The following is a 461373-nucleotide window of genomic DNA, read 5'->3' as shown; positions in this document are numbered from 1 at the left end:
ATCAAACCTACTCACCTCGAACCTATTTAGACCAATGGAAGAACCAATACAAGACCTATTTACGGTCAATAATCTCTGGATGATGATTGCCACCTTTTTGGTTTTCATCATGCACTTGGGCTTTGCCACTTTGGAAGCTGGACTAACCCGCTCCAAAAACACAGTGAACATTTTGTTCAAAAACACCATCATTCCTGCCATAGGATTACTTACCTATGCCTTGGTAGGATTTAATTTAATGTATCCTGGAGGCGATTTCGCCGGGGCGTTTTTTGGCTTCGCCGGATTTGGACTTGAGCTCCCTGAAGGCTGGGATACCAGCAACTATAACGCTGGCTACACTTACTTTACTGACTTCATTTTCCAGGCTATGTTTGCGGCTACAGCAGCCACAATTGTTTCTGGAGCAGTTGCGGAGCGAGTTAAGTTAGGTCCATTTATCACTTTCTCCATCATCTACGTAGCCATCATTTATCCAATGGTTGGAATGTGGAAGTGGGGAGGAGGATTCTTAAATGCTATGGAAACTCCTTTTTATGATTTCGCAGGATCTACCATCGTTCACTCTGTTGGTGGCTGGGGAGCTTTGGTAGGAGCAATGCTTCTAGGACCAAGATTGGGTAAATACACTCCGCAAGGCATGAAAGCGATTCCAGGCCACAACATTCCCTTGGCAGTAATCGGGGTATTTTTACTTTGGTTAGGCTGGTTTGGATTTAATGGAGGTTCTGTTTTAAGTGCAGATCCAGGACTGGTATCCAAGGTATTTGTAACCACTTCCATGGCTGCCGCTGCTGGTGCTTTTGGTGCCTTGATCGTTTCTTATTTGAAATTCAAAACCTATGATATCACCATGGTGCTTAACGGCATTTTGGCTGGCTTGGTAGGAATCACTGCCGGTGCTGACCAAATGGGAATCATAGATTCTATCATAATCGGATTCGTTGGCGGTGGATTAGTGGTATTTGGCGTGGTATTATTTGACAAGCTAAAAATCGATGATCCTGTGGGTGCCATTTCTGTACACTTGATTGGCGGTATTTGGGGAACCTTGGCTGTTGGCCTATTTGGTGACCTTGCCGGCATGAGTCAGGTGATCTCTCAACTTATCGGAATTGGAGCTACCGCGGTATTATGCTTCGGATCTGCATGGTTAATTTTCTTCACTTTGAAAAAGACAGTGGGTATTCGCGTGGATGAAAAAGAAGAAACCGAAGGACTGGATATCAACGAACACAGCATGAGAGCTTATCCGGATTTTGCTACAAAAGACTGATTAAACTAAACTAACCTTACAAGAAAAAGCCCCGGAAATTGAAAACTTCCGGGGCTTAGTTTTTTTTGATAGTGAATTAATAAGCTGGTTTAAAATGACGGTTTAATACAGAAAGGTACACTTGACTAAACATTGCATAGCACCAATCTCTGAATTCTTCAATTTCGCTCGGCAATAAATACCGAAGGCCTTTTTTTAATTCTCGCTCAAACAAATACTTGCTGAAGCTGACTTTTTGCAAAATGGTCTTCACATATTCTAGCATAGCTTATCTGATTTGGGTTTATTAACTGATTTTAAGGTTACCTACGAAGTCATTTCGGGATATGTTACGTTATTTTGGAAGCTTTAAGAATAGAATTATCCCTATTTTCGCAACCATGATAAAAACGATCATCAGACTCCTATTCGTATGTGCAGCCTTAATTTTGGCAGGCAACGCCTATGGACAAGAAGTACAGATCGAGCTTGGACCGGATGAAATAGGCTTAAATGAGACTTTCACCATCAAGGTGACATTATCAGACGATAAGATTAAGTCCTACGATCAATTTCCCGAGATTCCGGGATTTCAAAAACAGGGCATTTCCCAATCCTCTTCCATGAATATTATCAACGGAAGAATGAGCAGCTCCAATAGTATCATTCAATACTATAAGCCCTCAAGAAAAGGGCAATTTACTCTAGGGAATTTTTCCATTTTGATCAACGGAGAGTCCTATGCTTCGGCAGGAAAAAGAATTACTGTGACAGATGCTGTAAGCTCCCAAGCGTCGGGTGGAGATGTATTTGACCCCTTTGCGGACTTTTTTGGAAGAAATGCGGAAGAACCTGAATACATCGAATTGGAAGATGACGCCTTTTTCTCGGTCTCTGTAGATAAGGATGAGGTTTTTGCAGGTGAAGGCTTTACGGTAAATATTGCCTTTTACATGTCTGAGCAAAACCAGGCACCTTTTCAGTTTTATGAACCCGGAAGACAATTGGATGCAATATTGAAAAGAATCAAGCCCGGAAATGCCTGGGAGGAAAACTTCAATATCACGAATATCGAACCCCAGGTAGTCGACCTAAACGGGAAGCGTTGGCAAAAATTCAAGGTCTATGAGGCGACATTTTTCCCATTCTCTGAAGGAAAAATAGAAATTCCCAGAGTGCCTTGGGAAATGATCAAATACAGAGTGGCGAAAAATCCAACCTTCTTTGGCGCCAATAGGCAGGAAGATTTCAAAACTTTCTACTCCTCTGCCAAAACCATCACAGTAAAGCCTTTGCCCCCTCACCCACTGAAAAACGAGGTAAGCGTTGGGGTATACCAGCTTCGAGAAAACATTTCAACTTTGGAAGTAGAAACTGGAAAAGGATTCAATTACAATTTTGGAATCAACGGTGTAGGAAACATCAATTCCATCGCAGAACCCAAGCGTCTTCCTGGCCCAAATCTTAATACCTACGATCCTAACGTGAGGCAACAAATCAACCGGGGCTACGGTCGAGTTTCTGGGATAAAGGAATACAATTATTTCGTAACTCTCAATGAGGCAGGGGAATACAATCTCAAGGACTACTTCAATTGGATTTATTTTGATCCGGTGAGGGCAGTTTATGACACCCTTCGTCCAGAGGCAAAAATTATTGTTTCGGGCGAGTCCAAAGTCAATCAAGCCCTATCGGCCCAAAGGCTGGGTGGCTTATATGATCGAATTTCTACGGAAAACAACCAGTTTTCAAACGAGAAATATAAATACTATTTTACGACCGCAATCAACCTGCTCCTACTGGGAGCAGTGATCTTACTCTCGGTCCTGATAATTAGAAAAAAATAATGGGCAATTCATTTGGAAGGCTTTTCAGGGTCACCACCTTTGGTGAATCACACGGAAAAGCTTTAGGAGCAATCGTTGAAGGTTGCCCTGCTGGATTGGAATTGGATGAGGCAAAAATCCAAAAGGAAATGCAACGCCGTAAGCCAGGACAATCCAAAATCACTACGCAGCGGAAAGAAGAAGACGAAATCGAAATCCTTTCCGGAGTTTTTGAAGGAAAAACAACAGGGACTCCAATCGGAATTGTCATCAAAAACGCTGACCAGAAGAGTAAGGACTATTCCCATATCGCAGACAAATTCCGCCCCTCTCATGCCGATTATACCTATTTCGAAAAATACGGAATCCGTGATTACCGGGGAGGAGGAAGATCCAGTGCCAGAGAAACAGCTGCCAGAGTAGCTGCTGGGGCTATCGCCAAGCAATTTTTAGCAAGCAAAGGAATCAAATTCAACGCCTTTGTCTCCCAGGTTGGTGACCTGACTTTAGAAAAACCCTATCAGGAATTAAACCTTGACTTAGCAGAGGAAAACATCGTCAGATGCCCTGATCCAGAAATGGCCGAAAGGATGATTTCCTTGATCGATTCAGTCAGACTGGATCGTGATACCATTGGTGGAGTCATCACTTGTGTCATTCAAAATACCCCAGTGGGATTGGGAGAACCTGTTTTTGATCGCCTCCATTCAGAGTTAGGAAAGGCCATGCTTAGCATCAATGCCGTAAAAGGATTTGAGTACGGAAGTGGATTTGAAGGAGTGAAAATGAGAGGCTCCCAGCATAATGACACCTTTGCTCAAAAAGATGGAAAAGTCCATACGCTTTCGAATCATTCCGGGGGAATCCAGGGTGGAATCAGTAACGGTGAGGATATTTATTTCCGGGTAGCTTTTAAACCAGTTGCCACAATTATGCAGGACCAGGAATCTGTAAATGAAGCCGGAGAAAGTGTCACGGTAAGTGGAAAAGGACGTCACGATCCATGTGTAGTGCCACGAGCAGTACCAATCGTGGAGGCTATGGCCGCCTTGGTCATAGCTGACTACCTTCTTTTGTCCAAAACCAATAAACTTGAAGATATATAAACTACGACATGTTGAAAAAAATACCCTTACATACTCAGATCATCATAGGATTGGTTTTAGGCTTGATTTACGGAATCACAGCCATTAAAACCGGCATTCCTGCATGGCTTACCTTGGATTGGATCAAACCTATTGGTACTATTTTCATCAATGGCTTAAAAATGATAGCAATGCCCTTGGTATTGGCCTCTCTGATTATCGGGGTTTCCAACTTGGGTGATATCTCCAAATTGAGTCGAATCGGTGGAAAAACAATCATTACCTTCTTGATTACAACCGTAATAGCCATCTGCACCGGTCTTTTGCTGGTAAATGTACTGGTACCTGGAAAAGGCCTACCAGCTGAAACCCGGGAGAATTTGATGAAAATGTATGAAGGTGATGCAGGACAGAGAGCACAAGCGGCGGCTGAATTGCAGGAGCAAAGTCCTCTTCAACCCATAGTGGATATGGTTCCTCAAAACCTTTTTCAAGCCACTACAGACAATGCGGCAATGCTTCAAGTGGTGTTTTTCGCAATCATTGCAGGTATAGCCCTTCTTCAGATCCCTAAATCCAAAGCGGACCCTGTTATTACTTTCTTCGACGGATTCAATGACGTGATCATCCAAATCGTCAATTATGTCATGCTGATCGCTCCTTATGGTGTGTTTGCTTTGATGGCTTCCCTGATCGTAGAAATCGCAGGAGATAATCCAGATGCTGCGGTAGACCTATTATTGGCTTTGCTTAAGTACAGTTTGATTGTCTTGGGAGGTTTGTTCTTTATGATGCTGGTGATTTATCCACTTCTCCTGAAAAGTTTTACCAAGGTCAAGTACGCAGATTTCTTTAAAGCAATTCGTCCAGCTCAATTATTGGCGTTTTCAACCAGTTCCAGTTCCGCTACCCTTCCGGTAACTATGAAACTTACGGAGGAGGAATTGGGTGTTTCTGAAAACATCACCAGTTTCGTTTTACCGCTAGGAGCTACAATCAATATGAACGGAACCAGTCTTTACCAAAGTGTGGCGGCAGTTTTCATTGCCCAAGCTTTAGGTATGGATTTGAGCCTTTCCCAGCAATTGATGATCGTATTGACTTCGACTTTGGCTGCCATCGGATCGGCTGGCGTTCCGGGTGCAGGTTTGATTATGCTGATTGTGGTATTAGAATCCATTGGAGTTCCAGCTGCTGGAATCGCGTTAATTATGGCTCCTGATAGAATTTTGGATATGTTCCGAACTGTCGTAAACGTAACTGGAGACGTGGTGGTAACCACCGTGGTGGCAAGTACAGAAGGAGAACTTCCCGAAGGAATGATCCGAAAAAATAATCCGCTCACTGCCAATGAAAGTGTGCAGGAGGAATCCTAAAAAATGAAAGCCTGGAAAATTTCCAGGCTTTTTTCATTAATAGTTTTTCAAAAAGCTTACGAGCTTCTCAAACTCCGAATCCGTGATTGCGGGGAAGTTTGCAATTCTGAAACTGGTCGGTTTCAAAGGTCCATAACCACTTCCCATTTGCATGCCTTCTTTTTCAGCAGCTTTTTTCACAGAAGAAATCAATTCCTCTGTTCCTGCAATTGCCATCACAGTCGTACTTCTAGTATCAGCATTATCCACAAGCATCCTTAGGCTTTTGGATTGAGCGATGGTGTTTTCCAACCTCGACATTCTATCTCTTAATTTTGCATCGATATGCTGGATTTCAGGGATGTCTTTTAGCACTCGATTGAGCAAATAAATCCCCAAAACATTGGGAGTATAGTGCGTTTGATATCCAGCTGCATTTTCTAAGATAAAACTTAGACTGTTGTAGCGGCCTTTTTCTCCTTTTCGCTGTACTTTCTCAATTGCCTTGGGGGAGACTATCAAAATCCCCAGGCCTGCTGGAAGCCCAAAGCATTTTTGAACGGAAGCATACCAAATATCAGCTAAGGAAAAGTCCAATTCTATTCCTGCCATGGAAGAGGTGGTATCGACAGCAATCATCTTTTCAGGGAACTTCTCTCCAATTGCCTCAATAACCTTCATTGGAACTTGAGAAGCATTAGCAGTCTCGTTTTGGGTGATGGCAATCAGATCAAACTCCTCAGCTATTTCTAATCCAGCAACATCTAAGAATTGATTGGCTTCGATTTTTAAACCTGAAGTTGATGGGATAATATGCTTGGCAAATTCAATCCACTTTTTCCCAAAGGAACCTGAGTAAATATGAAAGCTTGCCTCCTCGACTACAGATTGGGAAATTATCTCCCAATTCTCCGTGGCACTTGAGGTAAACAAAAGCTTGTAATCCTTCGACATGTGGAGTTTTTCACGCATCAGTTGTTCAGTTTCCTGATACAAGTGCATGAATGCACCACTTCTGTGGTTAGCACTTAAAATCCCCTCTTGATAAGCCTCCTGCATGTAGCGAGGCAAGGCATCATATACTTTGGATGGCCCGGGTGCGAACGTGATCATAGTTCAGGAGAATTTAGAAAATACAAAACGCCGAGTTCATAACCTTTCAGTCCCAAACCTGAAATCATCCCCACACAGGATTTGGAAATGATGCTCTTATGACGGAATTCTTCTCTCTTGTAAATATTGGAAATATGGACTTCCAAAGTAGGGGTAGTCACTCCTGCAATGGCATCCGAAATGGCTACTGAAGTATGTGTATATCCTCCGGCATTCAGAAGAATGGCATCAAATTCAAATCCGACTTCGTGGATTTTATTGATCATTTCTCCCTCTACATTGCTTTGGAAATAATGAAGTTCAACTTGAGGAAAGCGCTTTTTTAGATTTTCGAAATAATCTTCGAAAGTTTCGCTTCCATAAATCTCAGGCTCTCTTTTCCCCAAAAGATTGAGGTTGGGCCCATTGATGATTTGAATTTTCAATTTGGGATAGGTTTAATGCACTTACCAAAGTTACAGACTCCCTTCAAGCTTCCAACTTTACTCCCTCTTTTCCTTTATTCTAAAAAGATAAGCCAGCGTAAATTCAAGATTGGTAGATCGCATATCAAAAATCCTATCCTGAGATTCCGGATTGGTAAAATCAAAAGAAAAACGCACCTCTCCGGCTATCGTGCTTTTTCCAAAAAGCTTGGAAATCCCCGCACCAGCCGTCAAACCATACATCAGACTGTTTGGATCGTCTGCAGCCTCGCCGTAAGTCGGAAGTTCGGGAGGATTGATTCCTGAAAACTCTCTCACCACATCTTCTGCTTGAGTCAAAAACCCAAAATGCGGTCCAAATTTGATTTGAAATCTCCCCGATCTTCCTGCAAAAAAGCTGGCCAAGAGCGGAAATTTCATGTAGGTAAACTCAGTCTGATTCAGTTGACTGTCGTCATTGAATTGTCTAAAGCCCAATTTAATCTGTTGGGCATTGAGCTCAATTCCTGCATTTTTTGCATTGAAATATTCCAAAACCAAGGCAAATGTCGGTGCTCCAATCCCATCTACCGACCTGCTTCTAGTCCCAGCCGTGGCTTGGTAAGAATAGGATGAAGTAGCATATCCTCCCCTGATTCCTATGCTCAGCTGGGCAACTGCCCCCAAGGGCAGGGTCAATAGAAATAGGGAAAGTAGAATTTTATTCATGCCCAAAATAAAGCAATTCAATCGTTCAGAACTATTTCTGATTGAGGATAAAAGTCCCTGATACAATTTCTCCATCAACTCCCAACCCTCTCAACTCGACCACAATCGGTCCATCTGAATCATTAGTAAAAAAAGAAATTGTCACTTCCCCTTTCTCGTCAGCGATCAGATAAGGATTCCAATAAAGTGTCTGCCTATCGTCCTTTTCTATGGTTTCCTTGAGCTGATCATAATCCAGGATGATGAAATTACTCTGGGGCTGGTACCCTTGAATCACAAATTGATTGATCCCAGGCATTCCGGAAAGGTCTTTAGGATCAAGATTATCCTTGGTATACACCGCAATCACACCATTTCGACCCTGATCTCCAAGCATGGGAGAGATCCGAGTCACCACTTCAACTCTATCTATATCGAAAGGATTGATCCCTCTTAAATTATCTGCAGCATTGGACCCAGACGCAGCCCCCAGAATACTTCCATTGAGCATGACGAGTGGCTCCATCGAAGACCCTGCAGATACCGCCCCACCACGGATTCGAATTTGTTGGATCCCAGTAGACCCTACGTTATTTACTCTCATACTGGGCACTTGACTGGAGAGACTGTTGACCAAATCTGTGTTTACTCCCGTTTTGGTTAAATCCTCACCCTTCACCACAAAATCTGGTTCTCCATAAATAGCTCGCTTAGTCTGTGGGGTTGAATTTTCAGAATTTTTTGGTTCCACTTCGGGCTCGACTGGAACTGTTCGGACTGGCTTGGCAAGAATGGTGATTTTTGGGAATTCCGGATTGATCGGTAAAGAAACCGGAGCCTTGAGTGGCTCTTCAATCTTGACCTGAAGTGGTTTACCTTTTTTATCCAAGGCCGAAATAGCCATTTTCATGGGGCCATAAAACTCCATATCCTCCACCAAGAAGGTCCCGTCACTTCCAGACTCCATATCTATCATCCCCTGGAAATCATTGACAAAGGCAGTCACCTCTGCGGAAGTTCCTTTACCCTTATCGTCAGTTACTTTTCCTTCCAGTCGTAGGCTTTTCTCAATCGAATAGGAAAACCGATCCAATCCCAGATTTTCTGGAACTTGCTGAAGATTCAAGGCTTCACTCATCTCAAGATTTCGCTGGATAGGAACCAATTGACGGGCATCCCAAACCCCTAAGGAAAGGGTAGCCGGTATGGCACGCCCTCCTTCTCCTGAGACTTTCAAAGTCAAGGTGACTTTCTCTCTTGTTCCAAAGTTGGGCCTATCCGCCTTTAGGTTAACTCCCTGATTGGTCCAGTTGCTCACAGCTTCCTCAGGGGCAATTCTTTTGTAAGGATCAAGAATGGTAAGGGTCTGCAGATAATATTGTCCAGGCCCATAATTACGCATCCAATTCGTATAAGCACGGAGAAAATACTTTTCCTCAGCCATAGAATCTGGCAAGTAAAAATCTCCCACCACGATCCCATCTCGAATAGGGAATTTCTTTTCAATGACCAAATCCCGCTCCGGGTTAATGATCTCCACATGCAAAACCTTGCTGAGTTCGTCTCTTAGGTAAGGATTGCCATAGGCAAGGTAGCCTTTGAAAAAAATCTGATCACCTGCATAGTAATAGGGCTTGTCGGTATGGAGGTAGACTTTTTCTTGATAATTCTTCGCTGTTTTGGCTAAATCCTGAAGCTGAATCGCTTTTTCGGCATTGTAGTCTAAAGGCAAAAGATTGGAAACCCGCTTCCTGTCCATATCTCCTGAGAAGACTACATCCTGAGGATTAAGTACCATTCCATTTTCTTTGATTTTCACTTTTCCTCCATTCACTTCCAACCAAGAAATGGGATAAGGGGCGTCCTTATAGGTATTGGCTTGGGCAAATCCTTTTTGGTAATGGATTTCTATTCTTCCTTTTAGGTTTAGAAAATACGTCCCGGGAGGACTTGTAGGAGTCACCAAAGGGTCAGCTTTGTATGGAACCACTGATTTTCCCAATTCATTGGCAAAAATATCCGAGCGCATATTCATGCTCGCCGATCCCCCAGCCTTATCCCCATAGAGGTAAAAACCTTCCCTCTCCGCAGTTCCATTCAATAGGGACCGAAACATATTCATGGGAGATTTCCGATATACATCAGCCCGGTTCTTTTCCCAAGTAGATCGTTGTGTCTCAGATTCAGGCTTCATCTCCTCAAACCTTGCGGCACCGACTATCTTAAAACTTGTCGGAGAATCATAAAAGTCTTTCAGGTTGAATGTGATTTTATAACCCAGATACAAGTTTTCGATTTCAATCGGCAGATCGGCTTTTGCCAAAAAAGCGTTTTTTTCTTCAGAAACAGGGAAATCAATTACCCATGGATTTAAAATCTGAGTTCGTGTAGCGGCTTCATCGATTCCGATAAACAGATTCTGAAATTTCCGAAGGTCCCTTTCCCAAGTTTTATCCCGAGAGGCCTTGATCTCCACATCAGTCAATTCCTGAGCAAATGGCTTCAGGTTAATGTTTACAGTAAGTTTTCCCCCAGCGCTTAGCGTAACACTTTTGGTTTCTGCGATATAGCCTAAAAAAGAAAATCCCAACTCGATCGGCCCTGCCTCCAAACCCGAAAGCGTATAGGAGCCATCCATGTCTGTGACCGTGGAAATCGTCGTATTGTTGACAAAGACATTACAGAAGGGCAAAGTTTCTCCTGTCTCAGCATCTTTTATAATACCTGTGATGGTTCCAGTCTGGGCAATTCCATGCAAGCAGAAAAGGAAAAGAAGTGTGATTAGAGATAAATATTTTTTCACAGTAAAAGTTGGTTTGGTTCAGTTTGAAGATTCAAATTAAGCGAAGCCTAAAGATTAATTCGGCTGATTGAGGACAAAAGTTCCATAAATCGGCTGTCCAAGATTAGTAATCCCCCGAATTTCAATCAAAATAGGTCCAGGAAGTTCATTTAATTCAAACTCAATAGGGATGGAAAGTCTTGATCCGTCACTGATCAGCAAAGGATTCCAATAAAGAGTAGGACGGTAGGGTACAAGGAAAGGGAATGATTTTCTGCTTTCTTCTGCATCAGAAAAAGGAACAGTCTTGGAGAATCCGGTAAGTTTAAAAAGCGAGTAGTTATTCATATTGGCCCGCTGCTGCTCCCCAGTTTTCAAAATGATGGAGATCACCCCATTTCTTCCCAAATCTCCATACTGAGGCACCAAGCGCCTTAAGACTTCCACTCGCTCAATATTAAACACATTGACACTTTCGAAGACATCATAAACGCTTCGACCTCCCCCACCACCTAAAAGTGTTCCAGAACTTCCGTTTGCCGGTGCTCCATTGATCAACACCAAAGGTTCTCCACCTCTAAAGCTTACAGAAACATTCGGAGGACTTCCATTGATTCTCATTCCAGCTACTTGAGCCGAAAGCGCGTAGAGGAACTGGATGGTTGTCCCGACAACATTCATATTTTCAGTCATGACCACTTTATCTGGTCTGCCATAAATCATCGGCCCGATTGAATTTTCTTTCTTTTCTTCTACCACAGCCTCCTCTAGCAGAATTTCTCCCTCTTGGATAGGCTTTACTGGCTGAATATTTGGATCGGGTTGAATTCCTCTTCTAACCACAGCAGGGAATTTTCGATTTTCCAAAACTTCCTGCTTGGGATAGGATTTTAAATCCAACTCAATTGTCCGAATTGGCTTCCCAGATTGGACAGTCGATGCCTGGAGAGATATCTCAAAATCCCCTTGAAAATTAGAGGCAGGAAATGAAAACTCCCCTTCTTTTTCAGATTTGACAGTTCGTATATCTTCGTATCCATTGATAAAGGCTTTGACAGAACCTTGGATAGGCGTCCCTGTATCGTCCAGCAATTGGCCTTCCAATTCAAATCCCTTTTCTACAGGATACTTGAAGCTTTCAATAGTTCCGATTGGCATTTTGGGAAGAAAACTTTGCTCGATGCTTTGGGGCTCTGGCACATAAACGGCCTGATTTAGATCCAAAACGGAAACAGATAAATTGGCCTGAATAGGTGAGCCATTCTCATCCACTGCCATGATATTCAATTTGACCTTTTCTCCTCCCTTGTAGGTTGCCTTATCGGAAAAAACTCCAACTCTAAAGGATTCCTTGGGAATAGTGGAAGCTTCAGGCTGGCTCTGGTGATCTAAAATCTGAATAGGGATTAAAGCTTCGCCCTGTTTGTAATTCAGTCCCCAAGCGGTATTGGACCTGAGATAAAAATTACCCGTCTCCGATAAATCAGGAAGAGCCAAATGTCCCTCACTATGTCCATCCTTGATCTCAAAAACCTGATGCATCCACACATATCCGGTAGAGTCCAGTAATTCTACATGGAGAACCTTACTCAATTCCTCCACCATCAGGGGATTCCCATAGTTGAGATAGGCTTTGAAATAGATGTTTTCTGCTGGCCAATAATGCCTTCGATCCGTATGGACATACAAGCGTTCTTGCATGACCTCAACATTCTTTTCCAGATTGGCCAGTTTGGTCAGACGGTCTGCATTAAAATTTGAGGGTACACCAAAGATGGGATTAAGATATGCAAATGCGCCACCGAGCTTAAGGTCAGTTAAGGATGTTGGAGCCCCATTGATTTTCACTTCAAGGTTTTCTCCCGAATAATCCAAAACCCCTTTCATATCAGTCCCTAAATCCACCTGAATTGGTTTGGAAAAGCTCAGTAAGTAATCCCCTCCATTTGGTCCAAATGCTACTTCTGGATTGGGATTGGATGAAAAATTTTCGGCCTTTCCTTCCATCAACATGGAAAGATAATTCTGAGGACTACGCTGAAACGCCGCCAATCTGGCCTTACGTCTTTCAGCCTCTAGGCTTTCTTCTCGGGGTAATTCAAAGTAAGTGACGGTCTGCTGAATTTTTTCCCCAGAACCCAAAATAAAGGGCTGGAAATAGATCGATACCAGATATCCAGTTTCCTTATTTGTGAAAAAAAGTGGCCCAACAGAGGCTATTTTATAGGTTTTGTCAGGCTGAGATTCAAAAATCAGCTTGTCGGGATTTAAGAAATGAACGCTTTCGTCTTTGATGTCCTTTCCCACAAAAGCTTCCCGAACTTCATCTTCTAATTTGGAAAGTTTGGACTTAGACAATTGGTCTGAGGCTGAGGCAAAGGAGCTTTCTGGACTAAGTTTCAAATCCAAATCAAGAGGAACTCCTGCTTTGACGACCACCTTGTTTTCCAAAGTTTCCCAGCCATATCCTCTAACCTGGATTACCCATTTCCCCTCCGGTATACCCGTCAAAATGAATTTCCCGGTGGAATCAGAAAAGGCTTGATAAGTCGTATTGGGAATGAAAACATGAAAATCTACCAAAGCATCTCCAGTTAATTCATTGCTGAGGGTACCGGTTATTTTGGAAGTCTGAGAAAAACCCAGTTGGATGAAAAAAAGGAAAAAAAGAGTAAAAAACGATTGTCGCATAAATCCGAATTAGGTTTCAAAACCACCTTGGGGGAACAAGATAAAAAAAAAGCTCCATTTAGGAGCTTTTAGTTTACTTTTTCAAAATTCAGAGGAGGCATTATTCTGAATCCAAATCGTCCCGATCTTTCAGCTTTTTATCCTCCACATTTTTATTCAAAAACTCATTAATCTTGTCAATAGATAGCGTAGAAGAAATCTCTCCAAAAGAGTTGATTTCCATCTTAAACCCTTTGAGTTCCTCATGAACTTTTGGGTCAGCTTCTTTTTTCTTTTTCTTAGTCATATCAGGCTACAACAGTCAAAGTATCTAATGCAAAACGAATTCGTTTGGCCACTTCTACAGAACCCAAGATAGCAAAAACTTCCATCAAATCGGGCCCACCACCCATTCCGGTCACTGCCAATCGGACAGCTTGCATCACTTTGCCCAACTTGATTCCTTCTGCTTCGGCAGTGGATTCCAAAAGGCTTTTCGCAGTCACTGCATCAAAGTTTCCGGTAAATCCATCCAATGCGACCGAATAGCTACTCAGCACTTTCACCGCATCGACATTCCATTTTTTAGTAGCTACCTCCTGATCAAATTCAGTCGGAGCCACCATCACAAAGCGGCTTTCCTTCCACAGTTCATCAGGGAAAGTCACCCGGTCTTTGACCAAGGAAATAATGGCAAAAGCCTTTTCCAATGGAATTTCTATATCCTCCATTTGAGCCGATGCCGTCAAAAACTCAACTAATTCAGAATTTGGCTTAGATCTTAGGTATTGTTCATTGAACCATTTAGCCTTTGCAATGTCAAACTTGGTTCCTGACTTCCCGATTCGCTCCACAGAGAATGCTTCCACCAATTCCTCCAAGGAAAAGATTTCCCGATCATCTCCGGGATTCCAACCTAGAAATGCCAGAAAGTTCAGGAAGGCATCTGGCAAATAGCCTTGCTCACGGAATCCAGGGGATTTTTCTCCCGAGAAAGGATCTGTCCAATTCAATGGGAAAACAGGGAAGCCCAATTTATCCCCATCGCGCTTGCTGAGTTTTCCGTTTCCATCCGGCTTCAGCAAAAGCGGCAAATGTGCAAACTGAGGCATCGTATCTTCCCATCCAAAAAACTTGTAAAGCAACACGTGCAAAGGTGCGGAAGGCAACCATTCCTCTCCCCGGATCACATGGGTAATTCCCATCAAGTGATCATCCACGATATTTGCCAAGTGGTAGGTAGGCATGCCGTCTGACTTCATCAACACTTTGTCATCCAAAGTAGAGCTATGCACCATCACCCAACCTCGAATCATATCATTTAAGCGAACATCCTCTTTCAAAGGGATTTTCACCCGGATCACATAGGGATCACCGGATTCCAATCTAGCCTTCACTTCTTCCGCGGGAAGTGTGAGGGAGTTTTTCATCTGAGTACGGGTGATGCCATTGTACTGAGGCTGAACGACACGTGCAGCAGTTAAGCGCTCTCGCATGGCTTCAAGCTCCTCTGCTGTATCAAAAGCATAGTAGGCATGACCTTTCTCAATCAAGTCCAAGGCGTACTGCTTGTACATTTCCTTGCGCTCAGATTGTCTATAAGGCCCTACGTCGCCTGGCTTCCAAGGGCTTTCCTCAGGAGCAATTCCCAGCCATTCCAAGGATTCTTTGATGTAATCCTCTGCGCCAGGCACAAATCTGCCCTGATCGGTATCCTCAATTCGGAGAAGGAATTTCCCTCCCATTTTTTTGGCAAAAAGGTAATTGTATAAGGCGGTGCGGACTCCTCCGATATGGAGTGGTCCTGTGGGAGATGGGGCGAATCGTACGCGAACTTCTCTAGACATGGGAATCAAATTCTGGACAAATAACCCGAAAAACCGGGCACGGGTTTCTAGAAATCAGGGGGCAAAGATAGGGAATTGTGGAGGAAAGGGAGAAGGATTGGAAAAGAAGGAAGTCAGGTCCTGAAAAAAATATAATTCAAGAAGAGTTTAGGCTTCACGAAATAAATGAGATTCAGCTTAATGCGATAATCTAAAACGTAATTGGTGTATATTTACACCAAATATTCACAACTATGGCACGACAAACAATAACAGTAACTGAACCGAATGATCGCTGGTTGAAACAGAAAATTGAGGAAAATGAATATGCCAGCAAAAGTGAATTAATCAATGATCTTATCCGCAGACAGAGAGAGCAGGAATCAGAACGAAATTGGCTTAGAAGCGAACTGATCAAAGGGGAAAAAAGTGGCTTATCCACTAAATCAATGGCTGAGATTCTGGAAGAAGCCAAAAAACGGTCTGAATAAATCCTATGCCGTATTCACTTAGTCTTCAGGCTGAGGAAGACCTGATACAAATCTACATTTACGGATTGCATAGGTTTGGAGAAATTCAAGCTGAGCGCTACTTCCATTCCCTGGAAAAAACCTTTGAAAGGATAGCCAAAAATCCTGAAATGTACCCCATGGCTGATGAAATAAGGGTTGGCTATCGATTTTGTGTACACGGGTCACATACCATCTATTTCAAAGAATCAGAGCAAATTCAGATCATTCGAATAATCGGAAGACAGCAGTTCCCTTGATTATCATAGAAAGTCCTAATAAAATTGCACCAACAGCTCCTACATATCCTTTCATTTTAGCTACTCTTCCCATTGGATCCTTTTCCATTATTGAATTTTCTTTTTTTAAATAAATCAAAAATGAAACTCCAAAAACAAGAATCCCCAAACCTAAAATTATGAATTTCATTTTTTCCTTGATTTTGGCAATTCAAGGTGTAATTAAAAAATTCAACTAATTCTATCAGTTTTCTTTATTACACAAAAGAGAGTTTAATTTAAGGAATTATGGAAGATTAAATCTTCCTTTCCAACCAAGCCAAAATCCCGAACCAAAATAAAAACTTCACCGCTAGTCCGAGAAATAGGTACAGGATCCAGGAATCTGGTGAGACTCCGGGGAAGAGCTGTTCCAAGTCTGAGTCGATCTCGATATTCCAGCCTGAAAAAAGCCCCTCACTGGCCAAGTAGGCCATATAGCCCGAGCATACGGCTAAAATTACCAAAAGGACTTGTGCGATTCGAAGGAAGGTTTTACCCAGAATGGCGCCGGGATCGGTGAAAGAAATGGAGGGGTTCATAGCTGGATCGTTTGGTACAAGTTACCCAAAACCAAAAAAGGAACCCAGATTTGGGTTCCTTTTTTATCTTTCTTACCAAGCGACTTAGTGCTTGTGTACGATTTTTTCCTTGATTCTCGCAGCCTTACCCTGACGACCTCTCAAGTAGAACAGACGTGCTCTTCTTACTTTACCTTGTCTTACTAGGTCGATTTGCTCGATAGAAGGGGAGATGATTGGGAAGATACGCTCTACACCAACTCCGTTAGAAACTTTTCGAACGGTGAAAGTCTCTCCGTTTGAATTAGGGTTTTTACGCTGGATCACAGTTCCCTGAAACTGCTGGATACGCTCCTTGTTACCTTCTTTGATTCGTACGTGTACGTTGATGGTATCACCGGCTTTGAAAGAAGGGAATTTAGCTCTTGCTTCGCTGTATTCCGCTTCTACAATTTTCATTAGATCGCTCATAGCTTTATGTTTTTATGCTTTCGCAGTGCACCGCCGCAGCGGTTTAAATGAATTACGTTGTTAAAATCCTGTCTCGCCTATTCCCAACCTGTGCCCTTGAGCAGATCAGGTCGTTTTTCTTTGGTTCGGCGAACCGACGCTTCAAATCTCCATTCGCTTATCTTGGCTTCATGTCCTGAGAGCAACACTTCAGGAACATTCATTCCCTCGTACTCGGCAGGCCGGGTATAAACCGGTGGAGCCAGCAAATTATCTTGGAAGGAATCTGTCAATGCCGAAGTCTCGTCGTTCAATACTCCCGGGATCAGGCGAATCACTGCGTCAGCCACTACAGCTGCTGCCAATTCTCCCCCAGAAAGGACGAAATCTCCGATGCTGATTTCCTTGGTGATAAACTTATCCCTTACCCGCTGATCAACTCCTTTGTAATGACCGCAGAGGATCAGGAGGTTTTTCTTTAGGGAAAGGTCATTGGCCATGGGTTGGTCGAAAGTCTCTCCATCCGGGGTCATGTAGATGATTTCATCGTATTGACGTTCCGTTTGAAGGGCTTCAATGCATCGAGCAATAGGCTCGATCATCATCACCATCCCGGCACCACCACCGAATGCATAATCATCCACCTGCTTTTGCTTGCCTGTCGCATAGTCCCGAAGGTTATGCATCTGAACTTTGGCTAGTCCTTTTTCTTCGGCTCTTTTCAGAATCGAATGGGAAAAAGGCCCTTCCAATAATCCTGGCACTACAGTGATGATGTCGATATGCATCAGTCTTCCAAATAAATGTCAAGTAAGCCTTCGGGCAACTGGCAGTAAACTTTTTTAGCTGCCTTGTCCACCTTTTGGATGATTCCGTCCTGAATTGGGATCAGCACTTCTTTACCCTGGTGAGTCACTCCGAGGAGATCCTGTGTTTCCAAATCGTAGATAATCTGCACAGGGCCAATCAGACCTTTGGTTTCATCAAAAACCTCGTATCCAATCAGCTCGTGGTAATAGTATTGATCCTCTTCTAGCTCAGGAAGTTCGGTCAGCGGAAGATAAACTTCCGATCCTACCAGCATTTCCACCTGCTCGATGGTATCAAGTTCCTCAAACTTTGCCAAAGCTCTACTTCCAGGCTGGATCACAAAGTGCTCCAAAAAGAAGGGGACCAATCGGCCTTTTTGTTCGAGAAAGAGGTGCTCTAATCCGTCGTAATCCTCCGGATAATCTACATCCAGCACCACATTTACTTCACCACGAAGTCCATGAACTTTGGCTATACGGCCTATTTGAAAGCACTGATCCTTGTTCATGGAAATTGATTCTATTAAGCTTCAGCTTCTCCGCCTTCTGCAGGAGTTTCGGTAGCTTCAGGAGCAGCTTCTTCGGCAGCAGCCTCAGCAGCGGCAGGATTGTTAGCAGCTTCAGCAGCAGCTAGCAAAGCCTTTTGCTCATCTTCTCTTGCTTTGATGGCATCCAAACGAGCTTGGTTCTTAGCCGCTTCAGCAGCAAGTGCCTTAGCACGAGCGTCTGCTTTTGCAGTTGCAAGCTTATCTTTTTTGCCTTCGATTTTAGCATCCTTCTCAGAGATCCAAGCATTGAATTTAGCATCAGCTTGTTCTTGAGTGATTGCACCTTTCAACACACCAATTTGAAGGTGTTTCTTCAGCATGACACCTCTGTAAGAAAGCATAGCCTTCACGGTATCAGTTGGCTGAGCTCCATTCAACAACCAGGTAAGAGCGCGCTCATTGTTGATGTTGATAGAAGCAGGGTTTGTGTTCGGATTGTAAGTTCCGAGTTTTTCGATGAAGCGACCATCACGTGGTGCTCTTGCATCAGCTACAACGACGTCATAGATGGCTTGTTTTTTTCTGCCTCGACGTGCTAATCTGATTTTTACGGACATAATTGTTTAGATTAAGTGATTGGATGGAACCCGTCCATCCTAATTTTGGAGTGCAAAGATAGGTTAATTCCTTGTAAAGCCACAAGTTGGATTCAGAATATTTGCGGGAAAGTTTGGTTTTGCTTTATCTTGCGACTCTTTTTATGGCCTTGTAGTTCAACGGATAGAACAAGCGTTTCCTAAACGCTAGATCTAGGTTCGATTCCTAGCTAGGCTACTTCGAGATTTAAGCCGGTTTGCCGGCTTATTTCATTTTTACCCAAGCTCTCCCTAAACGAGCTGCATTAGAGGCTATTTTTTCTCAGAAATAAAGAATATTTTTAGTTAGCCTATACCCCTTTTCTAATATAAAATCCTAGAAAAGAATAGAAAACCCAAATAACCCAGCCCCATGAATAGCCTTAAAAACAAGTATCACCAACTTTTTCATAAGCTTTTTGGTGAACTAAACGACGACCTCCTCGAGCAGATTATTTCCTCAGGAACCAAAAAAGAGTTTAATACCGGGGAGTATCTTTTCCACCAAGGGGATTCTGAGAGTTGCTTGTATATAGTCCTTTCTGGAAGACTTCGAGCAATTAAAGAGGATGGAAATGGAGTGAGAATTCTTGGGGATATTGGAGAAGGAGAGCCTGTAGGGGAATTTGCTTTGTTTACCGGAGAACCAAGGATGGCATCGGTCTTAGCCATTCGAAAGTCAGCCGTTCTAGAATTTGATCAGCAGGAATACTTCCAACTGGTAGCTCGAAATCCCAAGTTGGCAAATTCCATGACCCGATTTGTAATCAATAGGTTGAGGAGAAATACCTTTCAGCAGAACCAATCCTCCCCTCCAAAAAATATAGCCCTGATAAATTTACAAGCAGACCATGATTTGTCCCCTTGGACGATTGACATGGAGGCCTATTTTAAAGAAAATGGAATCCCTGTCCAGGTTTTTGATCATGAATCACAGGAAGCCCTCAGCGATCATGAGTTTTTTGATTCCTTGGAAAGTTATGCGGGGGTGAATATTCTTATATGCAGTGAAACCAACCCCAACTGGTCCCATCAATGCCTGGTCTATGCTGATTTGGTGATTCTGGCTACCGATTTTAAGGGAAATCCAGCCTTATACCAGATAGAAAAAGATTTGGATCTGTATTCCCAAAGTATCTTAAACAAAAAAATCTACCTTCTTTTCCTTCATGAAAAAGAGGCTTCAATGCCAAAGGAAACTTCCAAATGGCTGGAAAACAGAACCATCAATCTTCATATTCACGTAAGACAGGGTAATTCGGGAGATATTCGGAGATTTTGCAGAATCATCACCAATAATGCAACTGGCTTGGTACTCGGAGGAGGAGGTGCCAAAGGATATGCCCATTTGGGGGTGGTCAAGGCGCTTCAGGAAAAAGGAATTGAAATCGACTTTCTTGGAGGAACCAGTGCAGGCGCGATTTATGGAATCACCATGAGTTTTTCAGATTTTGACTTTGAAAAAATCGAGGTAATCACCCAGCATGCTGTAGAATCTAAACTTACTTCAAATGATATTTCTTTACCCCTGATTTCATTTCTATCTGGGAAAAAGGTCAAAAAGTTTGTGAAAAACCTCTTCAAAGAATTTGGTCTCGAAGACATCTGGGTAAATTCTTATTGTGTCTCTACAAACTATTCCCGTGCTTCTGCGAAAATTCATGATAGAGGTCCAATCTGGCAGCAGGTAATGGCGAGTATGGCAATACCTGGAGTTTTTCCTCCGGTGGTTATTGATCAGTACCTACATGTAGACGGTGCGGTGATGGACAATTTGCCTATTGAACCCATGTATCGATATCCGATTTCCAAAATCATAGCCGTTTCACTTTCTGGATTGATTGACCGAAAGGTTGAATTTGAAAGTACTCCAAGCAATTGGAGTATTTTTTGGGACAAATTTTCAAGAAAAAGCAAATACAAGCTTCCAAACGTGGGTTCTTTGATCATCAATTCCCTGATGCTAAACAGTCATCAAAAACAGGAAGTCACCAAATCCAAAGTTTCGCATTATTTCGAACTCAACCTGAAAGGAGTCGGCCTTTTGGATGAAAGCAAGTGGAAGGAAATACTTAAAAAAGGCTATGACCAGACCAACGAATACCTGGAACAACTTCCAAAAGAGGAGCGATTTTGGGAGAAATGATAAAAAAAGAGACTGCAAATTCGATTTGCAGCCTCTTTAATTAGGAAAAGAAAATTTATTTCAAGCTTCCGATCATATCTTCTGGCTTCACCCATTCGTCAAATTGCTCTGAAGTCAACAAGCCCAAAGCAATTGCCGCTTCTCTTAGGCTAGTCCCTTCTTTATGAGCTTTTTTAGCGATAGCAGCCGCATTTTCATAGCCGATATGGGTATTCAAAGCAGTCACTAGCATCAAGGAATTCTCCAAATGTCTTTGAATCATTGGAGTATTTGGCTCGATTCCAATCGCACAATTATCATTGAAAGAAACGCAAGCGTCACCGATCAATCTTGCAGACTGAAGGAAATTAGCCGCGATCAAAGGCTTGAACACGTTCAGTTCAAAGTGACCGTTTGATCCACCAATAGTAATCGCAACATCATTACCCATCACTTGAGCAGCAACCATAGTCATAGCTTCCACCTGTGTTGGATTCACTTTCCCTGGCATAATGGATGATCCTGGCTCATTTTCAGGAATCAAAATTTCACCAATTCCAGATCTAGGCCCAGAGGAAAGCATTCGAATATCATTGGCGATTTTCATCAAGGAAACTGCCAATTGCTTCAAAGCCCCGTGAGACTCAACCATCCCATCATGCGCTGCCAAAGCTTCAAATTTATTTGGAGCAGTGACAAAAGGATGTCCTGAAAGCTCAGCAATTTTCTTCGCAACCAACTCAGAATATCCCTGAGGAGTATTCAAGCCAGTTCCAACAGCAGTTCCTCCCAAGGCTAATTCAGAAAGGTGCGCTAAGGTATTTTTCAAAGCTCTTAATCCATGATCCAACTGGGCTACATATCCGCTAAACTCTTGCCCCAAAGTCAATGGAGTGGCATCCATAAAGTGAGTACGGCCGATTTTAACTACGTTCTTAAAAGCCTCAGCTTTTGCAGCCAAGGTATCTCTCAACTTCTGAACTCCCGGAATGGTCGTTTCCACTACCATTTTATAAGCAGCAATGTGCATTGCCGTTGGGTAAGTGTCATTTGAGGACTGAGACTTGTTGACGTCATCGTTAGGGTGGATCATTTTCTTGGCATCTTCCAAAGAACCTCCCATCAAAACGTGAGCGCGATAAGCAATCACCTCGTTGGTATTCATATTGGACTGAGTCCCTGAACCTGTCTGCCAAATCACCAAAGGAAACTGGTCGTCCAGTTTTCCTTCCAAAATCTCATCGCAAACTTTTCCAATGATGTCAGCCTTTTCTTGAGACATCACGCCCAATTCTGCATTGGTTTGGGCAGCTGCTTTTTTCAGGATAGCGAAAGCACGGATAATTTCAATCGGCATGCGGTTTTTCTCCCCTCCGATTTTGAAATTGTTGATAGAGCGCTGAGTCTGAGCTCCCCAGTATTTGTCTGCAGGAACCTCCACTGGTCCCATGGTGTCTTTTTCGATACGGATTGACATGGTATTGGTATATGGGTTTGGTTTTTCGGGCGCAAAGTTAAGACCTAAAGCCTTTTAAGCCTAAGCCGGCGGAACTTAATCCTTATCCTTCAACTGAAAATTGATTAATTCATGGAAAACTTCCCTGGAAAGCTTGACTTGTCTTTGAAAGAAAAAGATCCCTAGGAGATAATTGAGTCCACCTAAAATGAGGCAAATACTTCCATAGGTGTAGTTTTTTACCCCTGCAAAATAGAAGGCAGTAAATCCCAGCAGGACAATACTCCAAAAGCTCAAAAAGAAAATCGCTCCGGGGAATAATTGATAGGTGAGAAAAATGATTGAGCCTCTTGGCGTAGATTCCACTTTTCCCCTCATCAGTGGAAGAAAAGTTTCCCCTCTTCGAATACTTCTGGAAATTCGAAATCCTTCCTGACCGATCATTCCATTGAATTTGATTTCTGGACCGCCTTGGGTTCGGGTATCCATGAAATTCACCTCCCTAGTCACCCGCATAAGATGCCCCAGAACTTCCTTTTTGGAAAGTACACTGACTAAAGTCTCGGTATGATAAGGGAGTAGATTCAACGTTTATTTTACTGCAATACAGGAAATTTCAACATTCACGTTTTTGGGAAGCTTGCTTACTTCAACTGTTTCTCTTGCCGGAGGGTTTGATTTAAAATATTGTCCATAGGCTTCGTTGATAGTCCCGAATTGCCCCATGTCCCGGATAAAAATGGTGCATTTGACAATATCCGAGAATCCATACCCAGCTGCCCGGAGAATGGCTTCCATATTTTTCATGACAGCATGAGTTTCCTCGGTGATATTTTCATTAATCAATTCACCAGAATCCGGATCTAGGGCAATTTGGCCAGAAACATAAAGTGTATTTCCTGCTAAAACCGCTTGGGAATATGGGCCAATCGGCGCAGGCGCTTCGGTAGTGAAAATGATTTTATTTGACATAGAAGTTACGATTTGGGAATTACGATTTACGAGCTAATTAGAAGCATCTAAACCTACTTTCTTAAAAGGTTATTAGTATAATGAATTTTACAATTTTTCAATCTTGCAATTTCGAATAAAAGGCGCCGATTGCTATCTGCCCACTGCTTACTGCCTACTAAAATCTGCCTACTGCTTCTTCGCTTCATTCCAATACACATCCATTTCTGCCAGGGTCATCTCACTGAGATTTTTCCCGGCAGTTTTGGCGGCGTTTTCCAGGTATTGAAAGCGCTTGATAAATTTCAAATTCGTTCTCTCCAGCGCCTCCTCAGGATTGATATAAATGAATCTCGCATAGTTGATCAGGGAAAAAAGCAAATCTCCAAACTCAGCCGTGGCTTTTTCTTTATCAATTTCTTTCTCATCGGCTGCATTGAATTCTTCCTTGAATTCTTGCATTTCCTCCTCCACTTTTTCCCAAACCTGATGTTTCTCTTCCCAATCGAAACCAACCCCTCGAGCTTTTTCCTGAATTCGCATCGCTTTGATCAAGGCTGGCAAAGACTTCGGAACTCCTCCCAAAACGGAAACATTTCCTTTTTCCTTCAATTTAATTTTCTCCCAATTTTGGCTTACTGTGTCTGCATCATTGGCCTGCACGTCACCATAAATATGCGGATGGCGACGAATCAGTTTTTCACAAAGCGCATTGGTAAGGGTAGTTATATCGAAGTTTCCTTCCTCGGATCCGATTTTTGCATAGAAAACAATATGCAAAAGAATATCTCCCAACTCTTTTTTGATTTCCTCTGGATTTCCTTCCAAAATCGCATCTGAAAGCTCAAAGGTCTCTTCAATCGTTAAATGCCTGAGGCTCTCTGTGGTTTGCTTTTTATCCCAGGGGCACTGAGCCCTGAGTTCATCCATAATGGTCAACAGTCGATCGAAGGCAGCCAATTGCTCGGCACGGGTACTCAAATTAGACATGTCTTGGGAAACTAAGGAGAAGGTGTGGACGTTTTCGAAGTAAAGCTTTAAATTTGCGCAAATTTATCCGTTATGACAACTGTATTGATAACCGTGGGTTTTGTGGCATTGTTCTTCGTTTTGATGTCCGTGAGGCTCATTTTCTTGAAAAACGGTGAATTCAAAGGCACTTGTGCCTCCCAAAGCCCTTTCTTAAACAAAGAGGGAGCTACATGCGGCTACTGTGGAAAAACCATGGATGGCAACACCGCCTGTGGCAATCCAGACAATGAAGTGGATAAAGTCCTAGCTAAATTCAAATAATCCCTGTTCTTATTTTTTCTTTTTCAGAAGTTCATTAAACCAACTGTACGTGGCGCTCATTAAATCTATTTCAGGTATTAGAGGAACTATCGGAGGAAAATCCGGTGAAGGTCTTACTCCAATCGATGTGGTAAAATTCACCTCTGCCTATGGGGCATGGGTAATCGAAAAAACAGGAAATCCCAAAGTGGTGATTGGCCGAGATGCGAGAATTTCTGGAGATATGATCTCCAGACTGGTTTCTGCTACACTTCAGGGAATGGGAATTCATGTGTTCGACCTTGGTCTTAGCACTACCCCAACTGTTGAATTTGCAGTTCCAAAAGAAAATGCTGGAGGGGGAATTATCCTTACTGCCAGCCATAATCCTATCCAATGGAACGCGCTGAAATTGCTCAATTCCATCGGTGAATTTATTTCAGACGAGGAAGGAAAATCCATTTTGGAAAAAGCCGAAAAGGAGGACTTCAACTTTGCTGAAGTAAAAAAACTTGGTAAATACACTCAGATCGATGATTACATTGACCGACATATCCAGCATGTTTTGGAATTGGAATTGGTAGATGTTGAAGCTATCAAAAAGCGAAATTTCAAAATCGTTGTAGACGCTGTAAATTCTACTGGAGGCATTGCGGTACCAAAACTTTTGGAAGCATTGGGTGTAGAGACCATCGAAAAAATGTACTGCACTCCAGATGGACATTTTCCCCACAATCCAGAACCTCTTCCAGAAAACCTAAGAGAAATCTCCAAGAAATTGGAAAAAGGAAATTTTGATTTGGGAATTGTAGTGGATCCGGATGTAGATCGCTTGGCCTTTGTCAATGAAGACGGATCCATGTTTGGGGAAGAATATACTTTGGTAGCAGTAGCTGACTATGTGCTTTCCAAAACCCCTGGAAATACAGTTTCCAATCTTTCCTCCACCCGAGCGCTAAAAGACGTCACTCTCAAAAGAGGCGGTACCTACACGGCAGCTGCAGTTGGAGAAGTCAATGTAGTCAACCAAATGAAAGCTGTAAATGCAGTGATCGGAGGAGAAGGAAACGGAGGAATCATCTATCCAACTTCCCATTATGGTAGAGATGCATTGGTTGGAATCGGCTTGTTTTTGACCCATTTGGCAAAATTCGGAAAGTCAATTTCCATGCTTCGGGCATCCTATCCGAATTACTACATCTCCAAAAACAAGATTGAGCTTACCCCGGAAATCGACGTGGATAAGATTTTATTGGAGATCAAAGAGAAATACAAAAAGCATCCAATCAACGATATCGATGGAGTAAAAATCGAGTTCGAAAAAGAATGGGTGCATTTAAGAAAATCAAATACGGAGCCGATTATCAGAATCTATTCAGAATCTGATTCTGAAGCCACTGCGGAACATTTGGCCAAAAAGATTATTTTGGACATCAAAGAGGTGGTGAGTTCCTCTTTGATTTAACCCAATACCCCAGCACTTACCCAACCCAAATAGAATGAAAGTTTATTTTGACAATGCCGCTACCACAGCCATGGACGATCGCGTGATCGAGGCCATGCTTCCTTTTATGAAGTCTCATTTTGGCAATCCATCCTCTGTCCATAGCCATGGCAGGGAAGTAAGAAATGCAATTGAGAAATCAAGAAAGAAAGTAGCGGAATTGCTCAATGCCACACCTGCTGAAATTTTCTTCACTTCAGGAGGTACAGAGGCGGATAACACAGCCTTAGTCTGTGGGGTAGAAACTCATGGAATTACCCATGCCATCAGCTCTCCAATTGAGCATCATGCAGTGCTCCATACCTTGGAAGTATTGGAAAAAAAGGGTCAAATCAAGCTTAGCCTTCTAGATGTAAATTCCAAAGGTGAAATTGATTTAGGCCAACTGGAAGAATTACTTAAGGCGAATCCGAATAGCTTGGTGTCCTTGATGCATGCCAACAACGAAATCGGAAACCTGAACGATCTGGAAAAAATAGGAGAACTTGCCCGTGAATATGGGGCATTCTTCCATTCTGATACCGTTCAAACCATGGGACATTATGCCCATGATTTAAAAAATCTTCCCGTGGATGCCATCGTTGCGGGAGGACATAAATTTCATGGCCCAAAAGGATCTGGTTTTCTTTATGTGAGAAAAGACAAGAAAATCCACCCTTTCATCCATGGGGGTGCACAGGAGAGAAATATGCGCGGAGGTACTGAAAATGTGATCGGAATTATCGGAATTGCAAAGGCTTTGGAATTAGCCTATGAAGATATGGCAGGGCATAAAGCTCAAGTGGAGAAGGTGAAAAAACATTTCATTGAAAAATTAACCGCCGAGATTCCTGGGGTTGAATTCAATGGACTTTCAGCTGATTTGGACAAGAGTCTTTACACCGTTTTGAATGTGAGCCTTCCTCCCTCTGAAGCCAACAGAGGGATGTTACTTTTCAACCTGGATCTGGAGGGAATTTCAGCTTCAGGAGGTTCAGCATGCAGCTCAGGAGCCACTGTTGGTTCCCATGTTTTAAGAGCCTTGAATCATAATCCTGAAAGAGATTCAGTAAGATTTTCCTTCAGCAGGTTTAACACGCTGGAGGATGTAGACTATACCATCGGCAAATTGAAAGAACTCTATACAGTAGAAGTATAAAAAGAAGGGAGCTCTTAAGCTCCTTTTTTATTTCAGAAAGTTTCGAACTTCTTCAATTACAGCTTCGGGCTGCTCAGCGTGAAGCCAATGCCCTGCATTTGGAACAAACTCTAAGTTGTAATTTGGGAAATGGGAAGCAATATCCTCAATATCTTTCTGTTGGATATACTTGGAATTTCCTCCACCTAAAAACAGGGTTGGCCCTAAATACTTTGCCCAATCAGCCAATTCTTGACCAACCTCTTCAATGTTTGCTGTGATCACCGGAAGATTGACTTTCCAGACAAAGCCATCCGCATTTCTTGCCAAACTTTTCAATAAAAACTGCCTAGTACCCAAATCTGGAATGTATTTAGCCAATTGATCATCTGCTTCCTTTCGACTTTTGATTTCTTTCAACTGGATAGAATTTAACCCTTCCAAGATTGTCTCATGGTGGACAGGATAATAGCGAGGAGCAATATCGGCTACGATTAATTTTTCCACCCGCTCAGGATAAGTGCAGGCAAAATTCATCACCGTCTTTCCCCCCATGGAATGCCCCATCAAAAAGACCTTTTCCAAGCCTTCATCATCCAATAGCTCTTTCAAATCCTCCACCATGACCTGATAATTCCATTGGTCTGAGTGCGGGGAATCCCCATGATTTCTTTGGTCTACCAGATAGAGCGTATAGGTTTTTTCTAATTCCCGGGCGATAGAAAACCAGTTATCAGCAGATCCAAAAAGACCATGTAAAATCACGAAAGGCTTTCCTGAGCCGAGTTTTTTGAAGTTTAATTTCATCTTGATTTACGATGTACGAATTACGATTTACGAGGCTCTTTTTAGCAAAAAGGCCTTATCCACAACGAATCCTTATCACTTATTAAATTTTCAAATCTTAAAATTTTTCAATTTTAAAATTACTTACTCCTCCAACTGCCTTCGATACATTTGGATCGTATTTTCCAGTCCAAAGTACAGTGCATCACAGATCAGGGCATGGCCAATGGAGACTTCTTCCAGCCAAGGAATGCTCTTTTTCAAGAAGGCTAAATTATGCAGATCCAAATCATGACCGGCGTTGAGACCCAAGCCTAATTCTCGGGCTATTTTTGAAACCTCGACATAAGGTCTTACTGCTAGCTCTCGGTTTTGATGGTAATTAGAGGCATAGGGCTCAGTGTAAAGCTCGACTCGGTCAGTCCCAGTTAATTTTGCCGGTTCGAAATATTTTGCCTCGGGATTGATAAAAATGGAAACTCGGGTACCGATTTCCTTCAGTTCGGCAACAATATCTTTCAGCATGCTTTGATGAGCGATCGTATCCCAACCTGTATTCGAAGTAATCGCATCAGGAGGATCAGGTACCAGGGTCGCCTGAGCTGGCTTAACTTCCCGAATCAACTGCATGAATCGCTGATCGGGATAGCCTTCAATATTGAATTCGGTAGTTACAACCTTTGCCAAATCCAGACAATCTTGGTAGCGAATGTGGCGCTCGTCAGGCCTCGGGTGGACCGTAATCCCTTCTGCTCCAAATCGCTCGCAGTCCAATGCCACCTGGACTACATTCGGATTATTTGCCCCTCTGGCATTCCTCAAAGTGGCGATCTTATTGATATTTACACTCAGTTTTGTCATATCAGGTAGGAAAAAAGGGTATTTTTACCCAGTATTTTTGATGTAACACAAACTTAGGACTAATGAGTTTAAAGCAGAAAGTAGAAAGTGAAATTAAATCAGCAATGATCGCTAAAGACAAGGTGAGATTGACTGCCTTGCGGGCAATCAAATCTTTGATTCTTTTGGAAGAAACCAAAGAGGGATATTCGGGCTCTCTGAGCGCTGATGAGGAAATGAAACTCTTGACCAAGGCAGCCAAGCAAAGAAAAGACTCCGCTGAAATTTACGAAAATCAGGGAAGAGCAGACCTTTTGGAAGTGGAGCAAGCTGAATTGGCGGTTATACAGGAGTTTTTGCCAAAAGCCATGACCGATGAGGAACTAACCTTGGCCATTCAGGAAATTATAAATGTCACGGGAGCAGTAAGCGCCAAGGACATGGGAAAAGTAATGGGAGTTGCAAGCAAGCAATTAGCGGGAAAAGCTGATGGAAAAGCTATTGCAGACAAGGTGAAAACCCTATTGAATTCTTAAGTTGGCAGCAGTAGATATTGTCATACTGATTTTGATTGTATTAGGAGCCTATGAGGGCTACAAGAAAGGCCTGTTGATGGGCATTGTAGGTCTCATAGGTTTTATTTTGGCCATAATTTTAGGAGTGTATTTCATGGATCCAGTGAGTAAATGGCTTGCTGAAAGATTGGATGATTTGACCTTCGCTTTCCCTATCATAGCGTTTTTGATAGTTTTTTTGATCACCCTAATCCTAGTCAATACTGCAGGTTGGGTGTTAAAACAAGTAATGGATATGATCCTTTTAGGAGGATTGGACAGTATAGCCGGGGCGATTTTGGGAATCGTGAAAACCGGATTTTTTATCAGCCTTTTTATTTGGCTCTCCTTCCAGTTTGATTTAAAGATGCCCCGAGAGTGGAGAAAAGACAGCGAGTTTCTTCAATATATTGAGCCCTTGGCTCCAGGAGTGATTTGGGTACTTGAGCCCGTAGTTCCAAAAATCAAGGAACTGGAAAAAACCATTGAGGAAATTGTAAATGACTTTAGAAAAGAGGCCGAGAAGGTCTAAAAATTCAGAAAATTGACATGATTATCTAAGGTCAATAACCTCAATTCCTGGATATTTTTTGGGATCAAAAACAAAATAGTCCACCGGTAGATTTGGAGCAGCTTTAAGGTTTTTGAAGGTATAGGTAAATACTCCTCCTTGCCCATCAAACATTTCCCAACCCAATAAATCTTTGGAGGTTTTATCCACCATCAATTTGACTTGCTTGAATGGAGCATCAGTCTTTTGGGCAATCAACTCCACGACATTGACTGTTTTCCCTTGGTAAGACTTATCAGCCAAAAGTCGATAATTGAAGCCGCTTTGATACATTTTGTAAATATTGGAAGGAGTCAATTCACCTTCCATTTGAGAGACATCGTTGATGGTAACTTCTTTGTAAGTTTCTGTCTGGATAAAAGTCCAAACCGTCTTCCCATCATTGTAAATTTCCTGATCAGGAAGTTTGAGTCTATATTTTTCCCCTTTCACGGCTAGCTCGCCAGTTTGGCGATCTCCAGTTCCAGCTCCATCTGCATAGGTGTAGTCAAAGCCAGCAGTAAAGCCATTCATGCTTTGATACTTTTGACTCATCGCATCCAAAACCGTTTTGGCCTTTGGGTCTTTTTGAGCTTGAAGTTTAAGCGGGGCTAATCCAATAAAAAAAAGGAGGAATAAGGAAAGTACTAATCTCATGAATCAAGGGCAACTGCTTGGAAAAAACAGCGATTACAAACTATTCAATAACCGTTCCAAACTACCTTCATCTTGGATGAGCACTTCTCGGGCTTTTGAGCCTTCAAAAGGCCCTACGATGCCTGCAGCCTCCAATTGATCAACAATTCTTCCGGCTCTGTTGTAGCCAAGTTTCAGTTTTCTCTGAATCAAAGAGGTACTTCCTTGCTGGTGCAAAACAATCAATCTAGCGGCTTCATCAAAAAGTGGATCACGGTCCGAAAGGTCTACATCAGAAGCTGAACCATCCCCGTCTTCTCCCTCAAATTCTGGAAGCATATAAGCCGAAGAATATCCTTTCTGCTCTCCAATCCAATCACAGATAGAATCTACTTCAGGCGTATCTAGGAAAGCACACTGGATTCGTGTCATTTCTGATCCCACAGAAAGAAGCATATCTCCCATGCCTATCAATTGGTCTGCGCCACCGGCATCCAAAATTGTTCTGGAGTCTATTTTCGAAGTTACCCGGAAAGAAAGTCGTGCTGGGAAATTAGCCTTAATGATACCTGTGATCACGTTAACGGATGGTCTCTGAGTAGCTACTACCAGGTGAATTCCAATCGCTCTTGCCAACTGGGCCAATCTCGCAATAGGCCCTTCAATTTCCTTCCCCGCCGTCATCATCAAATCCGCCAACTCGTCAATAACGAGGACGATATACGGCATAAAGTGATGCCCTTTTTCAGGGTTCAGCTTTCTTGCGATAAACTTCGCATTGTACTCTTTGAGGTTTCTACAACCGGCATCTTTGAGGAGATTGTATCGGTTATCCATCTCAATACAAAGGGAGTTTAGGGTATAAATTACCTTTTTGGTATCGGTGATAATCGCCTCTTCGGACCCTGGAAGCTTAGCTAAAAAGTGTCTCTCAATTTTATTGAAAAGGGTTAATTCGACCTTTTTAGGATCAACCAAGACAAATTTGAGCTGAGAAGGATGTTTTTTGTATATCAAGGAGGCCAGAATCATATTTAGCCCGACAGACTTACCCTGCCCGGTAGCACCGGCCATCAGCAAGTGAGGCATCTTGGCCAAATCAGCCACAAAAACCTCATTGGAAATAGTTTTGCCCAAGGCTATTGGCAGGTCCTTGTCAGACTTCATGAACTTTTCCGTTCCAATCACAGCCCGAGCAGGAACCAATTCTCTGTTCTTATTTGGAACCTCAATACCGATAGTTCCTTTTCCAGGAATCGGGGCAATAATTCGAATTCCCAAAGCAGCCAAGCTCAAGGCGATATCGTCTTCCAAATTTTTGATCTTGGAGATCTTTACACCCGGATTTGGAACAATCTCATATAAGGTAACAGTTGGTCCAATCGTAGCCTGAATTCCCTGAATTCCAATCTGGAAATTTTCAAGTGTAGTAACGATTTTATCCTTGTTCTCCTCCAACTCCTGACGAGATACCGTAACCTTTTTTACATCATACTCATTGAGCAGATCCAAGGTAGGATACTGGTATCTTGGCAAATCCAAGGTAGGATCATACGGGTCAAGATTTTCGACTTCAGCGGCAGTTTTTTCTACCTCAGGAGCTTTTTGTACAGTAAAGTTTCCTGAGCGGATTTCCTGCTTGGCTGCCCCTTCTTCTAAAAGATTCACTTGAGGAACATCAAAAAGATCGAGTTCATCTTCTTCCTCAGGCTCCTCGACAAAAGTTTCGATTTGTTCTTCCTCCCTTTCCAGATTCTTTATTTCCCAAGAACTTCCATCATCAGCGATATCCTCTTCTTCCATTTCTTCCTCGAGTTCTTCATCTGTTAGGAAAGGATTTGGTGCCTTTGTTTTATCCGAAGAAAGTGAAGGTTCATCGCCTTCGTCTTCATTCTCTTTAGAGGAAAACCAATTCAATTGATCTACTCCAAAAAAGAGTACTACAAAAATCAAGAAGGCTCCAGCAATCAATATGAAGGTTCCCATCCCCAAGAAGTCGGAGGAAAGTTTCGCCAATTCATATCCTAAGCCTCCGGAAATAAAACTCCAATAGGAATACCCCTCCACCAAAATGACAATGTACCCTGTCAATAAGCCAATCCACGCTGTAGAAAACAAAGCGAAAACTGAATATCTCATCAGGGAAATAGGAGAGAACTTAAAAGTCCAACGGAAACCTACTAGAAATAAAAATGGAGGAATAAAAAAGGCCGCTATACCAAACCAACGATAGATCAACCAATGAGAAGCCTGTGCTCCTAAATATCCCAGCCAATTCTGTGATTCTCTTGCTGCATCTCGAACTGCCTGATCTGGATTATTGAAAACCAAACTTTGATCTTCAGGACCATTCAACAAATAGGAGGCAAAAGCAATCAATAAAAAGATGCTTACCGAGATCATGGTAATTCCCAAAACCAATGAAAGCTGTTTGAACTTTACGTTTTCAAAAGAAAAAGAAGTCCCTTTTGACTTAGACGAGCTTTTAGGGCTATTCTCGGATTTCTTTCGAAAGGTGTTGGTTTTCGGTGTAGCTGATGCCATTTAGGTGGAAATACAGTTTTAAGTTTAGCCAAAAGGCTACAGAAAGGCAATTTACCTAGAAAAATATGCCAGAAGTCCCTTTTTGATTCGTTTGATTAACCCAGGTCCCTCATAAATCATGCCCGAGTAGACTTGAATCAAGCTTGCTCCTGCTTCTAGCTTTTCAATTGCGTCTTCTGGAGAGAAAATTCCTCCTACTCCTATTATAGGAAAAGCCCCGTTTGACTTCTGATGAAGGTATTTGATGACTTCTGTACTTCGGCTTGCCAAGACTTTTCCGCTCACTCCTCCTGCTCCAATCGCCTCGACTTCCTCTTTGGGAGTGGTCAAAACCGAACGATTAATGGTGGTACTCGTCGCAATCACGCCGTCTATTTTGGTTTCTTGGACAATTTCAATGATATCGTCTAGTTGACCATTAGTAAGATCCGGAGCGATTTTCAATAAAATAGGTTTAGGTTTTTCTTTGGCATCATTTGCGTTTTTTACCGCAGAAAGTAATGCTTTTAAAGGCTCTTTTTCCTGTAAATCCCGAAGATTAGGGGTATTGGGAGAACTCACATTTACCACAAAATAATCCACATAGGGGTGCAAAGCCTCCAAGCAAAAGAGGTAATCGTCTACTGCATTCTCATTGGGAGTCACTTTGTTTTTCCCGATGTTTCCGCCCACGATTACCTTGGATTTTCTTTTTTTCAATCGCTCGACCGCTGCTAAAACCCCTCCGTTATTGAAACCCATTCGGTTAATCAGAGCTTCATCCTGAGGCAATCGAAATAATCTTGGAAGCGGGTTTCCTTCTTGGGGTTTAGGCGTGAGGGTTCCTATCTCAATAAACCCAAATCCCAACATAGCCATCTCATCGATTAGTTTGGCATCCTTATCAAATCCAGCGGCCAAGCCTACAGGATTTTTGAATTTCAATCCAAAAACCTCACGTTCCAATTTGGGATCTTCTAGACTAAAATTCGCCTGAACGATCGAATGGACTACAGGAAGATTGAAGGTTTTTTTGGTGAGCCCAAAGGTGAAATGGTGAGCTGATTCTGGATTCTTAAGAAAAAGGAGGGGCTTGAGAAGGGACTTATACACTTTCGGGAAAATTGGATCCAAGGCCAAAGATAAAGTATCTGGATTCTATGCCTATACAGAAATAAAAAAAAGGAAGACTCAAAGTTGAATCTTCCTTTTCCATGCATTGGATGGCCTTATTTCTTTCCTACCAAAATCAATTCTTCCTGAGGCTGGATTAAATAATGTGCTCCATCCTCTGTCACTACGGCCATTTCTTCTACTGAAATGGTCTTTTCGGTTCCGTCTGCCTGTTTCCAGCAATGAAATCCATCAAAGGCAAAAACCATCCCCTGCTTTAATAACTTTTGAGCTGCAGGTCGAGGATTTGGAAGTCTTGCTCCACCCAAATTCGGTCCCACATCATGCGCCACATATCCAACAGGGTGCCCAGTACTCCAAGGAACATACAAAGAGCCATTGGCATCCATCAAATCCCGCTGGGCACGATCTACATCTTCTCCTTTCACCCCTGGCTTCATAGCCCCAAGAGCTGCACGGCTACCATTTTTCCCGTTTTCCCAGTATTTCTGAATTTCCTCAGGAGCTGTAGTCTCGCCGTCTTTTAGCACATAGGCGAATCGCTGAATATCACTTACCCAAATCCCGTAAAGTTTTACCCCGAAATCTGTCTGAATCACATCGCCCGGCATAATTACCTTGTCTGTAGCATGAGAATGCCCGCGATCAGGTCCTGAGTTGACATTTGGATTTTGGTCGGGATGCCAAGCATCGGTGACTCCGTATTCCACCATTTTTGCCTTCAAAAATTTCGCGACATCAGCATCAGTGGTTTTTCCCGGCTCAATCATCGCATAGGCCTCCACCTGGAAATCCGCTGCCAATTGAGCTGCTTTTGTCAAAATTTCAACTTCTTCAGGAAGCTTAATGGAAAGCCATTCATAGACTAACTCCTCTGAAGAAACCAATTTGCTAGCTTCAGGTCCCATTAACTGAGCTAATTCCTGGTATTGGCTATGAGTCATTCCATCCGCCATTTCATTGGAGGCAGAAGTATTGATAGCAATAGATTTAAAACCTTTTCCTTTGATAAATTCTACTGCCTTTGCGACAGCAGATTCCCCTCTAGGTACTGGCTCGACTTTCTCATGAATATCCAAATCATCCAAAGCCGTGGCCTCTCCATCGGGAGAAAAAACTAAAGAATGAAATCCTGTTTCATCTGTAAAGAAAAGAAATGCCGCCGTTCCGCTGGCATTTTCTCCTCCGACATGCGTAGCGATTGGGTCATTGTAATTTTCTCTACAAACCACCAACCAAACATCCACTCCTGCGTTTTTGAGAGCATCTGGCAAAAGCTGGTTGATTCTTTTTTTACGGATTTCTGGCCAAGGATTGGTACCCCAAAGTTCGGCAGGGTTTACTTTTTCGACTTCAGGGGAAGTCTTGGCTTCAGGTTGGCAAGCTATAAGAAGCCCAAAAAGACTTAAAAACAAGAAGGTATTTTTCATAAGATAAGGTAAATTGGACGGGAAAATAGTCAGGAATTGCCAAGGTCAAAAGTGTAACCTGTGCAATTTCATTGGCCAAGCCTTGAAAAAAGCCTCCAAAAAAAGGTTTATTTTGAACAAAAACACAGACCTAGCGTGTTACAAACAGGTCTAAAAGCCATCCCGGCATCAAATGAAAATAGGAATCGTCTGTTATCCCACCTTCGGTGGTAGTGGTGTAGTAGCCACTGAACTTGGAAAAGGTCTGGCCAAAGTGGGCCATGAGGTTCACTTCATCACCTATAAGCAACCCATGAGATTGGATTTTTTCAGTGAAAATCTATTCTACCATGAGGTGGATATCAAAAGCTACCCACTGTTTGAATTCGCTCCTTACGAGCTTGCTCTTGCCAGCAAGATGGTCAGCGTGGTGAAATATGAAAACCTTGACCTTTTGCATGTGCATTATGCAATTCCTCATGCATCAGCAGCCTACATGGCCAAGCAGATTCTAAAAACAGAGGGCATTCAGATTCCGGTGGTCACTACCTTACACGGAACTGACATTACATTGGTCGGAAAAGATCCCAGCTATGAGCCAGTGGTGACTTTTTCAATCAATCAATCTGACGGAGTTACAGACGTATCAGAAGATCTAAAAAAAGAGACCTTTGAGCATTTTGACATCAAGCGAGACATTCAGGTCATTCCTAACTTTATTGATCTGGAGAGATTCAAAAAGCAAAGAAAAGAGCACTTCAAACTGGCTATTTGTCCTCACGGAGAAAAGCTATTGGTTCACACTTCCAACTTTAGAAAAGTAAAGCGGGTAGAAGACGTAATCCACGTGTTTTACGAATTGAGAAAAAGTATCCCTGCAAAATTACTTTTGGTTGGTGACGGACCGGAAAGAGACAGGATGGAGCGCCTTTGCCGAACTCTGGGAACTTGCGATGATATTAGATTCCTTGGAAAACTTGAGGCGGTGGAAGAAGTCCTCTCAGTTGCAGATTTGTTTTTGATGCCTTCTGAAAAAGAGAGTTTTGGATTAGCCGCTTTGGAGGCCATGGCCTGTGAGGTACCGGTTCTTTCTTCCAATGCTGGAGGTATTCCCGAACTCAATTTGGATGGAGTAACTGGATTCGCCTGTGAAGTAGGAGATGTGGAAGATATGACTGCGAAGGCAAAATTTATTCTCGACGAGAATAACCTTCCTGGGTTTAAAGAGAGAGCTTTGGCTCGGGCCAAAGAATTTGATATTCATCAAATTATGCCTAAGTATGTAGATTACTACGAAAAAACGATCGCTGAAACCTTGAAAATGGTCTAAAAGTGATCTAAATCATTTTGTGTTTTTACCACTAAAACACAAAACAACTTACCTTTGCATCGGTTATTTACCGGTGAAGTCAAATTTCAAAGAATTACTACTTATGAAAAAGATTGGAAGATTGGACAAACCCGACAATTTCGGTTCTGCCAAAATGTTTTCTAATCCAATACTGGAGAAAATATCCAGAACCCATATTTTGGTTCCGATTACCTTGTTCATGGCGATATCGTCAGTATCCTTTTACTATGCCGTGACTACCACAGAAATAGGTTTGGGAATGGGAATGCTGGTTCTATTTACAGGTCTATTTGCCTTCACTTTTGTGGAATACATGATGCATAAGTATTTCTTTCATATGGAGCCGGATACTCCTTTGAAAGATAAATTACAGTATACTGTGCATGGAGTTCATCATGATTACCCAAAAGACAAGGATAGATTGGCAATGCCTCCTTTTGTGAGCGCCGCCTATGCTGCAATCTTCTATTTGGTATTTACCCTGATCATGGGAGACTTTGCTTTGTATTTCCTTCCTGGGTTTCTGTTAGGCTATACTGCTTATTTGGGAGTGCACTACATCGTACATGCTTATAATCCTCCGAAGAATTTCTTCAAGGTGCTTTGGGTAAATCATGCAATACACCATTACAAGGATCCGGATACATCTTTTGGTGTGAGTTCTCCGCTATGGGATTTTATCCTAGGTACCATGCCTAAAAAAGACTAAAACAAGCCTCCCTTTTGGGAGGTTTTCTTTTTATTAGCTATGACTAGAATTTCAATTATTGGGTTTGGCTGGTTGGGGAAACCACTAGGAAAATATCTGAAATCAAAAGGATACCAGGTTTTGGGTTCAACAACTTCTCCAGAGAAAAAAAGAACCCTTGAATCCGAAGAATTGGAAACTATTCAATTTTCCTTAAATCCCCATCCTGAAGGCGTTGGCTTTAATAAACTTTTCCAATCTGAAATCCTGGTTGTAAATATCCCACCAAGAACCCGATCTGGAAATGGCCTTTTTCATTTGGAACAATTGAAATATTTACGGATACTGATTGACCAGTCTCCTATTCAAAAAGTGATTTTTGTTTCCAGCACGGGGATATATCCTGAGATGGTTTCTGCGAAAGAATATGGAGAAGATTTTCCTATCACATTAGAAAACACAGGAAATGAAATCCTTTTCAAAGCCGAGCAAATGATGGAAGCAGAAAAAAAGTTTGACTTAACTGTAGTCCGATTTGGAGGCTTGATGGGTGAGGAAAGGATTCCGGGGAAATATTTCTCAGGAAAAGAAAATGTGGCCGGACATACTCGGGTCAATTTTATTCATAAAGACGATGCGGTAAGGATGATTGCCTGGATTATAGAAAAAGGACTTTGGAATCAAACTTTCAATGGAGTGGCTCCTATCCATCCTCTTCGACGAGAGATCTATGAGAAAAATGCAAGAGAACTAGGAATAGCTCCTCCGGCGAGCTTCCAAAATGAACCCGAAGGCAAGGATCGATTGATATCCGCAGAAAAAATTCTTGCAACAGGCTTTGAGTTTGAATTTCCAGATCCTTTAGGTTTTTCTTATTCTTTAACCTAAGCTGAAGTAAGGTTTACTTTTAGTTTTCTCACAGATGACACAGATTTCCACAGATGATTTTGATCTGTGATATCTGTGATCCTTTATCCATTTTTCAGCTTTTTGATTTTTGTCGCTGATCGAAGTCAATTAATCTTCTTCAGGCTTTCCTTCCTGTCTTCGTGCCTTTGTGGCAATCTTCAAATGCCATCTTGTCACTTTTCTCCACTTGGAACGGGCATTGATACGTCTCTCTTATCAATATTTTGTAACAACTAAACTGATTTATACCATGCAGGAAAAAGGTACCATCTCGATCCATACCGAGAACATTTTCCCCATCATCAAAAAATTCTTGTACTCCGACCAGGAGATTTTCCTTCGGGAACTCGTGTCCAATGCGGTCGACGCCACCCAAAAAATCAAGCGATTGGCCACTTTGGGCCAGTACAAAGGAGAATTGGGAGATATCACCGTGGAAGTGGCTTTTGATGAGAAAAAGAAAACCATCACCATTTCTGACAAAGGTCTCGGAATGACTGCCGAGGAAATCAAAAAATACATCAACCAGATTGCATTCTCCGGGGCAACTGAGTTTGTTGAGAAATTCAAGGATGAAAAGGACGCCAATGAGATCATCGGTAAGTTTGGTTTGGGATTCTACTCCGCCTTTATGGTTGCCAAAAATGTGGAAATCCACACACTTTCTTACCAAGAGGGAGCCGAACCAGCCATCTGGACTTGCGATGGAAGTACTGAATTTGAAATCAAAAAAGGAAAGAAAAAGGAACGAGGAACAGACATCATCCTTCATATCAATGAGGATTCTGAAGAATTCCTGGACAAGTGGAAGCTTCAGGGCATTCTGGACAAATACTGCAAATTCCTCCCTGTTCCGATCAAGTTTGGAACCAAAACCGAATCTGTAGAAGATGGAGTCGATGACAAAGGAGAGAAAAAATGGAAGTCCATGGAAGTGGACAATATCATCAACACCACCTCCCCTATCTGGACCAAATCCCCTAACGATCTCAAGGACGAGGATTATCTGGCTTTCTACAAGAGTCTATATCCAATGAGTGAGGATCCATTGTTCTGGATTCATTTGAATGTAGATTACCCTTTCAATCTGACTGGGGTTTTGTACTTCCCGAAAGTCAAAAACGAATTTGAACTTCAGCGAAATAAGATCAAGTTATTCAGCCGCCAGGTATTCATCACCGACGAGGTGAAAGATATCGTTCCTGAATTTTTAATGCTTTTGCATGGAGTGATCGACTCTCCGGATATTCCGCTCAACGTATCACGAAGCTTCTTGCAGGCGGATGGAAATGTGAAGAAAATCAACAACTACATCACCAAAAAAGTAGCGGATAAGCTCTCCGAACTCTTCAAAAAAGACCGTAAAGCTTACGAAGAAAAGTGGAACGACATCGGACTTTTCGTGAAGTATGGGATGATTTCAGAGGATAAATTCTACGAAAAAGGAAAAGAGTTTACCCTACTGAAAAACACCAAGAATGAATATTTCACTTTGGATGAATACACCGATAAGGTAAAAGCCATTCAAAAGGATAAGAATGACCAAGTGATTTTCTTATATGCGACTGATCTGAATAAGCAAGACAGCTTTATCGACTCTGCAAACAAGAAAGGTTACGATGTTTTGGTGATGGACTCTCCGATCGACAGCCATTTCATCCAGCATATCGAGACCAAGTTGGAGAAAACCCAAATGAAACGTGTCGATGCTGATGTGGTAGAAAAACTGATCCAAAAAGAGGATAGCTATGCCAATCTGCTCACCGAGGACCAAAGCAACCAAGTGAAGGAAGTCTTCGAAAAGGCGATTGGGGATAAATCCTATTCTGTGGAAATCGAAGGGCTAAGTCCAGAGGAACTCCCTGTGACCATCACCATGGAAGAATGGATGCGCAGAATGAAAGACATGGCGCAGACCGGAGGAGGACCGATGAGCTTCTACGGCAGCCTGCCAGACAGCTACAAAGTGGCCATCAATGGTAATCATCCTGTGGTCGATAAGATCCTTAAAGCAGAGGGAGAAGAAGCCCAACTTAAATTAGCAAAGCAGGCATTTGATTTGGCTAAGCTTTCTCAAGGTTTGCTGATCGGCAAGGATCTAACTGCCTTCGTGAAGCGAAGTGTAGAGATGATCTAAAATCATCAAGTTTTAAAAATCTAATCCCCGGCAAATTGTCGGGGATTTTTTATTCCCCACTCCCGAACTAGGCTATTCAAAGAATTGGTTTATTTTTGTTTATGCTTTCCAAAAAGACCAAGTACGCTCTTCATGCCCTCACCTACCTGGGCAAACACCAAGAACAAGGAACCGTACTCATCCACGATATAGCCGAGGAATATGGCATTTCCCATAAATTTTTAGAAAACATCCTTCTGGAACTCCGCAAGGCTGGCTACCTCGGCAGTAAAAAAGGCAAAGGCGGTGGCTACTACCTGATCAAGGACCCCAAAGACATCCCACTTTCCAGAGTAATTCGATTACTGGACGGCCCCATTGCCATGCTCCCTTGTGTTAGCTTAAATTACTATGAACCATGCGCAGAGTGTAAGGATGAATCCAAATGTGGGATTAATAAAGTCATGATTCAAGTCCGGGATGAAACCCTCAAAATACTGGAAAACAAGACTTTAGAAGATATTTTAAAAGGGGAATAAAATTTTTTCCATATAAACCCTATAATTTTTATAGGTTTTATATACTTTTGTCAGCATATCCCGTTTGTACGATATGATCTTAGACCTGCCTCTCAAAAAATTCTTTGTCTCCAAAAAGGGACAAGACACCAACTTCAAAAGCCTGATCAAATCCATTTCCTGGAGAATTGTCGGCACGATTGACACCATGGTTATTTCCTATTTCGTGACCGGTCAATTGGTGATGGCGATTTCCATTGGATCTGTAGAAGTCGTGACCAAAATATTCCTGTATTACCTCCATGAGCGGGTATGGGAAAATGCAACCAGAACTACCAAAAAACATGAGCAAGAAGCCGAATTGGTCAGATCTTGAAAATCAGGTTAACCACCTGAGTCCAGCGGAAGGTTTGGCCCTATTGGCTGAATTGTTTCCAGGGAAAATTGTGTTCTCCACCTCTCTAGGTCAGGAGGATCAGGTGATCACGCAGTTGATCGCCACCCAAAATCTACCGATTAAGATCTTTTCTTTGGATACAGGCAGACTTTTCCCGGAGACCCTAGACTTATTGGCAAGGACTGAGAGCAAGTATAAAACCCGCATCCAAGTTTATTATCCTGAGCGGGATTCTGTGGAAAATTGGGTTGCAAAAAATGGAATCAACGGATTCTATGATTCAGTGGAAAATCGCAAGTCTTGCTGCTATGTCCGCAAGGTGGAGCCCCTGAAAAGAGCTTTAGCAGGCAATGAAATCTGGGTCACCGGACTCCGTGCCGAGCAAAGTGCCAACCGCAGCGAAATGAAAAAAATCGAGTGGGATGAAGGAAACCAAATTCTCAAATATAATCCTCTCTTGGATTGGACATTCGACGAGATGATTGCCTACATAGATGAGCATAAAATCCCCTACAATCCACTTCACGATCAGGGATTTGTCAGCATAGGCTGTGCTCCTTGCACCAGGGCAATTTTACCTGGGGAAGACGCAAGAGCTGGAAGATGGTGGTGGGAAGATTCGAAGAAGGAGTGTGGGCTGCATACCAGATAGCAGTAGGCAGTGAGCAGTAAACTTTAGCATTCAGTATTTGATGTTGGACATTCGATATAGAAAAATTGGAAGATTGAATGATTGCAAAATTGATGTAGCACCCTTCTTACAATCAAAATAAGTAACCATTTGAAAACAAGGTTTAGATGCTTCAAGCCAGCTCGTAAATCGTACTTCGTAACTCGTAAATACTATGTCAAACCTATTTATACCTAACCCTAAAGAAGCAGAATCGATCCACATCCTTCGGGAAGTGGCGGCGCAGTTTGAGCGTCCGGTTCTGCTTTTTTCCGGGGGAAAAGACTCGATCACTTTAGTGAGGTTGGCCCAGAAGGCCTTTTTCCCTGCCAAAATCCCTTTTCCTCTACTTCACGTGGATACCGGTCATAATTTTCCGGAGACTATTGAATTTAGAGATCAATTGGTCAAGGAATTGGGACTGGAACTGATCGTACGAAATGTACAAGACTCCATCGATCAGGGAAAAGTTCGTGAGGAAAAAGGTCGCTATGCAAGCCGAAACACGCTTCAAACCACCACGCTGTTGGACGCAATCGAAGAATTTAAATTTGATGCATGTATCGGTGGGGCAAGAAGAGATGAAGAAAAAGCCCGTGCTAAAGAGCGGGTGTTTTCCGTCCGTGATGATTTTGGACAATGGGATGAAAAAAATCAGCGCCCTGAGCTTTTTGACATGCTCAACGGCAAAATCCACGTAGGCCAAAACGTTCGCGTGTTTCCAATTTCCAACTGGACCGAATTGGATGTATGGGAATACATTCGAACAGAAAATATTGCCATCCCAAGCATCTACTTTGCGCACAAGCGGGAGGTTTTCTTTCGGGATGGATTAATCTGGACGGCTAATGAGCATGTATATCGCGAGGTCCACGAGGAAGTCAGCGAGAAATGGGTTCGTTTCCGTACCGTTGGCGACATGACTTGTACGGCAGCGGTACTTTCAGAGGCGAAAACTTTGGACGATGTAGTCGCAGAAATCCGAGAATCTACCCTTTCAGAGCGTGGAGCCCGCATCGACGACAAAAGATCAGAGGCAGCGATGGAGACGAGGAAAAAGGTGGGATACTTTTAAGTAGCAAATAGCTGGTATCAAGTAGTAAGACAGGAAAATGAAAGATAGCTGCGCAGATAAAAAAAATTTGCCGATAAATCGGCAAGATATAGCTCAGTCTATCTTTTTGCCGAAGGCAAAATATCTTTCACTATCTCGCGAAGCATATCTTAAAATTTAAAAATGACCTAAAGTAGAAATTGATAAAAATGGACGTACAAGGCAGAAAACTTATCAAAATAGCCACAGCAGGCTCGGTGGATGATGGCAAAAGTACCCTGATAGGGCGATTGCTTTACGAAACGAATTCCCTGACTACGGACAAAATCGAAGCGATAGAGCGAAATTCCAGACAACGTGGATACGATTACTTGGACTTTTCACTAGCTACCGACGGTTTGGTGGCCGAGCGGGAGCAAGGCATTACCATTGATGTAGCACATATCTACTTCAATACCGACAAGACCAATTTCATTGTAGCAGATACTCCAGGCCATGTGGAATATACGCGAAACATGGTGACGGGAGCTTCTACTTCCCAGGTGGCGATTATATTAATTGATGCCCGTAAAGGCGTGATTGAACAAACGTATCGCCACTTTTTCATCAGCAACCTGCTCCGGATCAGCCATGTAGTCGTGGCAATCAATAAGATGGATTTGGTGGAATACAGCGAGGATGTCTTTTTGAAAATCAAAGCAGATTTTGATGCCCTGGTAGCCAAGAGCAACTTCAGCGAGGATCAAATCACTTTCATTCCTGTTTCAGCTTTAAAAGGGGAAAACATCACCAGAAAGTCCGGACACATGCCTTGGTATGTAGGAAACACATTGTTGGATCATTTGGAAGTCCTGGAACCTCAAGACTTACAGGAAAGTGCAGTGGCTAGATTTCCAGTACAATATGTGATCCGACCAAAAACCGAAGCTTACCATGACTTCCGCGGGTTTTCTGGGAAACTTTATGGAAATAGCTTGAAAGTCGGAGACCAGGTTACCGTCCTTCCTTCCGGAAATGTATCCACCATCAAAGGCATTCATTTTTTCGATCAGGAAATTGAAGCAGCAGCTCCAGGAGCTTCCGTGGTAATTACTCTGGTAGACGAAGTGGATTGCAGCAGGGGGGATATGATTGTGAAAGTCGGTGAAGAACCTTCCAGTGAAAAAACTATCACAGCTACCCTTTGTCAGGTCAATTCCAAAAACCTCCGAGTAGGACAAAAGTATATCCTTCAACATGGAGTGAATCGGGTGTTGGCGAAAGTGGAACAAATAGAAGGCAAAATTCAAACTGACTTCTCAGGAACTCAGGAGACAGAAGAGCTTCGACTCAATGACATTGGCAGGGTGAATTTCCGCCTTTCCAAACCTATTCACGTGGACTCTTATCAAGTCAATCGATCCAATGGAGCATTTATTCTGATTGATGAAGGAAGTTTTGATACGGTCTCGGTGGGATTTATTGAGTAGCAAGATTTTAGTATCAAGCATCAAGACCATAGACTTCAATGCCTGACTTCAGCAGGAAGATCATCATTCGGAGTTCGGCATTCGAAATTTCCAATATCGAATCTTGAACATCGAATAACGAACTAAAAAACAGCCAAGACCAAACCCTTGGCTTTTCTAACAATCTATAAACCTATATTCCCGATAGGGAATTAATTTTAAAAGCCATGCAAAGCTTTCGAACCGAACTTGAAAATCCCATTGTAGAAAAGGATATCCTTGATCTTGAGCGCAAGATTGCCCTTTTCCGGGAAGGAAAAATTGATGAGGAAAAATTTCGCAGCCTGAGACTTGCCAGAGGAGTCTATGGACAAAGACAGCAAGGCGTGCAAATGATCCGAATCAAACTTCCCTATGGAAGAGCTACTTCGGCCCAGTTGCGAAGGATTTGCAAGGTTTCGGAGGAATATTCCACAGGCCGTCTTCATATCACTACCCGTCAGGATATTCAGATTCACTATGTGAGTTTGGATAGGACACCTCAGCTTTGGGCCGAACTGGAAAAAGATGATGTGACCCTCCGGGAGGCATGTGGAAATACGGTGCGAAACGTTACTGCATCCGAGACCGCAGGTATAGATCCAAAGGAACCCTTTGACGTGACTCCTTACGCCGATGCTACCTTCCGATATTTTTTAAGAAACCCAATTTGTCAGGAAATGGGCCGCAAGTTTAAGATGGCGTTTTCTTCCTCCGAGAAAGATACTGCGCTTGCCTATATGCATGATTTGGGCTTTATCCCAAAAATGAATGAATTCAATGGTCAGCAAGTTCGAGGATTTAAGGTCCTTTTGGGAGGGGGCTTGGGTTCCCAGCCACGGCACGGAGATTTGATCACCGAATTTTTGGAAACGGATCAACTGATCCCATTCATTGAGTCCGTTTTGAGGATCTTCGATCGTCACGGGGAAAGGGCACGAAGAAATAAGGCTAGGATGAAGTTTTTGGTTAAAGAAATCGGAATTGAAGCCTTTTTGGATTTGGTGGAAAAAGAGAAAAAAGCACTTCCTTTTCAATCATTTCCCCTCGATTTTGAAAATCAGGAAGCTCCTTCCTTACCAAACCCACCGGCTGCACAACCTGAAGGAGAGTTGGGTCTGGACTTTGAACTTTGGAAACTAACTAACGTGCTTCCACAAAAACAGGAAGGTTACGTGTCAATTGGAGTTCGGGTACCTTTGGGGGATTTCTACTTGGATCAGGCCAGACCTTTGGCGGATTTGGTTGAAAAATATGCGGCAGGAGAAATTCGTTTTACCCTGCGCCAAAATATCCTGATCCGGGATGTAAGGGAAGATTTGGTCCCTTTCTTTTATCAAGAATTGAAAAAAATCAATCTCGCCCAAGGAGGCTACAACTCCCTTGGTGACATCACTGCCTGCCCAGGGACAGATACTTGTAATCTCGGCATCGCGAGCTCCACAGGCATTGCATCTGAACTGGAAAAGGTCATCCAAAACGAATACCCCCATTTATTGAAAAATAGAGATCTAGTTATTAAGATTTCCGGCTGCATGAATGCCTGCGGACAGCACAATATGGCCCATATCGGATTTCAGGGAATGTCTATGAAAGCCGGAAAAACCGTCATCCCAGCCCTTCAGGTACTGTTGGGAGGAGGAAATTTAGGTGATGGAAATGGACGCTTTGCGGATAAGGTCACGAAAATCCCAAGCCGTCGTGGTCCTCAGGCCTTATGGGTTTTGCTGGATGATTTTGAAAAAAATGCCGAAGGAAAGGACTTCTTAAGTTACTATGATCAACAAGGACAAATGTATTTCTATGACTTGCTGAAAGAACTTAGCGACGCCTCTACCGTGACCGAATCCGATTCGGTGGATTGGGGTCATCAGGAAGCCTATGAAGTAGCAGTCGGGGTTGGGGAATGTGCCGGAGTAGTGATCGACTTGGTGGCTACTTTGCTTTTGGAGGCCTTGGAAAAGCTCGATTTGGGACAAGAAGCTTTGGAAAATGAAAGATGGTCAGACAGTATTTATCACCATTATGCAGGATTGATCAATGCTGCCAAGGCGCTTTTGCTCAGCGAAGACATCAGCACCAACAGCTATGCGAATATCATCTCTTTATTTGACGAGAAATTTATTGAAACAGGAAAAATAAACCTCAATTCTTCCTTTGCTGATGTGGTATACCAAATCAACCAAAATGAGCCAACTGAAGAATTTGCAAGAAAATATGCGCAACAAGCCCTAGAGGTGTATGGCTTGTTAAAATCCTATCGGGAAGAGGAGGTTGAAGCATGAGACAGGCAATTTATCCCAAAGTCACCCTTGTCGGAGCAGGCCCCGGAGATCCGGAATTGATGACGCTAAAAGGAATATTGGCATTAAACACGGCCGATGTAGTCTTGTATGATGCCTTGATAGATCCGGTTTTGTTGAAGCATGCCCCCGCCACGGCCCTGAAGATTTTCGTAGGAAAACGAGTGGGCAGGCACAGCACACCACAGGAAGACACCAATCAACTCTGCGTAGAACTCGCCCGAAAGCACGGTCATGTAGTCCGATTGAAAGGAGGAGATCCATTCGTCTTCGGTCGGGGTGGAGAAGAAATCGAGTACATCGAGGCATTCGGCATTCCCACAGCTGTAGTTCCAGGAATCACTTCGGCGATTGCTGTTCCTGCTAATGTTGGGATTCCTGTCACGAAACGTGGTGTTTCTGAAAGTTTCTGGGTAGTCACCGGTACAACTACTGCGGGTGAACTCTCCAGAGACCTAGCACTTGCGGCTCAGTCTACGGCAACGGTGGTGATCTTGATGGGAACCAAAAAATTGGGAGAAATCACTGAAACCTACAGAAAGGCAGGAAAGGAACGCCTTCCAATTGCAATTATCCAAAGCGGAACCACAAGTGAAGAAAAAATTACGGCAGGATTTATCCATGACATCGAGCAAAAGGCGGCAGAAAATCAGGTTGAAGCTCCTGCGGTGATCATCGTGGGAGAAGTGGTTCGGGAAAGTCTTCGATTGGCTGAGGTGTATCGGGAAGTGGTGAAAATGGAAATACGGTAGAAATATGCCCTTGGCGAAATACGATTGAAATATACCTCAGTTCAGTTGTTCAAATATTTCGCTCGACGAAGTCGAGCCCATTTCTATAGTATTTCTATGTATTTCAAAATGTATTGTGTCTAACCTCTAAAATCTCTCATGAACCATCTCTATCCTATATTTCTTAAAGTCCATGAGCTCAATGTTTTATTGATCGGAGGAGGCTTTGTGGCGACCGAAAAGCTGGAATTTTTGCTAAAGTCAAGCCCAGAAGCACAAGTAACAGTTGTCTCCAAGTATTTCCGACCGGAATTTTTGGAACTGGCTGAAGGAAAGGAAACTGTTAGCCTAATCGAAGATGCCTATCATGAGAAGTACTTGGGAGGAAAACATATTGTGATCGCTGCCACCGACGACAAGGCTGTAAATCGACAGATTCGCAATGAGGCCAAAGAGCGCTTTTTGTTGGTGAATGTAGCCGATACGCCAGAGCTCTGCGACTTTTACCTTGGAGGCATTGTGACCAAGGGAAACCTGAAAATTGCCATTTCCACCAATGGCAAGTCTCCTACTACAGCCAAGCGTCTTCGTCAATTATTGGAAGAAGTACTCCCAGAGGAGATTGATGATTTATTAGAAAACCTGAATGCCTATCGAGCTACACTCAAGGGTGATTTTGAATACAAAGTCAAAGCGATGAATGAGATTACAGAGGGGTTGGTGCGGAAAGAGACTCAAGACATTAGACTTTAGACACAAGATCTAAGTATCAAATAGCTAGAATCAAGATCTTAGCAGGTGTGCTATTGTAGTTTTTTTCAAGTTTTAACCTATTCACTCATAGTTAGAGTGGTTCACTTCACTCTTCGAATTTTTTCATAAATGGATCGACCCCAGTCATCTCCCAATGACCCAAGGCAATCGGAATGCTTCCTATAGCATTGAGCTGATCGAAAAAATGCCGAAGAGTAAACACCTCTCCTTTTTCTTCTTGGATTCTAGCAAAGTCAGCCAAAGCATTTTCCAGAAGATATTTTCCGGTAATGTAGCTTGAACCGTAGCCGGGTTGCCTCATGTAAAGATGCTGCTCAAAAAGCAAAAGTTCCTTCTCAGTTTTCATCCAACCACGGGGAGTGTAATTCGAATGAATTCCTCCCGCTTCTACCATTGTCATCTCGTTGGCCTGTGCATAAAGCGAACCTAAACCCCGTGCAGCCCGCTGTGCAACCATGATATATACGATCTCCCTAGAACGGGGAGAGTCTGAATAAAGTCCTGCATCCATAAACATCTCCTCCACAGCCGTTGCCGTTCCTTCATTTCTGCTGTCAAAAATATTGTACAGAAGTGGCCCACTTCGAATCAGGCTTTTATGAGGCTCATTGTCCATAATTGCCAACTCAAACCAATGGTAAAAATGAGAATACAAAGGAAGGGGATCATAATGCATCCCGATGGTGAAGAAGTTCCGCTTTTCCTTGGGGACAAAAGTCCCTCTATGCTCACGCAATGCAGGCTCGAAGTAGTCCTTTACGGTCAAAATCTCCTGCTTCTCCAGAAAATCCATCATTTTTTGAATAGACTTTTCCGTCAATTTCTCGAATTCCTCAGGAGTATCCGCTGCCTCAAGAGGGGGAAGATTCCTGTTTTGATGCTCTTCCAATTTCAGCGAACTCCAAGCCCGTGCCAATTCCCGCTTCAAAATCATCACTTCATCCTCCCAAGTCAAAGGAACCAAATGAACATTTTGCAAATACCAAGTATAGTTTTCTTTTCCTAATCCAGAAGGCCCGTCTTTCTTTGAAGCCTCTTCTTTAAGCCATTTGACCAAATCCTCAGTAGAACCTATCGCTTCTTGAATAGCCTTTGCCAAATCCTGATTCTCTGCTACTCCCGGAAAGCCCAGAATCTCTTGTAGATCACTGACCTGCTGCTCAATTGTGGGGATTCCAGCCTCCCAAAGCTCCTTTGCATTTCCAGTCAGATTCTCTTTGGCTTGGGTATTCAGCGCAGATATAGCCTCGATTTTTCCCAGAAATTCAGATACCTTACTTTCCTCGAGAGGAAAATCATACTGCCAAACTTCCACTATTCCATGATGAGTAGGCCCCTCGTGATCCGGCACATCGCTTCGCTCCATCCAGATCGATTTGTAGAATGCAGGATCCCGCTCCCAAGGTTTTAGAATTCGGTAATTGAAATCAAACCCATTCATCTCGGCCCAAACTATTCTCCAGTCCACCTGCTCTGCTATACTCCAGCCGGAAGTGTCCATTCCAAGGAGTTTAGCTTGCAAGGTTTGGAAGTCAGGCATCCGTTTTTCAAAAGTTGCTTTTCGGTAGTCGGGAGCTCCATTCAGTTTGGGAGGATTTTCGAATGCCCTCCATTCTTTAAAAAGATTCTCCAAGTCCGAATAAGGTGCCGGCTCTTTTTTAATAACCTTATGAGTATCCTGACTTTTCTGACAACTGATGAATACAAACGACAAAAGAATGAAGAATAAGAATGGACTATTTCTCATGGGAGCATTTGAATTTGGGAAAAGGAAAGATAAGACCTCCATTTTCAGGAAGCAAAGTCAAAAACTCTAAAAAATTGCAGCTCCAAAATCTCCTTTCGCCCTTTTCCACAAAATCCTATTCAGCTCAAATACAGGTTTTTTATTTCCTACCATTCCCCTATTTTTGGGCTTTCTTTGAAAAACATAACCGAACGTAAGTTTATGGCATATTTATTCACCTCAGAGTCAGTGTCTGAGGGTCATCCTGACAAAATCGCTGACCAAATCTCTGATGCGCTGATTGACAATTTTTTGGCCTTCGATCCAAATTCCAAAGTAGCCTGTGAAACACTTGTCACTACCGGTCAGGTAGTTTTGGCTGGCGAGGTAAAATCGGACATCTATTTGGATGTCCAGAAAATCGCCCGAGATGTGATTAATCGAATTGGTTACACCAAAAGTGAATACATGTTTGAAGGAAACTCCTGCGGGGTTCTATCAGCAATTCACGAACAATCTGCGGATATCAACCAGGGAGTTGAACGTAAAAATCCAGAAGAGCAAGGTGCTGGTGACCAAGGGATGATGTTTGGTTACGCAACCAACGAAACTGAAAACTACATGCCATTGGCTTTGGATCTTTCTCATATGATCCTTCGCGAATTGGCTGCTTTGAGAAGAGAGAATAAAGAAATCACCTACCTAAGACCAGATTCCAAGTCACAGGTTACGATTGAATACAGCGACGACAATTTTCCTCAAAGAATTGATGCTATCGTGGTTTCCACTCAGCATGATGATTTTGACTCCGAGGAAACCATGCTCGCCAAAATCAAAGCTGACATTATCAATATTCTGATTCCAAGAGTAAAGGCTAAGTTGAAGCCAGAGCTTCAAAAGCTTTTCACTTCTGACATCAAATACCATATCAATCCGACAGGTAAATTTGTGATTGGTGGACCTCACGGAGACACCGGATTGACCGGAAGAAAAATTATTGTAGACACCTACGGCGGAAAAGGTGCACACGGCGGAGGAGCTTTCTCTGGAAAAGATCCATCTAAAGTGGATAGATCTGCTGCCTATGCTACCAGACACATTGCCAAAAACATGGTAGCAGCTGGTATAGCTGACGAAATGTTGGTTCAAGTTTCCTATGCAATTGGTGTAGCTGCTCCAATGGGAATCTATGTAAATACCTACGGAACGGCTAAAGTGAATCTAACCGATGGGGAAATCGCTAAGAATGTAGAAGCTATTTTCGATATGCGCCCATACGCCATCGAGCAAAGACTTAAGCTGAGAAATCCGATTTATGAGGAAACAGCAGCCTACGGACATATGGGTAGAACTAATGAAATCGTAAGAAAAACCTTCTATTCCCCATACCGAGAGCAAGTAGTCAAAGAAGTGGAATTGTTCACTTGGGAAAAGCTTGACTATGTAGACAAGATCAAAGCTGCCTTTGGCATCTAAATTCTAAGCCCCGAATTTTTTCGGGGCTTTTTTATTTTTGAAGCATAAGCCAACCCTTGGGATCAACTACTGGAGCTGAAGCGCTTTTTATCTCCACGCCTTTCTTCCCTATTTCCAGACGCTTAATTCCTTCCGAAGTCTCGATTTCTAGGGGTATTTCGAAATCTATCCCCTGGAGTGCTATAGCATAAGTGTCTTTATTTTTCTTACTGATTTTAAGTTTGGGTAAATCAGTGTTATAGAGATACAAATTGAAAAATCCGTCAAGATCCTTTCCTGAAAAAGCTTCCACAAAATCCGTGAAGTCCTTTGTTACCACTTTGTTTTGGTAGGTAAACCTATCGTCGCTGGAAAATGCCTTTAGCATGGGAAAGAAAACCTCATCCCCCAAAATGCCTCTCAAGGAATGAATGACCATGGCCCCTTTGGTGTAAATGTCGGAATGATAGGCTCGCTCCTCTGTCGAATTTGGAGGACTGACTACAGGCAGTGAATTAGTAATTCCTCTGGACTCTTTCTTGACTTTGGAGAAATAGGCTTCAGCTCCTCCATGTTCCCAAAAAAACAACCAATCTCCATAGGCAGTAATGCCCTCATGAATCCACATATCCGCCCAGTCTTTCACTGAGATTTTATTTCCAAACCATTCATGTCCCAATTCGTGGTGAAGCAACCAGTCATAGTTGACTTTCCCCATTGGGATGAATTGGAAATTATTTCCGTAGGCATTTATAGTCTGGTGCTCCATCCCGAGATAAGGAGTCTCCACAACGGCTATTTTATCCTCTGGAAAAGGAAATGCCCCAAAGTATTTTTCATGCGTTTGGGTACTTACTTTTAAAGTCTCCAGCAATTCCTTGGCTTTCGCTCGGTTTTCTTGCAACACCCAAACATGCATGGGAATGGTCTTCCCAGAAGCAGATTGAAAATCCAGCTTTTCTTCATGGAAAACACCAAGGGTAAAGTTCAAATTGTAATTGTTGATGGGATAATCCGTAGACCAGTGATAGGTCAAACTTCCCTCACTTTCCTTGACCTCAAGCAATCGGCCATTTGATGCGATAAAATAAGGTTTGGGTGCGGTCAAGATCAAATCTGCACCCTGAGTTGGCTGACTTGAGGGATGATCCAAAGCCGGCATAAAAATTTTAGCTCCCTCACCCTGGCTGGAAAGTCCCATCCAGTGATTATCCAGATCATCTTTGGTCCAAGTAAAACCTCCAGTCCAAGGAGGGTTAAGGGCAATTGGAGTTTTTCCTGAATAAAAAACCTGAACCTGATCACAGGTGCAGTCTATCGGAATAACGTCCAGCATATCGTTTTGATGGGAAAACTTAACCTCAGCTCCATTCATTACCACCTTTTCGACCTGGTAGTAATTGATCAAGTTTAGCCTCAATGTATCCAGCTTTTCTTCAGCTGAAAAAGTAATAGTGTTTGACCCTTGTATACTTTGAGAATCTGGCAAAAGGGTTAGTTCCAGTTTGTAATGTAGTACCTTAAACTTTGCCTGAAGGGGATCAATAGGATCTCCCCAGTCCCAGTTTTGAGCTAAAACAGGTAAACACGACAGTAATATCAGAATTAGAATCAGGATTTTTTTCATGAATTGAGCCAGCAGAAAGGTAAGATTTCGAATCTACAAAAAGCGAATTAAAGGCTGGGATAAAAAATGAAAAGCCGCTTGAAATTAATTCCAACCGGCTTCTGTTTATTCTTCTGCGTAATTGAAGGAGTCAACTTGCTCCTTTACCCAATCCAGATATTTTCCTTTTCTATAGTCCACCCAATCTTGTTTGTATTTAGAACCGTCGATCAGAAACTTAAACCCAGTTGCCGCTTTGGGCTTACTCAAAGCATTCACCAGATCTTCGGCAAGATTTCTCTCTTTTACTTTTCGATCAATAAAATCCTGCATCATTTGGTGCTCCTGAGCAGATTCCATCTTGGTAAACTCCGCATAGTTATCTGGTTCTTCTTCGATGGCGTCAAGGATATCCTCTTCTTCCTCAGTCAGGTCGTAGTTGAAGTAATCTTCATCATCAGGCATGTGGTGAATTTTCTTCTTGTCTATCTGATAGAAGCACACATTTCCTTTAAGTAATTGGGAGGCAATGAAGTCTGCCTCTTTTTCAGTAAGCGAAAGCATGGATGGTTTTAAGATTTATCGAAAAATAACGAAAGTCAAAATTTCGTTAAATTGTTTCAAACTTAGCAATCTAAGGGCCAAAAAATACCTTTAAATTCTAAGATTGATGATTTTACCCAACAATTCGGAGTTAATCTCATGCTCCCCCGAAAACCAAAGCTTCTCTCCCTGTTTTCCAAGGCTTTGAAGAATGTCATTTTGCTTTTGAATGACTTCCGCTGACAAGAATGGATCACGATCTCCTGAGACCAAAATTATCCGGGTTTCTGCGAATTTTTCCCTTGACTCCGGCATATGCAAATCATGCGCAAAACCACCTGCCCAAAGGACCATGGTGTCTATTTGTTTTGGAAATCGACTCGCCCACCTGGTAGCTGTAGCAGCTCCTTGAGAAAATCCCAAAACATGGATTTTGGGAGGATTTGAGAACTTGGATAAAATCTCCTCCATCAAGCGATCCAAATACCGATGATTATTGGAAATGGCAGTTTCTCGCTCGTGCTTAGTCATCCAATTTGCTCCCACTCGACCCTGAAACTCTTTGAGATATCCATAATTGGTTCCTTCTGGAGCTATGATCAATCGATCCCCCGAATCAAAAGGAAGAAACTTTCGGATAAAAAACTCTGACAATTGCCCATATCCATGAAATACAATCCAAATTTCTGATTCATTTCCGCTTGATTCATGCGAAATTGAATAATGAGCTTCGTAAGAAAAATGAATGGACTTTTTCACCGATCAACTTTTCAGATCATCAAACTTCAATGGCAATAACTGGGAAATTCCCTTGACTCTTCTCACCAATCCATTTGGACCCAAAAAAAGCATGGTCACCGATTTCTGAAAACGGTTTTCCACTTCATTGATGGTTTGACGACAAATGCCGCAGGGAGAAACTCCCGCCCAAGTTTCCTCTCCTCCTCGTTGAGCTACCACCGCAAGCATGATTGGAGCTGAATTGGGAAAATTTGCCCCGGCATAACCCAAAACCAATCGCTCTGCGCATACCCCTGTTGGGAAACTTACATTTTCTTGGTTGGAGGATTGGAGAATTTCACCGTTTTCCAGCAATACCGCCGCACCAACATGAAACCCCGAATAGGGAGCATACGCTTGCTTGGAAATTTCCTGGGCCCTTGAGATTAAATTTTGCTCAATAGAATTTAGCTCATCAAGCATCAATTCTTCAATCTCAGTTTTCACTTCAACTTTCTTCACCTTTTGAAATTAATTTGGGTAAATCCTAACGATCAAGGTAAGTAAATGTTCAGGAATTCTTGCCCGAAAACCTTTTTCTCGGAGAAAAATATGGCCATTTTTAGCTTGTAAACCCATACTCATGAAAACAATCTTGATTCTAGGAGCAGGCAAATCTTCTACTTACCTCATCGATTTTTTGGCAGATTCCTGTGAGTCAAAAGGAAGAACTTTGATTTTGGCCGATTTGGATCAAAATCTTGCCGAATCCAAATTGAAAGGTAGAGTTGGTACTCAGGCATTTGCTTTGGATTCAGGAGATGCAGAGGCTAGAAAAGATCTGATCAAAAAAGCAGATGCGGTCATTTCCATGCTTCCCGCCTTCATGCATCCGAAAGTTGCGAAAGATTGTCTCGACTTAGGGAAGCACTTTTTCTCTGCATCCTATGAAAGCGCGGAAATGCGGGAATGGAAAGGGCAGATTGAAGAAAAAAATCTTTTCTTTTTAAACGAATGTGGTCTTGATCCGGGGATCGATCATATGTCAGCGATGAAAATCATCCATGAGGCTCAAAAAAACGGTAAGGAAATTACCTCTTTCAAGTCATTCTGCGGTGGGCTTTTGGCTCCAGAGTCTGAGGATAATCCTTGGAAATACAAATTCACCTGGAATCCGAGAAATGTGGTATTGGCCGGACAGGGAACTTCTAGGTACATCGAAAAAGGAGAACTCAAATATGTCCCTTACCACCGACTATTTAGACAAACTCAAATCGTACATTTCCCTGGCTTAGGAGACTTTGATGGCTACCCCAATCGAGATTCTTTGAGTTACCGAAAAGTGTATGGTTTGGAAAATATCCCGACCATGCTTAGAGGCACCTTAAGAAGAGCTGGGTATTGCAAGGCTTGGGACATTTTTGTCCAATTGGGTATGACGGATGATAGCTTCCAAATGGAATTACCGGAAGGAAGCACATTCAGACAATATTTGAATGCATTCTTGCCTTGGCATGAGACTCAGACGGTAGAGGAAAAATTGGCAGAGCTAATTCCTGATTTGGATTTTGCTTCTTTCGAAAAACTTCAGTGGCTTGGATTTTTTGAAAATCGGAAACTTCCAAAAACTAAAGGAAGTCCAGCAGAATTGCTTCAGGCCATCTTGGAAAATGACTGGAAGCTCATGCCTGAGGATAAAGACATGATTGTTATGCAGCATCTTTTTGAAATCAAAACATCTACAGGGATTGAAAAAATAATTTCAAGCCTCGTATCCATCGGAGAAGACTCCACCTATACTGCCATGGCAAAAACGGTGGGTTTGCCTTTAGCCTTGGCAGTAGATTTATTTATGGATGATAAAATAAACTTGAAGGGATTGCACATCCCGGTTCTATCGGAGATTTATGAGCCGATTTTAGAAGGCTTGGAAAAATTCGGCATTCGTTTCTCCGAGAAACCAGCATAAAAAATCCCGGCTTTTCAGCCGGGATTTTTATTTAAGGTCTCCAGTCAGCCGGTGCATCTACCGATGTACCGGGTATTGTTAAGCAATCGTCTGGAATGATTGCCTTATTTTGTTTGAATGTCAAATCATCCTTGTCAACATAAATCCTTTTCACAGATTCCCCCGCGGCAATAAAATAGCCCAGAACGACCTCATCAGGATTGTCTAAGCTGATCATATTTCCTCTGATGGTTGCTGGAGGGGGATCAAAAATAGACCCACTAATTTCTGCCTGCTGCTTTACCAATCTGAGAAAACGGTAAGCCTCCTGAGAAATTCCCAATTGCTTGATATCGATTCTAAACTTGTTGACAAACCTCAATCCATCGTCCTCTATAAAAGCAACCGGAATCTGAGTGGTCAATCCGTTAAAATTGTCATCAATTGCTAAGAATAGGCTTTGGTTGTTACTGAATTCTTCCCGGTAGCAAACTGCACAGCAGGCCTTGGGTTGAGGGTCCCGGGAAGGATTGGAGTCTGAAGGTCTTGGCGTAAATAGATCTGGTCTGGTTTCTAGAATATAAACTGAAGGACCATTTCTCCAATAATAGAAGTTATTCTGGTCTGCAGGATCATTTACCTCGGCGATTAATTGAATTCCGGATTTAGGATTTCCTCCTCCTTCCTGATCAATAGTCAGAGTTTTGACAGACAATTTCTCCAAGTTTGGAACTGATTCCACGCGCTCAGGGAAAGAAGAATAAAGTTTCCCTTCTTGTGTTTCAATAAGCAAAGTATAGGATCTTCCTACCTCTGCACTAAAACTCGCTGGGGTAAAATAAGAACCTCTAGCGTCCACACTTTCTGCCAGAAAAGTGATTTTTCCCAAGTCGTCTCTAACCACTACTGTCGCCTGAGTCACTGGCCTGATCAAGCCTTCAAAATCACTTCCATAGGTCGCACTTCTCGTCAGTGTAATAACATGTGGGCCAGGGCCGGAAGTAATGGCTCCTTCCACAGTGAGCAACTGCTCTCCTTCTGGCACCTCGATCTTATATGGATCAATACAGGCAACTGGGAGCAATAAAATAATATATATAAGTCTTTTCAGCATCTCTTTAGAATTTGATTGCATAACTCAAACTAGGTAATGGCACTCCCAAAAGTGCAAGTCTGAAAGATTGTGGAGGAGCTCCCTCTGCATCATCAAAGTACACGGAGAAAGGATTTTTTCTTCCATAAACATTAAGTATGGAAAACGTCCAATTTCCATCAAAAAACTTCCCACTTCCTTTGAGTTTGAAGTTTACAGCAAAGTCCAATCGATGGAAATCAGGCAATCGGTCTTGGTTTCTACTGTCAAAATAGGCAAGGCTATTTCCTGAGTAATCAAACTTAGCTTGTGGCAAAGTGATGGGTCGACCAGTACTGTATGCGAATGTAGCTGAAATGGAAGTATTGGTACTGACTTTATAATTTCCAATGAGGGTCAAGTCATTTGGTTTGTCAAAATTGGAAGCATACCACTCTCCATTGTTGATATTTTCCTCCTCGTATGGAGTGATTACCCTTCTTAGTGATCTGGAATAGGTGTAGGAAATCCAACCCGTAAGTCTTCCAAGATTTTTCTTGATATACAATTCAGCACCATAGGACTGTCCCTGAGCGGGAATTAATTCGGTTTCGATATGATTTTGAAGAATCAAATTCGCCCCGTCTTTGTATTCCACTACATTCTGAAGGTCTTTGTAATAAACCTCGATGGAGGTCTCAAATATGTTGCCTTTGAAATTTTTATAGAAACCAAGAGAATATTGATCCGCAATCTGAGGCTTAAGGAATTGATCGCTTAGTTTCCAAACATCAGATGGAGCAATAGTAGCTGTATTTGAGATCAAGTGAATGAACTGGTACATTTTATTGTATCCAGCTTTAATTGAAGTCGACTTATTGAATGAGTAACGAATAGATGCTCTCGGTCCAAAGCCATCGTAAGACTGGATTTCCTCTCCATCCTGATAAACCGTCTCAGCTATTGCGCTACCATCAGATTTTGGCTGATTTTCAGCATAAGTTCTGACCACTCTAGGCCCAAAATATTGGTAGAGATCATATCTTGCTCCATACGAAAATCCAAATTTTTGCCCCAACTCGAATTCATGCTGGAAGTGAGCGGCCATTTCCCTACCAAATTCATCCTGAACTTTCTTGGGTAGAATATCCTCATTTCCTGTAGGCACCAATTCACCCGGTTGAATTTCTATTTGTTTGTAAACACCACCCACAACCACCTTATTGGTTGGGCTAAAGGCATAAGTCAAATTCAATCTTCCTCCAATATCCTTAATGTCGGAGTTGATGGTGAAATCGTTTATTCCTGAATTATTGAAAATCCCGTAGTCGTAAAGGGAATAATATCCTAATGCTTCCAAGCTAAATTTATCGCTGAACTGACTTTTCCACTGAAGTGAATGGGCAGTGTTTCTCCAAGAAATAGTTGTGTCAGAAGCAAATGCAAAATCATCGTAGCTAGTGTAGTAGCTGTAGGTAAATTCATTTTTTTCTGAAACTGGCGCACTGATAATCAAGTTTCCATCATAGAAATTTGCATTGGAATTTCTAAGCGTCACATTGCTCATGGACTGGAGAAACCAGTTGATATAAGAAATTCTAAATCCACCCAAAACAGAAACCTTATCTTTTACTATTGGTCCATTGAGGGAAATTTTTCCGGAATAATTACTCAACATCAAATCTCCTCCCCATTTGTCAATGCTTCCTGCCTTGGGAAGAATATCCAAAATCGCAGAACTTCTCCCTCCGAATCTTGATGGCACAACAGCCTTATACAAAGTCACATCGTTGACCACATCTGCATTGAATGCAGTAAAAAGTCCGAACATGTGGGAAGGATTGTAAATAGGAGCACCGCCAAATTGAATTAGGTTTTGGTCCACTCCACCTCCACGCACATTAAGACCTGAAGAAGCTTCACCTACCTGGCTAACACCTGGAAGGGTTGCCAAAGACCTCACGATATCCACTTCTCCCAAAAATGGAGGCAGTTCTCGCATGGTATTCATACTCAAGGTAACCGCTCCCATGTCTGTAGATTTGATATTTTTATCAGGATCTCTGCCGTAAATCACCACATCATCCAGTTCGAAATCCTCCTGGATCATTCGGATTGTAATCCTTCCATCACCGACAGCAGTGATTGGATAATCAACCATTTCGTAACCGACATATCGAAAAACCAGATTGTATTCTGCTCTGTCTAAAACCAGATCAAAGTTTCCGTTTGTATCGGTAATCCTGGTGACATTGATTTCAGGAACAGTCACGGTAGCTCCTACCAAGGCTTCACCAGTAATGGTATCAATGATTCGCCCGGAAATCCGGATTCCTTTGAGTTGACCTACATCTCGTCCTACCACTTCGCGCTTTACCGGCGCACTGGTTTGGGCTATAGCAAATTGCCCAAGCAGAACGAATAATATTAGTAACGTTTTTTTCATGCTTTTTGGGCTTTAAAGTGCATTAGTTTCAAACTTGTACAATTCCATTGGAAATACTCCATTGACAGAAACTTCAGGCACTCTCATGATGTAAATTGCGCCATTGTATTCGAATTGACCTACCGTGATGCTTTGAGGCAAGCCAGGAATTGGATTTTTTATTTTCCAGGTAAAGCTGCTTAAATCCAGTTCATACATCTCTTGAGTTCTCCGGTATAATCCAACATATGCCTTGGCTCCTTGAACAACCGCTACCCCATAGCTTTGACCCAAGCTTCCAGGATATTTGGTTCTCAGAGTCCAAGAGGAATTTGAAGGATTAAATTGATAAAGCTCTCCTGCAGAATTGAAAATAAAAATCTGACCCTGATACACGAAAAATGGATTTTCTGAAGTCAAAGCAAATGGGGCATTGGCCAAATTTGACCAAGTTTTCGAAGTATTAGAGTATTTTCTGACCGCCTGGGAATTCACCACTCTTCCACCGAATAAATATAAATCCCCGCCTACCTCTATAGCCAACTGATCTTGACTTCTAAAAGGAAGGTCTGCTAGCCTTTCAAAGGTACTTCCATTGATTTTGTAAAACGACTGGTCGTACTGAAACACATCCCGATCAATCTCCAAGGCGCCACCTCCTAGGAAATTTGGTGTTGCAAAAGCAAAAGACCTGGGGTTCCCTGGAAATGAAACCTCAGTCCAAGTTCCAGTGGCTAGATTATATCTTTGGAATTTACGGTATGGCCCTGTAAGTCTGACTTCTCCTAAGCCGACATGAAAACCTAGTTCATTGGTGAAGGAAACAGAATTGTAAATTCTTGGATCCGGGAAATCAGTCACTTTTGTATACTTCCCTGATTGATATTCGAATTTCTCAGAAAACTCCAGGGTTTTGTTTTGTACCACAACTCTTATCGGTACAAATGCTGAAGTCCCTGGTGCGGGGATCTTAACCGTTATCCGGCTTTCAAAGAGATTTTGGACAATTTGAGCTTCCTTATCCCCAAAAAACACCTTCGTTCCCTCAGGGAAATTCCTTCCATTAATTACCAGATCTTTCCCAACCGTGGAAAATCTCGGAGAAAAGGATTCCAATTGTGGTTCTAAAGTCTGAATCTGGACAGCCTCACCGGAGATCTCTTCCCCTCCTATAACTGAAAAAGCTTTTACCCAATAGTTCTGGGTAATTTTCAGACCTGTAGCCTCACCTATAAAGCGGCCAGGACCTTCTTTAGCTCCTAAGGAAATGGTGACAGGCGAGCTGAAGGCTTCAGTTTCTGAAATCTGAAATCCATGATCACTGGCAGAAACTTCTTGATTGGTAATCAATCTTCCAGAAATTCTTATCCGATCTCCCCCAACAAATATCGCTTCTTCAGTAGCTACTATGATTGGAGTTTCGGTATCTTCAGTACAAGCCCATCCAACTAAGAGCAGGCATAAAATGCTCAAAAACAATAATTTTTGCATGTAATGTGGTAGTTGAATAGGCTCCAAAAATAGAAAAAAGGTCAAATAATTCAACTGAGGACAATATTTAGGATCAATTTTTAACCTAAATCAATCGAATCTTCTAAAAATTGCTCAATAACCCAATAAAAACCCACTGAGAACCTTTTTATACTCCATAGAATATTCCCCAGAATCTTCTTTTAAAACCAGTTTTCTAATAATTCCATGGGTATTCTGAAAGGAAAACTCTCCAATTTCCCTTAACACTCCCAAATCCTGCCTATCATGAACCTGAACAACTGTATTCAGAAACAAGGAATATGAATTGGCGATTTGTCTGAAATCAGACATTTGTCGGGGAGGAAGAATCACCCAAAATCTACCCGAGGGGTTTAATAATTTGGAAGCATTCTCCGCTAAATCTTCAAAAGAAAGCTCGTCCGTATGCAAAGCTTTATTCCGCTTTAAATCATGGGATTTCAAATGATCAGGAAAATAAGGAGGATTGCTCACGATCAAATCAAAGGAATCCAAAGAGCAAAAATCCTGAAATCTGCCTTGAAAAAGGCTAATCCGCTCGGCAAAAGGACTTACTTTAAAATTTTCTTCAGCTTGCTTTGCCGCATCCTCATCAATTTCCACTGCTTGAATCTTTGCTTCGAGAAATCTCTGGGCCAGCATTAAGGAAATCACCCCTGTACCAGTTCCAATATCCAGAATACTTTTAGGATTTTGGGATTCTAGCAAAGATCCCAAAAGGATTGCATCTGTGCTGATTTTCATTGCACAACGATCCTGATTGATTCGAAACTGCTGAAACTGAAACCAGGAATTCCCCATCAGGCGCGAGCTCTGCTAAAAAGTCTGGAGCGGAATCTCGGTTTATCCTCCATCACATTTAGCTCTTCTTCAGACACTCTCTTGACGCTTTCAATGGTATAAAAGGCCTTTTCCTCTACCTCTTTTACCTTAGTAATAAACTCCTGAAGTTGATCCCGCTTCATTACCGTGAAGAGTAAATTTACCTTTCCATACCGCCCTTCTGCACCCACGCTGGTAAAGCGGTAGTTTTTCTCTTTCATAAATTCCAGCAAAACTTCTGGTGCTTTGGGAGTAATTACCCGTACCAGAACCCTTCCCAAGGCAAGTTTTTCATCCAAAGTCATCCCTACATAAGTTCCAGTTGCAAAGCCTCCTGCATAGGCAAGGTAGGAAAGAGGATTGTTTACGTTTTGGAAAATCTGCCCGATGGCTAAAAGCCAAATCAAAGCCTCAAAAAATCCCAAAATCGGAACAATATTTTTCTTCCCATTCATCATAAACATGATCCGAAGGGTATTAATCGACACGTCTCCTATCCTTGCTACAAAAATCAGCAAGGGCATGATCAGGTAATTCAAAAGGTTGTCACTGATTCCTATGGAATTGAAAAGGTCTTGCATAACTCAAAATATCCTCTTGCAAAAATACCCCTTTATCCGGCAAAGGGGATGAGAATTCTAAATTCCTTTCAAATCTTTCTATCCCTACCAGCAGGCATTCCAAAGGCAAGAAACTGAACGGTCATAATCAGTAAAAACCAAATCAAGATGTCCCAATTGCCAAAAAGATCCAGAGAAATACCAAAAACTAGGGGGCCGAGAGCTGCCAAAATATAACCTGCTGACTGCACCATTCCAGACAATTTTGCAGTGGTGAGATCTTCGGCAGTTCTAAGTGAAATCAAGGTATAAGCGATACTTAAACTGGCTCCACTTCCGATTCCAATTACTGTTAAAGCTATAAATGTGATCACCTCGTGATGGATAAACAAGGCTGCGTATCCTATGAAATAGCCCAATCCAACAGCTAGAATTACTCCGGATTGTTCCTTAAGTCGAATCAAAAGATTAGGCGCAAAAAATGTCCCAATCAAGGAAATCAATTGCATGTAAGAAAGGGCAATTCCTGCATTAACAGGAGTCATTCCCCGGGAAATCAACATATCCGGCAGCCAGGTAATCATGGTGAAATACATCACCGACTGAGCTCCCATAAAAAGGGTTACTTCCCAGGCTAATTTGCTTTTCCATACATTCTTCCCCTGAAAAATATCCCGCTGTACGCTAGAGGCATGTGGCTTCAATTGAGGTATCCAAACAAGTAAGGCCAATGCCATCAAACTAACCCAAGAAACTAAAGATCCTCTCCAGCCCCAACCCAAATCCACAGCCAAGGGCACACTTATTCCGGAGGCAATTGCCGCGAAAAGGGACATCCCGGTTGATAGAATCGCAGTAAGAAGTCCTATTTTTTCAGGCATTCTTGCCTTAAAAAAAGGGATCATCAAGACATTGGCTGTAACAATTCCTATTCCCGTAAGAGCGGTTCCGAGATAAAGCAATTCAATTCCCCCTAAAACACGAAGAACTACGCCCAGAGCCAGCAGAACTATACCAAAAAATATGGCTTTGCTATGCCCAAATTTCTTCCCCAAGGAGGGAGCGAAAAGAGAAAAAATAGCAAAAGTTAAAAGAGAAAGTGTGGTCAGAAACCCGGCTAATCCATTGGAAATACCCAAATCTTCGCGGATAAATGGAATCAATGGGCCCACCGAAGCAATAGAAGTCCTGAGATTGATGGAAATCAGGATAATCCCAAGGAATAATAAAGTTTGGTGGTTGGATTTTTGCAAAGCAGAGGTAGAATGAGAAACTAACAGGTACGAAATACGCGATTTTCCTGAATTCCCCTCAAGAAATTATTCAAGAAGACTTTTAATAATCCCAAGCAACAAATTTAGGATCGGCTTTCTACCAAGTCCTTTACGCAATCCACCCAAGTATCGCTGGAGTTTAGACTCGGAACCAAATCCCATTTTTCTCCTCCCAGCTCAATAAACTCCTCTTTGTACTCTTGCCCCACTTCAATGGTTGTTTCAAGACAATCTGCCACGAAAGCCGGAGAGAACACCAACACTTTTTTCACGCCTTCCTTGGCCAGATTATGAATGATGTCCTCAGTGTAGGGTTGAATCCAAGGATCTTTGCCCAATCTGGACTGAAAACAAGTAAGGGTCTTCTCTTGAGGAATACCTAGTTTTTCAGCGACCAATCTTGTGGTTTGGAAGCATTGCGCTCGATAACAGAATTGATTTTTAGGTCCATATTTGTTGCAACAGGCACCTAATTGGCAATATCCTTCTACCGAACCTTTGCGAATCTGTCGTTCAGGCAATCCATGGTAGGAAAACACGAACTTTTCATAGTCATCCTTGGCCATCATTTCCTTGCCCAATTCAGTCCAAGCTTCCAAGAAAAGAGGATGATCAATGAAATTGCTGATGAAATTAATCTCAGGGATAATCTGCCAAGTACGGGCGATCTCCATGACTTTATCGATCACTGATCCATTGGTAGCAGAAGCATATTGAGGGAAAAGCGGAACCACAATGATCTTTTTCACCTTGGCTTTCATCAGCTCTTCCAGTCCCTTTTCAATACTCGGATTTTGATAGCGCATAGCCATGCTGACCAGGTATTTTTCTGGATCCAGCTTTTGGATCAGTTTTTCCTTGAGGTCTGCTGTGTGAAAAAGAAGTGGAGAACCTCTATCCGTCCATAATTTTCTGTATTCCCCAGCTGATTTTGGAGCCCGGAAAGGAGCGATGATTAAGTTTACTAGCATCCATCTAGGAATAAATGGAAAATCAATTACCCTTCCATCCATCAAAAATTCCCGGAGATATTTTCTTACATCTCCTGTCTTGGTGCTGTCCGGGGTTCCTAGATTAACCAGCAAAACGCCGGTTTTTGATTTGCTAATCGCCATGAAGTTTACTTAGGTTTTCTTTCAAAGCCCAAAATTAGCCCCTTTGTTCAAATTACCTGATTGAAACTTCAGATGGGCAATTGACAAGCCTTTAGATTTTCAACTTTTCAGCCCATCCCATCAATGGCCCAGAGATAATGCTAGAAAGCAAGGCCAGAATTACCAAACCAATGAAAAGTGACTCGGAAACCAAGCCGCTTTCAAGAGCGATTAGGCCCAAAATGATGTCCATGCTACCCCGAGTACTCAAACCAAACCCGACCACCATAGCTTTGTTTCGCTTCACTCCGGCCATTCTTCCTCCCAGGTATGCACCAAAATATTTGGTCAAAAATCCTACAATCACCACCACTCCAACTACACCCAAATCGAATGCTTCAATAAAATTGACTTTCAATCCAATACTGAGAAAAAAGATGGGCGCGAATATGTTATTGATGAATTGATGCAGAATTTCTTTGGCTTTTTCAGTCAAATGTTCGGAATCACCCAAAGCCACACCGATGATAAATGCTCCAAAAATTGCGTGAATTCCGATAAATTCTGTAAAAGAAGCAGCCAAAAAACAGATAGCCAGAGAAAGTGAAAGTAAGCCCCCAGGCCAAGCCAGATTTTTATTGGTCCAAGGCAAAACCCGATTGATCAAAGCCTTGCCAAGGGTCAACATAAAAACTGTAAAAAACAGGGTAAGTCCGATAGTCGGCCAAACTCCAATGCCTTCTTGACCAGACTCGGAAAGAGAAAGGATCACCGAAAATATGATCCATCCCACCACATCCACCACCATGGCACTTGCGATGATCAGTAAGCCCGTCTTGGTCTTAAATAAGTCCAAGTCCATCAAAACCCTAGCTACCACGGCAAGTGCAGTGATAGAAATGGCTAATCCGAAAAAGGTGGAAGCAACTGCCCGGTCGTTGATATTTACTCCAAGAAATTCAGGAAATGCATAAGCCACCACAAATCCGGCGATGATGGGCAAGGCCATAGAAGTCAGCGCAATTTTCAAAGCGTTTTTTCCCTGACTCCAAACCACCTGCAATTCGACTTCTATTCCTGCAATAAAAAGCAAAAGCACTACTGAAATCTGGACAAAACCATCCAAGGCAATATTGGTCATTTCATGGCTTTGGAATAAGTCTTCGTGCAACTCAGGCATCACATAGCCCAAAATCGTAGGACCGAGAATAATCCCTGCGATGATTTCACCCACCACTGCTGGCTGCTTCAATTTCCTCGCGATTTCCGCAAAAATCCTCGCCATGATCAGCATGGCCGCAAGTTGGAGGAGAAGGTTGATGACCTCCTTATGGTTTAGAGTTTCCATGGAGGCGCTTAAGGTTTAATGATTAAAAGATTACAGGGAAGAGTACTGAGCAAGTCCTCGAGATCATGTGGAAAAAGGCGATCGAAAAAGGTAAGGCTACGGTCGTCACCGACAATGAGTAAATCCGCTTCGATTTTTTCACAAAACCTTGCTAACTCTGTCGCCCAGCGCCCTCCCGTTACTTTGATACTGATTTTTAAATCTCCCACATCTATCCCTTTCATATTTTCCTCTACGTAGGTGATTTCATCCTGAACCAACTGCCTTCTGGTTCCCGAAACCTCATCCTCAGTATCCTCGCTGGCTGTCCCCATGAGGAGCCCATACATTTTTATTTCGTTGAGGATATAGACATTTTTTGCAGCAATAGCCTTTGAAAAATCAATCCCCTGCCGGATCACTTCTGGGGTAATTTCCAATTGAGTCCCATTGATTACCACTTTGGAAAACTCCGTGGTTTCCATTTTAGGTTCGATGAGAGTCAGTACCGAACATGGTGCTTTTCGGATAATTTTCCTGCCTACAGAGCCCAGGTAATATTTCAAGAAACCTTCTTGCTTTAATGCCCCAGCAACCAAAAGGTCTACATTTTCCTCTCTACAGGCTTCAAGAATCTTCTTTGCTGGTTTGCCATTTTCTTTCCAAAGCACTTTAGTCTTGGCTTTTTCCACACCCAATCTGGATAAAATCTCGTCCAACTGTCCTTCGAGTTCTTCTGTCTTGACTCCTACATGGATCAAGATTAGCTCACTTCCAAAAAAGTTTACGAGCCTTTTCGCCTCAGTGATCAGGGCTTCCATTCTGGGAGAAAATGCAATAGCAAGTCCGATTCTTTTAAACATATCCTTTAAACTTGATCTCTTCAAATAAGCCATTTTTATTTATTCTGGCAATTTGAATTTCAAGACTACCACTTATCCCCTTGCCTTTCCGCTGGTTTGGATTTTAGCAATTCAATCAAAACGAGGCCTTTTTCTAGGGCAATTTTTCCTAAAATTCAGTCTAGATTGAACTCAGAAAAAAACCCAATCCAATTTCTATGAGAAAACTAATCCTCACTGGACTCTTGGTGGGAAGTTGGTTTTGCAGCAGCGTTTTTGCTCAAAGCGATTACCCGACCCTTAGCCAGATTAACCAAAGACTCCAAAAACTTGGAAGCAATTCCTCAGCGGAGCTCAAAACACTCTCCAAAACAGCTGGTGGGAAAGATATTTATGTATTGAAAATCGGTACTGGAAACATGGACCAAAAACCTGCGATTGCGGTAGTGGGGGGAGTCGAAGGTTACCATGTACTGAGTGTGGAATTGGCCTTGCAATTTGCCGAGAAATTAATCGCTGAACATGCAGAGGCATTGCAAACCACCACTTTTTATGTCTTCCCAAACATGTCTCCAGATGCCTATGAGCAATACCATGCGGCTTTGAAATATGAGCGCAGAGGTAATGCAAGTGCTGTGGATCATGATCGAGATGGCACTGCAAATGACAATGGGTACTCCGATCTGAACGGAGATGGCTTGATCACTTGGATGCGTGTAGAGGATCCAATGGGAGACTGGACGGTTTCCAAGGAAGATCCCCGAGTGATGGTAAAAGCCGATCGCTCCAAAGGCGAAGCAGGAAAATACCTGGTGATGAAGGAATCCAAAGACGATGACAAAGACGGGAAATTTGCCGAAGACCTCAAAGAAGGAATTGCTTTCAACAAATCCTTGACCTATAAATTCCCGGTATTTGAACCTTTGGCTGGAGATATCGCAGTTTCTCAGGCAGAGAGCAGAGCACTTTTGGATTACCTATTCGAGCAGTGGAATATTTTCGCTTTTGTGACTTTTTCACCTTCCAATAACCTCAGCTCTCCTTTGAAGTACAATGCTGGTGAAGCGAGAAAGCGAGTAGTTTCCTCCATTTTGGAAAAAGACCAAGTGATCAATGCCATGGTTTCTGATGTCTACAACAAGACTGTTTCTCAGAAGGCATTTCAACAAACTAATCAGGGGACTGACGGGGATTTCTTCCAGTGGGCCTATTTCCATTTTGCAAGATTAAGCTTCTCCACTCCTGGCTATTGGACTCCTGAATTCAAAGGGAAAAACAATCCAGAAGCCAATTATTTGGCATGGGCTGATTCTTTGGGCTGGAATTCATTTGTGCCTTGGACTGAAGTAAAGCATCCTGATTTTCCGAATCAAAAAGTAGAAGTCGGAGGAGTTAAGCCATTTATGCTTACTAATCCTCCTTACGAAAAGGCGGCTGAAATCTCTGCGGAGCATACCGATTTTATCCTGAAACTTGCCGGAATGCAGCCCAAGCTAGAATTCCACAACCTCAAAACAGAGGCTTTGGGAAATGGACTGACTCGAGTAAGTGTGGATCTTTTTAATAACTCCCCACTTCCCACTCATTCAGAAATGGGAGCTCGTTCAAGATGGCTTAGAAAAATTCGGATTGACCTGGATTCTTCCCAGGATAAAATCATCTCAGGAGACAAAATCACATTGGTGGAATCCATGGGAGCCTTTGAAAAAATATCCTATAGCTGGATTATTCGCGGTACGGGAAATATCTCCCTCAAAGCAGGAGCTCCTCACACAGGATTTGCCACTCAAACCATTAAACTCTAAGCCATGAAGATTATGAAAACAAGAAAAGCAATCGTTGCCTTGGCTTTGGGAGCATTGAGTCTTGGCGCTTTGGATGCAAATGCCCAACATGAGAATTATTTCCGTGCCATTGGTACCCCTCACAAACCTAAAGTTGAAATTTCCTTCAACAGATATTACAGTTCTGAAGGACTTTGGGACTTGATGAAGAAAATAGCAGCTGCTCATCCTGACTTAGCCAAAGTAGAATCCATCGGGAAATCTGTGCAAGGAAGAGACATTCTGACCATCACCATCACTGATTTTTCCACAGGAAAAGATACCGATAAGCCAGCGATGTGGATCGACGGAAACATTCACTCCAATGAAATCCAGGGAGGAGAATTCTCTCTTTACGTTGCTTGGTATTTGACCGAGATGTATGCGGATAATGACTTTATCAAGCAATTGCTGAAGGAAAAGACATTCTACATCACTCCTACCATCAACCCTGATGCCCGGAACAATTTCTTCAAGGAACCAAACAATGCGAATACTCCTAGATCTGGGATGTTAGTCTTGGATAATGATGGAGACGGACTGGCAGGTGAGGATATGATGGATGATTTGGATGGGGATGGAAACATCACCATGATGATTCGAAAATCTCCAACCGGTAGATTTATCAAGGATCCTTTGGATTCAAGAAGGCTCATGATGGTAGGTCCTGACCAAGTGGGTGAATATGAAATGTTGGGTCAGGAAGGTATTGACAACGATGGGGACGGTGAAGTAAATGACGACGGAATCGGCTATTATGATCCAAACCGGGATTGGGGATGGAACTGGCAGCCTGATTATATCCAGCGAGGAGCCTTGAGATATCCTTTTACTCTTCCCGAAAACAGAGCTATCATGGAATTTGTGATGAAACATCCCAACATAGCAGGAGCCCAAAGTTTCCATAATTCCGGAGGGATGATCCTTAGAGGTCCAGGTGCAGAAGAAGATGTCAATACCTACACCAGAGAGGATATCAGAATCTACGATGCAATAGGAAAAGTGGGACAAGAAATGATCCCTGGATATCGCTACATCACTGTTTATAAAGATCTATATACCGTGTTTGGGGGAGAATTGGACTGGTTTTATGGAAACCGAGGGGTATTCACCTATTCCAATGAGTTGATGAACCCGTATTTATATTTCCACAAAGACGGTGGAGGTAGAGGAAACCAAGATGAGCAATTCCGGGTGGATCAACTCTTGACTTTCGGAGATGCCTTTGTAAACTGGAAAGAATACGAGCATCCTCAGTTTGGAACAGTTGAAATCGGTGGATTCAAAAAGACTTTTGGAAGAGCACATCCAGGGTTTTTGCTGGAGCAGGATGCACATAGAAACGCAGCATTTACCATCTTTCACGCCTATCACACACCAAAACTTTCTGTCATGAATGTAGAGGAAGAAGATTTGGGTGGAGGATTGAAAGCCATCACGGCGACCATATTTAATGAGCGCATGATGCCAACTCACGCAAGTCAGGATTTGAAATACAAAATCGAACGACCAGATTATGTTACCATTTCAGGAGCCAAAGTTGTCGCGGGATTTGTGGTGGAAGATGAAGACCGAAACAAGTTCAAGGAGCAAAAATCTTCTCCTGAAAAAATTGCCGTGGAAAATATCCCGGGAATGAGTGCGGTGAAGGTTAAGTGGATCGTTTCTTCAGGATCAAATTACAGTATCTCGGTAAACTCCGCCAAAGGAGGAAAAGCTACTTGGAAGAAGTAAAAAATTGATTTCCAAAACTCCCCGGTCTTTTAAATCGGGGAGTTTTTTCTTTTATATCTAAATTCCCCAAAATTAAGACATGAAAAATCTTCTGCTTGTCCTCTTACTTTTCGGGAATTCATTTTCTCTACTTGCCCAGGAAAACCCAATTGTCCTGATCACCTACTATTCCCAATCTGGAAATACAAAAACCCTTGCAGAGGCCATTCAAAAAGGAGCTCAATCTGTGAACGGAGTTGAAGTGAAGCTTTTGGCTATTGAGGAGGTGGAAGTTTCAGATCTTCTAGCTGCATCCGCCATCTTAGTTGGTTCTCCTGTTTACAATGCTAACATCGCTACTCCTGTTCAGGAATTCATCAATTCATGGCCTTTTGAGGGAAGACCTTTGAAGAACAAAATCGGAGCTGCATTTGCCACGGGAGGTGGCATTTCTATTGGAGAAGAAGGGGTAATGATTGACATCCTGCGATCCATGCTCATCCACGGAATGATTGTCATGGGAGGAGAAGAGGTGGAGTCTGCCTTTGGGGCCTCAGCAATAACTGGAGAAGGCTCTTTTTCTAATGAGAAAATGGACGAGATTTTTTTAAATAAGGGATTTGGACTGGGTAAAAGAGTTGCCGAAGCGGTCCTTCGATTTAATTTTCCAGAGAAATAGAAAAGTTATAAATCGGACTCAGAAAAAAACACTTCCCCTTAATTTCTTAAATGAAAGCTTTTTACCTTTTTTTTATCAGTTTCAACTTATTTTTTTGCCTAAGCGCATTTGGAGAAAACGATTCAATCCGACGAAGTCAGATTACTGTAATCCTGGATAATGACGCTTATGTTCCTGGGAGATTGGATCGCTACTACAGCAATGGAATCTCCATAGGTTTTCATCACTATTTGAAAGAAGGGAAGAGTATTTCATTTCGATTGGGCAAAGAGATGTATACTCCAGATTTAAGAAAAACAGGATTTGCAACTGAATTCGACCGACCTTATGCCGGAATGGTATTTGGTGAATTGGCCAAGCAATGGAGAAAGGAGCGATGGTTTTTAGAGGCGGAAGGAATGCTTGGAATCTTAGGCCCAAGTTCTGGAGTTAGTCAGTTGCATTATTGGTTTCATGACAAATTTGGATTTCCAAGACCTGAGGGGTGGGAAACCCAACTTGGAGATGCGGCATTGTTTAATTTATCATTCTCGAGCATTTACCATGTGGCAGGAAATTCAACGCTGGATTTTAATCTTTATGGCAATGTTGCAGCCGGAAATTGGAACCAAAATATCTCCTTTGGGCCAATCCTAAGGTTTGGAAAACTATTGCCTTTCTCTGTTTCCCAACTTACTGGAAGTAGAGTCGGGGTCTCTGGAAAGGGACTTGAACAATATTTCCAATTGGGAATAGTGGGGATCAAAAGCTTCTGGGAAGGGAGTGTAGATGGGGGCAATTTTGGTGTGAAGTCCGGTTAAGATGCCAATGGAATTAGGATTGAAACCATAGGAGAAGTGGTCCTGAATTACCGAAACTTTGGTTTTTCCTATGGAATAATCCATCGGAGCAGGTACACTTCAACTTCTGATGGACAGATCATCGGAAGGGTTCGATTTTCCTGGCTTTTTTAATAAAAAAATCCCTGTCGAGCCGGCTCAACAGGGATTTATAAAAGAAGTTGGTTTAGTTTACTTTGAAGCTACATAAGTTTCAAATCCACCTGAAGTGGTCACTTTGAAGCTGATTGCATCTGGGAATCCTGGTCTTTCGATAGTGTAAACTTTGTGAAGTCCTTGAGGATTATTTACTTCTTCCGTATGGATCAGTTTATCTCCATCGAAGATTTGAACAGTTACGTCCTTTGCTTCCAAATTAGAAACCAAAAGTCTGTACTGGTTTTCACCGATTTGGGTCACTCTTGAAAATACCACTGGCTTAGTTTTTACCGCAGTATTGAATGTAGCAGTTCTCAAAGTTCCGTTTACATCTGATACTTCTACAGAATACTGACCTACAGGAAGTGCATTCAAATCATATCTTTTTGCAAAGGCTTCAGTCTTGGAAATTCTATCACGAAGAACAAGATTGTTTTCTGAATCCATGATTTTTACCACCAAGGTACCTGCTGGAGCTTCCGCAACAGCCACTACTACTTTAGCAGGCTCAGTTTGTCTGATTTCAACTGCTTTGTCATCGTTGTAAGCAAACGCTCCTGTTGCAAATCCAGCAACAAAAAGCATAGTCATTAATTTTTTCATTTTTTTAGTTGGTTTAATAAGGTTAAGATTTCTAGTGTTTAGTAACCGCAGGATGGACAGTTCCATCAGGGAGGCATTTTGGGCTACAGGGTCTTCGATGCAATTCGAATTACGATTCAAAGGTAGTTAACGGAACTGAAATTGCAAATGTTTTAAAGAATTGTTGATTTTTTTTAACTTTTATCAACAATACAATCAATTTATTGTAAATAATATAAAATAAGTCTGCAATCGATAGCGAAGCCTGACCAATTTTGACAAAAATCAATTATTTAAAATTTAATTTGGTAAATAGTCAATTTATCAAAATCATGTCATTACATCAAATTGACAAATCCCAGTTTCGGAATCGATTGTATGGAAAAATATTTTTTCAAAAAATTTTTAGAATCAATAAAAAAAGCCCGGAAATCCAGGCTTTGGTAATTCAATCTACATGAAATCTACTAGTTCAATTGGCTTTTGGCTTTGTTTACCATCTCTTGGGTAAAGGTTCCTTTGAGCTCTACCACCATCATTCCTCCGTCTTTATCATCTCCGACTAAAATGACCAAATCTGATATAGTTCTATTTCCTTTGGAATAAATCATGAATCCACTTTTCCCTTCAGCAGCCTCCATGAGCAGATCATAATTCTCTCGTTGCAGACCTTTTTGCAATGCCATGAATTCACCCTTGGTAGCTGAATTTTCAGGTAAAGTCAAAAAATTGAGCTTTTCTACCGACTTGGCCACTGTGGCCATATCCTTGTCGTCCAAATCAATTTTGAAGCCTTCTGCGAAATTCATGAAGTTCCCTCCAAGTTCCATTTGAAAGAAGTCCTCATTGCCTTTGTATTTCTCCTTCAATGCAGCGATACTTTTGCTTTGCGCCTGTACTCCAAGTACCATGGCAAAAAAGGTGAGTGTTAAAACAAGTTTTTTCATTTTTAGTCAAAGTTTATGGTTTAGTATTCAATTTTATTTTGGTCCCTTCGGCCCTTTAGATCCCTTTACGTATTGTTCCATTCCAGGAATATTGGTTTTCTCAGCAAGCATGTTTAGGTCTTGATAGGTAAAAGATCCCAGCATAGATATGAGTGAAAAACTACTCCCTTCTCCCGATACCATCGTCAACTCCTTAATCAGGCCTGCCTCTTCCCGGATCATAAATTTTAGGCTGCTGCCTTTGTCTTGGACATCCATCAATTCCTCATACCTGTTTTTCACCAAAGTCCCCATCACTTCCTGGTACAAGGCTTTGCCGTTGACCTCTTCAGAAGAAAGAATCCTGATCCCTCTAATCTTGCCTATCAAAGCCCCTAATTCTTCAGCATCTTTATCGCCTTCCGCATTGTTCTTTAGAAACCCTCCAGCCATTTGCATCATTTTAGGAGAAATATATACCCGCGAAAAGCGCTCATCTTCCATGTATTTGGAAAAGAACTTTTGGATAGCATCCTCCTGAGCCATGGCTGACAAGGAAAATCCCCAAACCAGAAGCAGTAACGTGCTTATCTTTTTCATGTCTTTATTTTTTAATTTGTTGCCACCAAAGCTCTCTGAAGGTGGATTTTCATTTTTTTAATCAACTCTCGATTCCAGGCTACTGACCCTGGGTGAAGAGTTGATTGGTAGTTTTCAGGTACTTTAAATCATTCAAAGGCTTCATTTGCTCCTGACCCTTAGCAAGATTTGTCTGAATCATCGCCAAAGCCTCCATGACTTCTTGGTAAGCTTGTTCTTGTTCCTTTTTTTCTTCGTAATCTCTCCAAACCCAAACAGAGCTTATAATTAATGCCAAAGACGCCGCCCAACTCAGCCATTGAAGGCGAATGGTTTTTGATTTTGGCTTCCCTCCCGGGGTTTTCAGCTTCTCCGGCATTTGGGCTTTGAAGTCTTTTAATACTCCGAAAAAGGATTTCTCAGTTTCAAACCCCTCCACTTGGGCAAGGGACTCCTTTAGCTCCTTCTCTTCAGCCAGGCTGCTTTCTCCAGCCCAGTATTTTTGAAGCAATTCCTCGATTCTTTCTCTCATGGAGTTATTCCTTGGTTGATTAATTTTTCTCTGATGGTCTTTCTTGCTCGGTGAAGATTCACCTTGACTTGCTCCAAACTGATTTCCAAAAAGTTTGAAATTTCTTCATAGGACATTTCTTCAATTTCTCTTAGCTGAAAAACTTCCCGTTGTTTTTCCGGTAAATTTTCAACCAAGCTGAAGATGATCCGATTGGATTCTGAGAGCTCCAAAGCATTCGTTTCGGGTTGAGGGATGTGGTCGGCCCGCTCCAATCCATCAATCTTTCCGTTTTTCCGAAAATGCATCAAAACCTCATTTTTCAAACTTTTCACAATCCATCCATTCAAGTTGGGATGAGTTTGAAGCTCCTTTTGACGCTCCACCGTTTTTTCGAAGACATTTTGAAGCATATCCTCTGACAGGTCCCTATCCTTGGTCCAGAGATAGACCATTCGAAACAGCTTCCCTCTCAGGGGCCAGATATGCAGCTCGAAAAATGACTTCATTTTAGTAGATGATGCATGAAAGAGGTAAATGTTACAGGAGATTCAAAAAAATGTTGACTTTTTTTCTAAAAGCGATGAAAAACCCCTATTTGAGCCAAACACTAGGCCTCCGAAATTAGATTCATTTTAAATTCAGATTAAAAAATAGTATGCATGCAGACTATTTTATATTTTGCATCGATGAAAAAGCAGGAAAGTTTAGGCCGGAATAGGAAGGAAATGGGCAAAAAAAATCCCGATCCTTGTGGGATCGGGACCGTGGTGATGAGTGGACTCGAACCACCGACTCACGGATTTTCAGTCCGATGCTCTACCAACTGAGCTACATCACCGTCGTTTAAAGTGTTGCAAAGGTAGAAATTTGAATATTTGGTACAAACCCTTTTCAGAAAAAAATAAAGTAGAAATTTAGAATATCAAGCTAATCTGATCAATATGAGCATATTACCGCAACTTGCCTTTGTGCTGATTTTAGGTGCAGCAGGGTTAATTTTACGCAAAAGGATACTTTTCCTGAAAAGAAACATCCTTTTGGGCAAGGATGAAACCCGAAATGACCAACCCAATGAGCGCTGGAAAACCATGTTTTTGGTTGCCTTTGGGCAGCAAAAAATGTTTAAAAGAATCATCCCTGCTTTCCTTCACTTTTTGATTTATGTGGGATTTCTGGTGATCAATCTGGAAGTCCTGGAATTTGTCCTGGACGGGATCCTCGGAACCCATAGACTATTCGCCCCGCTTTTAGGTGGTGCGTACACTGTAGCGATCAATATTTTTGAATTTCTAGCGGTAGCGGTATTGGTATCCTGCGTGGCATTTTTGATTCGAAGAAATGTGATGCAAGTGGAGCGTTTCACCAAGCCTGAAATGAAAGGCTGGCCAGCTATGGACGCCAACTTGATTTTGGTGATTGAGATCATTTTGATGTTTGCCATTCTGACAATGAATGCCACAGATCAAATTTTGGCCTCGAGAGGCGATGAGCATTATCTAGCCTTAGGCCCTCTATTTTTCAGCAGAATCCTTCAACCCATTTTCATGGGATTATCTGACGGTGCATTAGTTTTTATTGAGCGATTTGCTTGGTGGTTCCATATCATCGGGATTTTGGCTTTTGCTGTCTATGTGACTTATTCTAAGCATTTGCACATTTTCCTTGCTTTCCCAAATACTTGGTATTCAAACCTGAAGGCTAAAGGCGAAATTCAAAATATGCCAGAAGTAACCCAGGAAGTGAATATGATGCTTGGGATTCCGGTAGAAAATCCATCAGCACCTCCAGCTGAAATTGGCAGATTTGGAGCAAAAGACGTCAATGACCTTTCTTGGATCAATATTCTGAATGCCTATTCCTGTACAGAATGCGGCAGATGTACATCCGAGTGTCCTGCTAACCTAACCGGGAAGAAACTTTCTCCCAGAAAAATCATGATGGATGTGAGGGATCGCGCCGAAGAAGTAGGAAAAAGTATCGACGCCGGAGGACCTGGACTTGAGGATGGAAAATCTCTTTTGGGAGATTATATCTCCAAAGAAGAAATCAATGCCTGCACCACTTGTAATGCATGCGTAGAAGCTTGTCCAGTCAATATCGATCCGCTTTCCATAATCCTTCAACTCAGAAGATATGTGGCCATGGAAGAATCCGGAACTCCAGCCCAATGGAATGCCATGTTCCAAAATATGGAAACCAGCTTTTCCCCATGGAAATTCAGCCCTTCTGATCGATTCAATTGGTCAGAAAAAGTAAAAGAAGAGGAAATGAAGTAAATGTCCGATGCTTTATGACCGATGTCCGATGAAAATACTTTCACGCCAATCGTCTAGCATCTTGTGTCTAATGTCTAAAATCTAAAAAATGTCTACATATAAAGTCCCAACAATGGCCGAAATGGCCGCGAATGGTCAAAGTCCAGAAGTGTTATTTTGGGTGGGTTGCGCAGGTTCTTTTGATGAGCGATACAAAGCAGTCACTCAGGCATTTGTAAAAATATTGAATAAGGTAGGAGTCAGTTTTGCGGTTTTGGGACCAGAAGAAACCTGTACAGGTGATCCTGCCCGAAGAGCAGGAAATGAATTTCTTTTCCAAATGCAGGCTGTTGCCAATATCCAAGTCATGAATGGCTACGAGGTAAAAAAGGTAGTGACCGCATGTCCTCATTGCTTCAATACTATCAAAAACGAATATCCGGCCCTAGGAGGAAATTATGAGGTGATTCACCATTCCCAATTCCTTCAGCAGTTAATCAATGAAGGAAAAGTCAGACTTCTGGGTGGTGGAGAGTTCAAAGGGAAAAAAATCACCTTCCACGATTCTTGCTACCTCGGGAGGGCAAATAATGTCTACGAAGCCCCTAGGGAAGTCATCAAGGCCTTGGATGTGGAATTGGTAGAAATGAAGCGTTGCCGCACAAAAGGTCTATGCTGTGGAGCAGGTGGAGCACAAATGTTCAAAGAACCTGAGGCGGGAAAAAAAGACATCAATATTGAGCGAACCGAAGAAGCCCTTGCAACTGGAGCCCAAGCCATTGCCGTAGGATGTCCATTTTGCCTGACCATGATGACTGATGGAATCAAAAACAAAGAGAAAGAAGCCGAGGTCAAAGTCTATGATTTGGCAGAGATGATTGCCAAAGACATGGGGATTTAATTAAAAAGAATGAATCAATTCGACCCTTTTTGCCGTTATGCAGAAAGGGTTTTTTATGTGCTGATTAGTTGTTTGCAACTGCCACATAAAATCTCGAGTAGATTAAAATTGGGTTGGGATATGACTTTAAAGCCATTCTCTATTTCTTTGAATTGAAAATCAAACGATATGTATTTACCATTTGAGCAAATGCCGGAATATTCCAGAGTTTGGATTTATCAAGCTGAGCGAAAATTCAACGCCCAAGAAGAAGCCTTAATCCACGAAAAATTGACTGGTTTTTGCCAAGGCTGGAATACTCACGGAAATCGTATGCCGACTTCTTTTGAGATTTTCGATTCCCAGATCATTGTTTTGGCAGTGGATGAAAGCCAGCTTGGTACAAGTGGTTGTTCTATTGACAGTTCTATTCGAGCACTTAGAGAATTAGAATATACCTTGGGTTTAAATTTGACAGACCAAGGAAAGATAAGCCTTAAAAATTCTACTGGAGAACTCAGAGTGATTCCAGCTTTGGGCGTAAAATCAAAAATTAATTCAGGAGAAATAACTGAAGAGCTCGAAGTCATTAACCCTATCATCCAAACCAAAGCCGACATTAAAAATTTGTGGCAGCCTATCCGAAAAAGTTGGTTGAACAAATATTTTCCAAATTAATTAGTAATATTCACAGACAGACCGAATCCCTTGGCTCAATGAAACAACGATTTTTTCCACTTATCGCTCTTTCCATTCTGCTGCTTGGCAGCTGCAAAAGTTTGGTGGAAAAAGGAAACGATCAATTTCTATCCGGACAATATCAATATGCAATCAATACGTTTGGGCAGATTTTAGCGGACGACTCCACTAACTTGGAAGCGAATCAAGTAGTGGCAGAGAGTTACCGCCTTTCCAATAGAATTGAAAAAGCTGCACCTTATTATAGTCGGATAGTAGAAGAGACACCTAGTTTCAACAATTACTTTTTCTTGGGACAAAGCTTAAAAGCCCAACAAAAAAACAAGGAGGCAACGGCAGCCTTCGAAGCTTCCAAGCAATATACTTCTGACGAGGCCTTACTCGCCCGAGTGCAAAGAGAAATTGAGGGCATCAAACTAGCCGAAGGAATAGAAAACTACTGGCCAAATCATGTCTTGGTCAATTACAAAGAATTGAATACTCCGGGAGCCGACTATGCGCCGGTTTTGAGTGAAGATTTCCTTTATTTCACTTCAGGACGACAGGCCTCTGGCTTGTATCCCGCTACTGGAACTCCCTACACAAAACTATTCAGAGCAAGAGCGGATGGATTGAAAGTAGACGTGGGGGGGATTCAAGCACTTCCTGAATTCAGAAATGAAGAGGGCTTAAACCAAGCTTCTATTGCTATCAGCCCGGATGGAAACACAATTATTTACGCCCGGGGAAATTCTACCTCAGCAAAAGATCTACCTGAAGTAGCCCTTTTTGCTTCTTATTTCCGAGGAGCTGGTTTTACACAACCGATCTGGATGCCTCTAAATGAAGACGAAAACTGGTGGAATTCTACCCCAGCTTTCAGCCCAGATGGTGCTGAACTTTATTTTGCCTCCAACAGACCAGGAGGATTCGGAGGAATTGACTTGTACAAAGCCACCAAACTTGCCAATGGAGATTTTGGAAATCCGGTAAATCTTGGTCCGACGATCAATACTCCCGGCAATGAAATGTTCCCAAGAATGGCTCCTGACGGAAAATTCTTTTTCTCTTCTGATGGTCATCCTGGATATGGAAAATTAGATCTTTTTGTAGCTGAAAAAGACGAATCCGGTACCCAGGTAATCAAAAATCTGGGACAAAATTTCAACAGTCAAGATGATGATTTTGGGATCTTTTTCACCGAATACCCAAAGGCTGGATTTATCTCTTCCAATCGAGCTGATGGTGTGGGAGATGATGATATTTATTACTTCGAAGACAAGACTCCAAAGCCAAAAATCATCAATGTATTGCTGAACGTTTTTGCAAAGGAAACCAAGGCTGATGGAGCTGAGGCACCTCTTCCTCAAACACGAATTGTACTTTATGGATCTGACAACAAGCAGCAGGGAGGAGATTTCTCCAACACAAATGGCCGGGTAAGATTCACCATGGCTCCTGACTCAGACTATACTATCATTGCTTCCAAAAGCGGATACTTCTCCAAGTCTATTCCTTACACCACCAAAGGAAAGACCCCTGACCCCGCTACTTTAATTCAGGATGTCACCAACGTCACTTTGGATACAACTATCTTTTTGGATCAGTTGATTTTGGAAAAGGCAATTGTCCTAGAAAACATCTATTATGATTTGGACAAGGCTGAAATCCGATCAGATGCAGCGGTAGAGCTGGATAAACTTGTAAAAATCCTTCAGGACAATCCAAGTATCCGAATCGAACTCAGCTCTCATACTGACTCCAGATCCAGTGACGCCTACAACCTTGACCTTTCCCAGAGAAGAGCTCAAAGTGCGGTGGATTACATGGTATCCAAAGGAATTGCAGCAGATCGCTTAGTTGCCAAAGGATACGGAGAAACGCAGTTAATCATCAAAGATGCCAAAACTGAAGAAGAGCATCAGGTCAACCGTAGAACTGAATTCAAGGTGATTGAGATAAAGGAATAATTTCCAGTTTCAAGACGCTAGAATCAAGACATTAGACTCTAAGCGGAAAGGATTTTTGATAAAATAGATAGCTTGAATAAAATAAAAATGCCATTAAGATCTTAGATGTTAATGGCATTTTTTATTTCTCTTACTAGATGAATAGATATGTGATAAGTTTTCCCAAGCTTTTATCTCTCCCAACATCCCTTCTTTTAAAACAATTTTTAGCCCATACGGAAAGGTCTCTTTTTCGGGAAGAGACAATCCTTTAATTCTCCATTGCCTTGTAAATCAAATCATGTATATCTGTTCGGATATTCTCACTGAGTAATTTATTATTCTCTGCATCCGGATAAACTCGATTGGATAAGAAAATATAAATCAGTTGATTCTCTGGATCCGCCCAAACACAAGTTCCGGTAAATCCTGTATGCCCAAAGGTGGATTTAGGAGCTAATTTACCGGCCGATCCACCTTTGCCTTGCTCAGGCTCTGGTTTATCCCAACCCCAGCCTCTACGACTCATTGAAGATTGTCTTTTAGTAAAAGCTTCTACTGTCGAAGGCTTGATCAGATTTATATCTCCATAAAAACCCTTGTTGAGCATAAGCTGCATCATGACTGCTAGGTCATTTGCAGTTCCAAAAAGTCCTGCATGACCGGCAACTCCTCCAAACATAGCTGCCCCGGGATCATGGACATAGCCTTGAATTTGTCTTTTTCTAAAGGCCACATCATTTTCAGTTGGAGCTATTTTTTCAATGGGCATTTTTGAAGCTGGATTGAAAGTCAGGGTATGCAATCCCAAAGGCTCGTAGAAGTTTTGTGCCAAAAATTCATCCAAAGGCTGATTGACAACACTTTCAATAACCGCCTGCATGAAATACATGGTCAGATCCGAGTAGACATATTTGTTTGGCTTTGGCAAAAGGTCAGACTTAACCGTCCAATTCCAGATACTATCCCTCAATCCATCTCTGGCAAACATGTCATTTGAAACCGGTCGGGAAAATCCTGGTTCAGCTTGAGCTTTGTAAAAAGTATCCTTCCATTTCCCTCCTTCAACGGTTTTTACATAATGGGGAATAAAAGCCTTTAATCCCGCCTCATGGGCCATCACATTTTTAATTACCAAATTGGCCTTATTGGTACCTCTTAACTCTGGCAAGTAATCACCCAGAGTTTTGTTCATATCCAACTCTCCCCTGCTTTCCAAAAACATGGCTGCCTGAGTGGTAGCCAAAACCTTGGTTACTGATGCCAGATCATAAACTGTTTCAGCAGTCACTGGAGCCGATTTTTTATAGTCTAAATACCCATAGGACTTTTCAAAAATCACTTTCCCATCTTTGACTACCAAGACATTAGCACCTGGAGCCGCTTGAACTTTTATCATTCGATTGGCTACCTCGTCTATCTGATTAAGCTTTTCTTCGCTCAATCCCACGCTTTCAGGAGTCCCATAAGAAAGCCTTCCTAAATCTCCCAAATATCCTCCAACTCCTTGGGTAAATCCATTTGCCACGGTAACGGGTAAAATTCCCTTTCCCGGTCTTCCTCCAAAAAGAATTTGTGGAGCTAATTTTTGAGTAATCTCATTGTTTTCATAAGCCAAAACCACATTCCCCATTCCTTCGAGGGCAGTTGCGGCATATGCATTTCCAAAAAGCACAGTAACTACTTTCTGCCTTTTTTCCAGGGCACGAATCAACTTAATATCCCCCGGAGCAATCCCGAATGCCCGCTGAGGACTATTCGTCACCCCCATCAGTCCCACCACGACGACATCGTAGTCCTCCAACTTCTTCATCAGATTATAATGCTCAGATTCCGAGGCGGCTTTGGAAATATCGAAATGATCGACACGCGTGTATTTGTTGAGGTATTTGCTGAATTCTTGTCCTTTGTCTCCTATGGAAAGGCTGGCAAATTTTTTCAGATCAAGTTGTTTAAATGGCAATAAATCTCCCTTATTAGATGCAACGGTAAAGGCATCGGCATATAGTTTCTCGATAATTACCTTAGTCTCTGGACTGTTAATTCTCTCGGAGATTTTATAAGTGTCTATTGGTTTTGCCTTGTCAAGACCTGCCCAATATTTAGCCTTCAGGATTTTCTTTACCTTTTTATTGATTTCTCCTTCGGAAATTTTCCCTTGAGCCACAGCTTCTTTTATCAAAATTTTTGCTTTGGGCACATCCTGAGAATAGAGCAAAACATCATTTCCCGCCAACAAAGCTTTCAAATCCACTTCTCCGGGTTTGTTAGCCACAGCCACCCCGCGCATATTCAAGGCATCTGTAAATACCAAACCTTGGAAGTTCATCCGATTTTGCAAAAGATCAGTAACCACAGATTTGGAAAGACTTGTCGGCAAATGCTCTCCTTGATTTAGGCTTGGCACATCTAAATGAGCAACCATGACAGACATAAGATTCTCCCTGAAAAGCTCCTGATAAGGGTACAAGTCGATATCCCAAATCCGATTTTCTGCGTGTTTAATGATTGGTAAGGTATGATGACTGTCCGTTTCAGTGTCTCCATGCCCCGGAAAATGCTTCGCATTCGCAATTACCCCATGCTCCTGCAGACCTTTCATGTAGGCCAAAGCTTGCCGGGTTACCAGGGATTTATTCTCTCCAAATGCACGATATCCGATTACAGGATTGTTTGGATTGGAATTGACATCTACTACTGGAGCAAAATTGATATGCATACCCAGCTCCTTGAATTGATGGGCGATTTGAGTACCCATTTCGTAGATCAATTGATCATCCTGAACAGCTCCCAGGGTCATTGCTTTGGGAAAGTTTAAAATAGAATCCAAACGCATCCCCACTCCCCATTCCGCATCCATAGCTATAAAAAGAGGTGTCTTTGCCTGGGCTTGGTAATAATTGGTTAGTCGGGCTTGTCTATTGGGACCGCCTTGAAAAAAAATCAGCCCCCCGAGATTTTCATTTTTGATCAATTCGCTGATTTCATCGACATGCTTCTGGTCTTTATTGGAATAGGCTGCCACCATAAAAAGCTGCCCCAGTCGCTCATCGAAAGTCAAGGCATTAAACACACTATCTACCCAGCTTTGCTGCGTCCTCAGGTCTCCTTTTATTAATGGATCTTCATTGGCAACGAAGGGGTCAGATTTTCCTGAAGAAAACAAGCCCACGATTACCACCATCAAAAGAAGCCTTACCTGCTTCGCACTCATGTCTGTTTAGATTTTAATTCCTTAACTTTTGAAGTAAATTTGTAGAGCAACGCTTAGACACCAAGCCAAAACCTCTCCGGCTTTTTATCAAACGACTGATTGACTCAGTTTAATATTCAAGATACTAAAGTTCGGGCAACATTAACCCTCTAATTGGGTTAAACTATTGGAAAATATGATATCCGGTAGCAGAGTTTTAAAAAGCTTGTCGACTGGCTTTCTTGCTTTACTTTAAGCAACTATTGATTAAAAATGAAGTTTCCTTCCATATTTAGAACCTCCTCTCCCCAGCGATTTGATGTCAAACCGAGGTATTATGACCCGGTAAAAGAAGAAATCGAGGAAAGAACCTCCAGAATCAAAAAAGAACTGGAAGAGGAAGGCCTGCTTAGCGGTGAGGATGGTCACAATCCACAGGGATATGGTGCCAGTATCCGTGGCTCATTTTCTTCTTACAGAGGAATCAAGCAAAGGGACACCAGTCTTTTTAATTCAACAGCGATGATCCGAACCTTATTGTTTTTCGGAATGATCACAGCTGCCTTCGGATACATTTACATTGGCCCTGTTGTACTTACCTACATGGCCTACACTGGTCTTATTGCTGTCGGGATTTACTTTTTCTTCAAAATCAAAAAACAAAGAAAAAGATGAGTGACATCATCCAACTGCTCCCGGATGCGATTGCAAACCAAATCGCTGCCGGAGAAGTAGTACAGCGACCCTCATCTGCTCTCAAAGAACTCCTCGAAAACTCTGTTGATGCTGGTGCGACTCATGTCCAGGTGATAATCAAAGATGCAGGAAAACAACTGCTTCAGGTGATTGACAATGGAAAGGGGATGTCCGCAACTGACGCCCGAATGAGTTTCGAAAGACACGCCACCTCCAAAATCAGAACTTCACAGGACCTGTTTGCCATCAAGACTTTTGGATTTAGAGGAGAAGCCTTGGCCTCAATAGCTGCTGTGGCACAAGTTGAACTAAAAACCCGGCAAGTCGAATCTGAGCTAGGAACGCTCATCCAAATCGAAGGGTCTGAAGTAAAAAAACAGGAACCAGTAGCCACTCCCGTTGGAACATCGGTGGCAATGAAAAACCTATTTTTCAATGTTCCAGCACGAAGAAATTTCCTTAAATCCAATCCGGTGGAAATGCGTCATTTGGTTGAGGAGTTTCAGCGGGTCGCACTTTCTTATCCTGAAGTCGCTTTTACTATGTACCAACAGGATCTGGAAACGTACAATCTCCCTTCAGGGAAATTGAGCCAGAGGATTGTTGGCCTTTTTGGGAAAAGCTATCAGGGTCAGTTGATCCCTTGCGAAGAATTGACACCTCACGTGAATGTCAAAGGCTATATCGGGAAACCCGAAAACGCCAAAAAAACCAGAGGAGAACAGTTCTTCTTCGTGAATAATCGATACATCAGAAGTTCCTACCTCCATCATGCGGTGAGTTCAGCTTTTGAGGGTTTGATCCAGTCAGAGCAGCATCCATTTTATGTTCTTTTTCTGGAAATCGATCCAGCACATATCGATATCAATGTGCATCCTACTAAAACCGAAATCAAGTTTGACGATGAGAGAACGGTCTATGCCGTCATTCGCTCTGCGGTAAAGCAGGCCTTAGGTGCTCACCATATCACTCCGGCCATTGATTTCTCCGTGGATGTGAATTTTCAAGATACCTGGACAAATAATCCTGATACAAAAATTGAGGTGGATCGGGAATATAGCTACAAGACCTTCAATACCCCGGAATTCAAAAAAGCTTCAGTATCTGGCTGGGAAAGGCTTTTTGAGGGAAATATTCCCCAAAGACCTCAGGAAATTTCCAGGGAAAATGAGGATGAAACTGAAGTCCTAACCTTCCCCAGCAGGGCTTCGATGGATGAGCCGAGATTTATGATCCGGCCTGAAGAAAATGAAAACACAGGAACCACTTTTCAGGTGGAATTGAGCTACATCGTAGCCCAGATGTCTACTGGTTTACTGATTTTAGATCAGCAGGCAGCTCATGAAAGGATTTTGTATGAACAATATTTTCGTCAGCTCCAAGCTGCAAAGGGAGTTTCCCAGCAATGTCTTTTTCCACCCACCTTGCAGCTTAATCCTTCCGATTATTCCTTGGTGATGGATATGTTGGCCGAACTGCACAGTTTGGGTTTTGTTGTGGAACCATTCGGAAAGGATACCATTTTGATTCAGGGCGTTCCGGCTGATGTTCAGGTGAAGAATGAAAAAGAACTTTTTGAAGGACTTCTCGAGCAATTCAAAAACTTCAAGAGTGAGCTTTCTCTGGATAAGAGAGAAAATCTCGCAAGATCTTTAGCCAGAAAATCGGCAATTAAAAAGGGCCAAAAATTGAATTCTCAGGAAATGGAAACTCTGGTAGGGCAACTTTTTGCCAGTCAAAATCCAAACTATTCTCCTGCCGGGAACAAAACTTTTGTGAAATTAGATTTAAATAGCATTCACTCCTTTTTCGGAAAATAAGATGTTTAGAAACATAACTCCGGTCGTACAAAACCTGCTGCTGATCAACGTGGTCGTTTTTCTGGTAGCCAGCTTTGTGTTTCCGACCTTGAATAATTGGTTTGCTTTGTACAATATCCAAAGCGAACACTTCAAGCCCTTCCAATTCCTGACCTACATGTTTATGCATGCCGACTTTTGGCATTTGTTCAGCAACATGTTTGGTCTATTGATCTTTGGGCCTTTATTGGAGCAGTTTTTAGGGCCAAAAAAATTATTCACCCTTTGGATGGTTTGTGGTGTAGGTGCAGGGGTACTGTATTCGGGTTATTCCATTTACCAGTACAAAAATCTAGAAGATAAGGTCTTGGCATTTGAGGCCAATCCTGACCCGGAATATTTTAACCGATTGGTGATTGAAAACAGAGGCTACTTTGCGCCTGAAGTATTTGATTTCGTAGATAACTTCAGCAGAAATCCTGAAGATCCTGCCTATATCGAAAGAGCAGAAAGAACACTTCAAACAATCTTAAAGCTAAATCTGAATTCTCCTATGGTTGGAGCTTCAGGTGCGCTGTTTGGTATTTTGGTGGCATTTGCCATGTTATTCCCAAATACACAGTTGTTTCTTCTTTTCCCTCCCATGCCCGTCAAAGCAAAATATTTGGTGGGGGCTTATGCCCTTTATACGATTTATAACGTAATGCTAAATAGCCCCACGGATAACGTAGCCCATTTTGCTCACTTGAGCGGATTGGTGATTGGGGCGATTTTAGTTTACAACTGGAAAAAAGACAGAAATTCTTTCTATTGATATGTACGGAAGCTTTTGGGAAAATCTGAGAAACGCCTTCAGGCATCGGGACAATAGCTTGTATAAGTTGATTGCAATCAATCTGATTGTGTTTTTTGCGCTGCTTATTTCCCGAGTAATTCTCACCATCAGTGGATTGGGTGAACTATATCGCGAAGGATTGAGCTTTCTGATGATGCCAGCTTCTTTGGAGAAATTAATGTGGCAGCCTTGGAGTGTTTTCTCCTACATGTTTTTGCATGAGGGAGTATTTCACATCCTGTTCAATATGCTCTTCCTCTATTGGTTTGGGATGATTATTCACCAATATCTGGGGAGCAGAAAGCTTGCAAACCTGTATATTTTGGGAGGACTTTTTGGAGCTATTTTCTACCTTTTGATTTACAATCTGGCTCCTTATTTCAGTTCATCGGTGGATACTTCCATGATGTTGGGAGCAAGTGCTGGAGTATTTGCCGTGGTTGTTGGTGCCGCCACTTTGACACCGAATACCACTTTTTTCCTGATTCTAATAGGCCCGGTAAAGATTGTTTATATCGCAGCCTTCTATGTGATTCTTTCTTTTGCCAATTCGATTGGAGCAAATGCTGGAGGGGAAATTGCCCACTTGGGAGGAGCGCTTTTGGGGTATTTATACATTGTTCAACTTCGAAAAGGAACAGATTGGGGTAAGCCCGTTCAAAAAGTCGGAATCTTCTTTGAAAACCTATTCAGCGGTCGCCAAAGCAAGGTAAAAGTGAGTTACAGAAAAGCTAAAACCTCAACAGGAGGCGGTTTTGCAGGTTTTGGGAGCTCGTCTAAAACCAGTCCTGCTCCCAAATCAACTGAAACAACCCAGGAGGAGATTGATAAAATTCTGGACAAAATTGCTGAAAAAGGCTACGACGCCTTAAGCAAAGAAGAGAAAAGGAAGCTTTTTGAGTTTAGTAAGAAATAAGGCGAAAAATTAGCTGATTTTGTTTTCTATCGGAAATAAGTAGAAATATACATCGCTTCACTCCGTGAAAAATAATAGAAATAATTAGCCGAAACATACCCCAAGAAGGATTGGTATTTCTACTGTATTTCTACTGTATTTCTACTGTATTTCTACTGTATTTCTACTGTATTTCTACTGTATTTCTTATTCAAACATCTCCTCAATCAGCTGGGTATAAAATTCCTTCACCTCCATTCCGATTGATCTTACCTGCTGAGAAATTAAGCTGGTTTCTGTTTGGCCAGGGACGGTATTGATTTCGATGAAGTAGAATTTTCCCGTTTCGTGCTGAAGGAAGTAATCCACCCGTACTGCTCCCTTGCAATTGAGTTTTTCATAAACTTTGGTGACCACCCTTCCAACACGTTCTACTTCCTCATCAGTCATTCGACCCGGGGTAATTTCCTCACAAACACCAGGAACATATTTGGCTTCGTAGTCAAAAAACTCCTTACTGCTGACAATCTCTGTAGCAGGAAGAACCGTGATCTTTCCTTTTCCCTTAAAAATTCCTATCGAAAATTCCCTGCCGGAAACGAACTCCTCCACTAATACCTGAGCGTCCTCTACAAATGCTTTTTCCAAAGCTTCTGGCAATTCCTCCCAAGTTTTCACCTTGCTCATTCCGATGGAGCTACCTCCGTTGTTTGGCTTGATAAAAAGCGGAAGTATGAGTTCAGATTGAATCTTTGATGCGTTTTCAGGAGTATTTTCAAATAGCTGAATGGACTTGGCCACATGCAATTCAGGAATATCCTGCACAATGGCTTTGGTGTAGCCTTTGTTCATTGTAATAGCAGAGGTTAGCTGATCGCATGTCGTGTAGGGGATACCCAACATATCGAAGTAGCCAGCCAATTTTCCATCCTCACCTGGAGAGCCATGAAGAATATTGAAGACCCCATCAAATTTGATTTTTTCATCTCCAATTGAAATGCTGAAGTCATTCAAATCCACGGGAATTTTCTCCCCTGATGAACAGACAAAATGCCAATCTCCAGGGTAAATCAAGATTTTGTAGACATCGTAGCGCTCGCGGTCAATCGTTTTCTCTACGACCGCTGCGCTTTTTAAGGAGATTACGGATTCACCGGTAAAGCCTCCGGTAACCAAGGCAATTTTCTTCTTCATGGCTGGAAAAATTTACTTTGCGAAATAGCTTATTTTCCGTTAACCCTCCAAGGGTTTCAATTCCCTTTCCGGGTTTTATATATTCGCTGCTTGAATTTACCCAAACTCCACATAATATGATTAAAAGTTGGAAAGTGCTTCCTCTTGCCCTGATCGCAATGATCAGCGTAGCGATAAGCACTCAGGCGCAAAACCTGAAAAAAGTAACCTTGGAAGATGTCTTCAAAAAAGGCACCTTCTCTCAAAAATCTGTCTTCGGTATCAACTGGATGAAAGACGGGCAGTATTACAGTTCATTAATTCAAAGAAATGGAGCTCCTACGGTAGTCAAAATCAATTTGGCAACTGGTGAAGAAGCAGGTGTTTTGCTTGACGGAAATGCTTTGGGAGTGAAATTTTCAAGCTATTCCTTCAATGCAGATGAGTCTAAAGCCCTAATTGCAACGGATGTAGAATCTATCTACAGGAGATCTTCTAAAGCAATTTTCTATGTGGTAGACTTGGCTTCAGGTGAAAAGCAGCAGTTGATGAATGGAGAGAAAATCTCCTATGCCACCCTTTCACCGGATAATGATAAGGTTGCCTTTGTCAAGGACAACAATCTATTTATGGTAGAATTGGCCAATAACAAACTGACCCAAATCACCAAAGATGGAGAATGGAATAAAGTGATCAACGGAGCGGCTGATTGGGTGTATGAAGAAGAGTTTTCCATGGCTCAGGCTTTCAAATGGTCTCCTGACGGCAAAAAAATAGCCTTTATCCGATTTGATGAAACTCAGGTTCCAGAATTCAACATGCAGCTTTGGGGCCCTTTGTATCCTCAGGATTACAAATTTAAGTACCCAAAAGCTGGAGAAAAGAACTCCCTGGTGAGCATTCATGTCTATGATTTAGAATCAGCAAAAACCCAAAAAGTCGATGCCGGTACCGAAACTGACATCTACCTTCCTCGAATTTATTGGACTCAGGATGCAAGTACCCTTGCCTTTATCCGCATGAACCGTCTCCAAAATCAGTTGGATCTTTTTCATGCAAATGCAAGTACAGGAGAAAGCAAGTTGATCATCTCTGAAACCTCCAAAACTTATGTGGATTTGGATTACAACGATGATTTGCAATACCTAAGTGATGGGAAATCTTTTATCCGAACCTCAGAACAAGACGGCTTCAAGCACATCTACCACCATAATCTGGATGGAAGTCTGATTCGTCAAATTACCAGTGGAAAATGGGAAGTTACTTCCATGGTCGGGGTGGATGAAAAAGGCAAAAAACTCTATTTCATCTCCACTGAGGCTTCTCCCCTAGAGCGAAACTTCTACGTGATCAACTTGGATGGAAAGGGCAAAAAACTGCTCACCCCTGCCAAGGGTAGCCATACCATCAACATGAGCCCTGATCACAAGTTCTTTATTGATTATTACTCTACATCAGATACGCCAGTCAAAGTAACCTTAAATGACGCTACTGGAAAAGAGCTAAAAGTCCTCGAGGATAATCAAGCCTTGAAGGAGCGACTAGCTGGTTTTGCTTTGGGCAAAAAGGAATTTTTCAGCTTCCCAACCGTAGATGGAACTGAGTTGAATGGCTACATCATTAAGCCAGCAGACTTTGATCCCAACAAAAAATACCCAGTTTTGATGTATGTCTACGGAGGTCCAGGATCCCAAAACGTACTCAATTCCTGGGGTGGAACTCGGGACTTCTGGCATCAGCATTTAGCCGCTGAAGGAATCATCGTAGCCTGCGTGGATAATCGGGGAACTGGCGCTAGAGGAAGAGATTTCAAACATTCCACTTACGCCAATTTGGGTAAATTGGAAACTATCGATCAGATTGAAGGTGCAAAGTACTTTGCTAAAATGCCTTTCGTTGATCCTTCAAGAATAGGGATCTGGGGCTGGTCTTACGGAGGCTATATGTCTTCACTTTCCCTGATGATAGGAAATGATGTCTTCAAAACAGCGATCGCTGTGGCTCCTGTTACCACTTGGAGATATTATGACACGATCTATACAGAAAGATATCTTCAAACCCCACAGTTGAATCCTTCAGGCTATGACGACAATAGTCCAATCACGCATGTCAATAGACTAAAAGGAAACTTCTTATTAATCCATGGGACTGGAGACGACAATGTGCATTTTCAAAATGCTGTGGATTTAGTCAATGCGCTGATTGCTGCAGACAAGCAATTTGAAACATTTTACTATCCAAACCGAAATCATGGTATCTCTGGAGGAAATACGACCTGGCACCTTTATACCCAAATGACAGATTTCTTGAAGAGAAAATTGTAAATCTTCTGGAACTCCTAATAAAAAACCGCAGGATGAAAATTCTGCGGTTTTTTGTTGTAGCAAAAGTTGAAAATCATTCGTCTGGACTAAAAACACTTTTACTAACCAAAATCAACCTTTATGAAAAACGCTTTGAAAATTTTGCCAGCGCTCCTTTTAAGCTTACTTTTTTTCTCTTGCCAAGACAATGAAGAGCCTGAAAACCTTCTTGAAGAAGTGGGTTTTGAGGGGACTTTGCCTGATGGAAGTATATTTGGAACGACAAATATTCGATCTGGGAATGGAAGTGGGAGTTTGGGAATCAATGGGAAATTTCAAGGCTACCATTTTTTTGATATCAGAACATTTGATCATAAATGGTCTATTGGGCTGGAAACCCCATCTCAACCCCTCCCAGATGATATCCCTAGAGGTGAAAATGTCCCATTTCAAGATATAGTGAACTTATTCAATACCTATTATCCCTATGAGGACTTAGTAAAGGTTTTTCTGGCTGAAAAATCTAAAGCTGATGCTGATCCCAATTATACCAGTTTTGATCAATTTAGAATAGATGTGGCAAATCAGGAAAAGTATTATGCCTACTTAACAGATAACTTCTTCCCAAAAAAAGGTGGGAAAATACGGGTTTTAGCGGTGGAGGAAGGTCTGGTGAAGAATCTTTCTGGACAAGATGTAAGAAAAATCGAGGTCGTTCTGGAATTTGATCTTCCCATGAAATCCACTGACCCAACAGTAGAGATTCAAGAAGGCAATTTGAAAGGCGTGGGTAGATTTAGATACCGGGAGGATTTTTATCAGGGGGAATTGGAAAAATTTGATTAGCCAATCTTAATCTGATCCAAGTAAAATTTCATCCGACTATGGTCCCGGGGTAAAAAATCAATCTTGTCGATTTTATCTTCCTTGTGATTATAAAAAACTTCCACGTATTCTTTTTCCAGAAGATAAAGATTGACTTTGTGCCGGTAGTAACGGATGCCCACTACAAAAGTACCCTCCACATAGAGCGTCTTGATCTTTTGGTGCAATGGCATATCGATAAATTCCTCCCGACTCATTTTCATTCTTTTCTCACAGGTACTGCAAAATACCCATTTTGGTTTTCTAACGCTGAGCTATTTCTCTTTTTAACGCAAAAAAAATGCCCTTGGAAGGTCCAAGGGCGATAGGTGACTCTCAACTTTAATTTTGGATTAATGAACTACAGCCTGAAATTCCTTGATGGCTTCGCTCAAATCATAAACTTCCAATCCTTTTTCAGCCCCAGCTACGATACTTGATCCGGCTGCGCTTCGGTAACCTCCTGCACAGTGAATTACCACTGGTTTTGTGCTTGGAATTTCGCTTACTCTTTCTCTCAATTCTTGAAGAGGAATATTGATCGACTCTTCGAATATAGGTGAATTCGCATGCTCGTCTCTGCTGCGGATATCTACAATGGTATAAGCATCAGGATTTGCTTTGAATGCTTCAAGGTTAAATGAATTCCCTTTTTCAGTCATTCCGGCAGGATTAACTACTGCTCCTTTGATCAGTAGCTCATAGCCAATTTTTGCGGCTTTGTTGACCAAAATCTCCAATTCAGCAGCAGAGTCAGCGACCAAGAAGAAATTCTCCTCAGGACCAACAATTGATCCTAACCAGGTCTCAAACTTTCCACCGTTCATAATATTGATAGCTCCTGGGATATGACCCTCAGCGAATTGATCATTTTTTCTGGCGTCAATTACCAATGCTCCTTCCGGAAGAGTAGATCCTTCAGGCCACATGCTCACTTGAGAAAGTGATCTCTGGAATGATGGAGCTCCTTTTTTATTCATAGCTACATCGTAGCCAAAATATTTAGGAATATACGGCTGTCCCTGAAGCAAAGAATCCACAAAGGTTTCCTCAGTCAAATCTGTAAATGCCCAGTTGGTGGCTCTCTGCTCTCCAATAGTAGACTGACGTGCATCGCTTAGGTTTTTTCCACAAAGAGACCCAGCTCCATGTGCCGGGAAAACTAGTACCTCGTCAGCCAAAGGCTTCAGCTTGTTTTGCACGGTGTAGTACATCATTCTTGCCAACTCCTCACGCTGCGCAGTCATATTACCGGCCTTCTCTCTTAAATCTGGTCTTCCTACATCTCCAATAAATAAGGTGTCACCAGAGAATAAAGCATGGTCTTTTCCATTTTCATCCTTTAGCAAAATGCTGATAGAATCCGGCGAGTGACCTGGTGTATGAAGTGCGTGGAAGCTAACCTTTCCCATTTGAAAAGAATCTCCCTCGTCAAAGCCAGTATGGGGATATTCTGCTCCAACTAATTTGCTGACGTAGATGGTAGCATCATCATTTTTGTAAAATTCCAAATGGGAACTTACAAAATCAGCATGCGGATGAGTTTCGATCACTGCAACGATTTGCGCATCATTGGCCTGAGCGAAATTATAATAAGGCTGAGGATTTCTCCCTGGATCTACCAAAGCAACTTTCCCTTCTGAAAGAATTGCGTAGCTGGCATGAGCCAAACCCTCATCATAAAATTGTTGAATATTCATAGTTATTTATAATTGTTTCTGAATTTTGATACAAAGATGAAATAATGAAGGAATCACTTTCGGTGATTTGAATCACTTAAGGAAAAACCAAAAACTCATTTTACAAAAACACCTACTGCATTTGAATTCCTGAGTCCTGTCTAGTAAACTTGAATTGGATCTAATGAATTCCCTTTTGAACAAGAATCGACCTATTTTTCCTTGGATAATTTTATTGATTTGTGGATTAGTCTTTTTTCAGAGCTGTAAGAGCAAGAAAAAACTCCCAAAAGATTCTCCGGCTTTTACCGTAATCGAAACCGCCAAATCTTATCGAGGAGCTCCCTATAAATATGGAGGTACTACCCGAAGTGGAATAGATTGCTCCGCTCTGGTTTTTCACTCCTACTATTCCGTTGGAATCAATCTTCCCCGTCAATCTGTGGACCAAAGCAAGATTGGCCAAAAGATAAAATTACAAGACGCAAAACCCGGGGATTTACTTTTTTTCGCCACGGGTAAAAGAAAGAATCAGGTTACTCATTCCGGAATTGTAACAGAGGTGAATCCAGAAGTTCGATTTATCCATGCTTCCACATCCTTGGGGGTAACGGAAGATTACCTGAGCAATCGATATTGGAAGAATGCTTTTTTGTTTGCAACCCGGATTTTGGAATAGGAGAATATTGGCTTTTTGGTGAAAATTTCGATCCTATTGAAAATCTGGACCTTCAATCAGGATTAATTTTCCAAATATCCTTTGGGATTAGGCTTTTCTGCTTAATTTTGCGGTCGAATTAAAAAAGCGTATCCTTTTTACATTTCATCTAATCAAATGGCAAATATTGGAAAGATAACTCAGGTAATCGGCCCCGTGGTGGACGTTTCCTTTGAAGGCGGCAAACTGCCTAACATCCTAGACGCGTTGGAAGTGACCAAAGAAAACGGCCAAATGGTGGTTTTAGAGGTTCAGCAACACCTGGGAGAAGATCGAGTGAGAACAATCGCAATGGACTCATCCGAAGGTATGGTAAGAGGCATGGAGGTAAAAGATATGGGTCAGCCCATCTCTGTACCTACCGGTGAGGCTATCAAAGGCCGTCTTTTCAACGTGGTTGGTGAAGCGATCGATGGATTGCCTCAAGTACCTGCAGGAAAAAGACTTCCAATTCACAGATCTGCTCCACGATTTGAGGATCTTTCTACTTCTACTGAAGTACTTTTCACCGGAATTAAAGTAATCGACTTGATCGAGCCTTATGCAAAAGGTGGTAAAATCGGTCTTTTCGGTGGTGCCGGTGTAGGTAAGACGGTATTGATCCAGGAATTGATCAACAACATCGCTAAGGCATACTCTGGTTTGTCTGTATTTGCCGGTGTAGGTGAAAGAACCCGTGAAGGAAACGACCTTTTAAGAGAAATGATCGAGTCTGGAATCGTGACTTACGGTGAAGACTTTATCCATAGCTTGGAAGAAGAAGGTGGATGGGATCTATCTAAGGTAGATTTGAAGAAACTTGAAGATTCTAAAGCAACCTTTGTGTTTGGTCAGATGAACGAACCTCCAGGAGCTCGTGCTCGAGTAGCCTTGACTGGTTTGACTCTTGCTGAATACTATCGTGACGGTGATGGTTCAGGTCAAGGAAAAGACATCCTTTTCTTTATTGACAACATCTTCCGATTCACTCAGGCAGGTTCTGAAGTGTCTGCACTTTTGGGACGTATGCCATCTGCGGTAGGTTATCAGCCTACTTTGGCTACCGAAATGGGTGCCATGCAGGAAAGAATTACCTCCACTAAAAATGGTTCAATTACTTCAGTACAGGCGGTTTACGTACCTGCGGATGACTTGACTGACCCTGCTCCAGCGACAACCTTTGCTCACTTGGATGCTACTACGGTATTGTCAAGAAAGATCGCCGAATTAGGTATCTATCCAGCTGTGGATCCTTTGGATTCTACTTCAAGAATTCTTTCTCCAGATATCTTGGGTGCTGACCATTACAACTGTGCTCAGCGAGTAAAAGAAACTCTTCAGCGATACAAAGAATTGCAGGATATCATTGCGATCTTGGGTATGGAAGAACTTTCTGAGGAAGATAAATTGGTTGTACACAGAGCAAGAAGGGTACAGCGTTTCCTATCTCAGCCATTCCACGTAGCGGAGCAATTTACAGGTTTGAAAGGTGTATTGGTTGATATCAAAGACACCATCAAAGGCTTCAACATGATTATGGACGGAGAGTTAGATCACCTTCCAGAAGGAGCTTTCAACCTAGTAGGTAGCATCGAAGATGCAATCGCTAAGGGTGAGAAGATGCTAGCTGAAGTAAAATAAGGGACTTAGTGACTTGTTATTAGTTATTTGGTATAGAAAACCACAATTAACTCAATAACTATTTACTCAATAACTAGACAAACATGCAATTAGAAATAGTCACACCAGACAAGAAAATCTTCCAAGGGGAAGTTTCTGAAGCCAGTTTCCCTGGTGCATCAGGTGCTTTTCAGGTGCTGAATAATCACGCTCCTATCGTTTCTGCTTTAGCCAAAGGAAATGTTTCCTTCACCACAAAAGAAGGAGGAAAAGTTACCATGCTGGTAGAAGGCGGAGTAGTTGAAGTAAATAATAATGTGATTGTAGTTTTGGCTGAGAAAGTCGTTAGCTAATTACATTTTCACTAACCATTAAAAAGTCCAACTCGATCGGGTTGGACTTTTTGTTTTTATAAGAATGTTTATTTCTAAATAATTTCCCTACCTTTGCCCCCACGAAAGGGGGTGTATACTTATGATCATTGTAAACGTAAAAGAAAACGAATCCATCGAAAAAGCGCTTAAGCGTTTTAAAAAGAAGTTTGACAAGACCGGTGCGGTTCGTGAACTTAGAGCCCGTCAGGCTTTCACCAAACCTTCCGTTAAAAGAAGAGATCAAGTTATCAAAGCTGCTTACAAGCAAAGACTTCAAAATGAAGCGACTAAGTAATCTTTGAACTACAGAATAAAAAACCTGCCCAAAAAAGGCAGGTTTTTTTATGCCTTTATGATTTTTGTCACTTGAGTTTCCTGAATTTTAGATTAACTTTTTCATAGAAAATTGTGAGATGATCGAGTCTTTTATCAACTATTTGGAGTACGAAAAGCGAAGCAGTTCTCATACTGTTTTGGCCTATCGAAAAGACCTAGAGCAAGCTGCGGAATTTGTCAGCATCTCTTTTGAAATCCAAGAATTAGCAGATTGCGGGCATGCTGAACTTCGGGCCTGGATAATTGACTTGGTCGAACAGGGTTTGAGCCCTACTTCAGTGAATAGAAAACTGGCTACTCTTCGATCCTATTATAAATTTCTTCTCAGATCCAGAGTCATTTCAAAGGATCCCACCTATAAGTTAAAATCCCTTAAAACCCCCAAAAAACTTCCCGAATTTGTACAGGAGGAAACCATTTCTTCCGTTTTAGAAGAAGAGGTTTATGAACCGGGTTTTGAAGGACAAAGAGATAAAATGGTGATGGAGTTTTTGTATCTCACAGGAGTCAGACTATCAGAATTGACCGGATTGAAATGGAAGGATCTAAACTTGGTAGAAGATCAGGTAAAGGTTCTTGGTAAGAGGCAAAAAGAAAGAATTATCCCTATCACCAAAGGCCTTAAACAAAATATCCTTTTGTATAAAAAAGTATTTGAAGAAAGGTTTTCAAAAATTGAAGGGAATGAGTACTTTATTACAAACAACAATGGGGGTAAGGGTTACTCTATGCTGATCTATAGAATCGTCAAGAAGTATTTAGATCTATTTGCGCAAAATTCGCGAAGAAGCCCACATTTACTTAGGCATACTTTTGCCACTCACTTGTTAAACAAAGGGGCTGATCTCAATGCGGTCAAGGATCTTCTAGGGCACGCAAACTTAGCTGCAACCCAAGTTTACACCCACAACTCAATGGAAAAACTAAAGGCTGTGTTTGAACAGGCACATCCTAAAGCGTAAATAAATTAATTGTTCAACCACTAAATGCAAATCGCTATGAAACTGCAGATGCACTCAATCCATTTTGACGCTGATCGTAAACTGATCGACTTTATCCAGAAAAAAGCGGACAAACTGGACACATACTACGACCGAATTATCGACGGCGAAGTTTTTATGAGGTTAGATAAACACGAAAAAAATGAAAATAAAATTGTAGAGATCAAGCTCAATGTCCCTGGAAAGCAATTTTTTGCCAAGCACCAGGACGATTCCTTCGAAGCTGCTGCTGATGAAGCTGTGGAAGGATTGAGAAGACAAATCAAAAAATATAAAGAGAAGGTAGTCCTAGCCAAACAATAAGTTTTAAGGCAATTTGTCCAAAACCCTCAGGAAACTGGGGGTTTTTCTTTTCATATTTGTTTCATGAAAAACCAAGTGAATTACACCCTCCTTTTTTGGGTAGTCAATTTGGGGCTGGCAATTCTGAAAATTCTATTTGCGCTACGCCCTGAAATTGATGCTTTCACCGAGGAAGCTCAATATTGGCTTTGGTCCCGTAATCTAGACTGGCAATACTATTCTAAGCCACCCATGGTAGCAGTTCTCAATTTCCTTAGCACAGGAATAGCTGGACATTCCGAACTTGGGATTAGACTTGTTCCTACCGTATTGGGAATATTCTCGGCGGGAATGATATTTTCATTTACCAAAAACCTCTACAAATCCACCCCAACCGCATTTTGGGCAGGATTGATTTTTCTGGCGATGCCCATCACTTTCCTTGGGTTCACCTTCCATACCACAGACACTTCCATGACTTTTTTTTGGATTTTGGCTTGGTTTGCTTTGTGGAAAGCCATCCACTCAGAAGACAAAAAATCTTGGATTTTTGCTGGTTTGGCGACAGCCCTGGGAATTCTTTCAAAAAATGCCATGCTGTTTATTTTTCCCGCTGCATTGATTTATCTGGTTGCAACGGGTAGCTTGAAAAAACACCTTTCTAATTTTATACTCTTTGCTTTAGTATCTCTTCTTGGTTTCCTTCCAGGAATCATCTGGAACTTCCAACATGATTTTTACACCTTCAAACATATTGCGGCTTTGGGAGGTGCTGGGGGCGAACCCAAACCTTTTGACTTTGGGCTACTGATCGCTAGAACGACTGAATATTTTGGTGGGCAATTGGCAATGGTATCAGTCTTCTTTCTTCCTTTTTTTTATCTGGGATTCAAAAAACTCTGGAAGGACAAAGACACAACCTCATTGTATATGGCTTTGCCTGGCCTGATGACCTTTCTGATTTTTGGTGCTTTAAGCTTTTTTTCCTGGATTTTGGTAAACTGGCCAGGATTCGCATTTAGTACATTTGCAGTTTTCCTTGCCCCAGTGGTTTCTTCACTTTCCCACGGATGGAAAAAATATAGAAACATTGCCGGAGCCTTGAGTTTAGGAGCAATGATTTTGATTTACCTACCCAATTTAGGTGACTGGAAATCTTCAGGGCCTATTTACTCCGCGGAGAAAGCGCTCTTCAAAAGAATGCTTGGCTATGATGATTTAGGCAAGCGAGTTCAGTCCTTAGCAGATAGCCTCGGAGGAGGAAACCCCATCATCTTCAGTGAAAGTTACCATACAGCTTCCGAACTGGCTTTGTATATGCCTTCCCACCCCCAAACTCTGGTGATCAATATGGGAAGCCGAAAAAATCAATGGGACCTATGGCCAGGAATGGACCTCCAAGTAGGGAATACGGGTCGATTTATCTTAGTCAGTCGAGTGAAGGACAGTCCTGAAGAAGTTGCCGTTTTTGGCAAATTGATCTATGAGGAGGAGCTTCCTTTTTACTTTGGGAAGGATTCTATCGGGAAATCCAAAATTCAGGTTTGGGAGCACCTTTTAGAATATAATCCAGTTGACTTGGGTACCTTTTGAGGACATGAAACAAGCCTTTCAGGTTTTAAAATAATCTTTGACCTTACCTTCTCGATTATCTTCAGGAAGGCATTTGCCAAAATATTCCATGATCCTTCGGGAAAAAATGGATTTTCCTACCTTTGCCGAAACTGAAAAATCATGACCCGAGCCGAGCTTTTCTCCCAAATTCAGCAAAAATCCTCTTTTCTATGTGTGGGGCTAGACCCGGATTTGGAGAAAATTCCTTCCCATTTAAAGGCTGAGTCAGATCCTATCTTCAGTTTTTGCAGGGAGATCATCGAGCAAACTGCTGATTTTGCGGTAGCCTATAAACCCAATATTGCATTCTTTGAGGCCTTGGGACCTAAGGGTTGGGAAAGTTTACAGAAAGTTCAGGAAATCATTCCTAAAGACATTTTTACCATTGCCGATGCCAAAAGAGGGGATATCGGAAATACCTCAAAACTGTATGCCAAAGCCTTTTTTGAAACTATGGATTTTGACTCCATTACAGTCGCTCCTTACATGGGAAAAGACTCTGTAACTCCGTTTCTGGAATTTGAAAATAAATGGGTCATCCTCTTGGCGCTTACCTCCAATATGGGTTCTCTTGATTTCCAAGTGATCGAAGACAAAGAAGGCAAACCTCTTTTCCTTTCAGTTTTGGAAAAAAGCCAAGCTTGGGGAAGTCCTGAAAACTTGATGTTTGTAGTCGGAGCTACCCGAGGAGAATTGATCGGGGAAGTTAGAAAAGCTGTTCCTGAGCACTTTTTCCTTGTTCCCGGAGTAGGAGCTCAGGGTGGGAGCCTTTCAGAAGTGGCCAAATATGGAATGAATTCTACCTGTGGCCTTTTGGTGAACTCCAGTCGGGGAATTATTTATGCTTCAGGAGAAAAAGACTTTGCTAAGGCGGCAAGAAAAGAGGCAGAAAAGCTCCAAATAGAGATGAAGGGCCTATTGGACCTTTATTTAGGATAGAAATTTTAGGGCTTTAACATTTCTATCCGATTGGCAATCTCGATTCTCCTTTCCTCTGAGGTGTAGAAAAATCCTATCGACTCTCCTTCTATCCAATCTAAAACTGGTTTGATTGCCTCTCCTTTTTCCAAAGCCATTTTTAATTTTGGAAGGTAGGAAATGTATTCATCCCAAAGATTGTGTTCCATTCCTTCAATTTGCCCAACACTAATAGGATCCCATTCCATTAGCACCATGTTAATTTCCTTTTCTAAAGGGGTTAGGTTCTGAATAATTTTTTGAATTCGAGGGGTAGTTGGGGGAATTTTCATGGAACATCCTATTGACTCTGGGAATTCAAATTAGTATTTTCCATAAACTTTTAGTCATCAACTTTTTATGAATTTCAGGGAAGACTTTTTACAGCTGGTCTGGAAGTACCAATACTTCGACCGTAAGGGTTTAAAAACCACCAATGGCAATTCTTTGCAGATCCTTCAGGTAGGATTTCATAATCAGGGAGAAGGACCTGATTTCAGAGATGCAAGTTTGATCTTGGACGGGATAACTCTACATGGACATGTGGAAGTTCATCGCTTTGCTTCAGAGTGGAAGCAACATGCGCATGGAGGTGATCCGGCTTACAATTCGGTAATACTTCATGTGGTTTGGGAAAATGACAAGGAGGTGTATCGAAATGATGGCACAGTCATGCCCACCTTAGAATTAAAAGGGAAAATATTTCTGGAAATCTGGAGGAATTACGAAAATCTACTGGATTTCAAATCCACACTACCATGTGCGCATGCCTTGAGGCAAGTTCCCCAAATCATCCGATTCTCCGCCTTGGAAAAAGCGCTAGTTGAGCGACTTCAGGAAAAATCAAACGCTATTCTACAAATTCTAGACCTTACCAAAGGGGACTGGGAAGAAACAGCCTACCGATGGTTGATGACTTGCTTTGGCTTTAAGACTAATGCCATTCCCATGGCAGAATTGGCCAAGACTATCCCTTACAAAGTCTTACAAAAACACAGAACTCAAGTCACTGCCTTAGAAGCTATCCTTTTAGGACAGGCTGGACTTTTACCTGAAAATTCTGAAGAACCCTATGTTCAACACCTGATCAGGGAGCATGATTTTTATCAGAAAAAATTCTCTTGGAACTCTTCTCTGACGCGACCTCAATGGAGTTTCATGGGAGTACGGCCGACCAATTTCCCGACTCTAAGAATAGCCCAGTTGGCAGCAATATTTTCCAAAGCTCCCAATCTTTTGAAATCAGTTCTGGAAGAAAGCAGGGATTTCACTTCTTTCAAAAAACTTCTTCAAGTCAAGCCCTCAGACTATTGGCAGCATCATTACAATTTTGGAAACCCAAGTTCCAGAATTGCTTCCAGGGGCATTTCAGGCACCACTTTAGAGCTTTTGATCATCAATTTTGTCACTCCCTTGTGGTTTGCGTATGGAAGATATTTCGAGCAGTCCGAGTGGCAAGAGCGTTGTTTTGACCTGCTCCAAACAATTCCAGGAGAGAATAATTTTATCATCCGGAAATTTGAAGAAAAAGAATGGAAAGCTGAAAATGCTTTTGACTCCCAAGGTATGATAGGGCTCTTTCGAGGCTATTGCCAAGCCCAAAAATGCCTTTCCTGCAAAATCGGACAAAGCCTGCTGAAAGGACAATCCAAATGAAACTTTGCGCAAGCAAGTGATTTCCCGTACTTTTGCAGGCCAAAACAAACTAATTCATGGACAAACCGGTGATTATTCTTGGAGCTAAAGGTATCGCACATCCTGCGCTCGAAATCTTCAACAGCAATCAGGTGATTGTGTACGGTTTTCTGGATGAAGATGAAAGTATCCACGGAACCGAAATCAACAATATCCCTGTATTGGGAAATACTGAAGACGAGGGTTACTTGAAGCTGATTGGTAAAAAAACGGAGGCCTTTGTAGCAGTGGATGATAGTAAGTACAGAAAGTTTCTGGTCGAACTATTAAATGACCAAAGAAAGGTACAACCTGTAAATGCTATTCATCAACGAGCGTATATTTCTACCGATGCTAGCCTTGGCCATGGGAATTTTATCAATGCCAATGCATGTGTGGGAGCGGGTTCTCAAATCGGAAGTCATTGCATCATTAATTCCGGGGCGATTATCGACCACATGGTAAAAGTGCAGGACTACGTCCAAATTGGTGCAGGATCCATTATCAACGCTGAGGTGACTATCGAAGAAGGAGCTTTTATTGGCTCTGGAGTGACTATCGTATCAGGAGTGACTATCGGAAAAGGTTCTAGAGTTGGAGCTGGCTCAGTGGTTATTTCTTCCGTAGGTAAAAATGAAACAGTCTTCGGAAATCCTGCGGCAAAAGTGAAATAATATTTCCGATTTTAGATTTACGAATTACGAGTTAATAGCTCTCAAATTTGTAAATCCAAAATCAAACATCATAAATTCTAAATCCTTTAACACCCTGCCGAAACAGGGCTCTAGTTATGGAAAACAACAACAAACCTTACAGCGTCCTGCTGTACTATTGCTACGCCAAAATCGAGAATCCCGAAGAATACCGGGAGCAGCATCATTTATTTTGCGTTGAAAACAACATCCGAGGTCGGATCATCATTTCTGATGAGGGACTAAACGGAACGGTCTCCGGACTTCATGCGGACTGTGAAAAGTACATGGAATACATTCATTCCGACCCTCGATTTGCAAAGACCGAATTCAAGATCGACTATCACGAAGCGCATACTTTTGCTAAGATCCACGTAAGATATAAGCCTGAAATCGTGCATTCTTCTCTTCGCCATTTGGATCCAAATGTGAAAACAGGGAAGCATCTCGAGCCTGAGGAATTCAAAAAATTGAAGGATCAGGAAGATGTGGTGATTTTGGACGTCCGTTCCAATTATGAGCACGAATTGGGTCGATTCAAAAATGCCATCACGCTAGATATTGATAACTTCCGAGATTTCCCGGAGAAAGTAAAAGAACTCGAGCATCTCAAGAATAAGAAAGTGCTTACCTACTGCACTGGAGGAATCAAGTGTGAAAAAGCTTCGGCATTCTTGCTTGAGCAGGGCTTCGAAGACGTGTATCAGCTTCATGGAGGCATCATTAAGTATGGCATGGAAGCCGGAGGAGAAGACTTTGAAGGGAAATGCTACGTCTTTGACAACCGCATTGCGGTTGATGTGAACAAGGTAAATCCTACCATTGTATCCAAGTGTCATGTGTGTGGAACCGCCTCTGACCGAATGGTCAACTGTGCCAATCCAACCTGCAATGAACATTTGCCAATCTGCGAAAAATGCGGTTGGGAGCTAGAAGGAGCATGTTCTGTAGAGTGCAAGGAAAACCCTGATAAGCGACCTTACGACGGTACCGGTTATTACCAGAAAAATACCAATGGTTATAATCCTTACAAGGGCCTTCATCGATCTTCCTCAAAGGAAAAACATACACATGGAGAAGCGGCGCATTCCTGAATCTGAATTAATCATTAATGGGGATGGGAGCATTTACCATTTGCATTTGAAGCCAGAACACCTGGCTTCAACTGTTTTTACTGTAGGCGATCCTGACCGGGTGGCTTTGGTTTCTCAGTATTTTGATCAGATCGACTTTAAAATTCAGAAGCGTGAGTTTATCACCCATACAGGTTGGAAAAACGGGAAGCGGATCACCGTCCTAAGTACCGGGATGGGTACCGATAATATAGAGATCCTGATGACCGAACTCGATGCTTTGGTCAATGTGGATTTGGAAACTCGGCAAATTAAATCTTCAAAAACTAGCCTTGATATCATTAGAATCGGGACCTCAGGAAGCATGCAAACCGATATTCCAGTGGGCTCACTTTTGGCGTCTGAACTAGGAATCGGGATGGATACGCTCATGGCATATTATCCAGAACTGAGCGGGGACCAAGGCTTAGCTTTGGCTATCCAAAAGGAATTGGGTTTGAGTTTTCTTCCCTATCAAGCCTCAGCTTCTTCCCAACTTTTAGCCAAGCTAGATCAGGAAATCCTCACTGGGGTGACCTTAACCTGTCCCGGATTTTATGCCCCTCAAGGTCGAGAAGTCAGGCTTAAGCCGAAGTTTGATAACATGATCGAAAGACTTTCTTCCATTCAGATCGGGGGAAAAAGAGTGACCAATTTTGAAATGGAGACCGCCGGATATTATGCATTAGGAGAATTGCTCGGGCATCGAATGCTCAGCTTGAATGCCATAGTGGCCAATCGCCCTTTGAAAAAGTTTGATACCGAAGCTGAAAAAACTGTAGATAAATTGATTCGAAAAGCCTTGGACCTTTTCACCGCATGAGTTTGCTGACGGAGCAGATTATTGAAGCTTTGAAAGATAAAGCCATTCCGGAAAAGGCTGCCTTTTTCCCCAAATTTTTCAAGGCTGGCCCAGGAGAATATGGAGAAGGAGATCAGTTTCTGGGGGTAAAAGTACCCGATCAACGAGCTATTGCCAAGCAATTTTATAGGGAGATCAGCCTCCCAGAACTTTCCGAATTAATCCAGAATCCCTTTCATGAAGTAAGACTTACCGGTCTATTGGCTTTGGTTTATCGATTCGAAAAGGAAAAATCAGAAGCAGTAAAAAAAGAACTGGTCGATTTTTACCTTTCCCACTTAGATTTTGTCAACAACTGGGACTTGGTAGATACTACCTGTCACTTGATTTTGGGAACTTTTTACTGGAAAAAAGAGAAAGACCAATTTTACAGCTTGGCAGATTCAGGGCATTTATGGAGACAAAGAATTGCCATGATCAGCAGTTTGTATTGGATCAAAAAAGGTGAATTTTCGGATGCCCTTTCTTTGGCTGAAAAGCTAAAAAACCATCCTCATGACCTGATGCACAAAGCTGTGGGCTGGATGCTCCGAGAAATCGGGAATAAAGATTTTGAGGCTGAATTCCAATTTCTAAAAACCCACTATCGTACCATGCCGAGAACAGCCTTGAGGTATGCTATTGAAAAATTCCCAGAAGAGTTGAGGCAGGATTTTTTGAAGGGAAGAGTTTAAGCTGATTTGCCACTAAGGCACGAAGACTCTAAGTTATCTTTGTGCCTTAGCGTCTTCGTGGCAAAACTCAATCCTCAATTCCCTCCAATTCACTCAATTCAAGCCAGGTCAATTCCAATTCTTCCAGTTCATGGGCTATTGCCTGAAGTCTGTTGGAATACTTCATCAACAGATCCAAATCCTCCATTCCAGATGCGATTTGCTCTTCTAAACTGATTTTTTCCTCCTCTAGCTTGGCAATAGTTTCATTGGTTTTCTTAAACTCCTGCTTTTGCTTGAAGCTTGCCTTAACTTTTGGCCCTGATTCTAGCTTCTCGGTTCTCACCTCCTGCTTCTCGAATCTTGCCTCTTCAGTCTTGCTACTTGCGTCTTGATACTTGGTACTGTTTTCTTTCTCCCATTCCCGGAAGTCGGTATAATTTCCAGGAAAATCCCGAATCACACCCTCGCCTTCAAACACAAATAGGTGCTCTACTAACCGGTCCATAAAGTATCGATCATGGGAAACGATGATCAAGCAACCCGGAAAAGTGTCCAAGAACTCTTCCAGAATATTCAAGGTCATCAAATCCAGATCATTGGTAGGTTCGTCAAGGATCAGGAAATTCGGATTCTTAATCAAAACCATCAGCAATTGAAGGCGTCTTCTTTCACCTCCACTCATCTTTCCGATCGGAGTGAATTGCTGCTTGGGAGGAAAACCAAATTGAGTCAAAAACTGACTTACCGTAATCGTCTGTCCTTTGTCCAAAACGACTACTTCAGCCACTTCTTTCACCACGTCAATCAGACGCTTTTCCTCATCAAATCGGTCCTCTTCCTGTCGGTAATAGCCAAAGGCAGTGGTTTGGCCGGCCGTTACTTTTCCGGAATCCGGATCTAAAAGTCCGGTGATCATTTTCAAAAATGTGGTTTTCCCCGCACCATTAGGCCCAACGATACCGATTCGGTCTTTCTTTTTGAAAATATAGGAGAAGTTTTTAATCAGCGTTTTATCATCAAAGGATTTGCTGATTTTGTCGATTTCGAGAATCTTATTTCCCAATCTTTGGGTAGAAACAGATAGCTCAATATCCCGCTCCTCTCGCTTGGTGAAGGCTTTTTCCTTGGTTTCCTCAAAGGCATCTACCCGATATTTGGCCTTGGTGCCCCGAGCTTTAGGCTGTCGGCGGATCCAGTCCAATTCCTTTTTATACAAGCTTTTGGCTTTTTCGATCTCGATGTCTTCGATCTGCATTCGCTCGGCCTTCTTGTCCAAGAAATACCCATAGTTTCCTTGGTAGCGATGGATTTTTCCTTGATCTAGTTCGAGGATTTCGTTGGTCACTTTTTCCAAAAAATACCGATCGTGAGTCACCATGAAGATAGCCAAATTAGCCTTGGCTAGGTAATCTTCCAGCCATTCGATAGTTTCGAGATCCAGGTGGTTGGTGGGCTCGTCCAAAAGCAACAAATCAGGCTTTTCCAAAATGGCCTTGGCCAAAGCCATTCGCTTCCGCTGTCCACCGGAAAGATTGCCCACGGGTAGATCAGTGTCGTGCAAACCAAGTTTTCCTAGAACCTCCTTGACTTGGTACTCAAAATCCCATGCCTGAAGGGCATCCATTTTTTCAAATAACTTGGACATCAGGTCCGAATTGTCAATTCCCCGCTCTGCATCCAGCATGGCCTTGTGGTAATCTTCAATCACCCGAAGAACCTCCGAATTACTCTGGTCAAAAATAGTCTGGTATATACTCAGGTTGGATTCAAAAACAGGGTTCTGATGCACATAGGCAATCTTGACCGCATTATTCAATGCTACTTGTCCTGTGTCAGGGATTTCCAAACCCATGATAATTTTCATCAAGGTGGATTTCCCGGCACCGTTTATACCAACTAGGGCGATTTTTTGCCCCTGAGAAATGCCAAAAGAAATATTGGAAAAAAGCTTCCGTTCCCCGAAAGCCTTGCTTAGATTTTCAACCGAAAGGTAATTCATGCCGCAAAAGTAAGGGAATTAGAGTTGAAACACGGTAGAAATACAATTGAAATAGATCCACTTCCGTCGGATGAAATATTTATCAAAGCATTTCTTTAGGGTGAGAAGATTATTTCAATTTATTTCATCGAGCGAAGGGAGGTGTATTTCCAATATATTTCGCAAAGCCTATTTATTTTTGTCCTATGAAAACCATCCACGATATCCTCAAACTTGGAGATCCCAGACTTTACGAAGTCTGTGAACCCGTATTGGAATCTGATCTTTCCCTTGTCCCAGAATGGACTCAACAACTTCACGACGCTATGGAGGACATCCGACGGGTATATGGATTTGGAAGAGGGATTGCCGCTCCTCAATTGGGAATAATGAAACGGATGTTTTATCTGAATTTGGATCGTCCATACATCATTCTAAATCCGGAATTGAAAGGATTGAGTGAGGAACTCTTCGAACTCTGGGACGATTGCATGAGCTTTCCAAACTTACTGGTAAAAGTCAAAAGGCATCAAAGCCTAACTTTGGAATATCTGGACGAAAACTGGACCAAGCAAACTTGGACGGTGGACGGAGCGATCTCAGAACTCATCCAGCACGAATACGATCATCTGGATGGAGTGCTTTGTACGATGCGTGCGATTGATGAGAAATCCTTCAGATGGAAGGAATAAATGAAATACGATAGAAATACCATGGAAAGAAGTCCCGATAAATCGGGACGTAATATTTCCCTCTAAATGGCCTGTTTCACGAAGCAAAGCGAAGTGTTTTTCGATTGTATTTCAACGGTATTTCCATTGTATTTCCCTTCCCCTATCTTTAACCCATGAACTTCCCTTCCCTTTCCGATATCCGTGCGGCTCATGTCCGCATTCAGCCCTTTATTCATCGCACACCAATTCTAACTTCCACAGCCATCAATGAAATCGCAGGTTGTGAGATCTTTTTCAAGTGCGAAAACTTTCAGAAAGTCGGCGCATTCAAAGCCCGGGGAGCAGCTAATGCCGTGATGAAATTGACTCCGGAGGAAAGAGCCAAAGGAGTAGCCACACATAGCTCGGGAAATCATGCCGCAGCCTTAGCTAGAGCGGCTAGCGTGGCTGGAATCCCATCCTATATAGTCATGCCTTCCAATGCTCCCGAAATCAAAAAGAAAGCGGTGAAGGGCTATGGAGGCGAGATCATCGAATGCGAACCCAATCTCAAAGCAAGGGAAACAACACTGGAGGCAGTCGTGGAGCGAACAGGGGCGACCTTTATTCCACCTTATGATTTTATGGATGTGATCGAAGGGCAAGCCACTTGTGCGCTTGAACTTCTCGAAGATCAGCCTGATCTGGATATCGTGATGGCTCCTGTGGGAGGTGGTGGACTTTTGGGTGGGACCGCCTTAACTGCCCATTACCTAAACCCTGAGATCGAAGTCATTGCAGGAGAACCTGCAGGAGCTGATGATGCCTATCGCTCTTTTCATGCTGGAAAAATCATCCCCCAAACCGGTCCAAATACCATCGCAGATGGCTTATTAACCTCCCTGGGTGTACTCAATTTCGAGTTGATCCAGCGCTACGTAGATGATATTCTTTTGGCAACCGATCCTCAGATTATTGATGCTATGCGCTTGATTTATGAGCGAATGAAGATTGTGATCGAACCCTCTTGTGCTGTTCCTTTGGCGGCCCTATTAGCGAATAAGGAAAGATTTGCGGGCAAAAAAGTCGGGATTATCCTATCTGGAGGGAATGTGGATTTAGGGAAATTGCCGTTTTAGAAACGAAAAGCCCAAATCAAGAGATTTGGGCTTATTCTTAATTCCTAATTCTCAATTTCTCATTTCTTACTCTCCGCTACCGCATGGTGTGCCGCTCTTGCCGCAAAAGCCATATAAGTCAGGGATGGATTTTGAGTAGAAGTAGAGGTCATCGAAGCTCCATCGGTCACGTAGACATTGGGAACGGCATGCAATTGGTGATTGGCATTGAGTAGGGAAGTCTTCGGGTCTTTACCCATACGAACACCACCCATTTCGTGAATATCCAATCCTGGTGCCTGCTTACTGTCATTCGCTCGGATATTGGTAAATCCCGCTTTTGTAAACATCTCCGTCATTTGCTCGATGTAGTCTTTGACCATTTTCTCGTCATTGTCATCGTAGTCGACTGAGATTTTAAGCTGAGGCATGCCCCATTCGTCTTTCAAGTTTGGGTCTAGAGCAACGTAATTGCTTTCCTTTGGAATAGTCTCTCCCATCATGTGCGAACCCACTCTCCATGGACCATATTTATCCGGATTGAGGAGGCTATTCTTCAGATCCATTCCTATTCCACTGGTATCAGGTCCAGCTCCACGCCCAGCAGAAAATCCTGCTGCATAGCCCCGAAGGAAGTCCGTCTCTTGTTTGAACACATTTCGGAACCTAGGGAAATATCCACTAGTCGGTCTTCCTCCTGAAGTGGTATATTCGGAATGTCCTTCGTATTCTCCGGAAACTCGGGCTCTGTAATTATGGAAAGCAACATACTTACCCAAAAGTCCACTGTCATTTCCCAATCCATTCGGGAAGCGATTGGAAGTAGAATTCAACAAGAGCGCATTGGTATTTAAAGCGGCTGCATTGACAAAGATCACGTCAGCATAAAACTCCTCCATTTCCTTAGTCAATCGATCGATAATCCGAACGCCGGTGGCTTTTCCTTTTTCCTCGTCATAAATCACGGAGTGAACTACCGCATCAGGACGAATGGTCAGGTTACCAGTTTTCAAAGCCCAAGGAATAGTAGAAGAATTGGAGCTAAAGTACCCTCCAAATGGACATCCTCGCTGGCACAAATTTCGGTTTTGGCACATGGCCCGACCCTGCTGGGCATAATAATCGGCATTGCCATGAATATGCGCACATCGGGAAGAAATCATGTGTCTATCATTGCCGTAATGCTTTTTGAGCTGTTCGGCAAAGTATTTTTCGACCACATTCAATTCATACCCTGGTAAAAACTCACCATCCGGAAGATGAGGCAATCCATCCTTGTTTCCAGAAACCCCGGCAAATTTCTCCACATGGCTGTACCACTTTTCGATATCCTTGTAGCGAATAGGCCAGTCTACTGCAAAGCCATCTCTGGCAGGTCCCTCGAAATCGAAGTCTGACCATCGCTGTACTTGTCTAGCCCAAAGCAGGGATTTTCCTCCTACCTGATAGCCTCGAATCCAATCAAATGGCTTTTCCTGCACATAGGGATGTTCGGTGTCTTTCACAAAAAAATGCATCGCATCCTCTCGGAAAGCATAGCATCGGCTTATTACCGGATTTTCATCCTGAATTTTTTGAGGGATCTGTCCCCTATGTTCAAATTCATAGGGAAGCATATTGGTTGTGGGATAGTCTTTGATATGCTCCACATTTCTTCCCCTCTCAAGCATAAGTGTCTTGACACCTAAGTCGCAAAGTTCCTTGGCAGCCCAAGCTCCACTGATTCCCGAACCCACCACGATAGCCTGGTAAGTTCGCTCTTGTCTGCTTCGGATATTCAGATTAGCCATTGATTCTAGGTTTTTGAAGATCAGTGATCAGGACAGCTCCATTGTACTCTCCCGGAATTAAAGAATATGGAATAATCTCTGTTTGGATGTATTCCGAGGCCATATAGCCTTGAATGGTAAATCGCTTCGTGGAATTTACAAAGTAAGAGATCGCCGCCTTGCGCTTGCCTTCTTCTGTATCGTCACCCTCAAGTTTTGCTGCCTCCAGGATGAGTTGTTCTTTTTCCTTCACAGAAAGAGACTCATATTTTTTACCCGCAACTTGGTTTACATAGTCCGGAAAGGCATTCAATCCCGCAGTGAATTTGTCCTGATTTTCTTTAGTAAAGCAATCATTCACCATCACCAAAATAAAATCAGAAACCTCAAGATCTAATGCTCCTTTGATCTCTCCGGCTGGAATTATGGTATCGGAAATGGCCCCTAGCAGCGCTTTTTGAGAAGCGGTAATTTTCAGGTTTTCGTATGCGGCGAGGATGTCTTCTTTACTAAAATCACAGGAAGGGATAAGGGCAAGTCCTCCTGAAATCAGCGCGATATGCCGCAAAGCATGTCTTCTGTTCATAGAAATAAGGCAGGTAGATTGGGTTTAAAGCTATTGGTGGAGAAAGTAGGGAATTTTGGAGAAAATCCCTACTGGAATTCTTTTGAGTGAGGTTTTTATCTGGTGATTGTTCCGAATTCTCCAAAAGTAGCCGGGTTTCCGTCTACCGTTTTCAAGGATTTGAGTTTGATCAATCTCCCCGAAACAGGTTCAAATCGAATGACTTGCTCTACTGGGCTGTTTTTGATATTGTCAAACTCTCCCTGAGCAACCCGTTTCCAATTTTTTCCATCCCTGCTGACCTCAAAAGCATAGGCTGCAATATACCCACTGGGATATCTGGCCTGCATTGGTAAATAGGTAAATCCTTTCAAGTCTACCTCTTTGCCTAGGTCTAGAATCAATTCATTGGCTTTTGAAGTCCAATAGGTATTGGCTCGCTCGTCTATGGCTCGAATGGCATTGGAATCAGAATCCATCAGCTTCCATCCGGCTTTTGCCAAATCGAAATCTGCTCTAGAAGGATCAGAGGCTTTTCCAGTCTTAGAATCTACTACAAGTGCTTGCACCGTTGCAGGCTGAGTAAGTTCAAACTCCCCCTCATACTTTTTTTCTCCGGCTTTAGGTGAGCTTCCATCTGTTTTGAAATAAATCTCTAAATCGGCTTCAGCTGCTTGGATACTGACTTTTCCCTGAGGAGTTCTGGATATTTTTGGGGGAAAAAGCAAGGCTGGAGCAGCATACACCCCAATTTCAGAAATCACCGGAATTCCTTTTCCATCCAAAAAGTTGATTCGGATTCTTTGGGCCTGAGTATCTGGAAATCTCAATATTCGCTTGTATCCGATCGTCGTGCCTTCGGCGATCTTCTCCCAGTTACCACTCACTTCTTTTTCCAAGGAAAATGATTTGACCCGCTGGCCTAGATTGACAAATTCCTGAATCAAGAGTCGGTTGAAAGCAATCTCCTTCCCAAAATCCAATTCCACAGCAGCTTGGATCTGCCTATCCGGAGTAGTCCAATACGAATTGAAATCCCCGTCATTTAAATTTTCGACTTCATATCCATTTCCTCTTTCAGCATTTGCTTTGAATGAAGCCCCTTTCGCCAAATTTTCTGCAAAATCTTCCTTGATTTTGGCAGCCATTTTTAGAATTGCTACTTCATCTTTTTCATGAATTAAGCCTCGGGTATCAACTGGAAAATTGATCAAGAGCGAGCTGTTTTGTCCGATACTCTGGTAATAGATTTCCATCAGTTCGGGCAAAGTCTTGACTTTATGATCCTCATAGGCATGGTAGTACCATCCCGGACGAATGCTCACATCGGATTCGGCCGGCACCCAATGGGTTCCATTTTCCTGTCCTGTTGCCCATTTGTCAAAATCAGGCATCCCGGCATAGACAGAATCCCGCATCAAGTTGGACCAAGTGGTAGGATAGGCAAAACCATTTTCATTTCCCACCCATCTTACATCCGGACCGGCATCTGAAAACATCATGGCATTAGGTTGAAGTTTGCGAACCAATTCGTGGGTGGTCAGCCAGTCGTAGTAGCTGAACTTATCCACTTTTCGCTCTTCATTGGCCCCTCCATACCAACCCGTGCCTCCATTCGCCCCATCAAACCAAACCTCATAGATTTCTCCGTAATTGGTCAGCAACTCGGTCAATTGATTGCGCATGTAGGTGATGTATTGGGGCTTTCCGTAGTCGGGATGATTACGGTCCCAAGGGGAATAGTAGATTCCGACCTTCAGCCCATATTCCCGACAGGCATCCACAAATTCACGAATCAAATCACCCTTTCCGTCTCGCCAAGGGCTGTTTTTCACCGAATGCTCCGTATATGCAGATGGCCAAAGGACAAATCCATCGTGGTGCTTTGCCGTGATGATCAAGCCTTTCATCCCCGCCTCCTTGGCAATTCTAGCCCATTGTCGGGCGTCTAATTCTGTTGGATTAAATTGCTCCGGCTTTTCATCCCCAAATCCCCATTCACGATCTGAAAAGGTATTCATGTTGAAATGGATGAACCCATAAAATCCCAATTCCTGCCAAGCAATTTGTCTTTCATTTGGAACGGGAGGAATTGGCTCAGGTGGAGCAACTTTTTCCTGGCAGCTAGCAAGAATTAAGACCAAAAGTGGGAGCAGAAACTTCTTCATAAACTAGAATTGGAAGGGGATACTACTGATTTTAGAAGGAAATCTAAAGGAAAAATTAAATCACTTACCCTGAACTTTGACCATTGGCGAAGTTTGTTGGTTATGTCTCCGACAATCCTTGTAATTTTCCCGTATGAAAAAAGCTATCACCCTTCTCTTTTTCCTGATTTCTATCGGGCTTCAAGCCCAAATCCAGTTAAGAATTACCGATAAAATCACTGGCTCTCCACTTGAAAATGTGCGAGTCAGAGCGGAGAATTTACCTTTTCAGCGAACAAACTCTTCTGGCATAGTAGCTTTTCCTGGAGAAAGGCTCCAGATTTCCTTTGCCCTAGAAGGGTATGAGTTTTTGCAAAAAACATTCGAAAGCGGAGAGCATGAAGTTCAGCTTGTTCCAACTATCATGAATTTAGGAGCGGTGACAGTTCAGGCATTCGAATCAGAGCGACCTCTTCTAGAGCAAAGCGCTGCAATTTCCACGGTTTCTGAACGGGATTTCGGACGGTTTAATGAGATCTCGCCGGTGAATGCTTTTAACCAAAAAGCAGGCGTGAGAATTGAAGAGCGAGCCCCAGCCAGCTACCGAGTTTCCATCCGGGGAAGTTCGCTACGCTCACCTTTTGGAGTAAGAAATGTGAAGGTGTATTGGAATGAAGTTCCTTTCACTTCTCCTGACGGAACCACCGCGCTGAATCTTCTAGACTTAAGTAATATTCGAACAGCTGAAGTCATCAAAGGCCCATCTGGAAGTATTTATGGAGCAGGAAACGGAGGAGCAATCTCTCTTTGGAGTCAGGCTAATTTGGCAGGAAATCGACTTTCCGCTGAATATCTGGCTGGTGATTTTGGACTATCCAGATTCCGCTTGGGCTTGGCTCAGGAAATCGGGAATGGTGGAATTGAAGCTTCTTTTGTCAGTCAAAAGTCCGATGGCTATCGGCAACATTCAGCAGTAGACCGGCAAGTTTTCCAATTGGGCGGATATTTCCCTGTTTCTGAAAAGCAGGAAATCCGAACCCAATTATTGATTTCTGACTTGGATTACCAGATTCCCGGCGCACTTAATGCAGACCAACTGGCAGCAGATCCAACTCAGGCCCGACCTGGCTCTGTCAATCAAAATAGCTCGATTTCCCAGCAAGCTGTGCTCTTTTCTTTAGGGCATACCTATAAATTCTCTGACCGAACCAATAATACCACAACTGTCTATGTGAACACCAATGATTTCGAAAACCCATTCATTCTGGACTATAAAAAGGAACTGGGATTCGGATATGGGGCAAGAACAAAATTTGTCCATGAAGGAACTTTGGGTGGCAAAAGCCTGAGATTGATCGGAGGAGCAGAATACCAAAATAGCCTGACTGATGCACAAAATTTTGGAAATCGAAATGGAGTTGCCGATACGGTCCGATTTGCAGATAAGCTTCGGGCTTACCAAGGATTTTTGTTCCAACAAGCAGAATGGAATCTAGCCAATAAACTCCTATTCACGCTAGGGCTAAGCGAAAACTTCTCGGGTTATGAAATCGACCGATTGATAGATGCCAGTGGAAAACCCACAGGGCTTTCCAAAAGAACTTTTGATCCGGTGGTCGTGCCGAGAGTGGCCTTGAACTATCAGTTAGGTCAATTTAGCTCGGTCTATGGTTCGGTGAGTGGGGGCTTTTCTCCTCCTACAATTGATGAAGTCAGAACCAATGAGGGAAGTGTGAATTTGGATCTGGAGGCAGAAAAAGGCACCAATTTCGAAGTCGGCTATAGATTAGGCAAAGAGCGATTCAATGTGGAATTGATCGGCTATTACCTCAAGCTCGACCAGACCATTACCACCTTTACGAATGCGAATGGCGTAGTGCTCTTCCGCAATGCAGGTTCCACGGATCAAAAAGGCATCGAAGCCTCTGTGGATTATGCGATTCTGAGAAATGGGAATGGATTTATCCGGGATTTCTTGGTGGGGACCGCCTACACGGGACAGTTTTTCACTTTTGTGGATTACAAAAAAGGAAGCAATGACTTCTCCGGAAATGACCTGACTGGAGTTCCTCCCCACAACTTGGTATCCCGACTGGATCTGAGAACTCGCTGCGGGATTTATCTCAATTTCACCCATCAGTTTACCGAAGAAATTCCCCTCAATGACGCCAATACCGTCTACCAAGAGGCCTACAATTTGGTCAACCTAAGAGTTGGTTTTGTCCGGACTTTTGGAAAAATCGACTTGGAGGCATTTGTCGGAGTGGACAATCTTTTGGATGAAAGCTATTCCTTAGGCAATGATTTGAATGCCTTTGGCGGGAGATTTTACCAGCCTGCTCCTATAAGAAATTGGTATGGTGGACTGAAGCTGGGATTGAATTATTAAAGTGAAATCGCATTGAAATAAGCTTCGCGAAATACAATTGAAATAGACTTCGCTTTGCTCAATGAAATAGAGAATTGACCATTCCTTTGGTATTTCATCCTGATTTATCAGGATTTATTTCAATGGTATTTCTACTATATTTCTATTCTATTTCCAAAATCATGAAAAACCTGAATCTTCTTTTCCTTGCACTTTTAATATCGTTTTCCTCATTTTCCCAAGAAGAAAAATCCGAAACCAAATGGGTTCCTCGTGATCCCCAAAAATTTGAAACCACTCATTCGGGCACTTTTAACGGACAAAAAATCACCTACAAGGCTATCGTAGGTGAGACTTTTTTGAAAAACTCCAAAGGGGAAGTCAACGGAGCCATGTGGTCCACTTCCTATATCCGCGATGGAGTAGACACTTCCAAAAGGCCAGTGCTATTTATCTTCAATGGAGGTCCTGGTTCCGCCTCGATCTGGTTGCATATGGGTTTCTTTGGACCCAAAGTGGTCAAAACCGACTCGGAAGCCAAAGTTGACGACGGAGCAGCTCCTTACCGATTTGTGGACAACACCCAAGCTTTGCTAGACCTCACAGACTTAGTTTTTATTGATCCTATTGGAACTGGATTTAGCCAGGTGGAAGGAGTTGGAAAAACTTCCGACTTCTGGGGCTTGAATGAAGATGCCGCATCTATTGCGCAGTTTATGAGAACCTGGGTCACTCAACATGGAAGATGGCAGGCCCCAAAACTGATTGCCGGGGAAAGTTTCGGCACGACACGTGCAGCCAAAGTCGCAGAAGTACTGGAAGAAGGTGGTCAAAGCATGTCCCTTAACGGCATTGTCTTGATCTCTCAAGCCTTGGATTATGCAGGTTCGTCCAGCTGGGCAGATAATTTGACCTCTTTCTTTACTTACCTTCCTTCTCAGGCAGTAACTGCTTGGTATCACGGCAAGGCTGGTCAGGGAAAAACCATTGAAGCATTTGCCCAGGAAGCCCGGGACTTTGCTTATGGAGATTACTTGCAGTCTTTGTTCTTGGGAGAAAAACAAACACAAGCTCAAAAGGAAGCTATTGCTGAGAAATTGTCTTACTTCACCAGCTTAGACAAGACATACATTCTCCGCTCAGATAATCAAATTCTGATGCACCGTTTCAAGAAAGAACTGCTTCGAGAAGAGGGAAAAGCCATCGGGACTTTGGACGGAAGATATTTGGCCTTCGAAACGGATCAAGTTTCCGAAGGCCCAGTTTTAGGAGATCCTGCAGGCTATATGACCGGATCGGCCTATACCGCTGTTTTCAATGATTATTTGAGGAGAAATCTGGTGGTAATCATGGATCGCCCATATCTTACCTCAGCGGAAGGAATGGGAGGAAGTTGGAACTGGAAACCTGTACCGGATGGAGCTTATTACGAACCGAGCTATGTGAGCACAGCAAGAGCCCTGAGCGAAACTATGCACAGAAATACCCAGCTCCAGGTGATGGTCGCCAATGGCTATTACGATCTGATCACTCCGTTTTTTGATGCGGAATACACCTTTGCAAGACATGATTTTCCACAGGATCGAATCCATATGTACTACTATGAAGCTGGTCATATGATGTACAACAGACAGGAAGATTTTGATGCCTTGGCCAAGGATGTGAGAGCATTTTTGGAGAAGATTTTAAAATAACTTGATCCTAAAGGAACAAAAGACTACTTGAAAAGCCTTTTTTAAAAAAATCATAAACCATGCAAATACCCGTTTTCAATAGCAAAGAAGTAACCAAAATCATCCGCGGAAGACGATCTCAGTTTGCCGCTCAATTCAAGGAAAATGATCCCGTTGCTGATTCGATTATCGAGGAAATCCTTGAAAATGCCAACTGGGCTCCTACCCACAAACTCACCCAACCTTGGAGATTTATTGTCTACACCGGGGAGGGATTAAAGAAATTCGCCGACTATCAGGCAGAACTATACAAGCATAGAGCCGAGAAAAACGGCACCAACTTTATAGAGGCAACTTACCAGAAATTCAAAGAGCAACCCCTGAAAGCTTCCCATGTCATTGCCATTCTGATGAAGCGAACTGAAGGCTCGGGCATTCCAGTGATGGAAGAGATTTCCGCTGTTGCAATGGCAGTGCAGAACATGTATCTCACTGCCTGTGCTCATGGATTGGCTTGCTACTGGGGCACCGGCGGACCGACTTTTTGGCCTGAGGCTAGAGAAGATTTCGGACTCGAAGGAGAAGATATGCTGATGGGCTTTTTCTATGTGGCAAAGCCTGCTTCGGACAACTGGCCAGAGGGAAAAAGAGATTCTCTTGCTGAAAAAGTGGCTTGGATTAGAGAGTAATTCGTCATCTCGAGGAACGAAGCGATCTTATTAAAAGAAAAAAAGGAAGGCTATCACCTTCCTTTTCTTGTTCTTAGGAAAAAACCCTTCCTAAATCAAACCTTTCTCTTTTAACTCCTTTTGAAGAAATAGGTAGGTTTCCAATTTCTGTTTATCAATAAAGGACTCTTCTCTTTTTTCAATTTCTTTGGGCGAACTGGTTTCCTTTCCATCCAAGACTTCAAGAATGATTTTCTTATTTGGCTCAATCAATTGATCAAACCATTTGACATCTTCATTCCTGTCTTTATTAAATCCCGACAGATGGATGCTGAGTTGTTCCTGACCTTGAAAGTGTTTGATGCTTAACATAAAGGTCATTGAATAATTTCCAGAATCTATCTGAAAACTTTCATTAATATCGGATGAGACTATTTTTATTCCTTTCATTTTGGATAAAGGTCAGAGTAGCCCTAAATCAATCCTGCCTGCTCAAGCTCTTTTTTTAAAGCTGAATAAGCTCTTAGCTTTCCTTGAAGGATAAGATCATCTGGGGTAGAATTATCTATTTTAATAGGAAGGGACGACTCCACTTTATCAACTACTCTCACTACAAACTCATCCCCGAGTTTCAATTCTTCCTCTTGCCAAACAAGACGTTCGTTAGTGGTTGCATTCCTTCCACTTAAATTTAGAAAAATTTCTTCCTTTTCATTTGAGCTTACAACCGTTAGGTTTAATGAAACAACCCCTGATTCTATAAGGCCAGTAATTCTTTCCTCTCCTTTTATCAATTCAATTCCTTGCATATTTCTGAAGATAAATTTTTCAATCCTCAAACCTCTTCCCCCACCCAAAAAAGCTCTGCCCCTTTAATCTCTGTGATCCCCTCAGAAACTTCCAGTTGAGTGAGGTAAAAAAGCGGCAAAAAAAGCTTTCCATCATCATTGGAAACCTCCAATGGCATCCCTTCCTTTCCCAAGATCCGTATTGTTGAAGCTATAAACCACTTCTTAAATTCCTTGGACTTGACCGGATAGTACTTCCATCCAGCATCCAAAATAGTCAAATCCAAAAACTCAATTTCAGAAGCTAAGCTTTCCCAGTTCTGATGAGGATAACCCACCAAATGAGCTCCTTTGTGCTGGGAAGCCTGCAAATAGTGAAGTCCTTCGTGTAGGAAATTTGATTTTTCAGCCGTAAGAAATTTCACCGGATATTGCTCTTCGAGCAGGTGAAGATTTGCTCTCTGAAAAGATTCCTCTGCCAAAATCACATCCACCTTGATCCCCCAGCTCAGCACTTGATCCAGACTTTCTTGCCAAACCAAGACCGTAGGCACCCACTCCAACAGCGGAGAAACGGTATCAAAACTTAGCCCTTCCGTATTCAGAATAAATACGGCGGGTTCTTGCTGCTCTTTGACAAAATGATGGCTGGACATTAGCTCCAGAGTTTTTGGTAGAAATTAAAGACGTTTTCAAAAGCGAGTTTGCGAAGCTGCTCATCTGACAAACTAGCGCTCAAATCCTCCAGAATATCCGGGTATTTGCTGGAATTTTCTGCCAAAGGAAAATAGAATGGATGTCGGCTTTTATCCGGAAAATCTTGGGTATAGAAGAAATCCGCCCCAAAGCAGATCGCGTTTTCGCCCAGTTTAGCTCCATAAAGAAGGTGCTCATAGAGCCGCTCAGGGACATTTGGATCTAAAAAAGCTCGAAGAAAATTCACCCCGATAATCCCACCTCGATGAATAATTTCTTGGGCAAATTCATCACTCAAATTCCGCTTATGATCCCAAATTGCCCGGAAATTAGAATGGCTGGCAATAACCGGAATTGGGAGATGGTGTCGATCGATATGATTCAAAATCCCTTCAGCCAGCAAGTCGGAGGTATGAGAAAGGTCAATAGGAATCTTTTTCCCAGCCATATAATCCAGCAATCTCTTGCCATCTTCCTTAAGTCCGATTCCCTCCGTATAATTTCCTCCACCAAAGCGATTCTCGGTATGATGAGTCAAACTGATGTAAGCGAGTTGGCCGACTTTGCTAACAATCGAGTCAAACTGCTGGTAAATCTCCGACCAAGTGGCGGATTCATTTCCAAAACCTGCGGCATTTTCCACAGAGGCGATGATTCCGATTGACTTTTCATTGGCCTGATTTTGTAAAAATCCCAAATCGAACCGACTTACCGTTTCCTGTTCTTTGCGAAGCAAGTCAACAAAAATATCCGCCTGCTTGCTTGCCAATGCCGAACTGGAAGGATTGACATCGGTGTAAATCGCCATCACCTGCATCTTGACTCCACCTTCCTGCATCCAAGGAAAAGCGCAGGCAATTTGGTTTTTGTCAAAGGAATCTGCTCCAGGCACTTTGGCCAGAAAGGAGAGCAAATCACAATGCATATCGGCTATAGGGTAGATCATGGGAGGGAAATGAATTTCGGTTTAGGAATTATGAGGTGAAAATGTTCCTCAGATCCAATAACCAAAGTTAAACTTTTTTAGTAGGAAGCGCTTTTACCTTACGATCTCGTCTTCCCTTTTGTATTCAATACTTATCTTTGAAGGCATTCGAAAACCAAAACCGTCTCAGACATGGCCATTGCAAAACCTTTCAATTTCAAAAAATGGATTGATGAAAATCGCCATCTTCTCAAACCTCCTGTTGGAAACCAGCAAGTTTTCAAAGGAAATGATGACTTTATTGTCATGGTAGTTGGCGGACCAAATTCCAGAAAAGATTACCATTACGACGAGGGAGAGGAGTTTTTCTACCAATTGGAAGGAGACATCATTTTGAAAATCATCGAGGATGGCAAACCTAGGGACATTGAAATCAAAGAAGGGGAAATCTTCCTTTTGCCTCCCAAAGTGCCTCATTCTCCCAGAAGACCAGCCAATACAGTAGGTTTGGTGATTGAGCGCTACAGAAGAGCTGGAGAAAAAGACGGGTTTATCTGGCACTGCGAAAATTGCGGCACTTTGCTTCACGAGGAATATGTGGAGCTAACCGATATCGTCACCCAACTTCCTCCGATCATGGAGCGATTCTGGTCTAGTCAGGACCTGAGAACTTGCAAGAGTTGCGGGACTGTGATGGAAAAGTAAACCTGTCCATGGTCGATTGACCATAGACCATGGCCCACCAGATTTAATTCACTCACAAAGAACTTTATCTGTTATTTGTATGAACTGCCTTTTCTATGGACTATGGTCCATTGACTATTTACTAAAAAAATGAACTACGAATTCTCCGAATCATTTGCCCGTGAACTAGATGCCCAAGATCCCTTGGCGCATTTTCGAAACAGGTTTCATTTTCCGAAAGTAAACGGAAAAGAGGCTATTTACTTCTGTGGAAATTCCTTGGGTCTTCAGCCTAAATCTGCCAAGGATTATCTGGCAAAAGAACTAAGCAACTGGGCAGATTTGGCAGTAGATGGACATTTTCACGGGGAAGATGCCTGGTATCATATCCGAAAAAAATCCAAGCCAGCCCTGGCAGAAATCCTCGGAGCCCAGGAGCATGAGGTAGTGGCTATGAACAACCTCTCGGTGAATCTTCACTTGCTCATGGTTTCTTTCTACCGACCTACAAAAGAGCGGTACAAAATCATCGTCGAAGCTGGAGCCTTCCCTTCCGATCAATATATGCTGGAAACCCAAGTCAAGTTTCACGGATTGGATCCGGCTACCACTTTGGTAGAACTTAAGCCCAGACCAGGGGAGCATACGCTGCGAACTGAGGATATTATCTCCGAAATAAAAAAACAAGGAAATTCCCTCGCCATGGTCAATATGGCAGGAATCCAGTATTACACCGGGCAGCTTTTTGATATTCAAGCAATCACCAAAGCAGCACATGAAGTTGGAGCTGTGGCAGGTTTTGACTTAGCCCATGCTGCCGGAAATGCAGTCCTCAAGCTTCACGATTGGGATGTGGACTTCGCGACTTGGTGTAGCTACAAATACATGAACTCTGGCCCAGGCAATGTTTCTGGAATTTTTGTACATGAGCGCTATGCCGAGCGGCCTGATTTACCGCGCTTTGCGGGTTGGTGGGGACACGATGAGGGAGAACGCTTCAAAATGGAAAAAGGCTTTGTGCCTATGTACGGAGCTGACGGCTGGCAATTAGCCAATTCGAATGTTTTGGCGCTGGCTGCCCATCAGGCTTCATTGGATATTTTTCAGGAAGCAGGTATAGAAAACCTTCGAAAAAAGAGTGAAAAACTGACCGGTTATTTGGAATATCTGATCGAGGAAATCAGCGGAAAATCAGGGGTTTTGGAAATAATCACCCCAAAAAACCCAGCAGAAAGAGGTTGCCAGTTATCTTTGCTGATTCATCGGGGTGGCAAAGCCGTCTTCGATGAGTTTTATAAACACGGTGTGGTAGGTGACTGGAGAAATCCAAATGTAATCCGATTAGCCCCTACTCCATTGTACAACAGCTACTTGGATGTGTTCCTATTCGCTAAGATTTTGGAACAATCCTTGGACAAATTCGCTTAATAGGAAGCGTGGCCACAATTCAATGAAGAAAAATAACATTACGGTCCTGGGAGCCGGCCTTATCGGCAGCCTCATGGCTATATATCTTAAACGTCATGGTCTGGACGTTTCTATTTATGACAAAAGACCAGATAAGCGCAAAACTCCCTACTATGAAGGAGGTCGCTCCATCAATATGGCTCTAAGTCATCGGGGTTGGAAGAGCCTCGAGCAGGTAGGTTTAAAGGATAAAGTCCTTCCTCTTGCAATTCCTATGTATGGAAGAAGGGTCCATGACGAACATGGAGGCACGACTTTTATTCCTTATGGAAAAGCAAATCAGGCCATTTATTCCATTTCCAGAGGAAAATTCAACCAATTGCTTGCGGAAGAGGCTGAAAGATTAGGAGCCGAAATCCACTTTGAGCACAAGTGTGTGGATGTGGATTTTCGTAGCAATGAAATCACTTTCGAAACTTCTGAGGGAGAAAAAAAGCTTACGCCAAATGTGATTATCGGAGCTGATGGAGCTTATTCTGCGCTTCGCATGGCCATGCAAAAGCAAATTCGCTTCAATTACAAGCAGGAATACATTTCCCATGGATACAAGGAGCTCACCATTCCCGCTACACCGGAAGGTGAATTTGCTATGGATCCAAATGCACTTCATATTTGGCCAAGAGGCAAGTTTATGCTGATAGCCTTGCCAAATCCAGACAAATCCTTCACCTGTACCTTGTTTTTACCTTTCGAAGGCACTAAGGTTTGCTTTGACAAAATCAAGGACGAAGACGATTTGGAGACTGTTTTCCGAGCCTATTTCGACGATGCTTATCAGGTTATGCCTGATTTAAAGAAAGAATTTTTCAAGAATCCTACCGCCGCTCTGATCAATGTTGAGTGCTACCCTTGGGTACAAGGAAATTCTCTTTTGATCGGAGATGCCTCTCATGCAATGGTTCCATTTTATGGGCAAGGCATGAATTGTGGATTTGAGGATTGCTATATTTTGAATGGCTTGATCGAAAAGCTGGGAACCAATGCTTGGGATTTAGTTTTCGAAAAATTCCAGAAAAAGCGAAAGATCGATACCGATGCCATCTGTCAATTGGCTATGGAGAATTTTGTAGAAATGCGGGATAGTGTGGCTGATCCGAAGTTTTTGCTCCGCAAAAAAATCGAAGCCAAACTTCACGAGCTATATCCGAAAGAATGGATTCCACTATACACTATGGTTACTTTCTCGGATTTGGGCTACGCTGAAGCATATGCTCAGGGAAAATTGCAAGAAGCCATCATGAATAAGGTGATGGCCGATCCGCTGATTACCGAAAACTGGAACAAGCTTGATTACGAAGACATCATCAACCAGATGGAAACAGCAAAGGCGGTGTAATCACCGCCTTTTTTTATAAATCAAACAAAGTCCCACTTGCTCCGGTGGGCTTAATTTTCAGATGCTTATAGGCCAACTCGGTTGCCATTCGGCCACGGGCGGTTCTTTTCATATAGCCCTCTTGAATCAGGAAAGGCTCATACACTTCCTCGATGGTTTCGGCCTCTTCTCCACAGGCTGTAGCGATGGTGCCGAGACCCACAGGTCCACCTTTGAACTTCTCGATGATGGTCAACAAAATGCGGTTATCCATTTCATCCAAGCCATTTTCATCCACATCAAGGGCATTCAAAGCAAACTTTGCAATGTCCAAGGTAATGGTTCCATCCCCTTTTACCTCTGCAAAATCTCTGGTTCGGCGAAGAAGCATATTGGCAATTCTTGGCGTCCCTCGGCTTCTTCTGGCAATTTCAAAAGCAGCCACCTCATCAATTGGAGTTTGTAAAATACTGGCTGACCGAGTTACGATATCGGTCAAAAGCTTCGCATCGTAGTATTCAAGCCTAGAATTAATTCCAAATCGAGCCCGAAGTGGAGAAGTCAATAATCCTGAGCGAGTAGTAGCTCCAATTAGCGTGAAAGGACTCAAGGAAATCTGTACCGAGCGGGCATTTGGACCGCTATCAAGCATGATGTCAATCCGAAAATCCTCCATCGCTGAATACAGATATTCCTCCACAATAGGATTCAAGCGGTGGATTTCATCGATAAAAAGTACATCCCCTTCTTCCAAATTGGTGAGCAAACCAGCCAAATCGGAAGGTTTGTCGAGAACCGGACCGGAGGTGATTTTTATACCCGCCTGAAGTTCATTGGCGATGATATTGGACAACGTTGTCTTTCCCAATCCCGGAGGGCCATGCAAAAGCACATGATCCAAGGGTTCATTCCGCTTTTTTGCAGCATGCACAAAAACCCGGAGGTTCTCCACAATTTTGGCCTGACCGGTAAAATCTTCGAAACTCAAAGGCCGCAAGGCCCGCTCAAACTCCCGGTCTTTGGGGCTTAGATTTTCTTCATCTCCTCTCAGATAGTCTTCTCTCATGGCAAATGGGATACTCACAAATATAAACAAAAGCCTATGCCAAGGGCGGTAGGAAAATTCTTTTTACTCCTAGATTTTGGACTAAATTCGCCTAATAATACCTTCAGAAATGAATTCTCCCACCCGGAAATATTGGATTTATGCCTTAGTGATAGTGGTTTTAGGAGCTATTGTCTTTGCCTTTTGGGAAAAAGATGAGCCAGAATCCGAAAGCGAGGAAACTACCGAGACCTCAGACTCTTTCCTTCTTTCCGGTAAAGCTTTTGGCCAGGATTACTCGGTCAATTATTGGGATGAAAAAACCCGAAATTTTCAGCAGCAAATAGATTCATTGATCCAAAAATGGGAAAGCGTTGCAAATGCCTCCTTCCCTTCCTCAGAGGTTTATCGCTTAAATTCCTTTGATACCCTTTCTTCCCCCAGTCGGGAATTAATTTCCCTGCTACAAGAAGCCCAGAAATGGAATAATTCAAGCAATGGAATTCTTGACCCCACCCTTGAAGGATTGGAAAAATCTTGGAGCTTTTCTTCTTCTGGCGCAAGTTTATTGGATACGTTGGGAATTGGAGAGGTGATGAAAAAAGTAGGCTGGGGAAAAATCTTTCGCTCAGATTCTCTGATTCAGAAGCCTGCTGCAGTGGACGTCAATTTTTCTAAGTTTTTATCAGGATTCATGGTTGACAAGATTTCTGACTTTTTGAGAAGAAAGGGAATTCCAAGTTTTCAAATCAAGCTGGGAAAAACTGAATACGCAACAGGCGTAAATCTACTCGGCGAACTTTGGAAATCAGAAATAGGCTATCTAACAGATACCTTGGGAACTCTTTCCACGGGCGAAATTGCCATCAAAGATCTCGGGAGCTCATCTGCAGGGAGTCCGGATCAGTTTTACATTCGTGATTCTACCAGACTATCTTTCACCTTGGATCCCAGGACAGGTTTTCCGGTTACTCACAGCCTCTTGGCTGTGAAAGTATTCAGTAGAAATGCGGAGGAAGCCGATGCATGGGCTGATCTGCTGATGGTTTTAGGGAAAAATGAAGCAATGCGATTGGATTCCGCCCAAAACAACTTGCAGATGATCCTGATTTACCATGAAAAAGGGGGACGCATGAGACAGTATATCAGTCCAGAACTCAAACCTTACCTCTCTTTTCCGACAGATTTTTAAGATAAATGCAACATTATTGAATTTTTGTACCTTTGTTGCAGTTATAGCACCATCTCTTCCAAAATAGAAGGAAGCAAGGACTTTACATGGGTATAAATTTTCTTTTACTTTTCCTTACAGCCATGGCGGCTGGACTATTGGTGTTTTTCTCTCCTGTTTTCAGAGAAAAATACTTCAAGCTGGTGCTGGTATTTGCAGGATCCTACCTGTTTTCGGTGACCATTTTGCACATCTTGCCAGAGCTTTTTTCCACTGGATTTTCCAATACACGAATGGGGCTTTACATCCTACTCGGTTTTTTGCTCCAGCAAGTACTTGAATTCTGGTCCTCCGGTGTAGAACACGGACACATTCATAAACATACCTCAGAAACTTCAAAAGGGGTTTTCACCTTGATGTTAGGCTTATTTATTCATGCTTTTTTGGAAGGAACGCTTCTTTCCCATGGGAATGTGATGGGAGCAGAAACCGGAGAAGCCTTGGCTCATACCCACAGTAACAAGACTGTTTTGCTTGGAATAATCATGCATAAAGGCCCGGCGGCATTTGCTTTGGCAGCCGTTTTATCCGCCTCTTTGAGTAAAAAATGGACGATCATTTTACTCACCCTTTTTGCCCTTGCTTCACCTTTAGGAATGTTTTCCAGTGCTTTTTTCATTGAAAACGGGCTCTTATCCAAAGAGGGAATTGGAATTTTGTATGGATTGGTGACGGGTGGATTTTTGCACATTTCTACTACCATCTTTTTTGAAAGCAGCCCCCATCACAAGTTCCAGCTCAACAAATTGCTGGTAACTTTCCTTGCTGCCGGATTGGCTTTGATATCCGAATACCTGATTTAACCCTTCGCTTGAGCTAGAATTTTCAGGATGTATCCTGTCGTTTTTGGAAAAATTTAGCTTTTTCCTGTAAAAGCTCTTGGATAATGCCGAGAGATTCAGGTATTTCATTTTTGAAATAAAATGCAGTCAACTATTCCGAAGATTTGCATTTCTACGGGAGTTTTTCACTGCATTTTCACCTCAAACCCAAAGACCATGAATGATTCAGGACCGCATAGGTCTGCCTATTGGCGGAAAAACCTAAGGACACTTGCCTCTCTTTTGCTAATCTGGTTTATCGTTTCCTTTGGTTGTGGAATTCTATTCGCAGATACCCTTAATCAATTCAAACTTGGAGGCTATCCTTTGGGATTTTGGTTTGCTCAACAGGGGTCCATTTACGCATTTATCGTGCTGATTTTTGTGTATGTGATCCGGATGAATAAGCTGGATAAGGAATTTGACGTCAACGAAGACTAAGGAAAAATGGATATTTTAACCTGGACTTATCTTCTCGTGGGCTTGAGTTTTGCCCTGTATATCGGAATCGCCATCTGGACGCGAGCGGGCTCCACTAAGGAATTTTATGTCGCTGGCGGGGGTGTTTCCCCACTTGCCAACGGGATGGCCACAGCGGCAGACTGGATGTCTGCGGCCTCTTTCATTTCCATGGCTGGGCTGATTTCATTTTCTGGATATGATGGATCGGTTTACTTGATGGGATGGACAGGAGGCTATGTTTTATTGGCGCTATTACTTGCACCATATCTAAGAAAATTCGGAAAATTCACCGTACCGGATTTCGTAGGAGACCGATACTACTCCAATAAAGCCCGAGTAGTTGCAGTTATAGCTGCTCTATTTATTTCCTTCACTTATGTCGCTGGTCAGATGCGTGGTGTGGGAATTGTCTTTTCCAGATACTTGGAAGTTCCGATCGAATGGGGAGTCGTGATCGGGATGTGCATTGTTTTCTTTTATGCCGTTTTGGGAGGAATGAAAGGCATCACTTATACCCAAGTGGCTCAATACTGCGTTTTGATTTTCGCCTACATGGTACCTGCTATTTTTATTTCCATGCAGCTCACTGGGAATCCTGTTCCTCAACTTGGCCTTGGTGGAAATTTGGAAGAGGGTATTCCTCTTTTGGAAAAACTGGATGGTGTTCTTTCAGATTTAGGCTTTGCTGAGTATACCTCCGGAAGAAAAGGAATGGCCGACATGTTAATGATCACTTTGGCTCTGATGGTGGGGACTGCTGGTCTTCCACATGTGATTGTGAGATTTTTTACTGTTCCCAAAGTAAAAGATGCCCGCTTATCAGCAGGATATGCCCTGGTATTTATCGCAATTCTCTATACCACTGCACCGGCTGTGGCTGCCTTCGGAATTTACAATGCGATTCAATCCACCTCTGAAAAAAACATCTCTGAACTCCCAACTTGGGTTCAAACCTGGCAAAAAACTAATCTGATTCAGATTGAGGATAAAAACGGAGACCAGAAAGTTCAGTATCTGGCAGATCCTATTAGCAACGAACTGAAAATTGACAAAGACATCATGGTTTTGGCCAGTCCGGAAATCGCAGAATTACCCAACTGGGTAGTAGGTTTAGTGGCAGCGGGAGCAATGGCAGCGGCTTTGTCTACAGCAGCCGGACTATTATTGGTTATTTCCACTTCGGTTTCTCGGGATTTGGTGAAAAACTTCAATCCTGGAATTTCCGAGAAAAAGGAGCTTCGAATTGCCCGCCTGGCAGCTGCTGGGGCGGTAATTTTGGCGGGATATTTCGGGGTAAATCCTCCTGGATTTGTCGCCGAAGTGGTTGCTTTTGCCTTTGGTTTAGCGGCAGCTTCCTTCTTTCCTGTAATAATTTTGGGGATTTTCTCCACCAAAATCAATAAAGAGGGAGCTATCACAGGGATGATTGCCGGATTGGTATTTACCATTCTGTATATCTCTTACTTTAAATTTCTCCATCCTGAACTGAACACTTCCGAGCATTGGCTTTGGGGGATTTCACCGGAGGGAATAGGCTCAATTGGCATGCTGCTCAATTTTGCATGCTGCTACTTCGTTTCCCTATTTACTCCCGCTCCTCCACAAAGTGTTCAGGAGCTGATTCAGGAAATCCGGATTCCAAAAGGTGCAGGAAATGCACATGATCATTAAATTTAACCTTCCCCAAAAACCTATCTAGTCATGAGTGATAGACTTCATACCCTCAGCGGTTATCTATATGAGTACCAAAAAAGTGTAGCCCAACCCGAAGAATTTTGGGCCAGAATTGCGGATTCTTTTCATTGGAGAAAACGATGGTCAAAAGTTCTGAAATGGAATTTTGAAAAGCCGGATGTGAAATGGTTTGTGGGTGGAAAACTGAATATCACGGAGAATATTTTTGAAAAAAATCTCTATACAATCGGTGATCGCCCAGCTATTATCTGGGAACCTAATGAACCTGGAGAAGCATCAAGAACTTTGACTTACCGAGAGCTTTTTGAAGAAGTCTGCAAATTTGCCAATGCGCTAAAATCAAAAGGAATTGGAAAAGGTGATCGTGTGATCATCTATATGCCTATGGTTCCTGAAGCGGCTGTGGCCATGCTCGCATGCGCTCGAATTGGAGCAATTCATTCAGTTGTTTTTGCAGGATTTTCCAGCACTTCTCTGGCAGATAGAATTAATGACTGTCAGGCGAAAGCAATCCTAACCTCGGATGGGAATTTTAGAGGCAACAAGAAAATCCCTGTCAAAGCTGTAGTGGACGAGGCTTTGGAAAAATCAGAGGTAGAAACCGTTATTGTCTACCAAAGAACTGCTCAGGAAATTACCATGAAGTCTGGAAGGGATTTTTGGTGGCATGAAGTAGTCGAAGGGCAATCCACTGAAAACAAAGCCGAAGAAATGGATAGCGAGGACATGCTCTTCATCCTTTATACTTCTGGTTCTACCGGCAAACCTAAAGGCGTGGTGCACACGACCGGAGGCTATATGGTTTACACGAAATACTCTTTTGAAAATGTCTTCCAATATTCTGCAGGGGATGTGTATTGGTGTACGGCTGATATTGGCTGGATCACGGGCCATTCCTATATCGTTTACGGACCACTCTTGGCAGGTGCTACTTCGTTGATGTTTGAGGGGGTTCCAACCTATCCTGATGCAGGGAGATTTTGGGAAGTGGTGGAAAAGCACCAAGTAAACATTTTCTACACTGCTCCGACCGCCATTCGGGCCTTGCAGGCATTCGGAACTGAACCTATCGAAGGAAAAGACCTGAGTTCCTTGAAGGTTTTAGGATCTGTAGGAGAGCCTATCAATGAGGAAGCATGGCATTGGTATCACACTCACATTGGAAAGGGGCAATGCCCAATTGTGGATACTTGGTGGCAGACAGAAACGGGAGGAATTCTGGTTTCTCCATTGGCAGGAATTACTCCAACCAAACCGGCCTATGCAACCTTGCCCTTGCCTGGCATTCAGTTGGCTATTGTGGATGCAGAGGGAAATGAATTGACGGGGAATTCTGTGGAAGGAAATCTTTGCATCAAATTCCCTTGGCCTTCGATGATCCGAACTACCTATGGGGATCATGAGCGCTGCCGACAGACTTATTTCTCAACCTACAAAAACATGTATTTCACAGGGGATGGGGTCAAGCGGGATCATGATGGCTATTACCGAATCTTGGGAAGAGTAGATGATGTCATCAATGTTTCAGGGCATAGAATGGGAACTGCAGAAGTGGAAAATGCCATCAACGAACATCCAAAAGTCATCGAATCTGCAGTGGTGGGCTATCCACACGAGGTAAAAGGTCAGGGAATCTATGCCTACGTGATTTGTGATCTGAGCAACCGAACAGAAGATAACTTGATCAATGAAATTAAAGAGACGGTAACCAAGATCATAGGCCCAATTGCAAAGCCAGATAAAATTCAAATCGTTCCTGGCCTTCCTAAAACCAGATCAGGAAAGATTATGCGTAGAATTCTGAGAAAAGTAGCTGAGGGAGTTACGGATAATCTTGGCGATACTTCAACCCTTCTTGATCCAGAAGTAGTCAATCAGATTATTCAGGGAAGGAAATAAAAAAAAGGAGCTAGAAAACTAGCTCCTTTTTTAGTCTTTCGGTGAAGAATCTTCCTCTTCGGCCTCATGCTCAATGGAAGAAACTATCGAATCAGGCGAGTCCATTTCCTGCTTGTAAAAATTATGAACCCCAACCATAAATGCCACAATCAGTGCCCACATGAGCCTTCTAATTGGACGAACGAATTGGGAAAATGATTTCATTTCAATAATTTGAAGCAAGCCAAATACAAAAAGTCAACCAAAGAAATTCTTGCCACTTTGGCAGGAAAACCTTCAAAATACATACTCCCCTTTTTCCAATGAGTAATGTGATCGTCAACAGAGTGGCTGAGTTTCTCAAGAGATTTCCTCCTTTTTCTTTTTTGGAAAAAGAGGACCTTCAGGCTGTTGCCAAGTCTGTAGAAATTCAGTTTTTGGAAAAAGGCGAAACCCTATTCCGCCAAGGTGAAGCTGCCAGACCTCATTTTTTTATCCTGAAAGAAGGTTCTATTCAATTGATAGAAACCATTCAGGAAAAGCAGGAAATCAAGGAAATCTGTGACGAAGGAGATGTTTTTGGGGTATTGGCATTATTGGGAAAGCGACCCTACCTCCTTTCCTCGATTGCTACTGAAAACGCTTTGGTTTATGCCATTCCAGTTGATGTTTTTGAAAAGATTCTGGAAAAAAACAGTCGGGTGGCGCTATTCTTTGCTGCAGGATTTGCAGCAGGACAGGTTGTAGTTCGTCAAGATTTATCTCAAGGCCAAAAAGCAAGGGGAGAATTCAAAAACCCAAGTGGGGATCATTCCCTGATGATTTTTTCAGATCAGTCAGAGGTAAAGGTTTCTGAAAATGTCTTGAGATGCAGATTGAATACCAGCATAAGGGAAGCAGCAAAATCCATGGCAAACCATCAGGTAAGCAGTATAGTCTTGGTGGATGAAAATGGATTTCCTCAAGGAATCGTTACAGATAAAGATCTTAGAAATCGAGTTTTGGCAGAAGGAATAAGCACTGAAAATCCGATTTCATCAGTCATGACCACGCCTGTCATCACTCGGAAAAAGCAGGATGGATTTTCGAATTTATACCTGACGATGATCCGCCACCGCCTTCATCATTTAGTGTTGACTGAGGACGGCACTACCCAAAGTCCAGTTTGTGGATTGATTTCAGATCACGATATCTTCCTATCCATGGGGAATAGCCCTGCAGTGTTGATTCATGCCTTGATGAACACCGAAGATATTTCTGAAATGCGGAAAATTCGGGATAGAGCAGAGCAAATGCTGCTGTATTACTTGGAAAACGAAGTCTCCATGGAATTTGTGTCCTCTGTGATGACTGAGATCAACGACTTGATCATTCTCCAAGCCATTCAAATTTCCAAAAAAGTGCTTGATCCCAAATTCCCGGAATTTGCAGAAACTCCTTTTTCCTTTCTATCCATGGGCAGTGAAGGAAGGGAAGAGCAATTGCTCAGGACAGATTTAGACAATGCCATCTTGTATCAGGATGTGGAGGAGAGTCAGAGGGAAAAAGCTGCGGAATACTTTTTGGCACTTGGAATCCAAATCACTGAAATTCTTTTAGCCTGTGGATTTAGCCCTTGTCCTGGAAAGATCATGGCTAGCAATCCAGAATGGGTTCAGCCGCTCTCCGTTTGGAAATCTTATTTCAGCGAATGGATTCTCCATCCTACCCAAGAGGCTTTATTGAGAGTTTCAATTTTCTTTGATTTCAGGGCTGTCGGTCCTAGGAAAAGTATTGCGGAGGAATTGACAGCACACATTTACCAGCAAATCGGGAAAAAGAAAATATTCTTAAACTTCTTGGCCCAAAATGCTCTTTCCAATCCTACACCATTGGGCTTTTTCAGAGATTTTGTAGTCGAAAAGTCAGGAGAGCACAAGGATCAATTTGACATCAAAGCCCGGGCAATGATGCCCTTAACAGACCTTGCCAGGCTTCTGGTCTTAAGCCATGAGGTAGTTGGGGTGAATAATACTTTCAAGCGATTTGAGAACTTAGCTCAATTCGAGCCCAACTATGAAGAGCTTTTTATCCAAGCCGGGAAAGCCTATGAAATTCTGATGCGAATGCGGGCTCTGGAAGGCCTGAAACAAGGGAACAGCGGAAGATACCTCAACCCAAAAACTCTGGGGAAACTCCAGCGCCAGCTCCTGAAAAATACTTTTGCACCGATTTCAGAATTGCAGGAAATCGTACAAGTTCGTTTTCAACTTGATTATTTCAGCAAATGAGTTGGTGGAAACTGGGAAAAAAAAGCAATCCCAAGAAAGACTTTGTGAAGGAATTCCTTCTTAAAAACGAAGATAAAATTCCTGATATCAGAAGGATTGATCAATTGGAATTTGTGGTTTTGGATACCGAGACTTCTGGTCTAAATCCTGAAAAAGACCAAATCCTTTCTTTTGGAGCAGTAAAAATCTGGAACCTCAAGATCATGGTTTCAGAAAGCCTGGAGCTTTATCCTATGACCAACACAGGATTTGAATCTTCTGCAAAAATCCATGGAATGGTTGGAGCGGAATCCAGAATTGATTTAGAAGAATTTGGAAGAGAACTCCTTCAGTTTTTGGGAAATGGAATTTTGGTTGGTCATCATATAGGTTTTGATTTGGAGATGCTTTTAAAATCCCTTACGCCTTTTGGGCTGGATAGATTTCCCAATCCGGTAATTGATACCTTAAACCTTGCCATAAGATTAGAACATGGACCGATGGCCGACTGGAATCAAATCAACCAAAATGACTACAGTCTTGACCGACTTTGTACCAAATTTGGGATTGAACCCGATGATCGACACACCGCGGCGGGGGATGCGTTATTGACGGCTCAACTTTTTCAAAAGCTTCTATTTAAGGCCAAACAAAAGGGAATTGAAAATTTTTCAGAATTAGTTAGATAATTATTTCCACCTCACTTCCATTTTTCCTTTTGCCAAAATATGGGAAACCAACCCCAGTTTTCCTGGATAGAATCCTTCCTGATCAATTTGCAGATTCACAACGCTTAAATTGGCAACAGGCGTCTCCAAACTCAGCCTCTCCTGAATTCCTGCTATTCCGGATTCAAAAGTATCACCAAGAGGAAATCTCAATTTTTTGTCCAGCTGCCTGATGATTTTTCTCTTCTTAAGCGCAGCGGCTGTTTTTGCTTTTTTACTTTCACTTTCCAGATAAAAATCTACTTCCCGAAAAGCCATAGCATTTTCTTCCAATTCAAAACTTGGCAAACCCACCAAAAAAAGCCTTCCCTCAATCGGATCCTTATTTTCCTGAATTGCGGTGAAATCCATCCAAATCCCCAGCTTTTCTCCATAAGCTTGAGTCTTAAAATTTCGAGATGTAAAAACTGTGGTCTTATTGATTCGGATCAGCTGATTTTCAAAATACCCATTGAGAATTTCATCGATTTCAGCATAGCTGATAAATAGAGGAATTCTGATTTCCAATTCATTTACTTCACTGGTATTTGGAGTAAGAGTAGGCAAGGGGAAGGCCCTACTAGGTGCGGCATCAGCAGGATGGGCATTTACTTTCCCGGCAAGTCCCAGATTAAATTGATAACCCGAGCCAGGATTGATTTTTTCGCTGATTTTGACAGAATCAGGTTGAATGGAGAAAGCCATTTCTTTCCCAAAAAAATCAACATAGATCGGCTTTCCTACCTGATTCCAAGCCTGATCAACCATGGGCTTGACGGGTATTAAATCTCTTTTTCCAACCAGATTTTTGGTTGCAAAATCTTTAATTTCTCGCTGAATTAGCGAATTCAACTCTAGCTGAAATCCCAAAACATTCAGTGAAATATCTCCCCCAAGATCCAAAAGATTGAATTCTGATACTCCCAAAGACCAGTTGGGGTAAACTTCAGGATTGACCAAGATCTTTGGATTGAAGTCCTGACTGATGGGAACTTTGTTTTGAAAGAGATTTCTCAATCCTCCCGGTTTCAACCCGAGCTCTCCTTCCAGATGAATGGGAAATGTCAACTCCAGCCTTTCTGCATCGACCCCATTTATTTCAACCAATCCATTCCTTGAAAACTGTAAATCCCCTTGGATTCCATTTCCCATATCCATTTTTTCTTCAGAAAAAAGGACAGGAGGAATTCGTTGATTGGCTAAGTTGGTTAGGGTTTCAAAAGGAATTTCCAAAGGAAAATTTACCCGGGAATAGGCCTGAGGAGCTGAAACCAAGTCAGGAGAAGCGAAAGGATCCAAACTTTTGCATGAAAAAAAGCTAAGACTTAGGGTAAGGAAAAAGGAATACTGGAGTCTTTTAGTATTTTTCATAGACAAATCCACCGCTGTTTGGAACTTATTTAACCCAGCAAGAATTGCCCCAAAAGTAAGGATAGAAGCTATGAATTGGAATAAATTAACACTACCTGCACAATTGGAAGAAATCAAAGCCCAAAGTTTTGAAAAGCCAGTTCTCATTTTCAAGCATAGTACTCGCTGTTCAATCAGCAGTATGTCTTTGGATCGCCTTTTGAGAAATTGGAAGGTAGAAGATTCCGAACGCATCATTCCCTATTATCTGGATTTGATTCATCATCGTACGCTTTCGGATCAGGTGGAAGATGAGTTTGGAGTGCCTCATGAATCCCCTCAGGTTATTTTGATCAGAGAGGGCAAAGCTGTGTATGACAACAGCCACTTCGGAATTTCCTATCCGGAAATCATGTCGAAGGTTTAAATTTTTTTAGCAATTCACCCGGGAAAACTACCATTTATCCCTTAGTTCTTCCGTTCTAATTTTTGCCATATTCTTCATTAAACCTTTCTCTTTCACGATCAGTCAAAGTGTTTGAACTTTGTCATGATTATGAAAATAAATTCTACTCTAAGTACCCTGATTTTTAGCCTTTTGCTGACTTTTTCAGCTTTCGGCCAAAGACCCGCCGGTCCTCCTCAGGAGGAAAGAAAATTTACCGGAAAAGTAATTGACGGAGCTACAAACACTCCGATGATAGGAGCGAATGTGCTGGTTAAAACTGTTACCGATTCCTTATTGCGAGGAGCAGTAACTGGAGCCGATGGATTATTTGAAGTAGTAAGACCTAATATTCCTCAGGTAAAAATTGAAATTTCATTTTTGGGCTATAAAACCTACAGTCAGGTGCATAGCTTTCGGGAACCTTTAGCCCTTGGAGATATAATCCTTCTGGAAGATGCCAAAGTCCTTGGTGAAGTGGTGATCGAAGGTCAAGCTCCGGTGGGTGAGCAGAGAGGCGATACCACCTCCTTCAACGCCAATGCCTTTAAAACCCAAACCAATGCCCAGGCTGAGGATTTGATTCGAAAAATGCCGGGAATCACTATGCAAGGTGGTCAGCTGCAAGCACAGGGAGAAAATGTCCAGAAGATTTTGGTTGATGGCAGAGAGTTTTTCGGAAGCGATCCAAGCATTGCCTTGAGAAATCTACCTGCAGATGCGATTGATCGAGTGGAAGTGCTAGATCAAAGATCTGATCAAAGCCGATTAACTGGCTTCGATGACGGAAACTACACCAAGACCATTAATATCATTTTGAGATCCGACCGCAAAAATGGCTCCTTTGGAAGAGCCTATGGAGGTTACGGTACAGATGATCGCTACTCAGCCGGTGGAAGTATCAATATGTTTAAAGGTGACCAACGATTTTCAATCCTTGGCCTCTTCAACAATGTCAATCAGCAAAACTTCTCCAGCCAAGACTTAGCTGGGGTTAGTGCCAATTCAAGCGGAGGTGGAATGAGAAGACCCGGAATGGGTGGAGGCGGAGGCCAATGGGGCGGAGGCGGAAACAACAATTTCTTTGTAGGAAACGAAAACGGAATTGTCACCACCAATGCTTTAGGCCTAAACTATTCAGACAAATGGGGGAAAAAGACCAACTTCTCTGGAAGTTACTTTTTCAACAATACCACCAATTCGCTTCGACAGATCACCAACCGCGAAACTGTGGTCAACGAAACGATCCGCCAGTATTATCAAGAAAATCTGATCAATACTGTGGATAATTTTAACCACAGAGCCAATGCCCGAATTGAAACGGATTTCAATCCTAAAAATTCATTGATCCTTACGCCGAGTATTTCTTTTCAGAATAATAAAACTTTCAGTGACCGGGATGCTTTGACCACTGCCAGCACGGGTGATTCGCTTTCAGCCCTACGCTCTATCACCAATGCGGAGACCCAAGCCTATACCATCGCCAATAACCTGATTTACCGGTATAAATTTGACAAGCCAGGTAGAACTTTCTCTACAGAAATCTACACTGCTTGGAATAAAAGAGATCAGCTTTCAGATCTTTTGGCTGCAAGCCGGGATTTTAGAAGAAATCTGATTGACACTACCCTTCAGGAAACTGAGGCACTGAACAACGGATTTAACTACCGCGCCAATTTAACTTTCACTGAAAAATTGGGTGAAAACGCCCAAGGTACTTTGGGCTACCAAATTGGAAATAATAGAACCCGAGCCGATCAAAAGACTTCTGTTTTGGACGACGAGAGAAGACCAGTTTTGGATACAGCCTTGTCCAATGAATTCGACAATAAATTCATCACCCAGCGACTCAGAACTGGCTATTCTTACAATAAAGACAAGTACAACATCAACCTGAACTTGGATTATCAGAATGCCCGATTGGATAACGAGGCCTTTTTCCCAGAAGCGAGGGTATTCCGAAGAGATTTCAACAATATCCTTCCAAGCGCCAATATCAATTACCGAAATAGGGAGACTGGATTTTCTTGGAGAATGCGCTATCGTACTGATACCGACGAACCTAGCGTAAGTGAGCTGCAAAACGTGGTCAACAACTCTAATCCTCTTAGACTAAGTGTAGGTAATCCCTCTTTGGGACAAAGCTACAATCACAACATCTTTGCAAACATCAGCAAGATCAACTTGGAGAAATCGAGAACCTTGTTCATGTTCTTGAACTATTCTTCTACAAGCAACTACATCGGTAGCAATACCTTTATCACTGCTCAGGATACGCTTATCAACGGGGAAGTTTTGTTAAGACCAGGAGGGCAAATCACCCAGCCTGTCAATTTGGATGGAAATTGGAGAAGTACTTTCTTCCTGACCTATGGTGCTCCGATCAAGAAGATCAAAACTCAATTCAACACGAATACCAGAATCAGCTTTAACAGAATCCCGGGTATTATCAATGGAGAAACCAACTTGAATGACAATTTGGGACTAAGCCAAGGTTTGACCTTCAGCTCCAATATCAGCAAGAATGTGGACTTCTCGATCCAGACTACCGGAACTTACAACATTGTCAATTCCTCTCTGCAGCAGAATCTGGACAATAACTACTACCAGCAGGAAACCAATATCCGTCTGTATTTCTCCTCTAAAAACGGAAAGTTCTTTATGGGGAATAACGTAGCCAACACCCTTTATAGCGGTCTTTCCGAGGGATTTGACCAAAGTTTCTGGTTGTGGAATATGGAAGGTGGATTCCGCTTCGCGAAAAACAACAAGGCGGAACTTAAAGCAGTGGTCTTTGACTTGCTCAATCAAAACAACAGCATCAGCCGAACCATCTCAGACGTAGCTGTAACGGACGTCTTTACCAATGTGCTGACCCGATATGGCATGCTGACCTTTACTTATATTATCGGAAACTTCAAGCAACCTGAAGAGCCTCAACAACCTTGGATGATGGGAAGACCTCAGGGAGGAAGAACTTGGTAAAAGAAACAATCTTTAATTCAAAAAGTAAAAAGAGCCCATTTCGAAAGATTTGGGCTTTTATTATTAGGTTAATTTCGACTAATTTGATAGGCGTAACTCAAAAGCAAAAAACAATCAAAAAAGTCCTTCAAAAGATCCTTTCCATTGTATTGGAAATAGTGAAATTTTTCAGTGTATTTCTTTTTTGCAACCTGATCTTCAGTGTAGCAACCAGCTTTTTTTTCAATTTATTTGCTTTAGATAAGCTAAGTATAGGAGGGCTTTACGGTGCTTTTTATATTTTCTTTATGTTAAGTCCCACTACGTTTGGATACTATTGCATCCATTACTTGGTTCACTATTTAAAGCCTGAATGGGACAGAAAGCCCAAATATGCTTTGATATATATGACATTAGCCTTAGGATATACCTATGTGTTTGGATTTGTATTTCCGATCATTGGCCTGATTTCATCCAGTAAAAATGTGATTTATCAATTTCTAGGAATTGCTATTGCAAGCGGGGTAACTTTTTGGGTTCTTAAGGACCAAGTCGAGAAGTAAATCATTGAATATGGATCAACTTTTTTTAAAAGAAATTCAATTTTAAGGCTAATTGACTTTGCTAAAATCTAGAAATGAAATCCTACAAATCTCAAATTATAAAAGTCAAAAATGTTCTTATACTATCAGCGATGCTGATTCTAATTAATTTTATTGAATGCTATGGTCAAGAACATGAGGAGTTATTAATTAAAACTTGCAGTTTGATTGACTCAAGCAAATATAAAATTTATAGACAATCCTTCCCTATTTCAACTGAAATTGAAAATGGAGAAGCGCTGGAATCTATCTTTTTCCCTTTGATATTAAATGGAAATTTGGAGTCAAAAAATTTGTCTGATTTTATCGGCAGCCCTATTGATTACATCAATCTTACTAATCAAATACTTAATCAAAAATCCTATCGATTGCCTAATGAATGTGGATTAAATGTTGTCCGAAAATTCCCATCAGATTCAAAAAGGTTTTACACTATTATGGTTTCAAATCCGATAATTTTAAGTGGAAGAAAAAGAACCTTAGGATTTATTTTGATAAGATCAAACAGTAACAATGCCCTTCTTGCCCCTCTAAAAGGAATTCTTTATGAATGGAATGGGAGCATTTGGAAGGAAATTATTCGAAAAGAATTAGAATTTCATGATTAAAAATGGAGCAAAAAAGCCGCTTGGATTAAATCCAGGCGGCTTTTTCTTTAGTTTGCTAATTTCCTTTACATCTTCGGAAGCACCACTGTATCTACCGAGTGGATCACTCCATTGGACTGCCAAACATCGGCAATAGTCACTTTAGACTGTCCCCCGTTTTCGTCGGTGATGTACAGGTCTTTCCCCTTCATCCATGCGGTAAGCTTTCCGCCTTGCACCGTAGTCAAAGTGGCTTTACCGTTTCCTTTCTTGATCGCATCGGCGATTTCTTTGGAACCCATTTTCCCAGATACCACATGGTAGGTCAATACCGCAGTCAATTGGCCTTTGTTCTCAGGCTTCAAAAGGGTTTCCACTGTTCCTTTTGGAAGTTTTCCGAAAGCTGCATTATCCGGAGCAAAAACGGTGAAAGGACCTTTTCCCTGAAGTGTCTCTACCAATCCAGCTGCCTTTACTGCTGCTACCAAGGTGGTATGATCGGCAGAGTTCACCGCGTTTTCCACAATGTTTTTGGAAGGATACATGGGAGCACCACCGACTTCTACAGTTCTTTCCATTTGAGCAAAAGCCAGACTAGCTGACAAAAAGGCGAAGGCTACAAGAGCGACTTTAAATAAATTTTTCATGATTTTTGGAGTTTTTGGTTTTGTTGTTTGACTCACTTACGAGGTGGTCTTTGAGTTTGGATTGAGCTGGATTGAAAAAATCTGATTTTTTTAAAAAGGGAGTTCTCCCCGGAGTTTTGCTCAAAAAAGAGCAAAACCCTTAGCTTTGTGACTTGATCTAAAATCAACCTATGAGTCAGGAAAGAATTGAGGCGATCAAAGCCGCCATTGCCGCTGCTGATGCAAATACTCCGGATGAACTGGAGGCCTACCGTATGGAATACATTTCCAAAAAAAGTGTGGTGGGTGAGCTTTTTGCCGCAATGGGACAAATCCCCAATGAAGAAAAGCGTGCCTACGGTCAATTGATCAATGGGGTCAAGCAACTGGCTGAGGCCAAATTTCAGGAACTGATCGAAAAGGTAAATTCTTCCAAGAAAAAGGGAAAGTCTGCTGATCTGGATTTGACTTTACCCCCTTCTAATCATGCTTTGGGAGGAATTCATCCCCTAACCGCCACTCGCCAGCGAATCATTGAAATCTTCGAACGAATTGGTTTCAACTTGTCCGAAGGACCGGAAATCGAAGACGACTGGCATAACTTTACGGCATTGAATTTTCCTGAAAACCATCCGGCCCGGGAAATGCAGGATACCTTTTTCATCGAAAAGAATCCTGATATCGCTCTGAGGACGCATACTTCCTCTGTTCAGGTGCGCGTGATGGAAAATCAAAAACCTCCGATCCGTACCTTATCTCCGGGACGTGTGTATAGAAATGAAGCGATTTCGGCTCGGGCGCATTGCATCTTCCATCAGGTGGAAGGTTTGTATGTAGATAAAAATGTCGGCTTTGCTGACTTAAAAAATACCCTATATCACTTTGCCAAGGAGATGTTTGGCAAGGAAACCAAAGTACGATTCAGACCTTCTTTCTTCCCTTTTACAGAGCCAAGCGCTGAGATTGATATCTCTTGCTTAATCTGTGGAGGAAAAGGCTGCAACGTGTGTAAAGGAAGTGGTTGGGTGGAAATCGGAGGATCAGGAATGGTGGACCCGAATGTGTTGGAAAACTGCGGAATTGATTCCAAAGAATATACAGGATTTGCCTTCGGGATGGGTATCGAACGAATTGCGATGCTGAAATATCAGATCAAGGATTTGCGACTCTTCACGGAGAATGATGTGAGGTTCCTGAGGCAGTTTAGGCCCATGTTATAGAAAAACTCAAAAAGCCAGTCGAAAGATTGGCTTTTTTTATTGCTCACAGATTAAAAGGATAAATACAGATTTTTACTTTTTCATCTGTGGGAATCTGGGTCATCTGTGAGAACTATTCATCAGGTTGTTTTTTTCTCTCACAGATACCACGGATGACCACAGATCAATTCTTTTTATCTGTGGGATTCTGAGACATCTGTAAGAACTATTCATCAGGTTGATTTTTTATTCTCTCACAGATAGCACGGATGACCACAGATCTTTAATTTTTCTATCTGTGGAAATCTGAGACATCTGTAAGAAAAACTCAAAAGCCTGCCTGAAAAGACTCCAATCCCCCCACTTCCAATTCAACCAAAAACACATCTCCGCTCTGGGGATACTTTTCCAGATCTTCCGAAGAAAGATTCTCTTGGGCGGTAGTGATCAGCATCACATTCAGGTTTTCTCCCCCAAAGCAACAGGAAGTAACATGCGGAACAGGAAGGTCAATTTTTTGAAGCAATTCCCCGGACTTTGGATTCCAGCGATAAACACCTGAACCTCCATAATGCGCAACCCAAAGCATGCCTTCCCTGTCCGTGCACATTCCATCAGGAAAGCCTAAGCCCTCGGGAATCTCCACCGCAATTCTCCGGAATTCAATGGCTCCTGTTTCGAGATCAAAGGCAAACTCCTGAATCTTCTTGGTAGGCGTATCTATAAGGTAAAAAGTCTTTTTGTATTCGGCCCAGGCCATCCCGTTGGAAATGGTCAAGTACGAAAGCATTTTTTGAGGAATCAAATCTCTATCAATTCGGTAAAGAGAACCCGCCCTCTCAGCAAAATCTAAGGCCAAAGTTCCTATCCAAATTCTCCCTTTTGCATCTACCTTCCCGTCATTGAATCGATGATTTGGAAAATCAGACTCTATCTCGACCAACCATTCCAACTCCTGGGTATCCCAATCATATCTAGCAAGTTTGCGATCAAGTCCCAGAATCAACTTTCCGTTTTGTCCCTCCAAAACCACCGCCAGACGATGTGGAAAATGCCGGATTTCCAACTGTTCAGAAGCTAAATGGAAACGATGCAAATTGCCTTTTTCGATATCTACCCAGAAAAAACAGCCGAGCTTGGCAATCCACAGCGGACCTTCGCCCAAAAAACATCGACTAGGGATAGATTTCATGAGGGTGCTTTTCACGTTGCTTGGATTGAAATATTGGAAAATTGAAAGATTTGAAAACTAATAGAATACTTATGATTCCAGCTTAAAACAAGATCAACTTGAAGAAAAGAGGTCGTAAATCGTAAATCTGAATTCGTAAATCATCCATGCCAATACTGCCCAATCTTCTTTTTCAAAAACGCAACACTTCGCTCTAACTGATCCATGCCATCCACCCCGTCCTCGATGCTGATCCAGTTATCAAAACCGACTCGCTTGAGTTCGGTGAAAATGGCATCATAGTCATTCATCCCTTTGCCGATTTCTCCGTGGCTGAGCATTTTTGCATACCCTTGAGCCCCTCCTTCCACTTTTCTCAAATCTTCGATCGTTCCATATTTTAAGAATCTGTCGCTGGCATGCATAGTCAGTACTTTTTCGGACACATCATATAGCAAATCCAAAGGATCCTCACCAGCCAAAAAGGCATTACTTGGATCGTAATTTACTCCAAAGTTGGGATGCTGAATGGACTTGACCAATTGGGTGAAAATGGCCCGTTTTTGAGCAAACTCAGGATATTCCCAGAAATCGTCTTTGTAATGATTCTCGATGATCAGGGTGATTCCTAAGCTTTTGGCATATGGAAGGCATTCCTCAATGCATTCCTTGGCCAATTGAATCCCTTCCTCCACAGAAAGCTCGGGGCGATACTGACCGGAAAGAACTCGACAATATTTTCCTCCTAGTTCATCGGTCATTTCAATCCAACGCTTTTGCTTTTGGATTTCATTTTCCCGAAAAGCTTTGTCTCGGTGGGTAAAATCAGGTGAGCAACACATCATTGGGATGACCATCCCTTCGTCCTCCACCATTCGACGAAACTTGGGCCAGTTTTTTTCTTCCTTCATTTCCAAAAAACCTGCATACCATTCCAAACCATCCAGTTTCAAAGGTGCTGCAAGCTTCACCCAATCGGCGATTTTCATGCTTCCATCCTTGCAGAGTTGCTGCATAAAGGCTTTGGGAAATGCGGCTAATTTGGGCATGTGGCTTAGTGGATAGTGGAACTGTCTTTTGGGAGATTTCTACCAGTCATAGGATGCTGTTCCAGGGTCATCACCTGTCCCGAAACAGGCCCACTTTCGTCAGAAAGCCAAAAAATACAGGCTGCGGCAATCTCTTCCGGCCAGAGAATTCTCCCTGAGGGTGCGAAAATTTTTGGAAGTCCCTCGTACCAGGTATCCGAAAGCCCATGGAGTTTTTTCCGTTCCCGTTCTCTTTCAGTTAAAACCCAGCCGGGATTGATCTGATTGACTCGGACCCCATACTCTCTCATCAATGAATCTCCTAGATTTCCTGTAAGTGTCATCAAGGCCCCTTTGGAAACAGAATAAGCCAGCAGATTGGGTTCCCCGCTCCAAGCATTGATCGAGCCGATATTGAGGACACATCCCTTGGATTTGATCAATTCGGGCAAGGCCTTCTGGATCAATAGAAAAGGAGAAATGGCATTGATATCCATTACTTTTTGGAAAAACTCCTTGTCCGTGGTATGAATGTCAGAGGCGATTACCCAAGCGGCATTGTTGACCACCGCATCCAGTTTTCCAAAAGTCTTTAGGGCTAGTTTGACCAAGTTTTCGGCACAGGTATCCGTAGTGATATCCTCATTCCAAAAAACCCCATTTTCAGTTCCGACTTCTTCCAAGACTTCCAGGCCAAGCTCCTCTTCCAAGCCATGCAAGACTACCTTAGCCCTTTCCTCAACACATCTTTTTGCGATGGCTTTTCCAATGCCTGTTGTACTTCCGGTGACGATAATGACTTTGTCTTTGAGTCGCATAAGTTTTTGTGTTTAGAAATCAAGAGGTTTTCGATCGTCTCTTGAAGGAAGTACTAAGAAATGATGCCAAAAACATCAAAGAAACAGCCTGAGAGGCATAATTAGCCCAAGCTACTTTCCTATGGCTTTTAAATGCCAATTCTCCCTCTTGCGAGATTGGTTGAAATTCGGAATAATTTATCTCCACTGGGATTGGCTTCCAAGTATCACCATCCAATTCCAAATCAGGCCGAAATTCGAGTAACTTCTGATTGATCTCTTTGAAAATCAAAAGACTATTGGGGTAAATACCCTCCATTTCAAATGTGAGTCTACCTTCTTTTCCATTTATTTTTTCTTCCCAAAAAATAAAAAGCCCATTATCTCCATTCCTGGCGAAATACAACTTTCCAATTTCATCATCACTTTTGAAAACAAGCTCATTAGGCGATGAGGCTAAAAATGTTGGACTTGTCCCTATCAATTTTAAAACTGAAAATCCGCAAAAAATCACTAAAGTGGCAATCCTAGATAGAGCCCTCCATCTCTCCCACTTCGAAGAATGGATTACCGATACAATTAATCCAAAGTCGAGAAGGATTAGGAGCAAGGATAAATTTAGAGGTAGTTGATAAAGCATACCTTTCTGATTAAACAGGTTTTAATACTGACTTGACTACTTGACCAGAATGCATTTTTTCAAAAGCCTCGTGCCATTCTGTAATCGGCCACACGCCTCCAATAATGGGTTTCACATTCAAAGCCCCACTGGCAAGCAAGGCAATCACACGCTCCCAAATCGGCCAGTTGTGGCTAAAACTACCTTGCAAGCGAACATTTTTCTGCACGATAGGATCAAGAGAAAAATTCAAAGGTTGTGGACCCCAGCCTACTTTGGTGATTTGCCCGTTTGGTCGGACTAGTTTCATCGCAATTTTTAGCGTAAGGCTATGTCCTGCGGCATCTACTACCACATCAGCACCCAATCCATCTCTTTTCTTTGCCCAAGCCTCGGCAGCATCTTCTCCAAGGAGCGCATCACAACCATATGCTTTCTTTGCAATTTCCAATCGACCCCGATCTGCTTCCAAACCTAAAATAGCCACTTCCGCGCCGCAAAGTCTCGCCACAGCTGCGCAAAGAATTCCGATAGTTCCTGGTCCAATTACCACAACTCGATCTCCAGGCTTGATATGAGAATTGCCGACCAAGGCATTGAAGGCCACGCAACAAGGCTCAGTCAAGCAGGCTTCTTCAAAGGATAAATTTTCAGGAACAGTATGGAGGCATCGGGAAGGCACCCGGACAAATCTGGTCATAGCGCCATTGACTCCATAGCCAAATCCCTTTCGGGTAGGGTCCAGATTATATAAGCCAACCTTACTCATTGGATTGAGGGAGTCGATCACTGCAGCAGTCTCAGACACTACCCGATCACCCTCTTTCCAACCAGATACCCGAGACCCCAACTTGGCGATTTTCCCACCAAATTCATGGCCTAATACGACTGGATAATTCACCTGCCAACTGTGATCTGAAGTCCATTGATGAAGATCAGAGCCACAAACACCGACATTTTCTACCTCCAATAGAATGTCATCTTCACCGATTTCAGGCACTGGAATTTCTCGTATTTCGACTGAATATTTTTGTTCTGCGTAGTTGACAACTGCAGGAATTTTTGAACTGGACATGGTTTAGGATTTAGTGGGGAAAACAGGAGTTTGGGCATGGATGGCGGCACATATCATTCGAAGCGAAGACTCCAAATCTCCATCTGCAGTTTTGAATGAATCCGCATCAATAGTGAGAGGAGCACCCAATACAACCAAAGGGGCGCCATACTGTGGACATTGGATCGCCTGCTCCAAGGAAAGTCCGCCCACAGCCTGCACAGGTATATTTACTGCAGCGACTACTTCCCGGAGTTGATCCAGTGGACTGGGCATTCGATGACCCGTTGCTGCAATACCTCTCCTTTCATCGTACCCGATATGGTGGATGACATAGTCACAACCCAAATCCTCCAAAAATTTTGCACCCTCCACCATATCTGGACAGACCATATTGTCACCCATCACCTCTACTCCAAAATCCTTTCCTGCTTTTACCACACATTTGATGGTCTCAGCATGAGCTCTTGCCATCACCACCACATGGGTAGCTCCAGCTTTCGCCATCATTTCAGCTTCGAGGTATCCCCCATCCATGGTTTTAAGATCCGCAACAATAGGTATTCCGGGAAAAGCCTCTCTGAGCTTTCTGACTCCGTGTAGCCCTTCCGCTAAAATCAAAGGGGTTCCGGCTTCCAGCCAATCCACTCCGGCTCTGAGAGCCATTGCAGCTGTCTCAAGAGCCTCGTCAATATTGGTGAGATCCAGGGAAATCTGGACAATAGGTTTCATGATGCTTGGGTTTTGTTAATTCAAAAAAGGATAAGATTAAATATAAAAGTTTTTACCCCTGAATTCATCCTTACTTTAGACAGGATTTAGGTTTTTCATCCCTAGCAATCGATTTATCCCCAAAAAAAGATAAATTCCCTAACCCAAATTAGCCCTTCATGTCTGATAAACGCAGAACCACGCTCAAAGACATTGCTCGAGCCCTCAACCTATCTCCTTCTACAGTTTCGAGAGCACTCAACAGCTATCCTTCCCTATCCGATGAGACAATCCGGCAGGTCAAGGAATATGCAGAAAAGCATAATTACATCCCGAATACCCTTGCGGTCAATTTTAGAAAAAACCGAACTTCTATTCTGGGGATGATAGTCCCTGAAATTGTTCACCACTTCTTTTCAACTACCATCAGTGGAGCAATTGAAACGGCAAAAAAACAGGGATATCATGTGTTGGTGGCTCAATCTGGGGATACTTTAGAAGGGGAAATTTTTGCCTGCCGAACCATGCTTGGTTTGGGTGTGGATGGCTTACTGATTTCTATTTCAAATGAAACTGTAGAGGGAGACCATATCTCAGATTTTTTGGATGAAGGAAAACCCGTGGTTCAGTTTGATAAAATCACGGATCATCTCAAAACTCCCAAAGTCGTGGTGGATGATTTTGACGGGGCTTACAATGCGGTTAAACACCTGATCCGGCAAGGCTACAGAAAAATCGCTCACCTAAGCGGTAGGATGGACGTGAAAAATGCCCATCAACGATTCCTTGGGTACAAAAAAGCCTTAGAAGATCATGGCCTTGAATTCAAAGATGAATTGGTAAAAAATTGCATTGACATCTCTGAGAAAGAAGGATTTAACTTTACTAAGGAACTCATGAATTCCCTAAATCCACCCGATGCGATTTTTTGCATTACAGATTTGGTAGCCTTGGGCAGCATGAAATTTCTTCAATCCTCAGGATATGAAATTCCAGCACAGGTAGGTCTGATGGGATTTAGCAATTGGATGCTTTCCGATTATACCACGCCAAGTTTGAGCTCAGTGGACCAGCACGGAGACTTGATGGGATCCAAAGCCACGGATATTCTCATTGATTTAATTAAAAATCAAGAACTGGGTAAGGATACCACCGTAGAACTCAAAACTGAGTTAGTGTATCGGGATTCTTCTTTGAAACCTTAACTGGTTTATTCAGCCACCAAAATCATGAATTGGTAAGGTTCAAAAACCAAATGCTCATGATCTGGTCCTATGGCAAAGGTTTTTCCCGACCAAAGATCTTTTAGATTTTCCGATCCCTCTCCCTGTTCCTTGAAAGCATACCAAGTCAGGTAAGCGGTTTTATCCGAAAAGTTGAAAAGGCAATAAACTCGCTCATTTCCAATCCGACGGACAAATCCTGCCACGTGAATAGTATGAGGACTCATCCAGGAGATGTTTGATAAATCCTGAAAAACCGGATTATTCTTCCTGATGGTCAATAGCGATTGAGTTCCTTTAAAAATCTCACATTCTACCGAACCCTCAACATCCTTACGCTTTACCTTATCCCAATTAATCACCGGACGATGCATCCAGCGGTTGTCATAGCTTTTCCCAGGATCATTTTGGTAGCTGTAATCATTGGTATAGCCCACTTCATCTCCATAATACAGCATAGGCAAACCTCCAAGAAAAATGGAATGGGCCTGCATCAGAAGAATTTTCTGAATGCTCTGCTTAATTCCAAATTCATTTCCTTCGATTTGGGCCTTTTCCAAGCCACAAAGAGAAGCCAAAGTCCCACTAATTCGTGCATCTCCTGTTTTAGGATTTGAAGAAAAGAGGGCGCCTCGGGCTGGACTCATCCATTGCTCGCCGGAGAAGGAATAATACTCCTTCAAAAACTTTCGGTGCTGAAAGGGATCTTTTCCTGCCAACTGAATCATGTAATCGTCATAACCCAAACCAATATCATCATGGCATCGGGTATAGGTGATCCAGGAGGTCCCGTATGGTTTCTTTAAAATCTCATGCTGTGCATTCAGCATCACCTGAGTTTCTCCACTGGCCAACATATCCCATTGGAGAGCCATCTGGGTAGCATTGTAGGCGAAATCACATTCCTGGGCGATAAACTCACCCGTTCCGAAATAATTGATGATCTCTTTTGGAGCTACAATAGCCTCTCCCAAGAGTGCCATCCCAGGGGTGGAGACCTGAACACATTGCTTGATCAACTGAAGAAGGGTATGCGCTTCGGGAAGATTTTGGCAGGAAGTACCAGTTTGCTTCCAAATAAATGCGGGCGCATCAATTCTTAACAGATCAACTCCAAGATTTCCATAAAAGAGAATGTTGTCCAGCATTTCACGGAAAACCACCGGATTTCGGTAATTCAAATCCCATTGGTATCTATGAAAAACCGTCATGACCCATTTTCCCATCTCCTCATTCCAAGTGAAATTTCCAGGAGCGCTTTCTGGGAAAATTTCCGGCATGGCTTCCTCAAATTCATTGGGAATCCATCGGTTGTCGTAGGTATAGAAGAAATTCTGATAATAAGGATCTCCTGTCTTTGCCTTTCTGGCCCATTCATGGTGGTGGGAAGTGTGATTTAGGACAATATCCAACATCAAATACATCCCTTTGGAATGCATTTTCTTTCTTAAGGCAATCAAATCCTCTAAAAAACCAAATCTGGAATCCACCTTTCGGAAATCAGAAACAGCATAGCCCCCATCACTTTCTCCTTCCGGACTTTCAAACAAAGGCATGAGGTGAAGAAAATTCACCCCTAATTCCTCAAAATGGGAAAGCTTGCCAGGCATATTTTTTAGGTTCCCCGCAAAGCGATCCACATAGAGACTCATCGCAGCCAATTCATTGCTAAGGAACCAAATTCCTTTGTTGGCTTTTTCTTCATCCCTTTTTCTAAGGCTCTTTTCTCGACTTAGGTATCCAAAAATCAAGAGTTCCAATAGCCTCAAAAACTCAGATTCACCATCCGGATGAGCGGCATAAATCTCCCCAAACAAGCGATGGATGATCGGTAAATGCTTATGGAATCGTTCCGAAAAACCTTTATCGGCCTTTTGGGGGTCGATGCCTGATTTTTCGAAAAGGGTGTTGATATGGTCCTTTAAAAAAGAATCCGAATTCATTCTAATAGTTACTTATAGGTTTGAGATCAATGTCCTGAGGATACTACCACGGTTTCAGGGTCGATCTTTTTATTTTCTTTAATCAATAGGGTGGCTGCTGCAGCAATCAATAGGAGTACTCCTGCGAAAGTTATCGCATTGCCTGCGTCGTTATCGAGGAAGGTTTTGGAAATAAAGCCAAAACTCAGGGTTTGGAAGATCATCGGAATGACAATCATCATATTGATAATTCCCATGTAAACACCATAGCGTTCTTTTGGAATTTCGTTCACCACCAAGAGATAAGGAACGCCCATCATACTTGCCCAAGCAATCCCAAATCCAGTCATTGGAGCAAACAGCATGTACTTATTTTCTATCATCGGGAAAGCCAAAAGCCCCAAGCCAGCCATAACCAGACAAAGAAAATGCACCGTCCTCGGTCCAAATTTTTTCGCAAACCCAACCAGAAAAAAAGCAGACATAAACGTCACGATATTGTACCAACCATTGACCAGACCAGTCCAGCCGACCGCCTCTTCATACTTACTCGGATCGCTGGCTGGTGTGGCATCCCAAACTGAAAGAGCTATACTTTTGGCGGCATTTTGCCAGTAGCAAAACAGGGCATACCACTGAAATAAATAAACCAGGGCTAGCTTCCACATCACATTTGGCATGTGCATGATGGCTTCTATGATTTCCAGATTTTGGGCAAAAATGACTTTCGCTGTAGGATTATTTTCCGCCCAGCTTATGGTCTTTCGAATAATTCTCCGATCAAAAATCGAAGGAATCAACAAGAGGAAAAACACCAAATAAGCTATAAGAGTGGTCAGAATAGATAGGAAAAACTGAATTGCCGGATGAGGTAAACCCTTATTTCTTTCATTCAAGGCAACAAGTTCTTCGGGCGATGGTGGATATTCCGGAGTTTTGGAAATACTCCACATTACAGAAGTAATCGAGCAAACTGTACCCAGGAAAAAGGAAGCGTAAACCCACATAGGCAAGGAACCCACCATTCCTTTGAAGAAGATTTGAAATACGAAAAGGGAAATGTTAGCGAGCGTAATTCCCAATCCTGTGAAAAAGCTTTGTGTCAAAAACCCTTGACCATACTGCTCTTCCGGTAAGGAGTCTGCAATCAGGGCCCGGTAAGGCTCCATTGCGGTATTATTTGCTGCATCCAAAACCCAAAGAAGGCCAGCCGCCATCCAAAGTGAGCTACTGAATGGGTAGAAAAAAAGACAAATGCTACAAAGCAAGGCACCGATAAAGAAGAAAGGTTTCCTTCTTCCAAATCTTGGGCTCCAGGTACTATCACTCAAAGCTCCTATAATCGGCTGAATCAACAAGCCGGTCATGGGTCCTGCCAGGTTCAAAATCGGAATTTCGTCTGGAGCAGCTCCCAGCATGTCATAGATGGGATTGACTGCACTTTGCTGAAGTCCGAAGCTATATTGAATCCCAAAAAAGCCAACATTCATGTTGATAATTTGGGAAAAGGATAATTTGGGTTTTTGCATCAGGGTTAATTTGGGGTGAGGCGAAAAGCGCCTTTACTCCTAAAAATTACAAACAATTGTCAGTTAAAAAATATAGGAAAAGGCCTCATTAGGGTTGTTTGCCCCAAAAACCCCAAGGAAAACGATTGATTTCTTAGAAAAAAAGTTCAAAAAAAATCCCCGAAAAAAACTCATCGGGGATAATATTTAGGATTTTGGGAAAGTTTATTGAAGTCGGGCTTGAATTTCCTGAATCAAGCCATCGTATTTTTTGAGAATCCTGGCCCAGTCGGTGAATTTTTCATCATCCTTAACTGTCACCTGATTTTTCCCATCCAAATAAGCCTCTTGACTGATCAACTTAACAGCATAAGCTATTTGGTCAGTATTTCCTCCAGTAGAGACAATAACTCGAGTTCGGATGATACTGGATTGGAAGTTTTGAACTTGCCAAGAAGTTGTCAAATATCCTGTGTTATAATCCACGGTTTCCAAAATATCAAAATACCCTGTAATTATTGAGCTTAGGATTTTCCAGGCCTCTTCAGGCGCAATTCCAGCCTTTACAGGAACGGTGATTCTCACGTTTGCCAAATCAGAAGAAACAGAAGAAGTATAGGCCTCATCTACTTGCAATTCCAAGAAGTCAGTTAAAGGAGGCTCCTGCATATTTGCCTGATTACAATAATTCTTGATATAACGAATGAATCCATCCTTACTTACTCGGATTTCCACACAAGAATTTTTTGGAACTTTTAAATCATAGCTTCCATTTCCAACTCTTTTTCCTGCAATCTCAATGGAAGCATCATTAGGAGCAGTAGTGACTTTTACCAAACGATCCTCCAAAACAGATTTGTCTCTAACTGGAGGTTCTGGATCACCTTCTTTATTGCAATAGACTTTTTCAAAAGAAACAAATCCCTCTTTCGTTACCGTGGTAGTTACACAATCCCCAAATGGAATTTTTATATCCTGATTTCCCCGTCCGAGTGTAACTCCGTTGGTGCTAACAGTAGCATCTGCTGGCTGAACTTCCAATCGAACTTGTCGGTCTCGCAAGGTAAAATGATCCTTGAAAGGAGGTGTTTCCTTATCCGGTTGGTTATAATAAACCTTGGAAACAGTAGCAAATCCAGGTTTTTTCACCTCCACGGTAAGGAATCTATCCTTAGCGATGTAGAGAAAAATTGCTTTGGTTCCAATCAATCTACCATCTACAAAGATTTCTGCATCAAAAGGTTCCGCAGTAATATCTACTTGACGGGTATCAATAGTGATTCGCTGCTCCTTATCCCATTTGAGGTCTTTGTTATATTCTTTAATTACCGCTTGGTAACCTGGCTTAACAATTTTAACCCGGTTTTTGGAGTCTTTTTCTAGCTTTAATTCGACAGAGCCCGTACCTAATTCCTGTTTTTCGGAATCATCGTAATCATTCAGCAAAATGAATTTTGCATCACTGTGATTCGCTGTTAATTGGATTTTTTGGGAGAAACTGGAAAATGAGCTAAAAAGAAATAAAGCAACAACTAGTAAATTTTTGAATTTCATATAATCAGGTGGGTGGTATACTCCTTGCAAATAATTCAATTAGACTTATTTATCCAAATTGAATTCGGGGATTTTGGAATCAAACCAAATATTAGCTCCATGCATTTCTCAGGAATCTCAGCCAATTTTTATGCATGACTTTTTCAATATCCTCTTCAGAATAGCCTCTATCCTGAAGCAAAGCTGGGATTTTTTTGAGGTCAGCAATAGTTTCTAGGTCTGAAGGGCATTGCTCAGTCCCAAATGCTCCATCCAAATCCGAACCGATACCGATATGGTTTGCATTTCCAGCAATTTGACAAATATGATCCAAATGATCCAGGACGGTCGAAATAGTCACATTTCTTTCTTTTGGAGTAGACTTTCCTCTCACCCAACCCGGGCTTAACATCCAAGCATCGAAGGCTCCACCAATCACAGCTCCACGATCAATTAGCGCTTTGATCATTTCATCTGAAAATTGCCTATTGTGGTCGACTAAGGCGCGGCAGTTATTATGACTTGCCCAAACCGGACCTTGGTAAATCTCCAAGGCATCCCAAAAAGCCAAGTCGCATAAATGAGTAGCATCCAAGATGATCCCGAGCTCGTCCATTTTCTTTACCAGTTCCTTTCCTTGAATAGATAAAGGAGCTGATGAATCCGTCCCAAATGCATAACGACCCGGACCGTAATGGGCTGGTCCAAGAGCTCGAAGTCCGCTTTCATAAGCTTTTTCTAAATAATCTAGATTCACGATAGAGTCGGCACCTTCCAAGGAAAGAATGAAACCAATGGGCTTTTGGGAATTATCAGTTTCATTTTTCCATAAAGCCACATGGGATTCCAATTCGGCTAAGTTTCTGATTTGGGTCATTTCTCCCTGCGCAACCATGGCCTGATACCAAGCCAATTGACCCTGGGTTTGAGCCCAGGCTTGTTCGGGCGAGTTCCAGCCTGGAAGTGGATTATCCTGTGCGACATATCTTGCGATCTGTGTAGCCACTACCAAGCCAACTTCACCTTTTCTCAATTCAGGAAGGGAGACTGTGGCATTCCCTCTGTCTGGCTTATCAGTCAGGCCTTTTTCTCTGGAATTGATTTCTGAAACTGGCTTTTTCAAATCCCGATTCCATTCCAGAGCATTCATGCTCAAATCCAAATGTGCGTCAATTGTAAACATGGCTTAGAAGGCTTGGATGATAAAAACTGTAGGAAATTTATGGAGATCAATGGGGGTTTTCTGCCAATCTGAAATAGTCAAAGTCTTGATCAGCTCATCGGCCGCAGTTAGATTTTTGGCAATGCAAAGTTTAGTCTGAGGAGCTAAGGAATTTAGGACATCTTCCAAAAGCTGATTGTTTCGAAAGGGGGTTTCCATAAAAATCTGGGCTCTTTTTTCCTTTAGCGATTCTACCTCCAACTTTTTTAAAGCAAGACTTCTTTCTTTCTTATCTATCGGCAAATACCCATGAAAGGCAAAGGACTGTCCACTGAATCCTGAACCCATCAGTGCCAAAAACATGGAGCTAGGACCCGAAATAGGAATTACCTGAATCCCTTTTTGATGGGCATAGGCCACAGCCAGAGCACCGGGATCGGCAATCCCCGGACATCCCGCCTCCGAAATAACGCCTATATCCGCTCCATTCATGATGGGCTGCATGAGACGATTGATTGATTCTGGAGGAGTGGACTTATCCAAAACCTCCATATGCACCTCTTCCAAGTTAACTCCCAATTTCAGACTGGAAATATACCTTCTTGCAGAGCGGGGATTTTCGACCAGAAAAATCTTAGTGTGAGCAATTACCTCCTGAACTTGAGGAGAAATCACCCAGTGAGCGGTATTTTCCGCCAGGACATTGGGGATCAAGAAAAGTTTTCCTTTGGGCATTTTTGAAAATTTGGATTGGGTCCGAAAGTTAAAATTTAAAGCCCAAATTCATTACCTTTTATTATTGTATCAAAAACACCCTACCAAGCATGAATCTAAAAATCAGACTTTTCGGAATTTTCCTACTCCTTTCCAATTCCATTTATTCCCAAAATCTCAAAGCCCTCGTCGGAGGAACTCTGATCGATGGATTTGGAGGGACACCCATAAGAAATTCAGTGATTATCATTGAAAATGAGCGGATCAAGGCTGTTGGCCAAGTTGGAAGTCTTGAAATTCCATCCAATGCTGAAGTTATTTCTACTGAAGGAATGAGCGTTTTGCCCGGCCTTTGGGACATGCACGTCCACTTGATGCTCAATGGACACAGCGACTATACGCATTGGGACACTACTTATTTGGATGTTTTGGAGTCGGTCATTATGCCTTCATCTGCTCATCAATTATTAATGGCTGGAGTCACGAGTGCAAGGGATTTGGGCGCTCCATTAGAGCCTAGTATAAATGTGAGAGAAAAAATAAACAGGGGAGAAATCCCCGGTCCGACCATATATGTTTCAGGTCCTTTTATTCAAAAAGTGCCTTACCCTGGAACAGAGGCTTTTCGTTGGGGAGTCAATGGAGCTGCTGATGCCAGAGCGAAAGTCAAAAAACTCATTGATGCCGGTGTTGATGTCATCAAACTAATCGATCAGGATCAAATGACTTTGGAGGAGGCTAAAGCTGTAGTGGATGAAGCGCATAAGTATGGAAAAATGGTGGTTGGACATTCGCACAGACCGGATGAGATCCGGGTTGGTATTCAAATCGGTGTGGACAACTTTGAGCATACCGGCTTAAGCTCGGCACCGGAATATCCGGCGGATATTATGCAAATGCTTAAAGAGCGCTCCGCAAAAATGAATATTGGCCCTCTTTTTTGGACCCCTACAGTTGAAGGACTTTGGAACTATGAATATGTCCGGGACAATCCAGAAAAGCTGGATGATCCTTCATGGCATTTAGGATTGCCTGATTCAATTATTAGAGATATCAGAGCATCCTTGAGATATCCGGGAAGAATGTCCTATTTTCAGCTGACTCCTGTGAGAAAACCTACCCTTACACGCAAATTTGCCCAGCTAAAAGAAAGTGGAGTTGTGATGCTGGTAGGAACAGACAGTGGTATTCCCATGAAATTCCATAGCCAAAGCACTTGGAATGAATTGGATGTCTGGGTGAATCAATTTGGGATGGATCCATTATTGACCATCAAAGCAGCCACTTATTGGCCTGCTGTGGCCATGAAAGTGGATAAAGATTATGGTACCATTTCGGAAGGAAAATATGCAGATATTATTGCCGTCAGGGGTGATGTGATCAGGTATATCAACCTACTTCAGGATGTAGATATGGTGATCAAACATGGTAAAAGAGTAAAATAAAAATGGCCTCCAGAATTATCTGGAGGCCATTTTGTTTTGACTCTAACTACTTGGTAGGTTTATAGCCTATAGCATAGGGAGTCCAGATTTCATAGATGGGACTTCCAGTAGAGCTCAATCCGCTGTGATGCCATTCTCCATCGATCACCTGAAAGTCGAATCCTAGGCTTGCACCGACACGATTGTTATCCCGGGAGAAAAAGGTGATGTTTTCGGTATATTTTCCGTCTTTGGCTGTGTAGGTTCCACCTCCAGTCCCGGAGAATTCCTTGGTTTCCGAATTGAAGGCAACCCATTGGAATCGTCCCCCGCTGAGAATTTTGATGGTTCTTCGGGCTCCAGGAGTAGATCGGGAAATCTGATCATCTCTTTTTCTTCCGGTGATTACCCAGTTTCCTGTCAAGTCATCTTTTGCTTCGGAAATTCTTTCCCAAACCTCTACGAGCATTCCATTATTGGTATCTGCTGAGAGAGTTAGTTTATTTCCTGAGAGATCAATTTTAAAAGGGGTGGTGGTCCCGATTTGCAAAGGATTGAGAGTGAAAAAATCCAAAGTCTCAGAGTATCTCCCATCCTCATATTTGTAAGGGCCACCGCCTGCACCGATGAAGGCATTATCCGCGACATTTTTCACCCCAAAGGCGAAGTAGTCATCCTGATAGATTTTGATGTACTCTTGATCTGTGACAGCCTTTCCATTTTGGCTAAGAAGCTTCCATGCTCCTTCTAGGCTTTGCCCAGATACCAATCCAACTAGAAATAAAAAGGGAAGAAAGAGAAATTTTTTCATGGCTAAGAGATTGATAAATAGTGATTGAAATTCTCCAACAAAACTTAGATTTCCAACGATTTAGTGATTTTCGGACATTTATGGTGAGAGAAGTAAAGAAATCGATGAAAAAATATACTCTAGGAAATTCAAAAGAAGAGGCATTGAACCTGCTGCCAAATGGCAGAGTCAAGAAAGTAAAGCTGGGAGAAAAGGAGATTGCCGTCCTCCGGCTTGGAGAAGAAGTTTTCGGTTTTGAACCCTTTTGCCCCCACAGAGGAGCTTCTTTACTGAATGCCTATCCCAATTCTTCCGGAGAATTGATTTGCCCACTCCACGAATACCGATTCAATTTAAAATCAGGCCGGCCCATGGCTGGAGGATGTAGAGATTTAGAAACCTACTCTTGTATCCTTGGAGAAGGAGGATTAGAAATCCAGATTTAATTCTAATGAAGTCGAGCCCCATTTGGAACAGGTCTCTCCACGCTCGCTAGGACAATCCCTCCAGTTTCAGAAGTAAAACCCGTGACCAAAACTTCAGACATAAAATCAGCAATTTGCCTTGGTTTGAAATTGCAAACACAAATAACTTGCCTGCCAATTAGGGATTCCGGATCATAGAAATGAGTGATTTGTGCAGAAGATTTTTTGGTCCCGATCTCAGGTCCTAAATCAATCCAAATTTTATAGGAGGGATTACGGGCTTTTTCAAAAATTTCCACTTTTAGAATGGTCCCAACCCTAATTTCTATTTTGTTGAAATCTTCGATGTCAATCGTTTGCATAGATATATTTTTTGCTATTTTTACAAACCTTTCTTGAAAAATTAAGTTAAGGATTTGGAAGCTTAATCAAGCCATGTCAAAAAACTCGGGAACTCTAGGAAAAAGTATAGGATTATTTGGCGTTTGCCTAATTGGGATGCTTTTTATTTGCTTTGAGGCTTCTGCCCAAAGTGAAAATGAGAAGATGGAAGATGTTAATCCCAAACCAATCGATAGGCCGCTGACTCCAATTGTAGATGATCATACATCTCTTCAGGACAATTCAAATCCACTTCTTTCGCCAGCATTAAAATTTACCCCAAATAAAACCGCAACGGTAAAAAGGGATTTGCCAGCGGGTGGGATTATTCAGGATAAAGACCCAAAAAAGACAGATTCTCCTTCCACCTTATCATTTAATATTTTTCTCTACGTGGTGGATAAATTCAAAGAAAATAACCTTAGAGCAGACTAATAAAAAAAGAGGCTAAAGCCTCTTTTTTTATTGATTCTCTGCAAGGAAAGTTTCGAGATCGCTGAGACTCATTCTGCCTTCATAATAAGCTCTTCCGAAAACTGAAGAACTCACTCCGATATCTCTGAGTCTTTTAAAATCATCAATTCCTCTCACGCCCCCTGATGCAGCCAAATGTATACTTGGGAATTTTTTAACTACTTCTTCGAACAAGGTAAAGTTAGGTCCCTCCATCACTCCATCACGGGTGACATCTGAAACCTTAAGGTATTTCAAGCCTCTCTCGTAAAAATATTCTATATGGTCAAAAAGATCGATTTCTGTTTTTTTCAGCCATCCCTTAATCTTGATTTTGTGGTCACTTGGACTAGTATCAGCTGCCAAATTGATTTTTTCTCTTCCGTAGGATAAGATGAATTGAGCAAATCTGTCTGGGTAATTTGCTGCAGCAGAAGCTATAGTGACACTTTTTGCTCCAAACTCAAAACATTTAATCACATCTCCATCAGTAGAAATTCCACCTGTGAAATCAACTTTAAGGTCAGTATATCCCGTGATAGCCTCAAGAATATGATAGTTTTTAGGTTCCCCTCGGCGCGCACCATCCAAATCCACCAAATGCAATCGCTTTAATCCTATTCCCTCAAAAGTCTGCGCGATTTCAAGAGGATTAGTTGAAATGACCTCCTCAGTAGAAAAATCGCCTCTTTTCAGTCGGACACATTTTCCGTTGATTAGCCAAATAGAAGGTATTATTTCAAACATAGGTTTAGGTTAATGAGGTTTAAAATCGAGGGCTTTTTTTAATTTTTGCTTAAATATACTATCCAAAGGCATTAGTTTTTGCAGAGAAAAGGTAAATGCTTGCATTTTTTTAATTTTTTGCGAAAAAAAATTACGGATTTTTAAAAAAACTCTTTTTGGAAAATCAGTAATTCAAGCGAGCTATTCTCCCCCCACTTCCTGAGGCCCAAATGCTTTTCCGATCAGTAGATGTCTTTACAGCATGAAAACCAATTGAGGAAAACTTAGTCCAAGTTTTTCCAAAGTCCGAGGAAAAATCTGATCCTGAAGGACCTACGGCAACCAAGAAAGCCTTTTTCTTGGAATAGGCTATCCCAGATCTGTAACCAAATGGCCTAATCTCAGGAGTAATTTCCTCAAAATCCCCAATAATCACGGAATTTCCTTCTCTATCCTCGAGCAAGGTATAATCCCCTCCAACCAAAACTTTTTTACCCTCCATTTCTGCCATGGCAAAAACTCCTTTTGCAGGCTGCCCTTGAGTCATCTCAGTTAATTCTTGAATGCTCCATGTGTTATTCCTGAAATTGTAGATATGTAATCTTGATACAGTTCCTCCTGTAGCAAAAGAAAGCTCTTTAGAATTGACTACCATAGAGGATGAACTGGCAGCAAATGCGGCCTCCCCTACTATGGGTTCCGGAAGTACAGGAAAAGACTTCCAGCTATTCCCCCCATTTTCGGTGTAAAGAACCATCCATTTCCCCTCCACAGGATCTCCCAAAACAAATCCTTTCTTTTTGTCCATAAATGTAACCGCGTCAAAAAACGCTTCTGAACCTTCCTGATGCACTTTATTCCATGATTTTCCTCCATCCTCAGTCAAGTAGATGACTGCCGGCTGACCTGCAGAAGCTACAATTGCTTTCTTTTCATCAAAAGCGTGAATTGACCTGAAATCCAGGCTATCCAGATTATCCACAATTCCAGACTCCCAAGTTTTGCCTCCATCAACGGTTTTCAACCATGTTCCTCCAGATCCTGAGGCCCAACAAATCTGATCAGAAACGGGTGAAAGCCCCCTAAGGGAGGCTTTCACGGGAGTTTTTAATTCTGCCCATTGAGGGCTTTGGGCAAGTAATGAACCATAGATTCCAAAAAAGAAAAAAAGAAAAATCAGTTGCTTCATTTGATGTCAACCTTTCGATAAGCATCAATAAGCGCTAATTCACCCTCTTTTCCAGGTTTGGCGTTGCCATGCTCCATTCCCAAAATACCGGTAAAACCCTTGTTTTGAATCCATTGAAACACATTGGCATAATTGATTTCACCTGTTGTCGGTTCTTTTCTACCAGGATTGTCACCGATTTGGATATACGCAATTTCACTCCAGGTTTTATCCATGGTAGCGATCAGATTGCCCTCATTTCGCTGCATGTGGTAGATGTCGTAGAGAATTTTACACGCAGGACTTCCGACCGCCTTACAAATCATATAGGATTGGTCGGCGTGCCGGAGAAAGAGATCAGGATTATCGCTGAGAGGCTCTAAGACCATCGTTAATCCATGAGGTTCAAAAATTTCAGCTCCTCTTTTAAGAGCTTCAATCACATTTCCTGTTTGAACACCGATTGGAAGATTTCTTTCAAAATACCCTGGAACTACTGTCATCCATTTGGCATTTACGCGCTTGGCCACTTCGACAGATTTTCTACAGGTTTCTAAGAATTTGTCCAAGAACTCCTGCTTTCCGGTAGTCAATGAAACTTTCCAGTTATCCCCTCCATCTACGACAAAAACTCCCATTCTCATACCGAGGTCACTCATTGTCTTAGCGATCAATTCCTGATCGGCAATTGATCTTCCGAGCATTCCATTGTCCTCAAGAGAACGAAAACCCTGGTCGGCCATGAACTTCAACTCATCCACAAATCCCCCCGGGGCATGATTCTTAAACATACCAAAGTGAGGGGCAAAATCCATTTTGAATGGAGCTGCTGCTACTTTTTCCTTAGAAAAGGCAGGAATGCTCATGGCTCCTGCAGAACCTACTACTGCGGTTCCCAGTCCGATTTTTTTTAAAAATCCTCGTCTTTCCATGATTAAATGACTTTGGTTTTACCAGGTACTGCATGAGGATAATACCCATCTGCATTGGGAAGAAGCTTTGGCATAGCATCCCAAGCCAAGGTTTCAGGGAAAAGGTCTACAGTGCCATTCAAGGCCTCATCCCAGGTCATTACTTTTCCTGAATAGGTTGCATAACGACCCATGATGGCTGTCATGGTAGACTTGGCGGCATTTTCTGCATCTGCGAATTTGTATTCTCCTTTCACCAGTGCAGCCCATAATTCATCATGCTCTTGCTGATAAGGGTTCGGTTGATTTTCCCGATTGTGATCATAGATTACATTCCCTTTCCAATCAGTCATGGTACCATGATTTCCAGCGCTGAGGAATACTTTGCCCTTCGTTCCTTGGAAGGTTTCATCCACCCGATTGGCAGCTCCAGAGAAATGGCGACATTCTGAATGAATCACTGAACCATCAGCATAAGTGAAGGTCAAAACGTGGTGGTCAAAAATTTCTCCATGTTCTTTTCCAATCCTGACTTGTCTTCCTCCAGTCCCTTCGGCTTTAACTGGGTAGGAATTTTTTACCCAGTTGGCGATATCGATATTGTGAACATGCTGCTCTACGATATGGTCACCGCATAACCAGTTGAAATAGTACCAGTTTCTCATTTGGTATTCCATCTCGGTCATTTCGGGTTTTCTTTCCCTTACCCAAACACCACCGTCATTCCAGTAGACTTGTCCTCCGGTAATTTCACCCAGCTGCCCATCTTGAATTCTTTTGATTACTTCTCGGTAATTATTTTGGTAATGCCTTTGAAGTCCAACGACTACATTTAGTTTTTTGGCTTTTGCTTCTTGTGCTGCGGCAAGGACTTTTCGAATCCCAGCAGCGTCAGTTGCCACGGGCTTTTCCATAAATATCTGTTTGCCCTGTTTGACTGCTTCTTCAAAATGCTGAGGGCGAAATCCTGGAGGTGAGGCCAAAATCACCACGTCAGCTTCTGCAATGGCATGGATGTACCCATGAAAACCTACGAATTTTTTATCGTCTGTAACAGCTACTTTTTCTGCTCCATATTTATCAAAAATTGCTTTATAGCTATTGTCCAATCTATCCTGAAAGGCGTCTGCCATGGCTACTAATTTGATTGGCTGGCCGGTTTCGAAGGCCTGAAATACAGCTCCTGTTCCTCGTCCACCACAACCGATCACGGCAAGTTTCAGATGATTGTCTGGTGCGGCATAGGCTCCTGGCACCAAAAAAGAAGGGGCAAGCATCCCTCCTGTCACCAAGGCGGAGGTTTTGATAAAATCCCTTCGGGAATTCAGATTTTTCATAGGTATGGTCATTTTGGTTAATAATCTGCAATAGGCTCCTGATTGTAATATGCCTTAATTTCTTCCGGAGAAGGTGGATTAAGAGGTCTGACTAAACGCAATCCAATAAATGGTGCTTCAGGAAACCACCATTGGCTTTTGGGTATTTGAGGATCAATTCTTTTCCATTTTGGATCGGATAAGTCGCGCATACTGGATCCGATAGCATTTTCAGGAGTTTTAAAACTTCCTCCCCTCACCACATGAGGGTACAATTTATCAGCAGGATTTAAAGGATTATCCTTTCCTGACCTGCTGTAAAAATCAGGTTCGTACAAATCCATGGTCCATTCCTGTACATTCCCATAAATATCAAAAAGACCCCAAGGACTGGCTTTTTTCTTGCCAATTTCATGAGTAGATCCTCCGCTATTAGAAGCTGTCCAGGCATAGTCTTCTAATTCGCTTTCCGCATTGCCAAAAAAGAACCGGTCCTGAGAACCTGCTCTCGCCGCATATTCCCATTCAGCTTCGGTTGGCAAACGATAAAAAATCCCAGTTTTCAAGTATAACCAATGGCAAAATTGAATCGCTCCGAATTGAGTCATGCCCACTGCAGGTTTGCCTTCTTTTCCCATTCCAAAAGTCATATCCAGATAAGGCAGGCTAGGTCGAGTCAGGCCATCCACTCTTTCCTCAATCCCACCCTCGGTCATGTTTTCCTCATAAATTTTATCCAAAAAAAGCTCAAAAGCATCCCAGGTCACCTCATGCGTCCCCATCCAAAACGCATCAATTTTCACTTCATGCTTGGGGTTTTGATCAGGAAATTTCGGGTCATCAGAGCCCATAAAAAATGTCCCGGCAGGAATTGGAGTCATATCGAAACTGACGGGCGTTCCGGGAATTTTTTGGGTGTACGGGTCAAAAACAGCCGTCTGGTTGAGCTGAAAACTCATCAAAAAAAGTCCAATAGCTGAAATATATTTTAGTGAATTCATTTTCTTCAATTCGACCCAATTACAATCTTTTGACCACTTCATTTTTAGGAATCCTTACCGCCCACATTCCTCTCAAATCCCCGACCTTATGACCTTTTGCCAAGTCACCTGGATAAAGTTCATCAAGCTTTTTCAGAGTTTCTGCATTGATTTCTTTTCCTGGATCTCCATGGCAGCTTAGGCAAAGTCCACTGGGAATCGCAATAGGTTTGGTGTATAAGAAGACCTCTCCTCCTTCGATTTTTTGAATATTAGGATCGCTTTTAATTCCGTTTTCGGCATTGTATTCATAGGCATCCAAGAGGGCTGATTCGTCAGAATCCGGCTGATCTGCTGGATTCCGATACCGATTGGATACTCTTTTTATGGTTACTGTGTGTCTTTTTGCAACTTCATTTAGAATCGGCTGGGCATTTACATTGCAAAATTCAATCGCTCCTGGAATTCCTTTTTCTGAAATGGCATTTTGCAATTGGGAAATAAGCTGTTTTTGGGCCTCTGAAGAAATTGAATCGCCCCATTCCATCGCCTCCTCCAAAATTTCCACTTCGGTCAAGCGCTTGATCTCCATATTTTTATTCACCTCCTCAAAAACCTCCTTTGAAACCCTTTCCCCTTGCCCACAAGCAAAACCAAAAGAAGCTGAGACAAAAAGTAGTAGTAACTTTTTCATGTTGTAATTAATTTATTTCCTTTTAAAAATACCATTCCATTTCCATATACCCGACCTAGCGAGTTTAGGTTTGGGAAAAAATGAGAGGAAATACTTCGATTAAATCATAAAAACTGATTTATCGATTAAATTGAGTCAAGTTTGAATTTTAGTCCATGAGAAGAGCGACCCTTCTTTTATTTTGTAGCATTTTTTTGAGTTTCCTGGCCCCTGCACAAGTTTTGACAAGGATGCAGAGTTGGGGATTGGATTTTGAGTCGATTGAGTGGGTAGACGCTCAGGTTGGCTTTGCCGCAGGAGAAAATCTCATCGCTAAAACCATAAATGGAGGCCAAACTTGGCTAGAACTTCCTTTCCAATTCGAAGGAAGAATTCTGGATCTTCATTTTATTAACCCCAATTTGGGCTGGGCTGTAGGTGAAAATGGACTCTTTTTGGAGACAAAGGATGGGGGTGAAAGCTGGAAAAAAATTGATTTGTCCTTTTCAGGTAATCTTTTCAAAGTTGAGGGATTGAATCCAAATTTTGGAATAATTGTAGGAGAAGGGGGGAAAATCTTTACTACCACTGATTCAGGTCAAAACTGGAAAGCTATCCAATCAGGCACTTCCAACGATTTATTTGGCTTACAAATTTTGAACGAAAATTTATTGTTTTTGAGTGGATCAGACGGCATTGTTTTAAAAAGTACAAACAAAGGCCAGTCCTTAGAGCCTATTCCAACCTCTACCACTGCAGATCTTTTTGAAATAAGTTTCACCTCTCCATTAATTGGTTATTTAGCTGGAGAAAATGGAGTTCTTTTAAAAACCATCAACGGCGGAGCGAGTTGGTCTACCTTGGTTTCAGGGGTGAATGTGACTTTGAGAGACTTATCCACAACAGTCGCAAATCCTCAAATAGTCCTAGCAGTAGGAGATGAAGGAACCGTCATTCAGAGTAATAATTCTGGTTCCTCGTTTGTAAAAGTTTCTTTGGGAACTGGGTTTACTAAAAATGTTAAAGGGATTGGATTTCTTCCTTCTTCACTTTCTGTCTGGATTTGTGGAACAGATGGGTATCTGGCTTCTTCAACCAATGGGGGCCGCAATTTTACTCTTCGACAAAATGGGTATAGAAATGATTTTTCAGGGATAGATTTCAAAAATGAGACTCAAGGATTTGTTGTCGGGCAAAAAGGGCAATTTTTAGCCACAGGCAATGGAGCCACAAGCTTTGTGAGCAGACCAATTCCTGAAAGTTTTGACATCATTACCTTAGACTTTTGGAATGCCTCATTTGGTTATGTTTCTGGACCCAATGGAAAAATTTACCGAACTGCAAATTCTGGTTCAGCATGGATTGAGCGAAGTATTCCCAATAGCCCACAAGTAAATGGTTTTTACCTTTTTGCTCCTTCTGTTTTATATGTAGCCGGAAATGCGGGATTTGTAGCCAGATCTTCGTCATCAGCAGATGTCTGGGATACAGCCATCACGACTAATACTACACAAAATTTGAAAGACTTAATGTTCTTCGATTTTCAATTTGGAATAGCGATCGGCGAAAACGGGCAACTTTCTTATTCCAGTGGAGGAGGACTTTGGACGAACCTTCCAAAGATCACCAATGAAAACCTAAATGGGCTTGCCAAACTGGACGGATTGCAAGCAATAGCGGTGGGTAATAAAGGAACGATCATCAAGACTTCAGACATGGGACTCAATTGGAAAACTATCCCAATTCCTTATGATACTGATCTTTTGGCTGTTGATTTTTTTGATAATCTCAATGGGTTTATAAGTGGAAAAAGCGGGATGTTTTTAGCAACTAAAGATGGGGGAGAAACGTGGACAAAAATTTCTTCGGGTACCTACCGTGATCTTACATCTGTAAGTGCAGGAATCCCTCTGGTGGCCTATGCCGCTGGAAAAGACGGTACAATTATCAAATATACCTGTGTGCCTCCAACTGGAAATCTAGGGGCAATTGCCGGAAAATCCGAAACCTGCCTTGGAACAGAAACTTATTCCATCACGTCGGATATAGTTCAAGGTTCTGAACTGGTATGGAGAGTCGATGGAGGTGAAATAATTTCAGGACAAGGAACCACTTCGGTCGAGGTCAAATGGACTATTCCAGGAAGAAATGGAGTATATGTCAGCCGCTTAAACTTTTGTGGAGCTGGAGAAACTTCTGCTCTTGAAGTTAAGGTTTCCGCCATTCCTTCATCCAATCTGATAATTGATGGACAAGGAGCCGTATGCCAATCCAAAACCTATACCTACCAATTACCCTCTAAAGAAGGAATGAAATACACCTGGACTGCGACTGGTGGCGAAATTTTGGAAGGTCAAAATACCAACAAGATTTCCATAAGATGGACTTCCACTGGTGCTCAGGCTGTTTCCGTTGTCCTAGAAAATTTGTGTGGAAAATCAGAATCCATCAAGCTTCCTATCCAAATTGAACAAGCTCCTGCTCAACCATCTTCCATAACCGGCGCCTCTCTTTCTGGTTTGGGAGAGCAAAATTATGAAGTCGTGGCTGTTCCAAATTTAGATTATCGATGGACTGTAACAGACGGCGGAAAAATTATTACCGGTCAGGGTACTTCAAAGATCACCGTCCTTTGGGAAAAAGAAGGAGATTTTGAAGTGTCAGTTCAAGCTCAAAATGCTTGTGATTTCGGGCCAAAAAGTAGTTTAGCTGTAAAGGTTAATATCATTACGGCTATTGAACCAAATTCTCCTGAACCAAAATTCAAAATTTTTCCAAATCCTAGTTTTGGAAACTTAACAATTGAATCACAAACCTTAGATACTTGGCGTACAATTCAAATTTTTAACTCATTGGGTCAGAAAATCACCGAAAGAATCATTAACCCAAATGAACAATCCCACTATTTTGAAAATCTACCTAGGGGATTAAATATCATTGTATTATCAGGCCCGAAGGGTGAATCCCAAAGAAAACTTCTTATCCTCTGACTTTAGAAAAAAATTAAAATTGGACGGCTTCATTTTAAAGGACTGCAAACAAAATTTTATTTTGCTGTATTAAAATTAATTTATTTTTATTTTAAAGAAATCAAAATTATAGTCTGCATTATTTTTTTATTCAAAATTTAATTTTGATTGGGAAATTGTTATTCCCAAGAGTTTTTCTCTCCTTTGAGCTAAAATATAACCCAGATGAACCCAAGAAATTTCCATCCAGAAAGCCTGATGATGTCTTATGGCTATAAGCCTGAACTCTCAGAAGGAGCAATCAAATGTCCAATCTTTCAGACCTCTACCTTTGTTTTTAAATCTGCCCAAGAGGGAAAAGAGTTTTTTGAATTAGCCTACGGAAAAAGGGAAAAAAATCCTGATGAACAGCCTGGTCTAATCTATTCCAGACTAAATAATCCAGACCTCCAGATTTTGGAAGAGCGGCTTTGTCTTTGGGATGGAGCCGAAAAATGTGCGGTATTTGAGAGTGGAATGTCTGCCATTTCAACTGTTCTTTTGGAATTTTTGCGGCCTGGGGATTTTCTTCTTTACAGCATGCCTGTCTATGGGGGAACTGATCACTTCATCAATAAAGTACTTCCGCAATATGGAATCAAGGGAATCGGTTTTACTCCTGATGATACTAAAGAAGATATTCTTGCAAAAGCCGAAGGAAAGCCCGTCAAATTGATCTATGTAGAAACGCCTGCCAATCCAACCAATGCACTTTTTGATCTGGGTTTGTGCCGCGAGGTTGCAGATCAATTAGGTAATTCAGATCAACAAGTTTATGTAGTGGTTGACAATACCTACATGGGTCCTCTGTGGCAACATCCTTTGAAGCTTGGGGCAGATTTGGTGATGTATTCAGCTACCAAATATATCGGCGGGCATTCTGATCTAATCGCTGGGGCAGTCTTGGGCAATGCTGAATTGATGAAGCGGGTGCTGACCTTAAGGACTTTTCTTGGAAATATGGCTGGCCCATGGACGGGGTGGTTGCTGATGAGAAGTTTGGAAACCTTAAAGGTTCGAATGAACCAGCAAGCAGAAAATGCTTCCAAGGTTGCCGATTTCTTAGCCCAACATCCCAAAGTGGAGAAAGTATATTATTTAGGCCATTTGGAAGAAGGCTCTTCTCAATACCAAATATTTAAAAAGCAACTTTCCAGTGCTGGAGCGATGGTTTCCTTCGATATTAAAGGAGGGGAAAAAGAAGCCTTCCAGTTTTTAGATCACTTGAAGTTATTTCATTTGGCAGTTTCTCTGGGAAGTACAGAATCCCTTGCAGAGCATCCTGCAACCATGACCCATAGTGATGTAAGTGAGGAGGATAGAGATAAACTGGGAATTTCTGAAAAATTGGTCCGACTTTCAATTGGCGTGGAAAATCACGAAGACCTCATCTGGGATATCAATCAGGCTTTGGAAAAAGTAAGCTAAAAAATAAGGGGTGAGTTAATCCTCACCCCTAATGACTACATATTGAAAGATATCTCCAATTTTTCCTCTTTTGATATAAGCCTTCTTCAAAATAGCCTCCGGAATGTATCCCGCTTTTTCCAGGACATTCATCGATTCCCCATTGAAGTCATAGACTTGGGCGTAGATTCTCTCGATATCGAATTTTTCTAGAATGTATTTAGTATAAAGTTTAACAGCCTCTGTTGCTATCCCTTTTCCCCAAAACGCTTCCCCAATCCAAAAGCCAAGTTCTACATTGGTCCGCAATTCATCCTTTCCTCTTTCTGATCCAATAGCTCCGGCTAATTTACCTTCAAATTCTATCGCAAAGTTTTGGGCAGGATTAAACTTCTGGTTGTGCTCAATCCAATGCCTTGCATCATGAATTGTGTAGGGTTGGGGAAAACTATCCCTCAGATTCATGGCAATCTTGGGGTTATTGGCTAGGGGATAGAGTTGATGAAAATGAACTTCATTCCAGGTCACCAAATTGATTTCTCTTTCTCCAGCAATGATCATAAAAGTCGTAGGTTGAATTAGGGTTGTATTGATATCAATATAAGGGCTTTACTTTTTCCCAACAAGGAGGATTTGATCATTCGATCCCTCCTGCCTGCATTTTCTCCAAATTTTCTGCCAATCTCAAAGCAGAAATAAATTCTTCAATATGGCCATCCATCACCTCAGGCAAATTATACACCGTTTTATTGATCCTGTGGTCTGTTACTCTGGATTGAGGATAATTGTAGGTTCTAATTTTATCTGAACGGTCCCCGCTTCCTACCATGGATTTTCGTTGAGCGCCTACCGCTTCATTATGCTTGGCTAGCTCAATTTCATAAAGTCTGGATCGAAGTACTTTAAGGGCCTTTTCAAAGTTCTTGATCTGAGATTTTTCATCTTGACAGGTCACCACTAAGCCTGTTGGATTATGGGTCAGTCGTACAGCCGAGTAGGTGGTGTTTACAGATTGACCACCTGGTCCAGAAGAACAATACGTGTCCTTCCGAATGTCATTCATATCCAAGTGGACCTCCACTTCGTCCATTTCAGGCAAAACCGCCACGGATGCTGCCGAAGTATGCACTCTACCTTGAGATTCAGTAGCAGGGACTCTTTGAACTCGGTGAACACCTGATTCATATTTAAGCATGCCATAAACATCGGCACCGGAAACTGTCGCAATGATTTCTTTATACCCTCCTGCAGAACCAAAAGTCAAATCCAAAACGGTGAGTTTCCATCCTTGCATTTCGCAAAAGCGCTCATACATTCTAAACAGATCCCCGGCAAAAATAGCAGCTTCATCTCCCCCCGTTCCTCCACGAATTTCCAAAATACAATCCTTAGAATCGTTGGGGTCTTTGGGAATCAACAATTGCTTGAGTTCTTCCTCTAATATTTCCTTTCTTTCACGAAGATCATCGAGCTCAGCTTTTGCCATTTCCCTGAATTCAGGATCTTTTTCTTTTTCTAAAATTTCCTTAGAGCTATCGATGTTCTGAAGCACCAAGGAATATTCATCATAAGCTGAAACGATCTTTTCCAAGTCCTTGTATTCCTTAGTCAGCTTGGCATATTTTGCCATGTCGGTCATGGAATCAGGCAAAATGATCAATTGACCTACTTCTTCAAATCGTTCCTTTAGGGCTTGTAATTTATCGAGCATGGGTATTTCCTTCGCTGCGCAAAAGTACTGAAATTATTTTCTGAGGTGACAATAAAGTGACGTCCCTTGGTAAAACAAAAGAGCCTGACTTTGGCAATCAGGCTCTTTGAATTTAATCATCTAAAGTAATTACTCTACGGTAACTGATTTCGCCAAATTTCTCGGTTGATCCACATTACATCCTCTCATTACCGCAATATGGTAGGAGAATAGCTGAAGTGGAACTACCGCAACCAATGGCACAAACGCTTCGTGAACTTCTGGGATTTCAATCACGTGGTCGGCCATTGCTTTTACTTGGGTATCTCCTTCAGTAACAATAGCGATGACTTTCCCTTTTCTTGCCTTTACCTCCTGAATATTGCTGACTACTTTTTCATAGGAACTATCCTGAGTAGCAATGAAAATCACCGGCATTTCCTCGTCAATCAAGGCGATAGGTCCATGCTTCATTTCTGCGGCAGGGTACCCTTCTGCATGGATATAGGAAATTTCTTTCAACTTCAAGGCTCCTTCCAAAGCTACCGGGAAGTTATACCCACGGCCTAAGTAAAGCATGTTTCTAGCATCTTTGTATTCGGAAGAAACATACTTAACCAGTTCATTGGACTGCAACGCCTTTTCTACTTTCCCTGGGATAGCTGCCAATTCATGTAGCAATTGGATGTATCTGTTTTCTGGAAGAGTACCTCTTTGGTAACCCAGTTTCAAAGCCATCATGGCCAAAACTGAAATCTGCGCGGTAAAGGCTTTAGTAGAAGCCACTCCAATCTCAGGACCAGCGTGAGTGTAGGATCCAGCATGAGTTGCTCTAGGAATCGAAGAACCCACCACATTACAAACTCCAAAAATGGTTGCACCTCTAGACTTAGCTAATTCAATGGCGGCTAGCGTGTCAGCTGTTTCACCCGATTGAGAAATAGCGATTACAAAATCCTTTTCATTCACAACAGGATTTCTGTATCGGAATTCAGAGGCATATTCTACTTCTACCGGTACCCTGGCAAATTCTTCAAAAAGATATTCTGCCACTAGACCTGCATGCCAAGAGGTACCACATGCAGTGATGATTATCCGCTCAGCATTTTGGAATTTATTCATGTAATCCCGAAGACCCCCCAGTACAAGTCTTCCTGATTTTGCGTCAAGGCGACCTCTTAGACAGTCTGCAATAGACTTTGGCTGCTCATAAATTTCCTTGAGCATGAAGTGCTCATATCCTCCCTTTTCAATAGCCTCAAGCTCAAGTTCAAGCTGATTGATATAAGGATTGGTTTCTACGTTTTCTATGGTCTTAACCTGAAGAACACCTCCACGGATCACGGCAATCTCATAATCATCCAGATAAACCACCTTATTGGTGTATTCAATGATAGGTGTGGCGTCAGAGGCCAAGAAGTATTCATCTTCTCCTACCCCAATCACCAATGGAGATCCTTTTCTAGCGGCAATCAAAGTATCAGGCTCCTCCATATTGATCAAAACAATGGCATAAGCCCCTACCACTTTATGGAGAGCAAGGCGAAGTGCCTCTTCTAAAGAGCAGTTGTTGTGGGTATAGATATCCTCTATAAACTTGACAAATACTTCAGTATCTGTTTCGCTTTGGAATTTATAGCCCTTTTGAAGTAAATCTTTTTTCAATACCTCATAGTTTTCAATGATTCCGTTGTGAATCATTGCAAACCTTTCTGAGGCAGAATAATGAGGGTGAGCATTAATGTCATTTGGCTCACCGTGAGTTGCCCAGCGGGTATGACCAATTCCGATTTTGGAAGTAAGTTCCCCGTTCTCTTCAAGAAACTTTTCCAGCTCAGCTACCTTGCCTTTTTTCTTATAAACACTCAGACCTTTCTGATCAAGCAAGGCTACCCCAGCAGAATCATATCCTCTATACTCTAATCTGCGAAGTCCTTTGAGAATAATGGGCAAAGCTTCCTGCTGCCCTACGTACGCGACAATTCCACACATAATGAAAAATTCTTAAAAGTTGGTTTTTACTTCTGCAAAGAAACAGGTTTCGTGCCAAAATAAATAATCCACTTTCTTAAAAACAGAAAGTGGATTAGAGGTACTTTTTCGAAAACGATTGTTTACCTGGTTTTCGAATATATTATCTGAACCTTGATTTTATCTTTATTTACCTTAAACTGCCTGAGCGATCTCCTAAAATCAATTCCTGTGGTCGGAGTCTCCGCAAACAAAAGCCAATCCTGACGCTGAAGTTGATCTCGGTAGATAGCGTTGACGTGGGAAGTAATCCTTGTATTGTAGACCTTTGTCTCAGTATTGTAAGAAAGAATCGCTGAGGCAGCAAATAGATTATTCGGTACCATTTTCCCGTTCTCGTCTTCAATCACCTGAGGCTGCCCATCAGTGACGACGTGAAGCTCATTTTTCCCTGGCAAGGAACTTATCAAAACCCGATTATTAGAATCTATAAACTTCAACACCATTGAATTGATCGGGTTGTTGTCTTTATCCTGTTCCTCGATAGTCCCAATATTTAAATTGACTTGGTTGAAGGTAACTCTCGTAAGCGTATCCAAAAACGCATCAATCGGACTGGTGTCAATTTTCAAGGCCATGGCAAGAGCGGACTTCATTCCCACAATCTGACCAACATCGTAAGTTTTTCCTCGCTCTGTCACAATTGAAGTTGGAGTTCCGGAACGATCGGATTGAATTCCATTGAAACTTCTTGATGAAAACGTGGAAATAGTAAACTCTGAAGCAGATGTATCTCCGGCATAATGATAGTAGAAAGTCATGCTAGTCTCCCCGCCTAATGCTATACCCGCAGTAGTATTATCGCCCTTCCTTGCTTTCACTGCAAATCCAGGAAAATAGTCCCTGAATTGAAATAGAGTTTGGAATTGCCTTGAGTCACTCAGCTTAACGAACATTTCCTCTGCAAAAGACTCTTCCAATGGAAAAATCAAAGTTGTATCCTTTGTTTCACCAAAAACTACTTCTGTTGACGCAAGGGGTTGAGGGAGAAATGCCAGCTTATCAAAGTTGTAATATGCCGTATCTAAAATAGGCTCGCTCAAACGATGAACGGAATACAGCTTTGGTTCTTTGAGATCCGATCCATTAACACTTACAATATCAAGGCTAAAGAAAGAAGAATCATAGATAGCGTCATTTCTAGGCCTTTGTGCAGTAACATCCAAATACATTCTACTATATCCTGTAGCTTCTGTCACCCCAAAGAAGTCGTCTTCTTCGTGGCCAGCTATCAGTAAAGTAGAATTAGTCGTGCTAAATGAATCCAACAAGATCACATTGGCGTCAAGCTCAAACTCCTTATAGAAAACACCAATCTGGTTATTCCCTGGAGCAAGCTCAATGCCAACAGTAGAAGGATCACTACATGAACTGTTAAATAAAAGGATTGAAAACAGGGCCGAAATGGCCAGTTTAACCGGCGAGACTGGTATAAATGCCGTATAACTCTTCATGAGCTTGCTGCTCTTCTTCAATACTGATTTCAAACTTTTTGTCTTTTGAGAAATCCTCGATGAGTTGGTTTAATTCTGCAGAGACTTCACTTCCCTTCACCACCATATCGGCATATTCCATACCCATCTTGATGAATCCGGTGAAGTCTTTGGTCTTCAAAGGTGCTAAAATAGTGTCATCGATGTCCACCATCTTAACCTTGTTTAACAAATCGTCGCCAAAGGTATGGGAAAATCCATTGGAATAAATCCCAAATACGGTTTTGGTGTCTTTAAAAAGTGGATCATTCTTGTAAGTCGTCTTCAAATACATTGGAATAAGCGAAGTCATCCAATCATTGCAATGCACAATGTCCGGAGCCCAACCTAATTTTTTCACGGTCTCGATTACGCCTTTACAGAAAAATATTGCACGCTCATCATTGTCCTCATAGAACTTCTTTTGCTTGTCATGGAAGACGTGCTTTCTATGAAAATAATCCTCATTGTCTATGAAATAAACTTGCATTTTGGCATTAGGAATAGAAGCAACCTTAATCACCAAAGGCTTTTCTTCATCTCCTACCGCGATATTTATTCCTGAAAGTCTGACCACTTCGTGAAGTCGGTTTTTTCTTTCATTGATCAGCCCAAATCTGGGAACCAAAATACGGATTTCCATTCCCCTCTCTTGCATGGCTTGAGGGAGACTTCTTAAGAAATTGGCTACTTCGGATGTTTGTAAGAAAGGGTTGATTTCACTTGCAACGTAGAGGATACGTAGTTTGGACATACTATAGGGATTTTAATGAACGTGATAAACAACGGCAACAAAGGTAAGAAAAAAAAGCCTAAAACCATTGTTATTCTGGATATTAATCTAGTTTTGCGACAATTTAGCCGAAATCCTGCCCTACCAGTGATCCTTATTCATACACCGGCTGAGTGGAATCCGCTCTGGCTCAACCATCTTCAGAAAAATCATACTATCGGCCTGGTTCCCACCATGGGAGCGCTTCATCAAGGCCACTTGGATTTGGTGAAAAAATCTATTGAAAAAGCTGACATAACAGTCGTTTCCATTTTTGTAAATCCTACCCAGTTCAATAACCAGGATGATTTTGCAAAGTATCCCAATACACTGCAGGCTGATTTACAAATTCTGGAAAAGGCCGGAGTGGATTATGTTTTTTTACCTTCAGTAGAAACCATTTATCCAAGTCTTCCAAACCTAAAATTAGACTTTGGCGATCTTGAAAGAGTTCTGGAAGGGGAATTTAGGCCTGGACATTTCAATGGAGTTGGAATCGTAGTGAGTAAACTTTTTCATTTCATAAGGCCACATATCGCTTTTTTTGGGCAAAAGGATCTGCAGCAAGTGGCGATCATCAAGCGACTGGTTAATGATCTTTCTTTTCCTATTGAGCTGGAGGTAGTTCCTACACGAAGAGAAAAAGATGGCTTGGCGCTCTCTTCAAGAAATATGCGCTTAAGTCCAGAAGAAAGGCAAAATGCCTTAATTCTTTCCCGAAGCCTTGAAAAAGCAAAAGCCCGGCTTTTAGGCGGAAAAGTTTGGTCTGAGGTCCAAAAGGAAATTATGGCAGATTTCGAAAACTTGGAATCCTCAAAACTTGAGTATTTTGCTCTGGTCCATCCCGAAACTTTTGAGTTGATCCAGAATTTTAGTCCTGAAGAAAAATCTTCGATCTGTGTGGCAGCCTTTATCGGAGAAATCCGTTTAATCGACAACCTCCCGATAATTCCTTAATTTCGCGGCGGAAAAACTAAACCAATGCAAATCCAAGTATTAAAATCAAAAATCCACCGGGTAAAAATTACCCAGGCGGAACTCCATTATGTTGGGTCTATTACCATTGATGAAGATTTGATGGATGCCGCCCAGCTCATTGAAAATGAAAAAGTGCAAGTAGTCAATGTGAACAACGGTGAGCGACTTGAAACTTATGTAATCAAGGGGGAGCGGGGAAGTGGTCAAGTTTGCCTAAATGGCCCAGCTGCTCGAAAAGCTGCTGTTGGAGATGTGGTAATCATCATTTCCTATGCAGGAATGGAACTCGAGGAAGCTAAAAAGTATAAACCTGTACTTATTTTTCCAGACGATAGAAATAAGCTGATTTAATGAATCCCAAGCTAAAACAAAGCATCCAGGTAGTTATTTCTTTAGGCATAGCTGTCTGGATTTTTTGGCTTTTATATCGAGATATTGAATTCAACAGTTTGCTTGAGCAAATCAAATCGAGCAATTGGCTGTGGATTTTTATCTCTTTGGCAATTGCCTGGACAGGTTATTGGATTCGAGGCTGGAGATGGTCTTTACTTATTCAAAGCAAAGAGGGAGCAAAAGTCTCCCCAAATAGAGCTTACCATGCCGTAATGGTTGGCTATTTGGTAAACATGCTTGTCCCTAGAGCAGGTGAGGTAGCCAGATGTGGAGTGCTCAGTAAAACAAATGGAATTTCTATCGGGCATCTTCTTGGTACCGTTTTGCTGGAAAGAAGCATTGATCTTTTATTCCTGATTTCGACCATTTTCTTAGCATTTTTGGTAGAAAACCAACTTTTCCTTTCTCTCGCAGGAGAATTGGTGGATTTGGAAAGTTTGGGACAAAAAGTAGTAGAAAACCTACCTCTTGCTCTTGGAGGATTGGCGGTACTCATTCTATTTCTTTATTTCCTGTTTAGAAAATTCCGAAGCCATGGACTGGTCAATAAGCTTCAGGAATTTTTCAGACAAATGTTTACAGGGTTAAAATCAATTCAGACCCTTTCGAATCCTATTGGATTTTGGGCCAGTTCCTTTGTCATTTGGATAATTTACTTTTTAACCATGTATACCGTTTCTCTGGGAATTCAAAGTACTGCCAATTTGACTCCCGGCGAGGTTCTTTTAGTCATGGTAATGGGAAGTATTGGCATGGTTGCCCCTGTTCAAGGCGGTATTGGCACCTTTCACGCACTAGTGGCTTACATTTTGATCCAATTTGGTGTCTCTGAATCTGACGGAAAAATCTTCGCAGCCATCATCCACGGAACCCAAGTAATCTTGGTATTGATGGTTGGTTTGATCTCCTGGATTCTGATGATGAGAATTCCAACTTGGAATAAACCTATCAAGGATTAACTTCGTATTCACACCCAGTTAAACAATTAAAAAAATGATCATTCTAATCGTAGTAGTATTTGCGATTCTTGGATTTGTAGTCAGCAGCAGGCTGAAAAGCAAATTCAGAAAATATTCTCAAACTCCTCTTGAAGCTAATTTATCCGGGGCTGAGATCGCTAAGCTTATGCTTGCAGACCACAATATTCAAGACGTCCAAGTAATCTGTGTTGAGGGACAGTTGACAGACCATTACAATCCTATGAACAAAACGGTGAACCTTTCACCTGATGTTTATTATGGAAGAAATGCTGCAGCTACCGCTGTTGCAGCTCACGAATGCGGTCACGCCGTTCAGCACGCCAGATCTTATGCCTGGTTAAATTTGAGATCAGCCATGGTGCCTGTTCAAAACATTTCAGGCAAAATTTTGAACGTTGTGCTGATTGCTTCTCTTTTCGGAGGTTTCGCTCTTGGCCTACCAGTTCCAATTATTGGATACATAGTGGTGGGGTCCTACGGAGTCATGACCTTATTTACCTTAGTGACACTTCCTGTAGAATTTGATGCATCAAATCGGGCTTTGGCCTGGGTGCAAAACCGAAACATTGTGACCAAGCCTGAATATGAGATGTCTAAGGATGCCCTGAAATGGGCTGCAATGACCTATGTGGTTGCGGCTTTAGCTTCTTTGGCGACTTTGGCCTACTACATATTTGTTTTCTTCGGAAATCGGGATTGATTCAAATCAAAATAATATTTGCAAAGGGACAAGTTTTTGTCCCTTTTCTTTTTTTGACCTATTTTTCTGACTGAAATTAAACCCAAAAATTTTGTTACCCTTATGAATTTCCAATTGACAGAAGAGCATCAGGCAGTACGGGATGCAGCGAGAGAATTTGCACAAAGTGAATTACTTCCAGGTGTAATTGAGCGAGATACTGAAGCTAAATTCCCCTATGAACAAGTAAAGAAAATGGGCGAGCTTGGCTTTATGGGCATGATGGTCGACCCAAAATACAATGGCGGAGGAATGGATACCATTTCCTATGCAATTGCCATGGAGGAAATCTCTAAAGTGGATGCCTCAGCTTCTGTTTGTATGTCTGTTAACAATTCATTGGTTTTATGGGGCTTGGAAAAATATGGCACCGAGGCTCAAAGAGAAAAATATATTCCAAAACTAGCCACAGGAGAAATTATTGGGGCTTTTTGCCTTTCAGAACCAGAGGCCGGATCTGACGCTACCTCCCAGAGAACAACCGCTGAGTTAAATGGTGATCATTATATCCTTAACGGCACAAAAAACTGGATCACTAACGGAGGAAATGCCAGCGTTTACTTAGTGATTGCACAGACAGACCCATCCAAAGGCCACAAAGGAATTTCAGTTTTTATTGTAGAAAAAGGCTGGGACGGATTCGTAATCGGCAAAAAGGAGGACAAACTAGGAATCAGAGGTTCTGATACGCACTCTTTGATGTTCACGGATGTAAAAGTTCCTGTTGAAAACAGAATTGGCGAGGAAGGATTCGGATTTACTTTCGCTATGGAAACCCTAAATGGAGGAAGAATAGGCATTGCGGCACAAGCTTTGGGAATTGCAGCTGGAGCCTATGAACTCGCCTTAGCTTACTCTAAAGAAAGAAAAGCCTTCGGAAAACCAATCAGTCAGCATCAAGCCATCCAATTTAAATTAGCCGACATGGCTACTCAAATTGAAGCGGCTAGACTCTTGGTTTACAAAGCAGCCTGGCTAAAAGATCAAGGCGAAGATTATGCCCATGCCTCTGCAATGGCTAAATTATATGCTTCGGAAGTAGCGATGAACGTAACCGTTGAGGCAGTTCAAGTTCACGGTGGATACGGATACGTTAAAGAATACCATGTAGAACGATTGATGCGTGATGCAAAAATTACACAGATCTATGAGGGAACTTCTGAAATCCAAAAAATTGTGATTGCAAGAGGAATTCTACGATAAAAATAATTCCAACTTTAAGGGTATAATTACAAGAAATTATACCCTTATTTTATATTTTTAGCCTTATATATAAAATATTCCAGTTCCACTGGGGAAAAGTCATATTTTTAGATCCAACCTAGCATTTCTCATGGATTACTACAACAAAATCATTGAATCCGTACACGTCAGATTTTTAAAAGGCAACAACTTCAAAGTTGAAAAGCCGGTTAGCGTGGTCAATTATCAAGAAAACGAAAACGGCCTGATCCTTTTGCATCATGGCACCCTAAAATTTGGCGATGATCAAGAGCTAGTCAATGAAGGGGAAGTTTTATTTCTGCCCAAAGGACGAAAAACTCAATTGACTCTAGGAGCAGGAAACAAAAAGGCAGACTTAGACTTTGAACAGTTTTCAGACAACAAAAGAAAATACCTTCAAAGCATCAGTTTCAAGGACATCAAAACTACGGAAGAAGACTGCATTTCTTTGGTGAATTTTGAATCCAAAGTATTTGATGTAGTCAACTTTTTCAATTCTCTGGATATTCCTCCTTTTATCATTCGCTTCAATGATCGGGTAGCAGTATTAATCGAAGACATTGTCAAAGAGTTAGAAAATGGAACCGTTGGAAAAGAGCGGGTTCTTAAATCTCTCACAGAGATTTTGATGATCGAACTTCTTCGACACATTCTAAAAAACAGACTGTTTACCGAGGAGCTTTCTACCAACGCAACCTATTTTAAGGATCCTAGATTGATTGATTTGTTTAATTACATCAAGACAAATTTGAATGGTGACCTTTCCAATAAAGTCTTAGCTAAAGTGGCGAATGTATCAGAAGACTACGTGGGTCAGTATTTCAAAATGCTTACTGGAATCAACCCACAAGATTACATTGAATACCAGCGAATGGAAGCTGCGGTTGACCTGTTAAGAACTTCCAAAAAATCAATTCGGGATATCGGAAAAGAGGTGGGCTACAAAGACACCGCTTATTTCTGCAGAAGATTTAAAATGATGTATGGTGTTCCCGCAGGAAAAATGAGAAGACGAGAGTCCCTAATTAATATTCAATGAGTGGTTGTACCACTTCTTCAAATTCAAGACCTCGGCCAAAAAACCGGGGTCTTTTTCTATCCCGTTTCCTATTACCACCAAGTCTGCTCCTCCCTCAAAGGCCAAATTAACTTTATTTTTAGAATCTAGACCTCCTCCAACCAAGAGTGGGCTTTTCGTTTTCAGCTTGACCTCAGCGATCACTTCAGAATGGACAGGCAGACTTGCCCCACTTCCTGCATCAAGGAAAAAATACTTCATACCCATTAGCTTTCCTGCCAAGGCGGTTTTTGCGACCAGAGCTTTCTGAGAATTCAAAAGAGGCAAGGTTTGACTAACCGAATGCACACTTAGAATCTCTCCTTCATTGACCAACAAATATCCTGTCGGTAAAACTTCAAGATTGGATTGGCTTACTTCCTCAGCGGCTTTTACTTGTTGCCCGATCAGGTATTCAGGATTTCTCCCAGAAATAAGAGATAAAAACAAAATCGCGTCGGCCTCTGGATAAACCTGCAGATAAGACCCGGGGAAAATACAAATCGGGATATTCCCTGCCCAAAATTTAAGCTCCTGGATTAGATTTCTGATTTGGGGAATTTCCGAAGCACTACCCCCAATAAAAATAAGATCCAAGTCCAAGCCACTTAGCTGTGGCAACAAACTTGGATCAACTCCTTTTTCCGGATCAATCAACCAAGCAATTCCTTTCTGGCCAGATTGGTGAAGGTATTGAAGATGTTCACCTATTTTACTCACTCTTTGGTTCTTCTTCTTGGGGAGTAAATAATGCGCTGTAAATTTTATCCTTAGCAAGTGCGAGTCCCAAAATGACTAATCGCTGAGAAAGAGAAGGCCAAAAAGAGGATTTTTTGGATTCTGTCAGGCGCTTCTTTATATCATTAGTCAGAAGGCCCTCTTTTTCCAAAACCTCGATAGCATGCTCTGTAGTCTCTTGCTTTTTCTTTCGGGTGGTTCTTACTATCGCGTAAGTCAAAAGAGCTCCAGCTCCCACTACAGCAGCCACTTTCAACCAATCTTCGGATTCCTTTTTCAAGATTTCCAACTGCTTAGCCAAAGTCTGCTCAAGCTCTTCGGATTGTTTTTCAAGTTCCTTACTCATCTCCTGATTCTTTATTTTTCTTAATTCTTCGGAAGATAAAGTTATTCAATGCAGTTCCAGTTTTCTCTTGAAGTCTGAGCGAATCCCTGCTAACATATAAAATCAAAACCAACATCAGGTACACCAAAGCAACTATCAAAAAACCCAAATATGGGCTTTTGGTAACCTGGCTTAGGAAAAAAGCTACTGAAAGTGAAATAAAAATGAATGACATGAATATCATGCTACCCATGATGATCAAGAGGATCATTCGGGACAGGATCGTCAGAAACTCTTCCTGGATTTCTTGCTTGACCATTCCAATCCGGGTCTCAACGATCCCTTTCAGGGTTTGGACTATTTCACCAATTTTTAACATAAAAGGACTTTCAATGCGACAAAATATCTCTTCGAATATACTGCAAAACCAAGGAGCAAAAAAATTAGAGCTGAACTGTCCCCTCTTCTTCTTGATAGAATTTGTATCGAAGTACCAATTCAAGAGCCATCAAAATCGCCTGATTGATGGGAAATTGCTTGCTTAAATTCTCGTCTATTTCATTGAGCTGAGTATACCAAGCTGGCGCAAAAGGTACTTCCATCCCGGAATTTATTTTTTCGTTTACTTTTAGAAAATTCTCCGCCTTTTCCTCTTTCAGGATTTTGCAGGTAATTAATTCCTTTATTCCTGTTTTGTTATTCTTTCGAATAGACGTGCCAAACAACCTACAAATCAACCCTCTGTATTGATAATTCCCGCAAAACCCCTTTTTGTCATCCTCTTTTTGGGATCTGTAAACAATGCAGTTTCCGGGAGTTTCTTCCATGGCTAATTGATTGGCAATTTCTTCTGCCAAGCCCTTATCATATAAATCAAATGCCAAAGGCAAAAACTCTAAAGGAGAAGCGGGAATCTTTGGATTGGAACAGCAAAATCCGCAACCGGAAATGCATCCCATGCCACCCTCCTTCTGAAAAGTCTTGGACTCCTCCTCCAGCTCTTTGAACAACGCTACCACCAAACGGGACTTTTCTACCAAATTCATCTTATCAAATTAAAAGCTAGCAAAATTAGACCCGAGATAGAGTTAAAAATCCTGAGCAAGGAAGATTTTTTTCTGTTGATATACAGGTATTTACAGGATATTCCTACAAACTCCTGTCTATTTACTCCACAGAATCGTTTTTTTGATAGACAAACTGTTTTGCATATGAGCCATATTGATGAAAAAAATTCTGAAGATAGAATCAGAAGAGCTTTTGAAGAAAGAGATTGGAACGAGATAAAAAGCGAAAACTCCTGGGCAATTTTTAAAATTATGTCCGAGTTCGTGGAAGGATTTGAAAAATTGGCCAAGATCGGTCCATGTGTTTCAATTTTCGGTTCTGCCAGAACTCCAAGAGATCATGAATATTATCAAATGGCAGAGGAAATCGCCGCAAAACTGGTTCGTCATGGCTACGGAGTCATCACAGGTGGTGGTCCGGGTATTATGGAAGCAGGTAACAAAGGAGCCTACTCTGAAGGAGGAAAGTCGGTAGGTTTGAATATTCAGCTTCCCTTTGAGCAGTTCAATAATATCTATATTGACCGGGACAAGCTCTTAACTTTTGATTACTTCTTTGTAAGAAAGGTCATGTTTATCAAGTATGCACAAGGGTTCGTAGTTCTCCCAGGTGGCTTTGGCACCTTGGACGAATTCTTTGAAGCACTTACGCTTATCCAAACCAATAAAATTGCCCGGTTTCCCATCGTGCTTGTAGGAAAAGATTATTGGGGAGGGTTAGTCGACTGGATCAAGAAAACTCTTTTAAAAGGAGACCCGAACTACATCAGTGAGTCAGATTTGGAATTATTTTCTGTGGTGGATAATGCCACAGACGCCGTAAAAGTGATTGATGAGTTTTATAGCAAGTACCTTCTTAGTCCGAATTTTTAATCAAATGGACAAATTGAAAATCATCCTTCTTTTTGCACTTCTGGTAGTCGGAGCAAATTCTGTTTTTGCTCAATCCGAATCAAAAACCTCTCCGGTGATTATTACCTTGGATGGTCCTACTCGGAGCATTGAAGAAATTAATCCATTGGTCATACTTTCTTCCGATGAATATCAAGGCCGATTCCGCTTCGATATTTTAAAACAGACCAAAATTAATCCAGAAACTATCGATAGTATGAATGTAATAAGAGGTGAGGAAGCTATTAAGCAATTCGGAGAGTTTGGAAAAAATGGAGCTATTCAGATTTACCTAAAAGAAAACACCTACAAGGATCTTCCTAAGGAGATTCAGAAATTGATGGTAAAAATCAAGGAATAGTTTAGCTGGCTTTTAGCTTTAGCTCGCCCTGACGCTTTACTACTTTCAACTCGAAATATTGATTGATGAAGGCCTTGCAGTGGTTTTCAGCCCATTCAGCACGGGATTCAGTATCATACAAAAGAGTCATTCTAAGCATAGTTTTCACATACTGCTCATGCTGACCTAGCTTTTTTACCCAATCGATAAAACTGGCCTCCCACTCTTCCTTGAATTTGTCGAAATGGCTTCTGCCGTCAAAAAGTAACTCCAATTGATTATCCCCGTTTTTGTACCGATAAATCCCGCAAAGCTGACGGTAAATCATTCGGATTCTCTCATAAGGAAAATCGAAGCTGTCCAAGATTTTCGCGTAGGTTTCATCCATCAACTGAAGCGGATTATACAAATAGGTATAAGAACGTTTGAGCTCATATACCATTTGATCCAAAAGCTCCTCCTCCAAGGCAAACTGAGCTTGCCTTAGAATGTAATTTTTATCCAATGGAAAAAGCTTATCAATCATAGAATCAACAGGGTTGGAGCAAAAATACAATTATTCCTTAAAGATCGAAGCCTAAACGGCCTGTCAAGTTTCTCAGAATTGGAAAAGATTACCAATCGGAAGGTCTTCGGGCTTGGTAAGCAGCCATTTGGTCCAGAATATCCACCGGGTCATCGGATACTATCAAAAGTTCTTCTTGCTCAGGATACAAAAACCCTTCCTCCATCGCATGATTTAAAAAGTCAATCAGCTTATCGTAATATCCATTGACATTGTAAAGAGCCAAAGGCTTTTGGATATAGTGCAATTGATTTAAGGTCATGATTTCAAAAAGTTCTTCCAAAGTTCCAATGCCACCCGGCATGGCGATAAATGCATCTCCCCGCTCTGCCATTAGCCATTTTCGATCCCTCATGGTCTCCACGATCACCAATTCGGTACATCCTTTATGTGCTACCTCCCGATCCACCAGCTTTTGGGGAATAATTCCCAAAACTTCTTTTCCTGCAGCCAGCATTTCGTCAGCAATCACACCCATCAGTCCAACTCTTCCGGCACCGTAAACTAAGGATAAATCTCTTTTGATCATTTCCTGAGCCAATGCCCTGACCGCAGATTCATACACACTGCTATTTCCTTTTTTCGAGCCGCAATAAATGGTTATCTTTTTCATAGCCTGAAATTAAAAATTATTCTAAGTCCGAAATTCTTCAGCCCGGCATTAATTCTGAGAAACTAATTTTTGAACCTGTATTTTAGCTCTATGAAAATTTGCTTCGCCACCAATAATTCCAAAAAAATAGAAGAGGTCAAAGCCGCCTTGGGTTCAGCCTACCAGATCGTTTCCTTGCAGGAAATTGGCTGCTATGAGGAACTTCCAGAAACCGGGGACACCCTAGATCATAATGCTTTTCAAAAGGCGAGGTATGTAAAAGAAAATTATGGAGTAGACTGTTTCGCAGATGACACTGGCTTGGAGGTGGATGCATTGGATGGCGCCCCTGGAGTCTATTCAGGCCGATTTGCTGGAGAACCTAGAAGCGATGAGCGAAATATAGACTTATTGCTTTCTAAAATGCAGGGAGAAAAAAACAGATCAGCCAGATTCAGAACGGTCATCGCATTACTATTAAATGAAAAGGAATACAGCTTTGCGGGAGTTGCTGAAGGAGAAATTTTAGAAAGTCGGATTGGTTCCGGAGGGTTTGGATATGATCCTATTTTCAGACCAAATGGCTATGAGAAAACCTTTGCTGAATTAAGCCTCACGGAAAAAAATCAGATCAGCCATCGAGGAAAAGCAGTAAAAGCTTTGATTAATTTTTTGAACCAAAGAAAATTCTGAGCTCAAGCCAAAAAAGAATTAACTTTGACCCCCATGAAGAAGCCATTCATCGTCGGGATAACTGGAGGATCAGCCTCTGGAAAAACATTGTTCTTGGAGCGATTGCTCAGCAGTTTTGAACCTGGCGAAGTTTGTCTCATTTCTCAGGATAATTATTACAAGCCAAGGCATTTACAGCCGGTGGATGCACAGGGAGTGCACAATTTTGATACCCCACAAAGTATCGACTTCGAACAATACGCTGCTGATATCCGCAAAATCCAAAACGGAGAGACCGTCTATCGGGAAGAATATACCTTCAACAACGCGGCCAAGAAACCGAAAATGCTCACTTTCCCATCTGCACCTGTGATCGTGGTGGAAGGAATTTTTGTGCTTTACTATCCCGAATTAGCAGAACTCTTGGATCTAAAGGTCTTTATCGACGCTAAGGATCACATCAAACTCAAGCGTAGGATCATCCGGGATAAAGTAGAGCGGGGGTACGATTTAGATGATGTTTTGTATCGCTACGAAATGCACGTGATGCCCACCTACGAGAAATACATCAAACCATTTAAGAATGATGCGGATTTGATTGTCCCCAACAATTCGAGTTTTGAAAGGGCCTTGGATGTCATCCGAACCTACCTCAGAGCCAAATCAGGCAGGTAATCCAAAAATTTTCAGCAAAAAGGCTTGAATATCAAATATTGCCTATATTTGCCGCGCATGAAAAAGACCACAAACAACACAAATCTATGGAGACAGCGACTGACTTTGTTGCTGGCGATATTGTTTTGTTTGTTCATTTCCAGTGCTGAATATTATCCTCAGGGAGAAGAACCCATCAAAACTGAACAAAAGTCTGATGCCCCTGCACAATCTGTAATCAAAGTTGCAGTAGATGCGGTAGTTCCTTTTGCGCTTCAAGTGGTTCACACCGTTTTCTACCTGATTTATGAGATTTTTAGCTTTGAAATAAAGCTTCCTTCTTTACAGGCCGTTGACGCCTCCATCCCCATTTCTTGGGTTGAAATTCTTTTCGAAAGGATCATTTCTACCAAAGGACCTTAAGGAAAACTTCATTTTCCTTTCCTAACCCTCTTCCCAAAAGGAAGACCCTCAATCGTATTTCTTAACAATCAATTTAATTTCTAATTCCTTATGCAAAACAAAGGTATCATTGTGTTTTTGACAGTGGTGATTACAGCGCTTTGTCTGTATTACTTGTCATTCACATTCGTATCCAATAGCGTTCAGCAAAAAGCAACCGCTTATGCTACAGACGCTTCCGGCAATATCGACTTTGCCCAAAGAAGAGCTTATCTCGACTCTGTGTGGAGACAGCCAGTTTACAATTTCTTAGGTGCTGATTATACCTACCAGGAAGTAAAAGAAACCGAGCTTGGACTTGGACTTGACCTTCAGGGTGGTATGCACGTGACTTTGGAAGTTTCTCCGGTAGAAATCGTCAAAGGAATCGCCGGTAATCCTAGAGATGAGGCTTTCAATAAGTCTGTTGACGAGGCAAGAGAAGAAGCTAAAACTTCCAATTCAAGATTTGTGGATTTGTTTTACTCTGCTTGGCAGAGAAACAACCCAGGAAAAAGCCTAAGCAGCATTTTCGCTACTGCAGCTAACAGAGGAAGAATTTCTTTGGAGTCTTCAGATTCTGAAATCTTGGACATCATCAATACTGAAGTTGAAAATGCGATCGACAGATCTTTCAACATTTTGAGAACTCGTATTGACCGATTCGGAACTTCTCAACCAAACATTCAGAGAATTGCAGGTTCTGGAAGAATTCAAATCGAATTACCAGGTGTGGACAATCAAGAGCGAGTAAGAAACTTGCTTCAGGGAGTTGCCAAACTTCAATTCTGGGAAGTATTGGAATTGAACGAATATGGAGGATCTATTGAAGCCATCAACTCAGCTTGGGTTGCTGATCAAAAAGCCAGCACAACTCCAGCAGACACCACTTCTACTGAAAACCTTTCTATGGAAGATTCCCTGAAGAATGCTTTGGAAAAGCAACTTCAGGAGCTTGATCCAATGAATCAATCCCTCGATGTTTCTCCTGTCATCAGCCTAATGAAGGCCAATTACGGCCTGGTTTACGATGTAAGAGACACGGTGATTGTAAACAGAATTTTGAAAAATGAGCGTTATGCCTCATTCCTTCCAAGAGACTTGAAACTTCTTTGGGGTGTAAAACCAACCAAAGCAGAAGATGGAACTGAGATCCTTGAGCTTTATGCAATCAAAACAACCAGAGGATCTGACCAAGCTCCTTTGGAAGGTGATGTAGTAACTGACGCAAGACAAACTTTGGATCAGACTTCTCGTCCTGCAGTTTCCATGCAGATGAATGCAGAAGGTGCCAGAAAATGGAGAAATCTTACGTCAGAAAATATCGGCCGTAGAATCGCCGTGGTTTTGGATGACTATGTGTATACTGCTCCGGTTGTAAACGGTGAAATTCCAAGTGGTCAGTCTGAAATCTCCGGTAACTTCACCTTGTTGGAAGCACAGGATTTGGCTAATATCCTGAAGTCAGGTTCTCTTCCTGCTCCTACTCAAATCGTAGAAGAAAGCATCATCGGCCCAACTTTGGGTAAAGAAGCGCAAAGCCAAGGTATCATTTCCATGATCGCCGGTTTGGTTTTGGTGGTATTGTTTATGGTTGCTTACTACTCTAAAGGTGGTTTGGTAGCTATTGCCGCTTTGGTATTCAACGTATTCTTCATCTTGGGAATCTTGGCTCAGTTAGGGGCTGCTCTGACTTTGCCTGGTATCGCAGGTATTGTATTGACCATTGGTATGTCCATTGACGCCAATGTGTTGATCTTTGAACGTATCAAAGAAGAACTTCGAAATGGAGTTGGCCTAATGGCTGCAATCAATGCAGGTTATAGCAAAGCATTCTCTGCGATCTTGGATGGTAACGTAACTACCTTCTTGACTGGAGCCATTCTATATGCTTTAGGTCAGGGACCAATCAAAGGATTTGCGATCGTATTGATGATCGGTATTGCTTGTTCTTTCTTCTCTGCGGTATTCATTACCCGAGTGATCATCTCTTGGATGACCAAAAAAGGAGACAAGAGCTCAATCAATTTCTCAGCTCCTTTTGCGAAGAATGCTCTTTCAAGCTTGAATATTGACTTCTTGGGTAAGCGTAAAATCGCTTACTTGATTTCTTCTTCAATCATCGTTCTTGGTTTGGCTATCGCAGCCTTCAACGGATTGAAATTCGGCGTAGACTTCACCGGTGGACGTTCGTATATCGTTGCCTTCAATGAGCCAGTTGTTCCTTCTGACTTGAAGGTAGGTTTGGATGGAGAATTTGACGGTTCTGTAGAAGTAAAAACCTACGGCGCAAATAACATCCTCAAAGTGACTACTTCTTACCTGATCAACGAAGATGACGATGCTTCAAATAAGGAAGTAGAAACTAAGGTGAAAGAAGGAATTGCTAACGTGACCGGCTTCTCCTACAATGAAAACGCTGAATTGATTGGAGCGAACCAATTCTCTATCACAGGTTCATCTAAAGTGGGTGCTACAGTGGCTGATGACATCAAGGCTTCTTCTGCCGAAGCGATGATCGCTGCACTGATTGCCATCTTCTTGTATATCTTGTTGAGATTCCGCAAGTGGCAATTCTCCTTGGGATCAATCGTAGCCTTGGTTCACGATACCCTGTTTGTAATTGCTGCATTTGCCATTGCCAGTGCCTTGGGAGCTACCTTTGAAATTGACCAGGTATTCATCGCAGCGGTCTTGACCGTGATTGGTTATTCAATCAACGATACTGTGATCGTATTTGACCGTATCCGGGAAAACATCGAAAACAGAGGAACTCATAAACTGGTGAGAGTATTCAACGATGCCATCAACCAGACGCTGGGAAGAACCTTGATCACTTCATTTACTACTTTGATCGTGGTTATGGTCCTCTTGTTCTTTGGTGGTGAGGTATTGAGAGGTTTTGCTTTTGCCTTGTTCGTAGGAATTACGGTCGGAACCTATTCATCCATTTACATCGCTACACCAATTGTAGTTGACTTGATGAAAAAGGAAATCGAAAGTGAAAACCAAGCTAAAGACGTTAAGAAAACAGCTTAATACAGCCAATAACTAAATGAAAGGAGCGGGAAATCATCTCGCTCCTTTTCTTTTTTAAGGTTACTCTAAATCCATATATTAGGCCTTGATTTTATTTAATGTGCTTTTTAAAGAAACCTAAACTCTTATGAAAATTTCAAAGGAAGACTTTGACCAAATGAAAGCCAAGTATGACAAAGAAGTCAAAAAGGGCAAACCTGCCAAAGACAAAAACGGCAAAGACAAAACAGACCAAACCAATTGGATTTTTTTTGACAGAGAAACTTTGGAAGGCCTTCTCGCCAAAGCTGACAAGGATCCCAAAAAGGGAGGAATTCAGTTTTACATCACAGAGTATACCGAAGAAGTGGCTAAAAAATATTATCCAGATAATGTAGAACAAGTGACAGGATCCCTTACCCTAGCCATGAGACCTGCCAATGTGGAAAATGAATCAATTACTCCTCTAATCGAAGAAGGTGGGGACAACTATGCAAATAATGGAAGAATGTGTCCCCCATTCTGTCAACCAGAACCCACTGGAGTTTAATAATGGATAGTAGATTTTTTCAGGCATTTGTAGACTGGTATTTGATTTCAATTGATATCTTATTTGTACTGGGATTCATTTATTTCTTTAAACTTCCAAAGGATAAAAGAGCCAATAGTTTCTATTGGCTCCCTTTTTTGATTTTAACTTTTACTTTTATCTATGAAAACTTTGGTGCTTACACCAATTACAATTTTGAGTTTAAGGCGAGAGTCAATGCATTTTTAGGGAATACTGAATTTCCAAATTACAACCTGTGGCTTTACAATATTGCCAATAAGCAGATAAAGACTATTCTTTACCTTTTTTTGATAAAAACTTGGCTTGAGCCTCCCAAAAAAAGAATTATCAACTGGATGATTATTGGCTTTTTAATTATAACTCAGTTTTTGCAATTCTCAGGGATTGAGCCTATTTATTTAAACCAACCAATCATTTTTGCGATCGGAGCAAATATGGTCCTAGTAGCCAGCGGGCTTTATTTCATGGGCATGATGACTAATGAAAAATACTTGGCTACCAACCCTTTACGATTACTTTCTTTTTGGATGATGACCTTTATGCTTTTCACCTATTCACTGACCTACATCGCTTCGGTTTCGCTGACATATCTCTATACTAACTATCCTACTCTTGTAATTTCTCTTTTTCAAATTGATTTAGCCATGGGGATTTTGAATAAATTAATTCTAATTATGGCAATTGCCTCTCCGAAATTTCCAAACCTTTTCGAGGAAGAACCCATTTTTGATACCAACGAAAGTCTTGATATTCAAAGCAGTTTATAATGATTGATTTAAAAGGAGCTCAGCAGCTTCCTACTACATTTGATAAAGAAGCATTCTATGAATCCAACTGAAGATCAGATTTACGTCATCATTTTCAGTACACTTTTCCTTGGGGGATTGATGTCTACTTTCGTTGTGGCGATGGTCTTTATCCATCGGCAGCGTCAGGCTCAAAACCGTCAGAAAATGGACCAGATCAAGTCGGAGCACGAGAAGACTCTCCTGAATATCGAAAACGAAATTCAGCAAGACACCCTTTCTCAAGTGGGCAGGGAATTGCATGACAATATTGGGCAGCTCCTTTCCTTGGCAAAACTTTATCTCAACTCCGCCAAACCGGAAAAACAGGCAGAAGGCAAAGAATACCTCAACCAGATCATTCAAGAAGTCCGGGGTCTTTCAAAATCCTTGAATCTGGACTGGGTAGAATCTATAAGACTGGAAGAATTCATCGGACAGCAGCTCGAGAAAATCAAATCTACAGAACACTGCGATACCAAATTGGAAGCAATTGAAAGCTTTGGTTCCTTTCCAAAAGACCAAAAGTTGGTTTTAATTCGCGTGATTCAAGAATGTCTTAACAATACGCTAAAACATGCCAACCCGAATCTGATTGAGATCAAACTTTTGAAAGAAAAAGGGATCAGAAAAATTCAGATTATAGATGATGGAAAAGGGTTTGATACAAGAGAAGCAAGCAACGGAAGCGGAATGTTTAATCTGAAAAAGAGGATGGAAACTATAGGAGGAAAATTTTCCCTATCCTCCGAAATTGGAAAAGGTACACGAATAGAATTATTATTACCAGATTAGAATAAGAGTCCAATTTTCAAGAAAACTCGAATAGAGTTTTTTCCCTTATTCTAAAACTAAAGCCATCCCTTGAAAAAGATTGTACAGGTCGAAGACTACAAACATTTTGCTAAAAAGCACTCGAAAGATTGATCAAGATGAACGAAGAGTTGATATATGCATTAGATGAAACTATTTTATAATAAAAGAAGGATATTTTCTCCATGGTTTAAATAAATATAAAAGTGATTCAGGATTTTTTTTCCAGAATAGAAAATAATCTCTATGTGGAGATTTTAGCTGGATTAGGGCCAATAGTTATTTCCGTTTTTCTTTTTTTATCAAAAGAGAAGAAGAGGCAAATAGATTTATCCCTGCTTTTTTCCTTTGTGGTGCTTGTGTACTTCTATGAATTTCTGGCAATTTACGTCTTGGTAGACAAGCAATTCAACGCTTCTGTTCACCAGTTAATCGGAGATACAGATTTTAAAGGCTGGAACCTTTGGGTTACCAATTTCTTCAACTTCCACCTTTCCAAAATCCTCCTCCTTATATACTTGCACCAATTGATTTATTCACAAACCAAAAAAAGGATTATTCTGGTATTAATCTGGACGTTTGTTGCAGTTTGTACAATTGTGCAAGTATTTGGATGGTATCCACTTTACGATTTTCAGCCTCCAATTTATTTTCTCGGCAATGCCTCCCTAATCTTCGGATGCGGGCTCTATTTCATTGATGTAATATCTGAAGAAAAACATTTAGAAGTAGATCTGATTAAAAACTGGAATTTCTGGATCGTCACGCTGATCCTTTTTCAAAGCGCCTTATCCTTCCTTTCCGATATCGCATTTGATTACCTTGTTTTTAATGACTTGGATCTTTATTTCTTTTTCAATTACATTTCAATGGTCCTCTACCTTTTGTTGTTCATTTTTATTGGCCTTTATTTCTTTCTCGAAGTGCGGAAATCAAAAAACAAATTAATCCAGAATGCAGCCTGAAGCCAATCAATTTACTTTTCTGCTTTTCTCTGGGGCTTTTTTAGCTGTCCTTATGGGGACCTTTGTAGTAGCCATGGTAGTCCTCCACCGACAGCGACAGATCCAAAACAGGGAAAGGATTGAGAAATTAAAAACTGAATATGAAAAGACTCTATTGAATATCGAAAACGAAATCCAGCAGGACACACTTTCCCATGTTGGCAGGGAATTGCATGACAATATTGGGCAGCTCCTATCCTTAGCCAAACTTTATCTCAACTCTTCCAAACCGGAAAAACAGGCAGAAGGTAAAGAATACCTTAACCAGATCATTCAGGAAGTCAGGGGGCTTTCAAAAACTTTAAATCTGGACTGGGTAGAATCTGTAAGACTGGAAGAATTCATCGGACAGCAGCTCGAGAAAATCAAATCTACAGGACACTGCGAAACCAAACTGGAAACAATTGAAAGCTTTGGTTCCTTTCCAAAAGACCAAAAGTTGGTTTTGATTCGCGTGATCCAAGAATGCCTTAACAATACGCTAAAACATGCTAACCCGAATTTGATTGAAATCAAACTTATTGAAGAGCAGGGGGCCAGAAAAATTCAGATTATAGATGATGGAAAAGGGTTTGATACCAAACAGGAAAGCAAAGGGAGCGGAATGTTTAATCTGAAAAAGAGAATGGAGACCATTGGTGGAAAATTTTCCCTGTCATCTGAAGTCGGAAAAGGAACCTTTATAGAATTAGAGTTGCCAAATTGAATAATCAACCCTAACTTCAGAAACCTTTAGTAGTTACCCATCCTTAAAAAAATCCTCTTAATATGATTCGGATCGTACTTGCTGACGACCATAAGCTTTTTGCAAAAGCCCTCGAAGGACTGATTGAAGAGCACGAGGGATTTTTGGTGGAAGAAGTATTTCCCAACGGGAAGGAACTTTTAGAATATCTTAAAAACAATACCGTTGATGTCATCCTAACTGACTTGAACATGCCTTTGGTCAATGGATTCGAGGTATTGAAATACGCCAAGGCACATTTTCCCGATACTAAAATAATTGTCCTTTCCATGTACGATGAGGAGAAGATCTTCAAGGAAGCCATTCATCTAGGTGCGGATGCATTTATCCTGAAAGATGCCGATCCGGATGAATTGATTTTTACAATCACGGAAGTCTATGAAGGAAGGTATTTAAAGAACTTCAACCGAGTTATACAGCAGGCTAAACAAGGGCCATTTTTTGATGGGTTTAGGGAAAAATACAGGCTTTCGCGCCGAGAAACCCAAATTCTCAAAATGATCAGCGAAGGCATGATCAACAAAGACATCGCGGATTCTCTTTGTTTGAGTATTCAAACGGTAGAGACTCACCGAAAAAATATCAACCTGAAACTACAGGTAAATTCCATGGTGGACCTGCTCAATAAGGTCAAGGAAATGAACCTTTAATCTAATTACATGAATTCCCCGATTCGTACGGCTTTAGTTGGCTATGGCTCAGTAGCTGAAAAAATGCATGCCCCTTTACTCGAAGTCTGCCCAGATTTGGATTTTGTGGCGGTTGTGGAAAGAAACGGAAATCGATGCCAGCAAAAATTTCCGGGCGTACAAACTTTCCGAAGTCTGGAGGAACTTTTAGAAGCGGATGTAGCAGATCTTATCTGCATTACCACGCCGAATGAATTCCATTTTCCCATGGCTAAGCAATGCATCGCAAAAAGAAAGCACGTGGTAGTGGATAAGCCTGTGACTATTCATTCTTGGGAAGCAGCAGAACTCGAGCAATTAGCCAAAGAGAACCAAGTAGTCCTGAGTGTCTTCCACAACAGGAGATTTGATGGGGACTTTAGAACCCTTCAAAAAATTGTCAAGGAAGAAACTCTCGGAAGATTAGTCTATTTGGAATCCCATTTTGATCGCTTTAGACCTCAGGTTTCTGAAAACTGGAGAGAAAAAGAAGTCCCGGGAAATGGGATTACCTATGATCTGGGAGTTCATTTGATAGATCAGATCGTATTACTTTTTGGCAAGCCTAAATCAATTTTTGCGGATATCCAAAAGCAACGCACCCATGCGGTCGCGGATGACTATTTTGACATTTCCTTATTCTATCCAGGCTTCAAAGCCCGAGTGACTGCCAGCGTATTGGCTAGCGTTCCCACTCCAAAATTTATCTTGATGGGAGAAAAAGGGAGTTACCAAAAGTATTTCCTAGATGTACAGGAACAGGCTTTCAAAGAAGGTAAAAAGCCTGAAGGAAAGAATTGGGGCGTGGATCCAGAGGAGAGATGGGGCAAGCTTTATTTAGAAAACGAGACGATTCCTTATCCAACCCTAAATGGTGATTACCGGATTTTTTACCAAAATGTAGCAGATGCGATCTTAAGGAATACTCCACTTCAGGTGACTCTAAACCAAACGATTACTGTACTCAAGTTGATTGAAGCTAGCTTTACCTCTGCTAAAGAAGGGAAAATTATTTCCCAGGAGGAAGGTGCTTGGTAGATTGAAATTGGCAGAGAGTTTGCCAAAAGGCCTACTCAACCAACTTTATTTACCATGAAAAAATCAATAATTCTTTTCTTGGCCTTTTTTGGACTGGTATCCATATCCAAAGCACAGGTCAGTGCCGGAATCAATTTCCAAAATACCCGGACCTTTATCACGGTCGGCACCAATCCTGACAAAGAATTCTTTGGAGAAGCTCGATTAGGCCTAGGGCAAGAGGTAGGACTAGAGCTAGTAGGAGCCTATAATTTTGTTCAAAAATCTGAGGTCAATGCCTACTTCGGCATTGGTTTGGGACTATTTGATTATTACAATCGCCGAAAAGATCGGTATTACAATGATTCTTATTTGGTTGTTCCAATTGGTGTGCTTATCAAACCATTGGACAATAAAAATTTTGGTTTTTTGATGGAAGCGGCCCCTGTGATTTATGGAAACGAAGGAAGTTACCTTCGAGGTGGAATAGGATTTAAATACACATTTCGATAAGATCTAAATTCTTATTTCTAGAAAAGGCCATGAATTCTAAAGATTCGTGGCTTTTTTAATTCAAATTCAGGAGGAAAGAATAATTATGAATCAACTCCTCTCCCCTCAAATCAATTAGTTTCCTTAATTTTGCGCCCTATGGCAAAGACAGAAACTCCCGGCGAAAACGCCCAATTGAAAGATATTATTTCCCATGCCAAAGAGTATGGTTTTGTGTACCCTAGTTCGGAGATCTATGATGGCTTGCAGGCTGTGTACGATTACGGGGCTTACGGAGTAGAATTGAAAAACAACTTGAAGCGACTCTGGTGGGAAACCATGACCCGAGTGTCCGACAATATCGTCGGTATCGATGCGGCTATCTTTATGCATCCGACCACTTGGAAAGCTTCCGGTCACGTGGATTCTTTTAACGATCCTATGATCGACAACAAGGACAGCAAGAAGCGCTACCGTGCTGATGTCTTGGTGGAAGAGCATGCTGCCAAGTTGGAAAATGAAGGTCAGGTGGAAAAGGCAAGATCGCTTACCGCTGCTTTAGCCAGACTTTTGGAAGCAGAAGACCTAGCTGGTGTTCGTGACCTGATCACCAACGAAGGCATCAAATGCCCGATCTCCGGCACCTCCAACTGGACGGATGTACGTCAATTCAACTTGATGTTTTCTACGCAAGTGGGTTCAGTAGCCGAAGATGCTTCTACCATTTATCTACGTCCGGAAACTGCTCAGGGTATTTTTGTCAACTTCCTCAATGTGCAGAAGACGGCGAGAATGAAAGTTCCTTTTGGAATCGCTCAGATTGGAAAGGCCTTCAGAAATGAGATCGTCGCCCGTCAGTTCATCTTCCGTATGCGTGAATTTGAACAAATGGAAATGCAATTCTTCGTGCGCCCTGGTACCGAACTAGATTGGTATCAAAAATGGGCCGATACTCGAATGAGATGGCATTTGGCCTTGGGTACTCCTGCGGCAAAGCTTCGCAAACACGACCACGAGAAATTGGCGCACTATGCTAATGCGGCGATGGATATCGAGTTTGAGTTTCCTTTTGGATTTAAAGAAGTGGAAGGAATCCACTCCAGAACAGATTTCGACTTGAAATCACATCAGGAATACTCCAAGAAAAAGCAACAGTACTTCGATCCGGAGATCAACCAAAATTACATCCCTTACGTGATCGAGACTTCGATCGGTGCAGACCGACTGTTCCTCTTGACGCTTTGCAATGCTTACACTGAAGAAAGCACTGAGGAGAAAAGCAGAACTTACTTGAAATTCCATCCGGCTATCGCTCCAGTAAAGGCTGCTATTCTTCCAATTGTGAAAAAAGATGGGCTACCAGAAAAAGGACAGGAAATTATGAACTTGTTGAAGTACGATTTCAATATCATCTATGAAGATTCCGGATCAATCGGCAAGCGCTATACCCGTCAGGACTTGATCGGAACTCCGTTCTGTATTGCTGTGGATCATCAGACCTTGGAGGACAATACGGTTACCATCCGTCACCGCGACACTACCGAGCAGGAACGTGTAGCCATCTCGGAGCTTCATGGACGAATCGCCGAAGCGACGAGCTTTAGAAGAATATTTGAAAAGATTTAATGACCGAAGTCGGGTGTCCGATTTGAAATTAAAAAGCCGTCAGAATTGAGTTTTTGGCGGCTTTTTTTACCACTAATTTCTAATCGTGAAATATTTTACCATTCCAAGCATATTCGGAATCTCTCCAGATAGTAGCTTCGAGGCAAATCCAAACTATAAGTAGAAAAAATGTTAGTGAAAGTTTTTGATGGTATTTCCTTGATTTTTTCCATCCAACTATAGTTAATATTAAATGAATGATTAACATTAAATACAACAAACCATACCAAATCAAATCGCCAAGCCCCCATCCGAATGCTATCTGCTTAAAAAGAGTTCCTGTTAAAACTAAAATCACCTGTATAATCAGAATCATCAAATTAAACAGTTTCCAGAAATCCATATTCAACTTTTGATCTCGATACAAAGTATTTTTCCTGTAAATCTATTCTAAAACTCCACTTTCCCCTTTTCTTCCCCTTTTCCCAATAGCATACTTCGGGGCGATTTTGACTGGAAATAGACATGGACAATATTCTGCTGCCCATTAAACTCCTCCAAGAGGACTGTATTTTTCATCTCCACAGTTTTGGGAGTTTCTGCCGCTGCAGATTCCAAATAAAACCAAGCAGCATCTTCTTCCACTTCGTAGCCTAAATAATTTAAGGCAACAGCCTTCCCATTTACCCATACTTGATTATGCTTCAAAAGATAGGTCTGAAGCTGTTGGTTGAGTTTTGCTTTGTCTTTAGGATTCAAAAAATCAACGGATTGGCCGAATTCTTTTGAAAGACTTACTTCCAAATCATCCCAAAAAATCTTCTGGGCAATTTCCATTTTTTTGGAATTGGTGTTATACCTCATTTCGGTCAAACTGATGAAAAAAGGATGGACCAAAATCATCCAAAACGAGGTCAGAATAGATACTAAGGAGAAGTTCATTTAGTCGGAGAGATAATCAATTCTTAAGGAATTATCCAGTAATATTGCCGCAAGTTAACTCTTTAGACAGCTTATCACCCAACTATGTCTTCATTTGAATTATACTTCAAACTTGGTCTTCAGCATATTTTGGATATCAAGGGATTTGATCACATCCTTTTCGTGTTGGCACTTTGTGCCGTGTATGTGCCTAGAGACTGGAAAAAGATCCTGATTCTCGTCACAGCCTTCACCATCGGACATTCCCTGACTTTGGCTTTGGCTACCTTCAATATCATTCAAGTCAAATCTGAAATTATTGAGTTCTTAATTCCAGTCACCATAGCGGTAACAGCCCTGGTCAGCATTTTCAAGCCAAAACCATCAACCGGAAAAGGAATTCAGTTGAACTACATTTTTGCCATTTTCTTTGGTCTGATCCACGGATTGGGATTTTCCAATTACCTAAAAGAGCTCTTGGGTAAAGAGGCAAGCATCTGGCAGCCACTTTTGGCTTTTAATTTAGGCTTGGAAGTTGGGCAAATAGTAATTGTTGCTTCTTTCCTTTTGGTGACATCTTTATTGAATTTGGCGGGAGTTAATAGAAAAGACTGGACTCTGGTTGTTTCCGCTTTTGTACTTGGTGTCGCCTGTATGCTGATGCTGGAAACCAAATTCTGGTAAAAATTTACCGCCGAAAACAGAATTCTTTTCTTTTTGAAAATCAATCTTTTTATTCGCAATTCATTACCCTTATACCTTATGCTTAAGAAAATTATTGCTATTGCAGCAGTTGGACTCGCTGGAATGAATTACAGCTTTGCCCAGCATACTGAACAGAACCATGGGTACCGATTTGAACAATTGGGCACCATGCTTCGCACTCCCAACGTCTATAGAACTGCCTCTGGTGCGCCAGGACATATGTATTGGCAACAACAAGCCAACTACGTAATCGACGTGGAACTCAACGATGACAATCAATCTATCAAGGGTTCAGAAACTGTCACTTACGTCAACAACTCCCCTGATCAGCTGACCTACCTTTGGCTGCAGCTTGACCAAAATAACCGAGGCAAAGATTCGGATACGCCAAAAGTGACTGAATCGAGCATTGGCCCAAGAATGTCCATGAGAGCTTTGGAAGGAATTCTTTGGCATTCGGATGACTACGATGTGAAAATCCATTCCATCAAAGATTCCAATGGAACTCCACTCCATATCGCCATTAACAAAACCATGATGCGTGTGGATCTTCCTCAGCCATTGAAGGCAGGAGAGTCTTTTACTTTTTCCATTGATTGGAGCTTCAACATCACGGATCGAGTTGGCTTTATCGGAGGACGTCCGGGCTATGAGCTTTTCCCTAAAGATGGAAATTACCTCTACACCATGTCCGAGTGGTTTCCAAGAATGGCTGTGTATTCAGACTTTGAAGGCTGGCAAAACAAGCAGTTCCTAGGTTCAGGTGAATTTGCCTTGACTTTTGGAAATTATGAAGTACGAATCACAGTTCCGGCCGACCACATGGTTGGAGCTACTGGTGTTCTTCAAAATCCTGAGCAAGTGCTTTCCTCCACTGAATTTGAAAGATGGAAAAGAGCTACTCAGACTTATGACAAGCCAGTAATCATCCGTACTCAAGCGGAAGCTGAGCAACTGGAAAAAGGAAAATCCAAGGACAAGAAGACCTGGATTTTCAAAGCTGAAAACGTTCGTGACTTCGCCTGGACCTCTTCCAGAAAGTTCATTTGGGATGCAATGGCTGTGAAATTGGGTGGAAAAGACGTCATGGCGATGTCTTATTATGCCAAAGAAGCTAATCCGCTTTGGGAGCAATATTCCACACGAGTAGTTGCCCATACCTTGAAGTCTTACTCTTCCCATACTTTCGATTATCCTTATCCGGTAGCGATCTCTGTGGAAGCTAGCAACGGTATGGAATACCCGATGATCTGCTTCAACTACGGAAGACCAGACGCAGATGGCACTTATTCCGAAGCGATCAAAAACGGAATGATCGGGGTGATCATTCACGAGGTTGGTCACAACTTCTTCCCTATGATCGTGAACTCTGATGAGCGTCAGTGGACTTGGATGGATGAGGGCTTGAATACTTTCATGCAATACATGGCTGAGCAGGAATGGGACAGAAACTTCCCTTCCCGTCGTGGACCTGCGCATAAGATTGTCCCTTATATGAAGAGCGACAAAAACTTGCTGGAGCCTATCATGACCAATTCGGAAAACATCATCCAGTTTGGTCCAAATGCCTATGCCAAGCCTGCTACAGCATTGAATATCCTTCGTGAGACAGTAATGGGTAGAGAGCTTTTTGACTTTGCCTTCAGAGAATATTCCAGAAGATGGATGTTTAGGCACCCTACCCCGGATGACTTGTTCAGAACTTTGGAAGATGCTTCTGCCGTAGATTTGGACTGGTTCTGGAGAGGTTGGTTCTATGGAACTGAGCCTGTAGATATTACCATTGAAAATGTAAACTGGTATAAGTTGGACAACAGAACTCCGGCTGAGAAAAAAGCAGCTGCTAAAGCTGAGTTCACCAGAGACGAGACCAATGTAAGTAGAGATTTCAATGCCAAGGATGTTCCTCAAACCTATGTGGAATCTGATCCTGCAACCAAAGACTTCTACACTACTTACAATCCATTTACTGTAACTCCAGAAGACGAAGACGCCTACAAAAAATTCATGGCTAGCTTAAGTGAGAAGGAAAAAGCCTTGCTTAACAGTAACATGAACTTCTATGAGATGACTTTCAAAAACGTAGGAGGTTTGGTGATGCCATTGATTATTGAGTTCCACTATGCCGATGGCACTTCTGAGATTGAGAGAATTCCAGCAGAAATCTGGAGAAAAAATGAGTCCGAAGTGACCAAGGTTTTCCCTAAGCAAAAGGAAGTTGTTCGTTTTGTTTTGGATCCAAAAAGAGAAACTGCAGACATTGACGAAAGCAGCAACTACTGGCCAAGACAATACCAGCCGACTCGCTTCGAGTTATTTAAAGGAGCAGGTGGAGTCCGGGGAGCTTCCATGGGAGACAATCCTATGAAAAAGGCCCAGAATAAAAAATAAAACCAAATCCCGAAGAGCACTCTTCGGGATTTTTTGTTTGAATTTTATAAAAACCCTCTTTCTCTTTTGAATCAGATATGGGATTAGGCTTAGAAAATTTACTTTTTCAGGTAAATTAAGCTAGAATTAAAAAATTCCATTTTCATGAAGGCTAAACTTATAGCAATAGGGTTGGGTTTTTCCCTTTTCTCCTGTGGAAAAGAACAAACCACTCAAACACCTCCAACACCTCAAATCCACGTCATCCAAGTGAGCAGTCAGAAAGTTGACTTGGAGAAAGACTTTGTGGCCCAGATTTACGGGAAGATCGATATTCCCATTCGAGCCCGGACTGAAGGATTTTTAGAGGGAATTCACTTTCAAGAAGGAAGAATGGTGAGAAAAGGAGATCTGCTCTATACGGTTGATCCAGATCCTTTCAAAGAAAATGTAAACGCGGCGGTCAGTAATTTGGCCGAAGCTCAAGTAGCACTTACCCAGGCCAACAATGACCTTGCTAGGTATGAGCCCTTGGCAGAGATCAATGCCATCTCACAAAAAGACCTTGATGCGGCTATCAGCAAAAAGAAATCAGCGGAAGCCATGGTTCAGGCCGCCCAGTCCCGGGTCAATTATCAAAAAATCCAATTGGGGTATACCAGTATCATCTCACCGATCTCAGGCCTGATCGGGAAGACCAATGCCAAAGTCGGGGAATTCGTGGGACGGGACCCCAATCCGGTTATTTTGAATACAGTCTCCATCATCGATTCAGTACGTGTTGAATTCTTTCTTTCTGAAAATGACTACCTACAATTGTTTAGAGAATATCAGGAGACGCATCAAAATGCCCAACAATCCCAGCCACTAAAACTAATCCTTGCTGACGGGACTGTCTTCGAATATGAAGGTTACGTGGACTTTATCAACCGTCAGATTGATGCCAATACTGGAACAATTCTGGTGCAGGCGACTTTTCCGAATCCCGAAAATCTCATCCGGCCTGGTCAGTTTGCCAGAGTAAGGGCTTCCATCCGATCTGTAGAAAACGGAGTAATCATTCCTCAGCGGGCTGTAAATGAGTTTCAAGGCCGATTTTTTGTCTTTATTGTAGGAGAAGGCAATCAGGTCAAACAGCAAGAGATCAAGATTTTAGGACCTTATCGGGATTTCTACTTAATCGATTCAGGACTAAAGGTGGGCGATCAGGTAGTTTTAGAAGCCTTACAAAAAGTTTCCGAAGGCCAAGTGATCGAGCCTGTTCCTTTCCAATTTGAATCTCAATACAAAGACTGAAGCCATGAGCAAATTGGAAGAAAACCAACATCTCTTCTTTGTCAGAAGACCGATTGTTGCGATTGTGATCGCTTTGTTTATGGTGATTGTGGGAGGGATTTCAATTTTGGGACTGGCCATTGAGCAATATCCTGCGATTACCCCCCCAGTGGTACGAGTGAGTACTGCCTTTACCGGAGCAAATGCCATTTCAGTAGAGCAATCGGTGGCCTCTCCCCTGGAGCAGGAAATCAACGGGGTAGAAAACATGCTCTACATGAAGTCTACCAATGCCAATGATGGAACTCTAGCGCTAGATGTGACTTTCGATCTGGGCACCGATCCTGATATGAATACGGTCTTCACCCAGACCCGATCGGCAGCGGCTACTCCCAAACTTCCCGAGGAAGTCAAAAGACTAGGCGTAAAGACCGAGAAGTCCATGCCGAATATCCTCATGCTGATCACGCTGACCTCGCCAGGAGAGGTATACAACCAGCAATTTCTGGGCAACTTCGCCAGCATCAACATCAAGGATCAACTGGCTCGCCTCAAAGGAATCGGACGGGTAGTGGTCTTAGGAGCCAGTGATTATTCCATGCGAATTTGGGTCAAGCCAGATCGATTGGCCAAGTTGGGCATCACCATCCCAGAGATCACTGATGCGATTCGCCAGCAAAACGTCATCGCTCCTGGAGGGAAATTTGGCTCAGAGCCTGCCCCGTCTGGGACTGAATTCACCTACACTGTCAAACTACCAGATCGATTGGTAACTGAGGAAGAGTTTGGCAATGTGGTCGTAAGATCAGGCGCTGACGGAAGTCAGGTTTTGATCAAAGATATCGCCCGGGTAGAGCTAGGTGTAGAATCCTACAATGCCTTCACCCGCCTCAATGGAAAGGAATGTGCGATCATTGCCCTCTACCAATCTCCAGGCTCCAATGCAGTCGCCTTAGCAGAGGAAGTAATCGGTACCATGGAGGAACTCAAAGCTGGTTTTCCGGAAGGAATTGCCTACGATGTCTCTCTAGACTCTACTGAGCCCATCATTGCAGGGATCAATGAAATCATAGAAACACTAATTATCGCCTTGATTTTGGTGATTTTTGTAGTTTTCATTTTTATCCAGGATTGGAGAGCCACGCTGATACCTACTTTGGCGATTCCGGTTTCTCTGGTAGCAGCCTTTATGGTATTCCCACTTTTGGGATTTTCGATTAATACCCTTTCGCTTTTAGGCTTGGTGCTGGCGATCGGAATTGTGGTCGATGACGCCATCGTGGTCGTGGAAGCTGTTCAAGTCAATCTTCAAAAGGGTATGAGTCCCAAAGATGCAACCACCCACGCCATGAAGGAGGTTACTGCTCCAGTAATCGCCACAACTTTGGTGATGGTGGCAGTTTTCGTTCCCGTAGCTGCCATGGCCGGAATCACTGGCAAGCTGTATCAACAATTCGCCATTACAATTGCTATCTCGGTAATTTTCAGTTCCATCAATGCGCTGAGCTTGAGCCCGGCTCTTTGCGCTTTGCTTTTGAAAAAACCTGAAGCTCAAGGAAAAGGGATCTTGGATAAGTTTTTTGGAAAATTTAATTCCTGGTTTGACAGAAGCACAGAAAGCTATACGGGAGTTACCAAGGCTTTTGCAGGAAAACTCAAACGAGGAGCCTTTTACATCTTGATTTCTTTGATTGCAGCCGGGGTTTTCGGATCGATGGTTCCGGGAGGCTTTTTACCCGAAGAAGACCAAGGCTACATCTACATCAATCTTCAGCTGCCCAATGCCGCCTCCATGCAGCGAACGGATGCGGTCATGAAAAAAATCGAACAGATCGTCCTTAGCCAGCCTGAAGTAAAATATGCCACAGGCCTTTCTGGATTCAGCTTGCTAGCCAATTCCTTTATTCCAAATACCGGGTTCATGTTTTTAACCCTTAAGCCTTGGGATGAGAGGGAAGCTACAGCTAGGGAAATGCAGGATCGACTGAACAAGATTTTTGCCAAAGAAATACAGGAAGGAATGGCCATCACTTTTGGCCCTCCTGCAATCCCAGGACTGGGAAATGGCTCCGGATTTAGCATCATGATCCAGGATAAAGGCGGGAAAGACCCGGCCTATTTGGCTCAAAACACCTATGCATTCATCAAAGCCGCCCAAGAAAGACCCGAAATTGCTTCTGCTTTCACCACTTTTCAAGCGGTCGTCCCTCAGCGCTCCATTGAGATCAACTCGGACAAATTGCTCAAAACGGGCGTTCGAATGAATGATGTCTACACCACTTTTGCTGCGTTTTTAGGGGGTGCCTATGTGAATGATTTCAATCGATTTGGGCGCTTGTACAAAGCCTATGTCCAAGCCGAACCTGAGTATCGTCAAAACGAAAATGACTTGGAGCTCTTCTACGTCAAAAACAGCGAAGGAGAATCCGTGCCTGTTTCTAGTTTTGTGGAAGTCAAAAAAACGGCTGGTCCAGACTATACCAACCGATTTAACCTTTATCGGTCTGCTGAAGTCACCGGAACTCCAGCTTCCGGATATTCTTCGACCCAAGCTTTGGATGCTTTGGAAGAAGTGGCAGCAGAAGTATTGCCCGATGACATGAGCTACAGCTGGAATGCGATGAGCTATCAGGAAAAGAAGTCATCAGGGCAAGCGGGAATTGTCTTCGCGTTCTCTCTGCTTTTTGTGTTCTTGATTCTGGCAGCGCAATACGAAAGTTGGTCTATGCCATTTGCCATTTTGCTGGGAACTCCCTTCGCCTTGTTCGGGGCGTTCTTGTTTCTCTACCTGGCTCGTTTGGTGGATGAGGCTTATCTGAACAATATTTTTGCTCAGATATCCTTGGTCATGCTGATCGCCATGGCGGCCAAGAATGCCATCCTGATCGTAGAATTTGCCAAGATTAAGTTTGATGAAGGGCTTTCGCTTTTCGATGCAGCAGTCGAATCTGCCAAATTGAGATTCCGTCCGATATTGATGACTGTTTTTTCCTTTATTCTGGGGGTATTGCCATTGATTTTAGCCTCGGGGTCAGGTGCCGAAGCTCGAAAAGTCATGGGCATGGCACTCCTCGGGGGGATCGGAGTAGCGACCTTTTTGGGAGTATTCTTTTATCCCATGCTATTTGTGCTGGTGGGCAAGTTGGCCAAATATGAGGAGAAGCGAGATAAACAAACCCTTAATCCTACTCAGCCATGAAGAAGCTTAGCCTAATCCTCTTTCTAGGCCTCACGCTAGCTGCCTGTAAGTCGGGTGCAAATTACCAAGGTATCACGGTGCCCGTGACCGACCGATTCCAATACCAGGACACTACCTATACTCCAGTGGCCACAGTGGTCAAGGTAGATACGCTCAAATTGGATTCTGCCTTAAACTTGAATTGGTTTGATTTGTACCAAGATCCGGCATTGGATAGCCTGATCGCTAAAGCACTTACCAAAAATCAAGATCTCTTGATTGCCTCTGAGGCCATTCAGCAGGCTCAAAGCGCTCTGATTGTCCAAAAGAGCCAGATGCTCCCTTCATTAGGATATAGTGCAGGTGCTAGCCGTGGTAATTTTGCGTTTAACAATTCCATCCCTACGAGTAGCTTATTTACCGGTTTTGGAAGTGTCAACTGGGAATTGGATTTCTGGGGAAAATACCGTCGACTCAATGAAGCGGCCCGTGCTTCTATTTTGGCCTCGGAAGAAGGCTATCGAGCCACCAAACTCAGCTTGGTGACGACCGTCGCTTCGGCTTATTTTCAATTAACCGAATACCAGCTTCGACTCGAAATTTCCAAGCAAACCTTGAACTTGCGAGACAGCATGGAAACGATCATCAAGGCTAGATTTGACAAGGGAATCATTGCTGAGATTGATCTCAACCAAGCCCAAATTCAAACGGCCATTGCGGCGGGTAGCATCCCTATTTGGGAAAGACTAATCGTCCAAACCGAAAACCTCTTGAGCGTATTGACCGGTGAAATCCCTGGAAAAATCGAAACTGGAACTCCTCTGAAGGAACAATCTCTGGACATTTCTTTACCAGAAATACTACCGGTCCAACTGCTAAGCAGGCGACCGGATGTCCTCGCCGCTGAGCAGGCTGTGATCGCTCAAAATGCCATTACCGGATCAGCCAAAGCAAATCGCCTTCCCAATATCTCCCTTAGTGGATTAATCGGAGTGGCTGGAACTCAGTTTTCCGCTTTGGGGGGCAATGGTGCTTCTTGGAATATCGGAGCCTCGCTACTTGGGCCGATCTTCAATTGGGGAGCACTTCAGCGACAGGTGGATATCGAAGAGAGCAGAACCCGACAATCGATCTTAAGTTATGAGAAAACAGTACTTCAAGCCTATCAAGAGGTAGAAAACACGCTTGCCACTATTGCATCTCTAAAGAAAGAACTGATCGCCAGAGAAAACCACGTCAGAGCTGCTGTCAAGGCCCAATACCTCTCTCAAGAAAGATACAATCAGGGAGTGACTAGCTACCTCGAATACTTGGAGTCTCAACGACAGGCTTTTGATGCACAGCTTAATTTTGCCGGAACTAAACAGGAACTACTCAGCAGCTACGCTGTCCTTTACAAAGCCCTCGGTGGAGGATGGTAATTGGTGAAATTACTTGATTGGTAAAATTTGAAAATACAGATGACCTAAATTAGGCTTTGCTTCATGCTTTCAACCTAAAAAACCTAAACGAATGATTTCCAAAAAACTATTTTCTTTACTCCTAATCGCTTTCTTTTCCACTAGCTTATTTGCCCAAAAAGGTAAACGTGACTTTTACGAATTGAGGATTTATCACATTGAAAATTCCTCGCAGGAAAGTCAAATCGACGCCTATTTGGAAAAAGCCCTATTACCGGCGCTTCACCGGAACGGAGTAGCCAAAGTGGGAGTTTTCAAACCTATAGCCTCTCAAGCTGATGCCGGAAAAAAAGTGTATCTATTTATTCCTTACACTTCCATGGAGGCCTATTCTGGAATGGAAGGAAAACTGGCCAAAGATCAGGTCTATCAGACGGCTGGATCTGCCTATATCAATGCCTCTTTTGAAAATCCTCCCTACAAGAGAATTGAAACTGCCTTTCTACAAGCCTTTACCGGACACCCAAGATTTACAGAATCCAAGGTAACCGGACCCAAGAAAGACCGAGTTTATGAATTGAGAAGCTATGAAAGTCCGACCGAAAAACTCTACAAGCAGAAAGTCAAAATGTTCAACGAAGGAGAAATTGATATTTTCACCAAGCTGGAGTTCAATCCGATCTTTTATGCTGAAGTTATTTCCGGAGCATACATGCCCAATTTGATGTATATGACAACTTTCTCGAATATTGAATCAAGAGAGGCGCACTGGAAAGCCTTTGGAGCAGACGAGGATTGGAACCGAATGAAAGTGATGCCTGAGTATCAAAATATCATGAACAAAAACGATCAGCGTCTTTTGCATCCTACAGATTACTCTGATTTCTAAAATCTAAAATCCCCAGTATAATTAAAATGGAGCCGAAAATTCTGCTCCTTTAATTTTTCAAAATTTCCCAAAACATCCCAATTCCAGTCTCAATCAACTCATCTGGAAAATCATAAGTGCCTTCATGCAACTGGGGACAGTCTTCACCCGCGCCCAGACCGAAAAGGAATGACGGACATATCTGGGAGAAAAGCCCAAAATCTTCAGACCAGCGGAAAGGTTCAGGTTTTTCAATTATCGAAAGACCAAGTTTCTTACCTGCATTTTCCACAATCGGATAAAGCTTAGGATCATTCTTCGACACCGCAAAGCTTTCCACAAACCCAAAATCGATTTTTAAACCTGCTTTTTCCGCTTCAACTCTTGCTGTCTCTTTTACCAAATCAATCAGTTTTTCTAAATCATTTTGATCAAAGGCCCTCAAGGTCATACTCAGGCTAGCTTTTCCTGCACTGGTACCAAAAGCCAAACTTCCTAACTCAGAATGGATCAAGGTGAGCAATGCAAAACCCGAAAGCTTTTTAGGTAATTCCGGAAGCTTTTGAATCAACTGAGCCAAAGCTTGGGCTGGGTTGATTCCAGATTCAGGATGTGCAGAGTGGGAAGTTTTACCGGTAAGAATAATAGTCATGCCTGTACTGCCGGCCGCAAAGGTTCCTTTTCTCATGACTACCTGATAAAGAGGATATCCAGGTAAATTATGCAGGGCAAAAGCTGCATCAGGTCTGATTTCCTCAAATCTGGGATCTTCCAAAATAGCCTTTGCACCGTCTCCCGTTTCCTCTGCTGGTTGAAAAAGTAAAACTATCTCTCCGGAATCAGGTCGTTTTTTGGATAGCTTATCCCCGAGTCCGCAAATGATTGTCATATGTCCATCGTGACCGCAGAGATGCCCTTTGCCAGAAATTTGACTTTGGTGGTCACTCATTTTCAGATCTTCAATGGGCAGGGCATCTAGTTCGCAACGAAAAAGAATCCGCTTTCCTTGATTTTTACCCTTAAAAACAAAAGCCAAACCTGTCCCTCCCAAATTCTCGATAACAAGATCAGGCCTTAGCGGGGTAAAAAACTCCAGAATCCTTCTTGCTGTTTGGGATTCTTCCAGTGCAACTTCAGGAAACTGATGTAGGGTATGACGAAGTTGGATGAGGTGGTTCATTGTAAGATTAGAAACTTCAGGCTTTCATTTTCATAATCTATTATAAAACCGAAATAGTGATTTCTCAGCAATTGTGATTTGTTCCTAGAATAAATCGTCTCCTAGGGCTGCCTTTACGACATTCTTAGCTACGCTTCTGGCCTGTTTGGATGTGTCTGATCCGATTTTTCCTCCGATATCAAGGCTCCATTGCATATCAGGGCCTTGTTTGTTGTAAAATAAAACCGAGCCAGAAAACTTCTGAACTTGCTTAGGTCCGCCCGCTACAGGAACACTTGTCCCCAAAAACCCACTGAAAATTCCTACTCTAACTGGAACTCCCACGGTAGCGCTTACAGTTGGGGAGTTTTTGTATTCGGTAGTAGGGTTATTGAAAGTATACACCAGCAGCGCATCGGCTTCTAATTGCTCGGCTTTTGCTAGAAAAGTTTGCTCTGATTTTAAGTCCTCTTCGGAAAAGTTTGCATAAGCTGGGATTGCCTGAATTCCATTTGCCTGTAATTCTGCTACAGTTTCATCTTCCAACATCCTTTTGGCTCCAGGATTGGTAGTCTTCGCCAGTACGATCACTTTTCTATACTCCTCTTTTTGGTAGGTAGGAGACTTCCAAGAAGATTGCGCAAACAATGGTGAACTCCCAAAAAACAATAAAACAGCAACTAGAATAATTTTGAATGAGGTATTTGCAGTCTCTGAAGTCATAATCTTGAATTATTTTAAGGGAATTTACTGACAATTTGCAAAAGAAAGAACCGAATGGGATTTTGATTCTTCTTTCGGAATTGATGGCAATTAATGGAATTTGGAAAATCCCAATTTTAGGAACCACTTGAAAAAATGAACTCCTTTATTCCTTAATCCTAGTTAGCTAAAAAAATGCATTTAAAGTTGGCCTGATCCAAACTTGAAGCCCAACCATGCTCCCCCAAACATCAATACTAAAGTCAAAACAATAAGCAAAATCAGGGTAGAAAGGGGCATTTCCCAATCTTCTCCTCCGTATTTGAATTTAACGGGTTTGTTCCAGTTCATCTGAAAAATTTGAAATTATAGGTTTGAGATTTGAAATTTAGGGTCACCCGAATTTCAAATTTCAAACCTCAAATCAGGAATTACTTTTTCAACACAGCTTTCCAGCCTTTTTCCTCGATTTGGGCTGCGGATTCTTCCACTTTTTCCCGGAGACCTTTTTTGAATTCATCCATCTTTTTCCCCACGGCTGCATCAAAGGCACCTACAATAGAAGCGGCTAAAATTCCGGCATTTTTCCCGCCGTTCAGCGCAACGGTAGCAACAGGAATTCCGCTTGGCATTTGCAAAATAGACAAGATACTATCCCAACCATCGATCGAGTTGGAGCTTAAAACCGGTACCCCGATTACAGGCAAACTTGTCAATGAAGCTACCATCCCGGGAAGATGTGCTGCTCCACCTGCTCCGGCGATAATTACCTTAATTCCTCTTTCCCTGGCTGAGCCAGCGTAATCTATCATCCGCTGTGGAGTACGGTGAGCAGATACCACGGTCAATTCGTATGCGACTCCCAATTCTTCAAGAAACTTTGCTGCTTCTGCCATGATAGGAAGGTCTGACTGACTTCCCATGATAATGCCTACCTGTGGGTTCATTGCGTGGATTTGATTTTAATAAGTTCTTTGATTCGATTTGCCTTGGCTTTTAAGCTAGCCACATTTTCGTCGAGAATAGTCACGTGGCCCATTTTTCGAAAAGGTTTGGTTAATTTTTTCCCATACAGGTGAATATAAACTCCTTTTTCAGCCATTGCCTCTTCTTTTCCTTCTACAATCGCTTCTCCGCTGTAACCGTCTTCACCCAGAAGATTGATCATCGCGGCAGGACATCTAAGTCCAGGATCACCCAAAGGCCAATTCATGACTGATCGCAAATGCTGCTCAAATTGAGAAGTGAAATTTGCCTCTATGGTATGATGCCCGCTATTATGCGGTCGAGGAGCGATTTCATTCACCAAAACCTCTCCGGATTTGGTTACAAAAAGTTCCACTGCGAGGATTCCTACCATGTCCAATTTCAAAATCACTTCTTTTGCGATTTCCTGAGCCTTTTTTTCGACTTCCTGAGAAATTTCTGCAGGTGCAAAAAGGAACTCTACTAGATTGGCAGTTGGATGAAATGCACATTCCACTGCGGGATATGCGATCAGATCACCCTTTTCATTTCTTGCTACTGTAACAGCGATTTCCTTGTCGAAGTCGATAAGTTTCTCCAGCAATCCCGGAGCATCAAAAGCATGATGCAAATCGTCTTCCGTTCTCAAAATCTGAACTCCACGACCATCATATCCTTCTTTTCCCAACTTGTTAACTGCTGGAAGAAAGGATTTCTTGGCAATGACATCCGCCTTATTCTCGGTCAAAACAAAATCAGCTGTAGGTATTCCATGCTGTTGGTAAAATTGCTTTTGCTCCCGCTTATCCTGTATCAATTTTAGGATATGAGGTTGAGGAAAGACCTTTTTCCCTTCATCTGCGAGCTTTTGCAAAGCCTCGGTATTTACCGCTTCGATCTCGACGGTAATTACATCACATTTCTTCCCAAAAGAATAAACCGTATCGAAATCCTTGAGCGATCCAACTTGAAACTCCTGTGCGATGTCCTTGCAAGGGGCATTGGAATCGGGATCGAGAATATGGATATCTTGATTGTAATTGATGGCGGATTGAATCAGCATTCTGCCGAGTTGTCCGCCACCGAGGACTCCTAAAATTCGAGAAGATGATTTTGTAGGCATAGACAGCCCAAAATTAGAAGAATTGACTTAAAAATGGGGATTTATCCCAAATGAAGATCAATTAATAAGTCATCTACCCCCTCTAATCACATTTAGCAAGACAACAATAATTGCGATAACCAGCAAAATGTGGATTAAACCACCAGCGCTATAAACAAAGGCACCTAATAGCCATCCAATGACCAGGACAACAGCAATAATATAAAGCAAAGATCTCATGGAAATGTTGGTTAGGTTAACTGATTGATAATTAATCAATTTACAATTAATTATCCGCAAACCAGCTATCCCGAAAAGCGTATCCCCATGAGTTCCATCAGCTTGTGGGCATTAAAGCTTGGACAGGGCCCTTCTTTCAATAAATAATCAAAAAGGATGGTTTGGTCCTGAATTTCAGAGTGAAATGAAAAGTTGAGAACCTTGGGTTCAACCTTGGCCAATTCGGCCAATTCCACATCATGGGTACTGATGATTCCAAATCCTTGGGTCTCCAAAATTTGTCCAATTAGAGCTCTAGAACCAGAAATTCGGTCTTCGGTATTCGTTCCTTTGAGAATTTCATCCAATAAGAAAAATACCTTCTCGCCTGAATCCAGTCGGTCAATCAATGATTTGATCCTGCTTAGCTCAGCGTAAAATGAACTTACACTTTCACCCAAGTTATCCGAATTCCGCATACTCGTAAACAACTGGAAGGAACCCAGAGTAAGTGATTTTCCAAAGGGACTGAGACCCAAATTGGCCAAAACACAATTGATGCCCAGAGTTCGCATAAAGGTGGTTTTGCCACTCATATTCGCACCAGTCAATACAACCACCTGCCTTGTCTGATCCAAGTTTATGGAATTGGGAATTGACTTTTGAGGCACAATCAGGGGATGATTGATTTCATCCGCGATCAACAGATTTTCTTCAGAAATGAAAATCTCCCCATTACCCTCTAATTCCATTTCAAAAGCTCCAAGGGAAACCCAAACTTCCCAATTTTCAAGATTCTCGGGAAGGTGGCTCAGGGCATTACCAACTTTCTGTTTCCATTTTACCAGTCTGGAATAAAGAAGAAAGTCAGTCCAAAAGATCAGATTAAACGGGATGTATAGCAAATTGAGGCGATTTTGCACCCAAAGGCCCAACTGATCCAGTTCCAAAAGAAGAGCCGAAGCCTTTTCCCCTTCTGCATTAAGCTTCTCTTTTTCTGCCTTTAAGAGATCTGATTTAAAATCCTCCTTTTCGATCAACTGAGACCTAACCTGGAAAGATTTGAGTGTCTGAGAGAGAGGAATCGTGTCAGCAGCAGTCTTTAGGGGTTTGAAAATTGATCCCATAACCCCTATCCCCAGAAGAATCCACAATCCTAAAAACTGGATGGGAATTATTCCCAAATTGGCTAAAACCAAAATCGTAATACCTCCTAAAGGCCCCAAAACGGCCAAAATCGAGAAGAAAAATCCGGTTTTTTCTTTTTGCTTTAACCATGCCAACCAAGAGCTATTTCTATTTTCTTCCTTGGAAAAAGCTTTCCCCACTGCTTCCATCGCCTCGAGGAAAATAGGCTTTTCTGCTAATTCCTGAACGGCTAACCTTTTTGACAAAACCTTATCAGATTCAAATGAGGACTTCATTTTTTCAGCCAGCTTTTGTTTTCCTTGAGTGGAAAAGCAATGATTAAGCAACTGAAATAGGGAATGTTCACCGAACAAATCGAGGTCATTCGCGAAAGGATGCGCTTTTTCTGTAAACTCAGATCCTTTTTCAAATTTGGAAAGTTTCCTATCCTGTCTTGCCTTCCGATCGATATGGATTTTTTGCAATGCCAAGTAAATCGCCTCCTGATCTTTTTGAAAATTAAAATTCTGGATGGAGCGGATAAAAAAAACTCCCAAGATCAATGTCAAAAGTAACCAAATGGGATGCTCTGCCAAACCTAAAACCACCGAAGCCCCAAAAAAGAAGAAAACTACCAACCTAACTAAAGAAAGCCTGGTAGCCTTTTTTCTAACCCTTTCCAGCTTTAGGTCCAATTCTTGAGCTTGGTAATCAAATGTCTGCATTTTCAAAGATAGTCAAAGTGAGTTTCTCCCTCCGAATCAAACTTTTTTCCAATTGGATAATCTTGGCATAAGATTCGACGTTGTACCAAAAGGCAAATCATGAAAAAAAAGAAATCCCCAACTCCGAAACCCAGTCCCGAAGATTTCGAGGAATTTGATCCAAGAGAAGGGTTTGGAATATTTCCTGATGATATCTCTCTGACCCAAAATATAGGATGTGTTGGCGGAAAAAAGCCAAATGAAAAAACCAAGAAAAACAGTTCTAACTAACTTATTTAACTTTTAATCCCAATACCAATGAAAAAATCAATTTTCAACTTAAGTGGACCAATTCTATTGCTTTCCACTTTCCTTTTATTCTCCTGTAAGGAAGACGATGCCCCTTTGAATCCTGAGCCTGCCATTGGTGCTTTTGAAGATGAAGTGGTAGTGAATTCAACATTCGAGGATTTGGACAATGTCACCATTGATGTGATGCAGAGCAGTGGCTTAGGACTTAGAACCACGGGTATGACTACCCTTTGCGCTGGGGCTACAGTAAATCATGACTTAAATGCCAAGAAAATAACCGTGAACTTTGGAACAACAGGATGTACCGGACCTCAAGGAAATGTGAGAAAAGGGAAAATCATTTTTACCTATTCCGGCACCAACTTCCTATTTCCTGGAACTTCCATCGTGGCCACATTCGAAGGCTACGAAGTAAACGGATATAAAATCGAAGGGCGAAGAACACTCACCAATTCAGGTGTGGACTTGGCTTCTTCTACCATTACTTTGGCCGTAAAAATTGAAAATGGAAAAGTCACCTGGCCTGACAACACCTTTGTCACCTTCAACAGTGATCAGGTTAGAAAATTAAAGTTAGGAAGTACTGGGTATGAAGCTTCAATCGCCGGAACAGCTTCCGGAAAAAGCAGAGAAGGAAAAGACTATAGCCTTGCCATCACACAGGACCTAATGGTCAAACAATCTTGTGTAACCACAGGTGTTTATATCCCTATTGCTGGTATTCTTGAGTTAACCTATCAGGGAATTGTAATTTCCGCTGATTATGGCGCTGGAAATTGTGACAAGAAAATTTTGATCACCTATCCGGGAGGAACAAGAGAAATCACAGCAGACTGATCAGTTTAGATATTAAATCAAAGGGCTATCTTTCGGGATAGCCTTTTTTGTTTATGGAAAAGAAATTGATCAACGGACACCCTCATATTCTCTATCAAAGACCTCCTGTTTCACCTGATCAGCTCCTTCAAAACTCCAAAAATTTCTATAATGAAATGGATCAAAGGAGAACAGTAAGGGAATTTGATACCAAGCCGGTCCCATTAGAAGTCATGGAAAATATCATCCTGACTGCAAGTACTGCACCCTCAGGAGCCCACAAACAACCTTGGACATTTTGCCTGATTTCTGATCCGGAAATCAAGAAAAAAATTCGGGAAACTGCAGAAGAAGAGGAGAAAATCAGCTACTCACACCGAATGCCTGAAGATTGGAAAAACGATTTGAAACCCTTAGGAACCGACTGGGAAAAGCCGTTTTTAGAGGATGCTCCCTACTTGATAGTAGTTTTCAAGCAATCCTATGGAATTCAGAATGGGGAGAAAGTTCAGCATTACTATGTACAAGAGTCAGTTGGGATAGCCTGTGGATTTTTGATTGCAGCGATTCACCATGCTGGATTGGTGACAGTCACCCATACGCCAAGTCCAATGAATTTTTTGGGCAAAATCCTTAACCGCCCAGAAAATGAAAAACCTTTTCTCCTTCTTCCGGTGGGATATCCAAAAACAGAGACCTATGTACCTGATATTCACAGGAAGAACTTAGAAGAAATTTTGGTTCGCTATTAAACCTTGGTGCCAATTTGGAATCAAAAGGATGTTTTTACTAATCTAAATCTATCTACCATGAAGCTAAAGCATCTTTCCCAATCAATCCTTTTGCTCACATTCGGGCTCTGGATTATTTCGTCCTGCCAAAATGAGGATACCTCCCCTACTCCCCAGCTGGAAGAAACAAATGAAACGGCCCAAGAAGTAGACCTGACTGCAACCTTGGAAGACATCGATGATGTAACACTGACTGGTTTTCAAAGAAATGGCTTTACTGACCGCACTTTGGTCACCATGGAGGAGGACCTTTGTGAAAAAGTATCCATCACTTGGATGCCGGGTGAAAAGAAAATGATCATCGACTTCGGAGAGGGATGCACCAGCCCGAGAGGAGTGGTAAGAAAAGGTAAAATCATCGTAACCTACACAGGGAGATATTGGACGCCTGGAACTAAAATCACTACCCGATTCGAAAACTACTATGTGGATGAAAGAAAGATCGAAGGTATCCGGGTAGTAACCAATGAAGGATTCAATGAAAATGACAAATTCTTCACTTTCAAAACGGTAGTAGAAGGGGGAAAAATCACCTGGCCAGACGGAACTTTCCGAACCTTCGAAGCAAGGCATACTAAGAAGGTGTTTTTACCCAACTCCGAACGAGGAGTGATGTATGTGATCACCGGTGGAAGTAAGGGCAAAAATAGAAATGGGAATGAATTTGTCTCTGAAATCACCAGTCCTCTGGTTTTCTTTGAACGATGCATCAAATCCGGAATACGCGTTCCCAGTAAGGGAATCCTACAAATTCAGGTTCAAGGCAGAGAAAAAATGACCATTGATTTCGGAGAAACTGGCTGCGACAAAGAAGTGACCATCACTGCAAACGGAGAAACAAAAACGGTGACCTTACCAAGGTCTTAAACAAAAAAGGGGTTCAAAATGAACCCCTTTTTTGTTATTTAATTTGATGCATAACCCGCTGAGGGAATGGAATTTCGATGGTGTTTTTCTCGAATTCAGATTTGATTTTTTCCATGGTCTCAAAGTATACTGGCCAAACATTGTCACGATCTGTCCAAGCTCTTACAACCAAGTCTAGCGAGCTGTCTCCAAAATTATTCAACCAAACCACCGGTTCTGGATCTGCATGTACACGCTCATCTGACTTTAAAATTCCCAGAATTACTTCTCTAGCTTTTTTCAAGTCTGTGCTGTAAGCAACTCCCACATTCATATCTACTCTCCTATTGGGTTGCGCAGTGATATTTACCACGTCAGAATTTGCCAGATTACCATTTGGGATTACCACTTCTCGATTATCAAAAGTTAAAAGGTGAGTATACAGGATATCAATCTTGCTAACTTTCCCGGTATGGCCTTGACCGATAATTACATCATCCACCTTAAATGGCTTAAACAACAAGATCAAAACTCCACCTGCAAAATTGGAAAGTGAGCCCTGCAAAGCCAAACCAATAGCCAAACCTGCCGCACCTAAAATTGCAAGGAATGAGGACATCGGCACACCTAAAATGGTGGCAATCCCGATGAAAAGAGATACAAATAAGAGCGCCTTTACAAGACCGACCAAAAAAGTATTAAGCGAAGGATTTACCTCTCTTTTCTCAAGAATTAGCTGAAAGCCTTTTAATAGTTTTTTGACAAAGAATCGACCTACTAGATAAAATAATAAGGCATAAATGAGTGAAGGGACAATTTTATAGGCTAATTGGATCCCTTGGTCTAAAAGTGATTTGATAGTTTCTGGAGATAATTCCATAGTTTAAATGAAAGGTTTTAGATTAAAATTCAATACAAATTTGCCAACGGAAAGCCCAAAACCAACGAATTTTGAATTTTTCAATTCCCGATTCTTGGAGAATTTTTTCCCAGTCTTTCCTAGAAAAACTCCTCAAAACTGAAAGGGCTGCGTCATGCTGAACCATAGGAGACCGAGAAAAAAAACGGGTTAGCCATTTGATGCTGTAATAGGCAAAAGGATGACGATGGAGATCGTTTATCACCAGGCCAAGTCTAGCTTTTTCCCTTGAGGCTTTTAAAATCCCGACCAATTCCTGGTCAGTGAAATGATGGGTAAACAAAGTGCAGGTGACCAAATCTGTTTTTTCTTTTGAAAAATCAGGGTCAAAAACATTGCACACTTCCCATCGGGCATTTCCGATTTCTTTTTGTCTAACCTTTGCCAGCTCAATAATGTTCCTATTGGCGTCTATTCCGAGGAATTTCATGGGGATTCTAGCCTTTTTTGCCCAATGGTCCATCACTTGAATCATATCTCCTCCACCACATCCCAAGTCAGTAACCTCATAGGAAGTTTGGACTTTTTTCTTTTTTAAAATTTTTCGGATACCATTGGTGGTCACATGATTTCCTCCCAGCCAGCGATTGATTGTTTTGAGTTCCCTCAGCGTTTGCTCCAAGACAGGACCTGAGCAATCCAGGTCATCCATCAGTTCTTTTTGCGTGCTTCTTTGGGAGAAAATGCTCATCGTTTCTTGAGATGAAGTGTCTCTAAAGTCAAGCCTGGACCAAATCCCATGGCTAAAATATCTCCCTGAATTTCCTCAGCATGAAGCATTCGATGAAGTAAAAATAAGATGGTCGAAGAGGACATGTTTCCAAATTTCCGAAGAACTTCCCGGGCATGGGTATTTATTTCATCAGGCAAGCCGAAGGCCTCCTGCACTTTTTGAAGGATCTGTTTTCCACCTGGATGGATGGCGAAATTTCGGATTTGGCTCAGGCCAAATTTCATTTCAAACAATTCATTCAGCTTCCTGACCCCTTGATCCAAAAGCCCGGGAATGTACTTGCTTAATTTCATTTCAAAGCCAAAATCCCCGATCGCCCACGCCATGTCTTGCTTGCCCTCCCAAAGCACTTGACTCAAATAGGATTGGATTTTTAGCCCTTGAGAATCATTCTGTACCAAAGCCGCTGCTGCTCCGTCTCCAAAAAGGGAGTTGGCCAAAACATTGTCCTCAGTGAATTCTTGCTGAAAATGTAGCGTGCATAATTCCACTGTAACCACCAAAACCCTTGCTTCTGGTTCGGCTCGAAGAATTTTATCCGCAAGCTTAAGTCCGGTAAAAGCTGCATAACAGCCCATAAAGTGAATGCAATACCGCTCCACAGTTTGATCTAAGCCTAATCTTTCGATCAACTGAAGTTCCACACCCGGAGCTACCATGCCTGTGCAGGAAACCAAAATCAGATGGGTGATCTCATTAGCTGCAACGCCTACTTTTTCCAAACAGGACATTGCGGCCTCGGCAGCCAAATCTGGGGCATGTTTCTGGAAGACTTCCATTCTGGATTTGGTGCCGGGAAAAGGAGAAAGGGTCTCATTTGCCGGGAAAAATTCAAAATCCTTGTAATCAGATTTTTGAAAATCCTGAAGAACGCTATGCCGGAAATCGATCCCAGACATTTTATATAAAAAACTCAATTTTCGACTTTCCTCGGCATTCAGCCCATGAGCCAACTGCATGAAATTTGAAATTTCTGACTGGGCGATGGGTGTTCCTGGGTTGGCAAGTCCGATACTGACTATGCTGGAATTCATAAAATCAAGTTACGTGAATATTTCTATATTGGATCAACTCTTAGAAAACCAATGACCTTGACTAAGGTTATTATTTCCACAAAATATTCGCATGATCTCCTTATCCACGCTCAAGCATCTTCGAATTCCTTTTTCCCTGTTTTTGATGCCAGTTTTCTTTTTTGCTTTGGCCTTGACTCCAAACCTAAATGAGACCCGCTTATTACTGGTTTTTCTTGCGCTTCATCTATTTCTATATCCTTCAAGCAACGGGTATAACAGTTATTTTGACAAGGATGAGGAGAGCATAGGCGGTCTTAAACATCCCCCCAAAGTGACTCCGGATTTGTATTGGGTAGCACAGGCGTTTTTTGTAATTGCCTTAATCTTGGGTGGATTGATCAGTCTAAATTTTGGACTCATGCTAGCCGTCTATGGGTTAGTAAGCATGGCTTATAGTCACCCAAGTATTCGACTAAAAAAATACCCATGGCTGAGCTGGATAATCGCAGGGTTTTTTCAAGGATATTTCACTTTTGCGATGGCCTATGCAGGATTGAGTGACTTGGACTGGGGAGTTTTTATAAAACCTCACGTAGCAATTCCCGGATTTCTGACCAGCTTAATGCTTTGGGGAAATTATCCTTTGACTCAAGTCTATCAACACAAGGAAGACTCCAAACGAGGTGACAAAACCCTAAGCATCAAATTAGGGATTCAAGGAACATTCGTTTTTTCATCCCTACTCTTTACGCTTACCGGAGCAGGTTTCATCTGGTATTTTATGAGCAGAAGTCAGGATTATATCATCTGGACCTACCTTAGCGCCATGGCACCAATCCTAGTCTTCTTCTTGATCTGGTTTGTGTTCATTCGAAAAAATGAAGCCTACGCGAATTATTCCTGGGCAATGGGAATGAATTCCATTTCGGCCATCGCCCTGAATGCCTTTTTTATTTATTATTTCCTAGAAAATACCCAGATCATGCAAGTCATGAACTACTGATCAAAAGGGTTTGCCATGGGTATTTCGGATAATAATTTTAGCAAGGGGAGGAAAAGTTTGGATTAGTTTCCGGGCAAAGCCTGAGGATTTTCCTGAGCCAAAAAGTTTCTGTGCCTGTCGTCCAACCCAAAGCCTTTTTTCGAATTCATCTTTCCAGTTGGACCGATACATTTCTTCTACTTCTAGTCTGGATTTGCCATAGATGATCGCCTCGGCAGCCAATTTTCCTGCATGGATGGCCATTGCCATTCCATTTCCACAAAGCGGGGTAATCAATCCTGCTGAATCACCTGCCATCAGCACGTGATTTTCTACAGGACTTTTGGGTTCAAAATTGATCTCGGTGATTACTTCTGGTTTTTCGAAAATGAATTCGCTGGATTCCCAGATTTTTTTGAGTATGGGGTTTTTGAATAACACCTCATTTTCCATGGCCTCCACAGAACCATATTGCCTGAGCTGATTTCGATCTCCCAGATAACAAAGGTTGAATTTGCCGTCTTCAATGGCATTTAGCCCACAATAGCCTCCATGAAAATTATACAAAGCCACACAATCCCGGTCAAACTCAGTTCGGATGTGGTATTTCACTCCTAAATAAGGGCTTCTCTTTTCTATAAATTCCCTTTTCAGTCTTTTATCCAGCTTACTCCGCTTGCCATGGGCTCCAATCACAAAATCAGCCCTGAGACTAGAATGGTCAGAAAGAGTTAAAACAAATTGGTCCTCTTTTTTGAGGTATTCGATTTCGTTGACTTGAGTCGAAGTTCGAATTTGAACTCCATCTTGTAGGGCTTTTTGGTACATCCATTCGTCCAGAATATACCTGCTGATTCCAAATCCTCCCAAATCCAATGGAATCCTGGAAATATTTCCCTTGGTATCGCTTAACTCAAAGGTCTTGATTTGCGGGATGTCATTTCTCTCTGGAATAAGCCCATGTTTTTTCAAGAATTCCAGCGCTTCATTGGAAAGATATTCTCCGCAAACCCTGTGAAAAGGATAGGCCTTTTTCTCAATGAGATGTACTTCAACTCCTTTTTTGGCCAGCAAGATGGACGATACTAATCCCGCCAAGCCTCCTCCTATTACTATTACCTTAATTTTATGGGGTTCCAATTGCCTTTGATTTGAAGATAAAACCGCTTATAAAAAAAGAAGTTTGACTAACTCCAATTCCACGTGAATGGAAGTTACTTTATTTCCACAAACTGATATTTATATGAGGAATAAAACACTACCCAAATTACTAAGGAGATCCTTATTTGTTTTTGGAGTGATGGGAGCCTTGCTTATGAGTGAGGATTCTTTTGCCCAGAAAAAAAAGAAAAAAGACGAAAAGGCCGCTCCTGCTGCTGCACCCGCAGCCCCAGCTCGTCCACAAAATGGCGGGAATAACAATGGTCCGAAACCTTACAAAGAGGTAATTACGGCTAAAGCCAAGACCAAAGCGGGCCTATTCAAAGTCCATGAATTAGAAGACAAATACTTCTACGAAATCCCTGATTCACTTTTTGGAAGGGATATGCTCATGGTAGTCCGAATTGCCAAAACTGCCAACGGTTTGGGTTACGGTGGTGAAAACACCAACAACCTGATGGTAAGATGGGAAAAGAACAATGATGATGTCCTTTTGAAAGTAGTTTCTGTGAACAATTTCGCAGCTGACTCCTTACCAATTTCCCTTGCTGTAAAGGCATCCAACCTAGAGCCTATCCTTCAAAAATTTTCCGTAAAATCTAGAGGAACTGATTCTACAGGAACTGTGATCGAGGCGACTGATCTATTCACCAAGGACAATCAGGCTTTGGGAATGGAGAGATCCTCCAGAACTCAATACAAAGTTTCCAGATTGGATGCTGAACGTTCTTACATCGTTCATGTCAATTCTTATCCAATCAACATCGAGGCCAGATATGTATTAACCTATGCTGCTGCTGAACCACCTTCAAACAGTGCAACAGGTTTAATCACTTTAGAAATGAATGCTTCTATGATCCTTCTTCCAAAGGAGCCAATGAAGCAGCGTTTGGCTGATAGACGAGTGGGTTGGTTTGCACGCTCTTATGTAGACTATGGAGCTGATGAGCAAAGAGCTACTTCCAGAAGATACTTGGATCGTTGGAGATTGGAAGTGAAGCCAGAAGATGTTGAAAAATTCAAAAGAGGTGAATTGGTAGAGCCAGTTAAGCCTATCGTTTATTACATCGATCCAGCCACTCCAAAGAAATGGGTGCCATATTTGAAGCAAGGGGTAGAAGATTGGCAAAAAGCATTTGAAGCTGCTGGCTTCAAGAATGCAATTATTGCTAAAGAAGCTCCAAGCCCTGAGGAAGATCCTACCTGGAGTCCAGAAGATGCCCGATATTCTGTAATCAGATATTTCGCATCAGATATCCAAAATGCATACGGACCACACGTATCTGACCCAAGATCTGGTGAAATTATCGAATCTGATATCGGATGGTATCACAACGTAATGAACTTGTTGAGAAACTGGTTCTTTATCCAGACTGCAGCTATCAACCCTGATGCAAGAAAAGTAAAGTTTGATGATGAGGTGATGGGCCGATTGATTCGTTTTGTATCTGCTCACGAAGTAGGACATACTTTAGGCTTGCCTCACAATTTCGCTTCTTCAGTAGCTTACCCAGTTGAAAAACTTCGTGATCCAGAATTCACCAAGGCAATGGGAACTGCTCCATCTATCATGGATTATGCGAGATTTAACTACATTGCCCAACCAGAAGATAAAGGTGTAAGCTTGATGCCTGACGTAGGACCTTACGATAAGTATGCGATTGCTTGGGGTTATAGACCTATCCTAGATGCCAAAACTCCAGAGGATGAACTTCCTACTTTGGACAAGTGGATCCTAGACAAAAAAGGCGATCCAGTTTACAGATATGGTCGTCAGGGAAATAATTACGACCCAACGACTCAATCTGAAGATTTGGGAGACAATGCCATGAAGGCATCTGATTATGGTATCAAGAACCTGAAGAGAATCCTTCCAAACTTGATCGAATGGACTGCTGAAGAAAACAAGCCTTTCAAAGACTATTCAGACCTATCTGAAATGTATGGTCAGGTAATTGGCCAATTTAACCGATACATGGGTCACGTAAGAACCAATGTAGGTGGTGTGATGGAAGTGTATAAGTCTGCAGGTCAAAATGAGGCAGTTTATACCCATACTTCAAAAGACATTCAAAAGTCCGCGGTTGAATTCTTAAACAAAGAGCTATTTGCTACTCCTGAGTGGATGATGGATGAGCAAATCATTTCCAGAATCGGAGATTTTGGAGCTTTGGAAAGAATCCGAGGAATTCAGGTCACTACCCTTAACGGCATTTTGGAGTGGGGAAGACTTGGAAGAGTGATCGAAAATGAAGCTTTGAATGGCAATGAAGCCTACAAAATCACTGAGCTATTCGATGACTTGAGAAAAGGAATCTGGACAGAACTTCCTTCAGGAAGAACAATCGATGTGCATAGAAGAGCTTTGCAAAGAGCCCATATCGAAAGATTGGAGACCTTGCTAACCGGTAGTGAGCCAAATCTACCAGCTCAGTTTAGAGCTTTCGCAGGTCCTCAGATCAATGCTTCTCAATCTGATATTCGTCCAATGGCCTTGGGAGAATTGAAAACCCTTCAATCTCAAATCAGAGGTGCAATTGGAAGAACTTCAGACCGTATGAGCAAACTTCACCTGGAAGAAGCGCTCACAAGAGTCAATAAAATAATCTCTGAGTATTCCGGAGAATAAATAACAGAAGGGTGCTCAATCGGGCACCCTTTTTTTATGCTTTCATTTTTTGGGTTATTTTTGAACCAATTACATCCCATGAATAGCCCTGTTCACATTCTCCAAAGTCATCAGCTTAGAATTACTGATAGCAGACTGAAAATCATCAATGAATTCTTGGAAAAGAATGTGGCTCTATCCCATTCTGATTTAGAAGAATCTCTAAAGGAAAATTTTGACCGGGTAACCATCTATCGAACCCTGAAGACCTTTTTGGAAAAGGACTTGATCCACAAAGTTCTGGATGATGGAGGAGCAACCAAGTATGCGCTTTGTGCTCATGGGGAAAGTGAGCACGATCACAGCCACGAACACGTACATTTCAAATGTGAAATTTGTGGGGAAACCACCTGTCTGGAAGACATTTTATTGCCTCAAGTGAAGTTGCCTCGAGGTTTTGAGAAAAAAGAAATGAGTCTGCTTGTCCAGGGTGTCTGCGACAAATGTCATTAAAACTCGACTGGATCAGGAGTTTTTGATTTTTTTGGCGCATCTGAGGGCCAGATTACTCCAGGAGGCAAATCGATCTTAGGAGGAGTGAAATTCTCTATTCCCCCATCCCCATCGTCATTTCGGTTATTCCCTTTCCGAAGGGAATTTTTTGTCATGGTGGCCACAAAATAAATAAGAATGACGTATGCCACACCGCACAAGAAGAGATCGATTACTAGACTATTCATGGCTAAAAATTTTGTATAAGTTAAACCAATACCCTATTTAAATCAATGGTTTAACTATTTTGTTTCTTTTTATTCTTGGATTAATGACTAGACTCAGTTTGCTAAATCCCTCGTATAGGTGGATATTTGCGGACTCAAATTCCTGATCAATGATTATCAAGACAAAAAAATACCAGTTAGAAAACGGAACCTACATTAAAATGGGACTTATCTCCATTCTAAAAGAACAATGGTGGGTAATTCTTATTGCTTTGGCGATTTGTTGTGGTTATTTCTGGATCCCTTCTATTTGGTGGATTATCGGAGCACTAATAGCCTATGGATTGTACGTCCTGTTTTGGGCTATTCAGTTTACCGGAGTGACTCAAATGGAACAAAACAAGCCGATTTTTCAGAAAATGGGCTATGAAATTGATAGCAGACAAATCTTGATGAAGCTAAATGCCAGAGAAGGTATGCCTATCCAATGGAATATGATCAAAAAGGCGGAAGTGACTAAAGATGCTTACGTACTTTATCTTTCCAAAGCGCAATTCATCCATTTGCCATTTAAGATTTTCAATTCTGATAACGACAAAAAATTCCTTGAAACTATTCTAAAGAGGAAGGAATTGATCAAATAAAAAAAGACCGTCAGAATTGAATCTGACGGTCTTTTTAATTTTTTCTTATTCCAATTACATGGAAGGAAGGATTACCGTATCGATCACGTGAACCACACCATTGGAAGCTACGATATCAGCATTGGTAACGGTAGCATTGTTGATCATCGCCTTTCCATCTTTCAAAGTCACGGTGATTTCACTTCCCTGAACGGTTTTAGCTTTTTGTCCATTTTTCAAGTCAGTTGACATGATTTTTCCTGGAACAACATGGTAAGTCAATACCTGCACCAATTTAGCCTTGTTTTCTGGCTTAAGAAGGTTTTCCACAGTACCAGCTGGAAGCTTAGCAAAAGCCTCATTAGTTGGAGCAAAAACGGTAAATGGACCATCTCCTTTTAACACATCAACCAAGTCACCTGCCTTAACTGCAGCAACCAAAGTGGAAAGGAATTCTGTAGAAACTGCAAGATCAACAATGTCTGCTTCTACTTCATGTACGGAACTTGTTTTTGGAGCGAATGAAGAAACTGCAGCAAGTACAGCCAACATCACAACTGAGAATAATTTTTTCATGGTAGTATTATTTTTTTGGTTTATAAGGGTGCAACAGGCTGTTTATCAGGATTGTTTTTATTACTTGAAAAAGAAATTTGTTGAAAAGAAAGATTTCCTGCTGAACTATGAAGAATGCAGGAGTATTCAGTCTTGGCAATTTTGAGGGATTCCTATACTTTCAAACCATGCAAATCAAAATACTAGCTATTGGTAAGACAGATCACCCAGCCATCCTAAAATTGATGGAAGAATACGGCTCTAGATTGGGACACTATATCCGATTTGAATTGGAAATAATTCCTGACATAAAAAATTCAAAATCACTTTCGGAGGCTGCACAAAAAGAAAAAGAAGGAGAATTGATTTTGAAAAAAATTCAGAATTCGGATGAACTGATCTTACTGGACGAAAAAGGAAAATCCTTTACTTCCATTGAATTCTCAGAGTATTTACAAAAGAAAATGAATTCAGGGCTGAGACAATTGATTTTTGTAATTGGAGGCCCTTATGGATTCTCAGAATCCGTGTATTCTAGAGCAAATGGAAAGTTTTCCTTGTCCAAAATGACTTTTTCCCATCAGATGATCCGCCCATTTTTTATTGAGCAGCTTTATCGGGCCATGACCATCCTCAAAAACGAACCTTATCACCACGAGTAAGCAAGTCAGGTTACCCCTGTGTTAACTTTTTCTTGATTTTTTTTGCTAATGTTACCAAATTGTTAACTTTGAAACAATTGATTAACAATAGCTTCACCTCGATGAGACGGTTTTTCTTTTTAAGTATGATTCTTCTGGGCTTTGCCTTATCGGCAAATTCGCAGGAATCTGCTTTTCAAGAAAGTGAGTTTTTCAACTCAGAGCTTGAAAAATCACTTTGGGAAAAAGGCCAGGAAGATGTATTTCAGCTTTTCCGTGCAGTTGGTTTTGAGCAGGCTGGGTCTACCAATGCATGGGAATCCCTTGTTGATGAATTGGATCAAATCGCTGCTAAAAACGACGATAAGGTCAAATTACTCCGTCAGGTTTTTCAAAAAACTCACCAAAGACTACTTAAAAAGTACGAGATCCACTCCAGTTTCAATGCCATGCTCAACGAGGGCAAATACGATTGTGTAAGTGGATCAGCAGCACTTGGTTTACTTTTGGACAGATACAATTTCCCTTTTGAAATCATTGAAACGGATTATCATGTCTTTGTAATCACAAGCCTAGACGGTAAAAAAATAATTCTAGAAAGCACCCTTCCTGTGGGGGGAATGATTTCAGCCCCTTCTGAAGTTGAAGCTTATTTGGATTCCTATAAAGTTGAAAAATTTGCCCAGCTGAAAAACCCAAGTCAAAGACTCGCCGGTCCTCAAATTGACTACAGTGACAATTCCATTTTTAGAAAAGTCAGCTTGGTCGAATTAGCCGGTCTTCAATATTACAATGACGCAATCGTTCATTTTAATTCCCAATCCTTTAGAAAGGCGGTAACCCAACTTTCAAAGGCGTATTTGCTGTACCCCTCAGATCGAATTGACGGACTCAAAGAGCTAAGTTTCGACTTAGCCTATAAGAGTTATGGGTATGATCTGAAAAAGTAAAAAAGGCCTCCCCAATATGGGGAGGCCAACTTTTTTTTAGATTAAATCACCCCGATTAACCCAAAAAAAGTAATTAAAAAATAGCCTAACCACCCGAAATCCCTTTCGGGTGCTTCGACTTATTGAAGATTTACTTTGAACTTACCATTGGTCACAGTGACAGAGGTAGAGGTGTTGTTTACTTTTCCTACGAATTCAAATGTTCCTTCCAGTCTTTTCCCATCATCGGAAGTCACTGTAATTTTACCAGAAGTACCCTGATAAGCCGTAGAGTACTGTTGCCCTACTGCGGTTCCTGCGATATAGGTCGCGGTATTCGCAATGTTGGTGAAACCTAAATCATAGGTTCCGGTACCATTATAGGTTGACAAGCGCAACAGGAATCCTTTCCCGGAATTATCAGTTCCTTGAAGGACTATGATATTGGTACCCGCTGCGGAAACCTTGGTGCCGGATATGGTGTCAAAATCCTTTGACGCTGATACGGTGCCCACGCCGCTTACGTCACCCACAAATTCTTCATTTCCACCGGAAACATCCTGCCCATCATCACTGGAGCATGCCATAAACGCAACAAAAAAGCTTAACAAAGCAGCTTTTCTTAAAATTTCAATCATTGTCTTCATCACTTGAAAAGGTTAGGTTTTAAAATTTGAACTAGTCAAAACTAGCTCATCCTGAAATCCTGCCCTATACGACAAATGCCCTATTCTGAGAATAGGGCATTTGGTAAAGAAATGATTTACAACTGTTTCTTAATGATGATGACCATCCGGTCCATGTGCATGGCCATGTTCAAGTTCCACAGGTTCTGCATCCCGGATAGCGATTACTTTCCCTTCAAAATATAAATCAAAGCCGGCTAGTGGAGGATTAAAATCCATGTGAACTCCTCGATAATCAATTTTGATAATTTCCCCTCGCATTTGATTTCCTTTATCATCCTGCATGGGAATAACTTGGCCTACCTTCAGTAAGTCCTTATTCTTTTTGCCGTCTTCTTTAAAGTTCGCCTTAGGGATGATCACTTTTTTGGCTTCGTCATAATCCCCATATCCATTTTCAAAATCAATAAAAACAGAAAAGGTCTCCCCAACTTCTTTCCCGATAATGACCTCTTCGAATTTTGGAAGAACATTTTGGTATCCTACCAAAAAATAAAATGGAGAATCATCTGCTACAGTTTCAAACAATTCTGGACCTGACTCTCCATCATCCACTTTTAGGGTATAAGAAACCGCAACAACTTTATTTTTTTCTGCTTTCATCGTATCTAAATTTTAAGGATCAAAGATCAAAGTTTTAATCTGGAAAGGAAAAATAAAAGAAATAGCTTTCTTAGAAAGAGAATTTCAAGATACCTTTAATTGATCCCCAAAATGGAATGAATGCTCCTCCAAAAGTTATCGGGTTTGTCCCAGTATATAAAGCTGAAAAGTTTATTAGTAAAACATTGGAGGCCTTAGCTGCTCAGACTTATTCCAATTTTGAGATTCTAGTTTGCGATGACAATAGTCCTGATAATTCCGCTTCAATTTGTAAAGAGTTTTGCAGCTCAGACTCTAGATTCAAATTCACCCAAAACACGGAAAATTTAGGTTGGTTTAAAACCTCTGAAATGCTTTGGATGCAGGCCGCTAACAAAAGCAAATATTGCTTTACCAATCCACATGATGATCTTCCCTACCCCAATTACATTTCCGAACTAGTCGAGCTTCTTGAGAAAAATCCCAAAGCGAGTATTGCTATCCCCGGCATGGCAAATCAACGTCCGGATGAGACAGTGGTTTCTTTCTATGAGGATGCCTCCGATATAGAAGATGTAGTAGAGCGATGTTTTAGAATAGCTAAAAAGGATAAAGACTATTGGTGGGCGGCATTTCATGGCCTGCATAGAAGCGAATTTGTGGAAAAAATTTACCCCATAGACAAGCTCAGATTTGGGGAGAGTGAATTCTCACTAGACCTTATTTCCTTTTTGAAAATGGGATTTTTTGGACCTCTTGTAACTTCGAATCAAGTGCTGTTAAAAAAGGTATATCTCGAAAAATCTGTGTCCCACAACTGGAGGCATAATTCAAAAAATAAGTCTGCTCTTTGGCTTGCAATTTTCAAAGAAATAGAAAATTCTCACCTCGATCTAAATTCAAAAATCAAGCTTCAAAAAAAGCTATCCCTACTTCTATTTTCAAGGCTTACTGGTAGATTTCAGAACTTATTTAAATAAATAAGTTAATCCTATTTGTCCCACAAAATTATTCCGGTCATATCCCGGTACAAAATATTGGTTAGGATCATTTTCCAAAAACCACTTGTAGTTAAGCGTATTGACATATTGGAACTTCCCTGCCACTAAAAGATTCCCAAATTTCCACTCGGGTGTTAGCGAAAACACCAGGTCCACATACTTATTTCTGAAATCCTTGGAGGCTTCGTATCGGTAGTAGTAAAAATCATTATTGTATTCTATTCTCTCGATTTGAATTCCAATTTTCTTCAAACCTTCAACCCATGCTGCTCCAATGAAAATCTGATTACTAGCCGGTCCGTTTCCGATTCCAAGTACCTGCCCTTCATTGGTATAGCCATGTCGAATATGATCATGGATGTACCAAGTTCGAAGCTGTCGGATATCTTCTCGTATGGTTTGTCCAGAAAGTGTCATCTCCGAACTGATTTCAATGAATCGGTTCGGATTTTTTGTTCCCAATAGATGAGCAAAACCAAAAGTAAAAGCCCTCCCACTCTCAGGAGTGGTAATGAAATCATTCAGGGTTCGATCGTTGTCTCTGGTTCCATATTCCCCATAAAATTCAAATCTTCCCTCTTGGCTCAACCAACGGAAATATCCGGAGCTAAACTGTTGCCTAGTTTCTTGAATAGGATCGTAAACAGTCTGTCCTTTTTTTCTCCCATTAAATACCGGTAGTAAATCTCCCAATGTCCTTACCTCATTTCTATACATTTGGCTAGTCGATCCATATCCTAGGAAAAGGCCAGGCACCCATTTAGGCTGATATGTGAAAATGATTCCTGATAAATAACGTTTGCCATTTTCCGGTTTTGGAATCAAAACTGGGTTTTCTTGGATAGTGTAGTCTGGCCAAGGGGGCAAAAATTCAGTACTTCTCAAAAATCCAGAGATCAACTGACCTTCTAAAGACCCAATTTTTGTCTGCACAGGCTTTCTGGTATTGAAGGTAAAATGAAGAAAACCTGGAGCATTATTTCCCAACAATAGAGAATTTCTTCTCCCAGGACCCCACCAAAGATTTTCCGAAGAAATGCCCAGAGAAAATTCATCTAAATTGAACCTGAGGCTTGATTGACCTGGGTAAAACCTATTGTAAGCTTTTTCTCCAAATCGCTCTGGCATATCGATACGATTCATGTATTCGTAATAGAATAGAATCGTTGCCTGATGTTCGATAGGAAAACCTAGGTAATCCTTATTTTGGGCTAAAAGTATTTCTGGCTGAAATTGAAAACTGAACTTCCCATATTCTGCGTAGGCACCAGGACTTATGACTTGTTGGAAACCACGATTCGGAATCATAGCTCCGTCATTCACCCCAAAAGCATATTCCGAATTGAACTGCACCTTATAGACTGCAGGCATGGTCAAGAATTTTCCCTTTCCCTCTTTTCCAAACCTCCAATAAAAGCCAGACTCATCAAAATCCACCACAGAACTGTCCAAATCAAATCCATTGGCCAATCCCATAACTTCCGTGGGATAAACAGGACGAACCATCCAGGAAGAAGTAGAATCAACTTTTCCTAGAAGTTGTAACCTTCTTAAATAATCATCCAAACCTGGGGTTCCAATTGGAATGGTTTGAGCCTGAGTTTGAAAAAATCCTAAACCTAAAACCCCAAAAAGGATCAAACGAATTATCCTTAAACTGCCCTTTCTCATTATTTATTCGTTTGGATAGCTTCAATTCTAATACTTGCGACAGACCAGGATTCATCGCAGATGGGATCGGGATTATTCACTTGCTTTAGTTCTGCACCCATAAAAACCCGGACATCTGGATTGGAATGTTCTATTAATTCAACCACCTGGTATCTCGTAGTATAGTTTGGAAATGCTCCAAAAATGCAAAGCCCTGGTAAATTGGTTTGAATAGCCCCAGTCTTCGGAACGTTCTGCCTAAAAATGGTATTTGGGTAGGATTGATAGAGACAGAATGTAGATTCACAAGGAGAATTGGAAAATGTGGTTCTAAAAATCTCATCGCCTCCATACCCCATGTACCAATAATCCGGTCCAGAAATACCGTCGTCAGGATTGCCGTCCCAACTGTCATGGATCAAAATTTCAGCGGTGATTTTTATGTAATTGTGCGCAGGAAGATCCTGAACAGTTACAGCTACTTCCTCATTATGGTAATACCCAGCAATGGTGTCATTTCTCCAAATAAACAATTTCCCATTTTCAAACCCACTCAAATCAAGTTTTGAAAAATTATTGAAATATACGGTCTGCTGATTCTCAACTGTCTCCACACAGGAAATCAAGGTTAGTACTAATCCAAAAATGACGAAGGAAGCGGTAAACTTCTGACTAATCGGTATTTTCATTGAAGGTTAAACTCAAAAATAGTTGTGGTACAAAGAAACAAAAAACAAGCTAAAACCTGACCAAGAATCTTTAGGAAAGAAGTCCCTTCCCAATCATAATCCTTATTTTTGCCAAGCAATTACCTAAACTCTATGGCAATTTTTACAGTGGTGGCAGGGGCAAGACCCAATTTCATGAAAATCGCACCCATCATTCATGCTTTCCAAAAAAAGCAAAAAGAAGGAAAAGACGTTCAATTCCGCCTGGTCCACACAGGACAGCATTACGATAAAAAAATGTCTGGGGACTTTTTTGAGCAATTAAGTATCCCGGAACCAAATGCAAATCTTGGAGGAGGAGGAGGAACCCAAGCCGAACAGACGGCTGCGATAATGGTAGCTTTCGAAAAGGAATTAATGGAAAACAGGCCTGACTTGGTGATTGTGGTAGGTGATGTGACCAGTACTTTAGCCTGTTCAATTGCTGCCAAAAAGTTGGGAATCGACGTAGCCCACGTGGAAGGTGGAATTCGATCTGGCGACTTGAGTATGCCTGAAGAAATCAACAGAATGGTGACGGACTCCATTACGGATCACTTTTTCACTACCTCTGAAATTGCGAATAATAACCTGAGAAAAGCAGGTGTGGCCGAAGAAAAAATCCATTTCGTAGGCAATACCATGATCGACACGCTCATTGCTCAAACTCCTAATTTCAAAAAGCCCGAAGGGGAAATTTTTGAAAATCTAAGCCGGGGTAATTACTTCGTGATGACCATGCATCGCCCTGCCAATGTAGATCAGGAGCAGCAATTAAAGGCAATGATTGATGCGATTTTGGAAGGAACTGGTAGTCTGCCAATCATTTTCCCTGTTCATCCAAGAACTGCAAAAAATCTTCAGGCTATAGGTATTTCAGCTCCAAACCTGCTTATGTGCGAACCTTTGGGCTATTTGGAATTCAACTATTTAGTAAAAAATGCCAAAGGCGTTATCACAGACTCAGGAGGAGTAACTGAGGAAACTTCTGTGATGAATGTGCCTTGTGTAACCCTTCGAGATAATACCGAACGAGCGGAAACCATTCACCTCGGCACAAACGAACTGGTAGGTACCGACCCCAAAAAGCTAAAGCCTTATCTGGATAAAATCATGAAAGGGGAATGGAAGCAATACCAAGGAATTCCGCTTTGGGACGGAAAAACTGCAGAACGAATCGTAGACATTCTGATTAAAAACTACGCTTAATCCATGAGTATTTCTCGTATTCAGGAATTGGTAGAAAGGCTTCAGATGAAGCCCCATCCAGAAGGAGGTTTTTATGCTGAAACTTACCGCTCTGATTCAGAGCTGGACACTGAAAACGGGAAAAGAAATCTAATCACCTCCATTTTCTTTCTTTTGAGCTCTGAAAATGTCTCTCACTTTCATCGAATCAAAAGCGATGAGCTCTGGTTTTGGCATGAAGGGAGCCCACTGTCTGTACATTTACTGGGAGAGAAAGGCCACGAAGTTTTAAAGCTAGGACCTGTTGATGGAAAAGGTACTTTACCACAGCATCTGGTAAAAGCCAACACAATTTTTGGAAGTTGTTTGGATGAACCGGAAAGCTATTCTTTGGTTTCTTGCGTGGTAGCACCGGGATTTGACTTCAGAGATTTTGAACTTTTCGCAACTGAGGATCTTCTTCGACTTTATCCTGAAGCAGAAGAAATTATTCGAAAACTGACTTAAGTAATTTGCCATAAAACAAAAAAGCCTGCTCCGAAAAGCAGGCTTTCTATTTTCATTGTGGTAAATAATTAGAAGGCAAATGATGCACCGAAGCTAACTTTCACGCCTGGAGCTAAGCTCGAGAATATCTGATCCTGTGCTCCGAAAGAACTGAACACATATTCTCTCTTGTCATTTAGCATATTTTGAACACCGAAGTTAACTCGAACTCTTTCGTCAGCACCAAATGATTTGTTCACATTCAGGTTCAAAGCGTGGAAAGGAACAGAGTACGTATCTGTACGGTTACCAAAGCCAACATAATTCAATGTAGCGCCCTGAACGTTGTAGAATATACCTGCTTCCCAGCCGTTGCTGAAGTTATTGTAAGCAAAACCGGTATTGATCAAATAAGGCGCCTGACCAGCCATATCTCTGGTAGTTCCAATTTCCTGACCTTCTCTAGCTGTCAATTGTCTAGATCTCAATTCTGATTCAGACATTCTGATCTTAGAATTGGTCACCGTCACATTGGTTGTCCAAAGGATGTTTTCCAACGCAGGAGTGATGAACTTCAATGACTTTCTGAATTCAACTTCCACACCTGCAACGGAACCGTTACCTACGTTTCTTGGCTGGAATGATCCTGGGTCAGCAAGGAACTGAACAATTTCAATAGGCTTATCGAAAGTCTTATAGAAAGCACTCAAAGAGATCATTTCAGATCTGTTCTGGAATACTTCCCATCTTAGGTCATAGTTATTGATTCTAGTAGAAGTCAAATTTCCGTCCCAAAGTACTTCTTGACCGCCATTGGTAGTCTCTCTGTACATACCTCCGATAAAGGTTCTACCTGTGATTGGATCAAGGATTTCAGCATAAGAAAGCTCTTTGAAAGAAGGACGAGCGATTGTTCTGCTGGCAGAGAATCTCAAGTTCTGATTTTCTTTCACGCTGTAAACCAAATTCAAGGTTGGGAAGAAATCTAGGTCATCCAACATTTCTACCAAATCATATTCGATAGTTCCTGTCTGGTTTGTTCCAGTATAGAACTGATTGAACTGCTCTACTCTCAATCCGATGATGGCCTTCAAGTTTTTCAAAGGATTAGACTCGAAAGAGGTATATCCTGCGAAATTGGTTACATAACCCTGGTATTGGTTAGGGTTGATCGGAATAAAGTCTGGATTGTATCTTACTCCATTTCTATTGTCAGCAGAGAACAAATTCTCTTCGTTCAAAATGGAATTTGGATTTCCGTCTAGTTCAGTATTTCCTGTTGGGAACTGGAAGCTTTGAATTTCGAAATCACGGAATTTAAAGGTATAAGCACCACCGAATTTCAACTTGGCGTCCTGACCAAAGGCATTCAAATTTCTAGTCAAGTCAACTTTACCGTTCACGTTGTATTCCTCCAAAAATCTCCAAATACGAGTTGGAAGACCTACTTCTGTAGAAATCGTGTTGTTAGGAAGTCTGAATCTGGTGAATCTCACGTCTGGATCTTCGATTACCGAACGAGTAGGAGCTAATCTCCAATTCACTTCCCAATCCTTACCATTGAAATAATGTGTACCTGCCAACAAAATGCTAGTTAAAGATCTTTGGCTATATTCTAGATTGTACTGCTTCGCTTCGAAGTTTGCACCCAAGTTGGTGTTTACAAAGTCAAAAGTACCTGCCTTAGACTCACCATTCTGTAAGTGAATAAAATTCAACTTGTATTTAGAGGCGTTAGTCTTCAAGGCAATTCCTGCCAATCCACCCAACAATACATTGTTTACACCGTAGTTACCTCTTTGTCTTTCCAAAGGATCCAATTCGAATTCTGTGTTTTCGATTGGCTTGGCAAATAGGTTGTATTCTGCATTCTGATAAAACTCAGTTTCATTCTTGTAAGTCAAGGCAGCATTATAGCCCCAAGTTACCTTTGGTCTTGCGATTTGATTTCCGAAAGAAAGTCCAAATCCAAAATCCATAGGAGAAGTAGCAGTACTTGCTCCCAATGTCTTATTAAATCCTCTCAAAATAGACTGGTACTCCTGACCTTTTGGACCGTTTGGATTACCAACTACTTCGCCATATTGAGGAATGTCTGTTCTTCCTCCTGTAGGAATTGCTCTAGTTCCATCGTCAAATCCTAAGAAATCAGTCTTTCCACCTTCATAAGTAAGGTAGTTGGAATTGAAGTGCATGGAAGGGTTTACTCCTCCGGAAACACTTACTCTGAAAGATTTTTCTTCAGGAAAATCTTTGGTTTCAATATCTACTACACCACCTGTAAAATCTGCAGGAAGCTCAGCAGTAAAAGATTTTGCTACAACAATGTTGTCAATCACATTGGTAGGGAAAATATCCATCTGGATGGTATTTCTATCTGGATCTAAACCTGGGACATCCATGCCGTTTAAAACGGTTTTGGTATATCGGTCACCTAATCCTCGTACATACACGTATTTACCGCCTTCTACAGAAACACCTGTTACCCGCTTTACAGCAGAAGCAGCATCTCCATCACCAATTTGTCTGAAGGTGCTTGCAGTAATTCCGTCCAAAACATTTGGAGCATTTCTTTTTGCAGACATTAAAGCAGATTCAGTTGTTCGGATTGCAGTTGCAGCCACGGTTACTGTTTCTAGTTCAGAAGCCTCTTCTTTCATCAAAATATCCTCAATCACTGCCACTTTTCCATTTTCTACAACCACGCCTGTTAGCTCAACTGTAGAATAGGAGATGTAAGAGATCTGAAGGGTGTAAGTTCCTGGATTTACTTGGATTTCGAATTTTCCATCGAAATCAGTTACGGCTCCAGTAGCGGTTTCTTTTACCAATACAGAAACACCAAAAAGAGGCTCGCCAGTAGCTTCTTCAAAGATGGTACCTCTGATAGTTCCAGTTTGCGCAAAAGAAAAACCTGTGATCAGTTGAAATAGAACTACAAAGCTGAAAGCTAAGGATCTAAATTTCATTGACTTGTTAACTTTATATTTCATACAGCAATTAAATTTCACATTTAAGAAAGAGAGACATCAGCCTTGCAAACCGATGCCTCTCTTTGGTTTTTTTATTTGAAATCAGCTAGGGCATTTGCAGCGGAAGCCCAAGTCCAATTAGAGAATACAGATTTGTCAGCACCCACTGTGTTAGCTTTGGCAGCTACTGCTGTAGCATGGACATCGGTGCCATTTCTAAATGCTTGAGTTAAAGTTACTCCTTCTTTAAGAGTAGCTTGGAGAGCTGAGAATTTCAATGTTCCGTTGGTGAAGTTTGCGATGGTATTGTCACCACTTAGAGATAAATCTCCTCTGCCAGCATTATTATTATCAGCCGGTGCAGGGAAATTGAAGAAATAAAGGTTTCTGAAAGTTCCAGCAGCACCAGCTCTAAAGTCTGCAAATTCTGATGCAGGATTTCCTTTTATAGAACCATTTGAAAGAGTATGACCTGCATTGGTGAAGCTACCTTCTGGACCATCAATTTCTAGTGCATGGTCTGTGTTTGAACCACAGATTACAATGAAGTTATCTAAAGTACCCGCCCAAGCCTGATCAGTATCCATGCCATCATCGCCAGAGTTCCAAACCAATGCGTTCTTTACATTGACTGTTCCACCGAACCATTCAATTCCATCATCCTGGTTGGCTACGATTTCTATGTTTTCAATAACTGTTGCAGCTCCTACGCCACCCAAAGTCAAGCCATTGATTTCGTTTCCTTCTCCGATGTTAGCACCACCATGACGGATAGAAACATATTTCAATACACCGGAATTGTCATTGTTTTCACTACCTCCATACAAGCCATTGGTATCGGAAGCAGGAATTCCTTCAATCTGAACCTCCTGAATATCTCCAGCAAAAGATCCTTTCGCCTTTCCTAGAATCAAAAGACCACCCCAAAGACCTTCCAAAGTTGGATCTAGGTTTGGAGAAGCGATTTGACCAGGAACAATTTCGTCGGCAACTGTAGTAAAAATGATTGGCTGAGTAGAAGTACCGGCAGCGTTGATTTTTGCTCCTCTTGCGATAACCAATGCAGTTGCATTAGCCCCTGTACCAACTTCCCCTTTAACAATTACACCCGGTTGGATAGTAAGTGTAACTCCAGATACTACTGAAATTCTACCAGAAAGCACATAAACTTTTCCAGTTTCCCAAGTAGTGTTGGTTGTGATGTTTGAGCTGATAACGATACTTGAGTTATCCCCTCCCTCGTCAATGATTGGTTTTTCATTGCCCTCAATGCAGCTGGTAAAGCCCAACACGGCTACCAGAAAAATTAATAAAAGGCTGTTAAATTTTTTCATTGGTTTATAAATTGAATTGTGGTTTTGCACTTTTCTGATACAAAGGTGAATTCAATTTTTTGCCCAAAAGAATGAATCGAATTATGGTTTGTTTAAAAAATCAGGCAGAATTTAATATTGTATTAACAAAAAAAACAGAAAAAAGGGCTTCCCTGCCGAGAAGCCCTTTAATGGGGGAATTTGTGTTATTTTAATGTTACCGACTTGTTAATCGGTACTTTTTCCAAAAGTGTTCTTACCAGGCTTCTGGTGTCAATTCCATCAGCTTCAGCCTCATAATTGAGCAAAATTCGATGATTTAGCACATCCTCAGCTATCTCCTTGATGTCTTCCGGAAGCACATAATCTCTTCCATCCATATAGGCAACCGCCTTGGATGCAAGATTAAGATTGATACTAGCGCGGGGAGATACTCCAAACATGATGTATTTGGCTTCATCCTTCAGCCCGTATTGTTGTGGGAATCGAGTCGCAAAAACCAACTCGATGATATAGTTTTCTAAAGGCTCGGCAAGGTTCACCGAATTAATTTCATTTCGGATATCAAAAATGTCCTGCTTGGACAAAATTGCCTTCACGTCTGATGAATACTGCATGTTGGACATCCTTCTCATAACCTCCAACTCATCTGACTTGCTTGGGTAGTCAATATGAACCTTCATCATAAAACGGTCTACCTGAGCTTCTGGCAGGGGATAGGTACCTTCTTGATCTACTGGGTTTTGAGTAGCCAAAACCAAGAAAGGTCGATCCAATTGAAATGTGGTCTCCCCGATGGTCACTTGCTTTTCCTGCATCGCTTCCAAAAGCGCAGACTGAACTTTGGCAGGAGATCGGTTGACCTCATCTGCTAAAATCACATTGGAAAAAATCGGACCTTTTTTCACCTCAAAACTTCCGGTCTGCTGATTATAAATCATCGTTCCGATCAAGTCCGAAGGAAGCAAATCTGGGGTAAACTGAATTCGGTTAAAATTCAGATGAAGTACCTTGGCAAGTGTATTTACGGTCAGGGTTTTTGCCAAGCCTGGCACCCCTTCCAAAAGAATATGTCCATTGGTAAAAAGTCCAATCAGAAGTCGGTTAACCATTTTGTCCTGACCGACTACGACTTTTTTTACTTCCTGTATGACTGCTGCTATTTTTTCCTGATGCATTGAATTCAAGATTTATGGGCCGAATTTGACTCGCCTAAATTAGGGGAATTTGATCCAACCAACAATCTTAATTGGTATAAGCGGAAAAGCCTTAGGCAAGGACAAATTTTAGGAATTTTTAAGAGCGTCCATTTTTAGAAACTCCACTTTTAACAAATCCAGTCAATCCCAAAAGCCTATAAACCAATTCCTGATCCATTTCTCTTATTTCCCCCACCTCAAATCCTTCAATGGTAATTTTCTCCATGGAAAAACGAACAAGGCGAAGGGTAGGAAAACCTACGGCTGCAGTCATTTTTCTGACTTGCCTGTTTTTTCCTTCGATCAAAGTCAAGGAAATCCAAGTATCCGGAATACTAGCTCGGTACCGAATAGGCGGATCTCGATCTGGCAATGCCGGGATAGGTTCTAAAATTTTTGCAATGGAGGGCTTGGTGCGGTAATCCTTCCCATCAACATTGATGGTGACTCCAGCCTGAAGTTGCTTCAGAGCTTCTGGGGTGGGAATCCCTTCTACCTGAGCGAAGTAAGTGCGCTGGTGTCCAAATCGGGGATTTAGCATATGATGATTAAGCCATTTGTCGTCGGTGATCAAAAGTAGGCCCTCACTATCCTTATCCAGACGACCCACAGGATATACCTCTCGGGGAAAAGCGCCGAGAGAGGCCAATGTGGGCCCCTCTCCGCTAAATTGGCTGACTACGCCAAATGGTTTGTAAATGATAAAATACCTGGGCAAATCTTTAAGATTAGCTTCCGCAGCCTACACAATCGAAATGGGAATCCATTGGCTTTACACCTTTCAATTGCATTTCTAGGTTATGAATTTGGTCACGTACTTCCATGTCCGCAAACATGTCTCCGGTAAGTTTTCCTTTGAGTGAAGAGATAGCCTCCTCGATCGCTTGTTTTTGTTGTTCTGTCATAAAAGTTAGGTTTGGTCGTTAGGGATAGAGTGGTTTGAAAATAGGAAAATCAGGAAAATTGGTTCCCCTATTTGTCCATTTTTTTGGTTTCAAAAATGAGGCCAGTTGAGAATGAGGGAATTAATTTCAAAAATTTACGCTATCGATTGCGGGAGCTTATTTGAGCGAAAAAAGGAAATCCAAACATAATTTTACTAATAGAAGAAAAACGAAATATTATTTCAAGGCTTCTTTTTTGACTACCTTTGCCTCAATCACCAGTTTTCTTTTCCACCGCGACTCCTGAATTCTTCCAGGTAATCTCCTTCGGTTTGAAACTCGGCTTAAGGCCAAAGAAAACTCAATCCTTCACGATTTTATTTCCGATGAAAAACTACCTAAACCTATTTGATCTCCGCCAAAAAATAGACTACAAAACCGAAATTCTTTCCGGATTGACAGTGGCTTTGGCCTTAATTCCAGAGGCAGTGGCTTTTGCTTTTATTGCGGGATTATCTCCGCTTACTGGATTGTATGCAGCTTTTGTAATGGGCTTGGTGACCTCTATTTTAGGAGGGAGGCCTGGGATGATTTCAGGAGCTACCGGGGCAATTGCCGTGGTAATTGTGACTTTGGCAGCTACCCAAGGCGTGGAATATGTCTTTGCAGCAGTGGTTTTATCCGGTTTACTTCAGGTTATTTTTGGAAGCTTAAAGCTGGGAAAATTCATCCGACTGGTCCCCCATCCGGTCATTTTTGGCTTTGTCAACGGGCTTGCGATCATCATTTTCATGTCCCAATTGGACCAATTCAAAGGTCCGGATGGACAATGGCTGAGTGGAGATTCCCTTTATATTTTCTCCGGGTTAGTTCTTTTGGCTATGGGGATCATTTGGGGTTTACCTAAGCTGACCAAAGCCATACCTGCTTCCCTTACCTCTATTTTGGTGGTTTTTGGAGTGGTAGCCGCCTTGGGTCTGGATACCAAAACGGTGGGCGATATGGCAAGTATCAAAGGTGGATTTCCTCCATTTCATATCCCAGATATCCCCTTTTCATGGGAAACTTTGGAAATCATTTTCCCCTTCTCCTTGATTATGGCAGGCGTGGGATTGATCGAATCTCTCCTTACGCTCAATATAGTTGACGAAATTACCGAAACACGAGGCCGAAGCAATAAGGAGGCTGTGGCTCAGGGCTTGGCAAATGTTGCCTCCGGTTTTTTCTCAGGCATGGGTGGCTGCGCAATGATTGGCCAAAGCTTGATCAATATCTCCTCAGGAGCCAGAGCGAGACTATCCGGAATTGTGGCCTCGGTCATGCTTTTGGTTTTTATCATGTTTGGATCGAGTCTCATCGAAAAGGTACCCATGGCGGCACTTACCGGTCTGATGATCATGGTATCCATTGGCACTTTTGAATGGGCAAGTCTGAGAATCCTCACCAAAATGCCGAAAAAGGATATTTTCCTTATGTTTCTGGTTACCGCGGTGACCGCTGTCCTACACAATTTGGCTTTGGCAGTCTTGATCGGAGTGATCTTGGCAGCACTTTTCTTTGCCTGGGACAATGCCAAACGAATCCGGGCCAGAAAGTATCTGGATGAAAATGGTGTAAAGCATTACGAGTTGTATGGTCCCTTATTTTTCGGGTCGGTGACAGCCTTTGGGGAAAAATTTGACATCCTGAATGACCCTGAGGAAGTAATCATTGACTTTGCAGAAAGTCGGGTAGTGGATATGTCCGCCATAGAAGCACTAAACAAAATCACCGAACGCTATCAGAAAGTTGGGAAAAAGGTTCATCTCAGGCACCTCAGCCCAGATTGTAGAAAATTACTGGCCAAGGCAGACGAGATTATTGAAGTCAATATCCTAGATGACCCAACCTACAAGCTAGTGGTTGATGATTTGGCCTAAAAAGTACTTTTGAAACTTATTTTTTGATTTGGGAGAAAATGTAAAGCATCTCTGAAGCAATTTGAAGGGAGCGCTCCTCGTATTTTTCTTTCTCCAAAACTGTATCATCAAAAGCCTTTGGATCCTCGTACAATACCGGAATCCTCACTTCTGCGCCAGAAATAAAAGGGCAATTTTCATCTGCATGATCACAGGTCATGACTGCAGCAAAATTGGCCTTGGGATTTGCCTGATCGTCATAAACCTTTGAAAAGGCAAGAATGGGCCCTGTGTTTTCTGAAAAAAATATGTGGTAATAAGGGTTTGATCCATTCTCTTGAACAGAGATTTGGAATCCACTTCGTTTAAGCGAATCCACAGCCCTAGGATTAAAGGCTGTGACCTCCACTCCTCCCGAGTAAGTTTGAATGGGTACTCCGAAATATGCTGCAGCCGTTTTTGCCCAAATCTGAGAAAACTGGCTTCTCCGGGAATTGTGAGTGCAAATGAAATTCAGATGAACTTCCGATCCAGCTTGACTCTTGGCTTGAATAAACGCAATCAAGGGCTGTAGAATATGTTTTCTCTCATCAGAAATCGGCAAATCCAAAGCCTTTTGGATAGTTTCCTGCAGGGGTTTAAAGAAATTCAACATCCGTTAATTATTAACAACAACCTGAACCTGGAGTACAAGCAGATGCCTGAGTTTGCAATTGGGAAAGTCGGATTTTAGGCTTTTGGGCAGGAATTCCGCATTTATCTTTTGCCAGGCAATCGGTCATTTTGGTGGTCAATAAAAAGTTAGTCCCATCGTGCTCAAGTCCATATTTTCCGATTGTTTCCCCTTGATATTCCACTTCAATTTCCAGATCAGGAATCCCCAATACTTTTTCAGAAAGTTCAATTATCTGAACCAATTTCTCCGGGTGAAGTCTATGGTCGTAGTCATCTGCATCCCAAAGCTGGAAATTGACTTTTTGCTCTTTTCGAATCGTTCCTCCACAATCGATAAAGTGCTTATCAACCAGACCAACTTCCGTCACGTGGAAATGAGCAGGCACCAAATCCCCATTGGGAAGTTGGAAAGCGATGGTTTTGGATTGGGATAGGATGGTTTTGATTTCAGACAATTTCATGGCTTAGTTTTTTTCAAGTTAACAGGTAGAGCCGCAGGCAGAATAGCTTTCGAAGAAAGATGAAAATTCACTTTTTAGCCTGGCCCAATTCTCAGGATGAATGCAATAGTTGATTTTGGTGCCTTCGATGGTTCCTTGGATAAGTCCAGCATCTTTGAGTTCGCGCAGATGCTGACTAATAGTGGCCTGAGCCAACCCAATTTCCAAAACCAAGTCCCCGTTGATACAAGACTTGGTTTTGACCAAATGCTGAAGAATCGCAATCCGAGCTGGATGAGCAATTGCTTTCGCCAGATTTGCGAGTTCATTCTGCTCTTCAGTAAACAAATGCGTTTGAGTGACTCCCATTGTTTCTAATTATATTGCAATATTACGATTAATAATAAATCTGAGTTCCAAATCAGGAATTTTTTTTTCGCTTATTTTTCGCAGTAAGTTTTGAAATTGTTGAGAATAGCCTGCCAACCTTGGCGCTGCAGGTCAATCGAATTTTGCTTTTCTGCTTCAAAGACTTCAGTAACTAGTACCTGATTCCCATTTTGCTCAAAAAATACATCCAGCTTTCTCCCATCACCCATGGTGCTTCGAATCTCCTGAAAAGGAATGATTTTGGAATAAATTCCCCAAAACTCAAAACTGAAACTTCCATCTTTGGCGGCCATGGTAGCCGAGAATTTCCCCCCTTCACGAAGGTCGTACTCCGCGGCCGGGCAATGCCAATCCTCGGAAGCAAAATTCCATCCGATGACATGCTTGCCTTGAGTCCAATTCTCCCAAACTTTTTGTAAAGGAGCATCAATGACAGCCTTTAAAGTAATTTCAACTGTTTCCATTTCAAGGATTCTTTAGTGTTTCGATGATCAATTTATTCATTTTCAAAAGTGCCTCCATGGATCTCTTTCCTTTTTCAGGATCACTCATCATTTTCCCCAATCCCTCAGGCACAACCTGCCAAGAAAGTCCAAACTTGTCGGTCAACCAGCCACACCGCCCGTGTTCCCCACTTTCTCCCAACTTTTCCCAGTAATAATCAATCTCAGCTTGTCCCTTACAAGTTATCACCAAGGAATTTCCGGGTGAAAAATCAAATTCATGGCGTTCAGGACTACTCATGGCATTCATAATGTAGCCGTCCAATTTGAATTGGGTAAAAAGCAAATCCTCAGAATCCGGGAGTGGAGCTTCCATCAGCCTGATGCTATTGGGAAAAATATGGGTATAGAATTCCCTTGCCTCTCTCACTTTTGATTTCTTCTCATTGACAAAAAGCAGACAGGGAACAATCTTTTGTACTGACCGAATTGGGTCCGCATCCAGCTGCCAATTGGTCCCAAATCTATCCTGAACCCATGCATATTTTGGGCTCCAGGGATAAGTATCCAGGGGAAAATACACCTTTCCGTCCTTTTTCAAGGAATCATATACCTCTTCAATCGATACCTCCTCCCCACAATAAACGAAGTAGGAACAGGCCTGAGTCTGCTGGTACTTTGGACCTCCATTTAGTCCCATCATCAGAGTTCCCATCACCTCAAAACTTACTGCTATTGGGTTTTTATCCACAATTCTGGAATTGGGAAAAACCGAGATATAAAAATCTGCCGCCTCGGCAGCCTGTTGGTCAAACCAAAGACAAGGGTGGATAGAGCTGGACATAGAAACTTGGTTTAAGGCAAGGGACAGCTCAATTTAAGGGATTTTCTGCTTTACCTAATTCATCTCCGTGGCAGTACGGAGATGAAACCCGCAATCAATGGTATTCTAATCGAAGACTATTCTGAAGAGATTTGGAAGCCTAACCAAAAATCCATTATGAAAAGTATTTTATTAATCTTCCTATTTCTTTTTCTGGGCTTTTTTCCAGGAGAAATTTTGAGCGAAAAGGACCTAAAAGTCACTAGCTACAACAAGAAAAACCAAGGTTCCAAAGCCCCAAAAAAGGTCTATATCAGAAGCTTCAATGCCTACTTCGAGGTTTTTGAAGAAGCCTCGGCCAAGACTTCCGGATCAAAAAATGAACGGGCAAACCGAACTACTTATACCTCTGGAACTTCTACCAGTATGGGTGTGCAAATCCAAGGTGTTGATGTGCCCGATTTTCAAAAATTGATCGATGAGGCATACCAAAATTTTGTCAGCCAACTGAAGAGTCAAGGGTATGAAATCATGACTGCAGATGAAGCCAAGAAGTACGAGTATTATGCTGATTGGACCAAGAAGGCAGGAGGAGCTTCCTCTGATGCACAGGTCGAAGGATACATTATGGTCACTCCGACTGGGTATGATTATCTAGTCAAATCTGTGACCAAAGGTGGTAAAGAAAAAATGGGAGGTGGATTTGTAGATCCTACTCCTAAAATCTCCAAAGAGCTAGATAATGCCTTCATCGCAGATGTGAATTTTGCATTCCCTTTTGTCATGTTAGATGCGGACGCCTCTACCTGGACAAATGCTACTTCGGTGAAAGCCAAAATCGGGTATCGAATAGAGCCCTCCCTTGATCCAAGTGAAAACAACCATTCGATCACAAACTTTGGGGTTTCGAGAATTCCTTCTCAAGTCCGATTTGTGTCTGGATTAGACATTGGAAGTAATCCTCTTTTCGATGCGAAAGTCGAACCTAAAAAGGCGGTTTACGCCGAGGGAGTATTCAAAGACACCAAAATCAAAGAGGTGACACAAGCACAGACTGATATGTTTTCCAAAACCGGTTATTCTCAATTGGTGATGGTCTCAGGAGACCAGAAAAAAGTTGCTTCCCACTTCGCCGATTGCGATCACGATGCTTATGTGAATTTTGCTTCAAGTGTGATGAAGGATATGATTGATTCAGGAGTTTCTAATTTCTTGGAACTATCCAAAGATTAATTCAAACCTGAAATCAGGTTATTTTCTATTGCAAATTTCAAAAGACCAACCAATGAGTTGGTCTTTGTTTTTTGATAGATATTCTTCCGGTGAGTTTCTACAGTTCTTTCGGAAATATGAAGTTTTTCCCCGATCTCTTTATTGGATAATTCATCAAAAATCAAGTCCAAAACCTCTTTTTCCCTACTAGTCAAAATGCGCTCATCCTCCGGGAAACGCATACGCTGGATCAGGATTTTTTGAATCTCGGCGCTGAAAAATAGCTGCCCTTCGGAAACCTCTCTGACCGCTTTGAGCAATTCCTGATGGGCGGCTTTTTTCAAAACATAGCCATCAACACCAGTTGCAAGTGCTTCTTTTACGATATAAGGCTCCTCGTGCATGCTAAGAAAAATCACTTTGGCCCTTGGATTCTCCTTTTTGATCATTTTGGCAAGGGCAATCCCCCCTTCTTTAGGAACAGAAATATCGGAGATGACCAAATCGGGCTGTTCAATTTTCCAGATTCTAAAAGCATCCTCGACACTTTCAGAAGTTTGAACTTCGGTGATCCCATCACTATTCAGCAACAAGAATTTCAATCCATCCAAAAGAATTTTATGATCGTCAACGAGCAATAATTTCATGTTAAAAAGAATGTTGCGGGTTAATTGATTCTTTGGGAATAGGGAAATTGAATCAAGAGCTCGGTTCCTTGGATTCCAGGAGAAGTGTACAATTCGAGTTGTGCATTAAGTAATCCTGCCCGAGTATTGATGTTTTTCCATCCATTTCTTTTGCTATGGATAAAAACTGCTGGATCAAAGCCTCTTCCATCATCCAAAAGGCTGAGCCGGATTTTCCCTTCTTGACCACTGAGATTCAATTGAATATTCTTAGCCCCGGAATATTTGAGCACATTGTTGATCCATTCTTGACAGATTCTAAAAAGATTGATTTCCACCAGCTCATCCATTCTTTTGGGAATTCCTGTTGGGCTAATCTCAAGTTTGGCTTTTTCGCTTGCATTGATTCTACCCGCCAGATCTTCCAGCGCACTGATCAATCCAAATCTGATCAAGGTAGCTGGCATCAAGTCGTAGACTACATTGCTGATTTCCTTGGACATCTCATCCAAAACGGAATCAGTTCTGCTGACCAGTTCGGTTTTGAGTTCTTCCTTGGCTTGATCACTTTTCAGTTGGGAGACATAAAGTCTGAGAGCCGAAATGTATTGTCCAAAACCATCGTGCAGATCTTGAGCCATTCGTCTGCGCTCCTGCTCCTGAGACTCCAAAGACGCCTGGATATACGCTTCCTTTACTTTTAATTCCCGATCCTTCACCAGCAGCTCCTGCTTTCGCTTGTTTCTGTTTTGGTAGTAAAAAAAGGTAACGATGGCCAAAAGCAAAAGGAAACCCAAGGCGGCAAAAGCGAAGTAATTTCGCTGCAAAACCGCATTTTTTTCCTGAAGCTCAGCATTCTGAAGGGCTATTTGGTTTTCCTTTTTCTCCAAATCATATTGCACCTGCAAGTCAGTAAGCAGTTTTGCATTTTCAGCGTTGAAGACCTCGCGATTGATCTTTTGGTATTCTTCTAAATAGGCATTGCCTTTTTCGAAATCTCCTTTTCGGAAATAGATTTTGGCCAAGGCATAGTTTAAGGTAAGCGAGTAATTGACCAAATCAGGATGTTCTTTTAAAATCTCCATCCCCCGGTTGGCAAATCCCAAAGCTTGATCTAACTGACCCAAATCCACATGTGCCGCAGAAGAATTGCTCACGATGCTGAGTTCCATTTTTGGATCAAGACTGAATCCATCAGAAGTATCCAAAGCGATTTTCAGCATTGCTATCCCTTTGTCGTATTCTTTCCTTCCAATATACAGGCTGCCTAAGTTGTCATGTACCCGATGGTAAAGAACCTTATTCCCAGCCGCCTTGGCATTATCTATAGCTTTTTGATAATACACAATGGCTTTATCCTCTTCTCCCATCAGTTTATAGCAAATCCCCAAGTTTGCACTGGAAATGGCGATCCCGTTTGGATCTTGGATTTTCTCACGGATGGCCAATGCCTCTAAGTGGTAGGTTATCGCTTGATCAAATAGCTCAAGTTCCTGGTTTGCCAAGCCCATATTTGAAATGTACTTGACCCAGTCGGCTTCCTTTGTAGTTGGATTTTGTTTACTCAATTCCAAAGCCGAGGAAAAATATTCAATGGCGTTCCTGTACTTGGAGGAGTTGAGAGAATTCATTCCAAGATTATTCAGGGATCGTTCTTGCAAGCTCAGCCAGCCATTCTGTTTACTTTCTTCCAGGATTTGTGAGAAAATTTCAAAGGAACTATCCGTCTGCTGGTTTACATCATAGTAAATGCCCAGATTTTGGAGAAGCTCAAAATAAATCCGGGTTTTGCCAAATGACTTTTCTGCCGCTGATAAACCTTCCTTGATTTTTTCTTTCGCCCTCTCTCCATCACTAAAGATCAATGAAAAAGTCATTTCCTGAAGGGCCCTGAATCTAACCGAATCCAGTAGGGATCGATCCTCATATACTTTCTCCAAACTATCCAGTCGATCAGACTGGAAAGCTTGGACAGGAGTACTGGAACAAAATAAAAAACCAAGAAAAAAAGCTAAGCTAAATCGTGTCAAAGGGTTTTAGAAATTGAGTTTCCAAAATAGGTTCAATCCCTGGCTTTTCAAATTGGAAATCAACAAGAGTAGGATTTAGAAAAGATTTTCTTTAAAAAAATCGTAAAAATACCCAGCAGCACGGATAAAATTTACCCAAAACATGGGATTTAAAAGAAGGTAATTAGGAAGCTATTTGCTTTAAAAAAACCTATGAAAATCAAAACCATACTTTTAGCATTTTTGACAGCAGTCTTGTTTAGCAATTGCTCTGATTCCGAAGATCAAATTCCCAATGGCTCCTTAAATGTAGAAGCCACCGTAGACGGGAAGGCGTGGAAAGGGTCCGGAAATAGCCGGGTAACATCTGTAGCGGGAATAGTCGTGTGGGCCATAGGCGCTGGAGCAACTGACAAATCAAACATCGCATTAACTCTCAATGCAGAACGGACTGGAACATTCAATTTGGCTGGAAGTGCGCTCTGGACGACCTCTTCTCAGGTAGTTCACTCAGCCACTTCAGGAACAGTAAACATTACCAAATTGGAAGGAAACAAAGCCTCCGGTACTTTTTCATTCAAGGCTACCCCAATGACGGGTACTGGCCCGGAGGTAACCATCACTAATGGGGTCTTCACAGACGTCAATATCATGAAGTAAGTGTTGAACCTTTTAAACTCATAAATAAATCAAAGGTCAAGAGTAGAGCCCGTGATAATACCCTTAAGCTCTATTTGATGCCCTGGATCAATCAGTATAATCATATGAAAAAGATTCTATTGCCAATTTTTATCCTAGGAGTTTGGATCACTGGGTGCAAAGAGAATAACGAAGACCCAATACCGGTGGATCAATTCACCACCCAGCTTTCAGGAGAGCTTGGTGGACAATCAATCAGCGCCAATTCCTCCGCTATTCAGGGAATTTACTATGCTGATCAAGGAGAAAGCATAGGCTCTTTAGAAGCCTCAGCAACTCTTCCAAATGGAGAAAGACTGACATTCTTCCTGAATGAGGCCAAGGTCGGTACCCTTACGCTTACTCAAATCTTCCCTGCAGTAATGGAGGGAAACTCTTTTGGTTTAAGATCTGAAAAACCTGACAAAGCAGGTGAAAAAGTACAGGCAATACCCGGCACCTATGTGAAGTACCTAAAGTCGGCAAATACATTCTTTGCCATTTCCGGGAAAATCACCATCAAGATTGAAGGAGATAATTTGACTTTTGACTGGGAAGTCACTTTCAAAGATGTGCAGGGAAACACCTTTACTTCCAAGGGTACTTTAAACCTGAAGGATTTCAAATCCAATCAAAAGCCAAAAGCTGAAATCAGCAATCCTACATCCAACCTGAATATCCTTAGTATATCTCCGGATTATGGCAAGGCGGGAACAGAGGTCGTGATCAAGGGGGCTGGATTCAGTGCTTTGAGTACTGAAAACAAGGTCAAGTTAGGCGATTTAAGCCTTGAACCGACCTCATCCTCCGCCACCGAAATCAAGGTGAAAATTCCTGAAAATGGCTCTCATGGAAAATTCAAAATAGAAGTGCTCGGAAGCAGTGTAGAAAGTGGGACCTTCTACTACGAACCCATGGTGTTATCCTTGAATAAAACTTCCGCAAAAGTCGGTGAGGAAATCACGATCACCGGGAAGCACTTTGATGCAGACAAGGCCCTCTTAGAAGTGAAAATCGGTGCAAAAGTGATGGAGCTCGTCTCTTCCACGCTCACATCCATTCAGGTGAAGATCCCTGCCGGAACAGAATCCGGAAAAGTTTCTGTCGCCCGAAAAGGCCGTTCTGCGATAGAAGGACCAGATTTTACCATCGCTGCTGATCCAGTGGCGACTGGACCGGCGATCGGGGATATTTTTGAGACCTTGTCCGGAAACCTCACCTTCGAGGAAGTAATCGTAAACAGTCATGAGTATGGGCCTTTTTGGACAATCGAAATTGATAAGGAAAAAAATGTCCTTTATGCTGTAGGGGAAAAAGGACTGGTTTCCATCAATCTTTCCAATAAATCCATCACGAAAGTTGTCAATACCAGCAGTGAAATTTACCGAAGTGAGATCGGCATTATCAATGCAGCAACTATTCCCCAAACCATCTTTGCATCTCCTGACGGAAACCTATATGGAATCAAAAGCGTGTTCAGCGTTCCTCTTTCTCCAACGAATGTATTTAAGTTAAATCTAGAATCTAAGGCGGTGACTATGCTGGGTAATTCCAAATTCAACAATGGAGCCGGAGTAAATGGGATTTTTGTTGGCACTAATAAAAGCATCTACATCCCGGAATTTACCTCCGGGTATCATCTAGCTTCCTATGATGAAAACCTTGGCAACCGAAATGTTTTGATCCAAGGTATGACCGGAGGATTGGCCACATTCATCATACCTATGGGTGCCAATAGCTTTAGATTGGTTCGAGACAATACCCTGAACTCCTTGAAATACCATGAGATCAACGGAACGGAAGCCTCAGGAGAAGTAGCTATGGGTGCTACTCTCTCTGGAATGCAAGTAGGAGGACAGGTACTTACCCTACCCGTAGGACTAGACCAAGCTGGAGGGAATATTTATGGATTGTTCGGAGGAGCAGCAGGAAATGTGGCCAACTATCCTCAATTCGAATACACCTTGGGAGTCCAGTCAGGAGCTACTGGAAACTTTCAGAAGAAAGGAGGCTTCAAGATCAAGCAGACTTTTGAATACCTGGGAACGACCTATTACCTGAGCTCTAAAAAGACGTTCAATAAGATCATGGGAGTAGATAAAGACGGAAGTATCTATTTTCTGATAAGTACTCCAATGACCAGTCAGGGGGTTCAAGTAGCCGGACCCTTAGGAGGAATTTATAAAGTAAAATTTCAATAAGGACTGAGATGATAGAGCAAAAGAGAGAGGAAGTTTTCCTCTCTTTTTTTGTTCCTTTTCACTTCCTAGGTTTCAAGTACACGGCTTAATCGCCTCCAAGCCGCATCCTAAGACCAATATTTCCTCTCAGGAAGAATTGATCAGAGAGGATATAAGGTGTCGCTTCCATCAATATTCCAAGTCTTTGAAAGGCCGATATGGGCTTAATGGTCGCACCAAAAGGAAGGCCGACTGCACCATCCCCGTAATAGCCAATCATCAAGCCTCCGTGAAGATTGTACCATTCTGATTGATAGAAATTGTATTGTCCAATAGCTTCAGCTCCAAAATCGAGTTCTAGCCGATCGGTGGCTAGAAACCGAATTTCTCCAAAGAACTTCTTTTCGATATTGGTCCCAACGCCGACCTGTGAGGATAACCCAGAATGATAGACACCTACTTGAACTTGGGAAAAAGCTTGTCCAAAACTTACTAGGCCAAAAAAGAGGATTAAAATATATCTCATAAATCAATAGTTAAAACTTTCGTAAAACTAAATGACTTTTTCATTTTAAAAAATTCGTTGAAAAATTTTTCATCGATTTCTTCAAATTCTTTCTTTCCACGCTGTTCTCGGTGTGTATTTCAATTTTCTTTCCCCCAAAAGCCCAATTCTTCTATCTTTGTGGCTTGTTTTGAGGGGAATGGCCAAAAGACCTTCCCCTTTTCTTCACCTACTTGCCCTTAAGAAAGGAAATTGTGAAAACGTATCAGGAATTTAAACAGGTAGATTACCCTCAAATCGGAGAATCTGTCCTTCAGTATTGGAAAGAAAATCAGATTTTCGAAAAGTCCATCGCCAACCGCGAGGGAGCTGAAACCTTCACCTTTTTTGAAGGTCCTCCTTCTGCCAACGGAACCCCGGGTATCCACCACGTGATGGCCCGTACCTTGAAGGATATTTTCTGCCGATATAAGACGCTGAAAGGTTTTCAAGTCAAAAGAAAAGGTGGTTGGGACACTCATGGACTTCCAGTAGAGCTTCAGGTCGAGAAAGAACTTGGAATTACCAAGGAGGATATCGGCAAGAAAATCACCGTAGAAGAATACAACCGCAAGTGCCGCGAGACGGTCATGCGATTCAAAAATGAATGGGATGACCTAACCGAAAAAATCGGCTACTGGGTGGATTTGGATGATCCCTATATCACATTTGATTCCAACTATATCGAAACCCTGTGGTACTTGCTGAAGAAGCTGTATGATAAGGGTCTTTTGTACAAAGGATACACCATTCAGCCATATTCCCCAGCTGCGGGTACTGGACTTTCTTCCCATGAACTGAATCAGCCTGGAACCTATAAGGATGTCAAGGATACTTCCATCACGGCTCAGTTTAAGCTGAAAGGCCAGGATAATACCTACATTCTGGCTTGGACGACTACGCCTTGGACTTTGCCTTCCAACTCAGCTTTGGCGATCGGTGAAAATCTGGATTATGTGAAGGTGAAAACTTTCAATCCATACACCCATGAGCCAGTGACAGTGATTTTGGCGAAAGCCAGAATGTCTGCCTACCTCAATCCCAAGGCTTCCGAACTTAAACTGGAAGACTACAAGGCTGGAGATAAGCTGATTCCTTTTGAAGTCATTGAGGAGTTCAAAGGTAAATCCATGCTGGGCTGGGAATACGAACAACTTTTTCCTATCGAGGCCTTGACCTTACCTCATCCGGCATTTACTGTGGTTGCAGGAGATTATGTAACCACTGAAGACGGTACAGGTATCGTCCACCTGGCAAAAGCATTCGGTGCGGATGACTTTAGAACTTTGGTACAGAATAATGTCCCAGGAGTCTTCGTGAAAGACGAATTGGGAAATGACATCCCAGTTGTAGACAAGCAAGGGAAATTCCTTCCAGTCGTAGGAGAATTTCTTGCTGCAAAAATGAAAGAACATGGAATTACCGCTCACAAGGAATATGGGGTGAATGATTTCTATGTGAAAAACTATACCGAGGACGATGAGAATGCAGCGGACTATAAAAACACCGATGTCATCATTTCCATCATTCTAAAAAATGAAAACAAGGCCTTTAAGGTCGAAAAATACGAGCATACCTACCCACACTGCTGGAGAACAGACAAGCCGGTCTTGTACTATCCTTTGGAAAGCTGGTTTATCAAAACCACCGCCTACAAAGACCGCATGGTGGAGCTCAACAAAACCATCAACTGGAAGCCTGAAGCAACTGGTACAGGACGCTTTGGCAACTGGCTGGAAAATCTCGTAGACTGGAACCTCAGCCGTTCCCGATTCTGGGGCACGCCGCTACCGATTTGGAGAACTTCGGATGGTGCAGAAGAGAAATGCATCGGTTCTATTGCCGAATTGAATGCAGAAATCGAAAAGTCCATCGCTGCCGGATTTATGGCAAAATCCCCTTACGAAGGCAAAGAACTCGATCTTCACAGGCCGTATGTTGACGATGTGATCTTGGTTTCTGAAAAGGGAGAAAAGATGTTCCGTGAGCCGGACTTGATCGATGTTTGGTTCGACTCTGGAGCCATGCCGTATGCACAATGGCATTATCCTTTCGAAAACCAAGACATATTCAAAGCCAACTATCCAGCAGACTATATCGCCGAAGGGGTAGATCAGACCAGAGGTTGGTTCTTTACCCTGCATGCCCTTGCAGTGATGCTATTTGACAGTGTCTCCTTCAAAAACGTCATCGCCAACGGACTTGTCTTGGACAAAAACGGGAACAAAATGTCCAAGCGATTGGGAAATGCTATCGATCCTTTCAAGACCTTGAAGGAATACGGCCCAGACGCTTTGCGCTGGTACATGCTCAGCAATGCCAATCCTTGGGACAACCTAAAATTCAACCTGGACGGTGTAACTGAAGTGCAAAGACGCTTCTTTGGCACCCTTCAGAATACCTATAATTTCTTTGCGCTCTACGCAAACTTGGATGCCTTTGTCTATGACAAATCCAAGTCAGTACCGGTAAACGAGCGGGCTGAGCTGGATCAATGGATCATTTCCAAACTTCAATCTTTGATTTCGGAAGTGGAAGAAGCCATGGATAATTATGATGCGACCCGGGCAACTCGAGCCATAATGAATTTTACCGTGGATCAATTATCCAACTGGTATGTGCGACTTGCCAGAAAAAGATTCTGGAGGGGAGAAATGAATCAGGACAAACAGGCCGCCTACGAAACCTTGTATGAGTGCTTGCTGACGCTGACTCAATTGATGTCCTCTTTTGCTCCATTCTATGCGGACTGGTTGTACAAAAATCTGACTGAAGCAGGAGAAAGCGGAAAAGAATCCATCCATTTGACAGACTGGATAAGTACGGACAATTCCTTGATCAATGCTGATCTTGAAGCAAGCATGGATTTGGCGCAGACCATTTCTTCCTTGGTTCACTCCCTCAGAAAGAAAGAAAAGCTTAAGGTTCGTCAGCCTCTTCAGAGGATTTTGATTCCTGTTTTAAATAAGAAAACTCAAGCCCAGATTGAGCATGTGAAAGAACTGATCAAAACAGAGGTCAATATCAAGGACATTGAATTCCTAGATGATGCTTCTGGGATTTTGGTGAAAAATGTAAAGCCAAATCTTCCTGTCTTGGGTAAGAAATTGGGACCCAAAATGCGATTTGTGGTAGCAGCGATCAACAATTGGGGACAGGAAGAAATCGCCCAAATCGAAAGAGAAGGAAAATTTCCTGTTCAGGTAGAGGGTGAAACTATCGAACTTCTACTAGAGGAAGTTTTGATCACTTCTCAGGATATCCCAGGCTGGTCAGTAGCCACGGATGCCGGAGTTACCGTAGCTTTGGACGTGACCTTGACCGATGAATTAAAGCAGGAAGGTGTCGCCAGAGATTTGGTCAATAGAATTCAAAATCTCAGAAAAGACATGGGATTAGAAGTGCAGGATAAGATCAAAATTGAGGTTTCAAACTCCAATGATCTGGTCAATTCCTCTGTAGCAAGTTTTGGAAACTACATCAAGGAAGAAACCCAAGCTTTGGAATTGAAATTAACTTCTGACCTTTCCGTCGCAACCATCTTGGACATGGACGAGTTTGAATTGGCAGTAAAAGTATTAAAGGCCTAAGCCAAATTTGATGAACAACTACGTGAAATACTTTGGGATTGCCCTCTTTGTAATCCTTCTGGATCAGGCGGTAAAAATGCTGGTTCACTTCCAAATGGACTTTGGGACTCCAGGGCAGATTCCGATTTTCGGAGATTGGTTTAAGCTTCACTATACCACGAACCCAGGCATGGCCTTTGGGATGGAACTAGGCTCGGAATATGGAAAAATGATCCTAACCACCTTCCGATTGGTGGCGATGTTTGGCATCGGATACTACCTCCACTATATCATCGAAAAGAAAAATCACCCGGTTTATATTCTTTGTATTGCCATGATTTTGGGAGGAGCTATCGGAAACTTGGTAGATTCTATTTTCTATGGAGTTTGGTTGGACAATGCTCCTTACAATGCCCCAACCCCTTGGTTTCATGGGCAGGTGGTTGATATGTTTTACTTTGATATATGGGAAGGCTATGTACCCGAATGGATCCCTCTTTGGGGTGGAAGTTATACAGCCTTATGGCCTATATTTAATGTAGCTGATGCATCTATTTTTATAGGTGTAGCAATTATATTAATCTTCCAAAATCGGTTTTTCCCAGAAAAGAAAGAGTCAAAAACTCTCGAAAATCAAGAGGTTTAAGCTGAGTATTCCATAAAATTCTCCCCTATTTAGGCCCATTTCTGAAGGATTTGGGCCTTTTTTTATTTTTCACTCAGCAATATCCCAAGCAATCCACCCTTTTTTAGTATTTTTCGATTTACATACCTATTCGCTTACCACCAATCTAACCAAGGTATAGTCTTTGATTTTTTGTCAAAGACTATATTATATAACATCATGATCGTAAACTCGGAACAACCTTTCCAGATTGTTTATTCAATTTTCAGCCATGAGTATTTAGGGCTACTTTTTGAATCCTTTGTAGTTCAACTGGATGAAAAAGACAGATTATCCTTAGCCTATCAAAATATTAGCTATGCCAATGCAAAGGAATTTGATGCTGGACTGGACAAAAGAGATTATGATCTGATCAAGCTCATGGACTCCATGCAGCCGGAGGTGGTGGTTAAACCTTACATGAAAAAAGGGAACCTTCGGCCTAAGGAATTTCTCAATAAAATCTTTGACCCAAAGACCGAGGATAAGAAAACCCAAGATCTAATTTTCGATAATCTGGAAATCAAACGTTCCAAGATTTTACCACTACTAATCGGAAAAAGACTTTTCGAAATGGGTTCGGATGGCAATCCTACTTGGAAAGAAATCCAGGTCAATCCTGAGGCGGCGACTGTCCTGTTTCATTTTCACAAAAACCCAGACAATACCCACTATTGGCCTACCATCAAATTCAAAGGCCAAAGGTTGGAATGGCAGTACAAGCACGGCTATTTTATCTGCAAAGATCCCGCTTGGTTGATTGTCAATGACCAGCTTTTCCATTTCGAAAAAGGGATCGACGGGAAAAAACTTCAGGCCTTTCTGAATAAAAAGTTCATCGTCATTGAAAAGCGAATAGAGCCGGGTTATTACAAGGGCTTTATGAAAAATTTGATTACCCAATTTGAAGTTGAGGCCAAGGGTTTTGAAATCAAAACTGAGCAAGGTGCTCCTCAGGCGCTTTTGGCATTCAGCGAATTGGCTTACAACAGTTCGGAATCCATTTTTGACCAAGAATCCCAAATTGCTGGCGAGAGTAGGATTGTATTTGAGCTAAGATTTCAATATGGGGATTATGACTTCGGAATTCAGTCGGAGGGTGGAGAAAATAGCGGCAACTCGGTAAGATTGGAAGAAAAGAACGGGACTTATACCTTTTATAAAACCGTTCGGACTACTCAGGTAGAAAAGAAATACGAGACCATTTTGAAGAAAAAGAATATGGTCTTTGTACATGGAAAATTTACCCTTCCAAAGACTCAGGCTTTTGAGTGGCTGGGACAAAACGAGGAGTTTTTGGAAGAAAATAAAATCAAAATCCTCCAAAAAGCCAGTCCTGACGGGAAAACCTACCATATCGGCAAAGCCCAAATCAGCATCGAAGTCAATGAAAACATCGACTGGTTTGATGTCAAGGCGCTGATCAAATTTGGGGTTTATCTGGTTCCTTTCTCCAAATTGAGAAGGTTGCTGATTCAGGGTAAAACAGAATTCGAGCTTCCTAACGGAGAGATCGCCGTAATTCCCGCCTCTTGGTTTGTCAACTATTCCGAACTGTTCAATTTCATCGAAGAGCGTTCCGCAGATGAATTGGTACTGAAAAAGCACCATCTAGCTTATGCACGAGAGCTTCAAAACGGAGAACTAATTCAGCTTAATCTCAGCCTCAAGTTGGAACGACTTAGAAATTTCGATTCCATTGAGGAATACGAGGTCCCAAGTACTTTCCAGGGTTCGCTTCGACCCTACCAGCACGCTGGTTACAATTGGCTTAGGTTCCTTAATGAATACCACTTTGGGGGCTGCTTGGCTGATGACATGGGTCTGGGTAAAACTGTACAAACCTTGGCCCTTTTGGCTCATGAAAAGGAGGAAAACCCAGGCTTTGCTTCCTTGCTGGTCATGCCGACTTCCCTGATTTACAACTGGGAGCTTGAGGCTAGAAAATTCACCCCTGAGCTTAAAGTTCTGGTTTATTCAGGGACCCAAAGAATCAAAGATCCATGGAAATTCAGAGGCTATGATGTGGTTTTGACTTCTTACGGGATTGTCCGCTTAGACATTGACATCCTGAAGGATTTCTATTTCAACTACGTGATTTTGGATGAATCCCAGGCTATCAAAAATCCAGGATCCAACATTGCCGTGGCCGTAAACAAACTGAAATGCAAGCGAAGGCTCATTCTGACAGGCACTCCTGTGGAGAACGGCACGATGGACCTTTGGTCACAAATGAACTTTGTTAATCCCGGACTTTTGGGAAACCAAAATGTATTTAAGAAGCAATTTTTGCTTCCCATAGAAAAGCAAAACGATAAGGATAAGGCCTCAAGGTTACACGCCATGATCAAGCCTTTTATCCTTCGAAGATTAAAATCCCAAGTAGCGCAAGACTTGCCAGAAAAAGTCATTAACGTGAAATATGCCGACATGACTGCTGAGCAGGAAAAAGTCTATGAAGAGGTAAAAAACTACTACCGGGAAAAAATCATCGGGGAATTGGATGGCGCGGGAAGAGGCTCACAGCAGTTTACTTTACTACGGGGCCTGACCCAACTCAGACAAATTGCCAATCATCCCAAGTTGGTGCGCGAAGATTACAAAGGAGAATCCGGGAAATTGGAGCAAATTACCTATATGCTTCAGGAGACCATTTCCGAGGACCATAAAGTTCTCGTGTTTAGTCAATTCGTCCGGCATCTGAACATCATTCGGGCGTATTTGGATGAAAATAAAATTCCCTACGCCTATCTGGATGGAGCCACAAAGGACAGACAGGCTCAGGTCGAAAAATTCCAAAACGAGGAGAATATCAAAGTCTTTTTGATTTCCTTAAAAGCGGGGGGCGTAGGCCTCAACCTAACCAAGGCTGAATATGTATTTCTTTTGGATCCTTGGTGGAATCCGGCAGTGGAAGCCCAGGCTATTGACCGGGCTCACCGAATCGGACAGGAGAATAAGGTGATTATTTACAAATTCATCACCAAAGGATCTGTGGAAGAAAAAATCATGGCTCTTCAGGATCGCAAGCTGGCCCTAGCTGGCGAATTAATCAGCAATGAAGAAAGCTTCATGAAGAGTTTGGACAACGAGGATATCCGAACCCTGTTAGATTAAAAATTGAAAAATTGGAATATTGAAAAATTAGGAGTGTTAAAGTTCAGTCTTGGCGGAAGTCTTTGGAGACTTCCTAATCTTTCAATTTTTCAATCTTCAATTCTTGGAATTCTATTGATTTGATTTTCAAGCCCATCCCCTTTTTTCGGCATTTTTAACCATAATTTCTTGGCCATCTATGCCTATTCCCCGAGAATATTTTCTAAATTATTTCAACTCAATACCACTACAATTTTCCTGCACATGCCTAGAGCCAAGTCCGATAAAGATCGGAAAATCTTTGTGCTGGACACGTCCGTGATCCTGTATGCACACAACTCCATAATGAATTTTGCCGAGCACGATGTGGTGATCCCCATTACTGTGCTGGAGGAGCTTGATCAATTCAAGAAAGGCAACGACACCAAGAATTTTGAAGCGCGGGAATTTATCCGATTGCTGGATAAGCTTTCCATGGATCATATGATTCACGAGTGGACTCCACTCAATGGAAAAACCCGGGGAAACTTCAAAGTCTTGATGAACCCGGATAATAAGCTCAATGCGAATGTGATTTTTGGTGAGGAAAAAAACGACCACAAAATCCTCAACGCTGCGCTTTATCTAAAAGAACATGAAAAGGACCGCAAAGTCATTCTGGTTTCGAAAGACATCAATCTTAGACTAAAAGCCAAATCTTTGGAAATCCACGCGGAGGACTACGAGACCGGGAAAATCAAGAATATTTCGGAGCTTGAAAACACCGGGAAATATATTCTTGAAGATGTAGATCCTGCCGCAATCAATAAAATCTACGATCAGGGATACATCGAAGCTAAAGCTGTTTTAGGTACCAGAAAGCGCAAATCGAATGCGTATTATATTCTAAAAAGCGACAAAAACTCGGTTCTCGCCTATTTCAATTCGGATGAAAACGTATTGGAAAGAGTCGATAAGCGCTTGGCATACAATGTAAAGCCCAGAAATGCTGAGCAGACCTTTGCTCTGCATGCGATTATGAATCCAGCAATAAAACTGGTTTCCATTCAGGGTGTAGCAGGAACTGGTAAAACCTTACTTGCGCTAGCTGGAGCTCTTGAGCAAAGAAGAGAATACAAGCAAATCTTTCTAGCTCGGCCAATTGTTCCTCTTTCCAATAAGGATATCGGATACTTGCCTGGAGATATCAAATCCAAGCTCAACCCCTATATGGAGCCTCTTTGGGACAACTTGAAGTTTATCCAAAACCAATACAAGGAGACGGATAAAGAATTTCAGAAAATCACCGAATTGGTCAATCAGGAAAAGTTGGTCATCCAGCCATTGGCTTACATTAGGGGTAGATCTCTTTCCAACATCTTCTTTATTGTGGACGAGGCACAAAACCTAACGCCTCACGAGATCAAAACAATCATCTCCCGAGCAGGTGAAAACACGAAGATCATCTTCACTGGTGACGTCTTTCAGATCGATACGCCTTACTTGGATTCCCAGTCCAATGGGCTTTCCTATCTGATTGATCGGGTCAAAGACCATCCGCTCTATGCGCATATCAAGCTCGAGAAAGGAGAGCGATCTGAATTAGCCAATCTGGCGAATGAGTTATTGTAATTAATTGTGAAACCCATAGAAAGCTGCCTTAACCGGGCAGCTTTTTTTATGCCTAGGAAAAAAGTTGTTAAATCTTTTTCCCCTTTGTAACCAAATTTTGTTCGGTTTATTGTCCGCAGTTGACGTTATGGTGTACGGTGGCGTACACGCCTCTTTTCCTAAAACCTCATTTTGAAGGAAATAGAGCCTTTTTTAGAAATTGGTCGCCTTTTGGCATATAGGGTAATACGAAATTAAACCAACTCTTTTACTGCCATGATTACTTCAATCTTCACACAAAAAAATGTCTGTGCTGCTTTGGGAATAGCAATGGCTTTCACAATCGTCCTAAAAGCGAAATCTGAAGCTAAGCTTGCACAACATACTGCCCGATTTGAAACTACTAAACCAACTCCACAAATCGGATTACAATCTGAACAAGGTCCTGAAATCCTTCAGGTAAGCATTTACAAAACTCAAAAGCCCCAAGCGCAAACGGCGCCTGAGGCTTGTTAAGAGTGACTCGTAAGGGTTAATTTGGTTGATTGTTTGGTTATCAAAAGAGGCGGGCTTTGCTCGCCTTTTTTTATCAGCTTTCTGTAATAGTATTCAATTTCGCCAAGAAGCTGTTGTAATACTGTCTTCCGACTTGGACTATGGCTCCTGACTTCAAGTTGATGTCCTTGGTGTTGAAGCTATCGATTTGGCCAAGTTGAACGATGTAGGATTTCTGAACTCTTAGAAATAAATGTGAAGGCAAAATATCCTCGATTTCCTTCATGGACTTTCGGATACTAAACTCCCGGCCTTTGGTATAAATGGTAACCATGTTTCCGTTAGCCTCTACATAGTATAGATCTTCGTATTGTACTCGCTCAAAGGCATTATCCGCCTTGATGAATACGGCATCATTAACTAAGAACGGACTTTCATTGCTGACTTTAACCACAGCTGCTTCTGGGGCAGGCTTAGATCGCTTGTTATACAATACGATTTCTACAATCGCATGAATGTCATTGGTATTGAAAGGCTTTACGATGAAACCAGCAGGAGCGATTCTTTTTGCTCTTTCGATAATGGTAGGATCACTGTAGGAGGTGACAAAAACCAAAGGTGCATCCACCATCTGCTTGACAATTTCCCCAAGCTCGATACCATCTTTATCTCCCTTGAGCTTGATATCCATAAATATCAGGTCAGGGCGATACTTTTTAATGACCTTGATACACTGGTTTGCAGAGTTGGCAATGTCGATATTCACGTATCCCAAAAGCTCCAGAATCTCCTGGATATTTTCTGCGATACTAATGTCGTCTTCGACTATAAGAATTCTTTCCTCTTTCATGGGTGATGATTTGATGTGCTTTCAAAGAAATTCTTTCAATTTCTTAGCTAATAACGAAAACCTACCCTAATCTCCAAATTAAATTTGGAAAATCAAATGCTTTTTTTTGGTTACGAAATTAAAGGCTCATCATTTCTTTGAATCTGGCAGCCTGTCTGCGGCTTACTTCGATTCGATCGCCACCACGGAGTGTGACTACCAGACCTCCATTAAACCAAGGCTCGATTCCTTCGACCCATCCTAAGTTGATGATATGCTTTCTGCTAGCGCGGAAAAATGACTTTTCATCCAATCTTTCATCCAAGGCATTCAGGGACTTATGAATCATCGGCTTGAAATTGTCAAAATAAACTTTGATGTAATTCCCATCGGATTCAAACAGGCGAACGTTGGAAAGGCGGACAAACCAACATCTATCTCCGTCTTTTACAAAAACCTGATCTTCCAAAGTCAATTTTTTCTGATTTTGTCCTGCCGCAGCTTCCTGACTCTTTGCAAAGCCCTCAATCTTTCCGATCAATCGGTTGATCGCCTCTTCCAGACGCTTCGGTTCTACTGGCTTAAGCAAATAATCCAAGGCATTGACTTGGAATGCCTTTAGCGCATATTCATCGTAGGCTGTGGTAAAAATGACATGTGGAACATGATCCAATTCTTCAAGTAGATCAAAGCCGGTTTTTTCCGGCATTTGGATATCCAGGAAAATCACATCGGGCTGAAGCTGCTCTATTTTTTCCTTGGCATCATCGACATTGACCGCCTCACCAACTACCTCCACGGTCTCAAGTTGATTGAGAAGGGTAATCAGTTCTTTTCGGGCTAGTCTTTCGTCATCTATTACTATAGCTCTCATTTTGTTAGGGTTGATTATTCTAAAGTAATTCTTTGTTTCGGTATTTTGATTTCAGTGATGACAAATTGGCTTCCTGAATTGAAAATTCTAAAACTTGCTTTGTCACCATAAAGTAACTTGAGACGCTGTTTGGTGTTTTCCAAACCATGTCCCCCTTCACTCTTTTTTACATTTTTATAGTTGGTATTCAAAAACCCGGAGTTTTTCACCTGAATATACAATTCTTCCTGGAGCCCCTCCCGACACTTGATTTCTATAAGGCCTCCTTTTACCAGGTTAGAAATCCCGTGCTTAATCGCATTCTCCACGATAGTTTGCAGCATCATAGGAGGAATTCGGTAATTATAAGACTCCTCTTCAATTTGGTAGATTACCTCCAATCGCTCTTCAAATCGAATCGATTCCAAGGCCAGGTAGTCCTTTACCGTCGCTAATTCATCTGCAAAATCAATTACTTGCTTCTTGTCCATCATTAGGGAAAAGCGAAGCATATTGGAAATCCTCGTGATTGCCGTTTTGGCTTTTTCAGGATCTTCATCCACCAAAGCACGAACCGAATTTAGGGCATTAAATATAAAATGCGGATTCAATTGGCTTTTGAGGTGATTGAGCCTGATTTCGTTGATTTTAGCTTCATATTTCAAGCTGTTGTTGTAATTATCCAGAAAGTGGAAAAGGAAATACAACAAAAACCAAAAAGAGTAATAAAGGAAGCTGACAAACAGGTTGACGACAATTACCAAAGCACGGAAGTCCTCTGCCGGATTAAGCGTACCAAAAGCCAAATTGATTAATATCTGAGCTAGTACGTTCACAACTGCCAGGGCTAGAAGCGACAAAAGTGTCTGAATCAATAGCCGAAAAATCCCCAGCTTAAACCATTCATAAGCCTTGACTACATGGCGAAGCGCGTGGGTGGAAATCAGATAAAAAGCGGCCAAGGCAACAAAGGCCCAAAGCTGTACGGCGGTAATCCCCTGAGAAAGGGAAGCGAAGAAGATATTGACGAAAGCAAAACTTCCCCAGCCTAAAATCTGCAAAATCCAATAGAGCCGAATTCTATTCATACCTGATCCAAAGGTAATTCTTTGGAATTTTTCCTCTGTTTGATTTTGATAAAAGGCTAAGTCCTAGGATTGGCCTATTAATTTGAGCGGTCAAGTTCCATTTTGAGAAACTTACCGGTATGACTTCCTGTATGGGCAGCTACTTGTTCAGGAGTACCTTGAATCAAAATATTTCCTCCCTTATTTCCTCCCTCAGGACCCAAGTCAACCACATAATCAGCGACTTTGATGACGTCAAGATTATGCTCAATGATCAGCACCGTGTTCCCTTTTTCTACCAATTTCTGCAATACACCCATCAGGAGATCAATATCCTGAAAATGAAGTCCTGTGGTCGGCTCGTCCAGAATATAAATGGTCTTCCCTGTATCCTTTTTGGATAATTCCGTCGCCAGCTTAACTCTTTGCGCCTCGCCACCAGATAAAGTTGTCGCATGTTGGCCTAGCGTGATGTAGCCAAGACCCACATCATTCAGGGTCTTGATTTTTCTCAGGATTTTAGGCTGATTTTGGAAAAATTCCACTGCTTGCTCTACAGTCATATCCAAAACATCTGAGATAGATTTTCCCTTGAATCTTACCTCCAAAGTCTCTCGATTATATCGTTTGCCTTTGCAAGTCTCACATGGGATATGGACATCCGGTAGAAAATCCATTTCGATCAGCTTCATGCCAGCCCCTTCGCAGTCCTCACATCTACCTCCCTTGACATTAAAAGAAAAACGACCTGGTTTATATCCTCTGATTTTAGATTCAGGAAGTTCTGTGAAGAGCGTCCGGATATCTGAAAATACTCCTGTATAAGTAGCCGGATTTGACCTTGGCGTTCTTCCGATTGGACTTTGGTCTACCTCAATTACTTTATCCAAATGCTCCAAACCCTCTATGCTCTCGTAAGGCATGGGTTCCTTCTTGGAATTGTAAAAAGTCTGGTTAAGAATTGGGAATAAAGTCTCGTGGATCAAGGTACTTTTCCCGCTTCCTGATACTCCTGTGACCAAAGTCAAGGTGCCCAAAGGAATGGTCAAATCCACATTTTTGAGATTATTTCCGGTGGCTCCCTTAAGTACAAGTTTCTTTCCCTTGCCCTCTCTTCGCTTTTTAGGAACTGGTAAACCTAATTTTCCACTGAGGTATTGGGAAGTAATTGAACCATTATTGAAAATCTCTTTGGGCGAACCAGCTGCAACCACATGTCCACCATGTCGGCCAGCACCCGGACCCATGTCCAACACAAAGTCAGATTCCAGCATCATGTCTTTGTCATGCTCCACGACCATCACCGAATTTCCCAAATCCCGAAGACTTTGTAGGGCTTTGATCAGTTTAACATTGTCTCGCTGGTGTAGCCCGATACTTGGTTCATCGAGAATATATAGAACGCCGACTAATTGAGTCCCGATTTGAGTTGCTAAACGGATACGCTGTGCTTCCCCTCCAGAAAGAGTTCGAAGAGGTCGGTTTAGGGAAAGATAATCCAAACCGATATCCATAAGGAAGCCAATTCGCTTTCTGATTTCTTTCAAAACCTCTGCAGCAATGGCATTTTGTTTTTCATTCATTCGGGATTCTACATCCTCAAACCAATCAGACAAACCACGGATGTCCAAAACCGCAAGTTCACCGATGTGCTTTTCGTCGATTTTGAAATGGAGGGCTTCTTTTTTCAGTCGATATCCCTCGCAGTCAGGACAAACTTTTGTCACGGTAAATTCAGAAACCCAATCCTGAATTTTCTCTGAGCTTCCCTCCTGATATTTCTGGAGAAAATTTACAATTCCTTCGAAAGTTGTATTCCACTTGGTCCCAGGATACTTTACAGAATCCACGGCCACTTCCACTTTATCACCAAAAAGCAAAACCTCCACCACATGATCTGGAAGGTTTTTGATCGGTGTACTCATGGAGCATTTGTAATGCTTCAGGATTGCCTCAATTTTCTTAAAAATCCAGATATCACGGTATTCTCCCAAAGGAGCTATTCCTCCGCGGGTAATACTCAATTCAGGATCAGGAATGATACTTTCTCGGGTTATTTCTTCAGTGATACCCAAACCATTACAGGTAGGACAAGCTCCATATGGGGAGTTGAAGGAAAAGGTATTGGGCGCTGGCTCATCGTAAGACAAACCCGTCTCGGGATCCATCAAGTATTTGGAAAAATGGTGAATATCTCCATTTTCCTCACGGATCATGATCACGCCTTTTCCATGCTGCAAGCCAGATTTCAGGGATTGAGTAATCCGAAAGCGGTCAGATTCATCTGCCACAATTCTATCAATCACGATCTCGATATCATGGATTTTGTATCGATCAAGTTGCATTTTGGGGACGATGTCCATCACCACATTGTCCACCCGGACTTTGGAGAAACCCATTTTTCGGATCTGCTCAAAAAGCTCCCGGTAATGTCCCTTTCTCCCTTTGACCACAGGGGCAAGAATATAAAGTTTTTTTTCAGCGAATTTGGAAAATAGCTGTTCAATAATCTGATCCTCCGTCTGGCGGATCATCTTTTTCCCCGTCAAATACGAATACGCTTCCCCTGCCCGGGCAAAAAGCAAACGCATGAAATCATAGATTTCAGTGACAGTACCGACTGTGGAGCGGGGGTTTTTAGAAGTCGTCTTTTGCTCAATAGCGATTACCGGAGAAAGCCCATTGATCTTATCCACATCCGGTCGCTCAAGTCCACCCAAAAAAGATCTCGCATAAGACGAAAAGCTCTCCATGTAGCGACGCTGACCTTCTGCATAAATCGTATCAAAAGCCAAGGAGCTCTTCCCACTTCCTGAAAGTCCGGTAATTACGACCAGCTTATTTCTTGGGATTTTGAGATCCAGGTTTTTGAGATTATGCTCTCTGGCACCAAATACTTCAATAAATTCTTCCTGTGAAGCAGGGGATTGACTCATCAGACGAGGGGAATTTGGAGTGCGAAAGTACGAATTTCGAACGAGTAGACCTTAGGATAACCGATCTAAGGTCTCTTGAGTTTTCCTTTTTGGTATTTCTTTCAAAATTGAATTCGGCAAGCCCAAATTCTGGATTTTAGGCAAAAGGCTGAGCAATGGATGGACTTGGCTGAGAGAACCAAACCGGCCCATCAGCTGTCATGTACACGCAGTCTTCATGGCGGACCCCAAATTCTCCGACAATGGAAATATTCGGCTCAATGCTGAAACACATTCCCGGTTCAAGAATCTGTTTATTTCCCCGAACTGCATTTCCCCACTCATGCCCATCCATTCCGATTCCATGACCGGTTCGATGGGGTAGGCCTGGAAGTTTATAATCCGGTCCAAAGCCTGCATCAGTTATTACTTTTCTGGCTGCTGCATCCACCGCCTCTAAGGGAGCGCCGATTTGCGCAGCTCTAAATCCCGCTGCTTGAGCTTCTTTTTCCAGATCCCAGATTTCCTTTTGTCGCGCAGTAGGCTCCGCTCCAAAAACTACGGTACGGCTGATATCGGAATTGTATCCCTGCACCAAGCATCCACAATCCACCAGAACCACATCTCCTTTTTTCAAAATCTGAGGCTGAGTACTTCCATGTGGAAAAGCAGAAGCTGGGCCGAAATTTGCCAAAGCAAAGGCATGCCTAGCGCCCATTTTCTGATGGGCCTGAGCCACGGCTGATGAAAAATTAGAAGGACCTTCACCTTCTTTCAATGCCGAAAAGCCTAATTTCATCGCCTCTATGGTCATATTAGTTGCGATTTGCATCAATGCGATTTCAGCTGGGGACTTAATGATTCGACAAGGAATCGTCACTGGATCTGCACTGACCACTTCAAAGTTGGTGGCTACTCGTCTCACCCCATCTGCGATGAAAAATCGTACGCGCTCTTCCATCCCTATTTTTCCGGAAGTAGCTCCAGAATCCAAAACGGCCTTCTTGATTTGCTCGTATGGGCTTTCGTCTTCTTCCCAGGGGTAGATTTTGTCGCCAATCTTATTTCCCATAGCGATCAACTCTTCCAAGCGGTCTTCTTCAAATTTTGGACAGACATAACTTACCTCACCTTTTGCTGGAATTACAGCAACCATGGGTCTTTCGCTTTGCCCCCATCTCATTCCTGTGAAATAATCCATGGAAGTCCCGGAGTCCAAAACGATGGCTTGAATTCCGTTTTTACCCATCAATTCCTGAGCTTTGGCGATTCGAGACCTTCTTTCCTCCATGGAAATCGGAACAATCTCCGCATCAAAAGAAGGTAAACGATCAAATGGATTGGCTTCAGAAACAGCCTTTGAGGAACCAAATGCTGTGGTTCCTGCTAACAACGAACTTCCGGCTCCGAGTGCAGACATATGGATAAAATTTCTTCTTTTCATAAACTAGATGTGTAAAATAATTGGTGGGTAAACGGCCTTCAAGTGGCTATTCGGGAAGTTGAATTTCGTAAGTTTTTCCTCGTTTCACATTGAGATCCCGATCTCTCAACCAAGGATTATAAAGTTTTAAATTTTTGTAATTACTTCCTTGAGATTTAGCCCAGTTCGCCAGATTCTTGATATCTGAATCCACCTTTAGAGTTCTAAACTTAGGGTTTTTATAGTAATCTTTTTCCTTGAGGTTAAACCCAAATTCACCTGGATTTTCAAAAATTACCTTGAATGCCAAAATCCGAAAAAGATACCTGCTGGTCTCTTCGTTGAGATAGAGATCATAGTAATTACTCTGAAGCTGTTCTTCCTGTCTTTTTGAAAAACCGGTCTGTCCCATGTTGTAACTGGCAGCTACCGCCGTCCAGTCTCCAAATTTGGCATGGGCCTTTTGCAAGTATTTTACTGCTGCGCGGGTGGATTTTTCAAAATGATAGCGCTCATCCACATCTTTGGAAACCTCCAAGCCATATTCCTTGGCTGTAGATTCCATAAATTGCCAAAAACCCCGAGCTCCTGCCGAAGAGACGACATTCATCAGTCCACTTTCTGCTAAGGCGAGATATTTAAAATCAGAAGGAATCCCCGATTCAGTCAAAATCCTGTCAATTTCCTCGAAATATTTCCCAGACCGCTTCATCAAAAGGATCATATTGGACTCCCAATAGGCATTGACATAAATCTCCCGCTCAAGCCTTTCCATCACATCAGAATCTTCCAAGGGCACCTTTTCTCCTGCAAAAGTCAGTTCCTTCGGCAAGTCAAAAAGACGGATTGAATCTCTTCCTGAAGAGGGATGAAAGGCTATGGGTTGTTCTTGAAAAGTCGATTCTTCAGAAGGAATTTCAGGTACTTTAGTCCAATAGGCCATGGCAGCCAAAAAAATTGCAACGAGGCAAAAAGTGTAAAGAGAAATCAGATGGAACCGGGACATGAATTATTGGGCAATTGAAATTCAATATAATCCCTGAATCCGGATTTTCAGGAAGGTTTTTGACGAAGGGTTTTAATTATTGCTTTTTCATCATCTCCAAAATCTCATCGATATATTCTCGGGAATTCGAAAGCCTTGGCACTTTGTATTGACCACCGAGCTTTCCCTTTTTTCCGAGCCAAGCCTCAAAAAGTCCATGAGGGGCCGGGTGCAAAATCAGACGATTCAAGGCAAGATTTTTATAGCGTTTTGCGTCATAATCAGAATTGATTTGACGCAGTCGGTTGTCTAGCAAGTTTGCAAATTCCTCGATCGAATCTGGTTCTTTATTGAATTCGACCACCCATTCATGAGCTCCTTTAGAGCCATTTCCTTCAAAATAAACCGGTGCTGCCGTAAAATTGCTTAAGGTTGCTCCTGTCTGTTCACAGGCGTACTGAATTGCATTCTCGGCATTTTCCACGATGACTTCCTCACCAAAAGCATTAATGAAATGCTTGGTTCGCCCGGAAATTTTAAATCGGTAAGGTAAAACTGAGGTGAATTTGATCGTATCTCCAATCTGGTATCTCCAAAGTCCTCCATTGGTTGAAATGATGATTGCATAGTTTTTACCCACCTCAACTTCTTCCAAAGGGATAACTTTTGGATTTTCTGATCCCCATTCTTCCATTGGGATGAATTCATAAAAAATCCCATAATCCAACAAGAGCAGCAAATCCTCAGAATCTGGCTGGTCTTGAATTCCAAAAAAGCCTTCGGAAGCATTGTAAGTTTCCATATAGCGCATCTTTTCAGAAGGAATCAATTCCCTGAACAGACTTGTATAGGGACCAAAAGCCACCGCTCCATGAAAGAATACCTCCAAGTTGGGCCAAACCTCCAAAACATGCTTGGCTTTCTTTAATTCCAAAATCCGCTGAAGCAAAACCACCGTCCATGTCGGAACCCCAGCAATGGAAGTGACATTTTCGTTCATGGTCTCCCTTGCCATTTTTTCAATTTTGGCTTCCCACTCACTCATCAAGGCCGTTTCCAAGGAAGGGGTTCTCGCGAATTGAGCCCAGATTGGAAGGTTCTGCATTATGACTGCCGAGACATCGCCTGCACGGGCAGTGCCTTCTGGGTTCAGGGGATTCTTCTCTAGTGTGCCTCCAATCGAAAGACTTTTTCCTGTAAATAATTTCGTCTCAGGATAATTATTAACGTACAGGGAAACCATGTCTTTTCCACCTTTGTAATGGCATTCCTCCAAGCTTTCTTCAGACACTGGGATGTACTTGCTTCGGCTGGAGGTAGTTCCAGATGACTTTGCAAACCATTCGATATCGGTATTCCAAACCACATTTTGCTTTCCAAGCATGGTTTTCTCGATATAGGGCTTGAAGGTTTCGTAATCAAAAACAGGCACTTGGGCAGCGAAATCTCTGTAAGTATTGATCCCGGAAAACCCATATTTCTTCCCGAATTCTGTGCGTTTCCCTGAATCAATCAGGGACCTGAAAGTGGCTTCCTGGACCTCGATGGGATTGGTTTTGAAATTTTCGATTTGACCCAGTCGGCTTTTAAAAATCCAGGTCATGAAGCTGTTAAGCACCTCCATTAATTAAAAACTTTTCGTTTGAGCTCAAACTGGCTACCGAGGTAGACTTTTCTGACTTGCTCGTCTGCCGCCAATTCCTCTGCCGATCCCGCCTTTAGCAATCTACCTTCAAACATCAAATATGCCCGATCGGTGATGGAAAGGGTCTCGTTAACATTGTGGTCGGTGATCAATATGCCGATATTTTTTGTCTTCAGCTTGGCTACAATAGTTTGAATCTCTTCAACCGCAATTGGGTCAACTCCTGCAAATGGCTCGTCTAACAAGACAAATTTTGGATCTACTGCCAAAGCTCTTGCAATCTCAGTTCTCCTTCTTTCTCCACCAGAGAGCACCATCCCAAGGTTTTTTCGGACATGGGTTAAGCTAAATTCCTCCAGCAAACTTTCCACTTTTTCCTTTTGCTGAGCCTTTGGCATTTTGGTCATTTCCAAAACAGCCATGATATTTTCCTCCACAGAAAGTTTTCGAAAAACTGAAGCCTCCTGAGCCAAATAGCCAATTCCAAGTTTGGCTCTTTTGTACATAGGAAGATCAGTGATTTCCTCATTCTCCAAAAAAATCTTTCCCTCATTGGGTTGAATCAGACCTACAATCATGTAAAAAGAAGTAGTCTTTCCTGCTCCATTTGGACCTAAAAGTCCGACGATTTCCCCTTGCTCCACCTGCACGGAAATATCATTCACCACTCGGCGACCTTTGTAAATTTTGACCAGGTGTTCAGCTCGAAGAATCATATCAGTCAAATTTGATGTCTTTCACGTAGAGTTGCAAACTACTTTTGTCCCGGAAGAAATTCTCCCGCATCTCTGCCACAATGTCGAATCTCATTTTAGCACGGAGCAAATTAACGGTAGTCAGGTCAGGATCTTTGGCTCGATCTGCCATCCCAAAACCCAAACAAACCGGCGTAGTCACTTGCCCATCTTGCACGATTTTGAATCGAAGATGTTTGTCTTTCAAGACAGTTACCTCGTCTGCATAGACATTATTGATTCGAAAAACAGGTTCGGTATTCCCCGGACCAAATGGTGCCATCTGCTTCAAGATATTATAAAACTTGTAATTGATCTGGTCCAAAAGCAGCACATCATCCACTTCAATTACGGGCTTTCTGTGAACTTCTTCAATTCTGCTTCGAACTACCAATTCGAATTTTTCCTGAAATGCCGGAACATTTTCCACCGAAAGGGTAAGACCTGCGGCATACTTGTGCCCACCGAATTGGTCCAAAAGCTCAGCGCATTCCGCAATGGCTTCGTAGATATCGAAGTCTACTACCGATCTGGCGCTTCCAGTTGCCTTGTTATTGGATTCTGTCAGGATGATCGTAGGGCGGTAATATTTTTCAATGCAGCGGCTAGCTACAATTCCAATCACCCCTTTATGCCAATCCTCTTTGAACAAAACTGTGGAATTCCACTCAGCTTCCTCTTCCCGTGCCGCCAGCATTTCAAAAGCTTCCTTGGTGATGTTTTCGTCAAAGTTTCTTCTCGTAGAATTGACCTCATCGACCAATTTTGCTCGCTCGATTGCTTCATCGAGATTAGAGGAAATCAAAAGCTCAACGGAGGCCTTTGCATGTTCCAATCTTCCCGAAGCATTAATCCTTGGGCCGATTTTAAAAACTATATCTGAAATCTGGATTTCCTTTTCCACTTTGGCCTGAATGATCAAAGCCTTAAGTCCAGGTCTTGGAGTATTGTTGATCCTATCCAAACCGTAATAGGCCAAGATTCGGTTTTCTCCAGTGATTGGTACGATATCGGCAGCAATACTTACCGCCAACAAATCCAGGTATGGGTATAAGACAGATTCCTCAATTCCATGCCTTTTGGCATAGCCTTGAATCAATTTAAATCCAACCCCACATCCGCTCAATTCCTTGTAAGGGTAGGTACAATCCTCTCTTTTAGCATCCAAAACTGCCACCGCTGCGGGAAGCTCTTCTCCCGGTGTATGGTGATCACAAATGATGAAATCAACTCCCAATTCAGCCGCCAATCGGACTTTGTCAATGGCTTTGATCCCACAATCCAGTGCAATGACCAAGGAAAATCCACTCTCTGCGGCGAATCTTACTCCCCGCTCGGAAATCCCGTAACCTTCCTTATATCGATCTGGGATATAAAAATCCACATGGGGATAAAACCCTTTTAAAAAACCATAAACCAGAGCCACAGCCGTGGTTCCGTCTACGTCGTAATCTCCATAGACCAGAATTTTTTCCTGACCAACTACAGCCTTTTCAATTCTTTGAATCGCTGCTTCCATGTCCTTCATCAAAAAAGGATCATGCAATTGGCTCAAACTAGGGCGGAAGTAGTCCTTCGCCTGATCAAAATTATCCACACCACGATTGATCAGCATGTTGGCCAGGGTAGGATTCACATTGATTTCCTTTCCTAGCTTTTCAATAGCTGCTTGGGATGCTTTAGGTTTTTGTTTCCAGACGTACTCCATAGGGTAAAATTACAAAAGTAATTGGGTAAGCTACTCCCCAGAATAGGGTCATAGGCAATAAGCGGAAAAAGAGACTAAAAAGTTTCTAGTTCTATGAACTTCTCCTCTTTTTTTCCTGGTGGTAATAAAACCAAAACAAGAGCGGAAATATCAAAGCTCTTAGCTTCCAGAAGTTTTTTTCCGTTAAACTCAACTCCTCATCCGCATGGACTTTGCGATACATTGTTCCTGCCAATAGGCAATGCCCAAGCAATGCCAAAAACAAGAATGCATAAATAATCAATTCTTGCATGTTAGTCCTTTTGTAAAATTAAAGCCGCCCAATTGTCTTTGGAAGAGGATTTTTTCAATTCCAAACCTAAGGTTTTGGCAAGATTGACTAAGTCATCAATGTCTTCTGTGTAGAAACCGCTCAGTAATAAATAGCCATTTTCTGCAAGCAGATCTGCATAGATTTTCATTTCATCAAGCAGGACATTCTTGTTGATATTGGCAAGGATAATTTCATAAGGACCCTGAGGATTTACCTGACGAATGGTTCCTAAGCCCATACGGGTTTTTAGTCCATTCAGATCAAAATTCTCATTTCCATTTTCCACACACCAATCATCGATGTCAAAGGCCTCGACCTGATTCGCTCCGAGAAGGTGAGCCATGATGGCCAAGATTCCGGTTCCGGAACCCACATCCAAAACTCTTTTTCCTTGGTGGTCGATCTCTCCTTGGAGTCTTAGCATCTGGAAAGTGGTAGCATGATGACCTGTTCCAAAAGACATTTTTGGATTGATGACTATCTCATATCGAAAGCCTGGCTGAGGTTCATGAAAGGAAGCCCGGACATAAACCAAGTCATCTACCGCAATAGGATCGTAATTCTTTTCCCATTCTTCATTCCAATTTACCTTGGGCATCAGGCCTTCAGTCAAAGTAAGCTGAGCCTGATCCCGATAATTTTCGATGATTTGCTCAAAGGATTCTCGATTAAAATCCGCCTCTGGAGCATAGGCATCAATTCCCTCCTCAGTTTCCAAAAAGGAATCAAACCCAATTTCAGCCAATTCAGCAATCAGGATTTCCCGAAACTCTTCCAGGCATTTGATTTTAAACTCCAGGTAATCCATTGCTTTTTTTACTAAAGGTGAGATAAAGAACAGGTCTGTGAATACACAGACCTGAGGTAAACTATAGATAGAATTGGGTAATACTTAGAATGACTTAACGATATCGATAAAGTCTCTTGACTTCAAAGAAGCTCCACCGATTAGACCTCCGTCCACATCAGGCTTGGAAAAAAGCTCCTTGGCATTGCCTGGATTGGCACTACCTCCGTAAAGGATTGAGGTGTCATCAGCGATTTCTTTTCCATACTTGGAAGCTATATGTCTTCTCAAAGCCAAGTGCATTTCTTGCGCTTGGTCTGAAGTTGCAGTTTTTCCGGTGCCAATTGCCCAGATTGGCTCATAAGCAATCACAACTTTTGAAAAATCCTCTGGAGAAAGATCAAATAGGCTTTCGGTAAGTTGAAATTTCACATTTGCCTCGTGGGTTCCGGCATTTCGAATCTCCAAAGATTCTCCACAGCAAAAGATAGGAGTCAATCCATGAGCCAAGGCCTGCTTCACTTTAGCAGAAAGCAATTCATTGCTCTCCTTGAAATATTCTCTTCTCTCTGAATGTCCCAAAATCACAAACTGAACTCCAAAAGAGGCCAAAATCTTGGCTGAAACCTCTCCGGTAAATGCTCCAGATTCCTTATCCGAACAATTCTGAGAACCCATGAAAATGCCTTCGGTGTCACCAATCAGCTTTTTTACAGGATAAATATGTGGGAAGGGAGGATTCAAGACCACCTGAACATTTTTGACGGCTTCGTCTTTGAACATATTGACGATTTCAGAGGTAAGTTTCTGACCTTCTTCGTAGGTCATGTTCATCTTCCAGTTGCCGGCAACAATTTTCTTTCTCATGAGAGGATTAAGTTTATAAGGTTTGAAAAAACTCTAGCGAAGGGTATTTTGGCTTAAAATTACCAAAAATGTCCACTTGGGGAAAAAATAACCCAGATCAAACTCCAAAAATGTCCTGGAGCCTGGAAGAGTCAAAGGGAAAATTGGAGACTTTTTGTGCCTATCAGGAGCGATGTGCCTGGGAGGTTCGGAGGAAACTTTATGAAAAAAGCATCAAAGGGGATGCGGTAGACCAGCTTATTGATACGCTAACCAAGGACGGATTTCTGAATGAAGAACGATTTGCGAGAGCTTTTGCAAGAGGAAAATTCCGGATAAAAAAGTGGGGAAGAAATCGAATTACCCGCGAATTGAAGCTTCGGGAAATCCCAACAGATTTAATCCGAAAGGCTTTATTGGAAATTGATCCGGATGAATACTACGAGGTACTGGTACAGGCTACTGAAAAGAAATGGGAGAAAACCATCGAAAAAGATCCCTACAAAAAACGCTTCAAAGTCATTCAATACCTTATAAGCAAAGGATTTGAACAAGACTTGGTCAAAGAAGCGATTGGCAGTATTCAGTAGGCAGTCTGCAAACTGATAACTGCCTACTGCAGACTGATCATCTCACTCATGATTTTTGCAGAAAGCAAGGAAAGAGGTATGCCTCCTCCCGGATGAACCGAGCCTCCACAGAAATAGAGATTTTTAATGGAAGAGGAATAATTCGCATGTCTCAGGAAGGCCGCGAATCTGTTGTTGGAGCTATTCCCGTAAAGCGCTCCCTGAGCAGAAGAAGTTTTTGATTCTATGGTCCTTGGCTCCAAAATCTCCTCTACTTCTATTAAGGATTCCAAATCCGTATTCAGAATCCTGTTGACTTTGGAAATGATATTTTTTCTGGCTTCGGCAATCAGCTGATCCCAATCCTGACCTTGATTGTTGGGTACATTGATCATTGTAAACCAATTCATGCATCCTTCCGGTGCATCATCTGGCTTGTGAACCGAGGTTATATTGATATATACTGTCGGGTCGTAGTAGATACTCCCTTTTTTGAAAATATGGGAAAACTCTGTCCGGTAATCCTCCGAAAACAGGATGTTATGCAATTCCAATTCGGGGAAGACCTTTTTAATTCCCCAATAAAAAATCAGGGCCGAACTGGATTTGGGTTGCTCCAATAATTTCTTCGGCTGCTTTTGTTTTCGGAGGATGGTCTTGTATGCATTGACCATATCCATATTATTGACCACCAGATCTCCCATAATTTCCTGATCACCAGCCTTGATTCCCACAGCTTTTCCATTCTCCACGAGAATTTCCTCCACTTTGGAATTGAAATGAAAAGTCACTCCTTGGGATTTCGCCAGCCGGAAAAGGCTCTGGGTAATGTCATGCATCCCTTTTTTAGGGAAATAGGCTCCGATATTGAACTCCAGATGAGGAATGATATTTAGGGTAGCAGGAGTCTGGTAAGGATCCGAACCGTTATACGTCGCATAGCGATTGAAAAGCTGGACTAGCTTGGGATTGGAAAAAAGCTCCTCATTAGCCTGATTCATCGTGGAGAAAATTCCCAGTTTTCCCATTTTGAGATAAGACTTTAGCGCCTGAGGATTGGTCCAAGTGCCAAATTTGTGCAGTGAGCGATGCATAAAAAGCGGAGCCAAATGCTCATAGATAAAGGAAGAGCGCTGCAAAGCCTTTCTTACATTTCCTCCCGGCTCTCCCAATTTGGACTCCACCTCATCTGCAAACCTCCCCAAATCTGCAAAAGCCTGAATTCGCTTTCCGTCTTCCCAGAAATAATTGCAGGCAACCTCCAACTGGGTATACTCGAAATAATCCTCAGGAATTTTTCCAAATAGTCGAAAGAGCTCTTCCACCTGCTCAGGTAGGGTAAAAAGAGAAGGCCCTGCATCAAAACGATACCCTTTGATTTCTATTTCTGAAAGCTTTCCACCGGGATAGGAATTGGCTTCAAAGACTTCCACCTCTAAGCCTTTAGCCGCAAGGCGAAGTGCGGATGCTATGCCGGCAATTCCCGAACCTATGATCAAAGCCTTTTTCTTCATGGAGGAAGGTGTTTGTATAAAGATCAACAAATCAGATAAAATGTTTGATTCGAGTGCAAAAAAAGGGGCATTTTTTACCGCTGATCAAAATTTAGTTAATGGCTAATCACCAAAATTCATTGATTTTTTAGCAAAAAGTGCCCAAACGGACTCAAAAACCCATTTTTAGTATTTTTTACTAAAAATAATTCTGAATGAACTGCTAATATTATCAAGTGAAATACATTTATCTTAGTGTAAAATTTAAAAAAGACACTATGAAAACTTTTAAAACAAATCTTTTAGGATTAGCTCTGGTGGGGCTGATTCTAGGTGGATGTAGCCAGACGGCAACATTCGAGGATGCAGACCTGATGAATGAGCAGGCTGCTGCAGAAAAGGGGGGATTCAAGTTGGATCCTGTTGGTACAGTTGGAAATGAGAATGCTCTAACTCTTACAGGGGGTGGAAATTTCGACACGGATTGTATAACCTCCACTTCTGGGTCTATGTATAAAGCAACTGGAGATCTATCTACAACTTTTGGTAATCAAAATAATCCAAGTACAAAAACTTTAAATGTTGAGGTTTGGAATACACCAACAACCATCGAATATAGATTCACGCTTTCCAGTCCCAATCCAAACGGAAATAACCTTCAATATTATGATGAAGGAACCGCTACTTGGATAGGAGTTGGTCAACTTACAGTCGGAACTCCATTTGTTGTTTCCAGGAACCTTCCTACAGATTGGAAAGCCGGTGATGTAATCACTGAACAATGGAGACAAACTGGTGGTGGAAATCCATTGGATGCGGGTGATGTATCCTATGCATTGATTGGAATCTGTACGACTACTTCTCTTTCTCCCGGAACAACAGAACCTATTTGCGAAGGAACTGCATTTAGCTTAACCGCTACAGTTTCTACTTCAGCTGAAACCCTTACAGGGGGCTTTATACAAATCTTGAATTCAAGCAATCAAGTAGTTGCATCTGAAGCTGTAACATCTACTGTTCGTTCAGTTACATATAATGTCCCTACCGGAACTGCTGGTAATTATACTTACTCTGCTCAATATGTAAGATCTACACCATCCTTTAGATATCAAGGAAGTGTTTCTTCAACAACCTCGACTGTACAGGTAATTGAATGTGGTGGTTGCGAGAAAAGCTTCAGCTATCAAGTTAATGGTAATGAAATTACTTTTACCTACATCCCTGCAGAGGACGTTACCGGAGCTAATTTGGTATTCACTTTCCCACAAAGTGCTTTGGATAGTCCTCTTGAAGGATGGACTTACAACGGTCAAACCATGCAAAAAACAATGGATTTGAAGGCCTGCGAAACCTACACTTGGAAGGTAACCTTAACCTGTAAACCATTGAATAACCCACAAAATAAGTGGACAGACTTTAACGTTAATGGTGAAAGCCAAAAAGGTAGTCTTGAAAATATCAAATGTTGATAATAGAAAATTCAATTAAATCCCCCGAGCTTCCCTCGGGGGATTTTTTTTGCCCTTTGGTTTTGTGATTTGGGTTACCGGAAAGAACATCGGTTTTTATTACCTTATTCTGGAAATCATTCTAAAGAACCATGAGCTACTATTTTTCCAAAATACTTCCGGGAAAAACCTTTGAGGAGGCCAAAGAACTGGTCACCGAGGAACTCAAAAAAGAGGGATTCGGAATCCTGACCGAGATCGATGTACAGGCTACCCTTAAGAAGAAAATCGATGCGGATATCAATCGCTACACTATTCTAGGAGCTTGCAATCCTCAGTTTGCGTACAAAGCTGTCACCACAGAAGATAAGATCGGTGTATTTCTACCTTGTAATGTATTAGTCAAAGAACAAAAAGACGGGCAAATCGAGGTGGTTGCCGTAGACCCCATTGCTAGCATGTCAGCGGTTCAAAACGATTCTCTTGGCAGTTTAGCCACCGAAGTCCAAAGCAAACTGAAGCGAGTGATTGAGAATCTGGGCTGATCTTTTTATTCCAAACAAAAAAAGTCCGATCTAACGACCGGACTTTTAAACTAAAACCTATAAGGAAAATTAATACCCAGGATTCTGCTCGATAGGAGCAGTAGAGTTTGTCTGGATTTCTTCCAAAGGAATCGGCCAGATAAACAAGTGGCTGGTATATGGGATGGAATGATCTGTAGGGATAGCCTTTGCACCAGTGTAATAGTCGATGCTGGTGATAGATCTGGAAGTAGCTTTTGCAGGTACTCCAGGAATCACGCCAGCTCCTGCTAATCTGTGGATGTCAGCCCATCTTCTGCCTTCAGCCAAGAATTCGATTCTTCTTTCTTGATAGATAGCAGTCAAAACTCCGCTTTTTCCACCCAATCCAGCAGCTGTGAAGGCAGGAATAGAAGCAGGAAGTGCACGGCTTCTTACAGAGTTCAACAAAGTCACAGCAGCGTCCAGATTTCCTAACTCAGCATTAGCCTCAGAAGCATTCAACACTACTTCGGCAAATCTCAAGATCACGTTAGGATCAGTGTAAGTTACCGGATCAATGTATTTATCGGTATACACACCTGCAGTACTTTGAGTAGTCAAGGCTCTACGAGTATCTTCTTTTAACCAGAAGTTTGCAGTCCAGATCAATGGAGAAATTTTCACCAATCCTCTGGCACCTTTGTTTGGATTGCCATACATAGAAGCCAAGGCACCGTTTACACCTGCGTTAGAAGCTTCTGTGTTGACAAAAGAGAAGATGTTATCAGAACTGGTTGCAGTTCTGAAAGGAGTGGCAGGATTTGGAGTTACCGCATAAGAACCTTTGATTTTATCAAATTCAGCTACCACACCAGCCCAGTCTTCCATATGAAGTTTTACTCTGGATTTTAGGGCAATAGCAGCACCTTTGCTAGCTCTCAAAGCATTACCTGTAGGCAACAAAGTTTCAGCTTCATTCAAATCCGCCATCAATTGAGTATAGCCTTCAGCTACAGTACCTCTTCCTACAGCTTCGCCTTCAGGAACCTTTGGTACATCATTGATTGCAAAAGTTCTGTAAGGTACGCCTGGAGAACTTGGGCTGTCAGAATATGGTCTAGCAAAGTGAACCAACAATTCATGATGAGCCAAAGCTCTCAAGAACAACATTTCACCTCTGAACTGATCTCTTTGTGCTTGAGTCAATACTCCGTTAGCCAAAGCCGGATCAAGGTTTTCCAACACAATATTGGCTCTGTTGATCATTCTGTAAAGAGAGATCCACATACCATTGTTATTGGCTGTATTTGGGTTGTAGGTACCTACATAAGTGATTTCATAGAACAACTGGTCGTTGTACATGTCCTCACCTCTCATATCACCCTGCTCCACGTTTGCTGCACCAAAAGGATAACCTCTTTGAACTGCTCCTGCATAGAAACCTCTCTGGGCTGATTCATAAACACCCAATACCGCGGAATTTATTCTTGCAGCAGTAGCAAAAGCTTCCTGATCCGGGATCAAGTTTGCTGGAGTTAGCTCTGTGACATCACAGGAGCTGATCGCGCCCATCATAGCCAAACCGGCTGCGATAAGTTTGAAATTTTTTATAGAATACTTAGACATTTTTTCTTCGTTTAGGAGTTTGAAATTAGAACCCAACGTTTAGACCCAAGGTGTAGGTACGAATCACCGGTGCCACGTTCCAGTCCACACCGAAGCTCAACTGACCAGAGAACTGGTTAGACTCAGGATCCAATCCGGAATAGTTGGTGAAAGTGAATGGATTCTGAACCTGAGCAAAGAACCTTGCATTTCCGATGGCTCCGTTGAAGGCAGACTGAAGAACTGCACTAGGTACAGAGTAACCCACCACAATGTTTTGAATTCTTACGAAATCACCTTTTTCCACAAATCTGCTATTAGCAGCTGAAGTCAACCAAGTGTTGGAATCACGACCAGAGTACAATCTAGGCACGTCAGTTACCTGACCGCTTTCAGTCCATCTGTTCAAGATAGAAGCATGGTTGTTAGAGAAACCAAGACCCATCAAACCTCTCAAAGATTCGTTCATGATGTAGTTTCCTCCAGAGAATCTGGTGAAGATTTCAGCATCAAAGTTTCCGAATTTGAAGGTGTTGCTCCATCCACCTTGCCACTTAGGAAGGGTGTTACCCAAGAAGAATTGAGTTGGAGAAGTTCCAGCGTTTGTAGTTACACCAGGGTTTGCAGGATCGTAAGCTCTCCATGCAGAAGCACCTACTAACTGTACGATGTTTTCGCCACTGTAGTACAATACGTTTCCGTTGGCAGGGTTAACACCAGCCCACTTGAAACCATACAATTGAGCGATTGGACCACCTACCTCAGTTCTGTTGTAAGTACCAGTCAAAGGCTGAACAAGGTTAGTTACTTCGTTCTGGATAAAGGTGATGTTGAAATCAGTATTCCAGGAGAAAGCACCTCTGTTGATTACGTTAGCGAAAGCTCTCAATTCCAAACCGGAGTTCACCATGGTACCCACGTTCTGGTTGATGCTATTTCCTGGTACACCCAAAGAAGGAGGGGTTGGAGCAGCCAAGATCAAACCGTCTACGTCGTTATTGAAATAGTCAGCAGAGAAAGTCACTCTACCGATAGTCATATCCAAACCAATGTTAAACTTCTTGGAAGTTTCCCACTGCAAAGCACCGTTTGCTACTCGAGCATATCCGATACCTGCACCGGCACCACCCAATACTGGGGAGAAACCACCGAATGCAGCGAAAGTACCGATCCCGGTGTTACCAACTTCAGCATAAGAAGCTCTGAATTTCAAATCAGAGATTAATTCAGAGTTGAAGAAAGCTTCGTCAGAAACTCTCCATCCCACGGATCCACCGAAGAAAGTACCACGCTTGTTGTCACCAATCAAGTCAGAAATACCGTCATTTCTTACAGTGAATGAAGCCAAGTATTTGCCCTTGAAGCTATAGTTGAATCTACCGAAGTAAGAGTCAAAACCCTGCTCAGCATAACCACCACCAGAGAACTGGTTGTTGTAAGAACCAGAGATCAAGTTTCTGAATCGGTAGAAATTGTCTGAAAAATCAGTACCGGATGCAGTGAAGTTGTAATAGTTAGTGAATTGATATTCCAAACCTGCAGTAACGTTGATGTTATGATCGTCACCGATTACAGTTTGATAATTCAAGGTATTCTGCCAGTTCCAACGGAAAACTGGGTTATATGCCATAAATACCGAACCATTGGAGCTGCGTCCATCACCATGTCTAGGATCCAAAGACTGGAAGTCGTCAGCCATAGTCAAGTCAATACCGATTTGAGTCTTTGCAGTCAAACCAGTGATGATGTCAACTTCGCCATAAGCTGCACCCAACAATCTGTGTGCACGGCTTCTGTAAATATTATTCTTCAATACAAATCCAATGTTAGGAATATTGTTGTCTGGACCAGCTAGGTTGGTTCCGAAACCAGTTGTTGCACCATTCGCAGTTACATTGAATCCATCGAAAGCAGTGTTTGCTTCGTCATAAACTGGAACGTTTGGTAGAGAACGAGTAGCATTATAGATCGCTCCAGAAAGAGAGTTTGCACCGTTGTTCAAGCCATTGATTTCAGTCAATGAATAAGAAAGGGAGTTACCAATTCTTACTTTTTTAGAAATGCTATGATCAATATTTGCTCTGAAAGAATAACGAGTCAAATCATTGGCAACAATTGGAGATTCCTGGTCAGTAAAGCCCAATGAGAAGAAATACTTGGTTGCTTCAGAACCACCAGCAATAGAAACGTTATGCTGCTGAGTAAAACCTTTTCTGAAAACGATGTCTTGCCAATCGGTATTTACACCTGGATTAGCCAAGGTAGCCGCATTGACGTTAGTTCTTTTTTCGTTGGCGATTTCTACAAATTGATCACCATTTAGCAATTCAAATCTGCTTACTTCTTCATTGAAGCCCATAACAGTGCTGTAGCTTACTTTAGCTTTTCCACTGGATCCTCTTTTTGTAGAGATCAAGATTACCCCGTTTGCTGCTCTAGAACCGTAGATAGCGGTAGCAGAACCGTCTTTCAAGACTTCATAAGACTGGATGTCTGAAGGGTTAATGTTTGCCAATGGGTTAGAAGCATTAACAGATGATCTGTCATCATCCACCACTGGTACACCATCGATAATGATCAATGGGCTAGCGCTTGAAGTCAAAGAGTTTACCCCTCTGATTCGGATGATGGGTCTAGCTCCCAAAATACCGCTTGGAGTAGTTACCTGAACACCTGGTGCTCTACCAGCCAATTGAGATTCAAAAGACGGAGTTACCAAGTTTTCGATATCCTCACTGCTGATAGAAGTCACCGAACCGGTAATTTCTCTTCTTTCCTGAGTACCGTAACCTGTTACTACTACCTCATTGAGAACTTTAACATCGGTATCCATGACCACATTGATCACATTGGAACTACCGATAGGCATTTCTTTGGTGAGGTATCCCACGAAACTGAACACTAGAACAGTTGCGTCCTGAGGAACGGAAATGGAATAGGATCCGTCCAAGTTAGTAATGGTACCTTGAGTGGTTCCCTTTACCACCACGCTGGCTCCCGGCACACCTTCTGGCTCTTCTGCAGAAGTGACCCTACCAGTGATCGTTTTGGATTGCGCGAGGACTGACACGATAGTCAGAATACTCAACGCAAAACCTAATAAAACTTTCTTCATAGGTTGATTAATTAAATTTTAAATACAAGCGGCGAATATGAATAATTAAAAGGGAAGTAGACAAATGCTAAAAAGTGCTTGTATAAGCTCTAAAAGCCAATTTTATGTGGCCAAACCAACCTTTGAAAAAATTAAATAAATCCAAGTACCCCAATACTATTAAAACTCAAAACAAAACCTATTTCTTTGGGTAAAAATGCAATAGAAAATATCTCTATTAGATTTAAAGTGGTGGTTTATTTGGACTCTTGGAAAAGGACAATAAATTTTTTTGGGAATCAATATTCAGAACTAAAAAATATTATTCTGTGAAAAGGTCTGTTTTACTAAAATAACAGCTGATTATTTTGAAGGCGATGTTTACCTTGAAAATTCAAACCAAATGAATAAACCCAAAAGCTTCTGTTGCCAAAATTTTATATCAAACATCTTTTTTTGATAAATCTTCAATTTTTGGTGTCAATCGGATAAAAAAATTGAGTTTATCTAAACAATTCTACCCAAAGGGAGTTTCCGGCATAAAATCCATCTCCCTTCTATCCGCTTCAAAAGCGCTATTTCATTTACCAAAAATTCAGCATCAAAAGCCATTTCTTTTGCTAAATGTAAAACCTCCTGAAATTTCGAAGGCTTGAGGTCTTTAAAGGCCAAAGTCATGTGAGGATGGAAATTTCTATCACTCAACTCATCCACTAGATGAAGATCCTTTTTGCAAAATATTTTCAGGCTAGACTGAAGTTGAATTAATTGGGAGTTTTTTTCTACGCCAAGAAAAATTACCCTATTTCCAAAAGTTTCTATCCCACCTATTTTCAAAGGGAAAGCTGGCCCTCCTGAGAGGAATTGGGATAGTTTTTCAACCAATGCCTCTTCTTTAGCCTCATTATAGGTGAAAGGCATTTTTAGGGTAATGTGAGCAGGAGATTTCAGCGCATATTTTACATTAAATCTTTCCTTAATTTCCTGTTTGATACCCTCGGCTTGGGACAGAACAGGCTCAGGAGGAACGATCGCCAAAAAATACTTTTGCATTACTTTCATCCTTTCAAAATTACCCTAAAAACCGATCATCTACCTAAATCAAAAAAACTGTTCGATTTCCTCGATCATTCTTTTAACTTAAGACATTATTAACAAAAACTCCTATGAAGTACTTTTCCAAAGCCATGATTGGTCTTGATTTGACTGAGATGGATGATATTCTGATTCAGAAAACAGCCGTCCTAGTCAAGTTTTTAGGAATTGACAAGTGCTACTTTGTTCATGTTTCTAAAAATTTGGAAATCCCTCAGGATATCTTAGAACAATTTCCAGACCTAGTTGCTCCAACTGACGAGTCAATTGAGGCAATAATTAAAAGTAAGATTAAAGAAGACAAATTTCCTGATGACATTGATATCGAGGTATTTGTAGAAGAAGGGGAGCACCCTTTGGAAACTTTTCTGCGTTGGGCCAAACTCAAGGATGTGGACTTGATTATCATGGGAAGAAAGGATACCCTTCCTGGACACGGCACCTTGGCCAATGGAATTGCCAAAAAAGCTCCTTGTTCTATTTTGCTTCTTCAGGAAAATAGAGAGGTAAAGCTGCCTCAAAAGATCTTAATGCTTACCGACTTTTCTTCCCACAACCATATGTTCTATGAGTTTGGGGAAAGGATCGCCGCGGATCTTCATGCGGAGCTGATTCCTGTTCACGTATATGAAGTTCCAAAAGGGTATTCTAAAACAGGAAAGACCTTTGAAGAATTTTCAGAAATCATGAAAGAGAATTCTGAGAAGGACTTTAAGAAATTTGCCTCAAAGCACGAAAACTCCAATCTGGAATGTAAGATGCTTCTCAATGATGGCAGGAATATCGGCGTCCAGCTAATGGAATATGCCCAACAGATTGAAACAGATTTGATTTTGCTTGGATCAAGGGGAAGGACCACTTCAGCAGCTATACTTCTTGGAAGTACGGCGGAAAAAATCATTTTGGCGAACAAAAACCTGCCAATGCTAATCTTCAAGAAGAAAGGGGAAACCTTGGGCTTTTTTGATGCCCTTTTCAAATTATAAAGGCTTAGACAAATAAAAGCAAGCCTGATCTCCTTTGCCCTCCTTGTTAAATTGGAGGGCTTTTTTTTCGAACTCCTTTAGCTCTTCGGAAGAAAAATATTGGCTCAGTTTTTTCAAATCCAGCCTTTCTCCTTTTTCATACAAACTCGTCCCCCAAAACTGGAATCCATTGGAATCAAATTCTACTTCATCCAAATTCAAACCTACCTTCTGGGACAAAATTCTCATTCCCTCAACAGAAGGAATCACCAAATGTCTTGGTGCATCTAATTGAACCCAAAGGTTCCCTTTTTCTTTCCAAACTTGCGAATCTGAAACTGGACAACGTACAAGCAATTTTCCTCCGGGGTTTAGCTTTGCAAAGCATGTATTCAAAACTTCCTCAGGATTTGCCATGTGCTCAAAGGCATGATGCATCATGATCAGGTCAAACTTTCCATCCGCCTCTTCAATTCCTTTTTTGAATAAAAAAACCCGATCACTGATTTTCTTATCCTTTGGGATAAAGGGGTCATATCCTTCCAGTCGAGAATATCCTCCTAGAGAAAGTTCATAAATCAGCTGACCACTACCGCATCCTACATCAGCAATTCTGGCATTAAAGTCTGGATTAATCTTTCTAAGCCAATAGCCATAAATGGGAGGAAAAAGCCCCAGGTATCTAAAGCCTATCATTCGGAATAATTTGAGGGTACGCTTAATCCAATTGGACCGACTCAATTCCTCAAAAGAATAGTATTCCTTTGGGTAAAAATCTGAAAGTTTGGAAGGGACTTCTGAAATCTGAATAGAAGCACAGGATGTACAAGTATTGTAATGGAAAGTATCTCCTAAACCAAGCATCCTTTCCTGAGCTGAAAAACTCAAAAGATCTGTTCCTTTACAAAATGGACAGATGGAAGAATTTTCCTCAATAGGCATTCTCTCTGTTAAAAAGCAATTCGTAAACTGTCTTGATCATGATTTCCATATCCAAAAGGAATGACCAATTATTGATATAAAAATAATCTAGTCGGACTCGGGAACGGATTTGATGCGGATTTTCTATCTCGCCACGATAACCTCTCACCTGTGCCAATCCAGTTATTCCTGGACGGATTTTATGCCGTGAATTGTACCGATTAATTTGTGTTTTAAAGGTCTGATTCATCGGGATGGTATGCGGCCTTGGTCCAACGATCGACATATCCCCCATCAATACATTAAGAAACTGCGGCATTTCATCGAGTGAAGTATTCCTCAAAAAAGATCCAATGCGAGTCACCCGAGGATCATTTTTTACTGCCTGCTTGGTATCTGCATAATCATTGGGCGTCATAGAGCGAAACTTCAAACAGTTGAACACCTCGTTATTTACTCCATTTCTTTTTTGGATAAAAAAAACTGGACCTCTAGATTCCAATTTGATCAATAAGCCAACCAGGGGAATCAACCAAGAAAGAATGAAAATGGTAACCAAACTAGCAAAGAGAATGTCAAAAGCCCTTTTAGCCAAACTATTGATAGGATTGTCTAATGGAATATCATTGACATTGATGACGAAGAAGTCCCCGTATTTTGAAAATGACAGGTTCTTTTCTAATTGAAGGCTCCCTCCGGGAATCATCTTGACCTTGATGTAATTCTCATCTGCAAAATCAATCACTTTTTTGACCAAAGCAGGTTCCAGATGTTCATGGATGTAAATAAGATCCAAGTCTAGCTTAGGAGCGTCTTCAAAGAAATTTTTAATCCCTCCTCTAGTCTGGTTGCAATCAGCCTGATCATCGAAATAGCCAAGAAAATTGATTCCAAAATCTTTTCGGATACGAAACACATCTGCAAGTTTTGGACTGGTGCCTCCCTTGCCTACAATAACTGCATTTCTGTAATTCTTCCCTCTAGCCCTGTATCCCTTCAAGGACATGTGAACGGAAACCCTAAAGGATCCCATCAGTATGAGCTGAATGCCAGCTAAGGCCAAAAGTAGAAGCCAGCGATTTTGTTCACCTTGTAGTGGTGTCCAAAGGATGGCCATAACCGCCAAAAACCAAAACAAAGTGATGAGTAAACTTCTTAGCGTACGATCGTACTCATCCGTTCTTCCTATTTTATAATCTTTACGCAAAACAGATATGAGCAACCAAGCTCCTCCCAAAGGCAGGAATGCAAAGAATCCCAAATCTTCGAAGAAGCCGAAAAACTTCAGCATTACGCTTGCAATCCATAAGGATAGGAGTGCGGCAAAAAAATCACTGAACGTAAACAGCCAGGGAAAATAAATATCAAATCGTCTCTTCATAAAAATCAGGTATTCCTAAGCAAAGGGTTAAAATTTTCGACAATTTTCATTCCTCTTTGTGGATTACACTGTAAAATTAAGAAAGAAATTATCAAGCATCCTTACTTTTGGCATTAATTGTAAATTACCACGCACTTTTAGCCAACTATGAGTTCATTTTCTCGTCTTTTCGCATCTTCTGATCAGCCTAATTCATTGGGTGCAAAATTCAGAAAGAAAAGACTAAAACAATTCGAGGATCTATTTTTTAAAAACTTCGATCCAACACAGGATATATCCATATTAGATGTTGGGGGCACGGACTATTTTTGGAAAGACAGTAAACTCCTTTCCCATTCCAAAATAAAAATCACCTTGCTAAATCTCCATGAGGAAAAAACCACCCATCCTAACCTGGAGGCCAAGATCGGAGACGCTACCAATCTCAAAGAATATCAAGACCAACATTTTGATTTGGTGTTTTCCAACTCGGTGATAGAGCACCTGTACACCTTCGAAAATCAGCAAAAAATGGCTGATGAAATTAAAAGAGTGGGAAAGAAGTATTTCATTCAAACACCCAATAAATACTTTCCAGTCGAAGCACATTATGCTCTTCCTTTTGGTCAATTTTTACCCAAAAAGTTTCTCTTTTTCTTGTTGACCAAAACCAAAGTCAGCAGATTTCAGCGTTGGACTCCACAAGCAGCACAACAATATCTGGATGAAATTCGCCTGTTAAATGAAAGAGAAATGAAAACTCTTTTCCCAGGATGCACTCTTTTGGCTGAAAAAGCTCTGGGAATGAATAAATCCCTAACCGCCACAAATCTTTCTTAATCTGCAAACTGGAGTCTGACCAAATTGGAATAAAATCCATTTTCCTCTCCAGCTAATTCCTGATGAGTTCCCTGCTCCACAATTTTGCCTTCGCTGAGCACATAAATTCGATCCACTTTTCGAATAGTCGCCAATCTATGGGCAATAATCAAGGTAGTTCTGCCCTTCATCAATTCATCCAAAGCTTGCTGTACCAAGGATTCCGACTCAGCATCTAAGGAAGATGTCGCTTCATCCAAAATCAGAATGGCAGGATCCTTCAAAATAGCTCTGGCAATGGCTACCCTTTGCCGCTGACCTCCAGATAACTTTACTCCCCGCTCACCCACAAGAGTATCTAAACCTTCAGGAAACTGAGAAATAAACTGCCAGGCATTGGCTTTTTTTGCTGCCAAAATGATTTCTTCTTCCGTTGCATTGGGCTTGGCATAGGCAATATTTTCTCGGATAGTCCCGCCAAAAAGCAACACCTCCTGAGGCACAATCCCGATTTTATTCCGAAGTGCACGAAGATCCCAATCTTTTACGTCGCGATCGTCTACTAATATTTTTCCCTTTTGAGTTTCGTAAAATCGCATCAAAAGCTGAATAATCGTGGACTTTCCAGCGCCCGAATGTCCGGCTAGGGCAACCTTTTCTCCCGGTTGAATCTGGAAGGAAATGGATTTCAAAACCTCCACTTCTGGACGGGTAGGGTATCTAAAACCTACCTGATCAAATTCAATTTTCCCTTTAAATGAAGCTGAAGTTTCTCCTTTTTCGGTCTCAATTTCCTCATCCAAAATCTCCAAAACCCGCTCTGAGCTTCCGATTGCTTTTTGAAGTTGGGAATAAATATCCCCCAATCCGGCAATTGATCCTCCAATGAAAGTGGTGTAAAGCACAAAGGAAACCAGCTCGCCAACACTCATCTCCCCCGAAGCAACCAGGCTGGCCCCATACCACATGACCCCTACAATTCCTCCAAAAAGCGCAAAAATGATAAATGAAATAAATGCTCCACGGTATTTTGCTGTGGTCAAGGCTACACCAACCACTCGGCCAAGACCTTTTCCATATCGGGCAGATTCAAACTCTTCGCCCACAAATGATTTTACTGTGGAAATGGATTGAAGCGTCTCCTCTACAATCACATTCGCACTAGCCAATTCATCTTGGGTCTTTTTGGAAAGCTTTCGGATAAACCTTCCAAATACCATCGCCACCAAAACCAAAACTGGAAAGGTCCCCAGCATAAACAAAGTTAGCTTTGGTGTATTGATCAATAAAAATCCAACCCCAGCGACCAGGGTTATGACTTGCCTAAATAGCTCTGCGAGCGTGGTAGAAAAAGTATCTTGGAGCTGACTCACATCAGCAGTAATTCTACTGATAAGTTCCCCCGTCCTCCTTTTATCGAAGAAAGTCATTGGAAGCCTCACCAATCTGGAATAAAGCGCATGACGGATATCCCGCATTGATCGCTCAGAAACCAAGGCAAAAAGCCAAACTCTAAAAAACGAGAAAACACTCTGAACAGCCAAAATTCCAATCAGCATCAGCGCTATGGAATTCACATCCTTGACAATCCATTCCGTTCCCTGAGCAGTATCAATCAGTTTCCCTGCAACAAATGGGAAAGTAAGTAAGGTAAGTGAGGAAAGAAGTAAGAAAACCAGCCCCAGAAAAAACGCCCACCTATAGGGCATCAAGAACCGGAAAATCCCGCCTAGTTTATTCAGATTCTGCTTATTCAACTTCCGCTTTTCTTCAGCCTCCAAAGCAATTCCTCTCTGTTTTGCCATTTTAACGCTTTGATCAATTGACAAAAGTAGGGCTTTAGACCAAGAAATCTCAAAATAATTCCTTCAATAGGCAGAACTAGGCTTCCAATAGCTGTTGCGCCAACTTTTCTCCCAAAGCTGCAGAATGCTTGAATCCATGCCCGGAACAGGCAGAGACCAAAATTGCCCTCGAGTCCCCATTCCAAGGCTCAATCACAAATCGAGCATCTTCGGTAACTGTATAAAAACAGACTTGAGATTTAACAAAATTTGGCAATACCCCATTTATTCTGCCTTTTACCTTGGTTTCCCAAAATTGAATTTGCTCTTCCTTTGAAACTTCCCGATTCAATAGATCAGGATGATCAATGGCTAAAAATAACTCTGTGGCCATTTTTACGGTTTTCCCGTCGAGAGCGGGGAATCCATAAATGAAATCCTCGGGGTTTGAACCAAATCCCCACATCCAGACCGGGTGATTTTGCCAGGCATCAAATCCAGGTTCAATCTCCAACCAATGGAGTATTTGTCGACAAATTTTAAAACCCTCTCTCTGTTCAACTCCTAAAAAATCCTTTATCCAACCTCCAGCTGAAATCAGGAGTTTATGGCAAATAAATTCAGAAGACGAAGTCTTGATTTTAAAATTTCCACCTTCCTTTTGAATGGCTAAAACAGGAGAATTGGGTTGTATGGTGGCTCCATTAGATTTGGCCAATCGAAGTTGGGTCTCTATAGCTAATTCAGGTCGTAGGAATCCTGATTCTACTTCGAAATAAATTTTTCCTGAATCAGGAACTGCAAATGCTGGATAGGTCTTTCTAAATTCCTCTACACTCAGGATTTTATGGTTTATTTTTTGGCTTTTTGCAAAGCTGACCGTCCTTTCCCAAAACCCTTCTGCTCCGTGTTTAGCCCATGGAATCACTCCGGAATCAATTTGAATTCCTCCCGTTTGAGTCATGATTTTTTCTCCCGAAAGCTGCTCTAGCTCCCTCCAGATTTCATGAGATCGCTTGGCCAAAGCCACGTAATCCTCACCTTCGCCTACAGCCAAACGCGTAATCCGAGTTTCCCCATGACTTGAACCGAAAACATGTGGTGGATCAAAACGATCTATTCCGAGAACTCGCTTTCCGGACTTACTGAGTTGGTAAAGGGCAGAGCTTCCTACTGCTCCCAAGCCGATTACGGCAATGTCGAATTCCAAGGGGGTTTGCATTCCAAAAGATAAAAAAGCCGGCGTAATTACTCCGGCTTTCACTTAGTTTTTTCCCATTTGGGCATCGATAAGCTCCCGTTTGAGCTTCCTTTCCCTTTCCAGTGTGTTTTTCCTATGCTGTTCAAACTCCTCCTGAATATCCTCCAAGTCCTTTTGAGCTTTTTTGACCTTGCCAAAACTTCTGAAATATTGGACCGAAAAGAACCCTAAAAAGCCAGCGAGAATTGCCACCAGAGTCCACATCATCGAAGAATATACCGTCTTTTGAATGTTTATACCTAAAAAAGAAAAGCTGTCTTTTAGATCAATTGCTGCCTCTTTTTCACTGATTTCATTGGTAAGATTTTCAGAAATCTTTCGAATGGAATCGGATTGGGAAAGCTGAATGGCTTTTGCACCTGCCACTTCCTGCCTCATACTTTTTAGAGAATCCAGAATGTTGGATTTCAACTTTTCGAGATTGGATTTTTTGACTACTTCGTATTCCTGAAAATTATTGGAAACACGATAGATGTAATCAAATTGGCTCTCTATTGTCCCCGAATTGAGGGAATTTTGGGCAGTGGAATCTTGGGCTCGAAGGCCAGCGAAAGAGCCTGAAACAATAAACAGGGTAAGTATGAATTTTTTCATCTACAAGTATTTTTCAGGGTGAATTTTTTACAGTTTTCAATAAACGTGCCTTTCTGACTTCAAAAAGTGATTTTTTCACAATTGTTTTTTTGATTTTGAAACAACTCAAGTTCATTTCCACTTAATTTAATTCCCGCTTAAAAGGCATTTCTTATGTATCGGATTGGCTTACTTCTTTTCTTTTTTATTCAGGTGCAACTCAGTTTTGGGCAGCGACAAAGCTCCTTTGAGGCCGGAATGGAAGCTTTTGAAAAAGAAAATTGGAATCTGGCTATCCAAAATTTAACGCAATGGCTTCAGGAAAATCCAAGAGATACTGAAGCCTATTGGGTCAGAGGACAGGCATGGGAAAAAGTCGGAAACTATGAAAATGCGCTGATTGATTTCAGCAATTTGCTAACTCTTGATCCTGAATATACTGAAGCCTATTTCGAAAGGGGAAGAGTTCGCTATTTGCTCAAACAATACGAGGAGGCATTGGACGATTTCGAGGAATTCCTTCTTTCTCCTCCGGGGGAAACTAACCGAGTGCTGTATCGGATAGCTCCTAGTGATTCTGGGGTTTCATCAATTACCACGGCCCAATCTTTTTTGCCTGACATGGCCTATTTCCACATGGGTTTGTGCGCCATCGAATTACAAAACTATGAATTGGCGATTAGCTACCTTGATTTAGCGATAGAGACCAATCCTCAAGAACCCGATTACTATGCTGAACGAGGAAGAGCATTAACGCGATTGGGAGAAAATATGGCTGCCATCGAATCCTACGAACTTGCGCTCTCTATCAATCCACAGCATAAACCCTCCAAACTAGGTCTTGCCTCTGTCAAAACCGGTGGGGATGATTTATTAATTGCCGAACTCACGGAGTTGATAGAAAAATCGGAAGCCACCTCCCAGACTTTTAAGCAAAGGGGATTTTATCGAATGAGTCATGGGGATTTGGATGGTGCTTTGGAAGATTTTAGCTCCGCCCTCCAAAAAGATTCAAGTGATCCTGAATCCTATTTCTATCGAGCTTGGACCTATTCAAGAAAAAAGGATTGGAAAAAAGCCGAGGAAAATTATTCTGAAGCCATTTCTTTAGAGCCTCAAAATCCTGAATACTTCTTGGCAAGGGGTCAGTCGAGGTTTCAAAGCGGTGCAATTGAGGAAGCTTTAGCAGATTTTACTTTAACCGTATTAATTGATCCAGAACATGCCTCAGGGCATTACCACAAAGGAATTGCTTTTCAGAAAATGGGGAAAATTCAGGAGGCTTGTCCAGAATTTAAAGCTGGAATGGATCTGGGTATGAATGAAGCTAAACTCGCTTGGGAAAAAATATGCGGGAAAAAATAATCAGAGTTGCTTGACCGTATCGACCTGAGCAGCTAGCCAAGCAGGTCTCCAAGAAGCAAGAAGGGTAATTCCGACTACTGTTATAGAAATCCAAACCAAGTCCGTCCAAATAATCCTAACAGGATATGCATCTACGACTGCCGAGGAAATTCCTAGCCCAACCAATCCAAATTTCTCTTGAGCAAAAACCAGCAAAACCCCCAAAATCAAGCCTATTGTAGCACCACTCAGCGCAATCAAAGCTCCCTGCTTTAGGAAAATTTGTTTGATCAGGGATTCAGGAGAACCCATGGCCTTCAAAACGGCGATGTCTTTTTTCTTTTCTATAGCTAGCATACTCAGTGAAAAGAAAATATTAAATGAGGCAATAGCCAAAATGAAAGTTAGGGTAAGAAAGACGAAAAGCTTTTCCAGCTTGACTGTTCTCAACAAACCCGCATGCTGTTCATCTGCATTTTTGACTAAAAAATCATTTCCAAGATGGGATTTTAGCCTTTCTTGAACCTTCTCGATTGAATAGCCTTCTTTGACTTTGATCTCCATGGCTGTTCTTTTTTCACCGTAATTCAAGAGATCTTGGACAAAAGACAAAGGAGCGATGACATACTCATCATCAAACTGCTGCTCGATGCTGAAAAATGCCCGAGGCTCCAAAACTGCCGAGTTATACAATTGGGAAGGATCAATGCTTCCGGCTGATCGGGGAGCTTTGGGATAATAAACTTTGAGATAGGAATTGACCTCTTCCAAATTTACAGAAAGAAAAAACCCTACTCCTCTTCCCAAAATCGCTCCAGGTCTGATTGGTGTGCCTAAAGTCGTATCTCCCCAAAAGTACCCTTTGGCAAAGCGGCCTTGATCCAGAAAATTAGGGGAAACTCCTTTTATGGTGGCAACCAGTTGGTTGCCGTTATGCTCCACCAAAGCGTTGTCCTCAATAATCTCTGTGACTATGGCAACGCCCTCCAAGTTTTCGATTTCCTTTAGCCATTCCTCAGAAGTGAGAAAGCTTTTGCCCAAGGCCGGTTCAACCTTTATTTCGGCATCGAAGCTTGCAAAAAGACTTCGAATTAAATCCTCCAAACCATTGAATACCGACATCACCACCACCAAAGCCATGGTTCCCACTGCTACACCTATCATGGAAATGATAGATAGCACCGTGATGAAATTCCGTTTTTTCTTGCTTCGGAAATATCGGACAGCTATAAAACTGCTGGTATTCAATTGCGCGGGGAATTAATCATCCTCTTCCTCCTCTTCTTGAGGAGCTGGGGGGATATTCAAACCTGAAATCACTTTGTCCATATGCTGAGCATAGCTGGCTGATTCGTCTGGAAAAAATGCCAACTCAGGAATAATCCGAACACTTTTCCCAATTCTTTTTGCAAGATGATGTCTCACCTCTTTTTTATGCTCATTGATCAACTCATAGGTTGACTGCGGATCGGCCAATAAAAAACTGAGGTAAACTTTAGCAACGCTCAGGTCAGGGCTCATCATCACCCGGGTAATTGTTATCATTGCCTTTCCAACTAGGTGCCTGGATTCCTTTTGAAAAATATCTCCGAGCTCCTTTTGGATCAATTTGGCATATTTTTGTTGTCTTTTGCTTTCCATGAGAAGTATTTGTGGTACAAATTTAGCGAAATACTTGGGTAAGCTTTAATTTCGAATCCAACCAACCCCAAAGCCCTCAATTTACCTTGTTTAGTTTTTTCAAAGTCAACGACCCTTTCAGACTTATCGGTGTAGCAATTTATCTAATTGTTCTTACGGTAATCTATTTGGTTTTTTTTCCAAGTCCTTTAACTGAACCCACCCTGCTATGGATGGTTTTGGGTGAACGGTTAAATGAGGGATTTTCCCTTTACAAAGACGTCGTGGATGATACTGGGCCTTTATCTGCTGCATTTTTCGAAATCATGGACTGGCTATTTGGAAGAAATCAAATTGCCTATGAGTTAGTTGGAAGATTTTTGATTCTGTTTCAAATCTTCCATTGGAATTCCTCCTTGCTCAAGTATCGGGTGTTTGATGAAAATTCCTATTTGCCGGCCATCATCATGGCTGCGCTATTTCATTTTTCTTTTGATTTGTTGGGGCTTTCTCCAGCTTTATTGGGAAATACCTTCTTGGTTTTGGCTCTGGGACAGCTTTTTTCTCAAACAGTCTTACAAAAAGAGACCTCTGAATCTACCCTACTTATTGGACTTTATGGAGGATTGGCGACTGGCTTTCATCTTTATTTTGCCATTTTCTTGCCTTACATCTTATTCACTGGACTTGTTATTTCCGGCTTTTCTTTCAGACAATTAATCTTAGCCTTGGTTGGATTTTTCTTACCTCTGGTTCTCATTTTGGTGTATTACTTCTGGAATGATTCTCTGACGGACATACTTGAAATTTACCCATCCATATTTACCTATCCAGACTATTCCTATCAATCCATTTTAACCTGGCTAATTCCCGGATCCTTGCCCATTTTATTAAGCCTGGGCGGATATTTCTTTAGCACCTTTTTGAGGGGAGCAACCATCAACCAGCAAAAACAAAAGCAACTGATCATCTTATGGCTGATTTTCTCTGCCCTGGTTTTTTTCCTAGTGAAGAGACAAGCCGCTTTCCAGTTAGTGGTTTTTATCCCCGGGATGACTTATTTGATCAACCAGTTTTTTCTTTCCTTCAGATCAGGGCTAATTGGGAAACTTGCATTTTACTTTTTAATCTTAGGTTTGCCGGCTGCGGGTATTGTTTTTTGGCAAAATCAAACGCAAACTTCCCAAGGCTACTTTGTATCCGAATCCAATTCTTCAAATGAATGGAAAGGAAAGAAAATCATGGTGATGGGTGAAGATTCAAGCCCTTATTTAGACGCTCAATTGGGTGGTCCCTTTATCAATTTCCATTTAGCTCAAGACTATTTGGCAAAGGAGAAATCTCTGGAAGAAAAGACTCGGGTATATCGAAAAATTTTCCTGCAAAAGCCTGAGGTAGTCTTGGACCCTCAGGGGACATTCAGGCAATTTATGGATGAATTTCCTGCCATTAAGGCCTGGTATCAAGAAAAGGAAAACGGCATTTTTTACTTGAAATAGATGAATTCTGAATTCCTTTTTTGGTTGATACTTCACGATTTTTAACAGCTAGTTCTACGCTGAATTTCTATCCCTTCCGTTACCTTTAGACTATGGTTAAATTGAATATAAAAATGTTGACAGGCCTGAGTATTGGCCTGTTTGCTATGGGCTGCAGTTCCTCATCCCTCGTAGTGAATGCGCCATTACTTAATCCACAAATTACTACCTCGAGAGTATCTGATTTGGATGAAGAAGAGGTAAGCAAATGGGGTCATTTGGATTTGGAAAAAGATACTGTTCCAGGGATGTCTGTGGACCGTGCTTATTCGGAATTACTCAAAAAGAAAAAAGGCAAGCCCATTATAGTGGCAGTGATAGATTCTGGAATTGATTTAGATCATGAAGACTTAAAGGATATTTTTTGGGTCAATCCAGGTGAAAAACCAAATGATGGAATCGACAATGATCAAAATGGATACATTGACGATATCCATGGCTATAATTTTTTAGGAGAATCCTATAACGAACAAATGGAAATGGCCAGAATCCTGAGATTGAAACTCGGAGATGAGGCTTACCAAAAAGAAGCAAGGACAAAATTGGAAGCTGAACTCGCCGATGCCAAAGAAACCCTTCCCCAAATCAAGCAAATCGAACGCTTTGTAGCTATGGCTCATCAAAGCATGCAAAAGGCTTTGGGAAAAGAATTTTATTCCCTAGCTGATCTGGAGAATTATCAGCCCAAAAACCAAAATGAAGAACAGTCTGTAGGAATTCTTATGCAGGTAATCGGAATGGGAGAAGAAATTCCCTCCGCGCTAAAAGATCTCAAGGAAGGGGTAGAGTACTATGAAAATCAAGTGAAATACAATCTCAATGTGGATTTTGACGGACGCAAACCTGTTGGAGATAATCCTTATGATTATTCTGACCAAGGATATGGCAACGGAAATCCGGATGTAAGAGAAGAAGGGGAAAGCCACGGATCTCATGTAACAGGAATCATCGCAGCTACCCGAAACAATAAAAAAGGAATTGACGGAGTGGCTCAAAATGTAAAAATCATGGCCCTTAGAGCAGTTCCAAACGGAGATGAATACGATAAGGACGTGGCTCTTGCCATTCGGTATGCGGCTGATAATGGAGCCAAAGTAATCAACGGAAGCTTCGGAAAAGACTTTTCTCCAAATGCTGAATGGGTTTATGAGGCTTTAAAATATGCAGCTGAAAAGGATGTGTTATTTGTAAATGCAGCTGGTAATGATGGGATAGACTTGGATTCTCCCGATAGTCCAAACTTCCCGACTGATAGACCTATTGGTGAATCCCAAGAATTGGTTGACAATTTTCTCACCGTTGGAGCATTAACCTATGCTTATGGACCCGATATGATCGCCAGTTTTTCCAACTATGGAAAAGAGAATGTGGACATTTTTGCCCCAGGCGATGAAATCTATTCTACCATGCCCGACAATGAGTATGAATTTCAAGGTGGAACTTCCATGGCTGCGCCAGCTGTAGCGGGTTTGGCAGCGATGATTCGATCCTATTTCCCAGAACTTACAGCTTCTCAGGTTAAAAAAATAATCATGGAGTCTGGTGTAACTCCACAAACAAAGGTGGCTGTTGGCGGAGCAGAAGGTGAAGAAAAATCACTCTCCGAAATCTCTAAATCCGGGAAGATTGCCAATTTGTACAACGCCCTAATTCTGGCAAGCAAAGTATCAAACGGGGAACTTTCCCTTTGATTTACCCATGAAAAAAGCCCTTGGGGATTACTTCTCAAGGGCTTTTTCCTTTTATAAGGTTACTTATTGACAGGCTATTTTATTTACGCGATTGGCATGTCTGCCTCCTTCAAAATCTGTAGTCAGGAATATCTCTGAAAGCTTTTCGGCTAATTCATAAGAAATAAATCTTGCCGGAAGGGCTAAAACATTAGCATTGTTATGTTGCCTGGCTAAAGCTGCCAAATCCTCATTCCAGCAAAGTGCGGCTCTGATGCCTTGGTGCTTGTTAGCTGTGATAGCCACACCATTTCCACTTCCACAAATTACGATTCCCAATTCAAATTCATCCTTTTCTATGGCACTTGCCAAAGGATGGACGAAATCCGGGTAATCTACCGAAGCTGAAGAAAAGGGTCCAAAATCTTTTACTTCATAGCCAAGAGAAGTCAACTTCTGAATAAGCTTTCCCTTGTATTCAAAGCCAGCGTGGTCTCCGCCTATTGCAATTTTCTTAGCCATATTTCTTTAATCTTCAGATTCCCGGTTTTTTTGGTATTCAGCTTCTCTCAGCGCTCTTTGCTTTTCCAGTCTTTTTGCAATAGAAATACCCACCTCATACAATACCAAAATCGGCATGGCAATCAGCAACTGGCTGATCACATCTGGAGGGGTTATGATAGCTGATACGATCAAGATGATTACAATAGAATGTCTGCGATATGCTTTCAGCATTTTGGAAGTAACCAAACCAGACATGGAAAGGAAATAAACCACCACTGGCAATTGGAACATCAGCGCAGAGGCCAAAACCAACATCGTAAGGGTTGTCACATAAGAGGTGATATCAAACTCATTGGTGATGCTTGGATCCAGCTGATAATTCGCAAGGAAGTTAATGGAAAGCGGAGAGAGCACATAGTACCCAAAAGCTGCTCCCATCAAAAACAATAAACTAACAAAGAACACAGCTCCTCTTGCGGCATTTTTTTCCTTGTCATAAAGACCAGGGCTGATAAATCTCCAAACCTCCCAGAATACATAAGGAAAGGCAGCAATGAATCCCACCACAAAACTGGAAGTCATGTGCATGGAAAACTGACCTGTCATTTGCCGGCTTTGAATGGTAAACGGAAGTTCGTCTATACACAAAGCCGAAATCCCAAGCCAATTTCCAACATCACAAAGTACTCTATAGGTGAAAAAGTCCACCTTTGAAGGACCCAGGATAATCACTCCGAATACGATGCTTTTTGCTAGGAAAGCGATGACCGTTAAGATCAACACAGCCGCAACGGACCGAAGCAAATGCCAGCGCAATGCCTCCAAATGGTCCAAAAACGACATTCCTTCTTCTTCCTCTTGATATTGATCTAATGCCACTTTGGGAATCTGCTATTTTTAGTAAAGGGGAAATTGTACCATCCAAGAATTTACTTCTGACTTGATTTTTGCCAGTTCTGATTCATTGGAATGGTTTTGCAATGCCCGGTCAATCAAGGAAACGATCTTTCTCATATCATCTTCCTTTAATCCCCGGGTAGTCACTGCGGCTGTTCCAACACGCATACCTGAAGTCACAAAAGGAGACTTGGTATCGAATGGAACCATATTTTTATTGATAGTAATGTCTACTTTTCCTAGAGTCTCTTCGGCTAATTTTCCGGTAAGATCCTTATTTCTAAGATCGATGAGCATCAAATGATTGTCTGTTCCTCCTGAAATAATCTGATATCCACGAGATACGAACTCTTCAGCCATTATGGATGCATTCTTTTTCACTTGAAGTACATAATGCATGTACTCGTCCGACAACGCCTCTTCAAAAGCAACTGCTTTAGCTGCAATAATATGTTCCAAAGGACCTCCCTGTGTTCCCGGGAAAACACCCATATCCAACAAGGCAGACATTTTTCTGATTTCTCCTTTTGGAGTGGTCAATCCCCAAGGATTATCAAAGTCCTCTCTCATCAAAATCAAACCGCCCCTAGGACCTCTGAGGGTTTTATGGGTAGTGGTGGTTACAATATGGCAATGGTCCAAAGGATCATTAAGTAATCCTCTTGCAATCAATCCTGATGGATGGGAAATATCTGCTAACAAAAGAGCTCCTACCTCATCTGCAATTGCTCTCAGTCTTTCGTAATCCCAGTCCCTAGAGTATGCAGAAGCTCCGCAAATGATCATTTTAGGATTTACTTCCAGTGCTTTCGCTTCCACCTTGTCGTAATCAATGACTCCGGTGGCTTCCTCCACCCCATAAAAATGCGGTTGATAAAGCTTTCCAGAGAAGTTTACAGGAGAACCGTGTGTCAAATGTCCACCGTGAGCCAAATCAAATCCCAAAATGGCATCGCCTGGCTTCAAACAAGCCAACATTACCGCAGCATTTGCCTGGGCTCCTGAATGCGGCTGGACATTGGCCCAAGTGGCACCAAATAATTCCTTCGCTCTGTCAATAGCAATTTGCTCGATTTGATCGACCACTTCACAACCTCCGTAATATCGCTTGCCAGGAAGGCCTTCTGCATATTTGTTGGTCAATACGCTGCCAGCAGCCTCCATTACTTGCTTGGAAGTAAAGTTTTCAGAAGCAATTAGCTCTATGCCTCTTTTTTGTCTGTCTTCTTCTTTGGCAATCAAATCGAAAACAAGCGAATCTCTTTTCATAATGAGTGGTTTGAAAGCAATGAAAATTGCCCAAGTATTTTCTTAGGCCCAAATTATTGTGCCCAAAAATAGCCTTAATGTCCCTATAATCCAATGTGAAAAGGGACTCAAAAGAGGCAAAGTTGAAATTTGATTGAATCAAATTTTTGGAACTAGGCTTTATCGGATTATCTCCCTGATTCGGGAGGATTTTAACAAACCTATCTTGATCAAAAAGCCTGATTTTTTCAGATCTGACCAATTTCAGGTTATTTTTAGACCATGTTTGATTTCAAATTCAGGCCAGAAACTTACTTCAGCGAGGACGCCAATTCGGTACTTCTGGTTCGCTTGCATTTTCCTGAAAGCCAGTGGGGAGAGCAAATCAGCATTTATGCCCATTCCCTGGAAGGAAAGATTCAATTTGAAGTGGTGGATTTTTATGGAAATGACTATGTCGTCTATCCGGGAAGCAGCTGGGAGCCCTTGAATTTTGAGGATATCATTTACCTCATCGAAGGAATGCAAGTCAATCAGGACCTTCAGGAAGAAAATATGGCTCTGGTTTTGGATGGAATTCCAGAGGCTGAAAGTCCATTCTATCCAGAATTGAAAAAGTATTTCGAGGAAAAGAGGAAAAATTTTGGATTGGACTAAAAGTCCAGAACTGCCTCAGTTTGGTCGCTTACTTCTTTGGTTCGAAACCAATATTCGTACGTTTCAAAGTCAAGACAATCGATCAACTCAATTCCATGGAAAATAATTTTTTTCAGACAATTGCCTGGAAGCATTGATCTCAAAGATTGGGCATGCTCAAAGGAAAGCTGGGATAATTGAATCCATTTTTTGCCTTCAATAAAAATCGGTATAAGTTTAGACATAGAAACAAATTTATTCAGGTGTAAAAGTAGATTGATAATCAAGGGAATACAAAGGAACAAAATTATTTTTATGTTAAAACCAATAAAGTTTTTAAATATTCAAGTATGACAGGAGCCGTTATAGCCTTCGCTTATCTTTTTTTGGGAATAATTCTTCAAAAGGTCCCCAATTTTCCGGCTCCTAAAGCTGCAAATTGGGTTCAGGCATACCTTATCAATATTGTTCTTCCAGCTTTAGCCCTACTTTACATTCCTGAGATCAAACCAACTTGGGGCTTGTTAATTCCAATTTCTGCGGCCTGGTTCACTTTTCTGATTTCTTGGTTGATTTTTGGGCTTTTGGGTAAAAAATTCAATTGGGGGAGAAATGTGACCGGATGCTTGATTATAGTAGCCGGGCTTGCGAACACTTCCTTTCTTGGCTTTCCGGTGATTGAGGCACTTTATGGAAAAGAAGGCCTTCCCATAGCATTATTGATAGACCAAGGAGGTTCGTTTTTATTGGTTTCTTCCCTTTCGATTTTGGTTGGATCTATCTACGGCAACCACAGTGAAAGCCTACGAAAAGTCCCCTTGAAGATTTTGAAATTTCCACCTTTTGGATTTCTCGCTGGGACCTTAATCATGAGTTTATTGGGGATCAAAACTCCTGAAATCCTTTTGCCTCTCCTTCAATTGATCGGAAAAACAATGCCTCCAATGGCTTTGCTGGTAATTGGTTTGAGATTTTCTCCAGATGTCCAATCCATTACCTCCAGATTTTTCTGGTATGGATTGAGCTATAGGTTGATCCTTGCTCCAATTTTGGTTTGGGCGCTTTATTCCCAATTTATGGATACAAATTCCTTAGAATTCAAGGTTACCGTGATGGAAAGTGGTATGGCTCCCATGATTACCGGGTCAATCATTGCCATTCAATTTGGACTTCAACCCAAATTGGCCACCTTACTTTCCGGCTTGGGAATGCCGATTTCTGCAATTACGCTTGCAATCTGGTATTTGCTTTTGGGTTGATTATCCCCAAAATTCATTCAGGACATTCAAAAATTCAGTATGGATCCGACCATTGCTGGCAACGACTTTTCTACCAAAAATAAAATCATCCCCCCCTATAAAATCAGTCACTGTACCTCCAGCTTCCTGAACAATCAAAGTTCCTGCAGCTACATCATAGGAGTTGAGGTTATATTCAAAAAATCCCTCAGTCCGACCCGTTGCAACATAACAAAGGTCTACTGCTGCAGAACCCAATCTTCGAAGACCATGGGTTTTTTGCATGAGTGATTTCATGGAATTGAGGTACCGGTCGATTAATTCAAAATTGTAATAAGGAAAGCCAGTGGAAATCAAAGAAGCTGCAAGATCCGGAGCTTTACTGACCTGAATTGGGGTGTCATTACAAAATGCTCCTCCACCTTTTTTGGCATAAAAGCACTCATGCCGATTGATTTCATATACTACACCCAAAATAACCTGATCCTTTTCCATCAAGGCAATGCTTACCGAAAAGACTGGAATTCCGTGGATAAAATTGGTCGTTCCATCCAATGGATCAATGACCCAATTATATACTTCCGCTTGAGTGGTATTGGTGCCTTCCTCAGTGATATATCCAGCCTCAGGAAGGATTGCACTGAGCTTTTCCACGATCTGTCTCTCAGCCTCTTTATCCACATAGGAAACCAAATCATTAAAACCTTTGTGCTCTACTTTGTCAACATTAAAATGGCTTCTTTCCTTGCGTATAAACGCTCCAACCTCTTTGGCTACTTCTTGAGTTTGCTCTAAAAGTTTGGAAATTCTTTCTTGGCTAAGCATAGGTAATTGAGTTGGTCTGAGAGTATACTAAAGTGTTAATTAAAAGTAGGGTTGGAAAATCAATTCTGGGTATTAATCCTGATATTTTTTCTCCTTGATTTTTTCAGGTCTCCCCGCAAGGATCAGGACGATTTCTCCTTTCAGCGTATTATTTTGATAATAATCGATCAGTTCCTCCAAAGTCCCCCGTACATTTTCCTCGTGGAGTTTTGTCAATTCCCTGGAAACGCAAGCCTGCCGATCAGGACCAAATGCCTCAGCAAACTGCTCCAAAGTTTTCATCAATCGGTGAGGGGATTCGTAAAAAATCATTGTCCGACTTTCCTCAAGTAGAGAATCGATACGTGTTTTTCTTCCTTTTTTATGAGGTAAAAAGCCCTCGAAAACAAAGCGATCATTGGGTAATCCGCTATTGACTAATGCCGGAACAAAGGCAGTGGGTCCAGGAAGACATTGAACTTCTAATCCTGCTGCCAAAACCTCCCTAACCAATAAAAACCCAGGGTCAGATATAGCTGGAGTTCCTGCATCGCTGACCAAGGCAAAGACCTCCCCTTTTTTCATTCGATCCACCAGCTTTTGAACAGCCTTGTGTTCGTTGAAAATATGATAGCTCTGCAAGGGCCTAGAAATCTCTAAATGCTTCAAAAGCATCCCTGAAGTTCGGGTATCCTCAGCCAAGATTACATCTGCAGACTTGAGGACTTCAATGGCACGTAAGGTGATGTCCTTAAGGTTGCCAATCGGCGTAGGAACTAAAAATAAACTAATCGGAGTCTCGGTCATCCCAGAATCTGATCTATGGCTTTGGCTAATTTTCGGTCTTTTTCAGTCACCACATTTCCGGCATCATGCGTGGTCAGTTCAATTTCCACTTGATTGTAGACATTGCTCCAATTAGGGTGGTGGTTATGAGCTTCAGCTAGAAAAGCTACGCGAGTCATAAAGGCAAATGCCTCCTGAAAGTCAGCAAACTTAAATGATTTCTTGAGTCGGTTATTTTCTTCCTTCCACATGATTGATTGTATTAAAGAGAAATTACTCCTTCGATTTCTGAAGCTTGCTCATAAATAGCAATGACCTGATCTGCACTATCCACCATCATTTGGATGGTAGTACTCACATATTTACCTCCACTGCTGGGCTTTAGGCTCATTTCATTTTTAGGGAAAAGTTCTCCAACTTCTCCTTCCCGTCCATTGGGGACGATAAATTTAAACATGTAAAGCATTGGAAATTGGCCTGCGGCCTCGAGTCTTTCCTTGAATCCTGCTTTATCAAAATTCTTTTTCATGATCAAACTTACTCCTTTCTATCAAATATTTTTTCAAACAAAAAACCCATGTCTTTCGACATGGGTTCATTTTTGAAGTTTTTATTAATAAAACTTGTAGCGGTAATCTTTCACATCGGCCAGATCCTGTAGAGCCATCATGATTTGATAGTTCATTCGTTGGGAAGCTGCTTGTGTCAATTGCCCTTGATAAGCTGTATAATCTCCGATTTCAGCTGCTGGAGTGAGAGAGTTCAATTTTCCGACTAATACTCCGATATCTTCTTGGATAGGCTGAGTAATTTTTCCGGCTGTAGAAAGTCCGAAAATCGCTCCAATAGCCTTTGGTGCAAAACCGATACCTGGAAGCACGGAAGTGTTCAATCTCAAATCAGGAAGAGAATTCAAGGAAGCATCCGCAAATACTGCTTTCATTTCTTCCAAAGTAGTTTTTCCGGCAATTTTCTCCTTGATCATAGCAGCCTTTTTCTCATTAAGAACTAGCTGTCTTACCTGATCTTTCACATCTTCCAACTTGGCATCGCCTTCTTCTTTTCTAGAAACTAAGGTAGCGATCAAGTAAGAGTTGTCTAATTCAAATACAGGAGATACTTCACCAACAGAAGCTTCACCGAAAGCCCACATCACCACGCCTCTGGCATTGGTCAAGTTGTTAAGGTTTCTAGAATTAGCATCTACATTATTTGCCTGGATGATTCGGTAACCCTTGTCAGTAGCATTTTCAGTAAACTCATTTCTATTTCCGCTTTCAGCGGCGAAGGTATCCGCATTTCTATAAGCTTCATCTCTTGTTTCGTCTGAAGCTACTAGCTCCAATTCCAAAGTAGCAAGTTTTGTATAGCTAGTTTTAGGCAACTCAGTAACGCTAATGATATGGTAGCCATATTCTGTTTCCACCACATTTGGCAACAAACCAACTGCATTAGCAGCATAAGTGGCAGTGGCAAAAGGCTCCACAAAATCTTCCTTAGCAAACCAACCCAAATCTCCTCCAACCTGAGCGGTTCCGTCTTGTCCATATTGTCTGGCTGCAAGAGCGAAATCCAAGCCTTCCTTGATCTCGGTTAAAACTTTCTCGGCCTGCTCTTTTACAGAAGCCTTGCCAGTATCGTCCATTCCTTCAGTGCTGAATAGAATGTGAGAAGACCTCATCTTAGCTGTTCCTTCATACTGATCAGAAATCTTGTAAGAAACGTAGGTAGAATTAGGGGTTACAAAAGGACCATAAGTTTGGCCTTTCTGGATATCGCCCACATTAGAAGTCAAGCTAGCAGGAAGCTCGTCACCAGGACCAAAGGCCTGGAATGGAAACTGCAATTCAGAATTTCTGCTAACAAAAACAGAATCTTCAGTGGTAGTTTTTAATTCTTCTGTCAATTCATTGATTCTGCTGATAACCTCTGCTGAGTCTAACCCACTTGGCAAAATGCTAAACATCACATATTCCATGCTGGCAGAATTACCAATCTGGAATTTCTCTTTATTCTTGCTTAGGTATGCACTAAGATCGCTATCAGAGATTTCTACTTCTCCATCAGGAATCACGTAATACGGAATGTACAATACAGATGCGTCAGCAATTGAATTTGCTCCCTTGTATTCCAATTTCGCTTCAGCAGTGGTAGCATATTCAGAAAGAGCCAGCATGTTGTCATACTTCACACGCTTTCTGGATTGCACGAAAAGTTGCTCTTGCTGATTCCAAAATGCCTGCTGAGCTGGATCCGCAGTCTCCAAAGACTGAAGAAAAGTAATCAGCTGATTTTTGTCAAACTGACCTGTCTGAGGATTTACCAATTGAGCACGAAGTTCAGGAACAATATTTTTTCCCTGCACCATATCCACCAATTCTGCTGGAGATACAGTTAATCCCAATTTTTCATATTCTTCATCGAACACTCGCTCCACGATCATTGCCTGCCAAGCCTGCTCTCTTACGGAGACCATCTCTGCTTCAGCCGGAACTCGACCGGTTCTTTGCTGGAAAGAAGCCTTGAACTCTTCAATCTTTTGGGAGTACTCCTCCAAAGAAATTTCTTCTCCGGCAATTTCTCCAACGATGTTCTGATTGCTATTCAGAAGGGATGAATTTGGACTCAACAAATCCCCGCCCAAGAGGAATAATATCAACCCGCCGGCGATCACACCGATTGCGAGACCTGTCCGCTGTCTTATTTGCTTAATTAACGCCATTAGATTTACTACGCTTTTTTAGAAGTGTCGCAAAATAATAGCATTAGCCTCGAAATTCAAAATCAACTTGAAACAAAGTCCTAATCGAAAAAATATCAGACTAGTTGATTTTCAGGCGAACTGTATCAATTCGGTGGGCCTGTTTGGACACAATAGTAAAGGTATATTTCCCAATAGTGACGTTATCTCCTTTATTAGGAAGATTCTCTGTCATAGAAAGGATTAGACCAGACAAAGTTTCAAAATCACCATAGGGCAATTCCCAACCATATTTCTCATTTAAATAATCTATCTCATGTCGGGAGCTAAGCAAAAATTCCTGATCAGTTAGCTGCTGCTCTACCAAATCATCGCTATCGTACTCGTCATCGATTTCCCCGAAAATCTCCTCTATGATATCTTCCATGGAAACAATCCCGCTTGTCCCACCGAACTCATCCACGACTAAAGCCAAGCTTTTTCTTTCCTGAATGAACTGAATCAACAGCTCATTGGCCAAGGCTGACTCAGGAGCAATGATGATTGGGGTAAGGATTTCCTCAATAGACTTTGGCTTTTTGAATAATTCCAACTGATGGCAATAACCAATTACTTCGTCAATGCTTTCCCGATAGACGACAATTTTGGAGTGACCGCTTTCCTCAAAAACTTTTTTCAAATCCTCAATCGAATCTTCTACCTCTACCGCAACAATATCCGTTCTGGGGATCATGCATTCCCTGATCCTAACCGTCTTAAATTCCACGGCGTTGTCAAAAATCTTGGTATCGATTTCTACCTTTCCCGGAGAACTTTGAGCCATTCGAAAATGCTCTTTCAAGAAGGAATTCAAATCAGTCACCGTGAAAACCGGCCTTTCTTCGTTGTATTCCAGTCTTAACATTTTAGTGATAAAAAATCTGGACATCCCAACAATCAACCAAACCAAAGGATACATGAGCATATAAATCCCCCAAAATGGCACCGCAAAGAATCTCAACATGGAGTTGGGATTGAGCATGAAAAGGCTTTTAGGCAAAAACTCTCCTGTGACCAAAACCAAAATGGTGGAAAGAATGGTCTGAATAACCAATACGCTACCCTCATTGGCAAGATTGGCAGGAAGAAAAGACCGAATGGGATCTTCTAAAAGGTAAGCCATGAATGTGCCGTACAATACCAACATAATGGTATTCCCGATTAGGGTAGTCCCAATAAATTGGCCTGGATTTTTGACAAAGCGACTTAAAAGCTGACCTGAAAGCAGACCTTGTTTACTTTGTAGCTCGATCTGAAGCTTATTGGCCGAGATATAAGCCATCTCAATGCCTGAAAAAAATGCTGAAAAAACCAGGGTGATCAATACATAAAAGAGGTAGGTGTTATCCATGATCAGCGTTTTTTCTTCTTTTGAGTAGGTTCGGGTTCTTTCGGGTTGGTTTTATTTCTTCTTAGCTGAAACCAAAATAACAAGCCAACCGCAAACATAAAAATAGCATATGAACCACCAATTCCTACCGTAAGGCTTTGATGGATGCCTATGATCACAAATGCCAAGGCTAAAGAAAGGATCAAAACGTCTCCGAGTTTCATAGGCCTTCTCCTGGTAAAAGGGTACGACTATCCCGAACTTGCTTCAGGGTATAATTAGAAAAGGTATCGTCAGCTTCCATTCCGGTACCATTAAATAAGGTTTGCCTTTCCTGAATAGTCACAAATTTTTCTGTCCAGATTTTTTTCTGGGCTTGATTCCAAAAGATTTCTTCCGTCTGCAGCTTTTGATCTTTGATCAAATTTTGAATTTGAACATTTCCTTCTCCGCGATAAAGATTTTCATCTTTCATAAAAAATCCCCGATCTGCACGAAGGGTGGTTTCCAAAAGTCCTTCAACAGTGAAAAATTTGATTTCTATGCCCTCAGGAAACTGCAAGTCTCCATTTTTAAATTCCAACTGTCGTGGAGCACGGATCTCTGAACGAAGCACCGCTGAATCGCTATGAATCAATAGAATATCAATAGCCTCATTCATGGGGCCATCATACACTTCCAAAACCTCAGGACTGACGCTTTCTCTACAGGAAAAGAAAAAAAGGGACCCAAAAAGAGAAAGCAGGAGAAATTGAATTTTAGGATTCACGTCACAAAGATATATAATCGTATTGCCTGAAAACGAAAAAGGCAGCCAAATGACTGCCTTTTCTAAGATTTTGCTTGAAATTAATCTCTGGTAGCCAAAGATACAGTCTCACCTACCCAGCATCCTGTGCTGATGGAAGAACCAACCTGAAGACCTTCAGTAAACAATTCTTCCTTAGATGGGAATCTTGATCTTGCACTTCCCATTCCTTTAGAATCACCTGCTTTTTGGTATGCATTGTAAGCTGCGATGAATACAGAGTAGTCTTTTGCACGGCTCTCTCCACCTTTACAATCGTTGAAAGAAGACATGTACAAGTCACCGATCAAAGAGTAGGCAGTAGCAGTTAATTCAGCGTCCAAAGCAGCAGCTTCTTTTGCAGCTGTTCTAGCGGCAGCCTTCCTACCAGCATTGGTATGGATCTTTGCAAGTTCCATCTGGATTTCGCCTTTCTGCTTGTTATTTTCTGCCAAAGTCAATGCTTTTTCCAAAACAGGCTGAGCCTTGTCAAAATCTCCAGCAGACATGTATCTCATCGCTCTTACCTGAGAAGTAGCGAAAGTAGGATTGTTAGAGTCAATCAATTCCAATGCCGCCAAGAAGGAGTTGGATGAATAACACTTGTATTGTACAGAATATCTAAATATCTGATTTGCAATATCCAAGTTGGTTGGATCAGCAGCCAATTTTGGACCGATTGTATTTTCGATAAAATCACAATCGATCAATTCCATATTGATCAGAACCTGTTCCAAAAGACTTCTTGAGCTGGTAACATCTTTACCCTCAGCCTCAGACTTATTCAATAATCCACTAGCCATTTCAAATTTTGCCAAAACTTGCTCACCAGTGTAAGCTTTATTATAGGCGTTATTCAAATAAATCAAATTGAAATAGGCAGCTACTAATTGATGATTGATATTTCCATTCAATTCAATGGCTTTTTCAAAGTCAGCAATTACACCACCGATTCTTTCTTTATCATTTTTGAAAAACTGATAACCGAAGTAGGCCTTATTTTCAATCCACTTTTCTGGGTTGTTGTAGATTTGACCTCTTTTTTCATAGATAGCCATTACGCTATCCTGATACACCAGTTTCTGAGCAGCATCAGCAGTTTTGTCAGCAGCACCTTTGTAAATGTTTACCCCATTGATATAAATGGACTCATTCAATTCTGGAGTATTTACAAATAGCCAGTTAAGTGGCTTAAGTGCCTCAATGAATTGCTCAGACTTCATGTAGTCTACATAAGCGGCATTTTTTTCTCTGGCTAGGGCTTCCTGTGCAGGATCAGTAGGCCAGTTCCATCCATCCTGAGCCTGTGCATAACCTGCCAGAAGCACTGCTCCAAGAGCAAGAAGGGTTGATTTAAGTTTCATATCTGTAAGGTTTTAATCGGTTGCTTTGTAAAATTAGAGTTCTATATAGGTTACTTTTTTTTAGTACTAATTGTTTACTCAAATACTCTTTTGTAGAACCAGCTATTGTCGTTTAGAGAAAATCCTAAAGTGAAGTTCACATAACTTTCTCTGATCAGACCATTATCCAGAGTCCCTCTTCGACCGACTTTGAAGGCGAAGTTGACCAAGGAAAGCTGGTTCACTGGAATAGATGTTCCAAGGTTGATGCCAATGTCATTGATATTTGTATTATTTAACATGTACGGCGTCTGCATCCATTCTACTCCGATTCTATAGGTTGCCCTTAAGAAAATATTATCAAAATTCAGGTAATCAGGCACGATTTGGAAGCCCAAACCGACTTTTCTGGTAGCCTGAAGATTCAGCGGATCACCGAAAAAGTTTCGGTATTGCGCAAAATCCTGAGCCTGACCTTCCAAGCCGACTGCGAATTTATTAATTTTCTCAAAAGTCAGCCCAAATCCGTACCGATTTGGGATATAGATATTTCCTTTAACGTTATCGGCGATCAAGTCACCATCCGAATCCGGGTCGCTAGCTTGGCCAAAGTCCGCTAATTTTGCAAACGCGGTTCCATTAACGTTCCCTAAATTCTGATAAATGGCGCCTAGATGGAGATTAGTTTTCTCTGAGGTCTTGAATTGGTAGTGAACACCAGCCTTAAATCCCACATCCGACACGGTCAATCGCTCATAATATTCGGAAGGATTTCCCACCTCTTTACTTTCTTCATTAAAGACGACCAATTGGTTGGTTCGAATAGTGGAACCGAAGAGATAAGACCCTTGGAATCCTATGCTCAAATTTTTTGCAATTCTATAACCAAAAGTCATGTAAGCTTCAGAAATTCCTCCACTTCCCTGTAAAAAATTAGTAGCCACTAAATCTGAATTGGCTACCTCGCTTCGAACCTGAAGTCTGTAATTCACACTGGTTATTTGGCCTAAACCCATACCCGTGGTGAATTTTCCAGATTTTACTGGCAAAGAAAACGCCAAATAGGACAAGCCTCCTCCGTCTACTGTGGAGTTTTCAGTCCCGTTATTCACATTATTTCGCTTGTAATTAAAGGCAGCCTGAAAGTTGAAAATCGTATTGTAGGTCGAAAGAGCAGGATTGACCACGTTTGCTTGCCATCCAGTTCCATAACTGATGCCTAGTCCACCCATTCCTTGATTTTGGGTCAATCCGGAATAATTAAATTCCCCGATTCCCAGCGCACTGTAGGTGGAGGCACTGTTTTGTCCATGGACCTTTGTAAATAATAAAAGGGTGCAGATGACACCCAAAGATTTTAACCCTATTTTACTCAACATTGTGGTTTAGAATACAATTCAGTCCATGAAGGACCAAATTTGGGACTACAAATATGTGGTCTTTTGCCATTGAAACAAAAGATTGGGCGTCTCCTCCACAGAGAAAGACCAGAATTTCAGGAAATTTAAGACGGTAAGCTGCAATTTGCCCTTCCATTTCATAGGTCAAGCCATACCAAATTCCTGCTTGCATGCAGGTGATTGTCGAATCCCCGACAAAATTTTCCGGCTTTTGAGCCAGATCCACCAAGGGTAATTTGGAAGTGAAGGTATTCATCGCTTTGGCCCGCATCGCCATGCCCGGTGAAATGGAGCCTCCGCGGTATACGGATAGCTCGTCAACCAACTCATAGGTCACGCAGCTTCCTAGGTCAATTGCCAAAACTGGACCCTTTCCTGCAAGTTCCCAAGCACCAATCGCTGCGGCGATCCTATCCAATCCCAAAGAATGAGGAGTGGAATACCCATTGACAATAGGCAAGGGGGTAGAATGACTCAAAAATTGAAATTCAAAAGGAATAGACTTCTGAAGTTCTTCCATAGAATACCGCACCGAACTCACCAAGGCATGGTCAAACGGCATGTTTAGCCAGAATTCTACCGCATTTTCCAAAGAATCAAATACATGGTCACCCAGCAATTCCTTCCCTGAAAAAAGGGCAGATTTGATTCGGGTATTTCCTATGTCGATTACCAGATTTTTCATTTGCTTCGCAAAATAGCCAATAAAAGAAGTAAGACTTTTTATCGGTAAATTTATCTTTGAAGCTATTCCCTCGCTTAACAATCTTTAACCCATGTCTCAGGAAACCTATAGTATGATTGGCTTAATGTCCGGAACATCCGGAGATGGTCTGGATGTAGCCTTTGCTCATCTTTCCAAAGAAGGTTCCTGGCATTTTGAAATTGAAGAGGCGAAAACTTTTCCTTTTCCCGAGGATTTGGGTGAAAAGCTTATGCGTTCTCACTTGATGTCCGGATTAGAATTAGCGCAATTGGATGTGGACTTTGGGAAATGGATGGGAGAAAAGGTCAGGGATTTTTGTGATGAATTTGAATTCAAGCCCCTGGCTGTGGCATCTCATGGACATACGGTTTTTCATCAACCCAAACTTGGATTTTCCCACCAAATCGGAAATGGCTGGGCTTTGCACGCTTCCTCAAAGGAACGAGTAATCAATGATTTTAGAATGTTGGATATCCAGCTTGGGGGACAGGGTGCCCCTTTGGTACCGATCGGAGATCAATTGCTTTTTCCGCAAGTAGATTTTTGCCTGAATCTGGGAGGGATTTCCAATATCTCTTTTGAAAAATCAGGTAAACGATTGGCCTTTGACACCAGTCCATTCAATATCCTTTTGAATTCTGAAGCCAAGAAACTCGGCCTTGACTATGATGCCGGAGGCAATGAAGCCAGAAAAGGAGAAGTATCCTTGACTCTTTTCAATCAATTGAATGCTTTGCCTTTTTACACCCATCAAGAGGCAAAATCACTGGGAAGAGAGGATATGGAAAGAGATTTCTTGCCTTTAATTGAGGCAGCAAAACTTGACCCTAAAGATGCTATGAGAACCCTGGTAGAGCACTTTGCCTTCCAGATTGCAAAGGTTATTTTGGAAAATAAAAGAAAGGAAAAGCCTTTGGTGTTGATAACTGGGGGAGGGGCATACCATACTTTTTTTGAGGAAAGATTGGGGCATCATTTAAATCATTCCTGGGAAAAATACACTGCCAGTAAGGAGTTGATCGAATTTAAAGAGGCTTTGATTTTTGCTTTTTTGGGCGTTTTGAGACTTCGGGGTGAAAATAATTCTCTAGCCTCTGTAACTGGAGCTAGCCGAGATTCCTCAGGGGGAACGATTTATCCCTGACCACTACTCCAAATCTTCTGATTCTTGCCAAGGTTATTTTTCTATTTTTGGGGCCGAATATAAACCCAAGAAATATGCAGGAACTGCTAAAACGATTTGAGAATAAAAAACCTGAAATCATCTTTGAATGGAGTGACAGTGAAACCGAGGCTGAAGGCTGGGTAGTGATCAATTCGCTTCGTGGAGGAGCCGCGGGCGGTGGAACCCGGATGAGAAAGGGTTTGGATCAGCGGGAAGTGGAATCCTTGGCCAAAACAATGGAAGTGAAATTTACCGTTTCGGGCCCAGCTATAGGTGGAGCCAAATCCGGGATAAATTTTGATCCTTCTGACCCAAGAAAAACTGGAGTTTTGGAACGCTGGTACAAGGCAGTGATGCCTTTGCTTAAGAATTACTATGGAACTGGTGGGGATTTAAATGTGGATGAAATCCATGAGGTAATCCCAATTACGGAGTCTTATGGACTTTGGCACCCACAGGAAGGAATTGTCAATGGACACTTTCACGCCAATGAACCACAAAAGATTCGAAAAATAGGACAGCTTCGCCAAGGTGTTTCCAAGGTTTTGGAAGATCCACTCTTTACTCCAAACGGTACCAAAAAATACACCGTAGCCGACATGATCACTGGATATGGTGTTGCCGAAGCAGTAAGACATTATTATGCTATCTGGGGAGGAGAGATCAAGGAAAAACGAGCCATCATCCAAGGTTGGGGCAATGTAGGCGCAGCAGCTGCTTGCTTTCTGGCTGTAGAGGGAGTGAAAATCGTAGGAATTATTGACCGTGAAGGAGGTCTGATTAAGGAAGAAGGATTTGATCTGGATGAAATCAGGGAGCTTTTCTTAAAGCGGGAAAAGAACAAACTGGTGGCTGAAAACTTGATTCCATTCGAAGAAATCAATTCAAAAATCTGGGATATCAAAAGTGAAATTTTCATTCCAGCTGCCGCTTCAAGACTAATCACAAAAGAACAAGTCTCGAGAATGGTAGAAGCAGGACTGGAGGTAATTTCCTCGGGTGCGAATGTGCCATTTGCCGATCCTGAGATTTTCTTCGGACCAACAGGAGTCTGGGCGGATCAGAGAATTTCTGTGATTCCGGATTTTATTGCGAACTGTGGCATGGCAAGAGTTTTTGCTTATTTAATGAGTGACGATGCAGAAGTGACCGATCAGGCTATTTTCAGTGATGTCTCCCAAACCATCGAAAAGGCTCTTGAAAAAACATTTGCAGAAAACCCATCGAAAACAAACATCGCTCAGGCATCCTTTAAAATAGCTTTGGCACAACTCGTGTAAAAGCAGACCCTATTATTCCCCCTCCTGAATTAACTTTTCGTGAAATCAGGAGGGGATTGTTTTTGCCCTTGGGCAGTTTCCTTCAAAAATTGTAGTTTAGCGCTTGCTTACCCCGTTAATAAATCTTTAAAAAAATTCTATAATTTATCGGAAAGTAGAACCCGGCTTACCCAATTGACCCGATGAAGAAATCTCTTGTAAGTTTTATCATATTTTTCGGAATAATATTTTTTGGCTTGACCCTAGCCTCCGAGACATATGCTGAAACTGTCCAGACAGCTACAGATTTATTAGCTCAGAATTCCGCTGATCAAGCAATGGATTCCGCTAATTCTGTGGATATCCATGCTGAGGACGCAGAGCATGGTCACTCCGCCCCAGGATGGCTTGTGATTCCTTTTGTTGCCCTTTTGTTGATGATTGCTACAGGTCCGCTCTTTTATGAGCATTTCTGGCATCACAACTACCCAAAAATTGCAGTAGGCTTTTCCATTCTGGTTGTCTTGTACTACCTGTTTGCATTGGATAATGTCCATGCACCAGTCCATGCTTTGGCGGAATACATACAATTCATTGCCCTTTTGGCATCGCTTTATGTAGCCTCAGGTGGTATTTTGATTGAAATTGACAAGAAGGCTACCCCAAATGCAAACGTTGCCTTGCTTTTGATCGGAGCCGTTATTTCCAATTTGATTGGAACTACAGGGGCCTCCATGCTTTTGATTCGGCCATTTATCCGATTAAACAAAGGAAACATCAAACCTTACCACATAGTGTTTTTTATCTTGATGGTAAGTAATGTGGGTGGTTCGTTGACTCCTATAGGTGATCCTCCGCTTTTCCTAGGATTTTTAAAAGGAGTTCCATTCTTCTGGACCATAGAACACAACTGGCCAGCTTGGGGATTAGCCTTGATCCTTTTAGCTACAGTTTTCTATTTCTTGGATAGAAGATTCAGCAAGGAAGAAGAAGATGAATTTGCCGAGGAGATTACTTATTCCAATAAATTCACTCTGTTAGGAGCTAAAAATTTTGGATGGCTTTTAGTGGTAATCTGTGCTGTTTTCCTTGACCCGAATGTGATTGAAGGAGTTCCTGCCATTGAGTATGATGGACAGAAGTTTTCTTTTCTCAGGGAAATCATCATGCTTTCTGTGGCCTTCTTCTCCTACAAATTTGCAGATCAGCGGGCTTTAAAAGGAAATGAGTTCAACTTTGAGCCCATCCGTGAAGTCGCATTTATCTTCATAGGCATTTTTGGTACCATGATGCCCGCCTTGGAATTGGTGGGCAACTTTGCCAAATCACCAGAAGGAGCAGCTTTGATCACGCCAAATACACTCTATTGGGGAACCGGCTCACTATCTGCAGTTTTGGACAATGCTCCAACCTATCTAAACTTCTTAGCTGCGGCCATGGCTTCTGAAGGAGCAGATATTGGGAATATCGCGGCAGTGAGAGAATTCGCTGCCAATACCATGAATAATTCTGACACCACCTTCCAACTATTGGCAATTTCAATTGCTTCGGTATTCTTCGGGGCCATGACCTATATCGGGAACGGTCCAAACTTCATGGTGAAATCTATTGCTGAGCAAAGTGGAATCAAAATGCCATCTTTCTTCGGATATATCATTCGATTCACTCTACCAATACTACTCCCGATCTTATTCTTGGTCTGGTTGATATTTATAGCCTTTGTTTAAAGCTTCACCTCTTCGTACCGAAAGCATTCCACCAAATGATCATTGATCAGTCCGGTGGCTTGCATATGGGCGTACATTACGGTGCTTCCTAAAAATTTAAATCCCCGTTTCTTTAGATCCTTTGCCAAAGCATCGGATTCTGGGGATGTTGCAGGTGAGGGGTCTCCCTTTTTCAAGGAATTTTGAATGGGCTTTCCTCCAACAAAGCTCCAGATATAGTTTGAAAAGGAACCAAACTCCTGCTGAACTTCCATAAATCGCCGGGCATTATTGATAGCAGCCCGAATTTTTAAAACATTCCGGATAATTCCCGGATCTTGAAGAAGCTCCTGAACATAACTTTCTGGAAACTCGGCTACAATTTTATAATCGAAGTCCGCAAAGGCTCTGCGATAACCATCTCGCTTTTTGAGCACAGTGGCCCAACTTAATCCGGCTTGTGCACTTTCCAAAATCAAAAATTCAAAGTGCACTTGATCATCAAAAACTGGAACTCCCCATTCCTGATCATGATATTGAACATATTGGGGGAATCCTAGGCACCAAGGGCAACGGATTTTTTCTTCAGAATTTTGCATTCCTGAAAATCATTAAAAAATCAATCGGGAACAATTTTAAGAGTTCCAGATTTTCCAGGCAGCTTCAGCTTGGAGCTCCAGCATATCTTGCCCGTTCTTAACTTTTCCGCCACGATTTAGGCATTCCTGCATCAGAGAAGTGACCGGTGGGTTATAGACCAAGTCATAAACCATATGCTCAGAGGTCAACTGATTTAAAGGAATCGCCGGAATGCCTTCTGTTTTGGGAAAAGTACCCAGAGGAGTCGTGTTAATGATCAGCTGATAGTTTTTTAAGAAATCGGGATTTTTTCCCAAGTCGGTATAGGTGATTTGATTTGAGTCCTCCTTTCTGGAAACAGACAAAAAATCAACTTTTAAATCCTTCAGAGCCTGCTTTACTGCTTTGGAAGCTCCACCAGTCCCGAGGACCAAAGCCGAAGGAATACTATCTCCCAACCATGCCTGCAGCGAATGCTTAAAGCCAATATAATCTGTATTGAAGCCCTTCTTTTGTCCCGGCCGAATTCGAATACAGTTCACTGCACCAATTACTTCACAGGCAGGATCTAACTCATCCAAAAATGGAATAACCTGTTCCTTATAAGGAATTGTAACTGCCATACCCTCTAATTCAGGATTTTCAGCTATAATTTTTGGAAACTCAGTTATCTCAGGAATTTCATACAAATCAAACTGGCAATTGGGAATGCCTTCCCTTTCGAATTTTTCGGTGAAATACTTTTTGGAAAAAGAGTGACCTAAGGGAAATCCAATTAACCCGAATTTTCTCATGATTTCTGAAGTTTGGTTGCCAGCCATTCGATGAAAAGGACTATGCCAATCCCGAAAATAAATGCAAGGATTGCAGCAAGGAATTGAGGTTCATTTCCCACCTGAGCTAAATAATCTGAAGGCAATAAATTTTCAGTAATAAAGGGTTTTTGCTCGCCACTTGAAGAGGTTCTCCAAACGGTGACAATTTTCCAAGGCCAAAGTTCATTAACCGAACCCAGCATAAATCCTGAAAGCAAGCCAATAGTTGCAGAATGATATTTTTTTAGCAAGAAGGAAACTACCCGACTAAACGACAAAATTCCAACCACGCATCCAGAGGCAAATAATGCCAAAGTCAGGATATCTTTTTCTGAAACTGCCTTGAGGATCGTCTCATATTTTCCCAAAATCAACAGGATAAAACTCCCACTAATTCCCGGCAAAATCATGGCACAGATGGCAATTGCTCCGGCAACAAATACAAACCACTTCTGGTCCGGAGAAGTCGTAGGAGGTAGGTTGGTTACCCAAATTGCAATGAGCGTTCCTATCAAAAGAGCCAAAATCACTCCAAAATGCCATCTTTTGATATCCTTCAATATCAAGAATGCACTGACTAAAATCAATCCACAGAAAAAGGACCAGAGGGGAATTGGGTGCTCTTCCATCAAAAAAGTAATCACTTTAGACAAAGCAAAAATGCTGGTAAGGATTCCCAGCAGAAGGCTCAAGAGAAAGCTTCCATTTACCGCCTTGTAGAATTTCTTCAACTCCAGCTTTCTGAGGTACCCTAAATTTTCAAGATTAAAAGCATTGATGCTATCTAGGAGATGCTGATAAATCCCGGCAATTAAAGCAATGGAACCTCCGGAAACCCCCGGGACAATATCAGCCGCTCCCATAGCCATCCCTTTCAGGTAAGTCAATCCGTATTTTTTGATGGATTTCATCTTGATTCAAATTTTTTCATCTGCCAGAAAATCTAATAACCAGATAGAATACCCTTTGCTTGATTTTCTAGACAAAAATAAAGGCTGACCGATAGATCGATCAGCCTCTTTTACAATAGGTTTATTTACAATTTTATTTCTCCAAGGAAATGATCAAACGTATCTCCTCTGAGTCCCAAACGAATTGTCTCAAGAGGAATCACTTCTGATGGGCTGATATTTCCCAAATTCACATTTGCTCCAAGCAATTTGATAAACCAAACCTGCTGGGATTTTTGTGGAGCTTCCCAAATGATTTTTTCCTCAGGAACCTGGGTAAGAATTTCTTCCACCAAACCTTGTCTAACTTCCCCGGAATCACGGAAAAGACCAACATTTCCACCTTCTCTTGCCTCACCGATCACCTTCCAGGCTCCTGCATTCAATTCTGTTTGCATTTGCTCGATCCACTTGTAAGGAGGAATAATCTTCGCAGCATCTTTGGACCCAACTTCTGAGAGAACGGTCACTTGCTTAGCAAGAGTGCTGATATATTCACATTTCTTATCGTGATTCAATGAAATAGAGCCATCGGATACTTCGGCAAATTGAAGCCCGTATTTATCCAAGACTTTTCTGTAGTCATCGAACTGACCTCTTACGATAAATGCTTCAAAAAGTGTCCCTCCAAAATAGACCGGGATGCCAGCTTCTCGATAAACAGCAATTTTTTCTGTCAGATGTTTAGTCACATAGGAAGTCGCCCATCCTAACTTGACGATATCCACGTAATCTGCACAGCTATCTACAAAGTCTTCAGTTTCTCTTAGGCTAAGACCCTTGTCCATAGCCATAGTAAATCCCGTATTACGTGGCTTCTCAGTCCGTACAGGGAGATTCTTTAGCACATAATTCATGTGTTTTTGATTGGTTTTTTAATGGCCACATGGAATCTCGCATGAAGGCTAATCATCACGGCGTGTGACTTTTTAGTCATGCTTGATTTCATATGCTAGGTTTTAAGATTCGTTTGAGGATTGCTCATCCCGATATTGGGCGATAATCTTGTAGATAGCCTTCTGCTTTTTTAGCTCTGGCATGAGCTCGTACAAGATGGTATGCCTTTCAAAGTCCAAAGTTAAGGCATTTTCTAAATATGTGAAGGCTTCTTTGTATTTGCCCATTTTAACCAAATACACCACCAATCTATAGTACAATTCAGGCTCCTCGGGAGATTCTTCGATTCCCTCTCGGACTACATCAATTGCCTCTTCGAATCTATTTTGCTCAAAATAAATCACAGAAAGATTGACATAAGTTTCCATGATTCCAGGCTCCAGATTGATCGCTTCCTCATAAGCTTCTGAACTAGCCTGAAGGTTTCCAAGGTTAAATTCAGCATCTGCCAATCCCACCCAATAGTTTGGATTGTCCTTGTTGAGATTCAGGGCCTTTTTGAAATAGTGAATCGCTTCAAAGTATTTTTCCTTTTTCAGCATACACATACCTAATCCAAACCAAGCGTCATCATATTCCTCGTCAAGTTTGGCAGATTTTTTAAAGTATTTGAAAGCCTCATCGATTCGTCCCAGCTTCTCATACGCAGCCCCCATGTAGCAACAGTTCTCAGCATTGGCCCCCTCACAATTGATCGTATTCTGATATGCTTCTATGGCCGCTTCATATTGATGGGTATTCATCAAGGAATTCCCCATATTAAAATGGGCCGAGGCAAAAGAATCGTCAATCAACAATGCATATTCATAGGCTTGAATAGCTTCTTTGAATCTTCCCAGTCGGTTATAAACCACTCCAAGGTTATACCAAGCTCCGGCTGAGTAGGGATCCTGATCGATGAATTCCTGATAAAACTCCAATATTTCATCAAAGGAGCCTTCTTCCTCAGTGATCATCGCCAACTGGAAAAGTGCATCCTCGTGATTGATTCTGTTTTTGACAGCTTCCTTGAAATAAAAACTTGCCTTGTTGTTATCGCCTTTAGCTCGATATAGATTTCCAAGAGAGTAAAAAACCTCGGCCTTGTCATCTGCCAAAGGCAGAAAATTTTCTAGCAAATCAATCCCTTCTTGAGGATTACCTGCTAGAATCTGAGCATTGGCCAAAGCCAACAGGATATCCTCATTGTTTGGGGAAAGGTTGTTCAGATTTTCGAGGATATTCAAGCCCTCATCCAATTCATCGTTAAAAATCAGACATTGCGCTTTAAGCAAACGAATTTCCACAGAGAAGGGAAACTTCTCCAAGGCAAATTCTGAGGCTCTTAAGGCTTTGAGGAATTTTTGCTGATCAAAGTAAAACCGGATGATGTCTTCCAGTTCTTCTTCTTCGAAATAGAGGTCCAAGTTGGATTTTAGGGAATTTTCAAATCGCTCAACCAGCTTTTTGTCTTCTTCCCAGTCGTGATCGTGATCTCCGGTCATTCGAATGAGTTATGGTTTACTTAAGATACCAATAAAACGGCTATCTCAAAATGCTAACTAGTTAAATTTCCCTTTTTCAGGCTACAAATTTTTTGATAGGAAAATCAGGGGATTTTGGGTGATAAAAGGCTAAACGCCGATTAGGAAAAATAAGTTTACTCAGGGTTCATTGCACCAGATCAAAGTCTCCTCCAAAGAGCGATAGGAAAAGCCGAGCAATTCAGTTGCCTTGGTAGGCTGGTAAGTGATTTTTTGCTGGGCAATTCGAGCCGTTTGGGCAGTCAAGGGATTATCCGAAAGTCCGAGAAGCCTCATAAAACCAAAGACTTTTCCCAAAGTTCCAGACCAAACCGGGGATAGGGCAAATCTTGGTGGCTTTTTGTTATACGTCTTTGCAGCTCTATTCAAAAATTCCAAAAATGAAATACTTTCTTTATTCAAAATAAATCGTTCTCCCCATGCCTCTTTCTCTACTAACAGACGGGTGATCTGAGCGGCATCCCGGACATCTATGTAATTCAATTTTCCCTTTGGATAAAAGGTGTTTTCCTGAAGTACATAATCCAAAATAGCTGTGCTGGTTCGGTGGGTGGAGATTTTTCCCAAAATCATGGAAGGGTTCACGATCAAAACTTTCAATCCTTCTTGCTCACCTCTCCAAACTTCCAATTCAGCTCTATACTTTGAAATGGCATATTCGGTATTGAGCGGAGAATCTGCCCATTTAAACTCCTCATCGTAAGTGGTTTCCTCAGTCGTCCTTCCAATAGCGGCAACAGAACTGACATACACCAATCGCTCGATTCCCGAAGATAGCATGGCATTGACCAAATTGGCTGTCCCCTCAGTATTGACTTGATAAAGGGCATCTGAATCTCTGGCCGCGAAGGATACTAATCCTGCACAATGAATGACTAAATCCATCCCCCTAACTGCTGCGATCAGGGAATCATAATCTTGAAGATCCCCCTCTACCCAGTGAATATTCAGATTATTCCCAACCAGATCAAGGGATGAATTCGCACGTTTTAGTCCGAAAAGCTCACCCATTTGGGCAAACTCCTGTGCAAGTTGACTTCCGAATAATCCGGTGATTCCGGTAATGAGAATATTCATGGGAAAAATTTCAGAGCTGGGAATTGACCCAATTCATCTCCTTTATTTTAGAATAAAACTTCTGGTTTTTGGGAAGGGTGGCCAGCATGTCCAAATAGCGTGGATTATGGCAATCCGTTCCTAAAAATGTAACCGCTCCGCTATCTATCAACATTTCTCCAAAATCTTTGACTGGTCGGGAATAAAACCCGGTAAGTGAAAGAAGGTTTACCTGAAAGATGAGTCTGCGCTCGATCAATTCTTCCTGAAGCTTTTTGTCCACGAGTAAATATTGATATCGCTCCGGATGGGCTAAAACGGGTTTATAGCCGGCCATTTCCAAATGGAAAATGATATCCAAAAGCATTTGAGGCTTATTGATAAACCCCGTCTCCACCAAAATATACTTATCTCCAAAGGTCAACAGCTCTTCTCCATCTTTTACTTTTTCCAGGAATATTTCATCCATGTAGTATTCTGCCGCGGCATCTATTTCCAATTGGATATTTGCCGCCTTGGCTGCTTTCCTCAAATCTTCCAGTCCAAGCTTGATGATCTCAGGAGTATTTCGGTAATACTCTGACATGATATGAGGCGTGGTAATCACTTTCTTCAACCCAAATCCCTCCATTCTTTGAAGGAGGTGAAGTGATTCTTCCATGGTTTTGGATCCATCATCGATTCCCGGAATCAAATGCGAATGCATGTCCGCACCTAGCCAACTCAGGTCAAGTTCTTCAACTACTTCAGGTTTCTTTTTCAGAAAATCCAACCAACTCATTACAATCCTCCTGTCTGATTTTTAAACTCCTCCAAGGTAGGCCAATATTTATCCTTCTCGGAAATTATAGGTGAGGATACTCCCCAGTCTATACCCAACATAGGGTCATTCCACAAGATTCCACCTTCGGATTCTTTGTTATAAAAATTAGAGCATTTGTAAGCAAAAATAGCGTCCTCTATCACCGCAAATCCATGGGCAAATCCCTTTGGAACGTAAAACAGATTGAAGTTTTGGTCATCCAAAATGGTAGAAAAATGCTTTCCAAAAGTCGGAGAGTCCTTTCTTAAATCTACAGCTACATCCAATACTTTCCCTGAAATCACCCGAACCAACTTAGCCTGTGCATGAGGAGTTCTTTGAAAGTGCAGGCCTCTAACTGTGCCTTTTTGGGAAAAAGATTGGTTATCCTGAACCCAGTTTTCCTCAATTCCCAGGCTTTTTAACCAATCCTCTCGATAGGATTCAAAAAAATAGCCTCTGTTATCTGGAAAGATTCTGGGAAATATCTCAATTAACCCTTCAATTGGGGTTTTCCTTAATTCTGCCATTTGGCTTGATTTTCTTTGGGTTTCGATGGTAAAATAACCATTAGGAAATAGAGTATCCTAACTATTCTGCTGAATAATCCCCAAATTTGCATTAGGATTTCCTAAAAACAAGTAGCAATCCCTCCGAACAGATTGCCTGCTGGGAAGATTGAACCAAATTCCCGCTCTCTACCTTTAACAAACGGAGACACAAACCATGAGTAAATTTTCAAGAAAGCTTCAAAAACTTCATGATACTGCGCCAAAACAGGAGACTGCAGTTTTAGTCACCCTGATCCGTCAGCAGCAAAGTGATCAGGAAATCGACGAACATCTGGAGGAGCTTGCCTTTCTAGCAGAAACTTTGGGAGTAAAGACGGTTTACCGCTTTACTCAAAGAATGGAAAAACCGGATATCCGGACCTTCGTTGGAAAAGGAAAACTAGAGGAAATTCAAGCCTATGTGGAGCATTTTGGGGTGGATATGGTGATTTTCGACGATGATCTTTCTCCTTCTCAAATGCGAAACTTGGAAAACGAAATCAAAGTGAAAATCTATGACCGATCACTTTTGATTTTGGATATTTTCCTTCAAAGAGCACAAACAGCGCAAGCGAAAACTCAGGTAGAACTTGCACGATATCAATACCTCCTTCCCCGACTAACTCGCATGTGGACCCACTTGGAAAGACAAAGGGGAGGCACAGGAACTCGTGGTGGTGCCGGTGAAAAGGAAATTGAAACCGATAAGCGGGATATTAGAAATAAGATTTCCTTACTAAAAGAAAAGCTGAGTGAAATCGAAAAACAAGGAATAACCCAGCGAAAGGCTAGAAAAGGAATCGTCCGAGTAGCATTGGTTGGCTATACCAACGTCGGTAAATCCACTTTGATGAATCTGATTACCAAAACAGATATTCTTGCCGAAAACAAGCTTTTTGCAACCGTAGATTCTACTGTTAGAAAAGTAGTCTTGGATCATATTCCGTTTCTTCTTTCCGATACGGTAGGATTTATCCGTAAGCTTCCTACCCACTTGATCGAATCCTTTAAATCAACCTTGGACGAAATTCGAGAAGCCGATCTTCTGGTTCATGTGGTGGACATTTCCCACCATGCATTTGAAGATCATATAGCCGTAGTCACTCAAACCTTAAACGAAATCAAAGCTGGAGATAAGCCGGTGCTGCTTGTTTTCAACAAAATCGATCTGGTCCAGCAAATGCCAACCGAGGAGGAATCTATGCACATCAGCGAGCACGAACTCCAAGAAACTCGTTATTTGGATTTCAAGGCCTTAGCGGATGCTTATGAAAAGAAAAACGGGATCAAGCCGGTCTTTATGGCGGCTGCTTCAGGAGAAAATGTAGAAGGATTCAGGGAAGCCCTGATCGCCGAAGTAAAAAAACAACACCGAAAAATATACCCTCATTACCTCGAAGATGAAGTAGTGGACTGGGGTAAATCAGAATTGGAACAATAAAAAACGGGCAAATGCCCTTTTTTTATACCCCTGGTAAAGCTATTCCTTTTACTTTTCGATAAAGATTCAAGGCATTTTTATCTGTCATACCTGAAATGTAATCTACCAAAGCCCGAAGTAAAGGATAAGGATTGACCTCCGCTCCCCAACCTTTCATAGGAAAGTCCTCTGGCAGAAGTCTCAAGATACTTTTGTCCTGTCCGGAAAAAGACTCCTGATGGTAATAATGATGGTAAAGTGCCTTAGAGAACACAGATAGTAATCCTTCCAAGACCTGAAATCCTGCTGCTTCTTTTTCCAAAACCACTTTAGATCGATAAATTTTCTTTACAGAAATAGAAGAAATTTCAGCCAGAGCCTTTGCCGATGGTATGATGTCAGTAAGGGCTTTATCAAAGTTCCCTTTTCGCATATTTTCCTCGTATTGCGCAAAAACCTCCACCGTTTCTCGAATTAATTGCCCTATAGTCAGTGCGCGAAGAACTCCCAGATTTTGAGTGTTTGTTCTATCCTTAAGCTTCGCAGGATCAAATTTTTGCCCGAGAATTGGTTTTAGTAATTCAAGAGTTTCCTCAAAGCTTACCAATCCCATGGTGCATCCATCCTCCAAATCAATGATACTGTAGCAAATATCGTCCGCAGCTTCCACCAAAAAGGCTAAAGGATGCCTTACCCAACAATCACCACTGATTTTTTCAATTCCCAGTACCTCAGCCATGTGCTCGAAGTCTGTCAATTGATTGATGAAAAAGCCATATTTCTTTTGACTCTTTCGGGCGATATCCCTTTGGGCAATTAAGCTGGGTCGGGGATATTTAGTAAATGCGGCAAGCGTCGCATAGGTCAATTTCAACCCAAACTGTTTGGAAACTAGCATTCGAAACCCCTGGGCGTTTCCTTCAAAATTGATCAGGTCGGCCCATTGATCCACTCTCACATGCCTTTCCCAGAGTTTACCATCCTGATGTAGCCTAAAAAAATCAGAAATCGCCTCTTCTCCCGCATGACCAAAGGGTGGATTTCCAATATCATGGGTCAAGGCTGCGGCAGCAACTATCGACCCGATTGCCGAGGAAGTAATTCCTTGCTTTTGAAGAACCGGGAATTTATTTACTAAAAATTCCCCCGCTCCTTTTCCTAAAGATCTTCCAACACTGGAAACTTCAAGGCTATGTGTAAGCCGAGTATGTACAAAAGCCTGATCAGGCAAAGGAAATACCTGTGTCTTGTCTTGTAAATTTCGAAAAGGGGCCGAAAAAATGACCCGGTCATAATCTATCTCAAATTCGCTTCTTCCTTGCTCTGAAGCAATTGGCTTTGGACCATCTCCAAATCTCCCTTCGGCAAGAAGTCTTTCCCATTTCATCATGCCCAAAAATAGGAATCTCTTCATAAAATTTACTTTGAAAAATATAATAACGAGATTGGCATAATGCTTGAGAAGCTAAGCGTCCTAACCAAAATTTTATAACCACATGAAAGCCCTAGTTTCATATTTTAGTTTGTTGCTGATCTTAGTGATCGGTACAAGCTGCCAGGACAATGACCAACCTAATTCGGGTGAGGCAAGAGTAAATTTTCGTTTAGTTGATGCCCCCGCGGACTATGACGAAGTTTGGATTGAAGTGATTGCTGTCAGAGTAAAAGTAGATTATGAAGACAGTGATATGGATGAAGAAAATGATGATACCTGGGAGGAAATTGTATTGGAAGGATCAAGAATGGTCAATCTTCTCGACCTCACCGGTGGAAATTCTTTGCTTCTAGGAACTGAAGATTTCCCTGAAGGGGAAATTGATAAAATCCGCCTGATTTTGGGAGAAAACAATTACCTAATGAAGGATGGCCAAAAAATCAATTTGTCTACTCCAAGTGCTCAGCAGAGCGGTTTGAAAATCAAGGTTGAAGAACCCATTGAAGGCGGAAATTCTTATGATTTGATCATTGATTTTGATGCTGCTAAGTCGATCGTTACCGCGGGAAACTCAGGCAATGTCATTTTAAAGCCCGTGCTTCGTGCATATGTTGAAATGAGTCAAGGCATAAAAGGTCAGGTTCTACCTCTGGCAGCCAAGCCCGTACAGGTTACAATCACCGGAAATGGAATGGAAGTAAATACTTTCGCAGACGACAATGGAAATTATTCTGTCATGGGACTAAAGCCAGGAACCTACTCCATTAAATTCTCTCCTAATGAATCCTATTCGGAGGCAACATTAGATAATATTATTGTAGAAGAAGACAAGATTACCACTCCCGCCCCCGTTAATTTGATCGCTAAATAATTAATCAAATGCCGGCTAAGCCGGCATTTTTCTTTTCATTCCCTAGAGATTAGAAAGCCCATCTAAAGATTTGAACTAAATTTGGGATGTGAAGAAATTTAAACTGCTCATTTTTATTTTCCTGGGATTTGCCATTGCCTGTACCGGACCTGATGAAAGTCCAAAAGCCTTGGTCAATGTATTTTTAATCGATGCTCCAGCTCAGTGGGATTCCGTAGTCGTCGAACTTCAGGGTGTCGAATTGGAATTTGTTCCCAACGGAAGGGAGGGTCAAGTGGAAAAAGTTTTTTTACCCTATGAACTCGCAGACAAATTTGTGGATCTCTCCCAGTTGGTTGGAGGTGTGGTCTTACCAGTAGGAAGAACTGAAATCAACTTGGGAAATATTACGGGAGCCTTTCTGAAATTAGGCCCTACGAATACTTTGTATCAAGGAGATAAAGGATATCCGCTCACTTTGCCTAATGGAGAAAGCGATTATTTCGGAAAACTCCAAATTGACCTCCAATCGGGTGTTTCCTATGATTTGATTGTAGATTTTGACTTGGAAAAATCAATCCGGCAAACGAGTAGCTCTCCCATAAAATTTGATTTTAACCCTTCAATCAGCATTTATTCAGGGATAGGAAAAGGAGATGTACAAGGGACGATCAGCCCGAGTTCTCTCTCTCCAGCTATCTACCTTATCCAGGGAACCGATTCCATAAGTACACATACCAACACATCAGGGACTTTTCGATTTCGGACTGAGCCGGGTAACTATACCATCTTCATTGATCCCAAAAACTCATCTTATAGGACCGATACCCTACTTAATGTGGAAATCCAAGAAGGAAAACTGAATTCATTAAGCCCAATCACCCTTTCTAAGAAATGACTGATTCGAAGGAACTTTTCATGAGAAGGGCTTTGGAATTGGCCGAATTAGGAATGGGATCCGTCAGCCCAAATCCAATGGTCGGGTGTGTGATAGTTCACGAGGGAAAAATCATAGGCGAAGGATATCATCAAGTTTACGGCGGTCCACACGCAGAAGTAAATGCGGTAAATTCGGTGGCCGACCAAAACCTGCTGAAAGAAAGTGAAGTTTTTGTCACCTTGGAACCCTGCGCTCATTGGGGAAAGACTCCTCCCTGCGCCAATCTTTTGGTGGAAAAGGGAGTTAAAAAGGTAATCATTGCAGCTGCAGATTCGAATCCATTAGTAGGAGGAAAAGGAGTCGAAATCCTGAAAAATGCAGGAATTGAAGTTGAGACAGGAGTTTTGGAGCAAGAAGCCCGACGGCAAAACAGAAGATTTTTTACCCAGATCGAAAAGAAAAGGCCTTATGTGATTCTGAAATGGGCACAAACCCTGGATGGCTTTGTGGCAAGGGAAAACTTCTCCTCCAAATGGATCAGCAGTTCAAAAAGCCGACAGTTGGTTCATAAATGGAGAGCTGAAGAAGACTCCATCTTAGTTGGAAAAAACACAGCCAAATACGATAACCCAACTTTAAATGTGAGAGATTGGGTGGGAAAAAATCCGATTCGAATTGTTTTGGATTCTCGATTGGAGCTTCCTGAAAATCTCAACCTATTCGATAAATCCATTCCAACACTTTGTTTCAATACCATCAAATCTGAATCCCAGGAAAATCTAGAGTGGATTAGAATGAATCCTGGATTTTCAGTAAAAGAAATCTTGGAGGAACTTCAATCCAGGAAAATACAAAGCTTGATTGTGGAAGGGGGAAGCCAGGTTTTGAAAAACTTTATTCAATCCGAACTTTGGGATGAGGCCAGAGTTTTCACCTCCAAAACCACTTTTGAAAAAGGAATTTTAGCTCCTGTGTTGAACCAAAATCCAGTGGAAACCATTTCTCTTGATCAAGACCGACTAGACATTTATTATCATGGCTGAAAATTTATTTATCCCTGAAGCTGCCACCAAAGCAGAAAAATACGAAGCCGTACTTCCTCAGATTGAGGCTTTAATTACCGATGAGCCAGACCTTTACGCCAACCTGTCGAATATCGCTGCAGCTCTACGTGAAGCTTTTGGCTTTTTTTGGGTGGGTTTCTATTTAGTCAAAGGAGAGCAATTAGTCTTGGGACCATTCCAGGGTCCAATCGCCTGTACTCGGATAAATTTCGGAAAAGGAGTTTGTGGAACAGCCTGGAAAGAAAAGCAGACTCAGTTGGTGCCTGACGTGGATGCATTTCCTGGGCACATTGCATGTAGCTCTGCCTCAAAGTCTGAAATTGTGGTTCCCGTTTTTAAAAATGGGGAAGTCGCGATGGTATTAGACGTAGACAGTGATGTATTGGCGGATTTTGATGAAACAGATCAAAAGTTTCTTGAGAAACTTATGGGTATTTTAGAAAAGACTCTATAATCAGGCTTAGCAAGACTTTGCAAAATCCCTGACTATTTCAAGAGTTTCCTTTTTGCTTTCCACCATACCCATATGTCCCACGCCTTCCAGCTCAACATAGTTGGTAAAAGCATCTTTTTGAGCGCGACTGGACTGAATTTTTACAGCTCCATCTTCAGTTCCAGCAATCAATAGCTTAGGACCTGAAAAAGTTTTTAAGACATCAAGTCTTTCTTTTCGATCTCTCATAGCTCCTGAGAAAGCGATTAATCCTTCCAAAGAACACCGCTTTGCTTCTTGGATTGCTGAGTCGATTTCTTTGCTTAATTCTTCTCTTTTCGACTCTGGAAAAAGTGGGGGAACAAAGGAAGTGACAAATTTTTCCACTCCATTTTTCTTCAAAAAAGTAATGGTTCTGTTACGCATTTCTTTTTTATCAACATCATCAGCAAATGCCGTAGAATGGAAAAGAACAACCCCTTTGAGCTTCGATCCCATCAATTCCAAAAGCGCCAAAGTCACATAGCCTCCCAAAGAATGCCCGATTACAATAGGATTTTGGATTGCATTTTCTTCCATCCAATCCTCCAAAATCACAGCAACCTCCTCCAAAGAAATATGATGTTTTTCGATCGGGGAATCTCCACAACCGGGCAGATCTGGACAGATCACACGAAAGTCTTGGGAAAGCTCTTCAGCGAATTCATCCCACATTCTGCTTGTTTCACAGAATCCATGGATCAAAACCAAAGGCTGACCTTTTCCTTTTTCAAAGAAATTAAGAAGAGACATGAAGTTTTAGGCTTGAACGACTTCAGCTAAGGCACGAACCGCTGCCGCAATTCCTTCAGGGTCGAATCCACATTCCCGCTGAAGTTCGATTTGCTCTCCGTGCTCGATTACAGCATCTGGAATACCCAAACGCTTGACTTGGGCCTGATAGCCGTGATCCATCATCCATTCCAAAACGGCAGAACCAAATCCTCCCATCAAACAGCCATCTTCCACAGTGACTACTTTCTTGAACTTGCCAAAAATTTCATGCAAAAGTTCTTCGTCAAGAGGCTTCACAAATCTCATGTCGTAATGAGCTGAATTCAAACCTTCTTTAGCCAAGGTTTTACAAGCATCCACCACATAATTTCCAATATGGCCAATCGTCAATACAGCAACGTCTTCACCTTCTTTTACAATTCTTCCCTGACCTACTGGGATTTCACAGAAAGGAGTTCTCCACTCTGGCATCACTCCATTTCCTCTAGGATAGCGAATTGAGAAAGGACCTTGATACTGCACCGCTGTGTACATAAGGTTTCGCAATTCTTCCTCATTCATTGGGGCAGCTACCACCAGATTTGGAATACATCTGAAATACGCCAAATCATAAGCTCCGTGGTGAGTTGGGCCATCAGCTCCGGCAAATCCAGCCCGATCAAGGCAGAACACTACCGGCAAATTCTGAAGACACACGTCATGGATTACCTGATCGTATGCCCTTTGCATGAAAGAAGAATAGATATTACAGAAAGGAATCAATCCCTGAGTAGCAAGACCTGCTGAAAAAGTAACGGCATGCTGCTCGGCAATTCCCACATCGAATGCACGGTCAGGCATGGCCTTCATCATGATATTCAAAGAAGATCCAGAAGGCATCGCTGGAGTCACTCCCATGATTCTGGAATCCATTTCTGCCAACTCAACCATGGTATGCCCGAAGACATCCTGATATTTTGGTGCCTGAGGGGCAGAAGGTACTTTCTTGAAGATCTCTCCAGTTACTTTATCGAATGTACCCGGAGCATGCCAAGTAGTTTTATTTCCATTCTCTGCTGGAGCGTAACCTTTACCTTTTACCGTAACGCAATGAAGGATTTTTGGTCCAGGAATATCCTTCAGGTCTTTTAGGATTTCGACTAAATGATTGACATCATGGCCATCAACAGGACCGAAGTATCTGAGATTTAGCGATTCAAAAAGATTGCTTTGCTTGAGAACTGCAGACTTGATCGCTCCCTCAACTTTGGAAATCACTTCCTGGGCAGAACTTCCAAACTTGCTGAGCTTACCTAACATTTTCCAAACCTCATCCTTTACTTTATTATAAGTATGGGAGGTAGTAATATCTGTCAAATAATCCTTCAATGCCCCAACATTCGGGTCAATGGACATGCAATTGTCATTCAGGATAATTAGCAAATTGGTATCGCTAACTCCAGCATGATTCATTGCCTCGAAGGCCATCCCACCGGTCATGGAGCCATCACCGATTACTGCTACATGTTGGATAGGAGAATTTTTGTATTTGGAAGCCACTGCCATTCCCAAAGCAGCAGAAATAGACGTGCTGGAATGACCTACTCCGAAGGTATCGTATGGACTTTCCTTTCTCTTAGGAAACCCTGAAAGCCCTCCATAAATTCGGTTGGTATGGAACTGATCACGTCTTCCAGTTAAAATTTTATGCCCATAAGCTTGATGTCCCACATCCCAAACCAACTGGTCTTCAGGAGTATTTAAGACATAATGAAGGGCAACAGTCAATTCCACTACACCCAAACTCGCTCCAAAATGACCCCCATAAACGGAGACATTATCGACGATAAACTGTCTAAGTTCATCACAGATAAGTACCAACTCTTCTTTAGGAAATTTCTTTAAATCCTCTGGAGTATTTATTTGGGCTAAGTGTGGACCTGGTTGAATCTGCATTGCTGGTTGTCTTGACGTCAAAGTAGGATAACTTTTAGAAGAATGGATTGTTTAAACAAGTCCAATGCCCAAATGGCAATTCTCCTTAATTTCCTATCGCTCCAATTAATTTAGCTTAATTGAATATCTTTGGCTAATAGCTGGCAAAATTAACCCAATAATTTAATATCCGGTGAGTTTCGAGATCAAATTGCCCCTGTTTGAAGGACCTTTCGACCTCATGCTTTTCTTTATCGAGCGTGATGAGCTGGATATCTATGACATTCCTATATCCAAGATTACCAATGACTTTCTGGATTATATCCATCATTTGGAAAAGATGGAAATCGAAGTTGCAAGTGAATTTATCCTCTTTGCAGCCACGCTGATGAAGATTAAATCCAGAATGCTTTTGCCAAGACCTGAACTCAATGAGCATGGGGAGGAGATTGACCCTAGGGAGGAATTGGTCAGAAACCTATTGGAATACAAAAAGTATAAGTCGGTGGTGGAGGATCTGGCAAATCTAGAAGGAGAGAGACTATCCAAGGAAAAAAGGGGCAACTTGGCAGAAGAACTCAAGGCTCTTAGCAAAGTAGACGATGTGGATGCCGAAATGCAGCATGTGGATCTTTACAAACTTTTGAAAGTATTTCAAAAATGTATGTCCAGAATGGCTGCCCGAACTGATGAAACCAAACACACAGTCATTCAGTATCCCTATACCATTGAGCAACAAAAAGATTTTGTTTTGGAAAAAATCACCTTTAGAAAGCAAGTTCCCTTTACCGATTTCATCCAGTACAAGCCTGACAAAATCTTTGTCATCTATACCTTCTTGGCCATATTGGAACTCTTGCAGCTTTCTCAAGTTACCATCATAATCGGAGAAGGCTATAATAATTTTTGGGTGGAAAAGACTGAGCCTATCGCTGCAGCCTAAGTATGAAGTTGGACAACAAGAAGATTTTCGAGACCCTTAATCCCAATAAGGTTTGGGTTCCTGTTCTGATAGGGCTGGGAATCGTATTCTTGATGTTTTATCTCGACCCCACAGTCAATGCCAATACTCTCAAGGGAGTTTTCGATGCATCCATCCCCTATGTGATTTTAGCCGTTTTGGTTATTTTTTCCAGGGACTTAGGCTATGTCTACAGAATTCGGGAAATCACCGACCGCAAACTCACTTGGACCCGGGCTATTTATGTAATTATCCTTTGGGAATTTGCATCCGCGGTAACTCCTTCCGTGGTAGGGGGAACAGCTGTGGCCATGTTCATTTTAAATAAAGAAGGGATCAAAATGGGGAAGGCCATCGCCTATGTGATGGTTACAGCCATTTTGGACAACCTTTTCTTTGTAATTGGAGCGCCCATCATACTCTATTTTGCTCAGGGGAATATTTTTCCAGACAGTTCTCTTTTGGAAACCCAACTCGGAAATAGTTTGGAAGCTATTTTTTGGATAAGCTATGCGCTTTATGCTTCTTATAGCTTCGTCATGGCGGTAGCTCTTTTTTATAAGCCAAGAGTATTCAAATGGGTTTTGATCAAGATTTTCTCCATCAAATTCTTGAGAAAATGGAAGCATGATGCCCAAGAATATGGGAATCAAATCATTGAAGCTTCCCGCCAGCTATCCGGAAAATCTTACAAGTATTGGCTGCCGATTATCGGAGCGACCATTTTCATCTGGTCATCCCGATACCTAATGCTCAATGCCTTGATCGCCGCCTTTGTTCCTTTGGATGCAATGGACCATGTCATTGTCTTTGCAAGGCAGGTGATCATGTGGATTGTGATGATGATTTCTCCGACTCCAGGAAGTAGCGGTACTGCGGAGTTTTTCTATGGACAGTTTTTCTCCCAGTTCCTAGGTCAATATACTTTTGTTACCAGCATTGTCTGGAGAATGCTTTCTTATTATCCTTATCTGATCTTAGGGGCGATTTTCCTCCCTAGATGGATCCGACAAGTGTTTTTCAAAAAGAAAAAAGGTGTAAACGAGGAATAAATGCTAGCTCAGCTTTCATTTGATCAAGTCGCTGAACTTACCGGAGCAAAGCCCCTCGGGAAGAAATTTGATTTTCTGATCACACAAATCAGTATTGATTCCCGACAGGTAATTCATCCGGAACAAACTCTTTTTGTAGCTCTTCGAGGTGCCAAAGCAGACGGAGCTACCTTTATTGCTCAATTAATTGAAGAGGGAATCCAAGCTTTTTTGGTTCATCCTGATTTAGAAATTCCAAAAGAATGGGCTGAAAAAGCAGCATTTTTCCCAGTAAATGATACCCGAGAGGCTCTCCAAAAACTAGCTGCTTTCCAAAGATCTCAATTCTCCAAGCCTCTAGTAGGAATTACCGGAAGCAATGGAAAAACCATCATCAAAGAATGGCTGGGACAAGTGCTCAGTCAAAGCTATGCAGTGGCCAAAAGCCCAAAAAGCTACAATTCACAGGTTGGAGTGCCTCTATCTATTTTCGGGATTCAACCTTATCATCAGGTGGCAATTTTAGAAGCAGGAATCTCTAGAGTCGGAGAAATGGATGCCTTGAAAGGGATGATCCAACCAAATCTTGGCATTTTCACCAACATAGGCTCGGCTCATGAGGAGGGGTTTTCAAGCCAAGAAGAGAAAATTCTTGAAAAGCTTAAGCTTTTCGAAGAAACTCAACTCCTCATTTATTGTAGGGATCATTCTAACCTTAGCACTATCCTTGAAACTCAAATTTCGGAGGAAAAAAGAATTTCTTGGTCCCTAGCCCCTGGAGCTGATTTTAGCGTTTCCTACAAAAATCAGGAAGGAAAAACGCGTATTATTCTTCTAAAAAATGACCTAAGCACTTTCACTTTTTTAGTCCCTTTCTCGGATAAGGCTTCCTTGGAAAATGTCACCCACGTGATAGTGGCGGCTTTAGTCTTGGGTCAAGAACTTCAAGCGATTCAGGAAGGTTTGGAACACCTGAAGCCTGTAGACATGAGGCTTACCTTAAAGCCTGGAGTCAACGATTCTCTGATAATTGATGACACCTACAACAATGACTTGGCGGGACTTCGGGTAGCCTTAGAATTTATGAGTCAACAGCGTCCCAAAAAATCAAAAATCCTGATTTTGTCGGATTTGCTTCAGCAGGGAACTCCCGAAAAAGTCTATGCAGAAGTAGCTGAATTGATTGATTCCTATCATTTAGACCAAATTTTGGGTGTGGGGAAGGAAGTCGTCAGGCTACAAAATTTCTTTCCAGATAAGTCCAAAGTTTTTGACAACACGGAAGAACTTCTCAAAGAACTCGATCCAGAGCAATTTCAAAATGACCTGATACTAATTACTGGAGCTCGATCATTTGCATTCGAAAGAGTTGTCAACCGACTTCAACAGCGGATTCATGGGACGACCTTAGAAATCAACCTGAATGCACTTACCCATAATTTCAATTTCTATAAGCGTCAGCTCAGGCCCGGAACCAAAGTAATGGTTATGGTGAAAGCATTTGCCTATGGTGGAGGTGCCGCAGAAATAGCAAATCATATCCAAACAATGGGTGCGGATTATCTCGCTGTGGCATTTTCTGACGAGGGTGTAGCCTTAAGAAAACAGGGAATTCGACTTCCAATCATGGTTTTAAATCCAGTCGAGGAATCATTTGACCTGATTCGGGAATATGCCTTGGAGCCAGTTGTTTTCAGCTTGGACTTTTTCAAAAAAATTGGCCAATATGCTCAAAATCACCAAACCCAACTATCCATCCATTTGGATTTGGATACTGGAATGCATCGTTTAGGATTTGAGGCCAAACATATAAGTGCGCTAAAACCCCTTTTGAAAGAATTTCCAGAATTAAGAATTGCCAGCTTTTATACCCATTTGGTAGGGGCCGATGAAGAAATCCACCATGATTTTTCGATTAGCCAGTTAAATCTATTTCAGGAAATGAAATCCCAGATTGAAGCAGAATTGGATTACAAGCCTTTGGTTCATGCTTTGAATTCTGCAGGAATTGTGAGATTTCCTGACTACCAAATGGATATGGTCCGCTTGGGTATTGGCTTATATGGAGTAGAAGTCACCGGCAAATTTGATTCCTCACTCAGGCCCGTTAGCACCCTTAAAACGACCATTTCTCAAATCAAAGATTTACCTCCTGGGGCCACTGTGGGCTATTCTCGAAAAGGGGTTTTACCCAATGGAGGAAAGATCGGAACACTAGCGATCGGCTATGCTGATGGATATGACCGAAGGTTTTCCCAAGGAAAAGGATACGTTTTAATACATGGGAAAAAGGCTCCGGTAATTGGGAATGTGTGCATGGATATGACCATGGTGGATCTGAGTGAAATCCCTGAAGTCAGAGAAGGAGATGAGGCAATTATCTACGGAGAACAAATCTCTTTGAAAGAATTGGCAGACCGGATTGGAACAATTCCCTACGAATTACTGACCAATATCAGCACAAGAGTTAAGCGGGTTTATTATCTGGATTAGTCATTTTTTTCCTACCTTTTCCCATTATGTGGAATAAAAAAAGGCTTGCACATATCGTTTTTGATTCAGACGACCGGGAGTCCCGGCTTTTTGATATTGTACTGCTGATTCTCATTTTGAGCTCAGTAACAGTAGCTATTTTAGATTCTGTCCAATCGCTTCGGGAAAAATATGGAGACCTTTTCTACATACTGGAACTGACCTTTACCTTTTTATTTACACTGGAATATATCCTGAGAGTTTGGCTTACCAGCAAGACTTTCAAGTACGTCACTAGCTTTTTCGGTTTGGTCGATCTATTGGCCATTTTACCAGTATATCTGAGCTTTTTTGTCGCCAATACTCAATTACTATCCGTAATTCGGGCCTTGAGATTATTGAGGATTGTAAGGGTTTTGAAATTGGGAAGGTATTTGGCTGAGGCGGATTTCATTGGAGATTCTTTGAAGGCCAGCGCTGCGAAAATTCAGCTTTTCTTATTTTCTGTACTAACCATTGTCCTGATTATGGGCACGGTGATGTTTGTAATTGAAGGCCCAGAACATGGTTTTACGAGTATTCCTGTCTCCATGTATTGGGCAATTGTCACCTTGACTACCGTCGGATTTGGAGACATTACTCCCAGTACTCCTTTTGGGCAATTTATGGCCTCCATCATCATGCTTTTGGGTTATGCCATCATAGCTGTCCCAACAGGAATTGTGACTTCAGAAATGGCCAAGAGAAAAAAGGTTAGCCATTACGAATCCCTTAAATCTTGCACACATTGCAGTTTTGATGCAATTGAAGAAGGGGATAATTTTTGCAGAAAATGTGGTAGTCGGGTAGACTAAGAAGTCCAAAAATATTTCCCCTGGTACTTTTGGGCAGAATAAATACTTGATTTTCCACTAGCCAGATAGGCCACCAAACATGCAATGGCCAAGAAAACTCCCGATTCATTGCCGAATAATTCCATCCCCATGACTGTACAAGCCAAAGGAGTATTTGTAGCCCCCGAGAAAACTCCAACAAATCCACATCCAGCCAATAAAGCTAAAGGCAATGGAATCCATCCAGAAAGTGCATTTCCCAATGTTGCTCCTGTAAAAAACAAGGGGGTAACCTCTCCTCCTTTAAATCCTGAACCTAAGGTCAAACCTGTCAAACCAATTTTGGCAAGAAAATCATACCAAGGCAATGGCGTTTCAAAGGCCTCCACAATTCTCGGAACTCCAAGTCCGATATAAATAAAAGCCCCAGAAAAATAGACGATCAAAGCAACCAAAACTCCTCCAATAACCGGACGAAGCGGAGGATAAGGAATCAGCTTAAATACATCAGCAACCATATGTCCAACCTGAGCAAAAAGCCAAGCGGCTACTCCAAAAGCCAAACCTGCAGGAATGATCCAAGCAAGATTTTCAATAGAATGGGAAGGAATTTCCGGAATTGAATAAGGAGTATGCCCCACTCCCCAAGCCATTTCGCACATCCAATCTGCAACCCAAGCACTCCAAAAAGCAGGAAAAACGGACTTCCACTTGAATTTTCTATTGAGCATCCACTCCAGGGAAAATATTGCTCCAGCTAAAGGTGTCCCAAAGACTGAGGCAAAACCTCCAGCCACTCCGCATATCAATAAAATCCTTCGGCTTTCCTCATCCAGGGGAATCCATTTGGTTAATTGGTCCGCCAAAGACCCTCCCATCTGAACTGCCGTTCCTTCTCGGCCTGCCGAACCTCCAAAAAGGTGGGTGATTATAGTTCCAAAGAGTACCAATGGTGTCATCCGAAAAGGTATCGGTTGCTTAGATTGATATAGCTCTTCAAGCAGAAGATTATTCCCTTTGATAGAATTGGCCCCATAATGGTGATATACATACCCGATGCAAAATCCCGCCAAAGGCAATAATGCCAAAAGCCAGAGGTGAGCATCTCGAATTTCGGTGGCATCTTCCAAGAGAATTAAAAAAATAGCAGAGGCTGATCCAGACAAAATGCCCACCAGGGCACCCAAACCAAGCCACTGAAGAAGATATCGACCCAAAATAAAATTGGATTTAGAAATGAATAGGAACAAAGAAAGTCATCCATGCAGAAATTCGAAATAAAATAATGAATATTAATCCTGCCAGAATGCACGGACGGTTGTTGCGATAGCGAACATTTCAACCAAAACCCTTATTTCTGGTTAATAAAGAAATTTGAGCCATGAAAAATATACTTATCACCGGTGGATCAGGTCTTGTCGGAACGCACCTAACCGAGCTTTTGACCAAGAAAGGCTATGAGGTAGCTTGGCTAAGCAGATCCCCCCAAGCCGCAAAGTATTTTTTATGGAATGTGGAAAAGTCAGAAATCGACCCAAAATCGATTGAATGGGCTGATGCGATCATTCATTTGGCTGGAGCAGGAGTAGCAGAAAAAAGATGGACTCCTGAGCGAAAAAAACTAATCCTCGAATCTAGAACTCAGTCTACTCAGCTCCTTTATTCTGCAATTGAAAAGGCTGAAAATAAGCCAAACACCTTTATTTCTTCTTCCGCAGTGGGATATTATGGCTTCAATACCGGAACCCAACTTGTAGACGAATCCCATCAGCCTGGGAGTGATTTTCTGGCGGAAGTTGTAATTGCTTGGGAAAACGAAGTGAAAAAAATGGAGTCTCTAAATCTGAGGACCGTTCTTTTACGGATTGGAATTGTATTGTCTACAGAAGGTGGAGCTTTGGAAGAAATGCTGAAATTCCCGGTGGCAGTTCCCTTGGGAAATGGAGACCAATGGATGAGCTGGATTCATATCGAGGACCTAGCTCAGATGTTCATTTTTGCCTTAGAAAAAACCACACTCCAAGGAGCCTATAACGCTGTTGGACCCAATCCAGCTACTAACCAACAACTTACCCGGGAAGCAGCTTATGCCAAGGGAATACCATTTTTAAATATTGGAGCACCTGCTTTTGGCTTGAGGTTGGTACTTGGTGAAATGGCTGCAATGGTACTGGGAGGTAACCGGGTTTCCTGTCAAAAAATCCAGAAAGCAGGATTTCAGTTTGAATTCTATGAATTGGCCGCAGCCCTGAAAGATTTATTTCATAAATAATTCAAAGTCTCTTATTCCTTCCGACCAAAAACCAAAAGATGGTTCCTAACAAAGGAACCAATACCACGATTAGTATCCAGACTAGCCTATCATTCGAGTTCGCAAATTTGCTGGTGACGACGTCATAGATCGTGTAGGCATAAACCAGAAATCCAAGAATCTTCAACATCAGAGCTGCGCTTTAGAGTTTTTACCAATTACCAAATAAACGATTGGACCTAAGCCATGGGCTAATAGAAGAATAATTACCCAAATCAGCTTCATATTGGAATCCTTGAAATCGCTTCTTATCACGTCGATTAAACAATAGATCCAAAGAATAAAATAGGCAAGGGAAAAAAGGAGTAGGATGATACCAAATCCACCCATATTCATGATAAATGCTAAACTGCTAGACATAGAAAATTATTAATTTTTATTTTTATCAAAATCAGGATTAAACATGCGTTTCTCTTTGGTTTTCTTACTCATGCTTAGGTAAAGAAAAGTCCCGATAATCGGCGCAAAAAGAATCAACATCAACCAAATCAATTTTTGATTGAGTCCCCGAAATTCATTTTTGACGCAATCAAAAAGTGCGTAAGTCCAAAAACCAAAATAAACAAGGCCTGATAATTGCCAAAAAATCAAACCTGAAGGAGGAGTTACTAAATCCATATCGTTTGTTCCATTATTTTTACCACCTGTCCAAAATACCTTTTTCAGACCAAAAGAAGTAAGAATTTAGTCAAAAGTTTTAAACCCCAACCCATGAAAAAGTACACCCTAACAGTGCTTTTAGCTCTTTTCGCTACACTCACATTCGCTCAGGATTTGAGTTATTACCTTCCTAAAGGCTACACCTATAATCCAGCCGTGCCTACACCCAAACAGGTTTTGGGCTATGAAGTAGGTGAATGGCACGTCACCCATGATCAATTGGTCATGTACATGAAAGCCGTGGCGGCAGCCTCAGATCGTGTAATCTTTGAAGAAACAGGGAGATCTTACGAAAAGCGTCCCCAGACTTTATTGACTATTAGTTCTCCATCCAACTTGGCCAAACTAGATCAAATCAAAGCCGATCGCGCCAAACTACGGGATCCTAATGCCAGTGTGGATATTCAAAAAATGCCTGTGGTGATGTTTATGGGCTATTCAGTTCATGGAAATGAGCCAAGTGGGGCAAATGCTTCCCTTTTGGCAGCTTACCACTTCGCTGCAGCAAATGAAATCGCTTCCGATTTAGAGAATATGGTTCTTTTGTTGGATCCAGCGATCAACCCTGATGGTTTGAACCGATTCGCTTCTTGGGTAAATTCTCACAAAGCCTACGTGATGAATGGAGATCCAGAGCAGAGAGAACTCAATGAAGCCTGGCCAAGAGGACGAACCAACCACTACTGGTTTGACTTGAATCGTGATTGGCTTCCTGTCCAGCATCCAGAATCAAGAAATCGAGTTCGGGTTTTTCAAAGCTGGTTGCCAAATATCCACCTGGACTTCCACGAAATGGGGACCAACAGCACTTTCTTTTTCCAGCCTGGTGTTGAAGCAAGAGTTCATCCCCTGACTCCAAAGAAAAACTTTGAGCTTACCTCAAAAATAGGAACCTACCACGCCAAGGCTTTGGATCAAATCGGTTCACTTTATTTCAATCAGGAGAATTACGATGACTTCTACTATGGAAAAGGATCCACCTATCCGGACGTGCAAGGATCAATAGGGATTCTTTTTGAGCAGGCGAGTTCCAGAGGTCATCTTCAGGAAAGTGCCAATGGTATGTTAAGCTTCCCATTCACCATTAGAAATCAATTCACCGCCAACCTTTCTTCCTATCAAGCTGCCAAAGAGATGCGGGTAGAACTGAATCAATGGATGAAGGATTTCTACACCGAAATCAAAAATGAAACCACCGCTGATGTAAACAAAGCCTACATTTTTGGAGCAAAAGAGGATGATGCAAGAAGCTACCATTTGGCAGATTTGATCCTTCAGCATGACATCAAAGTTTTTGCTTTGAATGAGGACATCACGGTAAATGGTCAGGAATTCAAAAAGGAATCTTCCTATATCGTTCCTGCCGATCAGCCTCAGTACCGCTTGATCAAGGCGATGTTTGAAACCCGGACCACATTCGAGGATAGTTTGTTTTACGACATTTCTGCCTGGACTTATCCTATGGCGTTCGGCTTGGATTACATGGCTTTGAATAGTAGAATTTTGAACTTGGCCAGTGTAAGACAGGTTGAAAAAAATTCATTCTCTCCAGCTCCGGGAAAGGTAGTAGGGGCAGCGGGAGCTTATCAATATGCTTTGGAATGGACGGATTATTATTCCCCAAAAGCTGCTTATCAATTATTGAAAGCGGGATTCCTGGTTCGAGTTACCAATGCTGAATTTACTACTCCAGAAGGAAAGACCTTTGGAAGAGGAACTATTCTGATTGACAAGGGGGAAAGCGGACTCGATCCACAGGCATTCTACGCTAAACTACAAGCCATTGCCACGGAAGCAAATGTGGATATCCATGCAATCAGTACCGGCTACACTTCTGGAATCAATATGGGCTCAACTTTTATCAGTCCTTTGAATACTCCTAAAATCGCCCTTTTGGTTGATGGTGGAGTTGATAGCTATGAGGCTGGTGAAATCTGGCATCTTTTGGATCAACGCATGAAAATGCCAGTAACCCTTTTGCCTTTGGAAGCAGTAGCTGGAGCAAATCTGGACCGCTACAACGTGATTCTAATGGCTGATGGAAACTATGGCAGATTGGGTCAAACTGGCGCCAATGCGATAAAAGCCTGGGTTAGTCAAGGAAATACGCTAGTCGCAAAAGGAGGAGCTTTAAGATGGTTGAAGCAAAACGAAATCGGAAATTTCGAATTCAGAAGTGTGGATAACTCCGAGAAAGGACTTCAAAAAAGCTATGCGGATTATGAAAATGCCACTGGTTCCAAGCAGACTTTTGGAGCAATTTTCAAAGGAAATCTTGACCTAACCCATCCTATCGGATATGGCTACACCAACAAGGAAGTCTATACTTTCAGAAATGATAATTTCTTCTTGGAGCCTTCAAAGAATCCTTATGCCAATCCTTTGGTATATACTGCTAACCCATTAGCATCTGGCTATCTTCATCCAAGCAATGCGGCAGGTGTGAAAGAAAGTGCAGTGGTAACCGTTTCTGGGCAGGGAAGAGGAAGAATTATTGGTTTTGCAGATAATCCTAACTTCAGAGCTTTCTGGTTTGGAACCAACAAACTCTTTATGAATTCTATTTTCTTTGGTCAAATCATCAACGGAGGAACCACCCGATAATCATTGAAATCCCAGCCATTCCGCTGGGATTTCTTATTTTCCGCCTAAAGAAAATTAAATCTCTTACCAATAAGATTCAGTTTAATCCCTCATGAAAAAGCACCTCTTAACCTTAGCACTCACTTCACTTTCTCTTGCCTTGGCTTTCGGGCAAGAAATGAGTTTTGAAGAATACAATCCACCCTCCACGCTTAAAGTCCCTGAACATCCTTTGACTAGAGCGAAGTTTCCCTTTATCGACATTCATAGCCACCAAGGTGGAATCAACAAGGACAGAATCGATCAATTAACCAAGGAGATGGATGCCCTCAACATGGGCATCATGATCAATCTCAGCGGAAGAGGTTTTGGAAGAGGAGATAGCAATAGCCAACAAGAATACATCCGTGGGATGATTTCTGAATTCAATACCCATGCTCCAGAGAGATTCATGGTCTTTACGAACTTGAACTTTGCGGGATTTGGAGATCCGGAATGGAGTAGAATTGCCGTTAAGGAATTGGAGGAAGACGTAGCGGCTGGTGCAGTCGGACTCAAAATCTACAAAAGCCTTGGTTTAAATGTCAAGGATATCAATGGCAATCGAGTCCCTATCGATCATCCTGACTTGGATCCTGTATGGGCCAAAGCAGGAGAATTGGGCATCCCCGTATTGATCCATGCCGCAGACCCGGAGCAGTTTTGGGAACCCATGGACGCTAATAATGAACGCTGGCTGGAGCTCAAAACCCATCCCAACCGAAAGCGATCCGACACCGATCCAGCTCCCTTTGACCAAATCATTGCCGAGCAGCATCATGTTTTTGCCAAGCATCCTAAAACCACTTTCATCAACGCCCACATGGGTTGGATGGCAAATGACTTGGATGCAGCCAGTGCTCACTTGGATAAATACCCGAATGTGAATTACGAAATCGGAGCCATTATCGCTGAGCTTGGCCGTCAGCCTAGACGGGCCAAGGCATTTTTTATTCAATATCAGGATCGGATCCTCTTCGGAAAGGATGCCTACAACCCAGAAGAATTCAATACCTATTTCAGAGTGTTGGAGACGGAAGACGAGTATTTCCCTTATTACAAAAAGTACCATGCCTTTTGGTCCATGTATGGGCTAGGACTTCCTGATGAGGTGTTGAAAAAAGTCTACTATAAAAATGCCTTGAGGATCGTTCCAGGCTTGGATAAAACTTTGTTTCCGGAATAAATAGTTATTTTAAAGATTTATATATTGAGGATCTTAAATCATTACTCATGAATAAGATCCTCAATTTCTTTTTTGGCCTATTTCTGATTTTTCAATCCTGCACAAACCCAAACGTTTTTGAAATAACTGTCCCAGAGGGACAAAATCCATACGACAGTTTATTTATTCAGGAATTCATTACCGGAGAGACGATCGCAAAATTTCCGCTAAACTCACCACAGCGAAAATTTTACTTTCCGATTCAGCAAACTCTTATTGCAAACTTTCAAATAAAAGGAACTGAATGGATTTATTTGAGTATTCTGGAGCCGGGAAGTAAAAAGGAGCTAGTCTTTGATGGGCAAAATTTTGGAACCAAGGACCAGGTTGCTGATTCATTGAACAATTACATCTGGCATTCAACGGATGAGATGTTTTCCAGATATGGACGCTTAATCTTTGGCGGAGGAGACCCTGAAATTGTTAAAGAAAAGTTTGATAGTCTGATTGCAACAAGACAAGAATCAATCTCCAAAGTATCCGATCGCTTGACTAAAGGAGAGCTTGCTATTTTGACCTATCACAACCAAGCTCGTGCGAATAATTTCTTAATGTATTATGGAAGGATCATTCGAAAGTTAGCTCCTAAAGATTCCTATTTTGACTTCGTTGAAAAATTTCCTGCCTTTGGAACAGAAGCCAAATCACTACCTGACGTGATTTTGTACCAATACGAAATTGAGTATCTCCGAAAAAATGATTCTATCCAATCCATTCCCTCTTTTCTGGAACTAATCGAATCCAGAACGGCCGATCCAGACTTAAGGAATTTTTTGAAGGCCTACTATATCCAATCTGCCATTGAGCATCCGTCCTATTGGAGGCCTCACCAGCATTTGTTTACCACCGATCAAATTAAAGTGGCCTTGGAAAGGGAAAAAGATAATCCTTATTCCTATCTAATCAATAGAGCATCTAATTCCTTTTTTTCTTCTTTGGCTGGGGTTGCAGCTTATGACTTTGAAGCCAATCAAGTAGATGATTCCCCTTTTAAATTTTCGGATTTACGCGGAAAGTTAGTACTGATTGATGCTTGGGCCTCTTGGTGCGGCCCTTGTATCCAGCACCGACCAAAAATTTTGGAAATAGCCTCCAAATACGAGAATGATCCAAGAATCGCCGTCGTAATGGTTTCAGTGGACTCCCAATTGGACAAATGGAAAAACTATGTTGCCAAGACCAATCCTGCCGGCTTTGGCTACGAGGTCAATATTCCGGATGGAATGAATGATACGTTTGGGGATAAATATTTGGTCAAATGGATTCCCAAGTACTTTTTGATCGATCCAGAAGGGATAATTGTCAGTTCGGATCTTCCGGAACCTTCCTTAGGAATGGAGCAACTTATTGAAAAGGAGCTGGAGAAAATGAAAAAAATGCCTTGAGGGTTAAGTAAGACAGAAAATGACTTGATCTCTTTAGTTAGGTCAATTATTTAATATCTCTGCTGAAAAATCAAGGACTGGCTAATTCTAAAGCTTTTTCCTTTATGATAAGTTGCTTTTCAACCTATTTCTTCTTTGTAAAAAAAATCAAAAAATCTTTACATAAGGCGAGATATATGTAAAGCAAATGCTTGTTTTCTTTACATAAGGAGCTACTTTTGTAAAGAAATCTGAATTTTCTTTACAAAGTATGGCTTGGGACCTTATCCCTTTACCTTATGCCGAGGACTTGGAGACCAAATCCATCCTTAAGCAACTTCCGCCTGCCCATGCTGCATTGGCAGAGCTGAAAGGGATTGTCCAATCCATTCCCAATCAGATTATCTTACTCAATACCTTGGGGATTCAGGAAGCGAAGGACAGCTCATCTATCGAAAACATTATTACCACACATGATGACTTGTACAAAGCCAATCTGGACTTTGAGGTGAGTACCTCTCCTGATGTCAAAGAGGTTCAAAACTATGTGTCGGCCATGAAGCGGGGATTTGAGTTGGTACAAGCTCAGGGTTTGCTTACCAATCAGACAATTCTAAAGATTCAAGAGACCTTGGAAGGGAATTCTGCCGGTTTCCGAAAGCTCCCCGGAACAGCTCTAAAAAATGCCCAAACCGGAGAAACAGTCTACCTTCCTCCACAGGATCCCAATGAAATTCTCAGCCTAATGGCTAATTTAGAACAGTTTATCAACGAGTCAGAGCTTTGCGATTATGATCCACTTGTGAAAATGGCCATTATCCACTTTCAGTTCGAGAGCATCCATCCTTTTTACGACGGAAATGGCCGGACAGGTCGAATCATAAATATCCTTTATTTGATTTTGACTGGATTGCAAAAACTTCCTATCCTCTACCTCAGTAGCCATATGATCCGAAACAAGCCCGATTATTATCGATTGCTCCAAGGAGTCCGCGAAAATGGAGACTGGGAAAACTGGATCAGCTACATGATCCGAGGCGTGGAAAATACCGCAAAAGAGACCATCGTCTTGATCGAGGACCTAAAAATACTGATGGCAGAGATGAAAAATCAGCTGAGGGATAACTACAAGTTTTACTCCCAAGAACTCCTAAACAATCTCTTTACTCATCCCTATACCAAAATTGAGTTTGTGGTACGTGATCTCGGAGTCTCCCGAATTACGGCAGCAAACTATCTAAATCAATTGGCTACAGATGGAATGCTTAGAAAGGAAAGGCTGGGTACCGGCAATTACTATGTGAATGAAAAGCTTTTCGCGCTTTTGAGTTCACGATAAAATAAAAACTGACAGATATCACGGATATGCACAGACACTCTTCTTTTGTGTTATCTGTGAGAAAATTTATATCCTCGATAATAGGATCAATCTCTATCCATTTTGAACTAACCTGAACTAAGTTTTGCATTTGTTTCACCACTCCACCAAGCATAAAAACAAAGGATATCTCCTTGCCGGGTCTATTTTGATCCTCATGGGAATGGTTGTTTTTATAGTTCCATTTTTTCATGAAGTGGAGACCGATCCCAGTAAAATAGTACTAGTCGGAGGAATACCTTTCCTCTCAGGAATTGTATTGATTTCAACTTATTCAGGGACGACTATTGATTTTGAGAAAAAACAACTAAAAAAATACCAAAGCATTCTTTGGTTTAAGCTTGGAAAATGGGAAAATCTTCCCAGAATAGAAACTGCTGAATTGGTTCATTACACATATCAATCTCGAAATACACCAAACGGAATCAGCCCTACTATTTCAGCTGAAATAACTACCTACAAATGTGTAATTAAGCTAGAAGGAAAAAAACTGCAGGTATTTGATTACGCCAATGAGAAAGACGCAATTCGAGCATTAGCCCAAATCCAAGAAGGTCTTCGCTTGTAAAATAGCTCACAGATGAAAAGAGTATTTTTTATCTGTGAACATCTGCGCTATCTGTGAGAAATAATAGTAGGTTTTGTTTAAATAGAGTTTCTCAAGGATTTCGGGAAAAGGCTCACAGATGACAAGGATATCCACAGATTCTTTCCATCTGTGCTAATCTGGGCCATCTGTGAGAAATAATTAAAACTTCATCCTCAATCCCAGCAAGAAATTTGTCCCAGCCTGAGGGTAGTAAAAATTCTCAGTGATTAGCTCCCGTCCAGAACTCTCCCCCGGAACAAAGTAGCTAAAAGTATAGCCATTGGGTTCGTAGAGCTCATTGAAGATATTGTTGATCAGCAGGTTTACTTCCAGACCTTTGAAGAATCTTGGCGTAGCGGCATAGCTAATTCTTAAATCATTGGTAAAGAATGCATCCAAGGATCTTTCTTCATTGGCGGTATTATCCAAATACTGTCGGCCTACATATTTACTCAACCAGTTCAGGGAAAGGTTTTTTACAGGTTTAAACTCAATAATCGCTGATCCTACCACATTTGGAGAAAAGGCTATATCAGTATTGGTGTATTTAAAGCTTTCCTGCTGGAAATCCTCAGTACTGTAGTCATCAATGTATTCAGTAAACTCTCTGATTTTATTTTGGCTGAAGGCGATATTTCCTCCCAGAGTCCAAGTATTTGAAAGTCGATAAGCTCCATCCAATTCAATCCCGGCGCGGTAGGAGGAAGCGACATTTTCTCGGATATAGGCCCCGACATCATTGATTTGTCCGGTAAGAATCAATTGATCCTTATAGTCCATGAAATAGAAATTAGCATTGTAAGTGAAATTTCCGGACTTAGCTCTCAAGCCTGCCTCAATATTATTCAAGCGCTCAGGTCGTGGAACTTCGGTAATCGGATTGTCGGTGAAATCAGATCGGGTGGGCTCCCGATTAGCCACCGCATAGCTTGCATACCAAGTTCTGTTTCCTTTCTCGTAAGAAAAGCCAAACTTGGGATTGAAGAAGGTATAATTTTCTGAACCATCCACAATTCTCCGATCATCATTTACCCCAAAAAAGGTATAGCTGATCCCTCGGAGCTGAAGATCTCCAAACAGGTTGAATCCTGGACTGACTTCATAAGTAGCTTTGGCGTAAATATTTCGATCATCTTTGACTGCATTGTTATCATAATATCGGTCTCGGATATTAGTAGCACCGGCAATTCTCGCCCAAATGATTTCTCCAAAATGATCTCCATCATAACGATTGGCTCCCCCTCCAAAAATGAAATCCAATTTTCCATCAGTTGAGATATAGTTGGCTGAGGCCACCACTCCATAGAAATCATTATCCAACCAACGTCTTCGGATAATATCTGTACTTTCTATGGTTTCATTTCCAATGATTACCGGATCTAGGCCATAGCTTTCAAAATCGTCATCTTCTCGGAATTGCTCGTAATACCCTCTTCCATAGGTGTAATGAAGGGATAAATTCGTCTTCCAGTTTGATCCCAATTTCCCGGTATACAGCAACTGGTAATGATCTTGCTGGTAATTATCCGTTTCGTTGTCGTAGGTATAGTAGTTCCAGGTACGATCGTTTTCTAATTTTTCCTCAGGCAATCCCCACCAGCTTTGATAGGTTTGTTCTTTTCCGGAGAAAGTAACCAATTTGACCACATGCTTTTCCCCATAGTATCCGGCTGAAACAAACCAGCTTTTCAAATCTGAAAAAGCCCGATCCACATAGCCGTCAGAGGTAATCGAGGAAAGTCGGGCATCCACTGCAAATCGATTATTTAATAAACCGGTTCCGGCTTTGACAGTATTTCTCCAGGTATTAAAAGAGCCAAAACCATTATCTAATTCCGCATAGGCTTCATCTCTTCGGGTATCGGTTTGAAAATTTAGGCTAGCTCCGAAAGTGGCTGCTCCATTGGTGGAAGTGCCCACACCTCTTTGGATCTGGATATTTTCCACCGAACTCGCAAAATCAGGCATATTCACCCAAAAAACTCCATGTGACTCGGCGTCATTGAGGGGAATCCCATTTACGGTAACATTGATTCGGGTTTGGTCTGTACCTCGGATTCGTAGTCCAGTATAGCCCACTCCTGCTCCTGCATCCGAATGGGTCACCACGGAAGGTGTGAAATTGAGCAAGATGGGAATATCCTGACCGAGGTTTCGCTTGGCAATTTCTTCCTTGGTGATAGTATGGAATGTAGTAGGTGTACTCCCCGATGCTCTTGTAGCAGAGACAATAAATTCCTCTGTTAGGAATTCCCTACTGACCATTTGAATGAGCAATTCACCGGAAAAAGGAAGTGTTATTTTCCTCTGAACAGGTTCAAAACCCAAATAGGAAACTCTTAATTCGACTTCCCCTTCTGGCAATTTATTCAGGGAAAATACTCCATTGAGATCGGTCACCGATCCTCTTCCCAGTTTTTCCGTCCAAACAGACGCTCCTACCAATACCTCTCCGGTTTTGGCATCAACAACCTTTCCGGTAAGACTTCCTTGAGCCCAAACAGAAAGAATGGCAAAGTAAAAGACTAAGCCAAGTGTAATTTTTTTCATGGTACTTTTCCCTTTCGGGTGTTTGAGTTAAACATTGGAAAACCTAGGGGAGGTATTCCTTGATTGTTTACCCTTTTCCGCAGAACAAAATTCACAGCAAACCAGAAGGGTACCACTTCGGCTACTTTCAATTGAATTTACTCTGCTTTCTCATTTCCCTTCGCCGGCATTACCCGGATCAGGTCGTATGGGTATGATCTCAGCCCGTTATATTAAGGCACCCCTTATGATCTGGAAACAAAGGTACTGGCGAAAAGTTTTTTTCCAAGCCCCTCTGATCAATTCATTTTGGTTAAATTCAAATTCTGACTCTCAAAACAACCTAATTATGCTCCTTTACAAATTACTTTCGGGTACACTTTTGACCACCTCCTCTGAATATTTACTTGGCCCAGAACTGGACTGGGATCAACTTTTGGGACGGGAGAATTTGCCCAAATTACTTCTTTCAGAAGCAGCCAAATGGGAAAAAATCTCGGAAGAAAAGTCAAAGGAATTGATTGGTGAAGGCCTTTTGGCACCCATGGGAAATCAAGAAATCTGGGCAGCGGGAGTTACATATTACCGAAGTCGAACTGCTAGAATGGAAGAATCAAAAGATGCTGGAGGAGCAGATTTCTATGATAAAGTTTATGCAGCAGATCGGCCCGAATTATTTTTTAAAGCAACTGCGAGCCGAGTTTCCAATCCCGGGGAAACTGTAAACATTCGAAAAGATTCGACTTGGGATGTACCTGAGCCAGAACTTACCCTTTTGATTTCTCCTTCAGGAAAAGTTCAGGGATTCACTGTGGGTAATGACATGAGCAGTAGAAGTATTGAGGGAGAAAATCCGCTTTATCTTCCTCAAGCGAAGGTCTATCAAGGCTGCGCGGCCATCGGGCCATGCATTTTGATTCAGGAAGAAATGCTTCCCGACACCAACAAAATCAATCTGGAAATCCTGAGGAGTGGAAAAGCGGAAGCTAGCGGTGAAACTACCTTGGCTCAGATGAAAAGAAAGCCACAAGAACTTGCCAATTGGCTTTTCCGGGCAAATACATTTCCTATCGGATGCTTCATGATGACTGGTACCGGGATTGTCCCGGATAATTTCACCCTTCAAAAAGGAGATGTGGTAAAAATAACAATCGAAGGAATCGGCACCCTAGAAAATAAGGTAGGACTAACCTGAAAAACCCATGGCCTTCGACCCTTACCAGTTGGAAAGAATCTCTCAGGTTTTAAAAGCCAGAAAAGTTCCTTTTTCTGCCAAGGCAATGATGGGAGGACAAGTAGTGCTGGTCGATGAGAAAATGCTTTTGGGCTTAGATCAGGATAAAAACACCAAAGAGAATAGGTTGATGGCAAGAATTGGAGAAGATGCTTTCGAAGAAGCAATCAAAAAGCCAGGCTGTCGCTTAATAGACTTTACAGGTAGACCCATGAAAGGCTTTGTCTACGTGTATCCAGATGGATTTGACTTGGATAAAGATTTAGAATATTGGATTGATTTAGCTTTGGCCTTTAACCCAAAGGCCAAAAAAAGTAAAAAATGAGTACGCTTTTTTTCCAAAAATCCCTTCGATTTCCCAATTATCCCCAGGGCTATCACTTGATTACCCAAGCTGTTGAAAATGCCATTCCGGAAATCCGGGAAATTCAAATTGGTTTTTTGCAGGTATTTCTCCAGCATACTTCTGCTGGACTTTGCATCAATGAAAATGCCGACCCAACCGTCCGAAAGGATTTCCAAACCTTTGTGAATGAATTGATTCCAGAAAGTTATCCACGCTTTGTGCACAATTATGAAGGCCCGGATGATATGCCTGCACACATTAAAAGCACTTTATTCGGTACAAGCCTTCAAATTCCCATTTCCGGTGGAAAACTTGCCTTAGGAATTTGGCAGGGAATTTACCTCTGCGAATTCAGGTATCACGGGGGCGGTAGAAACTTAGTCCTCACCGCTTTTGGTACTAAATAGGGAGTAAAAAATAGCTCAGTGCCATTGATAAAAATCCCTTTTGGCAAGGAGTCTAGTGGTTTACTTTTGTGCTAACGACCTTACATGAAAATTTTCCGACACCTTTCTTTTGCATTGGGTTTACTATTGCCTCTTTTCACACTTGGGCAATCAGGTAATCAAGATAATGCCTTTGCTTTTAAGCTTAAGGAGCCGATCCAGTTGGACGGTATTTTGGATGAAGCCATCTGGACCGATCCGGAAGGCTGGAATGGAGACTTCATGCAATATTTTCCTTCCGATACTTCCAAAGCCCGAGTCAATACCCGAGTTAAAGTCGCTTTTGACGAAAACAATCTCTACTTGGCGGCAATCATGGAAAATAATGGGCCAAGGAAATATGTTTCCACCTCATTGAGACGGGATTATCGGGGTGAGCAAAATGACGGAATAAGCTTTGTTTTTGATACGTTTAATGATAAAACGAACGCCTTTCAATTTGGAGTCAATCCTTACGGAGTACAAAGAGAGGCTCTTTTGGCGAATGGTGGCTCCAGATCAGAAGACTTAAATCTTGCTTGGGATAATAAATGGTATTCCGAGGCAAAAATCTTTGAAAATCACTGGCAAGTAGAAGTAATAATTCCTCTTTCAACCCTACGTTTCAGCGAGGGGGCTCAAAACTGGAATGTCAACTTCTACAGAATCGATAGCCATGAAGGCGAAAGATCAACATGGGTTCCGATTCCACGAAATTTCCCAATCATCAGCACTGCTTTTTTGAAAAAACTGATTTTCGAAGAGCCTCTGAAGAAAAATTCAGCGAACATTTCCATCATTCCTTATACAGCAGCGAGAACTTCCAAGAATTTTCTGGAAGGGACTTCCGAACCCTTGACTCCTGCTTTTGGAGGAGATGCCAAAGTGGGGATTGGACCTGCAATGAACTTGGATTTAACATTCAATCCAGATTTTTCCCAGGTAGAAGTAGATCAGCAGGTTACCAATTTAGACCGGTTTGAGATTTTCTTTCCAGAGCGCCGCCAATTCTTTTTGGAGAATGGAGACTTGTTTGAAAGTTTCGGCCACCCTAGAGCCAGACCTTTCTTCTCCCGGAGAATCGGGGTAGACAGAGATTCAGCCACCGGACAAAATATCCAAAGCAAAATCCTCTATGGAGCCCGGGTCAGCGGAAAAATCAATGAAAACTGGAGACTTGGGGCCATGAATATGCAGACAGCAACAGATGAAGATGCTGGTGTAGTTGGTAAAAACTTCAGTGTTTTTGCCTTGCAGAAAAAGCTTTTTACCCGATCCAATATCGGTTTAATATTTGTTGATAGGGAATCCTTGGCTTTGGATGAATACAGTCAGGTTTTCAATCCTACCGCCTATAACCGTTTGGTAGGAATGGATTATAACCTTAATTCTGCTGACGGAAAATGGACTGGAAAGGTATTCTATCACAGAACATTTGAACACGAAAGAAAAGAAGCTCCTTATGCCTTCAATGCCTATGTGCTTTATTCGGATATTCATTGGAGATGGAGCTTTAGCTTTCAGGACATCGGACCCGATTTCAATCCTGTAGTTGGATTTGTACCCCGGGTAAACTACCGAAGAATCAATCCTGACGTGTCCTATTCTTTCTATCCAAAAGGCAGTAAAATCAACCGACACGGTCCAAAAATTGAATTAGAGCGATTCTGGAATGAGGAAATCGGACAAACCGACCGTGATATAAATTTGGGTTATTTGGTGAGATTTAATTCCTTTTCAGAATTGGAATTCACCCAAAGGAACAGATACATTTATCTTTTCAGAGATTTTGATCCAACTCGAACTGGGGGAGAGCCTCTTCTTGCCGGGACAGATTATTATAACCAGACTTTCCAAATCCAGTACAAAAGCAACCCTAGAAAGATCTTCAACATAGACTTGGATTTTGAAGCGGGTGAGTACTATACTGGGAATTTTGCGAGGATCACGAGTCAAATGGGAATCCGAATGGGATACATCGCAAACATCTCGATGAATTTCAACTACGCCAGAATCCGTCTTCCCGAACCACAAAGTGATGCAGATTTGGTGCTTGTTGGGCCAAGAATTGACCTGACCTTTTCCAAAAAAGTATTCTGGACCACTTTCATCCAGTACAATAACCAAATCGACAACCTGAACATCAATACCCGTCTTCAGTGGAGATATGCTCCGGTTTCTGACTTCTTCCTAGTCTATACCGACAACTATTTCCCGGGAGATTTTATGCCGAAACAAAGGTCATTGGTATTGAAACTCAATTATTGGCTGAATTTATAAAGAATAAAACCTTTCGGGTTTTGATGACCTGGAAGGTTTAGATTTTTTTATTTGGATGCTTCCACTCTTACTTTTTTTCCTGTCATCAAAATCCTTCTATACCCATTCTGAGTATCTGAGCTGACCTCTTTTCCCAAAACTTTTACTTTGTCAAAAGTCTCAGGGATTTCGATCGAAATTCCCCATTTACTTTCAGTTTGTTCTACCTCAATAGCAAGAACTCCTGACTTATCCACATATCTAAGGGTGATTTGGTTGTCTCCGATCATGACATTTTCTATGCTGGCCTCTTCCCATCCAGAAGGCATTTGAGGTCGGACATAAATGACTTTATTTCCTGCATCAGGTTGTATTCCAAAAAACTGAGTGATGATCGGAACAGCAAAACTGTACATATTCCAAGCTTGGGTAAACATCCCATAATCTGGAGAAACCTCATAAATGGATCCCGGAAGGGAAAATCCAAAACTCCTGGTCATTCGCTTCAGGTAATCCAAAGCACCATCCGGATTTCCGTAATTATTTTCTCCAATAGCTGAAACTCCAGTCGGCAGAGTCATAACTGCTCCCGTATAGGAAAAGACTTTACTTCCTGAAAAAGAACCATCCGCATTCTCTGAACTTTCATCCCGGTCAATTCCTGTGACAAATGTGCCAAATGGATTCGTGTACTTTTTGGCCGTAGCCAAAGCAATTTTAGCCTTTTCAGGATCAGCAATTCCCGTTTCCATAGGGGTGTTTACTACCCAATTATGATATAGGACGAATCCTTGCTTCTGGTCCTTTGGCAATGTGGATAACTTTGCTTTGGTCGCCTTTAATTCATCCACGGCCCAAGGTTTTTTTAAGGTATCGGCACGAATAATCGCACCATCAATTAAGTGTAGCGCTTCCTCAGCAGTGCCGATAAAATCCGCATAGGACCCAAACTCCTCCACCCAAAAGTCTGAATTGATTTTGGTGGCCAGAGCATCTGCCGATTGTTGATAACTTTTCGAAAGCTCTGTTTTTCCCAGAATTTCGGCCATTTTAGCTGCATCTGAAAAGGCCTTTTGGCTATAAACTGCCACATCAATCATTTCGGATTGGAGTCCATGGATTTCCATCATTCCGTACCCATCTGCCAAAAGATTGCCGTCTTTATCATTTTCCCGAAGAAGCCAATCCAATCCTTTTTCTATAGATGGAAAATATTTTTCCAACAATTCCCGATCCCCCGTCCATTTGTAAACCTCCCAAATAGTAGAAGCCCATTGGGGAGTCTCGTTAATATTTCCTGGATTAAACACTGCCCCATTGGTACTCACTTCGTGGACAATTCTTCCATTTCCATTTTCTTTTTCAGATAGGTCATGAATCAACTGCAAGGTCGAATACACCAAATCCTTTCTTCCAGTGGTAATCAATCCTTGAATAGTATACTCGCTATCCACCCCAAAAAACCAAGGGTAATCCTGAAGCCCTGCTCCAAATCCTCTTCCCATACCAGGAACATCTCGGACCAACCAATCATTATTGAATTTTATCCATTCAAAAGCTTGCTGCAATTCTGGATCAGGAATCGTCACTTTACTTAATTCTTCAAGCTTTTGGTAACGGTTCCTTTTGGAATTCCAATCGGCAAACAGATTCATCCTTAAGTCCACCAATGTTTCCAAGGCCTTTAACTCGCTTTCAGAAGAACCAGCAATGAATACTGGAATAATTTCTTCCTGATTAGGCTTGAGGTTTATTTCTAAATCAAAAGCTGAAGCCACACCCTTTCCTTTAGGATTAAACTCGCAGTTAATCTGGGTAGAAGGATTTATCTCAAGCCCTTCCTTAGTTCCCCAGACCGCATACCAGGAATTTCCTTGATCTTTAGCAGTAAATGTATTGGTCAGCTCATCAAAGGAAACTTCATCCGGATTATCTATCATTTCTGTTCGCTCTCCAAGCCAAACAGGCATCAAATCCACCAAGGCATTGAATTGAAATTGGAAGGATTTGGAAGAGTTGTCCACATTTTTAAACCGAAACAAAATGACCATTCCCTCTTTTCCATCCGGAACAAATTGGAGTCTTTGAACTTCTATTCCGGCATCTTGAAGTTGAAAATCATGCACATTCGTAAATGGATAATTGGTAAAAGAAGTAGCCTGGTCCAAACAATAACTTTTTTCGTCCAAATCAACCGAAGCTGTAAACCCATCCATCAATTTGATAGGATGAAGCCAAATTCCACCCATTTCACCTTCAACATGCCATCCCAAATCAGGGAAAGAACCATTTTGGTGACCAATCAAATAAACCCGATCCCCTGCGGCAACAAAAGGTGAATTAAGGTATTGTGGTTTTCCTTTGAGGCTTTTTAACTGGCGGAGTTCTTCAAAAATTTCTTGTTCGGGAGTCAAGGCTGATTGGCAGGAAGCCAAAGCCAGAATAATTCCCAAAAACCAAAATGTACTTTTCATGAGAGCGAGTTTTCTGGGAAAAGATACTAGGATTCCATAAAAATCAAGGAATCGAAAATTCTGTTTCCGAAAATTTCAGCGGAAAATGGATTCAAAGAAGCTTTTCTGAACAATTTTAAAACTTAAGCAAACACTTTTCTTCAACACCCTGTTGCCCAATTATGAAGTACAAGAGGATAGTGGTGTGGTTTAGAAATGACCTTCGCGTCTCGGACAACGAAACGCTAAGTAAGGCAATTCAACAAAGCCAGAAAATTATTCCTTTGTATTGCTTTGATCCAAGAATGTTTGAAAAAACAGAATTGGGTTTCCCAAAGACAGGAAATTTCCGAGCCAAATTTCTTCTGGAATCCCTGGAAAACCTAAGAAGCTCTTTGAAAAAGCTTGGAGGAGACTTGGTGATTTTAAAAGGGAAACCAGAGGAGGTTATTCCTGAATTCTCGGAGAAAGTAGGAGCTAAAGCCATATTCTATTCTCAGGAAGTTACCTCTGAAGAAAAAAATGTGGAAAAGTCCCTAGAGAAAGAGGCATTCCGCAAGGGGATAGAGGTAGAAAGTCATTGGCAAAGTACGCTTTACCACTTGGAAGATCTCCCTTTTCCAGTCAAACAAACCCCTGAAGTATTTACCCAATTCAGGAAAGAAGTTGAAAAATTATCTCGAGTAAGAAGTACCTATCCGACCCCTAAAAAGGTCAAATTTCCGAGTGAGGATTTGATTCCTGAAAAAGGGGAATTACCTACTCTAAACTCATTGGGACTGGAAGACCCCAAGCAGGATTCAAGATCATGGTTGGTGTTGAAAGGTGGAGAAGAGTCTGCGTTTGGGCGACTCCAGTCCTATTTTTGGGAAAAAGACTGCCTAAAATCCTACAAGAAAACCCGTAATGGTTTATTGGGAATGGATTACAGTACCAAGTTTTCTTCCTGGCTTTCGTTAGGCTGCATTTCTCCAAGAAGCATTTTTGAGGAAGTCAAAAAATACGAAAAGCAAAGAACCAAAAATGACAGTACCTATTGGGTCATTTTCGAATTAGTCTGGAGAGATTACTTCCGGTTCATCGCCAAAAAACACGGTGATAAAATCTTTCAATTAACAGGCATCAAAAATCAAGAGGACTCCTGGAGTAGAGATAGAGATCAATTTGATCTCTGGGTAGAAGGGGAGACAGGAGTCCCTTTTGTTGATGCCAATATGCGTGAATTGAAGAATACTGGATTCATGTCAAATCGGGGAAGACAGATTGTCGCTAGCTTCCTGATCAATGATTTGGGAATCGATTGGACCTGGGGAGCCAGCTATTTTGAAAGTCTTTTGATAGACTATGACGTTTGCTCCAATTGGGGGAACTGGATGTATGTGGGTGGAGTAGGGAATGATCCAAGAGAAAATCGACATTTCAATATACTCAGGCAAGCCAAAAACTACGATCCCAAAGGAGAATTTGTAAGACACTGGGTTACTGAAATTCAAAGCATTACAGGATTTGATATTCACCAACCTTGGGACTTATCCACATCCCAATTACGGGCAGTAAAGATTCAACTTGGACATACTTATCCACAACCTATGGTAGATTCCATTAGGAAAATGGAAGTCTGAGTTTAGTATTCAAACTTGAATTTTTTCAAATCCGGAGGAAGTGCTTTCTTCCTTTTTAATTCCCTTTGGTAAAGATAATCCCCCAATTCCGAAAAGAAGGGCAAGCCGATTTCATCGTATTCGTATTTATCGTCATTTAGGATTTGGTCCTCATTGACATAAATAATGGCCGAAACCAGAAACTCAACTCCTGATTCAAAATCAACAAAATAGGACCCATCAATCAGATAACCGTAAGACCATCCTGTTTTATTGAAAATCCTGAATTTGGATGGTATTGAACTCTTATCTGTTCCAAATTTGAAAAACTTGGAATAGCTATCGTAATATTCTGTAGTGTCATATATAGGGAAATCACTTTCCCTTGGGAGCATGCTCATGTATTTTAACGCGAAAGCCCTATGTTCTTCATTAAGCTGAAATCTTTCCCCTTCCAAGAAAGCTTCAGGGAAAACTAATCGCTTCACTACTCCATGAAGGTCAGAAAGCGCAAATTTATTCTTGTTGGAGAAATCCATGGGGGATTGAATCAAGGAATCCCCTTGGTAATAGGCCTTTCCAATTTTCGGATTTCCGGGAACCACATAGAGGCTATCAGATTGCCTTGCAGGCAGCTCCAGAATAATTTTTCCGGACTTATCCACAAATCGGATTGGATTGAACTGCCTGTTTTCTTCTGGAGAAAGTGGAAAACTCAAGCGCTGCATGATCATCGTATGATCAAGACCCTTCTCTTTCAATTTTCGATTGATATAATCCATTCCCATCAATTCATACAAGCGATTGGAAGCATCGTTATCCGAAACCAAGAGGATCTTTTTGATGTAATGGGCGATACTGGGCAGGCCAGTTGCGGATGAACTATCTGTTAATGCAGGAATTTGGCTGATCCTTGCAGAATCAGTCAACATGATGGTTTCCAGATTTAAACCTTCGATATTTTGCTCCTCAAGCCATTCCATGGCCAACAAAGCGATAGGAAGTTTTACTGTGGATGCCGGATAGAAATAATGATTATCATCCAGATTGAAGGAATAATCCGTGAAAAGAGGAACTCCATGTTCATTCCTGTCTATCTGAGAATAAAGAATTTGCACCTGATATTTTGAAGAATCGACAAGGACCTTATTCAGTGTCGGATAAGCTTCTAAATCTTCATAAAAGACCCTAGGTTCTTTCTGAGAACATGCACTTATCCACAATGCAAATCCTAGGAATACTAGACTAAAATATTTCATATTAATGAAGTGATTTTATTACTGACAAAAGAGAAAAGACATCTTCCTTTTCATGAAATCCAGAGATTACAATCCTATTGACCTTTGGGCTTTGGGCGGTTGGATAAGAAAAAGAGGAAGTTATAAAGCCTAAATTTTCCAATCGATCTGTCCAGGTTTCATCCTGATAGATAAATGCCGGGAATTCCGGAACACCAGAAATTGTGGATAACTCTTCCGTTTCATCAAAGAACAAGCGGCATAGTTCTTTTAATTTTTGAAACTGGGCACTGTGCAGATCTTGGGTATCCAAGAAAGTTTGAAGATTTGCTGGAGAACCAGGAGAAGCCCCGATAAAAATGGCTTGGGATTTTATTCCTTCGATTGTTTTTTCATTTCCAAGAATAATTCCCGCTGGCATCCCCAAACCTTTTCCCAAGGATCCTGAAACCATCAAATTATAAGAAGGGCTGGAATGCTTTTTATAAGTCCCAAACACACTTTCTCCCAATACCCCAAAAGCATGACTATCATCAATCAAGAGCGTGACCTCATGTTTTTTGGCTATCTCAGCAATCCAGTTGTATTCATGAATTTGAGCTTTGAGAGGATCAACAGCATTTCCTAAAATAAAAATCCTTTGGGAGGAAAGTCTATCAGATAACTCCAAACACTTCTTTTTCCATTGTGTAAAATTAAATTGAATATCAGGTTTGATATTCAAAGGTAATATCGCTGCATGGGTATCAGGTGCAATCCAACATTGATCAGCATTTGGGTATAGCCATTGCCAGGCTGCAATTCCAGCCAAGTACCCTGAACTAACTACCGCCCCAGAAGCTGCTCCTGCCTGATTTGCAAAAAACTCCTCAAACTCAAGGAAAACACTCAATCGAACGTTATTCGCCCGACTGAGGCCATGATTACTTCCCCAGCGTTGTATATTTTTAAGTAAAACCTCCTCATATTCTTTTCTTTGACCAATTCCCAAATAGGAAGTACCAGAGAAAAAGTAATATGACTTTCCCTGAATCTGGACTATCCTATCCAGCTTTTGATCTAAGTGAAAAGGTTTCAAGTCTTCGATTATTTCGCAAAAATCTGAGAAGGATCTTGGAATGATTTAAATTCCAAGGCATTTCCACATGGATCTAGGAAAAACATGGTAGCCTGCTCACCTACCTCGCCTTTGAAACGGATGTAGGGCTCAATTACGAATTGAATTCCATGATCCTTAAGCTTATCAGCCAAATTATGCCATTCTTCCCATCCTAGAATTGCGCCAAAATGCCTTACGGGTACATTTTTTCCATCTACCTCATTGGTTTTGGCATTTGCCAATTCTTCAGGCTTGATATGTGCAGATAGCTGGTGACCAAAAAAGTTGAAATCTATCCACTTGTCAGTACTTCTACCAATGTCGCAGCCTAATAAATCCCCGTAAAACTTTCTGGTTTCCTCAATGTCACGAATAGGAAAGGCAAGGTGAAAAGGTTTGAATTCGCTCATAATGATTAATTTCGTTGATAGGTATAGGTGATTTTTCCTCCTAAAGATATGGCAAAAAACAAAAAAGTTTCATTGGTTTTGAGCAGTGGTGGAGCGAGAGGTTTAGCTCATGTTGGTGTGATCGAGGAGTTGGAAAAAAGAGGATATGAAATTGAGGAGATAGCCGGTTGCTCGGCAGGGGCTTTGGTTGGAGGTATGTTTGCCGCAGGCAAAATGCCTGAATTCAAAGATTGGATCTGTAATCTGGATCGAATCGATGTCTTTTCCCTGATGGACTTCACCTTTTCAAGCCGAGGGTTCATTAAAGGTGAAAAGGTCTACAATGCACTTAAAAAAGTGGTTCCTGACCGTCCTATTGAAGATTTGAGAATTCCTTTCTCTTGTAATGCTGTAGATTTTAAAAGCGGAAAGGAGTACATTTTTAGAAAAGGGTCGCTTTACTCAGCTATTAGGGCCTCTGGAAGCATTCCCAGTGTTTTTCAACCTGCTAGATATTTGGAGAGAGAATTTATCGACGGAGGAGTGGTAAATCCGGTTCCTATTTCCATGTTGGATAAGCAGGAAGAAAATTTATTGATTGTGGTGGACGTGAATGGACCGGAGGACTGCTTCATGGAACCTCCAAAAAAAGATGCAGAAGGCCATTCTTTTCTCAAACTACCCAAATGGCTGAAGGAATATCAAAAGAAAATGAGCCAGTTTTTCCCCGATGAAAGTCCAAAAGAAAAATCTAAATCCTATTCCTCTCTGGATTTAATAACTCGGTCATTTGATTTACTGCAGGACCGCTTTTGTGAACTTTTGGTAGAAAAACATCCAGTGGATATCCTGATCAAAATTTCAAGAAAACAGGCCGGAACTTTAGAGTTTCACCGATCGGCTGAGATGATAGAAATAGGTAGGCGGAAGGCAGTTGAAGCACTTAACCGACTTGAAGATGGAGATCAGTGAATTAAACCGGCTACTGGGAAATGTGGATATCTATCTTTTAGATCAGATTCTAAAAGGACGATTTTCCAAAGAAATGAAAATTCTAGATGCAGGCTGCGGTGAGGGAAGAAACTCGGTCTATTTCATTCAAAAAGGCTATCAGATCTTTGGCATAGATCCAAACGAGACAGCTATCCAATACTGCAGGTACATGTCCAAATCCTTAAATCCTGATTTTGATTCTCACAGATTTCAGTTTGGGAGAATGGAAGAAATTCCTTTTCACCAAGGGGCATTTGATGCAGTGATCTGTTCGGCCGTTTTACATTTTGCAAGCGATGTGGATAATTTCTTCCAAATGATCGGTGAAATTCATCGGGTCCTTAAACCCAAAGGGATATTCTGGTTTAGAATGTGTACTGCCTTTGGAGGAATCAATGATCAAATTCAAGAATTGGGGAAGGGAAGATTCCTTCTTCCTGACGGTTCGGAACGGTTTGTTCTTTTTCCTGATCAGCTAGAAAAACTGGAGACAATGGGATTTACCCATTTAGAAAATCCCAAGACGGTTCATTTGCCCAATCTTAGAGAAATGGGTGTATTTATCCTGGAGAAAAACTCATCTCATTAAATTTTGACCAAAAGCCCAAAGCCATGGAACTTCAATATGCTTTAGAACTTGTAGGAACCTTTGTTTTTGCCATTTCCGGAGCATTGGCAGTAAGGGAAAAAGAGCATGATTTATTTGGTGCGGGATTTACTGGATTTATCACAGCGATAGGCGGGGGAACACTAAGAGACATTTTGTTGGATAGTTATCCTTTGGTGTGGATTGGAGACATCCATTTCTTGTATGCCATTTTGCTTGGCGTGGTGGCTGCTTTCATATTTCCCAATTTACTGAGCCGCTTGAGGAAGACCTTTTTCCTTTTTGACACCTTGGGAATTGGATTTTTCACCGTATTGGGAGTAGAAAAGGCGCTAAGTCTAGGAGTACGACCTGAAATCGCTGCAATTATGGGAATGTTTTCTGCAGTGATGGGTGGAGTGATTCGGGACACACTGACGAATGATATCCCAATACTTTTCAGAAAAGAAATTTATGCTTCGGCTTGCTTGGCAGGAGCCGTGATTTATTTAGTTCTCAGTTATTTAGGCTTAGAAAGAAGCTACAATCTGCTTATTTCCATGAGCATAATTATTTCCATTCGATTAATTGCGATGAAATATAAATTGAGCTTACCACGCTTAGATTGAGATCTTTTTTTGGAAAAAACTTTCCAGAAACCTTGATTTTTAATAATATATCCAAGATAATTAATAGGTTCTTTTTTGGGTTTTGATAGATTTTATGATGACATTCGAAGTAACTAGTTACCCTTTATTCTTTTTTTTCTTTCCCCTTAAATGAGTTTAGACAAAGAATCAGTCAATTGGAAAGCCATTTTTAACCCCATGTCCTTGGTTTCGATCTTGCTTGGGGTGATCTGCGCTTCTATTGCGCTGGAAGCATTTATGCTTCCCAACAAATTCTTGGATGGTGGAGTGACAGGTATTGCTATTATCGTGAATCTGAACTATGATGTAAACCTGAACCTACTTTTGGTCTTGATCAATCTTCCTTTCTTTTTTGTAGCCTGGAAAAAAATCGGAAAGACTTTTACAGTTCAATCCGCTTTTTCAGTCTTTCTTCTTACTCTAGTCCTGCATTTTTTGGATGTCCCTGCAGTTACTGAAGACAAAGTTCTAATTGCCGTATTTGGAGGGGTTTTAATGGGTGTTGGAATTGGGTTAATTATCCGGGGAGGTGGCTTAATCGATGGCTTTGAGGTGATTACGGCTTTATTCCAAAAGAACTCTGCGCTATCTGCAAGCGAGATCACTATATTCTTAAATTCACTGATCATGTTATTTGCGGCATGGTTTTTCGGGATAGAAGCTGCGATGTATTCTATATTGACCTATTTCACTGCAATCAAAATGACTGATTATGTAGTGGAAGGATTTGAAGAGTACACCGCCTTGACGATTATTTCGAAAGAGGATGAAAAAGTAAAAGAGCTTATTGTGAAAGAATTTGGCAAAGCGATTTCAGTCTATAAAGGAGAAAGAGGCTATTTACCGGAGACGTTTCACATCCACCATCCATGCGACATCATCATGACTGTCGTGACTCGACTGGAGGTACATAGAATGAAATTAGCCATACAGCAAATAGACCCAAAAGCATTCTTTTATGTTCAAACGATCAAAGAAGTTAAGGGAGGTATTATCAAACAAATCGGAAGCAAACACAACTGATGGTTTTTGAAGAAATTCAACATATTGTCTATCGGGATATTCTGGAAAAACTTCCTTCCCACTTGACCTATCATAATTTGGAGCATACCAATTATGTATTGAGCCGTGCTATTTACTTAGCAGAAAAAACTGGAATAACAGCCAAGGAAATGGAGCTATTGAAATTAGCTGCTTTATTCCATGACACGGGATTTATCGATAACCCAAAAGACCATGAAGAGAAAGGCTGCAAAATTGCGGAGGGTTATTTAAGTAAGGACTATTCCAAAGAAGACTTGGAAAAGATTTATGGGATGATCATGGCTACCAAAATCCCACAAAGCCCTACAAATGATCTGGAAAACATTTTAGCTGATGCAGACCTAGAATATTTAGGAACGGACCTTTTTGAGCAAATCGGTGAAACACTTTTCATTGAATTAAAACATTTCAATCCAAATTTCACCGAAAGAGCCTGGGATGAACTACAATTGGTATTTATGGAAAAACACCATTACCATACCAAATATTGCCAAGTAAACCGAGAACCCAAGAAGCAGGAAAATTTGCTTAAGGTGAAAAAGAGATTAGGCCTGGACTAATCCTTAATAGCCTTAATTATTAAATCAAAGACAGTAATCGCTTCGATTTTTTGATCTAGATCTTCCCCCTTTGCAGACACAAAAATCGGTTTATCCAAGTCCGATTCCGGTATTCTTCCATGTGCCCCTTTGACTAAGGTTGCATCCAAAGGTATCACATCCATCAGGTAGCGAAAGCCTAGCTTTTTCTTGAGCACTTTCGCTCCGATTTTCAGAATCGGAATCTTGATAGCTGGATCGAGTACAAGCTCCACGGGATCATATCCAGGCTTTCGGTGGATATCAACACATCTCGCATAATCTGGCGCCTTGGAATCGTCTAACCAGAAATAATAGGTAAACCAGGAATCAGCATCGGCTATCACGACTAAATCTCCTGATCGTTCGTGATCAAGATGGTAGTCTTTTTTACCCTCTGCATCGAGGACTTTTTCCACACCTGGCGTTTTTTCCAATAAAGCTTTGACTTCAGCGAGTTTGGAGGGATCGTTGACATGGACATGAGCTACTTGGTGATCCGCCACTGCAAAGACGGCCGAAGTGCCCGCATCTAGGGTTTCCAAGCCTAGTTCATTTTTTACCTGAATCCAGCCTTTTTCCTTGAAAATTCGATTCAAATGAACAGGACGATTAACTGAAGTTATTCCATATTCAGAAAGTAGAATGACCTGAATTCCCCGATTCTCAAAAAAAGTGATCAGATCCTTGGCCAAGTCGTCTACTTCTCGAAGATCCTTGGAGATTTTGGAAAAATCGATTCCATATTTCTGCAGGTTATAATCCAGATGCGGAATGTAGATCAAGTTCAAGGTTGGCTGATACCATTCCTCCACCTTTTTTGCAGCCTCAGCAATCCATTTGCTGGATTCAATCGTGGTATTTGGCCCCCAAAAAGTGAAAAGGGGAAACTGGCCCAACTCAGATTGCAGGCGGTCCCGAAGTCCCATGGGTTGAGTATGGCAATCTGGGAGTTTACGTCCATCAGCAGGATAAAGAGGCCTAGGTGTAACCGCATAATCCGCCGTAGAATACATGTTGTACCACCAAAATAGATTGGCGACAGTAAAATCCGGATTTTCCTTTCTGAGGATATCCCAGATTTTTTCAGTCTGAACCAATTTATTGGATTGCCTCCAAAATTTGATCTCACATTCATCCTGGAAATACCAACCATTTCCCACGATTCCGTTTTCAGTTGGCCATTTTCCTGTCAAATAAACCGATTGAGCCGAGCAAGTCACTGCTGGTAAAACTGGCTCAACAATGGCTTTTTGCTTCGAATCAATCCACTGCTTCAAAAATGGAGTGTGCTCACCAATAACTCGGGAAGAAAGGGCCACAATATCTAGGACTACAGTTTTTTTCATGGTTTAAAATCATTCGGCGAAGCCAAATTAAATTATCTCTTAATTACGATTTTTGATTTATGATTTACGAGAGGCATGATGAATTCAACCCTAGTTTCCAAAGACTATCTACTTATAGGATTAGGCTTGAAGTTCAGTTTAAGGTCGTAAATCTGAATTCGTAAATTCTCTGATCTTCCTACTCATCCTTCATCTCACCAATCACCCATTGTAATTCCCTAGCGATAGAATCACCGATGGTCAGGTGCGTTTCTTCTGGGAGAACTTCCCAGGTATAGGTCTCCACTTCCAAATGTTGAGTTATTTCTGGATTGGATAAAATTTGTTTGAGTACAATCGAAATTTCTTCCTGGGTGGAGTTAAATGAACCGTAATTTTCCAAAAAGACAGGAACATGAAAATGGATTCTCCACTCTTGCTCTTTGGTTTTAGGTAAGTATTCCAAGGCTTGGGGAAGATCAGGATAGGAGTTTAATCCTTCTTTTGTCTTTCTGGCCACAACCTGGTGGAGGTACGTAGATTCTGCAAACTCCTCGAGTCTTTTGCTTAAGCTAAATCGCTCATTAGCAGAATCTGGAATCAAAACCTTTAACGCTGCCGAAATCTGAATTTTACCAACTTTGATTCCAGCGCTTTCAAACTTTGCAAAGGTGTCTTCTGGCTTTTCATAGACGATGGCAAAATGACAAACATCGTAACAAACCTGAAGATGCCTTTTGATTAAAATTTCAGCCTCTGATTCGCTCAAACTCAGTTTTTCTTGGAAAAACTTTTTCCCTTTTGGTACCAACCAGCTGGAAAAAAAGTCAAGCAATTCATCGGAATTTTCCAAAATTCCATCCGGCTCCGGCTCAATGTCCAAGTGCAAAAGTTTGCCTGCCTCTTTATGGATCCTAGCCAATTCCTCCACCACTTCCAAGAAATTAAGCGTAGCCTTTTCCAACGCATCTTGAAGCTTTGCTTCAGATTTAAACCAATGCCTATATGAAATCGGTGAAGTGGATATACCACCTTCCATTCCTTCAGGAAGGAGTTTTTCTAAAATTCTAAAACTGCGAAGGGTATAATTTTTTCTTTCCTCAGTTGTCCAATCTGGTGCATGAACCTTCTCTTTAACCTTAGTTCGGTGAAAGCCTCCGTAAGGAAAACAATTGAGCGTAAAGACGTATGCATTAGCTTTTTTAAGCCATTCCTGAAACTCCATCATCCGCTCTGGCTTTTCCAAAATCAAGGAAGCTTCATTGGATAGCCTTAATCCTATCCCAAATGGGCCTTTGAATTTCAGGCGATTTCTAACCTCTGGGATATAAATTTTGAGGTTTTGAAAAGTGGCATCCCAAGTCTCCCCAGGATGAATATTGCTGCAATAGCTAAGATGGAAATCTTGGATCTTCATAGAAAAAAATCAAGAATTGATCAACTGGGACTTTTCCTCCAAAGTACGAAGTAAATCCACAGATTTAAAGATCAGGTCAGATTCCATTTCATGGACCTCAATTCCTTTTCCCAATTCCTCCAAAAGCATTATCGTCAATTGACCTCCCAAATGCTCTTGGAATTCCTTCAAGCCTTGAATTAGATTTTCACCTTGCAACTCAGGAGCAAAAAGCTCAAAGCCCAAAGTTTTCATTACCTGAATGATTCTTTGGAAGTCCTGTTCGGAAATTCTATTTTGAAGGAAAGAATAAGCTGAATCTAGGGCAATACCAATGGCGACAGCCTCCCCATGCCGGATTCTGAAATTGCTCAATTTCTCCAGTTTATGGGCAGCCCAGTGACCAAAATCAAGCGGTCTTGATGAACCAAACTCGAAAGGATCTTTTCCTGCAATATGGTCCATATGCATTTTGGCCGAACGAATGATATGAATCTTCATCGGTTCCATTTCCCTTCTTGCCAAAGCGAGTGCATGCTCCTCCAACCATTCGAAAAAACTCAAATCTTTGATCAAAGCCACCTTGATGGCTTCAGCCAAACCAGCCCTCCAATCCCGGTCATCTAAGGTTTTTAGAAAATTGAAATCATTCAATACCGCAACGGGAGGCGTAAAAGTGCCGAGATAGTTCTTTTTGCCAAAGGCATTGATGCTATTTTTTACCCCAACAGCAGAATCGTTTTGAGATAATACTGTGGTGGGAATACGAATCAGTCTGATTCCCCTATGAGAAATGGCGGCAGCAAAACCTACCATATCCAATACCGCTCCTCCACCAATAGCGACTACATAAGAATGCCTGTCAATTCCATAGAGGTGAGTGGCTTCAACTATGCTTTGATAAATTTCCTCCTCATTTTTGCAGGCTTCCCCTCCAATAACAACTATTGGATCTGTCGCTAAGGAAAAGACATCATCGTTAGCTTTGGAGTAGGTTTTGATTTTTCCTATCAAATCGGGATGAGTATCCGCAACCCCGTTATCGATTACAAAAAGGACTTTTGGAACCCTATTTCCGCGAACAGAATCTACAAAAATGGAATTATTGGGATCGAATAGATCCTCTGTAAAAGCGACCGCATAGCGAAAAGGAACTGAAAAGGTCTGTTCGAGAATCGTATTCATAGGTTAAGGCAAGAGATTATTCGGGTTTTTCCACACCCTAAAGACAATTTTGGGGGGAAATTGGTTTAATTGTTTCTCAGGTTACAGCAAATTTTTTGGCTAACCAAAGAGAAATTGGAAGAAGAAGCAAAATAATGAATCCAATGGTCCAACCAGAGGACGCCGTAGCAAGGGAAGCATTTACAATGATTAGGGAAATAACTGCCGCCTTTACTGATTTGCCTATAAAGCACGGTTCTTGAGTTTGAATTGCCTTTACCAAGGGAGGAAAAATCATGTATCCCAACAAGGCCAAAAATGGCAAAACCTCCCAATTGCCAGGTTTCTCCAAATAAGAAAATAAACCGATCGCAAGGAAAATTGAGGCGTACATCGCTCCACCAAAAAATAAGGATTTTCGGTTTTTCCCATGAACTTCCCCTCGGCTTATCATGGTAATTGCAGAAACATAGATCAAAGGCAGAATTCCAATAATCCAGATTTTTTCCAAGACTTCGGGTGCCACACTAATTCCTAACAATAGATTCCCTGTTCGACATAGTCCCATATTGATGGGACCAAAAAAACGCTGATGCTTACCCCAATAATCATAAACTACGGCACAGACAGCAACCGCTATTGCCAGGATTCCTGAAATGGAATTGACTTGGAAGGCAGCAAAAATTCCAAAAAGCAATAATCCAGAAGCCATAACGGTTGCCAAGTTCTTCGAGGCTCTACCACTTGGAATTGGCCTTTCAGGCCTTTCAATGGCATCTAGCTCTGCATCAGCTATATCATTAAAGGCAACTCCTCCAGCATACAATCCAATTGTACTCAATGAAAGCCACAGAAGATTTTGCCAAAATGATTGGGATCCAAGCTCCAGGTCTGAAATCATAAAGGTCCAACCTCCGGCGATAGCAAAACCCGCCCAGATATCTGCGATCGCTGTGATCACATTGGCAGGACGGGTTAATTGCAGGTAAGCAAAGAGGGTGGAATTCTTCATAAATTAATTTTCCACCCGATCTGCTGGACCCTCGACTCTAGGCAATTGACCTCCACGAAGGACGGAGTTGCCTCCCAATTTCTTTGTTTGATCGATTGGCGGTGCTTTTAACCAATCATCTTCATGCATTTGCCCGCTTAAGCCAAAAACTGTTAGGGCATTTTGATAGGTAGTCAAGCGTACATGCTCTTCAGGAATTCCCATTTTTCGCATCAAATTGGCAGTTTTAGGAACAGCCAAAGGATCAGAAATTCCCCAATCTGCAGCAGAATTGACAATAATCCGTTCTGGGCCATATTGCTTGACGATTTCTACCATCCTCTCTGAACCCATTTTGGTATGTGGATAAATCGTAAAAGCAGCCCAAAACCCTCTATCTAAAACCTCCTTTACCGTTTCCTCATTGTTGTGATCCACAACCACCCAACCTGGATCCATGCCATGTTCTTCAGCAACATCCATGGATCGGGTAGTACCTCTTTTTTTATCTCTGTGTGGAGTGTGGATAAGTACTGGAAGGCTTACCTCTTTAGCTAACTCCAACTGAAGTCTATAAAATTTATCCTCTGCTTCTGTCTGGTCATCGTATCCAATTTCACCTATAGCTACAACACCTTCTTTTCCTACATAAAGCGGCAAAAGCTCCATCACTTGCTCTGCCAAGGCAATATTATTCGCCTCTTTGGAATTCAAGCCCATCGTACAATAATGCACGATACCAAACTGAGATGCTCGGAATCTTTCCCAGCCCACCAAGGTGCTAAAATAATCCTTGAATGATCCTACTTCGGTTCGAGGCTGACCCAACCAAAATGCAGGTTCAATGGTAGCTACAATCCCGGCTTTACGCATGGCCTCATAGTCATCGGTGGTACGGGAGACAAGATGAATATGTGGGTCGATATACATTTCCATGATAAGACAGTTAAGTATGAATTTTACAAATTAAGAATGAGGCTAGAAATCAGGCTTGCTTTTCCTGAAAATCCTTGCCGATTTTTTCCCAGGAAACTTCACCATATTCTATGGCTGAAACCAATTCAGGGAATGCTTTCAATATATCTTTCGCAGGTGAATAGCTCGACTGGTAAATTGCCAATACCCCGGCCTCAGCTTCCAATTGATCCTCCGAAAAGACGACCTTTTTCAGGTCTTCCAACATAGAATCACCAATAAATGGAACCACCAATCTCCAAAGTTCTGGCATAACTTTTCTCCCGGCAGCCCAACGCTCATGGGCAAAATCAGAGGCAATTTGGGCTAAGGCAGGATTTCTTCTTTGCTCAAGATTCTGAATCCTGTAAATCGGCCTCTGCATAAATATGGCTTTTAGAACCATTTGATTCCAATTTGCCTCAGGGAAATGGCTTGGAGGATAGGGATTATTCAGGGCGATAGCATCGAAGACAATCGTCATATTGGTTCTACATCCATCTATGGCTCTGGAAAGTAAGTCTTCTAAATAGGGCATCAGTGGAAGCGCTGCAAAAAGCGCTTGCAATTCATGCATTTCGGAAGTTTCAAATAGCTGATTAATCGATTTTAACCATATCTCTTTTTCAGGCTGAAAACTTAGCACCAATATCGTTCTGGCAGTTTGAAGCAAATCCCAATGACTCGGGTCAAAACCTTCAACCAATGCCTTTGCCCTAGCAATCTCTTGTTCACTTAAAGCAAGCGTATCCTTTTTAAAATATCTTGAAGCTTGAGAAAATGCCAGAAAAAACTTGTTGGGAATTCCTTCCTCGCGGATTTTTTCAGTTTGGCTTTTTAGCCAATCCAAGGATTTTCCTTCCGCCCTTGTTCCAAGAAGTTCAAGTAGAAAGGCAACTGATTCATTTTGGGTTTGCATTCTTGTCAATCGTTTCGAATGAATTCTAAAGTAAATCCAAATCTCTCATAAAAGCCAAGGGCATTTACCTCAGCGGAATCAAAAAAGAGGCTTTTATGATAAAAATCAGTACTGTGGTGTACTGGAATCAAAAATAGATGCTGTTTGTAACCTAGAGTTATTTGGATTGGGAAAATTACTTTCCACCAGCGGTTCGCAAAATTTTGAAACCCAATCTATTTTTAGGATCAAACTAAATCAATTATGAAAAAATTCTATTTCTATGGCTTAGCCTTGATGCTACTTCTGGTCGGAAAAGTCCAGGCGCAGAATCAGGTAATCGAAGCGATTATCAAGGAAGCAAACGAAAATTCTCAACTAGAAGTCCTTGCCCACGAATTAATGGATGGTGTCGGACCAAGATTGGTTGGCTCCCCTCAAATGCAAAAAGCACATGACTGGGCAGTGAAGCAGTATCAGACTTGGGGAATACCTGCAAGAAATGAAAAATGGGGTGAATGGAGAGGATGGGAAAGAGGAATCACCCACATCGACATGCTTGCTCCCTGGACCAAATCTTTGGCCGGAACTCAATTGGCATGGAGTCCTTCTTCACCTCAGGGTGGAGTAAAAGGGGAAGTAGTGATTATCCCAGATTTAGCTGATTCTGCTGCTTTTCAAAAATGGTTGCCAAGCGTAAAGGGAAAATACGTGATGATTTCAGCCCCTCAGCTGACTGGGAGACCAGATTACAACTGGGAAAAGTGGGCGACCAAAGAATCAATCGAAAAGATCAAAGCAGATCAAGCTAAGTTGGATGGAGACTGGAATAATAGACTGCAAAAAACAGGACTTAACAGAAGAGACTTGCCAATGGCTTTGGAAAAAGCAGGAGCTGTAGGGATAATTACTTCGTATTGGTCTAGAGCTTTCGGTGCCAATAAAATCTTTTCTGCCTCTACCAAACAAGTCCCAACAGTTGATCTTTCTTTGGAAGATTACGGCATGCTGTTCAGGCTGGCAGAGAGTGGAAAAAAACCACAAATCCATCTCAACGCACAATCCAAAGAAACTGGCGTACAGCCAACTTTCAATACAATCGCTGAAATCAAAGGCTCTGAAAAACCGGATGAGTATGTCATGCTATCAGCCCACTTTGACTCTTGGGATGGTGGAACTGGCGCTACCGATAACGGAACTGGAACCATCTTGATGATGGAAGTGATGAGAATTTTGAAAAAAGTGTATCCTAATCCAAAGCGAACCATCTTGGTGGGTCATTGGGGATCAGAGGAGCAAGGCCTTAATGGATCTCGAGCCTTTGTAGAAGACCATCCAGAAATGATGAATAAAATTCAGGTTCTTTTTAATCAGGATAATGGCACCGGTAGAGTAGCCAATCTTTCCGGTCAAGGTTTCGTGGATAGCTATGAATACTTGGGAAGATGGATGAATAAAGTTCCTAGATCCATTACCTCAGATATCGAAACCTCATTCCCAGGAAATCCTGGAGGCGGCGGTTCCGATTATGCATCTTTTGTTGCAGCAGGCGTTCCAGCCTTCAATCTAAGCTCTTTGAGCTGGGATTATAGCACGCAGACTTGGCATACCAACATGGATACGTATGACAAGATTGTTTTCGACGACGTAAAAAGCAATGCGATTCTAGCCGCAATCATGGTTTACATGGCTTGTGAAGAACCTGAAATGGTTTCCAGAGAAAAGCGAATTCCATTGAATTTCAGAACAGGAGAGCCAACCGAATGGCCAACTCCTCGATCTCCAAACCGTAAAGGCGGAATGGATTAAAAAAAGTTAGTCAGTCCGAGCGGAGTCGAGGACCCTTCGACTCCGCTCAGGGTGACCAACTATCAACTAACCACTTAAAATTAGCGGATAACGGTAAGAGAAAGTGTTTTCTGGAATTTAAACTGCCCCTTATTTTTTCTCCAACAAGGAATCCCCATCCCAATTTTTACTTTGATCCTCAGGAACTTTTATTTCTAGGAACTCTACTAGTGTAGGTAAAATATCCACCATCGCTGCCTTACCTGAATAAAACCTGGAACTTAGATTTTTCTCATTGGTCACCATCCAGATTTCTCGCTCCGAATCACTTTGTCCACCATGATCTTTGAAATCAGGAGCAAGTCTTCCATGATCAGTGGTGATCCAGATCAACCAATCCTCATCGAAATTCTTTTGTCTAAATTGAATGGCTTCCCAAATCCTGCCCACCTGCTGATCTGCCAATTCAATCGCTTCAGTTAGTTGAGGGCTTTTTCCATACCGATGACCCATATCGTCGGTGAATTCCAAATATACCCAAGAAAGATCAGGAGCCTTGGTTTTTAAAATGTGAGCGGCTTCAAAGGACACGAGATTATCAATTTTTCGGATAAAATCCTTTTGCTCATCATGTGGATAAGTCAAAGAATCCACTTCAAATCCATCAAAAACATAGTCCAGTTTCAAATACCCAGTTTGCTCTAAATTTTCCCCCAAAAGCTTGGTCCGGTTATCTTCCCAGGTGGAAAAAATTCCAAGTTTCGCATCTGGCCGAGCTTCTCTAATCAGGCGAAAAATTGTCCAATAGGAATAATTGGGAGCGACAATATCGTTTCCCCAGACATTATGTTTATTCGCCCAAGTGCCGGTAAGCAAGGAATTATACCCAACTGCTGAAATGGTTGGGGTTTCAGTAGGCCCCCCTTTTTCTCCTCCGGTATAGCCACGCGCATATCCCCCAAGCTCTGCGATTTGATCCAGATAAGGGGTATTCGCATTTTCCAGCTCAGGTGCAGGGACTCCATCCAAAATGATAAAAACCACCTTCTTCTCTTGCGAAAAAGACAGTAAAGGAAAAATAAGAATCAGAAAGAAAGAGATGTAGCTACTTTTCATGGAATATAATGGATTTGCTATCAGACTACTCAGATAGTAACAGATTAAGAAAGTATCTGTGTTGATCTGTGTGATCTGTGAGCTTTTTTTCTTCTTCCCCATCAAATAATCTCTCACAGATGTCGCAGATGATCACAGATCAAGAAAGTATCTTTCTGACATGTGTGATCTGTGAGACAATTCGCCTAATCAAAATACTTCCTAGCCCACTGTATAAAATATGGCCAATTTGGTCCAACGGTATGTCCTCCTTCGTGCTGCCTGAAAGCCAAATCTCCCGAGTCCAAAAATGTCTGAATCGGTGGAAATTCCGAAATTGGAAGCGGCTTTTTACGCAATAACTCATACACGGGACCAGCCAAAACCTCTGCATCAAACATCCCTTTGGCATCTATCCATTGCCCCTCAACAGTCGGAGAACCTACTGAGATAAAAACAGGCCTTGGCGCACAAAGGGCGATCAATTCATGGGCATCAACAGGAAGATCATTTTGATTCAAGGGGCCAGCATATTTGATAAAGTTGGGAGCAAACCAATGGTACTCACCTGAAGAAGCCAAATTCTCAATCTGTTCACCAAAAATCCTTCGAAGTAATTTCGCACCTCCAGCTCCCGAAGAACCAATCAAGCCTAAAGCGAATCGTTCATCATAGGCTTGAGCCACTAAGGCTGCTTTTCCGTAACGGGATAGACCTTCAATGACAACTTTTTTTGAATTCACTTTTGGATCAGTTTCTAAAAAATCCAAAGCCCGACTGGCTCCCCAAGCCCATGCCTTAAGCGTTCCCCAATCATCCAATTTTCTTGGCTCCCCCTTATTGACTAAACCGATTATTCCTGACCGCAAACCTGCTCCATTATCAGCCTGGAAGCTGGTTGGAATCAAAATCCCAAAACCCCAACCCTCAGCCAATACCTGTTCTTGCCAAGTTGGACCGGGAGGTGCCGGAGGTCTCCGCATGCCAGCAGGCCAAATCCATCCAAACTCCATAACCAAAGGAACAGACTTATCCACATTTTTTGGAACCCCATATTCAAAATCTATCTCAACTGAAATAGAAGGAAAACTGGAGTTATCCACAATTCCTTTCATTTTTTTATAAGAAGTAAATGTGGAACCGATGAGGGTGTCTTTTTCCCAGATTACTTGCCATTTGACCTCAGGGAGATTATCAGGAGTTCTTCCATATACTTCCCGATCGAAAAGCTCAAAAAGCTCAGCTCTTCGATTGACCCAATCCTCTTTCGTTTTCACTTTATTCCCATTCTCAAAAACAAGGGGGTCTGGAACCGGGGGATAGGAAACCTTGCTTTCATCAGCGTTTGCTGCATTGGGAGCTTCAGGATTTCCTGATGGACCGGGGCGAAGATTATCGATTCCCAATCTGTCCATCATCAACCGATGGTCCTGTTGGCTCAATTGATTTATACTATCTCGTTGCTGCTGAGTAAGCTGGGCAAACGCAGAAACTCCAAAGAGGAGCATTACAATAAAAAGCAAAAGGCGTCTATTCATGGATTTAGACTTAAATGAGAGTAAAAGCTAGGGAAATCCTGGGGATTATTTTGAAAGTTTATACAAATGGAAAGTGCCTAATTTTAAATACCCCTAAGGTCTTGGAGAGCAGTAAAGGGATGACTAAATTCAAGAAATTCTCTCCCTGATGAAAAAGTTATCCACATTTATTTTAGCGTTATTTTTTGGAATTAATTCACTATTCGCTCAACAGAAAATCCTAGAAGCGGCCCTAATACAGGCCCAAAAAGAAGGGTTTTCCGGAGTGGTTTTGGTAGCGGAGGATGGTAAGATCCAATTTGAAAGAGCAATAGGACTCCGGTCCTTTGAGAAAAACATCCCTCTTTTAACAACTGATATTTTTGAGCTAGCTTCGGTCTCCAAGCAGTTTACTGCAATGATGGTTATGATTTCAAAAGAAAAAGGTCTTTTGAATTTTGACGATCCTGTAACCAACTATCTGGACATTCCTTACCAAGGAATAACCATTAGAAACCTATTGACTCATACCAGTGGACTACCGGATTATCAAGCCATCATGGATGCCCATTGGGATAAAAGTAAAGTGGCCACGAACAAGGACATTTTAGAATATCTGAATCGGTATTCCCCGCCGAAACTTTTTGAACCGGGAGAAAAGTATGAATACAGCAATACGGGTTATGTCCTATTGGCAAGCATTGTGGAAAAAGCCAATGGAAAGGATTTCATTGAGCTTTCACGAGAATGGATTTTTAGGCCTCTAGGCATGAATGATACGGATATTCGAACTCTTGAGGAAAAAGCAGCTGTTACAAATTTTGCAGCGGGGCATTTGAAAGACAGCACGGGAAATTTTGTGAATGCCAATAAATTTCATTCTTCAGATTATACCGTTTGGCTGGGAGGAAGAAAAGGTCCCGGCAGAGTCAGTAGCACAGCAGGAGATCTTTTGAAATGGGATCAGGCACTTTACACCGAAAAATTGGTCAGTCAAAAAACTTTGGAAGAGGCATTTTCTCCATTTATTCTTCTTGACGGTACACGAAGCTTTTATGGATTTGGCTGGGAAATAGAGCCTAAAAGTCCCTTTGGAAAAATGGTCATGCATACAGGAGACAATCCGGGGTACAAAACAATCATCGTTCGGTTTATCGAAGAAAATAAAACCATAATTGTCTTAAACAATAATTACCATCCTGACCAGATCAAATTGGTAGAGGCGGCAACATTGTCTTTAAGGAAATTTTGATTGGATTAGAGAATTGAAAGATTGTAACCCTAGGCTTACAATTTATCAATTGCTTCCAATGCTGTCTTAAGTCGGTTTTCACGATGGCCGGAAACGATCAAATAGGAAAATCCACTCACTTGAGCCAAATAGAGATACTTTTCAAAGAAATATTGCCGCATTTCCAATTCCGGATGTTCGCGCAGTGGATCCGGTTCCCAAGGTAAATCGGTGTTGGTAAGCAATATCAGATCGTAGGTTCTTTTTCGAATTTCTTCCAAAACCCAAGGGTCAGTTTTTCCAAATCGATACTCTGACCAAATGTGGATAACTCGTAAATCTGTATCGCAAAAAAGAAACTTTTGGGCTGATTGGAAAAGCATGTCCTCCTGCCGCATTTGTCCTTTGCCAATTTCTAAAAGGTCTTCGAATTCGTAGGGACGATCTATTTTTTCCAAATATTCACGTGCAAATTCCGGAACCCAGGGTTCTTCAAAATGCTTTGCCAAGTCTTCTGCTAAAGTACTTTTTCCTGTGGATTCAGGACCCAAAATCAATATTCGCTTAGGCTTTTGCATAGGTTTTAGCGGACTTGATCCAGGCAAATAAGCCCATAAAAGCTAAAATGGTAAAGAAAAAAAACTGGAAAGAAGTAAGAACCAAACCCTTGTAGAAATATAGCGGCACAGAAACCAAATCCGTGATAATCCAAAAAATCCAGTTTTCGACTTTCTTTTTTGCCATCAACCACATACCTACAAAAGCAGAGGCTGTAGTAAATGAATCCCAATAGGGCACATCACTATCTGTATAATTCTTAAGTAAAAACGCCAGAACAGGATAGGAGATAAGAAAAATGCCCATTGAACTTAGCCAACCCCTGGAGTCTAACCAAGTCACTGGAAGAACCTCTTGGTTTTTTTTTGGATGAGTCCAAACATACCAACCGTAAATAGACATACTGAAATAGTAGGCATTGATACCCATGTCTGCATAAAGCTTGTATTGAAAACAAATCCAGACATAAATCAAGGTGGAAATAATCCCGGTGGGATAAACCCAAATATTTTCCTTCATGGAATAAAAAACCGAGGCAATCCCAAAAAACACAGCAAAGCCTTCCAGCCAACTCATATTTTTTAGGCCTTCGGCCAAACCATCAAAGAAAAATTGCAAATCCATCCTGCGAAGAAAGAGATAAAAATTTGAAGATTGGAAAATCGAAAGATTTCAATATTTCTTCCAGCCTCAATTTCACTTACCTGATAAAAGCCTGTCCCAACTATTTGCCACAAGATTCCAACTTTCTTACCAGTTCCCCTGTTTGATTGTTAACTTTGCCAGCTATGACTTTGAGCACTTTACCAGCTATACAAGATCTCGATTCCCTCGATCCCAAAGAGTACATCATCATCAAAAACGCCCGGGTCAATAATCTTAAAAGCCTGAGTGTAGCAATTCCCAGAAATCAATTTGTTGTCATTACAGGACTTTCGGGTTCTGGGAAATCGTCTTTGGCTTTCGATACGCTTTTTGCCGAAGGCCAGCGGATGTATGTGGAAAGCCTTAGCTCTTATGCCCGCCAATTCTTGGGAAGAATGGAAAAGCCTGATGTGGAATACATCAAAGGGGTGGCTCCGGCAATTGCTATTCAACAAAAGGTCAGCACCAAAAATCCCAGATCCACAGTCGGTACCACCACTGAGATTTATGATTACCTCAAATTACTTTTTGCAAGGGTAGGAAAGACTTTTTCCCCGATTTCAGGAAAAGAAGTCAAGCATCATACGGTCACTGACATTGTAGATTACATTCTTTCTTTTGAAGAAGGCGCAAAAGTGATGATTTCATGTCCCCTTCAAATAGCAAGGGGTAGAAAAATCGAGCAAGAGCTGGAATTATTACTCCAAAAGGGCTATACCCGAATTTTGATCGATGGAGAAGTCTATTTTGTGGAAGACCTTTTGACAGAAAAGAAAGTCAAGAAAGGAACTTATGAGATTTTGATCGATCGGGCCACGGTCCGAAAAGATGATGAGGACAACCAGTTCAGAATCTCAGACTCCGTCCAAACCGCCCTTTTCGAAGGACATGGAGATTGCAAAATCACTGTTCCAGATATTGAAACCCGTTCTTTCTCCGATCGATTTGAACTGGACGGAATCAGCTTCGAGCTTCCATCTGTCAACTTTTTCTCCTTCAATAATCCCTACGGAGCTTGCAAGCGTTGTGAGGGTTTTGGAAATGTATTGGGAATAGACCGGGATTTGGTAATTCCAGACAAAGACCTTTCAGTTTATGAGGGAGCCATTGCTCCATGGAGAGGAGAAAGTGGAAAAGGCTGGCTGGAACCTTTGTTGAAAAAAGGAATTGAATTTGATTTTCCGATTCATCGGGCCTACAATGAACTGACGGAGAAAGAGCAGGAGTTACTTTGGACCGGGAATAAGTACTTCCAAGGCCTAAATGCCTTTTTTGATGACCTGGAAACCAAAACTTACAAAATCCAATATCGGGTGATGCTTTCCAGATTCCGTGGCAGAACAACTTGCCCGGATTGCCGAGGTACCCGTCTAAGAAAAGACGCTTCCTATGTGAAAATCGGGGGAAAATCCATCACTGATCTTGTTCTCTTACCGATTGAAGATGCTTTAGCGTTTTTTCAATCCCTCAATCTTCCGGATCACGAGGCAAAAGTTGCCAATCGATTATTGAAAGAAATTACCAGCCGACTAGAATTTATGGATCAGGTGGGATTAGGATATTTAACCCTGAATCGACTGACCTCCACGCTTTCCGGAGGAGAATATCAGCGGATCAAATTAGCGACCTCGCTTGGGTCCGCTTTAGTGGGCTCTATGTACATCCTTGACGAACCCAGCATTGGGCTTCATCCTAGAGATACAGACAGATTGGTTGGGGTTTTAAAGACCCTAAAGGATTTAGGCAATACGGTAATTGTGGTGGAGCACGAAGAGAAAGTGATGAAGGCTGCCGACCAGATTATCGATATCGGACCTGATGCCGGGGTGCATGGTGGGGAGCTTCTTTTCCAAGGAAAAATCGAAGATCTGATAGTTTCTGGAAAAACTTACACCGCGAAATACCTGCGAGGAGATGAGAAAATTTTCATCAAAAACGGAAATCGAAAGTGGAAAGACTCCATCACGGTCAAGGGGGCAAGAGAAAACAACCTTAAAAACCTGACTGTGCAATTCCCTCTCAATACCCTGACCGTAGTTACTGGCGTCTCTGGTTCAGGTAAATCAACTTTAATCAAAAAGGTCCTTTATCCTGCCTTGGGAAAAATGTTGGGAACCGTGATAGATGAGGGAGGAAAGTATGATAAAATCGAAGGCGATTATAAGCGGATAACGCAGGTAGAATTTGTAGATCAGGATCCGATTGGGAAATCTTCAAGATCCAATCCGGTGACTTATGTCAAAGCCTATGATGCCATAAGAACTCTATTCTCTGAGCAGCCCCTTTCCAAACAGCGGGGATATAAACCTGCTTTTTTCTCTTTCAACGTGGATGGAGGGCGCTGTGAGGCTTGCCAAGGCGAAGGCTCAATTACAGTAGAAATGCAGTTTATGGCAGATATTCACCTGACCTGTGAATCTTGCAAAGGCAAGCGCTTCAAAAATGAAATCCTTGAAGTCAAATACAAGGACAAGGACATTTCCGAAGTGCTGGGAATGACCATCGACGAAGCTTTGGAGTTTTTCAAAGGCAAAACCCAGATAATCAACCGCCTTCAGCCCCTTCAGGAAGTTGGACTAGGCTATATCGGAATGGGGCAAAGTTCGAATACTCTTTCCGGAGGAGAAGCTCAGCGGGTAAAACTGGCCTCTTTTCTCGGAAAAGGAGGGACTAAGTCCGGAGATCATATTCTCTTCATTTTCGATGAACCTACAACAGGCCTTCATTTTCACGATATCAGCAAGCTTTTACATTCCATTAACGCTTTGATTGACCAAGGTCATTCTGTAATTATCATCGAACACAATACTGAGGTCATCAAATCTGCTGATTGGGTGATTGACTTGGGACCTGAGGGCGGAAATAAAGGAGGACATTTGACCTTCACCGGAACTCCTGAGGATTTGGCAAAGGAAAAAAGAAATTATACAGCGAAGTACGTAAGAGAGAGTTTTGTTTAAAAGATTACAGTTTTCAAAACCTTCAAGGTTTTCTATATTCGCACAGCAATCAGAAATCTGAGTTCATCAACCCTATCGGGAGGTTAGAGCGCTGATAAATATGGAATCTTAGCTCATCCACGATAGCTATCGGGAGGTTAGAGCGCTGATAAAAATGGAATCTTAGCTCAGTTGGTTTAGAGCGCTGCTTTGACAGAGCAGAGGTCATGGGTTCGAATCCCTTAGATTCCACTTAGTAATTTCTTTTAGGAGCAAGAATTGTTGGATTCTAGCTTAAATCACCACCACACCTTTTCCCAACATCTTTCGATCCAAGATTGCCTTTAAGGCTTCCGGCGCTTCCTCTAGAGTATACTTTTTCCCGATATGCTGTTTGATTTTTCCTTCTAAAATCCAAGCAACTAGTTGCCGGATATTCTGAAAACTGGCTTTAGCTTCAAGCTTTGAAAACTGTCCCCAAAACACACCGATAATCGAGCATCCTTTTAGCAAAGGAAGATTCATGGGAATTTGGGGAATATCTCCATTGGCAAAACCGACAATCAGGTATCTCCCTTTCCAGGCAATTCCACGAAGTGCGGGTTCGGTGAATTTTCCACCCACGGGATCATAGACTACATCGACTCCTTTTCCACCAGTTATTTCTTTGATTCTGTTTTTCAAATCTTCAGTCTCATAATTAATAATTTCATCCGCACCCTTTTCAAGGCACAATTGAAGCTTTTCATTTGAAGAAGCTGCCGCGATAACTTTCGCCCCAATCACTTTTCCTAATTCCACCGCGGCCAATCCAACTCCTCCAGCAGCTCCCAAAACCAAAAGAGTCTCTCCTTGCTGAAGATTTGCTCTGTCCTTCAAAGCATGGTAGGAAGTTCCATAGGTATAAAGCGTAGTAGCGGCAATTTCTGAAGAAAGACCTGGGGGCATTGGAAAAACTCGGTCTGAATCCACAGCTACCTTTTCTGCAAAACCTCCCCAACCGCATAAAGCCAAAACTGGTTGCCCGAGCTGGAATTGATTCACTTGGTCTCCAAAACCAATGATTTTCCCTGCCACTTCCCCTCCAGGAGAAAAAGGTAATTCGGGCTTAAACTGATATTTATCCTGAATAATCAGAACATCTGGAAAATTCACTCCACAAGCTTCGACTGCTATTAGCACCTGATTGGAACCAATTTTGGGGTCGGGCAAGTCACCAAATTCAAGTTTATCAGGCAAACCAAAGGTTTTACAAACAATTGCTTTCATATTTTTTGATTTGCCACGAAGGCACAAAGGCAATAAAGATTAACTAAATTAAGATTAAAACTTTTTAAAGGCCATGATTTACATAAAACTCACAGATTTTGAAGAAGAGGTTGGATCTGCTATAGTTCAAGCTGCATTTACGATTCACAAAGAACTTGGGCCGGGACTTTTGGAAAGGATTTATGAAGTATGCATGGAGCATGAACTCAAAAAAGCAGGATTTGAAGTGAAAAGACAAGTCAATATTCCAATCAGCTATGATGGAATTTGGTTTGAGGAAGGATTAAGGCTTGATTTGCTTATTGAGGACAAAGTGATTGTAGAACTTAAAGCCGTAGATGTGGTAAACCCTGTTTGGGAAGCACAAATTATCAGTCACCTTAAACTTTCAAAATTAAACCTTGGATACTTGATCAATTTCAACGTCCCTCTTATTAAAAAAGGAATAAGACGATTTGTAAACACCTAAATCTTCATTCTGTCTTTTTGGCAATAAAATTCTTCTTTGGGTCTTGGTGCCTTCGTGGCAAAACCCAATTGCAGTTAAAATCAAAAATTCCTAGGCAAATCCTCTTGAAAGGAATAATTTTGAGGCCTTTAGAAATTAAAACTACCCAAATATGTCCGTTGCTGCTTTTATCGAGAAAAACAAAGATCGTTTTCTGAATGAGCTTTTAGATTTATTAAGAATCCCATCTGTAAGCGCAGATCCAAAGTTTAAAAATGACGTCTTTGCAGCAGCTCAATTCGTGAAAGAATCCCTGCAAAAAGCCGGTGCTGATGTTGCTGAAATCTGTGAAACAGCAGGCTATCCTATCGTTTACGGGGAAAAAATCATTGACTCATCCTTGCCAACAGTTTTGGTTTATGGTCACTACGACGTTCAGCCAGCCGATCCATATGAACTTTGGGACTCACCTCCATTTGAACCAGTAATCAAAAAGACCTCAATCCATCCGGAGGGAGCCATTTTCGCAAGAGGGTCAGCAGACGACAAGGGACAATTTTACATGCATATCAAAGCTTTCGAAGCGATGATGGCTTCCGGAGAACTTCCCTGCAATATCAAATTTATGATCGAGGGTGAAGAGGAAGTAGGTTCAGACAACCTGGACAAATTTGTTCTGGCTAATAAAGAGCGTCTGAAGTCTGATGTGATTTTAATTTCAGATACCCACATGATCAGCATGAAAGATCCTTCCATCACAGTAGGACTTCGAGGAATGGCTTATATGGAGGTTGAGGTCACAGGATCTAACAGAGACTTGCATTCCGGAACTTATGGAGGGGCAGTTGCCAATCCAATCAATGTGCTATGCCAAATGATTGCTTCAATGAAGGATGAAAATGAGCATATCACCATCCCTGGATTTTACGATAAAGTCCAGGAGCTTACAGTACAGCAACGTCAGCGCTTAAATGAAGCACCTTTTAACCTAGATGAATACAAAGGTAAACTTGACATTGCTGATGTACATGGGGAAAAAGGCTATACCACCATCGAAAGAGTGGGTATCCGCCCTACCTTGGATGTGAATGGAATTTGGGGAGGTTATACCGGTGAAGGAGCGAAAACCGTACTTCCTTCCAAGGCTTTTGCAAAAATATCCATGCGTCTGGTTCCTGATCAGGATTGGCATGAAATAGCTCAGCTTTTTGAAACTCACTTTAAGGCCATTGCTCCAGCTTCGGTCAAGGTAAAAGTGAAAGCACATCATGGCGGAGCTCCGGCTGTAGTTTCTGATTCCTCGGTAGGGTATAGAGCTGCTGAAGCGGCAATGGAGGAGACCTTTGGAAAAAGACCCATCCCAACCCGTGAAGGTGGTTCCATTCCTATTGTGGCCTTGTTCCAAAAGGAACTGGGATCAGATCCAATCCTTTTTGGATTCGGCTTGGATACGGATGCTTTGCACTCTCCAAATGAACATTATGGAGTGAAAAACTATTTCATAGGAATCGAAACGATTGCCGCTTTCTTTAAGCACTTTCGTGAACTTAGCCAGCAGTAAGCAGGTTTTCTGAAAAGTAGCTTTTCTTTATCCATATCTTTCTCCCTATAAAATTGAATAGATCCTATCTACATACTTTCCTTTCTCTCAAGGCTGGAGCTGGACTGCTTTTATTGTTCCTAGGATTTACTACTCAGCTTCAAGCTCAGGTAATCAAACCTCCCAAATGGACCTTTACGCTTGAGCCGAAGGAACTTCAGGTAGGGCAGCCCGCAACTTTGATTTTGGAGGCAGAGATTCCCTTGGGATGGTATGTCTATTCCAATGATTTTGACAAGGACTTAGGGCCACTTTTGACTGAATTTATCCCCCAAAAATCCGGGGAATATGAGATTTCAGCCAAGTTGAAGGCGATCAATCCCAAAAAGAAATTTGATGAAGTCTGGAAGGGAGATGTGACGTTCTTTTTGGGCAAAGCCCGATTTGAACAGCCTTTGATGCTTAAAACCACTTCAGGAACCATTAAGGCAACTTTGGAATACCAAATGTGTACTGACCTCACAGGCCAGTGCATCAATTATGAGGAAGACATTGAAGTCGCTTTTGTGGCAAAGCCTGGGGTAGTTGCTGAAGAACCTGGCATTCTTAAAGAAGTCGAGTCAGAATCCGAAGAAGAAATCGGTGATTCTTTATCAGAAGCTTCTCCTTTTGTATTAGCCGAACCGAGCCCTGAGGAATCTTCTTCTCAACTTCCACTAGTAGAATCAGAGGATTTCAGTCCTGAAGGGGAAGGTGAATCGCTTTGGGGATTTATGGTTTTGGCCTTCTTGGCGGGACTGGCAGCCTTGATTACACCTTGCGTATTTCCAATGATTCCAATGACGGTCAGCTTCTTTACAGGGAGATCAAAATCCAAGGCGCAGGGAATTCGTCAGGCTTTCATTTACGGAATCTCGATTATTGGCATTTATACCATTGCCGGCACAGCAGTGGCGGCAATCCAAGGTCCGGAGTTCGCCAATTGGCTAGCTACCCATTGGATTCCGAATGTCTTTTTCTTTCTGATTTTCGTGGTTTTTGCCTTAGCATTTTTGGGCATGTTTGAGTTGACCTTGCCTTCAAGCTTTGTCAATAAAATTGATGCAAAAGCAGAGAAAGGAGGACTTGGGGGAGTATTCTTTATGGCCTTTACCTTGGTCTTGGTTTCATTTTCCTGCACAGGACCAATCGTTGGTTCGATTTTGATTTCCTCCGCAGGAGGTGAATTAGTCAAACCAGTTTTGGGTATGTTCTCCTTCGGATTGGCCTTTGCGATACCGTTTACACTTTTTGCCATTTTCCCGGAATGGATGCAGCGATTGCCTAAATCCGGTGGCTGGCTAAATTCCGTAAAGGTTGTTCTTGGATTTTTAGAGTTAGCCTTGGCGTTCAAGTTCCTTTCTATCGCGGACTTAGTTTACCATTGGGGAATCTTGGATCGGGATATTTTCTTGGCTATATGGATCGTGATTTTCTCAGCTTTAGGCCTTTATCTTTTGGGTAAAATCCGACTTCCGCATGATTCCAAACTTGACCATATCGGCGTTCCTCGATTGCTTTTGGCCTTGGTAACATTCGCCTTTGTGGTTCATATGATTCCTGGCCTTTGGGGAGCTCCTCTAAAAATCCTCAGCGGTTATCTCCCACCACTTACCACTCAGCAATTTAAAATAGAAGGAGGAATCTCTTCGGAAAACAAGGTTTCTGATGAATCAATCAAATATGCCGACATACTAAAAATCCCTCATGGAATCCCGGGCTACTTTGACTACCAGCAAGCTTTAGCAGCTGCCAAAAAAGAAGGAAAGCCACTATTGATTGATTTCACCGGTCATGGTTGTGTCAATTGCCGGAAGATGGAAGAGAATGTCTGGGTAGATCCTCAGGTCCTTAAGAGACTCAAGGAAGATTTCGTAATGGTGGCCATGTATGTGGACGAGAGACTGGAGCTTCCTGAAAGCGAGTGGTATACCTCCAGCTATGATGGAAAAATAAAGATGACCTTGGGGAAGCAAAACTCCGATTTTCAAATCACCCGATTCAATAACAACGCGCAACCCTATTATGTAATCCTGGACCACCAAGAGCAACTATTGGCAAAACCAATGGGTTACAATACGGATATTTCTGCTTTTGTGGAGTTTTTGGATGGAGCCAAAAATGAATTTAAAATGAGAAAGTAAAATCTAGAATTACTCCATTTTTAATTCTTAATTCTCTTATCCTTCAATAATCCGGTTTTTCACAGCTTTCTGCACGGCTTCCATTTTGTTGTGCACCTGAAGTTTTCCATAAATATTCTCCAAATGCTTTCTCACTGTTTTGGGTGAAATAAAAAGATTTTCACCAATCTGGTTATAATTAAGGCCTTTTGAGGTTTGCTCTAAGATTTCTATTTCCCGGGGTGTAAGTGAAATGTCTTCTTTGGCTTCTTCAAACTTGGGCGGGTTACGGAGAAGTTTTAAAGCTTTCAAGGCGATGGTTGGAGTCATGGCCGCTCCTCCTTCAAGTGTATCCAAAATCCCCTGGTGCAAGGTCGGTGGATCCACTTCTTTCAAAAAATACCCATTTGCACCGGCCTGAATGGCTTTGAAAATGTTTTCATCATCATCAAAAACTGTCAGCATGATGGTTTTGATCTGGGGATATTTTTGCGATACCTGATCCACAGCCTCGATTCCATTCATTTTAGGCATTTCTATATCCATCAAAATCAAATGAACATTGGAATCCTGCTCAAGCATTTTCAATAACTCTTCCCCGTTAACTGCACAAAATTTCAATTCAATATCAGGAAACAGAGAAAGCTTATCCTTAATTGCTTTGAGTAAAAAGCTGTTGTCTTCTGCAATTGCGAGTTTGATTTTCATAGGTTCAGAAGCTAAATAAGACTGAAAATAAAAAAACGGCTTTCCTCATCCTAAGAGAAGAAAGCCGTTTTTGAAAAGATTTAATTTCCTTAAGGATAAATCTCTTCGAGAATTTGTGTCAAACGTACACTTGCAGCAAGCATTCTTTCCTCAGCAATCGAGTAGTTTTCATACATATATTGATAGCTGATTTTTTTGTTTTCTGGAAGATTATAGACCATTGGGCGGAGCTCAACTGCCTCTTTGAGCCAATCTTGCATGGTCGCTGAACGATAGTTTTGGATCAGCTCAGGAGAAAGTCTACGGTACAGCTCATTGGCGATTTCGGTATAACTCATCCCTTGTCTATCGATCATTCCACTATCCCAAAGCGCATGAAGATTGGTAGGCTGCCCAAAAAATTCGATTTTCACGTCATTGCCTCCACGGTCATCACCAGTTCCCACGTGCAGAGGCTGATGGATATCCTCCACCATATGGATCAGCATTTTTAACTTCTCCGACTCTTCTTTGGGACTAAGTCCTCCCTTTTTTAATTCTTCTTTAATTCTCTGAATGGCTTCATAGGCATTCCCTCCGTTTTCCTGAATGGAGGGCTCATATTCTCCATTTTTACTCGTCAAGTAATGCCAAGTGGTCGCATAATCATAGCTTCTATCGGAGCGAATTTCATCCATCCAAGTCCCGCTTCTTCCTAAAGACATTGGAGAAAGAACTTTTTCAATTTTCTTTCTGGTGGATTTTTTCATTTGCCTTTCTGCCATGTATCCAATGAGGTAATGCCCCAATTGTCCCCAAGCAAAAGCTTGAGTAGCTAAAAGGCTAAGCAGAAGGGTGAAGGTCAGAATTGTGATTCTTTTCATAGTAGTAAACTAAAAAGGCGAAGATAATCCTTCGCCAAATTTTTTGATTTAAGGGAAGGTTATCCTTTGGAAAGTTCAGAGACCGCTAACCAAGCCATCAAGCCAGATCCAATTTCCAAGGCATCTTCTTCGATATCAAAGGTGGGCGTATGAACACCAGAGACAATGCCTTTGGCTTCATTTCGGGTTCCTAGCCTATAGAAACAACCGTCGATTTCCTGAGAATAGAAAGCAAAATCTTCTGCAGCCATCCAGATATCAAGATCGAGGACATTTTCCTCTCCCAAATACTCTCTGGCCGCATCCATTGATCTGGCTGTCAATTCAGGTTCATTTTTCAAAAATGGATAGCCCTTTCGAATTTCGAAATCCAATTCTCCACCCATTCCTTCAACAATTCCTTTGGCAATTTGGACCATTTTTTCGTGAGCCTTTGCTCTCCAAGCTTCGTCCAAGGTCCTGAAAGTTCCTTGAATTTTTACCTCATTGGGAATAACATTCGTAGCACCCAAGGCTTCAACTCGTCCAAAAGAAAGTACTGACGGAATCTTAGGATTTGCGACGCGACTTACAATTTGCTGCAAAGCCACAATCATGTGGGAAGTAATCAAGACTGGATCAATAAATGTCTCTGGCATTGCTCCATGACCTCCTTTACCTTTGACAGTGATATAAATCTCGTCCGTACTTGCCATGTAAATCCCCGGGCGAAAACCTACTTTTCCAGCAGGGATAAAAGGCATAACATGCTGACCGATAATACTGGATGGTCTGGGGTTTTCCAGAACTTTATCCTTTATCATTAGGGAAGCCCCTCCGGGAACCAATTCTTCCCCAGGCTGAAAAATCAATTTTATTGTCCCTTCAAACTGGTCTTTGACTTCATTCAGGATCTTTGCCGCACCTAAAAGAGAAGCGGTATGTGCATCATGTCCACAGGCATGCATCACGCCTGGATTTGTAGACTTGTAGGGAACATCATTAGCCTCTACAATAGGTAGCGCATCCATATCTGCCCGAAGGGCAATTGTTTTACTCTCTGGATTCTTGCCTTTGATTAGGGCAGACCAACCTGTATTTGCCTTTCTCTCGATCTCTGTGATTCCAATCTGCTTGAGCTTTTCTTCTACAAAAGCTGCAGTTTTGAATTCCTTGAAAGAAAGCTCAGGATTGGCGTGAAGATGTCTTCTGTTAGAAATGACTTCCTCTTTGTATTCCCTTGCAAGAGATTTAATTCTGTCTTTCAGCATTTTGGTCAATGATGGTAGGAGAAGAATATTCCTTTCGCTGAAATCTATCCTGAACAATTCTGGCGGTTGGGAATAGCCCCTTGATTTGGGAAAACACTTTTTGAGCTTCGAATTTGTAGGAATACTTTCCGATTTTCACCAAATACCTAGGCTGCTGGTACTGCATTTCGGCTTGGATATCGGGAAAATACTCTGTCAAATCCTGCTGAGTTTTAAATGCCCTATCCCTATCGATTCCTGAATAAACCAAGACGGTAAATCCGTTAAAATAGAGTTCTGATTTATTCTTTTCGTAGAAATCTTTCTGAACTCTATCAAGCTGGCTATCTACACTCTGCACTGAAGTTTCGGAGACTTCAGGCTTTTTTTGAATGGTTTGCTCTTTATAGTCAGGAAAATCTGGCAAAGAACCGCTTAAATCTTCCTGATAGGTAGAATAGGCAGAAGGACCACTTGGCACAGAGCTCCCAGTGGACTTACATCCCCAAATGAGTAAAACCGCTACTATGGTCCAAATTCTGTTCATTTCTTTTTAGTGCTCAATCACAACACATCTACCCTCGGCAATATCCTGCTCGACACTCTTATACTTAACATCCGTTTTGGTTGTACCATTGGTGTACTGTACGGAAACCTTATCATTTCTTCCGTAAGTCTTGTCGGTTTTTCTAGGAGCAACAGGTTGAGGAGCGGGTCTACCTGCAGAAGCTGCAGCTGCCGCAGCCCTATTTGCACCAGGATTCAATGTACTTCCCACTTCTTCCTTGGAAGCCTGAACTTTGGGTTCAGCCGAACGCTGTACTTGCGCTTGTTGTACTTGAGCAGGGTCTTGTTTTGGAAGATCTGCTCGGGTCAAGAAGGAAATCATGTCCTCATTAAGCTTTCCAATAAACCTCTTGAACATCTCAAATGCCTCAAACTTATAGATCAACAATGGATCTTTCTGTTCATAAACGGCATTTTGAACTGATTGCTTCAGGTCATCCATATCCCGAAGATGCTCTTTCCAGTTTTGATCTATGATGGCCAAACTCACATTTTTCTCAATGGAACGGATCAATTCTCGGCCTTCCGTCTGAATGGTTTTTTCCAAATTGCAGACAACACCAATTTGCTTGAGGCCATCTGAAATTGGAACCATGATATCTTTTACTGTAGCTCCTCTTTCATCAGCCACACGCTTGAAAATAGGAAGTGCAGTCTGACAAATCAGCTCATTTTTCTGGGTGTAGCTTTTATAAGCTGCTCCATAAAGCTCCTGAGTAAGCTTCATTGCATCTTTTGACTTCAAATCACCTTCTGAAATGGTGTAATCCACACCCAGACTGGTGAAAATATTCATTCTCAAATCCTCAGAATTTTCAGTGGATTTGCCCATATCAATCAGACTTTCGCAGACATCATAGAGAATATTCAAGATGTCTAATTCTAGTCTATCTCCTTTCAGAGCATTCCTTCTCCTCTTGTAGACAACCTCACGCTGTGAGTTCATCACATCGTCATATTCCAAAAGCCGCTTTCTGGTGCCGAAGTTGTTTTCTTCTACTTTTTTCTGGGCTCTTTCGATGGACTTGGTGATCATGCTATGCTGAATCACTTCTCCCTCTTCCAGACCCATTCGATCCATCAGCTTCGCAATTCTGTCTGATCCGAAGAGACGCATCAAGCTATCTTCCAAAGAGACAAAGAACTGGGATGAACCCACATCCCCCTGACGTCCAGATCTACCTCGAAGCTGTCTATCCACTCGTCTGGATTCGTGCCTTTCAGTACCGATAATTGCCAAACCACCAGCTTTTCTGGATTCTGGAGTCAGTTTAATATCCGTACCTCGGCCAGCCATGTTGGTGGCGATAGTTACTGTACCTGGCTTACCAGCCTCAGCAACAATTTCTGCTTCTCTGGCATGCTGCTTGGCATTCAATACTTGGTGAGGAATTTTTTTCAAAGTCAGCATTCGGCTGAGAACCTCGGAAATTTCCACCGAAGTAGTACCCACCAAGACAGGTCTTCCTTGAGCAACCAATTCATTGATCTCATCGGTCACTGCATTGAATTTCTCTCGGACAGTTTTATAAACTTTATCTTCTCGGTCTTGTCTGATGATTGGTTTGTTGGTAGGAATAACCACCACATCCAACTTGTAGATTTCCCAGAATTCTCCTGCTTCCGTCTCCGCAGTACCCGTCATACCAGCAAGCTTGTGGTACATTCGGAAATAATTTTGAAGCGTAATGGTGGCGTAGGTTTGTGTCGCATCCTCCACCTTCACATTCTCCTTAGCTTCAATCGCTTGGTGTAGTCCATCAGAATATCGACGTCCTTCCATCACACGACCTGTCTGCTCATCGACAATCTTAACTTTTCCGTCTACAATGATGTATTCGGTATCCCGCTCAAACATACAGTACGCTTTCAATAGCTGATTAACTGTATGAATTCGCTGCGCTTTTACTCCATAATCTTTGATGACTTCCTCTTTTCGGATGAGCTTTTCTTTTTCGTCGATAAACTCACTTTTCTCCAACTCAGCAATGACCACCCCGATATCTGGTAGGATAAAGAAATTTGGATCTTCATTTTTGGAAGTCATGGTCTCGATGCCCCGGTCGGTCAGATCGACCACGTTGGTTTTTTCATCGATGGTAAAAAGTAGAGGCTCATCTGCCTCAGGCATATTTCTCTTATTGTCCTGGAGGTAATAATTCTCCGTTTTCTGAAGAATAACCCGGATTCCTGGCTCGGACAAGTATTTAATCAAAGGCTTATATTTTGGAATACCCCGATAGGCTCTGAACAGAGCCAATCCACCTTCTTTCTCATTTCCGTCTGCTATCAGTTTTTTGGCGGAAGCCAAAAATCCCTGAACCAACTTGCGTTGCTCATCCACCAAAGTGGCCACTCTTGGCTTCATTTGGTCAAACTCGTGCACGTCTCCTCTTGGAACCGGTCCAGAAATAATCAATGGCGTTCTGGCATCATCAATCAAAACTGAATCGACCTCATCCACCATAGCAAAATGATGTTTACCCTGAACTAAGTCACCCGCCTCACGGGCCATATTATCTCTTAGGTAATCAAAGCCAAATTCGTTATTCGTTCCGTAAACGATATCACAGGCGTAGGCCTTCTTTCTTCCAAAGGAATTCGGCTGGTATTTGTCAATACAGTCCACAGAAAGACCATGGAATTCAAATAGAGGAGCATTCCACTCAGAGTCACGCTTGGCTAGATAATCATTCACTGTAACCACGTGCACGCCTCGTCCTGAAAGCGCATTCAAAAAAGCTGGAAGGGTAGAAACCAAAGTTTTTCCTTCACCAGTCGCCATTTCGGCAATTTTCCCTTTGTGAAGAACCATACCTCCGATTAGCTGCACATCGTAGTGAACCATGTCCCATACGACTTCTGTCCCAGCAGCCATCCATTTGTTATGCCAAATGGCTGTTTCTCCAAGGATCTCAACATTGGGTTTGGTAGCGGCAAGTTCTCTATCTCTCAGAGTAGCCCGAACTTCAAGCTTTTGGTTTTCCTTAAAACGTCTCGCCGTTTCTTTAACAATGGCAAAGGCGGTAGTCATTACCTCCTCCAAAACCTTTTCTAGTTCCGTGTCCCGCTCTTTTTCCAGTTTATCGATTTCATTGAAAAGCTGATCTTTTTCCTGAATGGCTTCTGAAGGAAGGGCTTCTATTCGGGTTTTTAAATCAACGATTTTATCATCAATCCCTTTCAGCTGCTCATTGATCTGCTGCCTGATTTCATGGGTTTTTTCTCTAAGTTGATCGTCGCTGAGGGACTTCAATCCGGCAAAAATCTTATTGGTTTCTGCTACTTTAGGAAGAAGTTCTTTGATATCTCGGTCGGATTTTGTGCCAAAAACCTTGGCAAGTCCTTTTGCAATAAAATCTAGCATGGTATTGAAATATTCCCTTTTTGGGGGCTTAAAAATAAGCCCTTTTTGTTACAATTGATACAAAACCCCTTCTCAAGTCGGGGTAAATAATAAATAGGCTCAAACAGAAATTTTACCAGAAAAAACCTGTTCTGCTGGGCCAATCAGCCAAATATCCTGGAATTGACCTTGGTCATTCTGTTTGAATTTTACTGACAAATTCCCACCTAGTGTTTTGATTTTAACGTGATTTATATTTTTCTGGGTCCCAAAAACCAAGGCTGCAGCAGTTACTCCTGTTCCGCAGGAAAGCGTCTCGTTTTCTACACCACGTTCATAAGTCCTCACAAAAACCTCATTTGGGCTATTTTCCTCAAGGAAATTCACATTTGTTCCGGCAGGGGAATAGCCTTGGTCATATCGAACAGATTTTCCTTCCTCAAAAACCGGATAATTCTTTATTTGATCTACAAACCGGATATGGTGTGGAGAGCCAGTATTGACGAAATATTCATCTCCCTTTTCAGTGATTCCACTGACATTTCCCATTAATAATTCAACCAACCCATCTTTTAGAATCGCTTCATGAGGTCCGTCAATGGCTAAAAAGCTGGTTTTAATTTGAATAATTCCTAGGAATGCTGAAAATGCAACCGCACATCTGGCACCATTTCCGCACATACTTTGGCTTCCATCTGCATTGAAATAAATCATTTCGAAGTCAAAGTCCGGATGATTCCGAATCAGAATCAGTCCATCAGCTCCAATTCCAAACTTTCGGTCACATAAACTTCTGACTAAATCCAGATTTTTTTCATCAAAGTTCGAGTCACGATCATCAATCATGACGAAGTCGTTTCCGGTCCCTTGATATTTGTAAAATGAAAGTTCCATTCAGAAAACTATTTTCACACTCGAGGCAAAAACTTGTCCAAGAGCGAATTGAACTGCAAACATAACCAAGTTGTCAGGAAATCGGACGGATTGTCTGGCTTTCAATTTTTAATCCGGCTCATTCTGGCTAATTTCAAGGGTTAATCTGAATCGAAAATCAACACATACTATCATGAAAAGTCTAGAAACCGGCATTTCTCGAAGAGAGTTTTTATCCAATACCTCCAAAGCTAGTCTTGTAGTGGGCCTAGCTGGCACCGGGATCCTAAGTGCATGCTCAGGCGAAGTGAAAGGTGACAGCAAGGCAATCTTGGCCACTAGTTTTACCCAAACTCCATTGGCCTATGATTTTGCTGCACTTGAACCGCATATTGATGCCATGACCATGGAAATTCATTACACCAAGCATGCAGCTGGCTATGCAAAAAACCTTGGAGATGCAATTGGGGAAGAAAGCGTGGATACGAATAAACCCCTTGAAGATGTTTTGGCAGAAATCTCCAAGTATTCTACCAAAATGAGAAATAATGGCGGAGGACATTACAACCACGAACTTTTTTGGAAAGTAATGGGACCAAACGCAGGTGGAAAACCTGAGGGAGCACTTGCTGAGGCTATTGCAAGTTCTTTTGGGAGTTTCGAAAACTTTGCCACTGAATTTGAAAATGCTGCAAAAACAAGGTTTGGATCCGGTTGGGCCTGGCTTGTGGTGGGAGAAGACAAAAAACTTGCAGTTGGCTCTACTCCAAACCAAGACAATCCTTTAATGGATATTTCAGAATTTAAGGGAATTCCGCTTTTGGGAATTGATGTTTGGGAACATGCTTATTATTTGCACTACCAAAATCGCAGACCGGACTATGTCAGCGCTTTTTGGAATGTACTAAACTGGAATGTAGTTGCTGATCGATTCAGCGCAGCAATTTAATTTTCGCTCTTCCTTTACTTCAAAATTTAATTCTCAAAAAAGATTCTCATGCAAGACCCTAAGTCTCTCACTTCAGTAGCACTGTTTCATCAAACATTTAAGCACCCGGTCCTTCCAGAGCCGACAATTCCTTCTGAAACCAGATGTAATCTAAGAGTTTCTCTGCTTTCAGAGGAGTTGAAAGAATTGGAAGAGGCCATTGAAAATAAAGACATCGTGGAGATTGCAGATGCGCTTTGCGATCTTCAATATGTACTTTCGGGAGCCATTTTGGAGTTTGGACTAGGAGATAAATTCAAGGCTCTTTTTGATGAAGTTCAACGCTCAAATATGAGTAAAGCTTGTACCACTGAAGAAGAAGCAAAGGCAACGGTAGCACATTATGAGGCTAAAGGAACTCCATGCTTTTATGAAAAAGAGGGTGATCTTTTCTTGGTATTCCGGGAAGGTGACCATAAAACCCTCAAATCGGTTAATTATTCCCCAGCTGATTTGAAAGGGATTTTAGAAAAATAAATCAAGTATTAAATACTTTGAAAGCCCGAATTGGAATCCCATTCGGGCTTTTTTTATAAAACAATAAGCCCTGCATTTCTACAGGGCTTTTGTACCAGGAGCGGGACTTGAACCTGTCTGCCACAGGCAGGCCCGCACGACCAATTGGTTACAAGATTTTAAATTCCTAGGACTTCTCTTTTCCACCTTGTCGTTTTTAAATACTTTTCGAATTCCCTTGCTTCCACCCTTGTTGGAAAATTCCTCTGGAAAATAATTTCAAATGGGCGATATGGCTTGGTTGTCTGCTCATACCCTGAATTATGACGGTGAAGCCTTTCTTCTAAATCCGAGGTAAGGCCTACATAAATATACCTCCTAGTCTTACTTGATATGGCATAGACCGTAAACATGATAAAAATTAAACAAAAAAGCCCTGCATTTCTACAGGGCTTTTGTACCAGGAGCGGGACTTGAACCTGTCTGCCACAGGCAGGCCCGCACGACCAATTGGTTACAAGATTTTAAATTCCTAGGACTTCTCTTTTCCACCTTGTCGTTTTTAAATACTTTTCGAATTCCCTTGCTTCCACCCTTGTTGGAAAATTCCTCTGGAAAATAATTTCAAATGGGCGATATGGCTTGGTTGTCTGCTCATATCCTGAATTATGACGGTGAAGCCTTTCTTCTAAATCCGAGGTAAGGCCTACATAAATATACCTCCTAGTCTTACTTGATATGGCATAAACCGTAAACATGATAAAAATTAAACAAAAAAGCCCTGCATTTCTACAGGGCTCTTGTACCAGGAGCGGGACTTGAACCTGTCTGCAACAGGCAGGCCCGCAAGACCAATTGGTCACAAGATTTTAAATACCAAGGACTTCTCTTTTCCCCCTTGTCGTTTTTAAATACTTTTCGAATGCCCTTGCTTCAACCCTTGTAGGAAAATTCCTCTGGAAAATGAGTTCAAATGGGCGAAATGGCTTGGTTGTCTGCTCATACCCTGAATTATGACGGTGAAGCCTTTCTTCTAAATCCGAGGTAAGGCCTACATAAATATACCTCCTAGTCTTACTTGATATGGCATAGACCGTAAACATGATAAAAATTAAACAAAAAAGCCCTGCATTTCTACAGGGCTCTTGTACCAGGAGCGGGACTTGAACCCGCACGACCAATTGGTCACAAGATTTTAAGTCTTGCGTGTCTACCAATTCCACCATCCCGGCTTGCTCTACCATTCGTAGAGGTTCAGAAATTCGGTAATCCAAAGTCCTGAAATAGCAAAGCCCTTTTTCAAGGGCTTTTTGAGCGAGAGACGAGATTCGAACTCGCGACCCCGACCTTGGCAAGGTCGTGCTCTACCAACTGAGCTACTCTCGCATTTTTGATCCCAAAACCATTGTCTTGGTTAATTGTGGTTGCAAAGGTAAGTCCAGAAAATATTTTTGCAAGTCCCTTCGCAATAATTTTTTTATGAAAGATAGAATCAAACTGATTTTCAGATGCTTTTAGAAATCGTAGGAAGCAAGTATTTTGACCATTTCTACCACATTCTTCGCGCCCAATTTCCTTAAGATATTCTTTCTATGCGTAGTGACCGTATTGAAAGAGATATTTAAAACGCTGCTGATTTCTTTTGATTCCTTTCCATCCAAAATCAACGCAACAATCTCCTTTTCCTTTGGAGTCAAATGGATTGGTTTGACTGTGGGGGAGTTTTTACTCACGAAAATTCTAGAGCCACCCTCCTTCAGATAGGTATAGTTCCAATCATAACCTTTGATCTTAGGAGGGGCAGCAAGCTGAACAATTATATGCAAATCCATAATAAAATTCCCCGCCTCGTCAATCACATAGGGCCTTACTTTCGAAGTCATCCAATGAACTTCTCCAGAGGTCCTATGAACCCATCTAGTCGTATAAGAAAACTCAAAACTATGTCTTTCTGGGATTGTAATAGAATGAAATGCCTCAAAAACGATTTTTTGAAATCTAAACAACTCCTCTCTATCATCCGGATGGATCATAGTAAAGGAGGTTTCCATGCCTTGGTTACGGAACATAGATTCCGGATAACCAGTAAGTTTTTCAACGTTTCCGGTAAAAAATGCAAGGTTCAAATTTCTATAATCGAAACAAGCAATTACCAATCCTTCCTGAATTCCTATTGTCTTGCTTAGAGATAGAAGTTCATCCTGCAATTTTTTTTCATCAACCTTTCCTTTGAACTTTTGCTCTTTCCAGTCCTTGAAAAACTTAGTGTATTTATCTTGCTTTTTGAGGTCTTTGAGCAATACCTTATCCATATAAAAAACTAAACTTTAGGTTAAGAATTATTTCGAATATACTTAGAAATCTCGCCTTTTACTCCATTTTTTTCTTGATCTCATGGAGCTTCAATAGTGCTTCAATTGGTGAAATGGCATTAATATCTACTTCATCCAATAATTTTTTTGCCTCGGAAAGTTTAGGATCCATCTCAAAAAGACTCAGTTGGAAATTATTCTTTGGAACCGATTTGAAGGTCTCTTTTTTCTCTTTGACTGCTTTATCTTTTTCCAAATGTCCCAGAATTTCTGAGGCTCTAAACACAACTGGATTGGGCATTCCCGCCATTTGAGCTACGTGGATACCGAAACTATGCTCGCTTCCTCCTTCTTTAAGTTTTCTCAAAAAAATCACCTTGTTCCCTACTTCCTTTACGGCAACATTGAAGTTTTTAATCCTTGGAAAATCAGTAGCCAATTGATTAAGCTCATGGTAATGAGTCGCAAAAAGAGTTTTTGCTTTAAAATTTTGATGATTGTGCAGAAACTCAACAATGGACCAGGCAATTGAAATTCCATCGTATGTGGAAGTACCTCTACCGATCTCATCCATCAAGACTAAACTTCTGTCGGAAAGATTATTCAAAATACTGGCCGTTTCAGTCATTTCCACCATGAAAGTAGACTCACCTTTGGATAAATTATCAGACGCACCCACACGGGTAAATACCTTATCAATAATGCCAATTCTGGCAAAAGAAGCCGGCACAAAGCTTCCCATCTGAGCCATAAGCACAATCAATGCGGTCTGACGAAGCAAAGCGGATTTTCCAGCCATATTTGGACCTGTAATGATCAGGATCTGTTGACTGTCATGATCCAGATAGATATCATTTGGCACATAATTTTCCCCAACGGGCAATTGTTTTTCAATCACCGGATGTCGGCCATCCTTGATTTCCAAGGTTTCAGTATCTGAAATTTTAGGCCGGGTGTACCCATTAGCCAAAGCCACTTTTGCAAAAGAGATCAGAGTATCCAACGTCCCAAGAATCCGGGCATTTTGCTGAATTTGAGTGACAAACTGTCCCGCCTCAAGAACCAATTCCTGGAAATATTTCTGTTCCAAGGCAATCATTCTCTCCTCTGCATTCAGAATCTTTTCCTCGTAATCTTTCAACTCTGGAGTAATATATCGCTCGGCATTGACCAAAGTCTGTTTTCTAATCCATTCCTGAGGAACCTTGTCTTTGTGGGCATGGGTAACCTCCAAATAGTAACCAAAGACTTTATTGAAGGAGATTTTAAGGGATGAAATTCCGGTATTTTGAATTTCCCGCTGTTGAATCTGGACTAGAAAATCCTTGCCCTTATTTGCCAGACCTCGATACTCATCCAGTTCGGCATCTACCCCATCTTTGATTACGCCACCTTGATGTACCAGCATTGGAGCATCTTCTTCCAATTCCCTATCGATTTTTTCCATTAAAAACTCACAGGGGTGAATTTGATCGGAAAGCCTTTTCAGGGTAGGGTTTTGCTGGTTTTTGAGTAATTCTTTGATGGGCAAGGACGCTTTCAAGGCCTTTTTGATCTGATTGATTTCTCGGGGATTAGCCCTTCCTACTACCACTTTGGAAATCAATCTTTCCAAATCTCCAATATGTTTCAGATTACCGATGATTTCTTCGATGAGGCTAGAATTTTGGTAGAAAAAATCCACCACATTTAAGCGCTCTTCAATAGGCTGCTTTTCCTTTAAAGGCAAGACCATCCACTTTTTCATCATCCTGGACCCCATGGGAGTCACCGTCTGATCCAAAATCTGAATTAAAGGAACTCCTCCTTCATGCTGAGGAAAGACCAATTCGAGATTTCTGATGGTGAATTTGTCCAACCAAACATATTTCTCCTCAGCGATTCTGGAGATAGAGGAAATATGCTGTACTTCCCGGTGCTCCGTTTCTTCCAGGTAATAAAGAATCGCACCCGCAGCAATGGTTGCAGACGTCAATTCTTCAATTCCAAAACCTTTCAGATTAGCCGTTCCGAAGTGACTTTTTAACTTTTCGTAGGTAAAATCATATTGGTAAACCCAGTCCTCGCAGTGAAACGTGATAAAATCATTTTTAAACCACTCTGCCGCAGTTTTCTTGGCCGCTTTTGAATAGATGACTTCTGACGGTGCAAAACTTTGAAGCAACTTTTCCAAATAGGATGGATTCCCTTCCGCACACATAAACTCTCCGGTCGAAACATCCAAAAACGCTATTCCGTGCTTCTCTTTTCCAAAATAAATGGATGCCAAATAGTTATTTCTCCGGGTGTCCAGTACTTGGTCATTGTAAGAAAGTCCGGGAGTCACCAATTCTGTCACCCCACGCTTCACGATTCCTTTTACAGATTTCGGATCTTCCAACTGATCACAGATTGCAACCCGGTTTCCAGCACGGACTAATTTGGGCAGATAATTATCCAAGGAATGATGTGGAAATCCTGCCAGCTCAATATGGGATGCAGCTCCATTGGCTCGTTTGGTCAGCACAATGTCCAGCACTTTGCTAGCAATCACCGCATCTTCTCCAAATGTCTCATAGAAATCCCCGACCCGAAACAGCAAGAGTGCTCCGGGATGCTTAGCCTTGATGGCATTGTATTGTTTCATCAGGGGAGTTTCCTGTCCGTCTTTGGATTTGCTCATGGAGTAAAAAAGGGAATTGTCGTACTTTTGATTGGAAAATAAGTCCTGAAAATAGCCGATTAGGGCAGGAGATCAAAAAAGATGAAGAAATTAAGCATGGAGGAGCTAGAACGGCTTTCTCTAGAGGAATTTAAGCAAGTCGAAAAATCACCAATTGTATTGGTCTTGGATAATATAAGAAGCTTAAATAATGTGGGTTCAGCTTTTCGCACTGCAGACGCATTTCGGATAAAGAAAATATTTCTTTGCGGAATTACAGGCACTCCTCCTCATCGGGATATTCAAAAGACTGCTTTAGGAGCTACAGAATCCCTGGATTGGGAATATTGCGCTTCGACACTTGAAGCTGTAGAAAAATTGAAAAGGGAGGGATATCAGCTTTGTGCTTTGGAGCAGGTTGAAAAATCAGTAATGCTCAATGAATTTTCTCCAAACCCAGCTCAAAACTATGCCCTGATTTTCGGAAATGAGGTTTTTGGAGTAGAAGAAGAGGTTTTGAAAAAGTGTGATACAGTCTTGGAAATTCCTCAACTCGGCACGAAGCATTCCTTGAATATTTCTGTCACACTTGGAATTGCCGTTTGGGATATGATGGTGAAGTTGGATCAGTTTTGATCTTAAAAGCCCAAATCACTTAGTTTGACATGGGTTTTAATCATGTTGCTGCTTGCTTTTGCAACAATTTTTCCATTTTCCTTTCGAATGATCGCTTCCCAGTGGTTCAAGTTTGATCCGGATCTGACCAGCTTAGCGGATACTTCCAATTTCTCACCAATCTGAGCCGAGGAAAGAAAATCCACATTTAGATTGATGCTAGTCATCAAATATTCAGATCCTGCCACAAAATTTCCCATCCCAATCACATCATCCATCATTAATGAAGCTATTCCTCCATGCAGAATTCTAGCAGGATTGCACATTTCTGGACGAACTTCAAATTGGACTTTTATAAAATGGTGATCGATTTCCATTAAAACCCCAGCCAAATTATTACCAGCAGGAGATGGAGTTTTATCCAACGTTTTTCCAATTAATGTTTTGAAGAATTCAAGCTGGGGAGATGGGGTGGTTTGCACGCTTAGTTGGTTTGATTTAAAAGTCTAAAATAATCTTCAAGGATAGTTTTCAAAATCTCTTTTTCCTTTACATCAGTCCAAAGAGGATATTTTTGCGTTCCAGATACTAGTTCAAATTCATAATCCTCTTTTATCCAAGGGTTTAAGCCCTTAAGTAAATTCAAATGAGCTTGATTATTTCCATTTGAAAACTCGATCTGTTGTTTTTCCTCGCCTAATGATGCTTCAAGAGAAATTGGATAGTCAGCATTTTTTAATTCAAAATAAATGTAGGCTTCCTCCTTGGTCGGATTCAAAATGATCACCGGATCGAGGGTAGGAAAAGAATCTGATTGCACTCTTTTTTTATGTCGAAAGAGGGTCATTCCCGCATCTTTTCTAATTTCTCGATCATAATGAATGGATCTGACATTTAGAAAATATAACCTATCGCTGTCAGCCATTTGAAAGGTTCTATCCCTCTGGGTATTGTCCGCTCGGTAAGAATTAAAAAAAGAGAAAACAAAAACCAGAAGAATGGAGGATAGAAGGAATATTTTCAAAATCCTGACCAGCTCAGGTGTCAGAATTCGGTCATTTGAAGACATTAGCCGCTGATTTTTCTAATACAACTCCAATAACAGAAATTAGTTAGGCTATCTCACATAGGAGCCGGCATTGATATCAATAGAGGTGCCTGTGGCATGGTCCGCAAGACCAGAACAAAGTAAAGTAACCATTGGAGCAATATCCTCCGGCAGCGTCAAATCCTTCAATGCAATATCATTTAAAGCAAAATCCTCCCCGTATTCAGACAGGATTTCATTGGCCATATCGGTTCTGGTAAACCCAGGAGCAATCAAAAAGGCTTTAATTCCAACTTTCCCATAGTGCCTGGCCATTGATCGAGTAAGACTCACTAAAGCTCCCTTAGAAGCGGCATAGGCTAGGTAATCAGGTGTATCGCCCCGGAATGCCGCTCGGGAAGAAATCATTACTATCCGACCGTTTTGCTGGGTTTTAGCATGATCTACAAATTCTTTACAGAGAATTCCCACTGCGGTGGCATTTACAGCCATTGTTTTCTGCCAAATTTCCAACCATTCCGATGTAGGCAAACTATCAGGAGCCGAGACGGATATCCCGGCATTATTCACTAATGCTGTGATTGGTCCATATTTTTCAATCAATCTGGGAATATATCCGACAACTTCCGATGACTTTGACAAATCGCATGGTTCTAGATATGCAGGGTTTTTGAGTTGAGAAAGAAGGGATTCCGCTTCAGTTTTATTGGAATTAAAATGAAGAATAACCTCGGCTCCAGATTCTGAAAGCTGTCTTGCAATTGCCCTTCCAATTCCTCTGGAGGCACCTGTAACTAGAATTCTTTGGTTTTTTAATGAAATGTTCATGTTCTCAAGGAGATTACTGATCAAAATTTCTCATGACCAAATGCTGGACATGCGCCAAATGATGCTGGCTATGCCAAGCATACATTAAAGTAACTTCAGAAAGTGTTTGGCTTTTGCCTTTTTCCGGATGAAAATAGGTTCGTGCAAAGTCCTCCTTGGACATGGAATCCAAAAGCACCCCCCATTTCATGTGAATAGCCCTGATAATTTCCAAAGAAGAATCAATTGGAAGGCTAGCATCTGGAAGTTTAGCCCATTCCCCTTCGTCATATGGTTTGATCGTTGGGTTTTCCTCTGTCAAAGCCAATTTGAAACGCAGATAAGCATTCATGTGGCTATCCGCACAATGGTGAACCACTTGTCGGACTGTCCATCCTCCTGGGCGATAGGGGGTATCCAATTGCGACACGGATAGCGGACTAACTGCCGTAAAAATATCAGCGGGAAATTTTTTGATGATCTCTTTGCTCTCTGAAATTTCTTCATTTGAAATTTCATTAGGAGCCTTAAACTTGCCAATAGGGTATTTCAGAAATTCAATATCTATGCTCATATCATGGGATTATCGACCACCAGCAGCGATGGTTATCAAATCTACATGTTTTGCCCCATGTGCCAAAAGTACATTTGAACAAGCGCAAAGCGTGGCACCCGTAGTGATGACGTCATCAGCTAATAAAATCCTCTGACCTGAGATATTGGCGTCCTTTTTTAGAGAAAATACCTCGTCAACATTTTCAAGTCGTTCAAGCCTGGACTTTTTGGTTTGGGTTTCTGTAAATTTCACTCTTTCCAAAACACTTATTCGATTGATTTGTAGTGATTTAGATAATCCTTTTGCAAATTTTTCACTTTGGTTATAGCCTCTTCTTTTTTGTTTCATGGGATGCAGAGGAACAGGAACAATTAAATCCCATTCTTCTTGATATCCTTTGCTCATTAATTCAATCCCATATAACCTTCCTAATTCTTCCCCGATTTCAGGCATATTTCTATACTTCAAAAGGTGAAGAAGATGTTGGCTTTTCCCTTTTTTGGAAAAGCGAAGAAAGGCCATTACACGATTTACTTGAGTAAGTCCTTTAACCTTCGTGGTAAGATCATTGTCAAAAGGATACAAATGGTAACTAGCCACAGGTAAGGTTCCTTGACATTTGGTACAGAAATGAGGTTCAAAATCAAGCAAAGCGATCCCGCACTGAACACAGTTTCTGGGATACAGCAAATCCAAAAAATCTTTCCAAAAATTCAAACGCATAGCTAAAAAGTGGTGTTGTACAAGCTTAGGGTATAATATGACGTATATTTGCCCTTTGGTCTATATTAATACTTAAATTAATGAATCTGATAGAGGAATTCAATGCATACCGTGCCAAAATGAATGAGAGAATTTTGGCTGAGGACAATAAAGTCATCAAACGATTCTTCAACCTCGATACCAATACCTATGCAGAAGGAGAATTGGATATAAAAACCAAAGAGATGATTGGATTGGCCTGCTCGATGGTTTTAAGATGCGACGATTGCATCAAGTACCATTTGGGAAAATCTTTTGAAGCAGGAGTAGGAAGAAAAGAGGTCTTTGAAGTTTTCTCCATCGCAATGATTATTGGAGGTTCCATTGTAATTCCTCATTTACGAAGAGCGGTAGAATATTGGGAAGAGCTTGAAAATCAGCAATAAATAAATGTTTAAAAGGGATTTAGATCTGGAAAAGAGATGGTCCAAACTTTTGGATGGCCTCAAAGAAACCATTGGAAAAAAACCCAATGACCTCAATGGAGTATTATTTCTTATAGGAGTACAAGAGCTAGGTCAAGGAACCCGAACATTTTCAAAAGAACAAAAGCAAGATTTGATGCATATCGCGATATGCAAGGTTCTGAGTTATGCCGGGTTCTATGAGTTGGATTTTGTGGACCAGGAAGGATGGCCGCATTGGAAATTATGTAAAGAACTGCCTCATTTTGACATTTTGGAACAGGAAAAACTTCTTAAACTTCATGTTCTGGAATATTTCGAAAGAGAATACCAAATAGAGATTTGAATGAAACTAATATCCTACAATGTCAATGGAATTCGATCAGCAATCAACAAAGGATTTGTGGAATGGCTGAAAGAAGAAAATCCAGATATAATTGGTTTACAAGAGATTAAAGCTCAGGAAAAGGATATAGATCCAGCAATCTTTGAAGATCTAGGGTATCATTTGTATTGGTTTCCAGCAGTAAAAAAAGGTTATTCTGGAGTAGCTATCTTCTCAAAAATCAAACCCAAAAGCTTGAAATATGGCATGGGTATTTCCAAATATGATGATGAGGGTAGAATGCTTCAAGCTGATTTCGAGGATTTTTCTTTTATATCCTCCTATTTTCCTTCGGGAACAACTGGAGACGTCAGACAAGACTTCAAATACGAATTCCTAGATGATACCTACGGGTACATTCAGGATTTACGAAAAGAGAATCCAAAAATCATCTTAAGTGGTGATTATAATATTTGCCACAAACCGATCGATATCCATAATCCGGTTTCAAATAAAAACTCTTCAGGATTTTTACCAGAAGAGAGAGCATGGATGGACAAATTCACGGATTCGGGATTCATCGATACATTCCGTCACTTTAATGATGCTCCACATCAGTACACCTGGTGGAGTTTTAGGGCAAATTCTCGTTCAAAAAATCTTGGTTGGCGTATAGATTATCACATGGTTACCAAGGAATTGCAGAACAAACTGAAAAGTGCTATAATTTTGCAGGATGTCAAGCATTCAGATCACTGTCCGATAGTTCTTGAAATAGAATAAGAATCAGTAAAAAAGAAAAAGCTATTTGAACATTTCCAAAATGAAATCTATAAAAATTTCAATTCCTTCTCTTTTAGAGAACATTAAAATTATCGAGAGCTTCATTGATAATGCAAAAGATAATTTTGAAATCAATGATGACATTTATGGAAATATCATGATTTCTGTAACAGAATGCATCAGTAATGCCATCATTCACGGAAATCAAAATGATAAAAACAAACTAGTTCATTTAGAGCTCCTCATGGAAAATGACCAGTTGAAATTTATCATCGAAGACGAGGGTAATGGATTTGATCTCGATGTTTTGCCAGATCCAACAGCTCCAGAAAATTTAGAGAAAACCGGTGGAAGAGGAATTTTTCTTATTAAGCATCTAAGCGATGAGGTAAAATTTGAGGAGGGAGGAAAAAAGACAGTTCTATCATTCTACATGGATTAAGAAATGGCGATTCACTTCTTTTCAGAAGAAATTCAATACAACCTCGCCCAAAAGCAAAAAAGGAAAGCTTGGTTAAAGAAAATTGCAGAAACAGAAAATCATAAGATCGGTGAGCTGAATTATATCTTTTGTTCGGATGAGTACCTGCATCAAATCAATGTAGAATATTTGGATCATGATACCTTAACTGACATAATCACCTTTGACAATTCAGAAGAAGAAGGAATCATTGAAGGAGATATATTTGTCAGCATTGATAGAATAAAAGAAAACGCTCGGATTCATACCCAATCAGAAACTGATGAACTTAGCAGAGTACTTTCTCATGGTCTTTTTCATTTGATGGGCTATAAAGACAAAAGCAAATCGGATGCGAAACAAATGCGTGAAAAGGAAGAATTTGCTATAGAATTATTTGAAAAATCTTGACGTTTCACGTGGAACAGTTCAAAAGACTTTAAGGAGTCTGAAAATCGTTTCACGTGAAACATTAACAGAAATAAATACATGTTTCCAAAATATGATGTCATAGTAGTTGGCGCTGGTCATGCTGGTTGCGAAGCCGCACATGCTGCTGCGAGGATGGGCTCTAAAGTCCTCCTATGTACTATGAATATGAATACCATTGCTCAAATGTCTTGCAACCCTGCAATGGGAGGAGTGGCCAAAGGGCAGATTGTTCGAGAAATTGATGCTTTAGGGGGAATGTCAGGAATCGTATCTGACAAGTCTATGATCCAGTTTAGAATGCTAAATAGATCAAAAGGCCCTGCTATGTGGTCCCCCCGCTCTCAAAATGATAGAATGAAATTTGCTGAAGAATGGAGATTGGCACTAGAGCAAACTCCAAATGTGGACTTTTGGCAAGAAATGGTCACAGGTATTTTGGTAAAAGACGGTAGAGTAACAGGTGTCAAAACGGGAATAGGAATAGAAATAGAAAGTGAATCCGTTGTTTTAACCAATGGAACCTTTTTAAATGGGGTAATTCATATCGGAGAAAAGCAATTTGGTGGAGGAAGAACAGGCGAATCAGCAGCGAGAGGAATTACCGAACAGTTGGTTCAATTAGGTTTTGAGGCAGGAAGAATGAAAACAGGAACTCCGCCAAGAGTGGATGGAAGAAGCTTGGATTATTCAAAAATGGAAGTCCAATACGGCGATGAAAACCCGGAAAAATTTTCTTATTCAGATGAAACCACAACTTTAAAAGAACAGAGAACTTGCTGGATTACCTATACCAACAAAGAGGTACATGAAACCTTAGAAACAGGGTTTGATAGATCTCCCATGTTTAATGGAAGAATCCAAGGATTGGGACCGAGATATTGCCCAAGCATTGAGGATAAAATAAATCGATTTGCTGAAAGGGAAAGACATCAGATTTTCGTAGAACCAGAAGGATGGAATACGGTAGAAATCTATGTCAATGGCTTTTCTACCTCTTTACCTGAAGATGTACAATACAAAGCTCTCCGAAAAATTGCCGGATTTGAAAATGCAAAAATGTTCAGACCAGGCTATGCAATAGAATACGATTTTTTTCCTCCGACACAGCTAAAATTAACCTTAGAGACTCAATTAATTGAAAATCTATTCTTCGCAGGACAAATAAACGGCACCACTGGATACGAAGAAGCAGCCTCTCAAGGATTAATTGCAGGAATTAACGCAAGTCTAAAAGTTCAGGAAAAGGATCCTTTTATCTTGAAAAGATCAGATGCATATATCGGTGTTTTGATAGACGATTTGATCAATAAAGGTACAGAGGAACCGTATAGGATGTTTACTTCAAGAGCCGAGTTTAGGCTTCTCTTAAGACAGGATAATGCTGATTTAAGATTGACTGAGCTTGGATATCAAATTGGCTTAGCTAGTGAGGAGCGCCATCAAAAAATGCTGGATAAAAAGTCAAACACCGCGAAACTTATTAATGACTTGAAGCAAAAGAGATTTTCTCCTGAATCTCTAAACCAAGGCTTGGAAGAAATAGGCACCGCTACGATCACAGAAAAAATAAGCGCTGAGAAATTATTGAAAAGGCCTCAAATTGGAATAGAGGAGCTTAAATCAATTAATGAGGATTTAAGAGCTTATTTAGAAAAATACCCTAAAGAAGTACTTGAACAAGCCGAAGTCCAAATCAAATACGATAGCTACATAGATAAAGAACAGCAGATGGTGGAGAAGCTTTCCAACATGGAAAACTTCAGGATCCCTCATAAATTTGATTATCTATCCATCACCGCGCTTTCGGCCGAAGGAAGACAAAAACTAAATAAGATACGCCCTGAGACTCTTGGACAGGCATCAAGAATCAGTGGTGTTTCTCCAGCTGATCTTTCCATATTAACCGTCTATTTAGGAAGATAAAATGTCAGAAAGACTAAACAAATGCCCACTCTGCAAAAGTGGGCATTTTCTTAACCACCAAGAAATCCCAGACTTTGCTGTAAGCAAGGAATCATTTGTGATTTGTAGGTGTACCAATTGTAATTTACTATTTACTAACCCAAGACCAGGCCAGGAAGAAATCGGACCCTATTACGAGTTTCCAGAATACTTCTCACATGACGATGAATCTAAATCATTAACCCAGAGTATTTACAATCTGGTACGGAAAAGAAATATTAAAAACAAAATACATCTTATAGAAAGCTATGTTAGAAAAGGTACTTGGCTAGATTATGGATGCGGTACTGGAGAGTTATTGTATGCTGCAAAAGAAAATAATTGGAAAGTAGCAGGAATTGAACCTAACGAAAAAGCAAGAGGCTTAGCTAATAAGAAGCTCGGAGAAAAAGTAAAAGAAAGTCTGGATGAAATAAAGAAGTCAAAAAGCTTTGATGTGATCACCTTATTCCATGTTTTGGAACATATTCATGAACTTAGAAAAACTGTTAAAAAACTGTTAAATCGCTTAAATTCAAATGGTTACATTATAATTGCAGTCCCAAATCCTGAATCGGAAGATGCCAAACACTATGGAAAATATTGGGCTGGGTGGGATGTACCTAGACACCTGTATCATTTCGATAAAACATCAATAAACTCTTTCAAAGAAATATTTGGCTTAAACTTAGTTGATGTAAAACCAATGAAATTCGATAGTTACTATGTCTCGCTACTATCAGAAGGCTATAAAAACAAGGATATTTCTACATTCAGTAAATTCATAAAAGCCTTTACAAATGGCTATAATTCCAACAGTAAAGGAAAGAAGAACAATAACTATTCAAGCAACATTTTTATTTTTCAGAAACAGTGAAGTACCTCAATAGCATAGCTCTGTTTTTAATTCTATTCGGTCTGGCTTCTTGTGCAAAACAAAGCACACCAATGGGAGGTCCAGTGGATGAAACTCCTCCAAAACTCCTGGAATCATCTCCTTTAATTGAATCTATAAATACCAAGCCCGAAAAAATCACTTTGACATTTGATGAATATGTCAAATTAGATAACCCTTCAAAAGGTATTATCATCACGCCTAGAATCAATAAAGACGAGGTAATATTCACTGCTATTAAGAATTCAATTGTAATCGAACTTAACCAGGAGCTGGAAGATAGTACTACGTATGTGTTCGATTTCCAAAAATCAGTTGTAGATATATCCGAAGAAAACCCAGCAGAAAATCTGAAACTGGTATTTTCTACTGGATCAACCATTGACAGTTTACAACTAAGCGGTAAAATCAATTTCACTTTTCCCGACAATAAAATAGATTATAAAAATGTCTTGGTTGGGATATATCCAATTGGAGACACTACAGACATATTTACTGCCGCTCCATACTACCTCAGTCAAGTAGACACACTTGGAAACTTTGCCATTTCAAATATCAAAAATGGCAACTATCTCGCTTATGCATGGAGGGATGAAAATGGAAGCTTAAAAGCAGAGTTCAAATCAGAAGATTATGACTTTTTAACAGATACAATTGAACTCAACCAGAATGCTACAGATTTACTTTTCAATCTATCCAAGGCCGATATCACCCCTTTAAGAATTTTAAGAACAGGCAATTTTGGGAAAAATTTTGATATAATTCTCAATAAAAACCCAATTGAAAAGGATGTAAAATCAATAGATCAAACTATTGAATATCAATACAATACAGGTGATAAAAGAATAAGAATTTATCCAAAAATTGCCTATCCAGATAGTAGCCAATTTCATATAAAACTCCAGGATTCGGTAGGCTTTTCTATCGATACTTTGATCTGGGCAAAATTTCCCGAATCTGAGAGAAGACCAGAGAAACTAACCGTATCTGCTAATTCCGGAAAAAACTTTTACCAAAACCTGGAAATTGAGCTAAAATTCAATAAACCCATAGCTAGAATCAATACAGACTCCCTATACATTCATTACGACACTGCTTCCTTTATCAGAATAGATGAATCCATGTTCTATTTGAAGGATTCATCAAGTTCAGATATACTTAAAATACAGCTCACCCTACCAGATTCACTTACAAAAGACATCTTCTCATTGAAAGCAGCTGATTCAACTTTTGTGGATTACGAAGGAGAGTACAATGAAAATGAACTCTTAGCCAATTACAAAAAACTCAAGAGGGAGGCATACGCCGACGAAATTACTGGAAGCATTGAAGGAGCAAATCTTCCTTTGATCGTTCAATTAATCGATTCGAAAAGTGAAATAATCAAAGAACAATACCTTGAAAATTCCTTTAATTATTCATTCCAATTAATAGAACCAGGGAATTATAAAATCAGAGTAATTGAAGATTCCAACAAAAATGGACGATGGGATCCCAGCAATTTCACCAAGAAAATCAATGCTGAAAGGGTCTTCTATTTTAGGAACGAGGAGACAAAAGATGAAATAACAGTACGGGCAGGATGGACATTAGCAGACCAAAATATCACGGCAAGTCCAAAAACTGGATTCGAAAAGTGACCAAAATAGGTGTGGAAAACTTTAGAATTCTACGTGGATAAAATTCTACTAGGAAGGTATAAAAAAGAATAGTGGATCATTTTCCCAAATTTCAAAAACCAATTGGGGACAAGTCCAGCTTTTTCCACAAAAGCAAAATCAACAATCCACAGCAAAGCTATACACCAGAATAATCACAGATCAATCCACAAAAAAGAAGTAAAACAAGTAAGTAACTGAATCATAATTTTTTAAAAGTGGAAAAGAAGTGAATAAGCTGTTAACCCACTACAAAATAGCTTCACTAGAATGTGATTAAAAAACGATCTTATTCTTATCCACAAATCCACACCCTTAATAACCCTAATAGATTTTTTTAATAAATAAATTAATAGAATATATAAGGTGTGGATAGTGTGGAAAGCTTTTGGCATTAAGGTAGTCTTTTGGTAATATTAGTCCAGATAAACCCAATTTGACCCTTTATGCAGCCGACCCGATTATTTGATTTGATTCCTTATCAGATTGCCAAGTTTGACAAAGAAGTAGCTCTCGCAAAAAAATTAAATGGAAGCTGGGTAACATACTCCTCCAGGAAACTAAAAGAAATTGTTGATACACTCAGCTTAGCTCTATTGGATTACGGGATCAAACCCGGAGATAAGGTGGCATTGATTTCTACCAATTGCCCGGAGTGGAATTTTCTGGATTTAGCTGTCCAGCAGATAGGAGCTATCTCAGTTCCCATGTATCCTACCATTACTTCTGCAGATTACGAATACATTTTCGGTCATGCTGAGGTAAAATTGATTTTTGTGGGCGATGAATCGATTTTTGAAAAAGCTAAGCCGGTAGCTGGCAGTTTAGATATCGTTTCTTTTAATGATATCGAAGGAGCAATACGTTTTGAGGATTTTCTAAGTCGGGGAGAAAATGGAGATCTGGCGGTCTTGGAGGCGCACAAGGATAAGGTAAGGCCAGAAGATCTTTTCACCATTATCTATACCAGTGGGACCACAGGAAGGCCTAAAGGCGTGATGTTAACCCATCACAACGTCCTTTCCAATGTCATGCAAGTAGGAAAGATATTTACCGCGCCTGTAGGCACTTCCAGAGTGTTGAGCTTCCTACCACTTTGCCATATTTTTGAGCGGGCTGCTTCCTTCGCTTATATCATTATGGGCTATTCGGTTTATTATGCTGAAAGCATGGAAACCATAGGAGAGAACCTAAAGGAGGTAAAGCCTCATCTCTTCAATACTGTTCCAAGGCTATTGGAAAAAATCTACGACAAGATTGTAGCTAAAGGATATGAGCTTTCCGGAGCTAAGCGGGGCTTGTTTTTCTGGGCCTTAAATCTGGGCTTAAAATATGATCCAGGGAAATCCATGGGAGCTTGGTATGATTTTCAGTTGAAATTGGCCAATAAGCTTATATTTAGTAAATGGAGAGAGGCGTTAGGTGGAGAGGTTCTTCAGATTAATTCTGGAGCTTCAGCACTTCAGCCGAGGTTGGCAAGAGTTTTCTGGTCTGCTGGAATTAAAGTATGTGAGGGATATGGCCTGACTGAAACTTCACCCGTGATTTCTGCCTCGATCTGTAATTTTGAAGAAATCCGAATTGGATGGGTTGGAAAGCTCATTGAGGATATTGAGGTAAAAATTGCTGAGGACGGAGAGATCTTAGTAAAGGGACCAAATGTTATGCAGGGCTATTACAAAGAGCCAGAATTAACTGCAGAAGCACTCAAAGATGGTTGGTTTCACACAGGTGATATTGGAGAGTTAGATGGGCCCTATTTGAGAATTACCGATCGAAAGAAAGAAATGTTCAAAACCTCCGGAGGGAAATATGTGGCTCCACAGGTGATGGAAAATAAATTCAAGGAGTCACCTTTGATTGATCAGCTTTTAGTAACCGGGGAAAATAGAAACTATCCTTCAGCCTTGATTGTCCCAAGCTTCGATGGACTTAAAGAGTATTGCAAGCACAAGGGTATTCCATATACAAGCGATGCTGAGATGATTTCAAAACCGGAAATCATTGAAAAGTATGACAGAGAAGTAGAAAATGCCAATAAGTATTTCGCTAAGTGGGAGCAGGTTAAGCGATATAAACTCCTTGGTCAGTCTTGGACTATAGAAACTGGAGAGCTTACACCTACGATGAAACTCAAGAGAAAAATCATCCACGAAAAGTATAAGGCAGAAATCGACTCCATTTACAGTTCCTAATCGGGTCATTTTACGGCTTTCCAAAAAATTTAACATTAATTTTTTTCTCAGAATAATTTTCTGTTCTGAAGCCAATACTTTATTTATATTTTGAATCAATCGAATTTTTGATAAAAATCGGTATATAATTCTATTTTATTAGAGTTTACTTGCTTATAATTTGTGATGCATGCATAACTTTTTTTCAAAATAGTATGCATGCATACAAAATTTATCTAAATTAGGTCTCTCCAATTTTGGATGCCTTTGCCCTATGAAAAGAGAAGAGACCGTAGACTACCATATTAAGAGTGCCTGGCATGCCATTTCCCGGATGTATAATCAGCAGGCAGTAGAGGAAGGATTTACCACTGCCATTGGATTTGTATTGATCAATATTAATTCCAAGGAGGGTACTCCTGCGACCAAGATTGCCCCTTTGATCGGTTTGGAAACAAGAAGTCTAACCAGGATGCTAAAGACTATGGAGGAGAAAGGTTTGATTTTCAAAAAAGCCGATCCTGTGGATAAGCGCTCAGTTAGGATTTTTCTAACTGAAGAAGGGAAAAGCAAAAAGGAAAGATCGATTAATACCATTATGGATTTTAATCAGCAAGTGAGAGAGGTGGTATCTGATGATGAGCTCAACACCTTTTTTGGTGTCTTTGAGAAAATCCAAATGGTGATAGACCAGATCAACGGTAATGAAGTCAACAAGCCCATATTTGAATTATAAACTAATCCTGAAAAGGAATTAACTACCAAAAACCCAAAAAAATGAACAGAACCATTAGAAAAGTAGCCGTTTTAGGTTCGGGTGTCATGGGATCAAGAATCGCCTGCCATTTTGCGAACATCGGTGTACAGGTACTTTTATTGGATATTGTTCCTTTCGAACTTTCTGAAGAGGAACAAAAGAAAGGTCTGACCAAAGAACATCCGGCAGTTCGAAACCGAATTGTAACTACTGCACTCCAAAACACGCTAAAGTCAAACCCATCGGCGATCTACGACAAATCCTTTGCGTCCAGAATAACCACTGGAAATTTTGATGATGATTTGGCTAAGATCAAAGATTACGATTGGGTAATTGAAGTGGTCGTGGAGAGACTGGATATTAAACAGCAACTATTTGAAAAAGTAGAAAAATATAGAAAGCCAGGTACCTTGATTACATCCAATACTTCTGGAATTCCAATGCACTTGATGTGTGAGGGAAGAAGTGAGGATTTTCAAGCCAACTTTGCGGGAACGCACTTTTTTAATCCACCGAGATATTTACGTCTGTTGGAAATTATTCCTGGTCCAAAAACAAATCCAGATATCATCGAATTTTTGATGGATTATGGAGATAGATTTTTAGGAAAAGAAACAGTACTCTGTAAGGACACTCCGGCATTTATTGCCAATAGAATTGGGGTTTACGCAATCATTTCTGGAATGCATGCCATTGAAAAAATGGGCTTTGGAGTATCAGAAGTGGATAAATTAACCGGTCCTGTGATCGGCCGAGCTAAGTCAGCTACTTTCCGAACCATGGATGTGGTTGGTTTGGACACTACAGTGAATGTGTCCAATAATTTATACAAAGCATTACCTCACGATGAATCCAGGGACAAATTCAAGCTTCCAAAAATTGTAGAGGTACTTTTTAACAATAAGTGGTTTGGGGACAAAACTGGTCAAGGTTATTTCAAAATGATTCGTCACAAAGACGGAACGAAAGAACTGAAAGAGCTTGATTTCAAAACCTTCGAATACAAGGATGTAGAAAAGCCCAAATTCAAAGCATTAGAAGCATCCAAGGAAATTGATGATCTGAAAAAGAGAATCAAGTTCTTGGTGAATTTCGATGACCGAGCTGGTGAGTTTTATAGAACCTCTTTTTATGATTTGTTCAAGTATTGTTCTCACCGAATTCCAGAGATTTCAGATGAGCTTTACAGAATTGATCAAGCGGTATGCGCTGGATTTGGATGGGAACTTGGTCCATTTGAGACATGGGATATTCTCGGTGTTAAAGAAACTGTAGCGAAAATGGAAGCTGCTGGAGAAAAGGCAGCACCATGGGTTCATGAAATGTTAGCTGCAGGACATGAGTCATTCTATAAAGTAGAAGCAGGAAAGAGAAAATACTACGATATCCAAAGCAAAACGTATGTTGAGATTCCTGGGATCGAAGAATTTGTAATTCTGGATACACTAAAGTCAGCTGGTAAAAAAGTATGGGGTAATGCCGGTGCTTCAGTTTATGACATGGGTGAAGAGGTAATCGGTCTGGAATTCCATACCAAAATGAATTCTATGGGTGCCGAGGTTATTGAAGGAATCAATACTGCAATCGGCTTAGCTGAAAAATCCTACAAAGGACTGGTAATAGGAAACGAAGGAGCAAATTTCTCCGCCGGAGCCAATTTGGCCATGCTTTTCATGTTTGCCGGAGATCAGGATTTTGACGAGATCAATATGATGATCGCTCAATTCCAGAATACTATGATGCGAGCAAGATATTCTTCAGTACCTGTTGTAGTTGCTCCACATAATATGGCTTTGGGAGGTGGATGTGAACTTTCCCTCCATGCTGATCATATCCAAGCGCATGCAGAATTGTACATGGGATTGGTGGAAGTAGGTGTAGGATTAATTCCCGCAGGTGGGGGTACCAAGGAAATGACCTTGAGATTTTCCAACTCAGTAATTAATGGAGACGTGGAGCTAAACCAGCTTCAGGAATATTTCATGAATATAGCCACAGCTAAGGTATCTACCTCAGCGGAGGAAGCGAGAGGCTTGGGTTACCTGAGAGCAAAAGACGGAATTTCCCTAAACCGAAAGCGTCAATTGGCTGATGCCAAGGCCAAAGTTCTTTCCTTGTATGATTTGGGGTATACGCAGCCAGTTCAACAAAAGGATGTAAAAGTTTTGGGTAAAACCTCTCTCGCATTATTTGAGGCAGGGATTACAGGAATGTTGTATGGTAATTACATTTCCCAACATGACGCCAAAATTGCCAGAAAACTGGCTTGGGTAATGTCTGGTGGAGATTTGTCCTCCCCAACAGAAGTGAGCGAGCAATACTTACTGGATTTGGAACGGGAAGCTTTTTTAAGTCTTACCGGTGAGCAAAAGACTTTAGAGAGAATTCATAGCATTCTTTTCAAAGGAAAACCGCTAAGAAATTAAAGATAGTAGCAAGTATCTAGAACGTAGTATCAAGATTTAAACCTGAGAAGCGATGCACAATTTTAAAGAATTAAAGGTTTGGCAAAAATCTGTGGATTTAGCAGTAAAGATTTATACAAGCACAAAATCTTTTCCATCTGAGGAAAAATTTGGACTCATATCCCAAATGAGAAGAGCTGCTGTATCCATCCCATCAAATATTGCCGAAGGATGTGCAAAAACTTCCTCCAAATCATTTTCTAATTCTTTGGAAGTGAGTCTTGGAGAAAGTTTTGAACTGGAAACTCAAATGATTATTTCAGAGAAAGTAGGGATACTAAATTCAGAAAATGCAAAGGATTTAGAGTCTGATCTTTCGGAAGTTCAGCGAATGATTATGGGATTAAAATCCTCACTAGAGTCAAAGTCTTGATACTAAATACCAGATACTTGATACTTTTTCAATAACCCAATTACCAAAAACTAAAAAGAAAATGGAAGCATATATAATCAACGGATATAGATCAGCGGTAGGCAAATCCAAAAAAGGAGGGTTCAGATTCTACCGTCCAGATGATTTGGCAGCAGATGTGATCAAACATTTGGTGGCTAATACACCCGGTTTAGAAGCAAAAATGGTCGATGACCTCATTGTTGGAAATGCAGTCCCTGAAGCAGAACAAGGAATGCAAATGGGTAGAATGATCTCCTTACTTGCTTTGGGAATAGATAATCCTGGATTTGTGATGAATCGTTATTGCGGATCTGGTGTCGAGGCAATTGCCTTGGCAGTTGGAAAAATCAAGGCAGGTATGGCTGATTGCATCATAGCAGGTGGTACAGAATCAATGTCTTTAGTCCCAATGATGGGCTATAAGACTGCGCTTAACTATAAAATAGCTACTCAGACGCCTTCTTATTACCTAAGCATGGGCTTGACTGCTGAAGAGTTGGCCAAGGATTATGAAATCACCAGAGAGCAAGCAGATGAATTTTCCGTGAAATCTCACGAAAAAGCATTGGCAGCTATTTCTTCTGGGAAATTCAAGGACGAAATCGTTCCTGTAGAAGTGGAAGAAACCTATTTGGACGAGAAGGGAAAAAAGAAGTCTAGAAAATTTATCGTCGATACAGATGAAGGACCAAGAGCTGGAACTACCATGGAAGTATTAGGTAGCCTTAAGCCAGCCTTTAAAATGGGTGGTCAGGTAACAGCGGGAAATTCCTCTCAAACTTCTGATGGTGCTGCTTTCGTGGTGGTCATGTCTGAGCGATTGATGAAATCTTTAGGATTGGATCCAGTTGCTCGAATGATGTCCTATGCTGTCGCTGGAGTTGATCCACGTATTATGGGTATTGGTCCAAAAGAAGCTGTTCCAAAGGCCCTCAAGCAAGCCGGACTCTCTTTAAATAATATTGATCTGATTGAATTGAATGAGGCATTTGCTGCTCAAGCTTTGGCTGTAATCAAATCTTTGGATATGAATCCCGAGATCGTCAATGTGAATGGTGGTGCAGTTGCTCTTGGACATCCGCTGGGTTGTACTGGGGCCAAGCTCTCTGTTCAGCTTTTCAATGAATTGAGAAGACAGAATAAGAAATACGGAATGGTCACTGCCTGTGTCGGAGGAGGCCAGGGTGTAGCAGGAGTTTACGAGCTATTGAAATGATAAACTTCGATGTTCACCATTAAAAAATCGAATGATGAATATCGAATAAAGAAGAAATCTAAAGTCTCAACAAATATGACAACTATTTCAAAATCCATTCAAGGAGGAGAATTCCTCGTCAGGGAAACTTCAGCACAGGATGTTTTTATCCCTGAAGAATTTACAGAAGAGCAGAAAATGATGGCTCAGGCCTGTCAGGATTTCATCGAAACAGAGATCTATCCTAAGAGTGAAGAGATAGATAGCATGAAGCATCCTGAACTTGTTCCTGCAATATTTAAAAAGGCTGGGGAATTAGGTCTTTTAGGTGTTGCCGTTCCAGAGGAATACGGAGGATTAGGCATGAGCTTCAATACTTCCATGTTGATTGCAGATATCATCGGAGCAGCTGGATCTTTTTCTACCACTTATGGAGCGCATACCGGAATCGGTACTTTGCCTATTCTTTATTATGGTACTGAGGAGCAAAAGCAAAAATACCTTCCTAAACTGGCGACAGGTGAATGGGCTGCATGTTATTGTTTGACCGAACCAGATGCAGGATCTGATGCGAACAGCGGAAAAACCAAGGCAATATTATCCCCTGACGGAAAAAACTACCTGATCAGCGGACAGAAGATGTGGATTTCCAATGCTGGATTTGCTGACATTTTCATCGTATTCGCCAAAATCGAAAACGATAAAAACTTGACCGCATTCATTGTTGAAAAAACATTCGGTGGAATCACCATGAATGAGGAAGAGAAGAAAATGGGTATCAAAGGTTCTTCTACTCGCCAGGTTTTCTTCAACGAGTGTCCTGTTCCTGTTGAAAATATGCTTTCTGACCGTGAAAACGGATTCAAAATCGCTGTGAATATTTTGAATATCGGGCGTATAAAATTAGGTGCAGGAGTCCTTGGGGGTGTAAGAACGGTTATTTCCCGAAGTATTGCTTACTCAACTGAAAGAAAGCAGTTTGGCTTAAGTATCAATACATTCGGCGCCATAAAGTCCAAGTTGGCTGAAATGGCGACCAAAACCTACGTTTCAGAATCTCTTTGCTACCGTGCAGGTCAGGATATTGAAGACCGTATGGATGCCTTGGCTGCTGAAGGAATGTCAGATGCCGAAGCCAAATTGAAGGCCTTAGAGCAGTTTGCGATCGAATGTGCTATTGCAAAAGTTCATGGCTCCGAAGTTTTGGACTATGTGGTGGATCAAGGGGTTCAGATCTATGGTGGCATGGGCTATTCAGCTGAAGCTCCTATGGAAAAAGCCTATCGTGATGCTCGTATTTCCAGAATCTATGAAGGGACCAATGAAATCAACCGTATGCTAATGGTAGGTATGCTCCTAAAGCGTGCCATGAAGGGCGAAATCAATCTCTTCGAACCGGCTATGGCTGTTGCTTCCGAATTGACTTCAGTACCTTCTTTTGAAAGTATCGATGCCTCTGAGCTTTTCGCAGTAGAAAAAGACATCCTCAAAAAACTCAAGAAGGTATTCCTGATGGTTGGAGGAAAAGCAGCAATGGCTCTTCAGGATAGAATTGAAGACGAGCAGGAAATCATGATGAATTTGGCAGATGTCATGATTGAGATTTATGCCGCTGAGTCTGCGATGTTAAGAGCTGAGAAAATTGCTTCGACAAAAGGAGAAGATGCTGCCAAGCACCAGATTGCCATGGCTAAAGTATATCTCTACGAAGCAACCGATAAAATTGAAGCCGCAGCAAAAGAGGCCATTGTTTCCTTCACCAAGGGAGATGAGCAAAAAGTCCTTTTGATGGGATTAAAGCGATACACCAAGCCTGATTTTGTCAACGTGAAAGAACTCAGAAGACAAATCGCAGATTACATGATCGCTGAAGGAAAATACCCTTTTTAAACTTTAGATAGATAGATTCCTTAACCTCCTGTTTCGAAAGAGACGGGAGGTTTTGTTTTATATAACCCCTTTTTTCCCGAGACTTTTATTTTTCGAATCATATGGATGGCTTTTGAGGAAATCTTAAAAATAGACCTATCCAATTATCGGAGGATTCCAACAACTCATCGGAGTAAGTCCCCAACTGGTCTAAATCTTCCTTTTAACCTTCAGGCTCGACATACTTTTGAAGCATTAAAACCTTCAAAACCATGAAAACAATTCTTTTAATCGAAGACAATGATATGATGAGAATGTTCCTGATTCATTATTTGGGAAAGGATCATCAAGTATATGCAGTTAAAAACCCACAAGAAGCAGTTGAGTGGCTCCGGGGAACTTCCGTCGATCTAATCGTATCCGACTATCCTGCAAATCCTGTTTTGGGAGTTCAGGTGAGAGCACTTAGAGCAGCAGCAGAAAGCAAAAGAATTCCAATCTTGATGTTGACTGACCAGGATAAAAGTGAGCAGCGAATCAATGCTTTTCAATGGGGAGCCAAAGACTGCATTAGTAAACCTTTTAATCCAGTCGAACTCAAAATGAGAGTTCAGATCAATTTGCCATTGATGGGCACATCTGCACAAGCAAAGTTGGCTTGATCGATATGAAAAGGTTACTAATCTATTTCGCAGCTTCAATCCTATTTGGGTGTGTACCTGAGCCGGACTTTTCAAAGGATACCAAGCAACCAGAAACTTCAGAGTATGGAGCTTTCGACTTTGCAACTACAGGTAGCGTGAGGTTTGATGTTCAATTTACCGACGCACAAAATCAACCTTTTAAAGGAATTTCACTGGAGCTGAAGCACCCTGAGACAGGTCAAACGCTACACAAAGCGTTTACTGGGAGCAATGGCAGATATTCAGAATCTCTTAATCTACCCACCTATCTCAAGGAAGTAATATTGGAGACGGGTTATATAGGCTTGCCAAACAGATTGGTCGTTCCTATTAAAAACAAGGCAATTGTCTTGAACTACCAGGGTGAAGTAAATCCCGATCAGGTAATTCAATATGATATTGATCCTCAATGGAAAGTATCAGGAAACTCCGGTTCACGGATTGAAGCCACCTTCGAATTGGCTTATGCGGCTCCTTATGACGCCAGTGGAGTACCATCCAATATTTTACCGCAGTTAGATTATATCTCTTCTCAGGTATTGGAATACATCAATGCCTCACTTCCTGAGAGCCAACCTGTACCAACTTACCATCCTACGTATTTGGCAGATGGAAAGAAAACCACATTGGACGTAGTGGAAGAGGCAGATGTCTGGTTGACATTTGTCCATGAAGGAGCAGGCTGGCGAAATACCATTGGGTATTATACCTACCCAACCAACCAGCCGCCAAACTCTCTCGACGAGATCAAAAAAATCACCGTTTTGTTTCCAAACCTTTCCAAAACTGGATCCGGTGGAAATCTAAAAACCGGCCAAAAAGTCAAAATAGGAAGGTTTTTACCGGGAACAAGCGTTGGACTAGTCCTTTTAGCCAATGGTTGGGACGGAACAAAAGTCAGTGGTTGGAACCATGTTGTTTTTGCAGATAAAAAGATCAATCCAGAGCCAAATGCTTCACTGAAGCAGCACAATGTGCTTCTTTGGGATGAAGAGAATAAATTATTCCTATTAGGTTTTGAGGATGTACGACGCGACAACATTCCGTTTAAATGCGATCAGGATTTTAATGATGCCATACTTTTTGTCAGCAGTAATCCGATTCGCGCAATAAGCACCGTAAATGTCAGTCCGATTGATAAACCCGGAACATTGGATAGAGATGGAGATGGGATTAACGATAATTTGGATGAATATCCCGACGATGCGACAAAGGCTTATGATTCCTATTATCCATCAGCTACAGGATATGGAAGTTTTGCATTCGAAGACAGTTGGCCTGAAATGGGAGATTACGACTTCAACGATTTGGTAGTAGATTATCAATACAAGCATACTTTCAACGGTGCAAATAAAGTCACCGAAATCAAATCAAAATTCAAGTTTAGAGCAGCAGGTGCTGGATTCAGAAATGGATTTGGGTTCCAAATGGAAATCAATCCTAATTCGATCAAGAGTATTAATGGGTATAAAATCGGTCCGACTCTAATAAAAACCAACCCTAACGGTACTGAGGCAGGACAGAGTAAAGCCACAATTATTGTAACCGACAATGTCCATTTGCTTTTCGGCGTCTCGAATTTCATCAATACAGAAGGAAGCTCTTCCACTCTCGATCCAAAGGAATTGCAATTGACTATCCAACTGAATAATCCGGTTAACCTTTCTGAGCTTGGTTCTGCACCTTACAACCCCTTTGTTATTATTGCCCAAGAAAGAGGGAGAGAAGTTCATTTGCCTGGATATAGCCCGACCAGTTTGGCCAAAACATCTCTTTTTGGTACAGCTGACGATAATAGCCTACAAGCAGGATATTACAAATCAAGGACTAGCTTGCCTTGGGGGATTCATTTACCAGAGTCGTTTGCTTATCCTAAGGAAAAAGCAGATATCCGATTTGCCCATCTCCAATTTAAAACTTGGGCAAAAAGCTCTGGCTCTACTTACCTAGACTGGTTCAGAGACCTCTCAGGATATCGCGATAGGCAGAAAATTTATTGAGAATAAGTTGTCTCAATCACCCCAAAACCCCGGCCAAATGGCTGGGGTTTTTTTGTTTATTTCTTTAAGAAAAACACAACTTCTCTTATCGAAAAAAAGCTGGAATTAGACGGCTAAAACCGCCCATTCACCGTATTTGGGGCTTTTTTGCTTAGGCACAGACTAGTTTTGAATCATCTAATCAAACTAGAAATGAATACACAAGCCCGACTTCCGATTTCCAAAAGAATCTTTGATATCCTGGTTTCTTCAATCCTTTTAATTCTTTTGTCTCCCTTGTTTTTGCTGGTGGCCTTATTGATTCGGCTAGAGTCCAAAGGACCTATTTTTTATTACTCCTACCGGGTAGGGATGAACTACCATATTTTCAAGTTCTATAAATTTCGATCCATGCGGACTGATGCGGATCAGCTAGTAGAAAAGCTCAAACATCTCAATGCCTATCAGAAAGTAAATGAGTCTTCCAATACGGAAGAGCCAATGAGTAGGGAGAGAATCCTAACCGTCAATCCAGAGGAAATTAGAGTAGCCGACTCGGGACTAATTGCAGAGAAAACCTATGAAGAAAGCAAACAAGCATCAAGCTCCCAGGCTTTTGTCAAATTTGAAAACGATCCTAGAATCACCAAAGTTGGACGATGGATTCGTAACCTCAGCATTGACGAGTTGCCTCAGTTGGTTAATATTTTGATCGGCGATATGTCTTTGGTCGGTAACAGGCCTCTTCCCTTGTATGAGGCGGAGCAGCTTACCTCCGATGAAACAATAGGCCGTTTTATGGGACCAGCAGGACTTACTGGCCTTTGGCAGGTAACAGAGAGAGGAAAGAAAGGAGTTGATGCTTCTTCCAGATGCCAGCTTGATATCCAATATGCCCAAAATCATAATTTTTGGTTGGACCTGAAAATCCTTGCCAAAACGCCTTTGGCAGCCATTCAACATGAAAATGTGTAAGGGAATGAGGTTTTTACAAAAAATTCAAGCCCTTCTCATTAGGACTCCTGCATCCGGTCAATACCTCCGATTTATTGACGGACTTCGGTTCTTAGCTATTTTACCTGTGGTTCTTCAACATGCCAATGAACGTTTGGCTAAATATGGAAACATAGGAGAGTTGTCTACAAGCGAGGATTTCATTTCTTTTTTGATTTCCAGAGGGACAATTGGAGTATTCTTGTTCTTTGCGATTTCAGGGTTTGTGCTTACTCTACCTTTCGCCAAGCAAAAAGGAAGTTTTTCTTACAAGCAGTACTTGACCAAAAGACTCCGACGAATAGAGCCACCATTTCTATTCTGGATAAGCATTTTTGCCCTAGTTCTTTTGGTAAAAGCAACCTATGGTCCGGGAGAGCTTTTGCTCCACTATCTCGCCACGATTACGTATACGCACCAGTTATTTTTCCAGGAGTACTCTTGGATCAATCCAGTAGCCTGGTCTTTAGAGGTGGAAATTCAGTTTTACCTAGCCGCTCCTTTCTTGGCTATGGCCTACTTTTCCTTTTCTTCTATTGGGAAAAGGCAAGTGGGCTTAGGGCTTTTGATCCTGGTTTGGATCTTCATCCAGCATTTCTTCGGCTGGCAATTGTATCCTTGGAAGGCCAGTATTTTAGGGCATTTCCAGCATTTCCTGGTAGGGATGTTGGCGGCAGATCTATTTGTGAATCCAAGAAAAGTTCAGCTTGTTTCATGGGCATGGGATATCCTTCCTATTCCTTTGGCATTTGGGCTGGCATTTACTTGGACAGATGAATTGGGAAAGACTTTACTCTTTGAATTGCTGTTGCTGCTACTCTTGGTTGCCTCATGGAACGGACGGTTTTTTAAGCAATTTCTTTCTCTTTCATGGATAGCGATCATCGGCGGAATGTGTTACACCACCTACCTGACTCACCTTCCTTTGATGGAAGCGCTGTATTCATTCATCGGAGATTTTGGTCATTCAACGGGCTATCTCGGACAGTTATCGATAAGTCTGATTCTTGTCCTGCCTATGATCTTATTTAGCAGCATCGTTTTCTACCGCTGGATCGAGCAGCCCTTTATGAAGCCTTCCAAAACTGAAAATAAAAAGGAAGTAAGCTCACTGGGAGTCGGACAGCTGACCAAGACGATGCAAACAATAAAGTCATGAAAAAATCTCTTTTATTTCTAGCATTCATCTTCCTATTCGGATCTGCCTCTTTAGCTCAGGTTTCTGAAGCAGAGATGAATATGAGCAAGATTAGACCTTTGGATTCTTTAATCCAGGATGCTATTGATACAGCTCCTTTAATTCACCGTCTCTCCAAAGGCCAAGAAGCCAAGGAAGAGGAAATGAAAATCGACAGAAAGGCCTGGATGCAGCATATCGCGCTTACTGGTAATTACAATTATGGTAATGCGGTTTTTGCAGACCAGACGGTGACTGCGATCGAGCAGCAAACGGTTTTCAGAACCAATACCGCTGCTACCTATAACGTGGGAATTTCCCTTCGCCTGCCTATTTCAGAATTTACTGCACAAAAGAATAAGGTTAAAATCAACCAACTGGCTATTGATGAGATTGAATTCCAAAAAGAGGATTTGGCCAATCTAATTACCGAAGAGGTAATCAAAAGATACAGTAACCTCGAAAAAAGCTTGGCGACTTTAAAACTTCAAGCCCTGAAAGTGCAAGCGGATGAGGCGGCAGTCCAGGTAACTGAGAATTATTTCAAATCAGGAGAAGCCACCATCGATGAATATCGAATGGCCTTGGATATTCTCAATACCGCCAAAATCGAGCTTCAAAAGACCAAAAGCGACGCTTGGTATTACTTGAAGACATTAGAGGAATTAGTCGGAAAACCTGTAATCCAATAAGCCATGAACTTTGTACAACTTGTCCGTCTTTTAGTTCGCTTTTCTCCCTATATCATGGGCTCAGCGATTGTTTTGGCAGGTGTTGCTGCCTATTTCAGCCTTCAGACAAAGAAGGAATACAAAAGCCAAACCTTGTTGAATACCGGCCTGATTTCAGGATATAATATTGAAAGCAATAAAGGTGAGCGAATAGATTATGCCTTCACCAACAATGAAATGGAAAACCTCATCAACTTGGCGACTTCACATGAAACTCACCAAGAGGTTTCCTTAAAAATTCTTGCCCAATTGATGTTGGATCAGGCATCAGGAACAGTAAAACTTCATGGAGATAATCTTTCAGAATGGTACAAAACACTCGAAGTTATTCCAGTGCAAATTGATAAGAATGACTCCCCTGAAAAGGTTTTCCAACTTCTTTCTGAGGCTTTGGCAGACAGAGAAAATCCAGTCTATGAGCTGATCAATTCCAAAAATTCCTTCGTGGGTTTGGAGCAGATCGAGAAAATCAAGGTTGCCCGTCAAGGGAACTCTGACATGATCGGGATGGAATACACGTCTATCGACCCATATTTGAGCCAGCTTACACTTGAGTTGTTGACAGAAATATTCATGGCCAAGCAAAAAGGAATCAAGCAAGGCCAAACAGATTCGGTGATTCTTTTTTTCGAGGAAGCCACCCAAAAGACACTTGATAGACTTCAGAAGGCAGAAGATGAATTGCTCAAATTCAGAGTTCAAAACCAGATCATCAACTACTACGAGCAAACGCGTTTTATCGCAGGAAATAGAGAGGAATTGGATAAAGAATACCAGGAGCAACTTCGGGTAAAGGCTGGAGCTGAGTCTTCTCTCGTGAGAATGGAATCTGAAATCAAAGACAAGCAAACCCTTGCCAAGCTTCATCAGCAAATCGCTGAAAATCAAAATCAAATGGCGGATTACAATTTTGCTTTGGTGGAGCTGGATCTCATTGAGAGACAAACTCCAGGTCATACCGATCGGCAATTGAAAGCAGAGCTTGAAACAAAAATTGATTTCTTAAAAACTGAAATGGTGGAATCCACTGCGGGAGTTCTTCGGGTAAATCAAACTTCCGACGGAGTGCCTACTTCAAATATTCTAACCCAATGGCTCAACTCAGTAATTACCAAAGAGGAGGCAACCGCCAAATTGAAAGTAATGGAGCAGCGACAAAAAGAGTATGATCAGATCTATGATCGCTTTGCTCCGCTGGGTTCTACCTTGAAGAGACTGGAAAGTGAAATTGATGTAGCTGAAAGAGAGTATTTGGAAAACCTCCATTCCTTTAACCAAGCCAGACTGCATAAGTATAACATGCTCATGTCAAGTAATCTGAAGGTGATCGATAAGCCAAATTATCCTGCAGTTCCAGAAAAGTCAAAAGCTGTAATGATGGTCGTGTTGGCTTTCATGGTTGGTCTGGTAGTTCCTTCCGGAGCAGTCATTGCGGCAGAAATGCTGGATTCCAGTCTGAAAAGCCCTAAGAAAGCCGCCGAGCAAACAGGTCTTAAAGTCAGCGGACTTATGCCGCTTCTTCCTGGAGAAAAAGAAAAGTCAGCGATTGATTTTCCTGCCTTGGTCAAGCAAGCGATGAATTTATTTGTACAGGAGTTGAAAGTATCCGGGAACAAGAATGGAAACCCAATTCGTGTGGTCGTAAGTAGCATTCACCCAGGTGAAGGCAAATCGAAGTTGATCGAGGAGGTAAATAGATATGTTGCAGAAAATTTGAAAGGAAATCAAGCTCATTTTCAGTTTGTAGAATTACCTGCTCTTCTAAACAATCCATATTCAGAGGAAGAAATTCAAAGCGGAGATGTTCATGTCTTATTGGCTAAAGCAGACAGAAAGTGGACTGAGGCAGACCAACATGCGGTGAAAGTTTATAAAAAGTACGTTGGGAAGAAACCAATCCTTTTTCTGAACAAAGTCAGAACCGACATCATGGAAGACATTACGGGAGAAGTTCCAAGAAAAAGAAGCTGGTTAAGAGCAAAAGTTAAAGCCCTATTGAGCTAATGAAGACAATTATCTGCCATAGTTTCCCTGCCTGGGATACCCCCTACGTAAAATCAACCCTAGAGCTGATTACCAGATCGGCTCCTACACATCGGGTAATCTTCCTGGATTATGCGTATACCTGGAAAGATTTCTTCACACATCCACATATGCCTAAGTCCCAAGTATTCCAAAAAGGACCAAGGATAATGAATGTGGAGGGTGGTTCGGTGGAAGTTTACTATGCCTTTCCAGTAATCCCATGCAATTGGGCAAAGAGTTCTTGGCTATTTTCATTCCTCATGACTCTCAATGCTTGGATCATGGGGTTTACGATCAGCAAAATTCTTCGAACTGTAGACCTTTCCCAGACCGTTTTGATCAATGCTTTTAATCCGGTTTATGGCGTCTTCACGCATAAGTATTGGAGGAATCTGAAGTCCACGTACTATTGCTATGATGAAATAGCCGGAACTCAGTGGGCTGGAAAATGGGGAAAAAGATATGAGAAAGTCTTTGCCCAGATGGCAGATCAGATCATTACCACTTCAAAACCCCTTGCCCAAAAATTTCTAGGCAAAAACCCGCAAATCGTTCAAAACGGAGTGAATCTGGATATTTTCACCGGTGGGCTATTAGAAAAAGTGAGGTCTAATAAAATCGGGTATATCGGAGCAATTGATGAACGAATAGACCAAAATTTATTAATCCAATTGGCACTTCAGGTTCCTGAAATGACCATTGAAATGATTGGACCGATTAAAGTTCCTTTTCCGGCTCAATGTCCAGAAAACATCAGATTTATTGGACCAGTATCACAGGCTGAATTACCGGATTGGATTCGTTCCTGGGAAGTATGCTTGATTCCATTTGTCAAAACCCCTCTGACGAATGCGATTTACCCTTTAAAAATCAACGAGTATTTAATGGCAGGAAAACCTGTCGTAACTACATCATTTACCGATCTGGATGACTTTGGAAGTATGGTTTCTGAAGCCAATTCGCCAGAGGAGTTTCTTGACCGAATTCGAAAGGAAGCCCGGTACAATAACCGGCTTAAAATTCAAAAAAGGATGGATTTTGCCCGAAATAACAGCTGGGAAAATCGCACAGAATTGTTCCTTAAAACCTTAGCCTCCTGATAACTCAGGAGGTTTTTTTATTTGACTTGGCGTGGTTGTCATTCATCGGAGAGATCAATCCATTCATCGATAATCTCCGATAGACGGGAGTGGTCTAGGTAGCTTTGTATCATGCAAAAAGACCAAAATATCGTTTTAAACCAAAGCTACCAGAAAAGGGGTGCTGAGCGTTTGCTCAGTGGTTTGGGCGTAATTTTAGGCATGGGCTTCCTTTTGGTTGCCGCATTGTTTTTCAAAGTATTAGGAATGCAAGGAGCCATCCTTTTGATCGGCCTTCCCATAGGAGTAGCTTTCCTTTCTTATCTCTGGAAGAGACCAAAAGCCGGTCTTTGGCTGAGTCTAGTAATGGGCTTTTTGATTTCAGGATTGAGTAGGTATGTGGTAGCTCCATGGGGTTTATCCATAGATATCTTCTTGGCCCTTTCCTGGGTGATTATTTTGCTCAATGAGGCGATCAAGGTTCGTTGGTCATTTGCCAATCAGGATATTGTGATCTTTTCCTTGGTTTGGATGGGCTACTTAATTTTTGAAGTAGTAAATCCTGCCGGAAACGGATTGGAGGCCTGGTTTTATGCCATGAGAGGAATTGGTTTTTATCAAGCCATGGCTGTACCGATGGTTTACCTACTTTTCCGCAGCGAGAAAGATTTCCACACGTTTCTAAACTTGTTGATTTTTCTTTCCCTTTTTGGAACAGCCTGGGGATTTAAGCAGCAAATTTTCGGAGTGGATGCAGCAGAGTATCGCTGGTTGTGGGATGAAGAGCATCATGAGGAGCATATCCTACATGGAGTATTGAGAGTATTTTCCTTTTATTCCGATGCAGGTCAATTTGGGGCTTCTCAGGCGATGATGGCCCTCTTTATGGGTATTCTGGCTGTTGGGCCTTTCGGTTTCAGAAAGAAATTGTGGTACGGTTTGTTGGCAATAGTTTTCTTTTTGGGCTTTGCTATTTCCGGAACAAGAGGAGCTTTGGCGGTTCCACTTTTTGGAGGATTGGCGTTTTTGGTAACTACTCGAAATTTTAAAATTCTTGCTGCTGGAATCAGCGCAATGCTTTTAGTCTTCTTTATTCTGAAATACACCTTCCTATTCCAGGGAGTAGAGCAAGTAAGAAGGATGCGAACTGCCTTGGATCCAAGCAATCCCTCCCTTTTGGTAAGACTTCAAAATCAAATCACTTTCGGAAGATACCTGGCAGATAAGCCATTCGGAGGAGGAGTAGGTACCGCAGGATACTGGGGAGCAAGATTTAATCCCAACTCCTTAATGGCGAATACCGCTACTGACAGTTGGTATGTGAAAATCTGGGCAGAAACCGGATTGGTAGGTCTTGCTATTCATATTTCCTTTCTCGGATTTGTATTGGGGAAAGGGGGATATCTGTGTATGAACCTTGAGGATCCTCAGAAAAAATATTACGCAATGGGGCTTTATGCCTCTATAGTCGGGGTGGTCTTTTCCAGTTATGGCAATCAAGTTTTCGGACAAATGCCTACCGGAATGATCATGAACATGGCCATCCCTTTTCTTTTCATGATTCCAGAATGGTCTAAAAAAAGCTAAAACAATGAAAACACTACTTCTTTTACCTATATCTCTGATCGCCTTGTATCTCTTTTTGAGTGCAGTTTACCAGCTAGCTCTGGCTATTGCCGCTCGGTATTTCAAACCTGTAAAGCAGACTCAGGCACGTGAGGTTTCCAAACTTGTTGTTTTGGTTCCTACCTATGCAGAGAATGAAGTAATCCTTCATTCTACAAAAAAGAACCTTACTGTTTCAAAGCCTGAAGGAGTTGAAGTGGACTATTTGGTTATTGCTGATCAGGTGAAGCCATCCACTTGTATCCAACTTTGTTCCATGGGAGCAGAGGTCTTGGAAGTAAAATTTGACCAGAGCACCAAGGTTAAGGCCTTACAGGCCGCAATGGATTACCTGAAAGGTAGAAATTATGACGCAGCTGTGATTTTGGATGCCGATAATGTGATGGAATCCAATTTCCTTCTGGAAACTCAATCCTACTTGAATACTGGATATTCTTTGATTCAGGGACAGCGATTGGCCGCAAATTCAAACAGTGATTTTGCCCTGTTGGATGGGCTTTCTGAAGCGGCAAACACAGAAATGCTTTGTAAGGGAGCCAATGTTCTTGGCTTTTCCAGCAAATTAAGTGGCTCAGCCATGGTTTTTGATTACTCCCTGTTTGAGGAGGCCATTCCGACCTTAAAAGCTATTGGAGGATTTGATAAAGAGCTGGAATTGTACTTTACTTCCGGTGAGCACTATATCCAATATGCACCAGAATTGGCTGTATGGGATGAAAAAGTCGCTTCTGCTCAGGCATTTTCCAAGCAAAGGGGACGTTGGCTACAAAGCCAATATGCCTTTTTAAGAAAGTCATTCTTGCCTGCACTGAAAAGCCTCAAACAAGGGAATGTGGATTATTTTCATAAGTCTCTTCAATTGGCCTTGCCTCCAAGAGCTTTGGCTCCTTTCCTTCTGGTCTTGGTAGTATTCCTTGGTATTCTTCTGGACAATTCAGCTTTGCTAATGATGGGAGGAGTAGGCTTTCTATCCTTAATGACTTCCTACGTTCTCTCCCTTTCCTCCCAGCTTGGAGCTGCCAGGATTTTGATTATTGCCAAGGCCTTACCTGGATTATTCTTATCGTCAATCCGGGCTCTTGGATGGATGAGCAAAGCCAAAAAGCAATTTATCCACACCAAACACCAAGTGGTCCAGTCATGATCGTAGAAGGAATGCCCTGGCCTCTGGTACTTCCTTTGGCAATAGGAATGATGATTTGGGGAATCATTCGCGCAAAAAATCAACTCAGTCCCCAGCCTAAAAAGAATAAGAAATCTAAAAAGAAATGAATAAGTCTCTGAAAATAGTAATGATCTGCAAATCTCTCCCTTGGAGATTTAAAGGGGGTATTCAAACCCATACTTGGGACTTGGCAAAGGCATTAACTGGCCTGGGACATCAGGTTACCGTCCTCACAGGAGGTAATTTTTCCAAGGCTGAAAATAGGTATAGCAAAGACGAAGTTAGCGTGGTAGAAATCCCGTTTTTTCCTGGAAGATACCTACCGGGAATCGCCTACTTGGCAGAGGAGTTAAGCTTTAATATCCAAGTGAAACGATGGGTCAAGAAAAATGCTGACCGATTTGATATTATTCATGCTCAAGGAAGAAGCGGATACCTACTATACCAAATCAAAGGTATTCAAGGCAAATTGGTGAATACAGTTCATGGACTTACTCAGATTGAGGCAAAATCCGGAAAAACGCTGAAAGATTTTAATGCCTCCTTGCATGCCTTTTTCTCTAAAAAATGGGAAATCAAGTTACTTCAAGCTTCAAGAGGAGCTATTGCGGTAAGCGAGAACCTTAAGTCTTCACTTTCTTTAAACTCCCCATCGCAAATGAATTTGCGGGTGATTCCTAATGGAGTGGAGGCTCCTAAAGAGTTGCTTCAGGTAGCTCCAAGTACCAAGATTGTTGATCGTTTTGTTTTTGTAGGCCGCCTTCATCCGGTAAAGGGCTTGGATCGAATCGTAAAAGCCTTAGCAAAAAATGATCGGAAAATTCATCTGGATATCATTGGCACTGGTCCCCAAGAAAAAGAGTTAAAGCAACTTGTTCAGGATTTAGGTCTTGAGAAACAAGTAAGGTTTTTGGGAGAGTACGATAGTGCTTCTATCCATTTTTTAATGCCGTATTACAAGGGTTTGGTTTTGCCGTCACTTTACGAATCTCAGGGCATTGTTTTACTAGAGGCAAATGTCCATGGGGTACCTGTGATTGCTTCGGATTTGGAACCTATTCGAGAGACCGTAACCTCCGAGGTCAACGGAATTCTATGTAATCCTGAAAAACCTGAAGATTACATCAAAGCCATGGAATACTTTCTTGACCATCCGGTAGCAGCTCGAAATATGGGCTTGAGAGGATTGGAATTGGTTAAGGCAAGTTATTCCTGGAATTCAGTGGCTGAAAAAACGATTGAGTTTTACCATCAAATCGCCAGCTAATGCTTAGCACACTACTTCAAAAATTCCGCGGAGGCAATAGCCACGCTCTATTTGGACAAGTTGCCTTTATGGCAGCCAATCTTTTGGTTTTCATTTTGTTGCTTAAAAGATTGCCACAAGAACAAGTAGGCGTTTGGGGAATTTTCATGACACTCATGGCTATCGTGGATGGAATCCGTCAGGGCCTTCTCCAAAGTGGCTTGACCAGGCAAATTATTCTTTCCCCTGAGCGGGAAAAGTCTTTGGTCGGTACGGCACTTCTAATTCATTTTGCCATCATTGTCCTGGCATCCCTGGGATTTTATTTGAGTAGCGATTTTTTAGCCACTTTCTGGAAAATGCCTGAATTGGCTACCCTTCTTCGTCAAAGTTGGAAAGCTCTTTTGACCTTAGGGACTCTCCAAGGATTGGCGGCTCTTGCATTTGCAAAAGGGCAAAGCAAAAACTACCTCATTCAAAACCTGGTATACTTTGTCTTATTGATTCTGGCCTTAGGTTTTGGGATTTCCTTTTGGGTGATAGATCTGGAATTTCTTCTGAATATTCAACTTCTGGCCCTCGTACCGGTGGTCATTTGGGTGATAGGCTGGGGAAGAATCTCGGTTTCAAAACCCAATCTGAAAGATGCAAGGGAATTGCTCGATTATGGAAAGTTTATCGCAGGAACCAACCTTTTTTCTCTTTTATTCCAAAAGGCAGATCTCTTGATGATCGGGTATTTTTTGGATCCAGTTGCCGTTGGTTTGTTTCATTTTGCCACCAGATTACTGCAGTACATTGAGCTTCCACTCACCGCTTTGGGACAAAGCATTTATCCTAAAATTACTGCCAGTTATCGCTCAGGAATGCTCACTCAACTTAAATCCGAATACAGCAGATCCGTGCAGCTTTTATTTGCATTGATTATTCCGGGATTACTTCTGATGTTAATCATGCACCGTCCTTTAATTCTAGTAATGTCCACAGAAGAGTTCTTAAAGTCTGTTCCTGTCTTGTTCATTCTGGCTATCGGGACTTTGGCCAAACCTCTGGGAAGAGTTTCCGGAATGACCTTGGATGCCATCGGGCACCCAAAAGTAAACTTCCTGCTTTTGCTCATGAGCGTGGTAGTAAATGTGGTTTTCAATTTTATCCTGATTCAAAAAATAGGATTAATGGGAGCTGCGCTTGCTACTTCGATCAGTGTGATTTTGACTGTGATTATCGGTCAGTGGAAAGTATCCAAATACCTTCAATTCAAGCCTTTCGCAGTGGTGTGGGCTGATTTAAAAACCAATTTGAAACTTGTATAACCCAAGAAAATATGAACTTAACTTTCGGACAGGCACAATGCTACACCAGCGAACGGATGAATTCCCATGTAGCGTTAGCCAAAATCTTTAGAGCCCTTTTTGGCTACACCAATGTGGGTAATTATGCCAGATTTACCATTTTTCAAAAATTGGTAAAGCAGATCCCGCTATCAGAAAAAGCACAAATTCTTGACTTAGGCACAGGGTATGGAGAGTATGCCATCAGTTTGGCAGAAGCCTTGCCTGCAGCAAAAATTCATGCATTGGATATCGACAAAAGCCGTATCCAAACACTTAATCATGCCTTGAACCAAGCCAAGATTTCCAATGTGGAAACTTACGATACCTATTTGCAGGAGACGGAGATTCAAGAACTTGACTTTGCCTTTTCTGTGGATGTTTTCGAGCACATTGCCCCTGAACAGATGCCTTTTGCAGAGGTATTGAAAAGACTTAAACCAGGAGGATATTTCCTAGTGAAAATCCCCAACAAGACTCAAAAGACCATCTTCCCAGAGAAATATTTTGAAGAGCATCAGGAATGGTTGGAGGATGAACATATCGGTCAGGTGTATGATTTAAAAGGTCTTCAGGCAAGATTTAAGCAGGAAGGATTTGAAGTGGTTCATGCCAGCAATAGCGATGGATATTTGTCGAGATTTGCTTGGGAAATTGCCTATTTGGGTAAAAAAGCCGGAGTCCTGACTCAATTGCTGTCCCTTCCTTTAGCTAAAGGATTAATTCATATGGACAGATGGGTTCATTCAGGAAAGTGGGGAAATGCGATCCAGGTGATCGGCCGAAAGCCGCTTTAAAAATGAAGCCTCTAGTTTCCTTGATCACGGTAAATTACCGACAAGCCGAAGTCACCCTGGCTCTGCTGAAAAGCATTCGGGAAAGTGCAGTCCCTGCTTTGGAAGTAATTTTGGTAGATAATGATCCGGTAGAATGGGTAGATTTTGAATCTGCTCTTCCTGGGATTCAAGTGATTCGAACTGAGAAAAATCTGGGTTTCGCAGGAGCCAATAATCTTGGAATGAAGAAGGCACAAGGCTCCTATTTTCTTTTGGTCAACAACGACACAGAAATCAACCCAAATCTCATCCATCAATTGTTGAGTTGCTTTTCAAATCCGACTGTTGGAGCGGTTTGTCCCATCATACGATATCATGAAGATCCAACAAAAATCCAATTCAGTGGATTCACCCCGATCAATTCGATCACGGGTAGAAATGAACTCTTAAAAACCCTGCCCCGACTAGTAGCTGAAACGCCCTATTTCCATGGGGCAGCGGTTATGATTTCTGCTGAAGCGGTAAAGAAATCCGGACTGATGTGCGATTCCTATTTCCTGTATTATGAAGAATTGGATTGGTCTATTCGAGTCAGAAATGCAGGTTTTAAAATCCTTGTTACTCCCAATGCCTTTATTGATCATAAGGAGTCTATTTCTACAGGGAAAAACAGCCCATTAAAACTTTACTACCAGACCCGGAATCGGGTTCATTTTATGCGGAAAAACTCAGGCTCTTTTCTGCTGTTTCTCATTTTTTTCTGCTTGGTCAGTTTTCCCAAAAAGTGGCTTTCTCTTCAATTCAGAAGGGAAAAACCACATCTTAAAGCTTACACAAAGGCATTCCAAGACAGTATCATTTCCCCTCAATATGGGATGCGAGATTGGGCAGCGTAAGTTGCCCAATCTTTGTTTTAGGCCTATTGGTCGTCAGCTTGGCTCCATTCACCGAAATCGTCCAAAATCCACTTTCCAACAAGCTAGTTTTGATAAAATTTAATTCGCTATGGAAACTATATTTTGGATTTCTGTTACAGTGGTTTTGTACACCTTTTTGGGTTACGGGATTTTGATCACCTTACTTAATTGGATTGCTCCCAAAAGGGCAAAGCTCAATCCTCTTTCTGAGCAGGAACTTCCAGAGGTTACCCTTTTGATTGCCGCATATAATGAAGCGGAAATTATCGTCCAGAAGGTTCTTAATTCTACTCGATTAGACTATCCCAAGCATTTGCTCAAAATTGCTTTTGTGACCGATGGAAGTACTGACGGTAGTGTAAAATTACTAGGAGGATATCCTGATATCCAGGTGTTTCATTCCCTTGCGAGAAAAGGGAAAATAGCGGCGGTAAATCGGGTAATGCCTCAAATCAAAACCCCGATTACAGTTTTTAGCGATGCTAATGTCATGCTAAACCCCGAAGCCATAAAAGAGCTTGTCAAGCATTTTCAAAGAAAAGAAGTGGGCGCTGTCTCGGGAGAGAAGAAAGTAATTTCAAAAGAAGTGGATGCGGCAAGCGCCTCAGGAGAAGGGTTTTATTGGAAATATGAATCCTACCTCAAGCGCAAAGATGCCCAGTGGAATAGCTTGGTGGGATCCGCTGGAGAGCTTTTTGCCATCCGTACTAAACTCTACCAAGCTCCCGAACCGGATACCTTGATCGAAGATTTTGTCATGACTATGCGCCTTGCCTCCCAAGGTCATGTGGTAGCTTATGAACCTGCCGCAGTGGCTACAGAAACAGCCTCAGCTAATGTGGAAGAAGAACACAAGCGAAAAGTGAGAATCAGTGCCGGAGGAATCCAGGCAGTGGGTAGATTGGGAGAAGTATGGAGGTTTTGGAACCATCCAGGCCTTACTTTCCAATACCTTTCACATCGGGTTCTGCGCTGGACATTACTTCCTTTAGCGATGCTTGCTGCTTTCATCAGCAATGTGATTTTACTGGAATCAGGTTTGTTTTACCTAATGACCTTTGTTATACAATTGGCATTCTATTATCTGGCAATTCAAGGCTATAGAATGAGAAATCAACCGATGAAAACCAAGGTTTACCAGCTTCCTTTCTATTTCTTGTTTATGCAGATCTGCGTGGTACAGGGATGGTTTCGCCTAGCCAAAGGAAAGCAGCAGGTAACTTGGGAAAAAGCAAGACGAATCCAGATGGAACCCTCAATCTCCTAATCAAAGGAGGTTGATCCGCTTGATTAGGGCATCCTTATTCGCTCGGGAAATTGGGATTACCTTGTCTTCAATCAGCAAGTTGGACTCTTCGATATCCTCGATTTTGGCTAGGTTGACCACAAAGGATCGGTGGACCTTTTGAAAATGAAAAGCCTCCAACCGGTCTTCCACATGTTTCATTGTGGTATGAACGATGTAGCCTTTCGATTTTGTCTTGAATAAGGCATAATCACCTTTCGCCTCTACATACAGGATATCCTCAATCTTCACCTTGATCAGCTTGGAATCGACTTTAAGAAAAAGACTGTTGTCAATGATCTTGGTCATGTTCACAGCAGCTTTTTCTGCTGTTTTGAGCCGGTCAAATGATGCTTTTGCGATCTGAATTGCGGCATTGACTTCTTTGACACCATAAGGCTTCACCAAGTAGCCAAAAGGGCCTTTTTCCCTTGCCCTCATGATGGTCTCATTGTCTGCATAGGCAGTCATAAAAATGAAAGGGATATCAAACTGATCTCGTATAATCTCCGCTAATTCCACCCCGTCTATATCCCCGCTTATCTGGATATCCAAAAGTGCTAAATCGGGAGAAGTAGTATTGCAGATTTCAATAGCGGAATCTGCATTGTCTGCTACACCTACAACAGTGTGATTAAGAAGTTTCAAAATGTCTTTTAGACTTTCCGAAATTAAAAGATCGTCCTCTACAATAAGGATATTTAGGTGGCTCATTTCCATGGCGGAAATTTAGCAAACTATTTAAGTAATCGGCAATTTTATAATAAACAATGAGCCTTCATTGGCGTCACTTTCTAATTCAATTGTACCTCCATGAAGGGAAAGAAATTCCTTGACAATGGATAACCCCAAGCCAGTTCCCTGAATGTTTTTCACATTGGTGGCGCGGTAAAAGGTGGTAAAGAGGCCCTTCTGATCTTTTTTCGGAATTCCAATTCCGTAGTCTTTAATCCGGATTTCTACCTCATTTAGTTTTTCAAACTTTATGGTAAGCTCAGGATCTGGCATTCCTTCGGAATACTTCAATGCATTAGTTACCAGGTTGGTAATTACCTGCTCAATCAATTGAGCGTCAACATTGGCAAGTTGATTTACCCCAATAGTTTCAAATTTTACTTTTCTGCGATCTGCTCTTCCGTGAGTTATTTTTTGAAGGGTAGATTCTATAAGCAATTCTAGGTCAACAGGATATTTAGAAATTTCAATTTTACCTGCGTCTAATCTTCCCAGCATGAGAATATCATTCATCAAATTGGTCACCCGACTGATTTCAGAACTAATTCTGCCCAGATATTTGCCATATTTTTCTTCTGCCTTGGGATCTTCAGCTTCCAGCATATAGCTGATTAGGTCCACATTCTGCTTGATGGTAGTCAATGGGGTACGAAACTCATGAGAGGTCATGGAAACAAATCGTGATTTCAACTCATTGACTTCTCTCTCCTTATTCAAAGCTTTCTTGGTTTCTTCCTGAGATTCTTTTTGCAGTGTGATGTCTCTAGAAAAAGCAGTAAAGGATTTTACCCCTTGGCTCACGATGGGAATGATGGCCAATTCAATGGGAAATTCTCTCCCATTTTTGTGCATGGCTGTGATTTCAATTCGTTGATTTAGTACAGGTCCTTTTCCGGTAGCCATATAGCGATCCATCCCTTGGCTATGCGATTGTCTGTGCTGGTTTGGGATAATATTTTCAGTCAGACTTTTACCCAAAACTTCTTCTTTGGTCCAGCCAAAGGTTTCTTCAGCCCTTGGATTCCATTCGGTTATCTTGCCTCGGTCATTAATGGAAATGATGGCATCCATTGCACTGTTGACAACTGCTCTGAGTTTATTCTCACTTTCCCGTAATTCGTTTTCAGCCTTTTCTTGCCGCCTTTTTGCTTTGGCATTTTTTATCCGCGTGGCAGCAAGATTTGCGATGGTGGAAAGGGTTTCCAAATGTTTTTGGGTGAAGAAATTGGCTTCCTCATGCTCAGAATCTATGATCCCCAATACTTTTCCCTCATAAATAATGGGAACACTGATTTCAGAAAGTCTTACCTGATCATCTGCGATGTATCGTGGGTCTTTTCTGGTATCCTTGACAATCTCAGCCTTGCCGCTTTTTGCCACATGGCCAACTATTCCTTTGCCAAAAGGAATGCTTATTGGATTAAGAATTTCTCTACCCTTAGTCTTGTTTTCTCCATAGGCAGCTAATTGCTCCAATACTTGCTTGTCTTCATTTAGGACATAAATCACGCAGTCAGAAAACCCGAATTTTTCAATCACATTTTCGGCAATTTCCCATGCGATGGAATAAATGTCCTCTTGGTCTAAAAGAGTTGTAACAAAGGAATTGATGGATGTAAGAAATTGCTTTTGCTGGGCCAGTTCGAGGTTTTTTGCCTTTAGTGTTTCTTGCTCTTTTTTTAATTCCTCCCTGTTATTCTGATTGGAAATAATATAGCCGACAAATCTGGAGAAAAGGCGGAAAAATTCCAGTTCGTTTTGGGTGAATTCATGAGACCTTACTTTTTCATTTCCTAAGGCAATAACGCCTATTGGCTTATTGTCAACTGTAAAAGGAATAAAAAGACAGGAGGATAAGCCGAAGGATTCCATTAATTCGTTTTCAGCGAATTCTGATTCGCTCACATCAGGAATAGCAATTAGCCGATTCTCCTTATATGAAATCCCGGAAGGAGTCCCTTCTATTGGAATGCTAAACTCTTTTCCTTCTGGCATTGGGGTATCCATTACCGTATGCAAATACACCAAGTTTTCTTCCTTGGCTAAAAGAATTCCTCCTTTGGAAAACTCCAGAAAATCCATGATTACCTCTAGTCCGGATTGAAGCTGAGCAGATATGGAAAGCTCATAATTGGAGGCAATTTCATTTAAGCGAAGCAGTCCGGAGTTAAACGTTTCGATGGTTTTTTGAAGCCTTTGTGTACTGAGCAGATAGGTTACAAAACGGGCGAAAAGCCTAAAAAACTCAAAATCATAACTCGAAAATCCTTCTGGTTTGGGATTAAAATCTCCTAAAATTAATGATCCAAATTTCTTCCCGTCTAGCGCTATAGGCATGCTCAACAAGGACTTGATCGACATTTCCTGTACGGTCGTATAGTGGCTGTAAGGAGAATTAGCAACATCCGGAATAGCAATCAGTCGTTGTTCCAAAAATGATATCCCGGGAATTGACCCATGCAGGGGTAAATATTCCATGTAGTCTTTCGGAATCAAATGCGGATTTACATTTTTGATTACCCTTAGACGATCACCTTCTGCCTCCACTACACCACCTATGGATAATTTGAAATACTTGGATACCATCTGAAGCCCCTTCTCAAGTTGCTCATCTAGGGTAAGATTTGTGTCAGAAGTAATTCGGTTGAGCTCCTCTAGTCCATGCGTATACCGATCCAAGTTTTCCCCAAATTTCTTGAGTTCCAGCTCATTTTTTTTCCTTTGAGTGATATCTACATGGACGCCAATAGAGCCTATTCTTTCTCCCAGAGAATTATAAGATGGGGCTCCTGAAATGAGGCAATAAAATGAGGAGCCATCTTTCCTGAGGATTTCAGCCTCGTATACACTGGACTGGTTTTTTTCCCGAAGCTTGTGTTCCTTTTCAATTTTCTTTCTGACTTCTTCTGATGTCAGGACAGAGGAGGCTTTTTTTCCGATCAATTCATCCTGAGTATAGCCTGTGATTTTACACATGGCTTCATTGATGAAAGTGATTTTCTCCTCCAGATCAACCTCTATCAGTCCAAACTGTAAATTCTGGATAATACTTTGGTACTTTTCTTCAGATTTTCTCTTCAATAAATCAGCCTCGTATCGCTCTGTAATTACTCGGGCGACGGCCATGGCTCCGGTGATTTCCCCGCCTTTTCTGAGCAATTGCACGTTTTGGCCTATCCATATTTTTTCACCCTTTTCGGTGATTGCCGGAAACTCCAGATAGGTAGATTGCTTTTTTTGGTCAAATTGCTCCCGGTAAAAATCTCTTACCTTATCCCTACTTTCTTCAGGAATTAACTCCAGGTATTTTTTTTCTAGGAGTGATTTTTTTGAGTACCCAAAAATCTCTGAGGCCTTGGCATTTACAAAAGTAAAATACCCTTTTAGGTCCGTTTCATAGATGATATCTCCTGCTTCTTCGACAAGCAATCGGTATCTCTCGATGGAAAAGCTGGGAAATGACGATTCTTCTTTCAAGGCTTCTTCTGGGGTTTTGGGTAGATTTTTATTTCTATAAGATAAGTGATGCAAATCAAGAAGAAAACCGATAAGTCGATTGATCTTTTCGATGAATGAACCCGATTTTTCGACGAGTGAAATTTTACCAGTTCAAAAAGTGAAAATTGAGGTCTTTTTCAAGAAAGTATTTGAAAACGAGACCGATCCAAAAAGTCTCCTTTACTACAGGTAATCCTTGATCAGTGAAATGGATTTCGTAAAAAAACCCGGGATAAACCCAATTCTTCCTTTTCCATTGCCCAAGAAAATTCCAACTTAGTAGAGATGAAAAAGCTCCTGATACTTCCTTCGGTTTGTCTTGCACTAGTCTTTTCCTGCTCTCAAAAAAAGCAGGAGTTTGGTTTGGAAATATCCACGGATGCCAGCCAGATTTTGAAAGGCAAGGCTCTTTTTGAGCAGAATTGCTCCACTTGCCACAATTTCAATGAGGATGCGATTGGACCAAACCTGAGCGGACTTACCCGACAGGTAGAAACGTCCTGGATCCGTGAGTTTATCAAAAATCCACAGCAGGCGATAGATGCGAAGGATCCTCGAGCTTTGGAACTGCTGGCCAAATACAAAACTCCAATGCCCGGTTTTCCTCAATTGGGTGAGGAAATCGAGGCAATTCTGAGCTACCTCCATACTTTCGAGACGCTTCCCTTAGAAATCAGTGGGGACACCACCTCCAACCTGATCCCTGAAAAAATTCAGGACTCCGGAATTCGATTGGAAGTGGAGCTTTTTGCGCAGCTACCCGCTTCAGACACCATGCCTCCTTTGGCCAAAATGACCAAAATGGAGCCTATTCCAGGCACAGAAAGATTGATGATCAATGATCAACGGATTGGGATTTATGAAATAGTAAATCAGGAGCCGATTCTTTATTTGAATGTTTTAGAAAAGCGTCCTGCAATGGTGAGCAAGCCGGGTTGGGCCACAGGGGTTGGAAGTTTTGCATTCCATCCTGAATTTGAAAGCAATGGTTTGTTTTATACTGCGCATACAGAACCGGGAGGGACACAAGTCTCTGATTTTGGATTTACGGATAGCCTGAAGGTTTTTATGCAATGGGTCTTGACCGAATGGAAAGCTGAAGACCCCAAAGCAAAGGTTTTTAAAGGAACAGATCGGGAAATTTTGAGAATTGACAATTCCTCTCAAGCGCATGGAATGCAGGAATTAACCTTCAATCCGAATTCCAAAAAAGGGGATTCTGACTTTGGTCTATTGTATATCGGCTATGGAGATGGAGGCACTGCAGAAAAGCGATTCGCGGCAATTTCTAATCATCAAGGGGCTGGGATTTATAGCAGCATTATAAGAATTGATCCATTAGGAACCGATGGTAAAAATGGAAAATATGGAATTCCAAAAATCAATCCTTTTGCCGGAGTTCCTGGAAAAGCGGGAGAAATTGTAGCCTATGGATTCCGGAATCCAAATCGAATTTTCTGGGATTCTAAAGGTCAATTGTTTGCCACTGATATTGGGCAACATAGCATAGAAGAAATCAATAAAATAGAGCCAGGTAAATTTTACGGCTGGCCGATTCGGGAAGGAAGGTTTCGAATCAATCCTTTTGGAAGTTTCAGAGCACTTTATCCTTTGGGAGAGGATGATGCCAAAGCTGGGGTGACTTATCCTTTGATTCAACTGGAGCATGACGAAACAGTTGCGGTCATTGGAGGCTATTTTATTCCTTCCGGAAAGCTTCAAGGCAAGTTCGTTTTCGGGGATATTCCTTCTGGTCGACTTTTCTTTGCTGACCTTTCTCAGCCCAATCCTGAGGTTCAGACTTGGGGTGTCACATTTGAAGGAAAGGAGATTTCCATGAAAGCATTGGTCAATAATGACCGGGTGGATTTGAAATTCGGAATTGATGGAAAAGGCAATGTCTTTATCATGAGCAAAGCGGAAGGGAAGGTTTATAAATTAAGACTATAAGTCCTCAAGCATAAAAAAAGCCCGTTTTAACGGGCTTTTGCTTTATTTATAGATCATTTGGTAGTACTCTTTGGCCATTCGGTCACTTTCGAATTCATGGCGTACATCGTGCATTCCCGCCTGGATGATATCTCTCCATTTTCTCTTGTTGCTGTAGTAGAGTGGAAGAATTTCCCCCTGAAGGATTTCATACAAATGGTTCAAGTCCCACTGATCTTGGTCATGAATGCTTAAGTTTTGGTAATCAGACTGAGGAATGATGAAGCAGTTTTCGCCATGTCTGGCAAATTCACAAATCCAGCCATCATAGGTACTGAAATTCACCCCTCCATTCATAGAAGCGGTCATCCCCGAAGTGCCGGAAGCTTCTCTTGGAACTCTAGGGTTATTCAACCAAACGTCAGAGGCCTGCTTTAGGCGCTTGCTCAAGGTAAGTTCATAACCCACACAAACCGCCACATTTTTGAAGCGCTTGCTCAGGTGAACTAGGGAGTTGAAAACTGAAATAGCTCCATAGTCCATTGGGTAAGGTTTTCCAGCCCAAATGATTTGTACCGGAAATTGGGAGTTATTCACCAGGTTTTCGAATCGCTCCATATCCTGAGCGATCAAGTCAGGTCTTTTGTAGGCCGCAAATCTTCTTGCCCAAACAATAGTCAACACGTCCGGATCGAAGATTTTCCCGGTTTGATCTGCCACAATTTCAAAAGCCCGCTTCTTGAGGTATCGCTTTCTATCATCAAATCCTTCATTGTCGGCTTCCTCCATAAATCTGTAAAGCTGCTTGTCCGCCCAATATTTCCAGTTTTGCGCATTGGTGATCGCCTGGATTTCCGGAATATCCGAATAGCCTCCCCACATTTTCCGGCTTACTTCTCCGTGTAGCTGGCTTACCCCATTTGCCTCTCTGGCAAATCTCAAAGCCGCCAAGCTGTGATTAAAGATGTTGCCATCAATTCCGGTTATTTTTTGAGCCTCAGCAATGGAGTAGCCATAGAAGAAGCTCATTTTGTCCAAAAGATGGTAATCATGTTTTTCATTACCCGCTTCCTCTGGCGTATGGGTGGTGAAGACCAAGCGTTTTTTGATCTCTTCCTTATTGCCATACTTATTCATCAAGTAAAAAACGCTGCTCAGTCCATGTGCTTCATTCAGGTGATAGACATCAGGATTGAAATTGAGTTCATCAATCAGTTTGGCCCCACCAATACCCAAAATCATCATCTGGGCGATTTTGGCGGCAGTATCTGAATCGTAAAGTTTATGAGTAATAGTCTGGCTCAGGTAGTCATTTTCAGGCAAATCGGTGCTTAATAGGAAAAGAGGAGCCGATTTGAAGGTATCCGGTGGAAGGTACCAAGCCTTCACCCAAACGGGTTGATTGTGAACAGGTACGGTAAATTTGATCCCTGTATCCACCAAAAAGCTGTATTGCTTTTCGTACCAATCCGCTTTTAGGGTTTGGTCATGATTTCGGATTTGGTCGTAGTAGCCGTATTTCCAAAGGATACCCACACCGATTAGGTTTTGCTTCAGGTCATAAGCGCTTCGCAAATGTGAGCCTGAAAGGAATCCCAAACCTCCGCTGTATATTTTTAGAGGTTGGTGAATGGCAAATTCCATGGAAAAGTAAGCCACGGATTTGCTGTATTCTGAGGCAGGTTTATAGGGAACCTTATAATTTTTAAAGTCAGTCATAGCATCGAAAATTGAGGGCTCAAAATAACTGAAATCCAAATGGATTAAACTTAAATTTTGATAAAATTACTTTTGCCCAAATTCAAGGTTATGCTTTAGTGTGCTTTCCACATTGGAAAATGAAAAAGACCTAAACTCTCCGAAATTTTCCTTTTCGGGATTTAGGTCTTTCTTTCTACAACAGGATTAACTTAGGCAAATGCTTTTCTAGCTTCCCGATCTGGGTCATTTTTTACTTCAGAGACATCGTTCAAAACCATAGTCTCTCCTTTTTCCGGAGTGAATTTTGGCCAATTTGGTAAGCCTCCTGCATTGGGATTTCCGGTTTTCATAAATGCTAGAAGGGAAGACGACATTTTCTCCGAAAGCATTCTTGGACGCTTTCCTCCTCCGGTATGAGTGTACATTCGGTCTGTATTATCAAACCAGAAACAAATGTCAATGCAGTGGAAAGCCCTCATTCTACCGTTGTATAAATTAGGCTCCCAACCAAACCAGGCCATATACACCGGCGCACCCTGCTTGGCTTTGGCATTACCGCAAGCCACGGCATTTACTCTGTTTGAAGCGGCTAAGGCGACAATTTCAGCAGGCTTTTTCCCAGGAAAATGTGTAGCGTATGCCTGATAGGCCGCCCCGGCTTTATCTCCTAATCTAGGCTTTAGCATCTCAATCGCTTGATCCGGGCCTGCCGCTTCCAATTGGGGATTGGTTCGGGTGACTCCCCATTCATGGAAAGTGGTACAAATCATTAAAGGGATTTGGGATTCGTGGCTGGAAGGATTGGAGAAAAACTCACCTTTTGGGACATTCACTCCATCGGCTACCGGACCGAATCCTCCTCGGAATCCTGGTTGAGGGAATTCTTTTCTCATCCTGTCCAAGGCCTTATTGGCAACGTCGATATAGGTTCTCCAAGGCATTTCTTGGAGTTTATCCAAAGTAGCCGGAGTCAGCCCAGCTTCCTCCATCACATATTGACCTAATTTGCGGCTGTACTCTTGATCATTGGCCACCAACATACTTCCGCTTAGTGCAACCCCTTTGTGCACAAGTCCTTTTGCTGCAGGCATGGACATCGTGCAGGTAACTTTCGCTCCGCCCCCAGATTGGCCCATGATCGTAACATTTGTCGGGTCTCCTCCAAAATTGGCAATGTTGTCCCTGACCCATTCCAGAGAAGCGATGATGTCCAGTTGACTTACATTTCCTGAATGAGCGAATTTTTCTCCCCCTACTCCGGAAAGATCCGTAAACCCAATCGGCCCCAAGCGATGATTGATCGAGACAAATACGATTTCTCCTTTTTTGGCGAGATTTTCCCCATGGTAGCCATCTTGTTCGATTCCATTTCCATTGGTAAATCCACCTCCGTGTAGCCAAACTAACACCGGTCTTTTTTTACCATCAGCAATTCCGTTAGTCCAGACATTCAGTTTGAGGCAATCCTCACTTACATCATCGTAATTCCAGTGGTCAGCAAAGGAATAGTGGACATTTGCATAGCGGTTGTCCATGATTTGTGGGGCCGTATTTCCCCACCAAATGGTGTCCTTGATTCCTTCCCAGTTTGCTGGTTTTTGTGGAGGCATAAAACGGTTTTTTCCCGAAGTATCTGCTCCATAAGGCACTCCCAGAAAAGTATATACTCCGTTCAGTTGATAGCCTCTTACTTTGCCATAGGCAGTATTAGCCACTGCGATATCATCTCCGATTTGAAGGATTTGATCCTCGTCGGCTTCTTGAGAATTGGTTGAAAGAGGGTTTGCATTTACAGCAAATGGGGCAGCTGCAATACCTGCTGTTCCCAGACCGATTTTTTGCAAAAAATCTCGTCGGTTATTTTTCATAAGGGTTTGGATTTAAGGTCAATTCACTATTGTCTCAAATTGTATAAATAGAAGGAGAATTCAAAACCGTTAAAAATCTTATTCTTCCTTTAAGATTTGATCTTTGCTGAACCACTAAGTAGAGGCTGACTAGATATTGGCTTTTCGTAGAAATAAGAGATCAGAATGTATCTGTTTTTTGACTTTTCCTCTCAGAAGAAAAATGGAGTAGGGGTTGATTTCCTTTCAATAGAATGATTGATCAACGACCACTCATGTAGTCAAAAAATTTTCTGGTAAATCTATTAGCATTTTCCAGTATTTAAATGATTAAATTATCTCGGAAAAAGTGAGGTAGGCTTTCATTTTTATTATATATAATCTCTTTTTACACTATTTAATATTGGATAGATACAATTTTATAACATTAATTATTAGCTAGAATGAAAACAAAAGTTGGAATAGGACACAGCAACCAAACGGATTCCTATTTAGCCGGCAAAGAAGCCGCAAGCAAAGCCAAAGCCAATGGACAAATTGATCGAGCAGATTTTGCTTTGATTTTTTGTGGAGGCAAGCACAATCCCAAACAATTTCTTCAAGGCGTCAATGAAATCCTTCCCGATTGCGAAAAAGCGGGAGGTACTTCCTTCGGAATTATCACGGATTCATTTATCGGGTATGATGGATTTGAGGTAGGGGTCACCATTTTTAGTTCGGACAAAATCAAGTTTGAGGTCGTCAAACAAGGAGGTCTAAACTTGAATGAAGCGAAAGCTGGGGAAGAACTTGGAAAGAAAATTCAGGCGATCGCTGGAGACGATCTGAAGGGCCTCATGGTATTTTATGACTCCAGTAAACAGCAAAGCCCTCCAATGCTCAACTTTGCTACGCCCCTTTTTGCTTCCATGGAGCCTTACCTGCCTGCAGGTTTGCCTTGCGTTGGGGGTGGATTTCTGGCTGATATGATGCTGAGCGAATGCTACCAGATCGTCAATAATGAAGTTATGACCCAGCATGTCATTGCGATCATGATTTCAGGAGATTGCGTGATGGAGTCCACCATTCTTCATGGCTGCCATCCATGCAGTGATTATTTGACCATCACCAAATCAGAAGGCCCGGTTATTTTTGAAATTGACGGTTCTCCAGCCATTGCCAAAGTACAGGAGCTTTTGGGAGGAGCGGATCAAGTGGATGTCAAGGATTTTGCAATGAATGTCACCTTTGGGGTAAACAGAGGGGATAAGTTTGGGGAGTTTAAAGAAAGTGATTTTGCAAATCGACTTGCATTGGCAGTTGATGAGGAGCATCAAGCCTTGATCATGTTTGAGCCGGATTTGACTGCTGGAACCGAAGTACAACTGATGCGCAGAAACCTTGAACCGGATTATGTCCAGGGTGAAATTCAAAACTTAAAGCGTAAAATGGAAGGTTCTTCTCCAGTATTTTCTTTTTATATCAACTGTGGGGGAAGGGCTCGGCCTTTTTCAGGAGTAGATTTTGAGGATGCAGAGCAAGTTCAGCATGCCGTAGCCGGAATCCCCTTGTCTGGGTTTTATTCAGGAGTAGAAGTAGCCCGAGTAGGGGGAGTACTTCAGCCTCTGGATTGGACAGGAGTATTGTGTTTTTTAGCAGAAAAATAAAAGACAACGATGTCGTCCCTAGAGGAAAAATTAGAGCAAGCGCAGAAGGAAATCAATTATTACAAGAACAGGTTGAAGGACCTGACTACTACTTGTATGAGTTTGGAGTACCGCAATTCTGATCTCTCTAAGGACGTAATTCAAATGGCCGAAGGACTGAAAGTCATCGCCGAACTCCAAAATGTAGATGCCAATAGCGAACTGGACGTGCTTTTTGATAATCTTGCAGAAAGCATCAACGTCCGTCTCAAAATGGACGTGGCATCGATTCTCTTGCCAGAAGTACAGGGTACGTTAAATTTTAGGCTCAAATACCTCAAAGGCTTTGGTACCTACAACACAGAAGGCGTTCGCGAAAAAATCATTGAAGTTCCTTCGGCTTTTTTTGAAAGCAAAAACTCAGTCATTCTCAATCAGGACGAGCCTCATGATGAATTTGAAAAATATCTCCGGGATCAATTGGAAATCCACCATTTGATCTTCTCTCCGATTATCCATAATCGAGAGATTTTGGGGTATTTTTTTGCTGGACGTAGGCCTCAGTTGCTGCAAAAAGGAAAAGGTGTACTTCCCTATCACCTGAATATTCTAGATGCGATTGGAGGAGTGATCTCGACTGTCCAAAATCAGCTCGAAAGGCAGGCTGTTTTGGAAAGACTGGTTGAGGAAAGGACCAAAGAGCTCAAAGAAGAAAAGGAGATCAGTGAAAACTTACTCCTCAATATTCTTCCCTATGAAACCACCCAGGAGCTCAAAGCCAAAGGAACTGTAAAAGCCAAGGATTACAATTTGGTGACGGTATTGTTCACGGATTTCAAAAACTTTACTCAGTTCAGTGCTGGACTTTCGTCCAAAGATCTGGTAGAGCAAATCGACTTTTACTACCGGGAGATTGATCAGATCACTAGTAGGCTGGGTATCGAAAAGATCAAAACCATTGGCGATAGCTACATGTGTGTGGCAGGCCTGCCGGTAGAGCGAGAAGATCATGCCGTAATTGCTGTCAGAGCCGCTTTGGAAATCCGGGATTTTGTGGATCAAGTCAAGCAAGAGCGACAAAAAGAGGGTAGACCTTATTTTGAAATTCGAATCGGACTAAACAGCGGTCCCGTAGTTGCCGGGATTGTAGGGATCAAGAAATTTGCCTATGACATCTGGGGAGATACGGTCAATGTAGCCTCCCGAATGGAATCCTCTGGCGAAGCCGGAAAGATCAACATCAGTGAGAGTACCTTTCAGCTAGTTCAGGAGGAGTTTTCCTGCCACTATCGAGGAGAAATCCCAGCCAAAAATGCGGGGAACATCCGAATGTATTTTGTAGAGCCGAAAGGCTAAAGCGTAGCGTTTTTAGCGTACCCGGGCTGATGAAGCCTATTTAAAATTCTCAACCCTCTTAATCTTAATGCAATGAGTCAATTCGATTTTCCTCGGATTAATTTTCATGGGTCTGTCTTATTTGATGTGGCAACTGCCAACAATGGAAGATTTGATCCATTACAAGTGTATGACCAGGTTTTAGCCCGGCCAATAATTCCACCAATCGTCAATCTGACCCCTGACCTAATCCCTTCAGTAAAAGCTGCCGGATATACTGTTCAGCCAGGTAATTATGTAGAAATAAGCTCCATCAATACCGTCGAGCTTTTTGATCAATGGGCCACTCAGGTGTTGGGTAAATGTTCATTAGACTCTGAGTATTGGGCCTTATATGGACTAGTACCGCTTACCAACCCAACAACAGACGGAGTACAAGAAATGCTAAATGCAGGTTGGGTTCAGCCAGGCTATTGGAATTATTTCGGAGACATGAGCGTCTTTACTGAAGATGTTCAAATCACTGGAATCCAATTACCAGATGGTAATGGAGGAGTATCGACCTATGTGCCTGGGAATACCTCTGGATGTCCTGCTGGATTTCTCCCTCTTTTGGGTGCTAATTTTTCATTTCATGAAGATTTTTATGCCCAAAACCCCAAGACTTCGGCGATGTTTTGTGATGTGGATAGCATAGGGCAAACCTGTACCCAGCTCTTTTTTGGAAATGCAGGGGTATACAATCCCAATTCAAGCACTCCCAAAACTTATTTCTCCGGAAAGCCATGCAAAGCCACCTTCAATTGGCTTGGAATCAGTAAAGTTATCAACTGGTTTGCCGATTTGCTGATGCCAATGAGTGGATGTGCGTATTTTTATACTACGATCGATTTAACCCAAGGCACTACAGATCCAAGCTTCCAACAAGCATTGAACCAAGCAGCAGGGTATTCGGTGACCCATTTGTCCGTGAAAATTTTGGTGCATCAGGTGTATGAAGTTCATAATCCGGATTATTCTACCATGCCGACCGTACCTTTAGGCAATAACCAAACCCCAGTACACAAAAATCCGGCAAGAGCTGCTATTTCCGGCTCCATTACCCCATTTGTGCCGGGTGATATGACGACCAATACCATTGGCAGAATTCTGAAAAATCCAACCTCCGCCAATCCTACTGCTGACACTTCCAGCATGGATATCCCAACGACCCAAGCTGGAGTCAAAGTAACTCTAAAATCTCCTCTACAGCTTTGTCCGGCGTTTTTGAAAATCAATGAAGCCTACGGAATGATTTCCCTTGACTTGATCGGGACTATCAGTGAGTATGGCATTGGGTTCTTACCAACCTTAGGTTACGGTGGCCCTACGTCGATTCTTCCCTTTCAGTCTTTTGAGAATTATGACTTTGGAACTTTAAACCTTGTTTTTTATCCGGACAATGGAAGCCCATCCATTACTATTGGGCAATTGACCCATATTGACAATTACAATATGGCAAATTTCATTGCTCAGGGGGGCGTGTTTGATTTTGCATTACCTGCCAATGTGGATTGGTCTCTTGGGTCATTTCAGTTGCTTTCAGGATTGAGTCCGTTGATGGTAGAAGATGACTATTTGATTATTACCGATCAGCAAGGAACTTATGCAGAGCAAAACCAACCCGCCGGATATGGGTATAAATCGGATGGAAGCGGAAGAGGTCCTGTCATATTAAGGGTTTTTCGAAGGGGAATCCCAGTTTCCTCTTCATCTCCTGTGACAGGGGTCTACCAATTTCCTGGCTCAACTGGGATAATTAGTACTCCCTTTCACTTTTATGATGGGGTGAGTTTTGTCTATCCTGTAAACCAAGCAGGATGCACCCAGTACGTATTCGCAATTACACCCAACCAGCAATTTCCTTCCGGTCCTGGCCAAGGATTGTACTTCGCAGCAAATAATTATAGTATTACCACTCGGGTTTTGGATGCTTTCTCTAGGCTAGACCCGTACTTGGAAGGTCTTCTACCAATTACATGGGATGTAATCATGAATGAAGTTTTAAAAAATTACGAGACCGTCCTTCCCATTATGTATGCGGTCCTTCCCTTTACAGAGCAAAATTGGACAGAGCCCAATACACTTCGTTACCTTCTTGGAGCCATTGATGAATCTGCCTGGAGCGAACCCTATTACATGCCAGTGACTCGGGAATTGTCTGCCAAGCAACGAAAACTTCTACAAAAGTGGGCAAACGACCTGCTCAACCAACCTAACTCCTGATCGTATGAAAAATCAACTTTCCCTCTGGACCGGGGCATTGGCTAGCCTGCTGATGATCTGGGCTTGTACTCCTACTTCCCAGCAAGAGCCCGAAGGAGACCAACCTTTCCAAGCTCAGTTGGAAAAACTCAAATCCTCCACCGATTCTGTTTACACGGATTTCATCCAGATGACCTTGGTCGCTCATACACTCAATTTTTACCTTCCAGCTATCCAAAGCCCGGTCATGGGCAATGTAAATGGTCTTTGGGTGCTTTTGGGCGGGAGAAAATCAGGCCTGCACAGCATGGACCAAGATCCTCCCTCTTTTCAAACGCTTCAGGCGAATGACTCCATTTGGGTAATCGATCTAGATAATAACCAATCGTACGGAATACCTGCTCCAGCGCCGTATTTCAAATACCTGACCGCAAGTAGCCAGCAGTATTTTCAGGATGGAAATACCCTTTACGTCAGCGGTGGATTTACCTTTCGGGATAGCACCAGTCAGGTGAGCAATTGGACCTCGGATGCTTTCATGGAAATTGACCTGCCCAGCTTGATTCAATATGTCCAATCCAATGGATCCCAGCCTGCTTTGGAATCGGTTGTTACCAAATTCATCCAAGATCCTTTCCTTCAAGTCACTGGAGGAGAGATGATGGTTTCCAATGGGAATTTTTACCTGATCGGAGGCCAAAATTATGATTCCGCCTACATGCCCCAAAAAGAGGGTAAGTATACCAATGCGATTCGAAAGTTTGAATTGATTCAGGGGAATTTGGGCTGGGGAATTACAGATACCCTGAGTGTGATAGATCCGGTAAATCTACACCGCAGAGATTTCAACCTAGCGGAGGTTTTACTCCCGGATCAGGATTCATTAGGGGCGGTGATTTATGGAGGAGTGTTTACAGATCAGGACATGGCTTATCAAAGCCCGGTTTACATTACGGGATTGGGGGCTGGCAATCCTACTGTCCAGCTGGACAGTCAGCTGCTTCAGCAGGTGAACCTTTATTCGAGCGCTAAAATCAATTCATTTTTGGGCAATTGGCCGTATCGGATGAATCGGATTGCCCTATTTGGAGGGATTACTTACCAAGCGCTGAGCAAGGATTCCTCTTCACTGGAGATTCCTCCTGCCAGTTTGGCTTTGCCTTTTTCCAATTTGATGTCCTCTTTATACACAGACGGAGTTCAGGAGTCAGTAGAATTGGTACAACTCCCTCCCAATTCCCTTTTGCCGGGTTATCTCGGAGCAAACGCAGTTTTTATACCAGTGACTTCCTATTTGTACGGAAACTCTTCTACCATTTTGGATCTTAACAAGGTCTTCAGCAACACCAATCCTGGACCAGTGCTGGTCGGGTTTATTTATGGAGGGATCTTATCCCCGGCGCCAAATACCTTTACCCCTAGGGGGCCAAGGGTAACCCAGCCAAATCCTGTTTTGTATGAGGTTTACATGTCATTAAAAGACGTCCATTGAGACAACTAAAAAGGGCGAAAGTAAATCTTTCGCCCTTTTGATAGTAGAGGTATTTGGGATTTCGACTGAGCTTACATGGCAGGGACAGTGTCCGCCGCCGCTTTTTGGGCAGCCTCGTATTCCATCATGGCTGACATGATGGTGGAATTGTCCCAGTACCCATGGTCTTTGACAATTTTTCCATCCACAAACTGGAAGGTTTCATGGAATGGTATCTCAAAAGATTTACCTGAAGCAGTATGGGTTGCTTTCCAGGTGCCCCAGCAGTTCACCCATTTTTCTCCGTTGTCGGTGGTGACCATCTCGATGGCGTCGTCTTCAACCGTCACGGAGATTTGACTAAAATCCCCCATTTCGGATTTTTGCCCCTCTATCATTTGGTCGACGGTGATGGGGTTTTCCTTGGTGGCATTAATGAAAATCTGCGCGTTCTCTGCGTAAAAGGGACGCTGCCCTTCGTAATCTCCGCTGGCTGAGGCAGCCAGTAATGCCTTGACTGAATCAATCTCAGGAGCTTGCATTGTGTAGCGAGCTTCTTGTTTACAAGCCCCGAAAATCAAGGCCATCATGAGAATAAGCATTGTTTTTTTCATGTGTGATTGGGTTAAGTTGTGAAAACTAAGTTTAGGCAATCTTACTCTAGGCTATTAGAATTTGAAGATGTAGTTGTTTTCCGGAAAGGATATCTTTTTTGGTAGCTGAGGCATCTCCAGAGCCACTCCATAGGTCCATAGAGGTAATATTTGAGCCAAATTGGGCTAATAATTAACTGGAATATCCAAGTGCCGAAGACCACGTAGAGTAATTCGTAACGCTCCAGTTTGCCAAAGAGTCCGAATCCCATTCCCGTGAATACAAACATGCAAATCACTGAATGCATGAAATAATTTGTCAAGGCCATCTTGCCTACTGCTGCCATACTACGCTTGAATCCTTTCAAGAAATTAGCTTGGCAGAAAAGCAGGATCAAGCCCACGTGCCCCATACTTACCGCAACCCTTCCTACGTCATAGGTAATATTGGCTTCGTAAAAAGCGAGGGGAGAAAAGCTATTATCCATGATATGAGTGATTTCCAGCCAATTCACCGTAAGCCCAATCCCATATCCCAGGAGCACCATTAGCCAATAAGTCTTTGAAGACTTTTCAGCTGAGAGGATATTTAACTTAAATAAAGCTATTCCTAGGAGCATCATGCTGAGTACATCCCAGGCATTGTATCGGTAGAACATCATTTTTTCAAACTCCATGTTGATTGGAGCTCTTACCGCTAAAACATCAAAATATCCCCCTTGATTTTTCTTGTTGGCTTCGTTGATTTTCTCCTGAGATCTTTCCTCTGCTCTTTTTTCCATCACTTCTTTAGCGCCTTTGAGGGAATCTGGAAGGGCGATTTCTTGAGCTACCAACTGCTCCACTTGTTCTATTTCAGCGGAAAGCCTTTTCTCGGCTTTGTAATCAAAATAGTTCCAAGTACCGCCAATTAGAAATAGGATTGAGGCATAAAGAATCAGTCTTTTCGGTTGGAGTTTCCGAAAGGAAAAAACCAAAAATCCCATCAATGCATAATCAAATAGAATTTCCCCTGGCCATAAGAAAATGTATCCATGAAGGATTCCGAAAAATAGAAGCCATATCAACCTCCGGAAATACACGTCAGCCGCAGTGATTCCAGCCCCTTTTTTTTCCAAACGGTCCAGAAAAATGAACATACCTACCCCGAACAGCAAGGAGAAAAGACCCCTCATGGTACCTTCAAAAAACAAGTTGGTGCTAATCCAGGTCAATCTATTTAATCCTGTGAAACCTCCGGTCACGGTAGGATCATTGTAGGCATTATAGAGTCCGAATGCATTGATATTCATCAATAGAATACCAAAAAGAACAAAGCCTCTCATGATATCCAGAGAGGCGATACGGTCATTCCCCTGTATAGGAGTTAGTAAGTTTGCTTGAGAGGTGCTTTCCAAAATTTTTTAGCGTTTTGTGTAAAAATCCGTTTGATAAACGTATCCGAGGCAGGTAATCAAGGAATCTTTTTTAAATCCAATTCCTTTTAAAAACAGTTGGTAGTCGAATCTACCAAATTCCTTTCAAAAAAATGTTGATTTTCAATTTATTAAATTATCGAAAGGCAGAAAAAATGCCTAATCCAAAAAATTTCATAAACTAAAAATTAGTCAATATTCAATGTAAACCGAATGGTGAATTCTGTCCCCCTTCCCTCCTGACTTTCGACTTTTAATTCTCCTCCATGAGCTTTGAGAATATCATAACTCAAACTTAAACCCAGCCCCGTTCCTAGCCCAGTGGGCTTTGTGGTAAAGAAAGGTTGGAAGATCTTGTCTTTGATGGAGTCTGGAATTCCTGATCCGTTGTCTGCAATGGATATAAGGATCTCCCCTTCTTTATTCTCTTTTGGAGGGTTATACTTGGAGGAAACGGTCACTATTCCGGTGAATTCAGAACCAGCAGTTTTGGAGCGATCATTCACGGCATAGAAGGCATTGTTGATCAAATTGAGAAAAACCCGACCTAAGTCCTGTTGTACTGCTTCTATTTTTGGAAGTTCAGGATCCAGATCCAATTTGAAATCCGACTTTAGCCCCTTGTCCTTGGCCTTTGAGCCATGAAAACTTAGCCTCAAACATTCATCCAATAAGGCATTAAGTTCAGTAGGACTTTTTTGGCTGGAATTTCCCCGGCTATGTGCAAGCATTCCTTTGACGATGGAATCAGCTCTTTTTCCGTGATGGGAGATTTTGACCAGATTGTCTTTCAGGTCTTCTGCAATGGCTTTGACTTCTTCCATATTTCCCTGTTCGATCTCCTCATTCAATTCATCCAAAAGCTCCGCACTCACCTCTGAAAAGTTGTTTACAAAATTGAGCGGATTTTGGATTTCATGGGCGATTCCTGCAGTTAGCTCCCCGAGTGAGGCCATTTTTTCCGAATGGATCAATTGAGATTGAGTGGTCTTCAGATCCTCAAGAGATTTTTTGAGCTGCTCGGTTCTATGCTGGACCTTTTCTTCCAAAACTCGATTTTCCTTTTTTAGATAGGCTGACCGAACCTGAACCACACTGTAAATTATTCCTCCACCAATACCCAAGAAAATTAAATAAGCCCACCAAGTCTGGTTCCATGGGGGAAGGACGGTAAACGTAAAAGTATCAGGAGCACTCCATCTTCGATTAAAATCAGAAGAGGCTACTTTGAAGGTGTAGGTCCCTGGTGTCAGGTTATAATAAATTCGTGAAGTGGATTTTGAACTGGGCTTGGACCAAGAGTTATCCATTCCTTCTAATATGTAGCTGTACTGGATTTTATCTCTTCCTCTGGGGGTAGAGTTTACGAATTCAAAGCTTATTGAATTTTGATCATGAGGAACTTCTAGGTTAATAGGAAGCCCGGTGAAATTTAGTGTGCCTTCCCATCTAAATTTGTTATTCACGTAATACCCTGAATCTGCTGGAAGGCCATCTGCTAAAAAAAACTTCCCTTCATTCGAAGTCCAAAGGGTATCTTCTTTACCCAGTTTTTCTTTGATATCAGCTATGCGAATAAAGTGGTTTTGCTGATCCATGATTTTGATACCCGAAAGATGAACTTTGGGCGGACTTAGATCTAAAATAGGCTCTTGAAGTGTAGCAGTTAAAATAGGAGATGCTCCCCACCAGACTTGACCATTTCGAAGAACCTTGGCTGTGGATTGATTGAAATCTACATAAGGGAATCCTTCTGCAATTCCATAATTGTAAAATTCCCAAGGCTGGGATGGCATTTGCTCGGTAGGTCTAAAAACGCGAATGATTCCTCTTTCTGAACCAATGTGAATGATTCCTTTATTTTCTACAATATCATATAAAGCGGGTGGTATAAGTCCGTTTTTTAAGCCAATATGAGTGATTTCAGAGAAAGTTGGATTGAATATTGAAAGCCCCTCATCAGTACCCACAATCATTTCTCCTGCCTCATTTTGATAGATCATTGAGGTATAATCACTAGGTAGACCTGATTCCTTTTTGATATTTCTAATGGTATTTTTGACTGGATCTAGGATACTTAGTCCGGTATCTGAAGCTACCCATATTCTTCCTTGGCGATCTTCCTCCAAAACAAAGGCTAAATTACCTGCAAGCCCTTGAGCCTTTCCCAAGCTTAGCCAAATTCCGCTAACCGGATCAAAAACATTAACCCCAAGTCCTCCTCCAAACCAGAATTTATTGTCCTTAGATACCAAACCGTTAAAAAAAACAGTATTTATATCGGTATTCCGACTATCATACCAATCGATTTTTTGAGTGTCTAAATCAAAAATTCCAAATCCACCTACAGCAGTATAGAGAAATTTTCGCTCTCCAATGTTCCTAATTCTCCTAGAGCTATTAGTGGAAATAGTGGAGGGTAATTTGAAAAGGTGGAGTCTCTTGGTTTTTGGATCATAGATATCTAATCCAGCATAAGTAGAAAGATATACCCTACCTTGATCGTCCTCCGCAATTCCCCAAACATCGTTGCTTTCCAGGCCCTGATCGGTGGTGAAA

421 protein-coding genes, 5 tRNA genes and 1 riboswitch (2 of these 427 cut by a window edge) are annotated in these 461373 nt (G+C 41.8%); of the genes, 211 read left to right on the top strand and 215 right to left on the bottom strand.

The features are described from left to right. From DFQ04_RS10420 to DFQ04_RS10395, 5 genes are all read left to right on the top strand, one after another. Window position 1: a 1-nt sliver of a P-II family nitrogen regulator gene (locus DFQ04_RS10420; protein WP_133555523.1), read on the top strand. Its footprint begins 338 nt before the window's first position; just 1 of its 339 coding nucleotides falls inside the window; its start codon lies off the left edge, out of view; its stop codon straddles the left edge of the window (only 1 of its three bases is visible, at window position 1). Between the two features lie 33 nt (window positions 2-34). Continuing rightward, window positions 35-1276 (top strand): ammonium transporter, encoded by a 1242-nt coding sequence (locus DFQ04_RS10415; RefSeq protein WP_133555521.1) that lies wholly within the window; start codon window positions 35-37, stop codon window positions 1274-1276. 380 nt (window positions 1277-1656) lie between these two features. Continuing rightward, window positions 1657-3102, top strand: a complete 1446-nt coding sequence (locus DFQ04_RS10405) for a BatD family protein (RefSeq protein ID WP_133555932.1) — start codon at window positions 1657-1659, stop codon at window positions 3100-3102. Continuing rightward, window positions 3102-4187 carry a chorismate synthase gene (aroC, locus tag DFQ04_RS10400; RefSeq protein WP_133555517.1) on the top strand — a complete coding sequence of 362 codons (1086 nt, stop codon included), beginning with the start codon at window positions 3102-3104 and terminating at the stop codon, window positions 4185-4187. The genes DFQ04_RS10405 and aroC overlap by 1 nt, the downstream gene beginning before the upstream one ends. An 8-nt stretch (window positions 4188-4195) precedes the next feature. Next, a complete protein-coding gene (locus tag DFQ04_RS10395) occupies window positions 4196-5542 on the top strand; it encodes a dicarboxylate/amino acid:cation symporter (protein WP_133555515.1) in 1347 nt (448 codons plus the stop codon). 36 nt (window positions 5543-5578) lie between these two features. On the opposite strand, the gene DFQ04_RS10390 is transcribed toward DFQ04_RS10395, so the two are convergent. The 7 genes from DFQ04_RS10390 to gltX all read right to left on the bottom strand — a co-directional run bounded on the left by DFQ04_RS10390 (window position 5579) and on the right by gltX (window position 15045). Beyond that, the gene (locus tag DFQ04_RS10390; protein ID WP_133555513.1) at window positions 5579-6634 is read right to left on the bottom strand and encodes an aminotransferase class V-fold PLP-dependent enzyme; all 1056 of its coding nucleotides are present in this window, start codon (window positions 6632-6634) and stop codon (window positions 5579-5581) included. Continuing rightward, entirely contained in the window at window positions 6631-7059 is a 429-nt protein-coding gene (aroQ, locus tag DFQ04_RS10385) for a type II 3-dehydroquinate dehydratase (protein WP_133555511.1), read from the bottom strand. Before aroQ ends, DFQ04_RS10390 begins: the two co-directional genes overlap by 4 nt. 57 nt (window positions 7060-7116) lie before the next feature. After that, complete coding sequence (locus DFQ04_RS10380; RefSeq protein WP_133555509.1) at window positions 7117-7767, bottom strand: outer membrane beta-barrel protein; 651 nt, start codon at window positions 7765-7767, stop codon at window positions 7117-7119. Window positions 7768-7798: 31 nt separating this feature from the next. Next, complete coding sequence (locus DFQ04_RS10375; RefSeq protein WP_133555507.1) at window positions 7799-10549, bottom strand: TonB-dependent receptor; 2751 nt, start codon at window positions 10547-10549, stop codon at window positions 7799-7801. A gap of 54 nt (window positions 10550-10603) precedes the next feature. Continuing rightward, a complete protein-coding gene (locus DFQ04_RS10370) occupies window positions 10604-13219 on the bottom strand; it encodes a carboxypeptidase regulatory-like domain-containing protein (RefSeq protein WP_133555505.1) in 2616 nt (871 codons plus the stop codon). A 100-nt stretch (window positions 13220-13319) separates the two neighbouring features. Next, entirely contained in the window at window positions 13320-13505 is a 186-nt protein-coding gene (locus DFQ04_RS10365; protein WP_133555503.1) for a hypothetical protein, read from the bottom strand. A gap of 1 nt (window position 13506) precedes the next feature. Beyond that, entirely contained in the window at window positions 13507-15045 is a 1539-nt protein-coding gene (gene gltX, locus DFQ04_RS10360) for a glutamate--tRNA ligase (protein WP_133555501.1), read from the bottom strand. 233 nt (window positions 15046-15278) lie between these two features. Here gltX and DFQ04_RS10355 point away from each other — a divergent pair, with 233 nt between their 5' ends. Then, a complete protein-coding gene (locus tag DFQ04_RS10355) occupies window positions 15279-15515 on the top strand; it encodes a ribbon-helix-helix domain-containing protein (protein WP_133555499.1) in 237 nt (78 codons plus the stop codon). Between the two features lie 5 nt (window positions 15516-15520). Next, entirely contained in the window at window positions 15521-15793 is a 273-nt protein-coding gene (locus DFQ04_RS10350) for a type II toxin-antitoxin system RelE/ParE family toxin (protein WP_133555497.1), read from the top strand. Here DFQ04_RS10350 and DFQ04_RS10345 read toward each other — a convergent pair. The 6 genes from DFQ04_RS10345 to DFQ04_RS10320 all read right to left on the bottom strand — a co-directional run bounded on the left by DFQ04_RS10345 (window position 15759) and on the right by DFQ04_RS10320 (window position 18696). Beyond that, complete coding sequence (locus DFQ04_RS10345; RefSeq protein WP_133555495.1) at window positions 15759-15962, bottom strand: hypothetical protein; 204 nt, start codon at window positions 15960-15962, stop codon at window positions 15759-15761. The two genes, DFQ04_RS10350 and DFQ04_RS10345, sit on opposite strands and share 35 nt — an antisense overlap. A gap of 106 nt (window positions 15963-16068) precedes the next feature. Next, complete coding sequence (locus tag DFQ04_RS10340; RefSeq protein WP_133555493.1) at window positions 16069-16353, bottom strand: hypothetical protein; 285 nt, start codon at window positions 16351-16353, stop codon at window positions 16069-16071. Window positions 16354-16437: 84 nt separating this feature from the next. Continuing rightward, window positions 16438-16803 (bottom strand): 50S ribosomal protein L19, encoded by a 366-nt coding sequence (gene rplS, locus DFQ04_RS10335; RefSeq protein ID WP_133555491.1) that lies wholly within the window; start codon window positions 16801-16803, stop codon window positions 16438-16440. 77 nt (window positions 16804-16880) lie between these two features. Next, a complete protein-coding gene (trmD, locus tag DFQ04_RS10330; RefSeq protein ID WP_133555490.1) occupies window positions 16881-17570 on the bottom strand; it encodes a tRNA (guanosine(37)-N1)-methyltransferase TrmD in 690 nt (229 codons plus the stop codon). After that, complete coding sequence (rimM, locus tag DFQ04_RS10325) at window positions 17570-18100, bottom strand: ribosome maturation factor RimM (RefSeq protein ID WP_133555489.1); 531 nt, start codon at window positions 18098-18100, stop codon at window positions 17570-17572. The genes trmD and rimM overlap by 1 nt, the downstream gene beginning before the upstream one ends. A gap of 14 nt (window positions 18101-18114) precedes the next feature. Next, the gene (locus DFQ04_RS10320; RefSeq protein WP_133555488.1) at window positions 18115-18696 is read right to left on the bottom strand and encodes a 30S ribosomal protein S16; all 582 of its coding nucleotides are present in this window, start codon (window positions 18694-18696) and stop codon (window positions 18115-18117) included. Between the two features lie 145 nt (window positions 18697-18841). Between DFQ04_RS10320 and DFQ04_RS10315 the strand changes: the two genes are divergently transcribed. Both DFQ04_RS10315 and DFQ04_RS10310 read left to right on the top strand, forming a co-directional pair. Continuing rightward, window positions 18842-18913: transfer RNA gene (locus DFQ04_RS10315), tRNA-Arg, on the top strand. Between the two features lie 174 nt (window positions 18914-19087). After that, window positions 19088-20860, top strand: coding sequence for a patatin-like phospholipase family protein (locus DFQ04_RS10310; protein WP_133555487.1), 1773 nt, complete (start codon window positions 19088-19090; stop codon window positions 20858-20860). Window positions 20861-20915: 55 nt separating this feature from the next. Here the strand turns inward: DFQ04_RS10310 and fumC are convergent, their stop codons facing one another. From fumC to mazG, 4 genes are all read right to left on the bottom strand, one after another. Further along, window positions 20916-22316, bottom strand: a complete 1401-nt coding sequence (gene fumC / locus DFQ04_RS10305; protein WP_133555485.1) for a class II fumarate hydratase — start codon at window positions 22314-22316, stop codon at window positions 20916-20918. Between the two features lie 75 nt (window positions 22317-22391). Further along, the gene (locus DFQ04_RS10300; RefSeq protein WP_133555483.1) at window positions 22392-22883 is read right to left on the bottom strand and encodes a hypothetical protein; all 492 of its coding nucleotides are present in this window, start codon (window positions 22881-22883) and stop codon (window positions 22392-22394) included. 3 nt (window positions 22884-22886) lie between these two features. Next, the gene (locus DFQ04_RS10295) at window positions 22887-23267 is read right to left on the bottom strand and encodes a RidA family protein (RefSeq protein WP_133555481.1); all 381 of its coding nucleotides are present in this window, start codon (window positions 23265-23267) and stop codon (window positions 22887-22889) included. 168 nt (window positions 23268-23435) lie between these two features. Then, window positions 23436-24236 (bottom strand): nucleoside triphosphate pyrophosphohydrolase, encoded by an 801-nt coding sequence (mazG, locus tag DFQ04_RS10290; protein WP_133555479.1) that lies wholly within the window; start codon window positions 24234-24236, stop codon window positions 23436-23438. Window positions 24237-24308: 72 nt separating this feature from the next. On the opposite strand from mazG, the gene DFQ04_RS10285 reads away from it, so the two are divergent. Genes DFQ04_RS10285 through DFQ04_RS10275 form a run of 3 tightly spaced genes read left to right on the top strand, consistent with a single transcriptional unit; the run spans window position 24309 to window position 27160 of the window. Beyond that, complete coding sequence (locus tag DFQ04_RS10285) at window positions 24309-24539, top strand: hypothetical protein (RefSeq protein WP_133555477.1); 231 nt, start codon at window positions 24309-24311, stop codon at window positions 24537-24539. Window positions 24540-24588: 49 nt separating this feature from the next. After that, a complete protein-coding gene (gene glmM, locus DFQ04_RS10280) occupies window positions 24589-25983 on the top strand; it encodes a phosphoglucosamine mutase (RefSeq protein ID WP_133555475.1) in 1395 nt (464 codons plus the stop codon). Window positions 25984-26017: 34 nt separating this feature from the next. Beyond that, a complete protein-coding gene (locus DFQ04_RS10275) occupies window positions 26018-27160 on the top strand; it encodes a cysteine desulfurase family protein (RefSeq protein WP_133555473.1) in 1143 nt (380 codons plus the stop codon). 27 nt (window positions 27161-27187) lie between these two features. Here DFQ04_RS10275 and DFQ04_RS10270 read toward each other — a convergent pair whose 3' ends face one another. Both DFQ04_RS10270 and DFQ04_RS10265 read right to left on the bottom strand, forming a co-directional pair. Next, the gene (locus DFQ04_RS10270; protein ID WP_133555471.1) at window positions 27188-27946 is read right to left on the bottom strand and encodes an alpha/beta fold hydrolase; all 759 of its coding nucleotides are present in this window, start codon (window positions 27944-27946) and stop codon (window positions 27188-27190) included. Between the two features lie 123 nt (window positions 27947-28069). Further along, complete coding sequence (locus DFQ04_RS10265) at window positions 28070-28786, bottom strand: pyridoxine 5'-phosphate synthase (protein ID WP_133555469.1); 717 nt, start codon at window positions 28784-28786, stop codon at window positions 28070-28072. Between the two features lie 62 nt (window positions 28787-28848). Here DFQ04_RS10265 and DFQ04_RS10260 point away from each other — a divergent pair, with 62 nt between their 5' ends. Together DFQ04_RS10260 and DFQ04_RS10255 are read left to right on the top strand one after the other, a co-directional pair. Further along, the gene (locus tag DFQ04_RS10260; protein ID WP_133555467.1) at window positions 28849-29301 is read left to right on the top strand and encodes a GatB/YqeY domain-containing protein; all 453 of its coding nucleotides are present in this window, start codon (window positions 28849-28851) and stop codon (window positions 29299-29301) included. A gap of 1 nt (window position 29302) precedes the next feature. Beyond that, window positions 29303-29851: a CvpA family protein gene (locus DFQ04_RS10255; RefSeq protein ID WP_166637302.1), complete on the top strand. Its 549-nt coding sequence runs from the start codon at window positions 29303-29305 to the stop codon at window positions 29849-29851. A 21-nt stretch (window positions 29852-29872) separates the two neighbouring features. On the opposite strand, the gene DFQ04_RS10250 is transcribed toward DFQ04_RS10255, so the two are convergent. The 4 genes from DFQ04_RS10250 to DFQ04_RS10235 form a co-directional block, all read right to left on the bottom strand. Beyond that, window positions 29873-30526, bottom strand: a complete 654-nt coding sequence (locus tag DFQ04_RS10250; RefSeq protein ID WP_133555463.1) for a LolA family protein — start codon at window positions 30524-30526, stop codon at window positions 29873-29875. Between the two features lie 33 nt (window positions 30527-30559). Continuing rightward, the gene (locus DFQ04_RS10245; protein ID WP_133555461.1) at window positions 30560-33049 is read right to left on the bottom strand and encodes an FtsK/SpoIIIE family DNA translocase; all 2490 of its coding nucleotides are present in this window, start codon (window positions 33047-33049) and stop codon (window positions 30560-30562) included. A 51-nt stretch (window positions 33050-33100) separates the two neighbouring features. Beyond that, window positions 33101-34141, bottom strand: coding sequence for a quinone-dependent dihydroorotate dehydrogenase (locus tag DFQ04_RS10240; RefSeq protein WP_133555459.1), 1041 nt, complete (start codon window positions 34139-34141; stop codon window positions 33101-33103). A gap of 116 nt (window positions 34142-34257) precedes the next feature. Continuing rightward, window positions 34258-35592 carry a M24 family metallopeptidase gene (locus DFQ04_RS10235; RefSeq protein WP_133555457.1) on the bottom strand — a complete coding sequence of 445 codons (1335 nt, stop codon included), beginning with the start codon at window positions 35590-35592 and terminating at the stop codon, window positions 34258-34260. Window positions 35593-35764: 172 nt separating this feature from the next. On the opposite strand from DFQ04_RS10235, the gene bshA reads away from it, so the two are divergent. The 12 genes from bshA to DFQ04_RS10175 all read left to right on the top strand — a co-directional run bounded on the left by bshA (window position 35765) and on the right by DFQ04_RS10175 (window position 48548). Beyond that, window positions 35765-36901, top strand: coding sequence for an N-acetyl-alpha-D-glucosaminyl L-malate synthase BshA (bshA, locus tag DFQ04_RS10230; RefSeq protein WP_133555455.1), 1137 nt, complete (start codon window positions 35765-35767; stop codon window positions 36899-36901). A 103-nt stretch (window positions 36902-37004) separates the two neighbouring features. After that, window positions 37005-37631 (top strand): sterol desaturase family protein, encoded by a 627-nt coding sequence (locus DFQ04_RS10225; protein ID WP_133555453.1) that lies wholly within the window; start codon window positions 37005-37007, stop codon window positions 37629-37631. Between the two features lie 39 nt (window positions 37632-37670). Next, window positions 37671-38498 (top strand): Rossmann-fold NAD(P)-binding domain-containing protein, encoded by an 828-nt coding sequence (locus DFQ04_RS10220; RefSeq protein WP_133555451.1) that lies wholly within the window; start codon window positions 37671-37673, stop codon window positions 38496-38498. Between the two features lie 271 nt (window positions 38499-38769). Next, entirely contained in the window at window positions 38770-40656 is a 1887-nt protein-coding gene (gene htpG, locus DFQ04_RS10215; protein WP_133555449.1) for a molecular chaperone HtpG, read from the top strand. A gap of 101 nt (window positions 40657-40757) precedes the next feature. Further along, on the top strand, window positions 40758-41174 hold the full coding sequence (locus DFQ04_RS10210) for an RrF2 family transcriptional regulator (RefSeq protein WP_133555447.1): 417 nt from the start codon (window positions 40758-40760) through the stop codon (window positions 41172-41174). A 73-nt stretch (window positions 41175-41247) separates the two neighbouring features. Next, on the top strand, window positions 41248-41529 hold the full coding sequence (locus DFQ04_RS10205; protein WP_133555445.1) for a DUF2061 domain-containing protein: 282 nt from the start codon (window positions 41248-41250) through the stop codon (window positions 41527-41529). Further along, the gene (locus tag DFQ04_RS10200; RefSeq protein WP_133555443.1) at window positions 41498-42202 is read left to right on the top strand and encodes a phosphoadenylyl-sulfate reductase; all 705 of its coding nucleotides are present in this window, start codon (window positions 41498-41500) and stop codon (window positions 42200-42202) included. The genes DFQ04_RS10205 and DFQ04_RS10200 overlap by 32 nt, the downstream gene beginning before the upstream one ends. A gap of 193 nt (window positions 42203-42395) precedes the next feature. Continuing rightward, a complete protein-coding gene (gene cysD, locus DFQ04_RS10195) occupies window positions 42396-43295 on the top strand; it encodes a sulfate adenylyltransferase subunit CysD (protein ID WP_133555441.1) in 900 nt (299 codons plus the stop codon). Window positions 43296-43483: 188 nt separating this feature from the next. Next, complete coding sequence (locus DFQ04_RS10190) at window positions 43484-44743, top strand: sulfate adenylyltransferase subunit 1 (protein ID WP_133555439.1); 1260 nt, start codon at window positions 43484-43486, stop codon at window positions 44741-44743. A 206-nt stretch (window positions 44744-44949) separates the two neighbouring features. Further along, complete coding sequence (locus tag DFQ04_RS10185; RefSeq protein ID WP_133555437.1) at window positions 44950-47046, top strand: HEPN domain-containing protein; 2097 nt, start codon at window positions 44950-44952, stop codon at window positions 47044-47046. Further along, window positions 47043-47816, top strand: a complete 774-nt coding sequence (cobA, locus tag DFQ04_RS10180; RefSeq protein ID WP_133555435.1) for a uroporphyrinogen-III C-methyltransferase — start codon at window positions 47043-47045, stop codon at window positions 47814-47816. Before DFQ04_RS10185 ends, cobA begins: the two co-directional genes overlap by 4 nt. Window positions 47817-47954: 138 nt before the next feature. Next, a complete protein-coding gene (locus DFQ04_RS10175) occupies window positions 47955-48548 on the top strand; it encodes a precorrin-2 dehydrogenase/sirohydrochlorin ferrochelatase family protein (RefSeq protein ID WP_133555433.1) in 594 nt (197 codons plus the stop codon). Window positions 48549-48654: 106 nt separating this feature from the next. Here the strand turns inward: DFQ04_RS10175 and DFQ04_RS10170 are convergent, their stop codons facing one another. Next, the gene (locus DFQ04_RS10170; protein WP_133555431.1) at window positions 48655-50316 is read right to left on the bottom strand and encodes a hypothetical protein; all 1662 of its coding nucleotides are present in this window, start codon (window positions 50314-50316) and stop codon (window positions 48655-48657) included. A gap of 201 nt (window positions 50317-50517) precedes the next feature. Between DFQ04_RS10170 and metK the strand changes: the two genes are divergently transcribed. Further along, entirely contained in the window at window positions 50518-51771 is a 1254-nt protein-coding gene (metK, locus tag DFQ04_RS10165; protein WP_133555429.1) for a methionine adenosyltransferase, read from the top strand. A 31-nt stretch (window positions 51772-51802) separates the two neighbouring features. On the opposite strand, the gene DFQ04_RS10160 is transcribed toward metK, so the two are convergent. From DFQ04_RS10160 to DFQ04_RS10145, 4 genes are all read right to left on the bottom strand, one after another. Then, a complete protein-coding gene (locus DFQ04_RS10160) occupies window positions 51803-53377 on the bottom strand; it encodes a M1 family metallopeptidase (RefSeq protein ID WP_133555427.1) in 1575 nt (524 codons plus the stop codon). A 105-nt stretch (window positions 53378-53482) separates the two neighbouring features. Then, window positions 53483-53920, bottom strand: a complete 438-nt coding sequence (locus DFQ04_RS10155) for a UPF0158 family protein (protein ID WP_133555425.1) — start codon at window positions 53918-53920, stop codon at window positions 53483-53485. A 90-nt stretch (window positions 53921-54010) separates the two neighbouring features. Next, entirely contained in the window at window positions 54011-54658 is a 648-nt protein-coding gene (locus DFQ04_RS10150) for an alpha/beta hydrolase (RefSeq protein ID WP_133555423.1), read from the bottom strand. Window positions 54659-54661: 3 nt separating this feature from the next. Next, the gene (locus tag DFQ04_RS10145) at window positions 54662-55141 is read right to left on the bottom strand and encodes a cytidine deaminase (protein ID WP_243739662.1); all 480 of its coding nucleotides are present in this window, start codon (window positions 55139-55141) and stop codon (window positions 54662-54664) included. A gap of 121 nt (window positions 55142-55262) precedes the next feature. Here DFQ04_RS10145 and DFQ04_RS10140 point away from each other — a divergent pair, with 121 nt between their 5' ends. After that, window positions 55263-56588 carry a saccharopine dehydrogenase family protein gene (locus DFQ04_RS10140; protein ID WP_133555421.1) on the top strand — a complete coding sequence of 442 codons (1326 nt, stop codon included), beginning with the start codon at window positions 55263-55265 and terminating at the stop codon, window positions 56586-56588. A gap of 31 nt (window positions 56589-56619) precedes the next feature. Here DFQ04_RS10140 and DFQ04_RS10135 read toward each other — a convergent pair whose 3' ends face one another. From DFQ04_RS10135 to DFQ04_RS10095, 9 genes are all read right to left on the bottom strand, one after another. Then, the gene (locus DFQ04_RS10135) at window positions 56620-57681 is read right to left on the bottom strand and encodes a DUF4249 domain-containing protein (RefSeq protein WP_133555419.1); all 1062 of its coding nucleotides are present in this window, start codon (window positions 57679-57681) and stop codon (window positions 56620-56622) included. Window positions 57682-57685: 4 nt separating this feature from the next. Beyond that, entirely contained in the window at window positions 57686-60085 is a 2400-nt protein-coding gene (locus DFQ04_RS10130) for a TonB-dependent receptor (protein WP_133555417.1), read from the bottom strand. A gap of 12 nt (window positions 60086-60097) precedes the next feature. Next, window positions 60098-61555, bottom strand: coding sequence for an IPT/TIG domain-containing protein (locus DFQ04_RS10125; protein ID WP_133555415.1), 1458 nt, complete (start codon window positions 61553-61555; stop codon window positions 60098-60100). A 114-nt stretch (window positions 61556-61669) separates the two neighbouring features. Next, the gene (locus tag DFQ04_RS10120; RefSeq protein WP_133555413.1) at window positions 61670-62377 is read right to left on the bottom strand and encodes a tRNA1(Val) (adenine(37)-N6)-methyltransferase; all 708 of its coding nucleotides are present in this window, start codon (window positions 62375-62377) and stop codon (window positions 61670-61672) included. After that, window positions 62377-62979 (bottom strand): DUF2179 domain-containing protein, encoded by a 603-nt coding sequence (locus tag DFQ04_RS10115; protein WP_133555411.1) that lies wholly within the window; start codon window positions 62977-62979, stop codon window positions 62377-62379. The genes DFQ04_RS10120 and DFQ04_RS10115 overlap by 1 nt, the downstream gene beginning before the upstream one ends. A gap of 68 nt (window positions 62980-63047) precedes the next feature. After that, entirely contained in the window at window positions 63048-64211 is a 1164-nt protein-coding gene (locus DFQ04_RS10110) for a CynX/NimT family MFS transporter (protein ID WP_133555409.1), read from the bottom strand. Between the two features lie 104 nt (window positions 64212-64315). Continuing rightward, the gene (gene hemH, locus DFQ04_RS10105; RefSeq protein ID WP_133555407.1) at window positions 64316-65347 is read right to left on the bottom strand and encodes a ferrochelatase; all 1032 of its coding nucleotides are present in this window, start codon (window positions 65345-65347) and stop codon (window positions 64316-64318) included. Between the two features lie 91 nt (window positions 65348-65438). After that, window positions 65439-66674 carry a cation:proton antiporter gene (locus DFQ04_RS10100; RefSeq protein ID WP_133555405.1) on the bottom strand — a complete coding sequence of 412 codons (1236 nt, stop codon included), beginning with the start codon at window positions 66672-66674 and terminating at the stop codon, window positions 65439-65441. A gap of 8 nt (window positions 66675-66682) precedes the next feature. After that, complete coding sequence (locus DFQ04_RS10095; RefSeq protein WP_133555403.1) at window positions 66683-67516, bottom strand: universal stress protein; 834 nt, start codon at window positions 67514-67516, stop codon at window positions 66683-66685. A gap of 197 nt (window positions 67517-67713) precedes the next feature. On the opposite strand from DFQ04_RS10095, the gene DFQ04_RS10090 reads away from it, so the two are divergent. The 4 genes from DFQ04_RS10090 (at window position 67714) to DFQ04_RS10075 (ending at window position 72510) form a co-directional block, all read left to right on the top strand. Continuing rightward, on the top strand, window positions 67714-69300 hold the full coding sequence (locus DFQ04_RS10090; RefSeq protein ID WP_133555401.1) for a M14 family metallopeptidase: 1587 nt from the start codon (window positions 67714-67716) through the stop codon (window positions 69298-69300). Between the two features lie 12 nt (window positions 69301-69312). After that, the gene (locus DFQ04_RS10085) at window positions 69313-71052 is read left to right on the top strand and encodes a M14 family metallopeptidase (RefSeq protein ID WP_133555399.1); all 1740 of its coding nucleotides are present in this window, start codon (window positions 69313-69315) and stop codon (window positions 71050-71052) included. Between the two features lie 79 nt (window positions 71053-71131). Further along, the gene (locus tag DFQ04_RS10080; RefSeq protein ID WP_133555397.1) at window positions 71132-71710 is read left to right on the top strand and encodes a flavodoxin family protein; all 579 of its coding nucleotides are present in this window, start codon (window positions 71132-71134) and stop codon (window positions 71708-71710) included. Between the two features lie 50 nt (window positions 71711-71760). Continuing rightward, on the top strand, window positions 71761-72510 hold the full coding sequence (locus tag DFQ04_RS10075) for a lipid A-modifier LpxR family protein (protein ID WP_133555395.1): 750 nt from the start codon (window positions 71761-71763) through the stop codon (window positions 72508-72510). 210 nt (window positions 72511-72720) lie between these two features. Here the strand turns inward: DFQ04_RS10075 and DFQ04_RS10070 are convergent, their stop codons facing one another. The 6 genes from DFQ04_RS10070 to DFQ04_RS10045 all read right to left on the bottom strand — a co-directional run bounded on the left by DFQ04_RS10070 (window position 72721) and on the right by DFQ04_RS10045 (window position 76126). Continuing rightward, window positions 72721-73290, bottom strand: a complete 570-nt coding sequence (locus DFQ04_RS10070; protein ID WP_133555393.1) for a hypothetical protein — start codon at window positions 73288-73290, stop codon at window positions 72721-72723. Between the two features lie 446 nt (window positions 73291-73736). Beyond that, window positions 73737-74216 (bottom strand): DUF4252 domain-containing protein, encoded by a 480-nt coding sequence (locus tag DFQ04_RS10065; RefSeq protein ID WP_133555390.1) that lies wholly within the window; start codon window positions 74214-74216, stop codon window positions 73737-73739. Window positions 74217-74249: 33 nt separating this feature from the next. Then, the gene (locus DFQ04_RS10060) at window positions 74250-74795 is read right to left on the bottom strand and encodes a DUF4252 domain-containing protein (protein WP_133555388.1); all 546 of its coding nucleotides are present in this window, start codon (window positions 74793-74795) and stop codon (window positions 74250-74252) included. 79 nt (window positions 74796-74874) lie between these two features. After that, window positions 74875-75306, bottom strand: coding sequence for a hypothetical protein (locus DFQ04_RS10055; protein WP_133555386.1), 432 nt, complete (start codon window positions 75304-75306; stop codon window positions 74875-74877). Beyond that, complete coding sequence (locus DFQ04_RS10050) at window positions 75303-75794, bottom strand: RNA polymerase sigma factor (RefSeq protein ID WP_133555383.1); 492 nt, start codon at window positions 75792-75794, stop codon at window positions 75303-75305. Before DFQ04_RS10050 ends, DFQ04_RS10055 begins: the two co-directional genes overlap by 4 nt. Before the next feature lie 259 nt (window positions 75795-76053). Next, window positions 76054-76126: transfer RNA gene (locus tag DFQ04_RS10045), tRNA-Phe, on the bottom strand. Window positions 76127-76229: 103 nt separating this feature from the next. Here DFQ04_RS10045 and DFQ04_RS10040 point away from each other — a divergent pair. From DFQ04_RS10040 to DFQ04_RS10025, 4 genes are all read left to right on the top strand, one after another. Then, on the top strand, window positions 76230-77564 hold the full coding sequence (locus DFQ04_RS10040) for a (Fe-S)-binding protein (protein ID WP_133555381.1): 1335 nt from the start codon (window positions 76230-76232) through the stop codon (window positions 77562-77564). Window positions 77565-77652: 88 nt separating this feature from the next. Further along, a complete protein-coding gene (locus DFQ04_RS10035) occupies window positions 77653-78444 on the top strand; it encodes a (Fe-S)-binding protein (protein ID WP_133555379.1) in 792 nt (263 codons plus the stop codon). A 168-nt stretch (window positions 78445-78612) separates the two neighbouring features. Then, on the top strand, window positions 78613-79101 hold the full coding sequence (locus tag DFQ04_RS10030) for a hypothetical protein (protein ID WP_133555377.1): 489 nt from the start codon (window positions 78613-78615) through the stop codon (window positions 79099-79101). 38 nt (window positions 79102-79139) lie between these two features. Then, window positions 79140-81071 (top strand): OmpA family protein, encoded by a 1932-nt coding sequence (locus DFQ04_RS10025; protein WP_133555375.1) that lies wholly within the window; start codon window positions 79140-79142, stop codon window positions 81069-81071. A gap of 250 nt (window positions 81072-81321) precedes the next feature. Here the strand turns inward: DFQ04_RS10025 and DFQ04_RS10020 are convergent, their stop codons facing one another. Next, a complete protein-coding gene (locus tag DFQ04_RS10020; protein WP_133555372.1) occupies window positions 81322-84264 on the bottom strand; it encodes a glycoside hydrolase family 3 N-terminal domain-containing protein in 2943 nt (980 codons plus the stop codon). Between the two features lie 252 nt (window positions 84265-84516). Between DFQ04_RS10020 and DFQ04_RS10015 the strand changes: the two genes are divergently transcribed. The 4 genes from DFQ04_RS10015 to DFQ04_RS10000 are packed head-to-tail and all read left to right on the top strand — an operon-like array spanning window position 84517 to window position 88489. Then, window positions 84517-84918 carry a hypothetical protein gene (locus DFQ04_RS10015; protein ID WP_133555370.1) on the top strand — a complete coding sequence of 134 codons (402 nt, stop codon included), beginning with the start codon at window positions 84517-84519 and terminating at the stop codon, window positions 84916-84918. Further along, entirely contained in the window at window positions 84915-86759 is a 1845-nt protein-coding gene (mutL, locus tag DFQ04_RS10010) for a DNA mismatch repair endonuclease MutL (protein ID WP_133555368.1), read from the top strand. Before DFQ04_RS10015 ends, mutL begins: the two co-directional genes overlap by 4 nt. Window position 86760: 1 nt before the next feature. Further along, entirely contained in the window at window positions 86761-87552 is a 792-nt protein-coding gene (locus DFQ04_RS10005) for a rhomboid family intramembrane serine protease (protein ID WP_133555366.1), read from the top strand. Window position 87553: 1 nt separating this feature from the next. After that, window positions 87554-88489 carry a rhomboid family protein gene (locus tag DFQ04_RS10000; protein WP_133555364.1) on the top strand — a complete coding sequence of 312 codons (936 nt, stop codon included), beginning with the start codon at window positions 87554-87556 and terminating at the stop codon, window positions 88487-88489. A 186-nt stretch (window positions 88490-88675) separates the two neighbouring features. On the opposite strand, the gene DFQ04_RS09995 is transcribed toward DFQ04_RS10000, so the two are convergent. Beyond that, the gene (locus DFQ04_RS09995; RefSeq protein ID WP_133555362.1) at window positions 88676-89662 is read right to left on the bottom strand and encodes a D-alanine--D-alanine ligase; all 987 of its coding nucleotides are present in this window, start codon (window positions 89660-89662) and stop codon (window positions 88676-88678) included. Between the two features lie 158 nt (window positions 89663-89820). Between DFQ04_RS09995 and DFQ04_RS09990 the strand changes: the two genes are divergently transcribed. Beyond that, window positions 89821-91965 carry a S9 family peptidase gene (locus DFQ04_RS09990; protein ID WP_394345582.1) on the top strand — a complete coding sequence of 715 codons (2145 nt, stop codon included), beginning with the start codon at window positions 89821-89823 and terminating at the stop codon, window positions 91963-91965. A gap of 120 nt (window positions 91966-92085) precedes the next feature. Next, on the top strand, window positions 92086-92790 hold the full coding sequence (locus DFQ04_RS09985; RefSeq protein ID WP_133555358.1) for a hypothetical protein: 705 nt from the start codon (window positions 92086-92088) through the stop codon (window positions 92788-92790). Here the strand turns inward: DFQ04_RS09985 and DFQ04_RS09980 are convergent. Together DFQ04_RS09980 and DFQ04_RS09975 are read right to left on the bottom strand one after the other, a co-directional pair. Further along, entirely contained in the window at window positions 92787-93026 is a 240-nt protein-coding gene (locus DFQ04_RS09980; protein ID WP_133555356.1) for a hypothetical protein, read from the bottom strand. The genes DFQ04_RS09985 and DFQ04_RS09980 overlap by 4 nt on opposite strands. 135 nt (window positions 93027-93161) lie before the next feature. Further along, entirely contained in the window at window positions 93162-94508 is a 1347-nt protein-coding gene (locus DFQ04_RS09975) for an MBL fold metallo-hydrolase (RefSeq protein WP_133555354.1), read from the bottom strand. 163 nt (window positions 94509-94671) lie between these two features. Between DFQ04_RS09975 and DFQ04_RS09970 the strand changes: the two genes are divergently transcribed. The 8 genes from DFQ04_RS09970 (at window position 94672) to pyrF (ending at window position 101350) form a co-directional block, all read left to right on the top strand. Then, on the top strand, window positions 94672-95166 hold the full coding sequence (locus tag DFQ04_RS09970) for a C40 family peptidase (protein WP_133555352.1): 495 nt from the start codon (window positions 94672-94674) through the stop codon (window positions 95164-95166). Between the two features lie 156 nt (window positions 95167-95322). Further along, window positions 95323-96825: a F0F1 ATP synthase subunit beta gene (atpD, locus tag DFQ04_RS09965; RefSeq protein ID WP_133555350.1), complete on the top strand. Its 1503-nt coding sequence runs from the start codon at window positions 95323-95325 to the stop codon at window positions 96823-96825. Between the two features lie 83 nt (window positions 96826-96908). Then, window positions 96909-97157: an ATP synthase F1 subunit epsilon gene (gene atpC / locus DFQ04_RS09960; RefSeq protein ID WP_133555348.1), complete on the top strand. Its 249-nt coding sequence runs from the start codon at window positions 96909-96911 to the stop codon at window positions 97155-97157. Window positions 97158-97278: 121 nt separating this feature from the next. Further along, window positions 97279-97473 carry a 30S ribosomal protein S21 gene (gene rpsU / locus DFQ04_RS09955; protein WP_133555346.1) on the top strand — a complete coding sequence of 65 codons (195 nt, stop codon included), beginning with the start codon at window positions 97279-97281 and terminating at the stop codon, window positions 97471-97473. Window positions 97474-97591: 118 nt separating this feature from the next. Continuing rightward, window positions 97592-98476, top strand: coding sequence for a tyrosine-type recombinase/integrase (locus DFQ04_RS09950; protein ID WP_133555344.1), 885 nt, complete (start codon window positions 97592-97594; stop codon window positions 98474-98476). Window positions 98477-98512: 36 nt separating this feature from the next. Further along, complete coding sequence (gene hpf, locus DFQ04_RS09945) at window positions 98513-98818, top strand: ribosome hibernation-promoting factor, HPF/YfiA family (protein WP_133555342.1); 306 nt, start codon at window positions 98513-98515, stop codon at window positions 98816-98818. A gap of 63 nt (window positions 98819-98881) precedes the next feature. Continuing rightward, complete coding sequence (locus DFQ04_RS09940) at window positions 98882-100390, top strand: ArnT family glycosyltransferase (RefSeq protein WP_133555340.1); 1509 nt, start codon at window positions 98882-98884, stop codon at window positions 100388-100390. Between the two features lie 141 nt (window positions 100391-100531). Next, window positions 100532-101350: an orotidine-5'-phosphate decarboxylase gene (gene pyrF / locus DFQ04_RS09935; RefSeq protein ID WP_133555338.1), complete on the top strand. Its 819-nt coding sequence runs from the start codon at window positions 100532-100534 to the stop codon at window positions 101348-101350. A 5-nt stretch (window positions 101351-101355) separates the two neighbouring features. On the opposite strand, the gene DFQ04_RS18395 is transcribed toward pyrF, so the two are convergent. Next, on the bottom strand, window positions 101356-101538 hold the full coding sequence (locus tag DFQ04_RS18395; RefSeq protein ID WP_133555336.1) for a hypothetical protein: 183 nt from the start codon (window positions 101536-101538) through the stop codon (window positions 101356-101358). Between the two features lie 190 nt (window positions 101539-101728). Here DFQ04_RS18395 and DFQ04_RS09925 point away from each other — a divergent pair, with 190 nt between their 5' ends. The 5 genes from DFQ04_RS09925 (at window position 101729) to DFQ04_RS09905 (ending at window position 106382) form a co-directional block, all read left to right on the top strand. Beyond that, window positions 101729-103024 carry a DUF2851 family protein gene (locus DFQ04_RS09925; RefSeq protein WP_133555334.1) on the top strand — a complete coding sequence of 432 codons (1296 nt, stop codon included), beginning with the start codon at window positions 101729-101731 and terminating at the stop codon, window positions 103022-103024. Between the two features lie 56 nt (window positions 103025-103080). Further along, entirely contained in the window at window positions 103081-103716 is a 636-nt protein-coding gene (locus DFQ04_RS09920) for an acetyltransferase (protein ID WP_133555332.1), read from the top strand. 116 nt (window positions 103717-103832) lie between these two features. Next, entirely contained in the window at window positions 103833-104828 is a 996-nt protein-coding gene (trhO, locus tag DFQ04_RS09915) for an oxygen-dependent tRNA uridine(34) hydroxylase TrhO (protein WP_133555330.1), read from the top strand. Continuing rightward, a complete protein-coding gene (locus tag DFQ04_RS09910; RefSeq protein ID WP_133555328.1) occupies window positions 104806-105669 on the top strand; it encodes a nucleoside phosphorylase in 864 nt (287 codons plus the stop codon). Before trhO ends, DFQ04_RS09910 begins: the two co-directional genes overlap by 23 nt. Continuing rightward, window positions 105666-106382: a DNA alkylation repair protein gene (locus tag DFQ04_RS09905; protein ID WP_133555326.1), complete on the top strand. Its 717-nt coding sequence runs from the start codon at window positions 105666-105668 to the stop codon at window positions 106380-106382. The genes DFQ04_RS09910 and DFQ04_RS09905 overlap by 4 nt, the downstream gene beginning before the upstream one ends. A gap of 67 nt (window positions 106383-106449) precedes the next feature. Here DFQ04_RS09905 and DFQ04_RS09900 read toward each other — a convergent pair whose 3' ends face one another. Further along, window positions 106450-108363 (bottom strand): ABC-F family ATP-binding cassette domain-containing protein, encoded by a 1914-nt coding sequence (locus DFQ04_RS09900; RefSeq protein WP_133555324.1) that lies wholly within the window; start codon window positions 108361-108363, stop codon window positions 106450-106452. A 185-nt stretch (window positions 108364-108548) separates the two neighbouring features. Here DFQ04_RS09900 and DFQ04_RS09895 point away from each other — a divergent pair, with 185 nt between their 5' ends. Further along, a complete protein-coding gene (locus DFQ04_RS09895; protein WP_133555322.1) occupies window positions 108549-109034 on the top strand; it encodes a peptide deformylase in 486 nt (161 codons plus the stop codon). A gap of 155 nt (window positions 109035-109189) precedes the next feature. After that, complete coding sequence (locus DFQ04_RS09890) at window positions 109190-110134, top strand: pyridoxal-phosphate dependent enzyme (protein WP_133555320.1); 945 nt, start codon at window positions 109190-109192, stop codon at window positions 110132-110134. Window positions 110135-110193: 59 nt separating this feature from the next. Here the strand turns inward: DFQ04_RS09890 and DFQ04_RS09885 are convergent, their stop codons facing one another. The 3 genes from DFQ04_RS09885 to DFQ04_RS09875 all read right to left on the bottom strand — a co-directional run bounded on the left by DFQ04_RS09885 (window position 110194) and on the right by DFQ04_RS09875 (window position 114615). Next, window positions 110194-111903 carry a GMC oxidoreductase gene (locus DFQ04_RS09885; protein WP_133555318.1) on the bottom strand — a complete coding sequence of 570 codons (1710 nt, stop codon included), beginning with the start codon at window positions 111901-111903 and terminating at the stop codon, window positions 110194-110196. Continuing rightward, complete coding sequence (locus tag DFQ04_RS09880; RefSeq protein WP_133555315.1) at window positions 111896-112468, bottom strand: gluconate 2-dehydrogenase subunit 3 family protein; 573 nt, start codon at window positions 112466-112468, stop codon at window positions 111896-111898. The genes DFQ04_RS09885 and DFQ04_RS09880 overlap by 8 nt, the downstream gene beginning before the upstream one ends. Window positions 112469-112563: 95 nt before the next feature. Then, window positions 112564-114615, bottom strand: coding sequence for an alpha-L-fucosidase (locus DFQ04_RS09875; protein WP_133555313.1), 2052 nt, complete (start codon window positions 114613-114615; stop codon window positions 112564-112566). A gap of 133 nt (window positions 114616-114748) precedes the next feature. Between DFQ04_RS09875 and DFQ04_RS09870 the strand changes: the two genes are divergently transcribed. The 3 genes from DFQ04_RS09870 (at window position 114749) to DFQ04_RS09860 (ending at window position 119324) form a co-directional block, all read left to right on the top strand. Further along, the gene (locus DFQ04_RS09870) at window positions 114749-116983 is read left to right on the top strand and encodes a TonB-dependent receptor family protein (protein ID WP_133555311.1); all 2235 of its coding nucleotides are present in this window, start codon (window positions 114749-114751) and stop codon (window positions 116981-116983) included. Window positions 116984-117144: 161 nt separating this feature from the next. After that, entirely contained in the window at window positions 117145-118656 is a 1512-nt protein-coding gene (locus DFQ04_RS09865; RefSeq protein WP_133555309.1) for a S10 family peptidase, read from the top strand. A 59-nt stretch (window positions 118657-118715) separates the two neighbouring features. Then, a complete protein-coding gene (locus DFQ04_RS09860) occupies window positions 118716-119324 on the top strand; it encodes a nitroreductase family protein (RefSeq protein ID WP_133555307.1) in 609 nt (202 codons plus the stop codon). A 90-nt stretch (window positions 119325-119414) separates the two neighbouring features. Here DFQ04_RS09860 and DFQ04_RS09855 read toward each other — a convergent pair whose 3' ends face one another. From DFQ04_RS09855 to DFQ04_RS09840, 4 genes are all read right to left on the bottom strand, one after another. Beyond that, window positions 119415-119675, bottom strand: coding sequence for a hypothetical protein (locus DFQ04_RS09855; protein WP_133555305.1), 261 nt, complete (start codon window positions 119673-119675; stop codon window positions 119415-119417). Window positions 119676-119776: 101 nt separating this feature from the next. Beyond that, window positions 119777-120112 carry a hypothetical protein gene (locus DFQ04_RS09850; RefSeq protein WP_133555303.1) on the bottom strand — a complete coding sequence of 112 codons (336 nt, stop codon included), beginning with the start codon at window positions 120110-120112 and terminating at the stop codon, window positions 119777-119779. 26 nt (window positions 120113-120138) lie between these two features. Further along, on the bottom strand, window positions 120139-120747 hold the full coding sequence (locus DFQ04_RS09845) for a thiamine pyrophosphokinase (RefSeq protein ID WP_133555301.1): 609 nt from the start codon (window positions 120745-120747) through the stop codon (window positions 120139-120141). Then, entirely contained in the window at window positions 120747-121733 is a 987-nt protein-coding gene (locus tag DFQ04_RS09840) for a dipeptidase (protein ID WP_133555300.1), read from the bottom strand. Before DFQ04_RS09840 ends, DFQ04_RS09845 begins: the two co-directional genes overlap by 1 nt. A 171-nt stretch (window positions 121734-121904) precedes the next feature. On the opposite strand from DFQ04_RS09840, the gene DFQ04_RS09835 reads away from it, so the two are divergent. The 3 genes from DFQ04_RS09835 (at window position 121905) to DFQ04_RS09825 (ending at window position 125199) form a co-directional block, all read left to right on the top strand. Beyond that, a complete protein-coding gene (locus DFQ04_RS09835; RefSeq protein ID WP_133555298.1) occupies window positions 121905-122417 on the top strand; it encodes a 3-hydroxyanthranilate 3,4-dioxygenase in 513 nt (170 codons plus the stop codon). A gap of 129 nt (window positions 122418-122546) precedes the next feature. Beyond that, a complete protein-coding gene (kynU, locus tag DFQ04_RS09830) occupies window positions 122547-123824 on the top strand; it encodes a kynureninase (protein ID WP_133555296.1) in 1278 nt (425 codons plus the stop codon). Window positions 123825-123846: 22 nt separating this feature from the next. Beyond that, window positions 123847-125199: an FAD-dependent oxidoreductase gene (locus tag DFQ04_RS09825; RefSeq protein ID WP_133555294.1), complete on the top strand. Its 1353-nt coding sequence runs from the start codon at window positions 123847-123849 to the stop codon at window positions 125197-125199. Window positions 125200-125212: 13 nt separating this feature from the next. Here the strand turns inward: DFQ04_RS09825 and ruvB are convergent, their stop codons facing one another. After that, window positions 125213-126244, bottom strand: coding sequence for a Holliday junction branch migration DNA helicase RuvB (gene ruvB, locus DFQ04_RS09820; protein WP_133555292.1), 1032 nt, complete (start codon window positions 126242-126244; stop codon window positions 125213-125215). Window positions 126245-126353: 109 nt separating this feature from the next. Between ruvB and DFQ04_RS09815 the strand changes: the two genes are divergently transcribed. The 5 genes from DFQ04_RS09815 to acs all read left to right on the top strand — a co-directional run bounded on the left by DFQ04_RS09815 (window position 126354) and on the right by acs (window position 132331). Continuing rightward, on the top strand, window positions 126354-127415 hold the full coding sequence (locus DFQ04_RS09815) for an FAD:protein FMN transferase (protein ID WP_133555290.1): 1062 nt from the start codon (window positions 126354-126356) through the stop codon (window positions 127413-127415). An 86-nt stretch (window positions 127416-127501) separates the two neighbouring features. Next, complete coding sequence (locus tag DFQ04_RS09810) at window positions 127502-128257, top strand: ZIP family metal transporter (RefSeq protein WP_133555288.1); 756 nt, start codon at window positions 127502-127504, stop codon at window positions 128255-128257. 195 nt (window positions 128258-128452) lie between these two features. Continuing rightward, a complete protein-coding gene (locus DFQ04_RS09805; RefSeq protein ID WP_133555287.1) occupies window positions 128453-128716 on the top strand; it encodes a DUF4212 domain-containing protein in 264 nt (87 codons plus the stop codon). Between the two features lie 6 nt (window positions 128717-128722). Next, window positions 128723-130408 (top strand): sodium:solute symporter family protein, encoded by a 1686-nt coding sequence (locus DFQ04_RS09800; protein WP_133555285.1) that lies wholly within the window; start codon window positions 128723-128725, stop codon window positions 130406-130408. Between the two features lie 30 nt (window positions 130409-130438). Beyond that, window positions 130439-132331 carry an acetate--CoA ligase gene (gene acs / locus DFQ04_RS09795; protein WP_133555283.1) on the top strand — a complete coding sequence of 631 codons (1893 nt, stop codon included), beginning with the start codon at window positions 130439-130441 and terminating at the stop codon, window positions 132329-132331. A gap of 30 nt (window positions 132332-132361) precedes the next feature. Here the strand turns inward: acs and DFQ04_RS18340 are convergent, their stop codons facing one another. Next, complete coding sequence (locus DFQ04_RS18340; protein ID WP_166637300.1) at window positions 132362-132535, bottom strand: hypothetical protein; 174 nt, start codon at window positions 132533-132535, stop codon at window positions 132362-132364. A 98-nt stretch (window positions 132536-132633) separates the two neighbouring features. Between DFQ04_RS18340 and DFQ04_RS09790 the strand changes: the two genes are divergently transcribed. After that, window positions 132634-134580, top strand: a complete 1947-nt coding sequence (locus tag DFQ04_RS09790; RefSeq protein WP_133555281.1) for a DUF294 nucleotidyltransferase-like domain-containing protein — start codon at window positions 132634-132636, stop codon at window positions 134578-134580. Then, window positions 134577-135248, top strand: a complete 672-nt coding sequence (locus DFQ04_RS09785) for a 3'-5' exonuclease (protein WP_133555278.1) — start codon at window positions 134577-134579, stop codon at window positions 135246-135248. Before DFQ04_RS09790 ends, DFQ04_RS09785 begins: the two co-directional genes overlap by 4 nt. On the opposite strand, the gene DFQ04_RS09780 is transcribed toward DFQ04_RS09785, so the two are convergent. After that, on the bottom strand, window positions 135249-136637 hold the full coding sequence (locus tag DFQ04_RS09780) for a DUF4403 family protein (protein ID WP_166637299.1): 1389 nt from the start codon (window positions 136635-136637) through the stop codon (window positions 135249-135251). It abuts the gene before it with no gap. Window positions 136638-136707: 70 nt separating this feature from the next. On the opposite strand from DFQ04_RS09780, the gene ytxJ reads away from it, so the two are divergent. The 4 genes from ytxJ to DFQ04_RS09760 all read left to right on the top strand — a co-directional run bounded on the left by ytxJ (window position 136708) and on the right by DFQ04_RS09760 (window position 141235). Continuing rightward, on the top strand, window positions 136708-137043 hold the full coding sequence (gene ytxJ, locus DFQ04_RS09775) for a bacillithiol system redox-active protein YtxJ (protein ID WP_133555274.1): 336 nt from the start codon (window positions 136708-136710) through the stop codon (window positions 137041-137043). 129 nt (window positions 137044-137172) lie between these two features. After that, window positions 137173-140046, top strand: a complete 2874-nt coding sequence (locus DFQ04_RS09770; protein ID WP_133555272.1) for a TonB-dependent receptor — start codon at window positions 137173-137175, stop codon at window positions 140044-140046. A 287-nt stretch (window positions 140047-140333) separates the two neighbouring features. Next, window positions 140334-140588 carry a hypothetical protein gene (locus DFQ04_RS09765; RefSeq protein WP_133555270.1) on the top strand — a complete coding sequence of 85 codons (255 nt, stop codon included), beginning with the start codon at window positions 140334-140336 and terminating at the stop codon, window positions 140586-140588. 74 nt (window positions 140589-140662) lie between these two features. Continuing rightward, window positions 140663-141235 (top strand): hypothetical protein, encoded by a 573-nt coding sequence (locus tag DFQ04_RS09760; RefSeq protein WP_133555268.1) that lies wholly within the window; start codon window positions 140663-140665, stop codon window positions 141233-141235. Window positions 141236-141300: 65 nt separating this feature from the next. Here DFQ04_RS09760 and DFQ04_RS09755 read toward each other — a convergent pair whose 3' ends face one another. Further along, window positions 141301-141861, bottom strand: a complete 561-nt coding sequence (locus DFQ04_RS09755; protein ID WP_133555266.1) for a fasciclin domain-containing protein — start codon at window positions 141859-141861, stop codon at window positions 141301-141303. A gap of 170 nt (window positions 141862-142031) precedes the next feature. Between DFQ04_RS09755 and pheS the strand changes: the two genes are divergently transcribed. Beyond that, window positions 142032-143060 carry a phenylalanine--tRNA ligase subunit alpha gene (pheS, locus tag DFQ04_RS09750; protein ID WP_133555264.1) on the top strand — a complete coding sequence of 343 codons (1029 nt, stop codon included), beginning with the start codon at window positions 142032-142034 and terminating at the stop codon, window positions 143058-143060. A 307-nt stretch (window positions 143061-143367) separates the two neighbouring features. Here the strand turns inward: pheS and DFQ04_RS09745 are convergent, their stop codons facing one another. From DFQ04_RS09745 to DFQ04_RS09720, 6 genes are all read right to left on the bottom strand, one after another. Further along, window positions 143368-144231 (bottom strand): SMP-30/gluconolactonase/LRE family protein, encoded by an 864-nt coding sequence (locus tag DFQ04_RS09745; RefSeq protein WP_166637298.1) that lies wholly within the window; start codon window positions 144229-144231, stop codon window positions 143368-143370. Between the two features lie 140 nt (window positions 144232-144371). Then, window positions 144372-145259, bottom strand: a complete 888-nt coding sequence (locus DFQ04_RS09740; protein WP_133555260.1) for a sugar phosphate isomerase/epimerase family protein — start codon at window positions 145257-145259, stop codon at window positions 144372-144374. Between the two features lie 5 nt (window positions 145260-145264). Next, entirely contained in the window at window positions 145265-146056 is a 792-nt protein-coding gene (locus DFQ04_RS09735) for an SDR family NAD(P)-dependent oxidoreductase (protein ID WP_133555258.1), read from the bottom strand. A 19-nt stretch (window positions 146057-146075) separates the two neighbouring features. Then, entirely contained in the window at window positions 146076-146675 is a 600-nt protein-coding gene (locus DFQ04_RS09730; RefSeq protein WP_133555256.1) for a hypothetical protein, read from the bottom strand. A gap of 10 nt (window positions 146676-146685) precedes the next feature. Further along, a complete protein-coding gene (locus DFQ04_RS09725; protein WP_133555254.1) occupies window positions 146686-147729 on the bottom strand; it encodes a zinc-binding dehydrogenase in 1044 nt (347 codons plus the stop codon). A 3-nt stretch (window positions 147730-147732) separates the two neighbouring features. Beyond that, the gene (locus tag DFQ04_RS09720) at window positions 147733-148440 is read right to left on the bottom strand and encodes an orotidine 5'-phosphate decarboxylase / HUMPS family protein (protein ID WP_133555252.1); all 708 of its coding nucleotides are present in this window, start codon (window positions 148438-148440) and stop codon (window positions 147733-147735) included. Between the two features lie 158 nt (window positions 148441-148598). Here DFQ04_RS09720 and DFQ04_RS09715 point away from each other — a divergent pair, with 158 nt between their 5' ends. Beyond that, window positions 148599-149624, top strand: a complete 1026-nt coding sequence (locus tag DFQ04_RS09715) for a LacI family DNA-binding transcriptional regulator (RefSeq protein WP_133555250.1) — start codon at window positions 148599-148601, stop codon at window positions 149622-149624. Window positions 149625-149629: 5 nt separating this feature from the next. Here the strand turns inward: DFQ04_RS09715 and DFQ04_RS09710 are convergent, their stop codons facing one another. The 5 genes from DFQ04_RS09710 to DFQ04_RS09690 all read right to left on the bottom strand — a co-directional run bounded on the left by DFQ04_RS09710 (window position 149630) and on the right by DFQ04_RS09690 (window position 156502). After that, window positions 149630-151585, bottom strand: a complete 1956-nt coding sequence (locus DFQ04_RS09710) for an alpha-amylase family glycosyl hydrolase (protein WP_133555248.1) — start codon at window positions 151583-151585, stop codon at window positions 149630-149632. 26 nt (window positions 151586-151611) lie between these two features. Then, entirely contained in the window at window positions 151612-153093 is a 1482-nt protein-coding gene (locus DFQ04_RS09705; protein WP_133555246.1) for an MFS transporter, read from the bottom strand. Window positions 153094-153297: 204 nt separating this feature from the next. Continuing rightward, window positions 153298-154626 (bottom strand): hypothetical protein, encoded by a 1329-nt coding sequence (locus DFQ04_RS09700; RefSeq protein WP_133555244.1) that lies wholly within the window; start codon window positions 154624-154626, stop codon window positions 153298-153300. Between the two features lie 91 nt (window positions 154627-154717). Continuing rightward, entirely contained in the window at window positions 154718-155788 is a 1071-nt protein-coding gene (locus DFQ04_RS09695; protein WP_133555242.1) for a dipeptidase, read from the bottom strand. Between the two features lie 3 nt (window positions 155789-155791). Further along, window positions 155792-156502, bottom strand: coding sequence for an SAM-dependent methyltransferase (locus tag DFQ04_RS09690; protein WP_133555240.1), 711 nt, complete (start codon window positions 156500-156502; stop codon window positions 155792-155794). 89 nt (window positions 156503-156591) lie between these two features. Between DFQ04_RS09690 and DFQ04_RS09685 the strand changes: the two genes are divergently transcribed. After that, window positions 156592-157926 carry an amidohydrolase family protein gene (locus tag DFQ04_RS09685; RefSeq protein WP_133555238.1) on the top strand — a complete coding sequence of 445 codons (1335 nt, stop codon included), beginning with the start codon at window positions 156592-156594 and terminating at the stop codon, window positions 157924-157926. Between the two features lie 46 nt (window positions 157927-157972). Here DFQ04_RS09685 and DFQ04_RS09680 read toward each other — a convergent pair whose 3' ends face one another. After that, window positions 157973-158716, bottom strand: coding sequence for a hypothetical protein (locus tag DFQ04_RS09680; RefSeq protein ID WP_133555236.1), 744 nt, complete (start codon window positions 158714-158716; stop codon window positions 157973-157975). A gap of 104 nt (window positions 158717-158820) precedes the next feature. Between DFQ04_RS09680 and DFQ04_RS09675 the strand changes: the two genes are divergently transcribed. Next, window positions 158821-159141, top strand: a complete 321-nt coding sequence (locus DFQ04_RS09675) for a Rieske (2Fe-2S) protein (protein ID WP_133555234.1) — start codon at window positions 158821-158823, stop codon at window positions 159139-159141. A gap of 2 nt (window positions 159142-159143) precedes the next feature. Here the strand turns inward: DFQ04_RS09675 and DFQ04_RS09670 are convergent, their stop codons facing one another. Next, window positions 159144-159482: a tRNA-binding protein gene (locus tag DFQ04_RS09670; protein WP_133555232.1), complete on the bottom strand. Its 339-nt coding sequence runs from the start codon at window positions 159480-159482 to the stop codon at window positions 159144-159146. 73 nt (window positions 159483-159555) lie between these two features. On the opposite strand from DFQ04_RS09670, the gene DFQ04_RS09665 reads away from it, so the two are divergent. Next, a complete protein-coding gene (locus DFQ04_RS09665; RefSeq protein WP_133555230.1) occupies window positions 159556-159936 on the top strand; it encodes a hypothetical protein in 381 nt (126 codons plus the stop codon). A gap of 27 nt (window positions 159937-159963) precedes the next feature. Here the strand turns inward: DFQ04_RS09665 and DFQ04_RS09660 are convergent, their stop codons facing one another. The 6 genes from DFQ04_RS09660 to DFQ04_RS09635 form a co-directional block, all read right to left on the bottom strand. Then, window positions 159964-160701: a 1-(5-phosphoribosyl)-5-[(5-phosphoribosylamino)methylideneamino]imidazole-4-carboxamide isomerase gene (locus DFQ04_RS09660; RefSeq protein ID WP_133555228.1), complete on the bottom strand. Its 738-nt coding sequence runs from the start codon at window positions 160699-160701 to the stop codon at window positions 159964-159966. Between the two features lie 163 nt (window positions 160702-160864). Continuing rightward, on the bottom strand, window positions 160865-161869 hold the full coding sequence (locus DFQ04_RS09655; RefSeq protein ID WP_133555226.1) for a YCF48-related protein: 1005 nt from the start codon (window positions 161867-161869) through the stop codon (window positions 160865-160867). Further along, complete coding sequence (locus DFQ04_RS09650; protein WP_133555224.1) at window positions 161866-162780, bottom strand: hydroxypyruvate isomerase family protein; 915 nt, start codon at window positions 162778-162780, stop codon at window positions 161866-161868. Before DFQ04_RS09650 ends, DFQ04_RS09655 begins: the two co-directional genes overlap by 4 nt. A gap of 2 nt (window positions 162781-162782) precedes the next feature. Further along, a complete protein-coding gene (locus DFQ04_RS09645; protein WP_133555222.1) occupies window positions 162783-164096 on the bottom strand; it encodes a Gfo/Idh/MocA family protein in 1314 nt (437 codons plus the stop codon). A gap of 17 nt (window positions 164097-164113) precedes the next feature. Further along, window positions 164114-165076: a formylglycine-generating enzyme family protein gene (locus DFQ04_RS09640; RefSeq protein ID WP_133555220.1), complete on the bottom strand. Its 963-nt coding sequence runs from the start codon at window positions 165074-165076 to the stop codon at window positions 164114-164116. A gap of 19 nt (window positions 165077-165095) precedes the next feature. Then, on the bottom strand, window positions 165096-165749 hold the full coding sequence (locus DFQ04_RS09635; RefSeq protein ID WP_133555218.1) for a Tll0287-like domain-containing protein: 654 nt from the start codon (window positions 165747-165749) through the stop codon (window positions 165096-165098). Between the two features lie 230 nt (window positions 165750-165979). Here DFQ04_RS09635 and DFQ04_RS09630 point away from each other — a divergent pair, with 230 nt between their 5' ends. After that, window positions 165980-168718: a YCF48-related protein gene (locus tag DFQ04_RS09630; protein WP_166637297.1), complete on the top strand. Its 2739-nt coding sequence runs from the start codon at window positions 165980-165982 to the stop codon at window positions 168716-168718. Between the two features lie 204 nt (window positions 168719-168922). Further along, window positions 168923-170164, top strand: coding sequence for a cystathionine gamma-synthase family protein (locus DFQ04_RS09625; RefSeq protein WP_133555214.1), 1242 nt, complete (start codon window positions 168923-168925; stop codon window positions 170162-170164). A 15-nt stretch (window positions 170165-170179) separates the two neighbouring features. Here the strand turns inward: DFQ04_RS09625 and DFQ04_RS09620 are convergent, their stop codons facing one another. From DFQ04_RS09620 to DFQ04_RS09600, 5 genes are all read right to left on the bottom strand, one after another. Continuing rightward, a complete protein-coding gene (locus tag DFQ04_RS09620) occupies window positions 170180-170704 on the bottom strand; it encodes a GNAT family N-acetyltransferase (protein ID WP_133555213.1) in 525 nt (174 codons plus the stop codon). Between the two features lie 76 nt (window positions 170705-170780). After that, window positions 170781-171854, bottom strand: coding sequence for a peptide chain release factor 1 (prfA, locus tag DFQ04_RS09615; protein WP_133555210.1), 1074 nt, complete (start codon window positions 171852-171854; stop codon window positions 170781-170783). Between the two features lie 129 nt (window positions 171855-171983). Next, window positions 171984-173825 carry a glutamine--fructose-6-phosphate transaminase (isomerizing) gene (glmS, locus tag DFQ04_RS09610; RefSeq protein ID WP_133555209.1) on the bottom strand — a complete coding sequence of 614 codons (1842 nt, stop codon included), beginning with the start codon at window positions 173823-173825 and terminating at the stop codon, window positions 171984-171986. Window positions 173826-173947: 122 nt separating this feature from the next. After that, a complete protein-coding gene (locus tag DFQ04_RS09605; protein ID WP_133555206.1) occupies window positions 173948-175318 on the bottom strand; it encodes a DUF4270 family protein in 1371 nt (456 codons plus the stop codon). Then, complete coding sequence (locus tag DFQ04_RS09600) at window positions 175278-176090, bottom strand: glycogen/starch synthase (protein ID WP_133555204.1); 813 nt, start codon at window positions 176088-176090, stop codon at window positions 175278-175280. The genes DFQ04_RS09605 and DFQ04_RS09600 overlap by 41 nt, the downstream gene beginning before the upstream one ends. A 15-nt stretch (window positions 176091-176105) precedes the next feature. Here DFQ04_RS09600 and panC point away from each other — a divergent pair, with 15 nt between their 5' ends. The 6 genes from panC to DFQ04_RS09570 all read left to right on the top strand — a co-directional run bounded on the left by panC (window position 176106) and on the right by DFQ04_RS09570 (window position 181461). Continuing rightward, the gene (gene panC, locus DFQ04_RS09595) at window positions 176106-177065 is read left to right on the top strand and encodes a pantoate--beta-alanine ligase (protein ID WP_133555202.1); all 960 of its coding nucleotides are present in this window, start codon (window positions 176106-176108) and stop codon (window positions 177063-177065) included. A 24-nt stretch (window positions 177066-177089) separates the two neighbouring features. Further along, window positions 177090-177437 carry an aspartate 1-decarboxylase gene (gene panD / locus DFQ04_RS09590; RefSeq protein WP_133555200.1) on the top strand — a complete coding sequence of 116 codons (348 nt, stop codon included), beginning with the start codon at window positions 177090-177092 and terminating at the stop codon, window positions 177435-177437. Next, complete coding sequence (locus DFQ04_RS09585) at window positions 177437-178438, top strand: lysylphosphatidylglycerol synthase transmembrane domain-containing protein (RefSeq protein WP_133555198.1); 1002 nt, start codon at window positions 177437-177439, stop codon at window positions 178436-178438. Before panD ends, DFQ04_RS09585 begins: the two co-directional genes overlap by 1 nt. A 34-nt stretch (window positions 178439-178472) precedes the next feature. Beyond that, window positions 178473-179159 carry a zinc metallopeptidase gene (locus DFQ04_RS09580; RefSeq protein ID WP_133555196.1) on the top strand — a complete coding sequence of 229 codons (687 nt, stop codon included), beginning with the start codon at window positions 178473-178475 and terminating at the stop codon, window positions 179157-179159. A 102-nt stretch (window positions 179160-179261) separates the two neighbouring features. Further along, a complete protein-coding gene (locus DFQ04_RS09575) occupies window positions 179262-180401 on the top strand; it encodes an acyl-CoA dehydrogenase (RefSeq protein ID WP_133555194.1) in 1140 nt (379 codons plus the stop codon). Between the two features lie 130 nt (window positions 180402-180531). After that, window positions 180532-181461, top strand: a complete 930-nt coding sequence (locus DFQ04_RS09570; protein ID WP_133555192.1) for an AraC family transcriptional regulator — start codon at window positions 180532-180534, stop codon at window positions 181459-181461. On the opposite strand, the gene DFQ04_RS09565 is transcribed toward DFQ04_RS09570, so the two are convergent. The 4 genes from DFQ04_RS09565 to DFQ04_RS09550 all read right to left on the bottom strand — a co-directional run bounded on the left by DFQ04_RS09565 (window position 181444) and on the right by DFQ04_RS09550 (window position 183588). Further along, window positions 181444-182199: a geranylgeranylglyceryl/heptaprenylglyceryl phosphate synthase gene (locus tag DFQ04_RS09565; RefSeq protein ID WP_243739660.1), complete on the bottom strand. Its 756-nt coding sequence runs from the start codon at window positions 182197-182199 to the stop codon at window positions 181444-181446. The genes DFQ04_RS09570 and DFQ04_RS09565 overlap by 18 nt on opposite strands. Beyond that, window positions 182192-182563: a hypothetical protein gene (locus DFQ04_RS09560; protein ID WP_133555190.1), complete on the bottom strand. Its 372-nt coding sequence runs from the start codon at window positions 182561-182563 to the stop codon at window positions 182192-182194. The genes DFQ04_RS09565 and DFQ04_RS09560 overlap by 8 nt, the downstream gene beginning before the upstream one ends. Continuing rightward, window positions 182556-182921 carry a phage holin family protein gene (locus DFQ04_RS09555; protein ID WP_133555188.1) on the bottom strand — a complete coding sequence of 122 codons (366 nt, stop codon included), beginning with the start codon at window positions 182919-182921 and terminating at the stop codon, window positions 182556-182558. The genes DFQ04_RS09560 and DFQ04_RS09555 overlap by 8 nt, the downstream gene beginning before the upstream one ends. Before the next feature lie 64 nt (window positions 182922-182985). Then, window positions 182986-183588: a YkgJ family cysteine cluster protein gene (locus DFQ04_RS09550; RefSeq protein WP_133555186.1), complete on the bottom strand. Its 603-nt coding sequence runs from the start codon at window positions 183586-183588 to the stop codon at window positions 182986-182988. 165 nt (window positions 183589-183753) lie between these two features. Here DFQ04_RS09550 and DFQ04_RS09545 point away from each other — a divergent pair, with 165 nt between their 5' ends. Both DFQ04_RS09545 and DFQ04_RS09540 read left to right on the top strand, forming a co-directional pair. Then, window positions 183754-184482 (top strand): LOG family protein, encoded by a 729-nt coding sequence (locus DFQ04_RS09545; protein ID WP_133555185.1) that lies wholly within the window; start codon window positions 183754-183756, stop codon window positions 184480-184482. A gap of 4 nt (window positions 184483-184486) precedes the next feature. Next, the gene (locus DFQ04_RS09540; RefSeq protein WP_133555183.1) at window positions 184487-184861 is read left to right on the top strand and encodes a hypothetical protein; all 375 of its coding nucleotides are present in this window, start codon (window positions 184487-184489) and stop codon (window positions 184859-184861) included. Between the two features lies 1 nt (window position 184862). On the opposite strand, the gene DFQ04_RS09535 is transcribed toward DFQ04_RS09540, so the two are convergent. Next, window positions 184863-185366, bottom strand: coding sequence for a hypothetical protein (locus DFQ04_RS09535; protein ID WP_133555181.1), 504 nt, complete (start codon window positions 185364-185366; stop codon window positions 184863-184865). 88 nt (window positions 185367-185454) lie between these two features. Then, entirely contained in the window at window positions 185455-186018 is a 564-nt protein-coding gene (locus DFQ04_RS09530) for an LOG family protein (RefSeq protein WP_133555179.1), read from the bottom strand. 90 nt (window positions 186019-186108) lie between these two features. Here DFQ04_RS09530 and DFQ04_RS09525 point away from each other — a divergent pair, with 90 nt between their 5' ends. The 13 genes from DFQ04_RS09525 (at window position 186109) to DFQ04_RS09465 (ending at window position 198503) form a co-directional block, all read left to right on the top strand. Next, entirely contained in the window at window positions 186109-186690 is a 582-nt protein-coding gene (locus tag DFQ04_RS09525) for a non-canonical purine NTP diphosphatase (RefSeq protein WP_133555177.1), read from the top strand. Window positions 186691-186723: 33 nt separating this feature from the next. Continuing rightward, entirely contained in the window at window positions 186724-187344 is a 621-nt protein-coding gene (locus DFQ04_RS09520) for a uridine kinase family protein (RefSeq protein ID WP_133555175.1), read from the top strand. Window positions 187345-187401: 57 nt separating this feature from the next. After that, window positions 187402-187746 carry a hypothetical protein gene (locus DFQ04_RS09515; RefSeq protein ID WP_133555173.1) on the top strand — a complete coding sequence of 115 codons (345 nt, stop codon included), beginning with the start codon at window positions 187402-187404 and terminating at the stop codon, window positions 187744-187746. 90 nt (window positions 187747-187836) lie between these two features. Next, window positions 187837-190803 (top strand): protein translocase subunit SecDF, encoded by a 2967-nt coding sequence (gene secDF / locus DFQ04_RS09510; protein ID WP_133555171.1) that lies wholly within the window; start codon window positions 187837-187839, stop codon window positions 190801-190803. 127 nt (window positions 190804-190930) lie between these two features. Continuing rightward, complete coding sequence (locus DFQ04_RS09505) at window positions 190931-191332, top strand: molecular chaperone DnaK (protein ID WP_133555169.1); 402 nt, start codon at window positions 190931-190933, stop codon at window positions 191330-191332. 2 nt (window positions 191333-191334) lie between these two features. After that, the gene (locus tag DFQ04_RS09500) at window positions 191335-192120 is read left to right on the top strand and encodes a histidine kinase (RefSeq protein WP_133555167.1); all 786 of its coding nucleotides are present in this window, start codon (window positions 191335-191337) and stop codon (window positions 192118-192120) included. Between the two features lie 57 nt (window positions 192121-192177). Then, window positions 192178-192933: a sensor histidine kinase gene (locus DFQ04_RS09495; protein ID WP_133555165.1), complete on the top strand. Its 756-nt coding sequence runs from the start codon at window positions 192178-192180 to the stop codon at window positions 192931-192933. Window positions 192934-193157: 224 nt separating this feature from the next. After that, window positions 193158-193916 carry a hypothetical protein gene (locus DFQ04_RS09490; RefSeq protein ID WP_133555163.1) on the top strand — a complete coding sequence of 253 codons (759 nt, stop codon included), beginning with the start codon at window positions 193158-193160 and terminating at the stop codon, window positions 193914-193916. Then, the gene (locus tag DFQ04_RS09485) at window positions 193906-194661 is read left to right on the top strand and encodes a sensor histidine kinase (protein ID WP_133555161.1); all 756 of its coding nucleotides are present in this window, start codon (window positions 193906-193908) and stop codon (window positions 194659-194661) included. The genes DFQ04_RS09490 and DFQ04_RS09485 overlap by 11 nt, the downstream gene beginning before the upstream one ends. Window positions 194662-194723: 62 nt before the next feature. Beyond that, on the top strand, window positions 194724-195350 hold the full coding sequence (locus DFQ04_RS09480; RefSeq protein WP_133555159.1) for a response regulator transcription factor: 627 nt from the start codon (window positions 194724-194726) through the stop codon (window positions 195348-195350). 9 nt (window positions 195351-195359) lie between these two features. Beyond that, window positions 195360-196406 carry a Gfo/Idh/MocA family oxidoreductase gene (locus DFQ04_RS09475; RefSeq protein ID WP_133555157.1) on the top strand — a complete coding sequence of 349 codons (1047 nt, stop codon included), beginning with the start codon at window positions 195360-195362 and terminating at the stop codon, window positions 196404-196406. A 54-nt stretch (window positions 196407-196460) separates the two neighbouring features. Then, a complete protein-coding gene (locus tag DFQ04_RS09470; RefSeq protein WP_133555155.1) occupies window positions 196461-196898 on the top strand; it encodes an outer membrane insertion C- signal in 438 nt (145 codons plus the stop codon). Between the two features lie 138 nt (window positions 196899-197036). Continuing rightward, a complete protein-coding gene (locus DFQ04_RS09465; RefSeq protein WP_133555153.1) occupies window positions 197037-198503 on the top strand; it encodes a glycine--tRNA ligase in 1467 nt (488 codons plus the stop codon). Between the two features lie 429 nt (window positions 198504-198932). Here DFQ04_RS09465 and DFQ04_RS09460 read toward each other — a convergent pair whose 3' ends face one another. After that, window positions 198933-199424, bottom strand: coding sequence for a DUF6702 family protein (locus tag DFQ04_RS09460; RefSeq protein ID WP_133555151.1), 492 nt, complete (start codon window positions 199422-199424; stop codon window positions 198933-198935). Between the two features lie 84 nt (window positions 199425-199508). Here DFQ04_RS09460 and DFQ04_RS09455 point away from each other — a divergent pair, with 84 nt between their 5' ends. The 6 genes from DFQ04_RS09455 to DFQ04_RS09430 all read left to right on the top strand — a co-directional run bounded on the left by DFQ04_RS09455 (window position 199509) and on the right by DFQ04_RS09430 (window position 209220). Continuing rightward, the gene (locus DFQ04_RS09455; RefSeq protein WP_133555149.1) at window positions 199509-200087 is read left to right on the top strand and encodes a HupE/UreJ family protein; all 579 of its coding nucleotides are present in this window, start codon (window positions 199509-199511) and stop codon (window positions 200085-200087) included. Between the two features lie 78 nt (window positions 200088-200165). Continuing rightward, a complete protein-coding gene (locus tag DFQ04_RS09450; protein ID WP_133555147.1) occupies window positions 200166-202499 on the top strand; it encodes a M1 family metallopeptidase in 2334 nt (777 codons plus the stop codon). A 144-nt stretch (window positions 202500-202643) separates the two neighbouring features. After that, window positions 202644-203774 (top strand): efflux RND transporter periplasmic adaptor subunit, encoded by a 1131-nt coding sequence (locus DFQ04_RS09445; protein WP_133555145.1) that lies wholly within the window; start codon window positions 202644-202646, stop codon window positions 203772-203774. A gap of 4 nt (window positions 203775-203778) precedes the next feature. Then, complete coding sequence (locus DFQ04_RS09440) at window positions 203779-206952, top strand: efflux RND transporter permease subunit (RefSeq protein ID WP_133555143.1); 3174 nt, start codon at window positions 203779-203781, stop codon at window positions 206950-206952. Beyond that, window positions 206949-208352 (top strand): efflux transporter outer membrane subunit, encoded by a 1404-nt coding sequence (locus tag DFQ04_RS09435; RefSeq protein ID WP_133555141.1) that lies wholly within the window; start codon window positions 206949-206951, stop codon window positions 208350-208352. Before DFQ04_RS09440 ends, DFQ04_RS09435 begins: the two co-directional genes overlap by 4 nt. A 91-nt stretch (window positions 208353-208443) precedes the next feature. After that, window positions 208444-209220, top strand: coding sequence for an NIPSNAP family protein (locus DFQ04_RS09430; protein WP_133555139.1), 777 nt, complete (start codon window positions 208444-208446; stop codon window positions 209218-209220). A gap of 49 nt (window positions 209221-209269) precedes the next feature. Here DFQ04_RS09430 and DFQ04_RS09425 read toward each other — a convergent pair whose 3' ends face one another. From DFQ04_RS09425 to DFQ04_RS09400, 7 genes are all read right to left on the bottom strand, one after another. Beyond that, entirely contained in the window at window positions 209270-210379 is a 1110-nt protein-coding gene (locus tag DFQ04_RS09425; protein ID WP_133555137.1) for an amidohydrolase, read from the bottom strand. Window positions 210380-210463: 84 nt separating this feature from the next. Then, complete coding sequence (locus DFQ04_RS09420) at window positions 210464-211081, bottom strand: hypothetical protein (RefSeq protein WP_133555135.1); 618 nt, start codon at window positions 211079-211081, stop codon at window positions 210464-210466. A gap of 180 nt (window positions 211082-211261) precedes the next feature. Further along, the gene (locus tag DFQ04_RS18335; RefSeq protein ID WP_166637296.1) at window positions 211262-211411 is read right to left on the bottom strand and encodes a hypothetical protein; all 150 of its coding nucleotides are present in this window, start codon (window positions 211409-211411) and stop codon (window positions 211262-211264) included. An 80-nt stretch (window positions 211412-211491) separates the two neighbouring features. Beyond that, window positions 211492-212007 carry a 5-(carboxyamino)imidazole ribonucleotide mutase gene (purE, locus tag DFQ04_RS09415; RefSeq protein WP_133555133.1) on the bottom strand — a complete coding sequence of 172 codons (516 nt, stop codon included), beginning with the start codon at window positions 212005-212007 and terminating at the stop codon, window positions 211492-211494. Next, window positions 212004-213149: a 5-(carboxyamino)imidazole ribonucleotide synthase gene (locus DFQ04_RS09410; protein ID WP_133555131.1), complete on the bottom strand. Its 1146-nt coding sequence runs from the start codon at window positions 213147-213149 to the stop codon at window positions 212004-212006. The genes purE and DFQ04_RS09410 overlap by 4 nt, the downstream gene beginning before the upstream one ends. 69 nt (window positions 213150-213218) lie before the next feature. Next, window positions 213219-213368 (bottom strand): lmo0937 family membrane protein, encoded by a 150-nt coding sequence (locus DFQ04_RS09405; RefSeq protein ID WP_133555129.1) that lies wholly within the window; start codon window positions 213366-213368, stop codon window positions 213219-213221. A 65-nt stretch (window positions 213369-213433) separates the two neighbouring features. Then, entirely contained in the window at window positions 213434-215200 is a 1767-nt protein-coding gene (locus DFQ04_RS09400) for a MutS-related protein (protein ID WP_133555127.1), read from the bottom strand. A 99-nt stretch (window positions 215201-215299) separates the two neighbouring features. Here DFQ04_RS09400 and DFQ04_RS18330 point away from each other — a divergent pair, with 99 nt between their 5' ends. Genes DFQ04_RS18330 through DFQ04_RS09385 form a run of 4 tightly spaced genes read left to right on the top strand, consistent with a single transcriptional unit; the run spans window position 215300 to window position 217965 of the window. Next, the gene (locus tag DFQ04_RS18330; RefSeq protein ID WP_166637295.1) at window positions 215300-215470 is read left to right on the top strand and encodes a hypothetical protein; all 171 of its coding nucleotides are present in this window, start codon (window positions 215300-215302) and stop codon (window positions 215468-215470) included. Between the two features lie 27 nt (window positions 215471-215497). Continuing rightward, complete coding sequence (locus DFQ04_RS09395) at window positions 215498-216328, top strand: hypothetical protein (RefSeq protein WP_133555125.1); 831 nt, start codon at window positions 215498-215500, stop codon at window positions 216326-216328. 53 nt (window positions 216329-216381) lie between these two features. Further along, on the top strand, window positions 216382-217059 hold the full coding sequence (locus DFQ04_RS09390) for a nitroreductase family protein (RefSeq protein WP_133555123.1): 678 nt from the start codon (window positions 216382-216384) through the stop codon (window positions 217057-217059). A 57-nt stretch (window positions 217060-217116) separates the two neighbouring features. After that, a complete protein-coding gene (locus DFQ04_RS09385; protein WP_133555122.1) occupies window positions 217117-217965 on the top strand; it encodes a hypothetical protein in 849 nt (282 codons plus the stop codon). Between the two features lie 34 nt (window positions 217966-217999). Here DFQ04_RS09385 and DFQ04_RS09380 read toward each other — a convergent pair whose 3' ends face one another. From DFQ04_RS09380 to DFQ04_RS09370, 3 genes are read right to left on the bottom strand one after another with little or no spacing between them, the layout of a single operon-like run. Next, window positions 218000-218824, bottom strand: coding sequence for a mechanosensitive ion channel family protein (locus DFQ04_RS09380; RefSeq protein WP_133555120.1), 825 nt, complete (start codon window positions 218822-218824; stop codon window positions 218000-218002). Between the two features lie 22 nt (window positions 218825-218846). Further along, entirely contained in the window at window positions 218847-219554 is a 708-nt protein-coding gene (locus tag DFQ04_RS09375; RefSeq protein ID WP_133555118.1) for a methyltransferase domain-containing protein, read from the bottom strand. Beyond that, window positions 219551-220630 carry a type III polyketide synthase gene (locus DFQ04_RS09370; protein ID WP_133555115.1) on the bottom strand — a complete coding sequence of 360 codons (1080 nt, stop codon included), beginning with the start codon at window positions 220628-220630 and terminating at the stop codon, window positions 219551-219553. The genes DFQ04_RS09375 and DFQ04_RS09370 overlap by 4 nt, the downstream gene beginning before the upstream one ends. A gap of 91 nt (window positions 220631-220721) precedes the next feature. On the opposite strand from DFQ04_RS09370, the gene DFQ04_RS09365 reads away from it, so the two are divergent. Then, window positions 220722-221615 (top strand): UbiA family prenyltransferase, encoded by an 894-nt coding sequence (locus DFQ04_RS09365; protein ID WP_133555113.1) that lies wholly within the window; start codon window positions 220722-220724, stop codon window positions 221613-221615. Here DFQ04_RS09365 and DFQ04_RS09360 read toward each other — a convergent pair whose 3' ends face one another. Further along, window positions 221616-222734 carry an NAD(P)/FAD-dependent oxidoreductase gene (locus DFQ04_RS09360; RefSeq protein ID WP_133555111.1) on the bottom strand — a complete coding sequence of 373 codons (1119 nt, stop codon included), beginning with the start codon at window positions 222732-222734 and terminating at the stop codon, window positions 221616-221618. Window positions 222735-222837: 103 nt separating this feature from the next. On the opposite strand from DFQ04_RS09360, the gene DFQ04_RS09355 reads away from it, so the two are divergent. Then, window positions 222838-225384, top strand: a complete 2547-nt coding sequence (locus DFQ04_RS09355) for a zinc-dependent metalloprotease (protein WP_133555109.1) — start codon at window positions 222838-222840, stop codon at window positions 225382-225384. 78 nt (window positions 225385-225462) lie between these two features. After that, window positions 225463-225876: a Fur family transcriptional regulator gene (locus tag DFQ04_RS09350; protein WP_133555107.1), complete on the top strand. Its 414-nt coding sequence runs from the start codon at window positions 225463-225465 to the stop codon at window positions 225874-225876. On the opposite strand, the gene DFQ04_RS09345 is transcribed toward DFQ04_RS09350, so the two are convergent. Then, window positions 225873-226103: a hypothetical protein gene (locus DFQ04_RS09345; RefSeq protein WP_133555105.1), complete on the bottom strand. Its 231-nt coding sequence runs from the start codon at window positions 226101-226103 to the stop codon at window positions 225873-225875. The genes DFQ04_RS09350 and DFQ04_RS09345 overlap by 4 nt on opposite strands. Before the next feature lie 149 nt (window positions 226104-226252). Here DFQ04_RS09345 and DFQ04_RS09340 point away from each other — a divergent pair, with 149 nt between their 5' ends. After that, entirely contained in the window at window positions 226253-226726 is a 474-nt protein-coding gene (locus tag DFQ04_RS09340) for a YcxB family protein (protein WP_133555103.1), read from the top strand. Between the two features lie 54 nt (window positions 226727-226780). Here DFQ04_RS09340 and DFQ04_RS09335 read toward each other — a convergent pair whose 3' ends face one another. Further along, window positions 226781-227281, bottom strand: a complete 501-nt coding sequence (locus DFQ04_RS09335; protein WP_133555101.1) for a fasciclin domain-containing protein — start codon at window positions 227279-227281, stop codon at window positions 226781-226783. A 167-nt stretch (window positions 227282-227448) separates the two neighbouring features. On the opposite strand from DFQ04_RS09335, the gene rlmH reads away from it, so the two are divergent. Both rlmH and DFQ04_RS09325 read left to right on the top strand, forming a co-directional pair. Beyond that, window positions 227449-227922 carry a 23S rRNA (pseudouridine(1915)-N(3))-methyltransferase RlmH gene (gene rlmH, locus DFQ04_RS09330; protein ID WP_133555099.1) on the top strand — a complete coding sequence of 158 codons (474 nt, stop codon included), beginning with the start codon at window positions 227449-227451 and terminating at the stop codon, window positions 227920-227922. 68 nt (window positions 227923-227990) lie between these two features. After that, on the top strand, window positions 227991-228851 hold the full coding sequence (locus tag DFQ04_RS09325; RefSeq protein WP_133555097.1) for a hypothetical protein: 861 nt from the start codon (window positions 227991-227993) through the stop codon (window positions 228849-228851). Between the two features lie 119 nt (window positions 228852-228970). On the opposite strand, the gene DFQ04_RS09320 is transcribed toward DFQ04_RS09325, so the two are convergent. Together DFQ04_RS09320 and DFQ04_RS09315 are read right to left on the bottom strand one after the other, a co-directional pair. Continuing rightward, complete coding sequence (locus DFQ04_RS09320) at window positions 228971-229477, bottom strand: DUF6252 family protein (protein WP_133555095.1); 507 nt, start codon at window positions 229475-229477, stop codon at window positions 228971-228973. Between the two features lie 129 nt (window positions 229478-229606). Continuing rightward, complete coding sequence (locus tag DFQ04_RS09315; RefSeq protein ID WP_133555093.1) at window positions 229607-230119, bottom strand: FKBP-type peptidyl-prolyl cis-trans isomerase; 513 nt, start codon at window positions 230117-230119, stop codon at window positions 229607-229609. Window positions 230120-230235: 116 nt separating this feature from the next. On the opposite strand from DFQ04_RS09315, the gene DFQ04_RS09310 reads away from it, so the two are divergent. Beyond that, complete coding sequence (locus tag DFQ04_RS09310; protein WP_133555091.1) at window positions 230236-231078, top strand: glycosyltransferase family 2 protein; 843 nt, start codon at window positions 230236-230238, stop codon at window positions 231076-231078. Here the strand turns inward: DFQ04_RS09310 and DFQ04_RS09305 are convergent. Further along, the gene (locus DFQ04_RS09305) at window positions 231067-232770 is read right to left on the bottom strand and encodes a capsule assembly Wzi family protein (RefSeq protein ID WP_133555089.1); all 1704 of its coding nucleotides are present in this window, start codon (window positions 232768-232770) and stop codon (window positions 231067-231069) included. The two genes, DFQ04_RS09310 and DFQ04_RS09305, sit on opposite strands and share 12 nt — an antisense overlap. Beyond that, a complete protein-coding gene (locus tag DFQ04_RS09300; protein WP_133555087.1) occupies window positions 232770-233438 on the bottom strand; it encodes a hypothetical protein in 669 nt (222 codons plus the stop codon). Before DFQ04_RS09300 ends, DFQ04_RS09305 begins: the two co-directional genes overlap by 1 nt. Before the next feature lie 132 nt (window positions 233439-233570). Here DFQ04_RS09300 and wecB point away from each other — a divergent pair, with 132 nt between their 5' ends. Both wecB and DFQ04_RS09290 read left to right on the top strand, forming a co-directional pair. Further along, the gene (wecB, locus tag DFQ04_RS09295) at window positions 233571-234665 is read left to right on the top strand and encodes a non-hydrolyzing UDP-N-acetylglucosamine 2-epimerase (protein ID WP_133555085.1); all 1095 of its coding nucleotides are present in this window, start codon (window positions 233571-233573) and stop codon (window positions 234663-234665) included. A gap of 3 nt (window positions 234666-234668) precedes the next feature. Continuing rightward, complete coding sequence (locus tag DFQ04_RS09290) at window positions 234669-235151, top strand: cupin domain-containing protein (protein ID WP_133555084.1); 483 nt, start codon at window positions 234669-234671, stop codon at window positions 235149-235151. A gap of 68 nt (window positions 235152-235219) precedes the next feature. On the opposite strand, the gene DFQ04_RS09285 is transcribed toward DFQ04_RS09290, so the two are convergent. The 5 genes from DFQ04_RS09285 to DFQ04_RS18325 all read right to left on the bottom strand — a co-directional run bounded on the left by DFQ04_RS09285 (window position 235220) and on the right by DFQ04_RS18325 (window position 241519). Beyond that, window positions 235220-238099, bottom strand: a complete 2880-nt coding sequence (locus DFQ04_RS09285) for a TonB-dependent receptor (protein ID WP_133555082.1) — start codon at window positions 238097-238099, stop codon at window positions 235220-235222. Window positions 238100-238194: 95 nt separating this feature from the next. Next, window positions 238195-239436, bottom strand: a complete 1242-nt coding sequence (locus DFQ04_RS09280) for a hypothetical protein (protein WP_133555080.1) — start codon at window positions 239434-239436, stop codon at window positions 238195-238197. Between the two features lie 185 nt (window positions 239437-239621). Continuing rightward, window positions 239622-240593 carry an AAA family ATPase gene (locus tag DFQ04_RS09275; RefSeq protein WP_133555078.1) on the bottom strand — a complete coding sequence of 324 codons (972 nt, stop codon included), beginning with the start codon at window positions 240591-240593 and terminating at the stop codon, window positions 239622-239624. 118 nt (window positions 240594-240711) lie between these two features. Next, window positions 240712-241332, bottom strand: coding sequence for a pseudouridine synthase (locus DFQ04_RS09270; protein ID WP_133555076.1), 621 nt, complete (start codon window positions 241330-241332; stop codon window positions 240712-240714). A 10-nt stretch (window positions 241333-241342) separates the two neighbouring features. Then, the gene (locus tag DFQ04_RS18325) at window positions 241343-241519 is read right to left on the bottom strand and encodes a hypothetical protein (RefSeq protein WP_166637294.1); all 177 of its coding nucleotides are present in this window, start codon (window positions 241517-241519) and stop codon (window positions 241343-241345) included. Window positions 241520-241884: 365 nt separating this feature from the next. Between DFQ04_RS18325 and DFQ04_RS09265 the strand changes: the two genes are divergently transcribed. After that, window positions 241885-243417, top strand: coding sequence for a SulP family inorganic anion transporter (locus tag DFQ04_RS09265; protein WP_133555074.1), 1533 nt, complete (start codon window positions 241885-241887; stop codon window positions 243415-243417). A 16-nt stretch (window positions 243418-243433) separates the two neighbouring features. On the opposite strand, the gene DFQ04_RS09260 is transcribed toward DFQ04_RS09265, so the two are convergent. The 5 genes from DFQ04_RS09260 to DFQ04_RS09240 all read right to left on the bottom strand — a co-directional run bounded on the left by DFQ04_RS09260 (window position 243434) and on the right by DFQ04_RS09240 (window position 246188). Continuing rightward, a complete protein-coding gene (locus DFQ04_RS09260) occupies window positions 243434-244051 on the bottom strand; it encodes a low molecular weight phosphatase family protein (protein WP_133555072.1) in 618 nt (205 codons plus the stop codon). Window positions 244052-244061: 10 nt separating this feature from the next. Then, window positions 244062-244532 (bottom strand): DUF6428 family protein, encoded by a 471-nt coding sequence (locus DFQ04_RS09255; protein WP_133555070.1) that lies wholly within the window; start codon window positions 244530-244532, stop codon window positions 244062-244064. A gap of 18 nt (window positions 244533-244550) precedes the next feature. Next, entirely contained in the window at window positions 244551-244880 is a 330-nt protein-coding gene (locus DFQ04_RS09250; protein ID WP_133555068.1) for an ArsR/SmtB family transcription factor, read from the bottom strand. Window positions 244881-244951: 71 nt separating this feature from the next. Then, a complete protein-coding gene (locus DFQ04_RS09245; RefSeq protein ID WP_133555067.1) occupies window positions 244952-245365 on the bottom strand; it encodes an SRPBCC domain-containing protein in 414 nt (137 codons plus the stop codon). 1 nt (window position 245366) lies between these two features. Beyond that, the gene (locus tag DFQ04_RS09240) at window positions 245367-246188 is read right to left on the bottom strand and encodes a VOC family protein (RefSeq protein ID WP_133555065.1); all 822 of its coding nucleotides are present in this window, start codon (window positions 246186-246188) and stop codon (window positions 245367-245369) included. 156 nt (window positions 246189-246344) lie between these two features. Here DFQ04_RS09240 and DFQ04_RS09235 point away from each other — a divergent pair, with 156 nt between their 5' ends. After that, a complete protein-coding gene (locus DFQ04_RS09235; protein WP_133555063.1) occupies window positions 246345-247400 on the top strand; it encodes a hypothetical protein in 1056 nt (351 codons plus the stop codon). On the opposite strand, the gene DFQ04_RS09230 is transcribed toward DFQ04_RS09235, so the two are convergent. Both DFQ04_RS09230 and DFQ04_RS09225 read right to left on the bottom strand, forming a co-directional pair. Then, entirely contained in the window at window positions 247397-248026 is a 630-nt protein-coding gene (locus DFQ04_RS09230; RefSeq protein WP_133555061.1) for a response regulator, read from the bottom strand. The genes DFQ04_RS09235 and DFQ04_RS09230 overlap by 4 nt on opposite strands. A 20-nt stretch (window positions 248027-248046) precedes the next feature. Next, window positions 248047-250035: a tetratricopeptide repeat-containing sensor histidine kinase gene (locus DFQ04_RS09225; protein WP_133555059.1), complete on the bottom strand. Its 1989-nt coding sequence runs from the start codon at window positions 250033-250035 to the stop codon at window positions 248047-248049. 192 nt (window positions 250036-250227) lie between these two features. On the opposite strand from DFQ04_RS09225, the gene DFQ04_RS09220 reads away from it, so the two are divergent. Together DFQ04_RS09220 and DFQ04_RS09215 are read left to right on the top strand one after the other, a co-directional pair. Next, complete coding sequence (locus DFQ04_RS09220) at window positions 250228-250674, top strand: DUF6252 family protein (RefSeq protein ID WP_133555057.1); 447 nt, start codon at window positions 250228-250230, stop codon at window positions 250672-250674. Window positions 250675-250778: 104 nt separating this feature from the next. Next, on the top strand, window positions 250779-252893 hold the full coding sequence (locus tag DFQ04_RS09215; protein ID WP_166637293.1) for an IPT/TIG domain-containing protein: 2115 nt from the start codon (window positions 250779-250781) through the stop codon (window positions 252891-252893). Between the two features lie 85 nt (window positions 252894-252978). Here DFQ04_RS09215 and DFQ04_RS09210 read toward each other — a convergent pair whose 3' ends face one another. Beyond that, window positions 252979-253398, bottom strand: a complete 420-nt coding sequence (locus tag DFQ04_RS09210) for a hypothetical protein (RefSeq protein WP_133555053.1) — start codon at window positions 253396-253398, stop codon at window positions 252979-252981. A 233-nt stretch (window positions 253399-253631) separates the two neighbouring features. Between DFQ04_RS09210 and ileS the strand changes: the two genes are divergently transcribed. The 5 genes from ileS (at window position 253632) to DFQ04_RS09185 (ending at window position 262851) form a co-directional block, all read left to right on the top strand. Beyond that, window positions 253632-257006: an isoleucine--tRNA ligase gene (gene ileS / locus DFQ04_RS09205; RefSeq protein WP_133555051.1), complete on the top strand. Its 3375-nt coding sequence runs from the start codon at window positions 253632-253634 to the stop codon at window positions 257004-257006. A gap of 10 nt (window positions 257007-257016) precedes the next feature. Then, entirely contained in the window at window positions 257017-257631 is a 615-nt protein-coding gene (locus tag DFQ04_RS09200; RefSeq protein ID WP_133555049.1) for a lipoprotein signal peptidase, read from the top strand. 198 nt (window positions 257632-257829) lie between these two features. Further along, window positions 257830-260766 (top strand): DEAD/DEAH box helicase, encoded by a 2937-nt coding sequence (locus tag DFQ04_RS09195; RefSeq protein WP_133555047.1) that lies wholly within the window; start codon window positions 257830-257832, stop codon window positions 260764-260766. A gap of 243 nt (window positions 260767-261009) precedes the next feature. Further along, window positions 261010-262356 carry a PhoH family protein gene (locus DFQ04_RS09190; RefSeq protein WP_133555045.1) on the top strand — a complete coding sequence of 449 codons (1347 nt, stop codon included), beginning with the start codon at window positions 261010-261012 and terminating at the stop codon, window positions 262354-262356. 255 nt (window positions 262357-262611) lie between these two features. Next, window positions 262612-262851 (top strand): hypothetical protein, encoded by a 240-nt coding sequence (locus tag DFQ04_RS09185; protein ID WP_133555042.1) that lies wholly within the window; start codon window positions 262612-262614, stop codon window positions 262849-262851. A gap of 73 nt (window positions 262852-262924) precedes the next feature. Here the strand turns inward: DFQ04_RS09185 and DFQ04_RS09180 are convergent, their stop codons facing one another. The 12 genes from DFQ04_RS09180 to tpiA all read right to left on the bottom strand — a co-directional run bounded on the left by DFQ04_RS09180 (window position 262925) and on the right by tpiA (window position 276956). Then, window positions 262925-263680: a LytR/AlgR family response regulator transcription factor gene (locus DFQ04_RS09180; RefSeq protein ID WP_133555040.1), complete on the bottom strand. Its 756-nt coding sequence runs from the start codon at window positions 263678-263680 to the stop codon at window positions 262925-262927. A 118-nt stretch (window positions 263681-263798) separates the two neighbouring features. Next, window positions 263799-264533 (bottom strand): LytR/AlgR family response regulator transcription factor, encoded by a 735-nt coding sequence (locus tag DFQ04_RS09175; protein ID WP_133555038.1) that lies wholly within the window; start codon window positions 264531-264533, stop codon window positions 263799-263801. Between the two features lie 14 nt (window positions 264534-264547). Further along, entirely contained in the window at window positions 264548-265600 is a 1053-nt protein-coding gene (locus tag DFQ04_RS09170) for a sensor histidine kinase (RefSeq protein ID WP_133555036.1), read from the bottom strand. A gap of 77 nt (window positions 265601-265677) precedes the next feature. Further along, entirely contained in the window at window positions 265678-268515 is a 2838-nt protein-coding gene (gene uvrA / locus DFQ04_RS09165; RefSeq protein WP_133555034.1) for an excinuclease ABC subunit UvrA, read from the bottom strand. A 136-nt stretch (window positions 268516-268651) separates the two neighbouring features. Then, on the bottom strand, window positions 268652-269938 hold the full coding sequence (locus DFQ04_RS09160; RefSeq protein WP_133555032.1) for a M24 family metallopeptidase: 1287 nt from the start codon (window positions 269936-269938) through the stop codon (window positions 268652-268654). Between the two features lie 46 nt (window positions 269939-269984). Beyond that, on the bottom strand, window positions 269985-270923 hold the full coding sequence (locus DFQ04_RS09155) for a lytic transglycosylase domain-containing protein (RefSeq protein WP_133555030.1): 939 nt from the start codon (window positions 270921-270923) through the stop codon (window positions 269985-269987). A gap of 76 nt (window positions 270924-270999) precedes the next feature. Then, window positions 271000-272526 (bottom strand): GH3 auxin-responsive promoter family protein, encoded by a 1527-nt coding sequence (locus tag DFQ04_RS09150; RefSeq protein ID WP_133555028.1) that lies wholly within the window; start codon window positions 272524-272526, stop codon window positions 271000-271002. Next, window positions 272526-273263 (bottom strand): LPS export ABC transporter ATP-binding protein, encoded by a 738-nt coding sequence (gene lptB / locus DFQ04_RS09145; protein ID WP_133555026.1) that lies wholly within the window; start codon window positions 273261-273263, stop codon window positions 272526-272528. The genes DFQ04_RS09150 and lptB overlap by 1 nt, the downstream gene beginning before the upstream one ends. A 1-nt stretch (window position 273264) precedes the next feature. Continuing rightward, window positions 273265-274989 carry a single-stranded-DNA-specific exonuclease RecJ gene (gene recJ, locus DFQ04_RS09140; protein ID WP_133555024.1) on the bottom strand — a complete coding sequence of 575 codons (1725 nt, stop codon included), beginning with the start codon at window positions 274987-274989 and terminating at the stop codon, window positions 273265-273267. A 91-nt stretch (window positions 274990-275080) separates the two neighbouring features. Next, entirely contained in the window at window positions 275081-275281 is a 201-nt protein-coding gene (locus DFQ04_RS09135) for a hypothetical protein (RefSeq protein WP_133555022.1), read from the bottom strand. Between the two features lies 1 nt (window position 275282). Continuing rightward, complete coding sequence (gene prmA, locus DFQ04_RS09130) at window positions 275283-276110, bottom strand: 50S ribosomal protein L11 methyltransferase (protein ID WP_133555020.1); 828 nt, start codon at window positions 276108-276110, stop codon at window positions 275283-275285. 84 nt (window positions 276111-276194) lie between these two features. Then, window positions 276195-276956 carry a triose-phosphate isomerase gene (gene tpiA, locus DFQ04_RS09125; RefSeq protein ID WP_133555018.1) on the bottom strand — a complete coding sequence of 254 codons (762 nt, stop codon included), beginning with the start codon at window positions 276954-276956 and terminating at the stop codon, window positions 276195-276197. A 68-nt stretch (window positions 276957-277024) separates the two neighbouring features. Between tpiA and DFQ04_RS09120 the strand changes: the two genes are divergently transcribed. Further along, window positions 277025-277525, top strand: coding sequence for a regulatory protein RecX (locus tag DFQ04_RS09120; protein WP_133555016.1), 501 nt, complete (start codon window positions 277025-277027; stop codon window positions 277523-277525). A 23-nt stretch (window positions 277526-277548) separates the two neighbouring features. On the opposite strand, the gene crtD is transcribed toward DFQ04_RS09120, so the two are convergent. Continuing rightward, a complete protein-coding gene (crtD, locus tag DFQ04_RS09115; protein WP_133555014.1) occupies window positions 277549-279018 on the bottom strand; it encodes a 1-hydroxycarotenoid 3,4-desaturase CrtD in 1470 nt (489 codons plus the stop codon). A 257-nt stretch (window positions 279019-279275) separates the two neighbouring features. Here crtD and DFQ04_RS09110 point away from each other — a divergent pair, with 257 nt between their 5' ends. Further along, on the top strand, window positions 279276-280466 hold the full coding sequence (locus tag DFQ04_RS09110) for an Ig-like domain-containing protein (protein WP_133555012.1): 1191 nt from the start codon (window positions 279276-279278) through the stop codon (window positions 280464-280466). A 131-nt stretch (window positions 280467-280597) separates the two neighbouring features. Further along, window positions 280598-280990 carry a DUF302 domain-containing protein gene (locus tag DFQ04_RS09105; RefSeq protein ID WP_133555010.1) on the top strand — a complete coding sequence of 131 codons (393 nt, stop codon included), beginning with the start codon at window positions 280598-280600 and terminating at the stop codon, window positions 280988-280990. Between the two features lie 69 nt (window positions 280991-281059). Here the strand turns inward: DFQ04_RS09105 and DFQ04_RS09100 are convergent, their stop codons facing one another. From DFQ04_RS09100 to thpR, 3 genes are all read right to left on the bottom strand, one after another. After that, complete coding sequence (locus DFQ04_RS09100; RefSeq protein WP_133555009.1) at window positions 281060-282577, bottom strand: RagB/SusD family nutrient uptake outer membrane protein; 1518 nt, start codon at window positions 282575-282577, stop codon at window positions 281060-281062. Between the two features lie 25 nt (window positions 282578-282602). Further along, on the bottom strand, window positions 282603-285671 hold the full coding sequence (locus tag DFQ04_RS09095) for a SusC/RagA family TonB-linked outer membrane protein (protein ID WP_133555007.1): 3069 nt from the start codon (window positions 285669-285671) through the stop codon (window positions 282603-282605). A 486-nt stretch (window positions 285672-286157) separates the two neighbouring features. Continuing rightward, entirely contained in the window at window positions 286158-286703 is a 546-nt protein-coding gene (thpR, locus tag DFQ04_RS09090) for an RNA 2',3'-cyclic phosphodiesterase (protein WP_243739659.1), read from the bottom strand. A 113-nt stretch (window positions 286704-286816) separates the two neighbouring features. On the opposite strand from thpR, the gene DFQ04_RS09085 reads away from it, so the two are divergent. Continuing rightward, window positions 286817-287731 carry a universal stress protein gene (locus DFQ04_RS09085; RefSeq protein ID WP_133555003.1) on the top strand — a complete coding sequence of 305 codons (915 nt, stop codon included), beginning with the start codon at window positions 286817-286819 and terminating at the stop codon, window positions 287729-287731. Here DFQ04_RS09085 and DFQ04_RS09080 read toward each other — a convergent pair. Both DFQ04_RS09080 and DFQ04_RS09075 read right to left on the bottom strand, forming a co-directional pair. Continuing rightward, window positions 287726-288652, bottom strand: coding sequence for a methyltransferase domain-containing protein (locus DFQ04_RS09080; RefSeq protein WP_133555000.1), 927 nt, complete (start codon window positions 288650-288652; stop codon window positions 287726-287728). The two genes, DFQ04_RS09085 and DFQ04_RS09080, sit on opposite strands and share 6 nt — an antisense overlap. Further along, the gene (locus DFQ04_RS09075) at window positions 288642-290012 is read right to left on the bottom strand and encodes an exopolysaccharide biosynthesis polyprenyl glycosylphosphotransferase (RefSeq protein WP_133554998.1); all 1371 of its coding nucleotides are present in this window, start codon (window positions 290010-290012) and stop codon (window positions 288642-288644) included. The genes DFQ04_RS09080 and DFQ04_RS09075 overlap by 11 nt, the downstream gene beginning before the upstream one ends. Window positions 290013-290159: 147 nt before the next feature. On the opposite strand from DFQ04_RS09075, the gene DFQ04_RS09070 reads away from it, so the two are divergent. After that, complete coding sequence (locus tag DFQ04_RS09070; RefSeq protein ID WP_133554996.1) at window positions 290160-290831, top strand: class I SAM-dependent methyltransferase; 672 nt, start codon at window positions 290160-290162, stop codon at window positions 290829-290831. Here the strand turns inward: DFQ04_RS09070 and DFQ04_RS09065 are convergent. From DFQ04_RS09065 to DFQ04_RS09055, 3 genes are all read right to left on the bottom strand, one after another. Next, window positions 290828-292615 (bottom strand): ABC transporter ATP-binding protein, encoded by a 1788-nt coding sequence (locus DFQ04_RS09065; protein WP_133554994.1) that lies wholly within the window; start codon window positions 292613-292615, stop codon window positions 290828-290830. The two genes, DFQ04_RS09070 and DFQ04_RS09065, sit on opposite strands and share 4 nt — an antisense overlap. Before the next feature lie 76 nt (window positions 292616-292691). Beyond that, the gene (gene solA / locus DFQ04_RS09060) at window positions 292692-293816 is read right to left on the bottom strand and encodes an N-methyl-L-tryptophan oxidase (RefSeq protein WP_133554992.1); all 1125 of its coding nucleotides are present in this window, start codon (window positions 293814-293816) and stop codon (window positions 292692-292694) included. A 42-nt stretch (window positions 293817-293858) separates the two neighbouring features. Beyond that, the gene (locus DFQ04_RS09055) at window positions 293859-294449 is read right to left on the bottom strand and encodes a hypothetical protein (RefSeq protein ID WP_133554990.1); all 591 of its coding nucleotides are present in this window, start codon (window positions 294447-294449) and stop codon (window positions 293859-293861) included. 153 nt (window positions 294450-294602) lie between these two features. Here DFQ04_RS09055 and DFQ04_RS09050 point away from each other — a divergent pair, with 153 nt between their 5' ends. Continuing rightward, window positions 294603-295793 (top strand): tetratricopeptide repeat protein, encoded by a 1191-nt coding sequence (locus DFQ04_RS09050; protein ID WP_133554988.1) that lies wholly within the window; start codon window positions 294603-294605, stop codon window positions 295791-295793. Here DFQ04_RS09050 and DFQ04_RS09045 read toward each other — a convergent pair whose 3' ends face one another. Both DFQ04_RS09045 and rbfA read right to left on the bottom strand, forming a co-directional pair. After that, window positions 295794-297020 (bottom strand): FtsX-like permease family protein, encoded by a 1227-nt coding sequence (locus tag DFQ04_RS09045; RefSeq protein WP_243739658.1) that lies wholly within the window; start codon window positions 297018-297020, stop codon window positions 295794-295796. 12 nt (window positions 297021-297032) lie between these two features. Next, on the bottom strand, window positions 297033-297413 hold the full coding sequence (gene rbfA, locus DFQ04_RS09040; RefSeq protein ID WP_133554986.1) for a 30S ribosome-binding factor RbfA: 381 nt from the start codon (window positions 297411-297413) through the stop codon (window positions 297033-297035). 86 nt (window positions 297414-297499) lie between these two features. Between rbfA and DFQ04_RS09035 the strand changes: the two genes are divergently transcribed. Beyond that, window positions 297500-298891: a hypothetical protein gene (locus tag DFQ04_RS09035; protein ID WP_133554984.1), complete on the top strand. Its 1392-nt coding sequence runs from the start codon at window positions 297500-297502 to the stop codon at window positions 298889-298891. A gap of 113 nt (window positions 298892-299004) precedes the next feature. After that, window positions 299005-300621, top strand: coding sequence for a S8 family peptidase (locus tag DFQ04_RS09030; protein WP_243739657.1), 1617 nt, complete (start codon window positions 299005-299007; stop codon window positions 300619-300621). Between the two features lie 63 nt (window positions 300622-300684). On the opposite strand, the gene rpiB is transcribed toward DFQ04_RS09030, so the two are convergent. The 3 genes from rpiB to DFQ04_RS09015 are packed head-to-tail and all read right to left on the bottom strand — an operon-like array spanning window position 300685 to window position 303270. Further along, window positions 300685-301122, bottom strand: a complete 438-nt coding sequence (gene rpiB, locus DFQ04_RS09025; protein WP_133554980.1) for a ribose 5-phosphate isomerase B — start codon at window positions 301120-301122, stop codon at window positions 300685-300687. Between the two features lie 6 nt (window positions 301123-301128). Continuing rightward, on the bottom strand, window positions 301129-301983 hold the full coding sequence (gene tatC / locus DFQ04_RS09020) for a twin-arginine translocase subunit TatC (RefSeq protein WP_133554978.1): 855 nt from the start codon (window positions 301981-301983) through the stop codon (window positions 301129-301131). Between the two features lie 18 nt (window positions 301984-302001). Then, window positions 302002-303270, bottom strand: coding sequence for a serine hydroxymethyltransferase (locus DFQ04_RS09015; RefSeq protein ID WP_133554976.1), 1269 nt, complete (start codon window positions 303268-303270; stop codon window positions 302002-302004). Between the two features lie 261 nt (window positions 303271-303531). On the opposite strand from DFQ04_RS09015, the gene DFQ04_RS09010 reads away from it, so the two are divergent. Then, window positions 303532-303906: a UDP-glucuronosyltransferase gene (locus tag DFQ04_RS09010; protein WP_133554974.1), complete on the top strand. Its 375-nt coding sequence runs from the start codon at window positions 303532-303534 to the stop codon at window positions 303904-303906. On the opposite strand, the gene DFQ04_RS09005 is transcribed toward DFQ04_RS09010, so the two are convergent. Continuing rightward, entirely contained in the window at window positions 303903-304130 is a 228-nt protein-coding gene (locus DFQ04_RS09005) for a hypothetical protein (protein WP_133554972.1), read from the bottom strand. The genes DFQ04_RS09010 and DFQ04_RS09005 overlap by 4 nt on opposite strands. 105 nt (window positions 304131-304235) lie before the next feature. On the opposite strand from DFQ04_RS09005, the gene DFQ04_RS09000 reads away from it, so the two are divergent. Beyond that, the gene (locus tag DFQ04_RS09000; RefSeq protein ID WP_133554970.1) at window positions 304236-305144 is read left to right on the top strand and encodes an AEC family transporter; all 909 of its coding nucleotides are present in this window, start codon (window positions 304236-304238) and stop codon (window positions 305142-305144) included. On the opposite strand, the gene DFQ04_RS08995 is transcribed toward DFQ04_RS09000, so the two are convergent. From DFQ04_RS08995 to DFQ04_RS08945, 11 genes are all read right to left on the bottom strand, one after another. Then, window positions 305145-305948, bottom strand: a complete 804-nt coding sequence (locus DFQ04_RS08995) for an inositol monophosphatase family protein (RefSeq protein WP_133554968.1) — start codon at window positions 305946-305948, stop codon at window positions 305145-305147. Between the two features lie 72 nt (window positions 305949-306020). Continuing rightward, window positions 306021-306734 (bottom strand): 16S rRNA (cytidine(1402)-2'-O)-methyltransferase, encoded by a 714-nt coding sequence (gene rsmI / locus DFQ04_RS08990; protein WP_133554966.1) that lies wholly within the window; start codon window positions 306732-306734, stop codon window positions 306021-306023. Next, entirely contained in the window at window positions 306731-306964 is a 234-nt protein-coding gene (locus DFQ04_RS08985) for a 4a-hydroxytetrahydrobiopterin dehydratase (RefSeq protein ID WP_133554964.1), read from the bottom strand. The genes rsmI and DFQ04_RS08985 overlap by 4 nt, the downstream gene beginning before the upstream one ends. An 11-nt stretch (window positions 306965-306975) precedes the next feature. Continuing rightward, a complete protein-coding gene (locus tag DFQ04_RS08980) occupies window positions 306976-307242 on the bottom strand; it encodes a DUF493 domain-containing protein (protein WP_133554962.1) in 267 nt (88 codons plus the stop codon). 84 nt (window positions 307243-307326) lie between these two features. Next, window positions 307327-309435: a peptidylprolyl isomerase gene (locus DFQ04_RS08975; RefSeq protein WP_133554960.1), complete on the bottom strand. Its 2109-nt coding sequence runs from the start codon at window positions 309433-309435 to the stop codon at window positions 307327-307329. Window positions 309436-309535: 100 nt separating this feature from the next. After that, a complete protein-coding gene (locus DFQ04_RS08970; protein WP_133554958.1) occupies window positions 309536-310804 on the bottom strand; it encodes a hemolysin family protein in 1269 nt (422 codons plus the stop codon). A gap of 2 nt (window positions 310805-310806) precedes the next feature. Continuing rightward, window positions 310807-311007 (bottom strand): hypothetical protein, encoded by a 201-nt coding sequence (locus DFQ04_RS08965; RefSeq protein WP_133554957.1) that lies wholly within the window; start codon window positions 311005-311007, stop codon window positions 310807-310809. Further along, entirely contained in the window at window positions 311004-311552 is a 549-nt protein-coding gene (gene lptC, locus DFQ04_RS08960; RefSeq protein WP_133554955.1) for an LPS export ABC transporter periplasmic protein LptC, read from the bottom strand. The genes DFQ04_RS08965 and lptC overlap by 4 nt, the downstream gene beginning before the upstream one ends. Window positions 311553-311632: 80 nt before the next feature. Then, entirely contained in the window at window positions 311633-312934 is a 1302-nt protein-coding gene (locus DFQ04_RS08955; protein ID WP_133554953.1) for a hypothetical protein, read from the bottom strand. Between the two features lie 74 nt (window positions 312935-313008). Continuing rightward, window positions 313009-314292: a hypothetical protein gene (locus DFQ04_RS08950; RefSeq protein ID WP_133554951.1), complete on the bottom strand. Its 1284-nt coding sequence runs from the start codon at window positions 314290-314292 to the stop codon at window positions 313009-313011. Then, entirely contained in the window at window positions 314282-314998 is a 717-nt protein-coding gene (locus tag DFQ04_RS08945; protein ID WP_133554949.1) for a type III pantothenate kinase, read from the bottom strand. Before DFQ04_RS08945 ends, DFQ04_RS08950 begins: the two co-directional genes overlap by 11 nt. Before the next feature lie 91 nt (window positions 314999-315089). Between DFQ04_RS08945 and DFQ04_RS08940 the strand changes: the two genes are divergently transcribed. The 3 genes from DFQ04_RS08940 (at window position 315090) to DFQ04_RS08930 (ending at window position 319170) form a co-directional block, all read left to right on the top strand. Beyond that, window positions 315090-316163, top strand: coding sequence for an anhydro-N-acetylmuramic acid kinase (locus tag DFQ04_RS08940; RefSeq protein WP_133554947.1), 1074 nt, complete (start codon window positions 315090-315092; stop codon window positions 316161-316163). Between the two features lie 74 nt (window positions 316164-316237). Further along, window positions 316238-317464, top strand: a complete 1227-nt coding sequence (locus DFQ04_RS08935) for a Glu/Leu/Phe/Val dehydrogenase dimerization domain-containing protein (RefSeq protein WP_133554944.1) — start codon at window positions 316238-316240, stop codon at window positions 317462-317464. A gap of 182 nt (window positions 317465-317646) precedes the next feature. Continuing rightward, the gene (locus DFQ04_RS08930; RefSeq protein ID WP_133554942.1) at window positions 317647-319170 is read left to right on the top strand and encodes a sodium:proton antiporter; all 1524 of its coding nucleotides are present in this window, start codon (window positions 317647-317649) and stop codon (window positions 319168-319170) included. Here the strand turns inward: DFQ04_RS08930 and DFQ04_RS08925 are convergent. From DFQ04_RS08925 to rfbC, 8 genes are all read right to left on the bottom strand, one after another. Beyond that, the gene (locus tag DFQ04_RS08925) at window positions 319167-319748 is read right to left on the bottom strand and encodes a DNA-3-methyladenine glycosylase I (RefSeq protein WP_133554939.1); all 582 of its coding nucleotides are present in this window, start codon (window positions 319746-319748) and stop codon (window positions 319167-319169) included. The two genes, DFQ04_RS08930 and DFQ04_RS08925, sit on opposite strands and share 4 nt — an antisense overlap. A 36-nt stretch (window positions 319749-319784) precedes the next feature. Beyond that, entirely contained in the window at window positions 319785-320522 is a 738-nt protein-coding gene (locus tag DFQ04_RS08920) for a shikimate dehydrogenase family protein (protein WP_133554937.1), read from the bottom strand. Next, window positions 320519-321454: a DUF368 domain-containing protein gene (locus tag DFQ04_RS08915; RefSeq protein WP_133554935.1), complete on the bottom strand. Its 936-nt coding sequence runs from the start codon at window positions 321452-321454 to the stop codon at window positions 320519-320521. Before DFQ04_RS08915 ends, DFQ04_RS08920 begins: the two co-directional genes overlap by 4 nt. 125 nt (window positions 321455-321579) lie before the next feature. Beyond that, window positions 321580-322350 carry a phosphosulfolactate synthase gene (locus DFQ04_RS08910; RefSeq protein WP_133554933.1) on the bottom strand — a complete coding sequence of 257 codons (771 nt, stop codon included), beginning with the start codon at window positions 322348-322350 and terminating at the stop codon, window positions 321580-321582. Between the two features lie 102 nt (window positions 322351-322452). Continuing rightward, window positions 322453-323874 (bottom strand): tetratricopeptide repeat protein, encoded by a 1422-nt coding sequence (locus tag DFQ04_RS08905; protein WP_133554931.1) that lies wholly within the window; start codon window positions 323872-323874, stop codon window positions 322453-322455. 159 nt (window positions 323875-324033) lie between these two features. Further along, entirely contained in the window at window positions 324034-324990 is a 957-nt protein-coding gene (locus DFQ04_RS08900) for an NAD-dependent epimerase/dehydratase family protein (protein WP_133554928.1), read from the bottom strand. Window positions 324991-325000: 10 nt separating this feature from the next. Further along, window positions 325001-325750 (bottom strand): tyrosine-protein phosphatase, encoded by a 750-nt coding sequence (locus DFQ04_RS08895; protein WP_133554926.1) that lies wholly within the window; start codon window positions 325748-325750, stop codon window positions 325001-325003. Next, the gene (gene rfbC, locus DFQ04_RS08890; protein ID WP_133554924.1) at window positions 325750-326301 is read right to left on the bottom strand and encodes a dTDP-4-dehydrorhamnose 3,5-epimerase; all 552 of its coding nucleotides are present in this window, start codon (window positions 326299-326301) and stop codon (window positions 325750-325752) included. The genes DFQ04_RS08895 and rfbC overlap by 1 nt, the downstream gene beginning before the upstream one ends. 196 nt (window positions 326302-326497) lie before the next feature. On the opposite strand from rfbC, the gene hflX reads away from it, so the two are divergent. After that, the gene (hflX, locus tag DFQ04_RS08885) at window positions 326498-327763 is read left to right on the top strand and encodes a GTPase HflX (RefSeq protein ID WP_133554922.1); all 1266 of its coding nucleotides are present in this window, start codon (window positions 326498-326500) and stop codon (window positions 327761-327763) included. 22 nt (window positions 327764-327785) lie between these two features. On the opposite strand, the gene dgt is transcribed toward hflX, so the two are convergent. Continuing rightward, entirely contained in the window at window positions 327786-329156 is a 1371-nt protein-coding gene (dgt, locus tag DFQ04_RS08880; protein ID WP_243739656.1) for a dGTP triphosphohydrolase, read from the bottom strand. Between the two features lie 82 nt (window positions 329157-329238). On the opposite strand from dgt, the gene DFQ04_RS08875 reads away from it, so the two are divergent. From DFQ04_RS08875 to DFQ04_RS08860, 4 genes are all read left to right on the top strand, one after another. Then, on the top strand, window positions 329239-330048 hold the full coding sequence (locus DFQ04_RS08875; RefSeq protein ID WP_133554920.1) for a DUF4382 domain-containing protein: 810 nt from the start codon (window positions 329239-329241) through the stop codon (window positions 330046-330048). An 88-nt stretch (window positions 330049-330136) separates the two neighbouring features. Next, window positions 330137-330925, top strand: a complete 789-nt coding sequence (locus tag DFQ04_RS08870; RefSeq protein ID WP_166637292.1) for a DUF4382 domain-containing protein — start codon at window positions 330137-330139, stop codon at window positions 330923-330925. Continuing rightward, on the top strand, window positions 330922-331950 hold the full coding sequence (gene ribD, locus DFQ04_RS08865) for a bifunctional diaminohydroxyphosphoribosylaminopyrimidine deaminase/5-amino-6-(5-phosphoribosylamino)uracil reductase RibD (RefSeq protein WP_243739655.1): 1029 nt from the start codon (window positions 330922-330924) through the stop codon (window positions 331948-331950). The genes DFQ04_RS08870 and ribD overlap by 4 nt, the downstream gene beginning before the upstream one ends. After that, window positions 331943-332425, top strand: a complete 483-nt coding sequence (locus tag DFQ04_RS08860; protein ID WP_133554916.1) for a GAF domain-containing protein — start codon at window positions 331943-331945, stop codon at window positions 332423-332425. The genes ribD and DFQ04_RS08860 overlap by 8 nt, the downstream gene beginning before the upstream one ends. A 6-nt stretch (window positions 332426-332431) precedes the next feature. On the opposite strand, the gene DFQ04_RS08855 is transcribed toward DFQ04_RS08860, so the two are convergent. Both DFQ04_RS08855 and dxs read right to left on the bottom strand, forming a co-directional pair. Beyond that, on the bottom strand, window positions 332432-333196 hold the full coding sequence (locus tag DFQ04_RS08855; protein WP_133554914.1) for an alpha/beta fold hydrolase: 765 nt from the start codon (window positions 333194-333196) through the stop codon (window positions 332432-332434). A gap of 6 nt (window positions 333197-333202) precedes the next feature. Next, window positions 333203-335113, bottom strand: a complete 1911-nt coding sequence (gene dxs / locus DFQ04_RS08850) for a 1-deoxy-D-xylulose-5-phosphate synthase (protein ID WP_133554912.1) — start codon at window positions 335111-335113, stop codon at window positions 333203-333205. Between the two features lie 172 nt (window positions 335114-335285). On the opposite strand from dxs, the gene DFQ04_RS08845 reads away from it, so the two are divergent. Genes DFQ04_RS08845 through DFQ04_RS08830 form a run of 4 tightly spaced genes read left to right on the top strand, consistent with a single transcriptional unit; the run spans window position 335286 to window position 340410 of the window. Beyond that, on the top strand, window positions 335286-336035 hold the full coding sequence (locus DFQ04_RS08845; protein WP_133554909.1) for a segregation and condensation protein A: 750 nt from the start codon (window positions 335286-335288) through the stop codon (window positions 336033-336035). A 2-nt stretch (window positions 336036-336037) separates the two neighbouring features. Next, a complete protein-coding gene (locus tag DFQ04_RS08840; RefSeq protein ID WP_133554907.1) occupies window positions 336038-337105 on the top strand; it encodes a lysylphosphatidylglycerol synthase transmembrane domain-containing protein in 1068 nt (355 codons plus the stop codon). Continuing rightward, window positions 337106-339577, top strand: a complete 2472-nt coding sequence (locus tag DFQ04_RS08835) for a bifunctional UDP-N-acetylmuramoyl-tripeptide:D-alanyl-D-alanine ligase/alanine racemase (RefSeq protein ID WP_133554905.1) — start codon at window positions 337106-337108, stop codon at window positions 339575-339577. A 26-nt stretch (window positions 339578-339603) separates the two neighbouring features. Beyond that, the gene (locus DFQ04_RS08830; RefSeq protein WP_133554903.1) at window positions 339604-340410 is read left to right on the top strand and encodes an ion transporter; all 807 of its coding nucleotides are present in this window, start codon (window positions 339604-339606) and stop codon (window positions 340408-340410) included. Here the strand turns inward: DFQ04_RS08830 and DFQ04_RS08825 are convergent. Beyond that, entirely contained in the window at window positions 340407-341606 is a 1200-nt protein-coding gene (locus tag DFQ04_RS08825; RefSeq protein WP_317129594.1) for a chloride channel protein, read from the bottom strand. The two genes, DFQ04_RS08830 and DFQ04_RS08825, sit on opposite strands and share 4 nt — an antisense overlap. A 164-nt stretch (window positions 341607-341770) precedes the next feature. Between DFQ04_RS08825 and DFQ04_RS08820 the strand changes: the two genes are divergently transcribed. After that, complete coding sequence (locus DFQ04_RS08820; protein WP_133554899.1) at window positions 341771-342661, top strand: TIGR01777 family oxidoreductase; 891 nt, start codon at window positions 341771-341773, stop codon at window positions 342659-342661. A 1-nt stretch (window position 342662) separates the two neighbouring features. On the opposite strand, the gene DFQ04_RS08815 is transcribed toward DFQ04_RS08820, so the two are convergent. Genes DFQ04_RS08815 through DFQ04_RS08805 form a run of 3 tightly spaced genes read right to left on the bottom strand, consistent with a single transcriptional unit; the run spans window position 342663 to window position 343318 of the window. Next, complete coding sequence (locus DFQ04_RS08815) at window positions 342663-342830, bottom strand: PLDc N-terminal domain-containing protein (protein WP_133554897.1); 168 nt, start codon at window positions 342828-342830, stop codon at window positions 342663-342665. Further along, the gene (locus tag DFQ04_RS08810; RefSeq protein WP_133554894.1) at window positions 342830-343060 is read right to left on the bottom strand and encodes a PLDc N-terminal domain-containing protein; all 231 of its coding nucleotides are present in this window, start codon (window positions 343058-343060) and stop codon (window positions 342830-342832) included. Before DFQ04_RS08810 ends, DFQ04_RS08815 begins: the two co-directional genes overlap by 1 nt. A 9-nt stretch (window positions 343061-343069) precedes the next feature. Next, window positions 343070-343318 carry a PLDc N-terminal domain-containing protein gene (locus tag DFQ04_RS08805; protein WP_133554892.1) on the bottom strand — a complete coding sequence of 83 codons (249 nt, stop codon included), beginning with the start codon at window positions 343316-343318 and terminating at the stop codon, window positions 343070-343072. A gap of 93 nt (window positions 343319-343411) precedes the next feature. Between DFQ04_RS08805 and DFQ04_RS08800 the strand changes: the two genes are divergently transcribed. The 5 genes from DFQ04_RS08800 to DFQ04_RS08780 all read left to right on the top strand — a co-directional run bounded on the left by DFQ04_RS08800 (window position 343412) and on the right by DFQ04_RS08780 (window position 350517). Then, window positions 343412-345964 (top strand): M14 family metallopeptidase, encoded by a 2553-nt coding sequence (locus DFQ04_RS08800; RefSeq protein WP_133554890.1) that lies wholly within the window; start codon window positions 343412-343414, stop codon window positions 345962-345964. Between the two features lie 91 nt (window positions 345965-346055). Next, window positions 346056-347168, top strand: a complete 1113-nt coding sequence (locus tag DFQ04_RS08795; protein ID WP_133554888.1) for an amidohydrolase family protein — start codon at window positions 346056-346058, stop codon at window positions 347166-347168. Between the two features lie 47 nt (window positions 347169-347215). Next, window positions 347216-348592: a TlpA family protein disulfide reductase gene (locus tag DFQ04_RS08790; protein ID WP_133554886.1), complete on the top strand. Its 1377-nt coding sequence runs from the start codon at window positions 347216-347218 to the stop codon at window positions 348590-348592. A 250-nt stretch (window positions 348593-348842) separates the two neighbouring features. Next, a complete protein-coding gene (locus tag DFQ04_RS08785) occupies window positions 348843-349910 on the top strand; it encodes a Fic family protein (RefSeq protein ID WP_133554884.1) in 1068 nt (355 codons plus the stop codon). A 130-nt stretch (window positions 349911-350040) separates the two neighbouring features. After that, window positions 350041-350517: a hypothetical protein gene (locus tag DFQ04_RS08780; RefSeq protein ID WP_208110523.1), complete on the top strand. Its 477-nt coding sequence runs from the start codon at window positions 350041-350043 to the stop codon at window positions 350515-350517. Between the two features lie 180 nt (window positions 350518-350697). On the opposite strand, the gene DFQ04_RS08775 is transcribed toward DFQ04_RS08780, so the two are convergent. Further along, window positions 350698-353088, bottom strand: a complete 2391-nt coding sequence (locus DFQ04_RS08775; protein WP_133554880.1) for a TonB-dependent receptor — start codon at window positions 353086-353088, stop codon at window positions 350698-350700. Between the two features lie 138 nt (window positions 353089-353226). Next, a riboswitch (TPP riboswitch) is annotated at window positions 353227-353323 on the bottom strand. Between the two features lie 93 nt (window positions 353324-353416). On the opposite strand from DFQ04_RS08775, the gene DFQ04_RS08770 reads away from it, so the two are divergent. The 4 genes from DFQ04_RS08770 (at window position 353417) to DFQ04_RS08755 (ending at window position 357352) form a co-directional block, all read left to right on the top strand. After that, window positions 353417-354262 (top strand): fumarylacetoacetate hydrolase family protein, encoded by an 846-nt coding sequence (locus DFQ04_RS08770; protein ID WP_133554878.1) that lies wholly within the window; start codon window positions 353417-353419, stop codon window positions 354260-354262. 7 nt (window positions 354263-354269) lie between these two features. After that, a complete protein-coding gene (locus tag DFQ04_RS08765; RefSeq protein ID WP_133554877.1) occupies window positions 354270-354626 on the top strand; it encodes a TfoX/Sxy family protein in 357 nt (118 codons plus the stop codon). Next, window positions 354623-355054, top strand: coding sequence for a secondary thiamine-phosphate synthase enzyme YjbQ (locus DFQ04_RS08760; protein ID WP_133554875.1), 432 nt, complete (start codon window positions 354623-354625; stop codon window positions 355052-355054). The genes DFQ04_RS08765 and DFQ04_RS08760 overlap by 4 nt, the downstream gene beginning before the upstream one ends. Before the next feature lie 84 nt (window positions 355055-355138). After that, complete coding sequence (locus tag DFQ04_RS08755; RefSeq protein WP_133554873.1) at window positions 355139-357352, top strand: DUF5916 domain-containing protein; 2214 nt, start codon at window positions 355139-355141, stop codon at window positions 357350-357352. Between the two features lie 47 nt (window positions 357353-357399). Here DFQ04_RS08755 and DFQ04_RS08750 read toward each other — a convergent pair whose 3' ends face one another. Then, complete coding sequence (locus tag DFQ04_RS08750; RefSeq protein ID WP_133554871.1) at window positions 357400-359805, bottom strand: alpha-L-rhamnosidase-related protein; 2406 nt, start codon at window positions 359803-359805, stop codon at window positions 357400-357402. A gap of 161 nt (window positions 359806-359966) precedes the next feature. Between DFQ04_RS08750 and DFQ04_RS08745 the strand changes: the two genes are divergently transcribed. Beyond that, a complete protein-coding gene (locus tag DFQ04_RS08745; RefSeq protein WP_133554869.1) occupies window positions 359967-361406 on the top strand; it encodes a DASH family cryptochrome in 1440 nt (479 codons plus the stop codon). A 2-nt stretch (window positions 361407-361408) separates the two neighbouring features. Here the strand turns inward: DFQ04_RS08745 and DFQ04_RS08740 are convergent, their stop codons facing one another. Genes DFQ04_RS08740 through DFQ04_RS08730 form a run of 3 tightly spaced genes read right to left on the bottom strand, consistent with a single transcriptional unit; the run spans window position 361409 to window position 364132 of the window. Continuing rightward, window positions 361409-362644 carry a serine hydrolase gene (locus tag DFQ04_RS08740; RefSeq protein WP_133554867.1) on the bottom strand — a complete coding sequence of 412 codons (1236 nt, stop codon included), beginning with the start codon at window positions 362642-362644 and terminating at the stop codon, window positions 361409-361411. A 1-nt stretch (window position 362645) separates the two neighbouring features. Continuing rightward, a complete protein-coding gene (locus DFQ04_RS08735) occupies window positions 362646-363701 on the bottom strand; it encodes an aminotransferase class I/II-fold pyridoxal phosphate-dependent enzyme (RefSeq protein ID WP_133554864.1) in 1056 nt (351 codons plus the stop codon). Window positions 363702-363709: 8 nt separating this feature from the next. Further along, window positions 363710-364132 (bottom strand): VOC family protein, encoded by a 423-nt coding sequence (locus DFQ04_RS08730; protein WP_133554862.1) that lies wholly within the window; start codon window positions 364130-364132, stop codon window positions 363710-363712. A 48-nt stretch (window positions 364133-364180) separates the two neighbouring features. Between DFQ04_RS08730 and DFQ04_RS08725 the strand changes: the two genes are divergently transcribed. The 5 genes from DFQ04_RS08725 to DFQ04_RS08705 all read left to right on the top strand — a co-directional run bounded on the left by DFQ04_RS08725 (window position 364181) and on the right by DFQ04_RS08705 (window position 367944). Continuing rightward, a complete protein-coding gene (locus DFQ04_RS08725; RefSeq protein ID WP_133554860.1) occupies window positions 364181-365083 on the top strand; it encodes a patatin-like phospholipase family protein in 903 nt (300 codons plus the stop codon). Continuing rightward, a complete protein-coding gene (locus DFQ04_RS08720; RefSeq protein WP_133554858.1) occupies window positions 365070-365693 on the top strand; it encodes a class I SAM-dependent methyltransferase in 624 nt (207 codons plus the stop codon). The genes DFQ04_RS08725 and DFQ04_RS08720 overlap by 14 nt, the downstream gene beginning before the upstream one ends. 23 nt (window positions 365694-365716) lie before the next feature. Continuing rightward, window positions 365717-366319 carry a trimeric intracellular cation channel family protein gene (locus tag DFQ04_RS08715; RefSeq protein ID WP_133554856.1) on the top strand — a complete coding sequence of 201 codons (603 nt, stop codon included), beginning with the start codon at window positions 365717-365719 and terminating at the stop codon, window positions 366317-366319. 150 nt (window positions 366320-366469) lie between these two features. Then, complete coding sequence (locus tag DFQ04_RS08710) at window positions 366470-367363, top strand: YitT family protein (protein WP_133554854.1); 894 nt, start codon at window positions 366470-366472, stop codon at window positions 367361-367363. Beyond that, a complete protein-coding gene (locus DFQ04_RS08705; protein ID WP_133554852.1) occupies window positions 367363-367944 on the top strand; it encodes an HD domain-containing protein in 582 nt (193 codons plus the stop codon). Before DFQ04_RS08710 ends, DFQ04_RS08705 begins: the two co-directional genes overlap by 1 nt. Here DFQ04_RS08705 and DFQ04_RS08700 read toward each other — a convergent pair. The 6 genes from DFQ04_RS08700 to DFQ04_RS08675 form a co-directional block, all read right to left on the bottom strand. Next, complete coding sequence (locus DFQ04_RS08700) at window positions 367941-369311, bottom strand: alkaline phosphatase family protein (protein WP_133554850.1); 1371 nt, start codon at window positions 369309-369311, stop codon at window positions 367941-367943. The two genes, DFQ04_RS08705 and DFQ04_RS08700, sit on opposite strands and share 4 nt — an antisense overlap. Window positions 369312-369489: 178 nt before the next feature. Then, window positions 369490-370707, bottom strand: a complete 1218-nt coding sequence (gene eboE / locus DFQ04_RS08695) for a metabolite traffic protein EboE (RefSeq protein WP_133554848.1) — start codon at window positions 370705-370707, stop codon at window positions 369490-369492. Window positions 370708-370716: 9 nt separating this feature from the next. After that, a complete protein-coding gene (locus DFQ04_RS08690) occupies window positions 370717-371871 on the bottom strand; it encodes a 3-dehydroquinate synthase (protein WP_133554846.1) in 1155 nt (384 codons plus the stop codon). Window positions 371872-371947: 76 nt separating this feature from the next. Beyond that, a complete protein-coding gene (gene eboC, locus DFQ04_RS08685; RefSeq protein WP_133554843.1) occupies window positions 371948-372862 on the bottom strand; it encodes a UbiA-like protein EboC in 915 nt (304 codons plus the stop codon). Between the two features lie 3 nt (window positions 372863-372865). Further along, window positions 372866-373777 (bottom strand): TatD family hydrolase, encoded by a 912-nt coding sequence (locus DFQ04_RS08680; protein WP_133554841.1) that lies wholly within the window; start codon window positions 373775-373777, stop codon window positions 372866-372868. 49 nt (window positions 373778-373826) lie between these two features. Continuing rightward, window positions 373827-374714 (bottom strand): EboA domain-containing protein, encoded by an 888-nt coding sequence (locus DFQ04_RS08675; protein WP_133554840.1) that lies wholly within the window; start codon window positions 374712-374714, stop codon window positions 373827-373829. Between the two features lie 243 nt (window positions 374715-374957). Between DFQ04_RS08675 and DFQ04_RS08670 the strand changes: the two genes are divergently transcribed. Beyond that, on the top strand, window positions 374958-376502 hold the full coding sequence (locus DFQ04_RS08670) for a M20/M25/M40 family metallo-hydrolase (RefSeq protein WP_133554838.1): 1545 nt from the start codon (window positions 374958-374960) through the stop codon (window positions 376500-376502). A gap of 129 nt (window positions 376503-376631) precedes the next feature. Here DFQ04_RS08670 and DFQ04_RS08665 read toward each other — a convergent pair whose 3' ends face one another. After that, window positions 376632-377597 carry an alkaline phosphatase family protein gene (locus DFQ04_RS08665; RefSeq protein ID WP_166637291.1) on the bottom strand — a complete coding sequence of 322 codons (966 nt, stop codon included), beginning with the start codon at window positions 377595-377597 and terminating at the stop codon, window positions 376632-376634. A 185-nt stretch (window positions 377598-377782) separates the two neighbouring features. Continuing rightward, window positions 377783-379114 (bottom strand): glucuronyl esterase domain-containing protein, encoded by a 1332-nt coding sequence (locus DFQ04_RS08660; RefSeq protein ID WP_133554821.1) that lies wholly within the window; start codon window positions 379112-379114, stop codon window positions 377783-377785. A 148-nt stretch (window positions 379115-379262) separates the two neighbouring features. Between DFQ04_RS08660 and DFQ04_RS08655 the strand changes: the two genes are divergently transcribed. Further along, window positions 379263-380345, top strand: a complete 1083-nt coding sequence (locus DFQ04_RS08655; protein ID WP_133554819.1) for a serine hydrolase domain-containing protein — start codon at window positions 379263-379265, stop codon at window positions 380343-380345. A gap of 35 nt (window positions 380346-380380) precedes the next feature. Here the strand turns inward: DFQ04_RS08655 and DFQ04_RS08650 are convergent, their stop codons facing one another. Both DFQ04_RS08650 and pnuC read right to left on the bottom strand, forming a co-directional pair. Continuing rightward, complete coding sequence (locus DFQ04_RS08650; protein ID WP_133554817.1) at window positions 380381-380902, bottom strand: AAA family ATPase; 522 nt, start codon at window positions 380900-380902, stop codon at window positions 380381-380383. Then, a complete protein-coding gene (pnuC, locus tag DFQ04_RS08645; protein WP_133554815.1) occupies window positions 380889-381506 on the bottom strand; it encodes a nicotinamide riboside transporter PnuC in 618 nt (205 codons plus the stop codon). Before pnuC ends, DFQ04_RS08650 begins: the two co-directional genes overlap by 14 nt. 164 nt (window positions 381507-381670) lie before the next feature. Between pnuC and uvrA (DFQ04_RS08640) the strand changes: the two genes are divergently transcribed. Beyond that, complete coding sequence (uvrA, locus tag DFQ04_RS08640) at window positions 381671-384487, top strand: excinuclease ABC subunit UvrA (RefSeq protein ID WP_133554813.1); 2817 nt, start codon at window positions 381671-381673, stop codon at window positions 384485-384487. Window positions 384488-384643: 156 nt separating this feature from the next. After that, a tRNA-Val gene (locus DFQ04_RS08635) sits at window positions 384644-384718 on the top strand. Window positions 384719-384760: 42 nt separating this feature from the next. Here DFQ04_RS08635 and DFQ04_RS08630 read toward each other — a convergent pair. Then, complete coding sequence (locus tag DFQ04_RS08630) at window positions 384761-385735, bottom strand: NADPH:quinone oxidoreductase family protein (protein WP_133554811.1); 975 nt, start codon at window positions 385733-385735, stop codon at window positions 384761-384763. 73 nt (window positions 385736-385808) lie between these two features. Between DFQ04_RS08630 and DFQ04_RS08625 the strand changes: the two genes are divergently transcribed. From DFQ04_RS08625 to DFQ04_RS08615, 3 genes are all read left to right on the top strand, one after another. Then, complete coding sequence (locus DFQ04_RS08625; protein ID WP_133554809.1) at window positions 385809-386204, top strand: GxxExxY protein; 396 nt, start codon at window positions 385809-385811, stop codon at window positions 386202-386204. Between the two features lie 151 nt (window positions 386205-386355). Further along, window positions 386356-387744: a dipeptidase gene (locus DFQ04_RS08620; protein ID WP_133554807.1), complete on the top strand. Its 1389-nt coding sequence runs from the start codon at window positions 386356-386358 to the stop codon at window positions 387742-387744. A 53-nt stretch (window positions 387745-387797) separates the two neighbouring features. Beyond that, the gene (locus DFQ04_RS08615; RefSeq protein ID WP_243739654.1) at window positions 387798-389906 is read left to right on the top strand and encodes a protein-disulfide reductase DsbD family protein; all 2109 of its coding nucleotides are present in this window, start codon (window positions 387798-387800) and stop codon (window positions 389904-389906) included. 36 nt (window positions 389907-389942) lie between these two features. Here the strand turns inward: DFQ04_RS08615 and DFQ04_RS08610 are convergent, their stop codons facing one another. The 6 genes from DFQ04_RS08610 to dapF all read right to left on the bottom strand — a co-directional run bounded on the left by DFQ04_RS08610 (window position 389943) and on the right by dapF (window position 397492). Beyond that, window positions 389943-390593 (bottom strand): response regulator, encoded by a 651-nt coding sequence (locus DFQ04_RS08610; protein WP_133554805.1) that lies wholly within the window; start codon window positions 390591-390593, stop codon window positions 389943-389945. A gap of 89 nt (window positions 390594-390682) precedes the next feature. Further along, a complete protein-coding gene (locus tag DFQ04_RS08605; RefSeq protein WP_133554803.1) occupies window positions 390683-391456 on the bottom strand; it encodes a S1/P1 nuclease in 774 nt (257 codons plus the stop codon). A gap of 59 nt (window positions 391457-391515) precedes the next feature. Continuing rightward, entirely contained in the window at window positions 391516-392706 is a 1191-nt protein-coding gene (locus DFQ04_RS08600; protein ID WP_133554801.1) for a M20 metallopeptidase family protein, read from the bottom strand. Further along, window positions 392687-393232 (bottom strand): hypothetical protein, encoded by a 546-nt coding sequence (locus DFQ04_RS08595; protein WP_133554799.1) that lies wholly within the window; start codon window positions 393230-393232, stop codon window positions 392687-392689. Before DFQ04_RS08595 ends, DFQ04_RS08600 begins: the two co-directional genes overlap by 20 nt. Before the next feature lie 6 nt (window positions 393233-393238). Then, window positions 393239-396619, bottom strand: a complete 3381-nt coding sequence (gene secA, locus DFQ04_RS08590) for a preprotein translocase subunit SecA (protein ID WP_133554797.1) — start codon at window positions 396617-396619, stop codon at window positions 393239-393241. A 99-nt stretch (window positions 396620-396718) separates the two neighbouring features. Then, the gene (gene dapF / locus DFQ04_RS08585) at window positions 396719-397492 is read right to left on the bottom strand and encodes a diaminopimelate epimerase (protein ID WP_133554795.1); all 774 of its coding nucleotides are present in this window, start codon (window positions 397490-397492) and stop codon (window positions 396719-396721) included. Window positions 397493-397664: 172 nt separating this feature from the next. On the opposite strand from dapF, the gene DFQ04_RS08580 reads away from it, so the two are divergent. Together DFQ04_RS08580 and DFQ04_RS08575 are read left to right on the top strand one after the other, a co-directional pair. Then, window positions 397665-398420: a superoxide dismutase gene (locus DFQ04_RS08580; protein WP_133554793.1), complete on the top strand. Its 756-nt coding sequence runs from the start codon at window positions 397665-397667 to the stop codon at window positions 398418-398420. 48 nt (window positions 398421-398468) lie between these two features. Continuing rightward, entirely contained in the window at window positions 398469-398936 is a 468-nt protein-coding gene (locus DFQ04_RS08575) for a pyrophosphohydrolase domain-containing protein (RefSeq protein WP_133554791.1), read from the top strand. A 158-nt stretch (window positions 398937-399094) separates the two neighbouring features. Here DFQ04_RS08575 and DFQ04_RS08570 read toward each other — a convergent pair whose 3' ends face one another. The 7 genes from DFQ04_RS08570 to mutS all read right to left on the bottom strand — a co-directional run bounded on the left by DFQ04_RS08570 (window position 399095) and on the right by mutS (window position 403889). Further along, entirely contained in the window at window positions 399095-399328 is a 234-nt protein-coding gene (locus DFQ04_RS08570) for a GIY-YIG nuclease family protein (RefSeq protein WP_133554789.1), read from the bottom strand. 111 nt (window positions 399329-399439) lie between these two features. Beyond that, window positions 399440-399673: a GIY-YIG nuclease family protein gene (locus tag DFQ04_RS08565; RefSeq protein ID WP_133554789.1), complete on the bottom strand. Its 234-nt coding sequence runs from the start codon at window positions 399671-399673 to the stop codon at window positions 399440-399442. Between the two features lie 111 nt (window positions 399674-399784). After that, entirely contained in the window at window positions 399785-400018 is a 234-nt protein-coding gene (locus tag DFQ04_RS08560; protein ID WP_133554787.1) for a GIY-YIG nuclease family protein, read from the bottom strand. 45 nt (window positions 400019-400063) lie between these two features. Then, a tRNA-Leu gene (locus DFQ04_RS08555) sits at window positions 400064-400147 on the bottom strand. Between the two features lie 81 nt (window positions 400148-400228). Further along, window positions 400229-400301, bottom strand: a tRNA-Gly gene (locus tag DFQ04_RS08550). Between the two features lie 128 nt (window positions 400302-400429). Then, window positions 400430-401227, bottom strand: coding sequence for a LuxR C-terminal-related transcriptional regulator (locus tag DFQ04_RS08545; RefSeq protein ID WP_133554785.1), 798 nt, complete (start codon window positions 401225-401227; stop codon window positions 400430-400432). A 58-nt stretch (window positions 401228-401285) separates the two neighbouring features. Then, the gene (mutS, locus tag DFQ04_RS08540) at window positions 401286-403889 is read right to left on the bottom strand and encodes a DNA mismatch repair protein MutS (RefSeq protein ID WP_133554783.1); all 2604 of its coding nucleotides are present in this window, start codon (window positions 403887-403889) and stop codon (window positions 401286-401288) included. 81 nt (window positions 403890-403970) lie between these two features. Between mutS and DFQ04_RS08535 the strand changes: the two genes are divergently transcribed. Continuing rightward, complete coding sequence (locus DFQ04_RS08535) at window positions 403971-404504, top strand: RNA methyltransferase (RefSeq protein WP_133554780.1); 534 nt, start codon at window positions 403971-403973, stop codon at window positions 404502-404504. A 2-nt stretch (window positions 404505-404506) separates the two neighbouring features. Here the strand turns inward: DFQ04_RS08535 and DFQ04_RS08530 are convergent, their stop codons facing one another. From DFQ04_RS08530 to DFQ04_RS08510, 5 genes are read right to left on the bottom strand one after another with little or no spacing between them, the layout of a single operon-like run. After that, window positions 404507-404965 (bottom strand): PaaI family thioesterase, encoded by a 459-nt coding sequence (locus DFQ04_RS08530; RefSeq protein ID WP_133554778.1) that lies wholly within the window; start codon window positions 404963-404965, stop codon window positions 404507-404509. 2 nt (window positions 404966-404967) lie between these two features. After that, window positions 404968-405552, bottom strand: a complete 585-nt coding sequence (locus DFQ04_RS08525; RefSeq protein WP_133554776.1) for a hypothetical protein — start codon at window positions 405550-405552, stop codon at window positions 404968-404970. A gap of 48 nt (window positions 405553-405600) precedes the next feature. After that, complete coding sequence (locus DFQ04_RS08520; RefSeq protein WP_133554774.1) at window positions 405601-406359, bottom strand: SDR family NAD(P)-dependent oxidoreductase; 759 nt, start codon at window positions 406357-406359, stop codon at window positions 405601-405603. Between the two features lie 13 nt (window positions 406360-406372). Further along, a complete protein-coding gene (locus DFQ04_RS08515; RefSeq protein ID WP_133554772.1) occupies window positions 406373-406912 on the bottom strand; it encodes a YfiT family bacillithiol transferase in 540 nt (179 codons plus the stop codon). A gap of 9 nt (window positions 406913-406921) precedes the next feature. Beyond that, on the bottom strand, window positions 406922-407617 hold the full coding sequence (locus tag DFQ04_RS08510) for a ComF family protein (RefSeq protein ID WP_133554770.1): 696 nt from the start codon (window positions 407615-407617) through the stop codon (window positions 406922-406924). A gap of 80 nt (window positions 407618-407697) precedes the next feature. On the opposite strand from DFQ04_RS08510, the gene DFQ04_RS08505 reads away from it, so the two are divergent. The 28 genes from DFQ04_RS08505 (at window position 407698) to DFQ04_RS08370 (ending at window position 440403) form a co-directional block, all read left to right on the top strand. Beyond that, window positions 407698-408042, top strand: a complete 345-nt coding sequence (locus DFQ04_RS08505) for a carboxymuconolactone decarboxylase family protein (protein ID WP_133554768.1) — start codon at window positions 407698-407700, stop codon at window positions 408040-408042. 4 nt (window positions 408043-408046) lie between these two features. Next, on the top strand, window positions 408047-408406 hold the full coding sequence (locus DFQ04_RS08500) for a hypothetical protein (protein ID WP_133554766.1): 360 nt from the start codon (window positions 408047-408049) through the stop codon (window positions 408404-408406). Continuing rightward, a complete protein-coding gene (locus DFQ04_RS08495) occupies window positions 408407-409168 on the top strand; it encodes an exodeoxyribonuclease III (protein WP_133554765.1) in 762 nt (253 codons plus the stop codon). Window positions 409169-409208: 40 nt separating this feature from the next. Further along, a complete protein-coding gene (locus DFQ04_RS08490) occupies window positions 409209-409610 on the top strand; it encodes an ATP-binding protein (protein ID WP_133554763.1) in 402 nt (133 codons plus the stop codon). Window positions 409611-409613: 3 nt separating this feature from the next. Further along, complete coding sequence (gene ybeY / locus DFQ04_RS08485; RefSeq protein WP_133554761.1) at window positions 409614-410039, top strand: rRNA maturation RNase YbeY; 426 nt, start codon at window positions 409614-409616, stop codon at window positions 410037-410039. Between the two features lie 78 nt (window positions 410040-410117). Continuing rightward, window positions 410118-411983: a tRNA uridine-5-carboxymethylaminomethyl(34) synthesis enzyme MnmG gene (gene mnmG / locus DFQ04_RS08480; protein ID WP_133554759.1), complete on the top strand. Its 1866-nt coding sequence runs from the start codon at window positions 410118-410120 to the stop codon at window positions 411981-411983. A 1-nt stretch (window position 411984) separates the two neighbouring features. Beyond that, window positions 411985-412878 (top strand): methyltransferase domain-containing protein, encoded by an 894-nt coding sequence (locus tag DFQ04_RS08475; protein WP_133554758.1) that lies wholly within the window; start codon window positions 411985-411987, stop codon window positions 412876-412878. After that, window positions 412875-414536, top strand: coding sequence for an Ig-like domain-containing domain (locus DFQ04_RS08470; protein ID WP_243739653.1), 1662 nt, complete (start codon window positions 412875-412877; stop codon window positions 414534-414536). Before DFQ04_RS08475 ends, DFQ04_RS08470 begins: the two co-directional genes overlap by 4 nt. A 464-nt stretch (window positions 414537-415000) precedes the next feature. Further along, window positions 415001-416749, top strand: coding sequence for an AMP-dependent synthetase/ligase (locus DFQ04_RS08465; RefSeq protein ID WP_133554756.1), 1749 nt, complete (start codon window positions 415001-415003; stop codon window positions 416747-416749). 253 nt (window positions 416750-417002) lie between these two features. Next, window positions 417003-417464, top strand: a complete 462-nt coding sequence (locus DFQ04_RS08460; RefSeq protein ID WP_133554754.1) for a MarR family winged helix-turn-helix transcriptional regulator — start codon at window positions 417003-417005, stop codon at window positions 417462-417464. Between the two features lie 41 nt (window positions 417465-417505). Continuing rightward, on the top strand, window positions 417506-419911 hold the full coding sequence (locus DFQ04_RS08455; RefSeq protein WP_133554752.1) for a 3-hydroxyacyl-CoA dehydrogenase/enoyl-CoA hydratase family protein: 2406 nt from the start codon (window positions 417506-417508) through the stop codon (window positions 419909-419911). A gap of 52 nt (window positions 419912-419963) precedes the next feature. Further along, window positions 419964-420323, top strand: a complete 360-nt coding sequence (locus tag DFQ04_RS08450; protein ID WP_133554750.1) for a four helix bundle protein — start codon at window positions 419964-419966, stop codon at window positions 420321-420323. Window positions 420324-420384: 61 nt separating this feature from the next. After that, the gene (locus DFQ04_RS08445) at window positions 420385-421560 is read left to right on the top strand and encodes a thiolase family protein (protein WP_133554748.1); all 1176 of its coding nucleotides are present in this window, start codon (window positions 420385-420387) and stop codon (window positions 421558-421560) included. A 75-nt stretch (window positions 421561-421635) separates the two neighbouring features. Continuing rightward, the gene (locus tag DFQ04_RS08440) at window positions 421636-423429 is read left to right on the top strand and encodes an acyl-CoA dehydrogenase family protein (RefSeq protein ID WP_133554746.1); all 1794 of its coding nucleotides are present in this window, start codon (window positions 421636-421638) and stop codon (window positions 423427-423429) included. 251 nt (window positions 423430-423680) lie between these two features. Continuing rightward, on the top strand, window positions 423681-424070 hold the full coding sequence (locus tag DFQ04_RS08435; protein ID WP_133554744.1) for a response regulator: 390 nt from the start codon (window positions 423681-423683) through the stop codon (window positions 424068-424070). A gap of 5 nt (window positions 424071-424075) precedes the next feature. Next, window positions 424076-426091, top strand: coding sequence for an LruC domain-containing protein (locus tag DFQ04_RS08430; protein WP_133554742.1), 2016 nt, complete (start codon window positions 424076-424078; stop codon window positions 426089-426091). A 192-nt stretch (window positions 426092-426283) separates the two neighbouring features. Then, complete coding sequence (locus DFQ04_RS08425) at window positions 426284-427045, top strand: sugar transferase (RefSeq protein ID WP_133554740.1); 762 nt, start codon at window positions 426284-426286, stop codon at window positions 427043-427045. A gap of 4 nt (window positions 427046-427049) precedes the next feature. Further along, window positions 427050-428222 (top strand): acyltransferase family protein, encoded by a 1173-nt coding sequence (locus tag DFQ04_RS08420; RefSeq protein ID WP_166637290.1) that lies wholly within the window; start codon window positions 427050-427052, stop codon window positions 428220-428222. Beyond that, window positions 428219-428932: a TolC family protein gene (locus DFQ04_RS08415; protein ID WP_133554736.1), complete on the top strand. Its 714-nt coding sequence runs from the start codon at window positions 428219-428221 to the stop codon at window positions 428930-428932. Before DFQ04_RS08420 ends, DFQ04_RS08415 begins: the two co-directional genes overlap by 4 nt. A 3-nt stretch (window positions 428933-428935) precedes the next feature. Next, window positions 428936-430975, top strand: coding sequence for a GumC family protein (locus DFQ04_RS08410; RefSeq protein ID WP_133554734.1), 2040 nt, complete (start codon window positions 428936-428938; stop codon window positions 430973-430975). Continuing rightward, on the top strand, window positions 430975-432096 hold the full coding sequence (locus DFQ04_RS08405; protein ID WP_133554732.1) for a glycosyltransferase: 1122 nt from the start codon (window positions 430975-430977) through the stop codon (window positions 432094-432096). Before DFQ04_RS08410 ends, DFQ04_RS08405 begins: the two co-directional genes overlap by 1 nt. A gap of 111 nt (window positions 432097-432207) precedes the next feature. Continuing rightward, window positions 432208-433662 carry an O-antigen ligase family protein gene (locus tag DFQ04_RS08400; RefSeq protein WP_133554730.1) on the top strand — a complete coding sequence of 485 codons (1455 nt, stop codon included), beginning with the start codon at window positions 432208-432210 and terminating at the stop codon, window positions 433660-433662. Window positions 433663-433666: 4 nt separating this feature from the next. Further along, window positions 433667-434845: a glycosyltransferase gene (locus DFQ04_RS08395; RefSeq protein ID WP_133554728.1), complete on the top strand. Its 1179-nt coding sequence runs from the start codon at window positions 433667-433669 to the stop codon at window positions 434843-434845. Between the two features lie 124 nt (window positions 434846-434969). Next, a complete protein-coding gene (locus tag DFQ04_RS08390) occupies window positions 434970-436133 on the top strand; it encodes a glycosyltransferase family 4 protein (protein ID WP_133554726.1) in 1164 nt (387 codons plus the stop codon). Beyond that, window positions 436133-437425 carry an oligosaccharide flippase family protein gene (locus tag DFQ04_RS08385; protein WP_133554724.1) on the top strand — a complete coding sequence of 431 codons (1293 nt, stop codon included), beginning with the start codon at window positions 436133-436135 and terminating at the stop codon, window positions 437423-437425. Before DFQ04_RS08390 ends, DFQ04_RS08385 begins: the two co-directional genes overlap by 1 nt. Before the next feature lie 11 nt (window positions 437426-437436). Beyond that, window positions 437437-438240, top strand: coding sequence for a class I SAM-dependent methyltransferase (locus tag DFQ04_RS08380; protein WP_133554722.1), 804 nt, complete (start codon window positions 437437-437439; stop codon window positions 438238-438240). Between the two features lie 2 nt (window positions 438241-438242). After that, window positions 438243-439115: a glycosyltransferase family 2 protein gene (locus DFQ04_RS08375; protein ID WP_166637289.1), complete on the top strand. Its 873-nt coding sequence runs from the start codon at window positions 438243-438245 to the stop codon at window positions 439113-439115. Between the two features lie 109 nt (window positions 439116-439224). Continuing rightward, window positions 439225-440403, top strand: coding sequence for a glycosyltransferase family 2 protein (locus DFQ04_RS08370; RefSeq protein WP_133554718.1), 1179 nt, complete (start codon window positions 439225-439227; stop codon window positions 440401-440403). Here DFQ04_RS08370 and DFQ04_RS08365 read toward each other — a convergent pair whose 3' ends face one another. Both DFQ04_RS08365 and DFQ04_RS08360 read right to left on the bottom strand, forming a co-directional pair. After that, window positions 440404-441135, bottom strand: coding sequence for a LytR/AlgR family response regulator transcription factor (locus DFQ04_RS08365; protein ID WP_166637288.1), 732 nt, complete (start codon window positions 441133-441135; stop codon window positions 440404-440406). It abuts the gene before it with no gap. Between the two features lie 27 nt (window positions 441136-441162). After that, window positions 441163-444633, bottom strand: coding sequence for a PAS domain S-box protein (locus DFQ04_RS08360; RefSeq protein ID WP_133554714.1), 3471 nt, complete (start codon window positions 444631-444633; stop codon window positions 441163-441165). A 306-nt stretch (window positions 444634-444939) separates the two neighbouring features. Between DFQ04_RS08360 and DFQ04_RS08355 the strand changes: the two genes are divergently transcribed. After that, the gene (locus DFQ04_RS08355) at window positions 444940-446604 is read left to right on the top strand and encodes a PQQ-dependent sugar dehydrogenase (protein ID WP_133554713.1); all 1665 of its coding nucleotides are present in this window, start codon (window positions 444940-444942) and stop codon (window positions 446602-446604) included. 42 nt (window positions 446605-446646) lie between these two features. Here the strand turns inward: DFQ04_RS08355 and glgP are convergent, their stop codons facing one another. Next, the gene (gene glgP / locus DFQ04_RS08350; RefSeq protein ID WP_133554711.1) at window positions 446647-448302 is read right to left on the bottom strand and encodes an alpha-glucan family phosphorylase; all 1656 of its coding nucleotides are present in this window, start codon (window positions 448300-448302) and stop codon (window positions 446647-446649) included. 191 nt (window positions 448303-448493) lie between these two features. Continuing rightward, window positions 448494-450152: a carboxylesterase/lipase family protein gene (locus tag DFQ04_RS08345; protein WP_133554709.1), complete on the bottom strand. Its 1659-nt coding sequence runs from the start codon at window positions 450150-450152 to the stop codon at window positions 448494-448496. A gap of 422 nt (window positions 450153-450574) precedes the next feature. Between DFQ04_RS08345 and DFQ04_RS08340 the strand changes: the two genes are divergently transcribed. From DFQ04_RS08340 to DFQ04_RS08325, 4 genes are all read left to right on the top strand, one after another. Then, window positions 450575-451777 (top strand): FIST signal transduction protein, encoded by a 1203-nt coding sequence (locus DFQ04_RS08340; RefSeq protein ID WP_133554707.1) that lies wholly within the window; start codon window positions 450575-450577, stop codon window positions 451775-451777. 9 nt (window positions 451778-451786) lie between these two features. After that, window positions 451787-453112 carry an adenylate/guanylate cyclase domain-containing protein gene (locus tag DFQ04_RS08335; RefSeq protein ID WP_133554706.1) on the top strand — a complete coding sequence of 442 codons (1326 nt, stop codon included), beginning with the start codon at window positions 451787-451789 and terminating at the stop codon, window positions 453110-453112. Between the two features lie 72 nt (window positions 453113-453184). Beyond that, a complete protein-coding gene (locus DFQ04_RS08330) occupies window positions 453185-455356 on the top strand; it encodes a hypothetical protein (RefSeq protein ID WP_133554704.1) in 2172 nt (723 codons plus the stop codon). 4 nt (window positions 455357-455360) lie between these two features. Next, on the top strand, window positions 455361-456827 hold the full coding sequence (locus DFQ04_RS08325; protein WP_133554702.1) for a hypothetical protein: 1467 nt from the start codon (window positions 455361-455363) through the stop codon (window positions 456825-456827). A gap of 71 nt (window positions 456828-456898) precedes the next feature. On the opposite strand, the gene DFQ04_RS08320 is transcribed toward DFQ04_RS08325, so the two are convergent. The 3 genes from DFQ04_RS08320 to DFQ04_RS08310 all read right to left on the bottom strand — a co-directional run. Continuing rightward, complete coding sequence (locus tag DFQ04_RS08320; RefSeq protein WP_133554700.1) at window positions 456899-457420, bottom strand: nuclear transport factor 2 family protein; 522 nt, start codon at window positions 457418-457420, stop codon at window positions 456899-456901. A gap of 41 nt (window positions 457421-457461) precedes the next feature. Beyond that, complete coding sequence (locus DFQ04_RS08315) at window positions 457462-458796, bottom strand: DUF418 domain-containing protein (protein WP_243739652.1); 1335 nt, start codon at window positions 458794-458796, stop codon at window positions 457462-457464. 206 nt (window positions 458797-459002) lie between these two features. Beyond that, window positions 459003-461373 carry the 3' portion of an ATP-binding protein gene (locus DFQ04_RS08310; protein WP_133554698.1) on the bottom strand. It continues 1364 nt past the right edge of the window, so the window shows 2371 of its 3735 coding nt (coding positions 1365-3735); its start codon lies off the right edge, out of view — the gene reads right to left on this strand; the stop codon is at window positions 459003-459005.

It is taken from the genome of Algoriphagus boseongensis, assembly GCF_004362805.1.
Lineage (GTDB): Bacteria > Bacteroidota > Bacteroidia > Cytophagales > Cyclobacteriaceae > Algoriphagus > Algoriphagus boseongensis.
Note: the sequence above shows the minus strand (reverse complement) of the source record. Positions and strands in the feature narration are given on the sequence as shown.

Coding starts and splice junctions, on each gene's coding strand:
- glmS (WP_133555209.1), bottom strand. CDS start 173,825: ATGTGTGGAATTGTCGCGTACGTAGGGCAGCAGGAAGCTTTGCCCATT.
- DFQ04_RS08790 (WP_133554886.1), top strand. CDS start 347,216: ATGAATAAGATCCTCAATTTCTTTTTTGGCCTATTTCTGATTTTTCAA.
- DFQ04_RS08710 (WP_133554854.1), top strand. CDS start 366,470: ATGAGTTTAGACAAAGAATCAGTCAATTGGAAAGCCATTTTTAACCCC.
- ribD (WP_243739655.1), top strand. CDS start 330,922: ATGACTGATTCGAAGGAACTTTTCATGAGAAGGGCTTTGGAATTGGCC.
- DFQ04_RS09160 (WP_133555032.1), bottom strand. CDS start 269,938: ATGAAAAGAAGAAATTTTATCCATATGTCTGCACTCGGAGCCGGAAGT.
- DFQ04_RS08955 (WP_133554953.1), bottom strand. CDS start 312,934: ATGAAACTTAAATCAACCCTTCTTGCTCTTGGAGCAGTGCTTCTGGCA.
- DFQ04_RS09570 (WP_133555192.1), top strand. CDS start 180,532: ATGGATTACTACAACAAAATCATTGAATCCGTACACGTCAGATTTTTA.
- DFQ04_RS09715 (WP_133555250.1), top strand. CDS start 148,599: ATGTCTGATAAACGCAGAACCACGCTCAAAGACATTGCTCGAGCCCTC.
- DFQ04_RS08740 (WP_133554867.1), bottom strand. CDS start 362,644: ATGAAATATTTTAGTCTAGTATTCCTAGGATTTGCATTGTGGATAAGT.
- DFQ04_RS09385 (WP_133555122.1), top strand. CDS start 217,117: ATGAAGCTAAAGCATCTTTCCCAATCAATCCTTTTGCTCACATTCGGG.
- DFQ04_RS08985 (WP_133554964.1), bottom strand. CDS start 306,964: ATGTGGAAGGAAGAAAATAACCGACTCAAGAAATCATTTAAGTTTGCT.
- pyrF (WP_133555338.1), top strand. CDS start 100,532: ATGACCCGAGCCGAGCTTTTCTCCCAAATTCAGCAAAAATCCTCTTTT.
- rlmH (WP_133555099.1), top strand. CDS start 227,449: ATGCAAATCAAAATACTAGCTATTGGTAAGACAGATCACCCAGCCATC.
- DFQ04_RS09505 (WP_133555169.1), top strand. CDS start 190,931: ATGAAAATTTCAAAGGAAGACTTTGACCAAATGAAAGCCAAGTATGAC.
- DFQ04_RS09895 (WP_133555322.1), top strand. CDS start 108,549: ATGAAAACCATCCACGATATCCTCAAACTTGGAGATCCCAGACTTTAC.
- DFQ04_RS08390 (WP_133554726.1), top strand. CDS start 434,970: ATGAATAAGTCTCTGAAAATAGTAATGATCTGCAAATCTCTCCCTTGG.
- DFQ04_RS08765 (WP_133554877.1), top strand. CDS start 354,270: ATGGCCTTCGACCCTTACCAGTTGGAAAGAATCTCTCAGGTTTTAAAA.
- DFQ04_RS09560 (WP_133555190.1), bottom strand. CDS start 182,563: ATGAGTAAGGAACTTGAAAAACAATCCGAAGAGCTTGAGCAGACTTTG.
- DFQ04_RS09905 (WP_133555326.1), top strand. CDS start 105,666: ATGAGTTTGCTGACGGAGCAGATTATTGAAGCTTTGAAAGATAAAGCC.
- DFQ04_RS08445 (WP_133554748.1), top strand. CDS start 420,385: ATGGAAGCATATATAATCAACGGATATAGATCAGCGGTAGGCAAATCC.
- DFQ04_RS10190 (WP_133555439.1), top strand. CDS start 43,484: ATGGACGTACAAGGCAGAAAACTTATCAAAATAGCCACAGCAGGCTCG.
- DFQ04_RS09725 (WP_133555254.1), bottom strand. CDS start 147,729: ATGTCCAGTTCAAAAATTCCTGCAGTTGTCAACTACGCAGAACAAAAA.
- DFQ04_RS08570 (WP_133554789.1), bottom strand. CDS start 399,328: ATGTTTACGGTCTATGCCATATCAAGTAAGACTAGGAGGTATATTTAT.
- DFQ04_RS09120 (WP_133555016.1), top strand. CDS start 277,025: ATGTCCACTTGGGGAAAAAATAACCCAGATCAAACTCCAAAAATGTCC.
- rimM (WP_133555489.1), bottom strand. CDS start 18,100: ATGAACAAGGATCAGTGCTTTCAAATAGGCCGTATAGCCAAAGTTCAT.
- DFQ04_RS08560 (WP_133554787.1), bottom strand. CDS start 400,018: ATGTTTACGGTCTATGCCATATCAAGTAAGACTAGGAGGTATATTTAT.
- trmD (WP_133555490.1), bottom strand. CDS start 17,570: ATGCATATCGACATCATCACTGTAGTGCCAGGATTATTGGAAGGGCCT.
- DFQ04_RS09740 (WP_133555260.1), bottom strand. CDS start 145,259: ATGCCCAAATTAGCCGCATTTCCCAAAGCCTTTATGCAGCAACTCTGC.
- DFQ04_RS09705 (WP_133555246.1), bottom strand. CDS start 153,093: ATGCAAAAACCCAAATTATCCTTTTCCCAAATTATCAACATGAATGTT.
- DFQ04_RS10070 (WP_133555393.1), bottom strand. CDS start 73,290: ATGAAAAAATTAATGACTATGCTTTTTGTTGCTGGATTTGCAACAGGA.
- DFQ04_RS09185 (WP_133555042.1), top strand. CDS start 262,612: ATGATTACTTCAATCTTCACACAAAAAAATGTCTGTGCTGCTTTGGGA.
- mnmG (WP_133554759.1), top strand. CDS start 410,118: ATGTTTCCAAAATATGATGTCATAGTAGTTGGCGCTGGTCATGCTGGT.
- glgP (WP_133554711.1), bottom strand. CDS start 448,302: ATGACTGACTTTAAAAATTATAAGGTTCCCTATAAACCTGCCTCAGAA.
- mutS (WP_133554783.1), bottom strand. CDS start 403,889: ATGAGCAAATCCAAAGACGGACAGGAAACTCCCCTGATGAAACAATAC.
- DFQ04_RS10115 (WP_133555411.1), bottom strand. CDS start 62,979: ATGCAAGACCTTTTCAATTCCATAGGAATCAGTGACAACCTTTTGAAT.
- DFQ04_RS09985 (WP_133555358.1), top strand. CDS start 92,086: ATGAAAAACGCTTTGAAAATTTTGCCAGCGCTCCTTTTAAGCTTACTT.
- DFQ04_RS09480 (WP_133555159.1), top strand. CDS start 194,724: ATGATTCGGATCGTACTTGCTGACGACCATAAGCTTTTTGCAAAAGCC.
- DFQ04_RS10415 (WP_133555521.1), top strand. CDS start 35: ATGGAAGAACCAATACAAGACCTATTTACGGTCAATAATCTCTGGATG.
- DFQ04_RS09890 (WP_133555320.1), top strand. CDS start 109,190: ATGAACTTCCCTTCCCTTTCCGATATCCGTGCGGCTCATGTCCGCATT.
- DFQ04_RS09240 (WP_133555065.1), bottom strand. CDS start 246,188: ATGTCCAGCTCTATCCACCCTTGTCTTTGGTTTGACCAACAGGCTGCC.
- DFQ04_RS09105 (WP_133555010.1), top strand. CDS start 280,598: ATGAGCTACTATTTTTCCAAAATACTTCCGGGAAAAACCTTTGAGGAG.
- DFQ04_RS09995 (WP_133555362.1), bottom strand. CDS start 89,662: ATGAAGAAGAAAATTGCCTTGGTTACCGGAGGCTTTACCGGTGAATCC.
- DFQ04_RS10060 (WP_133555388.1), bottom strand. CDS start 74,795: ATGAAAAAGATAAGCACGTTACTGCTTCTGGTTTGGGGATTTTCCTTG.
- DFQ04_RS08715 (WP_133554856.1), top strand. CDS start 365,717: ATGGAACTTCAATATGCTTTAGAACTTGTAGGAACCTTTGTTTTTGCC.
- DFQ04_RS09400 (WP_133555127.1), bottom strand. CDS start 215,200: ATGCAGACATTTGATTACCAAGCTCAAGAATTGGACCTAAAGCTGGAA.
- DFQ04_RS09210 (WP_133555053.1), bottom strand. CDS start 253,398: ATGAGATATATTTTAATCCTCTTTTTTGGCCTAGTAAGTTTTGGACAA.
- DFQ04_RS10340 (WP_133555493.1), bottom strand. CDS start 16,353: ATGAACCCCTCCATTTCTTTCACCGATCCCGGCGCCATTCTGGGTAAA.
- metK (WP_133555429.1), top strand. CDS start 50,518: ATGGCATATTTATTCACCTCAGAGTCAGTGTCTGAGGGTCATCCTGAC.
- DFQ04_RS09925 (WP_133555334.1), top strand. CDS start 101,729: ATGAATTTCAGGGAAGACTTTTTACAGCTGGTCTGGAAGTACCAATAC.
- DFQ04_RS09075 (WP_133554998.1), bottom strand. CDS start 290,012: ATGAAGAGACGATTTGATATTTATTTTCCCTGGCTGTTTACGTTCAGT.
- fumC (WP_133555485.1), bottom strand. CDS start 22,316: ATGTCAATCCGTATCGAAAAAGACACCATGGGACCAGTGGAGGTTCCT.
- DFQ04_RS09215 (WP_166637293.1), top strand. CDS start 250,779: ATGAAAAAGATTCTATTGCCAATTTTTATCCTAGGAGTTTGGATCACT.
- thpR (WP_243739659.1), bottom strand. CDS start 286,703: ATGCAAAAGTATTTTTTGGCGATCGTTCCTCCTGAGCCTGTTCTGTCC.
- rpiB (WP_133554980.1), bottom strand. CDS start 301,122: ATGGCTAAGAAAATTGCAATAGGCGGAGACCACGCTGGCTTTGAATAC.
- DFQ04_RS09365 (WP_133555113.1), top strand. CDS start 220,722: ATGATCTCCTTATCCACGCTCAAGCATCTTCGAATTCCTTTTTCCCTG.
- DFQ04_RS09245 (WP_133555067.1), bottom strand. CDS start 245,365: ATGGAAACAGTTGAAATTACTTTAAAGGCTGTCATTGATGCTCCTTTA.
- DFQ04_RS10235 (WP_133555457.1), bottom strand. CDS start 35,592: ATGAAAAATACCTTCTTGTTTTTAAGTCTTTTTGGGCTTCTTATAGCT.
- DFQ04_RS08775 (WP_133554880.1), bottom strand. CDS start 353,088: ATGAAAAAAATTACACTTGGCTTAGTCTTTTACTTTGCCATTCTTTCT.
- DFQ04_RS09430 (WP_133555139.1), top strand. CDS start 208,444: ATGATTTCCAAAAAACTATTTTCTTTACTCCTAATCGCTTTCTTTTCC.
- DFQ04_RS10185 (WP_133555437.1), top strand. CDS start 44,950: ATGCAAAGCTTTCGAACCGAACTTGAAAATCCCATTGTAGAAAAGGAT.
- DFQ04_RS08855 (WP_133554914.1), bottom strand. CDS start 333,196: ATGTCTCTTCTTAATTTCTTTGAAAAAGGAAAAGGTCAGCCTTTGGTT.
- DFQ04_RS08760 (WP_133554875.1), top strand. CDS start 354,623: ATGAGTACGCTTTTTTTCCAAAAATCCCTTCGATTTCCCAATTATCCC.
- rbfA (WP_133554986.1), bottom strand. CDS start 297,413: ATGGAAAGCAAAAGACAACAAAAATATGCCAAATTGATCCAAAAGGAG.
- DFQ04_RS09450 (WP_133555147.1), top strand. CDS start 200,166: ATGCTTAAGAAAATTATTGCTATTGCAGCAGTTGGACTCGCTGGAATG.
- DFQ04_RS09315 (WP_133555093.1), bottom strand. CDS start 230,119: ATGAAAGCAGAAAAAAATAAAGTTGTTGCGGTTTCTTATACCCTAAAA.
- DFQ04_RS08795 (WP_133554888.1), top strand. CDS start 346,056: ATGAAAAAGCACCTCTTAACCTTAGCACTCACTTCACTTTCTCTTGCC.
- recJ (WP_133555024.1), bottom strand. CDS start 274,989: ATGGAGTACGTCTGGAAACAAAAACCTAAAGCATCCCAAGCAGCTATT.
- tpiA (WP_133555018.1), bottom strand. CDS start 276,956: ATGAGAAAGAAAATTGTTGCCGGCAACTGGAAGATGAACATGACCTAC.
- DFQ04_RS10365 (WP_133555503.1), bottom strand. CDS start 13,505: ATGACTAAGAAAAAGAAAAAAGAAGCTGACCCAAAAGTTCATGAGGAA.
- DFQ04_RS08875 (WP_133554920.1), top strand. CDS start 329,239: ATGAAAGCCCTAGTTTCATATTTTAGTTTGTTGCTGATCTTAGTGATC.
- DFQ04_RS10270 (WP_133555471.1), bottom strand. CDS start 27,946: ATGAAATTAAACTTCAAAAAACTCGGCTCAGGAAAGCCTTTCGTGATT.
- DFQ04_RS09975 (WP_133555354.1), bottom strand. CDS start 94,508: ATGAATATTCAACAATTTTATGATGAGGGTTTGGCTCATGCCAGCTAC.
- DFQ04_RS09805 (WP_133555287.1), top strand. CDS start 128,453: ATGAATGATTCAGGACCGCATAGGTCTGCCTATTGGCGGAAAAACCTA.
- DFQ04_RS09435 (WP_133555141.1), top strand. CDS start 206,949: ATGAAGAAGCTTAGCCTAATCCTCTTTCTAGGCCTCACGCTAGCTGCC.
- DFQ04_RS09620 (WP_133555213.1), bottom strand. CDS start 170,704: ATGATCATTGCTGGAGAAAGAGAAATCAATTTGGTGACCTGGAATGAA.
- DFQ04_RS08755 (WP_133554873.1), top strand. CDS start 355,139: ATGAAAATTTTCCGACACCTTTCTTTTGCATTGGGTTTACTATTGCCT.
- DFQ04_RS09800 (WP_133555285.1), top strand. CDS start 128,723: ATGGATATTTTAACCTGGACTTATCTTCTCGTGGGCTTGAGTTTTGCC.
- DFQ04_RS08345 (WP_133554709.1), bottom strand. CDS start 450,152: ATGAAAAATAACCGACGAGATTTTTTGCAAAAAATCGGTCTGGGAACA.
- ruvB (WP_133555292.1), bottom strand. CDS start 126,244: ATGAGAGAAGACTATCTGAGAGGAGATGAAGAAAATCTAAGCCCCAAA.
- DFQ04_RS10225 (WP_133555453.1), top strand. CDS start 37,005: ATGAAAAAGATTGGAAGATTGGACAAACCCGACAATTTCGGTTCTGCC.
- DFQ04_RS10020 (WP_133555372.1), bottom strand. CDS start 84,264: ATGAGTGCGAAGCAGGTAAGGCTTCTTTTGATGGTGGTAATCGTGGGC.
- hflX (WP_133554922.1), top strand. CDS start 326,498: ATGAGTAAATTTTCAAGAAAGCTTCAAAAACTTCATGATACTGCGCCA.
- DFQ04_RS08600 (WP_133554801.1), bottom strand. CDS start 392,706: ATGCTGAAAGACAGAATTAAATCTCTTGCAAGGGAATACAAAGAGGAA.
- DFQ04_RS09600 (WP_133555204.1), bottom strand. CDS start 176,090: ATGTCCAAACTACGTATCCTCTACGTTGCAAGTGAAATCAACCCTTTC.
- DFQ04_RS09350 (WP_133555107.1), top strand. CDS start 225,463: ATGAATAGCCCTGTTCACATTCTCCAAAGTCATCAGCTTAGAATTACT.
- DFQ04_RS09390 (WP_133555123.1), top strand. CDS start 216,382: ATGGAAAAGAAATTGATCAACGGACACCCTCATATTCTCTATCAAAGA.
- DFQ04_RS09275 (WP_133555078.1), bottom strand. CDS start 240,593: ATGCATCAGGAAAAAATAGCAGCAGTCATACAGGAAGTAAAAAAAGTC.
- DFQ04_RS09755 (WP_133555266.1), bottom strand. CDS start 141,861: ATGAAAAATTTATTTAAAGTCGCTCTTGTAGCCTTCGCCTTTTTGTCA.
- DFQ04_RS18335 (WP_166637296.1), bottom strand. CDS start 211,411: ATGAACTGGAACAAACCCGTTAAATTCAAATACGGAGGAGAAGATTGG.
- DFQ04_RS09425 (WP_133555137.1), bottom strand. CDS start 210,379: ATGAACCACCTCATCCAACTTCGTCATACCCTACATCAGTTTCCTGAA.
- DFQ04_RS08610 (WP_133554805.1), bottom strand. CDS start 390,593: ATGAAAATCAAACTCGCAATTGCAGAAGACAACAGCTTTTTACTCAAA.
- DFQ04_RS09375 (WP_133555118.1), bottom strand. CDS start 219,554: ATGAGCATTTTCTCCCAAAGAAGCACGCAAAAAGAACTGATGGATGAC.
- DFQ04_RS09135 (WP_133555022.1), bottom strand. CDS start 275,281: ATGCAAGAATTGATTATTTATGCATTCTTGTTTTTGGCATTGCTTGGG.
- DFQ04_RS09335 (WP_133555101.1), bottom strand. CDS start 227,281: ATGAAAAAATTATTCTCAGTTGTGATGTTGGCTGTACTTGCTGCAGTT.
- DFQ04_RS08450 (WP_133554750.1), top strand. CDS start 419,964: ATGCACAATTTTAAAGAATTAAAGGTTTGGCAAAAATCTGTGGATTTA.
- DFQ04_RS09980 (WP_133555356.1), bottom strand. CDS start 93,026: ATGAGTCGGGAGGAATTTATCGATATGCCATTGCACCAAAAGATCAAG.
- eboC (WP_133554843.1), bottom strand. CDS start 372,862: ATGAAGAATTCCACCCTCTTTGCTTACCTGCAATTAACCCGTCCTGCC.
- DFQ04_RS08915 (WP_133554935.1), bottom strand. CDS start 321,454: ATGAAATCCATCAAAAAATACGGATTGACTTACCTGAAAGGGATGGCT.
- DFQ04_RS09050 (WP_133554988.1), top strand. CDS start 294,603: ATGTATCGGATTGGCTTACTTCTTTTCTTTTTTATTCAGGTGCAACTC.
- DFQ04_RS10005 (WP_133555366.1), top strand. CDS start 86,761: ATGTTTAGAAACATAACTCCGGTCGTACAAAACCTGCTGCTGATCAAC.
- DFQ04_RS08580 (WP_133554793.1), top strand. CDS start 397,665: ATGAAAAGTCTAGAAACCGGCATTTCTCGAAGAGAGTTTTTATCCAAT.
- DFQ04_RS08385 (WP_133554724.1), top strand. CDS start 436,133: ATGCTTAGCACACTACTTCAAAAATTCCGCGGAGGCAATAGCCACGCT.
- DFQ04_RS09195 (WP_133555047.1), top strand. CDS start 257,830: ATGATCGTAAACTCGGAACAACCTTTCCAGATTGTTTATTCAATTTTC.
- DFQ04_RS09320 (WP_133555095.1), bottom strand. CDS start 229,477: ATGAAGACAATGATTGAAATTTTAAGAAAAGCTGCTTTGTTAAGCTTT.
- DFQ04_RS09055 (WP_133554990.1), bottom strand. CDS start 294,449: ATGAAAAAATTCATACTTACCCTGTTTATTGTTTCAGGCTCTTTCGCT.
- DFQ04_RS09525 (WP_133555177.1), top strand. CDS start 186,109: ATGAAAATTTGCTTCGCCACCAATAATTCCAAAAAAATAGAAGAGGTC.
- trhO (WP_133555330.1), top strand. CDS start 103,833: ATGGAAAACAACAACAAACCTTACAGCGTCCTGCTGTACTATTGCTAC.
- DFQ04_RS09540 (WP_133555183.1), top strand. CDS start 184,487: ATGGACAAATTGAAAATCATCCTTCTTTTTGCACTTCTGGTAGTCGGA.
- DFQ04_RS10310 (WP_133555487.1), top strand. CDS start 19,088: ATGAATAGCCTTAAAAACAAGTATCACCAACTTTTTCATAAGCTTTTT.
- DFQ04_RS08860 (WP_133554916.1), top strand. CDS start 331,943: ATGGCTGAAAATTTATTTATCCCTGAAGCTGCCACCAAAGCAGAAAAA.
- DFQ04_RS09395 (WP_133555125.1), top strand. CDS start 215,498: ATGAAAAAATCAATTTTCAACTTAAGTGGACCAATTCTATTGCTTTCC.
- acs (WP_133555283.1), top strand. CDS start 130,439: ATGAGTGATAGACTTCATACCCTCAGCGGTTATCTATATGAGTACCAA.
- DFQ04_RS08465 (WP_133554756.1), top strand. CDS start 415,001: ATGCAGCCGACCCGATTATTTGATTTGATTCCTTATCAGATTGCCAAG.
- DFQ04_RS09470 (WP_133555155.1), top strand. CDS start 196,461: ATGAAAAAATCAATAATTCTTTTCTTGGCCTTTTTTGGACTGGTATCC.
- DFQ04_RS09300 (WP_133555087.1), bottom strand. CDS start 233,438: ATGAAAATACCGATTAGTCAGAAGTTTACCGCTTCCTTCGTCATTTTT.
- crtD (WP_133555014.1), bottom strand. CDS start 279,018: ATGAAGAAAAAGGCTTTGATCATAGGTTCGGGAATTGCCGGCATAGCA.
- DFQ04_RS08515 (WP_133554772.1), bottom strand. CDS start 406,912: ATGAGCATAGATATTGAATTTCTGAAATACCCTATTGGCAAGTTTAAG.
- DFQ04_RS09260 (WP_133555072.1), bottom strand. CDS start 244,051: ATGTTGAATTTCTTTAAACCCCTGCAGGAAACTATCCAAAAGGCTTTG.
- DFQ04_RS08440 (WP_133554746.1), top strand. CDS start 421,636: ATGACAACTATTTCAAAATCCATTCAAGGAGGAGAATTCCTCGTCAGG.
- DFQ04_RS09710 (WP_133555248.1), bottom strand. CDS start 151,585: ATGAATTCGGATTCTTTTTTAAAGGACCATATCAACACCCTTTTCGAA.
- DFQ04_RS08975 (WP_133554960.1), bottom strand. CDS start 309,435: ATGGCGTTAATTAAGCAAATAAGACAGCGGACAGGTCTCGCAATCGGT.
- DFQ04_RS08800 (WP_133554890.1), top strand. CDS start 343,412: ATGAAAAAGTACACCCTAACAGTGCTTTTAGCTCTTTTCGCTACACTC.
- rpsU (WP_133555346.1), top strand. CDS start 97,279: ATGATCATTGTAAACGTAAAAGAAAACGAATCCATCGAAAAAGCGCTT.
- DFQ04_RS09235 (WP_133555063.1), top strand. CDS start 246,345: ATGAAAAGTATTTTATTAATCTTCCTATTTCTTTTTCTGGGCTTTTTT.
- DFQ04_RS09950 (WP_133555344.1), top strand. CDS start 97,592: ATGATCGAGTCTTTTATCAACTATTTGGAGTACGAAAAGCGAAGCAGT.
- DFQ04_RS09720 (WP_133555252.1), bottom strand. CDS start 148,440: ATGAAACCTATTGTCCAGATTTCCCTGGATCTCACCAATATTGACGAG.
- wecB (WP_133555085.1), top strand. CDS start 233,571: ATGGCAATTTTTACAGTGGTGGCAGGGGCAAGACCCAATTTCATGAAA.
- pheS (WP_133555264.1), top strand. CDS start 142,032: ATGAGTCAGGAAAGAATTGAGGCGATCAAAGCCGCCATTGCCGCTGCT.
- DFQ04_RS09650 (WP_133555224.1), bottom strand. CDS start 162,780: ATGGAAAGACGAGGATTTTTAAAAAAAATCGGACTGGGAACCGCAGTA.
- DFQ04_RS08525 (WP_133554776.1), bottom strand. CDS start 405,552: ATGTCTTCAAATGACCGAATTCTGACACCTGAGCTGGTCAGGATTTTG.
- DFQ04_RS09535 (WP_133555181.1), bottom strand. CDS start 185,366: ATGATTGATAAGCTTTTTCCATTGGATAAAAATTACATTCTAAGGCAA.
- DFQ04_RS10405 (WP_133555932.1), top strand. CDS start 1,657: ATGATAAAAACGATCATCAGACTCCTATTCGTATGTGCAGCCTTAATT.
- DFQ04_RS08690 (WP_133554846.1), bottom strand. CDS start 371,871: ATGAATACGATTCTCGAACAGACCTTTTCAGTTCCTTTTCGCTATGCG.
- DFQ04_RS08405 (WP_133554732.1), top strand. CDS start 430,975: ATGAAGACAATTATCTGCCATAGTTTCCCTGCCTGGGATACCCCCTAC.
- DFQ04_RS08320 (WP_133554700.1), bottom strand. CDS start 457,420: ATGAAAAAAACAATGCTTATTCTCATGATGGCCTTGATTTTCGGGGCT.
- DFQ04_RS08490 (WP_133554763.1), top strand. CDS start 409,209: ATGAAATCTATAAAAATTTCAATTCCTTCTCTTTTAGAGAACATTAAA.
- ytxJ (WP_133555274.1), top strand. CDS start 136,708: ATGAATTGGAATAAATTAACACTACCTGCACAATTGGAAGAAATCAAA.
- DFQ04_RS08630 (WP_133554811.1), bottom strand. CDS start 385,735: ATGAAAGCAATTGTTTGTAAAACCTTTGGTTTGCCTGATAAACTTGAA.
- DFQ04_RS09250 (WP_133555068.1), bottom strand. CDS start 244,880: ATGGGAGTCACTCAAACGCATTTGTTTACTGAAGAGCAGAATGAACTC.
- DFQ04_RS08655 (WP_133554819.1), top strand. CDS start 379,263: ATGAAAAAGTTATCCACATTTATTTTAGCGTTATTTTTTGGAATTAAT.
- DFQ04_RS08980 (WP_133554962.1), bottom strand. CDS start 307,242: ATGAAAAAGAATTTTGATAAAGCAGGATTCAAGGAAAGACTCGAGGCC.
- DFQ04_RS10295 (WP_133555481.1), bottom strand. CDS start 23,267: ATGTCAAATAAAATCATTTTCACTACCGAAGCGCCTGCGCCGATTGGC.
- DFQ04_RS09635 (WP_133555218.1), bottom strand. CDS start 165,749: ATGAAAAAGTTACTACTACTTTTTGTCTCAGCTTCTTTTGGTTTTGCT.
- DFQ04_RS08720 (WP_133554858.1), top strand. CDS start 365,070: ATGGAGATCAGTGAATTAAACCGGCTACTGGGAAATGTGGATATCTAT.
- DFQ04_RS09900 (WP_133555324.1), bottom strand. CDS start 108,363: ATGAATTACCTTTCGGTTGAAAATCTAAGCAAGGCTTTCGGGGAACGG.
- DFQ04_RS09870 (WP_133555311.1), top strand. CDS start 114,749: ATGAAAAAAGCTATCACCCTTCTCTTTTTCCTGATTTCTATCGGGCTT.
- DFQ04_RS08335 (WP_133554706.1), top strand. CDS start 451,787: ATGTCGTCCCTAGAGGAAAAATTAGAGCAAGCGCAGAAGGAAATCAAT.
- DFQ04_RS09685 (WP_133555238.1), top strand. CDS start 156,592: ATGAATCTAAAAATCAGACTTTTCGGAATTTTCCTACTCCTTTCCAAT.
- DFQ04_RS08620 (WP_133554807.1), top strand. CDS start 386,356: ATGTCCGTTGCTGCTTTTATCGAGAAAAACAAAGATCGTTTTCTGAAT.
- DFQ04_RS08650 (WP_133554817.1), bottom strand. CDS start 380,902: ATGCAAAAGCCTAAGCGAATATTGATTTTGGGTCCTGAATCCACAGGA.
- DFQ04_RS08625 (WP_133554809.1), top strand. CDS start 385,809: ATGATTTACATAAAACTCACAGATTTTGAAGAAGAGGTTGGATCTGCT.
- DFQ04_RS09310 (WP_133555091.1), top strand. CDS start 230,236: ATGAATGCTCCTCCAAAAGTTATCGGGTTTGTCCCAGTATATAAAGCT.
- DFQ04_RS08670 (WP_133554838.1), top strand. CDS start 374,958: ATGAAAAAATTCTATTTCTATGGCTTAGCCTTGATGCTACTTCTGGTC.
- DFQ04_RS10260 (WP_133555467.1), top strand. CDS start 28,849: ATGAGTTTAAAGCAGAAAGTAGAAAGTGAAATTAAATCAGCAATGATC.
- DFQ04_RS09065 (WP_133554994.1), bottom strand. CDS start 292,615: ATGGCAAAACAGAGAGGAATTGCTTTGGAGGCTGAAGAAAAGCGGAAG.
- DFQ04_RS10160 (WP_133555427.1), bottom strand. CDS start 53,377: ATGAAAAAAATCCTGATTCTAATTCTGATATTACTGTCGTGTTTACCT.
- DFQ04_RS08805 (WP_133554892.1), bottom strand. CDS start 343,318: ATGGATTTAGTAACTCCTCCTTCAGGTTTGATTTTTTGGCAATTATCA.
- DFQ04_RS10015 (WP_133555370.1), top strand. CDS start 84,517: ATGAAGTTTCCTTCCATATTTAGAACCTCCTCTCCCCAGCGATTTGAT.
- DFQ04_RS10345 (WP_133555495.1), bottom strand. CDS start 15,962: ATGAAATTCATAATTTTAGGTTTGGGGATTCTTGTTTTTGGAGTTTCA.
- cysD (WP_133555441.1), top strand. CDS start 42,396: ATGTCAAACCTATTTATACCTAACCCTAAAGAAGCAGAATCGATCCAC.
- DFQ04_RS09790 (WP_133555281.1), top strand. CDS start 132,634: ATGAGTAATGTGATCGTCAACAGAGTGGCTGAGTTTCTCAAGAGATTT.
- DFQ04_RS09675 (WP_133555234.1), top strand. CDS start 158,821: ATGAAAAAATATACTCTAGGAAATTCAAAAGAAGAGGCATTGAACCTG.
- DFQ04_RS10075 (WP_133555395.1), top strand. CDS start 71,761: ATGAAAGCTTTTTACCTTTTTTTTATCAGTTTCAACTTATTTTTTTGC.
- DFQ04_RS08495 (WP_133554765.1), top strand. CDS start 408,407: ATGAAACTAATATCCTACAATGTCAATGGAATTCGATCAGCAATCAAC.
- ybeY (WP_133554761.1), top strand. CDS start 409,614: ATGGCGATTCACTTCTTTTCAGAAGAAATTCAATACAACCTCGCCCAA.
- rsmI (WP_133554966.1), bottom strand. CDS start 306,734: ATGACCGAGACTCCGATTAGTTTATTTTTAGTTCCTACGCCGATTGGC.
- DFQ04_RS08925 (WP_133554939.1), bottom strand. CDS start 319,748: ATGCAAAATTCTGAAGAAAAAATCCGTTGCCCTTGGTGCCTAGGATTC.
- DFQ04_RS08420 (WP_166637290.1), top strand. CDS start 427,050: ATGAGGTTTTTACAAAAAATTCAAGCCCTTCTCATTAGGACTCCTGCA.
- DFQ04_RS09500 (WP_133555167.1), top strand. CDS start 191,335: ATGGATAGTAGATTTTTTCAGGCATTTGTAGACTGGTATTTGATTTCA.
- kynU (WP_133555296.1), top strand. CDS start 122,547: ATGAACTACGAATTCTCCGAATCATTTGCCCGTGAACTAGATGCCCAA.
- DFQ04_RS08375 (WP_166637289.1), top strand. CDS start 438,243: ATGAAGCCTCTAGTTTCCTTGATCACGGTAAATTACCGACAAGCCGAA.
- secA (WP_133554797.1), bottom strand. CDS start 396,619: ATGCTAGATTTTATTGCAAAAGGACTTGCCAAGGTTTTTGGCACAAAA.
- DFQ04_RS09920 (WP_133555332.1), top strand. CDS start 103,081: ATGGACAAACCGGTGATTATTCTTGGAGCTAAAGGTATCGCACATCCT.
- prmA (WP_133555020.1), bottom strand. CDS start 276,110: ATGGATTACCTGGAGTTTAAAATCAAATGCCTGGAAGAGTTTCGGGAA.
- DFQ04_RS09735 (WP_133555258.1), bottom strand. CDS start 146,056: ATGCGACTCAAAGACAAAGTCATTATCGTCACCGGAAGTACAACAGGC.
- prfA (WP_133555210.1), bottom strand. CDS start 171,854: ATGCTCGATAAATTACAAGCCCTAAAGGAACGATTTGAAGAAGTAGGT.
- DFQ04_RS08410 (WP_133554734.1), top strand. CDS start 428,936: ATGAACTTTGTACAACTTGTCCGTCTTTTAGTTCGCTTTTCTCCCTAT.
- DFQ04_RS09875 (WP_133555313.1), bottom strand. CDS start 114,615: ATGAAGAAGTTTCTGCTCCCACTTTTGGTCTTAATTCTTGCTAGCTGC.
- DFQ04_RS10370 (WP_133555505.1), bottom strand. CDS start 13,219: ATGCGACAATCGTTTTTTACTCTTTTTTTCCTTTTTTTCATCCAACTG.
- DFQ04_RS08435 (WP_133554744.1), top strand. CDS start 423,681: ATGAAAACAATTCTTTTAATCGAAGACAATGATATGATGAGAATGTTC.
- DFQ04_RS08965 (WP_133554957.1), bottom strand. CDS start 311,007: ATGAAACTCGGAGACGTTTTGATCCTTTCTTTAGCCTTGGCATTTGTG.
- DFQ04_RS08675 (WP_133554840.1), bottom strand. CDS start 374,714: ATGCAAACCCAAAATGAATCAGTTGCCTTTCTACTTGAACTTCTTGGA.
- DFQ04_RS09855 (WP_133555305.1), bottom strand. CDS start 119,675: ATGTTAAGCATCAAACACTTTCAAGGTCAGGAACAACTCAGCATCCAT.
- DFQ04_RS08475 (WP_133554758.1), top strand. CDS start 411,985: ATGTCAGAAAGACTAAACAAATGCCCACTCTGCAAAAGTGGGCATTTT.
- DFQ04_RS09380 (WP_133555120.1), bottom strand. CDS start 218,824: ATGGAATTATCTCCAGAAACTATCAAATCACTTTTAGACCAAGGGATC.
- DFQ04_RS09625 (WP_133555214.1), top strand. CDS start 168,923: ATGAACCCAAGAAATTTCCATCCAGAAAGCCTGATGATGTCTTATGGC.
- DFQ04_RS08330 (WP_133554704.1), top strand. CDS start 453,185: ATGAGTCAATTCGATTTTCCTCGGATTAATTTTCATGGGTCTGTCTTA.
- dgt (WP_243739656.1), bottom strand. CDS start 329,156: ATGAAGAGATTCCTATTTTTGGGCATGATGAAATGGGAAAGACTTCTT.
- DFQ04_RS09850 (WP_133555303.1), bottom strand. CDS start 120,112: ATGCAAGGAATTGAATTGATAAAAGGAGAGGAAAGAATTACTGGCCTT.
- DFQ04_RS09630 (WP_166637297.1), top strand. CDS start 165,980: ATGCAGAGTTGGGGATTGGATTTTGAGTCGATTGAGTGGGTAGACGCT.
- DFQ04_RS09180 (WP_133555040.1), bottom strand. CDS start 263,680: ATGAAAGAGGAAAGAATTCTTATAGTCGAAGACGACATTAGTATCGCA.
- DFQ04_RS09005 (WP_133554972.1), bottom strand. CDS start 304,130: ATGTCTAAACTTATACCGATTTTTATTGAAGGCAAAAAATGGATTCAA.
- DFQ04_RS10025 (WP_133555375.1), top strand. CDS start 79,140: ATGAAACAACGATTTTTTCCACTTATCGCTCTTTCCATTCTGCTGCTT.
- DFQ04_RS08820 (WP_133554899.1), top strand. CDS start 341,771: ATGAAAAATATACTTATCACCGGTGGATCAGGTCTTGTCGGAACGCAC.
- DFQ04_RS08785 (WP_133554884.1), top strand. CDS start 348,843: ATGGCTTGGGACCTTATCCCTTTACCTTATGCCGAGGACTTGGAGACC.
- uvrA (WP_133554813.1), top strand. CDS start 381,671: ATGACTTTGAGCACTTTACCAGCTATACAAGATCTCGATTCCCTCGAT.
- mutL (WP_133555368.1), top strand. CDS start 84,915: ATGAGTGACATCATCCAACTGCTCCCGGATGCGATTGCAAACCAAATC.
- DFQ04_RS08520 (WP_133554774.1), bottom strand. CDS start 406,359: ATGAACATTTCATTAAAAAACCAAAGAATTCTAGTTACAGGTGCCTCC.
- DFQ04_RS08730 (WP_133554862.1), bottom strand. CDS start 364,132: ATGAGCGAATTCAAACCTTTTCACCTTGCCTTTCCTATTCGTGACATT.
- DFQ04_RS09585 (WP_133555198.1), top strand. CDS start 177,437: ATGAATCCCAAGCTAAAACAAAGCATCCAGGTAGTTATTTCTTTAGGC.
- DFQ04_RS10275 (WP_133555473.1), top strand. CDS start 26,018: ATGAAAGTTTATTTTGACAATGCCGCTACCACAGCCATGGACGATCGC.
- DFQ04_RS09865 (WP_133555309.1), top strand. CDS start 117,145: ATGAAAAACCTGAATCTTCTTTTCCTTGCACTTTTAATATCGTTTTCC.
- DFQ04_RS08365 (WP_166637288.1), bottom strand. CDS start 441,135: ATGAGCCACCTAAATATCCTTATTGTAGAGGACGATCTTTTAATTTCG.
- DFQ04_RS09555 (WP_133555188.1), bottom strand. CDS start 182,921: ATGTTAAAAATTGGTGAAATAGTCCAAACCCTGAAAGGGATCGTTGAG.
- cobA (WP_133555435.1), top strand. CDS start 47,043: ATGAGACAGGCAATTTATCCCAAAGTCACCCTTGTCGGAGCAGGCCCC.
- DFQ04_RS09760 (WP_133555268.1), top strand. CDS start 140,663: ATGAAATCCTACAAATCTCAAATTATAAAAGTCAAAAATGTTCTTATA.
- DFQ04_RS09410 (WP_133555131.1), bottom strand. CDS start 213,149: ATGCCTACAAAATCATCTTCTCGAATTTTAGGAGTCCTCGGTGGCGGA.
- DFQ04_RS09700 (WP_133555244.1), bottom strand. CDS start 154,626: ATGAAATTCAAAAATTTACTAGTTGTTGCTTTATTTCTTTTTAGCTCA.
- DFQ04_RS09200 (WP_133555049.1), top strand. CDS start 257,017: ATGAACAACTACGTGAAATACTTTGGGATTGCCCTCTTTGTAATCCTT.
- DFQ04_RS09070 (WP_133554996.1), top strand. CDS start 290,160: ATGAGTTCATTTTCTCGTCTTTTCGCATCTTCTGATCAGCCTAATTCA.
- DFQ04_RS09835 (WP_133555298.1), top strand. CDS start 121,905: ATGGCCATTGCAAAACCTTTCAATTTCAAAAAATGGATTGATGAAAAT.
- uvrA (WP_133555034.1), bottom strand. CDS start 268,515: ATGAGTCAATCCCCTGCTTCACAGGAAGAATTTATTGAAGTATTTGGT.
- DFQ04_RS10135 (WP_133555419.1), bottom strand. CDS start 57,681: ATGCTGAAAAGACTTATATATATTATTTTATTGCTCCCAGTTGCCTGT.
- DFQ04_RS10320 (WP_133555488.1), bottom strand. CDS start 18,696: ATGTCCGTAAAAATCAGATTAGCACGTCGAGGCAGAAAAAAACAAGCC.
- DFQ04_RS08400 (WP_133554730.1), top strand. CDS start 432,208: ATGCAAAAAGACCAAAATATCGTTTTAAACCAAAGCTACCAGAAAAGG.
- DFQ04_RS08940 (WP_133554947.1), top strand. CDS start 315,090: ATGTCTCAGGAAACCTATAGTATGATTGGCTTAATGTCCGGAACATCC.
- DFQ04_RS09110 (WP_133555012.1), top strand. CDS start 279,276: ATGAAAACTTTTAAAACAAATCTTTTAGGATTAGCTCTGGTGGGGCTG.
- DFQ04_RS09255 (WP_133555070.1), bottom strand. CDS start 244,532: ATGAAATTGTCTGAAATCAAAACCATCCTATCCCAATCCAAAACCATC.
- DFQ04_RS09550 (WP_133555186.1), bottom strand. CDS start 183,588: ATGAATTTGGTAGAAAAGTCCCGTTTGGTGGTAGCGTTGTTCAAAGAG.
- DFQ04_RS09770 (WP_133555272.1), top strand. CDS start 137,173: ATGAAAATAAATTCTACTCTAAGTACCCTGATTTTTAGCCTTTTGCTG.
- DFQ04_RS09485 (WP_133555161.1), top strand. CDS start 193,906: ATGCAGCCTGAAGCCAATCAATTTACTTTTCTGCTTTTCTCTGGGGCT.
- DFQ04_RS09220 (WP_133555057.1), top strand. CDS start 250,228: ATGAAAATCAAAACCATACTTTTAGCATTTTTGACAGCAGTCTTGTTT.
- DFQ04_RS08595 (WP_133554799.1), bottom strand. CDS start 393,232: ATGAACAGAATTTGGACCATAGTAGCGGTTTTACTCATTTGGGGATGT.
- DFQ04_RS09810 (WP_133555288.1), top strand. CDS start 127,502: ATGGGTATAAATTTTCTTTTACTTTTCCTTACAGCCATGGCGGCTGGA.
- DFQ04_RS10170 (WP_133555431.1), bottom strand. CDS start 50,316: ATGAGAAATAGTCCATTCTTATTCTTCATTCTTTTGTCGTTTGTATTC.
- aroC (WP_133555517.1), top strand. CDS start 3,102: ATGGGCAATTCATTTGGAAGGCTTTTCAGGGTCACCACCTTTGGTGAA.
- DFQ04_RS09645 (WP_133555222.1), bottom strand. CDS start 164,096: ATGAAAAATCTGAATTCCCGAAGGGATTTTATCAAAACCTCCGCCTTG.
- DFQ04_RS09155 (WP_133555030.1), bottom strand. CDS start 270,923: ATGTCCCGGTTCCATCTGATTTCTCTTTACACTTTTTGCCTCGTTGCA.
- DFQ04_RS08935 (WP_133554944.1), top strand. CDS start 316,238: ATGCAGGAACTGCTAAAACGATTTGAGAATAAAAAACCTGAAATCATC.
- DFQ04_RS09305 (WP_133555089.1), bottom strand. CDS start 232,770: ATGAGAAAGGGCAGTTTAAGGATAATTCGTTTGATCCTTTTTGGGGTT.
- DFQ04_RS09445 (WP_133555145.1), top strand. CDS start 202,644: ATGAAGGCTAAACTTATAGCAATAGGGTTGGGTTTTTCCCTTTTCTCC.
- DFQ04_RS18325 (WP_166637294.1), bottom strand. CDS start 241,519: ATGACAGAACAACAAAAACAAGCGATCGAGGAGGCTATCTCTTCACTC.
- DFQ04_RS10030 (WP_133555377.1), top strand. CDS start 78,613: ATGTATTTACCATTTGAGCAAATGCCGGAATATTCCAGAGTTTGGATT.
- DFQ04_RS09825 (WP_133555294.1), top strand. CDS start 123,847: ATGAAGAAAAATAACATTACGGTCCTGGGAGCCGGCCTTATCGGCAGC.
- DFQ04_RS10095 (WP_133555403.1), bottom strand. CDS start 67,516: ATGTTTAAAAGAATCGGACTTGCTATTGCATTTTCTCCCAGAATGGAA.
- atpC (WP_133555348.1), top strand. CDS start 96,909: ATGCAATTAGAAATAGTCACACCAGACAAGAAAATCTTCCAAGGGGAA.
- DFQ04_RS09860 (WP_133555307.1), top strand. CDS start 118,716: ATGCAAATACCCGTTTTCAATAGCAAAGAAGTAACCAAAATCATCCGC.
- DFQ04_RS08665 (WP_166637291.1), bottom strand. CDS start 377,597: ATGAAAAGTAGCTACATCTCTTTCTTTCTGATTCTTATTTTTCCTTTA.
- secDF (WP_133555171.1), top strand. CDS start 187,837: ATGCAAAACAAAGGTATCATTGTGTTTTTGACAGTGGTGATTACAGCG.
- DFQ04_RS08510 (WP_133554770.1), bottom strand. CDS start 407,617: ATGCGTTTGAATTTTTGGAAAGATTTTTTGGATTTGCTGTATCCCAGA.
- DFQ04_RS08930 (WP_133554942.1), top strand. CDS start 317,647: ATGAAGAAATCTCTTGTAAGTTTTATCATATTTTTCGGAATAATATTT.
- DFQ04_RS09495 (WP_133555165.1), top strand. CDS start 192,178: ATGAATCCAACTGAAGATCAGATTTACGTCATCATTTTCAGTACACTT.
- DFQ04_RS08905 (WP_133554931.1), bottom strand. CDS start 323,874: ATGACCGGAGATCACGATCACGACTGGGAAGAAGACAAAAAGCTGGTT.
- DFQ04_RS08380 (WP_133554722.1), top strand. CDS start 437,437: ATGAACTTAACTTTCGGACAGGCACAATGCTACACCAGCGAACGGATG.
- DFQ04_RS08725 (WP_133554860.1), top strand. CDS start 364,181: ATGGCAAAAAACAAAAAAGTTTCATTGGTTTTGAGCAGTGGTGGAGCG.
- DFQ04_RS09280 (WP_133555080.1), bottom strand. CDS start 239,436: ATGAAAAAATTTAACAGCCTTTTATTAATTTTTCTGGTAGCCGTGTTG.
- DFQ04_RS10210 (WP_133555447.1), top strand. CDS start 40,758: ATGCTTTCCAAAAAGACCAAGTACGCTCTTCATGCCCTCACCTACCTG.
- atpD (WP_133555350.1), top strand. CDS start 95,323: ATGGCAAATATTGGAAAGATAACTCAGGTAATCGGCCCCGTGGTGGAC.
- DFQ04_RS10285 (WP_133555477.1), top strand. CDS start 24,309: ATGACAACTGTATTGATAACCGTGGGTTTTGTGGCATTGTTCTTCGTT.
- DFQ04_RS09170 (WP_133555036.1), bottom strand. CDS start 265,600: ATGAATAGAATTCGGCTCTATTGGATTTTGCAGATTTTAGGCTGGGGA.
- DFQ04_RS10040 (WP_133555381.1), top strand. CDS start 76,230: ATGAGCATATTACCGCAACTTGCCTTTGTGCTGATTTTAGGTGCAGCA.
- DFQ04_RS09730 (WP_133555256.1), bottom strand. CDS start 146,675: ATGCTTTATCAACTACCTCTAAATTTATCCTTGCTCCTAATCCTTCTC.
- DFQ04_RS09465 (WP_133555153.1), top strand. CDS start 197,037: ATGGCAAAGACAGAAACTCCCGGCGAAAACGCCCAATTGAAAGATATT.
- DFQ04_RS09745 (WP_166637298.1), bottom strand. CDS start 144,231: ATGAAATCTATCCCTAGTCGATGTTTTTTGGGCGAAGGTCCGCTGTGG.
- DFQ04_RS09515 (WP_133555173.1), top strand. CDS start 187,402: ATGAAAAAGACCACAAACAACACAAATCTATGGAGACAGCGACTGACT.
- DFQ04_RS09670 (WP_133555232.1), bottom strand. CDS start 159,482: ATGCAAACGATTGACATCGAAGATTTCAACAAAATAGAAATTAGGGTT.
- hemH (WP_133555407.1), bottom strand. CDS start 65,347: ATGGCGATTAGCAAATCAAAAACCGGCGTTTTGCTGGTTAATCTAGGA.
- DFQ04_RS10265 (WP_133555469.1), bottom strand. CDS start 28,786: ATGACAAAACTGAGTGTAAATATCAATAAGATCGCCACTTTGAGGAAT.
- DFQ04_RS09780 (WP_166637299.1), bottom strand. CDS start 136,637: ATGAAAAATACTAAAAGACTCCAGTATTCCTTTTTCCTTACCCTAAGT.
- DFQ04_RS08840 (WP_133554907.1), top strand. CDS start 336,038: ATGAAGTTGGACAACAAGAAGATTTTCGAGACCCTTAATCCCAATAAG.
- DFQ04_RS10080 (WP_133555397.1), top strand. CDS start 71,132: ATGAAAAATCTTCTGCTTGTCCTCTTACTTTTCGGGAATTCATTTTCT.
- DFQ04_RS09175 (WP_133555038.1), bottom strand. CDS start 264,533: ATGAGAGCTATAGTAATAGATGACGAAAGACTAGCCCGAAAAGAACTG.
- DFQ04_RS10050 (WP_133555383.1), bottom strand. CDS start 75,794: ATGAAGTCATTTTTCGAGCTGCATATCTGGCCCCTGAGAGGGAAGCTG.
- DFQ04_RS09355 (WP_133555109.1), top strand. CDS start 222,838: ATGAGGAATAAAACACTACCCAAATTACTAAGGAGATCCTTATTTGTT.
- DFQ04_RS08835 (WP_133554905.1), top strand. CDS start 337,106: ATGCTAGCTCAGCTTTCATTTGATCAAGTCGCTGAACTTACCGGAGCA.
- DFQ04_RS09910 (WP_133555328.1), top strand. CDS start 104,806: ATGGAGAAGCGGCGCATTCCTGAATCTGAATTAATCATTAATGGGGAT.
- DFQ04_RS09405 (WP_133555129.1), bottom strand. CDS start 213,368: ATGAGATCTTTGCTTTATATTATTGCTGTTGTCCTGGTCATTGGATGG.
- DFQ04_RS08505 (WP_133554768.1), top strand. CDS start 407,698: ATGAATCTGATAGAGGAATTCAATGCATACCGTGCCAAAATGAATGAG.
- DFQ04_RS09580 (WP_133555196.1), top strand. CDS start 178,473: ATGATCATTCTAATCGTAGTAGTATTTGCGATTCTTGGATTTGTAGTC.
- DFQ04_RS10350 (WP_133555497.1), top strand. CDS start 15,521: ATGCCGTATTCACTTAGTCTTCAGGCTGAGGAAGACCTGATACAAATC.
- DFQ04_RS08900 (WP_133554928.1), bottom strand. CDS start 324,990: ATGAATATTCTCATTACCGGAATCACCGGATTATTCGGAAGTCAACTT.
- DFQ04_RS10125 (WP_133555415.1), bottom strand. CDS start 61,555: ATGCAAAAATTATTGTTTTTGAGCATTTTATGCCTGCTCTTAGTTGGA.
- DFQ04_RS10220 (WP_133555451.1), top strand. CDS start 37,671: ATGACTAGAATTTCAATTATTGGGTTTGGCTGGTTGGGGAAACCACTA.
- DFQ04_RS09785 (WP_133555278.1), top strand. CDS start 134,577: ATGAGTTGGTGGAAACTGGGAAAAAAAAGCAATCCCAAGAAAGACTTT.
- solA (WP_133554992.1), bottom strand. CDS start 293,816: ATGCAAACCCCCTTGGAATTCGACATTGCCGTAATCGGCTTGGGAGCA.
- dxs (WP_133554912.1), bottom strand. CDS start 335,113: ATGCAGATTCAACCAGGTCCACACTTAGCCCAAATAAATACTCCAGAG.
- DFQ04_RS10245 (WP_133555461.1), bottom strand. CDS start 33,049: ATGGCATCAGCTACACCGAAAACCAACACCTTTCGAAAGAAATCCGAG.
- DFQ04_RS09640 (WP_133555220.1), bottom strand. CDS start 165,076: ATGAATTCACTAAAATATATTTCAGCTATTGGACTTTTTTTGATGAGT.
- DFQ04_RS08950 (WP_133554951.1), bottom strand. CDS start 314,292: ATGTTGAGTAAAATAGGGTTAAAATCTTTGGGTGTCATCTGCACCCTT.
- DFQ04_RS08415 (WP_133554736.1), top strand. CDS start 428,219: ATGAAAAAATCTCTTTTATTTCTAGCATTCATCTTCCTATTCGGATCT.
- DFQ04_RS10380 (WP_133555509.1), bottom strand. CDS start 7,767: ATGAATAAAATTCTACTTTCCCTATTTCTATTGACCCTGCCCTTGGGG.
- DFQ04_RS08455 (WP_133554752.1), top strand. CDS start 417,506: ATGAACAGAACCATTAGAAAAGTAGCCGTTTTAGGTTCGGGTGTCATG.
- DFQ04_RS09880 (WP_133555315.1), bottom strand. CDS start 112,468: ATGAACAGAAGACATGCTTTGCGGCATATCGCGCTGATTTCAGGAGGA.
- DFQ04_RS08500 (WP_133554766.1), top strand. CDS start 408,047: ATGTTTAAAAGGGATTTAGATCTGGAAAAGAGATGGTCCAAACTTTTG.
- DFQ04_RS18330 (WP_166637295.1), top strand. CDS start 215,300: ATGAAAAAAAAGAAATCCCCAACTCCGAAACCCAGTCCCGAAGATTTC.
- DFQ04_RS09665 (WP_133555230.1), top strand. CDS start 159,556: ATGTCAAAAAACTCGGGAACTCTAGGAAAAAGTATAGGATTATTTGGC.
- DFQ04_RS08830 (WP_133554903.1), top strand. CDS start 339,604: ATGTGGAATAAAAAAAGGCTTGCACATATCGTTTTTGATTCAGACGAC.
- DFQ04_RS09475 (WP_133555157.1), top strand. CDS start 195,360: ATGAATTCCCCGATTCGTACGGCTTTAGTTGGCTATGGCTCAGTAGCT.
- DFQ04_RS09150 (WP_133555028.1), bottom strand. CDS start 272,526: ATGGAGGTGCTTAACAGCTTCATGACCTGGATTTTTAAAAGCCGACTG.
- DFQ04_RS08810 (WP_133554894.1), bottom strand. CDS start 343,060: ATGTCTAGCAGTTTAGCATTTATCATGAATATGGGTGGATTTGGTATC.
- DFQ04_RS09440 (WP_133555143.1), top strand. CDS start 203,779: ATGAGCAAATTGGAAGAAAACCAACATCTCTTCTTTGTCAGAAGACCG.
- DFQ04_RS09230 (WP_133555061.1), bottom strand. CDS start 248,026: ATGAAATTATTGCTCGTTGACGATCATAAAATTCTTTTGGATGGATTG.
- DFQ04_RS09530 (WP_133555179.1), bottom strand. CDS start 186,018: ATGAAAAAGATAACCATTTATTGCGGCTCGAAAAAAGGAAATAGCAGT.
- rfbC (WP_133554924.1), bottom strand. CDS start 326,301: ATGGCAGAATTAAGGAAAACCCCAATTGAAGGGTTAATTGAGATATTT.
- gltX (WP_133555501.1), bottom strand. CDS start 15,045: ATGTCTAGAGAAGTTCGCGTACGATTCGCCCCATCTCCCACAGGACCA.
- DFQ04_RS08370 (WP_133554718.1), top strand. CDS start 439,225: ATGGAAACTATATTTTGGATTTCTGTTACAGTGGTTTTGTACACCTTT.
- DFQ04_RS09000 (WP_133554970.1), top strand. CDS start 304,236: ATGACAGGAGCCGTTATAGCCTTCGCTTATCTTTTTTTGGGAATAATT.
- DFQ04_RS09970 (WP_133555352.1), top strand. CDS start 94,672: ATGAATTCCCTTTTGAACAAGAATCGACCTATTTTTCCTTGGATAATT.
- DFQ04_RS08770 (WP_133554878.1), top strand. CDS start 353,417: ATGCTCCTTTACAAATTACTTTCGGGTACACTTTTGACCACCTCCTCT.
- DFQ04_RS09010 (WP_133554974.1), top strand. CDS start 303,532: ATGTTTGATTTCAAATTCAGGCCAGAAACTTACTTCAGCGAGGACGCC.
- DFQ04_RS09080 (WP_133555000.1), bottom strand. CDS start 288,652: ATGCCTATTGAGGAAAATTCTTCCATCTGTCCATTTTGTAAAGGAACA.
- DFQ04_RS08535 (WP_133554780.1), top strand. CDS start 403,971: ATGAAGAAATTAAGCATGGAGGAGCTAGAACGGCTTTCTCTAGAGGAA.
- DFQ04_RS10065 (WP_133555390.1), bottom strand. CDS start 74,216: ATGAAAAAACTTGTTTTAACACTCACCTTTTTTGCCATGGTACTTGGA.
- purE (WP_133555133.1), bottom strand. CDS start 212,007: ATGAACCCACAGGTAGGCATTATCATGGGAAGTCAGTCAGACCTTCCT.
- rplS (WP_133555491.1), bottom strand. CDS start 16,803: ATGAGCGATCTAATGAAAATTGTAGAAGCGGAATACAGCGAAGCAAGA.
- DFQ04_RS08325 (WP_133554702.1), top strand. CDS start 455,361: ATGAAAAATCAACTTTCCCTCTGGACCGGGGCATTGGCTAGCCTGCTG.
- hpf (WP_133555342.1), top strand. CDS start 98,513: ATGAAACTGCAGATGCACTCAATCCATTTTGACGCTGATCGTAAACTG.
- DFQ04_RS10250 (WP_133555463.1), bottom strand. CDS start 30,526: ATGAGATTAGTACTTTCCTTATTCCTCCTTTTTTTTATTGGATTAGCC.
- DFQ04_RS10155 (WP_133555425.1), bottom strand. CDS start 53,920: ATGCTTTCGCTTACTGAAAAAGAGGCAGACTTCATTGCCTCCCAATTA.
- DFQ04_RS09885 (WP_133555318.1), bottom strand. CDS start 111,903: ATGGCTAATCTGAATATCCGAAGCAGACAAGAGCGAACTTACCAGGCT.
- DFQ04_RS08680 (WP_133554841.1), bottom strand. CDS start 373,777: ATGGAAATGTATATCGACCCACATATTCATCTTGTCTCCCGTACCACC.
- DFQ04_RS09690 (WP_133555240.1), bottom strand. CDS start 156,502: ATGCCCAAAGGAAAACTTTTCTTGATCCCCAATGTCCTGGCGGAAAAT.
- DFQ04_RS09015 (WP_133554976.1), bottom strand. CDS start 303,270: ATGAAAAGAGATTCGCTTGTTTTCGATTTGATTGCCAAAGAAGAAGAC.
- DFQ04_RS09840 (WP_133555300.1), bottom strand. CDS start 121,733: ATGATCTACCCTATAGCCGATATGCATTGTGATTTGCTCTCCTTTCTG.
- DFQ04_RS10200 (WP_133555443.1), top strand. CDS start 41,498: ATGAGCAAGAAGCCGAATTGGTCAGATCTTGAAAATCAGGTTAACCAC.
- DFQ04_RS10100 (WP_133555405.1), bottom strand. CDS start 66,674: ATGGAAACTCTAAACCATAAGGAGGTCATCAACCTTCTCCTCCAACTT.
- DFQ04_RS09765 (WP_133555270.1), top strand. CDS start 140,334: ATGTTAAGTCCCACTACGTTTGGATACTATTGCATCCATTACTTGGTT.
- DFQ04_RS09545 (WP_133555185.1), top strand. CDS start 183,754: ATGAGCCATATTGATGAAAAAAATTCTGAAGATAGAATCAGAAGAGCT.
- DFQ04_RS09285 (WP_133555082.1), bottom strand. CDS start 238,099: ATGAAATTTAGATCCTTAGCTTTCAGCTTTGTAGTTCTATTTCAACTG.
- DFQ04_RS10395 (WP_133555515.1), top strand. CDS start 4,196: ATGTTGAAAAAAATACCCTTACATACTCAGATCATCATAGGATTGGTT.
- panC (WP_133555202.1), top strand. CDS start 176,106: ATGAACGTGATAAACAACGGCAACAAAGGTAAGAAAAAAAAGCCTAAA.
- DFQ04_RS09520 (WP_133555175.1), top strand. CDS start 186,724: ATGAAGAAGCCATTCATCGTCGGGATAACTGGAGGATCAGCCTCTGGA.
- dapF (WP_133554795.1), bottom strand. CDS start 397,492: ATGGAACTTTCATTTTACAAATATCAAGGGACCGGAAACGACTTCGTC.
- DFQ04_RS09575 (WP_133555194.1), top strand. CDS start 179,262: ATGAATTTCCAATTGACAGAAGAGCATCAGGCAGTACGGGATGCAGCG.
- DFQ04_RS09190 (WP_133555045.1), top strand. CDS start 261,010: ATGCCTAGAGCCAAGTCCGATAAAGATCGGAAAATCTTTGTGCTGGAC.
- DFQ04_RS09290 (WP_133555084.1), top strand. CDS start 234,669: ATGAGTATTTCTCGTATTCAGGAATTGGTAGAAAGGCTTCAGATGAAG.
- DFQ04_RS08355 (WP_133554713.1), top strand. CDS start 444,940: ATGAAAAAGCTCCTGATACTTCCTTCGGTTTGTCTTGCACTAGTCTTT.
- DFQ04_RS08705 (WP_133554852.1), top strand. CDS start 367,363: ATGGTTTTTGAAGAAATTCAACATATTGTCTATCGGGATATTCTGGAA.
- DFQ04_RS08660 (WP_133554821.1), bottom strand. CDS start 379,114: ATGAATAGACGCCTTTTGCTTTTTATTGTAATGCTCCTCTTTGGAGTT.
- DFQ04_RS10130 (WP_133555417.1), bottom strand. CDS start 60,085: ATGAAAAAAACGTTACTAATATTATTCGTTCTGCTTGGGCAATTTGCT.
- DFQ04_RS08815 (WP_133554897.1), bottom strand. CDS start 342,830: ATGTTGAAGATTCTTGGATTTCTGGTTTATGCCTACACGATCTATGAC.
- DFQ04_RS09655 (WP_133555226.1), bottom strand. CDS start 161,869: ATGAAGCAACTGATTTTTCTTTTTTTCTTTTTTGGAATCTATGGTTCA.
- DFQ04_RS10090 (WP_133555401.1), top strand. CDS start 67,714: ATGAGAAAACTAATCCTCACTGGACTCTTGGTGGGAAGTTGGTTTTGC.
- DFQ04_RS08430 (WP_133554742.1), top strand. CDS start 424,076: ATGAAAAGGTTACTAATCTATTTCGCAGCTTCAATCCTATTTGGGTGT.
- DFQ04_RS09460 (WP_133555151.1), bottom strand. CDS start 199,424: ATGAACTTCTCCTTAGTATCTATTCTGACCTCGTTTTGGATGATTTTG.
- DFQ04_RS08745 (WP_133554869.1), top strand. CDS start 359,967: ATGAAGTACAAGAGGATAGTGGTGTGGTTTAGAAATGACCTTCGCGTC.
- DFQ04_RS08460 (WP_133554754.1), top strand. CDS start 417,003: ATGAAAAGAGAAGAGACCGTAGACTACCATATTAAGAGTGCCTGGCAT.
- DFQ04_RS08895 (WP_133554926.1), bottom strand. CDS start 325,750: ATGAGTTGGTTGGATTTTCTGAAAAAGAAACCTGAAGTAGTTGAAGAA.
- DFQ04_RS08545 (WP_133554785.1), bottom strand. CDS start 401,227: ATGGATAAGGTATTGCTCAAAGACCTCAAAAAGCAAGATAAATACACT.
- DFQ04_RS09345 (WP_133555105.1), bottom strand. CDS start 226,103: ATGAATAGTCTAGTAATCGATCTCTTCTTGTGCGGTGTGGCATACGTC.
- DFQ04_RS09605 (WP_133555206.1), bottom strand. CDS start 175,318: ATGAAGAGTTATACGGCATTTATACCAGTCTCGCCGGTTAAACTGGCC.
- DFQ04_RS09340 (WP_133555103.1), top strand. CDS start 226,253: ATGATTATCAAGACAAAAAAATACCAGTTAGAAAACGGAACCTACATT.
- htpG (WP_133555449.1), top strand. CDS start 38,770: ATGCAGGAAAAAGGTACCATCTCGATCCATACCGAGAACATTTTCCCC.
- DFQ04_RS10085 (WP_133555399.1), top strand. CDS start 69,313: ATGAAAACAAGAAAAGCAATCGTTGCCTTGGCTTTGGGAGCATTGAGT.
- DFQ04_RS08910 (WP_133554933.1), bottom strand. CDS start 322,350: ATGAATTATGTGCTAAAGAATCTCCCTGTACGGACTGAGAAGCCACGT.
- DFQ04_RS10140 (WP_133555421.1), top strand. CDS start 55,263: ATGAAAACAATCTTGATTCTAGGAGCAGGCAAATCTTCTACTTACCTC.
- DFQ04_RS09990 (WP_394345582.1), top strand. CDS start 89,821: ATGATCAGCGTAGCGATAAGCACTCAGGCGCAAAACCTGAAAAAAGTA.
- DFQ04_RS08945 (WP_133554949.1), bottom strand. CDS start 314,998: ATGAAAAATCTGGTAATCGACATAGGAAATACCCGAATCAAATCTGCC.
- DFQ04_RS10000 (WP_133555364.1), top strand. CDS start 87,554: ATGTACGGAAGCTTTTGGGAAAATCTGAGAAACGCCTTCAGGCATCGG.
- DFQ04_RS09815 (WP_133555290.1), top strand. CDS start 126,354: ATGAATTCTCCCACCCGGAAATATTGGATTTATGCCTTAGTGATAGTG.
- DFQ04_RS08395 (WP_133554728.1), top strand. CDS start 433,667: ATGAAAACACTACTTCTTTTACCTATATCTCTGATCGCCTTGTATCTC.
- DFQ04_RS08565 (WP_133554789.1), bottom strand. CDS start 399,673: ATGTTTACGGTTTATGCCATATCAAGTAAGACTAGGAGGTATATTTAT.
- lptB (WP_133555026.1), bottom strand. CDS start 273,263: ATGATTCTTCGAGCTGAACACCTGGTCAAAATTTACAAAGGTCGCCGA.
- bshA (WP_133555455.1), top strand. CDS start 35,765: ATGAAAATAGGAATCGTCTGTTATCCCACCTTCGGTGGTAGTGGTGTA.
- DFQ04_RS08970 (WP_133554958.1), bottom strand. CDS start 310,804: ATGGATAACACCTACCTCTTTTATGTATTGATCACCCTGGTTTTTTCA.
- DFQ04_RS08425 (WP_133554740.1), top strand. CDS start 426,284: ATGAATACACAAGCCCGACTTCCGATTTCCAAAAGAATCTTTGATATC.
- DFQ04_RS09695 (WP_133555242.1), bottom strand. CDS start 155,788: ATGTTTACAATTGACGCACATTTGGATTTGAGCATGAATGCTCTGGAA.
- DFQ04_RS09660 (WP_133555228.1), bottom strand. CDS start 160,701: ATGTTTGAAATAATACCTTCTATTTGGCTAATCAACGGAAAATGTGTC.
- DFQ04_RS09265 (WP_133555074.1), top strand. CDS start 241,885: ATGAAAAACTACCTAAACCTATTTGATCTCCGCCAAAAAATAGACTAC.
- DFQ04_RS08605 (WP_133554803.1), bottom strand. CDS start 391,456: ATGAAAAGAATCACAATTCTGACCTTCACCCTTCTGCTTAGCCTTTTA.
- DFQ04_RS09095 (WP_133555007.1), bottom strand. CDS start 285,671: ATGAAGAAAGTTTTATTAGGTTTTGCGTTGAGTATTCTGACTATCGTG.
- DFQ04_RS08995 (WP_133554968.1), bottom strand. CDS start 305,948: ATGCTTAGCCAAGAAAGAATTTCCAAACTTTTAGAGCAAACTCAAGAA.
- DFQ04_RS09680 (WP_133555236.1), bottom strand. CDS start 158,716: ATGAAAAAATTTCTCTTTCTTCCCTTTTTATTTCTAGTTGGATTGGTA.
- DFQ04_RS10390 (WP_133555513.1), bottom strand. CDS start 6,634: ATGATCACGTTCGCACCCGGGCCATCCAAAGTATATGATGCCTTGCCT.
- DFQ04_RS10035 (WP_133555379.1), top strand. CDS start 77,653: ATGTCTACATATAAAGTCCCAACAATGGCCGAAATGGCCGCGAATGGT.
- DFQ04_RS08575 (WP_133554791.1), top strand. CDS start 398,469: ATGCAAGACCCTAAGTCTCTCACTTCAGTAGCACTGTTTCATCAAACA.
- DFQ04_RS09420 (WP_133555135.1), bottom strand. CDS start 211,081: ATGACTTCAGAGACTGCAAATACCTCATTCAAAATTATTCTAGTTGCT.
- DFQ04_RS08920 (WP_133554937.1), bottom strand. CDS start 320,522: ATGAGAAAATTCGGGTTAATTGGATTTCCCTTAGGTCACTCTTTTTCC.
- DFQ04_RS18395 (WP_133555336.1), bottom strand. CDS start 101,538: ATGGAACACAATCTTTGGGATGAATACATTTCCTACCTTCCAAAATTA.
- DFQ04_RS08700 (WP_133554850.1), bottom strand. CDS start 369,311: ATGAAAAAAACTGTAGTCCTAGATATTGTGGCCCTTTCTTCCCGAGTT.
- panD (WP_133555200.1), top strand. CDS start 177,090: ATGCAAATCCAAGTATTAAAATCAAAAATCCACCGGGTAAAAATTACC.
- DFQ04_RS09370 (WP_133555115.1), bottom strand. CDS start 220,630: ATGAATTCCAGCATAGTCAGTATCGGACTTGCCAACCCAGGAACACCC.
- DFQ04_RS09085 (WP_133555003.1), top strand. CDS start 286,817: ATGAAGTACTTTTCCAAAGCCATGATTGGTCTTGATTTGACTGAGATG.
- DFQ04_RS09455 (WP_133555149.1), top strand. CDS start 199,509: ATGTCTTCATTTGAATTATACTTCAAACTTGGTCTTCAGCATATTTTG.
- DFQ04_RS09940 (WP_133555340.1), top strand. CDS start 98,882: ATGAAAAACCAAGTGAATTACACCCTCCTTTTTTGGGTAGTCAATTTG.
- DFQ04_RS18340 (WP_166637300.1), bottom strand. CDS start 132,535: ATGAAATCATTTTCCCAATTCGTTCGTCCAATTAGAAGGCTCATGTGG.
- DFQ04_RS10055 (WP_133555386.1), bottom strand. CDS start 75,306: ATGAGAGAAAGAATCGAGGAATTGCTTCAAAAATACTGGGCTGGAGAA.
- DFQ04_RS09030 (WP_243739657.1), top strand. CDS start 299,005: ATGTTGACAGGCCTGAGTATTGGCCTGTTTGCTATGGGCTGCAGTTCC.
- pnuC (WP_133554815.1), bottom strand. CDS start 381,506: ATGGATTTGCAATTTTTCTTTGATGGTTTGGCCGAAGGCCTAAAAAAT.
- DFQ04_RS10120 (WP_133555413.1), bottom strand. CDS start 62,377: ATGGGGAATTCCTGGTTTCAGTTTCAGCAGTTTCGAATCAATCAGGAT.
- DFQ04_RS09845 (WP_133555301.1), bottom strand. CDS start 120,747: ATGTCCAGCCATCATTTTGTCAAAGAGCAGCAAGAACCCGCCGTATTT.
- DFQ04_RS10355 (WP_133555499.1), top strand. CDS start 15,279: ATGGCACGACAAACAATAACAGTAACTGAACCGAATGATCGCTGGTTG.
- DFQ04_RS08750 (WP_133554871.1), bottom strand. CDS start 359,805: ATGAAAAGTACATTTTGGTTTTTGGGAATTATTCTGGCTTTGGCTTCC.
- DFQ04_RS10205 (WP_133555445.1), top strand. CDS start 41,248: ATGATCTTAGACCTGCCTCTCAAAAAATTCTTTGTCTCCAAAAAGGGA.
- DFQ04_RS09100 (WP_133555009.1), bottom strand. CDS start 282,577: ATGTCTAAGTATTCTATAAAAAATTTCAAACTTATCGCAGCCGGTTTG.
- eboE (WP_133554848.1), bottom strand. CDS start 370,707: ATGAAGATCCAAGATTTCCATCTTAGCTATTGCAGCAATATTCATCCT.
- mazG (WP_133555479.1), bottom strand. CDS start 24,236: ATGTCTAATTTGAGTACCCGTGCCGAGCAATTGGCTGCCTTCGATCGA.
- DFQ04_RS10175 (WP_133555433.1), top strand. CDS start 47,955: ATGAACCATCTCTATCCTATATTTCTTAAAGTCCATGAGCTCAATGTT.
- DFQ04_RS08340 (WP_133554707.1), top strand. CDS start 450,575: ATGAAAACAAAAGTTGGAATAGGACACAGCAACCAAACGGATTCCTAT.